Source organism: Paenibacillus sp. FSL H3-0302 (assembly GCF_037982245.1).
GTDB lineage: Bacteria > Bacillota > Bacilli > Paenibacillales > Paenibacillaceae > Paenibacillus_AQ > Paenibacillus_AQ odorifer.
Genome location: NZ_CP150284.1, coordinates 807,399 through 1,268,771 on the forward strand (window position 1 = coordinate 807,399; position 461,373 = coordinate 1,268,771).

Annotated in this window: 384 protein-coding genes, 15 tRNA genes, 3 rRNA genes, 4 pseudogenes, 3 riboswitches and 2 other annotated features (1 of these 411 cut by a window edge); of the genes and pseudogenes, 303 read left to right on the top strand and 103 right to left on the bottom strand. The window is 44.9% G+C overall.

What is annotated here, in order from left to right:
• Positions 1-35: 35 nt before the first annotated feature.
• The 18 genes and pseudogenes from tnpA (at position 36) to MHH50_RS03605 (ending at position 23,538) form a co-directional block, all read left to right on the top strand.
• Positions 36-507: pseudogene (gene tnpA, locus MHH50_RS03520) on the top strand (IS200/IS605 family transposase).
• A 393-nt stretch (positions 508-900) separates the two neighbouring features.
• Positions 901-1,110 carry a hypothetical protein gene (locus MHH50_RS03525; RefSeq protein WP_248549402.1) on the top strand — a complete coding sequence of 70 codons (210 nt, stop codon included), beginning with the start codon at positions 901-903 and terminating at the stop codon, positions 1,108-1,110.
• Positions 1,111-1,341: 231 nt separating this feature from the next.
• Positions 1,342-1,635 carry a hypothetical protein gene (locus MHH50_RS03530; RefSeq protein ID WP_179089989.1) on the top strand — a complete coding sequence of 98 codons (294 nt, stop codon included), beginning with the start codon at positions 1,342-1,344 and terminating at the stop codon, positions 1,633-1,635.
• 251 nt (positions 1,636-1,886) lie between these two features.
• Entirely contained in the window at positions 1,887-2,870 is a 984-nt protein-coding gene (locus MHH50_RS03535; RefSeq protein ID WP_340033946.1) for a hypothetical protein, read from the top strand.
• The gene (locus MHH50_RS03540; protein WP_340033947.1) at positions 2,867-4,396 is read left to right on the top strand and encodes a DrmE family protein; all 1,530 of its coding nucleotides are present in this window, start codon (positions 2,867-2,869) and stop codon (positions 4,394-4,396) included. Before MHH50_RS03535 ends, MHH50_RS03540 begins: the two co-directional genes overlap by 4 nt.
• Positions 4,397-4,398: 2 nt before the next feature.
• The gene (locus tag MHH50_RS03545) at positions 4,399-7,908 is read left to right on the top strand and encodes a helicase-related protein (protein ID WP_340033948.1); all 3,510 of its coding nucleotides are present in this window, start codon (positions 4,399-4,401) and stop codon (positions 7,906-7,908) included.
• Positions 7,905-9,800 carry a DUF1998 domain-containing protein gene (locus tag MHH50_RS03550; RefSeq protein ID WP_340033949.1) on the top strand — a complete coding sequence of 632 codons (1,896 nt, stop codon included), beginning with the start codon at positions 7,905-7,907 and terminating at the stop codon, positions 9,798-9,800. The genes MHH50_RS03545 and MHH50_RS03550 overlap by 4 nt, the downstream gene beginning before the upstream one ends.
• A 376-nt stretch (positions 9,801-10,176) precedes the next feature.
• Entirely contained in the window at positions 10,177-10,632 is a 456-nt protein-coding gene (locus MHH50_RS03555; protein WP_340033950.1) for a hypothetical protein, read from the top strand.
• A gap of 146 nt (positions 10,633-10,778) precedes the next feature.
• On the top strand, positions 10,779-11,468 hold the full coding sequence (locus MHH50_RS03560) for a nuclease-related domain-containing protein (RefSeq protein WP_340033951.1): 690 nt from the start codon (positions 10,779-10,781) through the stop codon (positions 11,466-11,468).
• 17 nt (positions 11,469-11,485) lie between these two features.
• A complete protein-coding gene (locus tag MHH50_RS03565) occupies positions 11,486-13,738 on the top strand; it encodes a DUF3578 domain-containing protein (protein WP_340033952.1) in 2,253 nt (750 codons plus the stop codon).
• Entirely contained in the window at positions 13,710-16,124 is a 2,415-nt protein-coding gene (locus MHH50_RS03570; RefSeq protein ID WP_340033953.1) for a restriction endonuclease-like protein, read from the top strand. Before MHH50_RS03565 ends, MHH50_RS03570 begins: the two co-directional genes overlap by 29 nt.
• A 622-nt stretch (positions 16,125-16,746) precedes the next feature.
• Positions 16,747-17,325 carry a sigma-70 family RNA polymerase sigma factor gene (locus MHH50_RS03575; protein ID WP_081383426.1) on the top strand — a complete coding sequence of 193 codons (579 nt, stop codon included), beginning with the start codon at positions 16,747-16,749 and terminating at the stop codon, positions 17,323-17,325.
• A complete protein-coding gene (locus MHH50_RS03580) occupies positions 17,318-18,169 on the top strand; it encodes a hypothetical protein (protein ID WP_340033954.1) in 852 nt (283 codons plus the stop codon). The genes MHH50_RS03575 and MHH50_RS03580 overlap by 8 nt, the downstream gene beginning before the upstream one ends.
• Positions 18,170-18,381: 212 nt before the next feature.
• Entirely contained in the window at positions 18,382-19,494 is a 1,113-nt protein-coding gene (locus MHH50_RS03585; protein WP_340033955.1) for a helix-turn-helix domain-containing protein, read from the top strand.
• Positions 19,495-19,606: 112 nt separating this feature from the next.
• A complete protein-coding gene (locus MHH50_RS03590; RefSeq protein ID WP_340033956.1) occupies positions 19,607-20,623 on the top strand; it encodes an ABC transporter substrate-binding protein in 1,017 nt (338 codons plus the stop codon).
• A complete protein-coding gene (locus MHH50_RS03595; RefSeq protein ID WP_076282556.1) occupies positions 20,620-21,441 on the top strand; it encodes an alpha/beta hydrolase-fold protein in 822 nt (273 codons plus the stop codon). Before MHH50_RS03590 ends, MHH50_RS03595 begins: the two co-directional genes overlap by 4 nt.
• A gap of 70 nt (positions 21,442-21,511) precedes the next feature.
• On the top strand, positions 21,512-22,552 hold the full coding sequence (locus tag MHH50_RS03600; RefSeq protein ID WP_076282557.1) for an iron ABC transporter permease: 1,041 nt from the start codon (positions 21,512-21,514) through the stop codon (positions 22,550-22,552).
• Entirely contained in the window at positions 22,552-23,538 is a 987-nt protein-coding gene (locus MHH50_RS03605) for an iron ABC transporter permease (RefSeq protein WP_162164281.1), read from the top strand. Before MHH50_RS03600 ends, MHH50_RS03605 begins: the two co-directional genes overlap by 1 nt.
• 80 nt (positions 23,539-23,618) lie before the next feature.
• On the opposite strand, the gene MHH50_RS03610 is transcribed toward MHH50_RS03605, so the two are convergent.
• Together MHH50_RS03610 and MHH50_RS03615 are read right to left on the bottom strand one after the other, a co-directional pair.
• Complete coding sequence (locus tag MHH50_RS03610; protein ID WP_076282559.1) at positions 23,619-24,158, bottom strand: helix-turn-helix transcriptional regulator; 540 nt, start codon at positions 24,156-24,158, stop codon at positions 23,619-23,621.
• A gap of 46 nt (positions 24,159-24,204) precedes the next feature.
• Positions 24,205-25,392: an ABC transporter permease gene (locus MHH50_RS03615; RefSeq protein ID WP_076185138.1), complete on the bottom strand. Its 1,188-nt coding sequence runs from the start codon at positions 25,390-25,392 to the stop codon at positions 24,205-24,207.
• A 169-nt stretch (positions 25,393-25,561) separates the two neighbouring features.
• Here MHH50_RS03615 and MHH50_RS03620 point away from each other — a divergent pair, with 169 nt between their 5' ends.
• Positions 25,562-26,692: an FAD-binding oxidoreductase gene (locus tag MHH50_RS03620; protein ID WP_076310537.1), complete on the top strand. Its 1,131-nt coding sequence runs from the start codon at positions 25,562-25,564 to the stop codon at positions 26,690-26,692.
• 216 nt (positions 26,693-26,908) lie between these two features.
• Positions 26,909-28,075 (top strand): DUF4317 domain-containing protein, encoded by a 1,167-nt coding sequence (locus MHH50_RS03625; protein ID WP_076128541.1) that lies wholly within the window; start codon positions 26,909-26,911, stop codon positions 28,073-28,075.
• A gap of 73 nt (positions 28,076-28,148) precedes the next feature.
• On the opposite strand, the gene MHH50_RS03630 is transcribed toward MHH50_RS03625, so the two are convergent.
• Entirely contained in the window at positions 28,149-28,682 is a 534-nt protein-coding gene (locus MHH50_RS03630) for an NAD(P)H-dependent oxidoreductase (RefSeq protein ID WP_076302894.1), read from the bottom strand.
• A gap of 191 nt (positions 28,683-28,873) precedes the next feature.
• Between MHH50_RS03630 and MHH50_RS03635 the strand changes: the two genes are divergently transcribed.
• From MHH50_RS03635 to MHH50_RS03650, 4 genes are all read left to right on the top strand, one after another.
• Positions 28,874-29,239 carry a helix-turn-helix domain-containing protein gene (locus MHH50_RS03635; RefSeq protein ID WP_340033958.1) on the top strand — a complete coding sequence of 122 codons (366 nt, stop codon included), beginning with the start codon at positions 28,874-28,876 and terminating at the stop codon, positions 29,237-29,239.
• Entirely contained in the window at positions 29,221-29,790 is a 570-nt protein-coding gene (locus MHH50_RS03640; RefSeq protein WP_076282562.1) for a hypothetical protein, read from the top strand. Before MHH50_RS03635 ends, MHH50_RS03640 begins: the two co-directional genes overlap by 19 nt.
• A 113-nt stretch (positions 29,791-29,903) precedes the next feature.
• Positions 29,904-30,626, top strand: coding sequence for an MBL fold metallo-hydrolase (locus MHH50_RS03645; protein ID WP_340033959.1), 723 nt, complete (start codon positions 29,904-29,906; stop codon positions 30,624-30,626).
• A gap of 253 nt (positions 30,627-30,879) precedes the next feature.
• Positions 30,880-31,638, top strand: a complete 759-nt coding sequence (locus MHH50_RS03650) for a hypothetical protein (protein WP_076305253.1) — start codon at positions 30,880-30,882, stop codon at positions 31,636-31,638.
• Positions 31,639-31,668: 30 nt separating this feature from the next.
• On the opposite strand, the gene MHH50_RS03655 is transcribed toward MHH50_RS03650, so the two are convergent.
• Positions 31,669-32,610: an AraC family transcriptional regulator gene (locus tag MHH50_RS03655; protein ID WP_076279451.1), complete on the bottom strand. Its 942-nt coding sequence runs from the start codon at positions 32,608-32,610 to the stop codon at positions 31,669-31,671.
• 422 nt (positions 32,611-33,032) lie between these two features.
• On the opposite strand from MHH50_RS03655, the gene MHH50_RS03660 reads away from it, so the two are divergent.
• Both MHH50_RS03660 and gnpA read left to right on the top strand, forming a co-directional pair.
• Positions 33,033-34,052 (top strand): glycoside hydrolase family 88 protein, encoded by a 1,020-nt coding sequence (locus MHH50_RS03660; RefSeq protein ID WP_076128555.1) that lies wholly within the window; start codon positions 33,033-33,035, stop codon positions 34,050-34,052.
• A 12-nt stretch (positions 34,053-34,064) separates the two neighbouring features.
• The gene (gene gnpA, locus MHH50_RS03665; protein WP_340033960.1) at positions 34,065-36,227 is read left to right on the top strand and encodes a 1,3-beta-galactosyl-N-acetylhexosamine phosphorylase; all 2,163 of its coding nucleotides are present in this window, start codon (positions 34,065-34,067) and stop codon (positions 36,225-36,227) included.
• Between the two features lie 83 nt (positions 36,228-36,310).
• Here gnpA and MHH50_RS03670 read toward each other — a convergent pair whose 3' ends face one another.
• Positions 36,311-37,834, bottom strand: coding sequence for a flavocytochrome c (locus MHH50_RS03670; RefSeq protein WP_340033961.1), 1,524 nt, complete (start codon positions 37,832-37,834; stop codon positions 36,311-36,313).
• A 483-nt stretch (positions 37,835-38,317) separates the two neighbouring features.
• Here MHH50_RS03670 and MHH50_RS03675 point away from each other — a divergent pair, with 483 nt between their 5' ends.
• The 7 genes from MHH50_RS03675 to MHH50_RS03705 all read left to right on the top strand — a co-directional run bounded on the left by MHH50_RS03675 (position 38,318) and on the right by MHH50_RS03705 (position 47,539).
• On the top strand, positions 38,318-39,205 hold the full coding sequence (locus MHH50_RS03675; RefSeq protein WP_254847754.1) for a hypothetical protein: 888 nt from the start codon (positions 38,318-38,320) through the stop codon (positions 39,203-39,205).
• 141 nt (positions 39,206-39,346) lie between these two features.
• Positions 39,347-39,736, top strand: coding sequence for a VOC family protein (locus tag MHH50_RS03680; RefSeq protein ID WP_076190099.1), 390 nt, complete (start codon positions 39,347-39,349; stop codon positions 39,734-39,736).
• 34 nt (positions 39,737-39,770) lie between these two features.
• On the top strand, positions 39,771-40,640 hold the full coding sequence (locus tag MHH50_RS03685; protein WP_076282567.1) for an aminoglycoside phosphotransferase family protein: 870 nt from the start codon (positions 39,771-39,773) through the stop codon (positions 40,638-40,640).
• 672 nt (positions 40,641-41,312) lie between these two features.
• Complete coding sequence (locus tag MHH50_RS03690; protein WP_076282568.1) at positions 41,313-42,869, top strand: glycosyltransferase family 39 protein; 1,557 nt, start codon at positions 41,313-41,315, stop codon at positions 42,867-42,869.
• 31 nt (positions 42,870-42,900) lie between these two features.
• Positions 42,901-43,149 carry a hypothetical protein gene (locus MHH50_RS03695; RefSeq protein WP_076282569.1) on the top strand — a complete coding sequence of 83 codons (249 nt, stop codon included), beginning with the start codon at positions 42,901-42,903 and terminating at the stop codon, positions 43,147-43,149.
• Between the two features lie 96 nt (positions 43,150-43,245).
• A complete protein-coding gene (yaaA, locus tag MHH50_RS03700) occupies positions 43,246-43,998 on the top strand; it encodes a peroxide stress protein YaaA (protein ID WP_076279447.1) in 753 nt (250 codons plus the stop codon).
• Positions 43,999-44,173: 175 nt separating this feature from the next.
• Positions 44,174-47,539, top strand: a complete 3,366-nt coding sequence (locus MHH50_RS03705; RefSeq protein ID WP_076282570.1) for a hypothetical protein — start codon at positions 44,174-44,176, stop codon at positions 47,537-47,539.
• Positions 47,540-47,620: 81 nt separating this feature from the next.
• Here the strand turns inward: MHH50_RS03705 and MHH50_RS03710 are convergent, their stop codons facing one another.
• Positions 47,621-49,396: an ABC transporter ATP-binding protein gene (locus MHH50_RS03710; protein ID WP_036684845.1), complete on the bottom strand. Its 1,776-nt coding sequence runs from the start codon at positions 49,394-49,396 to the stop codon at positions 47,621-47,623.
• Positions 49,383-51,194 carry an ABC transporter ATP-binding protein gene (locus tag MHH50_RS03715; protein ID WP_256717556.1) on the bottom strand — a complete coding sequence of 604 codons (1,812 nt, stop codon included), beginning with the start codon at positions 51,192-51,194 and terminating at the stop codon, positions 49,383-49,385. Before MHH50_RS03715 ends, MHH50_RS03710 begins: the two co-directional genes overlap by 14 nt.
• A gap of 238 nt (positions 51,195-51,432) precedes the next feature.
• Between MHH50_RS03715 and MHH50_RS03720 the strand changes: the two genes are divergently transcribed.
• The 3 genes from MHH50_RS03720 to MHH50_RS03730 all read left to right on the top strand — a co-directional run bounded on the left by MHH50_RS03720 (position 51,433) and on the right by MHH50_RS03730 (position 55,899).
• Positions 51,433-52,134: an ABC transporter ATP-binding protein gene (locus tag MHH50_RS03720; protein WP_036684849.1), complete on the top strand. Its 702-nt coding sequence runs from the start codon at positions 51,433-51,435 to the stop codon at positions 52,132-52,134.
• Between the two features lie 13 nt (positions 52,135-52,147).
• Complete coding sequence (locus MHH50_RS03725) at positions 52,148-54,793, top strand: FtsX-like permease family protein (RefSeq protein ID WP_340033962.1); 2,646 nt, start codon at positions 52,148-52,150, stop codon at positions 54,791-54,793.
• Positions 54,794-55,491: 698 nt separating this feature from the next.
• Positions 55,492-55,899, top strand: a complete 408-nt coding sequence (locus MHH50_RS03730; RefSeq protein WP_340033963.1) for a hypothetical protein — start codon at positions 55,492-55,494, stop codon at positions 55,897-55,899.
• A 143-nt stretch (positions 55,900-56,042) separates the two neighbouring features.
• On the opposite strand, the gene MHH50_RS03735 is transcribed toward MHH50_RS03730, so the two are convergent.
• Together MHH50_RS03735 and MHH50_RS03740 are read right to left on the bottom strand one after the other, a co-directional pair.
• Positions 56,043-56,489: a GNAT family N-acetyltransferase gene (locus MHH50_RS03735; protein WP_076190108.1), complete on the bottom strand. Its 447-nt coding sequence runs from the start codon at positions 56,487-56,489 to the stop codon at positions 56,043-56,045.
• Positions 56,490-56,510: 21 nt separating this feature from the next.
• Entirely contained in the window at positions 56,511-57,500 is a 990-nt protein-coding gene (locus MHH50_RS03740) for a DUF4003 family protein (protein WP_076282572.1), read from the bottom strand.
• Between the two features lie 223 nt (positions 57,501-57,723).
• Here MHH50_RS03740 and MHH50_RS03745 point away from each other — a divergent pair, with 223 nt between their 5' ends.
• Entirely contained in the window at positions 57,724-58,566 is an 843-nt protein-coding gene (locus MHH50_RS03745) for an aldo/keto reductase (protein ID WP_076308493.1), read from the top strand.
• 44 nt (positions 58,567-58,610) lie between these two features.
• On the opposite strand, the gene MHH50_RS03750 is transcribed toward MHH50_RS03745, so the two are convergent.
• Positions 58,611-59,177 carry a TetR/AcrR family transcriptional regulator gene (locus MHH50_RS03750; RefSeq protein WP_076128582.1) on the bottom strand — a complete coding sequence of 189 codons (567 nt, stop codon included), beginning with the start codon at positions 59,175-59,177 and terminating at the stop codon, positions 58,611-58,613.
• A gap of 194 nt (positions 59,178-59,371) precedes the next feature.
• On the opposite strand from MHH50_RS03750, the gene lpdA reads away from it, so the two are divergent.
• The 3 genes from lpdA to MHH50_RS03765 are packed head-to-tail and all read left to right on the top strand — an operon-like array spanning position 59,372 to position 62,527.
• Positions 59,372-60,766: a dihydrolipoyl dehydrogenase gene (gene lpdA, locus MHH50_RS03755; protein ID WP_076128584.1), complete on the top strand. Its 1,395-nt coding sequence runs from the start codon at positions 59,372-59,374 to the stop codon at positions 60,764-60,766.
• Positions 60,763-61,392 (top strand): HlyD family efflux transporter periplasmic adaptor subunit, encoded by a 630-nt coding sequence (locus MHH50_RS03760; protein ID WP_340033964.1) that lies wholly within the window; start codon positions 60,763-60,765, stop codon positions 61,390-61,392. Before lpdA ends, MHH50_RS03760 begins: the two co-directional genes overlap by 4 nt.
• Entirely contained in the window at positions 61,376-62,527 is a 1,152-nt protein-coding gene (locus MHH50_RS03765) for an ABC transporter permease (RefSeq protein WP_076128588.1), read from the top strand. The genes MHH50_RS03760 and MHH50_RS03765 overlap by 17 nt, the downstream gene beginning before the upstream one ends.
• A 20-nt stretch (positions 62,528-62,547) precedes the next feature.
• Here MHH50_RS03765 and MHH50_RS03770 read toward each other — a convergent pair whose 3' ends face one another.
• Entirely contained in the window at positions 62,548-63,027 is a 480-nt protein-coding gene (locus MHH50_RS03770) for an NAD(P)H-dependent oxidoreductase (protein WP_256715812.1), read from the bottom strand.
• Between the two features lie 107 nt (positions 63,028-63,134).
• Here MHH50_RS03770 and MHH50_RS03775 point away from each other — a divergent pair, with 107 nt between their 5' ends.
• Complete coding sequence (locus MHH50_RS03775; protein ID WP_340033965.1) at positions 63,135-63,404, top strand: hypothetical protein; 270 nt, start codon at positions 63,135-63,137, stop codon at positions 63,402-63,404.
• 2 nt (positions 63,405-63,406) lie between these two features.
• On the opposite strand, the gene MHH50_RS03780 is transcribed toward MHH50_RS03775, so the two are convergent.
• A complete protein-coding gene (locus tag MHH50_RS03780; RefSeq protein WP_076128594.1) occupies positions 63,407-64,345 on the bottom strand; it encodes a YafY family protein in 939 nt (312 codons plus the stop codon).
• A 99-nt stretch (positions 64,346-64,444) separates the two neighbouring features.
• Between MHH50_RS03780 and MHH50_RS03785 the strand changes: the two genes are divergently transcribed.
• The 8 genes from MHH50_RS03785 (at position 64,445) to MHH50_RS03820 (ending at position 74,468) form a co-directional block, all read left to right on the top strand.
• Positions 64,445-64,894, top strand: a complete 450-nt coding sequence (locus tag MHH50_RS03785) for a VOC family protein (RefSeq protein WP_076128596.1) — start codon at positions 64,445-64,447, stop codon at positions 64,892-64,894.
• A 240-nt stretch (positions 64,895-65,134) separates the two neighbouring features.
• Positions 65,135-66,832, top strand: a complete 1,698-nt coding sequence (locus MHH50_RS03790) for a hypothetical protein (protein ID WP_340033967.1) — start codon at positions 65,135-65,137, stop codon at positions 66,830-66,832.
• 113 nt (positions 66,833-66,945) lie between these two features.
• On the top strand, positions 66,946-68,826 hold the full coding sequence (locus MHH50_RS03795; protein WP_076220374.1) for a PAS domain S-box protein: 1,881 nt from the start codon (positions 66,946-66,948) through the stop codon (positions 68,824-68,826).
• A gap of 233 nt (positions 68,827-69,059) precedes the next feature.
• Positions 69,060-69,404: a YojF family protein gene (locus MHH50_RS03800; RefSeq protein ID WP_076128602.1), complete on the top strand. Its 345-nt coding sequence runs from the start codon at positions 69,060-69,062 to the stop codon at positions 69,402-69,404.
• Between the two features lie 23 nt (positions 69,405-69,427).
• Positions 69,428-70,081, top strand: a complete 654-nt coding sequence (gene bshB2, locus MHH50_RS03805; RefSeq protein WP_038574105.1) for a bacillithiol biosynthesis deacetylase BshB2 — start codon at positions 69,428-69,430, stop codon at positions 70,079-70,081.
• A gap of 203 nt (positions 70,082-70,284) precedes the next feature.
• Positions 70,285-72,192, top strand: a complete 1,908-nt coding sequence (locus MHH50_RS03810) for a flagellin (protein WP_340033969.1) — start codon at positions 70,285-70,287, stop codon at positions 72,190-72,192.
• A 165-nt stretch (positions 72,193-72,357) separates the two neighbouring features.
• On the top strand, positions 72,358-73,731 hold the full coding sequence (locus MHH50_RS03815; protein ID WP_340033970.1) for a hypothetical protein: 1,374 nt from the start codon (positions 72,358-72,360) through the stop codon (positions 73,729-73,731).
• A gap of 80 nt (positions 73,732-73,811) precedes the next feature.
• The gene (locus MHH50_RS03820; RefSeq protein ID WP_038574107.1) at positions 73,812-74,468 is read left to right on the top strand and encodes a SprT family zinc-dependent metalloprotease; all 657 of its coding nucleotides are present in this window, start codon (positions 73,812-73,814) and stop codon (positions 74,466-74,468) included.
• A gap of 58 nt (positions 74,469-74,526) precedes the next feature.
• On the opposite strand, the gene MHH50_RS03825 is transcribed toward MHH50_RS03820, so the two are convergent.
• On the bottom strand, positions 74,527-76,224 hold the full coding sequence (locus MHH50_RS03825) for a PucR family transcriptional regulator ligand-binding domain-containing protein (protein ID WP_339189592.1): 1,698 nt from the start codon (positions 76,222-76,224) through the stop codon (positions 74,527-74,529).
• Positions 76,225-76,765: 541 nt separating this feature from the next.
• On the opposite strand from MHH50_RS03825, the gene MHH50_RS03830 reads away from it, so the two are divergent.
• From MHH50_RS03830 to MHH50_RS03865, 8 genes are all read left to right on the top strand, one after another.
• On the top strand, positions 76,766-77,476 hold the full coding sequence (locus tag MHH50_RS03830; RefSeq protein ID WP_081388315.1) for a DUF2877 domain-containing protein: 711 nt from the start codon (positions 76,766-76,768) through the stop codon (positions 77,474-77,476).
• A 3-nt stretch (positions 77,477-77,479) separates the two neighbouring features.
• Entirely contained in the window at positions 77,480-79,024 is a 1,545-nt protein-coding gene (fdrA, locus tag MHH50_RS03835) for an acyl-CoA synthetase FdrA (RefSeq protein ID WP_340033972.1), read from the top strand.
• Position 79,025: 1 nt separating this feature from the next.
• Positions 79,026-80,456, top strand: a complete 1,431-nt coding sequence (locus MHH50_RS03840; RefSeq protein ID WP_076098692.1) for a DUF1116 domain-containing protein — start codon at positions 79,026-79,028, stop codon at positions 80,454-80,456.
• 89 nt (positions 80,457-80,545) lie between these two features.
• The gene (locus MHH50_RS03845) at positions 80,546-82,087 is read left to right on the top strand and encodes a hypothetical protein (protein ID WP_036684876.1); all 1,542 of its coding nucleotides are present in this window, start codon (positions 80,546-80,548) and stop codon (positions 82,085-82,087) included.
• A gap of 34 nt (positions 82,088-82,121) precedes the next feature.
• Positions 82,122-83,387 carry a tetratricopeptide repeat protein gene (locus MHH50_RS03850; protein WP_076308505.1) on the top strand — a complete coding sequence of 422 codons (1,266 nt, stop codon included), beginning with the start codon at positions 82,122-82,124 and terminating at the stop codon, positions 83,385-83,387.
• A gap of 36 nt (positions 83,388-83,423) precedes the next feature.
• Positions 83,424-84,374 (top strand): carbamate kinase, encoded by a 951-nt coding sequence (gene arcC, locus MHH50_RS03855; RefSeq protein ID WP_076105343.1) that lies wholly within the window; start codon positions 83,424-83,426, stop codon positions 84,372-84,374.
• Between the two features lie 192 nt (positions 84,375-84,566).
• Entirely contained in the window at positions 84,567-85,148 is a 582-nt protein-coding gene (locus MHH50_RS03860) for a hypothetical protein (RefSeq protein WP_076305183.1), read from the top strand.
• Between the two features lie 21 nt (positions 85,149-85,169).
• Entirely contained in the window at positions 85,170-85,463 is a 294-nt protein-coding gene (locus MHH50_RS03865) for a transposase (protein ID WP_340034579.1), read from the top strand.
• Between the two features lie 69 nt (positions 85,464-85,532).
• Here the strand turns inward: MHH50_RS03865 and MHH50_RS03870 are convergent, their stop codons facing one another.
• Positions 85,533-87,254: a cellulase family glycosylhydrolase gene (locus tag MHH50_RS03870; RefSeq protein WP_340033973.1), complete on the bottom strand. Its 1,722-nt coding sequence runs from the start codon at positions 87,252-87,254 to the stop codon at positions 85,533-85,535.
• A 341-nt stretch (positions 87,255-87,595) separates the two neighbouring features.
• Positions 87,596-87,797: riboswitch (cobalamin riboswitch) on the top strand.
• A gap of 162 nt (positions 87,798-87,959) precedes the next feature.
• Between MHH50_RS03870 and MHH50_RS03875 the strand changes: the two genes are divergently transcribed.
• From MHH50_RS03875 to MHH50_RS03895, 5 genes are all read left to right on the top strand, one after another.
• Positions 87,960-92,633 (top strand): S-layer homology domain-containing protein, encoded by a 4,674-nt coding sequence (locus tag MHH50_RS03875; RefSeq protein ID WP_340033974.1) that lies wholly within the window; start codon positions 87,960-87,962, stop codon positions 92,631-92,633.
• A 71-nt stretch (positions 92,634-92,704) separates the two neighbouring features.
• Positions 92,705-93,694, top strand: coding sequence for a DUF4430 domain-containing protein (locus MHH50_RS03880; protein ID WP_076190128.1), 990 nt, complete (start codon positions 92,705-92,707; stop codon positions 93,692-93,694).
• On the top strand, positions 93,694-94,584 hold the full coding sequence (locus MHH50_RS03885) for an energy-coupling factor transporter transmembrane component T (RefSeq protein ID WP_340033975.1): 891 nt from the start codon (positions 93,694-93,696) through the stop codon (positions 94,582-94,584). The genes MHH50_RS03880 and MHH50_RS03885 overlap by 1 nt, the downstream gene beginning before the upstream one ends.
• Positions 94,557-96,227 carry an ATP-binding cassette domain-containing protein gene (locus MHH50_RS03890; protein WP_076130088.1) on the top strand — a complete coding sequence of 557 codons (1,671 nt, stop codon included), beginning with the start codon at positions 94,557-94,559 and terminating at the stop codon, positions 96,225-96,227. The genes MHH50_RS03885 and MHH50_RS03890 overlap by 28 nt, the downstream gene beginning before the upstream one ends.
• A complete protein-coding gene (locus MHH50_RS03895; protein WP_076282586.1) occupies positions 96,209-96,937 on the top strand; it encodes an ECF transporter S component in 729 nt (242 codons plus the stop codon). Before MHH50_RS03890 ends, MHH50_RS03895 begins: the two co-directional genes overlap by 19 nt.
• Positions 96,938-97,249: 312 nt before the next feature.
• On the opposite strand, the gene MHH50_RS03900 is transcribed toward MHH50_RS03895, so the two are convergent.
• Both MHH50_RS03900 and MHH50_RS03905 read right to left on the bottom strand, forming a co-directional pair.
• A complete protein-coding gene (locus tag MHH50_RS03900; protein ID WP_076306716.1) occupies positions 97,250-98,524 on the bottom strand; it encodes an MFS transporter in 1,275 nt (424 codons plus the stop codon).
• Positions 98,525-98,593: 69 nt separating this feature from the next.
• Positions 98,594-99,505: a winged helix-turn-helix domain-containing protein gene (locus tag MHH50_RS03905; RefSeq protein ID WP_076130090.1), complete on the bottom strand. Its 912-nt coding sequence runs from the start codon at positions 99,503-99,505 to the stop codon at positions 98,594-98,596.
• Between the two features lie 297 nt (positions 99,506-99,802).
• Between MHH50_RS03905 and MHH50_RS03910 the strand changes: the two genes are divergently transcribed.
• Together MHH50_RS03910 and gshAB are read left to right on the top strand one after the other, a co-directional pair.
• Positions 99,803-101,149, top strand: a complete 1,347-nt coding sequence (locus tag MHH50_RS03910) for an MATE family efflux transporter (RefSeq protein WP_340033976.1) — start codon at positions 99,803-99,805, stop codon at positions 101,147-101,149.
• A 19-nt stretch (positions 101,150-101,168) separates the two neighbouring features.
• The gene (gene gshAB, locus MHH50_RS03915) at positions 101,169-103,499 is read left to right on the top strand and encodes a bifunctional glutamate--cysteine ligase GshA/glutathione synthetase GshB (RefSeq protein WP_340033977.1); all 2,331 of its coding nucleotides are present in this window, start codon (positions 101,169-101,171) and stop codon (positions 103,497-103,499) included.
• Positions 103,500-103,579: 80 nt separating this feature from the next.
• Here gshAB and MHH50_RS03920 read toward each other — a convergent pair whose 3' ends face one another.
• Positions 103,580-104,023, bottom strand: coding sequence for a hypothetical protein (locus tag MHH50_RS03920; RefSeq protein WP_036684901.1), 444 nt, complete (start codon positions 104,021-104,023; stop codon positions 103,580-103,582).
• A 202-nt stretch (positions 104,024-104,225) separates the two neighbouring features.
• On the opposite strand from MHH50_RS03920, the gene MHH50_RS03925 reads away from it, so the two are divergent.
• The 7 genes from MHH50_RS03925 to MHH50_RS03955 all read left to right on the top strand — a co-directional run bounded on the left by MHH50_RS03925 (position 104,226) and on the right by MHH50_RS03955 (position 111,402).
• The gene (locus MHH50_RS03925; protein WP_139330126.1) at positions 104,226-104,762 is read left to right on the top strand and encodes a hypothetical protein; all 537 of its coding nucleotides are present in this window, start codon (positions 104,226-104,228) and stop codon (positions 104,760-104,762) included.
• 239 nt (positions 104,763-105,001) lie between these two features.
• Positions 105,002-106,366, top strand: coding sequence for a Dyp-type peroxidase (locus tag MHH50_RS03930; protein ID WP_340033978.1), 1,365 nt, complete (start codon positions 105,002-105,004; stop codon positions 106,364-106,366).
• Between the two features lie 2 nt (positions 106,367-106,368).
• Positions 106,369-106,863: a hypothetical protein gene (locus MHH50_RS03935; RefSeq protein WP_076179118.1), complete on the top strand. Its 495-nt coding sequence runs from the start codon at positions 106,369-106,371 to the stop codon at positions 106,861-106,863.
• A gap of 64 nt (positions 106,864-106,927) precedes the next feature.
• Positions 106,928-107,863 (top strand): catalase family peroxidase, encoded by a 936-nt coding sequence (locus MHH50_RS03940; RefSeq protein WP_076279423.1) that lies wholly within the window; start codon positions 106,928-106,930, stop codon positions 107,861-107,863.
• Between the two features lie 136 nt (positions 107,864-107,999).
• Entirely contained in the window at positions 108,000-109,277 is a 1,278-nt protein-coding gene (locus MHH50_RS03945; protein ID WP_076282592.1) for a cellulase family glycosylhydrolase, read from the top strand.
• A gap of 84 nt (positions 109,278-109,361) precedes the next feature.
• On the top strand, positions 109,362-110,009 hold the full coding sequence (locus tag MHH50_RS03950) for a response regulator transcription factor (RefSeq protein ID WP_340033979.1): 648 nt from the start codon (positions 109,362-109,364) through the stop codon (positions 110,007-110,009).
• Positions 109,993-111,402 carry a HAMP domain-containing sensor histidine kinase gene (locus MHH50_RS03955; RefSeq protein WP_081387735.1) on the top strand — a complete coding sequence of 470 codons (1,410 nt, stop codon included), beginning with the start codon at positions 109,993-109,995 and terminating at the stop codon, positions 111,400-111,402. The genes MHH50_RS03950 and MHH50_RS03955 overlap by 17 nt, the downstream gene beginning before the upstream one ends.
• 192 nt (positions 111,403-111,594) lie before the next feature.
• Here MHH50_RS03955 and MHH50_RS03960 read toward each other — a convergent pair whose 3' ends face one another.
• From MHH50_RS03960 to MHH50_RS03970, 3 genes are read right to left on the bottom strand one after another with little or no spacing between them, the layout of a single operon-like run.
• Positions 111,595-112,734 (bottom strand): DHHW family protein, encoded by a 1,140-nt coding sequence (locus MHH50_RS03960; RefSeq protein WP_340033980.1) that lies wholly within the window; start codon positions 112,732-112,734, stop codon positions 111,595-111,597.
• Between the two features lie 20 nt (positions 112,735-112,754).
• On the bottom strand, positions 112,755-114,140 hold the full coding sequence (locus MHH50_RS03965) for an MBOAT family O-acyltransferase (protein WP_339189624.1): 1,386 nt from the start codon (positions 114,138-114,140) through the stop codon (positions 112,755-112,757).
• A 6-nt stretch (positions 114,141-114,146) separates the two neighbouring features.
• Positions 114,147-114,647, bottom strand: coding sequence for a DUF4358 domain-containing protein (locus MHH50_RS03970; protein WP_339189626.1), 501 nt, complete (start codon positions 114,645-114,647; stop codon positions 114,147-114,149).
• A 227-nt stretch (positions 114,648-114,874) separates the two neighbouring features.
• Here MHH50_RS03970 and MHH50_RS03975 point away from each other — a divergent pair, with 227 nt between their 5' ends.
• Positions 114,875-115,312 carry a HEAT repeat domain-containing protein gene (locus MHH50_RS03975; RefSeq protein ID WP_036684913.1) on the top strand — a complete coding sequence of 146 codons (438 nt, stop codon included), beginning with the start codon at positions 114,875-114,877 and terminating at the stop codon, positions 115,310-115,312.
• Between the two features lie 11 nt (positions 115,313-115,323).
• Positions 115,324-115,902, top strand: a complete 579-nt coding sequence (locus MHH50_RS03980) for an SMI1/KNR4 family protein (protein WP_339189628.1) — start codon at positions 115,324-115,326, stop codon at positions 115,900-115,902.
• Between the two features lie 91 nt (positions 115,903-115,993).
• Here the strand turns inward: MHH50_RS03980 and MHH50_RS03985 are convergent, their stop codons facing one another.
• Positions 115,994-117,589, bottom strand: coding sequence for an AMP-binding protein (locus tag MHH50_RS03985; RefSeq protein WP_340034580.1), 1,596 nt, complete (start codon positions 117,587-117,589; stop codon positions 115,994-115,996).
• A gap of 169 nt (positions 117,590-117,758) precedes the next feature.
• On the opposite strand from MHH50_RS03985, the gene MHH50_RS03990 reads away from it, so the two are divergent.
• Together MHH50_RS03990 and MHH50_RS03995 are read left to right on the top strand one after the other, a co-directional pair.
• Positions 117,759-118,280: a GNAT family N-acetyltransferase gene (locus MHH50_RS03990; protein WP_036684918.1), complete on the top strand. Its 522-nt coding sequence runs from the start codon at positions 117,759-117,761 to the stop codon at positions 118,278-118,280.
• A 186-nt stretch (positions 118,281-118,466) separates the two neighbouring features.
• On the top strand, positions 118,467-119,171 hold the full coding sequence (locus tag MHH50_RS03995) for a hypothetical protein (RefSeq protein WP_076130101.1): 705 nt from the start codon (positions 118,467-118,469) through the stop codon (positions 119,169-119,171).
• Positions 119,172-119,269: 98 nt separating this feature from the next.
• On the opposite strand, the gene MHH50_RS04000 is transcribed toward MHH50_RS03995, so the two are convergent.
• A complete protein-coding gene (locus tag MHH50_RS04000; RefSeq protein ID WP_051491363.1) occupies positions 119,270-119,395 on the bottom strand; it encodes a DUF4023 domain-containing protein in 126 nt (41 codons plus the stop codon).
• Between the two features lie 168 nt (positions 119,396-119,563).
• Here MHH50_RS04000 and MHH50_RS04005 point away from each other — a divergent pair, with 168 nt between their 5' ends.
• The 13 genes from MHH50_RS04005 (at position 119,564) to MHH50_RS04065 (ending at position 149,854) form a co-directional block, all read left to right on the top strand.
• Positions 119,564-123,922 carry an S-layer homology domain-containing protein gene (locus MHH50_RS04005; protein WP_340033981.1) on the top strand — a complete coding sequence of 1,453 codons (4,359 nt, stop codon included), beginning with the start codon at positions 119,564-119,566 and terminating at the stop codon, positions 123,920-123,922.
• Positions 123,923-124,650: 728 nt separating this feature from the next.
• A complete protein-coding gene (locus MHH50_RS04010; RefSeq protein WP_175618975.1) occupies positions 124,651-124,809 on the top strand; it encodes a hypothetical protein in 159 nt (52 codons plus the stop codon).
• A gap of 88 nt (positions 124,810-124,897) precedes the next feature.
• Positions 124,898-129,946 (top strand): S-layer homology domain-containing protein, encoded by a 5,049-nt coding sequence (locus tag MHH50_RS04015; RefSeq protein ID WP_340033982.1) that lies wholly within the window; start codon positions 124,898-124,900, stop codon positions 129,944-129,946.
• Between the two features lie 178 nt (positions 129,947-130,124).
• Positions 130,125-131,948, top strand: coding sequence for a sensor histidine kinase (locus tag MHH50_RS04020; RefSeq protein ID WP_076195153.1), 1,824 nt, complete (start codon positions 130,125-130,127; stop codon positions 131,946-131,948).
• A complete protein-coding gene (locus tag MHH50_RS04025) occupies positions 131,941-133,461 on the top strand; it encodes a response regulator transcription factor (protein WP_076282595.1) in 1,521 nt (506 codons plus the stop codon). Before MHH50_RS04020 ends, MHH50_RS04025 begins: the two co-directional genes overlap by 8 nt.
• 175 nt (positions 133,462-133,636) lie before the next feature.
• Positions 133,637-135,139: an ABC transporter substrate-binding protein gene (locus MHH50_RS04030; protein WP_076130103.1), complete on the top strand. Its 1,503-nt coding sequence runs from the start codon at positions 133,637-133,639 to the stop codon at positions 135,137-135,139.
• 100 nt (positions 135,140-135,239) lie between these two features.
• A complete protein-coding gene (locus MHH50_RS04035) occupies positions 135,240-136,169 on the top strand; it encodes an ABC transporter permease subunit (protein WP_036684959.1) in 930 nt (309 codons plus the stop codon).
• Between the two features lie 24 nt (positions 136,170-136,193).
• Complete coding sequence (locus MHH50_RS04040; RefSeq protein ID WP_036684927.1) at positions 136,194-137,117, top strand: carbohydrate ABC transporter permease; 924 nt, start codon at positions 136,194-136,196, stop codon at positions 137,115-137,117.
• Positions 137,114-139,408, top strand: a complete 2,295-nt coding sequence (locus MHH50_RS04045; protein ID WP_340011953.1) for a glycoside hydrolase family 3 N-terminal domain-containing protein — start codon at positions 137,114-137,116, stop codon at positions 139,406-139,408. Before MHH50_RS04040 ends, MHH50_RS04045 begins: the two co-directional genes overlap by 4 nt.
• 4 nt (positions 139,409-139,412) lie before the next feature.
• The gene (locus tag MHH50_RS04050) at positions 139,413-142,571 is read left to right on the top strand and encodes an alpha-mannosidase (protein WP_340011954.1); all 3,159 of its coding nucleotides are present in this window, start codon (positions 139,413-139,415) and stop codon (positions 142,569-142,571) included.
• 36 nt (positions 142,572-142,607) lie between these two features.
• Entirely contained in the window at positions 142,608-143,927 is a 1,320-nt protein-coding gene (locus MHH50_RS04055; RefSeq protein WP_076185072.1) for a glycoside hydrolase family 125 protein, read from the top strand.
• The gene (locus MHH50_RS04060; RefSeq protein ID WP_340011955.1) at positions 143,867-147,085 is read left to right on the top strand and encodes an alpha-amylase family protein; all 3,219 of its coding nucleotides are present in this window, start codon (positions 143,867-143,869) and stop codon (positions 147,083-147,085) included. Before MHH50_RS04055 ends, MHH50_RS04060 begins: the two co-directional genes overlap by 61 nt.
• A gap of 21 nt (positions 147,086-147,106) precedes the next feature.
• On the top strand, positions 147,107-149,854 hold the full coding sequence (locus MHH50_RS04065) for an alpha-mannosidase (RefSeq protein WP_340011956.1): 2,748 nt from the start codon (positions 147,107-147,109) through the stop codon (positions 149,852-149,854).
• A 44-nt stretch (positions 149,855-149,898) separates the two neighbouring features.
• On the opposite strand, the gene MHH50_RS04070 is transcribed toward MHH50_RS04065, so the two are convergent.
• Positions 149,899-150,186 (bottom strand): hypothetical protein, encoded by a 288-nt coding sequence (locus tag MHH50_RS04070; protein ID WP_076306728.1) that lies wholly within the window; start codon positions 150,184-150,186, stop codon positions 149,899-149,901.
• 473 nt (positions 150,187-150,659) lie between these two features.
• On the opposite strand from MHH50_RS04070, the gene MHH50_RS04075 reads away from it, so the two are divergent.
• The 19 genes from MHH50_RS04075 (at position 150,660) to MHH50_RS04165 (ending at position 157,687) form a co-directional block, all read left to right on the top strand.
• A 16S ribosomal RNA gene (locus tag MHH50_RS04075) occupies positions 150,660-152,218 on the top strand.
• Positions 152,219-152,481: 263 nt separating this feature from the next.
• Positions 152,482-155,406 (top strand): 23S ribosomal RNA (locus MHH50_RS04080).
• Between the two features lie 142 nt (positions 155,407-155,548).
• A 5S ribosomal RNA gene (gene rrf / locus MHH50_RS04085) occupies positions 155,549-155,665 on the top strand.
• The 16S, 23S and 5S rRNA genes sit together here with 15 tRNA genes alongside, the layout of an rRNA operon.
• Before the next feature lie 57 nt (positions 155,666-155,722).
• A tRNA-Ile gene (locus tag MHH50_RS04090) sits at positions 155,723-155,799 on the top strand.
• 3 nt (positions 155,800-155,802) lie between these two features.
• Positions 155,803-155,878 (top strand) — tRNA-Asn (locus MHH50_RS04095).
• 5 nt (positions 155,879-155,883) lie between these two features.
• Positions 155,884-155,976: transfer RNA gene (locus MHH50_RS04100), tRNA-Ser, on the top strand.
• A gap of 16 nt (positions 155,977-155,992) precedes the next feature.
• Positions 155,993-156,064: transfer RNA gene (locus MHH50_RS04105), tRNA-Glu, on the top strand.
• Between the two features lie 6 nt (positions 156,065-156,070).
• Positions 156,071-156,146: transfer RNA gene (locus MHH50_RS04110), tRNA-Val, on the top strand.
• Positions 156,147-156,161: 15 nt separating this feature from the next.
• Positions 156,162-156,238, top strand: a tRNA-Met gene (locus MHH50_RS04115).
• Between the two features lie 71 nt (positions 156,239-156,309).
• A tRNA-Met gene (locus MHH50_RS04120) sits at positions 156,310-156,386 on the top strand.
• A 25-nt stretch (positions 156,387-156,411) separates the two neighbouring features.
• A tRNA-Asp gene (locus MHH50_RS04125) sits at positions 156,412-156,489 on the top strand.
• 16 nt (positions 156,490-156,505) lie between these two features.
• Positions 156,506-156,580, top strand: a tRNA-Gln gene (locus MHH50_RS04130).
• 7 nt (positions 156,581-156,587) lie between these two features.
• A tRNA-Lys gene (locus tag MHH50_RS04135) sits at positions 156,588-156,663 on the top strand.
• Positions 156,664-156,678: 15 nt separating this feature from the next.
• A tRNA-Leu gene (locus MHH50_RS04140) sits at positions 156,679-156,763 on the top strand.
• A gap of 7 nt (positions 156,764-156,770) precedes the next feature.
• A tRNA-Gly gene (locus tag MHH50_RS04145) sits at positions 156,771-156,845 on the top strand.
• 10 nt (positions 156,846-156,855) lie between these two features.
• A tRNA-Arg gene (locus MHH50_RS04150) sits at positions 156,856-156,932 on the top strand.
• 32 nt (positions 156,933-156,964) lie between these two features.
• Positions 156,965-157,038: transfer RNA gene (locus tag MHH50_RS04155), tRNA-Pro, on the top strand.
• Between the two features lie 12 nt (positions 157,039-157,050).
• Positions 157,051-157,121: transfer RNA gene (locus MHH50_RS04160), tRNA-Gly, on the top strand.
• Between the two features lie 101 nt (positions 157,122-157,222).
• Positions 157,223-157,687, top strand: a complete 465-nt coding sequence (locus MHH50_RS04165; protein ID WP_076279888.1) for a YdeI/OmpD-associated family protein — start codon at positions 157,223-157,225, stop codon at positions 157,685-157,687.
• 69 nt (positions 157,688-157,756) lie between these two features.
• Here the strand turns inward: MHH50_RS04165 and MHH50_RS04170 are convergent, their stop codons facing one another.
• Positions 157,757-158,212 carry a GreA/GreB family elongation factor gene (locus tag MHH50_RS04170; RefSeq protein ID WP_036686880.1) on the bottom strand — a complete coding sequence of 152 codons (456 nt, stop codon included), beginning with the start codon at positions 158,210-158,212 and terminating at the stop codon, positions 157,757-157,759.
• Between the two features lie 396 nt (positions 158,213-158,608).
• Here MHH50_RS04170 and MHH50_RS04175 point away from each other — a divergent pair, with 396 nt between their 5' ends.
• A complete protein-coding gene (locus MHH50_RS04175; RefSeq protein WP_036686883.1) occupies positions 158,609-158,803 on the top strand; it encodes a sporulation protein Cse60 in 195 nt (64 codons plus the stop codon).
• A 151-nt stretch (positions 158,804-158,954) separates the two neighbouring features.
• Here MHH50_RS04175 and katA read toward each other — a convergent pair whose 3' ends face one another.
• A complete protein-coding gene (katA, locus tag MHH50_RS04180) occupies positions 158,955-160,412 on the bottom strand; it encodes a catalase KatA (protein ID WP_076187446.1) in 1,458 nt (485 codons plus the stop codon).
• A gap of 262 nt (positions 160,413-160,674) precedes the next feature.
• The gene (gene glgP / locus MHH50_RS04185; protein ID WP_076279886.1) at positions 160,675-162,291 is read right to left on the bottom strand and encodes an alpha-glucan family phosphorylase; all 1,617 of its coding nucleotides are present in this window, start codon (positions 162,289-162,291) and stop codon (positions 160,675-160,677) included.
• 256 nt (positions 162,292-162,547) lie between these two features.
• Here glgP and rbsK point away from each other — a divergent pair, with 256 nt between their 5' ends.
• Both rbsK and aroD read left to right on the top strand, forming a co-directional pair.
• Complete coding sequence (gene rbsK / locus MHH50_RS04190) at positions 162,548-163,477, top strand: ribokinase (RefSeq protein WP_218641460.1); 930 nt, start codon at positions 162,548-162,550, stop codon at positions 163,475-163,477.
• A gap of 61 nt (positions 163,478-163,538) precedes the next feature.
• Positions 163,539-164,303, top strand: a complete 765-nt coding sequence (gene aroD, locus MHH50_RS04195) for a type I 3-dehydroquinate dehydratase (protein ID WP_076130672.1) — start codon at positions 163,539-163,541, stop codon at positions 164,301-164,303.
• 84 nt (positions 164,304-164,387) lie between these two features.
• Here aroD and MHH50_RS04200 read toward each other — a convergent pair whose 3' ends face one another.
• The 4 genes from MHH50_RS04200 to bglX form a co-directional block, all read right to left on the bottom strand.
• On the bottom strand, positions 164,388-165,140 hold the full coding sequence (locus MHH50_RS04200; protein WP_076187440.1) for a MerR family transcriptional regulator: 753 nt from the start codon (positions 165,138-165,140) through the stop codon (positions 164,388-164,390).
• A gap of 186 nt (positions 165,141-165,326) precedes the next feature.
• Positions 165,327-166,079 (bottom strand): 3'-5' exonuclease, encoded by a 753-nt coding sequence (locus MHH50_RS04205; protein ID WP_340033983.1) that lies wholly within the window; start codon positions 166,077-166,079, stop codon positions 165,327-165,329.
• 186 nt (positions 166,080-166,265) lie between these two features.
• On the bottom strand, positions 166,266-167,234 hold the full coding sequence (locus tag MHH50_RS04210; RefSeq protein ID WP_340033984.1) for a metallophosphoesterase family protein: 969 nt from the start codon (positions 167,232-167,234) through the stop codon (positions 166,266-166,268).
• Positions 167,235-167,350: 116 nt separating this feature from the next.
• Complete coding sequence (gene bglX, locus MHH50_RS04215) at positions 167,351-169,510, bottom strand: beta-glucosidase BglX (RefSeq protein WP_340033985.1); 2,160 nt, start codon at positions 169,508-169,510, stop codon at positions 167,351-167,353.
• 643 nt (positions 169,511-170,153) lie between these two features.
• Between bglX and MHH50_RS04220 the strand changes: the two genes are divergently transcribed.
• The 5 genes from MHH50_RS04220 to MHH50_RS04240 all read left to right on the top strand — a co-directional run bounded on the left by MHH50_RS04220 (position 170,154) and on the right by MHH50_RS04240 (position 175,696).
• Complete coding sequence (locus MHH50_RS04220) at positions 170,154-171,098, top strand: ABC transporter permease subunit (RefSeq protein WP_305953532.1); 945 nt, start codon at positions 170,154-170,156, stop codon at positions 171,096-171,098.
• 28 nt (positions 171,099-171,126) lie between these two features.
• The gene (locus MHH50_RS04225; protein WP_076105429.1) at positions 171,127-172,023 is read left to right on the top strand and encodes a carbohydrate ABC transporter permease; all 897 of its coding nucleotides are present in this window, start codon (positions 171,127-171,129) and stop codon (positions 172,021-172,023) included.
• A gap of 80 nt (positions 172,024-172,103) precedes the next feature.
• Positions 172,104-173,681, top strand: a complete 1,578-nt coding sequence (locus MHH50_RS04230) for a DUF3502 domain-containing protein (RefSeq protein WP_076105428.1) — start codon at positions 172,104-172,106, stop codon at positions 173,679-173,681.
• Positions 173,682-173,749: 68 nt separating this feature from the next.
• Positions 173,750-174,772, top strand: coding sequence for a LacI family DNA-binding transcriptional regulator (locus MHH50_RS04235; RefSeq protein ID WP_036686912.1), 1,023 nt, complete (start codon positions 173,750-173,752; stop codon positions 174,770-174,772).
• A gap of 36 nt (positions 174,773-174,808) precedes the next feature.
• Complete coding sequence (locus MHH50_RS04240) at positions 174,809-175,696, top strand: sugar phosphate isomerase/epimerase family protein (protein WP_076187432.1); 888 nt, start codon at positions 174,809-174,811, stop codon at positions 175,694-175,696.
• An 87-nt stretch (positions 175,697-175,783) separates the two neighbouring features.
• On the opposite strand, the gene MHH50_RS04245 is transcribed toward MHH50_RS04240, so the two are convergent.
• The 6 genes from MHH50_RS04245 to MHH50_RS04270 form a co-directional block, all read right to left on the bottom strand.
• Positions 175,784-176,563 carry a fused MFS/spermidine synthase gene (locus MHH50_RS04245; RefSeq protein WP_340033986.1) on the bottom strand — a complete coding sequence of 260 codons (780 nt, stop codon included), beginning with the start codon at positions 176,561-176,563 and terminating at the stop codon, positions 175,784-175,786.
• Complete coding sequence (locus MHH50_RS04250; protein WP_340033987.1) at positions 176,535-178,034, bottom strand: response regulator; 1,500 nt, start codon at positions 178,032-178,034, stop codon at positions 176,535-176,537. Before MHH50_RS04250 ends, MHH50_RS04245 begins: the two co-directional genes overlap by 29 nt.
• A gap of 17 nt (positions 178,035-178,051) precedes the next feature.
• Entirely contained in the window at positions 178,052-179,884 is a 1,833-nt protein-coding gene (locus tag MHH50_RS04255; protein WP_076187428.1) for a sensor histidine kinase, read from the bottom strand.
• A 35-nt stretch (positions 179,885-179,919) separates the two neighbouring features.
• A complete protein-coding gene (locus MHH50_RS04260; RefSeq protein WP_076130664.1) occupies positions 179,920-180,753 on the bottom strand; it encodes a carbohydrate ABC transporter permease in 834 nt (277 codons plus the stop codon).
• A 2-nt stretch (positions 180,754-180,755) separates the two neighbouring features.
• Positions 180,756-181,649, bottom strand: coding sequence for a sugar ABC transporter permease (locus tag MHH50_RS04265; RefSeq protein ID WP_076105422.1), 894 nt, complete (start codon positions 181,647-181,649; stop codon positions 180,756-180,758).
• A gap of 107 nt (positions 181,650-181,756) precedes the next feature.
• Positions 181,757-183,103, bottom strand: coding sequence for an extracellular solute-binding protein (locus tag MHH50_RS04270; protein ID WP_076194381.1), 1,347 nt, complete (start codon positions 183,101-183,103; stop codon positions 181,757-181,759).
• Positions 183,104-183,415: 312 nt separating this feature from the next.
• On the opposite strand from MHH50_RS04270, the gene MHH50_RS04275 reads away from it, so the two are divergent.
• The 5 genes from MHH50_RS04275 to thrC all read left to right on the top strand — a co-directional run bounded on the left by MHH50_RS04275 (position 183,416) and on the right by thrC (position 193,166).
• Positions 183,416-185,968 carry a glycoside hydrolase family 2 protein gene (locus MHH50_RS04275; RefSeq protein WP_340033988.1) on the top strand — a complete coding sequence of 851 codons (2,553 nt, stop codon included), beginning with the start codon at positions 183,416-183,418 and terminating at the stop codon, positions 185,966-185,968.
• 25 nt (positions 185,969-185,993) lie between these two features.
• Positions 185,994-188,147, top strand: a complete 2,154-nt coding sequence (locus MHH50_RS04280; protein ID WP_340033989.1) for an alpha-galactosidase — start codon at positions 185,994-185,996, stop codon at positions 188,145-188,147.
• A 324-nt stretch (positions 188,148-188,471) separates the two neighbouring features.
• Positions 188,472-189,437, top strand: a complete 966-nt coding sequence (locus MHH50_RS04285; RefSeq protein ID WP_076194460.1) for an alpha/beta hydrolase — start codon at positions 188,472-188,474, stop codon at positions 189,435-189,437.
• A gap of 1,585 nt (positions 189,438-191,022) precedes the next feature.
• Positions 191,023-191,526, top strand: coding sequence for a CYTH domain-containing protein (locus tag MHH50_RS04290; RefSeq protein ID WP_036680734.1), 504 nt, complete (start codon positions 191,023-191,025; stop codon positions 191,524-191,526).
• A 248-nt stretch (positions 191,527-191,774) separates the two neighbouring features.
• Positions 191,775-193,166 carry a threonine synthase gene (gene thrC, locus MHH50_RS04295; protein WP_340033990.1) on the top strand — a complete coding sequence of 464 codons (1,392 nt, stop codon included), beginning with the start codon at positions 191,775-191,777 and terminating at the stop codon, positions 193,164-193,166.
• Positions 193,167-193,253: 87 nt separating this feature from the next.
• Here thrC and MHH50_RS04300 read toward each other — a convergent pair whose 3' ends face one another.
• On the bottom strand, positions 193,254-194,528 hold the full coding sequence (locus MHH50_RS04300) for a helix-turn-helix domain-containing protein (RefSeq protein ID WP_076129616.1): 1,275 nt from the start codon (positions 194,526-194,528) through the stop codon (positions 193,254-193,256).
• Between the two features lie 121 nt (positions 194,529-194,649).
• Here MHH50_RS04300 and MHH50_RS04305 point away from each other — a divergent pair, with 121 nt between their 5' ends.
• The 6 genes from MHH50_RS04305 to MHH50_RS04330 all read left to right on the top strand — a co-directional run bounded on the left by MHH50_RS04305 (position 194,650) and on the right by MHH50_RS04330 (position 202,618).
• Positions 194,650-196,590, top strand: a complete 1,941-nt coding sequence (locus tag MHH50_RS04305; protein ID WP_076219701.1) for an NAD(P)/FAD-dependent oxidoreductase — start codon at positions 194,650-194,652, stop codon at positions 196,588-196,590.
• A 29-nt stretch (positions 196,591-196,619) separates the two neighbouring features.
• Entirely contained in the window at positions 196,620-197,432 is an 813-nt protein-coding gene (locus MHH50_RS04310) for an acetoacetate decarboxylase family protein (protein WP_081386450.1), read from the top strand.
• A gap of 77 nt (positions 197,433-197,509) precedes the next feature.
• On the top strand, positions 197,510-198,283 hold the full coding sequence (locus MHH50_RS04315) for a glucose 1-dehydrogenase (protein WP_076302810.1): 774 nt from the start codon (positions 197,510-197,512) through the stop codon (positions 198,281-198,283).
• A gap of 251 nt (positions 198,284-198,534) precedes the next feature.
• The gene (locus tag MHH50_RS04320; RefSeq protein WP_038568824.1) at positions 198,535-199,521 is read left to right on the top strand and encodes a Gfo/Idh/MocA family oxidoreductase; all 987 of its coding nucleotides are present in this window, start codon (positions 198,535-198,537) and stop codon (positions 199,519-199,521) included.
• Between the two features lie 22 nt (positions 199,522-199,543).
• Positions 199,544-200,419: a radical SAM/SPASM domain-containing protein gene (locus MHH50_RS04325; RefSeq protein WP_076105414.1), complete on the top strand. Its 876-nt coding sequence runs from the start codon at positions 199,544-199,546 to the stop codon at positions 200,417-200,419.
• Positions 200,420-200,548: 129 nt separating this feature from the next.
• Positions 200,549-202,618: a class I SAM-dependent methyltransferase gene (locus MHH50_RS04330; protein ID WP_340033991.1), complete on the top strand. Its 2,070-nt coding sequence runs from the start codon at positions 200,549-200,551 to the stop codon at positions 202,616-202,618.
• 99 nt (positions 202,619-202,717) lie between these two features.
• Here the strand turns inward: MHH50_RS04330 and MHH50_RS04335 are convergent, their stop codons facing one another.
• From MHH50_RS04335 to MHH50_RS04345, 3 genes are all read right to left on the bottom strand, one after another.
• The gene (locus tag MHH50_RS04335; RefSeq protein ID WP_340011966.1) at positions 202,718-203,533 is read right to left on the bottom strand and encodes a hypothetical protein; all 816 of its coding nucleotides are present in this window, start codon (positions 203,531-203,533) and stop codon (positions 202,718-202,720) included.
• 174 nt (positions 203,534-203,707) lie between these two features.
• Positions 203,708-204,595 carry a helix-turn-helix transcriptional regulator gene (locus tag MHH50_RS04340; protein WP_076129612.1) on the bottom strand — a complete coding sequence of 296 codons (888 nt, stop codon included), beginning with the start codon at positions 204,593-204,595 and terminating at the stop codon, positions 203,708-203,710.
• 48 nt (positions 204,596-204,643) lie between these two features.
• The gene (locus MHH50_RS04345) at positions 204,644-205,534 is read right to left on the bottom strand and encodes an AraC family transcriptional regulator (protein ID WP_076129611.1); all 891 of its coding nucleotides are present in this window, start codon (positions 205,532-205,534) and stop codon (positions 204,644-204,646) included.
• Between the two features lie 128 nt (positions 205,535-205,662).
• Between MHH50_RS04345 and yicI the strand changes: the two genes are divergently transcribed.
• Together yicI and MHH50_RS04355 are read left to right on the top strand one after the other, a co-directional pair.
• The gene (gene yicI, locus MHH50_RS04350; protein WP_076129610.1) at positions 205,663-207,984 is read left to right on the top strand and encodes an alpha-xylosidase; all 2,322 of its coding nucleotides are present in this window, start codon (positions 205,663-205,665) and stop codon (positions 207,982-207,984) included.
• 124 nt (positions 207,985-208,108) lie between these two features.
• Complete coding sequence (locus MHH50_RS04355) at positions 208,109-209,278, top strand: GDSL-type esterase/lipase family protein (RefSeq protein WP_076307168.1); 1,170 nt, start codon at positions 208,109-208,111, stop codon at positions 209,276-209,278.
• On the opposite strand, the gene MHH50_RS04360 is transcribed toward MHH50_RS04355, so the two are convergent.
• Both MHH50_RS04360 and MHH50_RS04365 read right to left on the bottom strand, forming a co-directional pair.
• Complete coding sequence (locus MHH50_RS04360; protein WP_076194392.1) at positions 209,279-210,940, bottom strand: helix-turn-helix domain-containing protein; 1,662 nt, start codon at positions 210,938-210,940, stop codon at positions 209,279-209,281.
• Positions 210,937-212,757 (bottom strand): sensor histidine kinase, encoded by a 1,821-nt coding sequence (locus MHH50_RS04365; protein WP_076194393.1) that lies wholly within the window; start codon positions 212,755-212,757, stop codon positions 210,937-210,939. Before MHH50_RS04365 ends, MHH50_RS04360 begins: the two co-directional genes overlap by 4 nt.
• A 136-nt stretch (positions 212,758-212,893) precedes the next feature.
• On the opposite strand from MHH50_RS04365, the gene MHH50_RS04370 reads away from it, so the two are divergent.
• The 4 genes from MHH50_RS04370 to MHH50_RS04385 all read left to right on the top strand — a co-directional run bounded on the left by MHH50_RS04370 (position 212,894) and on the right by MHH50_RS04385 (position 218,100).
• On the top strand, positions 212,894-213,775 hold the full coding sequence (locus MHH50_RS04370) for a sugar ABC transporter permease (protein ID WP_036680772.1): 882 nt from the start codon (positions 212,894-212,896) through the stop codon (positions 213,773-213,775).
• The gene (locus tag MHH50_RS04375) at positions 213,775-214,608 is read left to right on the top strand and encodes a carbohydrate ABC transporter permease (protein ID WP_076307170.1); all 834 of its coding nucleotides are present in this window, start codon (positions 213,775-213,777) and stop codon (positions 214,606-214,608) included. Before MHH50_RS04370 ends, MHH50_RS04375 begins: the two co-directional genes overlap by 1 nt.
• 61 nt (positions 214,609-214,669) lie before the next feature.
• On the top strand, positions 214,670-215,971 hold the full coding sequence (locus MHH50_RS04380) for an extracellular solute-binding protein (protein ID WP_094902687.1): 1,302 nt from the start codon (positions 214,670-214,672) through the stop codon (positions 215,969-215,971).
• Positions 215,972-216,108: 137 nt separating this feature from the next.
• Complete coding sequence (locus MHH50_RS04385) at positions 216,109-218,100, top strand: beta-galactosidase (protein ID WP_076310571.1); 1,992 nt, start codon at positions 216,109-216,111, stop codon at positions 218,098-218,100.
• Positions 218,101-218,999: 899 nt separating this feature from the next.
• Here the strand turns inward: MHH50_RS04385 and MHH50_RS04390 are convergent.
• Positions 219,000-219,833, bottom strand: coding sequence for an AraC family transcriptional regulator (locus MHH50_RS04390; protein WP_256717561.1), 834 nt, complete (start codon positions 219,831-219,833; stop codon positions 219,000-219,002).
• A gap of 119 nt (positions 219,834-219,952) precedes the next feature.
• Between MHH50_RS04390 and MHH50_RS04395 the strand changes: the two genes are divergently transcribed.
• On the top strand, positions 219,953-221,983 hold the full coding sequence (locus MHH50_RS04395; protein ID WP_340033992.1) for a beta-galactosidase: 2,031 nt from the start codon (positions 219,953-219,955) through the stop codon (positions 221,981-221,983).
• Positions 221,984-222,060: 77 nt separating this feature from the next.
• On the opposite strand, the gene MHH50_RS04400 is transcribed toward MHH50_RS04395, so the two are convergent.
• The gene (locus tag MHH50_RS04400; RefSeq protein WP_340033993.1) at positions 222,061-222,750 is read right to left on the bottom strand and encodes a hypothetical protein; all 690 of its coding nucleotides are present in this window, start codon (positions 222,748-222,750) and stop codon (positions 222,061-222,063) included.
• Positions 222,751-222,949: 199 nt separating this feature from the next.
• Between MHH50_RS04400 and MHH50_RS04405 the strand changes: the two genes are divergently transcribed.
• Both MHH50_RS04405 and MHH50_RS04410 read left to right on the top strand, forming a co-directional pair.
• Positions 222,950-223,507, top strand: a complete 558-nt coding sequence (locus MHH50_RS04405) for a DUF1273 domain-containing protein (protein WP_036680784.1) — start codon at positions 222,950-222,952, stop codon at positions 223,505-223,507.
• A 102-nt stretch (positions 223,508-223,609) separates the two neighbouring features.
• Positions 223,610-223,933, top strand: a complete 324-nt coding sequence (locus MHH50_RS04410; protein ID WP_051491142.1) for a YciI family protein — start codon at positions 223,610-223,612, stop codon at positions 223,931-223,933.
• Positions 223,934-223,939: 6 nt separating this feature from the next.
• On the opposite strand, the gene MHH50_RS04415 is transcribed toward MHH50_RS04410, so the two are convergent.
• Positions 223,940-225,397 (bottom strand): amidase family protein, encoded by a 1,458-nt coding sequence (locus MHH50_RS04415; protein ID WP_076279874.1) that lies wholly within the window; start codon positions 225,395-225,397, stop codon positions 223,940-223,942.
• A gap of 170 nt (positions 225,398-225,567) precedes the next feature.
• On the opposite strand from MHH50_RS04415, the gene MHH50_RS04420 reads away from it, so the two are divergent.
• Positions 225,568-226,695 (top strand): copper amine oxidase N-terminal domain-containing protein, encoded by a 1,128-nt coding sequence (locus MHH50_RS04420; protein WP_340033994.1) that lies wholly within the window; start codon positions 225,568-225,570, stop codon positions 226,693-226,695.
• A 96-nt stretch (positions 226,696-226,791) separates the two neighbouring features.
• Here the strand turns inward: MHH50_RS04420 and MHH50_RS04425 are convergent, their stop codons facing one another.
• The 3 genes from MHH50_RS04425 to MHH50_RS04435 all read right to left on the bottom strand — a co-directional run bounded on the left by MHH50_RS04425 (position 226,792) and on the right by MHH50_RS04435 (position 229,442).
• Positions 226,792-227,286: a hypothetical protein gene (locus tag MHH50_RS04425; RefSeq protein ID WP_076099543.1), complete on the bottom strand. Its 495-nt coding sequence runs from the start codon at positions 227,284-227,286 to the stop codon at positions 226,792-226,794.
• 69 nt (positions 227,287-227,355) lie between these two features.
• The gene (locus tag MHH50_RS04430) at positions 227,356-228,771 is read right to left on the bottom strand and encodes a HAMP domain-containing sensor histidine kinase (protein ID WP_076129601.1); all 1,416 of its coding nucleotides are present in this window, start codon (positions 228,769-228,771) and stop codon (positions 227,356-227,358) included.
• Positions 228,759-229,442: a response regulator transcription factor gene (locus MHH50_RS04435; RefSeq protein ID WP_232061150.1), complete on the bottom strand. Its 684-nt coding sequence runs from the start codon at positions 229,440-229,442 to the stop codon at positions 228,759-228,761. The genes MHH50_RS04430 and MHH50_RS04435 overlap by 13 nt, the downstream gene beginning before the upstream one ends.
• Before the next feature lie 147 nt (positions 229,443-229,589).
• Between MHH50_RS04435 and MHH50_RS04440 the strand changes: the two genes are divergently transcribed.
• The 5 genes from MHH50_RS04440 (at position 229,590) to MHH50_RS04460 (ending at position 232,664) form a co-directional block, all read left to right on the top strand.
• The gene (locus tag MHH50_RS04440; RefSeq protein WP_076129600.1) at positions 229,590-230,303 is read left to right on the top strand and encodes a YceI family protein; all 714 of its coding nucleotides are present in this window, start codon (positions 229,590-229,592) and stop codon (positions 230,301-230,303) included.
• A 167-nt stretch (positions 230,304-230,470) separates the two neighbouring features.
• Complete coding sequence (gene mutT, locus MHH50_RS04445; protein WP_076185009.1) at positions 230,471-230,866, top strand: 8-oxo-dGTP diphosphatase MutT; 396 nt, start codon at positions 230,471-230,473, stop codon at positions 230,864-230,866.
• A 40-nt stretch (positions 230,867-230,906) separates the two neighbouring features.
• Complete coding sequence (locus tag MHH50_RS04450; RefSeq protein WP_339246559.1) at positions 230,907-231,233, top strand: nucleoside triphosphate pyrophosphohydrolase; 327 nt, start codon at positions 230,907-230,909, stop codon at positions 231,231-231,233.
• 37 nt (positions 231,234-231,270) lie between these two features.
• The gene (locus tag MHH50_RS04455; protein WP_081391932.1) at positions 231,271-231,621 is read left to right on the top strand and encodes a DUF1648 domain-containing protein; all 351 of its coding nucleotides are present in this window, start codon (positions 231,271-231,273) and stop codon (positions 231,619-231,621) included.
• Between the two features lie 50 nt (positions 231,622-231,671).
• Positions 231,672-232,664: a Gfo/Idh/MocA family oxidoreductase gene (locus MHH50_RS04460; RefSeq protein WP_076282134.1), complete on the top strand. Its 993-nt coding sequence runs from the start codon at positions 231,672-231,674 to the stop codon at positions 232,662-232,664.
• 80 nt (positions 232,665-232,744) lie between these two features.
• Here the strand turns inward: MHH50_RS04460 and wrbA are convergent, their stop codons facing one another.
• Entirely contained in the window at positions 232,745-233,380 is a 636-nt protein-coding gene (gene wrbA / locus MHH50_RS04465; protein WP_076282107.1) for an NAD(P)H:quinone oxidoreductase type IV, read from the bottom strand.
• Positions 233,381-233,536: 156 nt separating this feature from the next.
• On the opposite strand from wrbA, the gene MHH50_RS04470 reads away from it, so the two are divergent.
• The 4 genes from MHH50_RS04470 to MHH50_RS04485 all read left to right on the top strand — a co-directional run bounded on the left by MHH50_RS04470 (position 233,537) and on the right by MHH50_RS04485 (position 237,811).
• Positions 233,537-234,064, top strand: coding sequence for a GyrI-like domain-containing protein (locus MHH50_RS04470; protein ID WP_340033995.1), 528 nt, complete (start codon positions 233,537-233,539; stop codon positions 234,062-234,064).
• Positions 234,065-234,548: 484 nt separating this feature from the next.
• Positions 234,549-234,728, top strand: coding sequence for a hypothetical protein (locus MHH50_RS04475; protein WP_340011975.1), 180 nt, complete (start codon positions 234,549-234,551; stop codon positions 234,726-234,728).
• Positions 234,729-235,308: 580 nt separating this feature from the next.
• The gene (locus MHH50_RS04480; protein WP_340033996.1) at positions 235,309-235,863 is read left to right on the top strand and encodes a pyridoxamine 5'-phosphate oxidase family protein; all 555 of its coding nucleotides are present in this window, start codon (positions 235,309-235,311) and stop codon (positions 235,861-235,863) included.
• A gap of 547 nt (positions 235,864-236,410) precedes the next feature.
• Positions 236,411-237,811, top strand: a complete 1,401-nt coding sequence (locus MHH50_RS04485; RefSeq protein ID WP_076129593.1) for an ADP-ribosylglycohydrolase family protein — start codon at positions 236,411-236,413, stop codon at positions 237,809-237,811.
• Between the two features lie 594 nt (positions 237,812-238,405).
• Here the strand turns inward: MHH50_RS04485 and MHH50_RS04490 are convergent.
• The 3 genes from MHH50_RS04490 to MHH50_RS04500 all read right to left on the bottom strand — a co-directional run bounded on the left by MHH50_RS04490 (position 238,406) and on the right by MHH50_RS04500 (position 241,397).
• Positions 238,406-240,178, bottom strand: coding sequence for a hypothetical protein (locus MHH50_RS04490; protein WP_076279869.1), 1,773 nt, complete (start codon positions 240,176-240,178; stop codon positions 238,406-238,408).
• A gap of 147 nt (positions 240,179-240,325) precedes the next feature.
• Entirely contained in the window at positions 240,326-241,252 is a 927-nt protein-coding gene (locus tag MHH50_RS04495; protein ID WP_076129591.1) for a hypothetical protein, read from the bottom strand.
• Complete coding sequence (locus MHH50_RS04500) at positions 241,245-241,397, bottom strand: hypothetical protein (RefSeq protein ID WP_155986556.1); 153 nt, start codon at positions 241,395-241,397, stop codon at positions 241,245-241,247. The genes MHH50_RS04495 and MHH50_RS04500 overlap by 8 nt, the downstream gene beginning before the upstream one ends.
• A gap of 205 nt (positions 241,398-241,602) precedes the next feature.
• Here MHH50_RS04500 and MHH50_RS04505 point away from each other — a divergent pair, with 205 nt between their 5' ends.
• The 9 genes from MHH50_RS04505 to MHH50_RS04545 all read left to right on the top strand — a co-directional run bounded on the left by MHH50_RS04505 (position 241,603) and on the right by MHH50_RS04545 (position 260,852).
• Positions 241,603-243,420, top strand: a complete 1,818-nt coding sequence (locus MHH50_RS04505) for a vWA domain-containing protein (protein WP_340033997.1) — start codon at positions 241,603-241,605, stop codon at positions 243,418-243,420.
• 88 nt (positions 243,421-243,508) lie between these two features.
• Positions 243,509-246,898 (top strand): tubulin-like doman-containing protein, encoded by a 3,390-nt coding sequence (locus MHH50_RS04510; protein ID WP_076129589.1) that lies wholly within the window; start codon positions 243,509-243,511, stop codon positions 246,896-246,898.
• Positions 246,899-246,902: 4 nt separating this feature from the next.
• A complete protein-coding gene (locus MHH50_RS04515) occupies positions 246,903-249,305 on the top strand; it encodes a transcription initiation factor TFIID (protein WP_081383413.1) in 2,403 nt (800 codons plus the stop codon).
• A 293-nt stretch (positions 249,306-249,598) separates the two neighbouring features.
• A complete protein-coding gene (locus MHH50_RS04520) occupies positions 249,599-250,873 on the top strand; it encodes a VWA domain-containing protein (RefSeq protein ID WP_340033998.1) in 1,275 nt (424 codons plus the stop codon).
• Positions 250,874-250,897: 24 nt separating this feature from the next.
• On the top strand, positions 250,898-251,539 hold the full coding sequence (locus MHH50_RS04525; protein ID WP_076099551.1) for a beta-mannanase: 642 nt from the start codon (positions 250,898-250,900) through the stop codon (positions 251,537-251,539).
• 83 nt (positions 251,540-251,622) lie between these two features.
• The gene (locus MHH50_RS04530) at positions 251,623-252,885 is read left to right on the top strand and encodes a hypothetical protein (RefSeq protein WP_076129587.1); all 1,263 of its coding nucleotides are present in this window, start codon (positions 251,623-251,625) and stop codon (positions 252,883-252,885) included.
• The gene (locus tag MHH50_RS04535; RefSeq protein ID WP_076194447.1) at positions 252,882-255,878 is read left to right on the top strand and encodes a hypothetical protein; all 2,997 of its coding nucleotides are present in this window, start codon (positions 252,882-252,884) and stop codon (positions 255,876-255,878) included. The genes MHH50_RS04530 and MHH50_RS04535 overlap by 4 nt, the downstream gene beginning before the upstream one ends.
• 127 nt (positions 255,879-256,005) lie before the next feature.
• A riboswitch (cobalamin riboswitch) is annotated at positions 256,006-256,209 on the top strand.
• 169 nt (positions 256,210-256,378) lie between these two features.
• Positions 256,379-258,943: a DUF4430 domain-containing protein gene (locus tag MHH50_RS04540; protein ID WP_076129585.1), complete on the top strand. Its 2,565-nt coding sequence runs from the start codon at positions 256,379-256,381 to the stop codon at positions 258,941-258,943.
• A gap of 202 nt (positions 258,944-259,145) precedes the next feature.
• Positions 259,146-260,852, top strand: coding sequence for a methyl-accepting chemotaxis protein (locus tag MHH50_RS04545; RefSeq protein WP_076276826.1), 1,707 nt, complete (start codon positions 259,146-259,148; stop codon positions 260,850-260,852).
• 1,504 nt (positions 260,853-262,356) lie between these two features.
• Here the strand turns inward: MHH50_RS04545 and MHH50_RS04550 are convergent.
• Entirely contained in the window at positions 262,357-263,493 is a 1,137-nt protein-coding gene (locus MHH50_RS04550) for a polysaccharide deacetylase (RefSeq protein ID WP_076309544.1), read from the bottom strand.
• A gap of 487 nt (positions 263,494-263,980) precedes the next feature.
• Here MHH50_RS04550 and qoxA point away from each other — a divergent pair, with 487 nt between their 5' ends.
• The 10 genes from qoxA to MHH50_RS04600 all read left to right on the top strand — a co-directional run bounded on the left by qoxA (position 263,981) and on the right by MHH50_RS04600 (position 274,627).
• Positions 263,981-265,000, top strand: coding sequence for a cytochrome aa3 quinol oxidase subunit II (qoxA, locus tag MHH50_RS04555; RefSeq protein WP_036680822.1), 1,020 nt, complete (start codon positions 263,981-263,983; stop codon positions 264,998-265,000).
• A 38-nt stretch (positions 265,001-265,038) separates the two neighbouring features.
• On the top strand, positions 265,039-266,982 hold the full coding sequence (gene qoxB, locus MHH50_RS04560) for a cytochrome aa3 quinol oxidase subunit I (RefSeq protein ID WP_076129582.1): 1,944 nt from the start codon (positions 265,039-265,041) through the stop codon (positions 266,980-266,982).
• The gene (qoxC, locus tag MHH50_RS04565) at positions 266,979-267,575 is read left to right on the top strand and encodes a cytochrome aa3 quinol oxidase subunit III (RefSeq protein ID WP_042124373.1); all 597 of its coding nucleotides are present in this window, start codon (positions 266,979-266,981) and stop codon (positions 267,573-267,575) included. The genes qoxB and qoxC overlap by 4 nt, the downstream gene beginning before the upstream one ends.
• 4 nt (positions 267,576-267,579) lie before the next feature.
• Complete coding sequence (gene qoxD, locus MHH50_RS04570; protein ID WP_036680878.1) at positions 267,580-267,870, top strand: cytochrome aa3 quinol oxidase subunit IV; 291 nt, start codon at positions 267,580-267,582, stop codon at positions 267,868-267,870.
• A 1,598-nt stretch (positions 267,871-269,468) separates the two neighbouring features.
• Complete coding sequence (locus MHH50_RS04575) at positions 269,469-269,858, top strand: GntR family transcriptional regulator (protein WP_076129581.1); 390 nt, start codon at positions 269,469-269,471, stop codon at positions 269,856-269,858.
• Entirely contained in the window at positions 269,851-270,753 is a 903-nt protein-coding gene (locus MHH50_RS04580; protein ID WP_076280586.1) for an ABC transporter ATP-binding protein, read from the top strand. Before MHH50_RS04575 ends, MHH50_RS04580 begins: the two co-directional genes overlap by 8 nt.
• Positions 270,707-272,749: a hypothetical protein gene (locus MHH50_RS04585; RefSeq protein WP_340033999.1), complete on the top strand. Its 2,043-nt coding sequence runs from the start codon at positions 270,707-270,709 to the stop codon at positions 272,747-272,749. Before MHH50_RS04580 ends, MHH50_RS04585 begins: the two co-directional genes overlap by 47 nt.
• A 354-nt stretch (positions 272,750-273,103) precedes the next feature.
• Positions 273,104-273,664, top strand: a complete 561-nt coding sequence (locus tag MHH50_RS04590; protein ID WP_340011983.1) for an RNA 2'-phosphotransferase — start codon at positions 273,104-273,106, stop codon at positions 273,662-273,664.
• Positions 273,665-273,698: 34 nt separating this feature from the next.
• A complete protein-coding gene (locus MHH50_RS04595; RefSeq protein WP_076129577.1) occupies positions 273,699-274,220 on the top strand; it encodes a mismatch-specific DNA-glycosylase in 522 nt (173 codons plus the stop codon).
• Between the two features lie 230 nt (positions 274,221-274,450).
• Positions 274,451-274,627, top strand: coding sequence for a hypothetical protein (locus tag MHH50_RS04600; RefSeq protein WP_340034000.1), 177 nt, complete (start codon positions 274,451-274,453; stop codon positions 274,625-274,627).
• 50 nt (positions 274,628-274,677) lie between these two features.
• Here MHH50_RS04600 and MHH50_RS04605 read toward each other — a convergent pair whose 3' ends face one another.
• Complete coding sequence (locus tag MHH50_RS04605; RefSeq protein ID WP_076129282.1) at positions 274,678-275,613, bottom strand: MraY family glycosyltransferase; 936 nt, start codon at positions 275,611-275,613, stop codon at positions 274,678-274,680.
• A gap of 168 nt (positions 275,614-275,781) precedes the next feature.
• On the opposite strand from MHH50_RS04605, the gene MHH50_RS04610 reads away from it, so the two are divergent.
• Positions 275,782-276,483, top strand: a complete 702-nt coding sequence (locus tag MHH50_RS04610) for a YjjG family noncanonical pyrimidine nucleotidase (protein ID WP_076304983.1) — start codon at positions 275,782-275,784, stop codon at positions 276,481-276,483.
• Between the two features lie 60 nt (positions 276,484-276,543).
• On the opposite strand, the gene MHH50_RS04615 is transcribed toward MHH50_RS04610, so the two are convergent.
• On the bottom strand, positions 276,544-277,521 hold the full coding sequence (locus tag MHH50_RS04615) for a ring-cleaving dioxygenase (RefSeq protein WP_339189691.1): 978 nt from the start codon (positions 277,519-277,521) through the stop codon (positions 276,544-276,546).
• Positions 277,522-277,700: 179 nt separating this feature from the next.
• On the opposite strand from MHH50_RS04615, the gene MHH50_RS04620 reads away from it, so the two are divergent.
• From MHH50_RS04620 to MHH50_RS04630, 3 genes are all read left to right on the top strand, one after another.
• The gene (locus MHH50_RS04620) at positions 277,701-278,507 is read left to right on the top strand and encodes an AAC(3) family N-acetyltransferase (RefSeq protein ID WP_076129279.1); all 807 of its coding nucleotides are present in this window, start codon (positions 277,701-277,703) and stop codon (positions 278,505-278,507) included.
• A 99-nt stretch (positions 278,508-278,606) separates the two neighbouring features.
• Positions 278,607-279,539: a manganese-dependent inorganic pyrophosphatase gene (locus MHH50_RS04625; RefSeq protein WP_076129278.1), complete on the top strand. Its 933-nt coding sequence runs from the start codon at positions 278,607-278,609 to the stop codon at positions 279,537-279,539.
• A 232-nt stretch (positions 279,540-279,771) separates the two neighbouring features.
• Positions 279,772-280,866, top strand: a complete 1,095-nt coding sequence (locus MHH50_RS04630) for a Glu/Leu/Phe/Val dehydrogenase (RefSeq protein WP_339189693.1) — start codon at positions 279,772-279,774, stop codon at positions 280,864-280,866.
• A gap of 148 nt (positions 280,867-281,014) precedes the next feature.
• Here MHH50_RS04630 and MHH50_RS04635 read toward each other — a convergent pair whose 3' ends face one another.
• Positions 281,015-281,674 (bottom strand): peptidylprolyl isomerase, encoded by a 660-nt coding sequence (locus MHH50_RS04635; RefSeq protein WP_339191122.1) that lies wholly within the window; start codon positions 281,672-281,674, stop codon positions 281,015-281,017.
• A 210-nt stretch (positions 281,675-281,884) separates the two neighbouring features.
• Here MHH50_RS04635 and MHH50_RS04640 point away from each other — a divergent pair, with 210 nt between their 5' ends.
• The gene (locus MHH50_RS04640; RefSeq protein ID WP_076194175.1) at positions 281,885-283,111 is read left to right on the top strand and encodes an MFS transporter; all 1,227 of its coding nucleotides are present in this window, start codon (positions 281,885-281,887) and stop codon (positions 283,109-283,111) included.
• Positions 283,112-283,197: 86 nt separating this feature from the next.
• Here the strand turns inward: MHH50_RS04640 and MHH50_RS04645 are convergent, their stop codons facing one another.
• Positions 283,198-283,602 carry a hypothetical protein gene (locus tag MHH50_RS04645; protein ID WP_051490926.1) on the bottom strand — a complete coding sequence of 135 codons (405 nt, stop codon included), beginning with the start codon at positions 283,600-283,602 and terminating at the stop codon, positions 283,198-283,200.
• Positions 283,603-283,859: 257 nt separating this feature from the next.
• Here MHH50_RS04645 and MHH50_RS04650 point away from each other — a divergent pair, with 257 nt between their 5' ends.
• Positions 283,860-285,758 carry a sensor histidine kinase gene (locus tag MHH50_RS04650; protein WP_076309546.1) on the top strand — a complete coding sequence of 633 codons (1,899 nt, stop codon included), beginning with the start codon at positions 283,860-283,862 and terminating at the stop codon, positions 285,756-285,758.
• Positions 285,759-285,871: 113 nt separating this feature from the next.
• Positions 285,872-287,788, top strand: a complete 1,917-nt coding sequence (locus tag MHH50_RS04655; RefSeq protein WP_340034581.1) for an ATP-binding protein — start codon at positions 285,872-285,874, stop codon at positions 287,786-287,788.
• Between the two features lie 10 nt (positions 287,789-287,798).
• Here the strand turns inward: MHH50_RS04655 and MHH50_RS04660 are convergent, their stop codons facing one another.
• On the bottom strand, positions 287,799-288,038 hold the full coding sequence (locus MHH50_RS04660) for an NHLP leader peptide family RiPP precursor (RefSeq protein WP_170914256.1): 240 nt from the start codon (positions 288,036-288,038) through the stop codon (positions 287,799-287,801).
• 94 nt (positions 288,039-288,132) lie between these two features.
• Positions 288,133-289,068 (bottom strand): hypothetical protein, encoded by a 936-nt coding sequence (locus MHH50_RS04665; RefSeq protein WP_340034001.1) that lies wholly within the window; start codon positions 289,066-289,068, stop codon positions 288,133-288,135.
• 101 nt (positions 289,069-289,169) lie between these two features.
• On the opposite strand from MHH50_RS04665, the gene MHH50_RS04670 reads away from it, so the two are divergent.
• Positions 289,170-289,463, top strand: a complete 294-nt coding sequence (locus MHH50_RS04670; protein ID WP_076129272.1) for a hypothetical protein — start codon at positions 289,170-289,172, stop codon at positions 289,461-289,463.
• Between the two features lie 53 nt (positions 289,464-289,516).
• On the opposite strand, the gene MHH50_RS04675 is transcribed toward MHH50_RS04670, so the two are convergent.
• Entirely contained in the window at positions 289,517-291,448 is a 1,932-nt protein-coding gene (locus MHH50_RS04675; RefSeq protein WP_076282091.1) for a glycoside hydrolase family 20 zincin-like fold domain-containing protein, read from the bottom strand.
• An 84-nt stretch (positions 291,449-291,532) separates the two neighbouring features.
• Here MHH50_RS04675 and MHH50_RS04680 point away from each other — a divergent pair, with 84 nt between their 5' ends.
• The 21 genes from MHH50_RS04680 (at position 291,533) to MHH50_RS04780 (ending at position 318,342) form a co-directional block, all read left to right on the top strand.
• The gene (locus MHH50_RS04680; protein WP_038568894.1) at positions 291,533-292,387 is read left to right on the top strand and encodes a helix-turn-helix domain-containing protein; all 855 of its coding nucleotides are present in this window, start codon (positions 291,533-291,535) and stop codon (positions 292,385-292,387) included.
• A gap of 317 nt (positions 292,388-292,704) precedes the next feature.
• Positions 292,705-294,351: an ATP-binding protein gene (locus MHH50_RS04685; protein ID WP_076137153.1), complete on the top strand. Its 1,647-nt coding sequence runs from the start codon at positions 292,705-292,707 to the stop codon at positions 294,349-294,351.
• Positions 294,352-294,374: 23 nt separating this feature from the next.
• On the top strand, positions 294,375-295,010 hold the full coding sequence (locus MHH50_RS04690) for a response regulator transcription factor (protein WP_036676623.1): 636 nt from the start codon (positions 294,375-294,377) through the stop codon (positions 295,008-295,010).
• A gap of 265 nt (positions 295,011-295,275) precedes the next feature.
• On the top strand, positions 295,276-296,013 hold the full coding sequence (locus tag MHH50_RS04695) for a Wzz/FepE/Etk N-terminal domain-containing protein (RefSeq protein ID WP_076129269.1): 738 nt from the start codon (positions 295,276-295,278) through the stop codon (positions 296,011-296,013).
• Positions 295,997-296,638 (top strand): CpsD/CapB family tyrosine-protein kinase, encoded by a 642-nt coding sequence (locus MHH50_RS04700; RefSeq protein ID WP_076129268.1) that lies wholly within the window; start codon positions 295,997-295,999, stop codon positions 296,636-296,638. Before MHH50_RS04695 ends, MHH50_RS04700 begins: the two co-directional genes overlap by 17 nt.
• A 149-nt stretch (positions 296,639-296,787) precedes the next feature.
• On the top strand, positions 296,788-297,678 hold the full coding sequence (gene galU / locus MHH50_RS04705; protein WP_042185171.1) for a UTP--glucose-1-phosphate uridylyltransferase GalU: 891 nt from the start codon (positions 296,788-296,790) through the stop codon (positions 297,676-297,678).
• Positions 297,679-297,708: 30 nt separating this feature from the next.
• Entirely contained in the window at positions 297,709-298,401 is a 693-nt protein-coding gene (locus MHH50_RS04710; protein WP_076129267.1) for a sugar transferase, read from the top strand.
• Between the two features lie 25 nt (positions 298,402-298,426).
• Positions 298,427-299,362: a glycosyltransferase gene (locus MHH50_RS04715; protein WP_036676610.1), complete on the top strand. Its 936-nt coding sequence runs from the start codon at positions 298,427-298,429 to the stop codon at positions 299,360-299,362.
• A gap of 9 nt (positions 299,363-299,371) precedes the next feature.
• Entirely contained in the window at positions 299,372-300,718 is a 1,347-nt protein-coding gene (locus MHH50_RS04720; protein WP_036676609.1) for an O-antigen ligase family protein, read from the top strand.
• Positions 300,715-301,488 (top strand): WecB/TagA/CpsF family glycosyltransferase, encoded by a 774-nt coding sequence (locus tag MHH50_RS04725; protein ID WP_036676606.1) that lies wholly within the window; start codon positions 300,715-300,717, stop codon positions 301,486-301,488. The genes MHH50_RS04720 and MHH50_RS04725 overlap by 4 nt, the downstream gene beginning before the upstream one ends.
• On the top strand, positions 301,485-302,963 hold the full coding sequence (locus MHH50_RS04730) for an O-antigen ligase family protein (protein ID WP_076129265.1): 1,479 nt from the start codon (positions 301,485-301,487) through the stop codon (positions 302,961-302,963). The genes MHH50_RS04725 and MHH50_RS04730 overlap by 4 nt, the downstream gene beginning before the upstream one ends.
• Positions 302,929-304,314: an oligosaccharide flippase family protein gene (locus MHH50_RS04735; RefSeq protein WP_076129264.1), complete on the top strand. Its 1,386-nt coding sequence runs from the start codon at positions 302,929-302,931 to the stop codon at positions 304,312-304,314. The genes MHH50_RS04730 and MHH50_RS04735 overlap by 35 nt, the downstream gene beginning before the upstream one ends.
• Before the next feature lie 26 nt (positions 304,315-304,340).
• Positions 304,341-305,198 carry a glycosyltransferase family 2 protein gene (locus tag MHH50_RS04740; RefSeq protein ID WP_038568901.1) on the top strand — a complete coding sequence of 286 codons (858 nt, stop codon included), beginning with the start codon at positions 304,341-304,343 and terminating at the stop codon, positions 305,196-305,198.
• Positions 305,185-306,372: a glycosyltransferase family 4 protein gene (locus MHH50_RS04745; protein WP_036676596.1), complete on the top strand. Its 1,188-nt coding sequence runs from the start codon at positions 305,185-305,187 to the stop codon at positions 306,370-306,372. The genes MHH50_RS04740 and MHH50_RS04745 overlap by 14 nt, the downstream gene beginning before the upstream one ends.
• Complete coding sequence (locus tag MHH50_RS04750; protein ID WP_036676593.1) at positions 306,372-307,511, top strand: glycosyltransferase family 4 protein; 1,140 nt, start codon at positions 306,372-306,374, stop codon at positions 307,509-307,511. The genes MHH50_RS04745 and MHH50_RS04750 overlap by 1 nt, the downstream gene beginning before the upstream one ends.
• 61 nt (positions 307,512-307,572) lie before the next feature.
• Positions 307,573-308,673 (top strand): glycosyltransferase, encoded by a 1,101-nt coding sequence (locus MHH50_RS04755; protein WP_036676592.1) that lies wholly within the window; start codon positions 307,573-307,575, stop codon positions 308,671-308,673.
• A 4-nt stretch (positions 308,674-308,677) separates the two neighbouring features.
• On the top strand, positions 308,678-310,018 hold the full coding sequence (locus MHH50_RS04760; RefSeq protein ID WP_076304988.1) for a UDP-glucose/GDP-mannose dehydrogenase family protein: 1,341 nt from the start codon (positions 308,678-308,680) through the stop codon (positions 310,016-310,018).
• Positions 310,019-310,760: 742 nt separating this feature from the next.
• The gene (locus MHH50_RS04765; RefSeq protein ID WP_076129262.1) at positions 310,761-312,134 is read left to right on the top strand and encodes a sugar phosphate nucleotidyltransferase; all 1,374 of its coding nucleotides are present in this window, start codon (positions 310,761-310,763) and stop codon (positions 312,132-312,134) included.
• A 136-nt stretch (positions 312,135-312,270) separates the two neighbouring features.
• Positions 312,271-312,350: riboswitch (cyclic di-GMP riboswitch) on the top strand.
• Positions 312,351-312,362: 12 nt separating this feature from the next.
• The gene (locus tag MHH50_RS04770) at positions 312,363-313,913 is read left to right on the top strand and encodes a glycosyl hydrolase (protein ID WP_081387268.1); all 1,551 of its coding nucleotides are present in this window, start codon (positions 312,363-312,365) and stop codon (positions 313,911-313,913) included.
• A 151-nt stretch (positions 313,914-314,064) separates the two neighbouring features.
• Positions 314,065-315,585 (top strand): glycosyl hydrolase, encoded by a 1,521-nt coding sequence (locus tag MHH50_RS04775; RefSeq protein ID WP_340034002.1) that lies wholly within the window; start codon positions 314,065-314,067, stop codon positions 315,583-315,585.
• Positions 315,586-315,636: 51 nt separating this feature from the next.
• Positions 315,637-318,342, top strand: coding sequence for a discoidin domain-containing protein (locus MHH50_RS04780; RefSeq protein ID WP_081383792.1), 2,706 nt, complete (start codon positions 315,637-315,639; stop codon positions 318,340-318,342).
• An 87-nt stretch (positions 318,343-318,429) separates the two neighbouring features.
• Here the strand turns inward: MHH50_RS04780 and MHH50_RS04785 are convergent, their stop codons facing one another.
• A complete protein-coding gene (locus MHH50_RS04785) occupies positions 318,430-319,494 on the bottom strand; it encodes a GNAT family N-acetyltransferase (protein WP_340034003.1) in 1,065 nt (354 codons plus the stop codon).
• 194 nt (positions 319,495-319,688) lie between these two features.
• Between MHH50_RS04785 and MHH50_RS04790 the strand changes: the two genes are divergently transcribed.
• Positions 319,689-321,167 carry a potassium/proton antiporter gene (locus tag MHH50_RS04790; RefSeq protein ID WP_076137164.1) on the top strand — a complete coding sequence of 493 codons (1,479 nt, stop codon included), beginning with the start codon at positions 319,689-319,691 and terminating at the stop codon, positions 321,165-321,167.
• A 187-nt stretch (positions 321,168-321,354) separates the two neighbouring features.
• Positions 321,355-321,810 carry a Dps family protein gene (locus MHH50_RS04795; protein ID WP_076129259.1) on the top strand — a complete coding sequence of 152 codons (456 nt, stop codon included), beginning with the start codon at positions 321,355-321,357 and terminating at the stop codon, positions 321,808-321,810.
• Between the two features lie 94 nt (positions 321,811-321,904).
• On the opposite strand, the gene MHH50_RS04800 is transcribed toward MHH50_RS04795, so the two are convergent.
• Both MHH50_RS04800 and MHH50_RS04805 read right to left on the bottom strand, forming a co-directional pair.
• Positions 321,905-322,609 (bottom strand): AIM24 family protein, encoded by a 705-nt coding sequence (locus MHH50_RS04800; RefSeq protein WP_076129258.1) that lies wholly within the window; start codon positions 322,607-322,609, stop codon positions 321,905-321,907.
• A gap of 49 nt (positions 322,610-322,658) precedes the next feature.
• Positions 322,659-323,126 carry a hypothetical protein gene (locus MHH50_RS04805; RefSeq protein ID WP_076129257.1) on the bottom strand — a complete coding sequence of 156 codons (468 nt, stop codon included), beginning with the start codon at positions 323,124-323,126 and terminating at the stop codon, positions 322,659-322,661.
• A 225-nt stretch (positions 323,127-323,351) separates the two neighbouring features.
• Here MHH50_RS04805 and MHH50_RS04810 point away from each other — a divergent pair, with 225 nt between their 5' ends.
• The 5 genes from MHH50_RS04810 to modB all read left to right on the top strand — a co-directional run bounded on the left by MHH50_RS04810 (position 323,352) and on the right by modB (position 328,080).
• On the top strand, positions 323,352-324,038 hold the full coding sequence (locus MHH50_RS04810; RefSeq protein ID WP_076309550.1) for a M50 family metallopeptidase: 687 nt from the start codon (positions 323,352-323,354) through the stop codon (positions 324,036-324,038).
• A 190-nt stretch (positions 324,039-324,228) separates the two neighbouring features.
• Positions 324,229-324,915 (top strand): hypothetical protein, encoded by a 687-nt coding sequence (locus MHH50_RS04815; protein ID WP_340034004.1) that lies wholly within the window; start codon positions 324,229-324,231, stop codon positions 324,913-324,915.
• A 199-nt stretch (positions 324,916-325,114) separates the two neighbouring features.
• A complete protein-coding gene (locus tag MHH50_RS04820; protein WP_076129254.1) occupies positions 325,115-326,080 on the top strand; it encodes a WYL domain-containing protein in 966 nt (321 codons plus the stop codon).
• Positions 326,081-326,594: 514 nt separating this feature from the next.
• Entirely contained in the window at positions 326,595-327,383 is a 789-nt protein-coding gene (modA, locus tag MHH50_RS04825) for a molybdate ABC transporter substrate-binding protein (RefSeq protein ID WP_076194200.1), read from the top strand.
• A 40-nt stretch (positions 327,384-327,423) separates the two neighbouring features.
• Positions 327,424-328,080, top strand: a complete 657-nt coding sequence (gene modB / locus MHH50_RS04830) for a molybdate ABC transporter permease subunit (protein ID WP_172628881.1) — start codon at positions 327,424-327,426, stop codon at positions 328,078-328,080.
• A gap of 378 nt (positions 328,081-328,458) precedes the next feature.
• On the opposite strand, the gene MHH50_RS04835 is transcribed toward modB, so the two are convergent.
• A complete protein-coding gene (locus MHH50_RS04835) occupies positions 328,459-329,457 on the bottom strand; it encodes a helix-turn-helix transcriptional regulator (protein ID WP_076279905.1) in 999 nt (332 codons plus the stop codon).
• 66 nt (positions 329,458-329,523) lie between these two features.
• Positions 329,524-330,273, bottom strand: a complete 750-nt coding sequence (locus tag MHH50_RS04840; RefSeq protein ID WP_076129284.1) for a polysaccharide deacetylase family protein — start codon at positions 330,271-330,273, stop codon at positions 329,524-329,526.
• Between the two features lie 277 nt (positions 330,274-330,550).
• Between MHH50_RS04840 and dgt the strand changes: the two genes are divergently transcribed.
• Positions 330,551-331,960 carry a dGTP triphosphohydrolase gene (dgt, locus tag MHH50_RS04845; protein WP_038568916.1) on the top strand — a complete coding sequence of 470 codons (1,410 nt, stop codon included), beginning with the start codon at positions 330,551-330,553 and terminating at the stop codon, positions 331,958-331,960.
• 75 nt (positions 331,961-332,035) lie between these two features.
• Here the strand turns inward: dgt and MHH50_RS04850 are convergent, their stop codons facing one another.
• Positions 332,036-332,551, bottom strand: coding sequence for a GrpB family protein (locus tag MHH50_RS04850; RefSeq protein WP_076279904.1), 516 nt, complete (start codon positions 332,549-332,551; stop codon positions 332,036-332,038).
• Positions 332,552-332,629: 78 nt separating this feature from the next.
• Positions 332,630-333,586 carry a D-2-hydroxyacid dehydrogenase gene (locus tag MHH50_RS04855; RefSeq protein WP_076129248.1) on the bottom strand — a complete coding sequence of 319 codons (957 nt, stop codon included), beginning with the start codon at positions 333,584-333,586 and terminating at the stop codon, positions 332,630-332,632.
• 89 nt (positions 333,587-333,675) lie between these two features.
• Between MHH50_RS04855 and thpR the strand changes: the two genes are divergently transcribed.
• The 3 genes from thpR to MHH50_RS04870 all read left to right on the top strand — a co-directional run bounded on the left by thpR (position 333,676) and on the right by MHH50_RS04870 (position 336,040).
• Positions 333,676-334,278 (top strand): RNA 2',3'-cyclic phosphodiesterase, encoded by a 603-nt coding sequence (gene thpR, locus MHH50_RS04860; RefSeq protein WP_076194205.1) that lies wholly within the window; start codon positions 333,676-333,678, stop codon positions 334,276-334,278.
• 77 nt (positions 334,279-334,355) lie between these two features.
• Complete coding sequence (locus MHH50_RS04865; protein WP_076137184.1) at positions 334,356-335,282, top strand: cell wall hydrolase; 927 nt, start codon at positions 334,356-334,358, stop codon at positions 335,280-335,282.
• A 74-nt stretch (positions 335,283-335,356) separates the two neighbouring features.
• Complete coding sequence (locus MHH50_RS04870) at positions 335,357-336,040, top strand: metal-dependent hydrolase (RefSeq protein ID WP_076218346.1); 684 nt, start codon at positions 335,357-335,359, stop codon at positions 336,038-336,040.
• A gap of 66 nt (positions 336,041-336,106) precedes the next feature.
• Here MHH50_RS04870 and MHH50_RS04875 read toward each other — a convergent pair whose 3' ends face one another.
• Positions 336,107-337,294, bottom strand: a complete 1,188-nt coding sequence (locus MHH50_RS04875) for a glycosyltransferase (RefSeq protein ID WP_076129244.1) — start codon at positions 337,292-337,294, stop codon at positions 336,107-336,109.
• 265 nt (positions 337,295-337,559) lie between these two features.
• Here MHH50_RS04875 and MHH50_RS04880 point away from each other — a divergent pair, with 265 nt between their 5' ends.
• The 5 genes from MHH50_RS04880 (at position 337,560) to MHH50_RS04900 (ending at position 347,551) form a co-directional block, all read left to right on the top strand.
• Positions 337,560-338,135 (top strand): TetR/AcrR family transcriptional regulator, encoded by a 576-nt coding sequence (locus MHH50_RS04880; RefSeq protein ID WP_076129243.1) that lies wholly within the window; start codon positions 337,560-337,562, stop codon positions 338,133-338,135.
• Positions 338,136-338,347: 212 nt separating this feature from the next.
• Complete coding sequence (locus MHH50_RS04885) at positions 338,348-340,702, top strand: YhgE/Pip domain-containing protein (protein ID WP_076129242.1); 2,355 nt, start codon at positions 338,348-338,350, stop codon at positions 340,700-340,702.
• A 376-nt stretch (positions 340,703-341,078) separates the two neighbouring features.
• Positions 341,079-345,674 carry a glutamate synthase large subunit gene (gltB, locus tag MHH50_RS04890; protein ID WP_076129241.1) on the top strand — a complete coding sequence of 1,532 codons (4,596 nt, stop codon included), beginning with the start codon at positions 341,079-341,081 and terminating at the stop codon, positions 345,672-345,674.
• 169 nt (positions 345,675-345,843) lie between these two features.
• Positions 345,844-346,770, top strand: coding sequence for an ABC transporter ATP-binding protein (locus MHH50_RS04895; protein WP_232061156.1), 927 nt, complete (start codon positions 345,844-345,846; stop codon positions 346,768-346,770).
• The gene (locus MHH50_RS04900) at positions 346,763-347,551 is read left to right on the top strand and encodes an ABC transporter permease (RefSeq protein ID WP_076185050.1); all 789 of its coding nucleotides are present in this window, start codon (positions 346,763-346,765) and stop codon (positions 347,549-347,551) included. The genes MHH50_RS04895 and MHH50_RS04900 overlap by 8 nt, the downstream gene beginning before the upstream one ends.
• 8 nt (positions 347,552-347,559) lie before the next feature.
• Here MHH50_RS04900 and MHH50_RS04905 read toward each other — a convergent pair whose 3' ends face one another.
• Together MHH50_RS04905 and MHH50_RS04910 are read right to left on the bottom strand one after the other, a co-directional pair.
• The gene (locus MHH50_RS04905; RefSeq protein WP_038568928.1) at positions 347,560-348,009 is read right to left on the bottom strand and encodes a polymer-forming cytoskeletal protein; all 450 of its coding nucleotides are present in this window, start codon (positions 348,007-348,009) and stop codon (positions 347,560-347,562) included.
• A gap of 38 nt (positions 348,010-348,047) precedes the next feature.
• On the bottom strand, positions 348,048-349,337 hold the full coding sequence (locus MHH50_RS04910) for a peptidoglycan DD-metalloendopeptidase family protein (RefSeq protein ID WP_076302845.1): 1,290 nt from the start codon (positions 349,335-349,337) through the stop codon (positions 348,048-348,050).
• 152 nt (positions 349,338-349,489) lie between these two features.
• Between MHH50_RS04910 and cls the strand changes: the two genes are divergently transcribed.
• Both cls and MHH50_RS04920 read left to right on the top strand, forming a co-directional pair.
• Positions 349,490-350,920 carry a cardiolipin synthase gene (cls, locus tag MHH50_RS04915; RefSeq protein ID WP_076129238.1) on the top strand — a complete coding sequence of 477 codons (1,431 nt, stop codon included), beginning with the start codon at positions 349,490-349,492 and terminating at the stop codon, positions 350,918-350,920.
• 240 nt (positions 350,921-351,160) lie between these two features.
• The gene (locus MHH50_RS04920; protein ID WP_248547977.1) at positions 351,161-352,000 is read left to right on the top strand and encodes a YitT family protein; all 840 of its coding nucleotides are present in this window, start codon (positions 351,161-351,163) and stop codon (positions 351,998-352,000) included.
• A 204-nt stretch (positions 352,001-352,204) separates the two neighbouring features.
• Here the strand turns inward: MHH50_RS04920 and ligD are convergent, their stop codons facing one another.
• On the bottom strand, positions 352,205-353,089 hold the full coding sequence (gene ligD, locus MHH50_RS04925; RefSeq protein WP_076308897.1) for a non-homologous end-joining DNA ligase: 885 nt from the start codon (positions 353,087-353,089) through the stop codon (positions 352,205-352,207).
• Positions 353,090-353,212: 123 nt separating this feature from the next.
• Between ligD and MHH50_RS04930 the strand changes: the two genes are divergently transcribed.
• The 5 genes from MHH50_RS04930 (at position 353,213) to MHH50_RS04950 (ending at position 357,123) form a co-directional block, all read left to right on the top strand.
• Positions 353,213-353,815 (top strand): sigma-70 family RNA polymerase sigma factor, encoded by a 603-nt coding sequence (locus MHH50_RS04930; protein WP_248547910.1) that lies wholly within the window; start codon positions 353,213-353,215, stop codon positions 353,813-353,815.
• Positions 353,779-354,963, top strand: a complete 1,185-nt coding sequence (locus MHH50_RS04935; RefSeq protein WP_076218344.1) for a hypothetical protein — start codon at positions 353,779-353,781, stop codon at positions 354,961-354,963. Before MHH50_RS04930 ends, MHH50_RS04935 begins: the two co-directional genes overlap by 37 nt.
• A 225-nt stretch (positions 354,964-355,188) precedes the next feature.
• A complete protein-coding gene (locus tag MHH50_RS04940; protein ID WP_076279898.1) occupies positions 355,189-355,491 on the top strand; it encodes a hypothetical protein in 303 nt (100 codons plus the stop codon).
• Positions 355,475-356,290 carry a hypothetical protein gene (locus tag MHH50_RS04945; protein WP_076282081.1) on the top strand — a complete coding sequence of 272 codons (816 nt, stop codon included), beginning with the start codon at positions 355,475-355,477 and terminating at the stop codon, positions 356,288-356,290. The genes MHH50_RS04940 and MHH50_RS04945 overlap by 17 nt, the downstream gene beginning before the upstream one ends.
• Positions 356,291-356,316: 26 nt before the next feature.
• The gene (locus MHH50_RS04950; protein ID WP_076308896.1) at positions 356,317-357,123 is read left to right on the top strand and encodes a hypothetical protein; all 807 of its coding nucleotides are present in this window, start codon (positions 356,317-356,319) and stop codon (positions 357,121-357,123) included.
• Positions 357,124-357,160: 37 nt separating this feature from the next.
• On the opposite strand, the gene MHH50_RS04955 is transcribed toward MHH50_RS04950, so the two are convergent.
• Positions 357,161-358,108: an RNA ligase family protein gene (locus tag MHH50_RS04955; protein WP_076279895.1), complete on the bottom strand. Its 948-nt coding sequence runs from the start codon at positions 358,106-358,108 to the stop codon at positions 357,161-357,163.
• Positions 358,109-358,120: 12 nt separating this feature from the next.
• Entirely contained in the window at positions 358,121-359,092 is a 972-nt protein-coding gene (locus tag MHH50_RS04960; RefSeq protein WP_076185058.1) for a Ku protein, read from the bottom strand.
• 139 nt (positions 359,093-359,231) lie between these two features.
• On the opposite strand from MHH50_RS04960, the gene MHH50_RS04965 reads away from it, so the two are divergent.
• The 8 genes and pseudogenes from MHH50_RS04965 to MHH50_RS05000 all read left to right on the top strand — a co-directional run bounded on the left by MHH50_RS04965 (position 359,232) and on the right by MHH50_RS05000 (position 365,394).
• On the top strand, positions 359,232-359,402 hold the full coding sequence (locus tag MHH50_RS04965) for a hypothetical protein (protein ID WP_175617343.1): 171 nt from the start codon (positions 359,232-359,234) through the stop codon (positions 359,400-359,402).
• Between the two features lie 31 nt (positions 359,403-359,433).
• A complete protein-coding gene (locus MHH50_RS04970; RefSeq protein ID WP_036676525.1) occupies positions 359,434-359,619 on the top strand; it encodes an H-type small acid-soluble spore protein in 186 nt (61 codons plus the stop codon).
• Between the two features lie 149 nt (positions 359,620-359,768).
• Positions 359,769-359,852: pseudogene (locus MHH50_RS04975) on the top strand (multidrug resistance efflux transporter family protein); the annotation flags it as partial.
• Positions 359,853-360,086: 234 nt separating this feature from the next.
• Complete coding sequence (gene tsaE / locus MHH50_RS04980) at positions 360,087-360,548, top strand: tRNA (adenosine(37)-N6)-threonylcarbamoyltransferase complex ATPase subunit type 1 TsaE (protein ID WP_256716125.1); 462 nt, start codon at positions 360,087-360,089, stop codon at positions 360,546-360,548.
• 5 nt (positions 360,549-360,553) lie between these two features.
• Positions 360,554-361,384, top strand: a complete 831-nt coding sequence (gene tsaB / locus MHH50_RS04985; RefSeq protein WP_076308895.1) for a tRNA (adenosine(37)-N6)-threonylcarbamoyltransferase complex dimerization subunit type 1 TsaB — start codon at positions 360,554-360,556, stop codon at positions 361,382-361,384.
• A complete protein-coding gene (rimI, locus tag MHH50_RS04990) occupies positions 361,381-361,905 on the top strand; it encodes a ribosomal protein S18-alanine N-acetyltransferase (protein WP_036676521.1) in 525 nt (174 codons plus the stop codon). Before tsaB ends, rimI begins: the two co-directional genes overlap by 4 nt.
• Positions 361,902-362,951 carry a tRNA (adenosine(37)-N6)-threonylcarbamoyltransferase complex transferase subunit TsaD gene (tsaD, locus tag MHH50_RS04995; RefSeq protein ID WP_076308894.1) on the top strand — a complete coding sequence of 350 codons (1,050 nt, stop codon included), beginning with the start codon at positions 361,902-361,904 and terminating at the stop codon, positions 362,949-362,951. The genes rimI and tsaD overlap by 4 nt, the downstream gene beginning before the upstream one ends.
• Positions 362,952-362,993: 42 nt before the next feature.
• Positions 362,994-363,288: a binding site (T-box leader), on the top strand.
• 52 nt (positions 363,289-363,340) lie between these two features.
• Positions 363,341-363,622, top strand: a binding site (T-box leader).
• A 236-nt stretch (positions 363,623-363,858) separates the two neighbouring features.
• On the top strand, positions 363,859-365,394 hold the full coding sequence (locus MHH50_RS05000) for a 2-isopropylmalate synthase (RefSeq protein ID WP_076282077.1): 1,536 nt from the start codon (positions 363,859-363,861) through the stop codon (positions 365,392-365,394).
• Between the two features lie 406 nt (positions 365,395-365,800).
• Here the strand turns inward: MHH50_RS05000 and abc-f are convergent, their stop codons facing one another.
• Positions 365,801-367,741, bottom strand: a complete 1,941-nt coding sequence (abc-f, locus tag MHH50_RS05005) for an ABC-F type ribosomal protection protein (RefSeq protein ID WP_076129226.1) — start codon at positions 367,739-367,741, stop codon at positions 365,801-365,803.
• 244 nt (positions 367,742-367,985) lie between these two features.
• Between abc-f and MHH50_RS05010 the strand changes: the two genes are divergently transcribed.
• The 7 genes from MHH50_RS05010 to groL all read left to right on the top strand — a co-directional run bounded on the left by MHH50_RS05010 (position 367,986) and on the right by groL (position 373,459).
• A complete protein-coding gene (locus tag MHH50_RS05010; protein WP_076129225.1) occupies positions 367,986-368,621 on the top strand; it encodes a 5-formyltetrahydrofolate cyclo-ligase in 636 nt (211 codons plus the stop codon).
• Positions 368,622-368,624: 3 nt separating this feature from the next.
• On the top strand, positions 368,625-369,095 hold the full coding sequence (moaC, locus tag MHH50_RS05015; protein ID WP_076129224.1) for a cyclic pyranopterin monophosphate synthase MoaC: 471 nt from the start codon (positions 368,625-368,627) through the stop codon (positions 369,093-369,095).
• A gap of 85 nt (positions 369,096-369,180) precedes the next feature.
• Positions 369,181-369,666, top strand: coding sequence for a MogA/MoaB family molybdenum cofactor biosynthesis protein (locus MHH50_RS05020; RefSeq protein WP_036676512.1), 486 nt, complete (start codon positions 369,181-369,183; stop codon positions 369,664-369,666).
• Between the two features lie 139 nt (positions 369,667-369,805).
• Positions 369,806-370,048 carry a twin-arginine translocase TatA/TatE family subunit gene (locus MHH50_RS05025; protein ID WP_036676510.1) on the top strand — a complete coding sequence of 81 codons (243 nt, stop codon included), beginning with the start codon at positions 369,806-369,808 and terminating at the stop codon, positions 370,046-370,048.
• Positions 370,049-370,191: 143 nt separating this feature from the next.
• The gene (tatC, locus tag MHH50_RS05030; RefSeq protein WP_076129223.1) at positions 370,192-370,959 is read left to right on the top strand and encodes a twin-arginine translocase subunit TatC; all 768 of its coding nucleotides are present in this window, start codon (positions 370,192-370,194) and stop codon (positions 370,957-370,959) included.
• Positions 370,960-371,467: 508 nt separating this feature from the next.
• Positions 371,468-371,749 carry a co-chaperone GroES gene (gene groES / locus MHH50_RS05035; RefSeq protein WP_036676506.1) on the top strand — a complete coding sequence of 94 codons (282 nt, stop codon included), beginning with the start codon at positions 371,468-371,470 and terminating at the stop codon, positions 371,747-371,749.
• A 78-nt stretch (positions 371,750-371,827) separates the two neighbouring features.
• Complete coding sequence (groL, locus tag MHH50_RS05040; RefSeq protein ID WP_036676504.1) at positions 371,828-373,459, top strand: chaperonin GroEL; 1,632 nt, start codon at positions 371,828-371,830, stop codon at positions 373,457-373,459.
• Positions 373,460-373,538: 79 nt separating this feature from the next.
• On the opposite strand, the gene MHH50_RS05045 is transcribed toward groL, so the two are convergent.
• From MHH50_RS05045 to MHH50_RS05060, 4 genes and pseudogenes are all read right to left on the bottom strand, one after another.
• Positions 373,539-374,756 (bottom strand): tyrosine-type recombinase/integrase, encoded by a 1,218-nt coding sequence (locus MHH50_RS05045; RefSeq protein ID WP_340034005.1) that lies wholly within the window; start codon positions 374,754-374,756, stop codon positions 373,539-373,541.
• A 78-nt stretch (positions 374,757-374,834) separates the two neighbouring features.
• Positions 374,835-375,293: an ImmA/IrrE family metallo-endopeptidase gene (locus MHH50_RS05050; protein WP_076273425.1), complete on the bottom strand. Its 459-nt coding sequence runs from the start codon at positions 375,291-375,293 to the stop codon at positions 374,835-374,837.
• Between the two features lie 7 nt (positions 375,294-375,300).
• Positions 375,301-375,417: pseudogene (locus tag MHH50_RS05055) on the bottom strand (XRE family transcriptional regulator); the annotation flags it as partial.
• Positions 375,418-375,732: 315 nt separating this feature from the next.
• Positions 375,733-375,909, bottom strand: a pseudogene (locus MHH50_RS05060) (helix-turn-helix transcriptional regulator); the annotation flags it as partial.
• A 231-nt stretch (positions 375,910-376,140) separates the two neighbouring features.
• On the opposite strand from MHH50_RS05060, the gene MHH50_RS05065 reads away from it, so the two are divergent.
• The 11 genes from MHH50_RS05065 to MHH50_RS05115 all read left to right on the top strand — a co-directional run bounded on the left by MHH50_RS05065 (position 376,141) and on the right by MHH50_RS05115 (position 382,495).
• A complete protein-coding gene (locus tag MHH50_RS05065; RefSeq protein ID WP_076273427.1) occupies positions 376,141-376,350 on the top strand; it encodes a helix-turn-helix transcriptional regulator in 210 nt (69 codons plus the stop codon).
• Positions 376,347-376,583, top strand: a complete 237-nt coding sequence (locus MHH50_RS05070; protein ID WP_340034006.1) for a helix-turn-helix domain-containing protein — start codon at positions 376,347-376,349, stop codon at positions 376,581-376,583. Before MHH50_RS05065 ends, MHH50_RS05070 begins: the two co-directional genes overlap by 4 nt.
• Before the next feature lie 3 nt (positions 376,584-376,586).
• Complete coding sequence (locus MHH50_RS05075) at positions 376,587-376,766, top strand: hypothetical protein (protein ID WP_340034007.1); 180 nt, start codon at positions 376,587-376,589, stop codon at positions 376,764-376,766.
• A complete protein-coding gene (locus MHH50_RS05080) occupies positions 376,741-376,896 on the top strand; it encodes a hypothetical protein (protein ID WP_340034008.1) in 156 nt (51 codons plus the stop codon). The genes MHH50_RS05075 and MHH50_RS05080 overlap by 26 nt, the downstream gene beginning before the upstream one ends.
• A 17-nt stretch (positions 376,897-376,913) precedes the next feature.
• Positions 376,914-377,168 (top strand): hypothetical protein, encoded by a 255-nt coding sequence (locus MHH50_RS05085; RefSeq protein WP_340034009.1) that lies wholly within the window; start codon positions 376,914-376,916, stop codon positions 377,166-377,168.
• Positions 377,169-377,257: 89 nt separating this feature from the next.
• Positions 377,258-377,512, top strand: a complete 255-nt coding sequence (locus MHH50_RS05090) for an AbrB/MazE/SpoVT family DNA-binding domain-containing protein (RefSeq protein ID WP_340034010.1) — start codon at positions 377,258-377,260, stop codon at positions 377,510-377,512.
• Positions 377,512-377,763 (top strand): hypothetical protein, encoded by a 252-nt coding sequence (locus MHH50_RS05095; RefSeq protein WP_076273433.1) that lies wholly within the window; start codon positions 377,512-377,514, stop codon positions 377,761-377,763. Before MHH50_RS05090 ends, MHH50_RS05095 begins: the two co-directional genes overlap by 1 nt.
• A gap of 150 nt (positions 377,764-377,913) precedes the next feature.
• Positions 377,914-379,224 carry an AAA family ATPase gene (locus MHH50_RS05100; RefSeq protein ID WP_340034011.1) on the top strand — a complete coding sequence of 437 codons (1,311 nt, stop codon included), beginning with the start codon at positions 377,914-377,916 and terminating at the stop codon, positions 379,222-379,224.
• A complete protein-coding gene (locus tag MHH50_RS05105; protein ID WP_340034012.1) occupies positions 379,224-380,306 on the top strand; it encodes an ATP-binding protein in 1,083 nt (360 codons plus the stop codon). The genes MHH50_RS05100 and MHH50_RS05105 overlap by 1 nt, the downstream gene beginning before the upstream one ends.
• Positions 380,307-380,329: 23 nt before the next feature.
• Positions 380,330-380,902, top strand: a complete 573-nt coding sequence (locus MHH50_RS05110; RefSeq protein WP_340034013.1) for a hypothetical protein — start codon at positions 380,330-380,332, stop codon at positions 380,900-380,902.
• Between the two features lie 12 nt (positions 380,903-380,914).
• On the top strand, positions 380,915-382,495 hold the full coding sequence (locus MHH50_RS05115) for a DEAD/DEAH box helicase (protein ID WP_340034014.1): 1,581 nt from the start codon (positions 380,915-380,917) through the stop codon (positions 382,493-382,495).
• Between the two features lie 78 nt (positions 382,496-382,573).
• Here the strand turns inward: MHH50_RS05115 and MHH50_RS05120 are convergent, their stop codons facing one another.
• Positions 382,574-383,065, bottom strand: a complete 492-nt coding sequence (locus tag MHH50_RS05120; RefSeq protein WP_340034015.1) for a hypothetical protein — start codon at positions 383,063-383,065, stop codon at positions 382,574-382,576.
• A gap of 137 nt (positions 383,066-383,202) precedes the next feature.
• Between MHH50_RS05120 and MHH50_RS05125 the strand changes: the two genes are divergently transcribed.
• The 6 genes from MHH50_RS05125 (at position 383,203) to MHH50_RS05150 (ending at position 388,183) form a co-directional block, all read left to right on the top strand.
• On the top strand, positions 383,203-385,455 hold the full coding sequence (locus MHH50_RS05125) for an AAA family ATPase (protein WP_340034016.1): 2,253 nt from the start codon (positions 383,203-383,205) through the stop codon (positions 385,453-385,455).
• 273 nt (positions 385,456-385,728) lie between these two features.
• The gene (locus tag MHH50_RS05130) at positions 385,729-386,124 is read left to right on the top strand and encodes a RusA family crossover junction endodeoxyribonuclease (protein ID WP_340034017.1); all 396 of its coding nucleotides are present in this window, start codon (positions 385,729-385,731) and stop codon (positions 386,122-386,124) included.
• A 3-nt stretch (positions 386,125-386,127) separates the two neighbouring features.
• Positions 386,128-386,343 carry a hypothetical protein gene (locus MHH50_RS05135; RefSeq protein WP_340034018.1) on the top strand — a complete coding sequence of 72 codons (216 nt, stop codon included), beginning with the start codon at positions 386,128-386,130 and terminating at the stop codon, positions 386,341-386,343.
• A gap of 113 nt (positions 386,344-386,456) precedes the next feature.
• On the top strand, positions 386,457-386,684 hold the full coding sequence (locus MHH50_RS05140; RefSeq protein WP_340034019.1) for a hypothetical protein: 228 nt from the start codon (positions 386,457-386,459) through the stop codon (positions 386,682-386,684).
• Positions 386,650-387,696 (top strand): hypothetical protein, encoded by a 1,047-nt coding sequence (locus MHH50_RS05145; RefSeq protein ID WP_340034020.1) that lies wholly within the window; start codon positions 386,650-386,652, stop codon positions 387,694-387,696. Before MHH50_RS05140 ends, MHH50_RS05145 begins: the two co-directional genes overlap by 35 nt.
• A 22-nt stretch (positions 387,697-387,718) precedes the next feature.
• Positions 387,719-388,183, top strand: coding sequence for a sigma factor-like helix-turn-helix DNA-binding protein (locus MHH50_RS05150; RefSeq protein WP_340034021.1), 465 nt, complete (start codon positions 387,719-387,721; stop codon positions 388,181-388,183).
• A gap of 256 nt (positions 388,184-388,439) precedes the next feature.
• Here MHH50_RS05150 and MHH50_RS05155 read toward each other — a convergent pair whose 3' ends face one another.
• Positions 388,440-389,804 carry a hypothetical protein gene (locus MHH50_RS05155; protein WP_340034022.1) on the bottom strand — a complete coding sequence of 455 codons (1,365 nt, stop codon included), beginning with the start codon at positions 389,802-389,804 and terminating at the stop codon, positions 388,440-388,442.
• Positions 389,805-390,009: 205 nt separating this feature from the next.
• On the bottom strand, positions 390,010-390,252 hold the full coding sequence (locus MHH50_RS05160; RefSeq protein ID WP_340034023.1) for a DNA-binding protein: 243 nt from the start codon (positions 390,250-390,252) through the stop codon (positions 390,010-390,012).
• Between the two features lie 477 nt (positions 390,253-390,729).
• Between MHH50_RS05160 and MHH50_RS05165 the strand changes: the two genes are divergently transcribed.
• The 38 genes from MHH50_RS05165 to MHH50_RS05350 all read left to right on the top strand — a co-directional run bounded on the left by MHH50_RS05165 (position 390,730) and on the right by MHH50_RS05350 (position 418,454).
• Complete coding sequence (locus MHH50_RS05165) at positions 390,730-391,167, top strand: terminase small subunit (RefSeq protein WP_340034024.1); 438 nt, start codon at positions 390,730-390,732, stop codon at positions 391,165-391,167.
• Positions 391,164-392,432: a PBSX family phage terminase large subunit gene (locus tag MHH50_RS05170; RefSeq protein WP_340034025.1), complete on the top strand. Its 1,269-nt coding sequence runs from the start codon at positions 391,164-391,166 to the stop codon at positions 392,430-392,432. Before MHH50_RS05165 ends, MHH50_RS05170 begins: the two co-directional genes overlap by 4 nt.
• A gap of 21 nt (positions 392,433-392,453) precedes the next feature.
• Positions 392,454-393,908, top strand: coding sequence for a phage portal protein (locus tag MHH50_RS05175; RefSeq protein WP_340034026.1), 1,455 nt, complete (start codon positions 392,454-392,456; stop codon positions 393,906-393,908).
• The gene (locus MHH50_RS05180) at positions 393,905-395,665 is read left to right on the top strand and encodes a minor capsid protein (RefSeq protein WP_340034027.1); all 1,761 of its coding nucleotides are present in this window, start codon (positions 393,905-393,907) and stop codon (positions 395,663-395,665) included. The genes MHH50_RS05175 and MHH50_RS05180 overlap by 4 nt, the downstream gene beginning before the upstream one ends.
• 5 nt (positions 395,666-395,670) lie before the next feature.
• On the top strand, positions 395,671-395,919 hold the full coding sequence (locus MHH50_RS05185; RefSeq protein WP_340034028.1) for a hypothetical protein: 249 nt from the start codon (positions 395,671-395,673) through the stop codon (positions 395,917-395,919).
• Positions 395,909-396,661, top strand: coding sequence for a phage scaffolding protein (locus MHH50_RS05190; protein ID WP_340034029.1), 753 nt, complete (start codon positions 395,909-395,911; stop codon positions 396,659-396,661). Before MHH50_RS05185 ends, MHH50_RS05190 begins: the two co-directional genes overlap by 11 nt.
• A gap of 21 nt (positions 396,662-396,682) precedes the next feature.
• Positions 396,683-397,015 (top strand): hypothetical protein, encoded by a 333-nt coding sequence (locus MHH50_RS05195; RefSeq protein WP_340034030.1) that lies wholly within the window; start codon positions 396,683-396,685, stop codon positions 397,013-397,015.
• 20 nt (positions 397,016-397,035) lie between these two features.
• Positions 397,036-398,055, top strand: coding sequence for a major capsid protein (locus MHH50_RS05200; protein WP_340034031.1), 1,020 nt, complete (start codon positions 397,036-397,038; stop codon positions 398,053-398,055).
• 37 nt (positions 398,056-398,092) lie between these two features.
• Positions 398,093-398,374, top strand: coding sequence for a hypothetical protein (locus MHH50_RS05205; protein WP_340034032.1), 282 nt, complete (start codon positions 398,093-398,095; stop codon positions 398,372-398,374).
• Positions 398,358-398,726 carry a hypothetical protein gene (locus MHH50_RS05210; RefSeq protein ID WP_340034033.1) on the top strand — a complete coding sequence of 123 codons (369 nt, stop codon included), beginning with the start codon at positions 398,358-398,360 and terminating at the stop codon, positions 398,724-398,726. The genes MHH50_RS05205 and MHH50_RS05210 overlap by 17 nt, the downstream gene beginning before the upstream one ends.
• Before the next feature lie 2 nt (positions 398,727-398,728).
• Positions 398,729-399,103: an ABC transporter ATP-binding protein gene (locus MHH50_RS05215; RefSeq protein ID WP_340034034.1), complete on the top strand. Its 375-nt coding sequence runs from the start codon at positions 398,729-398,731 to the stop codon at positions 399,101-399,103.
• A complete protein-coding gene (locus MHH50_RS05220; protein WP_076303920.1) occupies positions 399,100-399,504 on the top strand; it encodes an HK97 gp10 family phage protein in 405 nt (134 codons plus the stop codon). The genes MHH50_RS05215 and MHH50_RS05220 overlap by 4 nt, the downstream gene beginning before the upstream one ends.
• A gap of 2 nt (positions 399,505-399,506) precedes the next feature.
• Positions 399,507-399,929: a DUF6838 family protein gene (locus MHH50_RS05225; RefSeq protein WP_340034035.1), complete on the top strand. Its 423-nt coding sequence runs from the start codon at positions 399,507-399,509 to the stop codon at positions 399,927-399,929.
• On the top strand, positions 399,926-400,120 hold the full coding sequence (locus MHH50_RS05230) for a hypothetical protein (protein WP_340034036.1): 195 nt from the start codon (positions 399,926-399,928) through the stop codon (positions 400,118-400,120). Before MHH50_RS05225 ends, MHH50_RS05230 begins: the two co-directional genes overlap by 4 nt.
• A gap of 3 nt (positions 400,121-400,123) precedes the next feature.
• Positions 400,124-401,440 (top strand): phage tail sheath family protein, encoded by a 1,317-nt coding sequence (locus tag MHH50_RS05235; protein ID WP_340034037.1) that lies wholly within the window; start codon positions 400,124-400,126, stop codon positions 401,438-401,440.
• Position 401,441: 1 nt separating this feature from the next.
• Positions 401,442-401,903: a phage tail tube protein gene (locus MHH50_RS05240; RefSeq protein WP_076104535.1), complete on the top strand. Its 462-nt coding sequence runs from the start codon at positions 401,442-401,444 to the stop codon at positions 401,901-401,903.
• 26 nt (positions 401,904-401,929) lie between these two features.
• Positions 401,930-402,352, top strand: coding sequence for a phage portal protein (locus tag MHH50_RS05245; protein ID WP_340034038.1), 423 nt, complete (start codon positions 401,930-401,932; stop codon positions 402,350-402,352).
• A 248-nt stretch (positions 402,353-402,600) separates the two neighbouring features.
• The gene (locus tag MHH50_RS05250; RefSeq protein WP_339246898.1) at positions 402,601-403,239 is read left to right on the top strand and encodes a hypothetical protein; all 639 of its coding nucleotides are present in this window, start codon (positions 402,601-402,603) and stop codon (positions 403,237-403,239) included.
• Positions 403,240-403,300: 61 nt separating this feature from the next.
• Entirely contained in the window at positions 403,301-405,739 is a 2,439-nt protein-coding gene (locus MHH50_RS05255; protein WP_340034039.1) for a tape measure protein, read from the top strand.
• Entirely contained in the window at positions 405,739-406,434 is a 696-nt protein-coding gene (locus MHH50_RS05260) for a LysM peptidoglycan-binding domain-containing protein (RefSeq protein WP_036684213.1), read from the top strand. The genes MHH50_RS05255 and MHH50_RS05260 overlap by 1 nt, the downstream gene beginning before the upstream one ends.
• A gap of 6 nt (positions 406,435-406,440) precedes the next feature.
• Complete coding sequence (locus MHH50_RS05265) at positions 406,441-407,406, top strand: hypothetical protein (RefSeq protein WP_076144328.1); 966 nt, start codon at positions 406,441-406,443, stop codon at positions 407,404-407,406.
• 2 nt (positions 407,407-407,408) lie between these two features.
• The gene (locus tag MHH50_RS05270) at positions 407,409-407,702 is read left to right on the top strand and encodes a DUF2577 domain-containing protein (RefSeq protein ID WP_076138688.1); all 294 of its coding nucleotides are present in this window, start codon (positions 407,409-407,411) and stop codon (positions 407,700-407,702) included.
• Positions 407,699-408,112: a DUF2634 domain-containing protein gene (locus tag MHH50_RS05275; protein WP_340034040.1), complete on the top strand. Its 414-nt coding sequence runs from the start codon at positions 407,699-407,701 to the stop codon at positions 408,110-408,112. The genes MHH50_RS05270 and MHH50_RS05275 overlap by 4 nt, the downstream gene beginning before the upstream one ends.
• On the top strand, positions 408,099-409,163 hold the full coding sequence (locus MHH50_RS05280; RefSeq protein ID WP_340034041.1) for a baseplate J/gp47 family protein: 1,065 nt from the start codon (positions 408,099-408,101) through the stop codon (positions 409,161-409,163). Before MHH50_RS05275 ends, MHH50_RS05280 begins: the two co-directional genes overlap by 14 nt.
• 1 nt (position 409,164) lies before the next feature.
• Positions 409,165-409,578 carry a phosphoglucomutase gene (locus MHH50_RS05285; protein WP_076144332.1) on the top strand — a complete coding sequence of 138 codons (414 nt, stop codon included), beginning with the start codon at positions 409,165-409,167 and terminating at the stop codon, positions 409,576-409,578.
• Position 409,579: 1 nt separating this feature from the next.
• Positions 409,580-410,602, top strand: coding sequence for a DUF2793 domain-containing protein (locus MHH50_RS05290; RefSeq protein WP_076144333.1), 1,023 nt, complete (start codon positions 409,580-409,582; stop codon positions 410,600-410,602).
• A gap of 11 nt (positions 410,603-410,613) precedes the next feature.
• Positions 410,614-410,952 (top strand): phage tail protein, encoded by a 339-nt coding sequence (locus MHH50_RS05295; protein ID WP_340034042.1) that lies wholly within the window; start codon positions 410,614-410,616, stop codon positions 410,950-410,952.
• A gap of 3 nt (positions 410,953-410,955) precedes the next feature.
• A complete protein-coding gene (locus MHH50_RS05300) occupies positions 410,956-411,564 on the top strand; it encodes a putative phage tail protein (RefSeq protein ID WP_340034043.1) in 609 nt (202 codons plus the stop codon).
• 11 nt (positions 411,565-411,575) lie between these two features.
• Entirely contained in the window at positions 411,576-413,183 is a 1,608-nt protein-coding gene (locus MHH50_RS05305) for a hypothetical protein (protein ID WP_340034044.1), read from the top strand.
• Between the two features lie 14 nt (positions 413,184-413,197).
• Positions 413,198-413,683: an XkdW family protein gene (locus tag MHH50_RS05310; protein WP_340034045.1), complete on the top strand. Its 486-nt coding sequence runs from the start codon at positions 413,198-413,200 to the stop codon at positions 413,681-413,683.
• Positions 413,684-413,815: an XkdX family protein gene (locus MHH50_RS05315; protein ID WP_076138696.1), complete on the top strand. Its 132-nt coding sequence runs from the start codon at positions 413,684-413,686 to the stop codon at positions 413,813-413,815.
• Positions 413,816-413,893: 78 nt separating this feature from the next.
• Positions 413,894-414,295 carry a hypothetical protein gene (locus MHH50_RS05320; protein ID WP_036684183.1) on the top strand — a complete coding sequence of 134 codons (402 nt, stop codon included), beginning with the start codon at positions 413,894-413,896 and terminating at the stop codon, positions 414,293-414,295.
• The gene (locus tag MHH50_RS05325; RefSeq protein ID WP_340034046.1) at positions 414,295-415,152 is read left to right on the top strand and encodes a M15 family metallopeptidase; all 858 of its coding nucleotides are present in this window, start codon (positions 414,295-414,297) and stop codon (positions 415,150-415,152) included. The genes MHH50_RS05320 and MHH50_RS05325 overlap by 1 nt, the downstream gene beginning before the upstream one ends.
• Positions 415,153-415,155: 3 nt before the next feature.
• A complete protein-coding gene (locus MHH50_RS05330; protein WP_340034047.1) occupies positions 415,156-415,434 on the top strand; it encodes a holin in 279 nt (92 codons plus the stop codon).
• Between the two features lie 385 nt (positions 415,435-415,819).
• Positions 415,820-416,893: a S8 family serine peptidase gene (locus MHH50_RS05335; RefSeq protein WP_340034048.1), complete on the top strand. Its 1,074-nt coding sequence runs from the start codon at positions 415,820-415,822 to the stop codon at positions 416,891-416,893.
• On the top strand, positions 416,871-417,053 hold the full coding sequence (locus tag MHH50_RS05340; RefSeq protein WP_340034049.1) for a hypothetical protein: 183 nt from the start codon (positions 416,871-416,873) through the stop codon (positions 417,051-417,053). Before MHH50_RS05335 ends, MHH50_RS05340 begins: the two co-directional genes overlap by 23 nt.
• A gap of 735 nt (positions 417,054-417,788) precedes the next feature.
• A complete protein-coding gene (locus MHH50_RS05345; protein ID WP_340034050.1) occupies positions 417,789-418,007 on the top strand; it encodes a MarR family transcriptional regulator in 219 nt (72 codons plus the stop codon).
• Between the two features lie 111 nt (positions 418,008-418,118).
• Positions 418,119-418,454: a YolD-like family protein gene (locus tag MHH50_RS05350; RefSeq protein WP_340034051.1), complete on the top strand. Its 336-nt coding sequence runs from the start codon at positions 418,119-418,121 to the stop codon at positions 418,452-418,454.
• Positions 418,455-418,503: 49 nt separating this feature from the next.
• On the opposite strand, the gene MHH50_RS05355 is transcribed toward MHH50_RS05350, so the two are convergent.
• Positions 418,504-418,710, bottom strand: coding sequence for a hypothetical protein (locus MHH50_RS05355; RefSeq protein WP_340034052.1), 207 nt, complete (start codon positions 418,708-418,710; stop codon positions 418,504-418,506).
• A 313-nt stretch (positions 418,711-419,023) separates the two neighbouring features.
• A complete protein-coding gene (locus tag MHH50_RS05360) occupies positions 419,024-420,001 on the bottom strand; it encodes a tRNA-dihydrouridine synthase (protein ID WP_076282076.1) in 978 nt (325 codons plus the stop codon).
• A gap of 264 nt (positions 420,002-420,265) precedes the next feature.
• Here MHH50_RS05360 and MHH50_RS05365 point away from each other — a divergent pair, with 264 nt between their 5' ends.
• From MHH50_RS05365 to MHH50_RS05380, 4 genes are all read left to right on the top strand, one after another.
• Entirely contained in the window at positions 420,266-422,848 is a 2,583-nt protein-coding gene (locus MHH50_RS05365) for an S-layer homology domain-containing protein (protein WP_340034053.1), read from the top strand.
• A 141-nt stretch (positions 422,849-422,989) separates the two neighbouring features.
• Positions 422,990-424,198 carry an MFS transporter gene (locus MHH50_RS05370; RefSeq protein WP_036676501.1) on the top strand — a complete coding sequence of 403 codons (1,209 nt, stop codon included), beginning with the start codon at positions 422,990-422,992 and terminating at the stop codon, positions 424,196-424,198.
• A 298-nt stretch (positions 424,199-424,496) separates the two neighbouring features.
• Positions 424,497-425,474: a ring-cleaving dioxygenase gene (locus MHH50_RS05375; RefSeq protein ID WP_076303444.1), complete on the top strand. Its 978-nt coding sequence runs from the start codon at positions 424,497-424,499 to the stop codon at positions 425,472-425,474.
• Between the two features lie 17 nt (positions 425,475-425,491).
• Entirely contained in the window at positions 425,492-426,097 is a 606-nt protein-coding gene (locus MHH50_RS05380; protein ID WP_076187301.1) for a flavin reductase family protein, read from the top strand.
• A 67-nt stretch (positions 426,098-426,164) separates the two neighbouring features.
• On the opposite strand, the gene MHH50_RS05385 is transcribed toward MHH50_RS05380, so the two are convergent.
• Both MHH50_RS05385 and MHH50_RS05390 read right to left on the bottom strand, forming a co-directional pair.
• Positions 426,165-427,073, bottom strand: coding sequence for an EamA family transporter (locus tag MHH50_RS05385; RefSeq protein ID WP_340034054.1), 909 nt, complete (start codon positions 427,071-427,073; stop codon positions 426,165-426,167).
• A gap of 186 nt (positions 427,074-427,259) precedes the next feature.
• Entirely contained in the window at positions 427,260-427,799 is a 540-nt protein-coding gene (locus MHH50_RS05390; RefSeq protein ID WP_036676495.1) for an NADPH-dependent FMN reductase, read from the bottom strand.
• A gap of 281 nt (positions 427,800-428,080) precedes the next feature.
• On the opposite strand from MHH50_RS05390, the gene MHH50_RS05395 reads away from it, so the two are divergent.
• The 3 genes from MHH50_RS05395 to MHH50_RS05405 all read left to right on the top strand — a co-directional run bounded on the left by MHH50_RS05395 (position 428,081) and on the right by MHH50_RS05405 (position 431,750).
• Entirely contained in the window at positions 428,081-428,533 is a 453-nt protein-coding gene (locus MHH50_RS05395) for a MarR family transcriptional regulator (RefSeq protein ID WP_036676493.1), read from the top strand.
• An 11-nt stretch (positions 428,534-428,544) separates the two neighbouring features.
• Positions 428,545-429,756 carry an MFS transporter gene (locus MHH50_RS05400; protein WP_038568957.1) on the top strand — a complete coding sequence of 404 codons (1,212 nt, stop codon included), beginning with the start codon at positions 428,545-428,547 and terminating at the stop codon, positions 429,754-429,756.
• Positions 429,757-429,980: 224 nt separating this feature from the next.
• Positions 429,981-431,750, top strand: coding sequence for a M3 family oligoendopeptidase (locus MHH50_RS05405; protein ID WP_340034055.1), 1,770 nt, complete (start codon positions 429,981-429,983; stop codon positions 431,748-431,750).
• Here the strand turns inward: MHH50_RS05405 and MHH50_RS05410 are convergent.
• Positions 431,747-433,321: a bifunctional UDP-sugar hydrolase/5'-nucleotidase gene (locus tag MHH50_RS05410; protein ID WP_340034056.1), complete on the bottom strand. Its 1,575-nt coding sequence runs from the start codon at positions 433,319-433,321 to the stop codon at positions 431,747-431,749. The genes MHH50_RS05405 and MHH50_RS05410 overlap by 4 nt on opposite strands.
• A 177-nt stretch (positions 433,322-433,498) precedes the next feature.
• Here MHH50_RS05410 and MHH50_RS05415 point away from each other — a divergent pair, with 177 nt between their 5' ends.
• The 5 genes from MHH50_RS05415 (at position 433,499) to MHH50_RS05435 (ending at position 437,894) form a co-directional block, all read left to right on the top strand.
• The gene (locus MHH50_RS05415; protein WP_038568963.1) at positions 433,499-434,476 is read left to right on the top strand and encodes a phosphate/phosphite/phosphonate ABC transporter substrate-binding protein; all 978 of its coding nucleotides are present in this window, start codon (positions 433,499-433,501) and stop codon (positions 434,474-434,476) included.
• A gap of 129 nt (positions 434,477-434,605) precedes the next feature.
• Complete coding sequence (gene phnC, locus MHH50_RS05420; RefSeq protein ID WP_076187310.1) at positions 434,606-435,388, top strand: phosphonate ABC transporter ATP-binding protein; 783 nt, start codon at positions 434,606-434,608, stop codon at positions 435,386-435,388.
• 1 nt (position 435,389) lies between these two features.
• Entirely contained in the window at positions 435,390-436,181 is a 792-nt protein-coding gene (gene phnE, locus MHH50_RS05425; protein ID WP_036676482.1) for a phosphonate ABC transporter, permease protein PhnE, read from the top strand.
• Positions 436,178-436,981, top strand: coding sequence for a phosphonate ABC transporter, permease protein PhnE (gene phnE / locus MHH50_RS05430; protein WP_036676480.1), 804 nt, complete (start codon positions 436,178-436,180; stop codon positions 436,979-436,981). Before phnE (MHH50_RS05425) ends, phnE (MHH50_RS05430) begins: the two co-directional genes overlap by 4 nt.
• 181 nt (positions 436,982-437,162) lie before the next feature.
• The gene (locus tag MHH50_RS05435; protein ID WP_036676473.1) at positions 437,163-437,894 is read left to right on the top strand and encodes a ZIP family metal transporter; all 732 of its coding nucleotides are present in this window, start codon (positions 437,163-437,165) and stop codon (positions 437,892-437,894) included.
• Positions 437,895-437,990: 96 nt separating this feature from the next.
• On the opposite strand, the gene MHH50_RS05440 is transcribed toward MHH50_RS05435, so the two are convergent.
• Positions 437,991-438,983 (bottom strand): aldo/keto reductase, encoded by a 993-nt coding sequence (locus MHH50_RS05440; protein ID WP_340034582.1) that lies wholly within the window; start codon positions 438,981-438,983, stop codon positions 437,991-437,993.
• Positions 438,984-439,074: 91 nt separating this feature from the next.
• The gene (locus MHH50_RS05445) at positions 439,075-439,923 is read right to left on the bottom strand and encodes an AraC family transcriptional regulator (protein ID WP_076130624.1); all 849 of its coding nucleotides are present in this window, start codon (positions 439,921-439,923) and stop codon (positions 439,075-439,077) included.
• A 200-nt stretch (positions 439,924-440,123) separates the two neighbouring features.
• On the opposite strand from MHH50_RS05445, the gene MHH50_RS05450 reads away from it, so the two are divergent.
• The gene (locus tag MHH50_RS05450; protein WP_076187314.1) at positions 440,124-440,675 is read left to right on the top strand and encodes a general stress protein; all 552 of its coding nucleotides are present in this window, start codon (positions 440,124-440,126) and stop codon (positions 440,673-440,675) included.
• 89 nt (positions 440,676-440,764) lie between these two features.
• On the opposite strand, the gene glpX is transcribed toward MHH50_RS05450, so the two are convergent.
• From glpX to MHH50_RS05470, 4 genes are all read right to left on the bottom strand, one after another.
• Positions 440,765-441,760: a class II fructose-bisphosphatase gene (gene glpX, locus MHH50_RS05455; protein ID WP_076187316.1), complete on the bottom strand. Its 996-nt coding sequence runs from the start codon at positions 441,758-441,760 to the stop codon at positions 440,765-440,767.
• Between the two features lie 44 nt (positions 441,761-441,804).
• Complete coding sequence (locus MHH50_RS05460) at positions 441,805-442,605, bottom strand: pyruvate, water dikinase regulatory protein (protein WP_340034583.1); 801 nt, start codon at positions 442,603-442,605, stop codon at positions 441,805-441,807.
• A gap of 18 nt (positions 442,606-442,623) precedes the next feature.
• Positions 442,624-443,298 carry a helix-turn-helix transcriptional regulator gene (locus MHH50_RS05465; protein WP_076187318.1) on the bottom strand — a complete coding sequence of 225 codons (675 nt, stop codon included), beginning with the start codon at positions 443,296-443,298 and terminating at the stop codon, positions 442,624-442,626.
• A gap of 125 nt (positions 443,299-443,423) precedes the next feature.
• On the bottom strand, positions 443,424-444,356 hold the full coding sequence (locus tag MHH50_RS05470) for an EamA family transporter (protein WP_076130627.1): 933 nt from the start codon (positions 444,354-444,356) through the stop codon (positions 443,424-443,426).
• 168 nt (positions 444,357-444,524) lie between these two features.
• Between MHH50_RS05470 and MHH50_RS05475 the strand changes: the two genes are divergently transcribed.
• Both MHH50_RS05475 and MHH50_RS05480 read left to right on the top strand, forming a co-directional pair.
• The gene (locus MHH50_RS05475; protein WP_076130628.1) at positions 444,525-445,934 is read left to right on the top strand and encodes a PLP-dependent aminotransferase family protein; all 1,410 of its coding nucleotides are present in this window, start codon (positions 444,525-444,527) and stop codon (positions 445,932-445,934) included.
• Between the two features lie 224 nt (positions 445,935-446,158).
• Positions 446,159-446,809 carry a hypothetical protein gene (locus MHH50_RS05480; protein ID WP_340034584.1) on the top strand — a complete coding sequence of 217 codons (651 nt, stop codon included), beginning with the start codon at positions 446,159-446,161 and terminating at the stop codon, positions 446,807-446,809.
• An 813-nt stretch (positions 446,810-447,622) separates the two neighbouring features.
• On the opposite strand, the gene MHH50_RS05485 is transcribed toward MHH50_RS05480, so the two are convergent.
• The 10 genes from MHH50_RS05485 to MHH50_RS05530 form a co-directional block, all read right to left on the bottom strand.
• Positions 447,623-449,032, bottom strand: a complete 1,410-nt coding sequence (locus MHH50_RS05485; RefSeq protein ID WP_076220490.1) for a nucleoside recognition domain-containing protein — start codon at positions 449,030-449,032, stop codon at positions 447,623-447,625.
• Entirely contained in the window at positions 449,010-449,741 is a 732-nt protein-coding gene (locus tag MHH50_RS05490) for a FeoB small GTPase domain-containing protein (RefSeq protein ID WP_076130631.1), read from the bottom strand. The genes MHH50_RS05485 and MHH50_RS05490 overlap by 23 nt, the downstream gene beginning before the upstream one ends.
• Positions 449,738-449,992: a FeoA family protein gene (locus tag MHH50_RS05495; RefSeq protein WP_036679839.1), complete on the bottom strand. Its 255-nt coding sequence runs from the start codon at positions 449,990-449,992 to the stop codon at positions 449,738-449,740. Before MHH50_RS05495 ends, MHH50_RS05490 begins: the two co-directional genes overlap by 4 nt.
• 226 nt (positions 449,993-450,218) lie before the next feature.
• Positions 450,219-450,677, bottom strand: coding sequence for an SRPBCC domain-containing protein (locus tag MHH50_RS05500; protein WP_076104700.1), 459 nt, complete (start codon positions 450,675-450,677; stop codon positions 450,219-450,221).
• 105 nt (positions 450,678-450,782) lie between these two features.
• The gene (locus MHH50_RS05505; protein ID WP_076309219.1) at positions 450,783-451,739 is read right to left on the bottom strand and encodes a YafY family protein; all 957 of its coding nucleotides are present in this window, start codon (positions 451,737-451,739) and stop codon (positions 450,783-450,785) included.
• A gap of 147 nt (positions 451,740-451,886) precedes the next feature.
• The gene (locus MHH50_RS05510; protein WP_076309218.1) at positions 451,887-453,833 is read right to left on the bottom strand and encodes an ABC transporter permease; all 1,947 of its coding nucleotides are present in this window, start codon (positions 453,831-453,833) and stop codon (positions 451,887-451,889) included.
• The gene (locus tag MHH50_RS05515; protein WP_340034585.1) at positions 453,808-454,578 is read right to left on the bottom strand and encodes an ABC transporter ATP-binding protein; all 771 of its coding nucleotides are present in this window, start codon (positions 454,576-454,578) and stop codon (positions 453,808-453,810) included. The genes MHH50_RS05510 and MHH50_RS05515 overlap by 26 nt, the downstream gene beginning before the upstream one ends.
• A 239-nt stretch (positions 454,579-454,817) precedes the next feature.
• Positions 454,818-455,816, bottom strand: coding sequence for a sensor histidine kinase (locus tag MHH50_RS05520; RefSeq protein ID WP_076307420.1), 999 nt, complete (start codon positions 455,814-455,816; stop codon positions 454,818-454,820).
• Positions 455,813-456,511, bottom strand: a complete 699-nt coding sequence (locus MHH50_RS05525) for a response regulator transcription factor (RefSeq protein ID WP_076282065.1) — start codon at positions 456,509-456,511, stop codon at positions 455,813-455,815. Before MHH50_RS05525 ends, MHH50_RS05520 begins: the two co-directional genes overlap by 4 nt.
• 75 nt (positions 456,512-456,586) lie before the next feature.
• Complete coding sequence (locus MHH50_RS05530) at positions 456,587-456,862, bottom strand: hypothetical protein (protein WP_340034057.1); 276 nt, start codon at positions 456,860-456,862, stop codon at positions 456,587-456,589.
• A 1,472-nt stretch (positions 456,863-458,334) separates the two neighbouring features.
• Between MHH50_RS05530 and MHH50_RS05535 the strand changes: the two genes are divergently transcribed.
• Entirely contained in the window at positions 458,335-459,240 is a 906-nt protein-coding gene (locus tag MHH50_RS05535; protein ID WP_340034058.1) for a GNAT family N-acetyltransferase, read from the top strand.
• A 305-nt stretch (positions 459,241-459,545) separates the two neighbouring features.
• Here the strand turns inward: MHH50_RS05535 and MHH50_RS05540 are convergent, their stop codons facing one another.
• The gene (locus tag MHH50_RS05540) at positions 459,546-460,700 is read right to left on the bottom strand and encodes a phosphodiester glycosidase family protein (RefSeq protein ID WP_340034586.1); all 1,155 of its coding nucleotides are present in this window, start codon (positions 460,698-460,700) and stop codon (positions 459,546-459,548) included.
• 257 nt (positions 460,701-460,957) lie between these two features.
• Between MHH50_RS05540 and MHH50_RS05545 the strand changes: the two genes are divergently transcribed.
• Positions 460,958-461,373, top strand: partial view of a histidine phosphatase family protein gene (locus MHH50_RS05545; protein WP_076282062.1) — the 5' portion only. 172 nt of this gene lie beyond the right edge of the window; only the first 416 of its 588 coding nucleotides appear in the window; its start codon is at positions 460,958-460,960; its stop codon lies off the right edge, out of view.

Consider the following 461,373-nt stretch of genomic DNA (forward strand, 5'->3'; position numbering starts at 1 on the left):
AGATGTTCAGGCTCAATGGAAAGGAATGGTCAAAGATGGCAAACAAGAGCTATAGTCTAGCTCACACGAAGTGGATGTGCAAATACCATATCGTGTTCACCCCGAAGTATAGACGGAAAGAAATTTATAATCAAGTGAGGAAAGATCTAATCGAAATTTTCATACGTCTATGTAAGTACAAGGGAGTTGAAATTCTAGAGGGCCACATGATGCCCGATCATGTTCACATGCTGGTGCGATCCCACCGAAAATTGCGGTCTCAACATTCATGGGATATTTAAAGGGAAAAAGTTCGCTCATGATATTCGAAAAGCATGCCCAGTTCAAGTATAAATACGGAAATCGGAAATTTTGGGCAGAAGAATACTATGTAAGCATGTAGGTCTGAATGAGGCCACCGTAGCCTAATATATACGTGAACAAGAAGCACATGACCAAGCCATAGATAAGCTGAGTGTAAAAGAGTACGAAGATCCATTTAGCGACAAAAGGAACAAAAAGAAATAAACCCGTTTAACGGGTAAGTGAAAATGATAAATTACACTGAGCCTGAACAGAACTGCTGTCAGGCTAGCGTCTTTAGGCGCAGTTTGGCAACAAGGGGTTATACCCCAAGAGCAAACCACCCGTTGGACGGGTGGTCCTGATTTATCGACAAAAAAGGAAGGTATTTGATTTGATTATGTAGAAATAAAGGAGTAATTATCTAAAAGTATGAAGGAAGAGTCTTATGTATCAGGTATACGATAAATGGAGTTCGGCGCCATCGGAATCCTGGTCGGCGATTCCCAAAAGTGGTTCTGCTTGCCCTAGTTCATGAATCTACAAGACGGCGTCCAAACCATTCTGGGCTGGAAGAAGTCCAAATGCGAAGTATAAACACCTTCCCATGTCGTTCAGATGATTGAACAGGGCTTCGAAGCCGCGAAAGGTTTCGGTCAAGCGCTGCTGCTTTTGGATCGATACTTCTTGTCGGTTCCGGCCTTGGAACGGCCGAATGCGTGCCATCTTGCTTCCGAAACCCGCATGCACCTGGTGACCAAAGCCAAATCAACGTGGTTGCCTACGAACGTCCCCCTGCAAAAAAAACGAGATGAAACCGACAACTAAAAAAGGAAAGTCAGTCAAATTAAAGGGGATATTCGTGACTCGAGCGGCCGATTCAGTTTCTGTGCATGGATCTGTTTTGGGGCCAGCGCTTGTATCAGGAATTACGTTTGGTGCTGGTGGTACATGAGGGCCACTGCTCCGTTTTGGTCAGTACGGATTTGGGCCTAACAGCTACCGACATATCATCCGATTGTACAGCTATCGCTTCAAAAACGATGTGCGTTTCGGGAAATGAAGCAGGTCACCCATGACTTCGGTTACCGCTTCTGGAGCAAGTCGATGCCGAAGCTGAACCGATATTTGAGAAAAGAGGAAACGCATCCCCTCGAAGCGGTAACGAACGAACAAGACCGTCAGCGCATCCAGAAAACTATTCAAGCTATCGAGGGATTCGTGATGTGCATGTGCATTGCAATGGGACTCCTACAACTTGTCTCCTTGCAGTTTTCAGGCCGGATGTCGGTGCTGTTTTTCCGTTATCTGCGAACGCCCTCCCATGCCGTGTGCGATTCACTGGTTTCATAACGCTGTAGAACTTCTTACTGTTAATTACAATAATATTCGAATCTACTTTTATTGTGTTTTCCCAGGTGGATTTTAGGAGGAAATAATTTAGTTTTATCGAATATAATCCATTAAATGTAAAAAAATATACAGAAAGGGCGACGACGATAGGAACTATTAAGCATCTATGAAATCACTTGCTCTTTTGATTATGTATGATAAGTTGTACTCCTCTCTAAGATAATCCAAGGAAATGTGAGAGGTGGAGGGAAATGGAGCTAGAGATGTATTATAAAGAAGATACTGGTGGCTGGTTTCTAATTCCAGATTGGTCTACTTTTTTTATTAATCTTGGGAAAGAACTTGCTTTGAGAAATACGGGTAATAAAAGGTGGACTGCTGCCTTGACATTGCCAGCGAAGGAATATATCGCTTCTTTTATTGGTGTTGGAATTTTGTCTTCAGTATTCATAAAGAGTTCTGCTGATGATTTACTAGAAGATCATTTTCAAAATATATCTTCGCTTGAGAAATATACTCCTGTATGGTACAGGAAAAATAAGCGGATATTAAAAGCGGTTTTTCTAGGTGTTGCTGATTTTCAAGGAGAGCAAAGACTGCTCATACAAACACAATCAACAAAAGCAGGTGGCTTAACGGAATATATATCAAAGAAAAATGCATTGGAAATACAACTAAATCCGAATGAAAAACAACGTTTACCTAATAACCAAAAGGGACGGCCTATGACTGTAGAATCTCGCTTAACTGATGCTGTTTTTGGAGTGCACTCGCAAGCTTTACTCAAGCAGCCTAAAACCAGAATTTGTTTTGTAGGTGGAAAGGAACAGCTTGAGAGTGAGATTACAACAAGAATGTTTGCAATTTATGAAGATAATCAAATGATTAAAGGTTCATTAAATGATTTACTGCGGGTTAGACAGTTTCAGCACAGCGTTGACCCGTATCAATCACAATTTGTTTCCTCACTTGCGAGAAAAAATGAAACTGACTTAAATCTGACCTCTACTTCTATAGTTATATACTCAGGCTCCAATGGTTTTTTAAATTGGAAAGAAGATTTTCAGTATACGAACTCCATTGTAGTTCTTGACCGTTCCGAGCCTCAATTTGAGTTTGCAGTTGAGGAAATCAACAATAAATATATTCAAAGTAATAGGACCCCCTTTTTAAAATTGGACCTTGAGGCAATGCCCGGCGGTATTGAATTGTTGTATTGGGAGGAGACAAGATGATTACTCTATCCAGAGTGAACAAATTATTTGAGCTGGCAAGTAATTATAACTTGCGATTTCATGAAGTGTCTTCAAAACCGCTTGCTGAATATTCTTTATCGTTAAAAAAGCTTGAGTATAAAATTCTAAATCAGGATGAGGGCGACATTCTTCTGAATGATTTACTAACACATTTTCGTAAATTCAGATTTATACTATCTGCTAGTCCTCTTCCTTTCTCCGCGCACAGCGAATTGATAAATAGTAAGGATTTGAACAGGTTGTCACGACAATGTCAGCTGATATACCAGGATTTAAAAAAGGATATTGATACAGTGCTGGAGACTTATGAAGCATTACGTAACTCTCCGGAGAAACCTGTATTGGATTTTTTACGTGAAAATTTTAAAGATAAACGTTCCACTGGTTTGGTTTTAAAAACTGCCAGTGACTTGAACGCAATAGAAGAAGTATTAAAGCGTACTTTTTTATGGGACAAGTCTTTTTCAGTGGTTACGCCTTCAAAATTAAAAAAGAGCTTTTTTTTTGACAGACTTATTATTTTGGGGCCAACCTACTGGTATCCAGATTATCTATTTCACTGCCCGCGCTCCTCGAGTATTGAAATTATTCTGTATGACTGGCAGTCATACCACACACCGAGAATGGAATATTTCACAAAATCCCATTCCCCAATTTCATCCTTGCTACAGGGATGCAATATACACATGAGAAATACAAGTGATATTGATTACCGGGAATTAATAGAAATCAGTGATCAAATTATTGATTACAAAAAAATCGAAAAAAGTTTAGCCAACAGGCCTGCCCTTACCGCAACGGAATATGTCGGTGCGAAATTGATTGGTTTGGCAGATGCTAAAGGCATATTTTTTGAGGATCATTCAATAAAAAATATATGGACGATATCAATGCAGTCAAAGGAACCGATATTAAAATGTTCTGTTAATGAATTGGATACAGACAGTTACTTACTTATAAGAACTGGTACTGGGCGTGATTATATACAAATCAAAGCTGATGAATTTATCGGAAACCGTGCTGAAAAAATACGTCACCGTCATTATGTCTGGAAAAAAAGGTTGCGCAAATATACGGCTAAATACCCAGCAGAAAAAATCTGTTTCTACCTCCGGAAGCATGGGGGAACCCGGGTAAATAAGATTAACCTTAGAAACTGGGCTTCAGACGATAATATTAAGCCGAGGGAATATAATGATTTTTTAGCCCTTATGAAACTTGTGAAATTTGAAGAGCATGCAGAAAAGTTGTGGAAGGAAGCAGAAGACTTATTTCGTGCGCATCATAGGGCTGGAATGGTTATACGAAAATTACTGATTCAAGAAATTAAGAAATCGAACCTTGGGAAATTGGAACTTGAACAAAAAATGACGTTTCATTTGCCAGATTCTGAAGATGCAACATTTACGGCATATAAGATTGAATACATAAGTCAAAATGTTTTCCAGGTTGAGCCTCACCAGTTAAGAGCATTAATTGATTTCAACCATTTGGGGGGACAGTAAAGATGAATAAGACTTTACTTGCAAATTTAAAAAATCGTGAGGAACTCTATGACAGTTTGAAAAACGAATTTATCGGTCCTTGCGTATCAGATAAAAGCATAACACTGAATAGCAGTAAAACTGTCTTCTTCGATAAAGCCGATGATTTGTATAAGCCGTATAAAGATCAAAATACAGGAGAAGAAATTTTGCAACAATCACCATCACGCCGTTACGGGACAGCGGTCTTATACCCGCTGAAAACCGAGAAAGAGGACTTTATAGAAGAAAAAGAAAATGATCCTAACCATACTGAACCTCTTATTATTGGAGATGCCTCGAAGGATTTGGAGAGCATTGATAGTCGTAATACGGTTGATGAAGACGATACAGATCTGGATATGGTTTCAGCAAATGCCTACCAGCAAAGCAGCATGGCTGTTAGTTTTAAAGCGGATTTTCCACATGGCAGCGAATTGGTTGTCCATGTAAATGGGGGAAGATATCATCCACTTTCCGTTAAGTTAAAAGGGGGAGATGAAGGAAAGACGCATAGATGGTGGGTGCGTGTTCCGGTCCATTTTGTTGTGAAGATAAAAGCAGAAAAACTATTAGGTCCAGAAGAGATATTGGAACACGGAGAAACTACAAATGTAACTAATATGGAAGGGTTAGATATTCAAGCAAATATACTTTCACGCCCGCTCAAAGATACTGAAAGACTTATTACGGTTAGCCTGATCAACCGGACTGAAGCGTTTGGGCATATTCCTTTAGACAGCAGTTGTCTTTTTCAATCTTCATTTAAAGTTGAAATTATTTCTCCAGACTTTCGCCCGTTAATTTTGCCCTATCCTGAAATGGCGGATCTGGATGCTTTGGATGAAGAAGAGCTTTCCATTACTTTATTGTACCGGAAAACTAAAACATATGCTGTTGGTCATGGATGTTCAGCTGATTGGAGCGAAGTTATAAACGACAAAGCCGCTTTTGTACTAACCAGTTTTTTACCATCTTATGAAACAAAAAGTATGACACCAGATATAACAAGAGATGACGGGACAGATATAGTAGTATCCATGAGAGATTTGGCGGGCATAGATCCGACAAATAATGGCATGAATCAATTGGAGGAAATTGTCCGCCTTTATGAGAAATGGATAAAAAAACGTTGGGAAGAAGCAAAAAAACTAGACTCAACATTGACTCCTGCAGCTGAAAGGAATTTGCAGGAATGTGACAAATGTGTAAAGCGAATGAAACAGGGGCTGGAGTACTTAAAAGATCCAATTGTATTGAGTGCCTTCCGGTTAGCCAATGAAGCAATGCTCTTGCAACAAGTGACAGGGGGAGTGATCCGGGAAGCTGAGTTAGCAGATGAGGCTATTTCTTTCTCTTCTCCTTACAGGACACCAGATTTGACCGTAATCCCGGAGAGTAGAGGTAAATGGCGTGCTTTTCAGATTGCATTTATCCTGATGACAATGGAATCGGCTGCTGAGTCTGATTGCCCAGAGCGTGAAACGGTGGAACTCATTTTCTTTCCCACAGGTGGCGGCAAAACAGAAGCCTATTTGGGGTTGTCCGCATTTTCCATCTTTATGCGAAGGTTAAAGAACAAAACTGATTCAGGTGTACATGTACTGATGCGCTACACATTGCGTTTGCTTACGGCTGATCAATTCCAGAGGGCTTCTAGATTAATTTGTGCTATGGAATCAATTCGGCGTCGGCATCAAGAACAATTAGGCAGTGATGAGTTTTCTATCGGCATTTGGCTTGGCGGTGATACAACACCAAATAACCATGTAATTGCAAAAAAACAATTAATGGAGTTGAGAAGCGGTAAGAGCAATGTCAATCCCTTTTTGGTTAACTCTTGTCCTTGGTGCGGTGCAAAAATGGGGAAACTTCGGTTGAAGGAAATTAAGTCTGTTGCTGCAAAAGGAAAAAAAACAAACACTAAAACTAGATCGCAGCCCAATTTCAGTGTACATGGGTACAGGCTGGCGGATGGCAAGGTGGAGATTCATTGTACGGATAATAAATGCCTGTTTAGTGAAAAGTTACCCGTTTACGTTGTAGATGAAGACATTTATGATAAACGACCTACATTTATTATCGGCACTGTAGATAAGTTTGCTCAACTCGCCTGGAACTCCCGGCCGCGTTCTATTTTTGGAATAGGGGGAGATGGAACCAGGAACAGTTCTCCTCCGGGCTTGATTATACAAGATGAACTGCATCTAATATCGGGTCCTTTGGGTTCTATGTCCGGGATATTTGAAGTTCTGATAGAAGAATTGTGTACCGATTACCGGACAGGCAATGGAGTAAAACCGAAAATTGTTTGTTCAACTGCTACGATACGGAGGTACCGAAAACAGATTCAAGATATTTACGACCGTACGAATGTTGCATTATTCCCGGCATCGGGACTAGATGCAGATGATTCATTCTTTGCAACTTATGCACGCGATAAAGAAGGAAAGTTATTACCTGGACGAAAATATGTAGGATTGAATGCACCCGGTCTTGGTTCTATGCAGACAGTACAGGTACGTTCATTAACATCCCTTCTGCAATCCCCCATGAAAATGGACGAAAAAGAAAGAGATCCATGGTGGACGCTGCTTATCTTTTTTAACAGTTTGAGGGAGCTTGGCACGACAGTATCGTTGCTTCAATCGGACATACCTAACCATTTAAAAGTAATTAAAAACCGAGAAAATCTGGATTTTAAAGAATTAAGGCATTTGAATAAAATTAAGGAGCTTACCTCACGGTTATCTAGTGACGAAGTTGCCTCGGCAATCAATGAACTTAAAATACAAAAAGGTGGAGGGACTGTGACAGACGTTTGCCTAGCCTCAAACATCATTGAGGTTGGTGTTGACATTGACCGTCTTTCATTAATGGCTGTTATAGGCCAACCTAAAACCACAGCTCAATATATCCAAGTTACAGGACGTGTAGGTCGTCGTTGGTATGAAAGGCCGGGGCTGGTCGTAACTTTGTACAGCGCATCAAAACCCAGAGACCGCTCTCACTTTGAGAAATTCCGGAGTTACCATGAAAAACTGTATGCCCAGGTGGAGCCAACGAGCGTCACGCCTTTTTCCCCTACAGTAGTAGACCGGATGCTACACGCTGTTATGGTAGGTTATGTACGTCAGTTTGGCCATTTGAATGAGGTTGATTCTCCTTCTCCAGTGCCAGAAGAACTTTTGTCTCAGCTATGGAAAAGAATCTGTAAACGAGTTAAATCAATTGACCAGGAAGAAATGAATAACGTTCAGAAGGTTTTTGAACGCCGTATATCACAATGGAAAACATTGCGCCCGTCCGAATGGTCCAAAAAGAGTACTTCTGATGAGTATCCGTTGCTTTATTCAGCCGGTTCTTATGTGGACCCAACAACAAAAAGAATATCCTGGGCTACACCGAATTCCATGCGGAACGTGGATTCTTCATGTTTGGGTGAAATCAGCACGTTATACGTTCTTCAAGATATAGAGGAGTTGGAATCATGAAGTATCCGATACGCAGGGCCCAATTAATCTCACCGTTCGGTCCTGGAGCATTGTCAATTTCTAAGAATGGAATCTCTTCTGTATGCAGCGGACTGGATCATTGGTTTAAAGATCGACATGGGAAAATGGATTCTACAGATTTGTCCCAGTATAAAATTAAAGAGTGGCGTTTAGAACGGTTGCTAGGCGTGGATCATTTCCGGCTACCGCCAGACTTTCGGACAAGAAGTAGCGGTGATGAGGATATGAATATGTTCTTAACCGTACCTTTCCTGCGCTTTCCAAAATGGCATTATTGCACTTTTTGCGGTCAAATGCATGAATTTCAATATTATGAAAAAAAGAATGAATTGTGCAAAGGTTGTGAACAGAAAGGGTATAAAAACTACTTGGTACAAGCTCCATTCATTGCTATATGTGAAAGAGGCCATTTGCAAGACTTCCCTTGGAGGGAGTGGGTCCATAAACAAAAGACCCCTTCATGCAAAAAAACAATGTACTTGGTAAGCACGGGAGGAGGGGCGCTCACCTCTATGCAAGTAAGGTGTGAATGCGGAGTTGAGCCTCGAATGCTGTACGGTATAACGTCTGCAAACGACGAAGGTAAAACAGAATTAAGTGAATCATTATGTGAAGATGGAACAGTTTTCTTATGCCAGGGTAAGCGTCCGTGGCTTGGTACTGATGAAGGGGTAGATTGTACCTGCCATCTTAGGGCCTCTTTGAGAAGTGCCTCTAATGTTTATTTTGCACAAGTACGCAGTGCCATTTACATTCCTGGAAACAGCAATAAACAAATATCTGAATTACTATCATATTTTGAACACCACCAGGTTTTAAGTATTATAAATTTAGCCAAACGAGCAAGTTTGAGCTTAGATGAAACAGTCCAACAGTTAAAAGGGCAATTTCTGGTTGAGCTAAATGGATATTCTGATTCTGATATCCGCCGGGCATTACTTGTGAGAGAGTCACGAGATGAAGGTCCAGGTAGTGAAGAGGAACTGCCTAATGACATGGAAGCAGTCCTTCGGCAAGAGGAGTATGAAGTATTAAATGGGGAAATAAATCAGGAAGAATTAAAAATTAAACCTGTTCCCGTCGGGTTATACAAAAATAACTTATTCGAGATATCAAAGTATTTTTCGAATATTCACTTAGTAGAAAAATTAAAAGAAACACGCGTTTTAACCGGATTTACCCGAGTTTTCAACGACCAGCAAAATGATATTGAGGATTTAAAATCTATGCTCTGGCGCAAACAACCGGAGGATAAAAATGACGAATGGCTACCGGGCTATGTTGTATTTGGGGAAGGGATTTTCTTTAATTTCAATGAGGAGATTGTAAGGGAATGGGAAGGAAGAATACAAGTATCTGAAAGAACCAAACCCTTAAGTTTACGATATAGGCATTTAGTAGCTAACCGCCGAACCAAGGAGAAAAAAATAACACCGCGCTTCATTATGGCCCATACTTTTGCGCATTTACTTATCAATCAGCTCGTGTTCGAATGTGGATACAGCTCGTCTTCGTTAAGGGAACGACTGTATGTTTCCGACAATGAATCTAATCCGATGTGTGGTGTTCTTATTTATACAGCTGCAGGTGATTCCGATGGAACTATGGGTGGATTGGTACGAATGGGTAAGCCTGGTTATCTGGAAGCAGTTATTCGTAAAGCGTTTAGTAATGCGGGATGGTGCTCTGCCGATCCTGTTTGTACTGAAATCGGCTTGCAAGGGCCAGATTCATGTAATTTAGCCGCTTGCCACAGCTGTTCGTTGATACCAGAAACAGCTTGCGAAGAATTTAATCGCTTTTTAGATAGAGGGTTGATTGTTCCCTTGCAAGGAGTAGATCCGACAACGGCTTTTTTTAATTTAAAATAGCTAAATGCATGAGGGGGAGACCCTTCTTTTTTTTCTTTGGTGGGTGAATAAGCGAATAAATTTTGTTGGAAAGTTGTAGGAAGCTAAATGAATATTCAGCTTATTAACATGCCGTGCTACTACTAATACTATCTCGTAACATTTTAATGTGTTCATTAGTTTATTTTAATTTAATTCGATATTCGCATTAAAATAACATTTTCATCGCATACAATTTGGCTATAGGTAATATCGGAATGAAGCACTGAAAAGATTCTCCAAGTTACAAAAATTTTATTAGAGTGCGAGTTTTAGTCATTTAAAAAGACAAGCTAATAAAATAGCTCTGCCAGAAAGGTGAGGATGCAATGCATAATATGAAGAGGAGAAGCGTAAGTTGAATGAACTAGGGCAGCGGTCACTGGAGCAGGGAATTCCATTAAACACTAATGAGGCGGTTACAGATCAAAGTCTTAGAGTAGATGAACTTATTAATCAGATGAATCAAGAAAGGAACAAATTTTCATATGCGTTTAGTTTAAACTTCTGTCTTGGAGGAGATGTGGTGAGTTTTCCCGCATGGTTTATACAAACGATACAAGGTCGCTTGGATGAGGTGAGCGCAGTGATAGAACATCAATCCGAGCCTAGAATAGCTTTTAAGGAAGAGCGCGAAGCTTTTCAAGCGTTGTTTGCCTCCATGGATATTACACGTAAGCCTGAGTTTGAGTATTGGGAGGATAAGCTTTCATTAAAGCAATCCGTTCTACATGAACGTCTATATCTACAAGGGCTCAAGGATGGAATGCAGCTTGCTAATGCGTATGCTGATCCTTCTGTTCTCTCAGATTAAGACGGAATTGAAGGTATACGTTGACTTTAATGTTGGGGCTGTCCATGCGACAGTCCTTTTTTCTTGTGTGTATTTTTGGAGGTAATCCTTCCCATATTGTCGAATTACCATACATATTGTAAATCCAGATGATATGAGGTTTGGCTATGTTTAAAGCTCTAATGTCTCTCTTCAAAAAATCAGACTCCAAGCCGTCACAGGCTATGCATAAGGTAAACACTCCAAAGCTAAAAGTGGCCTCCACACGAATTGGAGAGTTAGGCGAGTATAAAATCAATATCCAACTTGACCAGCTGCCAAAGGAGTGTAAATCGTTAAGCGATCTATTGCTCCCTAATCCGAAATCTAGAACTGGTTACGCTCAGATTGATCATATCGTTATTTCTCCGTATTGCATATTTGTCATTGAAACGAAAAACTACAATGGAGAAATTAAAGGTAAACAGATGGATCAACAATGGTCAGTGAGCAACCGTTACAAGATGTATAATCCGCTGAAGCAAAATTATGGACATATCAAGTCCGTTGAAAGTCTTCTTAAGGGTCTGCCTAAATTGAAATCTGTATCGATTATCTCATTTACTATGAGATGTCGCTTTAGCATAGATCCAGAGCTCCGCCAAATTCAGTCTAACGAGCTAGTCGTTTATGATGTAGAGTTGAGTGGATTTATCTCCAGAAAACTGCTCCGTTTAAAGTTGGAAAATCCTGAACCGTTATTTTCTCAAGTACAAGTTCAATCTATTTATGACCAACTGAGCCAAGCTAATATTACAGACCTAGCGATCCGAAAGCTTCATGTAGAGAAAATTACTTCGAATACTAAAAATCGTTAACGACCTTGGAGGACTCCATGCCATTACCAGATACAATCAAACAGATTTTCAAGCGTAAACAAAAATCATATAAGATGGTCCTAATCCTATCTTTAATCGAAGAGCTACGAGGCTCTCATCGAGAGCATGTATCGTTTGATCGCATTAAGGAACGGTTTCTTAACTATTTCGTCACTGAGCAAGATAGAGGAAACCGGGTAGATCATCCTCCAGGACGGGAAAGCTGGGCAGAGGTTACTCCGAGCCAACTTAAGGATATTATTAGTAGTCCAGTTAATGCGCTATCAAGTATTATTTTCTTTAACACACAAGATAACTCAATGGGTTTTCAAAGCACTATTATTAGTCAGCTAGGTGAAGAAGGATTAGTTGAACTTAAAGAGTTAGCACAACAAGAATTAGAAAACTATAACACAGCATTAAAAGAATTCTCTATAAAGCAATATTTAGACGAAATTATGGATAGGTATGTTCTGGCTAAAAAAGATAGCTCAGCCAGCCATCCTTTAGGTTTCCTGTTACGTCAGGCAATCCCTAATGAGTTGAAAGCCTTGCCGTTCCTATCAGAAGATTATTATATTATTGAAGGTTCTATTGGAAAAGGAAGATGGGCTGCCATCCCTTGGCTAGCAATTTTGGACAAGCGTGTCACGCAAACTATTCAACGCGGAGAATATGTCGGTTATCTTTTTGCAGAAGATATGAGTACTGTGTATTTAACACTCGCTCAAGGAGTGACGGCTCCAATAAGAGAAAAAGGCCGTAAAGAAGCATACGTGTATCTTCGCGCAAAAACGAAAGAAGTTCGAGAGTTCATACCGCTTGAAAACATGAATAAGGATGAAAATATTCATCTAATGGGTCGAGAACTGGGAAACGATTATCAAGCATCGACGATTGCCTATGTGAAGTATGAGCGTGGAAAAGTTCCGTCTGACGAACAATTAGTAAGAGATCTTCAAAATGTAATGGAAAACTACCGTTTGTATGTGGAAAGGCGTGTGCTTAACGAAACGGCAAGCACCTTGGAGGTAGAACCAGTGACAGAGTATATGGAATCGGTACCTGAGCCAATTGACGACGCCGAAATCCCCTCTATCCTCCACCAAATCCAATCCCACATCCGTCGCAAAGGTTTCTTCTTCCCTGAGCACCTTATCGAGAATTTTTACCTCTCGCTAAAGACTAAGCCTTTTGTCATCCTGGCGGGGATATCGGGAACAGGGAAGACTCGGTTGGTGAAGCTGTTTGCAGAAGCTCTTGGTGCAACGGGGAATAACGGACAGTTTACCTTGATCCCAGTGCGGCCGGATTGGAGTGATCCTGCGGATCTGCTGGGGTACAAGGATCTTTCGGGCAGGTTTAAACCGGGTCCGCTTACGGAAGTATTAGTAGAGGCGCGGAAGCCGGAGAATGGACATAAGCCATATTTTATCTGTATGGATGAGATGAATCTGGCGCGGGTAGAGCATTATTTCAGTGACCTGTTAAGTGTGCTGGAAACGCAGGACTGGCAGGAGGGGAAGATCCAGACACAGGATCTCATATCTTCTACCATGCTGGATACGCCTGAGGATCAAGTGAAGTTTGGCAGCCTCGGTATCCCGGAGAATGTGTTCTTAATCGGGACTGTGAACATGGACGAAACGACACATCCTTTTAGCAAAAAGGTACTGGACCGAGCCAACACACTGGAGTTCAATTACATCAATCTGCAGCAGTATCCGGACATGAGTGAGCAGGAAGAGACGGAAGATCCCGCTGATCTTGCCGAACTGAATCATCTTTTTCTGCGCTCCGATTATTTGCAGCTAGTGGATGCCTATGATGCCAATAAAGAGCTAGTTGTCCGGACGACAGAGAGATTGGTTAAGATCAATGCTCTGCTTGAGGATGTCCATGCTCATGTAGGTTTCCGGGTACGCGATGCGATTTGCTTCTATATGATCTATAACGAACGGTACAAGCTGATGAATGAGGAAGAAGCTTTTGACTGGCAACTGCTGCAAAAGATACTGCCGCGCATTCAAGGGAGCCATTCTTCGGTTCGCCGGGTATTGTTGAACTTGATGAAAGGGGCTCTTGGTACAGGATCTGGTGTGACGGTAAATATTGAAGATCTTATGGACAATGATGCTTCTCCACTCTACCTGAGATGGGCTGCTGGACAAACTCCCCCTACAGCCAAACATCCACAAAGTGCGCGTAAATTGGCTTTTATGCTTAGGAGGCTGGAGGAAGATGGATTCACCTCATACTGGCTCTCTTAATCAGGCGGTAGAATTGCTCCGTGTAGAAACGGAGCTTTTTACGCTTTTTCTTCAAGGAAGGCCATATCATCCTACTGTGGAGACCTTGCAGCTTCATCGTTCTTCTAGTCAGGAGTGGGTAAATGCTCAGTTTGGGATTACATGCTCCGAACGGCTTGGTAATGTTCAGATTAAAGTCTTTTCCCCTGAAGCCCATGGGATGGTGGACTGGCAGCAGAGGGAGTCTGTTTTTCCTTGTTTTTATGAGACACAGTCGTATGAGCTGGTGATTCAGAAGAAGACCGCTGCTAACCTATCTTTTTATCATGAAAATGTGCTGCTTCGGCAGGCAATTAAGCCTTTAGGTGAGACTATTCTTGCGGGTGTTCTGAACTTTGGGAATGAGGTAGGTTTGACGGAGTGGGAGATCCGTAGTTCAGGACAGGCTTTGCTGCGGGTAGAGATGGAGATCTTTCCCTCTAAAATGGATTACAAGCTGGATTACCAGAATATTTTAAATGAAGTGAATGAGCATATTTATAACTTGGCTTTTGATTTTTTGCGCAAAACCTACCAACTAACAGGCTTGCGGGAGACGCAGCATCAGAGCTTGACGGAGTTTTTTACCATACTTCAGCATGTATTTAGACAGCTTCTGGATGCGGTTGAGCGGATTAACAAGAATCCCCATTACGCTCTGCTTCAGGACTGCCGACTAGTGGATGCCAATCGGGTCAAAAAGGCAGGAAGAGAGAACATCCGCGAGCTCGCGAAGCATCCCGAACGATTAAGAGAAGACATGAACCATGGATTCTTGACCATCGGTAGCCGAAATTACACAGCCACACATTTAATGGAGACACGAAGACGCCTCGCCTATGATACTAATGAAAACCGGTTCATCCGCTGGATGCTGGAACGCATTCATGGAAAGCTGAAAGAGCTCAAGGGTCGCTGGAAGATTAAAAACCGAACCCCAGATCCATTACTTATAAAAAGGTTAGACAACATGCTCACTCAACTAGAGCGGGTGCTCAAGATGGATTTTTTGCGTGAGGCTGGAGTACTGAGGCAGATGTCCGTTACACTGGTGCTGCAGATGGCCCCTGGATACCGCGAGGTCTATCGCTGTTATCTAATGCTGCTCAAAGGCTTGTTTATCCAAGGTGATCTGCTGCGCCTGTCTATGAAGGATGTCGCGCAGCTCTATGAATACTGGTGCTTCCTCAAGTTGAATCAGCTTCTGGGTCAGAAGTATAAGCTGGTGAAGCAGGATATTATTAAGGTGAATCGGAATGGTATTTTTGTTACCCTTGACCGCTCGCAGAGCGCTAAGATGGTGTACGAGAATCCAGTTAACGGAGAGCAGTTCATCCTGTATTATAATGCGATTCCTAACTCGGATAAGGCACCGACGCTCAATCAGCGTCCGGATAATGTGCTGACACTGAAGAAGAAGGATGCTGGCAAAATCAAAGAGTATAAGTATGTTTTTGATGCGAAATACCGATTAAATCCGGCTTATGAAGGGACTTCCTATCACCGCACTTATAGGCAGCCTGGTCCTGAAGAGGATGACATCAACACCATGCACCGTTATCGGGATGCCATTGTGTATCAGGAGAAGGGATCGGAAGAATATGAGCGAAGCATGTTTGGCGCCTATGTGTTATTCCCCTACCCGGATGAGGAGCGGTATAAGACCCACCGATTCTATAAAAGCATCGAGCTATTGAACATTGGCGCTTTGCCATTCCTACCGAATTCTACGAGCCTAGTTGAGCGATTCTTGGAAGAGATTATTCAGGATAGTCCGGAAAAAGCTTATGAACGCTCGACTCGTCCGCGCGGCACGAAAGAATACTATGCCAACCAACTCGCGGGCAAAAATGTGCTTGTTGGTTCTGTCCGGGGACCCGAACAAGTGGAGGTGGCGCTGGGGAAAGCTTTTTATCATATGCCGTTAAGGAATCTTGCAAATCAGAAGATCCTAACGCAAATTGAATACGTAGCGATGTGCCAATCCCGCAAAAAGTTCATTGATCCTGCAAAAACGGGGATTCACTGGGTAGGGAAAGTAGCGGATTGGAAGGTGCTGCGGCGTAATGAGATTAAAGAGGTTCCTTGTCGCCCGGGTACTGAAGAAGATCTGTATGTACGATTTACGGTCGAGGAATGGAAAGCAATTACGTCTCCTATCATGCTAGGTGGTCAAAGAATACAAACGGTGCTCTATACGAGTAAATATATTCTGGATCGTGCGTTGGAAATCGCGGAGCTTCGCTTAGAAACGGAGGGAGATCTTCGTGAATGGCGTGAGAAACGCCGAAAGGGCAGAGTGAAGGTGAAGTTGGATCATGAGCAGTATGTGGACTTAGGGAAGGTTGTTGAAGTTCGGAATATTTAAGGTTAGTGAACATGAAGTAAGGTTATTGTCCTGCCAATCTTTCAAGCTTCCCGCTGGATAATGGCAGGATTTTTTATATTGAGCAAATATAGAGCATCCTGTAAATAGAGTATACTTGGAATGAACATGTTATGATAACAGTTTTATAGAAAGATATCACCTAGAAAAGCTTACGGATTCACTGGATGTACAAGTGTGATGTATTGATCCTGAAAATCTTGAAGTTCATAAATTATGAAATTAATTGTACCGCAGAGATTCTCCCCTTTTTCACCTCATATATATCCACCTCGTAACTCTAGTAACAACACTTTCGCGGATTACACTCTTTTACTGCTATTGTTTCGTCCACTTGCCTATAAGCTCGCCGAAACATCGGCTGATCTTGTTCATAATAGAATTTCCCTTATCCCACAAATTCGGCTCGAAGTTGCTGTATGTTCTATTGAATGAATGTTGAAAAAAGCCTCTGGTTTCCGCGTTTTTTCCCACCCTCCCACAATAATCAAAAGATTTGTTAATGGTTTGGGCGTTTCTCCGTATTAACATATGTAAGTTTCTTCACAACAAATTGCGCAATTTGTTTAGCTTTTCGATGAAGGTGAGTGGAAGGAGGGTGGAGATGGAGGTTATCCAGGGTAAAGTGGAGCGTTACATGAATACCGAAAGATCACGTGAAGCTATCATGTCCAAAGAGGAATTTACCCGGATGTATGATACGTACTACCAACGTGTTTACAAATATATCTGTTATCGAATTAATAACCACCATGCGGCAGAGGACATATGCAGTCAGGTGTTTGAGACCGTGATGTGTAAGTATTATAGTTTTTCACAAGAAAAATCGAATTTTGAGGTGTGGCTGTTTGCCATTGTAAGAAACGCTGTAACGGATTATTTTCGGGCGCAGAAGAAAAGAAGCTATACCTCACTGGATTCGTTGCTGGAGCTTATATTTCCCAAGCCGTCTCCTGAGGAGCTGGCGATCCGTGAGGATAATAATCAAGCACTGTTCAAGGCGCTCTCCAAGCTGCGTGAGAAGGAACGAAATATCATTGCAATGAAATATGGGGCTGGGCTGAAAAATTCCGAAATTGCACAGATCATGGGAGTTAGTGAGTCCAATATCGGTGTCGTAGTATATAGAAGCTTGAAAAAACTGCATATTTCCTTAAAGGCAGGAGGGTTCAAAAATGAATAAGAAAGATGATCTCACCAAATTCAGCAAAACCATAGAACTGCTTGAGAATGCCGAACAGGGCAGCACTACCGCCAAAGAAAGAATCTATAACCGCTTGATATACAAATTGGACCATGGGGCACTTAACCCCCAATCAGAGATAAAGGACGGGATAACGATGAAAAAAAGCAGCTGGAGAAATGCAATAGTGATTGGCAGTGCAGTAATTTGTCTGGGTGGAGCATTCTCTGCAACCTCCTATGCACAGGATATGTTCCAGTCGATCATGGCAAAGTTTGAAGTGGGAAATCTCGAAATCACACAATACGATAAGGAAATCCCATCGGCTGCACAGTCAATGACTCCATCTGAAGATGCCCAAGGTGGGGAGAATGCGGTCATTGAATTGCCGGTTGCAGCTAAGTTGAGCCTAGATGAAGCACGTGCAGCACTTGGCATGAACTTCCCGGCACCCGATTGGATGGGAGACTATGAGTTTGTGAATTGTGTTCTTCAGGGGACCAGCATGGTTGAAGTGCAGTATAATTCCGGTGAGAATGCTGTGAATTTTCTAATCTCCAAGGGCGGGGACAATGGGATCAGCACTACGGAAGAAGTGAAGACAGAAGTAATTAACGGGACTAAGGTTTATTATGCAAATGGAATTGTGATTTGGGAAGAGGATGGCTATACAGTAGAGTTGTATTCCCAAGTAGACTTTGACCAAGCTACACTAGGGGAAATCATTGATAGCTTTAAGATTGGTGCGCCTGTTCAGCCTTTAGAGCAAGGTCAAGTGAAGGAGAACTTGCAAAAGAATGGAGCAGCGGTTGCAGCTCCGGCTCCGGCTGTAGATTCGGAATAAAAGACTTACTCCGGGCAGCAGCAGCCTATAGTTACACACAGAAGACGCGAGGGGATTAGTCCCCTGAGCGTCTTCTTTTTGAGCACACTTTTATAGAACGTTCCCCAACCATTGCCACCCCCCAAAAACAAAAGTATAATTGATAATGATTATCAATTAATGAATGAATAAAGAGTTAAGTGCATTTATATAAGCAGTAAAGAGGTGACAGCATGCAAAAGCAATCTCAAAAGACAGATTTAACTGAGGTTAGAAAATATATAGAAGAGAATTTCACGAAGCACTTGTCTTTAGCACATTTAGCTAATCTTTCTGGACTTAGTTCCAGTTATTTTTCCTCGGCGTTTAAACAGGAATATATACAAAGTCCAATGGAGTATGTTACCCAGCTACGGATTCAAAAGGCTAAACAATTATTGCAGAAACAAGACGTTCGCTTGAAGTTTATAGCAGAAGCGGTTGGATATAGTGATGAGTTTTATTTTAGCCGAGTGTTCAAAAAGGTTGAAGGGATCTCGCCAACGATGTATTCCAGCCAGCAAAAATCTCATATCGGTGTTGTAACTGGGAACATGATGGGGTATTTACATGCGGCAGGAGTCATTCCGTTTGCTGCACCCTTAAGTGCAAAGTGGACACCGTACTACTATAATTTGTGGGCGCAAGAAATCGAGCATAAGGTAACCTTGACACAAAACAAAAATTATTGCAGCCCCAATGAGCTATTGCATTTGCCAATTGATCTTCTTATTTCTCCCAAAGATTTGTCGTCAGAGCTGGTAAAACGGATAGAGGATCATTTTCCAATCTATTGGCTGGATGATAAGCAAGATTGTTTAGTAGCCTTAACTGAACTTGCTGCCCGACTAAATAAACAAGAAGAAGCGAAACAGTGGATCACACAGTATAGGGCAAGATTGGAAGACGTTCGGCGCAGGTTAGACTGGACCTCTACACCACCTAAAGTTCTAGTTATACGTATCTATCAGCAGCAAATCTTTGCTTATTGTAATACAGGCATTCAGCATCTTTTATTTCAGGATTTGGGAGCGGAATCTAGTTATGAGCAGCCCGGTCTATATAATGCAGAGATTACTTTTGAAGAGTTAAGTAGATTGAAGGTGGATAAGTTGTTTACGATTATTTGCCCCGATGATGAGTCACGAGCAACTTGGCATCATTTGCAGAGAGATGTTGGGTTTAGACAGTTAGAGGCTATCGAACAGGGACAAATCTATGTTATTCACTCCGATCCTTGGTTTGAATACTCTCCTGTGGCTTTAAAACGAATGCTAGAGGAAGTTGCAGTAATGATGATACCTTGAAAATGTACATGTCTAATCATAAGATGTTACATGGTCAATGCGTCCTATCTCTTATACACTCAATACTGAGAATGATTATTATTGAGAATATAGGAAAGAGGGAAGGTCTATCATGAAGGGGTTTAATACAAAAACAATAAGTTATGTTGTAATGGTTGCTTTATTATCCATTCTACTGACAGCTTGCGGCGGCAATAATACAGCTGATCAGCAAGCAACAGATACTCCAGTAACAACCAGTGAAGCGAGTGCAACTGCAACGGAGGAACCCGCTGTACAAGAACCGGAAGTAGCGGCTAGAGAAGCGTTTGTAGTAACTGACCAAGTAGGCAATACAGTAAACATTCCGGGGACTGTACAAAAGGTGTATGCCCCTGGTCTAGAGGATTACTTAGTTACCCTTGGTGTAACCCCAGTAGCCCAATGGTCCACGGGTGAAAGACCGCAGCAGTATCTACAGGATACGTTAAGTGGTGTAAAAGAAATCAGCTTCGCTAATGGTGTTCCCTCTCCAGAATCTGTAGTAGATTTGGAGCCGGAATTAATTATATTCCCCACTGCTTTTTATGCACAAAATGGTGTTTATGAAAACTACTCGCAAATTGCTCCAACTTACGTGTTTAAGAATGCACTCGGCAATGTAGTGGAGGCCACAGAAACGATTGCGAAATTGCTAGGTTTAGAGGATAAAGCAACAGAAGCTATTGCTGCTTACGATACAAAGCTAGAAGCAACTAAAGCACAGTTAGCCAGCGTTTCTGCCGGTAAAAAAGCAATTTATATTAATGCGAATGCCCGTGCAATCTTTTTAGTGGGTAACTTCCATTACGGGGGTTATGTGCTGAGTGAGCTAGGCTTTGCTCAAAGTGCTCTTGTAGAAGGTGAAATGTCCGCTGATATTTCGCTGGAAATGTTGTCTGATTTAGACGCGGATTATATCTTTATTAACGATAATGATGGTCTGGGAGATGCTTTCCTGGCAGACATTAAAGCTAGTCCTTTATGGAAGGCGCTGCCGGCAGTTCAAGCAGGTAAAGTGTTCGAGGTGGATGGCGATCACTGGAGATCCAGTGGATTAATTGCTTATCAAAAAACGATGGACGATATTGTAGCGTTCCTGCTGCCATGATTATCAAACCGTACGTAAAACCAAACTATGAAACGATGTTGATCACGAGTAAAGCTAATCATAAGGACTATGAAATCTTTATTGCAAAACCGTTGGATGAGTCTGCAAAAGATGGCTACGGCGTCATTTATGTTCTTGACGGCAATGGGCTTTTTGAAACCGCTGCTGAAATCACCCGATTGCTGACGCGTAAGCCTAAAGGCTATCCACCCGCGATTGTTGTTGGCATTGGTTATCCTGGGGGTGAGGCGTTTGATACCGTGCGTCGAACCTATGATCTAACTATGCCAGCCGAGCTTGCAAATTTACCGAAACGTCCCAACGGGGAGCCTTGGCCTGAATTTGGCGGGGCAGATGAGCTGCTAGCTTTTTTTGAAAAAGAGTTAATGCCAGCCATTGCCCAGCGGTTCGTTATCAATAAGCAGAAGCAAGCATTGTTTGGTCATTCCTTTGGCGGATTATTTGTTCTGCATGCGTTGTTTACACAACCCACCTTGTTCTCACATTATATTGCAAGTAGTGCTTCCATCTGGTGGAATGATTACGCACTTTTAAAGGAGTATGAGAATTTTAAAGCTGATTTACACAGCAATACGCTAAGTCAGTTACCTAAAACGCTTATGATTGCCGGTGGGGAAGAGCTGGATTATATGGTCAAGGATAGCTTGGATTTATGTAACAGCATGATGGCCGTACACCTTCCAAGCTTTGAAGTAAGCTGGGCATTGCTTGAGCAAGAGGAGCATGTGAGCGTAATCTCGGGTGCGATTAGTCGGGCCGTCAAATTTTTGCTTACCACATCCTCTGACTTAAGTTAGATAGAAATCATATTCGTTTGCATCTGAGCTGGCCCTTGGCTGGCTCTTTTTGTAAAGTGAAGGGAAAGGGTTGGAAACATTGGCCGCAAATGTTCAGAAATCATCACTAGCAGGAGAAAAAAAGTTCTCCTTTTTATTATTGCTAATCCTCATGCTCCTCCTATTAATAGGCGTATTAGTGCTTGGCATGGCCCTTGGCGCGAAAAAAATACCCTTCGCAGATGTATTCATGTCTATTTTTGCTTTTGATGATAAGGCGTCTACCCATCAGGTGATCCAGTCGATTCGTTTACCCCGGGTACTTGCCGCTATGGCAACAGGCGCTGGATTTGCAGTAAGTGGAGCGATTATTCAAGGGATTAGTCGCAATCCTTTAGCGGATTCGGGGATTCTTGGATTAAATGCTGGGGCGGGTGTCACGCTAGTTATTGCTATGGTTTTCCTGCCGACGATTTCATTCACAGGTACACTTTGGCTCTGTATTCTAGGTGCGGGATTGGGAGCGGGTTTAGTCTTTAGTGTGGGTTTATTAAGTAAACGAGGCATGACGCCTATTCGGCTTGTATTGGCGGGTGCTGCCATCTCTGCTATGCTAACTGCCCTAAGTGAAGGAATAAGTATCTTTTTTTCAGTGGCTCAGCAGGTGGCTTTTTGGTATGGAGGAGGTTTAAGTGGCATTAGCATGGCCCATCTACAGCAAATGTTGCCGTGGATGCTTCTTGCGCTATTACTTGCCATCGTAATTTCAAAGTCGATTACTATACTTTCTGTAGGGGATGAGACAGCGGAAGGGTTAGGCGTTAATATAAAACTTATCAAAAATCTTTCGCTTTTAGCCGCATTTATGTTAGCTGGGATTTCATGTGCTTTAGCCGGATCTGTAAGCTTTGTGGGCTTAATTGCTCCTCATTTGGTACGTTACATAGTGGGTGTGGATTATCGTTATATTATTCCATTATCCGCAATTCTGGGAGCCACCCTTGTTGTGCTTGCTGATTTAGTGGCACGTATCGTAAATGCCCCTTATGAAATCCCTGTAGGTGCTGTAATTGCGGTTATTGGTGTTCCGTTCTTTCTATATTTGGCTCGTAAAGAAAGGCGGGAGCTATAGTGAAGCTAAGATGGAAGTTTATAATTATAGCAATCATTTTACTGCTAGGCTTTATATATAGTGTATCTACTGGTCAAAGCAGCTTAAGCTTACAAGAGTTATGGCAAACCGTATTAGGAAATGGAACACCGAGGCAGGAGCTTGTACTTTTTCAGTTCCGTATTCCACGTATGATCTTGGGTTTTCTAGTAGGTGGCGCGTTGGCAATAGCAGGAATGCTGCTGCAAGCCATAAGCCGAAATGCGTTAGCAGACCCGGGTATACTGGGGATAAATGCTGGTGCTGGATTATCCATGATGTTATTTTTACTCTTACAAAATAGCTCAACCGGCTTACATACTTATGTTCAGCCACTGTATGCTTTATTGGGCGGATTTATCGTTGTCGCTCTATTATTTATGCTTTCTTATGATCGCAATCAAGGCATTATTCCCATTCGATTAATTTATACTGGTATTGCTGTTGCGGCTGCGATTAGTGCATTTATGATTGTGTTAACCTTCGTACTAGATCCTTCGCAATATCAGATGATTAAGGTGTGGCTGGCAGGGAACATAGGGAATAGTAATTGGAGCCACGTGTATGCTATGCTGCCTTGGTTACTTCTTATTGTGCCTTTATTAATTCGGAATCATCTTATATTGGATGTACTAAGGCTTAACGATCCTGTAGTCATTAGTTTAGGGGTATCTCTAAATAAGTATCGCGTTTGGTTTTTAGTATGTAGTGTATTATTGGCGGCACCAGCGGTTGCTGTCAGTGGGAGCATTGGATTTGTAGGACTAGTAGTTCCACATTTAGTTAGACGACTCTTTCGTGGCCATAAAATAATGATTCCCGCATGTTTATTAATCGGTGGCGGATTAGTTGTTATTGCAGATGCGCTTGGTAAAATGGTAGTAGCCAATACTGAAATACCAGCAGGAGTAATCGTGGCTTTAATCGGTGCTCCATACTTTTTATATTTATTGATTAAAAGTGAATAACTGAAAAAAGCTATTGTGTGATTGGTGCTGGAAATAAAAAAAGAATGCCTTGATTATGCTATAATCCAAGGCATTCTTTTTTATATCGTTTTCGTGTTCAGCTTTTCTAAAAGAACTTTCCACCAGTGTATAGATTGCTCAAGTTGAGAAGCGTAGTAGCTTTCCATGAAATCTACACTTTCACGAGTGGAGCTATCTACATCTATTTGCTGGTAGATTTGATTTAATTGATCTTTTTTTATAAGTGACTGTTCAATTTTCTTCTCGATAATCGGGATCACTTTATCAGTCTCTACAAAACGAAGATTCACAAGAGCGACAATCATATCTGAAATAGATTCTGCATCTTCTATTACCTTATAAATTTTGAGCGGGAACTGCTTGCGCCCTTTATCGGTAATGGAAAACACCTGTTTGTCTGGACGATGTTCTTCCTTGATGATCTCTACCTGTTCAACTAAGCCCTGTTTCGTAAGAGATTCAAAGTGATAATACAGTTTGCTTTCAGATAGATTGAGCAATTTATCAAAAGGAATAGGGGTGGATAGTTCTTTTTTTAATTTATAAGGATAATTATTTTCATCCATTAACTTACTTAAGATATAAATTTGAATTGACATCACAGAACCCACTCCTAATTGTTGGCTAAACTCTATCTTACCAAACCTAGGCGGTTATTTCAGCTGTATTTTTAACTTCAACGGGCAGTATAGTTTCTTTAGTCACAGGTACAGGTTTATGAACAAACCGGACGATTACAATGTTAATCATCATAGCCCCGGCAAATACGCCTGCTAATCCCCATAAGAAGGGGGCTGGACTAATGGAACCAAACATTTGTGCCAAATAAGCTTGCACAGAATAATACATCGGGGTGATGCGGCCGAACCAATCGTATGGTGTATACATCATATCACGAGGCATGGTAGCACCATTGGCGATGGTTTGCATGAGCAGGATTGGAATATTTAAGACCATACCGCCTTCGCCAACTAGGAAGACCATAATCGCACACACGTTAAATGCAGCCATATACATTAGAATTTGCTGAGCAGCAACTGGTAACAGTAAGGATAGGTCTACATCTGCAACAGAGAAGGCAATGGTTAAAGCAACGACTGTTGATAATACAGCGATTAATAAAGCTGTGAATTGAACGAACATAAACAGTTTTGTCTTGCTTGCTTTCCCGCGGTTTGCTTTAAAAGAAGCAACTAATTGCATGGAGGCAATCATTGCCCCAACATAACCAGCCATAGTTAAGAACATAGGTAACATGTTGTTGTGCATGCCGTCCGGAACATCATTGATGACAACATAATTCCCGACATAACTATTTTCAATTTGTGTAGCCATTGCGGTGGCTTGTTCTTCTGGTACGTTAAAGTTCATTAACACACCTTTTGCGGTTTGCTCTGAGAAGTTCGCGCTTAATTGTTTGTTAATTTCTCCTACAACGGAAGACATGGCTGAAGATACCATGGTGGCAGAAGCTTCGTTGACTGTGAAATCAATACTTGCGGATACCTTACCGCTTTGAACGTTGGCTGAAAATTCTTCTGGAATATGGACAACTAGAGCTAACTTATTATGTTCTAATTCATCCATCGCTTTTTTATTCGATACATCGGTTTTTATCGTTTTGAATGGTAAACTCTCCGAGAACTGACTCGAAATCTGAGCCCCATATTGACCTGCATCATCATTGACAATAGCAATTTTTAAATCATCCATGTTCCCTGGAAGTGCTGTATACCCTGGTAAGAAAATACCCAGCATCGCAATGGCATAGAACACACCCATAAAAATAGAACCAATGGCCCCTTTGGACTTCAAAAACTGTGAAAACTTCAACTGTATTCCTTCTTTCTTCTGAATAACACTTTTATTTTAGTACTCCAATTAAAGTACTTTTAACTGAGTGAAATTTATAGTACGATAATTCATTATAAATGTCAAATTTAAGATACAATGGGTAAGTAGTGAATGATTAAAAAAATGAATAACTGAAGGGACTTCGAATATGAACAAGGTTATTGTAATTGGTGCAGGCATATTAGGGGCTTCAGCAGCTTATCAGCTAAGTAAGTTAGGTGCTGAGGTCATCATTATAGATCGTAAGGATGTTGGACAAGCAACGGATGCAGCAGCAGGGATTATTTGTCCATGGTTGTCTCAACGCAGAAACAAAGCATGGTATCGTCTTGCTAAAGCGGGAGCAAGCTTTTATCCGGCACTTATTCAAGAGTTGGAAGAGGCTGGAGAAACCGAGACTGGATACGCAAAAGTTGGAGCGATATGTATCCATGAGGATTTGAAAAAGTTACTCGCGATGAAAGAAAGAGCGGAGCTGCGCAGAGAGGACGCCCCTGAAATAGGGGAACTTACGATGCTGACGGATCTTGAAGCGCAAGAGAAGTTTCCCTTATTGTCGGAAGGTTATCATGCGCTTCATGTATCCGGTGCAGCAAGAGTGAACGGACGTGAATTACGTGATGCTTTGCTAAGGGCTGCTCAGCGTAATGGTGCGCAAATGATTGAGGGCGATGCTATTTTAGAACATGATGAACATGAAATTAAAGGGGTTAGTGTAGGAGAACAGACATTCACAGCGGATGAAGTGATTGTGTGCGCAGGGGCTTGGTCTAACGCTTTGCTTCATCCGCTTGGGATCATGCTTCAGGTGCGTTATCAAAAAGCTCAAATTATGCATTTGAAGCTTGCTCAACAAGCGAGTACAGAGCAATGGCCTGTGGTAATGCCGCCTACAGATCAATATATACTCGCATTTGCGGATCAAAATATCGTGGTAGGTGCTACTCACGAAAATGATGTCGTAGGTTATGATACTGCTGTAACCGTAGGAGGAATGCAAGAAATTTTAAATAAAGGTCTTCAAACGGCCTCCGGTCTTGCAGATTGTAGCCTAAATGAGATAAGAGTAGGCTTCCGTCCATTTACAGCAGATTTTCTTCCCGTGTTAGGCAGGGTTCAAGGATGGAATAAACTAATTGTTGCTAATGGGCTAGGGTCATCGGGATTAACGATGGGCCCCTTTCTTGGTGAGCAGCTAGCCAAGCTAGCCATGGATCAACAGGTAGATATTCCGCTTGAAGACTATGCATTAGAGCATACGATAAGTTTGGAACTGTAGGAACGTAGTGTCCGCCTTTGTCACCGGATTTCAACCATGAAACATGGTAATAATCGAGAAATCTGGTGACAACAGCGGCCGGAAGTCCAAACATTCACCGGAGTCACGACCTTACCTTAATAGAAAAATCTTAAGTTCAACTAGTATAGCGAAGCTTTTTTTTATCCTTTATACTGAAAAGACCAATTAATCTTCCTAGGAGTTGTCTAACGAATCATGATAAAGAAAGAAGTCGCGCATATACGCAAGCAATTTAAGCTGGATCACGATTTAATGAGTATTTACGATATTCTCAACGTGTATATTATGAAGGAAAGCAACGAGATCTATCATTGGGAGCGCCAGCCATTTGGAATGGTGGATAGAGAGAAGCAGGAGCTGTATATGGGCAATTTCAAAAAACTCCTGACCGGTGAACTGGATCAGAAATTGTTCGAGTTGAAGTTTCAAGCGGAAGCGGAGGAGCCAGCGCAGGTGATGCTTCATCAAGCTTTGGTGACAGGGGATCCAGATGAATGGCAGGACCTGATGCTACTGTTGGTGGACAGAATGATGGCGGATACTCATTATGAACGGGATACGGTGATCACTTTCGTTCGAGGACAGTATTTCCGCCCGACTAAAGATAGAAACGATGAAGCCGAGGAAAGTGAGAAAAACGAACTATTCGCGCATCCTTTTATCCTATGCAGCGTGAATTCCACGGAGAAACAACGGAAGGCTCTCTTGTTTGATTACGTGGAGCGGGAGTTCAAGTACAATGTCATTGTAGATCCGATCGTCAAGTTAAGCACACCGGAGCAAGGTTTCTTTTACCCAAGCGTGACGGACAATTATTCCGATGTGAACCGCATTCTGTATTGTACGGGGAAATCGAACTTTCCAGATCCGCATTTTGTCGGAGAGGTCTTGAATGCCGAAAGATCCAATACGGCTCTGGAAGAGAGAGCTATATTCGAAGACATCGTGAAGGAAGTGGCGGGCGAACAGCTTGATGCAACCACTCTCGCACAGGTGTACGAGGAGATCCATCAGGTCATCGAAACCAACGACGATAAGGAAGAACCTCCAAAGCTCGATTATAGAGACCTGGAACGTGTACTAACGGTAAGTGGCGTTGAGAACGTGACAATGGAAAAAGTGGAACGGGCGTTCGAAACGATCGTTGACGATAAGCATTATGAGATGAAGGCGAGCAGCGTAATGCCGAAATTCACTACCAAATCGATTAAGATCGATACAAAGGTAGCTACGATTTCGGTCAGCCCGCAGGATTTAAAATATGTGAAGCAAGTGAATTATCATGGGAGACGCTGCATTTTGATTGAGGTTGACGAAGATGCCGTGATCGAAGGATTCACCCTTACTACAGAGAATCTTTAGACCGCTTCAACAATGCTATGGGCTATCCTTAAAGTCTTTGAACAAGACTAAGGATAGCCCAATTTGTTTTGTGTCAAATACGGTGATTAAAGATATATTCGATATATTCTTTTGCGCTAGTATTAATTTCTTCATCGCTGGCTTGAAATGAAGCTCCAAAAACAGCAAAGTACGGTAGGGCTTCTGCGCCTACATGTTTGGCACTGGCGTTAAAGGGTGCGATCACTTCGTCTACGGTAAAAGAAACAGAGCCCTCTGGTTGATAATTTTCTTTTTTATCACCGATGGACAGGGCCAGCCCTAACTTTTTCCCGTTAAGCTTGTTCCCGTTTGATCCATAAGCCCATCCGTAAGCCAACACATCGTCAAACCATTTTTTTAATAGCGGCGGATAACTGTACCAATACAACGGGAATTGAAAGATCACTTGGTCATATGTTTCCATTAGATTCTGCTCTCTAGAAACATCAATATTCCAGTCAGGATACTCTTTATAAATCTCATGAAGGGTAATATCGTTGGGATATAACAGCAGTTCTTCTTTCCAGCGCTGGTTGACCCTCGAATTCTCAAGGTTCGGATGCGCCAAAATCACTAGTGTTTTCATGATGAATCTCCATTCTCAGGCCTATATTATTTATGAATATTATTATTATCTTGCAGGTTGTAAAAAAAGAAAATACACACAATAAAGTAAGATGGTTACTTCGAGGTGTGTACTGGACTCCGAAAAAAATATATGCAACAATGAAGTTTTGAGTAAGCTTAATTTGATCAGCATGAACGAGGTGTTATTCTATGAAACAATATCATTTAGGGATAGAGGCAACACTAGAAATCATCGGCGGAAAGTGGAAAGCTTTGATCATTTGCTTTTTGATGTCCGGTGCCAAAAGAACAAGTGAATTACAGCGTAATATTCAAGGCATCTCACAAAAGGTTCTGATCCAGCAGCTTCGTGAACTTGAGAGGGATGGGTTTGTCAAAAGATTCGTGTACCAGCAGATGCCGCCAAAAGTTGAATACAGCCTCACGGAATATGGCGTTACAGCTAATAAGATCGTGGATGTTATGTGTTCTTGGGGAAAAGAAAATATAAAAATAAGGCAAAGACGAGGAGAAGAGATCGTCTTGTTGGAGGATACATGTCCTGGAGCAAATTAAAGCAACAACTGGAGAGTTTTCTCTGTCCTGCGTTATCTGGCAAGGTTGAATATCGCGCAAGCAGCTACCGTTATTTACCTGATAAATCAGGGAGCTGTTATATTTCGGTAGATAAAAAGAACGTACTCAATATGAATGATAGAACTAACTCAATCAGATGGTATCTGACGGAGCAGGAGATTAAGAATGATTCAGAACTCCAAATTCCAATCCACCCTGAAGACATTGAAGCGGTTAGAAAAGATAGTAAAGGGAACATCCCGGAGGATCGTCTAATAGTCATTGCAAGAAGCAGAAAGATATCAGAAGTTGCAAAGGAGCTTTTGTCAGCACAGACGTCATTAAGTAAATCGAATTTTATCGTTATAGCTAATAAGTTTTTATCTACTTCTATAGAGGAAAGCATAGAGAGCGATGATATCTTATTGAATATTCTGGCTTTAGTGGACAGACGGGTTGGGAAAAAGCGGATTTTAAACATGAGCGAGAAGATGCAGTTAAAGCATCCGATTGTGCAATATTTTTATGAACTACGTCGTAGTACATTGTGAATATAACTAAACTCTCCCTTGCCCAATGGGACCTGCTTCATCCATTATAAATAGGTAATCATCTCCCCCACAGAGCGTATCTTTACCTGTATCCATAAAGGAGAGAAAATAGGATGGAACTCAAAAAAATAAATGACTCTATTTATTATTTGGAAAGTGTCCGAGAAACAGACAGACCTGTTTTGGGATATGTTGTAGGTGACAGCTTTTCAATTATGATTGATTGTGGCAATTCAGAATCGCATTTAGATGCCTTTATAAAGTGTTTGGATGATAACAATCTGCCACGTCCCAAATATGCTTTGATCACGCACTGGCATTGGGATCATACCTTTGGTATGCATGCTTTTGACGGGGAAACTATAGTCTCTTCAGCAACGAATGAGGCACTAAAGCGCCTGAAAGAATGGGAATGGGATGAAGAAGCTGTGGTAAAACGCTTAGAGACCAAAGAAGAAATAGTATTCGCCTATAACTGTATGAAAAAAGAATATGATACGTTTGATAAGATTAAGGTTAGCACAGGAAATATTATGTTCGAGGATGCTTTAACGCTGGATTTAGGGGGCACCACTTGCCAGATTATAAAGGTAGGAGGGCCACATGAAGACGATTCTTGTGTTGTATATATAAAAGAAGCGGGAGTATTATTCGCAGGCGATGCACATAGCGGGGATTATTATCATGGAGAAGGTAAAATTGATCCGATAAAAATGAAAGAATATATTGTGTTTTTATCCACTCTTTCATTTACTACGTATATCCCGGGGCACGACGCCCCTATGAGCAAGGAACAAATCATTCCCTTGTTAAATAGATTTTGTGAGGTCAAGTAAAGGCTAGCCTTATCACATAACAGCTTATTTTATTAGGCGACTTGTTAGGTATGAATTCGGTAGTTTACCGGACGCATGCCTTTTTGTTGTGCCTGATGGGGCAGTTCAGAGGGGGGGGCTTATTTGCGTTTATTGGGAAGCAGGGTTACGATTAACCATAAGCAGCCTTGCTTCAGACCCCTTCCGAGCTATTAGAAATCTTAGACGAATTATACATCGATGGCTGGGGACTTGTACAGAAAGGGAAACAGAAATGGATAAGAAAATAAGCGTAGAGAATCTAAAACTGACACCACAAAATGATACTTATTATATTGCTTGGAGTATCGGAGTCGATAAGAAGTATAAAAAGCATATGAAAAAAGAAATAAAGAGCCAACTCACAGACGTTCTAGGATCCATGACTCAAAATAATGCTGTGGAGGATATTTCAGTTTACAGTCATAACAAAACAGCCGAAAAACATGGAGAATTCATTATATGGGATTATCTTATCCTAATGCAGATCAAGGAAAAAGAAGATGCCGAATTCATTTTACCTAACTTAAAAAATGTGAATATACCTTTCGTGCTCGAAACAATCCGTATGGAGTTACTTGTAACCACACCAAACAGCACGTACCCTACACCAGGGGAAGGCGCGCGAAAACGGCATGTAAAGCCATTTTATGCAATTGAATATGTCGATGTTCAGCCTAATCATTTAGATGAATTCCGAGACATAATGATTAACAATAACGGACCGGCAATGAAGTACATAATGGAGGAAGCGAGATGGTGTCATAATTTTTATGCATTAGAAACGCTGACTGTCTTCTATCATCATTCAAGTTATCCTACTTGGAATCAGATTCATGTCATAGGTTTGTATTTGGAATCAATTTTTCTATATAAAAAAGATTTCTCAAAAGGGCTGGCACTGACCCACAGCATTTCATTTGAAGAAAACTTTGCGCAGTTAAAGAAGATAAGAACCATGTTATATAAAACAATCGGGAGAAAGATGATCTAGAATAGATCAATGGATCAATGGATCAATGGATCATACCCACCCCGTAAATTCCAATATAGACGCTTTAGCGGATTGTGCTTCGGATTGTGCGCCTTTACGCCATTGTTTAGGTGAATCACCCATAAGCTTGGAGAAACATCGGTTGAAGCTGGATATGGACTGAAAACCTACTTGCTCAGAGATGGAGAGAATGGAATCATCCGTACTTTTTAACTGCTTGCAGGCCTCTTCAATACGGGTACTGTTTAGGAAGTCGAGAGGTGCGGACCCCATAATCTCATGGAATTTCCTGCGGAAATGAGTGGTACTTAGGTGGCACAGATCAGCTAAAAAATCGATGGTAATCGGCATCATGTAGTTTGTAGTGATGTATTCCAGAACGGGTGAGATGACAAAATCGCCCTTCAGGCTATGCTCTGTGTCTTGATTAACCAAGGGTTCATTCCGGGAATGAATTCTAAGAAGCTCTATATAAAGCGATAATAATAAGCCGTAAGCACTTTCTTGATAGTAAGGATTTTTTTGTTTCAATTCCTCTACGACCGATGTCGCAAGGGTATATACCTTGGGATGTTCCTCTTTATTCAAAATACAGTTTGTTCCCTTAATTGCCCACAGATTCGGCTCAAAGTTGCTGTAAGCGCTTTTGAAGGATTGCTGAAAAAGATCCTCAGGCGAAAAAAAGATATAAGACCACAGACTGGCTTCATTCGGCGAACTATAAGTTGTATGAGGGAGATACCTAGGGATGAAGGTCACATCTCCGGCTTTAAAAGGCACAGATTCTCCTTTGATCTCCATGATGCCGCTATCCGAATGGCAAATGCCAATCTCCAAATGATTATGGAAATGCAGATGTTCACTTTTAATATCAGAAATCTTCCAACGTTCACCGCTTAACAGCAAGATAGGAAAGTTTATCGGTAAGCTGTAGTGGCGGTATTCAATGATGGGTTTCTTTTTTCTGGGCATATTCTCAATACTCCCATTCTTATTACGTAGGTTGAGTAGATTATAGGTTAACGTTATATCAAATTCAACTATATAAAGAGAACTTGATATTATACAATTTGAGGAAAAGTGGCGGAGGAGAATCTTGGAACTTTAGGGGCGTAGCGTCCGCCTTTGTCTCCGGATTTCAACCGCTAATAGCGTTACAAATCAAGAAATTCTTACGACAACAGCGGCCGGAAGTCCAAATATTCTCTGTAGTCACGGCTAATTCCAAGATATAGCGAACAAAAGTTAATGGTTGAAATTGCACAGTTTAGTTATGAATATGCTTAGAATCAGACCATTTTACTACTTACAATAGAGTTAGTAAAGCGTTTACAATATGGACGGACAGCTCTCAAGCGCCTTTGGGGGCGTGTGCGAAAGAGAGGAGAAACAAGATGCTTCAATTAACTTATGACAGAGAAGAGATTTTAAGGGTCATCGACAAAGTGGTCAGAAAAACAATGGCGATGGATTTAACATGGGACTGGCCTTGTGGTGTGGCTTATTATGGGGTAACCAGAGCTTATGAAACTACAGGAAATAAAGAGTATTTGGATATGCTTGTCCAGTGGGCAGATGAATATATCGAGCTGGGTCTGCCGGATTGGACGGTAAATACCTGTGCCATGGGCCATATGCTGATCACTTTGTATGAGGAAACAGGCAATCAGAAATATTGGGATATTGTGATGAGCAAAGTAGATTATCTACAGAACAATGCGCTTAGATTCGGAGATCATGTGTTGCAGCATACCGTCTCTATTTCTAATGATTTTCCAGAACAGGCATGGGCGGATACCTTATTTATGGCGGCATTTTTCCTGCTCCGTGTAGGAAGCAAATTAAAGGATCAGGAAATGATTCAAGATGCCTTGAATCAATATTATTGGCATATCAAATACCTGCAAGATCCTAGCAGCGGGTTTTGGTACCATGGCTACAATAATGTGAAGCAGGATCACATGTCTGGACTATTCTGGGGCAGAGCGAATGCTTGGGGCGCATACACCATGTCGCAAGTTAAAAAGCTTTTGAAAGAATGGTATCTGTATCCGCAGTGTATGGACGTGGAGTGTTCGCTGCGCGATCAGCTGGCCGCACTCAAGCTGGTGCAAACGGAGAACGGCCTGTGGCGGACAGTACTCGATGACGAGGAGTCTTATGAAGAAGTATCCGCGTCTTGCGGCATTGCGGCTGCTATGATCAATAACGGCAATCCGCTGCATACCAAATATGTGCAAAAAGCCCTGAAAGGTATTTTGAACAATATCAGCGAAGATGGACGGGTACTGGGTGTCTCTGGCGGAACAGCGGTTATGAAGGACCGGGAAGGATACCGCAATATTCCAAAAGACTGGATTCAAGGCTGGGGGCAAGGCTTAGCATTAGCTTTTCTATCCGATATGCTTAAATAGGAGGGATCCAAGTTGTCCAAACAAACAACGGGGGCCTTTACACTGCCGGGAGAATCCGGTTATGAGGCATTGACCCTGGAATTAGCTGAACGTTGGGGTGCCGATGTCATCCGTGACAGTGACGGCACACAGTTGTCCGATGAGATTATCAACGCAGGATACGGCATTTATTCTACAATCTGCATCATCAGAGATCATAACGAATGGGCGTCCCAGAATTCAGACAAGCTGCAGCAGAGCTTTTTAATAACTAATCCGAAGGTAGCGGTACAAGATTATTTATCCATCTATCTGATGGAGGATTTTTTTGCTGAACAATTCCGAGTGAATGATTCCAAAGAGGCGTTTAAGTACTGGCAGGTTTTTGACCGAACGACGGGCGAAGAGGTTCCAAGAGAACTGTGGAATTATGAGCGGGAATCGGGAAATGTAGTCATTACTGGAATAACGCCTTGGCATAAATACACAGTCAGCTTCATGGTCTACCGGATTTGGGAAGAGATCTCCATGTACAATCACACCACGAATCACTGGGAAAAAGAGCATCTGATGCAGATTGATCCCATCTATGTAGAAACGCAAAAATATTTACTGCATTGGATTGAAGATTGGTGTCGTAAGCATAAGGAAACAACAGTGGTTCGGTTCACCTCCCTCTTTTATAATTTCGCCTGGATCTGGGGCAGTGATGAGCGCAATCGCCATTTGTTCTCGGACTGGGGTTCATATGATTTTACGGTAAGCTCAAGAGCGCTTGATCTGTTTGCCAAAAAATATGGGTATTCGCTCACGGCCGAGGATTTTGTGAATGGTGGGAAATATCGGGTCAGTCATATCCCGGCGCAGCAGCGGAAGCTGGACTATATGGCATTTATCAATGATTTTGTCATCGAATTTGGTAAGCAATTAATTGATATTGTGCATAAGCACGATAAGCTGGCGTATGTCTTCTATGATGATAGTTGGGTTGGCATGGAGCCTTACAATGACCGTTTTGAGGAGTTTGGTTTTGACGGGATGATTAAATGTGTGTTCTCAGGGTATGAGGCAAGGCTTTGCTCTGGTGTAAAAGTAGATACCCATGAGATTCGGCTGCATCCCTATTTATTTCCGGTTGGATTGGGAGGGCTTCCTACGTTTATGGAGGGAGGTAACCCTACGCTCGATGCCAAAAAGTATTGGATTAATATCCGGCGCGCCTTGCTCAGAGAGCCTATAGATCGGATTGGACTGGGCGGATATTTGCATCTTGTAGAGCCTTATCCGGATTTTTGTGATTATATCGAAAAGATCGCGGATGAATTCAGAGAAATTAAAGAGCTGCATCATAAAGGCAAACCGTATCACATTAAGACGAAGGTAGCCATTTTGCACGCTTGGGGCAAATTGAGATCGTGGACCTTGTCCGGGCATTTCCATGAAACGTATATGCATGATTTGATTCATATCAATGAGGCTTTGTCCGGATTGCCGGTTGAGGTGCAGTTCATTGATTTTGAAGATATCCGTAAGGGAGTATTACATGAGTGTGATGTAGTGATCAATGCCGGCTCGGCAGGTTCAGCATGGAGTGGTGGAGAATACTGGAGTGACCATAAGTGCGTGGACTTACTGACAGAATGGGTTTATGAGGGTGGTACTTTTATAGGTATCAATCAGCCTTCGGCGCTTGATGGTTATGACAGCTTTTTCAGAATGGCACATGTGCTTGGTCTGGATGAGGATACAGGCTCCAAGGTAGCTCATGGAAGATGGACATTTGAGGCTAGAGATGAGCAAGGTTTAGTGCCTGAAGGAGCCAGCATAACACCTAAAAATAACATCTATCTTACGGATGGCTCAGCAGCGGTATTGTGTGAAAAGAGTGGGATGATAACATTGTCCACCCATGCCTTTGGTAAAGGAACGGGGATCTACCTGCCTTCTTTCACCTTAAGCTTTGAAAATACAAGATTGCTGTTAAATGTGATCCGTTTTGCCGGCAATGAGTTAAAGGAAACAAAGTATATTACGGATAATTTATATACAGAGTGTGCTTATTATCCAGAAAGTAAAATACTCGTCGTGATTAACAATAGCGACCAGCTTCAAAAAACTACGATCGATACGGAATATGGACAACAAACCCTGGAATTAGATCCGTTTGATACTATTATCCGAACTATTGGCGATTAATCCCATTAAAAAAGCTCAAGCCAGCGGCTAACTTGCCGATGCTTGAGCTTTTTACTGTGAGGCCTATAGTATCTGTTATCTACTTATTTTGCTTTTATGAATTCAGCAGATTTGATCCCAGCTTGACGACCAAAAATAATGATTTCTGCAACAGAGTTGCCGCCAATCCGGTTTTGTCCGTGTAAGCCGCCTGTAACTTCGCCTGCCGCAAACAGACCAGGGATAGCTTCACCATCTTTATTTAGAACCTCTGTGTTCGTATTGATCTTCACGCCACCCATGGTGTAGTGAATCCCAGGAGCAATTTTAATAGCGTAGAAAGGACCAGTGGACAGGTCATTGTCCATTCCTGTAGTTCTGCCAAATTCGGCATCCTTTTTATTCTTAACGGCGCTGTTCCAAGTATCAAGCGTTGTTGCCAGCTTATCCTCTGAAACACCGATTTCTTTGGCCAAAGCTTCGATGGAATCCGCCTGAATCACGAAGCCCATTTTGTCATATTGTTCAACAGCCTTCACACGGGATTTAACACCGGAATCAAAGACCAGCGTAGCTGCTTTTTCAGGTAGTGTATTGATGGAAGCTGTTACTTTATCACGGGTATCCAATTCATTGGTGAACCGTGTACCTTCACTGGAAACAAGGATAGCGCCTTCCCCACGAACAGCTTCGCCGATGAGGTAGGATTTTTCTTGCTGCACAGTCGGGTGAACTTGGATTTGATCCATATCGACGGTTGTGCCGCCGAGTTTCTCAATCATCTTGATGCCGTCTCCGGTACTGCCGATTTGGTTAGTAGTAACGTAGCCTTCCAAGTCAGGTCTTACTTCGGAGATCAAATCCATATTGGCACCGAATCCGCCAGTGGTTACAACGACAGCATCTGCCGTAATTATTTTTTCCTCTGTTTGGTTAAAGAGGACCTTGACGCCATTTACTTTGCCATCTTTTTCAGTGATTTCTTTGACATCAGCATTCACGAAAAGTGGGATTTCTTTCTCTTGTACGTTTTTTACTAAACCTTTGACAAGGTATTGACCCACAGCAGAGCCATCTTCAGGACGGTGTGTACGTTTTTCGTTCATGCCGCCTGTAATGGTGATATTGTTCAAGCGGATTCCGATGGAATCCAGCCAATCGATCGCACTCGCGGAATTATCAACGAAGAAACGAAGCATTTCTTTGTCGTTAGTGTCATGGCCACCTTTTAATGATTCTTCATAAAATAAATCATTGCTGTCTTCAATGTTTTGTTCTTTTTGGAATTTCGTTTCAGAAGCGTTCATCCCCGAAGAGGATTTGGTTGTGTTCCCGCCGGCAACCGGCATTTTTTCCAAAATAACAGGGTTCATGCCTTTCTCTTTGGCCTCAAGCGCCGCGGACATTCCCGCACCACCCGCACCGACAATGATGATATCATATTTATCTTTTAATTGATCAAATGGTGTGTAGCTTGCTTCAGATGCCCCGGAGACGGCTTCAACTTCTTTTTTCTCGTTGTTATTACTCTTGCTCTCGTTCACCTTGTCGTTTCCATTACCGCAACCTGCGATAACGAGCATGACAGAGAGGACGAGACTCAGAGCACCAGCTGCTTTCTTTTTCATTGTTAACCCTCCACTTTTATATTTCTCTATTAAGATGTACCAAAAGAACCCGACAAAAAAGAAAGGAAGTATCAGAGGGAGTTGGAAGTGGAGCAGCGCGCGCGTCGCTGTTATTCTCCTAACTTCAAATCTTCTACGGTTACGTCCACAGTTTCCATCGTTATTCTCTTTAGTTCATCTTCTTATTAAGTATACCATCAATCATGACTATTAGTGAAAGTTTTCACAAATTATACAAGTCGTCTATTCTAACATAGGGTAACGAAATATTGAGCGGATTAGGCGGAAAATGGACCATAAACCATATAACTAGAAGATTTGGCGTGAGATTTTCTCACTGTAGAAGTGGTAACTGTCACGGATTAGTAAAGCGGTTTTTGTTCTTCTGGATTTTTAAATGGTAAAATGAGAGTATTGCCTACTAGTCAATCCGGAAAGACTAACATGAGACATAGAAACAAATTCTAATTAATAGGTGAGAATATGGAATTTAATAATGTAATAAAAGAAAAAGTAAAAGAAGATAACTATAAAGTGTTTGCTTTACTAAGCCGCTATTTGAATAATACCCCCGACTTTATTAACAAAGAAGAAATTGAAGAAATCGTAAACTGTGGTGTATCTTATGAATACGCTTTTGGTTTAATGCTGGCTGCTGCTTTTGGGATGGATACGGTTGATAATGTTGATGATAAGGAATTGTTCAACCAATATTTTAGCAATATGCTTCATAAGCTTGATGCAAATGAATATTATGACAATCCATATTATAAAAATATCAAGATACCAACTATAAAGATTAATAATAGTGAATTAAAATATGAAAAATATAAACCTTTTGAAGGTTTTGTTTGCAATGATATCATCCGGACAGAAGAGGGAAGACAAATTCCTCAGGTTGGTTTTTTTCAAACTGAATTCATGTTCCCGGCTGTCTTGGAGAATGAAAGAATCTGGATGACGATCACACCAAATGAAATAGAAACAATGAAAGAAGCTGTTGATAAAGCGTTTGGGAATGTTCTTACATTTGGGCTTGGACTTGGCTATTATGCTTATATGGTTTCTGAAAAAGTTAATGTTGAAAGCATAACGGTTGTTGAAAAAAATCAAGATGTCATTGATTTATTTAATAAATATGTACTGCCACAATTCAGTAATGCTCACAAGATCAGGCTTATCCAAGCAGATGCTTTCGAATATGCAGAACAACATATGTCTAAGGAAAAATATGATTTTGTATTTACGGATTTATGGCATGATGTTTCTGATGGAATGGATATGTATTTAAAAATGAAAAAGTTTGAAAAGGAAAGCCCGGATACTGTATTTATGTACTGGATAGAACAATCTATTTTATGTTATTTGTAAAAATACTTTTGCCCAGTAACTAAGCTCTGTAGAGTTTCTACAGGGCTTTTTATTATTTTATAGTTCATTTCATAATTTTTAAGCCTATGTTACTATTTCTATAACCGTAAAAGGAATATTTTAGAATAGTAGGTGTATTTTATGGAAATCGGCGCGATCACTTTTTTTGTGAAAGACATGGAAAAGATGGTTACCTTTTATCGTGACGTCATGAAGATAGCTATAGAATGGGATGGTGGCGTATTTACCGGGGTTCAACTGAAGAGTGGTGTATTCTTTAATTTGTGTCAGCGGGATGCACTGAATATGTCACAGCTAACCTATCCCAGAGGGATAAACGGGACTATGGAAATTTCATTTGGCGTTCCCTCACCTGAGGACGTTGACAAGGAATTTGAGCGTCTGGTAAAGGCAGGAGCGACTCCTGTAAAAGAACCTATTTCGCAGCCCTATGGGTTGCGTGAATCTGTTGTAGCTGACCCAGAAGGAAATTTGCTTGAGATCGTAGCGGGCATTCCAGAAGAATCATAGAGTCTATACAATCATGCGAAAGGAAGACCCATTTTTGAAAACTCCTATATCTATCATAAATTGGCTAGAGCACAACGAAATCATAAACGACTTATTAAATCAGGAAGACAGCTTAACTGCGCATACAATGGATCAAGGATTTGAAGCTGAGGTCATGAGGATTAATTCTGATCAAGAGAGCTATGTACTGAAAACATGGAATAAGGAATCCAGACCGGATGTCCAGTTTCAATATCGTTTATTGGATGTTCTATCCGAACGAGGAGTAGCCGTCTCTAAACCAGTGGGCTGGGGAATCAATCCGGAGGGACATAAGGTGTTGTTAACAAGTTTTGACGGAACCCCTATTCATAAAATGAATACCAGGAAAATGAAGGAACTCGCAAGCCTATTAGCAAAAATACATAAAATTGGCGTTGAAGAGATTGGAAATATACAACTGCCAAAATACGATTTCATCGGCTACTTTTTCCCTGAAGCTAAAGAACAATCTGATATTTATAATGTATTGACTTCTCTGGTTGAGCAAACTCCAATGAAGCAAGACTGTATCATTCATGGGGATTTTCATATCGGAAATATAGTGGAGGATAAAGAGCGATATACCATAATCGATTGGACGAACGGCCAGTTGGGAGACTCTAGATATGATTTTGCCTGGTCACTTATTCTGCTGAAAATATATATCTCCGAGCGTTATGCTGATGTGTTCCGATCTGCTTATCTTTTGGGAAATGATATAGATCAGGAAGAACTTGAAATCTTTGAAGCCTGGGCATGTCTACGGTGGATTTTGCTGAATAGAAGAGGTAGCACACCGAAAGGGCCTAATACAACGAAAAGAGTGAAAGGCTTAATCGCTAATAATCGGTTTTTAAAAAAGATGGATAGTAAATTGTTCTGATGTACGCAAGGATGGATGGATTTTCTGGGAGATTGGAAATGTAATGTAACACCGTACATTATTACGTTATTAAATTATTTGTGGTATATTAAAGGTAGAAAAGACGTAAAATGCAAAGAGAGCCGTGCTGTAACACGACTCCCAAGGCAATAGCCGCTTTTAAGGGCGGTAGGCTTCAGCAAATAGGACACGACAGATAGACCGCATGCCTTTGTGAGTGGGCGGTCTATTTGCGTTTATTGGACAGCAGCGCTACGATAAGCGAACCAAAGGTTAGCATAAGCATCATTGCTTCAAACACTGTCACAAGGCATCCCTCCCTTCGGTGAGAGGTAGCCGACCGACCCTTTAAGCCTATTCTATTTGCTCCACCAGTATAGCATAATCGTTTGAAAGAGAATTAAGACTCTTGTCATAATACTCCCTAGGATTGGAGTAGTTTTCCATTTCCTCTCTTTGTCTCCGCAACTCTCTCCATTTTGAAACTTCCGTATCACATTTGCGATTTTTTGATTCCCAATTGTAGGACGTACCTCTCTTTCTAAATCTCTTCTTTGCGAATTCCCAAACATCCGATTTTCATTGGATTTTCAGTTTGGGTGTTTATAATGCTTTTTATGAATCGGGGCAGCGGATTGTAAAGGGCTTTCGATTGCGCAAAGGAGGTTTTCCATGATAAGAGGAATTCAAAAAACATTGTATCTCATACTTGCATTCTTTATCGGTCTTTTTATCGCATCCTCCTTTTTTATTAGGGCGAAATATAATTATTTCGTATATGGGGACACGCCAATTTTGGAGAGACAACAGCTGGGTCTTTTTATTCTAGTGATCGCAGTGGTGCTGGCATTAAGCGTTATTTTGTATAAAATGTGCCTGAAGCTTAATAAGTACAGTTGGAAAATAGTCATTCCAGCCATACTGCTGTTTTCTTTTGCAATCCAGATGGTGATTATCTTTCTGTTTCCACGCTTGCCGACGGATGATTCACAGACAGTCCTTTCATTGGCACTCGACATGCTGTACAGGAATGATTATTCGTCGTTTGACACGAACGGCTATCTGCATATGTTTCCGTTTAATTTTTCGATCGTTTTATATTTAAAGACGTTGTTGTTGATCTTTCCGGATAATTATCTGGTAATCAAAATATTTAATATTCTGTTTACACTCTTAACCTCATTAATGATTTACATGCTGTATAAAGAGCTCAATTATAAGTCCAAGGATAAGGATTATGGCATCCTCGTGTTTGCTGCAACCTATATCCCTTCATTGTTTATGAGTAATTTTATCTATAACGATGTGATCGCTACCGCCTTTCTGACAAGTGCTTTATATTTTGCCATAAGATTTATTAAAAGAAGGTCCATTAAGGATATTCTCTTCGCAGCTCTCTTACTGGCAATAGGTAACTATTTCCGCAGTATCGGTGTTATTTTTCTGATTACCGTGGTGGCGGGTCTTTTATTTAACATACGTTCTATCGGGGTGAAAAAGGTTTTTAGCGCTTTGTTTATCACGGCCATATTGTTTAATGTTCCCGGCTGGACGCAAAATGCTGTGCTGCAGGCGACGAATGTTGTAGATGAACCGATGAACGAAAATTCCGCACCTGTCTACATGTGGCTGAATATGGGGATCAATCTGGAGACGTTTGGGTTCTGGGACAACCGGGAGAGCTACGCTATCTATCAGCAGGATGCAAATTATAATAAGGCAGAAAGTACGGAGTTATTTAAAGAAGAAATCAGTAATAAACTCTCCGAGGCGGGCCTAAGTGACTTAGTGAAGATGTATTATAAAAAAATCGTTTGGACCTGGACGGAAGGAACCTACCAGATGGAACGATATGGGCTCGGAAATGACGGATCATCCAGTAACGGGGGAAGAATGGGCTTTGTCATGGACCGTTATAGCTACACTAATGCTGCTACGGATTTGTTTAAGGCAGACTCCAATTATAGAAGCGGAATGTTGTGGCTGCTGTATGTTCTGAATTTTCTGATGTATGTATTTATACTCGTTCGCTTAATGGGTGGAATAAGAGCCAAAAGATTTGAAGAGACCTCTTTGATTCTTGTGGTGCTGGGCTTTATCGGATTCTATCTTTTATGGGAGATCAAGTCCCGGTATATTTACCCGGTGTATCCGCTGCTGATCGTATTATCCTACATGGGTTTTAAGGACGTATACGATTATATGTTAAAAAGATGTTTTCCACGTTAACTATGTTCGCTCGGAAAGAGGGGATTCAAAGATGCGGACCAAGCGGTATTTCGCTTTGCTCATAGCAGTGCTAAGTTGTTCCATGGTGCTCGTCTCCTGCGATGCTATTACCGCACAGAAGATAACGAGTACTGACTCCGGGTCAAGAGCGAACGGGGGACAGGGCTTCACCGGCGGGCGGGGGAAAGATGGGGGCGGATCTCCCAACATGAAGGGTGGGACAAGGAGAAACGGCAACCCAGGTACAGATGGCGGTGGCGCACAAGGTGGGCGGCAGTGAACAAATTTCATGAACTTGCCCCAAGCCTACGAAGATTAAGTGTGATAGGATAAGGTTACATTTAAATTCCCCGCGGGGGTAAGAAAAGGGAGCACCATGAGAATCATTATATCGCCTGCCAAGAAGATGAAGATGGATACGGATTTCTTGGATTGCCGCCAGATGCCGCAATTCATAAGCGAGTCGCAGACTCTTCTGGCCTTATTACAAAAGTTGAATTATGAAGAAGCCAAATCGTTATGGAAGTGCAATGATGCCATCGCCACGCTGAATGTGGAGCGGATTCGGGATATGGATGTAACACGGAATCTTACACCGGCTATTTTTTCTTATGAGGGTATCCAGTACCAGTACATGGCACCCGGGGTACTTCAAATGGAGGAGCTGGAATATCTTCAGCAGCATTTACGGATATTATCCGGATTCTATGGAATCGTCCGGCCATTTGACGGCGTTGTGCCGTACAGGCTGGAGATGCAGGCAAAGCTTAGCGGACCTGGTTTCAAGTCTATCTACGAGTTCTGGAACAGGAAGCTGGCAGATCAGCTGTTTTCGGAGACTGACATCATTCTGAATCTGGCCTCTAAGGAATACAGCAAGTGCATCTCCCCTTACATTGGCGGGAATGTTCGAATGGTTAGTTGTGTATTCGGGCAGGAGATCGGCGGTAAGGTAGTAGAGAGAGCGACCCTGGTCAAGATGGCCAGAGGTGAAATGGTACGCTTCATGGCTGAGCGGCAAATCAGCTGTGTGGAGGATATCAAAGGCTTCGACGGATTTGATTTCAGCTTTGCTGATGAGCTGTCGGATGAGCGTACGTATGTGTTTATTCAGAAAAAGAATGACTAGAGCAAGCAGTACATGATGGGTAATTCTGAAGGGGGTTGAATAACCAGCTTCAGGGTTACCTTTATTTTTTGATCAACGAAACCAGATGCTGAATTCTAGTTTTTTTAAAGGGGATAGATTAGGGTATAGAGAATAAAGTTCGGGTGGAATAAGAACAGGTTAACGAGGAGGACTTATGATTTTCAAAAGAGATCCATTGGATAAACAGAGCTTACTTAAAGAATTGGATTCGCTAGGCTATTCCGACAGAATCAAAAAAGTAGCAATCCTAGGCCGTGATCATCTCGGATCTGTCCAGTACTCCCAATTACTAGCCTCTTTGCTGGAGGATGGTGTTTATGAAGCACGACTTGCCTTAATCGGCGCCATTGCAACACAAGATGCTGCTATTATTTTATCAGCACTGCGGCATCCCAAGGCAAGTATCAGAAATACGGCTGCGGGTCTTTTGGCAAAGGTGGCTTCGGATGCTGATATTGAACGTGAGCTCCCCCATTTATCCCATGATTGCCGCCGCAAGCTGTTGCATAGTATTTCACAGATTAACCGTCAGGAATTAGCAGAACGCTTATTGCCTGTAGTGTATGCCCGATGGGGAGCGGAGGAAGCCGCGATTATATTGCAGGCCTGTTATTCGGCTACGGTAAGTAAATGGCTTGCTGATATCGGGTATGCCATAAAAGACTGGAAGAAATTATCCAGCCGGCATCTTAACGTAGTAGCAGAATACTTTGCAACAACACTGGAAAGCACACCACTCAGGGAAAAAGGCTATGTCTGGTGGAGATTCTCATCAGCTCTGGAGATCCTATGCAATCTGAAGGCAGACTTAATGCTGGAGTGTGCGCTGAATCATGGACCTATGGGCATCATACATCCTGCGTTAAAAGAACAGCTTGGCACGCTTGTACGCCAAAATCCTAATAAGGTATATCAACTGTTAACACGAACGGAGTCGCGGAGCGATCTGATTTCTTATGGTATTCCTGAAGCTGTTCTTAAAAGGAAAAAATATTTATCCATGGATCAATGGATGGAGATAGCGAAACTACTCGCAGATCACCCTATGCACATAGCAAAGCTGCTTCATAATATGGCACCTTCTAACCGCAAAGTCATTTTCGATGCTGTGTATGAAGAAGATAAACGTAATGAACGTATTTTTCCGGAAAGATTACTGTATGTATTACCACATGCCTTGCGTGACAAGGAAGCCACCCGGATGCTTGGCCTTCGTGAAATCAATGATGACCGGGAGAGAACAGTCAGATTTACTGCTTGCCGTTCTATTCTTCATTCAAGAGCGGGACTTGAACAAGCAACACAGGTATCCAGTGCAGACGAACGTGCCACGGCGCTTATGCAGCTGATCAGAGGTACCGTTCTGTCGAGACAGGGCATGAATGAAACTTTGGTGTACCTGGGCCGGATTAAAAATGATCAGGATCCTGTCCGGGGCGCTGTGTTTAAAGAGCTATCGGAAAGTCCTGCGTCTGTGTTCACGGATGCCCATGTACAAGAGCTTACTTTGCTTGTTGATAGTGTTATAGAGGCCAGAGATACTTCATATGGTACAAAATTTTCCGTTCAACAACTGGCGTTTGCTATTCTCCGGCATAACGCATTACATCCTCATGGTGAGCTGTTTAAGTTTTCTTTAAAAACGATTCAGAAATTGGCCAAGCAGAATGGGCAGCTTTCCCTTCCATCCTTGGAGAAGAATTTACCCCAGGGAGTAGAAGAGATTATCTTCGACGAAATTTATACATTAGCTGTACAGGCCAACAAAAGAGAAGACTACAATCTGGTATTAAGCCTAGCTAGCTCATTCGGTAAAAGAGGTTACGGCATCATAAAACTTCAGAATCTGTTAAAGGAAGCAACGAAGGCAAAGGCGGATTCTACAGCCATACAAGCGGCCAGATACTGGCTTGCGCCTCGTACAACGCGTGATGCCAGAGTTAAGGAATTATTAGCTTTAGATAAATCGTATATTACGATCCATGAAGTGTTCCAGCATCTGCATCTGAAGCGTCAGGAATGGCTCGATCCTTTTATTTCAGGAGCTATCATTAAGGGCAAGTTCCTATCAGGCAAAACTATCTATCTTGTGCCGGCCGCGGATGGATTCTACAGATGGCTGCCACGTCAGCAACAAGCTTTAAGTGCCTTATTAGAAAAAATTGCATACGATGCCAAACGTAATCTTTGGGAGCGTGCAAGCGTTATTAAGATCATGGCAAGCATGCCTGATCTCGGTTCGGATAGGTTACTTGGGCTTATGCAGGATAAGGAAGTAACTGTAGTAGAAGCTGCACTTCATGCCTTTTCGCTTATGGAAGAACCGGAGAAGGCACTTCCCGTTCTGCTGGAGAATCTGGATGGGGACCGGGCCCGTGTAGCCATGTACTCGATACCCAGATGCATCCGCAGGGTGAATCCGGTGTTACTGGTTACCATGCTGAAAGAGCTTCTGAATCGGGATAAGCTGAAGATCACTGTCAGAAAAGAAGCCATCCGCTTACTGGGCGCTTATAGAAGCGATGACAGCCTTCCGCTATTGATGAATGAGTTCGAGAAACCCAATGCACACAAGGATGTAATCATAGCCATAGGGCATGCTGCCAAACAGCTTTTAGATGATGAACGCGCTTGGGATATGTTAAGTACAATGGCTTCTTCATCAGAAAATGACATCGCAGGAAGTTTATTATCTCAACAGCCTAATGCTCTTCCGCTAGACTTTAGACCACGTTATCTAGGATTAATCCTTGAAATTGCAAGGCACCAAGATGCGTATATTGGCAGATATGCTTTCATTTCTATGATGCGGTGGACAAATGGAAATGAAGGGATTGTTGCAGCTGCCACCGCTCGGTCTATTACGGATTTGGAAGACAGCACTAGATGGGAAACTGCTATGAACACGCTGGTAGAAACCTGTCGCGATGGTAAGATCAATGAGGTTGTAGTTGGTGTATGTCAGAGACTGGTTAGTGCAGCGATAAGGGATGAATGGAACGCCACTGCCAAAAGAGATTTGCCTCATCGGCAACGTCTACTGAAATTAGTCAACCAGCTGATAGCTTTGCCAAAAATCACCCGGATGCACCTTATCCCTTTGTATACGGACCTGATTGACTGTCTGGCATCTGATGAGACCTTACAGCAAACTGTGATGAAATTGTATATAGCAGCAATAGACTGGAATAACGTGGAGGAATCCGCCAATTATCTGAATCGGATGGTTACCACTATTTCAAATCAACCCCAGCTATTAAGCGATGTTTATAAGCAGGTCGCGTATAATTTAGAAGAGAGCACGGGATACTGGAGTCCGGAAACTTTATTGGAAATTGTAGATGTTCTAGGGTCTGAGAGCCGTTACGAATCTCAGTATATTGGACTTTCGTTACTTGAAGTTGCCGGAAGTGCTCTATTGTGGAGTCCAGAGCCTGCAGAGCGTCTGCGGTTGTACAGAGATCACACGAACCTTGCGGTTCGCTCACTTGCGCTAAATATTTGGACGGCGATAGATTAGTTTTTGATATTTTTTGAAAATAATAAAACATCAAAAAGCTCAGGCTGCAAATCGGCCTGAGCTCTTTTGATGTTTATTCGATTAAGCTTCCATCTTCTGTGCTGTGTAGAGGCGGTAGTAAAGGCCCCGCTGTGCGATAAGCTCATCATGTGAGCCGCTTTCCGCGATGCCTTTGTTAGATACGTACATAATACGATCGCAGTTTTTTACGGTGGAGAGGCGATGCGCGATAATGAACGAGGTGCGTCCCTTAAGCAGTTCATTCAGCCCTTTTTGTAATAAGCGCTCAGTCTTCGCATCAATGGAAGAAGTGGCTTCATCCAAGATGAGAATGCGCGGATCTGCCAAAAGTGTTCTTGCGAACGAAATGAGCTGCCGCTGTCCTTGAGACAGCTTGGAGCCACGTTCATTGACCTCTGTCATGTAGCCTTGATCGAATTCACGGATGAATTCGTCGGCGCAAACGGCCTTTGCAGCGGCGATTACTTCTTCTTCGGTCGCATCCAGTCGGCCGTACCGAATATTGTCCAGAATGGTACCGGAGAAGATGAAGCTATCCTGTAACATAATCCCCATCTGGCTGCGAAGAGATTTTAACGTCACCTGCGAGATATCCTGGCCGTCGATCAGAATCTGACCACTGGAAATGTTATAAAAGCGTGAGATCAGATTGACGACGGTTGTTTTGCCCGCACCTGTGGGTCCTACCAGCGCGATGCTTTCTCCCGCTTTGACCTTGAAGGAGATATTCTCCAGAATATTAAGCCCCGGGTCATAGGCGAAAGTTACATCGTCGAAGGTCACATGGCCCTGTACAGATGGCAGTGTTTTTGCATCCGGGATATCACTGACGGTAACCGGTTCATCCAGCGTTTCGAAGATACGCTCAAGATAGGCAACGGCGTTGATGAAGTTATTGTACAGGTTCGAAAGATTCAGAATCGGCTGCCAGAAGCGGGCAGCGTAGCTGCTCATCGCCAGAATGACACCGAGGGTCATGTCTTGAGGACTCAGTGTTAGTAGGCCTACAAGGAAAATCAATGATGTAACGATCGTGGACAAGTTGTCTACGGAGAACGGAATAAGTAAGTTGTAACGTTGAGCCTTCATCCATTCTTTACGGAAATTACCCGCGAGACGTGTGAAGATTCCTTCGTTACGTTGTTCCCGGGAGAACATTTGTGTCACACCAATACCGCTGATGCTCTCTTGCAGATAGGCGTTCAGGTTGGAGCTTTTGTTGGACACTGCTTGCCATGCCCGGCGTTGCCGGGTTTTGATCAGCAGCATGATGCCAAGGAAGACTGGCAGTCCGGCAAGGATGACAAATGAGAGTCGTACATCGACAGCGAACATGAAGGCTGCGATAAAGAGCAAATTCACGATTTCTAGAATAAAGTTGATAATCCCGTTGGACAGCACATCTGAAACGGCGTTGACGTAGTTTACGACCCGGATAAGGATCTTGCCCTGTGGACGGTCGTCATAATATTTAAAAGGCAATTCTTGCAGATGCTTAAACAAATCCGTTCGGATGTCAAAAATAATATCCTGCCCAACACTCGTCATGATGCGCGAGCGTATCGTAGCCAGATAAACGCTGACCACGATGGTCACAAGCATCAGTGCAGCCCAACCCAGCAGTGCAAGCTTCTCTTTTGCCGGAATGGTCACGTCGATGACATGTTGCATGATCAGCGGAGCCGACAGTGAAATGGCTGCTGAAAGTGCACTGAGCACGAACGCAACAATCATTGGCGTTTTCTTTCGTTTGATATATACCATCGCACGCCGGAAGTGTTTTATATTAAACGGCGATTCAAGATTCTCATCGACGTCAAATTTATTCCTTGCCACTTGCGGTCACCTGCCTTCCAATACCCTCGTTCTGCAGTTTAAACACTTCGTAATAGTAACCACGTTTCGCTAGCAGTTCAGTGTGAGTCCCTTCCTCAACTAGCTTCCCGCCATCCAGAATGAGAATACGGTCGGCTTGCGAGGTAGTAGATACACGCTGCGCAATAATAATTTTCGTACAAGGATAGTCCAGTTCACGTAGACTTTTTTGGATATGCTCCTCCGTCTCAAGGTCGACCGCAGAGGTCGTATCATCGAGAATCAGAATAGGACGGTGTACCGCCAAAGCACGCGCTAAGGCAATACGCTGCTTTTGCCCCCCCGACAGTCCGACTCCGCGTTCCCCGACAACGGTATCATAACCTTCAGGCATTTTGGTAATGAAGTCGTGTGCGGCTGCGAGCTCTGCATAACCCATTGCATCTTCTTCCGGAAGATCAGGATCGCCATAGGCGATGTTTCCATCAATGGTATCAGAGAACAAGAGTACATCTTGGGTCGCCATGCCGATATTTCCACGAAGTTCATCAAGCTCCAGCTGCCGAACATCAACACCGTCTACGAGTACGCGCCCTTCAGCTACATCGTAGAAGCGAGGGATGAGGTTGATGATTGTTGTTTTGCCTGATCCTGTCGCGCCCATGATTGCTACAGTTTCACCGGGTTCAACGGTAAAGCTAATATCGTCCAGTACGATAGCGCTATCATATTTGAAGCGGACATGATCGAATTCAATCCGGCCTTCATAACGGCGTTTGTCAGTGACAGTATGCTCATTAACAATATTTGGCCGGGCATAATAGATATCTACGATTTTGGACAAGCTCGCAAAAAAGCGCTGAATGTCGTTGATAATGATACCGATGTTGCGCATAGGGTTCGATATAGCCCAAATAAGCGAAGAGAAGGCCATAAACTCACCGAAGGTGATCCGGCCGTTCATAAGGAACAAACCACCAACCAACATAAGGATTACGTTGAAGCCCTGAGCGAAGGATTCCAGATAAGGAAAATAATCAAGCCATACAAGGGCAGCCTTTTTGTTCGCTGTAGAATAGTTGACATTCTTCTCTGTGAATTTTTCGACTTCGAATTCTTCACGGGCAAAAGCCTTGACCACACGGTTGCCTGAGATATTCTCCTGTGTAGTCGTGTTAAGCTGGGACAGCCGTTCACGCAGGTCAATATACATAGGACGGACGCGTTTAGCGAATATGTAAGCCACGATAAAAATGGGCGGTGACAGGATAAGCATCCACAGCGTCAGTTCCGCATCTATGGTGAAAAAATAGATAACGGCGGCAAGGAAGATCGTTAGCGATTCAATGATCGTCTTAAAAATCCAGGCCATAGAGTGACGGACCATGTCCAGATCGCCTGTCATCTTGGTCATGAGATCGCCGGTACGATTATGATCGTAGTATTTTCTGTCCTGTCCCTGAATTTTGTTGTACAAATAAATGCGGACATTGTACATCATATTTTGCGAGGATATCTCGTACTGCATGGTCGTGAAATATGCGAGACCTGTGCGCAGTAGAGAAAATCCGATCATGCCCAGACAGAGCATAATCAATAATTGCCGTTCTTGTGTAAGATTCTGCAGGGCGTTGTCACCGGCTATAAACGTATCGACAATGCGCTGACTGATGTACGGATTCACGATTGTAAGACTTGAGCCCACCACCGAAAGGCAGAGTGCCAGAATATATCGCGTCCGGTTTCCCTCTAGGTTCTGCCATAGCCATTTCAGTTCGAACATCTGATCACCTGTTTCTGATTGTTCTTGTTCTTTCACTCTTGCCTGAAAAGAGTAAATAAAACAAAGTGATTATAACATTATCAAATGACTAAGTATCGTTTACGGTAAAATTTCCTTGTTACATTATTGTTACAAAAAAATGAACTTATTAATGATGTGAATTTCACCTTGTGTAATGAGGGTTTGCCATTCGGGCTTGGGCGTTCTAATTATGATAAACTGAGACAATGTAGAGTAATTAGACTTAGTTCGGATAGGGACAGGAGGAAGAGGAATGAGTTTTGTTGCTGTAAAAGGGGAGTACAAGCGTTACAAGATGGGCGAGAATGTAATTGTCGCGAATGACGGGATTGATTTTGAGATAAAAAAAGGTGAATTTGCCGTGATCGTCGGCCCAAGTGGTGCGGGTAAATCTACGGTGCTTAATATTCTGGGTGGAATGGATTCCGCCGATGAAGGTCAGGTCATTGTGGATGGCATTGATATCGCCAAGTTTAGTGCCAAGGAGCTGACAGGCTACCGCCGCAATGACGTAGGTTTTGTATTTCAGTTCTATAATCTAGTACCTAATCTGACCACACTGGAAAATGTTGAGCTTGCTTCGCAGATTTCCCCGCGTGCACTAGATGCACGTAAGGTGCTGGAGGATGTGGGTCTGGGCGCGCGGTTAGATAATTTCCCGGCTCAGTTGTCCGGTGGTGAGCAACAACGTGTCGCTATCGCCAGAGCGTTGGCTAAACAGCCGAAGCTGCTGCTCTGCGACGAGCCGACAGGGGCGCTTGATTATAACACCGGCAAGCAGGTGCTGAAGCTGCTGCAGGATACTTGTCGTAACACCGGGACAACAGTCATCGTAATTACACATAATCTGGCGATCGCTCCGATGGCTGACAGGGTTATAGAGATTAACAACGCTAAGGTACGGAAGATGGTGATCAATCCTTCGCCGGTATCCGTTGACGATATTGAATGGTAAGGAGAAGGCATCTATGAAAAAGCGAGCATTGTGGAAAGATATTTTTCGTGAAATTGGGCATACCAAAGCCCGGTTTATTTCGATTTTTGCAATTATTATGTTAGGCGTCAGCTTTTTTGCCGGAATCAAGGCCACTGGGCCAGATATGCTGAATACAGCTGGAACCTTTTACAAAGAGCAGCGCTTGATGGATCTGAAGGTGCAGACTAACTACGGCCTGACCGAAGACAACATCGGGTTACTCAGAAATGTACAGGGGATCGATGAGATTCAGCCGAGCTATAGTGCAGATGTATTCATAGGTGATAATGCCTTAATACTTAAAGTCAATTCTTACAACACGGATAAACCACTTAATCAATACCGTATAATTGAAGGCCATCTACCGGAGCATTCCGGTGAAATCGTGCTGGACGATAAGCTAGCGGAAGAATATGCGTTGGGTGACAAGGTATCTTTCAGTGGAAACGGTACGGATGCGGAGCTGTCGAACAGCTTCGAGACACTGGAGTATACCGTAGTTGGCTTTGTTAGAAGTCCACAGTTTATTGAGCAAAGTACCCGGGGCACCAGTGGGATCGGTAAAGGTACGGCGGATGCGTTCGCCGCGATCCCGGAGTCAGATTTCAAGCTTCCGGTGTATACGGAAGCCTATCTGTCCTTTAAGGATACAGCCGGGGTGAAGGCTTATTCGCCGGAGTATGAAGATCTGATCGAACAGCATACCCATGCTGTAGAGCAGGCGATGTCTGGCGTGCCGGAAGCACGGCTTGCTGAGCTGCGGGCGGAAGGCGAGAAAGAGCTTTCTGGTGGCCGCGCAAAGGTGGCCGCCGCCGAGCAGCAGCTTGCGGATTTGCAGCGCCAGCCGGAGGAAGTGCAGCAGGAACAGGCTGCAAGTATGACGGCAATTGCTGCCGGACTTGCTTCTGCCAAGGAGGAATTGGCGGCAGGGGAGCAAAAGCTTGCAGAGCTGGAGCAGCTTAAGGTCTACGTTACTGACCGAAGCGCTAATCCGGGATATGCCGAATATAAAGATAACGCTGATCGGTTATCGGCGATTGCCAGTGCGTTTCCTGTGTTCTTTTTCCTGATTGCTGCGCTGGTCAGCTTGACGACCATGACACGGATGGTTGAGGAGCATCGCCTGCAGATTGGGACACTGAAAGCACTCGGTTATGGCAATCGCGACATTATGGCCAAATTCCTGGTCTACGGTACACTTGCCAGTCTGGCGGCTTCAATTGCGGGTCTTGCGGTTGGTTTTACCCTGTTTCCGGGTATTATCTACGATGCGTATAGTGCAATCTATAATTTACCGGATATCACGAAGAACTTCTATCTTTCGTATTCGATCATATCCGTTATCGTAGCGTTAATATGTACTACGTTGACGGCGTGGATTGCCTCACGGGTAGAACTGCGCAGCAATGCTTCCGTATTGATGCGTCCGAAGGCACCAAAGAGTGGCCAGCGTATTTTACTGGAGCGGATCACTTTTATATGGAAGCGATTGAGCTTTGTCCAAAAGGTTACCGCACGGAATCTATTCCGCTATAAGCAGCGGATGTTCATGACTGTATTCGGCGTGGCTGGCTGTACAGCGCTGATCCTGACGGGATTTGGTCTCAAGGATTCAATTGGCAGCATCGCCGGGTCGCAGTTCGGCACGATTATGAAATATGATGCACTTGTGGCGCTGCATGAAGATGTGTCTGCCGATGTGCTAAAAGCCTACGACCAACTAATCACTGGTGAATCTGCAGTAACTGGGACGCTGAGTGTGGCGCAAGAACGGATGACCGCACATGCTATTGGTGTAAATGACCAAGAGGTTCATCTGTTCGTTCCTACCTCTGTTAACTCTTTATCCGATTTCGTGGAGTTGCGTGATCGAAAAAGTGGAGAAGGGCGGATGCTTACGGATGATGGGGCTATTATCTCAGAGAAGCTGGCTAAGCTGTATGGGCTGGAGTCTGGTGATAAATTGACCGTGGTGGACAAAGATAATGAAACATTCGAGATTGAGGTCGCAGCGATTACAGAGAATTATGTAATGCACTATGTTTATATGACACCGGCATATTATGCTTCTGTGTTCGGAGAAAAACCGCTATTCAACACAGAACTGCTGAACTACACCGCACACGATAAAACATGGGAAGACAAATTTGGTGAGAAGCTGACGGCTAATGAGGGCGTCGCTGCCATCAGCTTTTCCAGCAGTGTAGGCTCCGCCTTCGATGAGACTATGAAGAGTATGGACGTTGTAACCTTGGTGCTCATTGTTTCAGCGGCGGCATTGGCTTTTGTCGTCCTCTACAATTTGACCAATATCAATGTGTCCGAGCGGATCCGGGAGCTGTCAACCATTAAGGTACTGGGCTTCTACGACAAGGAAGTAACCATGTATATTTACCGCGAAAATATGCTGCTTAGCCTACTCGGTATTGTGGCTGGATCGGGTCTCGGCATAGTGCTGCATAGCTTCGTCCTGAAGACGGCCGAGCTGGATGCGACGATGTTCGCTCCGATCATCAAGTGGCCAAGTTATATTTATGCGGCGCTCCTAACCCTATTGTTCTCCGGTATAGTCATGGCGTTCATGCATATTAAGCTCAAACGAATCCATATGATAGAGGCTTTGAAGTCGGTGGAATAGCATCTAAAAATGCCAGAGCTGCGGCTTTTTCTATGGAATAGCTTCACTGGAGTCCGAAACTATGCCTCAAAGGCGGTAAATGAGCAAATAGTGTCCTCTGGGTCCGTAAGCAACAGGGGATGGTTAGGAACCGACGCTATCGTTCGCTATCGTTCGCAATCGTTCGCAATCGATGCCATCCGATGATTTCTGACGATATTGTTTGCTATCTGAATCTATGCCTGACGCTATCGGACGCTATCGGACCCAGATGACCTTAAACGCCGGATTATCCGCCATTTGGGATGTTATCGGACTCCATAGCAGCTATTGGCATAAAAAACGCCAGAAATGCGGCTCTTTCTATAGAATAGCGACACTGGAGTCCGAAACTATGCCTCAAAGGGGGTAAATGAACAAATAGCGTCATCTGGGTCCGGAAGCAACAGGGGATGGTTAAGACCCGAAGATATCAGATGCCATCCGACGGTTTCTGACGATATTGTACGCTATCGGACCCAGATGGCCTTAAACGACGGATTATCCGTCATTTGGAATGTTATCGGACTTCACAGCAGCTATTAGCATAAAAAACGCCAGAAATGCGGCTCTTTCTATGTAATAGCGACACTGGAGTCCGAAACTATGCCTCAAAGGCAATAAATATGCCAATAGTGTCATCTGAGTCCGAAAGCAACAGAGAGCATTGATTTGGCGATGTGCACGAGGGTATATGCGTAGATTTAGAAGTAGTTGCAGAAGTAGAAGTAGAAGTAGAAGTAGAAGTAGAAGTAGAAGTAGAAGTAGAAGTAGAAGTAGAAGTAGAAGTAGAAGTAGAAGTAGAAGTAGAAGTAGAAGTAGAAGTAGAAGTAGAAGTAGAAGTAGAAGTAGAAGTAGAAGTAGAAGTAGAAGTAGAAGTAGAAGTAGAAGTAGAAGGAGAAGTAGAAGTAGAAGTAGAAGTAGAAGTAGAAGTAGAAGTAGAAGTAGAAGTAGAAGTAGAAGTAGAAGTAGAAGTAGAAGTAGAAGTAGAAGTAGAAGCAGAAGCAGAAGCAGAAGCAGAAGCAGAAGCAGAAGCAGAGGTAGAGGTAGATACAGGTGAGCCGAATACTCGGAGCCGCTACGCCTAGCTCCTCCTATCCGCTCCTAGCTTAGCCAACCTAAACTGCAGACAACTAAACAACAGAGTAGCGTTCTCAAACGAGAGAATCGCTGCTCTGTTGTCTTTTTACAATATTAAAATGCATTGAACTGTCTCCTGCATAGGAAAAAGCTACTTAAGCGACATGTGCAGGATAGGAAAAGGATTACCTTGTTCGTCGAGTGCTGAACGCTCAAAAACCTGAAATCCCATATGCTCATAGAAACCTAAAGCTTGGGGATTTTGCTCATTCACATCCACGAGGTGTACGGCGAGTTTCTGCATGACATAAGCTACTAGCGCTTTTCCAACCCCTTTTCCCATTGCAGCAGGTTCTACGAACAGCATTTCAATCTTTTTATTCTGAACCCCTATGAAGCCAAGCAACTGTTCCTCATCATCTGTAAAAGCAAACAAATCGCTTATGCCCTCAAGCGCCTGCGTGACCAGCGGCCGCAAAGCATCAATATCCTGCTCGGATAGAAAAAGATGAGTATGCCGCACGGATGATTCCCAAATGTTCAGTAGACGGTTTAACAATTCTTCATTTCTAGTTGTGAAGATTTTTATTGAGTCCATATCTTTCCCTCACGATTCAATCTAATTCGAAGAAGAAGCTGCAGCCGCAGCTGATGCAGCCGCTGCCCCGGCAAGAGCAGCCTGTTGCGCAATTATAATATTGGTAATGTTGGTAGAAAGCATCGTAGTTAATACGCCGTTTTGCACATCCTCCACAGATCTGAAGGCTACCAGTGCAGAAGACAAGAGCAGTAATTCCTGCTTGCCAATAGACCAGTTCCCGAAGCCCTTTTTTGTACGCAAAAATTCGTAAGTCTCCGAGACATCAGTAACGATGTCCTCCTTGTTGCAAGGGAGCAGGGATAACACGCCCAGTGAGGAGAGGGTATATTCCTTGTCTAGCCGGATACCCTGTGCACGAAATGCATCTCTTAATGCCAATACACGGTCCGCTGCTTGAGGGGCTTCTTCCCCAAGAACCAATACCTGGGTCAGGGCTTGCACACTGTTGCCTGACATAAACTCGGGCTTAAGCGTTACATAGAGCTGCTCCATGCGGTCCACGCCACTCTCAACATCGATATCCGAAAGACCAAGCATCGCGGAGAAGATATAATCGTCCTGTCCGGTAAGGAAACGATGTTTTGCCTTCATACTATCGTAAAATAGCTTTGCCCGTTCTACCGTACGCTGATATTGATCCGATGTTTCATTAGCAGCGATTTGATAGGCAGCAACGACGAGATAATCAGAGGCTCTGAATTTGGCTTCCTTCATTAAATCATACACGGCAAGTGTGTTTGCAAGCAGAGTTTCCTTCTCGTCAGAAAGAGAGAGCAGGGCAGCAATGCTGATCACCGAAGTCCCTCTAAATTGAGAGAAAATCCCGGTACTCTCCTTAATTAGCTCATAGCTGGCACGGATGGCTTCGTCATCTGCAACTTTGTCTTCTACAGCATACAATAGTGCCGCTAACCGATTAACCATTGCATTTTGCCATGGGAAAGCTTTTTTGATCCTCTGAGCGTTGTCTGCGAACAATTCAAGCCTAGCAGGATATTGCTCCTTCATTGGATACACCTCTTATCTCTACTTTTAATTCATAACATTACGAAAATCCTGTGTTGTAGATTCATTTTACTATAAAAAATAAATCGGATGCCCACGAAAGCGGCTTACTAATAGGCTAGAGGTTGTTCAGGTGACCCGATGATTGAGTTTACTATGAGGATGTTATAATAATTATAAGATGGATCGACTGGGGTTTAAATGACAACAAAGGAGAAGAGCGACGATGACTGAGAGAATACCTGAAATCGTATTGAACGATGGAGTGAAGGTGCCTGCGATTGGTTTTGGTACCTACGCGTTAAACGGAACTGAGGGAGCACAAAACATCACTAAGGCGATTGATGTTGGCTATCGTCTGATCGACACTGCATTTAATTATGAGAACGAAGGTGCTGTAGGCCAGGCTGTTCGGCAAAGTTCTGTGCCTAGGGAAGAGCTACTCATTACTTCCAAACTGCCAGGACGCCATCACTCTTATAAAGAAGCGTTGTCTACTATACAGGAGTCTTTATTCAGAGCCGGATTGGATTACTATGATTTCTATCTCATCCACTGGCCTAACCCTAGAGTGAATTTATATGTTGAGGCCTGGCAGGCGATGATCGAGGCACGTAAGCAAGGGTTGATTCGCTCCATCGGTGTATGTAACTTTTTGCCGGAGCATATTGAACGTTTGATACAAGAAACTGGTGTAGCGCCGAGTATGAATCAGATTGAGCTGCATCCTCACTTTAATCAGGAAGAGCAACGTGCATGGAACAAAGAGCATGGGGTAGTGATTGAATCGTGGAGTCCATTGGGACGGGCTAGCAGTGTACTGGAAAATGAGGAAATAGCGGAAATAGGCAAGGTTCATAATAAATCGATATCGCAGGTTATCTTACGTTGGCATATACAGCTTGGGGCTATTCCCATTCCAAAGGCTTCTTCTCTAGAGCATCAGCGTGATAATCTGAATATTTTTGATTTTGAATTATCGGAAGCGGAGATGACCGTTATTTCCGCATTAACCTCGCCAACAGGTCGCATAGCTGATCAAGATCCCGCATCGTATGAAGAATTTTAATAAATTTAACTACAACACGCCATTTATTGGCGTGTTTTTTTATATTAGGCTCTTACTAGCGCTTTGGCATACTGTTTGCCAGACGAGAGTAGGTTGTCGCTCAGTTCAGGATCTTTAACCGTCCGTGCAAGAACAAGGGAGCCAACCATAGTACTGAACAGTGCACTACCTTTGGACGCGTCAATTCCCGCCAGATTAGAGATAAAAGCAATCATCCGCTCCAGTTCCTGCGTGAATACCTGCCGAACTTCTTCTGAGGAACGGGATATTTCGCTAGAAAGGGCAGGAATAATGCAGCCCATCTCCATTTTGTCGCGGTGATACGGACTTAAATAATAATCAATGACAGCATTGATTTTGGGGTTCTGCTCTTCCTGGTCAGCGACCTTCTGCAGAAGTGCGATGGTATCGCTGATGGCATACCGGCAGGCTTCCGCGACAAGCTGTTCTTTGTTGTCAAAATGGGAATAAAACCCGCCATGAGTTAATCCGGCCCCCTTCATAATGAACGGAACGCTTACATCGTGAATACCGTTGGTGCGAAAAGCCTGAGCAGCACTTTCAACGATTTTATTTCGAACTTTTATTTTATGACCTTTGGGATACGGCATTGTAATCACTCCACAGCTTCATAGTTCTACTTTTAAAATATTATAGGCGTCATAATAAAGCCTGTCAATTTAGCGATTCTGAGAAAGTTAGCTTGTGAAAGGCGAGGCAAGGTTATTGACTGATTTAAAATATGATGGTAATAATATATTACGATCATCATATTTTAAAAAAGTTCAACAGGAGGTATCAGGAGATGAGTAAGCTTGAAGCCGTAGAAACATTGGTCATTGGATCAGGTCCGGGAGGTTATGTGGCGGCGCTGCGATCTGCACAGCTTGGGATGAAAACAGCGATTGTTGAACGCAACCAGCTTGGCGGAGTCTGCACGCATGTTGGATGTATCCCATCCAAAGCATTAATTGCTGAATCACATCGCTATGATTTGCTCAGTCCTTTCAATTTTGTAGATGCGTCAGCATCTTTTAAAAATGCTCAGGATTTTAAACAAGGAGTTGTGAATAAGCAGGCAGGTGGAGTCAGTTATTTATTAAAGACTGCTGGGGTGAGCATTTTCGAAGGAGAGGCTAGCTTGGTTGATGAACATACAGTTATCATCAGTCAGTCTGGACAGGAGCAAACCTTATCCTTTAAAAACGCTATCCTGGCTACAGGATCTCGTCCGATTGAGCTGCCAGCCTTTCCTGTTGGCGGACGTATTTTGTCTTCCACAGAAGCGCTGTCGCTCCCTGAGATTCCAACTAGCCTAGTAGTTATAGGTGGGGGCTATATTGGTGTCGAGCTGGGGCAGATGTATGCCAAATTCGGAACAAAGGTAACGATTCTGGAAGGGGGAGAACAAGTGCTGCCTGGATTTGAGGCGGAGCTTGTGAGCCCTGTTGGAAAGCAGCTGAAAGCCGATGGCATGAAGATTATTACCGGAGCGACAGCTGTGAACGTAGTGGAGAGTGCAGATACCATTACACTGCATTATTTAAAAAATCAGGAACAGCAGCATGTTACAGCGGAATATGTGTTAGTTACTGTGGGCAGAAAACCAAATACAGACGGCAATTTAGGACTAGATCGCATAGGCTTGCCAGTGACGAGTAGGGGATTGATTGCGACGGACGAACAGTGCAGAACAGCTATCCCGCATATTTTTGCAATTGGAGATATTACGGCAGGCCCGACTCTCGCTCATAAGGCATCGTACGAAGCAAAGATTGCGGCAGAGGCCATTGCAGGTCTCTCCTCCGAAGTTGATTATCGAGCCATCCCGCTCGTTGTTTTTTCGCACCCAGAGCTGGCCAGTGTCGGCTTAAGTGAAACAGAAGCAAAGGCAAAAGGCATTTCGCTGGTTATTGGCAAATCCTCCTTTGGGATTAACGGGAGAGCCTTGGCCTTGAGGGAGACGGAAGGTTTCGTCAAGCTTGTAGCGGACCTAAATTCAGGAGTCGTAGTGGGTGCACAAATCGTTGGAGTAGAGGCATCCACACTCGTGTCGGAGCTTGCTCTTGCTATTGAGATGGGAGCCACTGTAGAGGACTTGGCGATGACCATTCACCCTCATCCCACATTGGGAGAAGTAATTATGGAGGCTGCTGAAAATGCAGTTAAAAAAATGGTGATGAAAGAGAGTGGAAAATGAAGATAAAAGCAGGGCTATATATAGGAATTGCGATTGTGCTGATTGTTGGAGGGGCGCTTCTTGCTGTAAAAGGAAAGGATGCAGTCAGTCAGGCTGAGAGCAGGAAACAAGGGATTCTAGATGCGGAGCAAAAGACAATATTTTATCAGAATAGTCCAGGGTCAATTGTCGAGGTCGGTGTGGCTGCAGGTGATTCTATAAAACAGGGAGAGGTGCTGTTTAAGGTTAAATCTGCTGAAGGAGAAACGGATGTAGTTGCGCCGGAGGACGGATCAGTCAACAAGATTATTGTAAAGCCGGGGGATCTAGTCCAGCTAGGAATGCCAATGGCGGTTTTGCAAAAAAACAGCTTTTATACAGATCTCTACATACAAGAAAGTGAAATCCAAAAGCTAGAGGTGAATCAAAGGATTGGCGTTCATTTTCCATATTTGGAGCACCCAACGGAGGTGACAGGTGTAATTACATCTATCGCAGCCGCGCCTCAATTTGCGAGCTTACGTATGTCACGTGAAAAAGGGCAAGCCGATTTAAGCATGTTTCTTGTCCGTGTAACTATGGATGGGAATGCTGATTTGCTTCCGGGGATGACAGCGGAGGTGAAGCTCGATGAAGTCACTGATTGACGAATGGAAGTACGTGGCGGGTAGTAAGTATTTACGCCTGATTTTTATAGGTCCGCTTATTGCGGCCCTGTTTTTTGGCTTAATGTTCTCGAAGAACCAAATCAGCGAATCGCATGTTATTGTCATTGATGAGGATCACAGTTCGTATTCACGACAGCTGATCTCAAAGATAAATGCCTCTCCATATATGAACGTAACAAATGTGTACTCCAGCCGCCTGAACCCAGAGACGTTACTGGCAAATGAGCAGGCTGTAGCAGTCATCATGCTTCCCAAAGAGCTGGGGCAACATCAGCAGCAGGGGATATCAACGAATATTGGCATCTTAATGGATAATACAATGCCATCAGGGTTAACCGGCATCCGGACTGCGATTCAGGAAGTCATCCAGACGGAAAATGTGACTCTTTCTATGACCCGGCTCCTCCAAAAGGGGATGGATGCCGAAACCTCTAAAGGGCTTGCTTCTCCGTTATCTCTCCAGCAGCGGATGTTATTTAACCCGACCACAAGTTATGTGGGTTTTATGGTCATTGGATTTGTGAATATTGTGGTGCTGATGATTACAACAAGCGCAGCGGGTTCAATTGTCCCTCGGTTGCGACAGGAGGGGAAACTCTTTGCAAACGGGAAGTCTCCTTGGCAGATTTGGGTTCGCAGTGTACCTTACGCTGTTTTGACCACTATTTCGCTGCTCCTATGTTACGGCTTATTAAAGCAGGTGGGGGGAATGCGCTTTGAAGCGGAGCCTTATCTGTTTATTATTCCGCTGTTTATATATGCCTTTGCCTTGTCGCTTATGGGCCTGTTGATTGGTTATACTGCCAAAGACGTATCCAAAGTTAATTTACGAACCAATTTCGTGTTGTATCCGTCGTTTCTTGCTACTGGAATCCAGCTGAGCCCACTTGCCTTTCCAGAGTTCTTTCAAATTTCCGCATGGGTATTACCTATGAACTGGCTTAATCGCCTCATACGTGGAATGGCTTTTCGGGATGGGGCGCTAACAGCCTACAGTCAGGAGCTGGGGGCGCTGCTGATGATTATCGGCGTTGTATCCTTATTCATTGGATTGCTGGTGTTTAGGGAGATGAAGAAACCAGAGATTCAGTTCTCAGAATCAGTCAGTGCTTGAGTAATTTGATCTAGTCTAGTTTAGTCCAGTCGTGCAAACCGTTGTTCTGTTTTATCAAGATGCTTCACCCGCTCTTCTAAGCTGCGATCTGACATCCCGGCATAATTATACCAACGGAGGTTCTTTCGTATTCCCATTTTGTGGAAGGTGCCTCTGAATAGAATTTTGGTGATGGGGTTGCCAAAAATCCAGCGATAAAAGAAGTCGGGCGTGTTCATTACGGTCAGCAGGGACACTCCTTTAATATTCGGGAGCAAGCATTTGAAGGGCCGCCCAGGTTTAGTTTCTTCGTAGACAATGCCTTTTGCGAATACCTTATCAAGGAAACCTTTGGTAAGAGCGGGCATGGCTTCCCACCATATAGGGAAAATGAAGACAATATGATCCGCTACTATAAGACGCTGCTGATAATTGGCGACTAGCGGGTCGGGGGTTCTCTTTTGCCGCCAAGCAGTGAGTTCTTCGTGCGACATGACGGGATCAAATCCATCGGCATGCAGATCGTATTCGCACGGAGTTTCTCCCCGATAATAAAAAAGAAGTGCTTTTTCTTACAACACCTCTAGGGAAAGAAATATTCGATTTGCATTTAGCCCTACATAAGCAGATGAATAAAGGGATAAACCGATTTCTACAGAGATATAACCCAGATGAATTGTTATTTATAATCCAAGCCTTCGAGGATACTTTGGAAGCGTCATGGGTTCATTCGGAATCGGTTGCTGAAAAAGAACCATTAACTGCCGGAGCATCTCTTGAGCCAGTGGAAAACGATGAAAGGAGTCAAATCGTAGACATGCTGAACCAACTGGATAAGCGTAACCTCAAAAAGGCTAAGGCAGTTCTACAAGCTATGTTTTTTACCCCTTTTGATTAGCTTTATATTTTTTGATAGTGATTTACGAGTTGCTCTAATTTATCTTTGATTATTTGTTTTAAGGCTTCAGGTTTCACGGATGTAACAGCATGACCATATCGCATAAAATAATTAGCCAAGAAATCCTCTTCACCTGGATTATAGAATCCCTTAATGACTGTTTTCGGACCAATTTCTATTTTCATAGAAGGATAATGCTCTTTATAAAAAATATCCTTTGCTTGTTCCGCAATCTCAACTTCAAAGTCAATACTTTTCGCAGACTGATAGATTTCTAATGAACGACTAAGAAGTTCTTCTATAGAATAACGAGCTTTGCTTTCCTCTTCTTCAATGAAGGTTATTCGATCACATCTAAAAACTCTATATGTATTCGTCGTAAGCTCTATTCCAGTGGCATACCATTGACCAAACTTAGCGGAAATCCTAAAGAATTGAACAGGGTAGATTTTTGTTTTGTTTTCTTTTGTATATGCAATGTTACAGGCACTCTCATTTAGAATACTTGCTAGGATTTTATCTAAAAAACGGCTGACATGCTTATGCTGATACATTTCGAATTGCAGGACCTTTTTCATTTTGTGAATTTGGTTGATTTGTGTACTCGAAAGACAGTGCTCGAACTTTTCGTTTAGCTTGTTAACACTCAGATGAAAGGGTGTAGATTGATAAGATTCTAACGTCAGCATGGCAAAATACAGCGCATAGACTTCATCTATCGTGAAAATAATAGGGGATAACAATCTGTTTTTTAGAATACCATAACGTCCGTGTCTTCCATGTTCTGCGAAAATAGGCATACCTAATTGTTCTAATGAACTAATATCGCGTAGAGCTGTGCTTTTTGAAATAGCGTATTTATCCATGAGATCACTTAAATTAAAGAATTCTCGACTGTTTAAGTACCTCATCATGTCATTTAATCGTTCTGATTTTTTCATATATAAAACTCCTTATAAAGGTGTCATGTTTTGATACCTTTATATAGGATAATAAGTTTAAGGCCAGATATCAAATATATAAAAGGAGAGATTTATACTATGAGTACAACACTAGAAGTAGCTATTTTTTTATCGATGAATGGAAGAGCTAAGGAAGCTATAGAATTTTACAAAGAACATTTTAACGCAGAGGAATTGCTACGTGTCACCTATCAACAACTAGCAGAGCGTGACAGCTCCATACAGCTTACGGATGAAAATAAGGATTATATTACTCACTCTGTCCTGTTAATCGGAAAAACAAAAATAATGATAGCAGAAGATACAATGAATACGAATGAGAAATATACAGTGGGCAATAACACTTCATTATGTATTCAAAGTGCTGACTTAGAGGGGATTGAAGGTTTTTATAAAAGCTTAATCACAGACGAGCGCGTGAAAATTATTGCTCCTTTATCTAGCAATGTGTTTAGCAAAGCCTACGGTATCATTGAAGATCCCTTTGGTATTCAAATCCAACTCATGTTTGATGAAAGATTACATTAAAAAAGCTTCCTGCTTCTAAAACAAACTAAGTTTAATATTCAGCCGACTAAATTTCAGGTGTATTGTCCTGAGTTTGGCCGGCTTTTTTCTTGAGAGACGGGTTGTCCCAACCAAACGATAGAACGCAGATCGCGAGACTGTGCAGATTGTGCTTTTTACGTTCATTTCAAAATTAAGGCGGCACAGCAAATTACCGATAAATATAATAGCTAATGATTATATCTAATGGAGGAAAGACGGATGAAGAGGATTTTTAGTATATTGCTGATGTTATTACTGGTTACACCAGCACTCGGCACTACAACCTTTGCGAGCAATACGGTGAAGGCTAAGGTAACCGAGAGCAGTACATATTTTGATGGAGAACAGCGGAACCTGAATGGGTTCAACATATCGAATAACAATTATTTCAGACTACGCGATTTGGCAGAGTATTTCTCGGGAACGAGCAGCCAGTTTGATATCACTTGGAATAAAGCGAACAATGCGATTGAGATCATAACTGGACAAGCTTATACGCCCGAAAAGAAAACAACAAGTAACTATTATAGCCGCAATAAAAATTATGCTGCTACGCTTTCAAGCTCTAAGGTGCTAGTCAACGGACAGTTACAGTCTATTACGGCGTACAATATTGATGATAACAATTATATTCAGTTGAGAGATTTGGCGGGTAAAATCCCGTTCGATATTGAATTTGACGTTCAGTCTGACCGCATATCGTTATTTTCCAAAATCCCAGATCATGCTTACCGGGTAAAGACGGCGGCTGTAGCTGAGAGTAACGGGGAATCTTCTTATTTTCCTAGATGGAAAAGTACGGCCTCTTCTTATCTTGTGAATAATAAGGATGGGACTGTAAGTGTTATTGAGGCGAACAAAGAGTTTACGATTGAAACGTACAATGAGAAGTACGAACTTACAGGCAATAAGAGCATTCCTTTTGAGCTTCCGGTGTTTGGTGGATTCTTTAGTGGGGAGAAGTATAACTATATTGCTTTTGGCCAAGAGAACCGCGAAGAGAATGATAGCAAGGAAGTCATTCGTATTGTCCGTTATGATAAAAGCTTCAATAGAGTAGACAGTGTCTCCATAAAGGGTGGGGAGAGCTATACCGTTAGCCCTTTTGATTCAGGCTCCGGCAGGATGGCTGAAGCTGGAGATACGCTTATATTTCACACTTCACGTACACGATACACGACAGAAGATAAATTAAATCATCAATCCCAGCTTACCATTATTGTAAATACTAAAACCATGACCGTGACCAATGATCTGGGAAGATTCCAGAAGAATCATGTCAGTCACTCTTTTGACCAATATGTATTGTTTGATGGTACTGCGCATGTTCTAGTCGATCATGGCGACGCTTATCCCCGTTCGATTGTTCTGAATAAAGGAGACGGAGCCAGTTATAACGAAGTGGACTTATTTAATATTCCCGGCAAAATCGGAGCGAACGCGACGGGTGTTTCTATAGGCGGATTTGAGATGTCCCAGGCGAACTATATAGTCGCTATGAATTCGGTAGATCATTCCCTAGTCAAAGAGTATACATCTTTTGAGATGGTGGGTTTAGAAACGGACCAAAGGGATGTCATGCTTAGTGTGTTGCCCAAGTCCAACCTGAGCAGTACTTCGGTGAATCACATTACCTTGGCTAAATATGTAGGCACGAACCTGATCGCGTCCATCCCTAAGCTAGTAAAAATCACAGACGACAAAATGATGGTGCTGTGGCAGGAGTTTGATAAAGAGAATCATCCGGGTGATCTGAAATATGTTCTTATAGATGGAGCGGGAAAAGCTACTAGCGACATCCAAACGATCAAGCATTTTGCCTTATCAGAGTGCAGTCCTATTATTAGTGGGGACAAAATCATTTGGTATACGAACAATAAGGGATCCAGAGTGTTCTATTCGATCCCGTTAAATTAACGGATTCAATTAATAACAAAGTGGGTAAATTAGACTATAAGCTATAAATAGGACCTTCTAAATAGAAGGTCTATTTTTTCACGCAAAAATTACATCATCCCATGGAGGTCGCTATGCATCGCGTAAATCTAAACCAGGAACAATTCAACCAACAGGTGATTAATCACGCCTCCTTTGGGATCGCCCTTTTATCGCCAAATGGTTTGATTCTGACCGTAAACCCGGCCTTTGAGCAGACTTTTGGTTATTCCACTGAAGAGTTTGAGGGTATGCGGTTAGAAGACCTTTCTCACCCCGAGGATTTCGGCAACCTTCATGATTTAAAAGCAGTTTTGGGTGAGGAAACAGAAGTGCAGATGGAAAAGCAGTTTATCACAAAAAATGGAGATTATATTTGGGGACAGCTCACGCTCCACCTATTCAGCGACGAGTCGAACCAGCCAGCATACTTCATTTGCCAAATCGTTAACATTACAAAGCAAAAGGAATCCGAGCAACGCCTTCAGGAGTCTGTTGAACGGTATACGTCGCTTAAAAAATATAACCATGACGCCGTCATTTCTTTTGACCTTGACGGTCGAATCATTAACACCAATAGTATGGCGGAAAAGATAACGGGCTATGCCATCGAGTCCGAGTTGATCGGGATGAAGCTTGCGAGTCTGATTGGAGAAGAGAATGTCCAGCGCATTCTGGAAAGAGCCCTTTACGATAATACAGTTGAGCAGTATATCAATAAGCTTGTCACTAAGGACAGCGAAGTCGTTGAAGTGCTCACCAGTATTGCACCTATTTATGTGAACAATCATAATATCGGATTTTATCTTATATGCAAGGACATTTCCGAGCAAAGGCAATTGTCGCTAGCTAAGGAAGCCGCAGAGTCCACGAATAGAGCTAAAAGTGAGTTCCTAGCTATGATGAGTCATGAAATTCGCACTCCCATGAATGGGGTGATCGGCATGACTGATATTCTGCTTGAAACAGAGCTTAATGAAGAACAACGTGAATATGTAGAAATCATTCGCAAAAGCGGAGGAATCCTGCTCAATATAATCAATGATATTCTTGATCTTTCAAAAATTGAGGCAGGCCGCAGCGAGCTACAAGAGGATACATTCGATCTGCGAACTTGCCTCAAGGACAGTTTTTCTGTTATTGCAATAAAAGCTGAACAAAAACATCTGGAGCTCACCAGCATCATAAATCATGATGTTCCTGACTTTATTTACGGTGACGAGGAACGCTTGAAGCAGGTGTTCTTGAACCTGCTAGGGAATGCTGTGAAATTCACACCCGCGGGCAGCATATCGGTAAAAGTGAGGCTTGTAAAGGATGATCCCTTCCTGCTGGCCTTTACGGTAACCGATACTGGCATTGGAATTGATCCTGATCGACTTACTGATATTTTTGAACCGTTTGAGCAGGTGGATAGCTTTATGATGCGGAGACATGAAGGCACGGGTCTTGGCCTTGCCATCAGCCGCAGAATTGTCGAAATGATGGGTGGTGAGATCTATGCGGAGAGTGACGGCAAGAGCGGTACGTCGGTTACCTTCACAATCAGGCCCAAGAAATCAGTGGTAATTCCTAGCCAAGAGGCTAACATTAACAAGCTTCATACCGCACGTGAGGCAAGAATTTTACTTGCTGAAGACAACTCTATCAATGCGCTAGTGCTGACCAAAATACTCGAAAAAATGGGTCACAGTGTTATCGCCGTCACAAACGGCATAGATGCGGTTGAAGCAGCACGGAAAGAACCCTTTGATCTTATTTTATTGGATCTTCACATGCCCGTTATGAACGGTATAGAGGCTATGAAGATGTTAAGAGATGAGCATCAAGAGAAATGTCCGCCCATCATCGCGGTCACGGCTAATGCTTTGAAGGGTGACCGTGAAAATTGTCTAGCTGCCGGAATGGACGAGTATATCAGCAAGCCTGTAAAGCGTGAAGTCATCATAAAGATGTTAGATCAGTTTGTGATCTAATATAAACAGCATAACCTCTCAGTGATATTATCCCCTTCAGGTGAACAGTAAAAAGCCAGTCCATTACTGTTACACTTGGAGGGGATCGCTCTATCCATTGAATTACATAGCATTGCACGTTATACTTTGATGAGAAATACGGACCCGCTTATCATATAACAGATCCGTCCTTCTATAAGGTATGGATCTTATTTTTTGTATGTATATATTCAGTCAGAGACGGAGGCGCAACATTGCAGCTAATCAATCAATCAGAAGTACAAGATAGGATCGACCTGCTTAAAGATCAGGATCTATATATCCATCTTGAGATGACAACGGGAGCCTACGCTGCCCATTTAGATAGTTCGAAGCATCCAGCCGCTACTTTTATTACCAATGCTGTTATTCGATATTCCCATGGTTCGATTTCCGGCAACGGTCCTTATCGGGTCGGCTTAAAAATGTCGCAGGGCTGGGTTTACTCGGAAGGGCTAACTCACTATGAAGAGAGTGAGACAGGCAGATTGATTATGGCTGGACATGATGCTCAAGGCAAACTGATCGTATCGTTACAATTAAGCCGAGAGCCGTTCTAATGGAAGAGGAGATGAAGAGTTCTGTGGAAAAACATATTCTTGTTATTTTGCCACATCCGGATGATGAGGCCTTCGGTATATCAGGTACCCTTGCCAAACATATACAAAATGGGACCCAAGTTACCTACGCATGCCTAACGCTTGGAGAAATGGGCCGAAATATGGGCATCCCGCCCTTTGCGAATCGGGTAACCCTCCCGGAAATACGTAAGAAGGAGCTGGAGGAATCCTGCGAGGCTATTGGCATACAGGATTTAAGAATGCTTGGTTTTCACGACAAGACGATAGAATTCGAAGATCAAGTCTTGCTCGATGGGCAGATTGATGCGCTCTTGAAAGAGCTTAAACCTTCGTTGATCATCACTTTCTATCCAGGGTACAGCGTACATCCTGATCACGATGCTACTGGAGCCGCAGTGATCCGAACCGTTGCAAGACTTCCAAAGGAAGAAAGACCTCCTGTTCACTGTATAGCTTTTGCTAATAATATTGTAGAGATTGGGGAGCCAAAGGTTATCAATGATGTGAGAGATTTCCTCAAGCACAAGATGGCGTCCATTCAGGCGCATCGTTCCCAATTCCAAGCTGCTGAGCTGTTGGGCAGCAAACCTTTAAATGATAAAGAGATCCAAGCTCGTTTTGGAACAGAACATTTCTGGATTTATCCGTTTGAATGATAATGATCTAGTCAGAATTTTAGCGGTGATCTGTTGTCGGTGCTTAACCGGTGATAGATCGCCGTTTTTGTATGTGAATATTCAACTTTTCAGCGGGGGACGGTGGGAATTTAAGGCGAGGCCTTAAGACACGGGTAATTTGACCTAAAAAATTACTAAGGACTATCCGATATAGAAGATACTAACAATTGAAAGGTGATTAAATGCGAATCGGTCACAACATCACGTCTTTAAATAGTTTGAACAGATTAAATAAAAATAATAAATCTATTACAAGTTCACTAGAGAGGTTATCTTCTGGACTTCGGATAAATATAGCGGCAGATGATGCTGCAGGATTAGCAATTTCTGAGAAAATGAGAGCACAGATTCGTGGATTGTCTCAGGCAGCAAGGAATACACAGGATGGTATTTCACTAATTCAGACTGCTGAGAGTGGACTTGGAACTATACAAGATCCTAATCTGCTAAGACTACGGGAGCTTGCAATACAGGCTTCAAATGATACCTTAACAAATTTTGATCGAACATTGATTCAAAAAGAAGTTGAGCAGATAAAGCTTGGGATAAATGATATTGCTAATAACACTCAATTTAATGGAATTCATTTATTGAATAATGACCTCGAAGTAAACACGAATATTACCCCAGTACAGGGCAATATAAGTACGAACTGGACCGCTAACATACCTGCCAGAGATTTATCTAAGACTTCAGATGGAGGTTACGTCGGAATAAGAATTCCCGGTAATAATCCCTTCAAATTAGATAGTATGGGTAATCTGGTTTGGTCACAAGCAATTCCTAATATGGATGTGTATAGTATTAAGGAATCTAGTGATGGTGGTTATATTTTATTAGGAAATGATTTCTCAGCAGGGGCAATTTCCGATCAAAGGATAAATATAATTAAATGGAATGCGAATTTGAATGAGCAGTGGAGTACAGGGGTATCTGGTGTCTACTCCATTATGGGGAATGAAGTAATTGAGACTAGTGACGGTTCCTTTATTGTGGCAGGGACGGGTTCCGGTATTCAAAATTGGGATGGCCTTATGGCTAAATTTAATAGTAGTGGTGTGCAACAATCCACCTCGATAGTGGGTTCTTCACAATCCAATCCTGTTGGCTATGGAAGCGAAGAATTTAATTCTATTATTGAAACTGCTGACGGCGGTTATTTGGCTATTGGTTCATCAAGTCTCAAACTAAACGGTTCTTATACCGATAAGTCAAGCTGGGTTGTGAAATATGATAGTAACTTAAATCCGTTATGGGACACACGAGTCGGTGCTGCTGGGGATGATGAAGGTTACCGGGCCATCGCAACCAGTGATGGAGGGGCCATAATTGTTGGTTCTTATAACGACTCTACTAAAACTAGTGGATTAATCTATAAACTAGACAGTAGTGGAAACGTATTGTGGGAGAAGAATATCTCAAATGAAACTTCCAACTCCAGTCAACTTACTAGCATTACAGAAATGAAAGATGGGAATTACATCGTTGGAGGAATAGTAGATAATAATTATCGTCTTTCCATCTTTGATCCACAGGGTAATGAATTGGCTAATGTTAATCTAAATGGTGGGGGCTCTACGGATAGACTAAATAACATTATTAGTAATGATGACGGAAGTTACACTTTTTCAACTACAACTGGGATAACCAATTTCAATGTATCTTACGGATCAAACCCTGGTACCACATATGATTACAAAACAGTAAATCTTCAGGTGGGAGCAAACTCTGGGAATAACTTCGCTGTTAAATTAACAGATGCTAGAACTACTGCTCTGGGAATTGCGGATATAGATCTTTCAACTAGACAAGGTGCCGAATTAGCGATTTCGAAAATAGACAAAGCTATAAATACCGTTTCATCCAGGCGTTCAATGTACGGCGCGTATCAAAATGCATTAGAACATATCCATAATAACCTAACCAATTACGAAGTAAACTTAACAGCAGCTGAATCACGAATAAGAGATGCGGATATGGCAAAGGAAATGATGAAGCTTACCAAATACAATGTCTTATCTCAAGCATCGCAAGCGATGTTGGCTCAAGCTAATCAACAGCCTCAAGGCGTGTTAGAGTTGTTAAAATAGGGCTATACATACAGTCTATGCATTTCAGTGCATAGGCTTTTTTTAGAATCTATGATGATCTAAGAAATGATTTACAAAAAAAATTCCAGAGACTATTATATTTCTATGCGTAATATTTTCCTTTTTTAACTAGATTATTGTAAGAATTTATCTTTGGAGGTTCAAATGAAAAAGCACGACAAAATCATTTCCTTCATCTTCATGTTCATTATGATGGTGACGGCTATTTTCTGGGTAAACTCGACCACTAGTTGGTCTATGATGGGTACCCTTGCTTCCGTGGCCTGTTTCGTACTTTTTGTATTATTGGGACTCCGCACTATACCTGTTTTGACAGATTTTGTTCTGACAAGTACAGCACCTGAAGTAACTCTGGAAGATAAAATACGGGACAGAAAGCAGGCTTGGCTATATATTATCGGCTGGGTTGTGGCTAGTAGGGTCTTGCTTATGATTATCGGGTATATATTTTTGATCATACAGAATGGCTATTCCGGTGGTTTGTTTAGCAAAATAGCTGAGACCTGGCATATATCGGGGATCGACGCTTCACATTATTTGGGCATCGCGGAGAATTGGTATGTGACGGAGGGAGATCCGAAATACCATATTGTGTTTTTTCCTTTTTTTCCAAATCTAATTAAAGTAGTTCAGGTATTCGTAGGGAATTATCTCGTCGCTGGATTCATCGTTTCTAATATTTGCTCGCTTGTCGCTGCCTTGGTCGCCTATGAGCTTGCCGCACTAGACATGCATCGAAAGAGTGCTATGCGAGTAGTAAAGTATATTTTTATATTTCCGGCTGCGTTCTTTTTCTTCATCCCAATGACCGAATCTTTATTTCTGGCCTTATCGCTGTTGTGTTTATATTTTGTGAGAAAAAAAGAATGGCTCATCGGATGTTTATGCGGTGCACTTGCAGCGTATACGCGTTCTCCAGGGGTACTGTTGATTGTACCGGTTGCGATTGAATTTGCACGAGAACTTATCGGGAATTATAAATTACTAGAGAAAAAAGCGTTTATACATAAACTGACCACCGCCATTGGCTGTCTTGCTATCATATCGATGGGTTTGCTGGCTTATCTTTACATCAACTACTATGTTACGGGAAATGCTTTTCAGTTCAGTATTTACCAGAGGGAGCATTGGTCACAGAAGTTCTATCTCTTTTTCGATACCGTAAGATATCAGATGGAATATGCGGTGGGCACCTTTAAAAGTGGAGATAGCCGTTCTTTTCTCGGCATGTGGCTGCCTAATTTAATCGCTATATTCTCAGCACTAATTATCATGTTAATGGGAGCAAGAAAACTACGGCCATCCTACACTGCTTATTTTATCGTGTATTTTGCTTTCGTAGTGGGAGCTACTTGGCTGCTGTCAGCCCCGCGTTATTTGCTTGTTGCCTTTCCGCTAGCTTTTGCTGCCGTTGCGCTCACTAATGAAAAGCCGAAGGATGTTGCACTCACTGTTATATCTGTTGTGGGTAGTATACTGTACTTGGCAATGTTTGTAGCGGGATATCCGGTGTATTGAGGAATCGTGTTAAAATAGGAGAACGCCTAGGTGCGTTCTTCTTTTTTATTGCGAATAATCTTATAGAAACGATGGTGGGTATGAAGATTGATTACGACAATCAGGTGATCGAGTTTAATGTTCAATATGGAAACGGGAAAAAAATCTCCATTCATATAGATTCGTCAGGGCGCATAACACTCAAGGTACCTAAGAAAACATCTGAAGAGACGATTAAAAGTGTGGTTGAGCGTAATGGAAAAATGATTGTGGAGAAGCTGCAAAGTCTCGAAGCGGCTCGTGAAACACCAAAGATGATCAGAGCGTACGAAGATGAAGGAAAGTTCCTGTATCTAGGCAAATATTATTCTCTGCATGAGCTTATAGAGACAGCGGAGCTAAGTGAAGAACAACTTCAGTTAAAGCTGAAAAAGTTCTATTTCTCTAGCTGCAAGAAGCTTATAGGAGAGCGGATCACTAGGTACCAGACGCAGCTTAGAGTAAAACCTAAGAGTATCGAGATTGTAGAGTCCAGGACCAAATGGGGAAGCTGCAGCTCCGATAAAAAGCTAACCTTTAACTATCGTCTGGCCATGGCTCCCGTGGAGGTTATCGATTATGTGATCATCCATGAGTTATGTCATTTGCTGCATATGAACCATGATCGCTCCTTTTGGCGACGGGTTGGAAGCCTAATGCCGGATTATAAGGAGAAGGAAGAATATTTAGCAAGATATGGACGGGCTATGACGTTATGAAAAGAAGGGTATTCCAGTGCAACTAGAGTAATAGTTGCCGGGAATACCCTTCGTTATTTTAACCCCTTTGCAGCAATCGATAGAGGTTAAGTGCCAGTTGAATCTCGAATAACTCATCTGAGTTTTTCAGATCTATATTTAGCAAATCTTTGATTTTATCAATCCGGTAAATAAAGGTGTTGCGGTGAATAAACATCGCTTTGGCGGCTTCGGTTACATTCTGATTGTACATAAAATAGTACTCCAAGGTAGACATGAATCTCGTGTTCATCGTCTGGTCATGTTCATAGATGCCTCCCAGAACTTTGTTAAAGAATGTCTCCATTTCCGTAGGCTTAATATTGGAATCCAAAAAATGATAGACAGAATAATCCTCGAAGTGAGCAATGCTCCGGCTGTCTTTATTAAACCGCTGCATGAGCCGCATAGCTTCCTGGGCCTCGAAGAAGCTTCGATGGAGCGAAGCAAGTGTCTTATACTGACTGCCAATGCCGATGAGAAAATGATTTTTAGTCATTTCCTGAGCCAGCAACTGCAGCACCTCTTGAGCAAAGGCTTTCGTATCGCTTACGGAAATTGGCGGTTTATTTTCATTTTTTCCGATCAAGATGATGATTTGCTGATTGCGATAGTAACAGATTAGCTCTCCACCTGCATTACTGGACAAGCCATAGATCAAATTGACACATTTTTTGACCATATGCTCCATTTCGTATTTTCTATAAACCATGTCCGTGTAGTTTTCCAGCTGTGTAGCTTCAATATGGATAACTGTACAGTAATACGCATAGTTAACTTTAAGCCCATGCATAGCAGATAGGGAATGCAGTGTTTCTGTTGAAGTAATATTGCCAGCTAATAAGTCGTCGAAGAAGTCCTGCCTAATTTTATGCTTTACCTCTTCGATTTCCTTGGCTTTGATCCGGTCCAGTGCAAGCATCGTGGATACATGCTCTAATGCGGTGTAGTCAAATTCAACCAGCTTGCGTACCGTTTGCAGAACGACGATATACGCGTAAGCGTTACTGGATACAGAAACCGGCATAATGCAGCACTTGTACGGCTGTCCCTGAGAATAGTAGGTGCGTTTGATGGATTTTTTGATTTCAGTAATATACTTTGGAAAAGCTACCGTGAACTCTGGTGGAAAAACTGGCCTGTTCTTCACCAGTGGCAGGAATTCCTGAAGTGGAGATGGGTTATCCTTATGATCTGTATAGCAGAGTAGGTTCCAGTCTCTATCTAATATAAGAACAGGGTTATGGATCGTGTCGGACAATTCCGCCGATATTTGCTCAATACCGCCTCCTTCGAGTGCGATTTTGAACAGCGCATTATGAAGGTCGAGCGAGCGTCGGTTCACAGCATCGTAATCCGCGTTGGTCTTTTCGTTAATGATCGCAATGACTCTGGACAAGGTGTATTCAAAAGGGAGCTCCAGTAGCGGGAGTCCATGCTTATCAGCAAGCTCGATCATATTCTGCGGGATAGCATCGAAATATCGCTTCATTTTGATGCAGAGTCCTGCACAGTTATTCTCCACCAGCTCATGAATGAATTTGTTCTGCAGCTCCGTGCTGTCTTTGAAGATATATCCGGTGGATAAAAGCAGCTCGTTCGAGGTCAGCCAGTCAAATACGTCCGGATTCTCGATGATATTAACTACGGAGATTTGATTGTTTAGGCCAGAATGCCCCGCAACGATCTTTATGCCTTCGATGGATTTGATTTGTAAGATATCTTTTATCGTTAGCATCAATTCACACCTCTCATCTTCGCCCATTGTGCAATGTGCATAGTGATTACTTGTTGTTTTTAGTGTTCTTGTATGATGACCCCCAGTGTGCGGAGGACTACAATAAGGGTGTCAGGTAACGTTTATCCGTTAAACTGTGATATATTTCACAAAAATATCCTTTTTCACACAGAAAGCAGCTCAGTCTTCATCATTCTTAGAATTTTATGAACTGAGTGTAACATCTTCTATCATTCATCATCAACCGTTAAGGTTTTTTTATGAGAACGCTTTCTATATAGGATAACCTGACAGTAAGTGACCAAACCATTATCTACTTCCTTCTCAAGGGGGCGATCAAACGGAGCATTCTCAGAGCAAGTGTACCTCTTATTTAAAAGCTGGAATATCCAGTGATAGCGCGTTCTTTCATCGGATTCGAGAATCAAGATTTTTCGGAAATGTACACAGCATATTTGAGCGGACGATAAATGTAAGGTGCAAGACAACTGATGAATTATATACCATTGCGAGCAGTAGGATAGATAATGCGCCTAATACTTTGATCACAGAGGTTAGTAGTTTTTCGGATCTTGGACTGGTTGTGGGAGAAGAAGTTTTTGCGGAGAATGATCAATTATATATTGGCACTAAGCTTTCAATATCGATCAAGGAACTGACAGTTTGGCAGAGCTCTTTATCTATTTTTCCAATAGAACTAAAGACGCTAAGAGATAATTTGGCTGCGGCAAAAGCTTATATCAATAGCTATGGAAAACCAGGCGGTATGAAGCAGTTTGCGGGTTCTAGCAGCTTTGAGAGAGAAACGATGCGGCTGCTGGAAGAGCGATCTTCAGGTCTTCTGAATGCCTTGGCGAATGACAGCATGGAAGATGCTGCTCATTATGCAATTCGACTAATGGGATTAGGCCCAGGGCTGACTCCGTCGGGAGATGATTTTTTAGTTGGATTGTTTGCTGTGATCCATCTGCCTCAGAGTCCTATTAGTAAATATCAGCCGTGGTGCAGGGAAGTCGTGAACGAAGCAGCTGAATTAACGAATCAAATAAGCTATATGGCTCTGAAAAAAGCGGCTTGGGGTCAGGTGAGAGAGTCAATGGGTCAGTTGCTGCATTCGCTCATGTATGAGAGTAAGGAAAATATGCTTCTTGGCTTATCGGCAGTGCTGGATATAGGTTCTTCTTCCGGAACAGATATTGCCTTGGGGATCATTAGCGGTTTGGATCTTAATCTAGAACAACGTTGGAGGTAAGATATGTCGACTAAAATAGTAATTAAAAGAAACACATACTTTGATTCCGTCTCGCTCATGTCGTTGTCGACCAAAGCGAATCAAATAGAGGGTGTCGAACAAGCTTTTATCGCAATGGCTACTCAAATGAATAAAGAGGTATTAGCGAATGTAGGGCTGATAACCCCTGAGCTAGAGGAAGCTAAGAATAGTGACCTGATGATCGTAATCAAAGCAGCATCCCCTGAACTGGCTGAAGTTGCCTTTGAAGCAATCGAAGAGCTGTTTATTAAAAAAGACAGTGCAGTTGGTGGTACAGCGCTTAAATATCCAACAATTGAGTCGGCAGTGAAGAATATGACAGTAGCTAATCTTGCAGTGATTTCAGTCAACGGAGCGTTTGCAGCCAGAGAAGCAAGAAAAGCGCTGGAGAATAATCTCCATGTCATGATGTTCAGTGACAACGTAAGCGTAGAAGACGAAATTGAATTAAAAAAAATAGCACATGAGCGTGGATTGCTGATGATGGGGCCGGATTGCGGAACCGCGATCATTGGAAATATGGCCTTATGTTTTGCCAATAAGGTTCGTAAAGGCAATATCGGCATCGTGGGTGCATCCGGCACAGGAAGTCAGGAAATCAGCGTGCGGATTCACGATTTTGGCGGAGGCATCTCACAGTTGATTGGCACAGGCGGCAGAGACCTAAGTGAACGTGTCGGCGGAGTAATGATGCTTGATGCTATGAAAGCGCTTAACGAAGACGAAGCCACTAAGGTCATTGTGTTGATTTCCAAGCCACCCGCCAAAAGTGTGGAACAAAAAGTGCTGAATGAAATCAAAAATATGCATAAGCCTGTCGTGGTCTGCTTTATCGGAGGAACGGAGGAAGCTGTTCTGGAAGCAGGTGGACATTTTGCCAAAACAACCAAAGAGGCCGCGCTAAAGGCGGTAATTCTATCCGGCATTGATGAGAGTCAAATTGACAAGCATCCGCTAAACCTTCCGCTGATTGAAGAGATTAAGGTCAAGCTGAAGCCAGAACAGAAGTATATTCGTGGTTTATTCTGCGGCGGTACTTTATGTGATGAAGCAATGTATCTAGCGATGGAGAAATACGACGATGTCTATAGCAACATTCCAAAAGATTCGGAATATCAGCTGGGTGATATCCATATCAGCCAAGGACATACATTTATTGACTTTGGGGATGATGGGTTCACTAACGGCAAACCACATCCGATGATTGATCCTTCTTCACGGATTGCCAGATTCAAGCAGGAAGCAAAGGACCCGGCGGTGGGCGTGATCATTATGGATTTTGTATTAGGCTATGGATCGCATGAGGATCCAGTAGGTGTTATGGTGCCTGCAATTATTGAGGCTAAGCAAGCAGCGGAACAAGAAGGCAGACATTTGGAGATTGTCGGCTATGTACTTGGAACCGATCTGGATACACCTTCCGTCCAAGAACAGCTTGATAAGTTGGTATCCGCGGGCGTTACCTATGCAAGCAGTAATACGAATGCAGGACTTCTTGCCAGAGGTTTTGTAGAGAAGGGAGTATAACATGAGCAGAATCAATGAGTTATTTAAGAGTGAACTTCACGTTATCAATGTCGGCCTAGAAATGTTCAAGGATGATATCCTGAAGCAAAAAGGCAACGTAACCCATCTGGAATGGAAGCCACCTGGTGGAGGTAAGCCCGAATTAATTGCCGCACTGGATGCGTTAGAGCAAGAGGGGATTGCTGCAAAGATTGAGGCTGCCAACAAGCTGGCTGTAGAGCGAATCGTGAATTCACAACCGGTATTGGTTGGTTTTGATCAAGCGATCAATGTCGTACCAGGGATGACTAAGACTACGATATTACATGCAGGGCCTCCGATTACCTGGGATAAGATGAGTGGTCCCATGAAAGGTGCAGTTACCGGCGCTTTGGTCTTTGAGGGCTTGGCGAAGGATCTGGATGAAGCTGCCGAACTAGCGGCATCAGGTGAGATTACGTTCTCCCCTTGTCACGAGCATAATTGTGTGGGGTCCATGGCAGGGGTAACCTCAGCCTCTATGTTCATGCACATTGTAGAGAATAAAACGTATGGCAACATCGCTTATACGAACCTTAGTGAGCAACTGTCGAAAATCTTGCGGATGGGTGCAAACGATGAAACGGTCGTTGCCCGTTTGATCTGGATGAGAGATGTGCTTGGACCGATGCTGCGTGAGGCGATGAAGTTCTCTGAGAACGGCATTGATCTACGGCTCATGTTATCACAGGCGCTCCATATGGGAGATGAATGCCATAACCGCAACAACGCTGGAACGACTCTTTTGATTCAGGCATTAACGCCGCTTATCCTGAGAACGGATTTTACTAATGAGCAGAAAATCGAAGTGTTCGATTTTGTGGCTATGAGTGATTATTTCTCCGGACCAACCTGGATGGCTCTTTGTAAATGTGCGCTTGATGCTGCCCATGGCATCGAGCATAGCACCATCGTAACAACGATGGCCCGCAATGGCGTGGAATTCGGTATTCGTGTCAGTGGAATGCCAGGCAATACCTGGTTTACCGGCCCTGCGCAAAAGGTTGTCGGACCGATGTTTGCAGGGTATAAGCCGGAAGATTCGGGTCTCGATATCGGTGACAGTGCGATTACCGAAACGTATGGTATAGGTGGCTTCGCCATGGCAACCGCGCCGGCGATTGTAGCATTAGTTGGGGGAACCGTAGATGATGCCATGAACTATTCTGTGAAAATGAAGGAAATCACTACAACGGAGAATCCAAATGTGACGATTCCTTTGTTGAACTTCCGCGGAATTCCTACTGGAATCGATATTCGTAAAGTGGGTCAAACCAGCATTATGCCAGTGATCAACACGGCTATTGCCCATAAGGATCCAGGTATCGGAATGATTGGAGCCGGAATCACTCATCCTCCAATCGAGTGTTTCGAGCAAGCCATTCTCGCTTTTAGCCAGAGCATGCATTCATAGAACCACCCGCCCTTCAGGCCTATTCAAGGGCCTGAGGGCTTCATAAGCCATTGGTATGTAAGCGCTAACGATCTAGGGGGAGATTTATTATGGATCAAGTATTTATGAAGATGTTCTGGAAAAAGGGAGATTGGGCCGCGTTTTTCGGGTTGCTTGCTAACAATTTAACCAATCTGCTTACGATGATTTCACTGTTAATTTTTGTAGTAGGATTTCCGGAAGGTATGGTTTACGGCAGAGTCGTTCCTGCGTTTGGACTCGCGATTTTTATCGCAAGTATTGCTTATGGCTGGTTTGGATATCAGCTAGCCAAAAAAACAGGCCGAACGGATATAACCGCATTACCTTCAGGACCTAGTGCTCCATCGATTTTTACGGTAACTTTTCTAGTGTTAATTCCCGTATTTAGAGAAACCAATGATGCATCATTTGCGCTGCAAATTGGTCTCGTATGGTGCCTGTTCGAAGCTTTGATCCTTATTGTCGGCTCATTTCTGGGAGATGTGCTGCGTAAGGTTATTCCAAGAACCGTACTTTTATCTTGTTTATCTGGACTTGGATTGTTATTGCTGGCCATGAACCCGATGCTGCAATCCTTCGAAACACCAGTTGTTGCTTTTGTTGTACTTGTGATCATCTTTATTAACTGGTTTGGCAAATCGCCGATATTCAAAAAAATTCCTACAGGATTCCTGCTGCTGATTGCAGGAACCGCGCTGGCTTGGATATTCGGCTTGCAGAATCCAGAAGCGATCACAACGGCTCTTTCAACACTGGGGTTTAATCCACCTGAGGTGCATATTACCAGCTTAATTCAAGGGATTCCGCATGCCTTGCCATACCTGGCTTCTGCAATTCCATTGGGACTGGCGAATTATATTTTTGACCTTGAAAATATTGAGAGCGCACATGCTGCGGGAGATCCTTATAACACTCGTAACGTCATGCTAACGAACGGGGTTGCTTCAAGTATTGGTGCTTTTACAGGTAATCCGTTCCCGGTAACTGTGTACATTGGTCATGCAGGCTGGAAATCTATTGGGGCTGGACTTGGTTATACCATAGCTTCTGGTTTCTCCATGTTAATTATTTGTCTCTTTGGTATAGGGGCACTGCTGTTGTCTATCATACCTGTTGTGGCGATTGTTCCGATTCTGGTCTATGTCGGGGTCGTTACGGCGAATCAGGTGGTTCGAGAGACACCTAAAAATGAAGTTCCCGTTATCTTTATCACCTTGTTCCCATGGATTGCTAACTGGGCTTTAACGCTTGCGAACAACATTTTTAATGCGGCTGAAACTTCGGCTTCTAAGGTGGGGATTGATCTCTTATTAAGTAAAGGGGTTTATTACAACGGCCTGATGCATTTAGGAAATGGTGCACCGCTTAGCAGCTTGATTTGGGGCTCCATCACTATTTTCTCTATCCTGAATAAACCACTGCGGGCTGCTGTCTTTGCTGTAATCGCGTCTGGCCTATCTTTATTTGGGATCATTCACGCGCCGACTGTTGGATTTGCTCAAGCTTCACTTATGCCGTTCGTATACGCCTATTTGATGGTTGCAGGATTATTTGTTTATAAGCATTTTTCAGACCTTCGTGACCCAGCGAACAAGCTGCAATCCGAATAAATAATTGATAAAAAGAAATAGGAGAGCTAAAGCCATGACTAATCAAACTCTGTCAGAAGATTTAATTCAAGCAGCGGATCGCGGGGATTTAGCTGCCGTAGAACAGCTTTTAGCTCGTGGTGCCGATGTTCATCATAAGGATGCCAGTGGTCGTACTGCGCTGATGGCGGCAACGCAAAAAAATCATATTCCTCTCGCTCAAAAGCTGATTGAAGCAGGCAGTGACGTGAATGCAAGAGATATCACTATGTTATCACCCTACCTGTGTGCCGGTGCCAATGGATTCCATGAGATTCTGTCTTTAACTCTTGCCGCAGGTGCGGATACAACCAGTGTAAATCGTTTTGGGGGAACTACACTGCTTCCTTCCAGCGAGAAGGGGTATCTAAGAACTGTTCAGAAATGCTTGGAAGCAGGCGTTGCAGTTAACCATATGAACAATCTGGGATGGTCTGCCTTGTTGGAGGCAGTAATTCTCGGGAATGGTGGCCGTTTATACTCCGATATTATTCAGTTGTTGGTGGATGCTGGAGCGGATGTTCAATTGCCGGATCGTGACGGCAAATCATCGTTGCAGCATGCAGAAGAGCTGGGACAGGAGAGGGTCATCCGTATTCTCAATAAAGAAAAGCTAACGATTCATCCAAGTATTCAAAGCGCTCAAGAGCTAGCTCGGGCAGAGGATTTCCTGAAAGCGAGTTTGGTTATGGAACATGCAATGCAAGAGGACAGTAATAATTCAGACTTCTATTACTATAAAGGATACTTCTTAGGGGAACTCGGGAGATATGAGGAAGCTCTGGCAGCCTATCAACAGGCACTTACTATCGATCCGGATGACCTTGATTTCTATTTCTACACCGCAAATGCCTACCGAATGATGAAGCGATCCGAGCAAGCGTTAGCAGAGTATGATAAAGCGATAGAACGCGATCCTGGCGAAAGCTTCTTCCGCTATCATAAATCCAATTATTTAAGAGAGTTGGGCAGGCATGAGGAAGCGGTTAAAGTTATGGATCAGCTTCTGGAACAGCAGCCTGAACGGTATGATTTCTCGTTTCATAAGGCGAACAGCCTGAGATCACTTGGCCGGCATCAAGAGGCAGTTGAGGCGATTGAGAACGCAATTGCTAACGATCCGAGCAATCCTTTATATCATCATCATAAGGCACAGTCACTTGGTTTACTTGGTGATCATGAAATGGCCATTCAAGAAATAGATATTGCTATCAGCTATAATCCTGCCAATCCGGATTTTCACTTCGCGAAGGAACAATTTCAGCTGGCCCTTAAACGCTAATAAATGAGGATCAACTGATCCGTCAGGAGGAATGGAATGAGTAAATTTATAGTTGTAGCCATTGGCGGTAATTCATTGGTGAAAGACAATGGCCGCGATTCTATAGAGGATCAATCTGAGGCAGTACGTGAAATTGCTGTCAATATCGCTGATCTGGTGCAAGCAGGCAACGATGTGGTGGTTACTCACGGCAACGGTCCACAGGTTGGATTCGAGCTGAGACGAAGCGAGGTGGCTTCGGAAGTCACTGGAATGGATGTTACTCCGCTGGTCAATTGCGTGGCGGGCACGCAAGGGGGCATAGGCTATTTAATTCAGCAGGCCTTAACAAATGAATTCATTCATCGCAGATTAGACAAAAAGGTTGCCACAGTCATTACTCAGGTCGAGGTTAGCAAAAATGATCCGAATTTTCAGTCTCCCTCGAAACCAGTGGGCTCCTTCTTCACGCTTGAGCAAGCAGAGGAGATGAAGCGTGCCAAGCCAGATTGGGTCATCATTGAGGATTCAGGTCGAGGTTACCGCCGTGTTGTTCCATCGCCTAAGCCGATTGATATCGTTGAAAAAGACGTCATTAAATCACTCATTGAGACGGGTTATGTGGTAATCGCTGTTGGCGGAGGCGGGATTCCTGTGATCAAAACCGAAAATAATACCTACGAAGGTATCGATGCGGTCATTGACAAAGACTTTGCTACAAGTCTGCTGGCCGAACAGATCGATGCAGAATCTCTTATCATTACAACAGGAGTTCCTCAGGTATGTGTGAATTTCGGTACGCCTGAGCAGAAGGCTCTTGAAGAAGTTACAGCGGCAGAAATGTTGGTATATGCGGAGCAGGGTCATTTTCCTGCTGGCAGTATGCAGCCTAAAATTGAAGCAAGTCTTAGCTTTTTGAAAAAAGAGGGACGCAGAGTTATCATTACCAATCCGGAAAATATGAAAGCTGCGATGAGCCAACAGGCTGGCACACATATTGTAAATTAATAGGATCTAATTTATCTCATCATTTCATGGAGACCGCCACTGATCTAAATCAGGGCGGTTTTTTGACATATTCATGAATTGTTATCTAACTGTTGCTTTCAGATGGCCATATTCTGGTGAATAAAAGGAAGATAAGAGGTAAAACTATGTCCACTATAGAGAAAAAAATACATTAAAATGCGGGGGTAAAAGATGATATCGAATAAAGGAACAACACAACGTTTTACCAGGGCTACAATTCTTTGTTGTATTTGTGCATGTACGGTATTGCTAAGTGGTTGCACTAAAGCAGCGGATGAGACTCAAGTGCCTACTCCAACAGCTCAAGTAGAAACCGCAGCACCTTCTGCAGAAGCAACTACACCTGTACCTACGAATAACGCAACAGAACAACCTCTAACATCTGCGTCACCCGGCTCAAATACTGGGAAACTTCCAGAGGGGGTTAGCATTCAGAGAGTTATCAAGGAGGTTTCGTTAAAAGATAACTATCATAAAAAGGTTGAGCTGCTAACTGACGGAGGCAAGCGGGTCACCATCACAGATCCGAATCAAAAGATTGTTTTGCAGCAGATTGAATATGACGGAAGGATCACTGCGGTTAAGGGTAAACAGGTTACTGTTCAAGTGGAGGGCGGTAAAGAGCAAACCTTAACGATTCCTGATCATATAGTCATTGAAGATGAAGACAAGCTCGGATTGAACAATGGCGTTGAAATCGAGTGGACGGTAAATGCAGACGGACAAATCGAAAGTGTGGAACTGGACGATTAAAAAATTACCGAGGTGAGCTGGATGAAATTTCTAATCGTACTTGGTAGTATTCTTGTTCCCATTGTTATGCTGATGTTACAGGGGAAATCCATAAAGTGGCGTATAGTTTTCAATGTTGTTTCGATCTTAAGTACGATTATCTTTGGAAATATTTCTGCCTTGGCAATTTACGAAATATTAAGAGATCATGCTGTATTTATGACCTCGATCCATGCGATATTTTTAAATCCAATGTTTCTTATTACCGGAGCCTATCTTGGCGTTTATTTAATTTATCGGTTGATGATAATTTCGTATGACGAGGTTTATATGTGATCGGTACAATACAAATAGGGATGTTCCTGCGAAGGACACCCCTATTTGTGTTGTTAACAGGACGGGGGGTTAAGAGGACTTTCCTACAACGTTTGTTCCGCTCTTCGTGATCTTGTAGGTGATGATATCCCCATTCCAGAAGTGGAACTTCAGGATTACCTCGCCGTCTTTAACATCTTTAAAGAACGCGGGAAGCAGCTTGATTTCTTTAGTGTTATAAGAAGGTGAGAAGGTATTGCCGAATTCCTTAAATGGAGTCCAGTCCTGCGGACCTGCATTGCCACCAGCGGTATATACAGCTTCCATTGTGGCAAGCTGGTTACCATTAAAGGTGGTCGGAATGGCAAAGGATTCAGTCGTGCCTTTTGCATCGCTTAATTTAGCTGTGTCATACACAATCACCTTAAGTCTCCACGCAACACCCTTGTTGAATTTCAGAGTCAGCACGGCATTTTCACCGTATTTTTGGGAAGCTGTGAGCTTTTTGAGTTGGCTGGCTTTGATGGTGAGCTCCTCACCATTTAAGGTGTAATCTTTACCTTTGGTCAGATACTTTCCGTTGGCACTAATGGTGGTTAGCTTATTGCCGTTCAGGTTTAGCTTAACCTTGGTATCTTTGATTTGTGCACCTTTTTTTAGGTAGACCAAATCGCTTTCGGTGCTGGAGGAACGCTCCTTCAGACCAGACATTAATACATTGTGGAGTTCAGGATCAGACCACTTATAAGTTTTACGGTTGAAATGCTGTCCGTTATCCCAGAGCATGGAAGTCATTTTCTTTTCTTTCAAATAATAAGTCAGATACTCAAAGAATTTAAGCTTCTCGCCCTGTTCAATCACACCCGTGTCTTTATCGAAACCTAATAAACCAAATTCGCCGACGATGACAGGGATGCCTTTAGCTACAAATGTATTGTAAACGTTATCAAAAGTTTGAGTGATATCGTTTTTTGTATCTTTTTCAAACGTGGTGTAGCCGGCAATGTTCACACTAAAAGGCCAGAAGCCATAGAAGTGAACGGTCGCAATAATATTTGGATCGTTCAGAGCCGTAATCGTCTTATAGAGATGATCCATTCTTGTTTGCGTAGGTGAAGACTCTAGTGAAGGCAATACAAGTGGGCGAAGGTCGTTTTTTCCACCGGATTTCCGCACGATTTGATAGAAGGAGTTATTGAGTTCAGTAAGCATTTGCTCCATTTTTGCTTCGTCCGTACTTCCACCATCGGTGAATCGAGGTTCATTTATGCTCTCGAACATCAGCTTATCGGGTTTGTCCTTGAAGCGATCGGCAATTTGAGTCCAGGCTGAATTATAACGCGCCAGCGTTTCATCGTGTTTTTCTTCCATATGGCTTACCCATAGCCAGGAATCATGATGGACATTAATCATGACATAAAGCTTGGCGTCCAGTGCCCAGCCGACAACTTCTTCCACACGGTCGAGGTAGGCCTTTTCTAGGGTATAGTCTGGTGCCGCACCCATGTGAGTATCCCAGGTCACAGGAATCCGAATGCTTTTATAGCCTTGAGCGGCGATCTTTTTAATAAGTTCTTGGGTCACACGTGGATTGCCCCAGGAGGTTTCATCCTCACCTGTAGCATCTAAAGTATTGCCAAGGTTCCATCCGGGCTGCATTTCGTCTACATAGGATTGGATCTTACTCTTTGGCGCTGCCTTAGCTTGTTGCTCGTCCTTAGTTGCAGCTGCGGCCATGGATGAGAACAGAGAGAGCAGAAGAGCGGTGACAAGTGTCAATGATAAGAAGGATTTCTGGATTCGCGTAGTCATTGAATTCTCCTTTGTGAGATAAATTTAGGATGCTTGGACCTGGCGTTGACGCTGTACTCGGTGGTTAGATGAACACAAACACCTCCAGTTTTATTTTGTAAACGCTTTCTGAATATACCCTAACATAGAATACACTTAGCGAGTACCTTACTAATTTGTGGTAAATTCATATAAGAATTAGTGATTTAAATTAATTTGCCCCACAGTTGGATAAAGAAATTATTTGAATAACCCTACTCGTAGAAATTGGTTATTCAATAGGATTATCTCTAGCTGCCCGTTATACAAAAAAGAAATATAACATGACAAAAGCATATATATTAGTTATGATGAAGCATGAAAATTTAAAATTAGAAATAGGTGCCAACTATGAATGTTGCGGAAGTACAATCATAGATTGGTTAAATGGAAAGCGGGTGTGAATCCCGCGCGGTCCCGCCGCTGTGAAAGAGGAGTCCTTGCAAAATGCCACTGGGAAACTGGGAAGGCAGCAAGGGTGATGATACTTGAGCCAGAATATCTGCCTTTTTCTGTTACACCATCAAACTCTACGATCGATAGAGAGGTGCTTGAATAGTGTTTGCCAGCTATTATTGTGGTTCACTATCTTAACCTCTTGACGTTTATGTTGAGTGGTTTTTTTGTGGTTATGAGAAAGTTTATTCTGTTTTTTATCATAGGTATGAAGGGAAGGGTTATGGAAAAATGAAGAAAAATAAGTTTTTAGCGTGGTTACTTATTGTAGCTGTATTTATTACGACATTCTCTACAAGTGTAATCCCGGCTCAAGCAGATGGAGCAAGCTCTACCCTTAAAGGGTATGTATCTGTATCCGTAGAGAAATTCACCTTAGGCCAAGGGTATATTAAGGAACCTATTAAAGTTCCGATTTATGAAGGCGATAATGGCGCATCTTTAATAACACGTGCGCTAGGTGATGGGAATTATAGATATTTAGGAAATATAGATAGTGGTTTTTATTTATCAGAAGTTAAAGATAGTGGCAGAAGCGAAGTCAATATTCCACAATATATTTTAGATATGATTTCAGTCGATGGGAATACAGTCGGCACTAAAGCAGACCCCGAGTGGTTAAGTCAGTTTGACTACACCTCCATGTCGGGTTGGATGTATGCAGTAAATAATGTGTTTCCTCCGTTTGGGATGACCGATTATAAGCCTCAAGACGGTGACATCATTCGAACTCAGTTCACCACTTATGGCTATGGTTCTGATCTTGGCGGCTGGGGGGAAATCCCAGTTCAACTTGCCAATAAGGATGCTTTAACTGCGGAAATCGCCGAGATTAACAGTGCCCCTAATAAAGAAACTATTTTGGACAGACCAGTAGTGCAATCGGCAGTTTATGAAGCCTATTCCGTGCTCGAAAACATGGCAAGCTCTCAAATAAGTGTAGATCATGCGCTTGTCGGTCTTAATAATGCATTAGACATAGAACCCCCTGTTATTACAGTAAGTGGCATACAAGATAAACAGGAAGTATCCAATAAAGAAATAAGCTTCAAAGTAGCTGTCACAGACAATGTATATAGTGACATTACTCCAGAAGTGAAGCTGAATGGAGTTACTTTATCACCTGCAAATGGGGAGTACAAAGCTACTCTGAATTCAGGCAGTAATGCAATTACTGTAACGGCTCTTGACGGAGCTGGAAACAAAACAAATGTAACTTATCAGGTTACTTACAAACTGGAAACTACAGTTGCCGTCAAACAACAGTTAGATAAAAACCTTGCTTATATTTTAAATACTGTAAAGAATCCAACGTTTGGAACAGGCAGTGGAGAATGGTCAATCCTTTCTCTGGCCCGGGCGAACTATACAGTACCTAACGGTTATTACGATCTTTATTACAACAATGTAGCAACGAAAATAGGATCAATCATTAAAGAGGATGGAAAACTCGACGCCAATAAAAGCACAGAGAATTCCAGAGCAATATTAGGACTTACCTCTATCGGAAAAGATATCACAAATGTTGCGGGATATGATCTGAGAAAAGCACTCGCTGATTATCAATATATCCAAAAGCAAGGCAATAATGGTCCGATTTTTGCTCTGATTGCGCTAGATAGCCATAACTATGAGATTCCTGTAGTTGATGGAGTTACAGAACAGACCACAAGAGAAAAACTAGTTCAGTATATTTTAGATAAAGAGGTTAAAAAAGGTACAGCAGAAGCTGGTGGCTGGGCATTAGGCGTAACCAAAGCCGATGTCGATATGACTGCGATGGCGATGCAAGCTCTTGCACCTTATTATGCAACCCGTGATGATGTAAAAGCTGCCGTGGATCGGGCCATCCAATGGCTGTCCGATAACCAAAACAATCAAGGCGGATTTACAAGCTGGGGAAGCACTAGCAGCGAGAGTATCTCGCAGGTAATTGTAGCCTTAACTGGTGTAGGCGTAGATCCGCACACTGACGCTAGATTTGTTAAAAGTGGAAATTCGCTTATTGATGCATTACTTAGCTTTGCTGCACCTGAGGGTGGATTTAAGCATATCCTCACAGGCAAAGTGGACAATATGGCGACGGACCAAGGTACGTATGCTCTTGTGTCCTATGATCGTCTGATCAATCATAGCAACCGTCTCTTTGATATGAATGATGTGCAACTGGAACAACCAGAAGAACCGGGGCCTGGGCAACCAGAGGGTCCGAAAGAACTTCCGTTACCTTCTGGGGAGAACCCGAAAGTTGAAATCCCAAATGACGCTAATGATTATATCGTTCCGATCAGCGCTGGAGATAGCAACAAAGAAATCACAGTAGCTATTTCAGAAGAAAATCAATCAAAGGTTAGTGTCAATTTACCAAGTAACAGCGACCTTCCTCAGATAGAGGCCATAAAAGGTAACGTATCTGTAGTCATTCCTAAGGGTGCAAAAGTTACGAGTGGGGATGCCTCAACGATTGAACTGATTTCAGCTTTAACCGGTGCAGAATCTGCACTAAAAGATAGTGTGAATCAGATTATTCCTGGGGACAAGAAGCTTGATAACATTCTTCAAGCATTTTCCATGGGTGGTAGTGCAAGAGTAGAATTTAGTCAATTTATTACGTTAACCTTTAAGGACCTTAAAGGAAAAGAAGCTGCTTATATTCAAAATGGCACCCCTCATGCCATTCAAAAATTTGCAAGTGATGACTTAGGTTTTGCAAGCGGTAAGTCTGAGTATGCCTATGATAGTGGAAATGACTTAATTGTAAAAACCAATCACTTCACTGACTACATTGCGTATGCTTCCAGTGCAGTACAAACACCTGGCGGCGACGGTGGTAACGGTAATGGTAGCGGAAATGGTGAAGGAAATGGCGGCAACAATGGTGGCAACAATGGTGGCGGAACCACTCCATCGAAACCATATGTAATCCTGTCCGTGGATAAGCTTACGATTAATAAGGGATATGTTGTTCCATCTGTACAGGTAGAGCTACAATCTGGTGACACAGTGTGGTCTGTACTAAAAAGAGTGCTGGATAGCCGCGGTATCGACTATAGAGATTCCTGGAACAGTGACTTTGGAAGTGTATATGTTGAATCCATAGCTGGTGATGGGGAATTTGACCATGGCAGCGGCAGTGGATGGATGTATAATGTGAATGGGAAATATCCTAATTATGGAGCATCTTCATATGACCTAAGTTCCGGGGACAGAATTCAGTGGCGTTATACTACGAATTTGGGTGTGGATCTAAATGCACCGATACCAACTACAAGCCCAACCCCAACGCCTAAGCCTGGTGCTACTCCTGCTCCTGGTGGGGGAGCTAATCCGGAAGCCGGCGTTGATCCAAATGTGAGTCCATCTCCAACAGTGACTCCTAAGGATCCTACCCAGAACACGAATGATATTAAACAACTGTATACAGATGCTGATAAGATCTCTTCCTGGGCCTATTCAGCGATTGAAACAGCTACAGTAAAAGGATATATCCAAGGTAATAATGGCCAGGTGAATCCGAAAGCTTATATCACAAGAGCGGAGTTCACTAAGATTCTCGTTTCTGCATTAGAACTTGATATTAAGAGTGATAAAGGCATTACCTATAAGGATGTCGCTCTAGGCGATTGGTTCTATCCATATGTGAATGCTGCGCATAAGGCAGGTCTAATCACAGGCTTTAATAATGAATTTAAGCCAAATGACAAGATTACTCGTGAGCAGATGGCAGCAATTATCGTCAGAGCATTGGCCATCCCGGCGACGAAGCCAGGAACAGCGATTAAAGATATCAACACAGTATCGGCATGGGCCAAAGCAGATGTAGAGACCGTTGTTGCGACTGGTTTGATGTTAGGTGATGATAATCAATTTAAACCTAAAGAGCTTGTAACTAGAGAAATGGCGGCCGTTGTAGCTACCAGAACCCATGATTATAAGAGTGGGAACAAAGTGGTTAGTCCGACTATTCAGAATAAAGCAGTTAGTTCTTATATTCAGAACACAGCTGCCTTTTTGCAAAAAACAGTAACAAACCCGGTTATCTCCTCGGTTGGCGGGGACTGGACAGTGTTCGGGCTGGCACGTTCAGGCGTGAAGGTTCCAGATAGTTATTACACTAAGTACTACGCGAATGTAGAAGCAACTCTTAAAGAAAAAGCTGGGAAGCTGCATAGCGTAAAATATACGGAATATGATAGAGTTATTTTGGCATTAACTTCAATCAACAAAAATATTGATAAAGTGGCGGGTTATAACCTACTGGAACCGCTCGCGGATTTTGATACTGTAATTAAGCAAGGTATTAATGGACCTGTGTTTGCTCTCATTGCACTGGACAGTAATCATTACGACATTCCAGTGGTTAAGGGTGTAAAGACGCAGACGACTAGAGAGCTGCTCATTGATTATATTTTGGGCAGAGAGATCAGCGGCGGTGGATGGGCACTAGGCAGTAATGCTACAGCGGCTGATCCAGATATCACGGGGATGGTCATTCAAGGCTTAACGCCTTATTACAAAACCAACGCCAAAGTAACAGCTGCTGTGGACCGGGGGATTGCTTGGTTATCCAAAACACAGACTGCAGACGGTGGTTTTGCAAGCTGGGAATCTACAAATTCCGAAAGCATCGCTCAGGTGATTGTAGCTTTAACTGGCCTTGGTATTGACCCGCATAAGGATTCCAGATTTATCAAAAATGGACATTCCGCAGTAGACTCATTGCTTAGTTTTGCTGCACCTGAAGGTGGCTTTTATCACGTGAAGCAGGGTGGAGTAGGCAATGGAGGCGCGCAACCAGGAGAAGTAGATCTTATGGCTACGGATCAGGCGATGTATGCACTGGTTTCCTATGATCGACTCGTTAATGGCCAGACACGTCTTTATGATATGACAGACGTCAAATAGAATTTTATTTAGAGAGATAAGCAAGGGTAGCGTGTATACCCTTGCTTATTATTTAAGGTGGGACTAGAGAAATGAACAAGAAGAAATGGTTAACAGCGATACTAATCATAGGTGTATTGGCTATCGCCTTCTTTTGGGGCGGGGATTACCAGAAGAGCCCAAACAAGGTCGCAAATAGTAGCGTTGAGACACAGGTTATAGAGCCAGAGAACACTGCTTCCGCAACAAATGATGATGTTGAACCCACTGAGGCCATCGCTACCGAGACAACAGAGATAACACCGTCAGCTACGCCAAGTGAAACAGCTAAGCCCATTGAAACCCTAAAACCAAATGAATCGGCAACACCAACGGAAGCTGTAACACCAACAGGAACTGCAGCACCAACAGAAGTTGTAACACCGGTCGCAACAACAAAACCTGCTGCAACGAAGCAACCGACCGCAACGCCGAAAGCGGCTAAAACGTCCGTGCCGGAAACGAAAGCGACGGCAAAACCCGTAACAAAACCTGATTCAAAAGTAGCGACAACAGAAACCAAGCAGGAACCGAAAAAGGATAAATTTCTTACCGATCCAGTGCCAAGCGGGAAACCTAAACCAGTGGAATGGCAAGATGCAACGGTAGATAAGAAGAAGCAATTAACGGCTACCTTGTCCGTCTCAGCGGCAACAATTTTAGATAACATGGATATTTTTAATCAGGATAAGCTTGAAGTATTGCCGGCAGATGGTATCATTTATAAAGCGCAGAAGGTAACTTTTTATGAAGGTGAGTCTGTGTTTGATGTTTTACTAAGAGAAATGAAAAAGAATAAAATCCATATGGAATTTAGCATGACGCCGATCTATAACAGTAATTATATTGAAGGCATAAATAATCTGTATGAATTCGACGCTGGAGAGCTCAGTGGATGGATGTACAAAGTAAATGGCTGGTTCCCTAACTACGGCAGTAGCCGTTATGTTCTCAAAGATGGCGATGTCATTGATTGGGTATACACTTGTGATCTAGGTCGAGATGTGGGTGGTTATGTAGCCACAGGAGGAGCTCAGAAATAATGAAGGATAGCTTTTCTACCTTTCATCCGTTTGTGAATTTTCTATATTTTGTTGTTGTATTGCTGTTTAGCATGGTGTTCATGCATCCTATATTTCAAGTGATTGCCCTTATTAGTGCTGTAGCCTACTCAATTATGTTAAAAGGAAAAAAGGGCATCCGATTTAATCTGCTTTACATGATTCCTTTTCTGCTGTTTATCGCAGTGATGAATCCTGTTTTTAATCATCAAGGGGTAACGATCTTGTTCTATTTAAACAACGGGAACCCTATTACGAAAGAATCGATTCTTTATGGCGTGGCAGCGGCGTGTATGTTTGTGACGGTAATTATTTGGTTCTCCTGTTATAACGTCGTGATGACCTCGGATAAGTTTATTTATATATTCGGAAAAATACTGCCGGCACTGTCGTTGATTTTTTCGATGGTGCTTCGTTTTGTTCCTAGATATTTAGCGCAAATCAAGGTGATTTCTAATGCTCAAAAATGTATAGGCCGGGATGTCTCCCAGGGAAATCTCCTCGCGCGTGCGCGGAATGGCATTACGATCCTCTCCATTATGACCACCTGGGCTTTGGAAAATGCGATTGAGACAGCAGATTCCATGAGATCGAGAGGGTATGGATTGCCGGGCCGTACAAGCTTTTCTATCTTTCGGTTAGATGCCCGAGACAAAGTAGCCCTCTTGATCATGACAGGCTTAATTGCGCTGGTAGCCGTAGGGGCAGTGATGGGTGAGAACACCATGAGATTCTATCCGTCGATTAAAGCGAGCGCAATTACGCCTTTTAGTATTCTTATATATATCGCTTATTTTGCGTTATGTATGATCCCAGTGCTCATCAATATGGTGGAGGCAATGAAATGGAAATCTATCGAATCGAAGAACTAAGCTTTACTTTTCCTGAACAAGAGCAAGCGGCTCTTTCGAATATTAATCTTACGATTGAAAGTGGAGACTTCATTACTATTTGTGGAAAGTCAGGCTGTGGCAAAAGCACTCTGCTTAGACAACTGAAAACAATTCTAACCCCACATGGCAGTCGCCAAGGGGCAATTTATTATAAGGGTCAACCTGTAGAGGAGATTGATCAAAGAACGCAGGCAGCGGAAATTGGTTATGTACTCCAAAGTCCGGACAATCAAATAGTGACAGATAAAGTATGGCATGAGCTTGCCTTTGGGCTGGAGAGCTTGGGGTATGATCATTCTACTATTCGTCTGCGTGTGGCGGAAATGGCCAGTTTTTTTGGGATCCAGACCTGGTTTCATAAAAGTGTGACTGAGTTATCAGGCGGCCAGAAGCAGCTGCTTAACTTAGCCTCCATAATGGCTATGCATCCCTCGGTTCTAATCCTCGATGAGCCTACCTCCCAGCTAGATCCTATTGCGGCTTCCGATTTTCTGGAGACGGTCAAAAAGATAAATCGTGAGCTGGGAACAACCGTGATCATGACCGAGCATCGTCTAGAGGATGTTCTTCCGCTTACAGATCGGTTGATTGTGCTGAATGAGGGAGTTGTGATCGCCGATGATACCCCGCAAAAGGTGGGCGAGGCTTTAAGTAAGCTGAATCATCCGATGTTTCTGTCCATGCCCTCACCGATGCAGATTGTTGCAGGAGTAGATCATGACTTAGCGTGGCCTGTGACTGTGAAGGAAGGGCGCCAATGGTTGGATGCTTTTCTAAAGGGTAAGACTCCTGCAACGATGGCAGAAACTCAGCCTAGCACGAAAGAGGCCGGCCCTGTAGTCATAAAGTTTAAGGACGTATGGTTTAAATATGATAAAAATGGACCGGATATCATTAAAGATTTGTCGTTTGAAGTGAAGCAAGGGCAATTTTATTGTATTGTTGGCGGGAATGGAACAGGGAAGACATCGACGCTGTCGCTGATGAGCGGGATCCTTCAGCCTTACAGAGGGAAAGTTCTAATCGGTGGGAACAACCCTGCGAAGATGAATGCCAAAGCGTTGTTTACTAACAATCTGGGCATCCTCCCGCAAAATCCGCAAACCTTATTTGTGAAAAAAACAGTCGAGCTAGATTTATATGAAATGTTATCCCAGCTCTCTTTGACGAAGGAAGAAAAAACCGCCAGAGTTGAAGCTGTGGTAAAGTTCGCAGAACTGGAACATCTCCTCTCCATGCATCCGTATGATCTCAGCGGGGGAGAACAACAGCGTGCAGCGTTGGCGAAGGTGCTTTTGTTAGAACCGAAGATTCTGCTGTTGGATGAACCGACCAAAGGACTGGATGGACCCTTCAAAGAGAAGCTAGCCGTATTCCTGCAAAAGCTCAATGCCGAAGGCGTTACTATTGTAATGGTCTCGCATGATGTTGAATTTTGTGCCAAATACGCTGAGGTCTGCGCCATGTTTTTTGATGGAAGTATCATCACTACGAATGAAGCACAGAAGTTTTTTGCGGGAAACAGCTTCTATACAACGGCCGCCAACCGTATGGCGCGTCATGTATGGAATGAGGGAGTAACGATAGAGGGTGTGATTGATTTATGTCAAAGAAGCAGATAACGGATCGTCGTTTGAGTCGTCGAACTTTATTAGCGGCACTACTAATCCTCATAGTCATTCCAGCTACGATTTTATTAGGCATCTTTGTGCTAAATGATCGGAAGTATTATTTTATCAGTCTATTAATTGTTATCTATACGATGATTCCTTTTGCGATGGTATTCGAGAACCGGAAGCCGCAGGCGAGGGAGCTGATCGTTATAGCGGTGTTAGCAGCCATTGCCGTGGCGGGACGCGCAGCCTTTTTTATGTTGCCGCAGTTTAAGCCAGTAGTTGCTATTGTCATCATCGCAGGGGTAAGCTTGGGTGCGGAGGCAGGGTTTCTGGTTGGCGCTGTTGCAGGCTTTGTCTCGAATTTCTTCTTTGGGCAGGGGCCTTGGACGCCTTGGCAAATGTTTTGTTTTGGCATCATTGGCTTCCTGGCGGGCATTTTCTTCAAGAAGGGTCTGCTTAAAAAGAATAAGCTGTCGCTGTGTATATTCGGAGGCTTAGCGACGTTTTTCGTATACGGAGGCATTATCAATATAGGCTCGTTGATGATGTTCACTTCAGAGTTCTCATGGCCGGCTTTAATGACCACTTATATTTCAGGTTTTTGGTTTGATATGGTGCATGCGATCTCGACGGTGGTGTTTTTGTTTTTTATTGCTAATCCTATGATTGAGAAGTTGGATCGGATAAAAACGAAATATGGGTTGATTGCCCCTTAGGTTCTTGGTATTAGCTTTTGGAGGTTTGTGCGCTTTTTACGCTGGCGGACGCTCCGCTTTTCCACAATCAGTCCGTTCTCTCCGCTGCTATCAGCGCGAATTCCAAAACACAAACACACAAACACAAACTAAAGGCTCAGCGCCTCCCGCTTCAGTTTTTAGCGGAAGGGGGAGGGGAACTAGTGGCTACGAATCAGGCCACTGTGACAAGCCACTGAAAAGAGAATATACCTAGTAGCGATGCTCCTAGGTGAAAACTTATAAAAACAGACGATGTTCCGGTATCCGGTATCGCCTGTTTTTTTGATTCACTTAACGTTCAGCAACAACTTTGTGCGGGGGAACCCCGGCATCGGGCTGCCTATGAGTGGCTTCAAGTGTGGAGAGGTCGCCGTCCAGTGTTTTGAGTCCGGGGAGCAGCAAGGCTGCGCTGGCGCAGAGCATTGGAAGCAAGCCGGCGATGACAAAAAGTGCAGGCACACCATAGAGTTCAGCAATCGCGGCGCCGGCAAAAGCACCAAAAGGCTGTAAACCGCCACCGATTAAAAAACGGATGGAGTTGACTCTTCCTTGCAGATTGCCCGGAACCAGACGTCCATGGAGTGAAGAGCTTAAGGAGCCGAAGAAGGGGCCTATCGTTCCGGTGGCGAATACGGCGGCGAGAGCAAAAGAAAAACTAGGAAATAACCCCCATAATGTTGTAACTAAACCGATGGTCCCCAGACTTCCGAGCATGACAAACCGCCTCTTTTTAATTTCCCCTATCATGGAAATGACGCTTAGCCCGACTAAGGTTCCAAGTGCGAAAACTGTACTAAGTGTGCCCATCGTCGCCGCATCACGGTGGAGCACTTCGCGTACAAAAGGAACCATCATGGTCCAGACGGCAATTGAGCTTAGATTACTAATAGAGGCCATCATCATTATCGTAAGCATGGCGGGGAACTGTTTATAGAAGGTAAAACCCTCAGCTATTTCGCGAACGTAGATGGCAATGGAGAAACGGCCTGGAGCTGGAGAGGGCTTGGGTAGCTTCTGCAGGCACAGCAAGGTAGTGATGGCCGCAACGTAACATAACATGTTGATGCTAAGGGCTGGCAGCGCGCCACTGGCAGCGGTCAACGCCCCAGCCAGGGCGGGGCCCAGCAAGACTGCTGCACTTTTACTGCCATCGATGATAGCAAAAGCCCGCACCAGCTTCCGGCTATCGGCAACGCCGGGAATAACAGCCATGGCTGTTGGCATGAACAGGGCGGCGCAGGCCCCGCTGAGACCAGCGGCGACAAACAGATGCCACAGCTGCAGTTGGCCAGCCAGACCCATGCCAAGCGGTAATGCTATAGCCAGCAGGCGAATGGCTGCCAAGCAGGCCATAAAGCGTACCCGGTGGAGTCGGTCGGACAGCGGCGAGCCCAGCAAGCGCAGCAGCAGCTCAGGTATGCCGGAGCTGAGTGCGAGTGCTCCCATCGCTAGTTTGGAACCCGTCAGCTCATAGACGAGCCATTCCATAGCCAACAAGCCAAAAGCATCCCCAAAAGCACTTAAAGTTATGGTTGAGAGTAAACCATAATAGCTGCGTTTTATCATAGCCTGTTCGCTCCTTTCTTATATTTCTCGCATATACGCTTACCGTCCTTATAAGGACGCTTAAGGCGTTTATGCTTGACTCTCTAGATATGACCCAATCTGTTGCGGTAGCCCATTTAAGGCTTCCAATCGCAGGCTATACGATGTGCTTTTAACGTTGGTATGGACAATGACCAGCCCTGCTGCGCGCAGCGCGATCAGATGGTAGTGGATTGTACTTTTAGAAAGTCCGACTTCCCGCACGATTTCCGTGAAATTCAACTGCTTGCCTGTAAGCAAACGAAGGATATACAGCCGCGTCTCATCCGAGAGTGCCCGGGTAAGGCGAAGTAGTGCTGGAGCAGGCCGGCCAGCTTCCGGAGGGAGAACATCACAAGAGTAGCTAGTGAACACGAATTCATCAAACATAGAGGTGGTGACCAGTGGGCGGGCATGATATTGCGGAATGATAATGACCTGCTTCAGACGTTCGGTTGGATAGAGGCGCATTCCGTCGGTTGCTGCTTCAAAGACTTCCATATCATTGTTCCCATTCAGTGTCGTTCGTCTTGACTCAGCTTCCTGTTCAAGCCCTTTGAGGATATTAGGGTCGATTCCATTGAAGTAACCCGCGTTCCATTCGCGCAGGATGTCAGAGGCAGTGTCCCTTAGCTCGGAAAGATTAGAGGGGACCGATTGGCCGAAACGTCCAGATATTTCATACAGTTCACCCGAAGTTAACCCATCAAACCAATCCAGAAAGCTGCTAACCGAACGTTCTACTGGACAGCACCAAATGTAGGGAGCCAAACTGAAATCATCAAGTTTCTTAACGACCTCTTGCATTTTACGAAGCAACATCGGGGCAAATCTTGCTTGGACTTCACGTACCCAGAGCTTACCGGAATCCATAGCAGTATGGTTCTGCTTGCTTAGAAAAGCAGTCATACTGTTCACACATTCATACATGGGGGCAAAATCGACTTCTACTTTATATTCCATGAGCTTCTCCATCCTTTGAGTAAGTTACTGAAACATTTATTAGTTCTATAATTATAGAACTTTTTATTGGTTTTATTGTAAACGAACTATATTCCATTTTCAATAGCTTTTCGACTGAAAACAAAAGAAATTTTAATTACGAAAAAAAGACAGTTCCGGTAGGCACATTTTGTGCACTAGGAACTGTCTTTTGACGTCTACACAATTTATATACTTTTTAGGAGTTCTGAGTAGATTGCTCAAATATAATCAATTGATTATATAAGTGTTTGGTTATATAATAAATCTGAAAATCAGATGAAGAAGGTGTTTTTAGATTTGAAGGAATTTCAGGGCATGAATGATTTGACTCAGGGCCCTATTATGCCTACCTTAATGAAATTAACGCTTCCCATTATTGCGACGAATTTCATCTCCACAACCTATGGCCTCGTCGATATGATTTGGGTTGGAAGATTAGGAAGTGGTCCTGTTGCCGCGATTGGCACGGCGAGTTTTTTCATTAATCTAGCGATTGCATTGTCGACTATGATTACGATCGGTACAGGGATTAAGGTTGCGTTTTGTATGGGATCTGGCCAGATAGAGAAGGCTAAATCTTATATGAAAAACGGGTTTACGATGTCTATTTTATTAGGACTTCTCTATATGAGTTTAGTTCTGTTGACCAACAATCAGTTGATTGGTTTTTTTGATCTTGGAAGTGATGAAGTGATTTCGATCTTCGGGACGGTATTTTCCATCGTAAATACTTTGTTTGCCACACTCTTAAACTCGATGGGAAATAGTAAACAACCGTTTCAGATCTTCTCTGTTGGTCTTATGGTTAATATCGTCCTTGATCCATTTTTAATTTTTGGCTGGGGCAGTTTTGAAGGTTGGGGAATAGCGGGGGCAGCCACGGCAACATTGACAGCGAACATCTTAGTTACGGCTCTTTTTATCATAAAGACAAGAAAGTCAGAAATCATTTCGAACACATCAGCATGGGACATTCGTCAAATGAAAGAAGTAATTCGTATGGGACTTCCGATCACAATCCAACGGGTCACCTTTACGCTCATATCGATCGTCATTGCTAAGATCATAGTACGTTTTGGGGCGGATGCGATTGCGGTGCAAAAAGTAGGGATTCAAATTGAATCTATTTCTTATATGACTATTGGAGGACTACAGGGAGCTATTGCTGCCTTTTTTGGACAAAATTATGGAGCACGCCGATTGGACCGTATAGGGCAGGGATATCGTAAGGCTTTGATCTTAACCTCCATCTTTGGCGTGATCATATCGCTTATATTTATTGCGTTCCCGCAGCAGCTATTTTCCTTGTTTTTATCAGATCAGACAAGCCTGGAATTAGGCACTGATTATATGCGCATCATTGGCTACTCTCAATTATTTATGTGTATGGAATTGATGACAGTAGGTGCGTTTAACGGCATTGGCCAAACTCATATCCCGCCGATCTTCAGTATTATATTTACTGCACTGCGAATTCCACTAGCCTTGATTTTATCCGAACCTTTTGGCCTGAATGGGGTGTGGATGTCGATTGCTCTAAGCAGTGTGTTTAAAGGGGTTATTCTTGTGTTCTGGTTTAGAAGATCTTTATTCAAAATGAACAAACAGCAGATAAACTACTAAGCAAAGGATGATCGTTGAAATGGCTTTATTAAATCGTAAACTCATACAGCTTCTGAGGGATAACCATTTGAATAAGGAGCTTTTTCACGGCGAATTTGGACTGGAAAAAGAAAATGTCAGAGTGGATCCAGAGGGAAGGCTTGCGCTGACACCACATCCTAAAGCTTTTGGCAACAAAATGGAGAACCCGTATATTCAAACCGATTTCTCAGAGAGTCAAATTGAAATGGTCACCCCTTCTTTTGATTCTATTGATGAGACTTATAACTTTCTGGAGGCGCTGCAGGATATTGTGTCGCTTGAGCTCAAGGAAGAATATCTGTGGCCAAGTAGTAATCCTCCAAGGCTACCGAATGATCAGGACATCCCCATTGCCAAGATGGGTAATCCGATTGAGGATGAATACAGACATCAGCTAGCAGACAAATACGGTCGCAAAAGACAATTGCTGAGCGGAATCCATTACAATTTCTCTTTTGATGAACAATTTCTGAGACAGCTTCATGACATAGCAGATCCACAGGTGAGCTTTAAAGAATTCAAAGACGCTACCTACTTAAAAATAGCCCGTAACCTATTGCGGTACCGTTGGCTTCTTATCTATTTAACAGGCGCCAGCCCTGTTTTTGATAAGACTTATATGGAACAATGTGTAGCTCGCGGGGAAACAGATGACGACAAAAGCTTTTATTATCAGAATATGAATTCACTGCGGAATAGCGAATGTGGGTATCGAAATGAAAAACCTCTTTATGTATCTTTTGCTTCGTTAAAGGATTATGTTCATGATTTACAAGCTTTGATCGAATCGGAAGAATTATTAAGTGTAAAAGAGTTTTATAGTCCGGTTAGAGTGAAGACAGCAAGAGGCAAACACCCTTTAGAGGAACTGATGCAAGATGGGATAGCTTATTTGGAGCTTCGGTTTATTGATCTGAATCCACTCTACAAAATAGGAATCGGCAAAGAAATGATGATTTTCATTCATCTTTTTATCCTGTATATGCTGCTGAAGGAGGACGAACCGTTCGGAGTAGAGGATCAGAAGATGGCGAATCTTAATCATGATCAACTAATCATGGAAGGAATAAAGGGATGTTTGCATGATTACGGGGATTCATGTACAACGATGGAGCAGCAGGCATTAACTTGTATTCATGAGATGCAGGATATGATCCAACTGTTGAACCCGGAGAATGAAGTGTTTTTGAACGTATTGCATGGAGCTAAGAATAAAATTGTAGAGCCAGACCGGAGTTTTGCAGCTATTGTGAAGTCGGAAGTTCAACAATCCTCTTTTGTACAATACCATCTGAATAAAGCTAAACAATATGCTAAGGAAAGTCTTGCGAATGGATACCGTTTTGTGGGATATGAGGATCTGGAGCTATCTACACAGCTTCTTTTGAAGGCAGCGGTTAAACGTGGCATTAAGTTTCAATTGATCGATCGGGAAGAGAACTTTGTAGTTCTTACGCAAGGTGATCATAAAGAATATATTAAGCAAGCTACGAAGACCTCCCTTGATTCTTATAGTACGGTATTAATCATGGAGAATAAGATCGTTACGAAAGAAGTTCTTAAACAGCAAGGCATTCGTGTTCCCGCAGGAGAAGCTTTTCGAAATCTGGAAGAGGCAATGAATGCGCATGGCACTTACCGTAACAAGGCTATTGTGATTAAGCCCAAATCAACCAATTTTGGACTCGGCATTACTATTTTTACAGACGACTTCTCTAAAGAAGATTATCAAAAAGCCTTCGAAATCGCCTTCGAGTTTGATCGAACAGTGCTACTAGAGGAATTCATGACGGGTAAAGAATATCGTTTTCTTGTCATGGGTGATGAAGTAGTCGGAGTATTGCACCGGGTTCCTGCAAATGTGATTGGAGATGGTGTACATACGATTGAACAACTAGTGCACGAGAAGAATAAGGATCCGTTAAGAGGCCGTGGGTACAAGACACCACTTGAGAAAATTCAGATCGGTGAAGCAGAAGCGATGTTCTTGAACAACCACGCTCAGGCTTGGAGTGATATTCCTCCATTAAACGAAGTCATCTATCTTCGGGAGAACTCTAATATTAGCACGGGTGGTGACAGCCTGGATTTTACGGATGAGATCCCAGATAGTTATAAGGCTCTGGCGATTCAAGCGGCTAAAGCTGCGGGCGCCACTTTTTGTGGAGTGGATATGATGATTGATGACATCAAGGAAGAAGCCAATGATACGAACTATAGCGTTATTGAGATTAACTTTAATCCAGCGATTCATATTCATTGTTATCCTTATAAAGGGAAGAACCGAAAGGCGGATGAACGGATTCTGAATCTATTATTTGGGGAATAAACAGAAGCTCAACCAGTACCTTTGGTTGAGCTTCTGTTTTTAAAGGGGCAATTCGCTCCTTCACCCACTACATGTTCATGTTAGGAGTTACCCGCAGCTGCAACGCCACTAAAGTTTCTGGCTTGGACATTATTAAAGGGATCTGTTGCAGCTGCATTTGTGAAGATCTCTGCTGTGTACTGAATTTGACCTGTTGCGACAGCCGCTGGTGGTGGAATATCTACTGCTGTAAAACCGAAAGCTTCATTTTCTCTGCTGATCGCAACCCCAAATGTCGTGGTGAAAATGATCGTTCCGTTTCTGCGAACATTAACGGTATTGGTATTGAAAAGAGGATTGTTTTCTACTTTTAGAAATCCGGTCAAAAGTACGCGGACATTGCCTTGATTCTCAGCCGACACGCCTGCGGTCTGAATACCAATATCCCCAAAAACAAGGGGAGTCGCCGCTAGTGGAATAACTGCTGGTGTAGCATCCGAAGCAGCTTGGTTGGATAGTCTTAAATCTACAAACTGAATGGTCATCTTATATTCACCTCCTAGAAATAGAATATGATAGAAGAAGAGTTAACTCTTGGATTTGCTATATAATTCATCAGCTACCTACTTGCATGGCTTGATGATCAAGTGTTAAATGAAAGAAGGGTTAGAAGTTTAAGGAAAGGCGGGAGCTATTATCAAATATAGGAATAAGTCTAAAAGGATATTATTGATTTCATTGATGCTGTTGGCAGTAGTTATCATTGGTGCGGTGGTGCTTGGGGAACGCGGAGGAATAATGAGTAAATCCGAGAGCTCTTTCAAAAGTCCTGCTGAACCGTCGCCCCTTATCATTACACATGAGAATAGTACAGATGCTATAGAGAATTATGTCATTCTAAAGACGAGCTGGAATGGAGCGGACTATGATCGGGCTTCCTTTTACTATACGGCTTGGCATAGTGAACCTACGCTTCTAACGGGGCTGCATCGTTTGAAACCAGGGGAGAAACTGCAGGTCGACTTTGGAGATTACGCACCAAGTGAAGTCACAGTAAAGATGGCCTATCTAACTGAGAGCTTTGATGAATCGCAGCTTCCAATTGTAGAAGTTCCTGTAACACTCGTCGAAGGGAAATATGAATTTGTGAACCCTCCAGCATCCACCAGTGATATTCCCACTTCGGGTCGCGTCTTTAGTGTTATAGCTAGATGGGGTGAGAACATCTGCGAATATGTCTTCGCATCAGATGGCAAGTTTGATAACTATGAATATGATTTGTGAGGTTAGTCGAAGATAAGAGATGTTCTAAAGCCGGTACGGTTTTAGAATATCTCTTTTTTGTCTCGATTTTAGACAAATCTAACGATGTGTCTATTTTTTAGACAATGTACCGTTATTGTCTAGTTGGGGAGGACTGTTAACCTGATTAACCATTTAGGGCTAAGTTTAATTAGATCGAGAGACGGATGAGAGAATACCCGTTTTTAATATTATGAAAACAACTTTAAGACGAGGGAGGAGTGAGCGTCATAGGTACAGTAACGGAAGAACTGAATTATGATGACATTCAAGGAATCGTCTTACAAGAACGGCCTACCCCCTACGTAGGAACCTATGTATTGCTGTCTATCGATCATCAACAGGACGGGAAAGTGATGCTGAAGCGGCTTCTCGACGAAGTGACGTCGGCCGGACAGTGGAATAATCCTCACGAAGGTGCTTGGGTCAACGTTGGTTTTACCTATCAAGGACTCCAGAAGCTGGGGATTCCCAAGGAGTCACTCAACAGCTTCGACCTGGAGTTCCGGGAGGGCATGGCTGCCCGGGCAGCTAAGCTAGGGGATGTAAACGAAAGCAGCCCGGAGCACTGGGAAGACCCGCTGGGTACTGACAAAGTCGATGTGGCGCTTGCTCTGTTCGCGCCCACCAAAGAAGCGCTGCTACAAGCAGAAGAAGCAGCCCGTCGAATCCACTGCGAACTGAATGGTGTATCCGTCGTTTACCAGCTGGATGTCGGAATGAATCCTGACGGACGTACTCATCTGGGCTTCATGGATGGAATCAGCAATCCGAGAATCGAAGGAAACCATATACCCAATGCGGTGGGACAGGAAGCGGAGATTAAAGCCGGTGAATTCCTGTTCGGGCATTTAAATGAATCCGGCACTATAACACAGGGACCACAGCCGGCAGAACTTGGCCACAATGGCAGTTACCTCAGTTTCCGCAAATTGCATATGAGGGTCGCGACTTTCCGTCGTTATTTGCGGGAGCATGCGGATAACCGGGAAGAGGAAGAACTTTTGGCCGCTAAAATGGTAGGAAGATGGCCGAGCGGAGCCCCTTTAAGTCTGGCTCCTGAAGCAGATGACCCGGCACTGGGCGAAGACGTCAGCCGACGGAACGCATTTACGTACGGGGATGATCATAAAGGGTTGAAATGTCCGGTAAGCTCGCATATCCGTCGTGCATTTCCCCGAGACAGCTTGCAGGATTCGGTTGTTAATGTGAACATTCACCGGTTGCTCCGGCGGTCAACGATGTATGGCCCTATACTGCCAAAAGGTGTAATGGAGGATGATGGTCAGGATAGAGGCCTTATTTTTGCAGGTATATGCAGCTCATTGTCCCGCCAATTCGAGTTTATCAAGAGCGATTGGTTAAATGGAGGCAATTTCGCGGGCTTGTCAACCGAGAAAGACCCTATTACCGGTAAGAATGAGGGGGAAGGGATGTTTACCATTCCGGACAAACCTATTCGCCACCGGATGAAAGAAATTCCAAGTTTTTCAATCACCAAAGGCGGGGAGTATTTCTTTGTTCCCAGCATGACTGCATTGCGGTGGATGGCAGAGTTGGATCAACATACATCTAAGGAGGAATAAACATGTTAGAAAGACAAGATCAGACTAATCCAATTACAAGCGCTGGACGTGCCGGCCTGCGGGAAGGTGAAATATCTGAGCTTACCATCATTGCGCCGCTTAAAGAAGGTGGGGCGGATCGTCTCCGTGAGAAGCTGAAAAAAAGTGCATCGAGACAAGCCGAAACGATGGCGAAGATCGCGACCGTTCACGACATGCGCTTCGTAATCTTTGATAACGACACGCGGCTGTTGTTCGCGACGGCTTATGATGGCGACTGGGATAGTTATATCGATGATTTTGGAACTGAAATTCCAGAGTTGTTGAATAACATGTTTAATGAAGTGAAGGATTTTCCGGGAATTGAATCTTCGGAAGCGAAAGACTTCATCGCCAACCATCAGATCACTGCATCCGGCTGGTACAGTGCTTATCCCGATGCCACGGTCAGAGATATTTGGCGCGGACAGCGAATTACGAAGGCCTGGAACGACTTGCTTGACGCATCACAAAGCTAAATAACTAGAAAAGGGGGCTTTGTCCCCTTTTCCTTCCTGATAAATTACAAAGAGGTGAACGAAAATGAACAATAATAAATCAGTGTCGTCTGAACTCGCAGAAGAAGCGGTAAACTCCATTGAGGAGGTAGCAGGCAAATATCCGGGTTATCGACGCGCGCACGCCAAAGGTGTTGTCTACCAGGCGGTGTTCACCCCTAACGGCCAAGCGGGTCCTTTAACAACAGCTGCACATTTGCAAAATCAAGAGGTGCAAGCTCTCGTACGCTTCTCCAATAGCTCGACTAATCCGTCCATCCCTGATGTTTTTTCGCCTGCAAAAGGAATGGCGGTTCAGTTTGTATTGCCTGATGGGGGCGTGACAAGTTTGGTGACAATTACATTGCCGATCTTTTTTGCCAAAACACCGCAATCCTTTATTAATATCTTACGTACAATTAAAGAAAATTCGTTTGAGGGAGCGACCATTGCAGACAAATTCAAAGCCGTCATGGAGAAGTATTCGGAAAGCCGGGCTGGGCTTCAAGCCGTGAAAATGCTGCAACCGCCACTCAGTTTTGCAACCAACCTTTATCATTCCATTCATGCCTATTACTTCACCAATGCTGCAGGCGAGCGGCGGGCTATTAAATATGAGTGGGAACCGGAAGCGGGTCTGCACTTTCTGGCCCAGGAAGAGGTGGAGAATCGATCTCCCGATTATTTGGAGGATGAACTAATCGAGAGACTGTCCAAAGGTCCTGTGGCGTTTCAATTGACAGTAATCCTCGGACAGGAGGGAGATCCTACGGATGACCCGACGTCTGCTTGGCCTGAAGACCGGGAACGGATTGTTGTCGGCCATTTGTCGATCACCGGCGTGGCAGACGAGAAGGCTCAAGAGTACGTCTTTGATCCGACAGTTGTACCTGCCGGCATTGAATGCTCTGAAGATCCTATTCTGAACTTTCGTCATGATGCCTATGCGGAGTCACATTCCCGTCGAAGTATTAATCAGTAAGCATTTATTTTATATTCTATGAATATGATCGGGCTGTCCTAGAATGTCTGCCGACATCCTTAGGGCAGTCTTTTTAGGTATGTCTTGTGACACTCTTGTAACAGAGATTGGCTACGATAGGTTACGAGGTGAGAGAATGAAGAAGTTTAAAGGATTTATCGTATTGATTTTGTTGGCAGTCGTAGGATGCAGTGCAGCAACACCACAAGCAAATCTTGAACCGGAGAAGGAGGTAAAGAAAGAGGTCAATGAGAAGATCGCTTTCTGGGATCAACAGCGTAAAGGAACAAATTTCATGAATTCCAAATCTATACCCGAAAATTATGATGCAGCGAAAGAAAATAATATAGAGTTCATTCGACTTGCGCCAGATAAATGGGCAAAAGATAGTGATTTCCTGTTTAACGATCAACCGGATGCTACTCCAGATAAAGACTTTTTAATAGGGAATGCAGATAAATACGAGGGGCTTGTTGAGGATGATTTTACAGCGTTAAAAGCAGACTTGGATGCAGCCGAGGCGCGGGGTTCAAAAGTAGTGCTGACAGTCCTTAGTCTGCCTGGAGATCGGTGGCGACAGTTTAATGATTATACAAATGATGATCGAATCTGGAAGGATTTCAGTTATCATGAACAAGCGGCAACGTTTTGGAAGGATCTTGCGGAAAGATTAAAGGATCATCCTGCGGTGGTCGGCTATAATCTGATTAATGAGCCACATCCTGAACAAGCTACTGGATTTAATGATTTCTGGACAGAGGATTACAACGAATGGTATAGCTCAGTGGAGAATACTCCGGCGGATTTGAATCTTTTATATGAGACTATTGTGACAGCGATTCGAACCGTAGATACGGAAACCCCTATTATCGTCAATTCTGGTCTGTATGCTACACCATGGGCCTTTAAATATTTGAAACCCATCGATGATGCGAATGTATTATATGCTTTTCATATGTACGAACCCTACGAACTCACCAGCCAAAATAAGAAAAAAGGCTTAACCCATGAATATCCTGGAACAGTTAAAGTAGGTGAGGAGAAGACGGAAAAAGCATTCAATAAGAAAGCCTTAAAGGATTTTCTAGAACCTATCGCACAGTGGGCAGAAAAAAATAACATCCCTGCTAATCGTATTGTCGCTGAAGAATTTGGCACGAACCGGCTTGTAAAAGGTGCAGATCAATACTTGGCTGATTTAATCTCGATTTTTGCTGATTACGGCTGGCACTGGGCGTTTTATGCGTTCCGGGAGGATACTTGGGATGGCATGGATTATGAACTTGGCACTGAGCCACTAACCTGGGAGTATTGGGAAGCGATAGAGAAGGGTGAACAGCCTGATCGAAAGACGGTCGATAACCCGATATGGAACGTACTGACGAAGGGATTAGGTGTAGAGAAGTTGCAATAACGTAGCATGAAAATATATGAAAAGGTGAAACCTGTAAAGGATTTCGCCTTTTTCTTCTGATAACTATAGGAAGGAGAATCTACTTTGAATATTTTAATTGCGGATGATGAGAAACATATGACCACTATATTGAAGACTTATTTTCAAAAAGAAGGCTATAACGTTTGGACAGCAGCGGACGGTGAAGAGGCGCTTGAGCTCTTTTTTTCGAATAGGATCGATCTGGTGGTGCTGGATTGGATGATGCCTAAGCGAAGCGGGCTTGAGGTTTGTAATGAAATCAAGAAGGTTAGTTTGGCTAAAGTTGTAATGCTGACCGCAAGGTCTTCCCATGATGATGAATTCAGTGCCTTGGATATAGGGGCAGATGAATATATAAGAAAACCATTCGACCCAAGGATTTTGATGCTTAGAATTAAAAAAATGCTAGGCACTGAAAAAGTGGCTGCGATTAGGGATTTAGAAATCGATTTTGAGCGGAAGAAAGTGTACAAGAATGGGGCCGAACTGGCGTTATATAAAAAAGAATTTGAATTGCTAACCTTCCTGTATGAGCATAAAGGACGTATTTTATCCAGAGATGCCTTATTGTCTGCGGTTTGGGGAATGGATTATCTGGGCGAAGAAAGAACGGTAGATACGCATATTAAGAGGCTGCGCGATAAAATTGGGGCTGACCACGTGATCACGCATAGGGGAATGGGGTACAGCTTCCATGATAAAAATTCATAAAATAAGTACGAAGTTATTGATCATGGTGAGCATTATTTTGCTGATTGTTTTTGGTACGTCTTATTTCCTGCACAACTATTTCTCAGCAGATTATTACCTATACAAAATGAAAACCAAGATCAACACCATTTATGACGAAGTAAAGGATCTCCGTTTGGATCAACTCATGGAAAATGAAAGCAGGATCGAGAACAATAATAACGTAACGATTGTTAGGGTTGAAAACAGTGGAAGTACAGCAGAAATTAACGAAAATATTCAATTTGCGTTGTTTAAAGATAAGGTGGCACTTAATAAATTTTGGATCACAGATGAGGTATTACAAAAAGTAAAACAAGGCAACACGGTTAATCTTTTATTTAATCAGGGCAAATTGAAATCGAGTCTGTTAACGAAAATATACGAGCAGGATAGCAGTCTAATCCTCATAGGAACTGTGGTTGTGCACAATACAGATGCCTTGACCCTCGTAAATCAATTCAGCTTTTACTCCATTCTACTGGGGATTATTATCAGTTTGCTGTTAGTGGCTTATTTTTCAAAAAAGATCATTACACCGTTAGAACAATTACAGGATGTCGCGAAGGATATATCCAATCTCGATTTTAAACAAGTGACGATTCAAACGGGGGATGAAATCGAAGAGCTCTCGAAAAGCATCAATCAGATGAGTCAGCGTCTAAAGAGCACCCATGCCAAATTAGAGGAGAAAAATCAAAGTTTAAATACCCTTATCTCAAGCATTTCGCATGAAGTGAAAACACCATTATCCTTAATCCAAGCCTATACGATTGGCATTCAGGACGGTCTGGATGATGGCACGTATACGGATATCATTTTGGAGCAAGTGAAGTATACGTCGGATATGGTGGATTATTTAATTAAATTGTCCAAGATCCAGAAGTCAGAAGTGCATAAAGAGCCTTTTGATCTTAAAGAGCTTCTGCTAAAAGTGATCTCACAATATAATATTACGTTAAAAAATAAAAACATAACCTTAATGAGCGACTTTCATTCGCTTGAATCCTCAATCGTTGAAGAAGATATCAGCCAAATCGAGATAGTATTCAACAACTTAATTAGTAATGCCATTAAATATGGTGAAGAGGATTTTTTTGAAATAAAACTAGGGAGTGACACTACTCGTACATTAAAATTTACGATCTCCAATAAAACCACTCGCCTGAAAACGGAGCATTTAGCGTATATCTGGGACCCATTCTATGTAATTGAAGAGTCTCGAAATAAAGAAATCTCCGGTACTGGACTTGGTCTGTCCATCGTCGCGGAGATTCTTGGCAAAAATGATCTGAAATACGAGTCCAAATTAGAGGACTCATATATTAGTTTTAGTATTTGGTTTGAAGTAACGGAGGGAATTTTGGAACTTTAGGAGCGTTAGCGTTCGCCTGAAAGCTTTCCTAAGGAGAGCTCGCATCGGAAGCATAAGCTGTCTCCGGAGGTTATCCGCTGATAGCGGTAAAATCAAAAACATCTGGAGACAACAGCGACCGAAAGTCCAACATTCCCGCAGTTACGCACAACACCTATTAAAGATCTTTTCACCGCATCCATCGCAATATCATTAATTTAACTTCAATAGCGCCGCATTATCAATAAAGGTAGCCGTATTAAAAAGCAGCAAGACATCCTTGATATCATTTTGAGCCATATAATCACTGATGTTTCCATTATAATAACGGATATCGATCACATGGATTTCAGGCACATGCTGAGTTAGGAAAGGAATAACGCTATGTGCATAAGAGTCCTTGATGACGAGCAGCTTTTTCTGTTTGACCGTTGTTGGATCAAGCTGGCTGGTGATTTTCATGAGCGCATGTACGCCCCCTAGGAAATAAGAGTACTTATCCTTTTTCACCAGATAACTTAGGTCATACATACTTGTTAAAGTCTCACCGGTATCTTGAATGTACATTTGGGTGGATACCTCATGATTAGGTTTGTACATTTGAATGGAATCAGGTGTGACCCCGATAAATTGCCCCCGGGTATGATAGCTTCCGAGAAATGAATTACTCACAGTCTGAATCTGGTATTCGCTCTGGGACAGAGGCTGCCAGCCCATGCTTTGAGCATAGGCTACATAAGCTAAGTAGGCACCGTAGGTTGTCCAGTGATGGTCGGTCCGATAGTAAATGGGTTCTGCGGCATGTGGGCTAAGAACATCAAATCCATTTATAAAAGTAAGGCTATCTCCTACATCCTTAGCTATTGTTTGATTCACCTCAGCTTGCGAGTAGACAGGAGCTAACCAGGGTAGACGTTCCTTGTACAAGCCAACCGATGTAGGTGCCAATAAGAAAGTGGTGTTTGCATCGGGATTGTTATCGGCAAAGCGTTTCACAGCTGCTGCATATTGCTGAACTTTAGTGTAATCAGGTGCTGCGAATTTTTCGAAAAGATAGCCGTCTTTTCCTTTATAGATTCCGTTATTCTCTTGCTGCAGCCTCATCTGTTCCACCGCCGATTTCACCCATACCCATTTGGCCCGAAATGGAAAATGATCAGTTACAAAGCTTTCGGCCTCTTCCGCATAGGTGTGGGATAATAAATTGTCCCATGTCAGATGGGGGGCCTTTTGCAAATACCGGTTCTCAAGCTCAGAGAAACGCTGAACAGGCAGTAAGAAAAAGAGGATAGCGACCAGAAATAACGTTGCAACAAATCCCCCAACCAGGATTCGATCCGTCTTCTGCTTCATAAACAATCACCCCCTAATGGTTAGAACCGGAAATATAAAAATGGATTAAAGGTTGCATCTACTAAGTAGGCAACAGATAGGAAAAATAACACGCCATACCAAACAAGAGCAGGAACCGATCTAGAATCTATCCGCTTGGAGAGCTTCACAGGTGTAGAGGCAAAGGTTAACACCACGAGTAGAATCGCGTTCGTGTAAGTGAAGTATAAAGTGGTGTTATTCCATAACGGCTGTCCATTAAAGCCAAGCATCGCTTGTAAGTAGCCAATGACCAGAGGAAGTTCTTCAAAAGCGAATAAGACCCATCCGATGAGTATAAGTACTACAGCATATAAATGTCTTGTCCAACGGGGGAGGCGGCTTAATAGCTTTAATCCCCACCATTTTTCAAAGATAAGAATGACCCCGAAGTATAATCCCCAGAGCAGAAAATTCCAGCTGGCCCCGTGCCAGATACCCGTGAGCAGCCATACGATGAGGATGTTGCGCACTTGAACGCCTAACCCCTGGCGGTTGCCTCCAAGCGGGATGTAGACATAGTCACGAAACCAACTGCTAAGGGAAATATGCCATCTCCGCCAAAAGTCAGTAATACTCTGAGAGATATAAGGTTTGTTGAAGTTCTCGTTAAAGCGGAAGCCGAACATGAGACCGAGACCAATAGCCATATCCGAATACCCGCTGAAGTCAAAATAGATCTGAAAAGCAAACGCAATAATCCCAAGCCAAGCGGTAAAAGCAGGCAGGGAATCTAGATTGGAGCTGGATATGGTGTGCCAGAGCAGACCGATGTTGTTGGCGAGCAGTACTTTTTTGGCTAATCCGATTATGAATCTCCGTACACCTTCTGCGAACATGGGGATATCGACCGTACGTTCACGTAGTTGCCCGGCAATGGTGTTATATTGAACAATCGGACCTGCTACTAACTGTGGAAACAGGGCTACGAATGTACCGAAATCAATCCAATTGCGTTGTGCTTTCGAAGTTCCTCTATAGACGTCAATAATGTAGGACATGGATTGAAAAGTATAAAATGAAATCCCAATAGGTAAAGGTAAATCCGTTAAAGGAATATGTGTACCGAGGAGTCCATTTATATTTTGGATGAGAAAATCTGCGTATTTAAAATACGACAATAAGCCTAGATTAATAATGACGGAACTAACCACAATCCACTTGCGCTGCACCGCAGTCAGCTTTGGTCTGCTGAGCAGTAGACCAAAGCTGTAATCTGTAATGGTGGACAGCAACATGATTACAATGTAGACAGGTTCGCCCCAAGCATAAAAAACCAGGCTGCTTAAAAACAATATGAGGTTTTTGATTCGCCAGGGCGAAACATAATAGAGCGCTAGGACAGCCGGCAGGAATAGGAACAGGAAAAGTAGGCTGCTGAATACCATGGTTATTTATTTTTCTGTGAAGTAAGTATCGAAGTCTGCTACGAGTTTATCTTGATCCGCAGGATCAGCAATAACGAACAGGAAATAGTTACCCTTTTTAATAAGTTTATAGTTCTTGGCATTTTCGTATTGATCAGGCAGATAGGTTTCGAATTGTTTTTGAACATCTGTTGCACGCGCTTTGATGGCATCCTCAACAGTAGTCATATCTTTTACATCTGTAACTTTCAGAACGGCGATTTCGTTAGTTTTCACATTCATCATAGGCATTCTAATGCTATAATCTTCAAGCAATTCTGGGTTGAGATGATATAGCTGTTCGACTGTAGCCGCATCAAGCTCCATTAATGATGGCTGCTCTACTTTGCTCAGCATTTGATCGACCATTTCTTTTGCAGTTAGATTCGTTTCAATGGCAGCCCCATTGTTACTGTTGTTGCTGGAACAGGCGCCAAGCACCACACTTAGTACAATGGTTAACGCTAGCAGGAAGGTATGCTTTTTCAACTTAGGTCACTCTCCTTGATGTATTGTCTGAATTTCTCTAGTTACTAACGTATATAGTCGATAGAATGTTGCGCTGGGTACTTACTCCGGATACTTTACCCATATTTTTGCGGAAATATGATATTCACATGAATTCATGCAAAGATCTTCCTCTCTTAGCTTGCGCAATGGTTGGTTATACTGTTACTGTAAGATAGATAGTTTTTAATAGAAGGGGATTGAACGGAATGATCGAAGAACTGAACAATGAACTACCGGAGAATTATGAGGAATTAAAGAAAGCTGCCAACCGCTCTGCGGATTGGAGAGCGCGTCTAGAAGCAGTTGAAGAGCTGGGACAGACCAACCACAAACAAATTATCGATATCCTGACGCGTTTAATGGAGAGCGATCCTGTATATACAGTTCAAGAAGCTGCTTACCTTAAGCTGAAGGCTTTTGGTGAAGACGTTAAGGTGCCATCGAAGAACAAGCCTGAACTAGTTAAAGGCGTATCCAAGATCCTGCTGAGAATTAAAAAGAGCCTGCCAAGAGATCATTCTTACGAGGACTTCAAAGAGAAGCTGAAGAAGATGAGAGTTGACGTGTACGACGCTTATGAAGGTGAAAAAGGCGCTGACTTCGATACGTGGCTGATGAAGATGTGGACTTCCGCAAATAAGTAAAGGATGACAATATGCACACCAATAAATTGACAGAACAATTTCAAGAATACCTTAAGCTGTCCGCAGAATTACGCCCTGATTATATTGCCAGCTTGGGCAAGGGTGGTAACGAAGCAAAGATTACGGCTGTTTTGCCGGAGACTCCTGAACTGCTGAAAGCTATTTATAGCACTGTCTCAGGGACAAGCAGTGAGGAAGAGGAAGCAAGCCTTATCGAATTTATTCCAGGGTACCGCCTGATTCATATGGATGAATATGAAGAGGAGATGAAGGTATTAGCTGGGATATTGGAGGAAAAAGGTCAACATCCTGATGGAGTTATCTTGCCTATCTTAACGAACTATGGCAGTGATTTCATTTGTTATTATAAGTCTGCTGAGGGTGTGGAACAGGTATGTGACCTGCTCCATGATTTCGGCGATTTAATTGTGATGTATGATTCGCCTGATAAATTCCTAGAGACCTTATGCGAGTTCTACAAGCAGGAGGTTTATTTCCTGGATGAAGAGGGCTACCTCGATTGCGATTTAGTATTAGAAGGCGAAGTTGGCGCGGCGTTGAACCCGGATGCGAAATATTGGTCCGAGTAACGGCCTGATGCCAAATAAACAAGAGCAGCAGTCCATTATGGATTGCTGCTCTTGTTTATTTTTTAATAAGGTGAATTTTATATGGCTATGTTTATTCCTGCGCAGCTTGGTTCTCCTGCTCACGAAGCTCTACTCGCCGTATTTTACCGGAGGTCGTCTTCGGAAGATCCTGAATAAACTCGATTTTGCGCGGATATTTATAAGGGGCTGTCCACTCTTTAACATGGGATTGCAGCTCTTTTACAAGCTCTGGTGAACCAACAATCTCATCCTTAAGCACGATAAATGCTTTAACAATGTGCCCACGGATTTCGTCTGGACTGGCAACGACCGCACATTCCTTAACGCAGGTATGCTTCATCAATGCTTCTTCTACCTCGAAAGGACCGATAGTATAACCTGAGCTAATGATGATGTCATCCCCACGACCCTCGAACCAGAAATAACCATCTTCATCCTTCTTTGCCCGGTCGCCGGTTATGAAGAATTCGCCGTGTGTGGAGCTTTCTTTTCTACCGGGATCTTTGTAATAAGTGTGGAACAGAGCTGGCATACTCAAATGTACGGCAATATCACCAACCACTCCAGCAGGCAGTGGCTTGCCGTCTTCGTCCACAACCTCGACTAAGCCGGGTGCGATTGATTTACCCATAGAACCAATGCGTATTGGAGTATCTTTGAGTGTTCCGATAATCAGTGTGCTCTCCGTCTGGCCGTACCCATCACGGATTGTGATATCGAATTCACGCTGAAAGGTGTTAATGACCTCTTGATTTAATGGCTCTCCGGCAGATACTGCACATCGCAGGGTAGACAAGTCGTAACGACCTAAGTCTTCTGTTTTAGCCATTAGACGATATTCCGTTGGGGTGCAGCATAATACTTGAATTTTGTGATCCTGCAATAGCTGCAAATATTTTTTGGGATGAAAGGATCCACTATATACAAAACCTGTAGCTCCGTTGCCAAGAACGGTTAAGAAGGGACTCCAGATCCACTTTTGCCAGCCGGGAGCTGCTGTTGCCCAGACGGTGTCAGATCCTTGAATATCCAGCCATTGAGGTGAGGTGATCCGCAAGTGAGCATAACCCCAGCCGTGACTATGAACGACCGCTTTAGGGTTGCCAGTGGTACCTGAGGTGTAGGCGAGAATAGCCATATCATCCCGGCGGCTTGCGACTGCTGTGAAGGTCTCTGGTTGTCCAACCATCAGACTTTCTAGATCCAGCCAGCCTTCACCGAGTTCGTCTGAGCTGCCAGATACGGAAAGACGGTAATCGAGAGCAGGAAGATCCTCTGAGATTTTATTCACTTCCCCGGTTACTTCGGACCAAGCAATAACGGCTCTGGCTTCAGAATGGCGCAGGCGGTAGGATAAATCTTTGGCACGCAGCATTTCTGAGGATGGAATGATGGCAAGTCCTTGTTTCAGACAAGCTAAATAGATGACATAAGCGATGATGCGGCGTGGAACCATAACAAGAATACGATCCCCTTGTTGCAGCCCAAGCTTCGCAAGTCCTCCGGCCAGCCGGTTAGCTTGTTTGCGTAATTCACCGTAAGTAATTTCCTCATAATCTCCTTGCTCATTTAACCACTTAAGCGCAATCTTCTCAGGAGCATGACTTTCCATTTCCGAAGTGAGATTGTAGAACTCAGGTGCGATCCATTGCTGATTATCCAATATGAACCTCTCCTATATCAAACAAGATGTGTATAACTGTTCTATTTAGTATATCACGTTATCCTAGTACCAGGTACTAGTACCTTGAGTTCTTAATGAATTTCGGGTTAAGATAATATGTGTAAGGTAAACTTATAATAGACCACAAATCCAGAAAGTGAGAACTTATGTTATGAATCACACAACTTTTGATGAAATATTCGCTATTATGGAAGCCTCATTTCCTACTTCTGAGATCAGAACCTTTGAGGGACAACAGGAGTTATTGGACGTTCCAGATTATCGTCTCATTACCGAGATGAATTCTGAGGGTAAAATTGTTGCTTTTATGGCCTGCTGGGAGTTCCCCGGCTTTCGTTTTGTAGAACATATAGCAGTCGACCCGAGCATCAGAGGTGGAGGAATTGGCAAAAAGCTGATGACTGAATACATCAGTCTATCTAACAAGCCTGTCCTTTTGGAAGTTGAGCGGCCACTGGGTGAAATGGAGCAGCGGAGAATCGGCTTTTATGAGCGGCTGGGCTTTCATTTGAACCCTTACGATTATGTGCAGCCTCCTTTGCGTGAAGGAAATGAAGATTTACCACTCTTAATTATGACTTACCCTAACCCTGTTGATGAAGAAGAATTCCAACTTTATAGAGAAATTTTATATTCAGAAGTGTATAAGGTTACAACTCCGTATCAAGGTTAAAGCCCTCAGCAATCCGTTAAATCCTTATGGGATAAGCGGGTTGCTCTTTTTTTTATACAAACCAGAGCTCCAGATGAATAGTTTCTTTACAAATTGGGTACAAGTTAAATACAACTTAGAGACATATTCCTTTAAAACTTGAGCTAAAGTAAAAACCGAGATTGATCTTCTAAGGAGGCATAACATATGAAAAGTAAAAAGTTCATTATAGCAACGATGGTATTTGGGATGGCAATTACAGGTTCGGCTGGTGTGTACGCAGGAACTAAGCTGCAAAAAATCACCGCATACCTCAATCACAGCATTGGATTTAAAGTGAATGGTGCAGCTTATACGCCTGTTGATAATAAAGGTAACACATTAGCTCCGATTACTTATAACAATACAACCTATCTTCCTGTACGTGCCTTGGCTGATGTGTTGAAGGTGCCAGTGACTTTTGATGCGGCAGCGAATCAGGTCATTCTGGGTACTGGAACTGTGGTGCCGGATAAAGATACATTAACACCAGTACAGTACAGCAACGCTCAAAAAGAACAAATTTCTAAAGCTTTTGCAAATTTCGATGGGTTTAAAACGGTTTATGCACCAGCACAAATGGTGAGTGGAGATGCTTTTCAAAAAGCAGCTAGCTCTGAAGATGGAGTGTACTTTTTGTTCGACCATATGAGGGTGAACGTTTCTCCACGTGACTACTCCTATGATTACAAAGGCGATACCGTAAAGCTTTCCAATGGTACAGAAGCTAAGTGGTACAGCCCTACCAGCGATTCATTGTTTTTGACCTATAAACTGGATGATCGTTTTGTGACGATTAGTTCTCCAGACAAGGCTTTGAGCAAGGCGCAATTAGAGAAGGTAGCCGTCAATGTGGTGAAATGGAGTAAATAACTCCTTTAAAAGCAAAGCTCAATATACAAAAAGTAAAGCAGCAAGTCACTCCGATCCGGGAGGGCTTGCTGCTTTTTTTGTTTTCGTGTAGGCGTGTTCTATTTACTGTGCTGTTTATTAGGCAGCTTTTGGCTTGGTGTTCCTTTACCGTGATTCTGTTTGTTCTTTTCTGCTTTCTTCTGGGTGTCGTGTACTTTGTCTACAAAAGCTTGAGTATCGTCCATGTTTGTCCTCCTTGATCATAACCTTGCCGTTACTGTAACCACTTTTGCCTGATTAAATACACAAGCCGTTTTTACAAACTAGTGGATCAATCCGTACATTGTGAAAATATTTAGTAGTTACTATGAATGGATGCAAGCATTTCATAATAACAGTAAGGGAGACTGATTATGAACAGGTTATTAAAACAAGCAGTATCCATGACACTAGCCTTCGTTATGGTACTGGGACTTACATTTACAGGAATGCCAGCTTTTGCAGAAGACAGCAATGAGGATGCTGGATTACTGCAATTACAAACGCTAGAGCCAATTACACTACTGGCGGGCAATTCTACATGGAAATATCTAGATAACGGAACGGATCAAGGTTCGGTATGGCGGTCTGTTTACGATGATTCTACATGGGCATCAGGCCAAGCGCCGCTTGGTTATAAAGATTCTGGGGCCGGAGTCAGCAGCAAGCAATTTGGTGCTCTGAATACAAATATAAGCTACGGCACGGATAAAAAGAAGAAATATCGTACTTCCTATTTCCGGACAAATGTAACTGTGAATAAGGAAGAAATTACGAAATCGGATAAAGTATTAGGTAATTTTGCATTTGATGACGGAGTAGTGCTGTATCTGAATGGTGCAGAAATCTACCGCGAGGCTATGCCAGCTGGTGAAATCGACTATCAGACACTCAGTACAACTAATGGCAGTGATCCAAATGAGTATACAAAGGTTGACCTAACGGAAATCGTAAAAGCCAATCTGAAGGATGGAAGTAATGAGCTTTCAGCTGAAGTTCACCAGACGGGCGACACTAGCTCTGACCTTTATTGGGATATGAGCCTGATTGCTTATCCTGTAGTGGAGACAGTAGAACCTGGAGTTGGGAAGCCTGATTCTATCGCAATTACTTTTAATGGCAACCCGCAGACTAGTATGGGATTCAACTGGTATGCACCTGAAAGTGTGACTGGCACCAAACTGGAAGTAGTAGAAGCTTCTAAATTGGAGAATGGCCAGTTTCCTCCGGCAGGCGCTCAATCTTATGAAGGGACATCCGTTACAACTAGTGTGTATATGACAAAAGCGGATAAATCAGCTAAAAAACCAGTTGTGCTAACCAGCCATAAGGTAATAGCGGATCATCTGCAGCCGGGAACGGAATATGCTTACCGTGCTGGGGATGGACAAGCTGATAACTGGAGCGACGTAGGAACTTTTAAGACAGAAGGCTCCAGTAATCAGGCTTATAAATTCTTATATACAACGGATTCCCAAGGAACAACTGAAGAAGATTTTGATATCTGGAATCATACCCTTCAAGAAGGATTAGCTAAATTCCCGGAAAGTGAGTTTATCCTGAATTCTGGTGATTTGGTGGATAACGGTGATATTGAGGAGCAATGGGGATGGTTTTTCAATAAGCCTAAGGATATTTTAGCGAATATTCCGTTGGTTCCTTTGGTAGGCAACCATGAAAGTAAAAATTATAGCAATTATAGCTCTCATTTTAATTTGCCGAACGTATCGAATACAGGTGCGAAACCTGATGGTTCTGTATATTCTTTTGACTACGGTTCAGCACACTTTATGGTAATTAATACAGAATATTATGGTGCAAGCTCAAATCTTGAGAATAACGAAATTTACAATAAACAAGTGGAGTGGCTTCGTAGCGAAGCGGCAAAAAGCAATCAGAAATGGAAGGTTGTGCTTCTGCATAAATCTCCTTATTCCGTTGCCAATCACACCAATGATACAGATGTACTTTTTTACAGAGCGCAATTAACGAAGGTATTTGACGAGCTTGGCATTGACATGGTAATTGGCGGGCATGACCACACCTTTGCTAGAAGCTATCAGATGTACAACAACAAGCCATTGACGGATATTGTTCCGGACTCAAACGGAGTAGTAACTGATCCTAAGGGTACTTTATACCTGATTACAAATGCAGCGGGCAACAAGAAATACAACGTAGCTTCAGGAACATTCCCGTTTGCAGCTAAATACGGACAGCCTGGTAAGGAAATGTTCACGGGGATGACGGTAACGAATGATGAGCTTTCTTACGAAGCCTACACCACAACAACTGGTGGTTCTACAGACTTGTATGATAACTACAGCATTCATAAATCGGAAGTAGCAGTTAAACCTGTGCAAAATGCAAAGGCTACTGCAGCAGATGGTAGTAAAATAACGTTGACTTGGGATGCGCCAGCTTCCGGTGCACCAGTGTCTGGATATCGTATTTATGAGCAAAATGATCTGGTATCGGCAAATTGGACGGTCAGTGTTCCTAATGAAGAAGGTAAAGCTTCTTATACTTACACTGTAGAAAATACTAATCCAAACCAAACCTATCAATTTGTTATCAAAGCTGTAAGTGACAGAACAAATTCAGAAGCTGCTATCGCTTCAACGGATTCGATTAAAAAAGTTACAGTTACCTTTAATGGCGACCCAGTGAGTGCAAAAGGATTCACTTGGTACACAGCGTTGAAGTCTACTGGAAACGATCTGCAGGTTGTAGAAAATACGGGCGTTACTCCAGACTTTGCTAAGGCTGCTGAGTTTACAGGACGTTCGGCGGTTTCCAGAAATTCAAAGGATGAATTAGTTCATAAAGCGGAAGCTTCTGGCCTGAAAGCTGATACAAAATACTACTTCCGTGTAGGGGATAAAGCACTAGGCCTGTGGAGTACAGTGGGAACTTTTGAAACTGCCGCTAAGACAGGAGCATTTACTTTCATCGATTTGGCTGATACACAGGCTAAGACCGAAGATGAAGCGATTCTTTCCGGTGAAACGATGGCAAAAGCACTTACGACGTTCCCGAATGCTGAGTTTGTGGCGATTAACGGAGATATCGTGGATACCGGAACTAATGAATCCCAATGGAATTGGCTGCTTGGTCATTCGCAAGACACCCTGCTTAACACGACAATCGTGCCAGTGGCAGGGAATCATGAGGATAAGGCAAATGCCTTCTATGAGCACTACAATATTAAGGAAGCACCGGGCTCCGCCACAGAAACAGGAGCTTATTATTCCTATGATTACAGCAATGCTCACTTTGTAGTCCTGAATACAAATGAGAATTCCGATGAATTTGCTAACTTCAGCCAAGCACAGTTGGATTGGATGAAGGCTGACGTAAAAGCAGCGAAAGCTGCTGGTGCGAAATGGATTATCGTAGCTATGCATAAAGGTCCATACACAACCTCTAACCATGCTACTGACAAAGACATTATGGGTACAAATGGAGAAAGAGCGAAGGTTGCTCCAATGATGGCTGAACTGGGCATTGACTTAGTTCTTCAAGGCCACGACCATATTTATGCCCGGACCAAGCCAATTAAAGCTGATGGAACTGCGGCAGACACAGTGAAGATCAAGGAAAGCTTCAAGGGTCAAACTGTAGAGTACACAGTAAATCCAGATGGAACGATCTATCTGATCCCAGCTACAGCGGGAGCGAAGGTTTACTACAAGAACATGAAACCAGAATTGGGAGATGCGTATTATAATCTCTTCGAAGTAGCAAATGAGAATACAGCAGCTAAATACGGACCGGACCCAAGTGATGCTACGCGTCCCAAACGCGGTCAAGTTCAGACCTTTGTAGGTATTACTGTAGATGCTGGCAAATTAACAGCTGTATCTTATGAGATCGATCAGAATATTAATGATGCTAAACCGTACGTTCTGGAAGAGTTCGGTATTATTAAGGAAGCAGGTCCTGAAGTAAACCCAACACCAGAACCAACAACAACGCCGACAACGGAACCGACAACAGCGCCAACAACGGAACCGACAACGGCGCCAACGACAGCGCCAACGACAGCACCAACACCAGCACCAACAACAGGATCATCAACAGGACCAGTGGCAACAACAAAACCGACAGCAACGCCAACGCCAACAGTAGCACCAACAGCTACACCAGCACCAACAACGGTGCCTACACCAACCGCAACACCAGTAGTCAAACCATCATTGACGGATACTGGCAGCCATTGGGCAGCAGCGGCTATTGAGAAAGCAGTAGCAGGGGGCTTCGTTAGTGGTTATCCGGATAATACTTTCCGTCCTAATCAGAAAGTAAATCGGGTTGAATTTATCACTATGCTGGCTCGTGCCCTGCAATTGCCAGACAGTGGTAGTACTTCAAGCTTTAAAGATTCAGCGAAGATTCCGGCATGGGCTAAGTCCTTTGTAGCTCAGGCAGTAGCTTTGCAAATTATCAGCGGCTATGATGATGGTACCTTCCGTCCTACGCAGGAGCTTACTCGCACTGAATTAGCAGTTATGGTTGTTAGGGCTCTGGGTATTACAGTAGATCCAAAAGCGACCTTAACCTTCAATGATGCTAAGGATGTACCCGCATGGGCAGTACCTTATATTGCGGCAGCAGCAGAAGCGGGCATTGTGAATGGCATAGGACAAAATCGTTTCGCACCTAACCAGGTAGCGTCCCGGGCCGAAGCAGTAACAATCATTCTGAACTTGCTGGAGAAGCAAGGAAAGTAACTAAATCGGATGGTTTGAAAAAAGATTGCCTCAAGGTCATCGTTGATGACGGAGAGGCAATCTTTTTTTTCGTAGCTGGGTAGTGTGAGGGAGGAAGCGATACGGTGGTGTGGCGGAAAAGAGAGGCAAAAGTGCCTCAGAAATGAGCGAATGCAGCGGATTGGCGTGAAAGAGAGGCAAAAGTGCCTCTGATCTGAGCGAATGCGGCGATGCGGCGTGAAAGAGAGGCAAAAGTGCCTCTGATTGGAGTGAATATGGCGGATTGGCGTGAAAGAGAGGCAAAAGTGCCTCAGAAATGAGCGAATACGGCGGATGGGCGTGAAAGAGAGGCAAAAGTGCCTTTGAAATGAGTGAATTCGGAGGAGTGTGCGAAAGAGAGGCAAAAGTGCCTCTGATTGGAGTGAATGAGGCGGAGTGGCGGAGATGAGAGGCAAAAGTGCCTCAGAAATGAGCGAATGCGGTGGATTGGCGTGAAAGAGAGGCAAAAGTGCCTTTGAAATGAGTGAATGCGGCGGAGTGGCGGAGATAAGAGGCAAAAGAGACCACGCTCCTTCATCCTCTTTATATTTTCAACCAACATATGTTTAACGACCCACTCATTGCCAGGATATCGAGCCCTGATAGCACGATAATCTTTAATTTATCCAGCATATCTTTAATTTTGCGGCTATTTGTAAGGAAAGATCTGGGTTAGATTAGGGTGGACTAATCAAAGTAAGGCAGGAGGGTTGCCAACAAAATTGAATGCGCTTGCACGACCGGGGTTGAATACAGAATGTGCCTGCACGAACGGGGTTGAATACAGAATCTGTAGGCAGAAGAGAGTAGAAGTAGAAGTAGAAGTAGAAGAGGGTAGGAGCAGCAGAGGGACGGGACAACAGAAGTAATCTACTTGCTGTTCGGCGACATAGTGAGACACATTACGCTTCATGGATGAGAGTAACCGAAACAACTACAGGACGAGGAGAGTGGAAAATGAACCTTCACACCGGTAAAAAGGCGCGTCGTAAGCTGACATCAGCTGTTCTGGCGGCAGCTTTGCTAGTTTCAGGACTTCCCCTAACGGCTTACGCCGGCGATACGTGGCCTTTTACAGGAGACAGTGCGCCGGGTGCCAATCAGCCTAATGTACATGGATATACGAGCAGCCATATTGCGAACTGGAGTCCGGCAACCGATCCGGATGCAGAGCTGTTGAGATCGCGGGTGCCGCTGCAGAAGCGGAATGCCCCATTTGCTGCAACCCAAGCTAACCCAGCGCTTAGCGCAGATACACAGATGATCAACGTTGCTGGCGACTACGGGAATGCTTTTATTGAGAACGCGCCGTATACGAACAAGTTTGCGCAGTATCATTTTAACTTTTGGCAATATATCGATTACTACTCCTACTGGCATGGTACAGCGACTGCGTATACCCCGCCGGAATATTATGATGAATTGGCCCAGAAGGACTGGCAGCAAAAATGGTTCGAATTCGGCATGCTGAACATCCCGAACCCTACCTACACCGATGCAGCGCATAAGAACGGCGTGTTGTCATTGGCAGGAATCTTTTTTTCCAATAATGACCGTGGACAGCAGACGTACAAACAAATGATAGTTAAAGATGAGAATGGTAATTTTCCGGTGGCGGATAAACTGATCGAGATGGCCGGGTATTTCGGGTTTGACGGTTATTTTGTAAATCAGGAAGAGATGAATCCGAATGTAGCGACCCAGGATATCCCCGATTACATCGCGTTTATGAAGGTGCTGCAAGAGGGCGGCCTGTATGTACAGTGGTACGACTCGCTGAACACCAATACCGGTGCTAATACGTTCGCCCGGACGATTAATGATACCAATATCTCCTTTTTAGTGGATAAAAGCACCAAGGAACCCGTCTCCAATTCGTTTTTCTTCGACTACGGGGCTGGCAATACACAGATTACCAACGCGGCTAGTTACTTAAGCAATCTGAATGCCAGTCTGGGAACAAGCTACAACTTGTTTGAAGTTGGTTTTGCAGGGCTGGAAGCAGGCCGTGACCGGTTCAAGTCCGTTAACGGAACAGCGTTGATGAACAAGCTGGACAGCAATGGCTTACCACGGCTCAGCTTGGCTACACTCGGTGCGGACTTTATTCATGCCGGTCTGGATGAGGACATGAACCTGTCTTACCCGGTCTCGCACAGATCCGAAAATGACTACCAATGGATGACAAAACTGCGTGAGCAGCTATGGTGGTCAGGCCCGAACGTGGACCCTAAGAATACGGTCAAATCGGCAACCAATACCGTTGCCGATGTTTATGCCGACAACCGTTACTGGCCGGGAATCTCGTCCGTCATTGCGGAGCGTTCGGTGATTAAGGACAAGAACTTTTACACCAATTTTAACACTGGACAGGGCTTGTCCTATTCCGTGAACGGTGAAGTATCGAACCCGGATGAGTGGTCTAATATGAGCCTGCAGGATATTCCAGTGACTTGGCAGTGGTGGCAGGATACTGCTGGCAATAAGCTTACTGTAGATTTTGATTATGGACCGGAGTACAACCTTGCGAGTACAAACCGTTACAACTATGAGCAGATCGGTGCGTATAACGGTGGCAGTTCACTGGTGGTGAACGGCAATCTGAATGCGAAGAACTTCTTGCGTCTGTACAAAACAGAGCTGGAGGTCAATGGCAACTCCAAGCTGTCGATCAGCTTCAACAAGCCATCTGCCACAGATGCTTCGGTGATGGCAGTAGGACTCATCCTGGCTGATGATCCGAATACCGTCGTAGAGGTCGCTGTTCCAAACAGTGGTCAGCACTCGGACGGTTGGTTGACAAAGGAACTGGACCTGAGTGCATACGCAGGTCATAATATTGCAGCCCTTGGACTGGTCTTCGATCCCGGGCAAGGAACAGCGTCCACCTACCAGATGAACGTCGGACAGCTGCGCGTCTATGACGGGTCTGCCGTAAAGCCCGCAGCTCCTGCGGAATTAGCAGTTGCGGAAGCTTTTACAGATACAGGTGAGATGGTTGTGAAGTGGAAGCTAGATCCCGATTACACTAAGATCAAGCAATATAATGTGTACGTGAATGATGTATTTATGGGCGGCAAATACGATGAGGTGTTCTACCTGAAGCATCTCCCGGTGAAATCCGGAACCCTTAAAGTGGTTGCAGTGGGTGCGGATGGAGTGGAGGGTGAAGCGGCAACGCTGGCTTTTGATCTGGATGCGGCGGTTTCCGGAGTGAAGGTGGATTCAAGTCCGGACGGGGAGTTGACTGTGAACTGGACGAACTCCGCCCAAGCTTCCGGTGACATTACCGTTCGAGTGCAGTCTTTGAATTGGATTACGACATCCGAACCGGTGTCACAGCAAGTGGTTGTCCCGGCAGGTGCAAGCACTGCACTGTTCACAGGGATGCCGGTAAACGGCGATGATTACATTGTCACCGTTACCGCAGGCAACACTGATCCAGTCTCGGTCAGCGGCCAGTTCATCGACACGGTCGCGGAACCTTACGCGGAAGAATGGTCCTGGACGGACGGTAAGCTGAATCTGCCGATGCCGAATACCAGAGACTGGCGGTATATGTATGTGTATGAGGATGGGAATGCAAAATCTTTTGCCACAACGTATAGCTCTGGCAATAAGCCGATGATTATCCGTGGACGGACAACTAAGGCGAGCTTAAGCTTCACCTCGTCGGCAAAAGTTGTGCATGTGGTGATGGAGGATTATGCAGGCAACCGCTCCAAACCTGTCTATCTGAAAGGAAGCTATCCCGTTCTCTTTGATGCTAATGGGGGTGAACCAGCAAATACTGTGGCCGAGGCTGTGTATGGCACTTTGCTGATGGAGCCTACAGGCATTGCCAGAGAGGGTTATGACCTGGAAGGCTGGTATGTTGGAGAAGGAGAAGGTGCGCGAAGATGGAATTTTACCGAAGATCTAATAACCGGTGAACTGAACTTGCAGGCGAAGTGGGCCTTGCAAGCTCCAAAGGTGCAGATCGTAGGGGAAGGTTCCTTCCGTGAAAATACGTCCGCGACACTAACGGCAGTTGCCACTGGCGCAGGGCAGCTGACTTATGCCTGGTATGCGGACACAGGCAGCGGTTATGGAGATGCGTTGGGAGTGTCCGACTCCTATACTATCCCTGCTTTGACTACCGGGATGGATGGCAATAAGTACAAGGTCATCGTCACCAATGAATCTGGTGACAGCAGTGAAGCAGAGTACACAATTAACTTAACTCCGGCTGAAGCACCATGGGAAGCGCCTGATTTCATAACCGATCTTCCGTCTGCACTTGATGTCATTACTGGTGAAGAAGTGAAGCTGTTCGTACAGATCCGCGGGGATGTGGAATCGGTTCGCTGGGAGACGAAGGCAGCAACCGCAGAGGAATGGACTGTGGCGGAGAGCGTGACTTCGGCGGTATACGCATTTACTGCTTCTGAAACAGACAGCGGTACGCAGTTCCGTGTGGTTCTGACTGGAAAAGAGGGAACGGAGCCTTCAACAAGAACCGGTAATGAACTTACGGTGACAGTACATCCGGCACCCGATGCGCCAATTATCACCTCTAATAGTGTAGATAAGAATCCGGCAGTTGTAGGTGATAAGGTGTCTTTTGCCGTAGTAGCTTCTGCAGTTTATGGCGAGTTAAGCTACCAATGGTTGAAAGACGGGCAGGCCATTGAAGGTGCTGTGGAGCGTAATTATACGATTCCTTCTGCAAAAGAAACAGATAGCGGCGAGTACACGGCCGTAGTCACCAACACCAAAATACTGAATGGTCACCCTTATACGGCTGTTCAAAAGAGCGGAATTATTAATTTCAAGGTCCACAATACTCCTGTATCTACACCGCAGCCGACATCGGCTCCAGGTACGGGAACTGGTGGAACGACTCCAGCAGCGACAGCAACGCCGCTTCCAAGTCCTACTAGCACAACTTTGACAGTTCCAGCAAGTGCACTCAGTACATCTACTGAGAACGGCAAAGTGACGGTAGAGGTGCCGGCAGGCGTTACAGCTATCGAGCTGCCTGTAAATGCAGGTGAGTTGCTAGGGATCCGTCAACTTGAATTGTCCGCTTCGGGAACCACACTTGGTATTGCGCCGGAATTGCTGGTGCAATTGAAGGCTCTGCTTAATGAAGCCCAAGCTTCAGGCAGCAAGATTCAGGTGAAGCTCAGCCCGGAGACTTTGAACATGAGCACACTGAAAGCAGAGCGTGGGGTGGTCTTGCGGGGTACGGGTATGACGTTTGATCTGAGCGTCATCGCGGGGAATGGCACATCTAGCCGTCTTCCAAGCTTCAGCAAACCAGTAACCTTACAATGGAGTGCAACAAATACGGATTATAATACTAATTTGCTTGGTTTATATGCTATTGCTGAAGGGGGTTCGCTTACCTATCTCGGCGGAGTGTATGCGAATGGCTTCCTGCAAGGGGAGTTTAGCGGAACAGGCAGGCTGGCTGTGCTGGAGTACAATAAATCCTTCGCTGATGTTCCGTCTACTCACTGGGCTGCGGACACTATCCGCCAGCTGGCGGCTAAACATCTGGTACAAGGCACTTCCGAAAATGGATTTGAACCCGCCCGCAGGATTACAAGAGCGGAATTTGTGAAGCTGCTGGCTGGCGTGCTGGGACTGCAAGATCAGGCGGAATTGAAATTTAGTGATGTGCCTTCTGGTGTCTGGTATGAGCAGGACCTGGCGCGTCTGGTCCGGGCAGGTATTGTAGGTGGACGCACTGCTGAGCAGTTCGATCCGAGTGCGAACATCAGCCGCCAGGAGATTGTCACTATGCTAATGCGTGCCTATGTACTGGAGCATGGAGCGCTTCAGTCATCAGCCCCGACAACATTCACCGATTCCGGTGAGGTAGCAGCCTGGGCGGCAGACAGCGTGAATGCTGCTTCATCACTGGGTCTGGTGAATGGCCACACGGACGGGAAGTTTGTTCCCGGTGGCTTGGCGACCCGTGCCGAGGCTGCGCAGTTCATCTTGAATTACATCCGGTAGATTATATTGCCTCACCACGGTCTGCCCAAGGAGCCCTTTGCTCCATGGGCAGACTGTCTTTGCTTGGCGGAGGATTGCAAGCTTTTACCAGCCACAGGCAGGAAGCACCTCATGCTATACTTTATTCATAATGACAAGCAGCGAAGCTTAGTCTTCCCCCTGCTGTAGGAGGTTGCTGATGTTTCCGGGGAAATTGTACAGAAAGTATCTGAAGAATAATCTGTTTATGAAAATCATCCTGCTCTTCTCAGTCATTGCCGTGGTCACCATTATCACCTTCTCCTACCTGATGTTCTTGCTCATGTCTCAGGCTGTAGTGCAGCGGCAGATGGAGATTCAGAAACGTACCGTGGAGAGCATCAACAGCTATATTGAGCAGAAATATGACTCTGTACAGTCTATGATGCGGGACGTGTACCGGGACACGGAGCTGACTGCTAATACGTCGTATTTGCTGGAGCATCCGTATGAAGATTACGTGAGGTACCGGCTGGACCGCTACTTCAACGAAAGTAATGCTACGACGGATACCGTGCAGTTTTTTCGCAATCAAGTTGAAGATGATCCTGATATCCGCAGTTTAATGCTCTACAGTGCAGCTGAACAGCAGCTGTATGTCTATAATGACCAAGGCAAATTTCAGATTATTTCCACTAATGCAGCCCACTCTTTCGTACCGGATGCGCTGTATCTGGAGGAGGAAGGCAGTGTCACTGCTCCAAACACTTGGGTCAGTCAGGCGATCTCATCTCCGGAGGGGCCGATGTTTACGGTTCGTACCCCAGTCAATAACAAGATATCACTGCGCAACATTGGTCAGCTTCTAGTCTATTTTGATGCCAGCGAGGTCTGGGGGAGTATGGGCAATTATAAGGATGACTTCAAGGGAAAGATTCTGGTGCTGGCAGCGGATGGGGATGTGTTATTTGATACCTCGGGCACCTATTATGGAAAGCGCTATCCTTATCCCGAGCAGATGAATTCTGCCTATACAGATGGTGAAGAAGTCGGCGGGATGATCATTACTAAGCAGACTCACACCCAAGGCGGATTTACTGTGTTGAGTGCTGTACCTAAGCAGGAATTAGCCGCCACTTATAGGGGATTGCGGAACATGATCTTCATTATCTGCTTGATCTGCCTGTTGTTTGCGATTATTACACCCACTTTATTTATCAATAATTTTGCCAGACGGACTCATAAAATTATCAAGTTCACCCGCAAAGTGAAAAACGGTGACCTGGATGCCCGGATTACCGATGTCAGAGAAGACGAGCTGGGGCAGATCTCCAAGAGCTTCAACGACATGCTGGATGAGCTGAATCTTCATATAGACCGTGTGTTCAAGGCTGAAATCAAGCAAAAACATACCGAAATCGCCGCGCTTGAAGCCAGGGTAAACCCACATTTTCTCTACAATACCTTGGAGGTGATCCGGATGAGGGCAATCTCTCAAGGAGCTTCAGATGTCGGGGAGATGATCTACAGCTTGTCGGTGTTGTTCAAAAGCTATGTTCACCAGAAACCCAAGCATACGATGAAGGATGAACTAGAGGCCTGCCGTTTATATCTGGAGCTGTTCCGCATCCGTTATAAGGATAAATTCTCTTATACAATGGAATGCGGGAAAGAGCTTACCGGAAGAGTTGTACTCAAAATGTCGCTGCAGCCTATCATTGAAAACTACATTCTACATGGGATGCGCGTGGACAAGAATGATAATCACATCAGTGTGGCTGTGGTCAAGGATGGCCAATATTTGCGTGCGGTAGTTACAGACAATGGGCGGGGGATTGCCCCGGACAGATTGGTCCAGCTCAAAGAAGGTCTTTTGCAGCCAGATGAACAATCGGAATCATTCGGCCTGCGCAGTATTCATGAGCGTTTGAAGCTGCTTTATGGCAGTGAGTATGGCATTGAATTACAAAGCGAAGCGGGTACCGGCACAACCGTGACTGTGTATTTTCCCGATCTGGGAGAGGATGATCCAAACCATGTATAAAATTTTCATTGTGGACGACGAGCCTTTTATTATCGAAGGATTATATGACATTGTGGATTGGGCAGCACTGGGGATGGAGATTGTCGGCCACGCCGAGAACGGACAGGAAGCGCTGGAGTCGTTGCGGTTTGTTCCAGCGGATATTCTGATTACGGATATTTCCATGCCGCTGATGAACGGGCTGGATCTGATCCGGGCCGTACGGGAGATTCAGCCGGAGATCAAAGCTGTTATCCTCAGCGGCTATGATGAGTTCGGTTATCTTAAGGAAGGAATGGCGCTCGGCATTGAAAATTATCTGCTTAAGCCTATTAATTTGCAAGAGTTCCGGGCAACATTAGTGACTGCCGCCGAGAAGCTGGGTGTCTCCCGTCAAGAGAGTCAATTCAATGCGCATAGTATTTCCATTCTGCGCGATAATGTGATGTACCGCTGGCTGCGGTGCCAGATTGGGCCGAAGGAATTCAGTGAACGGACTGATTTTCTGGGACTTAGACTAGATAAGCCGCTGGTGCAGGTAGCCCTGCTTCGCCCTGAACAGGACGCTGCCGAGCTATTTCAGGCGGTGGAAGAGGTTGTAGGCGGGAACCCGTCTTTGATTGCATTCCGGGATATGGATGGAGATACCGTGCTGCTGCATCTGCTTAGTGAGTATCAGCAGGGTAAAGAAGCGGTGGAAAGGCTTCATGCGCAGCTGCTGTTATCCCTAACTGGCGGTCCGCCAATGCGTCTGTCCGTAGGAACGGTGGAGGAGATGGAGGAGGCGGCGGCTCAGAGTTATGCCCATGCAAAGATGACTCAGGAATATTTCATGCTGTTTCCAGAGCGGAATTTGCTGCATTATGAGGAAGTTCAGGACAGGCATGAGGTTGCCGTCCAAGGTATGCCGCTGAATTGGGAAGATGATCTCAAGCTGATTATGGCGAAGGATAAGGAAGCGCTGCTGGTGCGGATCCAGGATCATTTTGAGCAGCTGCGGCGGATGGAGGGGATTACACCTGTGCTGCTGCAAGGCATTGCCATGGAATGGTTGATCCGCTTCAAGATGCAGCTGCAGGAGATCCGTCATGTGGAAGAACCGGAGCTTTTCGCAGACGGTTTTGGCCTCATTCGCTCTACAGTTTCCATAAATGAATTGACTCAGATTATTCAGGAAGCCGCTACCATTACGGTAGACGCCTTAGTTCGGGACGTAAAGAGTCCAGTCGTGCAGCAGGTGCTGAATTATATCCATGAGTCCTACAATGAAGATGTGTCGCTGAAGACCCTCGGTGCCCAATACCATATTCACCCGGTGTATTTGGGACAGCTGTTCCATAAAGAGGTGAATGAGTCATTCACCGAATATATCAATAAATACCGGATTGAGAAGGCGAAGGAGCTGCTGCGGAATACCTCACTTAAAGTTCATGAAATCGCTCTCAAAGTAGGCTATTGGGAGACCGGCTATTTTTACAAACAATTTAAGAAGCATGTCGGGATATCTCCTACGGAGTACAAAGGGCTTGTCTAGTGGACCCCCGCTGCAAGCTTTTTCTTTATTTTCTACATGATTTATTTAGTTTAGCTTCTGTTTGAAAATGCTTTCATAAATTACAGTAAAGATAGTCCTTGAAGGAGAAAGCTGCTGGTTTAATTCCGGATTAGGCCAGCGATCTTGAGGTAAACAAAGGGGAGGTTATACAGGAATGGGCAACAACAAAAGAAAAAGGTTTTCCCTGTTACTGACATCACTTATGGCATTCTCGCTTGCGCTCAGCGCATGTGGCGGCGATTCAAACAACGCGGCAACTAACAGTTCAGGAGCGGGCGGCGACGGTGCGTCATCCGAGAAACCAGTCGAACTGATCTGGTACACGATCGGCGGACCGCAGAAGGATCTGGACCGTGTCGTGGAAGAAGTCAATAAGTACACTAAAGAGAAGATAAATGTCACCCTAAAGATGAATATGATTGATTTTGGTGATTATACACAAAAAATGCAGGTCAAAGTAGCCGCTGGCGAACCCATGGACATTCTCTTTACGTGCTCCTGGGCGTTCGATTATGTGCAAAATGCCCGCAAAGGCGCTTTTATGGAATTGGACAGCCTGCTTAATGAATATGGAAAAGGCATCGTAGACACGATTGATCCGGCGTTCCTGGAAGGCTCCAAGGTAGATGGACATAATTATGCCGTACCTGCCAACAAAGAGCTTCCGGCGCAAGAAGTTTGGCGCTTCAATAAAGAGCTGCTCGACAAATATAACCTCGATATTTCCGGGGTGAACACAATGGAAAGCATTGAACCACTGCTGAAGACGATCAAAGAGAATGAACCGGGCATCACGCCTTACGCTATGGTGAAGGATTTCATGCCAGTACTGCCGTTCGATTACATCATTGAAAAGATGCCAATGGCTGTTTATATGGACACAAAGGATTACAAGATCGTGAACATTCTGGAAACACCTGAACTCAAAAGCACTCTTGAAACCGTTCGCAAATATTACAAGGCAGGTTATATCTCGCCGGAAGTAGCAACTACAACTTCGGTGGATGATCTCTACAAATCTTCCAACTGGTTCATGGATCGTGCAGCTACCCAGCCGATGGCGGACAATCTGTGGTCGGCAAGCTACGGCTATCCTGTAGTTTCCACGCCAGCTGGCAAACCTTACATCTACAACTGGTCCGTTATGGGTTCGATGCAAGCTATCTCGGCTAACTCCGCATATCCGGAGAAAGCGATGGAGTTCCTGAACCTGCTCAACACCGATCCGGTGCTGCGCAATATGATTGACTCCGGAATCGAAGGCGTGCACTACGAGAAGACTGGTGAGAATTCCATGAAGAACCTGGATGAATCCAAGAACTATGACATGCCAACCTTCTCGCTGGGCAATATCATGATCAACTATTTGAACGAGGGTGACCCTGAGAACAAATGGGAAGAGTTCAAAAAGTTTAATGAATCCGGTGTAAATGCACCGCTGCTTGGTTTTAACTTCGACACTTCCAAGGTGACTACTGAAATCGCTGCGGTTCAGAACGTAAAAGAAGAATACTGGTCACCACTGATGACTGGAACCGTTGATCCTGACGAGTATCTACCGAAAGCTATTGAGAAATTCAAGGCAGCTGGTTTGGACAAAATTATCGCTGAAGCGCAATCGCAAATTGATGCCTGGAAAGCGTCCAACAACAAGTAAAACATCAACGTAAGAGAAGATCGGGGCAGGGGCGTGGCCTCTGGACCCGGTCTTTTTTTGAAATATAAGGACATACAGGAGGGATCTAAGTGTGAAGACAATCAGCGGATTTATAAAAAATATTATGAATAACAAGATTATGCTGCTCATGGTTTTACCAGGTGCGCTTTGGTTTCTCTTTTTCTCTTACCTGCCGATGATAGGGACGATTATTGCATTCAAAGAATACCGCTTTAGCCGCGACGGCTTCTGGGCGAGTATTATCAACAGCAAATGGGTGGGGTTAGACAACTTCAAGTTTTTGTTCACCACCAATGACGCGTACATTATTACCCGCAACACCTTGCTCTACAATGGAGCATTTATCCTGCTTGGCTTGATCTTGTCGGTTCTGATGGCGATTGTGCTGTCCGAGATTGTGAACAAGAAGCTGGCCAAAGTGTATCAGACCGGCATGTTCCTGCCCTACTTCCTGTCATGGGTCGTTGTCGGCTATTTTGCATTTAGTTTTCTGAGCTCCGAACGCGGGATGCTGAACCAGATCATGGGCTTTTTTGGCGCAGAGTCAATTCAGTGGTATTCGGAAAAAGCCTATTGGCCGTTCATCCTGATCTTAGTCTATCTGTGGAAAGCGGTTGGTTACAACAGCGTAGTTTATCTCGCAGCTATTATGGGGATCGACAAGTCGTTGTATGAAGCGGCGATGATCGACGGAGCTAGTAAGTTCCAACAGATTCGCAATATTACACTGCCGTTGCTGAGTCCAATTATCACGATCATGACCCTGCTGGCCATCGGTAAAATCTTCTACGCCGACTTCGGTCTCTTTTACCAGGTGCCTCGTAATTCCGGTACGCTCTACAGTGTCACGAATGTTATTGATACCTATGTCTATCAAGGCCTCAAAACAACGGGTGAGATTGGTATGAGCACTGCCGCAGGTCTGTATCAATCGGTTGTCGGCTTTACGCTAGTGATGACCTCTAACTATATTGTCCGCAAATACAACAAGGATAGCGCTTTGTTCTAGAACCTCATGAAAGGAGTGGGCCATATGTCTTCCATTACTAAGACTAAAAAAGAACGTGATTTCCACCATCTCTCGACACCCTGGAATATCACTTTTAATCTGATAGCCGGCATCTTTGCGTTTCTGTGCGTGTTTCCGTTTCTGTTCGTCGTGATCATCTCCTTCACCGATGAGGTGGCGCTGGCGCGGGATGGCTATAAGCTGATTCCGGCAAAATGGAGTCTCGGCGCATACCGTTATGTGTTTGAATCCGGAGATATGCTGCTGCGTTCTTATGGTGTGACGATTTTTGTAACGGTGATAGGGACGATTATCAGCCTTTTGTTTATCGCTTTTTATGCGTATGCCATTTCCCGGAAAAGCTTCCGTTACCGCAATTTTTTCTCGTTCTTCGCGTTTTTTACCATGCTGTTCAACGGTGGACTTGTGCCGACTTATATTATCGTTACGCAGTTTCTAAGCCTGAAGGATACGATCTGGGCGCTGATTTTGCCGCTGGCGGTGAATGCTTTTTACATTATGATTCTGCGCACCTTCTACAGCACGAGTGTGCCTGATGCCATTATCGAATCCGGCAAAATCGACGGGGCGGGCGAGTTCCGTATCTTCCTGAAATTGGTGTTGCCTTTATCACTGCCCGGTCTGGCTACGATTGCTTTGTTCAGCACCCTCGGCTATTGGAATGACTGGTTCAATGCGCTGCTGTACATCGACAACCCGAATTTAGTCCCGCTGCAATCGATGCTGATGCGGATCGAGACCAGTATGCAGTTTATTTTGCAGAACTCCCAGAACAGTTCGCTCAGTCTGGAAGCTCTTCGCTCCATGCCGCAGGATACATCGCGGATGGCGATGGTCGTGCTGGCGACAGGACCGATTATTTTTGCCTATCCGTTCTTCCAGCGTTATTTCATTCAAGGTCTTACCGTAGGGGCTGTTAAGGAATGAGTTATACAAACCCGAATTTACCTGCTGAAGAACGGGCGGAGCATCTGCTCGGACTGATGACTTTGGAAGAGAAGGCCGGTCAGCTGATTCAGCCTTTTGGCTGGCAGGCCTATGAACATAGAGACGGTAAGATGACCTTGACAGAAAGCTTCAAGGAGAAGGTTGCCGGGGGCGGCGTGGGCTCGCTTTACGGGATGTTGCGCGCTGACCCGTGGACCGGTGTGACGCTGGCTACTGGCCTGTCTCCGCGTGAAGGTGCGGAAGCGGTGAATACGCTCCAGCGGTATGTGCTGGAGCATTCGCGGCTGGGCATTCCGGTATTGATCGGCGAGGAATGCTCGCATGGCCACATGGCGATCGGGGCCACCGTATTCCCGGTGCCCCTGTCGCTCGGCAGCTCCTGGAATGTAGAGCTGTATCGTGAGGTCTGCCGCGCCGTAGCGCTGGAGACACGCAGTCAGGGCGGCGCGGTTACGTATTCGCCGGTGCTGGATGTGGTGCGCGATCCCCGCTGGGGCCGCACCGAGGAGTGCTTCGGCGAGGACGCTTACCTGATCAGCGAGATGGCGGTTGCGGCTGTTGAAGGTCTGCAGGGGGAATCCTTGCAGAGCGGCGGCAGCGTGGGGGCTACGCTGAAGCATTTTGTGGGATACGGCAGCTCAGAAGGCGGCCGGAATGCCGGGCCTGTGCACATGGGCTGGCGTGAACTGCTGGAAGTGGATCTGCTGCCCTTCAAAAAAGCGGTCGAAGCGGGTGCAGTCTCCATTATGCCTGCTTATAACGAAATAGACGGCGTGCCTTGCACGACAAATACAGAGCTACTAGAGGATATACTCCGCGAAGCTTGGGGATTTGAGGGTCTAATCATTACCGACTGCGGAGCTATAGAGATGCTGGCCTCTGGCCATGATGTGGCTGAAGATGGCATGGATGCAGCAGTGCAGTCACTGGAAGCCGGCATCGACATGGAGATGTCCGGAGAGATGTACGGCAAATACCTGGTGGATGCCGTTCGTGAAGGCAAGCTGGACCCGGCACTGCTGGATCGTGCGGTCCGCCGTGTGCTGACGCTCAAGTTCAGGCTGGGCCTGTTCGAGCAGCCATTCGCTGATCCCGATGCGGCTGAACGCGTCATCGGCAGCAAAGCGCATCAAGAGCTGGCCCGGCAAGTGGCGGGCGAGAGCATCATCCTGCTGAAAAATGAAGCAGGTGTGCTGCCATTGTCCAAGACCGCCGGCACGATCGCCGTCATTGGCCCTAACGCCGATGCCGGGTATAACCAGCTCGGCGATTATACCTCACCGCAGCCTCCGGCTAAGGTAGCGACCGTGCTCAGCGGCATCCGCAGCAAGCTGGCTGCAGAGCCGGAGCGGGTGCTCTATGCACCGGGCTGCCGGATCAAAGGCGATTCGCGCGAAGGTTTTGAAGCCGCGCTCGCTTGTGCAGAGCAGGCCGATACCGTTGTTATGGTCGTCGGCGGCTCCAGTGCACGCGATTTCGGGGAAGGCAGTATTGATCTTAAGACAGGCGCGTCCAAGGTGACGGAGAATGCCTGGAATGATATGGACTGCGGCGAAGGCATTGACCGGGTGTCATTGACCCTGTCGGGAGTGCAGCTGGAACTGATCCAGCAGGTTCATCAGCTCGGCAAACCTGTGATCGTTGTTTATATTAACGGCCGTCCGGTGAGTGAGCCTTGGATTGACGAGCATGTACATGCCATTCTGGAAGCCTGGTATCCAGGCCAAGAAGGCGGGCACGCTGTTGCGGATATCCTGTTCGGCGATGTGAACCCGTCCGGGAAGCTGACTGTATCCGTGCCGAAGCATGTGGGCCAGCTCCCGGTCTATTACAACGGTAAACGTTCCCGTGGCAAAAGATATCTGGAGGCCGATTCCCAGCCTCAATATCCGTTCGGCTTCGGGCTTAGCTACACTGAATTTACGTACTCCGGGTTGAAGGTGGAGCCGGAAGTAATTGCGGCTGGGGAGGGGGCTATAGTTTCCGTGGACGTTCAGAATACAGGAGACCGTGAGGGCGCAGAGGTGGTGCAACTGTACATTTCCGATGTCGCCAGTAAGGTCACCCGTCCCGCCAGGGAATTGAAGGCTTTTGACAAAATCAAGTTGGCTCCGGGTGAGAAGCAAACCGTGTTGTTCACGGTAGGGCCGGAGCAATTGCAATATATCGGACCGGATTTAAGACCTGTTGTAGAGCCAGGAGCGTTTAAAGTGCTGGTGGGTAAGCATGTAAATGATACACTGAGCACCGATTTGACGGTGAGGGGGTAAAGACATGGAACGCATTAAACGCTTCATCCGCGAGCTCTCCGAGCAGCAATGGCTAGAGGTGCAGGAATTGCGCGATTGGGAGATTCTGTCCTCGGTGTATCAATTGCCGGGACAGTATGACAAGCTGCAGCCTTATAAGGACGGCAGCAATTATGATCTGTTCCCGAGTGTGCAAGGAACGACCTATTTCTTCCGCCGTACTTTGGAGATTCCGGCTAACTGGCTGCCGGGCCACATCGGGTTGATTTTTGCTTCAGGTGGGGAAGGGCTGCTGCGGGTGAACGGTGAATCGCGGCAAGGACTCGACCGCAATCATACCTTTGTAACTCTGGCAGGTGATCCATCGGGCCGTCCGTTGGACCTGGAAATCGAACTCTTCGATCCGGTCCCCGAGCCGGTGGACCCATTAAATCAACAGGCGGTGATCCAGCCGCCGATTCGGATGATCCACAGCCAGCTGGTGCTAGTGAATAGACCTGTGCAGAGTCTAATGTACACGGCAGTAGTGATTCGCGATTCGGCAATTCTGCTGCCTGAGCAGGACCAGCGCCGTAACCGGATGCTGGAAGCTTTGTATGTAGCAATGGATGAATTCGTTGGCCTTACCACGCAGGAGATCCGCGAGGGTGGTGAGATTACGCGAATCGAGCAGAAGCTGCGGGGCAGAGTCGGGGAGATCGGCGGTCATGCCGAAGGAACAATCCACATGGTGGGCCAGTCCCATATCGATATTGCCTGGCTGTGGCCTGCGCGCGAGACCGTGCGCAAGACGAGCCGGACATTCTCGACGGTGAATGCCCTGATGGACGAATATCCTGACTATCAATATGCGCAGAGCCAGCCGCTGCTGTTCGAATATTTGAAAGACAATGACCCGGTACTCTATGAGAAGGTCAAGGCACGCATCCGTGAAGGACGCTGGGAACTGGTCGGTGGGATGTGGATCGAACCGGATCTGAACATTCCGAGCGGAGAATCTTTGATGCGGCAAATGCTATATGGTCAACGCTTTTATCTCGAAGAGTTCGGGCGCACCTCGCAGATTGAGTGGCTGCCGGATACCTTCGGCTACTGCGCTTCTCTGCCGCAGATTCTGCAGCATGGTGGCATCAAATATTTTATGACCACCAAGCTGGGCTGGAATGACACCAATGTCTTCCCTTACGATCTGTTCCGTTGGGTCGGCATTGACGGCACGCCGATGTTGTCTTACCTGAATCATGGGGTCAATGAGAATACGCTGCCCAAAGATGTGCATGAACACTATCAGTCCTTCCGCGAAAAAGATAAACATAATGAGCAGATGCTGCTCTATGGGCATGGTGACGGCGGCGGCGGGGTCACCCGCGAGATGCTGGAATATATCCAGCGTGCCGAGCTAATGGTCGGCCAGCCGGAGAGTAAATACAGTAATGCCGCGGATTTCTTCGCAGGCATTACACGCTGTCAGCCGCAGCTGCCGCAGTGGCGGGGCGATCTGTATCTGGAGCTGCACCGCGGCACCTACACTACGCACGGCCGCAACAAGCGGAACAACCGCAAGGCGGAAGTGTTGTACCGTGAAGCGGAGCTGTGGCAGACATTAGCTTCGCCGCAGCTGGACACGGAGCAACATGCCGTAGTTGCCGGGCAGCTGCATCAGGGCTGGAAGCTGATTTTGTTGAACCAGTTCCATGATATTATTCCGGGCTCGGCGATTACCGAAGCATACGAGACCTCGGAGAAGGAATACGCAGAGGTGTTTGAGCTTGGCCGTGTTGCGCTTCAGCCAGGGCTTGCGGCATTGGCCGGGAACATTAACACGTCAGGCGAGGGTACACCTTACATTGTTTTTAATGGTTTGGGTTGGACGCGGGATGCCGTGGTCGAACTTGCTCTCAGCGAAGAAGTAGCCGCCAGCGGAAACTTTGCGGTGTATGGCGAGGATAACGTACTGCTGGAAGCAGATGTCCTGACGGAGGAGGCAGCAGTTTCTGGTGTCGCGGTTCTCGTTCCGGAGATTCCGGCCTTTGGCTACAAAACAATCTGGATTCGTGATCTGTCTCAGAAAACATCCGATGAAAGTAATGTAGAATCTGCCGCTGCTGAACATAATCAAACTGCTGTAGGAGCTATTCCCTTCGGCGACCGTTGGGAGACGGACTATTATCGTATTACCTTTAACGAGCGAGGAGAAATCACCAGTCTTTTTGATAAAAAAGGAAACCGGGAGATCGTAAAATCCGGTGAGCCGGCGAACCGCTTCCACTTTTTCCATGACCGTCCGACGCTTTGGGATGCCTGGGACATTGACAACCGTTATGAAGCCCAACCCGCCGGGGAGGCTGAGCTTATAGAAAAGGCAGTGGTTCGCACTGGTGCGGTGCAGGATATTTTGCGCTTCCGCTGGAAGCTGGGCCAATCCGAGATTACTCAGGATATGATTCTACATCACCATAATCCCCGGATTGATTTCCAGACGCATGTGAGCTGGAACGAAGCCCATAAGCTGCTTAAGGTAGGGTTTCCGATTGATGTTGTGACGGATAAGGCGACTTACGAGATTCCATTTGGTGCGCTGGAACGTCCGACCCACCGCAACACCAGCTGGGAGCAGGCGCAGTATGAGGTTTGCGGGCATCGTTTTGCGGATGTATCGGAACGTGGATATGGCGTCAGTCTGCTGAATGATTGCAAATACGGCTATGACATCCAAGGCAGTACCATTCGTTTGTCGCTCCTGCGCGCGCCGAAATGGCCGGATGCTACTGCGGATCTCGGCGAGCACGACTTCACCTATTCGCTATATCCGCACCGTGGGGATTGGCGGGAGGCTCATACTGTTCGCCGTGCAGCAGAGCTAAATCATGAGCTGTATACTTTTGCCCCTTCATCAACACAGGGGCAGCTGCTGCCAACAGGCTCATTTATCGGATTCTCCGGTGAGCACGTGGTGCTGGATACGATTAAGCCATCCGAGGACGGGCAGGGGACTGTTCTCCGTTTCTACGAATCCTCGGGAGGCCGCGAGCGGGTTCAGCTCAAATGGCAGTATCCAGTTCAGAGCGTCTACCTGTCCAATGCTCTGGAAGAGCAGCTGGAACTGATCGAACATACGGCTGGCGGTGAATTGGAACTTCACTTTGCCCCTTACGAGATCAAAACAATCTACATCAGAAATTAAATAATCACATCACAGATGCAAAGGAGCATATCTCACTTGGAACAATTCCGATTACCCAAAATAGCAATGCCCCAGCTGCCGCTGCCGCAGGCTGTACAAGAAGTACTTGCCGAAGCAGAGGAGAAGCTGGCACATCGCCCGAAGCTGTTGCAGCTGTTCAAGAACTGTTTTCCGAATACGCTGGAGACGACGACTAAACTGCTGGATGACGGAACCACCTTTGTGATTACCGGCGATATTCCGGCCTCCTGGCTGCGTGATTCAGTGGAGCAGGTAATTCAATACGTGCCTCTGGCCAAAAACGATCCCGATCTCCAGCGCATTATCGGCGGTCTTATCAAACGCCATATTCAGTATATTCATATCGATCCTTACGCCAATGCATTTAATGAGTCGGCCAATGACTGGCACTGGAACACTACGGATGTGACCGAGATGTCGCCATGGGTGTGGGAGCGTAAATTTGAGATTGATTCGTTATGTTTTGTTGTGCGCCTCGCTTATACCTACTGGAAAGAGACGGGCCTGACTAATTTCTTCGACGCTGGGTTCAAGTCGGCCATGCGCCAGATTTTCGATTTGTTCAAAAGAGAGCAGCGGCATTTCGAGCAGTCTCCGTACCGGTTCAGCCGCAATAACGGCATTCCGGAAGATTCTCTGCGCAATAGCGGTCTCGGTATGCCGGTGAACTATACCGGAATGATCTGGTCGGGCTTCCGGTCGAGCGATGATGCCTGTGATTTCCACTACAACATTCCTGGCAATATGTTCGCTGTTGTCGCGCTGCGCCAGATGCAGGAATTCGCGGAGTGGGTCTTCCGCGATCTAGACTTCCTGGCTGAACTTAAAGAGCTGGAATTTGAAGTGGATCATGGCATCAAGCTCTATGGCATTTATCGCCATCCGGAGTTTGGTCCGATTTATGCTTATGAGACCGACGGCTTCGGCAATTACTGCCTAATGGACGATGCGGGAACGCCCGGACTGATCTCCATTCCGTATCTGGGTTACGCTTCGGCGGATGATCCCATCTACCAGAACACCAGACGTTTCGCATTGAGCAAAGAAAATCCGTTCTATTATGAAGGCACAGCTGCCAAAGGGATCGGCAGCCCGCACACTCCGGAGAACTATATCTGGCATATGGCGTTGTCTATGCAGGGCATTACGGCTCAGACTGCCGAAGAGAAGCTGGAACTGATAGCGATGCTGGAAAGTACGGATGCCGGAACCGGATATATGCATGAAGGCTTCCATGTGGATGATCCTAGTGTATTTACCCGCAGCTGGTTTGCATGGTCGAACAGTTTGTTCTCGCAGCTTGTCTATCGGGCGATGAAGGAAGGTATTCTGTGAGCGGGGGCCGTATCATCCTGTTCGCGGACCCGTCTTTTCCCGGGTATACCGCAGCGGGCGGACTGACAGCGGAACAGGCACAGTCTATAGGAATACATCATACTGACCCTCCTGTTCATGCAGCACAGCTGGCCGAAACGCTGGACAGCGCCAAGGCCGGGGACTGCTTCGTTAGCTTCCATGCTCCGTACTTCCCGAAGGAGGCTTGGCCTTCCATCGTCGCCTATTTGAGCAGAGGCGGCAGCTTGATCAGCATTGGCGGTGCCCCGTTTAAGCATCCAGTCCGCCTAGTCGCTGAAGAGTGGCGGATCGAAGCTGAGCAGACTGCCTATCACCGCCAGCTGCATATCCATGAAGCGCTGCAGGTGAGCAGCGCAGATCGCATACAGCAGCATGTCGCGCTTAGAGACATTCCGCTCTTCGTAGGCGATGAGCAGCTGCTGGCCCTGTCGGATACCTGGAACCTGGTACCGCATGTCACTAAAAGCAGTGACCTGCCGGAGCAGATGGGTTCCAGTGGACCCATGGACACGCGGATCTACCCGCTGCTTAAGGGCATTACCGCCGCCGGGCGGGAAGTTTCAGCTCCAGCTGTGCTGTGGGAGCATATCGGCGGGCCTTTTGCCGGTGGCCGCTGGATCTTTATCGGCCAACCGCTTACGCCTGATTTCTGGAATCAAGGCGGAACGGAAGCATTAACCCGCTGGGCAACCTTTGCCGCTCGGGGAGTAACAGAGCTGTGGCTGAAGCCTAACTATGCTTCTTATGAAAAAGGCGAGCGGCCGCTGCTGTTTTTGCAGGGTCAGCGGCTAAGCCGTAGCCAATCGTCACCGACAGCAGCGCAGTGGACCCTGAACATCACTCTGAGCAAAGACGGGGAGTCTATCCCATGTTTCACTCACGAGTGCAAGCTTGAGGTCAGTCGCGAGCTGAACTTCCTACGTGTACCGCTTGCTATAGAAATTCAACCTGGCCTGTATCATCTTTCTTGCCATGCTGTATCGGAAGAAGGCGAAGTGCGGATGTTGCGTCAAGGCTTTTGGGGATATGACGTGGGCCTGTTATCGCAGGGGGAACCGATTAAGGCTGGAAGAGATTATTTTATCAAAGACGGTCAGCCTTTACCTGTTGTCGGCATGACTTATATGACCTCTGACGTAGCGCGGAAGTTTCTATTCCTGCCAAATGCTGATGTCTGGGATCGGGATATGGCACAGATGCGGAAGGCAGGCATCAACTGGATTCGTACCGGTATCTGGACAGCCTACCGCAATATTATGCAGGTAGACGGTCATGCCTCGGAAGAAGTGCTGCGGGCGATTGATGCTTTTCTACTGACTGCGAAGCGGCATGAGCTGCAGGTTACCTTTACGTTCTTCTCCTTTACGCCCGAGACTTGGGAAGGGACGAATCCTTATCTCGATCCGCGCAGTGTAGAAGCGCAAAAACGGTTCATCCGCTCGATCGTTGCACGGCATCGCACGACAACCCATGTCGATTGGGATTTGATCAATGAACCGTCAATGTTCGATCCGCCGCGGATTTTCTCGGACGGACCGAGCTCGGCGCGTGATAAATATGAACGCGCTGCTTTCTCTGCTTGGCTGGAAGAACGCCATGGTGATATAACTTCGCTGCAAGAGCGCTGGAATATGACGCCGCTGGAATTGCCGGATTTTGCGGCTGCACAACCTCCTGAGCAAGAAGAGATTAACTTTAGTGTGCAGGATATTCATTCCGGAAAGCGCGGCACACGTTGGCTCGACTACTGCCTGTTCTCCATGGACATGCACAACGTATGGGCAAGGGAGCTTAGCGGGACTATCAAGGAACTCTGCCCAGATCATTTAGTGACCGTAGGGCAGGATGAGGCTTTGGGTGCCCAACGACCGTCGCCGTTCTTTTATGAGCGCGATGTCGATTACACCACTGTTCACAGCTGGTGGTTGAATGACAATCTGCTCTGGGATGGAATTTTTGCCAAAACCTATCACAAACCGAACCTCATTCAGGAGACCGGCATCATGTACGTAGAGACGCCAGACGGACGGGCTAAACGCAGTGAGGAAGAATTGCGGGCCATGCTGGAGCGCAAATATGCCTATGCGTTTGCTTCTGGAGGTGCCGGGGCTGTGCAATGGATATGGAACACGAACTTTTATATGGATAATGCCAATGAATCGCAGATCGGTGCGCTGCGGGCCGATGGGACTGAGAAGCCGGAAGCGGATGTGTCTTATGATTTTGGGCGGTTCATCGGCGAAGCCGGGGGATTATTTGACGGGCGGAAGCTGGAAGAGATTGCCGTGGTTTTCCCTTACTCTAATGACTTCTCTAACCGGAAGCTCGCCTATGATGCGACTACCCGCCTGACAAGGATCTTATCTTATCAGCTTCATTTGCCTTTCCGCGCCGTATCGGAATACGAGCTGGCTCCGCTGGAGGCAGAGCCGGCTAAGTTGATTCTCCTGCCGAGTGTGCACAATCTGGATAATGACGCCCTTCAGCAATTGCTGGACATAGTGGAGCGTACAGGTGCCGTTCTGCTCATTACTGGAGCATTGGGGGTTGATGCGTATTGGCAGCCTTCGGATCGTATGGACGCAATAGTAGGAGCCCGTAAACTTGGTAACATGCGCCGTGAGGAGCAGCTTCTATTGAACGGACGCAAGTTTGCGGTGTCCTATGGACAGAAGCGAATCGCGGAGCTAGTCAAAGAAACGCCAGCAAATGCAGATGTTGATTCGTCTAGCTCAGGTGGTGTGGGTGATCACCTCATCGAACGCCAGCTTGGCACAGGTCGCCTGATCTGGTGCCCGCTACCTTTAGAACTGAATGACCGCGACGAGCCGATCGCCGCGCTCTACCAATATGCTGCACAAGCCGCAGGTATCGAAACCGGGCTGGAATGGATCAGCGGTGGAGACCTGCCAGGTGTGTACGGGCGAAAGCTTGCTTTTGCAGAAGGTTCATTGTATATCTTCGTATCTGAATACGCCTGGGATGCCGAACTTGAAATAAAAGATCCTGCAACTGGAGCTCATTACTCATTTTTACTGGAGAAAGAACGTTCGGTGTTGTTTGCAGCTGATTCAGCGGGCAAGCTGGTAGCTGTCTACAGACCTGAAGAGGTTAACATTACGCTTAATAAATGCTGAAGAACTGAGGTGTACACACAGATGACCCACACAACAACCAAAACAGCCCATATCGTGTCCCATACTCACTGGGACCGTGAATGGTATTTGCCCTATGAGAAACACCACGTCCGTCTGGTTCAGCTGGTGGATGCACTGCTTGCGAAGCTGGACGGAGATTCCGCCTTCCGCAGTTTTTACCTCGATGGGCAAACCATTATTCTGGAGGATTATCTTCAGGTTCGGCCAGAGAACAAAGAGAAGCTGGAGAAGTATATCCGGGATGGGCGAATCTTGATTGGACCTTGGTACATTTTGCAGGATGCGTTCCTGACGAGCGGCGAGGCAAATGTGCGGAATATGCAGATCGGCCATCAGGATGCCGAGAAATACGGCGAGCCTTCCAAAATCGGCTATTTTCCTGATACGTTTGGATTGGTCGGACAGACTCCGCAGCTGATGTTGCAGTCAGGGATTACGAATGCTTTTTTTGGACGCGGGGTGAAGCCTACGGGATTTAACAACACTGTATCGGATGCAGGTTATGAGTCCTCTTTCTCCGAGCTGATCTGGGAAGGGCCGGATGGATCCAAAATTCTCGGTATCCTATTTGCCAACTGGTATTCTAACGGCAATGAAGTTCCTGTTGAGGAAGGTGCGGCTCGGGAATTCTGGGACCGTAAGCTTGCGGATGCAGAGAAGTATGCTTCAACGGGGGAGTTATTGTTCATGAACGGGTGCGACCACCAGCCTCTGCAATTGGATTTGCCGGAAGCTATCCGCACCGCCGAAAAGCTATACCCTGAAGTGAAGTTCGTGCATTCAAACTTCCCGGACTATCTGCAAGCCTTGGATCAGCAATTATCCTCGGGTCAGCGGGAGCTCTCCACCGTTACAGGGGAACTGCGCAGCCAGCGTACTGACGGATGGGGCACCTTAGTGAACACAGCCTCAGCCCGGGTTTATTTGAAGCAGATGAACCAGCTGGGCCAGACTCTTTTGGAAAAAGTAGCCGAGCCGCTGGCCTCCATCGCCCGCCTGTCCGGACAGGACTACCCGCACCATCTATTCACCTATGCCTGGAAGACGCTGATGCAGAACCATCCGCATGACAGTATCTGTGGTTGTAGTGTGGATGAAGTGCATCGTGAGATGGTAACTCGTTTTGATAAAAGCCGGCATGTTGCTGAGAGCATCATAGATGACAGTGCTAAGTTTATCGCAGATCAAGTGGAGACTTCTGGCTTTTCCGCATACGGGGAAGATGCAGTTCCTTTTATAGTGATGAATACCACGGGGTGGAAGCGTACGGGAACGGTAACTATAGAGCTGGATGCTGAACGGTTATATCTGCGCGAGGGTTATCCTTTGGACGAGACCGCCCGCAGAATGCTGGCTGTTGATTTGTCCGGCCGGATTCTCGTCGATCACACAGGGGAGGAATTAGCGTCTACAGTGGAAGACCTGGGTTTAAGCTTTGGTTACGATCTGCCTGATGACCAATTCCGCCAGCCGTATATGTGCCGCAAAGTGAGACTTACTTTTGAAGCACGCAATGTGCCTGCGCTTGGGCTCTGTACTTACGCTTGGGTACAATCAACTACGGAATCCGCTCAGGGAAGCTCTTTAATAGAAGGAGAGCGCAGCTTGGAGAATGCAACTCTCAAGGTAGTTGTTGCTGAGGATGGTTCATTTACGTTATTGGATAAGCATAGCGGTACCACTTATCGTGAGTTGGGGATTTACGAGAATACCGGAGACGTAGGCAATGAATACATGTACAAGCAGCCAGAAGGTGAACAAGCGCTGACGACCAAAGGCCAGCCTGCAGTCATTAAGGTGATTGAAGACTCTCCCTTCCGTGCGGCCATTGAGATCCGAATAGACTGGGAGATTCCGGCTTCGGCGGATGACACCTTGGAGGCGGAACAGCGTGCACTTGTGTATTATCCTGAGCGTAAAGCGCAGCGGAGTGTAAATACGGTGGTTTTGAAGCTTCGTACCGTCGTATCGCTGGAGCGGGAAGGCAAAGGTGTGCATATTGAATCCACAATTAATAACCAAGCCAAGGATCACCGGATACGAATGCTGTTCCCGACCGATCTGTCTACCGATGTGCATCGTGTGGATTCTATGTTTGAAGTGGCTACACGGGACAATAATCCGGCACCAGAATGGGCAAATCCGAGCAACACTCAACATCAGCAATCCTTTGTCGATGTCAGCAATGGTAATGTAGGACTTACGATAGCCAACCAGGGATTGAACGAATATGAGGTTCTGCGGGATGGACGCAATACTATTGCCGTCACCTTGCTACGCAGCGTAGGAGAATTGGGGGATTGGGGCTGGTTCCCAACTCCGGAAGCTCAGTGCCTGGGCGAATACACAGCACTACTGGAGCTGATTCCTCATTCTGGTGAGGGAAGTGAACAACGGACATTTACAGAGGCCTATCAATTCCAGACTCCTTGGACGGTATGTCAGACCGGCCTGCATAGCGGGAAGTTGAACTCTGGATATACCCCATTGGTTTGGGAGGGAGATAACATGGCCTTCTCATCCATGAAAATGAACGGAGCTTCCGGCGACTTGTTTTTGCGTTGGTACAATATGACCGCTCAGCAGACACAATTGCAACTGAAAGTGAACAGTCCTCAAGAGTATTTATTTAAAAGTAATATCTTAGAGCAGCCTAACCCTGCTTTACAAGGAGCAACGTCTTCGGTTCACCACTTAGAGGTCGGACCATCTGAGATTGTAACTGTAGGTGCGAAATTAAGCTTCTAGGTAAAAAGATGCCCCGGCGCTTCCCTGCCAGGGCATCTTTTGATTTACTTTCTTCTATAAGACTTGTGCCAATCTTGAATGGCCTCTTGGCGGGAGGGGAATCTCAACTGGATCCAATTGTTTGTTTCCCATTCATGAATCGCTTGCTGTTTAGTTTGGTAAAAGCTATAGTCGCAATTGTTCCAGCTGTTATACAGTTTCTGATACCATTTCCCTTTAGGGATGTCGCCAGGATAGCGGCGGACGGCTTTATTGGCTTGTTTTTTAGCCCATGAGGAACCGTGTTTCTGTTGGTCGCTGCACACGGGTTGCTTTTTCACACTTCTGCTCATTGATTCTCCAACCTCCTTTTAGAGGGAAGCTAGAGATCATGCAAGGTCTTTATATGAATCACCTCTTTGCCAAAAAATAATGGAATTGATACCTATGTATGAAGGGGGCTCTGATGTTAATAGATAGACGCGGAAAAGGGGAATGCGGTTGCGATACAATTGCGGAGAAGTATGTGTTTAGTTTTTTAAAAATAAAGCTTGCAATGCATCTCCATACATGATATATTCTAAGTCCGGCCAAGAAGTACACATGCCGAGCTCGAAAAAGAAGTTAAAAAAAGAGCTTGACATTAAATAGCCGAACATGATATAGTATAAGAGTTGCTGCTGAGACATTAAACGGCGCCAACGAGAACTTGATCTTTGAAAACTGAACAACGAGTGAGTAGGAAATCACGTAAGTGAAATCCAAAATTAGAGAATTAATTTTCTCGTCAGATGTTTCAAAATGAGCATATCGCTCTTTTCAATACTAATTGGAGAGTTTGATCCTGGCTCAGGACGAACGCTGGCGGCGTGCCTAATACATGCAAGTCGAGCGGAGTTACTTTGAAAGCTTGCTTTCAAAGTAACTTAGCGGCGGACGGGTGAGTAACACGTAGGCAACCTGCCCTTCAGACTGGGATAACTACCGGAAACGGTAGCTAATACCGGATAATTTCTTTTTTCTCCTGAGAGAAGAATGAAAGACGGAGCAATCTGTCACTGAGGGATGGGCCTGCGGCGCATTAGCTAGTTGGTGGGGTAACGGCCCACCAAGGCGACGATGCGTAGCCGACCTGAGAGGGTGAACGGCCACACTGGGACTGAGACACGGCCCAGACTCCTACGGGAGGCAGCAGTAGGGAATCTTCCGCAATGGGCGAAAGCCTGACGGAGCAACGCCGCGTGAGTGATGAAGGTTTTCGGATCGTAAAGCTCTGTTGCCAGGGAAGAACGTCCGGTAGAGTAACTGCTACCGGAGTGACGGTACCTGAGAAGAAAGCCCCGGCTAACTACGTGCCAGCAGCCGCGGTAATACGTAGGGGGCAAGCGTTGTCCGGAATTATTGGGCGTAAAGCGCGCGCAGGCGGCTATTTAAGTCTGGTGTTTAAACCTTGGGCTCAACCTGAGGTCGCACTGGAAACTGGGTGGCTTGAGTACAGAAGAGGAAAGTGGAATTCCACGTGTAGCGGTGAAATGCGTAGATATGTGGAGGAACACCAGTGGCGAAGGCGACTTTCTGGGCTGTAACTGACGCTGAGGCGCGAAAGCGTGGGGAGCAAACAGGATTAGATACCCTGGTAGTCCACGCCGTAAACGATGAGTGCTAGGTGTTAGGGGTTTCGATACCCTTGGTGCCGAAGTTAACACAGTAAGCACTCCGCCTGGGGAGTACGGTCGCAAGACTGAAACTCAAAGGAATTGACGGGGACCCGCACAAGCAGTGGAGTATGTGGTTTAATTCGAAGCAACGCGAAGAACCTTACCAGGTCTTGACATCCCTCTGAATCTGCTAGAGATAGCAGCGGCCTTCGGGACAGAGGAGACAGGTGGTGCATGGTTGTCGTCAGCTCGTGTCGTGAGATGTTGGGTTAAGTCCCGCAACGAGCGCAACCCTTAACTTTAGTTGCCAGCAGGTAATGCTGGGCACTCTAGAGTGACTGCTTATGACAAACCGGAGGAAGGTGGGGATGACGTCAAATCATCATGCCCCTTATGACCTGGGCTACACACGTACTACAATGGTAAGGTACAACGGGAAGCGAAGCCGCGAGGTGGAGCCAATCCCATCAAAGCCGGTCTCAGTTCGGATTGCAGGCTGCAACTCGCCTGCATGAAGTCGGAATTGCTAGTAATCGCGGATCAGCATGCCGCGGTGAATACGTTCCCGGGTCTTGTACACACCGCCCGTCACACCACGAGAGTTTACAACACCCGAAGTCGGTGGGGTAACCCGCAAGGGAGCCAGCCGCCGAAGGTGGGGTAGATGATTGGGGTGAAGTCGTAACAAGGTAGCCGTATCGGAAGGTGCGGCTGGATCACCTCCTTTCTATGGAGAATCGTTCTCTGCAATGAGAACATTCAAATCGGAAGTTTAACTTCCAAAACTCAGGTTTAGGCCTGTTACTCACTCGTTGCTCAGTTTTGAGAGTTTAAGCTCTCAAGTAAGACTTGATCCTTGAAAACTGGATACCGAAACGAATTTGCGTTTTAGAACATCTTTTAGCAACTTGTGCAAACAAGTAAATGTTATTAGTGAGATGATTCCCAAAGAGAATGTCATCGTATGATATTTTCCTGCGGAAGAATCAAGGTTAAGCTAATAAGAGCACACGGAGGATGCCTAGGCGCCAGGAGCCGACGAAGGACGTGGCGAACAACGAAACTGCCTCGGGGAGCTGTAAGCAAGCTTTGATCCGGGGGTGTCCGAATGGGGAAACCCAGCTGTGGTAATTCGCAGTTACTCATTTCTGAATACATAGGAAATGTAGAGGCAGACCAGGGGAACTGAAACATCTAAGTACCCTGAGGAAGAGAAAACAATAGTGATTCCGTCAGTAGCGGCGAGCGAACGCGGAACAGCCTAAACCTAAGAGCTTGCTCTTAGGGGTTGTGGGACGTCTCACATGGAGTTACAAAGGAATATGGTAGGTGAAGAGGTCTGGAAAGGCCCGCGATAGAGGTAAAAGCCCTGTAACCTAAACTGTGTTCTCTCCGAGACGGATCCCGAGTAGTGCGGGGCACGTGAAACCCCGTATGAATCCAGCAGGACCATCTGCTAAGGCTAAATACTACCTGGCGACCGATAGTGAAACAGTACCGTGAGGGAAAGGTGAAAAGCACCCCGGAAGGGGAGTGAAATAGAACCTGAAACCGTGTGCTTACAAAAAGTCAGAGCCCTATTAATGGGTGATGGCGTGCCTTTTGTAGAATGAACTTACGAGTTACGTTTAACATGCAAGGTTAAGCCGAGAAGGTGGAGCCGCAGCGAAAGCGAGTCTGAATAGGGCGAATTAGTATGTGGACGTAGACCCGAAACCGTGTGATCTACCCCTGTCCAGGGTGAAGGTGCGGTAACACGCACTGGAGGCCCGAACCCACGTACGTTGAAAAGTGCGGGGATGAGGTGGGGGTAGCGGAGAAATTCCAATCGAACTCGGAGATAGCTGGTTCTCCCCGAAATAGCTTTAGGGCTAGCCTCGGTATAAGAGTAGTGGAGGTAGAGCACTGATTGGGTGCGGGGTCCGCAAGGATTACCAAGCTCAGTCAAACTCCGAATGCCATATACTTATTGCCGGGAGTCAGACAGTGAGTGCTAAGATCCATTGTCAAAAGGGAAACAGCCCAGACCATCAGCTAAGGTCCCCAAGTGTGTGTTAAGTGGGAAAGGATGTGGAGTTGCACAGACAACCAGGATGTTGGCTTAGAAGCAGCCACCATTGAAAGAGTGCGTAATAGCTCACTGGTCGAGTGACTCTGCGCCGAAAATGTAACGGGGCTAAACACACCACCGAAGCTATGGCTAGATACTATGTATCTGGGGTAGGGGAGCGTTGTGTAGGGGTTGAAGGTGTACTGAAAAGAGCGCTGGACACTACACAAGTGAGAATGCTTAGATGAGTAACGAAAAGATCAGTGAGAATCTGATCCGCCGAAAGCCCAAGGTTTCCTGAGGAAGGCTCGTCCGCTCAGGGTAAGTCGGGACCTAAGGCGAGGCCGAAAGGCGTAGTCGAAGGACAACAGTTTGAAATTACTGTACCACCGTAATCCGCTATGAGCGATGGGGTGACGCAGGAGGGTAGTGACGCGGACTGATGGATGTCCGTCTAAGCAGTGAGGCTGATGTGTAGGCAAATCCGCACATCGATAAGGCTGGGCTGTGATGGGGAGCGAAAATTATAGTAGCGAAGGTCATGATCTCACACTGCCAAGAAAAGCCTCTAGCCAGGAGAAGGTGCCCGTACCGCAAACCGACACAGGTAGGCGAGAAGAGAATTCTAAGGCGCGCGGAAGAACTCTCGTTAAGGAACTCGGCAAAATGACCCCGTAACTTCGGGAGAAGGGGTGCCCCGGTAGTGTGAATAGCACGAGGGGGCCGCAGTGAAAAGGCCCAAGCGACTGTTTAGCAAAAACACAGGTCTGTGCGAAGCCGCAAGGCGAAGTATACGGGCTGACGCCTGCCCGGTGCTGGAAGGTTAAGGGGAGTGGTTAGGGGTAACCCGAAGCTATGAACCGAAGCCCCAGTAAACGGCGGCCGTAACTATAACGGTCCTAAGGTAGCGAAATTCCTTGTCAGGTAAATTCTGACCCGCACGAATGGCGTAACGACTTGGGCGCTGTCTCAACGAGAGATCCGGTGAAATTTTAATACCTGTGAAGATGCAGGTTACCCGCGACAAGACGGAAAGACCCCATGGAGCTTTACTGCAGCTTGATATTGAATTTGGGTACGATCTGTACAGGATAGGTGGGAGCCGTAGAAATCGGAGCGCAAGCTTCGGTGGAGGCGCCGTTGGGATACCACCCTGATCGTATCTAGGTTCTAACCTAGTGCCCTTACCGGGTACGGGGACCGTGTCAGGCGGGCAGTTTGACTGGGGCGGTCGCCTCCTAAAGAGTAACGGAGGCGTTCCAAGGTTCCCTCAGAATGGTTGGAAATCATTCGCAGAGTGCAAAGGCATAAGGGAGCTTGACTGCGAGACCTACAAGTCGAGCAGGGACGAAAGTCGGACTTAGTGATCCGGTGGTACCGCATGGAAGGGCCATCGCTCAACGGATAAAAGCTACCCTGGGGATAACAGGCTTATCTCCCCCAAGAGTCCACATCGACGGGGAGGTTTGGCACCTCGATGTCGGCTCATCGCATCCTGGGGCTGAAGTAGGTCCCAAGGGTTGGGCTGTTCGCCCATTAAAGCGGTACGCGAGCTGGGTTCAGAACGTCGTGAGACAGTTCGGTCCCTATCTGTCGTGGGCGCAGGAAATTTGAGAGGAGCTGTCCTTAGTACGAGAGGACCGGGATGGACGTACCGCTGGTGCACCAGTTGTTCCGCCAGGAGCATGGCTGGGTAGCTACGTACGGACGGGATAAGCGCTGAAAGCATCTAAGCGTGAAGCCCCCTCAAGATGAGATTTCCCAATTAGTAAGACCCCTTGAAGACGACGAGGTAGATAGGTTGGAGGTGGAAGTGCAGTAATGCATGGAGCTGACCAATACTAATCGGTCGAGGGCTTATCCTAAAAATACCCCAAAAAGTGAAGAAGAAGCTGCGAAGCTAATTCCGAATACTTTCCGGGGGCCCCGTAAGAAGGGCAAACGCAAATTCGTTTCGGATTCAGTTTTCAGGCGATTAAGCCTGAGCATTTACGCTGTAAATGCCCGTTTGGTGGCGATAGCGGAGGGGTTCCACACGTACCCATCCCGAACACGACCGTTAAGCCCTCCAGCGCCGATGGTACTTGGACCGAAGGGTCCTGGGAGAGTAGGACGCCGCCAAGCGGACAACCACATTACCCGTGGTATTTTTTTTGCCCTTAATATTAATATGTCTTAGAAGGGCCTTTAGCTCAGCTGGTTAGAGCGCACCCCTGATAAGGGTGAGGTCGGTGGTTCGAGTCCACTAAGGCCCACCATATTCCCTGATAGCTCAGTTGGTAGAGCACTCGACTGTTAATCGAGTTGTCACAGGTTCGAGTCCTGTTCGGGGAGCCATTTATGGAGAGGTGTCCGAGTTTGGCCGAAGGAGCACGATTGGAAATCGTGTAGGCGCCACAAGCGTCTCGAGGGTTCGAATCCCTCTCTCTCCGCCATAAAAATTATTAGCATGGCCCGTTGGTCAAGGGGTTAAGACACCTCCCTTTCACGGAGGTAACATGGGTTCGAATCCCATACGGGTCATATCATGGAGGCTTAGCTCAGCTGGGAGAGCATCTGCCTTACAAGCAGAGGGTCGGGGGTTCGATCCCCTCAGCCTCCACCATATTATTTTCACTGACGCGGGGTGGAGCAGCCCGGTAGCTCGTCGGGCTCATAACCCGAAGGTCGCAGGTTCAAGTCCTGCCCCCGCAACCAATTTACTCTTATACATTATGTTTAGGGATAAGCTGGTATGGTGAAAATGAATAGTATATACTAATTAATGACGCGGGGTGGAGCAGCCCGGTAGCTCGTCGGGCTCATAACCCGAAGGCCGCAGGTTCAAATCCTGCCCCCGCAACCAATTTACACTTATGCATTATGTCTATGGAACCGTGGTGTAGTTGGCCTAACATGCCTGCCTGTCACGCAGGAGATCGCGGGTTCGAATCCCGTCGGTTCCGCCATTTAGTTAATTATTATTGGGGATTAGCCAAGCGGTAAGGCAACGGACTTTGACTCCGTCATGCATAGGTTCAAATCCTATATCCCCAGCCATTTATGAGAGCCATTAGCTCAGTTGGTAGAGCACCTGACTTTTAATCAGGGTGTCGAAGGTTCGAGTCCTTCATGGCTCACCATTTTCTTTAAAGTGTGCGCGTGTGGCGGAATTGGCAGACGCACCAGACTTAGGATCTGGCGTTTCACGACGTGGGGGTTCGAGTCCCTTCACGCGCACCATGTTTTTGCGGACGTGGCTCAGCGGTAGAGCATCGCCTTGCCAAGGCGAGGGTCGCGGGTTCGATTCCCGTCGTCCGCTCCATATAGATTTTGCGCCCTTAGCTCAGCTGGATAGAGCGTTTGACTACGAATCAAAAGGCCGGGAGTTCGAATCTCTCAGGGCGCGCCATTTTTATTACTAAGCAGTTATAGTATTGTTAACGGGATGTAGCTCAGCTTGGTAGAGCACCTGGTTTGGGACCAGGGGGTCGCATGTTCAAATCGTGTCATCCCGATTTTATACCTTTGCGGGTGTAGTTCAATGGTAGAACTTCAGCCTTCCAAGCTGATAGCGTGGGTTCGATTCCCATCACCCGCTTATAAAGAGAAACACTTGCCGGTATTAGGCGGGTGTTTTTTTGTATAGTTAAGCACGTATGGATACAATAGGAACTAGAGATTTTATTTGAGGAGGGGCCAATGTTTGAATTTGAAGCAAGGTTAGTCAGACCAGATACGAATGGGAGTTGGACATATCTTACGGTTCCTTTTGACGCTGAACAAATATATGAAACTAAATCAAGGATACAAGTTAAAGGAAGCCTGAATGACATTCCCTATAGAGGAACACTCATGCCGCATGGTAATGGGAAACATTTTATGGTCGTGAAAAAAGAACTGCGAGACTTAGCCCATGCTCAACCTGGAGATATAGTTCGGGTGACAATGGAACAAGATCATCAATTGCGAGAGATAGAAGCTCCAGAAGATTTTCTGGACGCACTAAGCAGCAATGAGCAGGCAGAGGTATATTATAACAGCTTGGCTTATTCCTATCGGAAGGAATATGTGAGCTGGATCGAAGGGGCGAAAAGACCGGAAACCAGAGCAGCAAGGATCCAGAAGTCAGTTAATAAGCTGGAAGAAGGTTTGAGGCTTAAATAATAGAACAGCGTCCTCCTCCTTAATATCTGGAAAGGGACGCTGCTGTAGCGGGTATATAAGGGATCGTCCTTATATAAGAACGCCTACTTCACCATTATTCACGAACTTAATGCTTTCGATCTTCACCTCTAGTTGACCTGAAGGAATCGCTAGCTGACAAGTACTGCCGAGCTCAGCCAGCAGCAGCTGCATGCCTATAGGTGACAACATAGAAATCTTGTTATCGTTAGGTTCTGCTTGGTTAGGAAATACGATGGTATAGATATCTGTAGTATTATCGTCCAAGTAACGAAGCTGCAGCTGACTTCCGATAAAGACCTGTGAATTTAAATCTTCACCATTGAACTCAGTTAGTAATTGTTCCAGCTCGGAGCAATAACGGGATAACAGCGTTTCAGCGTTGCTTCTATCCTTGCTCCGTACCGGAAAGTATTGATTTAGAAATGCGATTTTTTCCTCATCAAAATAGATAAGCTGCTGAAGCAGCTGTGTCCGTGAGCCTTCATAGATAAGACTATGGTTCATAGTAGATTTCACCCCCTCTAAGTAGCACATTCCTTGTAAACCTGTTATGGTGTGTTGCCATCTTAAAATCCCTCCTATACAAATAGAGGTCCCCCAATGGAGACCTTCTGATCAGTATACCAGCTTCTATTTGTAAATCCAATCCATTTTAAAAGGGGAATTAAAACCTTCTAAATATTGTAATGAAAACCTTTGACTATTACATACTTGGGTGCTATGATAGGCTGATGCATAGGCATTTCGTAGAAAACTGCGAAATGCCTATACTGTATTTTGAAGATATTTTTACATTAATTGTTACCTGGGGAGTGATACGCCATGTACATTTCGTTGAGTTCACATATAGATTCCAGAACTATAAAATAACTACTTAATTTATTAAAGGAGGAGATCAGGATGATTCAAGTTAAAGAGTTTGTAGATGCTGATAATTCTTATGCAGAGAATAAAGCTAATGAGTTCCTGGCAGGACTACGGGAGGAACAGATTGTGAATATCTGTTACGGTTCGGTAGTTAAATCATCACGTGATGGGGCAGAGCACCAAAGAACCACTATACTGGTCGTGTATAAGACAAATGAAAGGCAATAACTGGAACACGTTTTTTTCATGTCTATCCATTGTCTCCACGCTGGGCGTTGTGATTGTCATCATTTATTATGTTTTCAGCTAATTAGCAAAAAGAGGACCTTTCCCATCTACGGGCAAAGGTCCTCTTTAGTTTATAAGTGCATTTACAATCTTACATTCCGTCTGGTACAGATAAACCCAAACCGGATGCGATACGCTGTCCCAAGTCTGGATCAGCTTTAAAGAAATGCTCAATCTGGAGACGTTTGATATCGTTACTTTCAACAGGAGTCATAGCGCCAACGATATTTTGAACTAGACGGGTACGTTCTTCTTCAGACATTAGACGGTACAAGTCACCTGGTTGTGTATAGTGATCGTCACTATTGTAGGAGACACTATCCGCATAACCAGAGACTTCGAACGGCGATGTTTTATGCTGCGGTGATTCTTTAGGTCCTCCTAAGCTGTTAGGCTCGTAATAGGCACCGGAACCGCCATTGTTGCCCAAGGCCATACCACCATCACGTTGATAGTTCTTCACTTCTACTTTTGGACGGTTGATAGGTAAACTGTTATGGTTGGGACCAACCCGGTGACGGTGTGCATCACCATAAGCGAACAGACGGCCTTGTAGCAATTTATCAGGCGAAGCTTCAATACCAGGAACGAAAGAGCCGGGGGAGAATGTAACTTGTTCTACTTCAGCAAAGTAGTTCTCCGGATTGCGATCCAATACCATACGTCCAACCTCGATTAACGGATAATCTTTTTGCGACCAGACCTTTGTTACATCAAATGGATCAAAACGGTAAGTCTTCGCATCCTCGATTGGCATAATTTGCACGTAGAGCTTCCAAGCAGGGAAATCTCCTTTATCAATAGCATTAAACAAGTCCTCTGTATGATAATCCGGGTTTTCCCCAGCGATTTTGGCAGCAAGGTCTGCATCTAGATTCTTAATGCCTTGTTCTGTTTTGAAATGGTATTTCACCCAGACTGCATTGCCCTCGGCATTTACCCACTTGAAGGTATGGCTACCGAACCCATGCATATGTCTCAGCGTAGCTGGAATTCCGCGATCCGACATCAAAATCGTTACCTGATGCAGAGATTCAGGCGATAAAGACCAGAAGTCCCATACAGCATTCGGGTTCTTCAGATGTGTCTGTGGATCACGTTTCTGTGTATGAATAAAGTCCGGGAATTTAATCGCATCACGAACGAAGAATACAGGCGTATTGTTACCTACGAGATCATAGTTTCCTTCTTCAGTATAGAACTTCACGGCAAATCCACGAGGGTCGCGTACGGTATCAGCAGAACCTAATTCACCAGCTACAGTAGAAAAACGAATGAACAACGGTGTACGTTTGCCTACTTCAGACAAAAAGTTAGCTTTTGTGTATTGGGTTAGATCTTTTGTAACTTCAAAATACCCGTGAGCGCCAGCACCTTTAGCATGAACGACACGTTCAGGAACACGTTCTCTGTTAAAGTGGGCTAATTTCTCAAGCAAATGGACATCTTGCAGTAAAGTGGGACCGCGGTCACCGGCTGTCATTGAATTCTGATTGTCGCCTACTGGAGCACCCCAGCTGGTTGTAAGATTATTATTATTGGAGCTCATTAATAGAATCACCTCATGAGATTTGATTTTAGATTTAGTATAAGTTCTATATTAATGTTTTTTAGAGAAATTGCAACACTTTTTAAATAATTGACTCATTACAATATGTGGTAATCGTCAATACATCGTTGGCACATTCAGATATATATGATAGACAAAGTGATTAATTACTTAGCAGAATTAAAAAAGAAACAGCGCATCCCTACCATCACTGAAGGGGTGCGCTGTATTTTTTGGTATAGAAGATATTCGGTTCTTGTACTTAGGCTTTAATGTACATTCTGTTGTAATATTCATCTAACATTCTTTTGGTGGCAAACTCCGTACGGGAGGTTTCGATACTCTTTTTCATCATTTGTACCCACTGTTCACGATTCTCGTAAAAGGTTGGGAGTACACGCTTCAATAAGGTGTCGTACAGTGCATCACTATCATGCTTATCCAGCACCTCAAAGTCTGTAGTTTCGAAGCCGTCTCCAATCTGCCAGCCATTCTCACCATCGATGCAGGCTTCCGGCCACCAGCCATCCAGAATAGAACAGTTCAATACACCGTTCATAGCTGCTTTCATCCCGGAGGTGCCGCTGGCTTCCAATGGTCTGCGTGGATTGTTGAGCCAAATATCAGCACCGCGCGTCAGCTGGGCACCAATCGTCATATCGTAATTCTCGAGGAACACAACACTCTTTGGATACTTTTTCATCATCGCTACTAGGTTACTGACGATTTTTTTACCGTTATCATCGAGTGGGTGCGCTTTGCCGGAGAATACAATTTGTATCTTTCCAGACTCCAGATAAGGTTCGATAATTTCTGGCTGCGAGAAGATCAGGTCGCTTCGTTTATATGGAGCTGCTCTGCGTGAGAAGCCGATGAGTAAATTGTCAGCATTTAAGCTAATGCCGGAACGTTCTTTGATGAACTGGATCAGTTCGCCCTTGATCTCTTTATGCACTGCCCATAAGTCTCCATCCTGTTCGTAGGCTTGCGTCATTCTATCATCTACCCAGGTAGGAGTATGGATGGCATTAGTAATGCCTATAATTTCCGATCTTCCGGCTACTTCCTTCCACATTTTATTAGCCGTATCGGCGTGTAGCTGGGCTACTGCGTTGGAAATACGTGATAGTCTTAGACCTGCAACCGTCATATTAAATGGCTCGCCGCCGATCCGCTCCATCTGGTCACGGGTTAAGCCGTTGAACGCACTCATATACTCAAGTCGGTCGAGAGGATGGGTTTCGTTGCCTTCTTTGATTGGTGTGTGGGTAGTGAATACGACTTCTTCGCGAGTGGCTTTCCACGCTTCTTCGAAGGTATGGCCTCCGGACATTTTTTCACGGATTAGCTCGATAGCCGCTAGAGCCGCATGACCCTCATTGAAGTGATAGACATCAATAGGGATTTGCAACGCACGCATAGCTTTGACTCCACCAATCCCAAGCACGATCTCTTGTGCGATCCGTTCTTCGCCGAACCAGCCGTACAATTGGCCTGTGATCCAGGCATCATTATTCTCGGGAATATCCGTATCCAGTAAATACAATGTGCTGTTGCCAAAATAATCAGTTTTCCATACTTTGCATACCACATCGGTTTTTCGGACTTTAACAGTTACCTTAACCCCTGTATCTTCAAGAAACTCATAAACATAATTGTGATAGGAGTCGTACGGATTGCCATTGGCATCAATCTTTTGGTCCGTGTAACCTTGTTTCCACTTCAGCCCAATAGGGATGATAGGGGCGTTGATATCTTTTGCACCCTTGATGTAGTCTCCGGCAAGAATGCCCAGACCTCCGGCATACATTTTGAAATCGGAATGCAGCCCGTACTCCATACTAAAATAAGCGACTGACGGTAATTTTTGTTCGTTCACTTGATAAGCCTCCTAATCACGGATTAGATTAAATTGCAGTGAAGCTGCGGGCATTATCTTAGGTGCAAACGTTTGCTCAAAATAGTGCAGGCAATCATTGTGGAAGCGATTGCACCACTATTCTAGCACACTCGATGAATAAAAGCATAACGTCAATTTGGTGAAAACAACCATTTTGAATCCAATTGAGCGGAATTGATTGATAAAGTGGACAGAAGCCCCTAAGATAAAGAGATTGAAGAAATAATTAATGGTGGTGTCTAAGTTGGATATAGTTGTGATTGGAAGCTTGAATATGGATATGGTGGTACGTACAAACCGGTCACCAAATGCAGGAGAAACCCTGATTGGACAAGCCTTTGCTCTATCTCCTGGCGGAAAAGGGGCAAATCAGGCCGTTGCCGCAGCACGTCTGGGTGCAGAGGTTAGTATGATCGGAAGAGTTGGAAAAGATACCTTTGGTAGCGAAATGCTGGAGATTATCAGGAATGAAGGCATTCATATAGAGCATATTTCTGTAAGTGAACATGAGGCAACAGGAGTCGCCTCAATCGTTATTGAAGAAGATGGAGAAAATCGGATTATCGTGGTACCTGGAGCGAATATTGAGCTTACGGTAGAGGATATTCAGGCATTGGAGGCTGTGATTAGCCAGGCTAAGATCATTGTGCTGCAGCTTGAAATGGATCTGGCGATGAGTGAGCAGGCGATTGCGATTGCCCATCGTAAGGGGATTCCGGTCATCCTTAATCCTGCACCAGCTAGAGTGCTAAAGGATGAGATGCTGGCTCAGGTATCTTACCTGACACCTAATGAGACGGAAGCCGGGATTTTGTCCGGAATGACTGTGGATAGCGCAGAGACTGCTGAGCAGGCAGCCCGTATTTTGCTGCAAAAAGGAGTACAGAACGTAATTGTAACCTTGGGTTCAAAAGGTGCCCTGATTGTGAATGCTGAAGGTGCCAAGGCTGTTCCAGGCTTCCCGGTAAAGGCGGTAGATACAGTTGCTGCCGGTGACTCATTTAATGGCGCATTAGCCCAACAGCTGGTCTTAGGGAAGACCTTGGAGGAAGCCGTGAGCTTCGCTAATGCTGTAGGTGCATTGGCTGTAGGGAAAGAAGGGGCGATCCCTTCATTGCCGCAGTTGTCCGAGGTCGAGCAGTTTCTAAAACGTAAATCGCTGTAGAATAGACAGTACAGGATATTCAAGATCTATACTAGATGAGATAGGATAAGGAGCTTAAATAATGAGCAGAACAGTAACCGTTAAAAATGTGATCATCGGCGAAGGAATCCCTAAGATATGTGTTCCGCTAATTGGAGCGACCTTGTCTGAGCTGAAGCAGGAAGCGGAAGCGCTGAAAGTACTGCAACCTGATTTGGTGGAGTGGCGGACGGATTTTTTTGCTGAAGTGGAAGACGTTGCAGCTGTAAAGAACGCACTAAGCGAAATCTGTTCTGTGATTCCAGATCTGCCGCTGATTTTTACTTTTCGGAGTGCAAAAGAAGGTGGAGAGAAGCAAGTCAGCACGGAATATTACACAGCACTGAATAAAGCTGCTGCCGAGAGCGGTCTAGTAGATATAATAGATGTTGAACTATTTAATGATGAGCAGGATGTAAAGCTACTGGTCGAAGCTGCTCATGCTCATAACGTGTCTGTCATTATTTCAAATCATGATTTTCAGGGTACACCTCCTAAAGAGGAGATCATCTCACGGTTATGCAAGGCGCAGGAGCTTGGCGGGGATTTGCCCAAAATTGCCGTTATGCCCCAAGATGCAGGCGATGTGTTAACTTTGCTGGAAGCTACACACATCATGAAGGAAAAATATGCAGACCGTCCGATTATAACGATGTCTATGGCGGGAGCCGGGGTGATCAGCCGTTTGGCAGGTGAAGTTTTTGGTTCAGCGCTTACCTTCGGAGCTGCACATAAACCTTCTGCACCTGGCCAGGTAGCTGTCGCTGAGCTTCGGAATACATTGTCGCTGCTGCACCGCAGTCTGTGATTTCTGCTGATTGCTATTGCCTCAAAAAAAAGGCATCCGGAGTATCCGGATGCCTTTTTCTATTTTAAAATATTGTTCGTGCGCTTACGCATTTTTTCCCGTATATACATGTACGGCATCTCTTAGAAACGCAGCGAGTCCAGGGCGGCGTTTGTCATAGTATTCGGTAAAACGTTCATCATCAACATACAATTGTGCAACACCAGCATGAGCTTCTTTGGAATAGGAATTCCAGTAGAAGGAGAGCCACTCACGGTGTAGGTCTGCACTTTTTTGTGCTAATACACTGGCAGGATCTCCATGCTCCATTGCTTGCAAGAGTGTTTCGAACATCTCTTCCTCAAGCTGTTGTATAGCGGCATATTGATCTTCTGTCATTCCTTTAAGCTTTTGGTTGGATTGATTAATGGTGTCATCTCCGTATTTCTCCCTTATTTCTTGGCCATATTTCTTTTCGTTGTCATCTACCAGCTTTTGTTTAAAGCCTTCGAATTTTTCAGTATCACTCATGGTAATTCTCCCTTCTTTTTGAGCCAGCGTCTTTTCGACGTTAGCGATTAATAGATCTAATTGCTGTCTTTTTTCCAGTAGCTTGTCATGATGCTCCCGCAGCGCTTTGGCTCCGTCGAATGAGGGCTCTGTCATAATAGCCTTGATACGTTCCAGACTTAAGCCAAGCTCCCGATAAAATAAAATTTGCTGTAGTAGATCTACTTCGGTACGGCCATAGATACGATACCCCGAAGAGTTGATTCTCGCCGGCTTAAGAATGCCAAACTCATCGTAGTAGCGCAGGGTCCGTGTGCTGATTCCAGCTAACTCTGCGAGCTTCTGCACTGTGTATTCCGTAGTATCACCTCCTACAAATCAAATGTACACCTTTACGTAACGTGAAGGTCAAATGGTTTTTTTAGCATATCCAAAACAGCGACAGCTACCCTCTGAATGATCATGGGGAAGTCTGCCGCTGCTATGAATAAGTCTATAATGTTGAGCTATGTTGAGCTTTGCTGCTGCTTGAATTTATTTATGACCCATTTGTGCTGTGAAATAATTGTGCAATTCCTCCAGCTTACGAGGGTCCGCAAGGGTTGCTTGGTCTGAGAAGTAGTGTTCAACGACAAGGTCCCAGGTAGGTACAATTTTTTGTGAGGTCATAGCCTTTATGGCTACCTTAACTGTTTTGCGTTCTTTGGCATTGGAGAAGGTATCTACGTAATGCTGTGAACGCTCAAAATCCAGATCCTTAAACACGGCGCGGAAGATCTCTGACGTCATCCGTGCATCATCCAGCGCCCGGTGTGCAGATCCAGTAGGCTCAAGCTCAAACAATGCCATCGCGCTTTCCACGCTGACATCATTGCTAAGACCACGCGCACGAAGAACTCCTTTGAGCAAATCGAAATACGTAGCGGACATCCAGTAGGATTCGTCCATCTTGTGCATGCGCACATCCTGAATGATTCGCTTCATGTCTTCGCCACCCCAGGTAAGCAGCAGAACTCCGTCTGTGCTTAGATCAAGCCACTCTCTAAAAGCAGTGATGACTTTGGGGAAGCGGGGGGCAATATCGATTTCCTCTTGAGGGATACCCGTTTTTTTCTTAATAAAGGAATTTAGGGTGGAGAAATATATAGGTTTGATCAAGGAAGAAAATTCATCCTTATACTGCAGTGAAGAGTCTAACCGGACGGCTCCAATCTCAATGACCTCCATAGGGTGCTCGCTGGCAAACTTACGGCCGTTGAATTCGATGTCCAGAATAATATAATCCACAGGTACTTGCCTCCGTTTCCATGACTGACGCTGTAGTGCTTAATACGTCGACTTCTCTATTTTAACAAAAAAAGTGATGTAATGGGGAATATGGAGACAAGCTAATATTTGCACAAAAAAATGAACCAGCGTAACATCTGCGCACTGGTTCATTTAATCACTATTAAAATTTAATCCTATAAAAGATTAATGTCCTGAATCGGCAGCAGGTTCAGGCATATGAATCGGCTGTTCATTTATAACGGATCCGTCATCAAGACGAAGCCAGGTATTGAAGTCTTGAGTGCCTTTGACCAGTTCGATGACGCGTGCTCCCCGCATAAAGCCTTCTTTTCCATAAGTATTGTAGCCGGTAGCACGGCCATAAGAAAGACGTATGCCATACAGGCTGCCGCTAAAATCGTTGATATGGTCATGTCCGCAGAAGGTGCCAAGCACATCACCCATTTCCAGCAAAGCCGAGAATAAGCCCGAGTTCACCTCAGGTGAGCATACACGCTCAAACTTATGCCCATGACAGACTTGTGTAGACCAGACATCCCGATATTCGGGAATTGGAATATGGAAGAAAGCCAAGGCAGGCAGCCTGTTCTCAGCAGTCTTCGGATTCAGCCGCGCAGATTCAGCCGTCAGCCAGTTGATCTGATTCCGCCCAACCCAATTGTAGCCCGGGATATCCTCATATTCGGAGTAGCCGCCAGAGTCCAGAAAATACAAAATAGCAGCCGAGTCGTCCTCCTGATCTTTAATTTTAAGAGTGTAATTGCCCGAGCCTTCCAGCTCTTCTGGACCGGCTTCGGTCAGGCAGTGGGGATGTTCCAGGGCAATTTGCATCAGTTCACTCTTTGAAATCAGAGTTTCTGTGTCATGGTTGCCAAATACAAAGGTCCAAGGGATGCCGGATCTCTCCACGGCAGCGACAGCTTCACGAAAAGCTTGTGCGGGGTGCTCGCATGCCTTGTTTCCCGGTGATACAGGACCCGTGTAAATAAGATCTCCCGTGAAAACCACAAGATCAGGTTGTTCCGCATCCAGAATGCGTTCCATCAGTGCCTCGGTAAGCTGATCCTCAGCTCTTCCATCCATCCAGTGCAGATCTGTAAATTGTACGATTTTAAAAGTGCCATCTTGCTGAAATGATAAACTGTGTCTCATTAGAATAATCTCCCTTACTATCGAATATTGAATAGCAAGCTGTGGAGGCGCCAACCCCTCATTGCGCCAAGAGGGCAATAAGGGCTGACGTCGTTAGAAGCATAGCTATACGCAGGTCAGCAGATCCAGATCCGCTGAGTGCAATGATCTCCAGAGTTTCTACCGATCATAATATCATATTCCCCAGGCTCGAAGACCAACTGATCGTCTTTTCCGTAGAACATTAACATTTCTCTGGTGATTTCGAAGGAAACCACCTGTTTCTCATGCGGTGCGAGTGTAATCTGCTGGAAGCCTTTCAGTTCCTTGACCGGGCGCACGACACTTGCGCTGACGTCGTGGATGTAGAGCTGAATGGTTTCCTTGCCGGCGATGTCCGAAGTATTCTCTACTTCAATGGAGGCAACCACCCGATCCGCAGCTTCAACATTGAAGCTGTTGTAAGCAAACTTGGAATAGCTCAGGCCATAACCAAAACAGAACAGCGGGTCATTCGGGCAGTCCAGATAACGGGTCACGTACCGCACATTAGGATACATAGGATCATAAGGACGTCCCGTTTGATAAGCATTGTAGTAGACAGGAATTTGCCCAACCGAGTAGGGGAAGCTCATCGATAAACGTCCGGAAGGATTATAATCTCCGAACAGCACATCGGCCAGCGAATTTCCTGACTCTGTACCCAGAAACCAAGCCTGCAGCAGAGCGTCGCTGGCATCAAGAACGGGTTTCAGCTCCAGTGGTCTGCCGCTGAATACAATGGTGACGACCTTTTTTCCGGTATCCTTCAGACGCCAGATCAGCTTCTCCTGATTGGCTGATAGGCGGAGATTGGATTTGCTTCCGCCTTCCCCGGTATCCTGCTGGTTCTCACCGACAGCGGCGAGAATTACATCACAATCCTTCAGCGCCTGGTAGGCGTCTTCAATTTCATCCTCCACATCAAAAACACCCTCAAGCATGCTTCCCAGCTCACCAGTCATGGCCGTAAAAATATTTTTGGCAGATGTTTTTTGCGAAAGGCCGGTGTAGAGTGATACAGCCGGATCTTTTTCTGTCCCGGCCCAACCGCCCAGCACATGAATGGAGGTGGCGAAAGGACCAGCCAGACCAATCTTCATGCCACGTTTAAGGGGCAAAGCATCATTGTCGTTTTTGAGCAGTACAACTGAGCTAGCTCCAAGCTCCCGTGCGGCCTGCAGATGCTCCGCGCTAGGTTTCGGAGCCTCATCCACCAGCGGATCTGCATCCTTGAATGGATTATCGAACAAGCCAAGCGCGTCCTTGAGCTCAAGCACCCGGATGACGGCTTCATCGATCAAGGCGATATCAAGCTTTCCTTCCTCGACCAGAGCAGCGCCGTGGTTTAGATAGTGAGTGGACATCATCTCAATATCCAGCCCAGCAGCCAGACTTTTCTCGGCTGCCTCACGGCCATCTATTGCGGCGCCATGGGGAATCAGCTCATTAACGGAATTGAAATCGGCGATGGTAACGCCGTTGAAGCCCCATTCTTCCCGTAAAATCCCGCGAAGAAGTTCGGAATTACCACTTGCCGGGATACGGCCAATGGTATTAAATGCGGCCATCACCATGGCCACACCAGCATCTACGGCAGCCTTATAGGCTGGCAAGTAGAACTCACGCAATACGCCGGAAGACATATCCACCGTGTTGTATTCCCGTCCGCCTTCGGGAGCACCGTAACCAGCGAAGTGCTTCACACAGGCAGCGATGCGTCCTTTTTCTTTTAGGTCCTTGCCCTGATAACCCCGCACCATACTTTCGGTGACACGGGCATTCAGATAGGGATCCTCACCAGATGTCTCCATGACACGTCCCCAGCGCGGGTCGCGTACGAGATCAGTCATGGGCGAGAAGGTGACGTGAATGCCGGCAGCCGCACTCTCCTTGGCGGCGATTTCAGCAAACCTTTCACAGGCTTCAAGGTCAAAGCTGCTGCCCATGGCCAGCGGAATCGGGAGGATGGTCCGGTAGCCGTGAATGACATCCGCCATGAAGAGCAGAGGAATCTTTTGTCGGCTGGTTTGCAAATGTCGGGTCTGTTGCTCGATTACATTCCGGGCTCCAATACCGTTCAGAACACTTCCGATGCTCTCCATTACCTGCGGCTTAATATTCAGTTCCTTAAATGGACCAGTTAAATCCACGGTATCGTCCAAACCCCAATAGTGAGGACCTAGCTGGGTTAATTGGGCCAGCTTTTCGTCCAGGGTCATATCGTTCACAAGATCTTGGATAAACGTTTTAGTCATGGTTAACTCCTTCCTCGTGAGCGCATTGAAAGTTAGTTTGTTAAATAGATGTGTAGTTCCCCGCCGGGCAGCGTAAGCATGATTTTATTAGCAAAACTTACGTTAGATAGGCGATAAGGATGGGAGTGAACCGTTTACTCTCCTGGCACACAGCTCCGAGATGCGGAATGGGCCTGAGCTATAATCAGGTTCATTTGTTGTGAAAATCATAGCATTTCTCTCTTCGGATACAGGGCTGAGGCATAAATTAAATCAGAAGAGGATTGCATCATTAAGATGTTACATATGGAGACTGACATGTCTATGAAAGAAAAGTATAAAAACGTTTCCACAAACGATACACCTCGATATTAGTCTGAACACCAAAAAAAGTCAATCGCCTTTAGAAAAACAGCTAATTTATATTTTTTTACGTGAAATATGTAACTTTAGTACTTGTAATTCAAAAATAAAATGAATTGACAGCGCATACATTTTGGGAGTATGCTTCTCACACAGAGAGTTTTACAGAAACACTGGAAACGTTTCTACAACGCTCGATACACTTTTTTATGAAGGTTGGGCAAACTGTTTTTATTCTGGCTGCTGGACAAGAAAGGAAGGTAATTTATGCATGTGACTGAATGCATCTTTCAAATTGGAGGTGGGCACTTTGGCGAGACTGAAGCTTGTGGGTGGAAACATTGTTCGGGAAGTCATTAAGAACAAAGTTCTTTTTCTAATGTTGCTGCCTGTAATCGTATATTTCGTTATCTTTCACTATGCTGTAATGCCTGGAGCTTACGTCGCATTTGTAGATTACAAGCTCAATAAGGGGATTTTTGGAAGTAACTTTATCGGCCTTAAGAACTTTGAGTTTCTGGTTCAAAATGGGGATCTATGGAATATTACCAAGAATACGCTGCTCTATAATATCGTCTTTCTGGCTTTAGGTAATATCATTCAAATAGTATTTGCCATTATGTTGTCTGAGATCTCAGGCAAGTGGTTCAAAAAAATATCACAATCCGTTATCCTGTTACCGAATTTCATCTCCATGGTTATCGTCGGTGTGTTTGCCTACAATATATTCAATTTCAATTCCGGGTTTATCAATACGATGTTAACTGGAATGGGGCTAGACCGTTACGAGTTCTATTCCGATCCGGGCATCTGGAAATATATTATTGTGGCTTTCAAGATCTGGGCGGGTACCGGATATGGAATGATTGTTTATCTGGCAACGATCACAGGGATTAATCATGATCTGTACGAGGCTGCTTATATGGATGGAGCGACTACCTGGCAGCGAATCCGTTATATGACCTTGCCGATTCTGAAGCCAACCTTTATTCTGCTTCTACTGTTCGGTATGGGTGGAATTCTCAAGGGATCCTTTGACCTTTTCTATAATCTGATCGGTACGAACTCTGTACTGTATCCGCAGACAGATATCATCGATACCTATGTCTTCCGTTCACTGGTGGGACAATTCAACTTCTCTATGGGTGCCGCAGTGGGCTTCTACCAATCCTTATTCGGTCTGATCCTGGTGCTTGTAGTTAACTTTATTGTACGCAAGGTAGAACCGGACAGCGCTTTGTTCTAAGACTAGACACGAAACAGGGGTGATAAATATGGAAAAGAGTACAATCAAACAGGATTCCGGAAGCATTCTCATAAAAGCAGTCAGTTATATCTGTATCGCTATCTTTGCGCTATTCTGTTTATTTCCCTTCGCGTTGATGATCTCCTCATCGTTCATGAACGAGCAGGAAATTGTTCGTGAAGGCTACAAGCTGCTGCCGAAGGCATTTTCCTTTAAGGCTTACGAGATGCTATTCAACAACTCTACTCAGCTGGTGAATGCTTATCAGGTAACTATCTTCATCACCGTAGTGGGTACGGTACTCGGACTGTTTATGATGTCGATGGCCGGATTCGTGCTCAACCGTAAGGATTTCAAGTACCGCAACTTCTTTTCCTTCTTGATTTACTTTACAACACTATTCAGTGGCGGCTTGATTCCAACATACATCCTGATGGTTAAGCACCTGCATATGAAGGACAGCTTATTCGCCATGATTCTTCCGGGTGTAGTTGGTGCATGGTCCATCTTCCTGATGCGTAATTTCATGAAGGCGATTCCGGATTCCTTATATGAATCCGCTACCATTGACGGTGCTGGCGACTTTCGCATCTATTGGCGGATATTTATTCCGCTGGCGGTTCCATCCTTGGCTACTATTGGGCTTTTCTCAGCACTAGGCTTTTGGAATGAGTGGTATAACGGGATGTTGTATATTGACAGTCCGACGAAATATCCGCTCCAATACTTTTTGCAGCGAATGGTCAATCAGACGAACTTAGGAGCGCTAATCAACTCGGGAGCGGTCATCAATACTGCTGATCTTCCGACGCAATCCATCAAGATGGCTACAGCTGTGCTGGCCACTGGACCGATTATTCTCCTGTATCCATTTGTACAGCGTTATTTCGTAACAGGCCTCACCATCGGGGCTGTAAAGGGTTAATGGACGCAATCTTCTTTTCGAAGAGCGTTTATTATAAATGAAAGTTTCATAAATAGAAGAGAAAAGGGAGGCTTACCTAAATGAAAGGTAAAAAGATCGCGTCTTCTTTAATTGCTGTCCTCATGCTTACTGGAGCACTGACAGCCTGCACATCCAAGAACAACAATGAGCCGAGTAATGATCCGGCAGCCACGAAAGCTCCAGAGGCTTCAGCCAATGCAGGCGGAGTGGATACTTCCAAGGAAGCTAAGCTGGTGTACTACCTCTGGGGCAGCGAAGGAGTTAAAAATAAAGAAATCCTCGCTGAGATTAACAAGAAGCTCAAAGCTGATCTAAACGCTACGATTGAAGTGAAGTATATTGACTGGCCGGATATCGCTACTAAGTACCCGCTGCTATTTGCTTCAGGCGAAGAATTTGATATGTCGCATGCATCTCCCGGAGCTCCGGTGTCTTATTTCACATTGGCTAGTGAAGGCGCTCTAGTGGACCTTACAGATATGCTGGATAAAGTTGCTCCTAAGCTAAAAGCGGAAATCCCGGAAAGTGTGTGGGAGAATACAAAATACAAAGGCAAAATTTACGGTGTACCAAGTCTTTATAGCGAATACACACCTGCCGGTTATGCCTATCGTTCTGACTTGCTGAAGAAATATGGAATGGACAAAATCACTTCCATTGATGATATGGTTAAATACATGGATAATGTGGTTGCTAATGAGTCCTTCCCACCAATTAACGGCAAGGCAGAAGATGCAGCCAATATGTTCAGAATGCTCGTAGATACTACAGGGATGTGGCTTAACGCTCCTGGTATATCTTTGAATGAGCTGAATCTTGTGACCAAAAGTCCAGAGGACTACAAGACCGTCTTCCATCCAGCTTTCACTCAGGAATTTGAAGATTGGGCTGTGAAGATGCGTGAATGGGCGGATAAGGGTTACTGGAGTAAAGATGTGCTGTCTGCAACCCTAGGCAGCAAGGATAACTTCAGAGCAGCTAACTCCGCAGGTTATTTGACTCATGCTCAGGACTGGATCGGCCAATACGGTGCGGATTTGAAGGCGCAACCGGAATCAGATCCTTACTTCTTTACTTTTGCGGAAGCTAATAAGAAGATCAAACGTAAGATGGGCGTTGACAACTCGACTGTAATCAGCACGAACTCAGCTAATCCAGAGCGCGCTCTGATGGTGATCGAGAAGTTCATGACCGATGAAAGCTACTACAACCTCATCCAAAACGGTATTGAAGGCAAACAATATGTTATGGAAAATGGTGTTAAAAAGCAGCCTGCAGGCTTCAACGATAAAACGGACGGCGGAGGTTTCGCTGCTTGGTCACTTCGTAATGACAAATTCGTAGTTCCTACGGATACAGAAAACCCAATCCGTAACTCCTTATTCGCAGAATGGGATAAAGTGGCTATCGATGATCCTTACAATGGCTTCAGCTTTGATCCAACCAATGTTACAACTGAAATTGCTTCGATTTCCAACGTGAATTCACAGCTCGGTATTCAATTGATGCTTGGTAAAACAAGCAAAGATCCAAAAGCAGCTGTTGCGGAGTACCGCGATCAGCTGAAAAAAGCAGGAGTTGACAAGGTCATTGCCGAAGTAGAGAAGCAATTGGCTGCGTTTGTTCCTGTCAACTAAAGAAAGTTAAGGGGTGTAAGGGAGCTATAATTCGATATAGCTCCTTTACCCATAAATGGGGGAGTAAAGTGGATGTAAATATCAAGGATATCGCGCGGATTTCCGGTGTGGGCATCTCGACGGTCTCCAGGGTAATCAATAACAAGGGACCGGTGAGCAAGTCTACACGTGAGAAAGTGATGAGTGTGGTTAAGGAATACAATTATATTCCCAATTCCAACGCGCGGAATTTGAAAACTACACAATCTAAGAACATTGCACTTATGGTCAAGGGGATTACCAATCCTTTTTTCTCTAATATGATCAGAGAAATTGAACGGCAGGTCAATCTGCGGGGCTACCCGTTTCTTATCCAGCAAGTAGAGGATGGGACCGATGAAATCAATGCTGCAATTCAACTGGTGAAGGAGAAGAATCTGTGTGGGATTATCTTCATGGGTGGAACCTATGATCATTCTGAAGAGAAGTTCAAACAACTGACGGTTCCGTTTGTGCTGACAACGATCACCTCAACGCAGGAGGTGAACCCGCTTATTTTTTCCAGCGTTATTATCAATGAAACGAAGGAAGCCTATAAGGCTACCAATTATTTGATCTCATTAGGTCATACGAATATCGGCTTTTTAGCCAAGTCTCCATTATTGGATGAAACCACGGGCAACCGGCGGTATTTAGGCTACAAAAAAGCACTCGAAGAGCAGGGTCTGCCCTATGATTCAGGGTTGGTTGAGGATTGTGAATACAGTCCCAGCTCGGGATTTAATGCTGCGCGGAGACTGCTCAACAAGAACAAGGGAATTACAGCTATATTTGCCGCTTCCGACACGATTGCCATCGGTGCTGCCAAAGCGGTGCTTACCGCGGGGTTATCTATCCCTGATGATATTTCGATCATTGGCTTTGACGGGATCGAGATGGCTGAATATTATCATCCTTCTCTTGATACAATCAGCCAGCCGGGTACGGAAATGGCCTTATCCAGTGTAGGTGTTCTGTTTGATCTCATTTCCGGACGATCAAACCATCAGCATATTGTCTATGATGCGGTATTGCTCAAGCGTGGTTCCTGCAAGATGATTAAACCTCGTTAAGATCACACTATAAACCTTTATTGGAGTGGAACCCAAATGCAAGATACACTGAGAATAGGTACGATTGTTCGTGGTGGAGAAGCCGTTAAGGTCATTCCACAAATTGTGGGGCATGGATTTGAATCATTTAATCTGAACTTTTGGCAGACCACCGGCGAAACCGATTTGATCGAAACGGCTGCACGACTGAGGGAGTTAGCTGCTGAACATGATTTTGTCATCTCTTCTGTGGGCATCTATGGCAATCCGCTGAATGGCAGCGGCGACAATGCCGACACATTGGCCAGCTGGGAGAGGCTGATTGATCATGCACATTTATTTGGCACAGATATTATAGGCGGGTTCACCGGCCGATTGCCAGGTTTGTCCATTGATGAGTCCATCCCGAAGTTTACAGAGGTGTTCGGAGAATTGGCGAAGAGAGCGGCAGATCGTGGCCTGCGGATTGCTTTTGAGAATTGCGCTATGGGCGGAAGCTGGCAGAGCGGAGAGTGGAACATCGCTCACAATCCTTCGGCCTGGGAGAAGATGTTCAATGCTGTTCCGGCAGATAATCTGGGATTGGAATGGGAGCCTTGCCACCAGATGATCGCATTGATTGATCCGCTTCCGCAGCTGCGCAAATGGATGGATAAAGTATTCCATGTGCATGGCAAGGATGCGACCATCGCTTGGGACATCGTCAAGGAATACGGTATTCATGGCCCCAAACCTTATGTATGGGACCGAACCCCTGGCTTCGGGGATACCAATTGGGTAGATGTAATCACCATCCTGCGCCAAGCGGGTTATAAAGGTACGATTGATATCGAAGGCTGGCATGATCCAGTGTATCGTGATGAGCTGGAAATGACCGGCCAGGTGCATGCATTGAATTACTTGAAATATTGCCGTGGTGGCAGCTTTGTGCCTAATCCGGTTTAAATGGTGCCGTATGAAAACAACCCAAAAATGACCTCGAAATCCACAGTGAAGTGGAGGATGAGGTCATTTTTTATAGTTAATCCTGATTTAATCCTGAATCAGATATCCTTGTCCCAGCTGTATTTCTTTGAAGCCAGCCAAATGGCGGGCTTGAAAGCGGATAGGGGTGCTGCCGCCAACCATAATGATATTTTGGATATCGGCGGCCCCTTCTGAAGGCAGGGAAAAGGCTTTGATATAGGCGTACTCTTCGGCAAGCGTTGTATAAATCGCGTTGATCAGCGGGTCATGTTCACCTTTTCCCATTAGATTCATGAGAATATATCCGCTTGTGTTCAACTTCGAACGGGTAATACTGAAAAATTCACGGGAGATCAAATGCCTTGGTGTACCAGCGGCAGTAAAGGCATCCAAAATGATGTATTCATATACCTGCGGGTCTTCGCCTTCAAGGATCTGACGTCCGTCACCGATCACTACGTTATCTTGACTATATCCAAAGCAGCGGCGGCTTAATTCGACTACTTGTTTGTCTAGCTCGGCTACTTTAAATCTTTTGTCCGGAAAATGTCCGGCAATTGTTCCAATTCCATGCCCAATAAGAAAAACATCCTCAAAAGAAGGGAGGTTGAACTCCATGAAGTGAATGATGGCCCGCGGATATTCAAAGAGAATTCGTTGCGGGTCATTAAGATCCATCGCACCTTGAGTGGCATGATTCGAGAACTGCATAACACGGAAGGAGCCTTTTTCACCATATAGTTCTGTTGTGTCGTAGACGGTTATTTCATGATTTTCGCTATTTCTTTGAAGCTCTGAATGCAAGTGATCGATCTCCTTATACAATACTAATTCGTTTATATTCATTGGGTGTAACCCCGACAACACGTTTAAAAAGCTTGTTGAAGTAGGCAGGATCGCCATATCCAACCTCTGCCCCAATCTCGTGAACCTTCAGGTCCGGAGCATTCTTGAGTAGATGTTTGGCTTTGCGCAGCCGAATTTCCGTGATGTAGTCCGTCAGTGTAAGTCCGGTCTCTTGCTTGAACAGCTTGCTTAAATAGCTTGGAGTCAAAAAAACCATATTTGCCAAAGTGTTCAGATCTGCATGCTGATTATAGTTAGCGGATATCCAGCGTTTTATGGTTTCTATGGCTGTGCCGGACATCTCCAGACGATGGGTTCTGATTTCGGTCAGAATGTTTGTGAAATGAGCGGTAAACATCTCCTCAATGTCGCAAAAGCTCACACTGGACGCGATTCTGTCGTCCAACCTGAGGTCGGGAGCACTTTTATTGCGGGCCTCGAATTCTTGCAGTTCCTTTTGTGCAGTTTCTTCAACCCAGCGACAGATCCGGAGAATTTGGTCAGGACCGGCTTGTTGTGCTTTCAGCACTGAGAACAGGTCATGAATCCATTCTAAGACGCCTGTCACATTCAGAATCTGCAGGTTATGGATCAGCGGTTCTCTAATTGTATTAAAGTGATCCAGGAGGTTCATCTCCGGCTGTTGAATATTCTGAATATTCGCGTAATGTACAGGCTCCGGATTATATATGCCCATGTTGCAGGCTTGTTTAGCATCTAGGTATGCCTGTCTAAGCTTGGATACCTCATTATAACAACCGCTGGTACCTACATGTAGGATCTTTCCGTGTGCAGATATCCGCATAATGTCACCGATATCTTTTAAATCGTTGTCTGACAGCGGCTCAGCAGAATATACAATCCAGACGTAGAGTCCTTTTTGAATCTCCAAGCTGTCGAAGCTCAACGCCTTCTCTTGCCGCAGACTGTCTGCGCAGGAGCAGACGGTTTCTCTGGCGCTCCCTTTGAGGACAAAGACCGAGAAATAAGGCTGGGGCAAGGTAAGGCTGGATAATAGGAGAGGGGAAGAGGGCTCTTCGATATGTAAGACTGTCAATAAAAGCCCGGAACGGTGGCGTTCTTCCTTGTCGCGCGCGAGCTGCCGTTCTTTGTCTAGCCGATAAAGCAGCTCGAACAGCTGCTCTTTATTAATTGGTTTTAATAAATAGTCTACAGCTGAGCTGCGGATGGCTTCTCGGGCATAATTAAATTCAACAAATCCACTCATTAGAATAGAGTAGATCTGCGGATGGGTGGCTTTTAATTGTTTAATCAGCTCCAAGCCATTGATTTGCGGCATACGAATATCTGTAATCACAACATCAAGTTGAAGTGTGCTTAACTTATCTAATAGATGTTTTCCGTCGGAGTAGGTGCCGATGACCAGAAATTCGGCGCTTTCTTTACTGATCATTCGGGCCAGTCCTTCGCGGATTAAGATCTCATCATCCACAATCGCAATACGCAGCAATCTGAGCAGCCCCTCTCCTAAATAAATTCATCTTCACTGTATTTAGTGTTAATATCCGCAATGCGCAGGGTAACACGAGTGCCGATTCCAAGCTCACTCTCAACAAGCAGACCAAACGAACTGCCGTAATGCAGGCGAATTCTTTCATTTACATTTCGTAGTCCAATCCCGAACCTTTCATTGTCCGTTCCAGTCTGCAGACTATTGTTTAAGGAACGAAGGGTGGCTTCATCCATACCGATCCCATCATCTTCTACACAGAATACGGCATCTCCATGCTCGCTCCATGCGGTGATGCTCAAGGTGCCCAGTCCTACCTTTTGATCCAAACCGTGAAAGACAGCATTTTCTACGATCGGTTGAAAGACAAGCTTAATAACAGGAAGATGAAGGAATTCGTCCGGCACGTCGATGTTAAGTCTGAACTTGTCTGGGAATCGGATTTCCAGCAGCTGATAATAATTTCTCACATGATCCAGCTCTTGTCTAATTGTAACAGCCTCTTCGTTTCGGACAATGCTGTAACGCATTTGAAGCCCAAGTAAATAGGTTAGCTTCGCCACACGTGGATCATCATTGCTCTCTGCAAGCATGCGGATGGATTCCAGCGTATTATAAATAAAATGGGGATTAATCTGGTTTTGAAGCGCCCGCATATCAGCCTTTTGCTTCCGTTTCTCCGTGATGGACACTTCTTGTAACAGATCTTTGATCCTTATGATCATCCGATTAAAATGACTGCCCAGCATCCCAATCTCATCATTATATTTGGAATGCTGCCAGACATCCAGATTACCATGCTGCACCCGTTTCATTAAGCGGACCAAGGATTTAAGGGGTTTGGTCAGGGCATGGGAAATTATAGTCGCAACAAAAAGTGCAAAAGCAATGATAATCAGTGTGGTCAAGATAAGCGTATTACGATTCTTTTGTACAGGGGACAGGATACGTGTTAAAGGAATCGTAACCATAGTGGTCCACCCGGTCTGTTTCGAGACGGTATACACTGCAAGATAAGACTGGCCATTCAAGTCTATTTGAAAATGATCCTGCTGCTGATTTACTTGCTGCAGCAACAGCTTTGTATTCAGAGTTTGTGTATCGGCAGCCAGATTCGGAACCGCGGAATCTTCACTAGCATAAATCAGATCTCCATTGTTATCTACAATGAACGTGTTTCCTTGCGTAACTGCATTTACGGGATCGATAATGCCCTTAAACAGATTGATGTCTACATCGAAAACGAGAATTCCTATATTCTGCAATGTGCTTACAGAGTTAATCGTACGAAGAACACTAAAGACCTCTTTATGGACATTCGAGTTGGTGCGGATCGTATGTCTGCCCTGAATGACAGGCGCTGCTCCGGCATCTTCACTCATGGTTCTCCATTTGGCTAATCGTTCCTCGGGATACAGTTCATTAATTCCAGCGTCTTTATCATAAAAGACAGAACCGTACTGATCCACCAAATACACGGCAATGATCTCTTCCTTAGTATGATTCAAATAGCTAAGGAACATCGCCATGCCCGTATTTTTTTCCCAGTCGGTATTTTGCTGTGTCAGGTAGACTTGCACATCGGTGTTATACAGCGGCAGGGCTGTATATCTTTTGAGGTCGGCAATATATCGGTCGATGGTATCTGAAGCATTCGATGTCATTTGACCCGCACCGTCAGTCGCATTCACAAGAACCGAGTTGAACATGGAGCGGGACGATAGATAACTTACATAAGTAATCGGCAGAGAGATCAGAAAGACAAAGATAACAATCAGCTTGCGCTCCATCGGTAGATTGGCAAGGAACAACCACATTTTGCGTAAAGTTAACCGGATGTATGATAGCATTTGCGTTGTTCCTTTCCTGTAATAAGCTACCTACCTTATTTGACCGCTCCACTGGTTACGCCTTCAAAGATGTAACGCTGCAGGAAGAAATATAGAATTACTGTTGGCAGCAGGATAAGCAGAATAGCCGCACAGATTAAATTCCATTCCCCCGAATTGACCCCTTGAAAACGCATTAGGATCGTCGTTACTACACCAAGGCTTTGTTTCGGCATGTAGAGGTAAGGGATGTACATGTCATTGTAAATGCTAATGGTTTTCAAAATAATCAAAGTAGCCGTAGCTGGCGTAAGTAAAGGGAAAATAATCGACCGATAGATTCTGAACAGAGAGGCACCTTCTACCATCGCACTTTCATCGAGATCCACGGGAATATTACGGATAAATTGCAGATATAAAATAATTTGAATTACATCCGCTCCAATATAAAGCACGATCGGGGCGCCAAGTGTATTGTAAAGCCCCATGCTTTTGATGATACCAAAAGTCGCCACTTGTGTCGTGATACTAGGAATAATGGTGGCTACTAGATATGCACCGAAGACAACGGGTTTCAATTTGAAAGAGAAGCGTCCCAATACAAATGCTACCATAGTGCCGAACAGAATGTTCAGAATTAAAGTAATAGCTATAATGATTAACACATTACCAAATCCGTTAAGTAGACCCCCACGCTGGAAAACGGCAGTGAAATTATCGAAATTCAAAAAGCTTTTTGGCAGTGCCATGGAGCTGCTGCTGTTAAATTCGTCAGTGGATTTAAAGGCATTGACGATGACCACATACGGAGGAAAGAGTACAACAAATACGCCGATAAGCAGCGAGAAGTATTTAATAACATCTGTGAAGCGAAATTTGGAGTATGTCATATCTATTTGTCCCCTCCCCGGCTTAGAACTAGTTGCTGTACTAACAGTACGATGACGACAAAGAAAAGCAAGATAATACTCATGGCAGAAGCGAGGCCGTAATTATTGTAAGCAAATGCAGTATCTACAACTTTTTGTACGTATGTTTCGCTGGCGCCTGCGGGGCCGCCCTTGGTCAACACGAAGGGGAGATCGAATACTTCCAGTGCCCCTGTGACGGTAAGAAATAAGTTAAGTTGGATGACTGGCTTCATATTCGGTAAAGTAATTCTCCAAAGTGTTTGAAAAGGTCCGGCACCATCGATCTTTGAGGCCTCATAGATATCGTTTGGAATGGCCTGCAAGGAGGCGATGTAGATTACCATGTTATAACCCATGAAACGCCAAAATCCTGTGGACGCCAGAGAATAGTTAACCAGTCCTTCTGTTCCAAGCCAACTGGTCTGTCCTAGTCCGGTAAGACCGATGCTATTCAGGAACATATTCAGAGAGCCATTGGTGGTGTCAAAGACATAACCAAACATAAAGGCGACGGCGACACCGTTCATAATGTAAGGGAGGAACAGTAAGATTCGAAATGCATTTTTTCCTTTCAACTTACTATTGAGCACAATCGCAAAATAAATAGCGACGATATTCTGGAGAATTCCCATCGCGAAATAAGCAAAGTTATGGGTAAATACCTTGAAAATATCGGGGTTGGAGAAGACTTCGCGGTAATTATCGAGACCGACCCAAGGCTTCTCAGGGCTATAGCCATCCCAATTCGTAAAGCTGTAATAAATCAGCTTGAGTGCCGGATAATACGTGAATGTTGCGAGCAGCAACAAAGGAATCGTGAGGAAGGATACAATGATAATCGTCTTCTGTTTGTTATAGGAAAGTGTTCCGAACATCGCTAGCCCTTCTTTCATAAAAACGTGGTATGGAAAGGCAAAATGGATTATCCGTAAAAGCAATAATCCATTTTGCTCCGTAGTGTACTTCGAATCAAAAGCTCAAATTAATAACCGAGGTCCTTCTTGGCTTTAGCCCAAGCTTTATTCCACTTGTCTAATACGGTTTGTGGATCTTTGGCAAGTACAAATTCCTGTACAACAGCAGGGAGATCCAGTTGTGCCTTGTTGCCGATTTCTGTAACCTTTGCATCGTCAACAGTTCCTTCTACCAGTTCTACTCCGGTAGCTTGGAATTCTTTCAGCTGAGTCAGATTGGATTCCTTGCCTTTTAATGGAGAGATAAAGCCGGCGAAATCCTCATAACCTGAATCTTCAATCATCCATTTTACGAAGGCTTTAGCTGCCTCTAAATTTTTGCTGTTTTTGGCAACGGCATAGAAGAAGTCAGGGCTAAGGGTAGCGGATGGTTTACCCGAATTGTCATAAGGGAATGGGAAGAAGCCAACATTGTCTGAAGAAGCGCCTGCTCCGATGACTTGGTTAATAACCCAGTTGCCAAGATAGTACATGGCGAATTTGCCGGAAGCTATGTCCTTTTTCGATTGCTCCCAGTTGGTGGAGTTGATGTCTTTTTCCAGATAGCCTTTTTCATTGAGCTCTCTAAGTAGGCTGAAAGCTTTGCCATAACCGTTGTCTATAGTGAACGGTGTTTCAGAGCTCAGCTTAGCATTTGGAAAATCAGGATTGCCTTCAATTAAGCGTGGTGTGTCATAAGCCCAAGTACCAAGTGGCCATTTGTCTTTAAAGTTAGAGGACATTGGAATAACACCTTTTGCTTTCAGCTTCTCGCAGGCAGCCAGGAATTCATCCCAAGTCTTAGGCGTTTCGGTGATGCCGGCATCAGTGAATGCTGTTTTGTTATAAACAATACCGGAAGTAGAGTTCCCTGTAGTAATTCCGTAAAGCTTACCATCAAAGGATTTGAAGTCTTTAAAGGTGATCTGATCGTTCAAGCCGAGATCATCCAGTGAAGCAAAATATTTCGGCAGGTCGGAGTTAGGGATAGAAGGAATAAACATAACGTCTGGAAGCTCGCCGCTGGCCATTCTGACTTTAGCCTGTTGGTTATAGTCGGTTTGGGAAGCTTCGAATTCGACTTTAATGTTCGGGTATTTTTCATTAAAGCGCTTTAAATATTCGTCATATTCTTTGCCGATCATGTCTGTTCTGTTAGTTAGGAAGGTGATTTTGCCGCTGATATCAGCTCCTGCTGCAGGTTCGGCAGTTGCATTCGTGTCACCGCCGGTATTCTCTGCGTTAGTTGCTGCGGGCTTTTCAGTTGCGGCAGCACCGTTATTCGTGGTGTTGTCATTATTCGAACCACAGCCAGCAAGTGTTGAAGATAAGACCATAATCATAACAAAGGATAACGAAAATAACTTATTTCTCATAGCTTAATCCCCTTTTCGTTTTTATTGTTAGCGTTTACATGAACATTATAGCTTTATCGAAGCCGTTAATAAATGTATTGTATTATTATTTATTGTCTTTATTTGTTTTGTTTCTGCGTTTATAATTAGCATGTACCTAACAATCAGATAACAAAATACAAAGAATATCAAAAGGGTTCAATGAATTAATTGAAGTCTTATGCTATTTTTGAGAAGTCTATGCTTACAAAACTTTAGGCATCTGCTTCCGAAGCGAGTTTTGCGCGAAGTCATTCAGAGAAGTCTATGCTTACAAAACTTTTAGGAGGTATTATGAAACATTTGCATATGAATCTTGCGAAGTGGGAATTTAGAGGCTGTGGTGATGAGGAGTGGCTTCCGGCGACTGTGCCAGGTACAGTCCATACGGATTTACTAAAGAACGGGAAGATTTCAGACCCCTTTTATGGAACAAATGAACATGATCTACAGTGGATCGATAAGAAGGACTGGGAATATCAAACCTCGTTGCAGTTGGGGGAAGAGTGGCAGGAGCTTGCTTGTACGGAGCTAGTTTTTGAGGGACTGGATACTTATGCAGATGTGTACGTGAATAATGTACATGTGCTCGCTGCTGATAATATGTTTCTGGCATGGAAAGTGGATGTCAAAGATCAGTTAAAGACTGGAGAAAATAATATACGGGTGAAGTTCCGCTCTGTGGTTAAGGAAGATTTACCGAAATTAGCGAAGCTGGGTTACGCGCTGCCTGCCTCGAATGATCAATCCGAGCTTGGGGGATTAGATGAACAACGGATTAGTATTTTTGCGCGCAAAGCACCTTATCATTACGGCTGGGATTGGGGCCCGCGTTTCTTGACCAGTGGAATATGGCGTGCGGCAGCTCTGGTGGGACGTGACACCGTTCAAATTACAGACCTCTATATCCGTCAAAATGTGATTGCTAAGGAAGAAGCTCGCCTGACCGCAATTGTAGAAGTGGATGCTCCTGCTGCTTGGCGGGGAATGCTGCGAATAAGTGCCGATGGTTTGGAGTGGATGCAAGCGGTTACTTTAGAAGAAGGCATGCAGCAATTAGAGATGAATATTGTTATATCCGAGCCACAGCTCTGGTGGTGCAGAGGGCTCGGAGAGCCTCATTTATATACATTCCAGGCAGAATTGGTACAAAATGCGGAAGTAGAGGTTAGCAAAAGTGTAAAAACCGGACTCCGCAGTATTGAATTGATTCGGGAGCGTGATGCCAAAGGAGCTTCGTTTTCTTTTGCGCTGAATGGAGTTTCCGTCTTCGCCAAAGGCGCCAATCATATTCCAAATGACAGCTTCACCACAGAAGTAACCGAGGAGCGGTATCGGCATGAAATTGCCACGGCAGTAGAATCGAATATGAATATGCTGCGCGTTTGGGGCGGCGGTATATATGAAGAAGATATTTTTTATCAGCTCTGTGATGAATACGGACTGCTGGTCTGGCAGGACTTTATGTTCGCTTGCAGTATGTATCCCGGGGACGAGGCGTTCCTAGGAAATGTGAAAAAAGAAGCCGAATATAACGTCAAAAGATTGCGCAATCATCCCTGCATCGCCTTATGGTGTGGCAACAACGAGATTGATTCGGCCTGGTCACAGTTCGAGGAAAATATGGGCTGGGGCTGGAAAGAAAAACTCGGCGCTAAGCAAAGAACGACAATGTGGGCCGATTATATTAAAATCTTCCACCGTATTCTGCCGGAGGCTGTAGCCGCGTTCCATCCGGGAGTGGACTATTGGCCGTCTTCGCCGCTGCGGGAGCTGACTGGCGATATTAATCAGCATGCGACACGGATTGTGGGCGAAGGGGATGTGCATTACTGGGGCGTGTGGCACGGAATCGAGCCTTTTGAGAACTATAATACAAAGGTTGGCCGCTTCATGAGTGAATATGGCTTCCAGTCGTTCCCGGAACTAAAAACGGTAATGAGCTATGCAGAAGAGCAGGATTTGGAGCTTACCTCAGAGGTGATGCTGGCGCATCAGAAGAATGGTCGCGGTAATCTGCTGATCAAAGAATATATGGATATGTATCTGCCGCAGCCAAAGGACTTCAAAGCCTTTTTATATATGAGTCAAATCCTGCAGGCCGAAGCGATCCGAATCGCGATTGAAAGCCACAGAAGAAATAAACCTTATTGTATGGGCACTTTATACTGGCAGATGAATGATTGCTGGCCGGTGGCTTCTTGGGCGGGCATGGATTATAACGGGCGTTGGAAAGCCCTGCAATATACCGTGCGTTCAAGCTTCCAAGATGTTCTGTTGTCTATCGACGGTACAGACCGTGAGAAGGTAGACGTTCATGTCGTATCTGATTTAAGAACAGCAGTGAGCGCTGAGTTGGTGCTTACTTTGTATCAGTTTAACGGTTCGGTGCTGCGAGAGTGGACACATCCCGTTGAGCTGGGAGCTGATTCTGCTGCTATCGTATTCTCGTCTCCTGTGGCAGACCTGCTAGAAGGTCAAGGGGTGGGTGATGTATTGCTTGGAATTGGCTTGCAGGCGGATGGCCAGGTGATAGATCACAAGCTGCATTATTTTACTCCGGAAAAAGAAATTCCATTGCAGCGCTCAGTAATTACTGTGCTGGAAACTCCAGAGAGCGGTGGATTAAGCTTCACCGTGACCAGTGATGTATTGGCTAGAGGTGTATACCTGACTTCGGAAGAGGAAGGAATATTCTCTGACAATTATTTTGACCTTCTCCCAGGTCAGACCAAGACGATAGAGTTCTCACAACGCGGGAACGATGGAAGAGACTGGATTCCTGCCGCACCTAAAGGGCTAAAGGTTCAATCGATGGTTGATTTTGTGAGCGAAGATTTGCTGTAAATCCTAAGGAGAGAAGGACTGGCACATGGGGATTTTAGTTCAGGAAGATAAGGGATTATTCCATTTACAGAGCGCAGGGATGAGTTATATTCTTCAGCTTGTTAATGATTATCCGGCACATGTGTATTGGGGTAAAAAGCTGCGTAGTGGCAGCAATTTGGAAGGGCTGTTGAATCTGGGAGGAAATACGGGTCTCGACCGGCTCCCGCAGGAATATCCCCAATACGGCACGGGAGATTTCAGAACACCTGCTTATCAAGTTAGGCTCGAAGACGGCACTCGTATTACAGAGCTGAAATACAGCGGGTACCGGGTAGTTGAGGGTAAACCCTCACTGCCGGGTCTGCCATCTGTATATGTTGAGTCTGCGCAAGAAGCACAGACGTTGGAGCTTACACTTAAGGATGATTACGCCAAGCTGAGTGTTATTTTGCGCTATACGGTTTTTGAACATACCAACGTAATTACACGCTCTGTGGAGTTTACCAATGCGGGGGAAACGCAGCTGCAATTGCAGCGTGCACTGAGTGCTAGTGTCGATTTCTCGTCTGGCGATATGGATATGATCTATTTGGCAGGAGCTTGGTCAAGGGAAGGTAATCTGACCCGTAGACGTCTGGTGCAAGGGGGTACGACCATTGGGAGCCGCAGAGGGATGAGCAGCCACCAGTTAAATCCATTTGCAGCGCTGGTGAAACCTGAAACGGATGAAAATCATGGAGAGGCCTACGGCTTCAGTCTTGTATATAGTGGAGGCTTTGAAGCTGAGGCAGAGGTCGATTCCTTCGGGATGACCCGGTTTACGATGGGGCTGAATTCATTTGATTTCTCCTGGCTGCTGGAGCCGGGCGAACAATTCCAGACCCCAGAAGTAGTGATGGTGTATTCTTCCGAGGGGATCGGGGAAATGTCGAGAACCTATCATCGCCTGTACCGGACCCGTTTATGCAGAGGGTTATATAGAGATAAGGAACGGCCCATTCTGGTCAACAATTGGGAAGCCACCTATTTCAACTTCGATGCGGATAAATTGGAGTCGATTGCCGCGGAAGGAGCGAAACTCGGGATAGAGCTATTCGTACTGGACGACGGTTGGTTTGGCAAAAGAGATGCAGATAACTCCTCTCTCGGAGACTGGGTAGAGGATCTGCGCAAGCTTCCAGGCGGATTGTCTGATGTGGCGCAGCGTGTGAACAATCTAGGCTTGCAGTTTGGCCTCTGGTTCGAGCCGGAGATGATCTCGCCAGACAGCGAGCTCTATCATAAGCATCCCGACTGGTGTCTGCATGTGCCGGGACGCCGCCGTAGCGAAGCCCGCTGGCAATTGGTGCTGGACTATACTCGGGAGGATGTACGTCAGTACATTTATGAGTCACTGTCCCGGATTTTCTCGACCGTGCCTATTAGTTATGTGAAATGGGATATGAACCGTTGTTTAACGGAGATTGGCTCTGCAGAGTTACCTTCTGAACGCCAAGGGGAAACCGCACATCGTTATGTGCTTGGTCTGTATGAGCTATTGGAGCGAATAACTTCAGAGTTTCCGCATATCCTGTTCGAGAGCTGCTGTAGTGGTGGTGGCCGCTTCGACCCAGGCATGCTGCATTACATGCCGCAGACCTGGACCAGTGACGATACCGATGCTGTGGAACGACTGAAGATTCAGTATGGAACAAGTCTGGTGTATCCGGTTAGTTCGATAGGCGCGCATGTGTCTGCCGTGCCGAATCATCAGGTAGGACGGATCACCCCGCTGTCTTTTCGTGGAGATGTAGCTATGTCCGGTAATTTCGGTTATGAGCTGGATCTTACGAAGTTTACAGACGAAGAGAAGGAACTTGTGAAGGAACAGGTTGCGAACTATAAACAAATCCGCAGTCTTGTGCAGCAAGGGAATCTGTACCGGCTGCAAAGCCCGTTTGAGGGCAATGAGACAGCATGGATGTTCGTGTCCGATGATCAGCGTGAGGCATTAGTTTATTACTTCCGGGTAATGGCTGTGCCGCACCCGCCCCGCCGTAGCCTGAAGCTGAATGGTTTAAATCCGGAGCTGGATTACATTCTGGAGGCCAGTGGTGAGGTTTACGGTGGTGATCGGCTAATGCAGGCTGGGCTGGCTCTGCCGGATATCCAGCAGGATTTTGTTAGCGGATGTTATAAATTGAAGGTGCAGGAATAGAGTTTATTGCAAGTCATCAGCAAGCCATGAGCCTAGCTCGTGGTTTGCTTTTTTTGTTCAAAGATGAATTTGAATCAGCTGAAGCTGCGGATGGCAAGGCAGCCTTGATCGTATCCACCTCCACACATATATTCCTCCTGTTTTGGCATCCTGTGCAGCTACCCTTGTGCATGACGCTATAGCTTTTTTGCATGTTCATATTCCGTTCATATTGAGGTCATAGAGAGTACATCTTCATTGGTTAATCTTAGCTTAGCAGTTAGTTATGGTAGTCCAAAACACAGCTGATGACAGGAGAAGATACGAGTGGAAATAAAAGAAAAAATGAAAATGAAGGCGGGCACGAGAACAAGTAAAATACTAAACATACTACTTAAAGTAGTAGGAGCAATAATCATCGCAATCGTGCTTTTTCTCGCTATTGTCTATACAGTTAATTTGATCAGCAATAAATCGGAACAAAATAAAATAGAACCCTATGGTCAGTTAGTACCCGTAGATGGGAAAAACATGAATGTTTATATTCAAGGAAAAGGTGAAGAAACAGTCGTGCTACTACCGGGTTATGGCACAGCAGCGCCAGCTCTTGATTTTAAAGCATTAATAGATGAACTGTCGCCGTTTTACAAAGTTGTCATGATTGAGCCTTTTGGGTATGGATTAAGTGATCTGACCAAAAAGGAGCGCAGCACAGAGAATATTGTAAGTGAAATTCATGAAGCTTTACAGGCTCTTAATATTGACCGTTATATTCTAATGGGCCACTCTATTTCAGGCATATATGGACTAGATTATGTTAACAAGTATGAAAATGAAGTGAGTGCATTTGTCGGGCTTGATAGTAGTGTTCCATCGATAAGCGAGAGGAAGATCGAAGCTTCGGAATTAAGAGCTATAAATCTGCTCAAAAAATCAGGTTTAATCAGATTGCAAATGAAATTTAGTGCTGACCCAATTGCTGAACTACCATTTGATGATAAAACAAAAGAACAAATGAGACTGATCAATCGCAAAAACATATTTAATCCTACCCAATTAAATGAAGCTGGAATGATGTATTCTAATTTTAAATCAGCTGAAAGCTTAACATTTCCTAAAAATCTTCCTCTTATTTTCTTTATACAAGCGAATCAACCAGCAACGGATAGATGGATACCAGAGCATGAAAAGCAAATCAAGGACTCTGTGCATGGAAAAATAGTGAAGTTTGAAGAGGGACATTATTTATATCGCACTAAAGCAAAAGAAATCGTAAAAGACTTTCAGGCATTTATGAAAGAAATAAAATAAGGTGCTGCCGTCGAGCCGACCGGATTTCAGGATTTCCTCTGATTTTCGTTCGGTTTTTTATTAGTCCGTAAGATATGGGGGAGTGCCACCAGTAACGATGGTCTAATCTTTAGGTTTGGTCTGGGATAAGAATGAGAAGGCGTCGGCTACATTTAATGGAGAGTCCCTTGGTTGCTGCTAGGTTCCTAGGTACCCTGCTTCGGATCGGACTCAGTAGTCCTTATTTGCTAGAAAAGAGGCAATTGAGGCTACTTTCGGACCCCAGCGACGTTATTGGCTAATTATCGCGACCGTATGGGGTGTTTTGGAGTAAATAGCTGCACCTGAGTCCGATACCATCTCAAATATGCGTTTTTTTCGCGAATAGAGGCTATACGGTCCGTAAGTAAATAGGGAGTAGGGGTGGTATGAGAAAGTATGAGAAAGTATGAGAAAGTATGAGAAAGTATGAGGGAGTATGAGGTAGTATGATGGGGTTCCACCAGTTAACGATGCTCCAATCATTATGGTCTGGTCTGGGATAAGAATGAGAAGGCGCCGACTACATATGATGGAGAGTTCCCTTGGTTGCTGCTAGGTTCCTAGGTACCCTGCTTCGGATCGGACTCAGGAGTCCTTATTTGCTAGAAAAGAGGCAATTGAGGTTACTTTCGGACCCCAGCGACGTTATTGGCTAATTATCGCGACCATATGGGGTGTTTTGGAGTAAATAGCTGCACCTGAGTCCGATACCATCTCAAATATGCGTTTTTTTCGCGAATAGAGGCTATACGGTCCGTAAGTAAATAGGGAGTAGGGGTGGTATGAGAGAGTATGAGAAAGTATGAGAAAGTATGAGAAAGTATGAGAAAGTATGAGGGAGTATGAGGGAGTATGATGGGGTTCCACCAGTTAACGATGGTCTAATCTTTAGGGTTTGGTCGGTGATAAGAATGAGAAGGGGCTGACTGCATATGATGGAGAGTTCCCTTGGTTGCTGCTAGGTTCCTAGGTACCCTGCTCCGGATCGGACTCAGAAGTCCTTATTTGCTAGAAAAGAGGCAATTGAGGCTACTTTCGGACACCAGCGACGTTATTGGCTAATTATCGCGACCATATGGGGTGTTTTGGAGTAAATAGCTGCACCTGAGTCCGATACCATCTCAAATATGCGTTTTTTTCGCAAATAGTGGCTATACGGTCCGTAAGTAAATGGGTGAGTACGACCCGTGGAGCGTGACCAACTAATCAAATGGGTGAGTACGACCCGTGGAGCGTGACCAACTAAGTAAATAGGTGAGTACGACCCGTGGAGCGGAACCAACTAATCGAATGGGGGAGCCTCACCAGTGGCACACGGAGCAACTCATCGAATGGTGCTTTCCAATGATCGCCGGCTGACTCGCTAATTATCCGTAGTTTCCAGTAATCTATGGTGAGCCCTATCTTTCCACAACCTCCATAAATCCCACAATGAACACCACGGTAGCCTTTTTTAAGTTAGAGCATGTCCTATTTCCCTATAATCCACATTGACTTGGGTTTGTCACACCCCTATGATGATTATTAATATAAAAATATATGACACGAAGAGGAGCGAAACATCATGGCTTTGGAGATCGAACGCAAGTTTCTGCTGCCGGAATTTCCGGAGCAGCTGATTCAAAAGGGAGAATTGAAGATTGTTACCCGTCATAATATCGATCAGACATATCTGGCAATAGATGGTGGTCAAGAGCTTCGTGTGCGTAAAATTACGGATCTGGACTCAGGTGAGGTAACCTACACGCATACGTTTAAGGATGGCAAAGGGATCAAACGCGAAGAGATCGAATATTTTATCTCAGAGGGTTTATATAATCAGATGATCGAAGCGGTAAATGCGGTAGCTTTGGTCAAAGAGCGAATTACAGCGGTGTGGAATGGCACAACGGTTGAGATCGACGTATATTCCCAGCTGAAATTGTCCGTATTGGAGGTTGAATTTGAATCTCTGGAGGAAGCGGAAAGCTTTAAAGAGCCGGAATGGTTCGGTAAGGATGTTAGTACAGAACGGCAGTACAGCAACAAAACGGTCTGGAGAGAGCTGCAAAATAAGACAAAGAATTAACGGACTTTAGCGCGTAAACGTGGTAGTATATAGGGAAAACAAGCAGAAATAGCTTTATCATCCCTAACTGGCTTAAGGATAACGTTTAGGGTGAAACTTATAGTTAATTATAAGAATTTATAAGTGGTGCAACTATAATAGCCTTATATTTCTGCGAGAAACAGTTGTCTTCTATATAGGACGACAACGTTGTTTCTTCTTATCATATATTCTTGTCATATATTAACGAGGGGTTCAGGAGGATGAGCATGAAGTTTATAAGCACAAGAGGTAATGTGGAACCTAAAGGTTTTATTGATACGGTGTTGATGGGACTTGCGGACGACGGTGGGCTGATGGTTCCATCCGAGATTCCAGTGGTTTCAGCAGCAACGTTGGAAGAGTGGAGAAGTCTCAGCTATCAGGAGTTGTTCCTGAAGATTGTTGCCTATTACACCAATGATGAGATTCCTTACGAGGATTTGCAGGAAATGGTCAACACCAGTTATGCTAATTTCCGCACACCTGAAGTAACACCTATACACCAAGTGGATGATTCTTTATATGTCCTTGAATTGTTCCATGGGCCTACTTTTGCTTTCAAGGATGTAGCGCTGCAGTTTATGGGTGAGCTGTATTCATATATTTCCAAAAAACAAAACAAAATCATCCACATCCTCGGTGCAACCTCTGGGGACACTGGAGCGGCGGCTATTCAAGGTGTACGCGGCAAAGAAGGCATCAAGATCTGTATTCTCCATCCACATGGCAAGGTAAGTAAAGTGCAGGAGCTGCAGATGACTACGGTGGACGACAGCAATGTACTGAATCTGTCTGTTCATGGTAACTTTGATGATTGCCAGAAGGTGATTAAGGATCTGTTCGCAGATCTGGAATTTAAAGGTCGGTATCATCTGCGTGCAATTAATTCCATTAACTTTGTGCGGATTCTGGCGCAGACTGTTTATTATTTCTATGCATATCTGCATGTCGATGGCAGCAACGAGAAAAAGATTAATATCAGCGTGCCTTCCGGTAACTTCGGTAATATTTTCTCGGGCTATTTGGCTAAGCAAATGGGGCTTCCTATTAACAAGCTAATCATTGCTACGAATGAAAATAATATTTTGGAGCGTTTTGTGAATACTGGCGAATACAAACCAGGTAATTTCACAAGCACTTACAGCCCTTCGATGGATATCCAAGTGGCAAGTAATTTCGAACGGTATCTGTATTATCTGGTAGGCGAGGATTCTGAGAAGTTATCCGCGTATATGTCCAAGCTGCAAACCGAAGGCAAGATTACGGTTGAAGGCGAGGCGCTTCAGCAGGTGCAGAAGGATTTTGCAGCGCTGGGTGTGAAGAATGATCAATGCTTGAATACGATCGCTAAGTATCAAAAAGAATACGGCTACCTGCTTGATCCACATACAGCATGTGGAATCGCGGCTTACGAAGCTTTTAATGGCCCGGATGAGATTGGCATTACCTTTGCGACTGCACATCCAGCTAAGTTCGATGAGGCAATTACTTTGATCGATATTAAGCAGGAATTCCCGGCACAGATTAAAGCATTGTTCGAGATACCACAACATCAAACCGTAGTGGATCATGACAAGGATGAAATCGTGCGTCAGCTGCAAGCTTTTTACGGATTGTAATATCATATACTGTCCTACTTCACAGCACAGCCCCCGTTCTTGGGATAAGGACGGGGGCTGTTTGTGCGTTTATAGTAGCTTCTAACATTAACGTTGCGGCGTACGGGTCTGCTCCCTAGCTTTTTCACAAAAAGCAGCGACCTTATAAGAGACATAGTACGACAGCATTTTTTCAGAATCGGTAAAGTCGGTGTCCAGCAGTCTGCTGATAAGATCGAGCTTATATCTGAGTGTATTCCGGTGAATGTACAGCTCGTCTGAGGTAATCTGCATGTTCCGGTTATTTTTGAGATAAACGTAAAAGGTATGATACAGATTGGACTGGTGCAAAGTATCGTATTCTTGAAGCTTGAGCAGCTCTGGATGGTAGTAGTTATTATCCTCGTTAAACACAACATCAGCAGAGAGCATCTCATAGAGCTGGATATCTGAATAGTAAGTCAGCTGCTGCTGCGGGCTGAGAATGGAACCGATCCGAATAGCATTTCGGGAGTGAAGATAGTGTCTCCTACATTGCGTAAGATTAGTGAACATATTGCTGATGCCAAGCGAGATGCCGGTTTGGGCTAGAAATTCCTGCAGCTGCTTATTTACAAGCTCTTTGGAGAGGTTTCCATCATGGATCATTACAATCTGCCCGTCATAATAGGTGGAAGGACTGCCCGGAAAAAGCTGTTGCAAACGTTCTCTTAAATAATCATCATAACGGCCTGAACCCTCATACCAGGTAAGATCGAACAGCAGCACAAGCAGCTGATTCCCGAACTTTAGTCCTGCACTCCGCATCCTGTCCTGAATAATCCGGTTGTCCTGAAGCTGTTCCTCTAGCAATGCGCAGATAAAATCTTCAACTTTTATATTTTTGGCGTTGCGATAGTAGCTATTTTTGCCCATCTCTTCGGCAAGTATGGTAGCGGTGATGGACAGCAGCTCGTTATCTCTGGCGCGAAAAGGATTTGTGCATCCTAGAAGCAATACATTGCCGATTTGTTTGCCGGCTACTTTTATTTTGGAGATCAGTTTGGAGTTTGACGTTTCCTCGCAGGTTACCTCATAAGATTCATCGCTTTGTTTCCCACGCTGGACACTGTTCATTTTGCTCACAGCCGCAATGAAGTCGTAAGAGCAATAACCTTTGCGGATATTATCACTCCATATGTAATCGTCGATATCGGAAAGGTCAGAGTGAGCTACAATTTTGAAGCTGCAATCAAATACAATGACGGGATTCTGCAGTAGCTCGGCAGCTGTCTGTACGATAGCTGAAAGGCCTGCACCTGAAATGTATGCAGTAAACAAAGATGCGGTATAATGCTCCATTTCGATTTTACCTGATACTTGCTCATTTAAGGAAACATCCATTCATATCGCCCCCTGTTTCAATAATAGTGCAATATGCACTATAAAGAAGTGATTTTTGGTGCTTGTAAATATATTCACAAAGTATTGGACGCCTTAAACTAAAGGTGGAGGTGCTAAGCAGATGAAATATGAAAAACTGTTTGCAGCAGGTAAAATTGGACGCCTTGAACTTAAGAATAGAATTGTATTGCCGGCTATGGGAACGTCACTGGCTGCGGCCAGTGGTGAAGCATCGGATGAAATGATTGCTTTTTATGAGGAACGTGCCGCAGGTGGCTGTGGTCTAATCATTACGGAAATTACGCGTGTGGATAATGAGACCGGAGTAGGTACACCGAACCAGCTGAATGCAAGTGACTTGCTGTTTGTGCCGCGTCTGGAGAAACTGGCAAGAGCTGTGCATCGTCATGACAGCAAAATATTCCTTCAGCTCCAGCATCCGGGCCGGCAAAATCACGGACGGCTTATTGGAGGCAAACAAATTGTTGCTCCTAGCGCAGTGATGTCTTCAGCGATTGGGGAAATGCCCCGGGAGCTGTCTACTGAAGAGGTAGAAGAGTTAGTTCGTAAATTTGTGTTCGGAGCTTATATAGCTAAAACAGCAGGTATTGATGGTGTGGAGATCCATGGTGCCCACGGCTATCTCGTAGGACAGTTTCTGAGCCCACTTACCAATCTGAGAACTGATAAATATGGCGGTTCACTGGAAGGTAGAATGTCATTCCTGAACGAAATTGTGCTTGGCATCAAAAAGACCTGTGGCGCAGGATTCCCTGTATCGGTGCGAATCGACGGCGATGAATTTGTCTCAGGCGGGATTACACTGGATGAGGCTATCCAGACTGCGAAACATCTGGAAAGCATCGGAGTGGATTGCATAAATGTAAGCTCCGGCACTTATGAATCATCCAATACGATCATTGAGCCGATATCCTACCCGCAAGGCTGGAAAAAACATCTCTCCGCAGCCATTAAGCAAGCGGTGCAAATTCCAGTGATTGCTTGTGATGTGATCCGTAAGCCTGAATTTGCTGAGAGTCTGCTACAGGAAGGAAACACGGATTTTGTAGCCCTTGGAAGAGCCCAACTGGCCGATCCGGAGTGGGGTAACAAAGCGGCAGCAGGCAAAGAAGCAGAGATCAGAACCTGTATCTCTTGCCTGTACTGTATTCAGGAAGTAATGGAGTGCAAGGTAATCAAGTGTGCTGTCAATGCCAGAGTGGGCCGTGAGCTTGAATTTGCAGAACCAACCAAAGATGGCGCTGGCAAAGTAGTAGCTGTGATCGGCGGGGGTCCAGCAGGTATGGAAGCAGCACGGATTCTGGCGCTCAGAGATTTTAAACCTGTATTGTTCGAAGCCAGAGATGTGCTAGGCGGCAGCGTGGAGCTGGGAAGCCGGCCACCATTGAAGGAGAAGCTGAACTGGTTTATTGATAATATGCAGCATCAGTTAGAGGATCTGGATGTTGATGTCCGTCTCTCTACGAAACCTACGCTGGAACAACTGAAGCAACTGAACCCTTATGCGGTATTTGTTGCTGCTGGGGCACAGCCTATAGTGCCTGTTATTCCGGGAGTAAAGAAGGCAGCGGTCTGCACCGTTGTTGACGTACTTAGTGGGTCAGTTGTGATTAAGAACAAGCAGGCTGTGGTCATCGGCTCCGGCATGACAGGGCTGGAAACGGCTGAATATTTAGCCGATATGGGAAATCAGGTCACGGTGGTGGAAATGCAGCCGCGGGTTGGTCCAGATGCCTATCTGCCAAATCTGATCGACATTGTGACTAGACTGAAAAAGAACGGCGTGGAGCTCTTAGCATCAACCAAGCTGGTAGAAGTGCAGGATGGCGCGATTGTGCTTGAGAATACGTCCACGGGGGAAACTTCGCTGAAAAAGACGGATGCTGTTGTATTATCCATTGGTGTTACACCCGATCGCTCATTTGTTGATGAGTTGAAGCAGGTACTGCCTAATGTGAAGGTGATCGGCGATGCAGGCAAGCCAGGCCGAATCGGACAGGCCATTCAATCTGGATTCGAAACGGCTTTTGTGCTGAACTAAAGGGTTACTAATCTAAGGAGGGTTCATTCATGGTGAGTTTTGTGAAAAGTTTCGCAGATATGCAGAAATACGGAGGCAAGCCAACCACCTTTTATGATGCAGAGATGCTGACGGTGTATTGGGAGACCAAACCAGAGATTATCGAGCGTTTGTTGCCGAAGCCACTGAAGCCAACAAGCCGGCCGCTGGTAAATGCTTTTATCGCCAATTACCCAGCTACGAACTTTTGTCCACCTTATCGTGAAGCTGGATTGTTCGTTCTAGCGGACTATAACGGACAATTAGGCAACTACTGCCTGTCGATGCCTATTACAAGCGATATCGGGATGGCTATGGGCCGGGAAGTATGTGGGCTGCCTAAGAAAATGGCCGATGTGCGTATGAACACCTCAGAAGATGGCATTGATGGGGCAATCGGCCGGCATGGCATTGACTTTTTCAACGTAAAAGCCACTATGGATGGACACTTCAATGACAATGGAGCCGAGAAGATTCTGGAGGAATATTACGGCAAAGATATCCCTTTGTATAACATCAAATATGCCAATGCAATTGACGGAAACGGCTTCGATCTGATGCCAACCTTGGTCACACAGCGTTTAGTAAGTGAGGTTAAAGTCTATAAAGCGGCTGAAGCCTCTATCACCTTCCAAGACTCCCCGCATGATCCTTGGAGTGAGCTTGAAGTTGTGAATATGCTGGGCGCGGTTTACACCGTCAGTACAAATGTGCTTGAAAAAGGTAAAATTCTGGAGCCTCTGAATCCAATGGAGTATCTTCCATACTGCTATCTCCGCTGGGACTGGTGGGAGAACAATTTGCAACCTGTTTCCTCAGTATAAGCCTACGTGTTTGAAGTGAGTTTGTACGAAATGAAACCGAAGAAGGATCGGCTAACCAAACATTAGGAGGAATTAGAATGACTAACCTTTTTGATTTGACGGGTAAGACAGCTATTATCGCAGGAGCATCCAGTGGGATCGGGGTACAATTCGCAGAGATGCTTGCTGAGCAAGGAGCAGACATTGCTATTTTGGCCAGAAGATATGACAAGCTTGTAGCAGTAGCCAAGGATATCCGGGCTAAATACCCTGAACGCAGAATAATTCCTATCGAGTGTGATGTAAGAAAAGAGGACCAGATTATTGTGGCTGTTCAAAAGGTTATGGAAGCCTTTGGCAAAATTGATATTCTGCTGAATAATGCTGGTGTGGTGGATGCGGTTCCGATTGAGGCGCTGGAAGAAGAAGCTTGGGATCGGGTACTGGATACGGATTTAAAAGGTGTTTTCCTGATGTCGAAACATGTGATCCGGCATATGAAGGAACGGAATTACGGCAAAATCGTCAATACAGCCTCAATGCTAGGCCTTACAGCTTCAGCTTCGGTTCCTACGCATTCTTACAATGCTGCTAAAGGTGGAGTGATCCATCTGACAAGAGGGGTGGCGGCAACTTATGCTAAGCATGGTATCACTGTTAATGCGATTGGACCAAGCTTGTTCAAAACTGAAATGACTGAGAATACGTTATTTGCAGAAAAAGCGCTAAAAATGTACAACGCAGTGTGTCCGATGGGGCGCCCTGGTAATCCGGGAGAACTAAACGGCGCCGTGCTCTACTTTGCTTCAGATGCTTCCAGCTACACTACAGGTCAGACTTTGTTTGTAGATGGCGGCTGGACAATTATATAGAGTTCATCTGGTTCTGTAAGCTCGGGGAATGATTGTAACTCCAAAAAAAGGGTATCTCAAAAGCCATGAAAGGGTGGCTGGGATACGCCTTTTTTTGCGTTGTACGATGAGCAGTGCTCCGCCAGTAACAAGAGAATTGCTGAATTTATCAGAAATTGTCGTTAATTTGCCTTAAAAAGTAGACATGACTACCTATGAGTGAGAAAATAGCATGTAGAGTTAGTAATAACTAAAAAGGACGGGATAACATCATGACAATTCGTTTCGGGGTCATTGGAACAAACTTTATTACAGACCGCTTCGTGCAAGCCGGCTTGGAGAATGAGGAGTTTATCCTGACAGCCGTGTACTCTCGCACAATGGAGAAAGGTCAGGCCTTTGCTGCTAAATATGCGGGAGCTACAATTTATACGAATTTGGAAGATATGGTGAAAAGCAAAGATGTAGATGCTATATATATTGCCAGCCCAAATTCTATGCATGCAGAACAAGCGATTATGTGCTTAAATCACGGCAAGCATGTGCTCTGCGAGAAACCGGCTGCATCCAACAGTACGGAGCTTAAAGCTATGATTGAAGCTGCGCGCACAAATGATGTGCTACTGGTAGAGGCGATGAAATCGACCTTTATGCCGAACTTTGGAGTGATTCGTGATAATTTGTATAAACTCGGCCAAGTTCGCCGTTATTTTGCAAGTTACTGTAAGTACTCCTCCAGATATGATGCCTACCGGCAGGGGACTGTGTTAAATGCGTTTAATCCCGCTTTTTCCAATGGCTCGTTAATGGATCTTGGAGTGTACTGTTTGTATCCAATGGTAGTGCTCTTTGGCAAGCCTCAATCAGTACAGGCAGTGGGTGTCATGCTCTCGTCAGGTGTGGATGGTGAAGGAAGTCTCATTATGAAGTATGACGATATGGATGCGGTAGTTATGCACTCCAAGATTTCCGACTCCTATCTGCCAGCTGAGATTCATGGAGAGAACGGTACGATGGTGATCGACAAAATCAATGAGCCTTATCAGGTGAAAATTTACTATCGTGATGGTACAGTTGAGGAGCTTACGTTGCCTCAGGTGTTTGAACCTATGTATTATGAGGTGGAAGAATTCATCAACTTGATTAAGAATGGTGAACGGGAGAGCAGAATTAATACTCATGAGAACTCCATGGCCGCAGCAGAGATTATGGAGGAAGCCAGAGCACAGATCGGTCTCCGCTATGCCTCAGATTTATAATAAATAGAATGGGGAGCAGGACTTGAAGACTTTTAAAAAGGTTTATATTGAGATAACAAGCGTCTGCAACCTCGCCTGCAGCTTTTGTCCACAAACCGCCCGGACGAAAAATTTCATGAAGCTTGATACGTTTAATACGATATTGGATGAAATTAAACCACACAGCAATCATATTTATCTTCACGTCAAAGGGGAGCCGTTGCTGCATCCCAAGATCGGTGAACTGTTGGATGCTGCTCATGCCAAAGGGTTCAAGGTTAATATTACAACCAATGGCACGTTAATTCATAAAGCCGGACCTAAAATTCTTGGTAAGCCCGCACTGCGTCAGATGAACTTTTCTCTGCACAGCTTTGATGGGCATGAAGGGTCAGAGAACCGTGAAGGCTATCTTTCAGAGATAATTTCTTTTGTACGGGAAGCCTCAGCGCAAGGGGTTATTATTTCTTTCCGCTTGTGGAATTTGACGGAGGATAATCTGACGAATCTGGAGAGAAACCGTAACCGTGAAACCCTTGCCCTGCTGGAGGAAGCCTTCAACTTGGATTTCAAGATCGAAGAAAAGGTTATGCCTGGCAGTGGTGTCAAGATTGCCCCACGCGTCTACCTTAATCAGGATCATGAGTTCCGTTGGCCAGCGCTGAATGAGCCGGAAGATGACGGAAAAGGGTTCTGTCATGCCCTGCGGAGCCAAGCGGCAATCCTTGTGGATGGCACGGTTGTGCCATGCTGTCTGGATGGTGAAGGAGTAATTAACCTAGGCAACATCCATGAAACTCCGTTCTCAGAGATTGTAGAGGGGGAGCGGGCGAACAATTTATTCTATGGCTTCTCACGTAGAGAAGCGGTGGAGGAGCTGTGCCGCAAATGTGGGTATCGGCAGCGGTTCGGAACCTAATGATTGGAATGCAAACAGAACCGGGACATGGCTATTTCATGAGTCCTGGTTCTGTTTTTTAATTAACGGGATTGTATATATATAATAATAGGTCTTTATAGTCTCTATTTTGGAGCGAAGGAGGAGCATATGCTGAAATCACTGGAAGCCATAGCCTTATACCGTGAAGGTGTGCAAGATCATTTGGAGGATCACCTCTGGCTGAAGCTTATTGTCCAAGCGGAGGAGCAGATTGTAAATTTGGAACGTGTGGAATCTCTGGAGGAGCTGGATCGCAGGAATCCCGTACTGGACTATGTGGAACGTAGCTTGCAGATTCTGGACCAACTTCCCCGGTCTATTTGGATAAAAGAGCTGGTGGAAGAAACGTTAATTTGGTCAGAAACGGCTAAGGGAGGTACAGCAAAGGAGCGGCTGGTTTGGCAGGAGGAAGGGATCAATTGTTTTGTACATAATTTAGGTTCCGCACAGTTATATGAGAGATATTTAGGGAAGGCTGTCTCCGAGAAAGGTACGATGATTCAGCGGCTTATTGAGACTCATGGACTTATAGGACAGCAAATTCGCGGAGAAGTGCCGCCGGAAGTCAATAAGCCACTCCATGATATAGTGGAAGATCAGCTGCTGACCGCGGAGGAACTGGAACGCCTGCTGACCGTGCTCAATCATTGCATCATCGGAGCTGTGTCTCCCGAGTTATGGCAGAATGTGCAGCATGAAGTGAAGCAGCTTATTGAGCTGATTTCTTCAGGCAATCTTGCTAGTCCTATGCCGATGAAGGAACGACTGCGCAGAATGCGGCTGGGTCCGATCTCTAGAGGAGAGGATTTCACTACGGAATGGGCTAAGCTGACGCAGGAAGGTTTCCATGCTGAACGGTTGGTGTCATTAAGTAAGATTACCTTCTGGTATGTAGAATCTGCACTACAGACCTTTTCGCTGGAGCAATTTCTGAAGGTGATGGTGCTTGCTGCCCAGAGGGCGCAGAATGAATCCTTAAGCCATATCAGCTTCGAGCATGTCATGAACAGCATTTACTACGATTACAAGGGTGTTAAGAAGACCAATGTTTATAAGAAGCGGATTATCGAAAAATATTTAGCGGAGCTTACATGGAAGGATATCGAGCAAGGGACTTTGCCTGCTGAGAACCCTCACCTACTCTTGCGGCAATATTCTAAGGAACATCTGCCAGACACGGTATTTTTTCAATTCCAATTCTCGGCAGCGGCAGAGAAGCTGATCGAATTTTGTATGGAAGCTGAAAAATCACCCTTGTATGAACGTGCTGTATTGCTGTTATTCGATCTATTCGAGCTGCGCAGGGATGCTTTTGACCGTTTTCATAATGAAGATACCTACTTAAGCCAAATGAATAATACAGCAGATTATAAAGCTGTAATTCTAGATCATGTCACTGGACAAAAAGTGCTGGATATCGGTCCGGGCGGCGGTGTGCTGCTGGATTTACTGGAAGAGCGTATGCCCGAGGTTACTCCTATCGGCATTGATATATCAAGCAATGTAGTGGAAGCCTTGCGACAACGCAAGCAGCGGGAAGGTCGCCACTGGGAGGTGCTGCAGGGAGATGCGTTGAACCTTAAAGATTTCGTGGAGGCCGGAACGGTGGACACGGTAATTTTCTCTTCGATTTTGCATGAGCTATATTCTTATGTGCCGCTAAATGGTAATAAGTTCAATCACGACACCGTCTCCGCAGCTCTGCGAAGTGCCTTTGCTGTATTGTCAGCTGGCGGGGTTATCATTATCCGCGATGGGATCATGACTGAACCTGCATCATTGCTGCGGAGAGTTCGCTTTCTGGAAGAGGATGGTCTGGTGTGGCTGGAGCGTTATGCGAAGGATTTTGCTGGACGTCAGATTCAGTTTCAGAGATTAGGGGAACAAGAAGTGCTCATACCCGTTAATGATGCCATGGAATTTTTATATACTTATACCTGGGGCGAAGAGGCTTATATTCACGAAGTCCAAGAACAGTTTGGTTATTTCACCCCTACGGAGTTTGCCTCATTTATTGAACAGATTTTAGGAGAGCAGGCAAAGATTGAGGTCTTCCGGCATTACTTGCAAGAAGGTTATACCGAAGCTCTGCGTGATAGAGTAAGGTTCATGGATGAGAGCGGACAGGAAGTGGCGCTGCCGGACAGCACCTGCTTTATTGTGATTCGGAAGGAATAGCCGAAAAATACATCAGCTGCATCTAAAAAAAAGCAATCGGCAGACCCTCTGATGCGGAGGAGATCCGATTGCTTTTTTATATAGAGATTCGTGCCCTTGTTAGATTAGTACTTCTAGCTGCGACTTATCAGATTCTTCGGCTAAACGTTGAATTTCTTGATAGGTAGCTAATTGTTCTGTCCGCTCATTGGTGTTCTCTTCAGAAGGTTTAATTTCTGTTGAACCTGCTTTATCGATCTGATCTTTAATTTTATCTCCCGTGTCTTTCATGGCATCGCCTAACGTTTCGTTCATTTCCGATAGTTTAGTTTCGATTTTGGATAACTGCTCCCGTTTGGCTGTTGCGGAATGAGTAGAACGAGCCTCATCCAGCTCTATTTCCTTGGTCAGAACTTTTGCCTCGCCACGCATCTTAGTGTGGGTAGAAGAAACTACCTCCATTTGGCTAACATCTTGGCTTACTGAAACAATCGTATTCAATCTTTCGTTCTGTATCTCTTGCTCGGTTTTAGGTTCATCCTTTGGATTAGCTTTTTGAGCATCTTCTAAGTTCTTTTGTTGCTCTTCGAAGCTGTATTTTGCAATTTGTTGGTCAATCGTTTGGAGCTGCTTGTCGAACTCCTTAAGTTGATCTTGAATAGATTCGAGATTATGTGAACTTTTGGTAGTTCTTTCAATCAGACTGTTCTTACTGTCGATGATATTTTGTTTTTGTTTAAGCAGGGAGTTAACCATTCCGTCCATTTTGGATTGATTTTGAAAAGCAGCCTTTGCAGATTTACTTATTGATAATTTATCTCCATTACCATTACCACTAGTATTGCTGTTTGATTTCATAGTTTTATCATTAGTTTGGTGACTAACAGATACATTAAACCTCGTTCCCATAGATGCGGTCATATTCGTTATGTGCATGGTTCATTATCCTCCTACGACGATAAGATCTATCTATAATATATCGGTAAATCAGCAGCAATACTTAATAAGGAGAGCTGTTAGCCGCAGCGTTGTTTGATGGACGCTTAACAGCTTCTTTGTCCAAACTATCCCGGAAGAGGAAGATATTTTCGATTCCAGGCTTTGTAATGTCTATTTACCGGTGAATTTTTGTCGAAAGTTAGAGGGAGAAATGCCTTCTTTCTTGGAGAAGCAGGAAGAGTAGTAAGTAATATGATGGAAGCCAACCTCTTCAGCGATGCGGGCAATGGACCAGGAAGTTTGAATTAACAGCCGTTTGGATTGTTCTAGACGATAGGACAGGAGATAGGCCATAGGGGTCACACCGTATATTTTTAGCATGTTTTTGGCGAGATAGTTGGGATGATAGTTAAGTTCTTTTTGAAGTAAGGAGTTAGAGACATCACGAGTATAATTTTGCCGAATGAACAATTCAATCTTCTCGGCAAGATGAATGGCGGTTGCATCGGATGCCTCGGCCAGATCACGGTCCAAGAATTGCAGGAACTGTTGAAAGGAGGCTTGGCGCTTCCAGTTGCGCATCGACTGGGGTTCTTGTTCCAGATGGAAAAAGAACTCTAATACCTCCATTGCCTTCTCTGATATTTCCGTATACTTCGGAATAAAGATCGAGCATACATCGCAGTGATTTAAATAAGCTTTTTGTTTATGGCTTTCGATGAGCTCGCTCTGATTCTCCAGACATTCGTTCATATCCTGACACTCGATCCAGCTGCCGAAGGTCTGGAAATGAATCCAGATGATTTCTGTTTCGATAGGACAAGGGGCAAAACCATAGTGATGGGCATCTGGACGAAGGATGAGGAATTCTCCTTCCTTTAGCTCCCAGTGCACCTCGTTCTCGGCGATGGGCAACATCCCCTTTTTAACAATGATTAGATCAAATACGCCGATGCAATTACGACTGATATGATAGTCTCCAGCATTGTAGTGAGCACGACCACAGTCTATGAAATAAGGAATAGGCGGTGTGATAAAGCTAAGAATCGGTGAGTTCATCGCGAGCCTCCAATTGGAATCCATCGTTTTTTTATGATGTAGATGAAACTAGCCTGCACCTTTCCTGAACTCCGAAGGCGAGCATTTCATCGCTTTACGGAAAACCTTTATGAAATAGCTTACATTATCAAATCCGACCTCGAATGCGATGTCGGATATTTTTCTTTCACTTTGTTGCAGCAGATCGGCAGCCTGGCGAATCCGGTATGAGTTGATGTAATCGACTGGCGTTTTACGAGTCATCATTTTGAAGAAGCGGCAGAATTGCCCCTCGCTCATGGGAATAAGCTCTGATAGATCACGGGTACGTATCGGTTCCTGATAGTTATCTTGGATATAAAGGATCACCTTTTTAAGGCGGTTAATTTTGGTGGTATCAGCATCATCCGATTGGCTGCGGTTCTCAAATCGGCCCTCTGCGGTAATCTTGGAAAGCATGATTAGCAAAGTTCCTTTCATAAAGGTCTCAAATCCGGGCATTTTATTAGCGTATGCCTCCATCATTTGCTCCAGATGATGAAGCAGCTCCTGCTGCCAAGGGACATCTGGTGTAATATGTCTCGGAAAGCTCTGGCGCTTCTCTTGCAGTGGCAAAATCGCGTTTTGCTGGATCGTATCGTACTGGGCGCTAGCCAAAAGATCAGGCAGAAATACAAGCGCACAGAATTTGCAGGGGGTGTCTTCGTTCAGCACATAGGCGGCGTGTATATCGCCAGATTCGATAAATACCGCTTCGCCCGCGCGGAGTGGAAAATATTCTGTGTCTACTTGGAACAGAATTTCTCCTTCTAGCAGCATAAAGAACTCCGCTTCTTCATGCCAATGTGTATCGAGTACATGCGTTCCGGATGGAAGTTCTATCCAATAAGCTGCGAGTGGAAACATACTATCTCCATGAACTCTGTTTTCTTTTAGCAAACTCTGAGTTGTACGGTCCATATAAAGGCCTCTTTTCTTAGAAAAACATCAAAATAGTGTTATAAATGAGCTATATAGTATTAGTTTTGTTCATTTTTTATCGGTATAATGCAACTATAAACACCAAATTGAAAGGTGGCAAGTACACAATGAAATTTACTGATGGTCTCTGGCTGGTTCGTGAAGGTATCACGATTAACGGCGCAGTTCAAAATTATGTTGTAGAAAAGACTCCCGAAGGATTAACAGCAATTACACAAACGACTCCAATCACAGGGCGCGCAGCAACGCTGAATTCAACCCTGCTTACTGTAAAATTCCATTCTCCGCTTCCAGGCGTGGTAGGCATTAAAATTATTCATCATGATGGTGTACAGGAACGTGGTCCGGTTTTCGAACTGACTAAAGGTACTGGCGATCATGTGAAGATTGAAGAAACGGATCTCGAAACCGTGCTGATCAGCGGCGGACTTCGTGTAGTGATTCGCAAAGGCGAACAATGGGCGGTGGATTTCTATCGCGGCGAAGAACGTATTACAGGCAGTGGCTTTAAATCCATGGCTTACATCACCGACCAAGACGGTAACACGTACATGCGTGATGAGCTGGATCTCGGCGTAGGCGAATTCGTATATGGTCTGGGCGAACGTTTTACCGCTTTCGTGAAAAATGGACAAACCGTTGATATCTGGAACAAAGACGGCGGCACTAGCTCTGAGCAAGCTTACAAAAACATTCCTTTCTACGTATCAAGCAAAGGTTATGGCGTATTCGTGAATCATCCGGAATTGGTTTCCTATGAAATCGCTTCAGAAAAAGTGAAAAAAGCCCAATTCAGCGTAGCTGGAGAAAGCTTGGAATACTTTGTGATTGATGGACCTACCATTAAAGACGTTATTAGCAACTATACTGCTCTTACTGGTAAACCAGCGCTTCCACCAGCATGGACTTTTGGCTTGTGGCTGACAACTTCGTTCACTACCAACTATGATGAAGAGACTGTAAATTCCTTCGTAGAAGGTATGGCAGAACGTGATCTGCCGCTGCATGTATTCCACTTTGACTGCTTCTGGATGCGTGAGTATCAATGGACTGATTTTGAATGGGATAAACGTGTATTCCCAGATCCAGAGGGCATGCTGAAACGCCTGAAGGAAAAAGGTCTGAAGATCTGCGTATGGATCAACTCTTATATTGGTCAACGTTCACGCTTGTTTGAAGAAGGCAAGAAAAACGGCTACCTGATCAAAAAGCCTAACGGCGATGTTTATCAATGTGACCTGTGGCAAGCGGGTATGGGACTGGTGGATTTCACTAACCCTGCGGCTTGTGAATGGTATGCCGGCTACCTGCGTGATTTGGTAGATATGGGCGTAGACAGCTTCAAGACAGACTTCGGTGAGCGGATTCCTACAGATGTAGTTTATTTCGACGGATCTGATCCGATGAAAATGCACAACTACTACACTCAACTGTACAACAAAGTTGTATTTGAAGTATTGGAAGAGAAGCTTGGTAAGAATGAGGCAGCATTGTTCGCACGTTCTGCAACTGCTGGCGGCCAACAATTCCCAGTTCACTGGGGCGGAGATTGCTACGCAGATTATGAATCCATGGCAGAAAGCCTTCGCGGCGGTTTGTCTCTGGGCTTGTCCGGTTTCGGTTTCTGGAGTCACGATATCGGTGGTTTCGAGAACACTGCTCCGGCACATGTATTTAAACGCTGGTTAGCTTTTGGACTGTTGTCCAGCCACAGCCGTCTGCACGGCAGCACTTCGTACCGTGTGCCTTGGGCGTACGATGATGAAGCTTGTGATGTTACCCGCTTCTTCACGAAGCTTAAATGCAGCTTGATGCCTTACCTGTATGATGTGGCTGGGCAGGCTGCAGAGCATGGCTGGGCTTCTATGCGGGCGATGGTTATGGAATTCCCGGAAGATCCAACATGCGAAGTGCTCGATCGCCAATACATGCTGGGTGATTCCTTGCTCGTAGCGCCTATTTTCCAAGAAAACGGCGAAGTGAAATACTATCTGCCAGCAGGTCGCTGGACTCACCTGTTATCTGGTGAAACTGTACAAGGCGGATCATGGCGCAAAGAGAAATATGATTTCTTCAGCCTGCCACTGTTCGTTCGTCAGAACTCCTTGCTGGCAATCGGCAGCATCGACAACAAACCGGATTATGACTTTGCGGATGGCGTGAAATTTGGCCTGTATTCACTTGAAGAAGGTACTACTACTTCTGCAACCGTACGTGATCTTAAAGGTGCTCCTGAATTGACTGTGAAGGCTGCCCGCAAAGGCAACAGCGTAACAGTTACTGCAGAAGGCAGCGGTAAAGAATTTTCGCTTTCCCTTAAAGATCTGGGAGCTATCGCTTCCGTAGAAGGTGCAGAGCAAGTGGATGAGACTACAGTGAAAGTAAACGCAGGTGCAAAATCTGTATCGTTTACCATTACACTGAAATAAGATGATTTCTTAAAGCATATTGATATAGCCATAACCTCTCTTGTAGACTGGGTGAACGATCCGTTCCCTGGTTTATAGGAGAGGTTTTAGTGTTACAATCTTAACTAATAACGGGGGAAACGTTATGAATACTAATTTAATTAAGGGAAGTGGAGTTTTGAATCAGACGGACTATACCTCTGCTACGGTTCTTTCAACCGCCGCTAATTTTATTATGAATAGGCAAGAACCTTTTACACATACCTTTCGGACTTATATTCGTTTACGGGAAAACGGCCCGGTGCAGCTGAAATTTTGGCATAGCAATGCGGTGGATTCCACCTGGGACCAAGGGCTTGAAGCTTCGGGCAGTGAACCTGGGGGCAGTTGGGTGATTGAATCGGCTTTTATCGCGGATGGAGGCACTGAGCCAAACGGAGCTATTATTGAGCATACACAACATGCTGTCACTTTTGAAGGCAATGTCTCCAAGTCAGTTGCGGCCGGTGAATGCTTCTGGAGTGATGAGACAAGCATCAATCTACCTGATGGCCATTACTTAGCGTTTACATGGACGATTAAGACAACTACTGCGGGCAAATCCATTCCTTTCAACGTAGAAGGGATGCTGGCAACCGCTTATGATGCGCCCGGAAATCTGGCTGCACAGGAATCAGCCGATGGGTTTACAGAATCTGACAATCTTTTGGTACTGCCAAGCTATATCGGATATAAGAAAGCTGTGAATAAGAAGCTAGTATTTTTGGGAGATTCGATTACTCAAGGTGTGCGGACATTAAAGGACGGATACGAATATTGGGCAGCGAGAATTGCGGATGGTCTTGGTGCAGAGATTGGTGTATGGAATCTCGGCTCAGGCTGGGCTAGAGCGTATGATGTAGCTGCGGATGGCCCTTGGCTTCACAAAGCTAAACAGAGTGATGAACTGATGATTGTCCTCGGCGTAAATGATATTGATATTGGCTGCCGCTCTGCAGATGAGTTACTTGGTGATCTGACAACTATTATTGCTAAGATCAAAACAGCAAATGCTGATGCTAGTATTATTCTAAGTACGGTGCCGCCGTTTAATTTTCAGGAGGCAAGAGAAGAGACTTGGCGTAGAGTGAATCATGAAATCCTGACTAACCCACCCGCTGGAGTAGACCGTGTGTTTGATATAGCAAGCCTATTATCGTTGCCTGCACCAGACGATCACCGGATCAGACCGGAATATATGAGTGGACAAGACGACCCGCATCCGAACGGCATAGCCGGTAAGACGGTTGCGGACGCCTTTTTAAACTGGTATTGATTAACTCTTAAATGTGTCCCGGTAGTCCTTAGGTGAAGATCCAACCTGCTTCTTAAACACTTTGCTGAAATATTTAACATCATGAAAACCGACCATTTCGGAGATTTGGGCCAGCTTCAGACGAGGATTCTGCAATAGTAGTTTAGCTTTATCTATTCGGATATTAACAATAAAGTCGGAGAAGTTAATCCCGTATTCCTGTTTGAATCGGCGGGAAATATATTCACGGCTAACAAAAAACTTTCCGGCCACTTCCTGTAAGGACAGGTCGGAAGCGTAATTAAGCTCGATGTATTTGACGATATCATGCATCGGATTACGTTCTTTAGCTTGTTTCAGGGCGATTACTTCGGCCAGCTCCTGCATTAGGGTATACGACCAGTCACGCCAAGCGAATAAGGAGAACGAGTAACCGTTCGTATAAGGAGCTGGGTGAAGCTGGTCGGCCTGTTCAAGCTCGGCCAGTGCGCCTTCAGCTTCAGGGCCTAACATTTCCCGTACCAGCTGGGAACGAAATAGTAGAGCATCATTTTTCCATGAGTTTAGGATTTCTGGTGTCACAACTCCTCCTCGGCTAAGCTCATCTACCCAGTGCTGCGCAGCTGTTGATAATATCTCTGGACTTCCGCTGATGACTGCCATTTTCCAATCTTCCTTGACGTCAGCAAAGTTCGTTGTTGATACATTACCGCGAACCTCTGCTTTGGCGATCTCTTTACGATCTCTGAATTCTTCGGAGGAAGAGGAGAAATGGCAGTAATCCTCATGAATTAATAAGTTTCGGCGTTGTAAGGCCTCTGCCACCTCTGCACGCTGATAAGGTAACTGCTTAGGTAAGTTGCCGATGCTGCTGATTCCAAAATGCATTCGGACCTGCAAGGTAGAGTAGATGCCATGATTGATTCTGCCTATTAGCTCGACCACAGAGGGTTGAATATCCCACAGAATAATCGCAATCTCCGGAGGACCTCCCCAATAACGAAAAGCAACACCCTTAAGCGGACTGTGCAAAAATTCATTACAAATATTGACGATAGCGTAGTTCATTAGCTCGGTGTCTCCGCCAAAACGTTTAATCAACGGATTGTTACCCGCATCTGTCTGCACCAATATTAACCGAGCGGAATGGATGTTTTCCGGAATGATACCATCACTGCATAACCTCCGCAAAGATAAATCAGAATTGATCGGATCATCAATTAGTGCAGATAATAGCTTTTCCCCATAAATGGGCTTGAACTCATTAAGCTGAATACTCTGTTTCTGCCGTTCGCTTCGGTCGTCTTCTTCTGAGCGCCAGGCTGCAACTGCTTTAGCTACCGCTACATTGATTGCCTCGGCTTCGATAGGTTTCAGGATATAATCAATACCCCCATGCCGCACAGTCTGCCGTACGAACTCAAAATCATTATGTCCGCTGACTACAATAAACTTAGTGTTGCCGGCGAATTCGTTCACCCAGGTCATTAACTCTATCCCATTACCTGATTCCATCATCATATCCATAATGACTAATGCTGGTTTAGCCTGCCGGATGATCTCGATGGCTTCATTTCCATTTCCGGCTTCCAGAATTTCATCTATTTGATGGGCGTCCCAGTCGACAAGCAGTCTGACTGCCTTTCTAACTCTTGCCTCGTCATCAACAATCAACGCCTTCATATCTTTTCACGCTCCGCTATAATTTCAATTTCCAATTTCACTACTACTCCGCCTGCTCTAAGGTTATCCACAGTTAAAGTGGCACTATCTCCGCACACAAACTTGAGTCGAGCCAGAACGTTCGGCAGACCAATACCTGATCCTGTAGCTTCCTTGGTTTGCTCTGTATTTCTTAATAAATCTATATCTGTTCTAGTAGGATGCTGTAGCTTCTGCTTTAAAAGATCTAACTTCGCTGAAGGGATCGCATTTCCGTTATTTTGGATACAGATTTCCATCCGGTTGTCATCCACTCTTGCTGCGGTGATTTCAATGAATCCGTCACTGCGGGAAAGATTAAAGCCGTGTTTGAAATAATTTTCTACAATAGGCTGTAAAATCATTTTCGGCATAAACGTCTCTAAAAGTGATTCCTCCATATCGTAGCGGAAACTGAACTTATTTTCAAAACGTTCCTTTTGCAGTTCAATGTAGGCTTTGACATGATCCAGCTCATCCTTAACAGTTACGATCTTCTCCTCATTGTACATGCTGTAGCGCATCATTTTGGCTAGAGCTGAAAGAAGTGAGTAAATTTGGGGCACTTTAAGCTCTAAGGCCAGCGTGCCAATGATCTGTAACGTGTTATTCAGAAAATGCGGGTTGATTTGTGCCTGCAGTGCCCGCAGTTCATTGGTCTTATTGGACAATTCCAGCTTGTACTCTCTTAAAATCAGGTTGTTGATCGTGTCCATCATACTGCGGAATCGCTCGGTAACCACGCCAATCTCATCTTTGCCCATAGGTTGAATTTCAACATCAAGATTACCGGTCTGCACCTGATTCATGTAACGAGTCAACTGCTTGATAGGAGCCGTGATTCGAAAAGAGATCAGGGTCGTTAACGTGGCAATTGTAATCAAAAGTAGAACAAGGAGGAATATATTAATCGCTGCCGCCTCATTGGCTTCCCGGAAAAGATAGGACGTAGGAATCTGCTTCACGAGGGTCCAATTTAAACCTTGGGTTTCGATTCTTTGGTAAATAAACACAGCATCTTCCTCTTCAAAATACCCTTGCGAGCTTTGATTCGTGGCGATTTGCTTGTTATACCAAGAAGCGTGTAGGCGCTTGCCGTATTCCTCACTGTTGCTTCCGTATACAATCCTGCCATCGCCATCCAGCAGCCAAATGTTCTCCTGCTTCTGATCATATAACTGGCTGACGATGTCGGTAAGAGCCGTTAGCTTAACATCGATCGACAGGAAGCCGAGTGGGGTGGTAGTGGGAATCCTTTCAATTCGTCTATGCAATGTGAACACAGGCTCCGGTATGAGTTGCGGGATAGGTGAAGTTAGGCCATAGCTGTGACTTATATGTGTACTTTGTATAAACACAGGAGAACTGCTAGTGATCTCTGAGTCGGCATAAGGGGGGATACCCTGCCAACGTTTGGGTGTATTTTGGGTGAGCAAAGTGGCTTTTCTATCCTTGACACCGTAAAGATACACCTGGGATATATCTGGCATGGATGAAGAAATGTAATTTAGAGAAGAATAAATTCGTGTATTTGCTGCCATATCCTCGTATCCCGCTTCGAGCAATCTGTAGAAATCTGAATCTGAATAGACGATAAGGGAGAGACGATTGATCTCCTGAATCAGACTTTCGATGTTTCTATTGCCTTGAAAGAGGAGGTTCGTATTCTCATCTACTGCCCTTGTTCTTAGGGATTGAGTGCTATAGTGATAGCTAATAAACATGGTGGCCATAATACAGATTAACGTTGGCAGTAGGATAAAAACGATCAATTTTGTGCGAATCGTGTTCCATTTCATCGAAATTTGTCACATCCGATCAATATTTTACACCTGAAAGATCACTTTAGTAGGTGTGAGGTACCCTGAAAAAAACAGATAATATGTGTATAAAGCATAAACAAGTAAGTGAGCAAAAGAAAGGGGGGGGCAATAAATGCGCGGCACTAAGTTGTCCCAGTTAGGTCAACAGCTTTTTTTCGTTGGTCCGGCAGTTTTGTTTTTTACCTTAATAACGATTATCCCATTTTTGATGGGGATGTATTACTCTTTCACAGATTGGAACGGTGTATCCGGTAATGTAAGTTGGGTCGGATTTCAAAACTTTTCCACTATTTTCTCAAATGACCCTGACTTCTGGTCTTCCTTTTGGTTCACGGTAAGATTTACGGTGTTAGGTGTGATTTTGACTAACGTGGTAGGCTTCTTCTTAGCTTATCTGTTAACTAAACCTTTAAAGACACGTAACATGCTTCGGACTATTTTCTTTATGCCGAACGTTATCGGGGGATTGTTGCTTGGTTTCATCTGGCAATTTATCTTCATTAAAGGGTTCGCCACTATGGGTGACCTGACAGGATGGTCCTTCTTTAATCTTCCTTGGCTCGGTGATGCCACAACAGGATTCTGGGCGATTGTAATGGTCTTTGTTTGGCAGTCTTCCGGTTATCTAATGGTTATCTACATTGCCTCGTTGAGTAACGTATCTAAAGAAGTACTAGAAGCGGCTGATATTGATGGTGCTTCCCGTTGGCAGGTGCTACGCAATATCGTAGTTCCGCTAATTATGCCTGCTGTAACTATCGGATTATTCTTGGCCATTTCCTGGTCATTCAAAATGTTTGACCTTAACTTGTCCTTGACGAAGGGCGGACCGTTCAAATCGACGGAATCCGTTGCTATGAATATTTACAATGAAGCTTTCCTGAACAATCGTTACGGGCTGGGTACTGCAAAAGCGCTGCTGTTCTTTGTAATTGTAGCCATCATTACTCTGATTCAGGTCCGTATCACGAAGAGCAAGGAGGTTGAAGCGTAATGAAACCTACGGAAAAAAAGAGATGGAATATTGGTACGGAAGTGATAATGATCCTTCTGGCGCTGCTCTTTCTCTCTCCATTCTATTTCTTGCTCGCAAACTCGGTGAAATCCTTCGGTGAAATTCTGAGTGATGCGGCAAGCTGGCCAAAACTATTTATGTGGTCGAACTATTCAACCGCTTGGAAATTAGCCCGTTTCGGTGAAGCATTCCGAAACTCGGTTATTATCACAGTGATCAGTGTTATTCTAATCTCTCTGTTCAGTGCGATGGCATCCTATCGTATGGTTCGGGCGAATACGAAATTCAATCAGTTCTTGCTGCTTATCTTTGTAGCAGCAATGGTAGTTCCGTTCCAAACGATTATGATTCCTATTCTGAAGGTCGTAAATGTTATTGGAGTAAACAACTCTTTCCTTGGTTTGATTATCACGAATCTAGGAATCAGTGTTCCGATGGCGATCTTCCTGTTCCACGGCTTTATCAAGTCCGTTCCTCTTGAAATTGAAGAGGCGGCTACAGTAGATGGATGTAATCCTATTACCGTGTTCTTCCGTATTGTGCTTCCTTTGCTGAAGCCAATGGTGATGACAACAATCGTGCTAAACGCACTTGGAATATGGAATGACTATCTGTTGCCATCCTTGATTCTTCAGGCACCAGAGCTTCGGACCATTCCACTAGCGACTTTCTCCTTCTTTGGTCAATATACCAAACAATGGGATATGGCACTTCCGGCTCTCGTAATCGGGGTCGCACCAATTATCATTTTCTACCTGTTTATGCAACGTTACATTGTTGAGGGAATAGCGGCTGGCTCGGTGAAAGGTTAACACCGAGCCCTCCGTTCCAAATATTTTTTAAGCAGTCCACTATTTTAAGGGGGAATATATAATGAAGAAGAAACACTCCGCAGTTGCTCTATCAGCAGTAATGGCAATGAGTTTAGCTCTAACGGCATGTGGTGGTAATAATAACGCTTCTAGTAACTCACAAAATGGAAGCGCTGGCACAAATTCAGGTGAAGTGAAGACCGTTAAGATCTTCCAATTCAAAACTGAAATCGTAGAAGGCCTCAATGAGCTTAAGGTAGAATTCGAAAAAGAATACCCTAACATCAAGCTGGATATCCAAACAGTTGGTGGTGGTGCGGACTACGCAGCAGCATTGAAAACTAAATTCGCTTCCGGCGATGCGCCTGATATTTTCTCCAATGGTGGATATGCAGAAATGGAACTTTGGGGAGACAAGATGGAAGATCTGTCCGACCAACCTTGGGTAAAAGATCTGATTCCTATGGCTGCAGAGCCTATGACTAAAGATGGCAAAGTATACGGTATGGCAATGAACCTTGAGGGTATCGGTATTGTGTATAACAAGGACTTGTTCGCTAAAGCGGGAATCACTGAAACTCCAAAAACATTGTCACAGCTTGAAGAAGCGGCTAAAAAGCTGCAAGCTATCGACGTAACTCCTTTTGGTAATGCATATCAGGAATGGTGGCTGCTAGGTAACCAAGGGATCAGCGTAGCCTTTGCACAACAAGATAATGTAGATGAATTCATCAAAGGTTTGAATGAAGGAACTGGTACAATTGTAGGCAATAAAACGTTTGAAGAGTGGAGCAAGTATCTCAAACTGACTTTACAATACGGACAAAAGAATCCTTTGACCACAGATGCTAACACTCACCTGGCAATGTTCGCAAAAGGCGAAACTGCAATGATGCAAGAAGGTAACTGGGCACAAACTCTTGTTGATAACATCACTCCTGATATGAACATTGGTATGTTCCCTATGCCAATCAATGAAGATGCTGAGAAGAATGACAAAATGACTGTTGGTATCCCTGCGAACCTTGTAGTCAACAAAGAATCCGGTTCTAAAGAAGAAGCAAAAACGTTCTTGAACTGGTTGGTAACTTCCGATATGGGTAAAGAGTACATCGTTAAAAAATGGAAATTCATCCCTGCTTTGTCCACAATCGAAGCAACACCTGAAGACATCGGTATGCTTGGAGCAGACGTATGGAACTATGTAAAAGAAAACAAAGTTTATGGCCTGCAATCCTCCAAATTCCCTGATGGTGTAACGCAAGAATTTGCCAGCGTGATTCAACAGTTCATTGCTGACAAGGTTGACGTTAACGGTTGGATGACTGGTATGCAAGCTGCATGGGACAAGCTTAAAAAATAAGTAAAGCACATTATAGAGAAGATTTAATGGATATTAGTGGTTAACAGAAGCGCTCTCCGTATACCTCATCAATTTGAGACGGGGAGCGCTTTTTTTGGGAAACAGGGCTGATTATCAAGGGATGGGGAGAAGCGCCAATGAAACGATATGATCATGTTCAGATGGGTGTGGACTATTACCCGGAGCATTGGGATGAATCCATGTGGGAACCAGATATCAAGTTGATGAAAGAAACAGGTGTTAAAGTAGTCCGGGTTGCTGAGTTCGCATGGAGCCGACTGGAGCCAACTGAGGGGAATTACCAGTTTGAGTGGCTGGACCGTGCGCTGGACCTTTTTCATCAATATGATCTGCAGGTTGTGATGGGTACGCCAACAGCTACACCGCCAAGATGGTTAACGACGAAATTTCCGGATGTGCTTCCGGTGTTTGCTAATGGAGAGATTTTTCACCCGGGGGTACGTGGACACCGCTGCTATAACAGCACATCGCTGCGTGAGTATGGCAGCCGTATTATTCTGCGTCTTGCCGAACGTTACAGTGAACACCCGGCCGTCATAGGCTGGCAGACTGATAATGAATTTGGCATGTTGGATTGTCATTGTGACGCTTGTAATACTGCTTTTCGAGCATGGGTACAAGCTAAATACGGAACACTGGCTGAGGTCAATGCAGAATGGGGAACCGTTGTTTGGAGCGGGGAGTACAGCGATTGGAATGAGCTTACCGTGCCGTTGGGCGGATCACCTCATCAGAATCCATCTTTTCTGCTGGACTTTCAGCGGTTTCAGTGGGATTCGGTGGTAGCGTTTCAGACAGCGCAGATCAATATTTTGCGTATGATTTGTCCAGAGCATTTCATAACCCATAACTTTCACAGCTATCCGCAGCGTCTCGATATGTACGCAGTGGGTGCAGATCTGGACGTGGCTGCGTTTGATTATTATCCGAATACTTCGCCAACCAAACAAGAGACAACGCCTTATAGCGGAGCACTTTCATTGGACGTAACCCGTGGCATCAAACGCCAAAACTTCTGGATCATGGAGCAGCTGAGTGGATCTCCGGGTTGTTGGATGCCGATGTGGCGAACCCCTTATCCGGGACTGATTCGTGCCTATGCATGGCAGGCGATTGCTAGAGGTGCGGATACTGTTGTTCATTTTCGCTGGAGAAGTGCAACTTCAGGAGCAGAACAATTCTGGCACGGGCTGATTGATCACAGCAATGTTCCCGGACGCAGATTAGCGGAGTTCACGCAGCTATGTCATGAGGTTAATGGGCTGAGCGGCAAGCTCCAAGGAACGATGCTGAAAAACGAAGTGGCTATCCTCCATTCTCATGAAGAGAAGGCTGCGCTGGATATTCAGCCGCAGGCAGAGGGCTTTGATTATTATGAGAACATTAAGCAGATTCACCGGGCGGTGACCAAGCTTGGCATGGGCTGCGATGTTATCGACCTCAGACAACCGCTTGATGGATACAAAGTAGTAATCGCTCCAAATTTATATTTGCTGGATGAGGAGATCGTACGTAATCTGGAGGATTTTGCCCTCGCTGGCGGGACCTTACTGATCACCAACCGTAGTGGCGTCAAAAATATAAACAACATCGCAGTCATGCAACCGCTGCCTGGGCAGCTTAGCTATTGTACCGGCGTTGAAGTGCTGGAGTATGATCCGATTGGCGTTGAAACACATGTCATCGTGGATGCGGAGGGTAATCCATATGAATGTACGCAGTGGTGCGACATCCTCCGACCTGTAGTGGCTCAGCCAATTGCCTGGTATGGTGATGATTTCTATCGCGGCACACCCGCTATAACTGTTAATTCCTTCGGCAAAGGTCAGGTTTATTACTTTGGAACCCATGCGGAAGAGCAATACTGGTCAGTTCTATTGGAGAACCTGGCTAAGGAAAAAGGGTTGTTATGCTTTGAAGGATTGCCAAACGGAGTACATGCCTCCGTGCGGACTGGAGATCAGGGAAGCTTCTTGTTCCTGCTTAATCTGAGCCGCGAGTCGGTGATCGTTCCGTTGCCACGAGAATACAGCAGCCTGCTGGATAATAAGATTCGATCGGGAGAGCTCCAGCTCGAGCCGTATGGCGTTGAGGTGCTGGAGATTTGAGTGGTTTTGAGTAAAGAGATTTTGGAGTGGGTTTGGAAGTGTGGCAGGAGAGGGGAAAGTGGAGAGGGGAATGTGTGGAGTAGGGTGAAGTGAAGGTTGGTGAAGATGGAGTGGGGGATGTGTGGAGTAGGGTGAAGTGAAGGTTGGTGAAGAGCGGTGTAGGGGAATGTGTGGGGTAGGAATAGTGAAGTAAGTGGAAGTGTGGAGTAAAAAATGAGTGGAGTAGGGCATGCAGAAACTTCAACAGAAGCACAACAGAAAATAGTTGCACTTCGTACACTTATTTGAAGTGTTGGAGTATTTAATTGGTTTTAGTTGCACTTTGTGCAGCTAAAAATTGGCTTATCCCGCTGCAAGGCCATATTCCGAGAATATAGTTGCACAGAATACACTTATATGGATAATTTCTGCCGTGCAGGCTATTTTAAGTGTACAAAGTGCAATTATTTCGTCTGACTTACTCATACTGAACTGAAGAGAGCTGCACAATGGAGTCCCAACATGAGCAGATTCCCACATGGAGTCCACCATAGCAGATTTCCACAAGTTGTCCAAAGCGGGCAGATTTTCACATGGAGTCCCAACATGAGCAGATTCCCACATGGAGTCCACCATGAGCAGATTTCCACATGGAATCCACCATGAGCAAGATTTCCACATGGAGTCCACCATGAGCAGATTTTCACAAGGACTCCACCATGTGCAGATCTGCACGATCCATCTCAGAGTTGCCGTACACTCGCAGCCAAATGCACCCAGCCACCGTACCGCACCGCACCGCACCGCACCGACTTCACCGTACCGCCCATTTCTACACAATAGTAGCGCATACCATACTCTTACTACGTTCTAGCCGCATATTCCCAGCGAGCAATTTTTCCACAGTAGGCGGGGCGTGTTTAATGCAGACGTCTAAATTGCTCCGGCGTAGTCCCGGATTGCTTGCGAAATGTGGCTACATAATGGCTGACATCGCGGAAGCCGACTAGCTGGGAGATAGCTTTTACCGTAAGATCGGGTTGGCTTACGAGCATTTCTTTGCTTTTGCGGATGCGTAACCGTACGAAATAGGCATAAGGCGAGAGTCCGAAAGTTTGGACGAATAGGTTGTTAAGATAGCGCCCAGATACGCCTAGTTCATCGGCTAGATCGTTCAGTCCAAGATCAGGATCGCCATAATGGCTGTCCATCCATTTTAGCAGTGGCTGCAGCTTATCTACATTGCGGGAAATCGCCGTATTATTTTGAAGCTGTCCATATTTACTCAAAGTAAGCAAAAAACGATAAGCATCTGTGGAGGCGCCGAGACCAAACATATCCTGATAGGCATCATGACGATCCAGCATTTCCTTCAGCAAATTGGGGAGAGGCGCTTCATTTTCCCAACGGTAAAAAGAATTACTATTCATCCCAAGGGTCTCCAAAATAGAGTGTGCCGAATCGCCACCAAACGTTAGATAATAGGTACCCCAGTTTTTAGTGGAAGCCTCATAACGATGGGGTGTATAAGGAAGTAGTAATACGCCGCTGCCTTCGGGCAGGGAAAAGGTTTTATTGTCAAAATGGATGATCCCTTCACCTTCTGAGGTTTGAAGCCAATGATACGTGTCATAGCCATCGGGGCGGGATACTTTTTCCTGATCATGATTGTGCCCCATACTGTCTAAAGTGATTGGCAAGTGCTGTCCACCTTCATGGACGAATACGATCCTGCGATGCATGATTTCGAACAATGTTATCCTCTCCTGTTAGTTCTATATTCTTATATGTATGAGATATTATTTTATATTTAAAGGGCAACCTTAACCATTTACAATAGATATATAATTATACTATAAAGGGTGTGCGAAGTGTGATTAACGATAAATTACCTAAAATTTGGTACGGTGGAGACTACAATCCGGAGCAATGGGATGCGCCAGTATGGGCTGAGGATGAACGGATGTTCAAGCTGGCGGGAATTGATGTTGCCACAATTAATGTGTTTTCCTGGGCTTTAATCCAACCTTCCGAAGATACTTATGATTTCTCCTCATTGGATGAATTAATGGATAGACTATATAAAAATGGAACTTATGTATGTCTAGCTACAGGAACAGGAGCACATCCAGCTTGGATGGCTCATCGTTATCCTGAAGTGACCCGTGTCGATGTGCAGGGCAGAAAACGTAAGTTCGGCGGACGTCATAACTCCAATCCGAACAGTTCAGTTTACCGCAAGTATGCAGCGAAGCTGGCTGGTAAGCTGGCAGAACGCTACAAGGATCATCCGGCACTGGTAGCTTGGCATATTTCTAATGAATATGGTGGCTATGATTATTCCGAACAGTCCGCTGCTGCCTTCCGTGTCTGGTTGAGGGAGCGTTATGGTTCGCTGGATGCTTTGAACAAGGCTTGGAATACACGCTTTTGGGGACATACGTTTTATGATTGGGAAGAAATTGTGGTGCCAAATGAGCTGAGTGAAGAATGGAACGGTAACCGTACTAACTTCCAAGGAATCTCGTTGGACTATCGCCGTTTTATGTCTTATAGCTTGCTCGAATGTTACAAAATCGAATACGAAGCGATCAAAGAACACAGCGCCAACGTACCTGTTACAACGAACCTGATGGGCTTTTATCCGGAGCTGGATTATTTTGAGTGGGCCAAGCATATGGATGTAATTTCTTGGGATAACTATCCTTCACTGGACACACCGGTCAGCTTTACAGCAATGACACATGACCTTATGCGTGGATTAAAAAATGGCCAACCATTCATGCTGATGGAGCAAACACCGAGCCAGCAGAACTGGCAACCGTACAACTCTTTGAAACGTCCAGGCGTTATGCGTCTATGGAGTTATCAGGCTGTGGCGCGTGGTGCAGATACTGTGTTGTTCTTCCAACTGCGTCGTTCGATAGGGGCTTGTGAAAAGTATCATGGAGCGGTAATTGAGCATGTGGGTCATGAACACACACGGGTATTCCGTGAATGTGCTGAGCTGGGTAAAGAGCTCGAGCAGCTTGGAGATCAACTACTGGATGCGCGCAGTGCAGCTAAGGTAGGGATCATCTACGATTGGGAAAATCGTTGGGCGCTTGATCTCTCAAGCGGACCGTCGGTTGCCTTGGATTACGTGAATGAAGTCCACAAATATTATGATGCGCTGTATCAGCAAAATATCGAAGCCGACATGATCGGGGTCGAAGAGAACCTGTCCAAGTATGAAATTGTTATCGCACCCGTAATGTACATGGTCAAGCCAGGTTTTGCAGAGAAGGTTGAAGCCTTTGTAAAAGCGGGCGGCACATTCATTACAACTTATTTCAGCGGTATTGTTAATGAGAACGACCTCGTGACGGTTGGAGGTTATCCAGGCGAATTGCGTAAAGTGCTTGGAATTTGGGCAGAGGAAATCGATGCATTACTGCCAGGTATGAGCAATGAACTCGTGCTGGATAAAACGTGGGGTAGCTTGAGTGGTTCTTATAAATGTGATCTGCTCTGCGATCTGATCCATGCCGAAGGGGCAGAAGTTTTGGCAGAGTACGGTTCTGATTTCTATAAAGGAATGCCTGCGTTGACTGTGAATAAATTTGGTGAAGGTAAAGCTTATTATGTGGCGACAAGTCCAGAAGCAGGATTCCTACAAGGATTCCTAGCGAATCTATGTGCCGAAAAGAACATTCAGCCGCTGGTAACTGCACCGGAAGGTATCGAATCTGTTCAACGTGTGAAGGATGGCGTATCTTACTTGTTCTTACTGAACCACACTGCCGGGGATTTAAGCGCGGATATTGGGGCAGCTGAGCGTACTGATCTACTGACAGGTAATGTAATCAGTGGTTCAGCAGTTGTACCGGGTCGTGGAGTATTGATTTTGTCGGATAAAAAATAGTTTATAGTATACGATTTTTAAAAAACTTTCCGGGCATAGCTTGCCCCCGGAAAGTTTTTTTGTTGTGAAGAAACTGATTAGCTGCTGCTGCCCGTGCTACCGTCTGGAGCGGATCCGCCGGGGTTTCCGCTGCTTAAGGTAATGCTCTCCGCCACAGTGGAATCTGATTTAAGTGTATATTGGATAATGTCATCAGCTTTCAGGTCAGCTAAGCTGATCGTGTTCTCCTGACGCGTACCATTGTCAAAGGTCATCGTTACAATTTTGGTATCAGCATCAATTGTAATATCTGTGGTTTCCTCGGAGAAGGTTTGCTGCATCCCGCCGCCCTGTGGTCCACCACCTTGTCCACCGCCGTCAGGGGCTCCGCCTTCCGGTATTCCCCCCTCTGGAGGTGTACCGTTTTCTGAGCCTTGATCACCTTCGGGTCTTTCCGGTGGAGTACCAGCCTGGCCGTTCTGCATATCGGCTCCAGCCGTATCTCCAGTGCCTTGTGCGGGCGGGGAAGGCATTTCTGACGTATAGATTGTAATTGTGTTGTCGCTAATACTCTTAATCTTGCCGAAGTTCATGGACATGCCGGGTCTGCCGTTTTGTTGATTGCCGTTTCCTTGAGATTGCTGTGCCTCAGCGTTATCTGCGGGTGCCGTGTTCGCTTGGTTATTAGTAACAGCTGTTCCTTCGGACTCCGAATTGGTGCTGCAGCCAGCCAATAGTAGAGAAGCGAGTAGACTTCCTGAGATCATAATCGGTATTAATTTCTTCATTTATTTTCTCTCCTTAATAGTTTTAGATTGATTAGGAGAAATATATCAGACGGTTCTGAAAGGTTGCTTAAGATCAGCTGAAAGTTTGCCTAAAGAAATAGATCATGTAAATGCTATATAATAATCATATAAGTGGGATAAAACTCTACAAAGGTAAGTCATGGTAAGAGATAACCAACGTTCAGGAAAGAGGCAGTACATGAAGAATTTACTCGTAACAGGCTACCGTGCGCATGAGCTCGGTATTTTTGACAATAAGCATCCGGGAATTCCTTATATCAAAAAGGCGCTGTCTAACAGATTAAAGCCGCTAATTGAAGAAGGCGTCGAATGGATTATTACCCCCGGCCAGTATGGTGTCGATCTTTGGGCTTGTGAGGTGGTATGTGAACTCAAGACTCAATATCCTGAATTGAAATTGGGGATCATTACGGCGCATACTGGACAGGAAGAGAAGTGGAAGGAAGAGAAGCAGGAGGAATACCGACGTATTATTGCGGGTGCGGACTTTTGCAGGGCGGTCAGTAATGCCCCTTATGACGGCAGCTGGCAGTTCAGGGCCAGAGATGACTTGTTGTTCCGCAAAAGTGACGGGATATTGCTCTTTTATGATGAGGATGCGGCGGAAGGCAGCCCGAAGTTTTTTAAAGAACGAGCGCTGAAGCTGCATGCAGAGGGGGACTACGAGCTGTTTCTTATTCATTCTGATGAGATTCAAAATATTGCCGATGAAGAAAATCAGCGAGATTATGAATAAAGCTACGAACGAAGACATCGCGAAATAAAAAAGCCCGAATCGGCATTGGGAAATCACCGTTACGGGCTTTAGTTTCTATTTGAACGAGAGGCGGAGAATAGGATGAGTGAGGTCAATCAAGCAGATATTTGTTATGTTATTTTGCTTAGCCCGACGAATCAAGACCGTAGAGACATGGAGATTATTCGTGGTCATGTTAAGCATTTACAAGAGCTGGACCGTAAAGGACAATTAGTGCTGTGTGGTCCCTTTAGTGATTGTCCTGGCGGTATGGTTATTGTAAGAGCGAACTCACGCGAAGAAGCCGTTCTCCTTGCCGAAAAAGATCCTTACGTGCTGTCTGGCATTCGTAGCTATGAAGTGCGTACATGGAGTCTGTCCCATGAGGGAAACAGGCATTTAGGTATTGTTCCACTTCAGGAATAGGTTTAATCAAATGAAGCTTTTTAGCGAAGGTGCTTTTCGCACCTTGTAATGCTGCTCATAGGCATAGGCTAGCTTGATAAGCGTAGGCTCCTGATAAGCTTTTGCTGAGAAGGTTACACCAAAGGGAGCGCCGGCCGACGTGTATCCAGAAGGAACGACGATGGACGGATATCCTGCTCTGGAAGTAATTCTGGCGCCAAAATCGGCAGGGAACAGCAGGGCATCCAGATTGTATTCTTTCATAGTGGCATCGATCCCTTCTTCCTTGCACAGCTTCAGGTCAGTCGCTCGATGGCGTAAATATTGAGCTTCGCTTTGTGTGCCGGAGGAGGTATATTCCGCATCTATTAATGTAGCTTGACCAAATCTCAAAGTCTCCACAGGGTGTGCATGATTAAAATCAATAATATCCTTCAAGGTTCGCATAGGTGCTCCGGGGCCCAAATGAGATAAATAAGCATTCAGTGCTGTTTTGAATTCGTTTAATACCACCGAAGAGTAACTAATCTCCCGGGCGGTCTTAATATCCGCAGGATCAATGATGGTCGCTCCAAGCTCTCTCATCCTGTCGACGGAAGCGTTGAACAAAGCAAGCTGCTCATCTGTGAGCTCCTCAAAATAATAATCACGTGGTATCCCAATTCGAGCGCCCTGCAAACCATTCGGATCAAGGAATACAGTATAATCCTCGTGGATTCTACCTGTATTTGTTCCCATAGCTGCATCGCGTTGATCCTTGCCCAGCATGGCGTTTAGCAGTAACACGGCATCATGAATGGTTCTAGCCATAGGGCCTGCGGTGTCTTGTGTATTGGAGAGCGGCAGGATTCCTGAACGGCTGAGCAGCCCCACGGTTGGCTTAATGCCGATGATGGAGCCCAAATTACCGGGATTAAGAATCGATCCCGAAGTTTCTGTGCCAACAGAGACCGTACAGAAATTACAAGCGACAGCTACTGCTGAACCCGCACTAGAGCCGCCGGTTGGCGTAGAAATATTGTAGGGGTTAAGGACTTGCCCGCCACGGGAGCTATAGCCGGAGGGCATGCCGTTCGTCATAAAATTGGCGAATTCGGTCATATTGGCTTTACCCATAATAATGGCGCCGGCTTCACGCAGCTTGGTAACTATAAACGCATCTTCCCCGGCAAAAGAATTCGCCAAAGCCAGCGATCCCGCACTTGTATGCATTTTGTCCCCAGTATTGATGTTATCTTTCAATAACACAGGTATCCCGTGCAGGGGGCCGCGTGGGCCATTAATTGCCCGTTCCACATCCAGAGATTCTGCGATAAACAACGCATCAGGATTAATCTCCAGTACAGAGTTAATCGTCAGGCCGTTTTTGTCGTGATCAGCAATGCGTTCATAATACATGAGAACTAGTTGTTTTGACGTAATTTCTCCGGCTTCTAATGCGGCTTGGATGTCCGGTATGGTGGCCTCTACGATTTCAAAACTCATATGCGTTCACGCTTCTTTCCCTCTAGGATATGGCTTCTCCTTCATCTAACCATAATTTGGGTGTCGTTGGTAGTTTTCTTTTTAGACTTACATTTTGATTGGCCATTTGATATATTCAGGTGTGCATTGTTTTTTTTTTATTTTTCTAGATTAGGAGCTAAATTAAGAACATGAAAAACCACAACTTTGCTTCAAAAATTATCACTTTTTTTGTGGTGATGATAAGTTTTGCTGTTTTATCTTCAAGTCAAGCCTTTGCGGAAGACAGTGATCTCAAATGTTATTTGGACGGTAAGCAATTACATTTTAATGTAAGTCCTATACTGAAAGATGGAGTTACATACGTACCTATGCGGGCGATCTTTGAAGCTTTAGGCGCAACTATTAAATGGGATAATCATGCGAAGTCGGTCTCAGCGGTTAAAGGGGATATTAACATTTTTTATCTGGTCAAGGAAGGAAGAGTAATTGTAAACGCCAAAGAGCATGAGCAAGTCTTAAAAGGTATCAATTTTCAAAATAATACACTCGTCCCTTTAAGATTTATTAGCGAAGTGTTGGGTAGTAGTGTCACTTGGGATGAAAGTACAAAATCTATTTACATAACCTCACCAGTTGCCGAGGAGAAGATTATTGCCCCGGTCAACAGAACAATTTCAGTAGGAAGCCAAGAGCAATCAAAATCGTTATCAGATGAGAGAAACAGGTTTGTTATAATCGTAAAGCACTACGGAATTAAAAATAATCAGTTGTATAGCTTGCTCGAATTTTCTAACATGGATAATAAAGACATCTCAATAAATTTTAAGTCCGGTGATCAAAAAATCATAAAGACATTCTCAAAGGAAATGGACCCCATGCCGACTCTGAAAATTGAAAATTGTACGGAAGTAACCCATAAAGTAGTTATCGATAATATTGGCGGGAATATATATAAAATCCCGGAATTTTCAGTTAATCAGGCGTGTGTCAGTTCCAACCAATCCCAACAAGATGCGCTTGAAGTATGGCGGAACAACAATTCCGGCCTCTCGGAATTAGGCAGTAACCTCGTGTCTGTCCGTAAATATATTCAAGATCAGACGGGTGGGCTGCAAAACTTTGTGATCCCAGCCAATAAAGCTGAACAGCTGATCTTGGTCGCCCCAGTTGGAGGGAAGGATAGGTTGGTTGTGGAGGGCAGTTATTTTGTAGGGGGTCTATCAAATAAGACTATAGAATTCCAACTAGATTATGAAGTGGTTTCTGAGCTCGATTTGGGTATTTATAGTTACATATATACGGAACCTGTATATTAAGGATCGTTTTATTAGAAAAGAGGTGTCCGAACGGCCAAAATAAATGGCTGCTCAGACACCTCTTTTGTTGTGAGTGTGTAGATTAAAGTCTGACAATTACTCCTGCGCTGCTGTAAATCCCTCTTCCGCTAAATATTCTTTAGCTTCCTCAAGCGTTTCAAACGCCATCTCCAGATTGAGGTCGGCATAGACATACCATAAATCATCCTCAAGCTTTAGGGTTAGGGTTTGGCCCTCATCATTAGTCCAGAGTGTATCGGCAGTTGCCGCAGCCTTTTTCTTTCTTTTGCTGGCTACAGGAGCATCAGGAATGTAAATAGACAGTGAGGTGATGGAGGCATCCAGCAAACTGCGCAGCTCGGATTCCGAGTAGTCGCGAATATTCACGAAGCCCTTATCGTCTGTCTCGTAGCCCCGCAGTAAGCCTGCGAACACATAGCCATTACCATTTGGATGCAGGTGAAAAGCCACGGTTTTCTTATCATGCTGGCTTTCCTCGTAGTGATAGTTCACGCGCCCAAGGGATACATTTTTGCGTTCCAGCTGGGGGTAAGAGTCGAGAATCGCTAATTTTTGTTCAAAAGTAAGCATATACAGCCTCCGGTTTTCGGTGTGATTGTGCACATGATTATACCATGTCGATGGATCGTAGACTATTTTTTAATCATCAAGCGGCAGAGACAGCACGAAGGTGCAGCCTTTGTCTGAGTGCTCCTCAAGCACGAGGCTTCCGTTCATAGATTCGGCCAACAGACGGCTGAAGGTTAGGCCGAGTCCTAGACCACGCAGTGTGCTCTGCTTATCGCTGCCCCGGAAGAAGGCTTCGAAGACATGCTCACTATGATTGGATGAGATGCCAAGCCCATTATCTTGAACACGGATTTCGGCAAAGCCATGACCTTGCTGCTCCAGCAGGTCTATCGTAAGCTGCACCTTTCGATCCGGAGCTTTGGCTTGTACGCTGTTATTAAGTAGATTGACGATAATCTGCTGGATACGAAGGGAGTCCCCACGCAAAAATAAGGGATTGATCGGCATATGGAGCACGGGTTCAGCAACATCTTCCGCCTGTGTCAGTTTCCATTGATATACGATTTCTGATAGTAGTGGTACGGCATCGAGTCGGTCGTGACGAACGGAAACCATTCCTGCAGTCAGGGCATTGTAATCCAGAAGGTCGGCTACCATTCGCTGCAACCGCCCAGCCTCCAGCAGGGCAATATCCAGAAATTCCACAGCTTCATCACCTTCAACGACCCCTTCGCGGACGGCATGCACCAGGCCTTTAATAGAGGTTACGGGTGTTTTCAACTCATGGGAGACTCCGGCCAGCATTACGGCTCGAGACTGCTCAAATTGCTGTAACTTGCCTGCCATCTCTTCAAAAGACATCATCAGCTCATGAATTTCCCGCTCTTTAGCATCCTTATCTAGAACGATATCATAACGGCCATGGCTGATTTGAGCCGCTGCCTCGACTACCTTCTGAATGGGTTTTGCCAGTTTACGAGATAAGAGGTAAATGGTTAGCCAACTTAAGATGATTAGAAACAGCAGCAGTATGGAGAAAAATATGATCTCCTCCTGTGGAATATGCCGCAGTGATTTTTTGGATTGCAGGACAATAACCTGTCCCAGTGTTTTGTCATCCGAATTTATGGGAGCCACAGCAGCTTTGAACTCCGGACTGCGGGAGTCGTTCAGGCTATCATTTAGCTTATATCTCATTTCCTTGTCAGTTAGAGGTGGCAGGGAGAATAGCATTTGACCTTGTTGATCAGTAATGATCACGCACATCTCTATGGTTAACTTGAAAAACCGCTTCCGGTCTTCGATCAGTTTTTCGAGATTTTGGCTGATTTCAATGGAGCCTTCCATATTTAAGCTGCGATCTGCAATCTCCTGTGCCAAAAGCCCCGCAGTCTGCAGACGATTGCTCATAGCCTCCTGACGGATCCACCATAATGTAGCTAAAGCTGTGAGGAGCAGGCCTACACTAATAATGAGCAGATAACGTATCGTCCAGTAAGAAAGGATAGAGGTACGTTTGGCGTTGTTTCTCTTTAAGTTGTCCATAATTGATATCCCGTCCCCCTTAGGGTACGGATTTCCCCCTCACTAGTAGGCCAGTGCGACAACGCTTGGCGTAGTCTTTTGATCGACAAATCTACCGCCCGGTCGCTTCCTTCATAATCCATTTCCCATACAAATTCTATTAATTGCTCACGCGTACAAATCTGATTAGGTCTTTCAGCGAGAAATAACAGCACTGACATATCCCGAGGACTAAGACTCAGCTCAGCCCCATTCAAAAAGACAGCACGTGCTGTGAAGTCGATAAACAAACTGCCATAATGCCGTTTACGGCTGCCATCAGACCACTGCGAGGGACGGCGTAAGACAGCGTTCACGCGTGCTACCACCTCCTCGGGAATAAAAGGTTTAGACATATAATCATCCGCACCACCGTCGAGGCCGGCTAGCCGGTCATTGATCCCATCTCTTGCCGTCAGCATGATCACAGGGCAGCTGCTTTTTTCACGGATGAGCTTAAGCAGTTCAAAGCCGTCCATGTTTGGCAGCATGATGTCTAGTAATACTAATGAAGGAGGAGATATAGCAAAAGACTCCAGCGCAGCGCGTCCATCAGCTACACGGGTGACTTGAAAGCCTGCTTTTTTCAGATAAGCACTGAGGACCCTAGAGATGGCTTCTTCATCTTCTACAACAAGAATGGATTTCGTCAAATTGGAGTACCTCCAGTCCATAAAATTTACGACAAGTTTAACACATCATAGCCCGTTCTGCTCTGACTTCTTCCCGACATATTGCTTTGTTAGAATGAGGGACGAGCTTGAAAGCATACAGAAATTATGAATATTGGAGGGAACAGGATGAAGAGAAAAAGAATAGCCTTGATCGCTGCAGGAGTTATTATCGTAGGAGTAGTCACAGGTTATACATTACTGGATAAATCGCTGGGCAATAATGTAGAGATCGAGTCCGTGATTCCAAATCAAGCAACAACAGCAGATGCTGGAGAGACAACAAATAACACTGGAGCATCAGCAGGGGTGGCGGTCACAGCCGAACAATTAAACGGGGATTGGACCCTTGCGGAAACCTCTAAAGTCTATTGGTCAGTGACGACCTCTAAAGAAACAGTAAACTTCGTAGACAACAAAGTTCAGGGTACCTGGAAGGTAAATATAGAGGATTCTACTTCGATGGCCGGGGAAGGGACAGTGGATATGAGCGCTCTGGATTCTGGCAATAGCCAACGGGACGAGCATGTAAAAGGAGAGGATTTTCTATCCGTTACGGAATTTCCACAATCCACGTTTGTAGTGAAGTCATTTTCGGAGCTGCCGGCAGAATGGACTGAAGGAGCAACTGTGCCTGTTGAAATGCAGGGGACGCTTACCGTAAAAGGAGTAGAAAAGGACGTCACCTTTCAGTCGCAAGCGGCGTATAGCGGGGGACAGTTGATGCTGTCGGGAACGACAACAGTGGCCTTTTCTGACTTTGGTCTAAGCAATCCCCACACCGTTGTGCTGGATACAGAAAATAATCTTGAGGTTCGCTTGGAGCTTGTGCTGACAAAATAGTAGCTCTTTCGTAAGGATAACGCTGCTGTGAAATTTATAGAGAGACTGTACTGAAGAGATTTTCCCAGGCCGTGTTGGCTTTTGGGAGAGTCTCTTTGGTTTGGAATGAATTGTATGTTTTAATAGTAGTATCTGTCGAATAACTAGCAATAGTGGAGGTGTTCTTTGTGATCAAGGTGGCGGCAGCAATTATACATAATGAAGAAGGGCAGATTCTTATTGCCCGGCGGCGGCAAGGTAAATCGCAGGCAGGTCTGTGGGAATTTCCTGGTGGCAAAATAGAGCAGGATGAGAGCATCGCAGAGTGTCTGCAAAGAGAGCTTCAGGAAGAGATGGGGATCACAATCCTTCCCTATGAGAGCTTTGGCATGAACGAGCATAACTATGGAGAGATAAAGATCCAATTGATTGCTTGGAAAGCGCGGTATCAGGGAGGTGTAATTGATCTGGTGGATCACGACGAACATAGGTGGGTGCTTCCGGCTGAACTGGATCAGTTCATGTTTGCTCCGGCAGATCTTCCTTTTGTAGAACGTCTAGTGATGGAATCAAAGCCGGATTGAAGGGAGATATAATATAATATAGAAGAAAGGAAGAGCTTAAATGCCTGTATATGAAAAGCTAGTGCGTGACGGCATCCCCGATTTGATAGCTTCTCAAGGTAAAGATTTTAACACAAGGATATTAGAGTCCAAAGAATACATAACTGAACTACGTAAAAAATTGCAAGAAGAGTCGAAGGAATATTTTCAGGCAGTAAGTGATGAAGAAGCTCTGGAGGAGCTTGCCGATATGATGGAAGTGATTCAGGCTCTGGCGGAGACACACGGGAGCAATAGCGTGGAGCTGGAGAAGCAACGTGCAGAGAAAGCTAAACGTCGCGGTGGATTTAAGAAGGGGATATATCTGATTGAAGTGGAAGGAGAATAACAGGGAGATTATTTTTCCGCACAAGGAGGGTAAAACGTTGTTCAAAACCAAACTGACGATGATCTTAAGCAGTGTGGTGGCCTTGATTCCTGTAGCTATTTATTTATTCCTTTATTCCAAAATGCCGGATACCGTGCCGATTCATTATGATGGGAACATGGCTGATCGATTTGTAAGTAAAGCTAGTCTGGAGGTTATTTTGCAAAGCGGGCTGGGTTGTTTAGGATTCGTAATCATGAAGCTTTTACAATTCCTTTTGCAAAAAGCGTTTATTCAAAGCTCTAACGAGCACTCAGCGGCCTTGAGCAAGATCTGGAATATTGCTATTTTGGTGGTGACGGTGGTGTTTGCTGGCATCAGTTCCTATACATTCATTAGAATGGTCTGATAGAATTAAAGAGACTTAGCAGAAGGATTAGGAGGAACATGCAAATGAAAATGGACAACGCTTACAAGGTGAGATGGGGAATTATTAGCACAGGCTGGATTGCTCATCAATTTGTTACTGATTTGGCGCATGCCAGTAATGGTGTGGCTTATGCCGTTGGGTCAAGATCTCAGGAAAGTGCCGATGAATTTGCTGAAAATCATGGGATTCCGCATGCCTATGCAACCTATGAGGAATTGCTGAATGACCCAAATGTAGACGCGGTATATATTGGAACGCCGCATCCTTTTCACAAAGAAAATGCTTTAATGGCGCTGCGTGCAGGCAAAGCTGTCCTGTGTGAGAAACCTTTTACCGTAAACAGCGGTGAATTGGAAGAAGTTGTGGCCTATGCTAAAACGCATAAGCTATTCCTGATGGAGGCAATGTGGAGTCGCTACATCCCGGCGATTGTGAAGGTTAGAGAATGGATTGCTGAGGGTAGAATCGGTGATGTTCGTTTGGTGAAGGCAGACCTAGGGTTTCGTACCGACTGGAATCCGGAAGGCAGATTGCTGAATCCGCAGCTGGGCGGGGGTGCGCTGCTGGATGTGGGGATTTATCCGGTTTCTTTTGCCTCCATGGTGTTTGGACCTCATCCTGAGTCTATTTCCAGCACAGTGCACATAGGTGAGACTGGAGTGGACGAGCATTTCTCGATGCTGTTGTCATATGGTAACGGGAAAACCGCTTCGTTGAACGGTGGTATTCGTCTTAACATGTTGGAGGAAGCGCATGTGTTTGGCACAGAAGGCCGTATTATTGTAGAGGGTACATTAGTGAACCCGAAATCGGCTGCGCTTTATATAGGAGATGAGAAGGTAGAGAGCTTTGTGGACGACCGTGCTTCTATTGGATATTGTTTTGAAGCGGAGGAAGTAGGACGTTGTCTTCAGGCAGGGCTTACAGAGAGTCCGGTGATGACATTGGATGAATCGTTAGCGATTCTGAAACTGCTGGATCAAGTGCGTGCACAGTGGGGGCTTAAATACCCTGGAGAGTAATTAAAATATAAATTAAACACCCCTCGGCGCAGTGCTACACAAGTAGCTCCGAGGGGTGTTGTTATATTAACTAAGCTGAGCTAGTTCTGATTATTGGCGTTTTTGCCTGCCTGGACCCAGCCGGACACTTCAACGGTACGCTTCGCTTGATGAAAAACAGCGTCACGGATCCGATCCTGATCTTCGATCATTTTACCGTCTCCATCTACACTGACACTTGTTCCGTAAGGGTTGCCTCCCGCACCAAATGTGACTGGATCGGTATAACCGGGTGCTGCAACAATGGCTCCCCAGTGATACATCGACGTATAGAGTGCCAAAATCGTAGCTTCTTGTCCACCATGCGGGTTCTGTGCTGAGCTCATGGCGCTGACGACTTTGTTTACTGTTAGTCCTTTGCCCCAAATGCCACCGGTTGTATCAATGAACTGCTTCATCTGGGAAGCAATGTTACCGTAACGGGTTGGGGAACTGAAAATAATCGCATCCGCTTCGACTATATCGTCGGGTGTGGCGACTGGGATATCTTTTGTTTTCTCAGCTAGGGCTTTCATGGCTGGATTTGCTTGAATTTTGTCCTCGGGGACGAGTTCCTGCACCTTCAGCAGTTTTACCTCAGCTCCTGCTTTTTCTGCGCTTTCCGCGGCCCATTGTGCTAGCTGGTAGTTAGTTCCTGTGGCACTGTAGTAGATGACAGCTAATTTGATTTTTGGCATGCTGTAGTCATTCCCTTCGAGTGTAGTTCCATACTATTAATTACCCTAATGGTGTCTTTATAACCCAGAATGAAATCAATCTATTCGAACTGGACAGACAGATGTCCACTTTGCCTGTGTATACTAAGTTCAATCACAGGAAATGAGGGAGAATGGATGAATACTTATTTTGTAGAGAAAGCAAAAATGACCTTGGCGGGGGTTAGCATACGCACAACTAATGAAGCAGAAATGGGACCTGATGGAGGTTTGTCGCAGCTGTGGGAAACTTATTTTCAGAGTAATATTGCGGGGCAGATAGCTACGGTAAATCCTGAGTACATCTATGCTTTGTATACGGATTATGAGAGTGATGCGAGCGGAGCGTATACCGTTGTGATCGGGCATGAAGTAGCTGAGGAGAGACATTTAGAGGGAAGTCAGCTAGAGGAAGGCGAGCTAGAGGAAAACGAACTAGTGGAAAGCCAGTTCACCTATGCGGCTGTACCGGAGAGCAAATACATGGTTTTTAAGACGAAAAAAGGTCCGGTATTTGAAGTAGTCGCGCAAGCGTGGGGGGAGATTTGGGCGTACTTTAAGGAGTCTGGGGAGGTAAGAACTTACACGGGGGATTTTGAGATTTATGATTCACGGAATTTTGACCCTGCTGACACGCAGGTTGAGATTTATATTGCGATTGAATAGATAGGGGAAAAATGGCTTTATATGCTTAGTGGGTTAAGTGCTTAAGCGGGAGATTTTTTAGGGAAAAGTGTTATAGGAAAGTGTTTAGAGGGAAGTATTTTATAGGGAAAAAGGGATTTAAGGGAGTTGCTTCTGATAGTAGTATCAAGCAGCTTGCGAGAGAAAGGGGGGCTGCCGAGAGGTAGTCCCTATTTTTGCTGACGGCCAGGTACCGGGGAGAAGGGTTACTTGACGGTGGAAGAGAATATGACAACTTAAAAGAAAAATACATTTGAAAAGAATATATACATCAGTAAAAAATAATGAATAACGACTCTTCTCTCAACTGGGGATGTGTTGTTAATAATCCTTGCTGAGGCTTGCATTTAGGCACGGGGGGAGACATAAGAAAAGCCCTAGAGTATATATACTTAACTAATATGTCTGCGGAAAAATATACGGTAAAAATCCCGTAGATTTGCTGGATTGGGCTCAAGTGGCGGGGATGTACGGTAAAAATCCCGTAGATTTGCTGGATTGGGCAGAAGTGGCGAGAATGAACGGTAAAAATCCCGTAGATTTGTTAGATTGGGCTCAAGTGGCGCGAATGAACGGTAAAAATACTCTACATCAGCTGCATAGCGTCGAATTAGTCAGAAATAGGAGCAAAAATGCTCTACATTAGCCGCCCCGAGCCAAAGTAGCAAGAAAGAGAGGCAAAAGTGCTCTACATTAGCCGCCCCAAGCCAAAGTAGCAAGAAAAAGAGGCAAAAATGCCTTACATTAGCCGCACCAAGCCAAAGTAGTAAGAAAGAGAGACAAAAATGCCCTACATTAGCCGCCCCGAGCCAAAGTAGCAGGAAAGAGAGTCAAAAATGCCCTACATTAGCGGCAAACGCCGCTTGGACCTAGTCAAAGTTAGTTTGATGGAGGAGCTAGTGGAACTGTTATTGTTAGTGGAGTTAATGCGCTTAAGGAACTGATTCAGTTGGTGAAACTAACGGAGTTGATAGAGCTAATGTAACTGTAGAAGTTAATGTAGTCGGCAAAGCTAGTTAGTTAAGCAAATGTGGTTGATGGAACTGAGGTGATTAGTGAAGCTGCTGTAGTTCATGTAGTTCATGTAGTTCATGTAGTTCATGTAGTTCATGTAGTTCATGTAGTTCATGTAGTTCATGGAACTCATTGAGTCGGCTGATCCGATAGAGTTGAGTAGAGATGACCAATTAGCCAACACACAAATATACAGAAATGGAGAATGCCAAATGGGAAAACAATTCACCGCTATACTACCTGTACATGAAGAGTTTATTCTTCGGCAGCACCTATTTTTCGTAGGGTCAGCGCCGCTTTCAGAAGATGGGCATGTTAACCTTTCGCCGAAAGGACATGATTGTTTTCGGATATTGTCTCCTAATCAGGTGGCCTATCTAGACATGACCGGCAGCGGTAATGAGACGAGCGCGCATCTGCTGGAAAATGGAAGAGTGACGGTTATGTTTTGTGCGTTTGAGGGGCCGCCTAATATTTTAAGACTGTATGGAACAGGGGCTGTGATTTTGCCTGAATCAGGAGAATGGGAAACACTGTCCCCTTTGTTTACATCTCTGCCTGGAGCTAGACAGATCATTTTGATAGATGTTCATAAAGTACAGACTTCCTGCGGATTTTCGGTCCCATTCATGAGTTATGCGGGTGAGCGGGATACGTTGCAGCGTTGGTCTATCCAAAAGGGCGAGGCAGGCCTGAAAGAATATAGACAAGAGAAAAACACTAAGAGTATAGACGGGCTACCCACACCTCTTGGACAAAAAAACTGACCAGAGAGGATCTCCCATACTCATGGTCGGTAGAAGGAAGGCACAAACCATAGGGTTGCTTACTCAAGTCATTAAAAGTTGTCTGCTTCGAATAGGGATGTACATCCAAGTCGTTCAAAGTTGTCTGCTTCGTATATGTACACCCAAGTCGCTATAGTTGCTTGACTACCATTATAAATGTTCACTAGTTGGATACAGTGTATGCTATAAACCAGTACATTCGATCTCATTAGGCAAAGTAATAAGCTAATCGAACGCAACAAGTAATCCCGTAATCCTTTAACCTGTAATCCCGTAATCGAAAAAATGAAGGACATAAGGGTGACGATTCATTTGGCATCCCATTGGAGGGTTTTTTAGAGTGTCTTTCCCTATTTAATAGTCTATTAAACTTATTGCTTTTACTGTTATTTCTATCATCGCATGCTCGTTTATTTAAACTTATAATGAAGGCGATGGGATGGGCTGCTTTTCCATCTATCATCGTTTACATTCTCATGTAGAAGTTATTTTACGTAGATTAATAAACGGACAAAGGAGATACAGCATGCTGCCATCACTCACATTTCTTAATCGTCAATTAGAGGGAATTTTACGCAATAAATTTGCACAGGGGCATCAAACATCGGGTTATTTAGCCAAGCTGGAACAGCTTCCCGCAAGCTATGATGCCTATCTGGAATTCGCTCATAGCTTGGTTGCCATCCCAATGAGGGAAGATTGGCCTTACTATGAACCAAACGATTTACAAGAGATATGGCAGGAATGCGATCCGGCACGACCTTTAGGCCAGGTCGGCATCTTGAATCTTAAGGATAGCTCCAAGCGTGTGGAGGCGGGATTCCTCGCTTCAGTCTGTGGTTCAATGCTAGGCAAACCGATTGAGGTAAACCCCAGCTTGTCGGAATTGCGTAAAGCTTTAACTTCTGTAGGGGAATGGCCACTGAATGATTACATTTCTGATGAAGTTCTCCATGCTTTGGATCGTCGACATTGGTCTTGGTTTGAGACGACGCGGGGGCGAATTCGTTATGTGGCACCTGATGATGATATCAATTACACATTAATGGGAATGATGGCGTTAGAACAATTTGGCGATGGTTTTACGAAAAGAAATTTAAGAGATTTATGGATAAATCATCTTCCGATAAGTACTACTTGGGGGCCGGAGAGGACCATCTTGCTTCGATCGGGGATTAGCTATCTGGAGCATGATAGAGAACTATTCAATCATTCTGAAATAGAGGCTTGGCCCGACTTCATGGTGCAAGATACAGAACTATGCGGAGCAGCGATTCGCGCAGATGCTTACGGTTATGCCTGCCCCGGTCAACCCGCTCTTGCCGCTGAGCTAGCTTGGCGTGATGCAAGTTTTACACATCGCCGGACGGGGATCTACGCCACGATGTTCATCGCCGCTGCGATTGCAGTTGCGCAAGTGCTGCGCGATCCTATTAAAATAATAAGTACTGCACTGCAATTCGTACCTAGAAGGAGCCGATTCTATGAGATTACTCAGGATTGCCTGCAGAGGGTAGCGAATGCAGATAACTGGCTGGAAGCTTATCAGAGCATTAACCATAAGTATGCAAATTATAGTCACTGTCAGGTTTATCAGGAAATAGGTACCTTAATTAATACATTTCGATTTGCAGACAATGTCGGTGACGGGATATGCAAGCAGGTGATGCAAGGCAACGATACGGATAGTTTTGGAGCAACAGCAGGCTCTCTGCTCGGGGTTTATTTCGGTTCTGACAGCCTGGAAACAAGATGGCTTGAGCCTTTCCAAGACCGGATTCATACGGGATTATCTAATTTTCATGAGCAAAAGCTATCCCGTTTGGCTGAGCGGATGGGGCGTTTGCCAGAGCTGTTGCATACTCACCAACATCGAATTGAACCCAGCGAGCTCTATGTAAACGAGAACACCGATTTAAACCTTTGAATTTGATTTCATCAAAAAAATGGTTAAGATATCTGTTACTACGGTTCACAATTTTATTTCCTTGGAGTGTTTGTGGGACCTATATAGAAGTGCTTTAGAAATTAAAAGTGCCAATTGAGTAGCTGAGTAAAAGTCACCGTGCTTAATGCAATACGACATTATCCCGTAACAGGTTACTTTTTGATTTTTTTCATCTATCCATAGACTGCTAGACAAAAAGACACCAACCCCCGGTTAGTGTCTTTTTGTCTAGCAACAGGTACTGCTAACAATGGCAAATTTGCTTGAAGATGTTACATCAAACGTAGATCACATAAGGGATGATGCGTAACCAATGGTGTGAAAGCGTCTAGAGCAGATTACTTGAAAGTTCAATGGATTGTTAAAAACATCTACAATAGGTAAATTAACGAGACTTAGACTACAGGATAATTACGAATGATTAACGAGCTATGTGATCTTCATGGCATTACGTACCTATTAACCATCGAAGCGCTGTCCAACGCTAGTGCTATAAGTGGTGGAGCTTACAGGATCGTCGAGCCGACACAAAGACAAGGTTATCCCGTATGCCGTATCCTGTATCCCAAATCCCTACCGCCCAAAGCTCATGCTACCTACGGATTCCACTATAAACACAGGCACATATTGCTCGCCCATGTCTGTTCCAACGAGCTCATATCCATTCTGATATTGGCCACTAACTAACGCGTTACCTGTAACGGAACCCACTTCTCCTTGGAGCAAAATATAAATCCCATCCGAGTAAGCAAGACTATTGCCGAAGTTATCTACGATGATCTCACAATGAAAAGAGACCTTTTCAAAAGGATGAGTGGTCAGATCCGCAGCTGAGATTACAGCATACTCCTGAACAATCTCCGCGAATTGATAGCTGCCGTCTACTTTACGGTAAAGTGCCGTTTGCCCGTCAACACCGTCTCCAAGATCCGCATTAGGCACGAGAATAGAGTCATCGGACTGCAGTTCATAACTATCACCAGCTAAAGAAAATAACTGCGAAATACCATTCGATTTCATCTCATATGCTGTGAAAAGGGTGCGTCCACCTTCAACCTCAGATTGGGCTAAAACTACAGGTACACCTGAAGAGGTTGCCAACTGTTCATTAAAAGTAAGACTGCGCAGACTCTCGAAGCGTGGCAAGCTGTTTCCGGATAATGTGACCACATTGTCGTCGTTATTCATCGCGGCATAATAGAGCACGCCACTATTATCCGTCCCGGCAACGATCACTTTTGTGCCCAATAGTCCTTTGCGGGAGATGGCGTTGTTGTATTTGTCTTGCTCTTCACCGCCAGGAAGGAGGCGAACAGGCTCTGCGATATTCCAAGCCAGCCTAGTAGCGGCAATGTTTGTCGAAGTATCTTCTAGCGGGGCAAGATCTCCGTATAATTGTATCGCTTCAGCATATTGACCTTTAGTAGTCAGACGGTTGGCATTTTTTAGTAGCTTAGCCTTACTAGTATCGATCAAAGTCAGCACCTTGGATGAAGTGATGCCTGCCGATCCTGCAAAATTACGATAAGCTACAGCATGCCCAGCAAAAGCTGTGATATTGTCACCTTCAAGATCTTTGTTCAGGATGATCTTCCCGCTGCTTTCTGCTTGTTGAAGTACCCAAGGAGCTTCGTAATTATGCTGGCTATAAGCACTCATCAGGGACAGGGTGCTTTCCAGCATGCCGGTAAAGTTTCCTGCTCCTGCTAAGGATTTTAATATAGCTGTGTCATGGCTTTTAAACTTTGAGGCTAGTAAATCCTCTTTGGAAGCTGCACTTCCATAATAAGCATCAGGAATCTGCAAAAGATTCCATTTGAAGTTCTCTTCATTACTCACCCCTCCGCTCTGGTTCTGGGCAAGATCGGCAAGGAACTGCTCCTTAAACTGACGGAAATAAGAGGTGAACTGGTCTGAAATGCCTGAGGCCGACGATAACTGGCGATAATAGGATTCATAGGGACCGCCTGGCTTCATATATGTAGCTTTTAAACTGAGCAGAGCTTGATAGCTTTTCATAAATCCGGCAAAATCCTTAGTCTCTGCTTCCTCCTTAGTAGAGGCTACCAAATCATTCAGAACTTTGCGGATGTCTGTGATTGGAGCTAATTCATCCAGACGTTTTGCGACTCTTTCTTCCTGGTAATCAATGGAATAGTTGGCCGCTGCTTGACGGTACTGATCCTCTGCATTAATCAGATCCCCGGCAGCGTAGAGACGGTCGGCTTCTTTGGTGATTTGTATTTTATCTGCGATGAGAAAAACCTTCTGTCCAAGCAGCACAAGCATGCATATACACAAAATGATCATAAAGTTTCGCAGGGTTATTAATTGTTTGAACGTCATATAGAGTAGCCTCTTTTTTCAAAATATAAGAAAGCCTAAGAAAGTATAAGTTTTACGGTATACATCATCCTTATATTTCTTTGAGAAACGGTTGGTTGTCATCAATAAGGATGTTTGCTTTATATTGGTTCATCTTAGCTTTCAGGTCTATTGGACCTCCGGGTCCCAGCGATATTTGGCTTCACGAATGTCAGCTACCCTGAGGTCTAAGCCGTTCCAAGGTTCATGGGGATTCGCAGCAATGAGTTTGGACAACCGCATAAAACGGTCCTTGGGCAGATCTTGCACGTATCGGCCAATCATATTGGAGTAGAGCAGGGCATAACGCTTCATTCTTACCGCCGCTCCTGCAACGCTCGTAAGGATGGTTAAGCCGTTAGCCATCTGGCGAATCTCCACTTCATAGTTCTTCACGTAGCGTAGTGTACGATCCTTAATGAGATCGGGACGGACTTTAGCGATCTCGCCGATATATTCGGCTAGCAGTGGTTCGAAGTCTTTTAGAAGAAGCTGCTCCAGTTCTAGATCCATATCCTTGCGGAGTAAAAATCCATGCAGCAAAGCCACTCGCTGCCGCGCGATCCGGTCGCCGCGAAGCAGGATGGAGAGCTCGCGCAGCTTCTCATAGGCAAGAACATCATCCTTACGGAGTACGGAGACAGCTTCCTGACGGTTGACCTCCAGCCCTTCCTTGATGATGCCGATCCCACGACCAAGCAGCTCATTGAGAGAACGAAGATTCTCGTTCTGCCTTACTTTTCGCTGCGTATAGTACAATAGTCCAGCAAGCACAAGACCACCGGCACCACACAATATCATTTGTTGGATGCTATTTCCAAAATAGACAGAGGCTAGTGTGAGCAGTAAGATGAATAGTAGGCGGGTATGCATCTTCCGTCTGGCTAGTGATGCTGCGTGCTGCTCTACAGCAATAAGTGAGGCTCTGCCACATTTGCTACAGCGGTCTTCGCCAAGAGCGGTATACCGCCCGCATTGGCGACAGATGCGCAGCTTGTCATAAGCGTAACGCGGGGCCTTGAAAGGCCGGAAGGTAACGGGTCTTTTCTTATTCACGGCCTTTATCGCCTCCGTTCAAAGCGGCTAGCAGTCGATCGTTAATATCATCACGTGTCAGTGGTTTGCGCTGATGTGCGGCATAAATGGAAATCTGAATTACGGCAATTAGGAACGTAATCCCAAGAATGACGTATGAAATCATGGAACAATCCTTTCTCATGGACGCTCTGCAGTCCAGATGGCTTTTAGAATGATAATCTTCTATGCATCAATGCACTGGGTCCGGCGGTCCTAAAGTTGAAGTTTACAAGGTTTAATTATATCATAATGGCATGCTATTTACAGATTTTAGCGATAGTGCTGAACCTGTCATATGTGCCTAATATAACACAAGAGGAGCCCTATTTATGCTTCGTAAATATCAAAGTATTAGAACAACCAAGACTCTCTTTCTACGTATCTTTCCGGCATTGCTCCTGGCTCTTTGTCTAGCTGCCTCGCCTTTTGCAGCTGTTAAGGCCTATGCGGCAACGTCGGCGCAATCTCACATTGACGCTGTGCTTCTTATTGATGTCAGCAACTCCATGAAGACTAGTGACAAGAACAAAATCGCCAACGAAGCGATGAAAATGTTCATAGATATGTTATCCACCCAAGGTGATAAAGTAGGTATTGTTGCCTATACCGACAAGGTGCAACGGGAAAAGGCTCTGCTGCAAATTAGCTCGGAGAGCGATAAGCAGGATTTGAAGGATTTTATTGATGGTTTGGACCGAGGAGCTTACACCGATATCGCTATTGGCGTAGAGGAAGCTGTAAAGGTTCTGCAGAATGGAAGTGACCCTTCCCATGAGCCTATCATTGTAATGCTCGCTGACGGCAATAACGATTTCAACAAAGCGACAGGCCGGACGCAAAGTGAATCAGATAAAGAGCTGAAGGCGGCCGTAGAGGTTGCCAAAAAGAATGGCTATCCCATCTATACCATTGGACTTAATGCAGATGGCAAGCTGAATAAACAAAGCCTCGCCGACCTGTCCAACGAGACGGGTGGTAAAGCATTTTCGACGGACTCAGCAGACGATCTACCGCAAATCCTGAGTGAGATTTTTGCCAGCCATTTGAAGCTGAAGGTAGTGCCTGTGCAGTCGATTACTGCAAATGGCGATTATCAGGACGTGACCGTCAACGTGCCTAACGGCAGTGTTTTGGAAGCCAATATCTCAATTATGTCTTCACAGCCTGTGACAGCGAAATTAACGGACCCGTCAGGGAAAGAAGTTGCGATCCCCTCAAACAATGTCCTGCTGTCCAAGTCTTCTACTTATAGCTTGATTAAGCTACTGTCACCGGAGGAAGGAGATTGGAAACTTCAGGTTAAAGGTGTGCCAAAGGATAAGATTGATATTAATCTAGTCTTTAACTATGACCTGGAGCTTAAGATCGATGCGCTGCCATCAGCAACCTATAAAAAGGGTGATAAAATCGACATCACCTCGCATCTGTTCAGCAACGGTACTCAGGTAACACTCAGTAATTTGTATCAAGATATGAAGGCGGTACTGCTTGCTACAGATATTGATACAGGTGATGTGCAAGAAATCGAACTGGATAACTCCGGAGCTGTCTTCAAGGGTACCTTTGAGGTAAAAGAAAGCCATAACTACGAGTTGAAGGTACGGGCAGAGGAAAGCAGCTTTTATCGGGAAAGTGCACCTGTCCAGATCAGCGCGAAGACAGGCGGAGCAGCAACAACAGCACCTTCTACAGGGACTGGCAACGAAGAACCCCTGAAGGAAGCCTCATCCAATACCCTGTATTACATTATAGGGGGCATTCTTTTAGTGCTGGCAGCGGGTGCAGCATGGTATGTGCTGAATAAGAAATCGGCACGTGGTTTTGTTGGACAGCTGGTAGTAGAGGTTGAAGACAGCAATACGGGTGAGAAGACCTACCCACAATATAAGAAGCTTGCAGGCTTCAAGGGCAAGTTCACCCTTCATCAGCTGCTGCAATTGGCGCCTGAACTGAAGGAGAGCGAAACTGTTATTTTCACACCGGCTAAGAATGACCGATTGCTGTTACGCAGCGGAGAAGGTGTTACTGTGGAGAGATCCGGACGTGCTGCGGATGCTTCGCGTGGTCTTGAACTGAAGAGTGGGGACCGCGTTTCAGTATCTCTACAGACGGTAGATAAGACGATTTATCTGGAATATTTAGTATAGTAGGCAATGGCAATATATGCCGCAGAAACAGTTTTGCTGCAAGATATCTGAAGTACAGCTTCCGCAAAACTTTTAGGAGGATAAGCATATGAAACCAGTAGTAAGAGAGCATATACAGCAATTGGATGTATCACTAGGCGGCGGGATTGTCAGCGATAAGATCAGGGTGGATACGATTGATAATCCGATCCTGATCATTGGACTAGGCGGCACGGGCATTGATGCTCTGCTGCGTCTTAAATATCAGATTAACCGCCGCTTTAAGCTGCCGGAGGATCCGATATCCAAGAAGAAACGGGACAAGCCGGATAATGTGGAATTTCTAGCTTTTGAGACGAATGAACAGGATCGTGGAAAAAAATACAAAGGCATTGGGCTGGACCCGCAAAATGAATTTGTACTGTTGGCGAATGCCGAAATCGGCGGATTGTTGCAGAACCGCAGTATCCTCGATTCCTATATTACGGATTGGCTGTCACCTGAGCTGAGTATTACAGATGGTATGAATGGTGCTGCTGGTGTGCGGCAGGCTGGACGTCTGCTTTTGTTCACCAAGATTAATCAGGTTGTAGGCGCGATTGATAAGAAGATCAAGACGTTATCCGTAGGCACTAACAAAAAGCTGATGGTCTTTCTCCTGACAGGTCTGTCGGGCGGTACAGGCAGTGGGGCTTTCTTGGATATTGCCTATATCGTGCGCGGTATTATTGAACGTGACTATGGATCAGCTGGTATTGACCGTGTGAACACACTGGGGTACCTCTTTACACCTGACGTGAATTTGTCTAATAAAAGTCTAAGCGAGCACACGCGTGAATATATTCGCAAGAACGGTTATGCAGCGCTAAAAGAGCTGGATTACTGGATGAATGTGGACAGTCGTGGTGAGCGATTCCAGCAGCAATACGGTAATATTTTGACGGTAAATTCACCGCTGCCTCCATTTAATCTATGTCATTTGATCTCTGCAACGAATACCGAGGGTAAGCTGCTGGAGAATGCGTACGATTACTGTATGAACGTAACGGCGGAGAACATCACGAACTTTATGGCGAGTGAAGAAAAACAGTCTGGTGAAGAATTCGCCATTCATGACTATATCAGTAATATCCGCACTAACATTGCGCAGATGAACAAGACCTACCCAGCTAACTATGAATACAACATTATCGGTGCCTCGTCCGCTGTGCTTCCGATTGAGGAAATGACGACTTACCTGGCTTTCCGCTTGTTTGATAAAATGGAAAAAATGTTCCAGCAGGCGCCAGGTCAAGAGGATGTAGAGAAATTCGCACGTAAGCTTGGGATTGATCTCGACAGTATGATTAAGACATTTGAATCCCGTGTGCCTGAGCCGTTGCCAGGCTACGAGAACAGCGAACGCTTGAGCCATGCCAATGTTGTTAAGAATCAAGTGGTAAGCATGGATACAGAGCTGGAGCAGAACTTCCTGGCTCGTGCCCGTGAAGAATATATCAAATCGAAAAAGCAGCTGCCTGGCGAAATTGTGGGACGTTTCAGTGAAGAGCTGGAGCGCATCTTCCTGCACCCAGAGCAAGGACCGTTCTACGTTTCCCGCCTGCTGTATACCGAGAAGGGCTTCTGTATTTTAAAGCTGATTCAGTCTTATATTGAGGCTTTACGTGAAAGCTTGTTGCGTTTGCCACGTGATATTGAGACGGCGCAGGACAGTGCGGATGAGAAGCTGAGCGATGCCCGCAGTGCTTTTGTCTCCAAAGAGAAGAAGAAAAATGCCTATATTGAGGCTAAAATCAATGAGTATTGGCTGCACGCCGATGTAGAACGCACTGAACAAATGATTCAATTTTACGAGGACTTATATGAGCTATTAAACGATGAGAACAGCCGGATTTACGGTGTGTTTACAGAGATTCTTAGTGCGCTTAGCTCGATTTTTGCCAAGAACGGGGACATCCTTATCAATGGCGAAGAGCAGGCAGACTATAAAGGAAACAAAACTTATTATTGGAACATTGTGAACGTGCCGGATATTTCGGCGACCATCTCCAAGATCATGGATCAGAAGGACGGCGACGACCTGATTCGCGACTTCACCCGTGAAATGCTGAAGCATTCCGGACGTTGGGTCAAAGAGCAGGAGATTGATATCGTTCGCTCAATTTCGGAATTCCTTAGCGATAAGTTTGGGGATCTGATTACCCGTTCGATGGAGGATTTCCTTGTGATGAAATTCGGCCATGAAGAGCCGCTGGATAAATTCGTTGAGCGGATTATTGCCGGTAAATTGGACGAAGAGGCTGTGCCTACCTTCCACCTTAGCAATAGCTCAGGCAGCTTACATTTCCCATCATGGGGTTTCGTTTCCGTGCCTGTAAAAGCGCCGGGTATCCTAAAAGGGATTCGTAATTATCAGAATAATGCGCTTGGCAAATCGCAATTTACGATCAAGGAAAGCCAAGTGAAAAACCGTATTTTCTGGCTTAATACACGTAACGGTGTGCCACTTTTCGTATACACGCCGCTGCGGGTGTTTGAAGAAAACTATGAGCGGACCATTCTCGACAAGGAAGGGATCGGCCGCCATCTCGTGATGACGGATAAGAACAACTGGACGTACCTGCCTTCTCCGATTCCAGAAAAATCATGGGGCGACACTTACGTCAATTCTCGTGTACGTGATTATAACGCTAGAGTGCGTGCAGACTTTGCAAAAGCGCTGGCAAGTGGAGTCATTATTGAAAAAGGTGTAGATGAGAACACAAGTAACAGATATTCTGTTGTGTTCACCAAACCTTTTGATCTGGACGCCATTTTGAACGGTTTCGATATGCAGCTGCAATCCACACGCCCAAATCTCGGTGAAGTGAAGAAGGCGGTTGATGAGCTGAAGAGCCTGCGTGAGAAGGGCTTGGAGCGGGAAGGCCTTAAAGATATCTTTGGCAGCATCAACAAGGACATGGCGCAGGAGAATCTCATTCGTTCACCGCAGCTGATTTCACGTGTTCGTGTGGAGCTGGCTAAATATGCTGAACTGACTGCCAAAGCCGCTGAGCTTGAAGGTGTGCTTCATCAATATCTGGACGAAGATAAGTGGATGGATCAGTTCATTGAAGCTTTGTATACAGACAGCATTATCAAAAAAGGTGCACTCTATGTTTATGACCGTGATGAAGAAGAGGACGCTTGGGAGCCGTTTGCTAATTTGATGAAAGAGCGCAGCTACGTAGAGTATGCCGTGTATCGTCACTTCCGGGAGCTGGATGAGAAGAGCCGCAGCGTACTGCTGCGTAAGGCAGCACGTCGTGCAGGTGAAATGACTGCCGCTGAAGACGTTACCCCGCTGCTCTATAAGCTGGAAGGACTGTATGTATCATTCCTGGAAGCACGCGATAGCTTGGAGTACGAACGGGTAGAGTATGAGAGCGGCGATGAGATGTACGGATTCTACAAGAGCATGACTAGCAAGCTCGGCAGTATCCGCAGAAAGTTGAAATAGGCCTATGATCAAAACACAGGCATTATCTTATGGTGAACAATATGCGGTACAGGAAGAGGCACAGCGCAGCAAAGGGGATGGACGCAGCAGCATCCATTACCCTGCCCTGTTTCTGTTCGTAGGCGACAAGGTTGCTCCGGCCATCGGTCCGGTGCTGGATAGCTGCGAACGAAAATGGGATAACGCCGGCGGTGTTATGGCGTTACATGCTGTGTCAGGTGCGGCAAAAGAGGGAATAGACGGAAGTATAAGTGGATCTGTTGCGGGAGGAAAAGACCGGGTGCTGGCCATGGCCTTGCCGGAAACGGCAGGGTCAGATCCACGCACTGTGCGTCATGAACTTTACCGCAAGTTTCATGAGGATACACGTTATCTTGCTGAAATGAATAAAGTTATCCGGCGGCTGAGCAACAGTATAGCGGATTATGGACGTCTATATTCATCTTTTGACGTCATCCATCTCTCTATCATTACGCGGGTTGATGATCCGCTTAATGTATTGCTGCCGGAAATTACACTGCTGGCTCGTGCTGTACTCGGCCAGTCCTTTAAGTCCGTACAGACAGATCTCTACGCTCTGATCAATGAGCGGGAGCAAGGGGATAATTTTGGATATTCCAGCTCAGTAGGGCTGGCTTTTCTGCGTGAATTGGACAGAATGCAAGCTACGGACTATAAGTTTAATGCGCCGTTACTTGTGACGGAAGACGGTCTGTCGATTCCAGTTGCCCATGGTCCTTCCGCATTATTTGACCTTGTGTATCTGCTCTCCGATAAGAATGAGCGCGGTATGATGTCTGCACACGGTATGGATGACAACTACGAGATTATTTCTCATATTAGTCTGCTCAAAAATCGGGTCCGCCCGGCTTCTGATCAGGCTACTGGTCATGGCGGATATAACAATATGACCTTCAAAAGCGGCATCAGGGGCAGCACTGGAAGACAAGGCTACGCCTCTGCTGGCTTTTCCGGGGTAAGAAGACCTAATGTTCAAATTGCTTTGGCGGTGCTGTATCATGCGTTCCGGCGGCTTGTCTCCGATATGCGTGAGGGCAGTTCGTGGACTATACGTGAACGGCAGGCGTTGTTAGGGCTGGACCCTGACAGCTTGCGGGAACACGCGGTACACCTACTTCCGGAGAAAGACGGCCTGAATGAAATGACGGGGTTAATGAGTCACGGACGCCCTACCTATAATGAACTGAAGCAGCTGTCACTTCGTGAAGCTGAACGGCAGTTGTTCGGTGACGGGGGCGAAGCTTATTTCCGCAATAACTTTGTGGCAGAGTCAAACCGGAGAGTAGAGGGAATGAATCCATTACGCCAATGGCGCACTATGCTGGCGGCACAGGAAACATCTACGCCAGCGGTAAGCTTTTATCAGCTTGCGGAGTGGACGGCAGATCGTGATGAAGCCGGAAGTGTGCTCCATCTTTTACGTCAGCATATGGCAGGCCTGCGTTCCGCGATTCTCTCCATGCAGGAGGAGCTTGAGGACCTTTACGCAGAAAGCGTGGAGCGCCAGCCGTTCCAGCGTGTGCCGCTTTTTGATAAAAGAACAGTACGTAACTTCATTCATTATTTATTCTCAGCCGTATATGGCAAAAAATATGAACTATTGGGCCTAGAAAGTGAGCTTGCCCTATGCAGTCGTTTGGAATCTGCACTTGAGCAGCTTCATATGGAAAGTATGGCCCGTGTGAAAGCTATGGAGACTTTGGAGGAAGAATTGCGTATTACTGTTATGGACAGCATTGGGCGAACAAACGAAACAACGGGCCAGAACGTAATGGAATACTACCGCGTAGTCACAGAAGAAGTGATGAAGGATATCGAAACCCGGCGTGGACCTGGAATATTCTTCAGTGAGAAGTACATGGGCAGTATCTCCAAGCTCTTAGAACAAGGGAAAGAAGCTGTGATTGAGCGTTTGATTGATATTTGCCGCCGGGAGCTGCTGACAGCAGAACCTTTCAATTTATCTTTTGAGGAAGAGCTTCTGCGGCGTGCAAATGTTGCGGCAGCCTATGAGAATCGTCAGGTTCTATCGAGGGAAGAGCTGTTCAAGCGCTTGTATCATAATTTAGAAGAGGGCGCGGCCATTAATGTTCGGTTATTCGAATACACGCAAGAGCATCGTCATGAGGAGAAATATTTCTTCGGAGACAGTTCATCAGAGTTTCTACGCTACGCCTTTGGAGTGGATGAGACAACCCGGATTTACCGGTTAGGATTCGTGCATGAGCAGCGGAGGAGCGGAGTGGAGAAGCTAAACCTGATGGGCGGCTTTCATTTAGAAGACCTGCTCTATTATCGCAACGGTAAGGTCTATTATGAGACTTATGCTCAGAATGGCTATCAGCTCCATGGGCTGAGTGAAGATCAGCTTCCTGAGATGCGCTGATGGCGTAATAGATAGGTCCCCTCACTTTGAGTCCCTTTATTGCCTTGGTGCAATAGAGTCATCGGATATAACGCTTAATTAGATTTCTGGGATAGGGACATTTCTCCTTATTTCCACTGCACACTATGCAATAGAATAGAAATAGATGTTTCTCCTATTCCATTCTATTGCACAAAGTGCAATCTGGGGGATGATAACACATCCGGGTAGCCCGTTTATCAGGCAGCATAACCCCCGGAATGTTTAAAGGATAAGAGTACAATTCAGATTTTACCCGGAAAGGAAGTATAACGATGCAGAGAAAAATCAATCTGCTGCTGCTCTTCTTCAGTCTGATCGGCGGCGGGGTCACCTTTCTTTTTGGCGAATGGCTGCTAAGCTGGTATAACGATCTGCCTTCCATCCTGCTTGTGGGTATTTATTTTGCCATTGTGGCGCTGGGAGTCGGTGTAGGCTGCCTGCTTGCAGAGATGATCTCGCCACGACTGAACGGAGCTTCATGGAAGCAGCGCTATCTGGGGTTATCGTGGAAGCTGCTGCCTCTGATGATTGTTCTTGCACTTGGTGTTGGAGCCTTAACGGAGTTTGTTTATGAGCTGAATTTTGGCGGAGCCAGACCAGTTAAGAATGTAGTAATGGCTATCGATGACTCAGGCAGTATGACACAGAGTGATCCCGATAATAGCCGGTATTCCGCAGCAAAAGCGTTAATTACAAAAATGGACACTGACAATAAGGTAGCCGTGGTGACCTTTAACAACGAAGCTGTAGTTGTCCAACCTTTAACGCCACTTTCAAATTCGGAGAATCGTGAGAAGGTGCTGACTGCAATCGATAATCTGCAGCCAACCGAAGGCGGTACGAATATTAGCGGTGCGGTCTCGGAGGCACTCAAGGAGATTGACAGTGACGGCAAAAAAGACCAAGGAGCCATGGTCATCTTGTTGTCTGACGGAGTGAGTAATTTCGATACCACAAGAGAGTTGCAGGCTTATGTAGAGCGCGGCATTGCCGTGAATACCATTGGTCTGGGCTTGAATGATCCAGCAGGCACTCAGCTGTTGCAGGATATTGCGAGAGTGACAGGCGGACACTATTATGATGTCAAGGATTCAGCCCTACTGGGCGATGTGTTCCAGCAGATCTATGACCGTCTGGGAGATCGGACGCTGCTAACTGAGCGCAGTGATTCAACGGCAGACAGTCCTTATTATGCTGCGGTTCGTATTTTGTCACTGATGTTGATGGGAGCTGCGCTTGGATTAGGTCTGGGAATTATGTTTGATAACCGTCATTTGGCTAAAAGCTTTGGGATTGGCGGCGTAATATCAGGCTTGTTCGCAGGACTGATTCTGGAATTTGGACTTAGCGGTGACTCCTTTACAGATAGTCTTATTCGTCTTCTGGCTGTTCTTATATTAGCTGCTATTATTGCATTATTTACAGGCGTCATTCCGGTAGGAGAAGGACGTATTTATCGAAATAGAAGAAACAATAACGCAGCGCCTGCACCAGCATCGGATAACTTTCCGGGTCGGCGCAGAAGCCGGAACAGCAAAGGATTCTAGTGTAGCGGAAAGGGGTTTACAGTAATGAGGTACGCCGAGGTTAATGCTTCCGCTCCGGGAATAACGGATGTGACATCCCAAGTGGATGACCGATTCTGTACGCTGAGATGGCGCTGGCCGGACGGCGTGCAGGCGGTGTACATCCACAAAACCTCCGCAGAAGCGGCTGACATGGGAACCGGAGATGATCCGCCGATCGGGATGAAGCTCTACACTCGTGAGGAATACAAATCTAACAATGGTTATCGTGATCGATTGGATGAGATCGGATTGATATCCTATACGATATTTGCTCGTCTTGCTGAGAACGGTGAGACTGCCCTGGTGAGGCAAAATGATGGTGTGAACCGGGTGATGGTCAGTGCAGGCAAAGCCCGGATCTATTATTCCATTCAACAAAAAAAGGCCTTATTCGGAAAACAAAAGACCGTACATATGGCGATTACGGCAGAAGTGCCCGTGGCACGGGATGTCCTCTGTTATGTCAAGAAACGTGGAGGGCATCCTGCAGGGAAAGAGGATGGTATTCTCTTTCCCTTCGTCCAGGATTTCGCTCCTGGACGCAATGTACTTCCGCCGATTGAAATCGGTAAGGATGATTTTGTACGCATCTTTTTCACCGATGGCAAGAAATATGGGCTTTATTACGAATTGGTACCGGAGTGAGACTCGGTCTACACGTACAAGCGGGTGATGAGCAGTGGCGTTCATAGCAAGTACGTAGATACAACTTTTGGGAGGATGAGTAGATGTCTTTTTTTAGCCGTTTTATGAAAAAGAATCAGCCGGAGCCGCGGCCGCTTTTTTACGATATAGTGTGTCCGTATTGCTTCACCAAGTTCTCTCCGGAGGATGTCGTCTTTCGGGCTATGCACAGCCGGGAGGACGATGAAAATTACGCATTGGGTGAGGATGACGCCTTGAACAAATACCGTGAGCGCTTTGGGCTTGATACGGTAGATGACATAGAAGCGATTATCAACCCGGCGGATATTCCGGAAGAATATCATCATTACACGGATCATGTGTTAACTGGGCTTACGGATCGTTACGGTGTGCTTACGCGCAGACGGCTTTGCCCGTCCTGCCATAATGAGCTGCCGGTGACTGCCGGGAAGGTGCCAAGTAACATCATCTCGATTATCGGGGCATCCCAAGTCGGGAAATCGGTGTATATGACCTCGCTGATCCACACATTGCAGCATACTACAGCAGGTCATTTTGATGCCGCTTGTATGCCGCTTAATGCAGAGATTAGCCGTAAGTTCCGTACATTGTATGAAGAACCGCTTTTTGAGCGTGGGGATCTGCTGGCTTCTACACAGAAGGAAAAAATGCAGGAGCCTTTTATCTTTCAATTTGTCTTTAAGGATGAAAATAAACCGCCACTGACACTTGTATTCTTTGATGTAGCAGGTGAGGGTATGGTGGATCAGGATTATCTTGGACTTCATGGTCAGCATATCAAGAACTCTGCGGGTATTTTGTTTATGGTCGATCCGCTGCAAATCCGTTCTATCCGTGAAAAGATTCATATTAACATCGGTGACCGCCCGGGAGAATGGGTCTCACAATATGACGAGCCGCGCGATGTGGTGCTGACGATGTTCGGTGATTTTATTGCCTATCAGGAAAAGAGTAAGACAGACATTCCAACAGCGGTTGTGCTTGCCAAAAGTGATATGCTGCATTCGCTGAAGGATGAGGATGGCGATTACATCAAGTCCAACAGCAATGTGTTCAATAACTATGTTCACCGCAAAACATTAAACATGGACGAGTTCCATAATATCGACGGGGAAATTCGCAGATTTATTGGTAAGGTGGACAGACCCTTTAAAGATACGATGGATGTTTATTTCGCGAATACGGGTTATTTTGCAGTATCTGCGTTGGGCAGCAATCCTGTGAATCAAAAGATTGAGGGTGTAGTAAGCCCGATTCGTGTAGACGAGCCTTTTATTTGGCTGCTGCATAAGCTGAAGTATATTGAGGGGAGCGACGGCCCGTGAATGTTTTCTCAGGGTCAACAATCGCCCAACAGATGTACACCCGCGAACGTCGCGGAGTGTTTCGTTCCACAGAAGGCTTCGATACGGTAGCGAAATCAGATAGTCTAGACAATAATTTTGTGAAAAAAATCCTTCATCCCTTCTGCCTCTACGATGCTCCTGCGGAGTTAACCGCACGTGGAGAGAAGGATGAGGCTGCATATCCTGGTGCGCTGCACCTATTTCATGCTGAGAACGGGGATACAGTTATTGGGCTTAGTCGTTATCAAGCGGCCGATTTCACAGGCCAACGAAGCGCTTTTTTTGCACATAACTATGTAGTTCCTGCTTCACGTTCCGAAGAAATTGTGCAGAGCTATGGAGACTGGCTGCATGCTGATTTTGCAGAGCGTTATACGGGAGAGCTTGGTGGAACCTTGCCGGAGCTGCCCTCTATTCCAGTTGTTCGCACAGACCGCAGCCCGGATCCAATCGCAGGCTTACGTCTGTTAGGGATTGATGAAGGGATATTCAAGGCGTTATTGCAAGCCGTAATGCTCTCTGTAGCAGGTAAGAAAAAAATCTACGTGGCTCTAAACGTACCTATCACCGAGTTGTCCGCGCGGGCGGTGGAGCTTACAGAAATTCTGTATAGCGTGCTGCCGTATGAATTCCGCCGTAGATTAGGCGTGATTACGTATGCGAATGAACCGCAAAGCCGTAAATATATACATCTTAGCTTTGTGGAAAAAGGTTCACTTCGTCCCGGTGATCGCAGTATTGAGAAGGATTATACCTTTGATTTGGCTTCCGGACGGATGGGGAATGTCGATTTTGGCGAGACCCGCCAGCCTTATGCTGATTTGGTGTGGAAGCTATTACTGCTGAATCCAGGAGATATTAACGACTTCGTAAGCTTCGCCGATCAGATTCTGCGTGGAGAGAGTCCTGAGCACAAGCTATCCCTTTCTTTCTATAATGAGCTGGCTATATTTTATGAGATTGAGCAAGGGAACGAGCATTTATATACGGAAAACAAGAGTGCGGTGCTAAGTGGTTTGCTTTCTTACCTTAAACCAGACGGTGCAATTCATTCTAGAATCCGCTTGAATGATATTTTCTTAGAACGGTTTGACCGGGAATTTGATCTGATTCGGCAAAGAAATGTGCCAGATCCGGCGATTATGGAATGCTTTAAAGAGTATTTTGTACTTAAGGATCACAATTACAGGGTCAGAATCGTGGATTATTTCATCAATGGGATGCTTCATAGTGTGGAAGCGGGCCGCAAGGATATTTTGAGTGCTGCTTACGGGATCATTGAGAGTAATGATGAGTTAAGTGCAGCTTACTTCCAGCGCGTGATGTCTGAAACTTATTTCCGTAAGCAGCTACTTGAGCCTTATATGGAATCAAGACTAGCTGCGGCGTCCAGATCTGCGGATATTCTGAGCTTTGTGCTCCATTGGGGGCGGTTCCTGCCAGTGGCGTTAGAGCAGTCTTTTGCTCAAAATGCTGTGAAGGATTATTTGCTAGAAAAGCTCCAGCTGGAGCATGATCCGGTGGCTTCTGTGGCGGAAATTCATGAAATTGTAGATAAGGCAGAAAAAGATCGCCGCAAAGGAACAGGAGTTGCTCCTAAGGCACTCTCCCTAATGCAGGATCTTGCTGCTTCAGCAGATAGATTCTTACTGAACCGCTTATCGCTTTCTGATATGACGCAGGAGGAGCTTCTGGAGGTAGTTTTTTTACGGTATGGTAATGTTGTCGATTGGCAGCCGCCACTGGATAGGATTAGCAAGCAGAAAGAGAATGCGCTGCGTGCCGCTTACCGCTGGTTTGGTGAAGAGAAGCCGAATGAGGAGATTTTTACAGGATTGTCTCCGCAGGAACTAGACGATGTGCAGCTACTGGGTCGTCGTTTGCTAAAAGAGGCGCGTGTTCTGGAACCCTTTGAACGGCTTCCGCTAGCCTTTTACTATACAACTCAGCGTGAAGGGGGTCCGCTGGATTACGATGCGCTTCTGGAGCTGTTAAAGCGTAAAGCCGGTTCCGACAAAGAAATCATCTATCGGTTTTTTGCTTGGTCGCAAGGCAATCCTTTATTTACGGTTTCGAATAAAAAGCTGCAACCGGGTTACCGTAAGGCGATTCTGAAGTATTTCCTGAGCAGTGATCGTGAAGCGTTCAAGAATCGGGAATTCCGAAAGAACTATGTCGCGGCAGCTCGGCCTGCTCTGCAAAATGTGTACAATGAAGCCCGCTCCCAACTGGCTTCCCCGCTGGCGCGCTGGATCAGCCGCAGCCGATTTCGACTCTTAATCTCCGGCTCCATTACGGGTATTCTGGTGATTATTGCAATTATCGTATTCAGTATGCTGCGTCCGGATGATACGAAGACGGCTCTGCCGGGGACAAGCCCTGAGCCGACCCCTGTTCAGAGTGCAGGCAATATGCTGCCTCCGGCTTCAGTATACTTGAAGGATCAGAGCGTCGAAGGAGATAAGGGGAGCAGCATATTGGTGTTCACCTTCGCAAGTGCAGATGACTGTGTGCAGTTTAAACCGACTGAGGTTAGTTTAATGTCTTCGTCTACAAAGATAGATAAAAGCTTTAAGGTCGCTGCTACAAATGGGACTTGTCCAGTGCCGTCAACGGATGGGACGGATGAGGGAAACGCTGCTGACGAGTCAGATGCCGCTGGCACTACTGGAGGAACAGCAGAAGGTGCAGACTCTACTAACGCTGTAGCTGATGCTTCTCCGTCCACTACGCCTTCCTCTGATACTGAGAACAGCACTGGGTTACCTTCCGCAACAGCTGTGACTGAAGGTGAACAACCTTCCTATCAGGTTGAGGTTACATTGGAGTCTGGAGCGACAATTCTAGAGAAAAGTATGATCAAAGCCGGAAGATTTACATTGATCGTAGATCCCGATCCTAATATTCCACCAGCTTCTGATTCAAGTGCTGAACCCTCCCCGACTGCAAGTCCGGATGGAACAGTCGAATAACAAGCTTTCTGAACAGCAATAACTACCGGAAGGTGGCGTATTGCTGTTCATTTTTTTGCTGCCCATACTAAGCTTTTCTATAGACATGCTATGTATTAATAGATATGATTATGGATGTCAAAATAAGATACTACATACTGGAAAAGGTGCAGACTCTATCAATCTAGTCGTCTGCTTAAAAGGGAAGTCCGGTGCAAGAGTCCGGCGCGGTCCCGCCACTGTATGTGCGGAGCGTTTCTTCTATAAGCCACTGCCCCGAAGGTAGGGTGGGAAGGTGAAGAACAGCGATGAAGCATTAGCCAGGAGACCTGCCTTTTTCGTGAGCGTTTCTATTCTTCGTGGGGTAAGAATGTGGAACATATACAGATGGACTGTTGGCAGGAAGCAAGCGCCGCAGCCTCAATTTGTAATCTTCCCTGACCGCCCTCCAAAGGGGCGGTCTTTATGTTATGCGTCTTATTCCCGGCAGTACCCATTCTTATACAGAAAGAGGTTAAACAATGAAGAAAATCATGTCTTCCAAGTTTGTAGCACTTGGGCTGGCCTTATTCATGGTCATTTCAATTCTAGGAACATCTCTTGCTCCGGCGGGACAAATATTTGCAGAAGCGGGCGCTGGCGCCGGTCTGGAGGCAACTGCCGCGGAGCGGATTAATGTTGCGGATGCGACTTATGCGGCTGCGGAATATCTCTTGAAAGGTGGCGTGCAATCGGATTGGCAAGCCATTGGATTAGCGCAAGCAGGGTACAAGCTGCCGGCTAGTTACCTTTCAGAGCTTGAGAAAAAAGTAAAGGATGCAGCTGGCGATTTCACCAATGTAACCGATTATGCTCGAATCGTGCTCGCAGTGAGAGCGATTGGTGCAGATCCTACTAGCTTTGCTGGTAACGGAACGACTCCTGGCTATAATCTGATTGAGAAAATCTATAATAATAGCAAGCTCAGTGAACAGACGCTTAATAATCCGGTATATGCTTTACTTGCGCTGGATTCTGGTAAATATAATATCCCAAGTGACGCGAAATGGACGGCGGATAAGCTCCTTACGGAGATTCTCTCCAAACAGAATCCGGATGGGGGCTTTGCACTAACCTCAGGTGCAAGTGAGCCTGATATGACAGCGATAACCTTGACGGCTCTGGCGGCACATAAAAATAATCCCGAAGCCTACTTAGCAGGGCTACAAGCCGTAGCTTGGTTATCTACAGCTCAAGATAGCCATGGGGGTTACGGTGACAGTGCTGAAAGTAGCGCACAAGCAATCCTTGGACTCACCTCCTTCGGAGTTGATCCTAGTGGATTAGAATACACCAAAAACAAAGTGGATCTAATGGAGAACCTGCTTAGCTATCGTCTAGCTGATGGTAGCTTCACCCATAGCCGTGGTGGAAGCAGTAATATTCTGGCGACAGAGCAAGGGCTTCAGGCGCTGGTTGCCTATAATTTGCTATATAAAGGAAGCAACAGTAAGCTATACGATTTTTCCAAATCCTCCATTCAGAGCTCACTCATCTACGCTCCAGTAACGATTGAGGGACCACAGGCCACGTTGGCACAAGGGTACGCCTATGCTGGCAACGCACTTGGAGCGTTAGAGAAGCTGGCGCTTCAAACGAACTTGCCGATCACAAATCCTTCGGGCAGTTATGTGACTGGCATCGGAAGTATTGCTGCTGGAAGCTTTGGTGGTTATGACGGATGGATGTACGTTGTATCACGTGACGGAAAATGGATTAATCCCGATGTAGGCATGAGTGATTTTGTACTTAAAGATTCAGATCAGGTACTGATTTATTATGCCGGAGATGACACTAAGCTTGTGGATTCCGTTACGCTTTCCAAAGCAAATCTTAAAGAGGGCGATTCCTTTACCGTCACTGTAACTAGTAAGACGTGGAAATGGGACGCTGCTACGAACACTTCCTCTCCTGTAACTGCAAAAGCTGCGGGTGTTCAGGTCCAAATTGGAGCTCAGACGGTAACGACGAATACTAAAGGTGAGGCCGTATTCTCAGGAAATATGCCCGCAGGTGACTATACACTGACTGTAACTGGCTACCGTGAAGGCAAAGCCCCAACGATTGCTAAATATACAAAAGCTCTAAAAGTGATTTCTAAGAATGTAACAGCTTCGCTAACCGTTGAAGGCCCGGAAGGGTTGATTAGTGAGGGGACTTTGAAAGCCTCCAATGCCCTTGAAGCGTTGCAACAACTAGGGTCTACCGATGATTTTAAAGTGGATATCACCAAATCGTCTTATGGCAACTTTGTATCAGGTATCCATGGAGTTTCGCAAGGTACTTACGACGGATGGTGGAGCTTCGTGGTATCACGCGGCGGGGAGTGGATATATCCAAGTGTGGGTATGGATGCGTTCGAACTACAGGAATCCGATCGTGTGCTTGTCTATTATGCAGGAGAAAATACACAGGTTGTAGATGCTGTGGTGCTTACCCCATCACAGCCAAAAGCTAATGAAGCTTTTACTGTAAAGGTTTCACAGAAAAAGTGGGTGTGGGATCAGGAAAGCTTCACTTCTGATCCGGTTACCTCACCAGCTGCAGGTGTGCAGGTTTCGATTGGTGATAAGAAGGTAATCACGAATGAACAAGGTGTGGCTATTGTTGATGGGGGTCTCCCAGCAAATAGCTATACAATAACTGTTACCGGTTATGCTAAAGATAGCGTACCGAGCGTAGCGCGTTATACTCAGTCTCTGACTGTCGGATCGTCTGTTATTGCTCCAGCAAAAGCTACCGCTACCCTCTCAGTGATTGGAGATAGCCGGAGAGGAACCATCCTAGCCAGTACAACAGTAGCTCTAAAAGAGGGCGAAACGGCTTATAGCTTACTAGTCAGTCAATTAGGGACTAAGGTAGTATCATCCGGCAACGCTGGAAGCATCTACGTGAAATCTATTGACGGGTTGGCTGAATTTGATGGAGGCCCAAGCAGCGGATGGAAGTATAAAACGAACCGGGATGCGGATCCAAGCATCAGTGCAGACAGTTATATTTTGCAGAACGGTGATACTTTGTACTGGTACTATACCTCTGGAGAATAAGGAAGAGGAAGTTTGATTAGGCGGGCACACATGGATTCGGAGTAATAGCGGATCGGGTGCCCGCCTTTTTTTATTTGAGGAAAGTCGTTTTATGACAATATATACTTTTATTCGACACAATATTTTAAAAATCATCAAACTCTTAGCCCTTCCGACCGATAAAAATAGATAGATCATAAGATAATGTGAAGGCGGAGTGTAGATGAAAAATTTGAAAGTGAAATACAAAATAGGGCTGCTTTTGGTATTCGCAGTAATTATGGTGAATGCTGTAGGGGGCATAGGCATCATCACAATGAACAAAATGGCCGAAAAGACAAATGAGACATATAATGAAAATTTATTGCCTGTTTCTTACGTAGGGCAGATGCGTACGAATAATAGGGCTATTGAATCCTATCTTTTGGAGCGTTTGATTAGCGTTGATGCCAGCAAAAACAAAGAACTTTCTGAGAGTATCCAAGTGAAGGTTCAAGATAATAATGAACTTATGAACAAGGTGAAAGCGATTCAGTATAATGATCCTGCTATTGTAAGTAAAATCAAAGAGTATGAGTCCTTTTTGCCAGATTATCGTGCACAGCGGGATAACATTATAAAGATTGCTGATAGTAATCATAATCAAGAGGCCTATAAAGTATTTTCAGGCGAATTTAACGAATCCCGTGAAAAAATGATCAACCTGCTTAAAGGAATTAGTGATTCTTTGCTTAAAGATGCTGATGAACACAATTCAGGTTCCATGGCAACCGCTAAAAGCATGCGTGTAAACAATACCATAATGATTACTTTCGCTTGGGTGATTTGTATCTTGATTAGTATTGCAATCATTCGCCTGATAACAAAACCGCTTAAAGAACTGCAAGGACTAATGAAGCGGGCAGAAGATGGAGATTTGACCGTGGTAGCAACGTACACCGCCAAGGATGAGATCGGCCAAATTAACAGTTCATTTAACAATATGCTGCAGGGCTTGCGGAAGATGATGCAAGGGATTGCAGAGAGTGCAGAACTGCTGTCAGCTTCATCGGAAGAGATGAGCGCTAGTGCTGAGCAGACCTCATTGGCTTCACAAATGATCGCTGTATCTTCTGGAGAGATTGCTGCGGGATTTGATGAACAGACAGAGAGCATTAACAGTACAACACGTTCAATAAAAGCAATGACCAATGATATTGCAGCCGTAGAGGGCAGCAGCTATGAAATGTCGGATCTAATGGGAGTAGTTTCCGGTTCATCGGATCGTGGAGTAGAGGCTGTAGACCAAATCATTGTGCAGATGAAGGAAATTGACCTCAGTGTAACTCAGAGTCAGGAGATTGTTTCTAATCTGGGGACATTGTCACAAGAGATTAATACAATTATTACAACGATTAACGGTATTGCTACACAGACGAATCTGCTTGCGCTCAACGCTTCTATAGAAGCAGCACGGGCCGGTGAGCATGGACGGGGATTTGCTGTAGTTGCTGGAGAAATTCGTAATCTGGCGGAAGCAACTAGAAATAGTTCTTTGCGGGTTACAGATATTATTACACATATCCAAAAGCAAACCGAAAGCGCAGTAGAATCCATGGCTTTGGGTACTGAGCTAGTCACCAATGGCGTAGTTCAAAGTCATCTGGTATCTCAAGCTTTTCATGAGATTCAGACTTCCATTAAAGAAGCTACCTTACAGACAGCGGAGATTAGAGAAGCGGTTGCTCATGTCGCCATGGAATCACAAGGTGTGGCAGCAGCTATGGAACAGGTCAACGTTATATCTAGCAAAGGTGCAGAAGGTGTTCAGGACACAAGTGCAGCGAGTCAGGAGCAACTATCCGCAATGGAGGAAATGTCGGCTTCAGCTCAGTATTTAGCGGTGCTCGCAGAAGATCTGCAAAAGACATTGTCCAGCTTCAAACTATAGACTTCATAATAATATTAAAACAGCAGAGCAGCGGTTCTCCAGTAACGGAGATCGCTGCTCTGCTGTTTGTGGTTATAGCAGATTGGGAGCAAGTGCGAGCCAACTGATCTCAGTTGGTCAAGGGGGAGAGATGTAAGTTGATCTCAGCAGGTTGCGGGCAAACATATGCTATGTGATCTCCAGCGACACTAGTGGTAAGACGGAGGCGTGGAAACAATAAAAACCTTGGAGATGATCGGTATGCTCGTACCCCGTACCCCGTACCCCGTACCCCGTACCCCGTACCCCGTACCCCTAGTGTTCCCGGCTGATCTCTAGTTTTTCAAACACACTGTCTACTTGATATTCCCCAGTTTAAGGTCATCTGGGTCCGATGCATGGGCTCATACCCATCCCCATATGCTATCGGACTCAGTAGCCGCTATTTGCACATTTATCGCCTTTGTAGCGAAGTTTCGGACACCAGTGCAGCTATTGGTGTGGAAAACGCTGATAACTGGTGTTTTTTGCACCAATAGCGGCTATGAGGTCCGATAGCATCCGAAATATAGCTAAATCCAGCAATTAAGGTCATCTGCGTCCGATAGCGTGGGCTCATACTCATCCCCATATGCTATCGGACTCAGTAGCCGCTATTTGCCCATTTATCGCCATTGAAACAAAGTTTCGGACTCCAGTGCAACTATTGGTGTGGAAAACACTGGTAACTGGTGGTTATTGCACCAATAGCGGCTATGAGGTCCGATAGCATCCGAAATATAGCTAGATCCAGCAATTAAGGTCATCTGGGTCCGATAGCGTGAGTTCATACTCATTCTAACTGGTTTGGCGGACACAGCAGACGCCATTCGCTCATTTAGTGGCTTGGGAGTGGAGTTTAGGACTCAGTAGCCGCTATTTGCCCATTTATCGCCATAGGAGCAAAGTTTCGGACTCCAATGCAGCTATTGGTGTGGAAAAAACTGGTAACTGGTGGTTATTGCACCAATAGCGGCTATGAGGTCCGATAGCATCCGAAATATAGCTAAATCCAGCAATTAAGGTCATCTGGGTCCGATAGCGTGAGTTCATACTCATCCCAACTGGTTTGGCGGACACAGCAGACGCCATTCGCTCATTTAGTGGCTTGGGAGTGGAGTTTCGGACTACACAGTAGCCGCTATTCGCATATTTGTCGCCATAGGAGCGAAGTTTAGGACACAGCCGCCGCTATTCGCCCATTTATCGCCATTGTAGCAATGTTTCGGACACCAGTGCAGCTGTTGGTGTGGAAAACACTGATAACGGGTGTTTTTGCACCAATAGCGGCTATGTGGTCCGATAGCACCCGAAATAGAGGCAAATCCAGCAATTAAGGTCATCTGGGTCCGATAGAAAAACTCGGGAGCATGAATGTGATCGGATTAAACAAAAATTAGTGTTTAGTTCAAGACCTGAAAAAAGAGGGAATCCCAACAGCTAGTTCACAGCTGTTGGGATTCCCTCTTGATTTTTTCAAAAAAACTCAGCGTGTATCCTTCCAGAAATTCAGAGGTTTCAGATCTGAGCTAATGACGTGGAATGTATAGCCTTCTTTTTTCAATGACTCTAAGATACGCGGAAGTACTTTAAGTGTAGCTTTTTGATCATGCATCAGAATCACTGGATTGGTCTGCGATTTCTGCAGCTTATGAACCTGATTCATTACCGAATTATAGATCGTCGTACTAGCATCCTTGTATTTCCAATCCTCTGAGTCCACGTTCCAATCCCACAGATGATAACCTTGAGCCAAGACTTTATCTCTAAAGGCCTTTGTGAAATAAGGCTTGCTTCCATAAGGAGGACGAATCAGTGTAGTGCTTTGACCTGTAATCTTTTTCAAAATGGCATTATCGTTATCCATCTCTCCCAGCGCAGCCGCAGGTGAAGCATAAAACTTCTCTTTCCGGTGCGTCATTCCATGCAATGCGAGACCATGCCCTTCATTCGCAATCCGTTTCACTTGCGCAGTATGCTGGTTCATATTCGGTCCGATCATGAAAAAAGTTGCCTTCGCATCATATTTTGCCAAAATATCAAGCAATGTAGAAGTTGTAGCCGTTGGCCCATCATCAAAGGTGAGGTATACGCTCTTACCTTGCTTTCCAACAGTTGGCGTAGAAGTTCCAGGAGTTGCGCTTGGCTTCAATTCCTTTTTAAACTTACTTACAAATGTTGCATCATCTAATGTAGCCGAGCCGTCTTTTACACGCAATAAATATTGATCTGCTTTAAAGGAAATTCCAAAACCAAGATAAGAGGTCAATTTCAGTGGAACCATTGTTTTTCCGTTTTTCAAAAATGTACTCATGGATATGGTCTTTCCATCGCCTAGAGTAGCTGTTGCATGATCATTCAGCAGTTTGATTGATCTGTTCTGACCTGTAACTTTTATCCCATCGCTCACTCCAGTTAGCGTTAACTTAAGTTCCTGTGATAGATCACGTAGAGGAACGTAATAGGTATCTTTTACCGAAACTGCTTCAATAGTTGTTAACTTATCGTTCACACCTAACCTAAGGGAGCCTGCACCTGCTGCATTCACTGAATCTATCGCTCGTATTGATCCGGAACCAATGAATAATACGATTAATAATAGCCATACTTTCTTTAAAGACATCGTCAAAAATCTCCTATCTATGTATATTTGTCTATTACCTTATCATACATTGATAGAATGAAATTTGAGAGATTGTAACCCCCAGCAGAATAATTTGTTACCTTTTAGAAGTTAACTGTGATTTCAACCACAATCATAAAAAGCACGCGACTCCGGCTAAATACTGGCGCATCAACAAAAAATGGTTAAAATCACCCTGTTTTGCGCAGAATAGATGTGTCTAAATTAGCAACTTTAGTAAACTATTGAACAAAGTTTGAACGGAATTTTTCAACCCATAAACAGCGCCGTTACAGTGATCTTTATCATACTATTAGAAACTTGTAACAAATTGATCACACATATTTAACTTGTTCGCCATTATTAAGGTCTTTTTTAGGCTAAATGGAAAAATAAGTCTTTTGCTTTCTTCCCCATAAATTCTTACTATATATTAAGGTTAATGTTGAGGGTTAATAAAAGAAGTATTGAAGGAAGGAGCTTAAGCATGAACAAAAAGGGACCGTTATACGCTTTATTTCTCAGCCTAATTTTACTCTTGCCAGGATGCAGTTCAATCGCTGTTCTGAATCCGAAGGGGCCGGCTGCAAGAACTTTATCTGACACGATCATTCTCTCCATTGTTATGATGCTCGGCGTTCTGGCAGTTGTCTACATCTTATATGTCTTTGTGCTTTTGAAATACCGTGCTAAAAAAAGCAACGAAGATTATATTCCTCCTCACGAGGAAGGAAACAAATGGCTGGAGGCTATCTGGATTACCATTCCGATTATTATCGTGGCATTCCTCTCCGTAGTCACCGTCAAAACAACAGTAGATGTAGAAAATGTTGCAGCGGATTATAAAGATCAGAAACCGCTTGTAATTTATGCTTCCTCCTCTAACTGGAAATGGCATTTCAGCTACCCAGAAGAAGGTATCGAAACAGTAAACTACGTTAACATTCCAGTTCACCGCGCTGTAGAGTTCAGATTGTATTCTTTCGGTACGATCTCAAGTCTTTGGATCCCACAATTGGGAGGACAAAAATACGCGATGAGCGACATGATCACAACCTTGCATCTTTCAGCTGATACTGTAGGTTCTTATGTCGGAAGAAATGCGAACTTTAATGGTAAGGGTTTTGCCCACATGGAGTTTGAAACACTTGCGATGACAGATAAGGACTATCAGGAATGGGTGAAAGACGTTAAAGAAACGGCGGGTCCACTGACGGAAGATGAATTTAAAGGTCTTTTGGAAATGGAACATGTCGGACGTAAAACGTATACGAATACTCACTTATCCTTCAGCCCGCCTCCGGGAAGCCATGGTGACCATATGAGTAATGGTGGCACTGAAATGGATACGGATAACGGAAGTATGGAGCATCAGGATAATAAAGAAATTCACCCGACTCCAGCACCATCCAGCGAGACGGAATTCAACACCGAGCCTAATCCAGAACTGGATGAGCCGACACCTAGTTCTCCATTAGAAGAGAGCACAACACATGACGGACACTAGTCAATGTTAATTGAACAACTTGAAAGGAGCGATTCCTAATGGATTGGGATAAATTTAAGGTCCACGGCGAACCCCTGATATACGGAGCTATGGCAAGTATTGTTCTGGCTACAATCGGGATTATCGTCGGCCTGACCTATTTTAAAAAATGGGGATATTTATGGCGCGAATGGTTGACTACTGTTGACCACAAACGTATTGGGATTATGTATATCCTCGCTGCATTGCTTATGCTTTTCCGCGGCGGCGTTGACGCTATTATGATGAAGCTGCAAACAGCAGCCCCGGACATGAAATTTCTTGACGCACAGCATTACAACGAGGTATTTACAACACACGGCTTGATTATGATCCTTTTTATGGCCATGCCGTTTATTATCGGTCTGATGAATGTTATCGTTCCGCTGCAAATCGGTGCTAGAGACGTTGCCTTCCCGCGTCTGAATGCTGTCAGCTTCTGGCTCTTCTTCTTTGGAGCTATGCTGCTTAACATTTCGTTTGTTATCGGGGGATCGCCAGATGCTGGTTGGTCCGCATATTTCCCGCTAGCAAGTTTAGAGTTCAGTCCAACGGTGGGTAATAACTATTACTCGCTCGCACTACAAATTTCAGGTATTGGTACGCTCCTCACAGGCGTTAACTTTATTGTAACGATTCTGAAAATGCGTGCACCAGGCATGAAGTTGATGAAAATGCCGATGTTTACTTGGTCCGTATTGATCACCAACGTAATTATCGTATTCGCATTCCCTGTGCTTACGGTTGCACTCGCGTTGATGATGTTCGACCGGTTGTTCGGCTCTCAATTCTTTACGATGGCCAATGGCGGTATGGATATGTTATGGGCCAACCTGTTCTGGGTATGGGGTCACCCTGAAGTATATATCGTTGTCTTACCGGCATTCGGTATTTATAGTGAAATTATCGCCACCTTCTCTAAAAAGAACCTGTATGGATATACATCCATGGTATTCAGTATGTTGATCATTTCCCTCTTGTCCTTCCTAGTATGGGCTCACCATTTCTATACAATGGGTCAAGGTGCTATGGTTAACAGCTTCTTCTCGATTACAACCATGGCCATTGCCGTACCAACAGGTGTGAAAATATTTAACTGGCTATTCACCTTACGAAAAGGGCGAATAACCTTTACGACACCTATGCTATACACCCTGGCCTTTATTCCGATCTTTACGATTGGTGGGGTAACAGGTGTCATGCTGGCTATGGCCAGTGCCGATTACCAGTACCATAATACGATGTTCCTGGTTGCCCATTTCCACTACGTTCTTATTCCAGGTGCGGTCTTCGCCGTTATCGCAGGGTTCCATTACTGGTTCCCTAAAGTATTCGGTTTCCGTCTGAATGAACGTCTTGGCAAGCATGCCTTCTGGTGGATTATCATTTCCTTTAACGTATCGTTCTTCCCGCTGTTTATTCTCGGACTTAAGGGTATGACCCGCCGACAATACACCTATTCTGCGGATACCGGATTTGGCCCGCTGAGTATGGTCTCATTCGTAGGTGCGATCGGTCTCGCTATTGGATTTGTAATCCTGGTTTATAACATTTACTGGAGTACTCGTTACGAACCAAGAGATACTGATGGAGATCCGTGGGATGCACGTACTTTGGAATGGGCAACGAAAAGCCCGATTCCAGCGTACAACTTCGCAGTGGTTCCAAATGTAAAAACACGCGATGCTTACTGGTCTGCTAAACAAGATAAAGTACCGCTTTTTGAAGATAAGATTACTAAGATTCATATGCCTAGCAACACAGGAAAACCATTTGTTCTGGGTGTTATCTTCTTCATTGCAGGGTTCTCTCTGGTCTTCAGTCTTTGGATTCCAGCGATCCTCTCTGGAGTAGGTATCCTCATTGTTCTAGCTGCTATGTCCTTTGATCGGGATCACGGATTCTACATCCCAGCAGAAGAAGTTATTGCTACTGAAAAGAAATTGCGGGGTGAGACAGTATGAAAATAGATGCGTCTAAGCCGCTTGAATACTCAACAGAAGAGAATAGTAATAAAATCTTTGGCTTCTGGGTTTTTCTAGGAGCGGAGATTGCACTGTTCGCTACGTTGTTCACTGTTTATTTTGTAATGGTAGACCGTTTTGCCAGCGGCCCTAGCGGGCCGGATCTTTTCGAAATTGGTCCAGTAATGATCGAAACATTGCTGCTGCTGACAAGTTCGTTCACGATTGGTCTTGCAGTTCATGCCATGCGGCATGGTTACCAAAAAGCCATGATGGTCTTTTTCGGACTAACCCTTCTAATGGGTCTCGGCTTCCTTGGTATTGAAATCACGGAGTTTGTCACTTATGTTCACGAAGGGGCTACACTTCAAACCAGTGGTTTCCTATCCAGTCTCTTTGTACTGCTGGGAACACACGGAGCTCACGTATCGTTCGGTTTCCTGTGGGGTGCGGCTATTCTTATCCAGTTGAAGCGTCAAGGTATTAATCCGGCTACGGCCAATAAATCCTTTATCTTCTCGCTGTACTGGCATTTCTTGGACGTTGTCTGGATCTTTATTTTCAGCTTCGTCTATCTGAAAGGACTGATGTAGCATGATGAAGCAATTGTTTCCAATTCGCCATGTGATGGGTTTCTTAGCCTCTCTTGTCCTTTCTGTGGCTGCACTTGCTGTAATCTACCTTGATCTATCCAACACTGCGAACATGGCTATCCTGCTTGTTACAGCCCTCATTCAGGCTTCCTTGCAGCTCTTCCTGTTCATGCATATTGGTGAATCAGCAGATACCAAGAAAGAACTTTACATCAATATCGCCTATGCCTTATTCGTTGGTCTAGTTACGATATTCGGTACGCTCTTCATCTTCGTATGGGGCTGGTATGCTTAATTACAGTCACTAATACTCAAAGGGACGTCTCTAAAGCCAAAATGGCTTAGGGGCGTCTCTTTTTTTGCGTTTATTTAGGAGGTTTATTGTAGCGGATGCCCGGAAATGTGCGTCTTTTTAGGCAATAGCTGCACTGGAGTCCGGAACTTCGCTCAATAGGCGAAAAATGTGCGAATAGCGTCATCTGGGTCCGAAAGCTACGGGGGATGGGGGTGGCTTGGCGCAGTCGGACTCAGGTGACCTTAAAAGCTGGAATCAACGGTATCTGGACTTGTAACGGACCTCAAAGTCGCTATTGGTGTAAAAGGCACCCGAAATGAGCGTCTTTTTGGGCAATAGTTGCAACTGAGTCCGAAACTTCGCTCAAAAGACGAAAAATGTGCGAATAGCGTCATTTGAGTCCGAAAGCTACGGGGGATGAGGTTGGCTCGGTGCGACGGACTCAGATGAGCTTAAAAGCAGGAAACAGCAGCGTTTGAGTCCGAAAGCCCCGTGAGACAAGGTCGGCTTGGCGCTATCGGACTCAGATGAGCTTAAAAGCATGAATTAGCGTCATTTGGAGTTGTAACGGACCCCAAAGTCGCTATTGGTGTGAAAAACGCCCAAAATGAGCGCCTTTCTAGGCAATAGTTGCACTGGAGTCCGAAACTTCGCTCAAAAGGCGGAAAATGTACGAATAGCGGCATCTGAGTCCGAAAGCTACGGGGGATAAGGATGGCACGGCGCTGTCGGACTCAGATGACTTTAAAAGCAGGAAACAGCGGCGTTTGGAGTTGTAACGGACCCCAAAGCCGCTATTGGGTGAAAAACGCCCAAAATGAGCGCCTTTCTAGGCAATAGCTGCACTGGAGTCCGAAACTTCGCCCAAAAGGCGGATAATGTACGAATAGCGGCATCTGAGTCCGAAAACCAGGGGGATGAGGTTGGCTCGGTGCGACGGACTCAGATGAGCTTAAAAGCATGAATTAGCGTCATTTGGAGTTGTAACGGACCCCAAAGCCGCTATTGGCATGAAAAACGCCCCAAATGAGCGTCTCTCTAGGCAATAGTTGCACTGGAGTCCGAAACTTCGCCCAAAAGGCGGAAAATGTGCGAATAGCGTCATCTGGGTCCGAAATCCATGGGGGATGAGGGGGACTTGGCGCAATCGGACTCAGATGACCTTAAAAGCAGGAATCAGCGGCATTTGGAGTTCTAACGGACCCCAGAGTCGCTATTGGTGTGAAAAATGCCCAAAATGAGCACCTTTCTAGGCAATAGCTGCAGTGGAGTCCGAAACTTCGCTCAAAAGGCGGAAAATGTGCGAATAGCGTCATCTGGGTCCGAAAGCCCCGGGAGACAAGGCTAGCTTGGCGCAATCGGACTCAGATGACCTTAAAAGCAGAAATCAGCGTCATCAGGGTCCTAAAACTACTGTGGATGAGGTTGGCTCGGCGCAATCGGACGTAATTTTGATTAATAGCAAGGAATAGATAAATCCCGAAGGAAAATCTTGGGGATTTTTTTGTTGACATATAAATCAAACTGTATTAATAATAGTAGTACAGTTAATACACACCATAATGGATTTAATGCAAGATAGTGGAAGGAGGAAGGTTATGTTCGAACTGGACGTTCGTAGTCGGAAGCCGATTTATGAGCAGCTGACCGATAAGGTCAAGGAGATGATTCTGCATGGTATTTTGCAGACGGATGAACAGCTACCTTCTGTAAGGACGTTATCCCAGCAGCTAACCGTGAATCCCAATACGATTCAGAAGGCTTACCGTGAATTGGAACGTGAGGGATATATCTATTCATTACAGGGGAAAGGAAGTTTTGTAGCCCCAGTGAAAAAAGAACAAAATGCGATCAAAAAAGCGGAAGTCCGGAACGAGTTGCTGAGGCTGATGGCGGAGGCGGTATACCTTGGGTTCACCGCAGCTGAGATTAGTTCTTTGTACCAACAAGTGGAGAAGCAAAGAGAAGGAGGGAAGAGTGATGATTGAGATTCGGGGAGTCAGCAAGTTATTTCAAGGCGAGAAGGCAGTCGACGATATCTCTTTAACGGTACATAAAGGAACAATTTATGGGCTGCTCGGCTCTAATGGCGCGGGCAAAACAACGCTGCTCAAAACATTGGCGGGCATCTACTCTCCAGATAAGGGGACCGTGCGGGTGGATGGTGAAGCGGTATTCGAACACCCGACGACTAAGCAACGGGTTATTTTTATGCCGGATGCTCCTTACTTTTTCCCACAATCCACCATGCTGCAAATGGCGGCCTTCTATCGCTCGATTTATCCGAGCTGGAATCAGAAGCGTTTTGAAGATTTGGGAACCGTATTTCAGCTCGATAAAAAGCGCAAGCTCAGTCGTTTCTCCAAAGGGATGCAGCGGCAAGCGTCATTCTGGTTATGTTTAAGCTGTATGCCGGATGTGCTGATTATGGATGAACCGATTGACGGATTAGATCCGGTGATGCGGCGTCAGATCAAAAACCTGCTATTTCAGGAGGTTGCTGAACGCGAGTTGACGGTAATCATTTCTTCCCATAACCTTCGTGAGATTGAAGATCTGTGCGATCATGTCGGGATTATGCATGGTGGGAAGATGTTGATTGAGAAGGATCTGGATGATCTTAAGGCGGATACACATAAGATTCAAGTGGCGTTTCGGGATGAACGGCATGAGATTCCGTTAGTTGCCAAGCTACAAGTTCTGCATCAAGAGCGCCGGGGAAGTGTGAACCTATATATTGTAAAAGGGGATCGTGAACGGATCAAAGCGGCTTTTCAGGTGTACGAGCCATACGTATTCGATTTGCTTCCATTAACGTTAGAAGAGATCTTTATTTATGAAATGGGGGATGTCGGATATGATGCGCAGCCATTACTACTTTAATAGCAGTATTTTTCGCCAGAACTTCCGCCAGCATGGCTGGATAGGGATTATATATGCACTCGGCTTATTATTTGCACTTCCATTACAGCTCTTCATGAGCAGCAATCCGGATGCAAAACCGCAAGAAATAGATCATTTATTTCGCATAGCTGGTAGTGTGCAAGCCTTGTTTATCATTACGATCCCAGTTGCCGCAGGACTATTCTTATTCCGATACCTTCAGGCAAAATCACCCGCAGATCTTTGGCATAGCCTGCCTTTACGCAGAGAGCATATATTTACAGCTCATCTGACGAGTGGACTTACCTTACTATTGCTGCCTGTTTGGTTAACTGCTGGGGTGGTTGCCGTTGTTAAGCCGTGGAGTGGTGATTTTTATATTTTTCAAGGCGCAGATATTTGGCAATGGTGTATTACAGTTAGTATTCTGACTTTGTTCCTCTTTTGCTTTAGTGTTTTTGTGGGAATATGTACGGGCCAATCTATTCTTCAGGGAATTATCATTTATATTTTGCTTATTCTTCCTGCTGTACTGATCTCATTAATCCACAGCCATTTAGCTATGTATCTTTATGGATATGCAAATGCAAACTCTAACTTGCGTGATTCTATTTCGCAGATATGGTCTCCTTTTGTTCATATCGTGTATTATTTTACCGGCAAACCCTTCACCAATACAGAATTATGGATTTATGGGGTATTGGCACTTCTATTTATCGGGTTGTCGTACCTGTTATACCGTAAACGTAATACGGAAAAAGCGGGTCAGGCTATTGCCTTTGGATATTTCAACCCACTGTTTAAAGCAGGGGTTATGTTATGTGCCATGCTTATTGCCGGTAATTATTTTGCGCAAATGAAGCAACAGCAAATGGGCTGGGTGATTGGTGGATATGCCATCGGAGCCATTATTGGTTATGTTGCCGCAGAAATGATTGTTCGGAAAACATGGCAGATTATGACGCGTAAAATGGTAGCTGAGTTTGCAGTTTATGCGGTAATGATAGGGTTACTTCTGTATATCCCGGTATCAAGTGTTACGGGGTATGAAGCCAGAGTGCCTTCCGGTGATAAGATTAGCGGTGTATATATGGGAGCTAACTACCGGTTGTATACCCCAACGGATGATTTGTACACTACACCCTACATGGGGCAGAACCCTTTTTCCGATGATAAAGATTATATAGAAGCTGTCCGTAAACTCCATCAAGCGGTAGTTGCAGTACGTCCAGAACTTACCTCACGACAATACGTTTATGAATATTTTACTCTGGCTTATCAATTGGAGAACGGCGATAAGCTAGTGAGGGAATACTGGATCCCTAATAAGGGGTTTGAATCAGAGCTCGAGGCGGTTAAGGATACCGAAGCTTACAAGTATGAAAAGTATGATTTAGCTCTCTTAGACAAAGACCTGGATTTTATGTGGGTTACTAACAGGAATAAAAAAGTAGCCATTTCTGATCCCGGGGAAATTTCAGAGCTAAAGGAGATTATCAAACGCGAAATTTCGAATATGTCCTACGAAGTACAAATAGATAAGGACGGAAAACCTGATGTGGCTAATATCCAAGTAGAGGTGAAGACAAAAGAGAACAGTAATCAAGTTATTACAGATTATGGTTATTATTATCCGTGGAAATCTTCTTTCCATGAGCTTGAAAAGTGGATGGACGAAAAAGGTTATGCCGATAAAATACGAATAACAGCTGAAGATATCCAATCGGCAGAGATTATAAAAGATGATTATATGGACGAGCAAACACCTAAGAACCCTACTAGTCCTGAACAAAGAGTAGCGCTTGCACGCGAAAAGAATCGTACGGCTGTTACGAAGGATAAGACATTATTAACAGATATTTTGGACCATCATTTCCATAATGGTGTTGAGAATGGCAACTACATTGTGAAGTTGATGTACAAAGAGGGTTATAGCGATTTCGTAATGTTAAAAGAATCGGATATGACGCCTGAATTGAAGGCATTGCTGAAATAAGTTAAGAATAAGTTTAGAATAAGGTAAGTAAAAGATTACAGATAAAAGACTACTGGTTGACATAAACTGGATGGTTGGATTATGCTTTTGGAGATAGGAGAAGGATGAAATGGAACTTTCAGGTCAGCCTCTGAACCAGTATATTCGTTCCGGTAAAATAACATCGCTGTATTAACTGGTAAGGAGTTTTGTATTTAGGTGAAGCCCGACCATGGACGATAGAGTCCATGGTCTTTTTTGCATAGTAAGAGGTAATACATGGATGTGTGATTGCTGTAATGCCTCTGGAATCTGCTTCGAAGAGATCCTTTACTGTAGAATAATATAAATAGGAAAAATTGAGGTGAAAATATAATGTTAAGCAATACAGCGGAAGTGTCGTTAAGTAAATTTATGACTAAGCTGCTTCGGCATACCCCGGAGCAATATGGTCTTATTTTGGATCCAGAGGATGGTTCCTGTAGGTTGGATGATTTACTGTTTGTTATTGTAAGCACTCCTAGATGGTCAGAGGTGACTGTGGGAGATATTCGGCAAGTGGTTGCAGGTTGCGACAAGCAACGATTGGAAATCGTTGATGACCGGATCAAAGCCCGGTACGGGCATAGCCACACAAAAATCACTTATGAGCCGGGGACTCCGCCTGCTATACTTTTTCACGGAACTCATTCTGGTGTGCTTTCTGTGATTTTGGAGGAGGGGCTCCAATCGATGGGACGGCAGTATGTTCATTTGTCTGAAGGGACTCATTTTGCCAGTTTAGCCGGAAGTCGCAGAGGGAAATTGATATTGTTAACCGTTGATACGATTAGAGCGGGTCAAATGGGTGTAACCTTTTATAATGCGGGTAATAAGGTATGGTTGGCAGGTCATATACCGCCTTCTTGTCTTAAGGTGTATACACCTGTAAGTTGAACTAGATCGACGTTTGGTTAGGAGGCATAATAACATGGATGAAATTCCAGATCACTTAGATCACGGATTACAGATTGTATTTATTGGGTTCAATCCTAGTATCCGTTCTGGCGAGGTAGGACATCATTACGCGAATCCGCGGAATAATTTCTGGAGAATATTACATCAGTCTGGACTTACTCCCCGGTTGTATGATGCGTCTGAGGATGGGGACTTGCTTAAGCTGGGCTATGGGTTTACAAATATTGTTGCCCGTCCCACACGGGGAATCGACGATATTACTCGTGAAGAATACCAGGAGGGTCGGGAAATGCTTCGCTCCAAGCTGGAGAAATATCGGCCTCAAGTCGCCTGTTTTGTAGGTAAGGGTGTGTATACAGAGTTTAGCCGCAGAACAAAAGCTAACTGGGGATTTCAAGGGGACGTGCCTCCAAAGGTAGATGGCGTTCGTGAATTTGTTGCACCCTCTTCTAGCGGATTAGTTAGAATGCCGATGGAAGAGATCGTTGGGATTTATCGCAGATTAGCTGAGTTTACGCAAGAGAACGATGGGTGATTGATGTATTTGGAGTTAGGGTGCTAAAGGACACAGGAGTCGCTAAAAGTAACAATTCACTCTTATTTGTGCGCTATCGGACTCCGATGCAGCTAATGGGTGGAAATAGACTGAAAATGCGTCCGATTTGGTGTGATAGTGTCTTTGGAGTCCGAAAACACCAATGAATGGCCGAAAATCCACGAATAACGGCGCCTGAGTCCGTAAGAGTAAAAGCTGGGGAATTGGCCATGGATCTACGTAAATCCGTAGATCCCGCAGATCCCGCAGGTCCCGCAGATCCCGTAGATCCCGCAGATCCTGTAGCTCTCGCAAGCTCTGGCAAACTCTCGCATCTTAGCTATCTCTCGCTACCCTCAAACACAAAAGGAGCCAGATTCCATATCGGAATCTGGCTCCTTTTGTAACTTCAAAGGGCAGTCTCAGTATATGAGACATGCCCTTAGTCCCTCATACATTAGGTCTCAATCAGCAGCAGAATGATAGAGGATAAGGATAGGCAAACACTAATCAGGCAAAGCACGGCAACGACCTGCTTCTGGTTCAGGCCTGCCCGAAGTAGGCGGTAATGAGCCTGGGTGGCATCGGCTTGATAAATGGACTTGCCTTGGATGAAACGTTTGACTACGACAAAAATGTTGTCGAAGATCGGTACGCCCAGCGCCAGAATCGGAATGAACAGCGACAGGACGGTGGCTTGCTTGAACGCTCCGTCGAGTGCAATTACCGCTAGGATGAAGCCGAGAAAGGTTGCCCCGGCGTCGCCCATAAAGATTTTGGCGGGCGGCTTATTGTAGCGCAGATAAGCAAGCGTAACGCCAATCAGTGAAATTGCCATAATGGCAGATGAGGATTGTCCCTTTGCCAGTGCGACAACAAATAACGTAATCGCCGAAATGGCCGTCAAGGCACCAGCCAGACCGTCCATGCCATCCGAGAAATTAATAACTGTGGTTACACCGAAGATCCAGATAATCGTCAGCAGAAACGATAGAATGACAGGCAAAACGATATAATCGCCTGAGAACGGATTGTAGAATCCGGTAAAGGCATTGCCAGAAACATAAACCAGGATCGCTGCGCTAACTTGTACAATTAACTTGGGCAGAGCTGGGAAATCTTTGCCTTTCGTTTTGTACCAATCATCCACTGTGCCTATGGTCAGCAACAGTACGCCACCTACAAATAATGCGACAGTCTCCATGGAGAAATCACGCGCGAACACCAGATAAGTGATAAAAAATCCGATGAATATGGCGTAGCTGGCCGTTAGCGGAATGGGCTCTCTATGAATTTTACGCTCAACGTCCTGCCGAGGCTTGTCCACAAAATCAAGCCGAAAAGCAAGCTTGCCGAGCGGCGGAATTAGAAAGTAGACGATAAGAAATGACATTAGAAATGATAAAACGTATAAAATGACGCTCACCACCGTTTTCTTTTTAAAATACCACAGATCGATTAAATCTACCTTAAAAAAGTAAAATTTTGTCGTGAGGGGTGTGAAGTTGACTTGCCAGCAACGCTGTAGTACCTTGTTGAGAAAAGCCTTTGGGGGATATTTATGAAATACGATGTTATTTTATTTGATGCCGACGATACGTTGTTTGATTATGGAATGGCAGAAAGTCACGCGTTGTCTAATGCCTTTCTACACTTTGGGATGCCCACAGGTGCAGCAGATTATGCTGCCAGTTATCAAGAGATTAACCACGCATTGTGGAGGGATCTAGAACAAGGAAGGATTTCATCTGCGGCGCTGCGGGTAGAGCGGTTTAATCGGTTGTTTGCTGCACATGCGCTTGAGCTTGATCCTGAAACATTCAGTGAGGCCTATCTACGTTTCTTAGGCGAAGGAACCTTTCTGATGCAGGGAGCAATCGAGCTATGCGGAGAGCTTGCAGATTGCCGCCTGGCGATTATCACGAATGGAATCAAGGATGTGCAAACTTCCAGAATCCAAGGCTCGCTGCTGAGTGATACATTTGAGCAGATCATTATCTCAGAGGAGGCAGGATGTCAGAAGCCAGAGACGGGGATTTTTGATTATGCTTTTGCCAAATTGGGGATAGAAGATAAGGAAAAAGTATTGATTGTGGGTGATTCCTTAACCTCTGATATTCAAGGCGGAATTAATTATGGGATTGATACTTGCTGGTTTAACCCGCTAGGTAAGATTAATGAGTCCGGCGTTCAGCCAAAATACGAAATCCGAAACCTGTCGGAGCTACTAGATATTGTAGGGAAAGTTACTAACCTTCAATAATAAAATAAGGTGTGAGCGCATAAGCGGCTCACACCTTTTATTTAGTAACCTGAAAGAGGTTTATTGCCGAGTATCCAGCGGCTTCAGATACGCCTCGATTTGCTGGCGTTTCGATTCCAGAAATGGCGGCAGCGCAAGGGATTCACCTAAACTTTCCATAGGCTCATCTGTAGCAAAGCCTGGTCCGTCTGTAGCCAACTCAAAAAGGATGCCGTTAGGCTCGCGGAAATAGAGGGAACGGAAGTAGAAGCGGTCGACGAAACCGGAATTAGGAAGCTGTGCCTGGCGGATGTGTTCGATCCATTGCTTCAATTCGTCTTCATTATCTACGCGGAATGCGACGTGATGTACCCCGCCACGGCCCAAATGCTCTTGCTCCAGATCATTGCGTTCCTCCAGATGAACCTCAGCACCTGATCCGCCTTCACCAGTCTCGAATACGAGCACTTCTGGCTGACCGGCAACTGTTGAAGGGTAGGTTCCTATACGGCGGAAGCCGAGCAACTGCTCCAGCACTACCGCTGTATGTTCTGCACTTTCTACTGTGAGATGTGCGGGTCCTAAGCCTACAATGCCATATTGGGCAGGTACTGGGCTTTTAGCCCAAGGAGTACCGCCGGCAACACCGTTATTATTTTCGTCGGATACGAGAATGAAACGTTGGCTCTCGTGATCGCGGAAGGATAAAGTCTGGCGTCCACCAAGTTCCTGTATCGTCTCATGCTCCACGTTAAGCTCGGTGAAGCGTTGCTCCCAGTAGGTAAGTGCGGCATCGCTTGGCACTCGAAGGGAGAGCGCGGAGATGCTGTTATTGCCCTCACGGTTGCGGCCTGCCATCGGAAGCTCGAAAAAGGTTAATTCGGTTCCGGGATTCCCCTTCTCATCTCCATAGAATAAATGGTACACTGAAATATCATCCTGATTTACTGTTTTTTTAATGAGACGCAGTCCGAGTACCTCTGTATAGAACTTAAAGTTCTCCTGTGCTTTGCCTGTAATAGCTGAGACATGGTGAAGTCCTTTTAACGTTAAACTCATGGTAGTTACCTCCGTGTAAATGCTTTGGGTTTGTGGATTATTTTAATTTATTTTTAATATATCGATAGAATCTTTGGTGAATATTATTAAGTTACTATAATTTTAATAGTAATAAGAAACTTTTGCAAGTGGATATTAATGTTTCATGAAATTTAATTCATACATAAGGAGAGAGTATAGTGCACACAACAACAAGCTTGATGAAACAATTACAGGAGTTAGGGATTGATCCACGGGGGACCATTCTAGTTCATTCCTCGTTAAAAAGTGTTGGCGAAGTAGAAGGAGGCGCGAACACGGTGCTGGATGCACTCAGTGAATATATGAAGGATGGGCTGCTTGTTTTGCCAACGCATACATGGGCTTATATTAATGCGGATAATCCGCGCTTCTTTGTTCAAGATTCCCCATCTTGTGTAGGGATATTACCGGAGCTGTTCAGAAAACGTCCAGGTGTTGTCCGCTCTTGGCATCCGACTCACTCTGTAGCGGCTTTGGGTGTTGATGCTGAGGCGTTTACTGCAGGGGATGAACGTTGGGATACGCCATGCGCCCGTGGTTCAGTGTGGGGCAAGCTGCTTGATCGGAAGGCGGAAATAGTACTGCTAGGCGTCGATCTGCGGCGGAATACGTTTATTCACGGTATTGAAGAGTGGGTGGATATTCCGGGCAGAATGACGGATAGTCATGAGGAATTATATACGGTGACGCCGGGTGGCGATGAAATCATGGTGCCTTCTCGCAGACATTGTGGTCTCTCTTGGTCGGAGCATTTTTGGAAAGTGGAACGCGAGCTTGAGGAAGGCGGTGCCATGCGTAAGGGGAACTTCGGGGATGCACTAGTTAGAGTGTGTGGAACAGTAGAAACGACGGATATTTTAAGCCTGATGCTAAAAGAGAATCCTGATCTTTTCTCCGATAATGAACCGCTGCATGGTGAGTCGAAACCAGATCCGCTTCCAAAGACCAGACGTGAACAACCGTAGGTGGGAGAGGCTAAACCATTTTTTCAGCACGCACAATCTGGAAGCCGCTATCAATGTATGGTATATTAATCTCACTAAAACATAGTAAGGAGATTGGAAATGGAAAAAACATTGGTCTTTGGACACAAAAATCCGGATACGGATACTATTTGTTCGGCAATTGCTTATGCAGCACTCAAAAAAGAATTAGGCTGGGATGCTGAGCCAGTTCGTCTGGGAGACGTTAGTGGTGAAACGCAATTTGCGCTTGATCATTTCGGAGTTGAGGCTCCTCGTCTGGTAGAGAACGTAGCTGGAGAAGCTAATCAGGTTATTCTTGTTGACCATAATGAACGCCAACAAAGTGCGAATGACATTGATCGAGTGCGTGTAATTGAAGTTATCGACCATCACCGGATCGCTAATTTTGAGACTGCACATCCGTTATACTACCGTGCTGAGCCAGTAGGCTGTACTGCTACTATTCTTAACAAAATGTATAAAGAAAACGGTGTAGCTATCCCTAAAGACATCGCCGGATTGATGTTGTCTGCAATCATTTCTGATTCCTTGCTGTTTAAATCTCCAACCTGCACCGCTGAAGATGTAGCTGCAGCACGCGAATTGGCTGAAATCGCTGGTGTAAATGCAGAAAGCTACGGCCTTGATATGCTGAAGGCTGGTGCTGACCTTAGCGACAAGAGTATCGCTCAACTGATCTCCTTGGATGCTAAGGAATTCAAAATGGGTGAATACAAAGTAGAAATCGCCCAAGTGAACGCGGTCGACGTTAATGATGTACTCTCCAAGCAGGCTGAACTAGAAACTGCACTGACTTCCATTATTGCTGAAAAAGAATTGGATCTGTTCCTGTTCGTAGTTACAGATATCCTCAACAACGATTCGGTGGGTCTGGCTCTGGGCCGTGTTGCAGGTGCAGTAGAACAGGCGTACAACGTGAAGCTTGATGACAATAAAGCGCTTCTTAAGGGTGTAGTATCCCGTAAATCGCAAATCGTACCGGTACTTACAGAGACAATTGCTAAACTGTAAAGCATTTTGACAGTTGCGTTGTATTTTGTACAATAGAAATCCTGTCTATGAGAGTAGATTGGATAAAAAGAGCTCATGCCCCATCAGTAGTTAAGATGGTGACATGAGTTCTTTTTGTTTTACGGCGTATTCTGCTACAATATTTTGGGAGGGGATCCAACTGATCCTCTTCCAATTGCATGAACTTTGAACCAGCATGAGGAATATGACAAAGGGATAGGGGATATTGGAAATGGAATTGTTTGCAGCATTGGAACGGGACGACTACGAGGAATTATTATTTTGTCAGGATAAGGCATCGGGATTAAAGGCGATCATCGCGATTCATGACACGACACTGGGACCAGCACTGGGTGGAACGCGGATGTGGACCTATGCTACGGAAGAGGAAGCTATTGTTGATGCGCTTCGATTAGCAAAAGGGATGACCTATAAAAATGCAGTATCCGGCCTGAATTTGGGTGGTGGGAAAACAGTAATCATTGGAGATCCCAAGAAGGATAAAAATGAAGCCATGTTCCGTGCTTTCGGAAGATACATACAAGGTTTAAATGGACGGTACATAACTGCTGAAGATGTAGGGACTACGGAAGAGGACATGAACATTATTTATCAAGAGACAGATTATGTTACTGGCACCTCACCTACGTACGGTTCTTCGGGCAATCCGTCACCAGCAACGGCTTACGGTGTTTACCAAGGAATGAAGGCAGCCGCTAAAGCCGCCTTTGGCAGTGATTCGCTTGAAGGGAAGACAGTAGCTGTTCAAGGCGTGGGGAACGTGGCCTTTACACTGTGCAAACATCTTCATGAAGAAGGAGCACTGCTTATCGTAACGGACATCCATAAACCAGCCGTTCAACGTGCAGTAGAGGCCTATGGCGCCAAGGCTGTAGATCCAGGCGATATCATCAGTGTAGATTGTGATATTTATGCTCCTTGCGCTCTTGGAGCGACAATTAACGATGAATCCTTACGGGTAATCAAGGCGAAAGTGATTGCAGGAGCTGCTAATAATCAGCTGAAGGATTCCTCGCATGGTGATGCACTTCATGAGATGGGGATTGTATATGCTCCAGATTACGTGATTAATGCAGGTGGCGTCATTAATATTGCGGACGAGCTGAACGGCTATAATAAGGAACGTGCCTTTAAGCAGGTGGCGAAGATTTACGACAATATTACCCGCGTAATGGAAATTTCCCGTTTGAACGGAATACCTACTTATGCCGCTGCGAACCAGCTTGCAGAGGACCGGATAGCGCTATTAAGAAATAGCCGCAGCACCTTCCTGCGTAATGGTCAACATGCACTTAGCAGAAGATAGCTGCGGGGATAAGCTGTAATAAAAAACTCGGCAATTTCCATCCGATTACAACTTCGGAGGGACTGCCGAGTTTTTTATGTTCTTTTATTTCTACAAGAAACGTTTATTCTCTTTCGAGGACGGTAACGTGGTTTCTGCTTATTCCTAATTACTGAACCTTTTGCGGTTCTGGGTAAGTGACGCCGAAGGTGTCGACCGTCACCTTTTTCATGACTGGTGGCTCATCTGGACGATCAGAACCGTCACGAGGCAGGCTCACAATTCTTTTTACAGCTTCGATACCTTCAGTTACTTTACCAAAAGCGGCGTAGCTTCCATCTAGACTAGGGTAAGCTGCATCCATAATAAAGAACTGGGAACCGGCAGAGTCAGGAGCCTGTGATCTTGCCATGGATAGAACACCTTCTGTATGCAGAAGGTTATTGGTGAACCCGTTGCCAGAGAATTCTCCGGCGATACTGTAACCCGGGCCTCCCATACCTGTACCATCAGGGTCGCCGCCTTGAATCATGAAGTTAGGAATTACTCTATGGAATATAGTGTTATCATAAAATCCTTTTTGAATAAGTGAGATGAAATTGTTTACGGTGTTAGGGGCAACCTCAGGGTATAGCTCAGCTTGGATGATATCCCCGTCTTCCATTTCAATGGTTACTAAGGGATGACTTGCCGTAGCTGAAGGAACGCCTTCAGCTGGGGCTGCACCTTCCCCAGGTGCTGATCCGCTGCTTCCATTATTACTGCTTGCATTGTTATTGTTTGGCTTGTTACCGCAACCTGCCGCAATAACCATGACCAGGCATAACATGATCAGAAGAATAGCGGATTTTGTTCGTGTAGACTTCACTAAATAATCTCTCCTTTTTATTGAATAATCTCGTAGGTACTTCCCATAATACCTCCTTTGTCCTATTACATGCAAAGGTCAGTTATGACTTCTGGGATTGGCACATCTTAAAAAGAAGTTTACAATGGTAGGATGTTTCCAAAGAGAACATCGAGAAAGGATGTGCATAGGATGCTCTTTTCGTGGAAGCGGAATTTGATCGTGCTTTGGGTAGGGGTTTTCTTTTGTAGTACAGCTTATTCGATCTCGATTCCCTTCCTTTCCATTTTTTTGAGCGACGAACTTGGGGTTTCGAATCATTTGGAGATTTGGTCAGGGGTTAGTTTTGGAATAACCTTTCTTGCCAGCGCTTTAATCTCTCCCTATTGGGGTTCGCTAGCCGACAAGTATGGTCGGAAACCGATGCTTATTCGCTCGGGTTTTAGTCTGGCAGCTTTATACCTTATTAATTATTTTGTACATGATCCTTATGTTTTTTTGATTGTGCGTGTGCTGCAAGGACTGCTTGCCGGTTTTGTTCCAGCAGCTATTGCAATGGTAGCCACCAATACACCTGAGCATAAGACGGGGTACGCTTTAAGTATTATGTCTACAGCCGGAGCGACAGGTAGTATTATTGGACCATTAATTGGCGGTGTAGTGAGCTATTATACCAGCAACCGGATTGCTTTTTTATTCTCAGCGGGTATTGTACTTATCTCAGCGCTCATTGCTACTTTTTTTGCAAAAGAGGAGAACTTCGACCGTTCGGCTCCAAGGTCACATGTAAGTGATGATATCAGGGAAGCGAGAAGTAACCGAGCTTTTATTACTTTGCTCTCGCTGGCGGGAATCAGTACCTTCTCCGTTATGATTCTGGAACCGTTAATCCCAATTTATCTACTGGACATGGGGATCTCCAAAAATAGTGCCTCGCTAAGCTCGGGAATCGTATTCTCTGCTGTGGGGATTGCTACGGTGCTGATGGCTCCGCAGTGGGGCAGACTCGGCAGCCGAAAAGGCTTTGGGATGATCTTATTTATTGGTCTGATCGGGGGCGGGATCGGTAATATTCTACAGTTTTTTGTTTCGGGCTATGTAGAGTTCGCTATCCTTCGCTTTGCATACGGCTTGTTCTATGCAGGTGTGCTGCCGTCAGTCAATGCCATGATTGTACAAGTAATTGAGCCGGGATTCCGTGGACGGGCCTTTGGCCTGAATCAGGCGGCATCTCAGCTTGCGACGATGGCTGGACCGATTATCGGCGGCTTATTGGGCGCGTTTATTCCAATTCGTTGGGTGTTTGTAATCAATGGAGTGATGCTGCTGGTAGCAGCGATATTGGTTAAGACCCGCAAGCTGGAAGCACAAATCGCCGCTGCTCGTCCCGCAGAACAGCCAACAACGATGCAGGGCTAACTGCTACCTCAATGAGCATGTCGTTATTTAGAAATAACATAAAGCCGCCGGGCTCACAGCCCGGCGGCTTTATTCATATTAAGCTGCTATTCTCCCTGCGAACCGTTCAAAACGTCTGTTCCCGGCATAACATCCACTGGCGGGGAGGCAGGGTCAATAATGGAATTTGGATATACATCGTCCGCATCTGGAACATCCTCCAGCGGCTGATCTTCTTCTTCCATCTCCAAGAGTTCCTCATCCTTAGTATAATCCGTATCATCTAGGGTTAATCCTGCGGTTTCAGCGGCTAGATATGCATCGGATTCCACCAGCTCATCTCTTTCGATTACATCCTTAGGTGAGTTTAAACCAATATCTGCTGCCAAGTATTTATCGCCAACCAAGACAGGATCTGCGTCATCATCAACAATATCCTCTTCATCCATATCAGCTTGTATATAACGTTCATATTCAAAGTCAGCTTCAGTTTTATTTGGTGAACTATCCATAGCCGTTCACTCCTTTTTTATGATAAAATTTGAACTTCCTATGTTTATCTTTACCCGTTTGACCATGATCGAATCGCTGATCCAATAAATGGGTATGTCTATATTGGATTAGTAAAAAATGGGTGAAAGCAAAAGCTGATGAAAAACGTTCTTTTTCGAGAAAATTTACAAGAATAGGCAGGGATAGTGCGAAGCTTGTCGAAATTAAGAAGCATATATGAACGTTTAAACAACTAATGAATTACTGAGGTGCTACGATGAAGTTGCCAAAGCTCAATATAGCGGCTGCTTTTTTATTAATTCTACTGCTGACCGCTATGGTTCCTTTTGGTACGGCGATAGTGAGTGCTGAATCATCAGACTCTACGCTGCCCAATTGGGAGATTAAATTTGAACGTATAGAAATAGATCATATTGAAGAAGCTGTGGCAGCTCTTGATGAAGAATGGACTCGTGTTATGCCTCATGGGAAAAGCCCAGAGACTCCAAGTGGAGCAACCTCAGCCTGGCTGCGGTTTACTTTACCACAAATTAGTGATAAATCTGCGTTATTCATAGATAAAGTATATGGAAATAATGTTAAGGCTTATTTAAATAACGAATTAATATATGATTCCGGAAAAGATTTTAATTTCAATGGCAGTAAGGTTTTCATTCCTCTGTCCAAAAGTGTTGGAGGACAACAGCTATATTTATGGACCCATGGTGGCAGCAAAGACTTAGGGATTCACGGCGAAATAAGAGTAGGCCAATACGATGAGCTGTTATCTGTTTATGTAAAGCAGGGCTTAATGGATCTGATCATTGGAACGACGCTTATTTTTATTGCGATTGTACTGCTGATCTGCTCGCTATTCATGAGAAAAGGCTATTTTTCAGGCGGATATCTATTGGTGCTGATTATTTTATCCATTGGCGTCTTAGTGGTAACGTATTCATCGTTCCTGCCGACAATCCTCGGCGATTATGGAGAGATCGTACTTGTTTTCTTTGATGTAGCTTTATATACGCTTTTGCCATCCTTTACATTTTATTTTGAGAAAATATTTGGTCCAGGGAAAAAGAGAATCGTTACACGATTCCGTAAGTTTCAAATTGTCTATTCTGTATTTTGTTTTTCCCTAATGGTTATTAATATTCTTTTGTCCTATCAGGTAGATGACTTTTATAGATTGATGACTACGAGTGTGCTAGGTATCCTTATGATTGTACAAATTATACTTTTGATCAGCTTAGCGTTTATACACGCGAACCGTGGCAATGTAGATGCTGTTATTTTTACTTCAGGGTTCTCAATATTTGCTTTCATGTCTCTTAGTGAACTGGTCATGTTCTATGCATCGGGGCAATCCTATCAATTATATTGGTGGAAATGGGGAATGGTGATTTTCGTAATTGCCTTAATCGTCATTCTGGGAAGAAGGTTTACTCGAAACCATGAACAGCTTATTGAATATTCCCATCAGCTTGAGAAGTTCAATAATGATTTGCAGCGCTCGGAGAAGATGGAGATTATTAGTGAGCTGGCAGCGTCGGTTGCCCATGAAGTACGGAATCCATTGCAGGTTACCCGGGGGTTTCTGCAGATTCTTGGGGAGCGTTCAGATCAAAAGGAGCGGGAATATCTGCAAATGGCAGTGACAGAACTGGATCGAGCTACGCTCATTATTACAGACTTCCTAACCTTCGCTAAACCAGGACTTGAAACCGTAGAGCAGCTTGATGTGTCCGAAGAGTTGAGGCATGTGACGGGTATTCTTTCTCCGTTAGCGAATCTGCAAGGGGGCGTCATTGAACTTAATCTGCAGCCAGGACTTTACGTTACTGGATCATCTGCCAAGTTCAAGCAAGCGTTTATCAACATTCTCAAAAATAGCATCGAAGCTTTAAAGGACAATGGGCTGATTAAAGTCACAGCCTGGAAGGCTGGAAAACATATAATAATCAGTGTTCATGATAATGGGGAAGGGATGAACCGGAATGAGCTGGCTCGGTTAGGGGAACCTTATTACTCCAATAAGACCAAAGGAACGGGGCTTGGACTGATGGTAACCTTTCGGATTATTGAGGCGATGGAGGGATGCACTGAGTTTCGCAGTGAGAAAGGGGAAGGGACTGAAATTATAGTAAAAATACCAGAACTTAGAAGAATTTAGAAGTAATTTATGATAATTCCGTTTTTTAGAAGGAAAGAGTGAGGGGCTGAGCGAAGTAGTACAGACAGAATATTGTTTCTGATACTTACTTCTGAGGTGCATATATGCGCTTGATGATTAAAGTCCTACATATAGCAATAGCTCTTACTCTCCTTCTGATAGGATATAGTTCAATTGTTGTATCAGCAGCGACCCCATATCCATCCCAAGAAATTACCAGTTGGCAGATGAGATGGGGCGATGGAACCGAAAACAGCGGCATAGAGGTTCCACAGAATAATGACCAGCAGTATTGGATAAATGTGAATGCTACGAAGGAAATCCCACATCTGCCATCAGGCGTATCCACTTCTTGGACTCGTATTTCCATACCTAACTTTAGTTATATCTCCCCTTCAATCTACATTGATACTTTATATGCTCTTCATGTGAAGGTGTATGTGAACGACCGTTTGATCTTCGAGGAAGATCGTAATTATATTAAGGATAACTATTCTTTGTTGTTGCCTTTGAGTCAAAGCGATAGTGGGGAAACATTATACATTTGGACTGAAACGCTGCAGGATAGAATCGGAATTAAAAATGAAGTAGTGATCGGTGAACACAACCTGTTAATCAATGATTATATTAAAAATGGACTCAGCGATGTGATTTTGGGCTGTGCTTTTTTTCTTGTGGCTATCGTTCTATTTATAAGCTCTCTCTATATTAATAGGGACTATTTTTCCAGTGTGGCTTCACTAGCCGTTGTAATAGGTTCAACCGGAATTCTCTCGATAACCTATTCTCCTTTTATTTATACCTTTTACAGCGATTTAGGCGCGATTAGTAATGTATTTCTTGATTTGGCTTTATTCTCACTTTTACCGGCGCTTACTCTTTTATTTGAAAAAATATTTGGCAGTGGAAAATATGCGATCGTCCGTCGTTTTCGTCAATTTCAAGTCATTTACTCCTCATTTTGTTTGCTATGTCTTTTGATCAATTTTCTATCGAATAATAGCTATATTGAGTTTTATTATTTTGTATCCACCACTATTATCGGGTTCATCCTCATCCTTCAGTTCATCTTGCTGATCGTATGTGTGATTATATTTTCGCTTAAAGGGAATAGGGACGCTATCATTTTTGCCATTGGCTTTGGAACGGCTGCATTTACTGTAGTGTCAGAGTTACTGTGGTATTACATTCATAAGGGGAACTATGATTTATTCTTGTGGAAGTGGGGCATTGTTGCCTTCATAATCTCCTTGATCGTAATTCTGGAGCGAAGACTAGCCTATAGCCATCAACAGGTTGTTAACTATTCTAAAGAATTAGAGCGTTTTAACAACGAATTGCAGCGTTCAGAAAAAATGGAAATTATTAGCGAGCTTGCTGCATCTGTTGCTCATGAAGTGCGGAATCCACTCCAGGTAACTAGGGGTTTCCTTCAGCTGCTTAGCGAGAAATCCGTTGGTGAAGAGGAAATATTTATGTCGATGGCCCTTAGTGAGCTGGATCGTGCTTCCGGGATCATTACGGATTTCTTAACCTTCGCAAAACCGGAATTTGAGACGATTTCCAGTCTGAATTTGTATAATGAATTTAAGCATATTGAGAGTATTATGCAGCCGCTTTGTCATTTAAATGGAGGGAAAATGATTCTCGATGTATCGGGCGAATTATGGGTGAAGGGGAATTCCTCAAAGTTTAAGCAAGCCTTCATCAACATTATCAAAAATAGCATTGAATCTTTCCGTGACGAAGGGTTTATCTATATGTCGGTGTATGCGGAAGAGGAGAACGTAATTATTCATATCAAAGACAACGGGGAAGGGATGGACGCGGATGTCCTGCACCGATTGGGAGAGCCTTATTTCACTAAAAAGAATAAAGGGACAGGTCTTGGATTAATGGTCACTTTCCGCATCATCGAAGCTATGCAAGGTAAAGTGAAATTCACAAGCAAAAAAGGAGTGGGAACCGAATCCATCACCATACTGCCATTGGCAGAAGCTCCGGATGATTCTCACTCCTTAGGGGGTTAATCTTGTTGTCTTACCACGAACCGCGTGGTGCTGCGGTTGCCTTCAATACATCGGATGTAGGACTTGGTGGAATTACAAGATAGAATTCGTTGGAGCCTTCTTCAACGGCTTTCAAGGTAACGCTGTCGGGAATAATTACGCCTAGTGCTTCTTGGAGAGCCGCTTTTGGGTCTGAGAGTAGTCTTTTCTTGAAACTTGGATCTTCCCATGCCTTTTGAATGACTTGATTTCTAAGAATTGCTTCTGACATAATAATCACCCTTCCCAAATTGTATATATTTACCTTTAATAATATAACATAGCAAAACTACTAATACTATTCTTTTTATTACAAAATAATAGAATTAATGGACATTTTTTGACAACCAATGATATAATCCTCCGTTTAGCAAGAGCTGCTTGTCCGCTTCGATGGAATCAGAGATCTGCTGTAAGTTACTTACTAGCATGGAATGGAACGCGATAAGATGAGGGGCATCAAGGTCGGAAGCTGTAACTTTGTTATGTGTGTCGTGTGCTAATTGCGTATAGGTATGTAGACCATTTGCAGTGAATAGATAAAATTCGACCTCTTGCGTAGTGAGTTTAGCTGCACTGCTGTTTGGCAGATGTTTGCGAGTTAGGGAGAGAAGACAATTATAGTTGCCCGCGGATAAATCTTCTTTCCAGTCCTCATAGTCATCCAGCATTTGCAGTGTAAGCAAAACCGAATGGATAAGCTCTTCAGCTTGCGGCACTAAATCACTCTTTCCAGACATCAGAAGGGCAGCAGTGCTGGATAGCTTGAGCGGACTGGCTTTATAGGCAATTTTGACCCGATCATTAAGAAAATAGTCACTGGTATTTTCGTTGCTAACACTATCTGCCCACTCCATGATATAACGATTAAATAAGATCCAGAAAGCGGATGGCTCCGGAAATAGTATCCGGTAGATATTTAAAAATTCGACATAAAGCAAATTTGCCAAGGGCAATTTTTCGTATGCGGAGGATTCTTGGCTGTCCATCAGGTCATCCTGTATGAAGAAATACAACATAAAAAAGACGTTGCCCATCGACATCTGGCGAGTAACCTCTGCAGAGATTCCGCATCCCTTCTGCAGCCAAAAGGGTAAAAGATAACATATGTAGTTTTTGTGGCTTTCAGCGTTAAATACGTTAAAATGCTCAAGATAGGACATACCTTGTTGATTTAGAGGTTCTGGAAATTCGGAAATAATCCGTCTGCTTTCTTGGAATACCAAGCGTAGTTCATCTTCGTAGTCATTTAGCCAATCCATAACAACCCTCCTATAAAATTTTTACGAAAATGGTTCTTTTGCCCTGATTATAGCTTTCTCTTTATTCCATTACAACTAAAATTTAGGAGGTATTAGCAAATATGGAATGGTATACTTTCGGCCAAATGCTTATGGCGATTCGAATGGGTCAAAAGGCGGAAACACCGGATGGCCGCATGGTTATGCGTACCTCCACAGGACTTTTTTGGATAAACGGAATCCTGCAGGGAAAAGTGGTAGAAATCAAAGACTATCTGTTCTCTGACCTATGGCGAATCTATGAGGATCAGGAAAGCCAGCAGGAGGGAATTGGCAGGGAACAACACGAGCAACGTGAGCGGGAGATGCTTGAGAATCAATATGAAGAGCTGCGCTGGGCGAACCGAAAACGTTAGTTCAACGTTCGATTACCCAACAGCAGCTATATAGTGAATATTAATAAGAGGGGTTAGGAACTTACGGATGCGGAGAGCTCCGATTTTAATGCTTCATATTGACTACGCAGGCGTTGAAGTTTCGAGATACTTTGCTCCAAGCCGCCGAGCCGGTTGCGTTCCGTCCACAAGAGACGATATTGGTGAAGGAGTACATCAAGATCATTGATTTGCTTCGTAATCAGCGCAGGATCAAGCGAATCTGGTGCTGATGTCAACTGTAGCTTGATTCTGCCAAGCTGCACAGCATGCTTCACGAAATGGATGCCATTACTCAATTCTTTCAGCACAAGAGCAGCATCCTCGCATTGAAGATCTAGCCCCGATAGCCGCGCCTCAATGGAGAGCAGATATTCTTCGAGATGATTGAAGTGTTCCTCAGTAAGCTTCTCTATGATTAGGAAATTGTCCAGATGGGTACGCAGCAGCAGGGACATTTCTGCATCATTCGAACGGTTGATACTGGATTCAAGCTGATAGTAATTGCCGAGATCCAGGAGCAGCTGGCCAATTCCCTCAGAACGATCTGCAAAAATAAATCTATTTAAATACTGTGCAGTATCTGCTTCCAGATTATGATCTACACTCCAGGATAGGGCTGCGCCGTAGGCGAAGCCGGCATAGCTGACCGGCAGATGCTGCCAGTGTCCAAAATCTCCCCAATCCGTAATGAGATAACCGATAGCACCGTTGTTTTTGCCATGAATAGCTGCACTGCGCAGATTGGCTAACATATTGTCCGTGCGTCCTGTAATGGAGTTCCATGAGCTGGTGCCTGGGCAGACATAAAAAGGAATACCTGCTTCACGGAATTTGAGCGTATCGGACTCGAAGGGATGCTCCGCGCTATAACCCCATTCCATAGCAATAATATCCTTAGGAAGCTGAGGAATCAGTTCGGGATGCTGGATAATGATATCGCCCCAGAATTGCATCGTTTTGCCACGTTTTGTAACCAACTCATAAATCTTTTGCAGGAATGATAAATAGAGTTGACCTTTGCCTTGAGTTTCTGCCAGAGCTTTATTTTTACCAAGACCGAGTTCATAGGTCTCATCGCAGCCTACATTAAATTGATTGGAGCTAAAGTAAGGCAGCAGATCGTCAAACATTTTGTCTAGCAGAGGTAGTACAGCAGGATCTTCGGTATCAAAAGTACCAGGGTGCATAAATAAGCCTTCTGGATAAACGTCTTGCGCATACAAATTCTTCGGAAGCATAAAGCCTTCGGGAATTTCAGCTAAAGCGTTGAATTCTGGACGAGAGAGCCAGCCCTCCATATGCCCAAAGCTGTTCTGATTGGGAACAAGCTCTATATAACGTGCTTTGCAATAGGCATCCAGAAGCAGGATTTCCTCTCCGGTAATTGGGGTTCCAAGCTCCCAGACTTGAGGGAAGGATTCATAAGCGAACGGAGCACCTTCTATATATAGCTGAAGTTCATTCATCTTCAAATCAGCCATAAGGTCAATGATCCGGTACAAGGTTTCTTGCTTCGGGATTTTATTGCGGCTGATATCTATGAGCAGGCCTCTGGCTCCAAAATCAGGTTCATCGCGAATATGCAACTGAGGTATAGATTTTCCACTTTGTTCTATGATTTGTTTCAGGGTTGCTGCTGCGTAGAAAGCGCCTACAGGAGAGCTATAGGAGACAACGATACCCTTCTGTTCGACAACAATCTCATAGGCCTGTGCAGATAATAATGGCATATAGTTAAAGTTACAGACAGATACAACGGTTGGACGTAAGCCAATGGATAAAGTCAGCTGCAGATTCAATGCTTGTGCAATCACTTCCTGTAGTTTTCGTGCAGCTGGCATGGCAGATTGTTCTTCCATATTAGGAAGTACGATGCTTCCGCTTGTTGGGAAATGGAAGGAGCCTTGTGACAATGTGATTTCACGCGGATTAGGGAAAAGCAGTAGTGTAGAATGATTAAGCATAGCGTGGACACCTCTTATTCATGTAGAATATGATCATCTTCACAATAACCTTATCACTACTAAACAAGGGGAGGAATGCCTATAATGTCCAAGCACATGGATTATATGATCAGTCCATATCCAATAAGAATTATTGATCCAAAGGTTGAATCCTCCAAGCTGAAGCTCAAGAATATAAGGGTGGGACAGGCAGGACATCTGCCAGGAAGAACGTTATTCCGTTCAGGTGTAGTTTTTGAGCACTGGGCCATTGTTTACATAGTGTCAGGTAGTGGCTCCTACATGGAGATTGGGGGAAAAGAGCAGCAGGTGCGTGAAGGCAGCTTATACTTTTTCCGCCCAGGTTACAGTTATAACTTTGGTCCACCACCGGGAGGCAGCTGGGATGAGTATTATATTAACTTTAATGGCACGCGTGTATCCGAATGGCTGGAATCGGGCCTCATAGCCGGGGGAAATGTTTTTCAAGCCCAATCTATAGTAGGTCTTACTACCTTATTTGAAGAAGTGCTGGAACGGATGGAGAGCGGAGAACCTGTAGATGCGGATCGGGCAGCATTATTGCTCGAAAGAATGCTGCTGGAGTGTTCTTTTATAATAGAAGAAAAAAGTTGGAATTCTCAGGCTGATTATATGCGTCAGATTCGGGAAGACCTGAACTTATGCATTTATGGTGAAATGGACCTAGAACAAATAGCGGCAAAACATCATGTTTCGATGTCTACACTTCGTCGTCTTGTTCGGCGCAGCAGTGGATACCCGCTTCATGAATATATTCACCGTCTAAAAATGGCGGAAGCCAAAAAGTTGCTTTTCAACACCTCATTACAAATTAAGGAAATTTCTAGTATGCTTCATTATAATGATCCGTTCTATTTTTCTCGTTTATTTAAAAAATATATGGGGATCGCACCCCAGCTTTGCCGGAATAACATTTAAATCGACATCATCCTACTAGAGTCCCAACAGCAATTGTTATAATTTGTATGATTGTTGTCGTTTTATAAGATATGTTGAAAATTATGGATTAATATTACATAAATACGTTAGTTCTTATTAACTATAGTGGATAAAATTCCAAATTTTAGTGATAAAACCTACTAAAAAAATAATAAATTTTTTGTAACTATTTTTCAAATGGAAGCGCAAACATGGGAAATGTCAACTTGTTATTGTGATTTTTCTCATGTATGATGCTTTTATCGAGCACAGTACAATCTTGCATTTTCCAAAAAACTGGAGAATAGGGTGGTGGGATGAAAATCAAACCAACTGCAGAAGACAAACTGATTGCGTATTACAGGTATTTTTCATTGTCCCTCACATCACTCATGTATCTTCTAGATCAGACGGGACCTTCCATAATTTATAAATCACTTATTATTGCTATACTTGTTATGTTTGCACAAACGTTCTCATTTTGTTATCGAAGGCTACGCAGCAGGCCGAAGACTCTCGTCCTGGCTGTTAGTATAGAGATGGTGGGAATTATCGCATTGACCTTGTTTACGGGTGGGTACGAAAGCTCTTTTAGGCTTTATGTGCTAAATCCTGTATTGATTGCTGCAGGCTCATTGTCCATTTATTTTGGATGGTCGTTGCTCTTAAGTTACATCAGTATTTTTGCGGTGCTCTGTTATTTTTTTATCAATTCTGCGAACAGAAATTTTCTGGAAATTGTATTTATAAATGGGAATCTGTTTCTAACACTGGTACTTACGGTTATAATAATGCAGATCGTTAATCGGATGAAGCGGCAACGTGAAGAATCGAATGCTCGCACGAAAGAGACGATGGAGCATATCAAATCCCTGTACCATATCGTGGAAACCTCAAGCCAACATGATTTCATGAATATCGGTCAAGTGATCACCGATTATGTTGTTAAGCTAACGAAGCTGGATAAGGCTTTGTTTTGGTTCGCCAAGAAAAGCGGAGAACCAGCTCCGCAGAGCAGGCAGACCGGCTGGCAGCAGGAAGAGGAACAGTTCCTATTCTCAGAACTGGGAAAACATGAGCATGAATGGAGATTGCAGCGAGAGCCTATTTTTAGAAATCTGCCGGGATTAGGAGATTTCCTGCTGATGCCTGTACGGATGAGCACCCGTTTTGTAGGGATGATTGGACTCAAGCTGGAGTCTACAGAGGGGCTGGAAGGCCGCAGATGGTATATTCAACAATTGATATTCTTATCTGAGCTAAGTGCGAATATTCTTGAAAGACATGAGCTTGGTGTGATCGAGAACCGGTTGATCATCACGAACGAACAGAACCGGATTGCGGATGAAATGCACGACAGTGTATCGCAGAGCCTTTTTGGTATTGTGTATGCGACGCATTCGCTGAAGGAATCGTGGAAGAGAATGTCAGATCATGAGCTAGAAGAACAAATTGAGCTTATTCATGATTCTGCTACAAAGGTTGCTAAAGAACTGCGGATCACGATCTACAGTCTTAGCTCCAAGAAGAGTGGCGGTCCTACTTGGTTGGGCATGGTAAGATCACATTTGAAGAGCTTATCCAGGTTAAATGATGTTGATATTGATTTAAAAATAACGGGCGATGATTTCAGTCTCCCTTATCCTTACCACAAAGCGCTTTTTCGGATTATCTCCGAAGCCACTGGTAATGCCATCAGGCATGGTGCTGCCAGTCGAGTGGATGTAGAACTGTCTCTAAAGCCGACTTGGATTCGATTATTGATTTGTGATAATGGTGTTGGTTTTGATACTGATTTGTTATGGATTGAATCTGAAGATAGTGTAAGCGGACTTGGCATGAAGAATATGCAATATTTGACCCAGTCGCTCGGCGGCGACTTTCAGTTGTCCAGTAATGAGAGCACAGGAACAAGAATTATGATTTCGATTCCTGTCGGTGTAGCTGAATTAAAGAATGCATAAACTTTAGGCGGGAGGTCGTTTCTGTGAAAATCGTCATTGTAGATGATCATCCTTTAGTTAGAAGAGGACTGGCATCTGTCATTTCAATGCAGCCGAATGTGCAGTTTGCAGGTGAGGCAACGAATGGCCAAGAAGCGCTTCTTGTGATTGAGGAGACGCAGCCTGATCTTGTATTGATTGATCTTAAGCTAGCAGATGAATCGGGATTGGATGTCATTAAGACAGCACGTGCTCGTGGTATCGTTAGTAAGTTCATTCTGTTGACGTCATCTGCGAGCAGAGAGGATTTCCTGAAGGCTGAAGAAGTACTGGTAGATGGATATGTACTGAAAGAGGCGTTGCCTGAGGAGTTACTGTTTGCTATCCAATTGGTGCATAAGGGAAGAAAGTATTACGATCCTGGTCTGATGGAAGATAAAATGCGCATGAGTGGAAGCAGCCCAACGGATGAATTGACACCCAAAGAAAAGGAAGTCCTGATCGAGCTGGGGCAGGGCGCATGCAACAGAGAAATTGCTTCACGTCTTTTCATTAGCGAATTTACGGTGAAAAAGCATGTCAGTCAGATTTTAGCAAAATTACAGGTGGCTGATCGTACACAGGCAGCGCTTTATGCAAATGCTGTCGGATTAACCAAATATGAAATGTCATACGAGTGAAAATTGAAATAATTCGTAAGCATTGTACATGAACACGGACAGGTTGTCCGTGTTTTTTTGTGCGTTAAAACTTAAATTAGCCCTATATATGGCACTAAAGTATACCTAATCCCCCTCTTAAGAGGTATAACGTCTTACTCCAAAGTGAAGAGGAAAGTGATGGTATGAGCCATGTGGCGAATGGTGTGGATTGATAGAATTAAAGCAACAACTGAAACTTTCATGAATGCTTTCAGAATGTAATTTTAGCGGAAGGAGGGTTACTGTGGAAAAGACGATTCTGGATTACATTAACCTGATTAAAAAAAGGTTTTGGCTCATCATGGTGTTCGTTTTGATCTCCTGTGCTACGACTTACTATGTTAGCAAAAACTTCGTTGAACCCGTCTATTCCGCTTCCGGACAGCTGCTTGTCAACAACATTGCCAAAGCTCCCGAGAGCAACAATCTTAACGATTTGAGCTTTAGCCTGAATTTAATTGAGAGTTACAAGGAAATTATGAAATCACCAACCATCATGAAAAGCGTAATAGAAAATCACCCGGAGTTTGGTCTCACGGCCGATGAACTAAGTCAGAAGCTTGAGATTAAAACTTCAGAGAAGAGTCAGGTGATCAACCTCAATGTTCAGGATGAAAGCTACACCAAAGCTGCCGGGATCGTAAATGCGGTATCGCAGACATTCATTCGTGAATTGCCGTCGCTGATGAGGGTAGACAATGTTACCTTGCTGACACCGGCCGATCCGACTGATGTTCCAGGGCCCTCGAACGGCGGGTTTGCGATGAATCTCATCATTAGCTTTGTTGTATCCCTTATGGCTGCCTTAGGAATTATTTTGCTGATGGAAACACTTAACGGCACATTAAGGTCTGAAAAGGAAGCGGAATATGACCTTGGTCTACCGGTAATTGCTTCGATCGCAACCATTCGCAAACGTGATTTGGGTAAGGCGGCAGGCGACACCAGAGTGAAGGAGGGTGCTTATGTTGCGGCTAAATAAGAGTCTGGTTACAGACGTTAATCCATCCTCGCATATCTCCGAATCGTTCCGATCACTGCGCACATATATACGTCAGCTTGAACTAGCGCAGGGCGGCGGAGGAAAAGTGCTGCTCTTTACATCAGCAGAAGCTGGGGCAGGCAAGACGACAATCTTGTCGAATCTCGCGGTTTCTTTCGTCCAGGACGGCAAGAAGGTAGCGGTGGTTGACTGCAATCTGAGACATCCCGGTCTTCATACCGTGTTTGAAGTAGAGGGGAGTGACGGGCTTGCGGCTTATTTAAGTGGGCAAGAGGAAGCAGATAACATCGCAGTCCTCGGAAACTTAGCCAATCTTTCAGTCATCCCGGCAGGAAAAACTCATGTTAGTCCGCCGGATTTGCTGGGGAACCCCAAAATGACCGCTTTGCTTGAGGAACTAAAAGAAAACTACGATCTGATCCTGCTGGATTCTCCTTCGGCAGTCGATTTCAGTGATGCTCGTATATTGGCACCTCAAGCGGACGGCGTGATCCTGGTGGCCAGATACGGAAAGTCCAAACGGGAATCGATTCGCAAAGCGAAGACGCTGCTTGAACAGACCGGCTCTAATCTAATCGGAATTGCCATGAACCAGGCGAAGTAACTGTTTATGCTTTCGAAGTAAGTTTTGCTCGAAGTCAAATCATTGAAGCTAATGCTCACAAAACTTAAGTTTATGCTTTCGAAGTGAGTTTTGTACGAAGTCAAATCATTGAAGCTAATGCTCACAAAACTTTTAGGAGGTAAAGTGCGATGAAAAAGGTAAAAAAAGTAATCATACCCGCGGCAGGACTAGGTACGCGCTTTCTTCCTGCAACGAAAGCCATGCCTAAAGAAATGCTTCCGATTATCAATAAACCAACCATTCAATACATTGTTGAGGAGGCTATTGCTTCCGGTATTGAAGATATCATCATTGTTACTGGTAAAGGTAAAAGAGCCATTGAGGATCATTTTGACAATGCGTTTGAGCTGGAGTCTAGGCTTCTGGAAGATGGAAAGCTGGATCTGCTTAAAGAGGTTCAACGTTCAGCTAAGGTAGAAATTCACTATATCCGCCAGAAAGAACCGAAGGGTCTGGGGCATGCCGTATGGTGTGCAAGACGGTTTATCGGAGATGAGCCATTCGGTGTCATGTTAGGCGATGATATCGTCACAGGAGCCGTACCTTGCCTTAAGCAGCTGATCGATCAATATGAAGAAACACAAAACTCGGTTATCGGAGTTCAAGAGATTCCTGATGAATTCACGAATCGTTACGGTATTATTGAACCGGATTTGCAGGACGGTAAATTGTATCGGGTTAACAATTTTGTAGAGAAGCCGCCACTAGGTACGGCACCTTCCAATCTTGCGATCATGGGCCGGTATGTGTTTACGCCGAAGATCTTTAAGTATCTCGATTTGATGGAAGAAGGCGCTGGCGGAGAGATCCAGTTGACAGATGCCATTCAGAAGCTGAATCAGAGCGAACGGGTATATGCCTATAATTTTGACGGAACAAGATATGATGTCGGCGAGCGGCTTGGATATATTTTGACAACACTTGAATTTGCACTGCAAAGCGAAGATTTGCGCTATCCGGTGATGGATGCAATGGCGGAATGGCTGAATAAAATGGGACAAACCAGCTTGAGTAGTTAAGTTGAGTTCGCAAAATTTTAGATGAGGAGGATGAGCATGCAAAAACTGCCGGAAGACTACGAGGCGGTCCTGCCGAAACTTTACATGCTGCATACCGATGAGAGAAGGAAAGAAGCAGAGTCCTATTTGATAATGAAACGGATGATCGATATCTTTTTTTCCGCTCTTGGTCTTCTCGTGTTAATGCCATTATTTGTTGTCGTGGCGATTCTGATCAAGCTGGAGGATCCGAAAGGAAAGGTGTTCTTTCGGCAAAACCGGGTTGGGAAGAATGAAAAGCAATTCCCGATGTATAAGTTCAGATCCATGGTCAGTAACGCTGAGGAGTTAAAAGAAAACCTGATGGCCTATAACGAAGTGAGCGGTGCCATGTTCAAGATTAAGAACGATCCGCGGATCACACAAATAGGGAGATTCCTGCGCAAGACGAGCATCGATGAGCTACCTCAGCTGTGGAATGTGCTGATAGGTCAAATGAGTCTGGTCGGTCCTCGTCCTCCGCTGCCAGAAGAGGTGGCTCAGTATACGGATTATGACAAACAGCGTTTGACGGTTACTCCAGGTTGTACCGGATATTGGCAAGTAAATGCCCGAAACAGTGTCGGCTTCGACGAAATGGTACAGCTGGACTTAACCTACATCCATATTCGGAGCACCATGCTGGATCTAAAAATCATTGCTAAAACCGGACTGATGTTACTCGGTTCAAAAGATGCTTATTAATAATGTGGAAATTAGGTGAATGCCGATGCGTGAATACGGAGACGTTCCTAAGCTTTCCATTATCATCTGTACCTACAACAGAGCACCTTTATTGATCAAGACGCTTCAGTCACTTTTAAAGCTGGATCACTTAGAGCAGGCGGAGATCATTGTTGTGGATAATTGTTCCAAGGATGATACTGAAGCTTGCGTCAAAAAGTTTATAGGAAAGCATGGAGCTGATGTGGATATCCGCTACATGATGGAGCCGATGCAGGGGCTTTCAGCGGCTAGAAATACAGGAATTCTGGCTTCTAAATCGCCGCTGATTGCCTTTCTCGATGATGATGCGATACCTTGCCAGCGTTGGATAACAACGATTGTCAGTACTTTCGAGAGTAAACCGGAGGTCATGGCTATGGGAGGCAAAATCGCTCCGATATTTGAAAGTAAACGTCCGGACTGGTTGATTAAACCCTTTGAGCTTCCGTACACGATTGTTGATTTAGGTAGCCGGATTAAGGAATATCCCAAGCAACTTCATCCTTGTGGGGCCAATATGGCGATGCGGAAGCTCGTATTCGACATCAGTCTTTTTCCCCTAGATCTCGGAAGAAAGGGTGATTCTCTGCTCTCTGGTGAAGAGACCTGGTTATTCGGACAGATTCAAAAAGAAGGGCATTCCATCCTCTACCATCCGGAAATGGCGGTTGACCATTTCGTGCCGGCGGCCCGTTTGACGGAAGACTGGATTATGAGGCGCTATTATAGCCAAGGCATCTCTAACGCTATGAAAAGCGAAGGACTAAAAGGCAAGCTGCTTCTAGTGGGAAAGACAGCCGCTAAGCTCGTGTATATCCTGGCTGATTCTATCCTCTCAAGAAGTAAAGGAAGAAGGCTTTTGAATAAATGCAGGCTGGAGAGTATTCGTGGAACGCTTCATATGATTCTCAATCGGGAGAGGCATTCCGCAGCGGGGTGAGGGATTAACATGACAAATTTTGAGTGGGGCTCCAAATTAAATGTTTTGCCATACGGGATGCTCTATCTCATGTCGGCCCTGTTCTTTGGAACGGCGGTCATCTACCAGCCGATGATTGCGATAGCTGCCGTGCTTCTGATTATTTTGCTGGGAATCTCGATTTCACGGCCTGAACTGATCAGTTATTTCGTTCTAATCACGACGGCAATATCGATTAACTTTTTATATGATGGCAGCATGTTCGGAATGGAGATACTGTCCCTTTATAAATTGGTTATCGTGATGCTGCTTGTTCCTTGTATTCTGGTCAATGGCTTGCGGTTTCGTCTGAGTCACCCCTTGTGGGCAATGGTAGCGCTGCTGGTGATTACCTTTGGGTCTTCGATCTGGCTGCCGGAAATGACCTCATCCATTGCAGTTAAAGCTTTTATCGGTCTATCCATTCCATTCGTATTTTTATTAATCAACTGGAAAAAGAATGTAGCCGAGCTGCAAATCAAAATTATCTGTATGCTTCCCCTTGTTAGTGTAGTGGTTGGTTTGTTGCTGCAGCTTGCGCATGTTCATAATTTTCTCAACATCGAGTATACAGGCGCTGTACGGATTCAGGGGGCTAATATTCCTGCGCATCTAGCGATGCTGGCCTTTATGGGAGTAGCGATTCCATTTATAGAGGTGAAGCGGAATCCGCAGCAAGCACGCTTTTTCTATATCATGTTAGTTCTAAATTTCTTTATCTTGATTGGAACAGGAACAAGAGGGCCTATATTGGCACTTGGACTTACCGTTCTCTATTACTTCTATGATATTCTCCGCCAATATTTGAAGGGCAGAACCTATCTGCTAATTCCGTTGATGGGTGCATTTTTCCTGATTATGGTCGCCGTTTTCTGGCAGCTCGATAATTTTGAGAAACGTTCCTTTGAGAGACAGACAGATACGGCTGTTGATTTATCAGGAAGGTCAGAGGCATGGGAGTATTTCTTAAACAAGGCTGCGGACTCTCCTTGGTCTGGTAGAGGGCTTGGAGCAGTGACGGTAGCAAATGATGGAACATTGTATAAGGGTTTTGTAGTTCCGCACAACGAGTATATCCGCTTTTACTTCGATGGGGGATATATTGGCGCTATTCTGTTGATGTTCTCTTTATTGGCTGTATTTATTCTGGTGTACAGAGCATTGGCTCCGCCGATCAAACCTTATTATCTGTTATTTATTGCAGCGTTTTTAATCTACTCATTCTCCGATAACACGCTGTCGACGGTCCAATTTATTATTCCGTTCTGTTGGTACCTGAACTGCCTGTATCGATCTTCACAGCCAACCGATTCCCCACAAAAAGAAGTGATACGATGAGTCAAGTGAATATGTTCGATGTCAATTTTGATAACTATGATTTCATGGATTTGCTTGATTACATTGATAAAACCATTCAGGAGAGGAATCAGTCTTATATCCTCACTTGCAATGTAGATCATGTGATCAAGCTTCGTAAGGATAAAGAATTTCAAACGGTATATTCGAAGGCAGGCGCAGTTGTTGCTGACGGAATGCCACTGATCTGGGCATCCAAAATGCTAGGCAAGCCGCTTAAGCAGAAGGTATCCGGCGCGGATCTATTTAATCGATTGGGCAACGCCTTTGAGCAAAGGAAGTACCGGCTGTTCTTCTTAGGCTCAGCTGAAGGCGTGGCGGAACGGGCAGCGATGAATTTGAAAACAGCACATCCCGGAATAAATGTGGTTGGCTGTTATTCTCCATCCTATGGATTCGAGCACAATGAGGAGGAGAATGAACGCATTATAGAAATGCTGACAGAGTGCCAGCCAGATATCGTGTTTGTTGGTGTAGGAGCACCTAAGCAGGAAAAGTGGATTTACCGCCACTATACCTCTTATCAAGCTCCGATATCGATCGGAGTGGGAGCGACCTTTGATTTTCTGTCAGGCTCAGTGAAACGAGCGCCTAGCTTCATGCAAAAAACAGGGTTCGAATGGTTCTGGCGGCTTAGCCAGGAGCCGGGCCGGCTCTGGAAAAGATATCTTGTGGACGATGCACAATTTCTACTTTTATTACTTAAGGAACTGCGTAAGCGGGATAAGGTGAAGGAAGGAGGCTTGGAATGAGTGTATTTACGCCCCCATCACTTAGGTTCATCAAGACAGTTGGATTAATAGGGGGGACTGCTGCTGTAGGTGTCTCTCTTCCGCTGATCATCGGCTTCTCCAGTGCGATGCTGAGTTCATCGAACAGTCTGCAGGGAGCCATTCTCTCAGCCATCCTATTCCCAGCTTTCTTGTTAGCCATACTTAGACCGAAAATGCTGGTTGCTTATACCTTGCTAATCTGGGCCGTAGCTCCAGAGCTGCGCCGCATTGCTGACTGGTCAGAAGGAGTGTATCACTCTGTATCCTTGCTGAGCTTAGCTCCCTTGTTAACCGGTGTAACCTTGATCATTCCGCTGCTGAAGGAGATTCATAATATTCAAAAAGCCTCCACGCGGATCATGTTAATGTTCGCAGTTGCGCTGGGTTATGGTGCTTTAATCGGTTTGGCTAAGAATGGCATGGGCTCAGTTTATGACTTAGCGAATTATATTGTGCCACTGCTGTTATTGCCGTACTTTGCCGTCACGAAGTTCAAGCCGAAGGATATCGATCGACTGCTTACCGCTTTTGCCAATATTGCAGTCCTAGTTGCCATTTACGGGATTGTTCAGTATTTGACGGTGCCACCTTGGGATGTGTTCTGGATGAAACATGCGGATATGATGTCCATCGGAAATCCATATCCATTGGAAATCCGAGTGTTCTCTACGCTGAATTCGCCCGGACCGGCTGCAACCTTCTTAGCGTTTGCTTTAGTTCCGATGATACTGGAGAAAAAATGGCGGGGAACATTGCGCTGGATCGGCGTTCTGCTAGTTGTAATCTGCCTGCTGACTACTTTGGTACGTGCGGCATGGCTGATACTCCTGGTGATGCTGCTCATGTATATTGGAACCTCTCCTTCTAAGGGAAAGTGGAAAACCTTGATCCAATTAGTTTTTGTGGCTGCTGCGTTGTTCTGGGTTGTGCCGAAATTGCCTGGTGCCGAAGGACTGGTTGCTCGGGTAGAGACACTTTCTTCTGTTCAGGAAGATCACTCTTATAATGAACGGCTAAGCTTATGGCAAAACATGCTGCCGATGGTTGCCGCCAATCCAGTAGGTCAGGGAATTGGTAGTGTAGGCCAAGGGACTAAGCTTGGTAATGACGGCGAGCTTGGAGAGTACGGAATTATGGATAACGGAGTTATCGCTTTACTGCTTACCTTTGGTGTTCTGGGTGCTGTTTTCTTCTTCGGAGCTTTAGGCGCAGTTGTCAAACAGATATTCGCTAGAGTAATCAGCAGGGACCAATTGCAGCCCTACGCCCGACTTGCGTTAGCTACTTGGACCGGTGCGATTGTCAGTCTAGTTTCAGATAATGGGTTTCCCGGACTCAAGGGATACTTAATCTGGATGCTGATCGGTCTTGGCCTCAGCGCAAGGGAGATTACTCAAAGTAGAAGGAAGGGAACACCGTATGCAGCAGTTGAATGCAAAATCTCTCCCCGCTAGAACAATCTGGTCATCTTTTAGACTGTTCGCCAAGAGCAAGGACAACAGCTCGGCAGCCGTAAAAACTATGTTTGTCAGTGTCATGATCCTATTGATTAACATGTTAACTGGTGTACTGACCGCACGTTATCTTGGACCGACAGGTCGTGGGGAACAGACGGCAATGATTAACTGGTCACAGTTTCTGGCGTTTAGCATGAGCTTTGGCATTCCTTCAGCTCTCATCTATAACGCTAAGAAAAATCCGGAGGATGCCGGAGTGCTTTATCGTATGGCATTGCTGCTCGGTACCATTTTTGGAGTCATAGCGATGATTATAGGTATCGTGGTCTTGCCTTATTGGCTGAAATCCTTCAGTCCGGAGGTCGTGACCTTTGCTCAGTGGTCTATGATTCTGTGTCCGATTATAGTGATCTCTCAAATTAACAATGCAGCTTTTCAATTCAGAGGCGAATACAAGAGGTTTAATTGGATTCGCTATCTAGTGCCGTTGCTTACACTGACGATGATCGGGATATTGATCGCGCTGGATCAGATGAATCCATTTACAACTGCAGTTGCCTATCTTCTTCCGGGAGCTCCGCTGTTTATTGGAATGACGATTTCCTTGCTTCGTACCTATAAGGTGAAGATGAGAGGGGCCTATCAGAATTTAAAAAGATTGTTTACTTACGGGCTTGGTTCCTACGGCAATGACTTGCTTGGCAATTTCTCTACCTATATCGATCAGATCGTAATTGCCGGTTTGTTAAGACCTGCTGATTTGGGGCTGTATGTAGTGGCTGTGAGTCTATCACGCATGGTTAATTTTTTCTCAAGCTCAATTACGATCGTGTTGTTTCCTAAGGCTTCTGAGCTGTCCAAAGAACAGGCAGTTGAGTTAACATTCAAAGCCTTCCGAATAAGTACGACCTTCACCATGCTTGGCGGAGTATTCCTGATGCTCTTAGCCCCTTTAGTAATTCCGTTGATGTACGGCAAAGACTTCAATGCGGCATTAACCGTGTTTCGCTTATTGCTCCTTGAAGTGACCATTAGCGGAGGGACGATCATACTGGCGCAGGCATTTATGGCGTTAGGCAAGCCAAAAGTGGTTTCGATGCTTCAAGGTTTCGGCTTACTTTTGGTTATCCCAATGTTGTTCCTGCTCATCCCTAAATTTGGCTTACTCGGAGCAGGGATAGCGATGTTGTCATCAGCAATCCTGCGATTTTTCTTCATTGTTCTCAATATAAAGTACACCTTAAAAGTTAAACTTCCGCGGCTGCTCATTACCCGGGAGGACATTCAGTGGATGAAGACGACGATGAATTCTTACATTCGCAAGAAACCTATGGATATGAATGGATAATGCGAAAGATAAAGGAGGAAACCTTCATGGATTCAGTAAAAAGCGTGGTAGGCGGCCAAGGCAATTATCCAATATCGGCTGTCATCATCGCTCAGGATGACGAAGTTCGAATATCTAAGGCCATACAATCCTGCAGGTTATTCGCCGACGAGGTGGTTGTGATTGACGGAGGCAGCAAAGACGGGACAGTACAGCTTTCTGAAAGCTTGAATTGTCGTGTATACGTCAACCCTTGGCCCGGATATGCGAAACAGAGGGAGTTCGGAGTAGAACGCGCGGTTCATGATTGGGTCTTCCTTATTGATACTGACGAAGTGGTCAGCGACGAGTTGGCCGCGAGTATTCTTGAACTGAAACCGGGGCTTATGGATCAATCGGTTGCCTATTCTATCTACCGGATCGGTGATTTTATGGGCAGATGGCTGGATCGTGGCGAATATCTAGTGCGCCTTTACAACCGCAAAGCGTATGGCATTCGAAATAGCTTGGTGCACGAGATGCCCGAGGTCTCTGAAGAGCGAACCATACGTTTGACAGGAACCCTCTGGCATTATGGTTACCGCAGTATTAACGATCATGTGGCACGTTTCAATAAGTACACTGACTTGGAAGCTGAAAGTGCGTATGCCAAGGGCAAACGATTTCGGGTCAGTCATCTGCTGTTAAGACCACCAGCCCGTTTCCTGCAAAAGTATTTCTTACACGGGTTGTTCAAGAAGGGAATGTCAGGTTTCGGAGTATCCGTATTCTGGGTCATGTATGAATTCATGGTCGGCTTCAAGCATTACGAATTAATTAGATCGGGAAAGCTGACTCAGCACAATGCGAAGACGAGTCAGACCGAGAAGGAGAATAAAGGAGAGAGAAGCTATGCCGTACAGTGACGGATTGAACATTATGACGACAGGCCTTAGCTGGCCGTCGCTACAGCCGGGTGGGCTTAACACGTATTTCAAATCCGTTTGCGAGCAACTCTCCTCACGTAATCGGGTGCATGCGCTGATTTGCAGTCAAGAGACGCCTGCTACCCCTGAGGAATTGATTATTCACAATGCCGGAGATCCAAAAGATGGGATCTGGAAACGTAAGGATGCTTTCCAGCGTAAGGCGGCCGATCTGATGGGAGAGGGCAGTGGCCGTATAGATATTTTATACACTCACTTTGCTCCTTATGGTATTGGTCCAGCCCTGGAAGCAAAGAAACGTGGGATTCCTGTAGTGATGACTTTTCATGGCCCATGGAATGAAGAAATGAAAATCGAAGGCCAAGGCATTAAGCACCGGGTCAAAACAACCATCGCCAAATCCATTGAACATAGAGCCTATAAGCTAGCGGATAAGTTCATCGTGCTTAGTGAGACGTTCCGCGATATTCTCCATAAGCTGCACGGAGTGCCACTACACAAAATTATTGTGATTCCAGGCGCAGCTAATGTGGAACGTTTTATCCCCGCTACGAATCGATTGGCGATTCGCCGAACCTTGAATTTACCTGAGGGAGCAACAACCGTGCTGACTGTCCGGCGGTTGGTCAATCGGATGGGACTACTCCAGCTGCTTGAAGCCTGGAAGCAAGTTGCGGAGCGATTCCCGAATGCAATTCTGCTGATTGGTGGTAAAGGGCCGTTGCGGGGGGAACTGGAAGAAAAGATCGCCGACTATGGCTTAAGCAACAAGGTAAGACTGCTAGGCTACATTCCTGATCATGAACTGGCCTCTTATTATCAGGCAGCGGACATGTTCGTGGTTCCCTCACAGGCATTGGAGGGCTTTGGTTTGATTACCGTTGAAGCCTTATCTTCAGGATTGCCAGTGATGGCTACACCGATTGGCGGCAATAAGGAAATTTTGCAAGGCTTCCGGCCGGAGTTGCTATTTAAGAGTTCAAGTAGCGACCACATGGCTGAAGGCATGATCCATATGCTTAGCAATCGAAAACTGCTTCCGAGCCGGGATGAATGTAGAGAGCATGTACTGGAGAGATATACCTGGGAGCATGTTACGGATCAAGTAGAATCCGTGTTCCTACAAGCTTTAGGAGAGGAGGTGACCACGTAATGCTTAGAGTGGCTTATATAGATCACACTGCTAAATGGAGTGGTGGAGAAGTTGCCCTGTTTAACATCCTTACCCATATTGGAGAACAGATCGATCCCCTGGTAATCCTGGCTGAGGATGGTGCCCTGGCTGAACGGCTACGTGAAAAAGGAATGGATGTCCGTATTATTCCGCTGGATGAGAGCATCAGAAGTCGTGGTAGAAATGCAGTCAACTTGGGAGCACCTGCTGCAGCCTTCAAGCTGTTGGCTTATGGCCGCAAGCTTGCGCCGCTTTTAAAAGCGGAGAAGGTAGATTGCGTGCACACCAATTCCCTGAAATCTGCATTATACGGAGCCATCGCTGCAAAAATAGCGGGCGTTCCATTGATCTGGCACATCCGGGATCATATTGGAGCTCCTTATTTAAAGCCTATCGTTGCCAAAGGCATTCGTTTGCTGTCGCGTCTGCTCCCCAATGGAGTCATCGCAAATTCACATTCTACGCTGAATGCTTTGGAGCTGCCGCGTTCCAAAAAAACGCTGGTCGTATACTCCGCTTTCGCTAAAGCGATTGGTAATGGGATCGGTATGCGGGACCAGAAGGATTTTAACGTACTGCTAGTTGGTCGATTGGCGCATTGGAAAGGTCAGCATATTGTGCTGGAAGCCGCAAAAAGCTTTAAGAATGAACCTCGTGTGAAATTCTGGCTGGCCGGAGACGCTCTGTTTGGAGAAGAGGCTTATAAGCAGGAATTGCTGCAAAAGATAAAAAACGACGAGCTTACTAATGTAAGCATGCTAGGGCATGTGGATGATATCCAAGGCCTTATGAATACTGCTGATTTACTGATTCACACTTCGGTAACTCCTGAGCCTTTTGGCCAAGTTATCGTTGAAGGAATGGCAGCGGGATTGCCGGTGATCGCCTCCAATGAAGGCGGGCCGGTAGAAATTGTAGTTCAAGGTGAGACAGGGCTACTGATAGAGCCTGGTGACGCGGCGATACTGGCAGACTCCATTAAATGGATGCTGGATCACCCAGAGGAAAGACGGCGGATGGCGGACAATGGGATGAAACGAGTGAAAGAGCATTTTGTTATCGAGAATACGGTCAAGGACATCGTTGACTACTATAAAGGTTTGTTGGCGGGCACCTGACAGATGAGATGACGCGGTAATTCTGAAGATGATGCTCCATAAAACTTTGAGGATGATTCACATGAAAATTGCGATAGCGCACGATTACTTAATCCAAATGGGCGGCGCGGAAAGAGTGGTGGAAGTCTTTCATCACATGTATCCCGAGGCTCCAATCTACACAACGGTTTTTAACGGAAGCCGCCTTACTGACAATCTCAAAGATGCGGATATCCGTGCCTCCTGGCTGCAAAAGATTCCGGGGGTAAAGACCAATTTTAAAGGGGTGCTGCCACTTTATCCAATGGCCATCCGTGATTTGGACTTTCGCGGTTTCGATATCGTCCTGAGTTCCAGCAGTGCTTTTATGAAAAGTATTCAAGTTCCTAAACATACGTTTCATCTTTGTTACTGCCATACGCCTATGCGCTTCGCATGGGATTATGACACCTACATGGAACGTCAGTCGAATTCCGGGCTGTTCAAAAAAATGCTTAAGGTATACATGCAGCAGCTCAAAACGTGGGACCAACGGACTTCCAAAAATGTGAATCAGTTCGTAGCCAATTCTTCAGTAGTGAAGACGAGAATTCAGAATTATTATCACCGGGATGCAGATGTCATATTTCCACCGATTAATACAGCCCGGTTTACAAGCTCTTCTACCATTGGTGACTACTATTTAATTGTCTCCCGGCTTGTTTCCTACAAGCGGATTGATCTGGCAGTAGAGGCTTTCAATCGTAACGGTCTTAAGCTTTATATCGTAGGGGATGGACCGGATCGCAAGCGTCTCGAAGGCATGGCTAAGGATAATGTATCGTTTCTGGGCCGGCTAGAAGATGAACAAGTAACTGGAATGATGGCACAGTGTAGAGCATTTATTTTTCCAGGAGAAGAGGACTTTGGAATTACACCGCTGGAAGCGAACGCTGCAGGAAGACCGGTAATTGCTTATCAAGCAGGTGGGGCACTAGATACTATTATTCCTTATGTAAATGGTGTGTTCTTTCAGCATCAAGAAGTGGAGGATCTACTTAAGGCTATTTATGAGGTAGAGTCCTACGCTTGGGATATCGATCAAATTATGGAGCATGCACGTAAATTCGATGAGCAGGCGTTTATGGTTAAGTTCAAGCAGTATGTTGAGCAGGCGTACGTCAATTTTCTAAAAGGAGGATGATTATATGAAGCTGACAGTAATCGGTACTGGGTATGTGGGTCTTGTATCTGGCGTGTGCTTTGCACTGGGCGGACATCATGTCATCTGTGTGGATAAGGACGAGGAAAAGATTAAGAAGCTGAAACAGATGGAATCGCCCATCTATGAGCCGGGAATCGAGGAACTGATTGAACTGAATCTTCGTGAGGAACGGTTATCTTTTTCTGCAGATCTTCAAGCGTCGGTGCACCGTTCAGATATTATCATTCTTGCTGTAGGTACGCCATCATTGCCTAACGGTGAAGCAGACTTAACCTACATTGAGGGTGCAGCCGCTGAAATCGCCAAAGCGATGGAAGGGCACAAAATTATAATGACTAAATCTACAGTTCCAGTAGGAACAAATGAAAAAATCTCTCAAATGATCTCTAAGTATACCCAACATTCTTTTGATATCGTGTCTGCACCTGAGTTTTTACGTGAAGGGTCAGCGATTCGCGATACCCTCCATCCTGATAGAATTATCATTGGCCTTGATAATCCAGAGCTGGAACCAACAATGCGCGAGCTTCATAAGGGTTTCACAGAAAATGTATTTGTAACAGATATACGCAGTGCTGAAATGATCAAATATGCTTCGAATGCATTTTTGGCCACGAAGATTTCCTTTATTAATGAGATTGCCAATATTTGTGAAAAAGTGGGAGCTGATGTAACCGAGGTAGCACAAGGAATGGGTATGGACCAAAGAATCGGGTCATCCTTCCTGCAGGCTGGTATCGGTTATGGAGGCTCCTGTTTCCCGAAAGACACTAATGCGCTCATTCAAATTGCGGGCAACGTCGATTACGAATTCAAATTATTGAAATCTGTAGTCGAAGTGAACAAGGGACAACGGTTTATGATCATCTCCAAGCTGCATGAATCACTTGGCAGCCTGCGCGGTTCGACGATTGGGATATGGGGGCTTGCCTTTAAGCCTAATACTGATGATGTCCGCGAAGCTCCCGCCAGAGAGATTGTTGAGGCACTGGTGGCTGAAGGGGCAACAGTCAAACTATATGATCCAATCGCAGCTACAAATTTCAGGCAGCAATACGATCATCCGCAGCTTCGCTGGTGCAATCTGCCTGAGGAAGCGGCTGAGGGCAGCGATGCCGTATGCCTCTTGACCGATTGGAGCCTACTCAAGGATATTGATCTGCATCAGCTGGCGAAAAGCATGCGCAATGGGGTGCTGATCGATGGACGCAATGTGTATTCCAAGGAGCAAATTGAGGGTACCGGCCTCGTTTATCATTCTGTCGGTCGCCCGCAGATGGGTGGATTGAGCGGTTATTCTGCTAGTGTGGCTGGAGCGGTTTAATCTAAGTTATATTGATTGAACTTGTGATTTTTCTATTTAGGGATGAGCCGTGACTCCAGAGAATGTTTGGACTTCCAGCCCCTGTTGTCTGCAGATTTCCTGATTTTAACCGCTGATAGCGGTAGAAATCCGCAGACAAAGGCGGACGCTATCGCTCTTACAGTTCCCAAATTCCCCTCCGCCACTTCGTTCCCTTATTTTAAGGTTCTAAGCAATTTATAAAGTTAGGTACTCTGATTATATACCGCAGTAGCAGTAGCATTTGTAGTTGTAGTTGTCATTGTCTCTGTGGTGGCAACTAGTCTTGCTCTTGTAGTTGCAGTTGTTCTTACAGTTGTTGCAGTTGCAGCTGCCTCCCCCGGAGCAGAAACAAATCTTTAGAAAAACGTGCTTGCTTCCGGCTGGTACAGCCCGGTACGCACGGATCAAGTATTAAGAAGAAGTTGGTTAGGTTAAGAACGGAAAGGGAATTTGGAACTGTAGAAACGGAGTGTTCGCCCGAAAGATTTCCGTAGGAAAGCTAGCTTCGAAAGCATATGCTATCCTCGGATTTCTACCGCGAGAAGCGGTTCAATCAGGAAATCTGAGGATAACAGCGATCGGAAGTCCAAAATCCCTTGGAGTGGTTTCTACCTAACAAATTTTTTTAGTGCATCCGCTCGAAATAAGGCTAAGTGGAAGCTGACGTTTTGATAACAATTCAAATATGCTCGATTTCCATAATTCAAGGAGGGTTCATTCTATGAAAATGGTACTTCTATCAGGCGGTTCAGGTAAACGGTTATGGCCGTTGTCCAACGACTCACGTTCAAAGCAATTTCTAAAGGTACTTGAAAGCCCTCAAGGTGAACCAGAATCCATGGTACAACGTGTCTGGAGACAGCTGGAGGAAGCAGGGATGGCAGAATCATCTTATCTGGCCACCGGCCGTGGCCAAGTAGAAATGATACAAAGCCAACTGGGAAGTCATGTGCCGATTATCGTTGAACCGGAGCGTCGGGATACTTTTCCGGCTATCGCCTTAACAGCTACCTATCTTTATTCAGTGGCAGGTGTTTCTCCAGCGGAGACGGTAGCAATATTGCCTGTTGACCCTTATGTAGAAGCATCTTTTTTCGATACCATAGCTATGCTTGAGGGGACCATGCTGGAAAGTGGAGCAAATCTGGCTCTAATGGGTGTTGTTCCTGAACATGCCTCAGAGAAATACGGATATATTATTCCTACCACCGAAGAGGCGGGGGAAAATGGTTTTATGAAGGTGAGTCACTTTCAAGAGAAACCAGACCGCATACAAGCAGAACAGCTCATCGAACAAAATGCCTTGTGGAATTGCGGAGTGTTTGCCTTCCGCTTAGGGTACTTGTTAGATATTTTGCAGCGTAAAGGGTTGCCTTTAGGATATGAAGAATTGCAGAAGCAGTATAAGCTATTGTCTTCCATCAGCTTTGATTATGAAGTGGTGGAGAAAGAAGAACATATTGTGGTGCAGCCGTATGATGGATTCTGGAAGGATCTTGGAACGTGGAATACGCTGACAGAGGAAATGAGCAGCAAGCATGTAGGAAAAGGTTTTGTGACGGCGGATTCTGAGGGGACTTGCTTGATTAATGAGCTGGACATTCCGATTACGGTAATTGGTGCGAAGGATCTGATCATTGCGGCTAGCCCGGATGGGATTCTAGTTACCCATAAAGCTGAGAGCCCACGGATTAAAGAAGTGCTGAAGACCTTTGAACAAAGACCGATGTACGAGGAACGCCGTTGGGGCCATTACAAAGTTATTGATTATGTGAAATATGATGAAGGCAATGAAGTGCTGACCAAACGGATTTTTATATCCGAGGGGAATAATATCAGCTATCAATTACATCGCAAGCGTAGTGAAATTTGGACAATCGTCAGCGGCGAAGCAAGTATTGTGCTGAATGAGAAAAAACATAATGTGAAGGCTGGGGACGTGGTACGTATACCGGAAGGAACGAAGCACGCGATCCTTGCTTTGACGGATGTTGAGTTTATAGAGGTACAGACGGGGTCTGAATTAGTAGAAGAAGATAACATACGTATTACTTTAGACTGGAATGATATAGAACTACAACAATTCATTTCATAGGTCTAACCTATCTATTTAACCAATTCAAAATTTCTTGAAACAGGTAAATTGACTCAATTATCAAAAAAAGTCATAAAAACACTAAATATATCATTAATTGTCGTCGATACTTACGGTAAGAGAGATTATTTCTCTTAAATTGAAAAGGCAAACCTATCGAAAGGTAGGGACGCAAAGCTATAGGGCCTTCGAAAGAGTGGCAGCCTGGCTACCGAAAGGGAGATTATTTTGAAAGCTTACCGTACGTATCGATTGTTTGGTGCATTTCTGTCACTCGTCCTGTTTCTGACTGCACTTCCGCTTGCTGTTGGAATTTCGCCGTCTGTTGTCATAGCTGCTTCAAATTCTGGAACGCCAGTTACCCCAGGTGCCTCACCTGAAGCCGTAAAGCTGCTTAACTATTTTTACTCGATCTCAGGAAAAGGTATTATTGCCGGTCAACATGACTATTTAGAAAGTCCAGATGAAATTAACAATATGCTGAAGGGAACCAGCGGGCAATATGCGGCTCTTCACGGTTATGAAATGGGTGCGATCAGTGGTCAGTCCGAAGCAACGATGGCTTGGCAACGTCAAAATGTGGTGAACAGCGCCATCAACTGGAATAAAGCGGGCGGGATCGTAGCTATGACTTTTCATGCTAACCTGCCGGGCACCTCTTATGACTGGGATAATGTGAAAAAAACACTTAGCCAGAGTGAGTTCGATAGTTACGTTACACCGGGTACCAAGCAATATAACAATCTGATCGCTGAGCTTGATAAGGTGGCCGTCTCTTTAAAAAGCTTGCGCGATGCCAATGTTCCGGTGCTTTGGAGACCCTATCATGAAATGAACGGGAACTGGTTCTGGTGGGGGAAGAAAAATAACTTTTCTAAACTATGGAATATTATGTATGACCGTTTTGTTAACGTTCATAAATTAAATAATTTGTTATGGGTATGGAGTCCGAATGCTCCCAATGTTTGGTCAGATCCTTATGCGCTAACTTATCCAGGTGCTGATAAAGTAGATATTCTGGCAGCAGATATATACGAAAATGATTACCAGCAAAAATACTATGACAGCTTATTGAGTCTAGCCGCAGGCAAACCGATTGCGATCGGGGAAAATGGTGAAATGCCTAATCTGGAGAAGCTTCAGCAATCGCAAAGTAAATGGACGTATATGATGAGCTGGGGAAAAATGCTTTACGAGAATAACAGTGCAGACACAATCAAAACATTTATGAATAGCAACTATACCCTGACCAGAGATAAATTAAATACTGGTCTGGCACCGACACCTAGCGCCGCACCAGCGCCGGCACCTTCCGAAGAAGAGGGGGAGGCAGCAATTCCTCTCGCGAAGGGGCTTGCAGGAGAGTATTACAACAACATGCAGTTGTCGGGAGCAGCAGCTCTTAACAGAACTGATGCAATAATCGATTTCAATTGGCGGCAAGGCTCGCCGGATGCCGCCCTCGGGATTGATCGGTTCTCCATACGTTGGAGCGGTAAAATCAAGCCATTATATAATGAGCAATATACATTTTACACTACCTCAGATGATGGTATCCGTGTCTGGGTGAATGGGGAATCCGTGATTGATAGTTGGACTAAGCAAAGTGGTACTGAGCGTAAGGGCACTATAACGCTGAAGGCTGGCCAGCTATATGATATCAAGGTGGAGTATTACGAGAATGAAGGCGATGCGAGAGTCCGCTTGATGTGGGAAAGTGCTAGTCAAGCTAAAGAGACAGTTCCAGCAAGTGCACTTTTTCTTCCGGATGTCTCCTGATTGATGAAAATTAAAGGTCGATCCTTAGTGGCTCTGCGTTATTGCAGAGCTACTAAGCTATAGTCCTCATTAGGTCAGAAGACGATTGTCCGATAACAGGTATGTTTTTAACACCTGTGGAGGCAGTACAGCTACCGAAAGGAGGATTTATTTGCGTAAATATTATAAGAAAAACAGATTGTTGTTTACTATGTTACCGGTCTTTATTATTTTTTCCTTGCTGCCTTGGGGAGAGGTTAAAAGTCTTCCGAAGGCTATGAGTGTTTCTTCCTCCCTACCTCCGGCTATACCAAGTAATCCTTCGGCTTCTGAAGAAGCCAAGCAACTACTAAGTAATTTGGTAAATCTACGTGGCAAAGGGCTCTTGTCCGGCCAGCATGATTATCTAGAAAGTCCAGATGAACTGGTTCATAAGCTGAAGAATACTTCGGGACAAAATGCTGTTCTACATGGTTATGAATTAGGGGCGATTAATAATCAATCCGAAGAGACGATCGCAGAACAGCGGCAAGCTGTTATAGACAGTGCAATTGAATGGCATCAAGAGGGTGGCATTGTAGCGATGACCTTCCATCAGAGCTTACCGGGAACCTCTCCAGAGTGGTCCAATGTAAACAGAAGTCTCAGTCAAGAGAAATTTAATGCTTATGTTACACCTGGGACAGCTCAGTATAAGAGGCTAATCTCAGATCTAGACGAGGTTGCTGGATATTTGGGTCAGCTGCGTGATGCCGGAGTTCCGGTCTTATGGCGACCTTACCATGAAATGAATGGTGGTTGGTTTTGGTGGGGGAAAAAGGACAATTTTTCAGAGCTGTGGAGTATTGTCTATGATCGTCTTGTAAACACACACAAGCTAAATAATCTACTGTGGGTGTGGAATCCGAATGCGCCGAATGAATGGTCAGATCCATATGCTGCATATTATCCCGGTGGGGATAAACTCGATGTTCTGGCTGCGGATATCTACAATAACGATTATAAACAGTCCTACTATGAGGATCTGCTCGCATTGGCCGAGGGTAAACCTATCGGAATCGGGGAGAGTGGGCAACTGCCGAACCCGGATGTATTAACTGAGAAACAAAATAAATGGGTCTATATGATGACCTGGGGAAAATTACTGACAGAAAATAATACGCTACAGTCAATTAAAAGCTTTATGAAAGACTCGTTTATAGTATCAAGAGAGGACTATGTTCTCACAACAGGAGGTCCTTCGATAGCACCCGTAACTCCGGTAACCCTGACGGGTTTAACTGGAGAATACTATAACAATACTGATTTAGAGGGAGAAGCGGTACTTATCCGCAATGACCGTAAGATTGATTTTAATTGGCATGGCGGGTCTCCTGCCTCAGAGATAAATGAAGATCACTTTTCTGTACGCTGGAAAGGGAAACTCAAACCCAAATTCAGTGAAAAATATACGATTTCGGCATCCTCTGATGATGGAGTCCGTGTCTGGATTGACGGAAAGCTGATCATCGACAATTGGAAAAATCAAAGTGCAACCCTTCATAAAGGAAGTATCCCGCTCACAGCCGGAACGCTTTATGATATCCAAATTGAATATTATGAGAATGAAGGAGATGCCAATCTTCGTTTGCTATGGGAGAGTTCCCGCCAGAAGCAGCAGGTAATTCCACAAGGGGCATTGTTCCTTCCTTAATCTAATGAAATGATAGGGTAAGACATTCCGGAAGAAAGAGAGGACCTATGGATGGGAATAACGAGGAGAATATCTAATAGAAAAAATAAGATATCTGCAAACAAACCATTACTGTTATTACTAAAATTCGCCGCATTAACCGTCTTGTTTCTGTTGTCTGTCTCTGTCTTCGGAACGAATAGGACAAACGATTATAAGGTAGGTGCCAATATACCGAGACTATCTGCAGGAACTGATGCTGCAGCAGAAATACCGGATGGTACTGTGATCTGGAATCTGGGACAACATGATGGCTCAGCAGCTGAATTCGCTGCGAGTGGCACTTCTGGCAGCAAGAAGGAATTTAATGTTACTTCTTCGGTGCTCAAATCATCGGCTCTTCAGAGCTTGCCTGCAGGCTTGAATGGAAAGACCCAGCCGGAATTAACGATCACCTATCAGCTAAATAAGATCCCGGAGAATGGGGTCTTATTTAGCGTAGGTATTCTGGATGCTTATAAATCCGTGCCGCAAATGAGTGTGTTCTCCAATCATCAATTGTCGGGGATCATTCAAATTGCGGGCGTTGCTGGCACAGAAAGCGAATATAACTTTCAAAAGACCTATGAATTATATATTCCCAAGGAGCAATTGAAGATAGGAACGAATGAATTGAAGCTGCAAACGGTTCGCTGTTTATATTGCAGTGACAAAGAAGACGAATATTCCTGGTGGACTTGGGATAATCTCCGTTTAGAATCTCTTAACGCTCCAATTTCTGAGCCTATCCATGGCAGCTATACACTGACGGGAACAGTAGTGAATAATAAACAATTTTATTTCGATGAAGGTGCAGTTACGCACTTGCCTTATGTTATCAAATGGCTAGGGATGGCTTATAGCGGGAATGTGATGCGTACTAGCTGTGCCAGTGATGTCGGGAGATCCTGCTCGGATATGATGGAATATTACAAGGTATTGCAGGATTACAACATGCAGGCGGTTGCTTTGTATTTGCATACTGGTGATATTAAGCTTAAGGCAGATGGATCGTTGCCTGCTGACGCGGAGAAAAAGCTGACAGATTATTTTGAGCAATATAGCCCCTATTTTCAATATTATGAGGTAGATAATGAGCCGGGATTATTCAATCGTTCTAAGGCAGTGAACCTGGCGATTGCGGACTGGCTGAATAAAAAGGGCAAGCAAATCGCGCCCCATTTACAAACTGTTGCTCCGGGCTGGGCATATTGGCCGAGCTACAGTGAGGATTCTTGCGGTAATCAGAAGGGAACTGGGAAGGAATGTGGAGATCCGGATGGCTGGGAACGTGATCCAGAGCAACGTATGGAGCTGGAGAAGGTTACGGATTTGACCAATGGACATTCCTACGGCGACTCTTATATTTTTAGTAATGGAGGAAGCTTTACTGAGAATTTGAAAACCTTCACTGGCGCAGACAATGGACTCGGCAAAAAAATGCTGACCACTGAATTTGGTACCTCGGACAGTCATGTGGATGCCTATCAATACGGGGCAACGGAGCGGACAGCGGCTGTATTCGACCGGATCATGCGTGCACATATTGGTTATGCGGATATGTTTGTGCAGCATGCTGCTTTTTTTAAGGATTTCAGTTTATTCAAATACGGGTTTAATTTAGAAGAGCATGATCCGGCGACCACAGAGATTTATTATACAAAAGAAAATGAGGATTCACGTGTCAGCATCATGAGAAGGCTCAGTCTTGCCTATGCTACACATGGAGCTCCGCTAACTTATCAAATTGCCAACAAAGATGTGTTAGCCGACAAGCTGGTATATGTTCGGGCCGTGGATACTTCTACATTGAAGCCTCTTGCGGGAAGCGGAGCGACCTCAAATAAGGTGCTGGTTAATTTCGTTAACTTTGAATCTACTCCACAAACTGTGAGTGTAAATGTGACTATGCCGAAAAACGGGGTGTATGAAGGGGAACGTTTTGGAAACGGGGATACGTATGAAAAAGCAAGAAGTTATGTAACAGGTAAAAAGGCTACTCCTACGTTAACCTTTACGGAGACCCTTGCTCCAGGAGAGGCTGTGCAGTATATTTTGCAGCCTTCCTCTGAAGTAAAGCCGTCGGCACCTAAAGGATTCAAAGCCGCAGCAACAAAAGGTTTAGCTGTAAAATTAAATTGGTTGGAGGCACCAGGAGCAAGCTATGAGCTGCTTCGCGCTGAAGGTAGCGGCGGGGAAATGAAGGTGGTGGCCACCGATGTGAAGCTTACAGAATATACGGATCATAATTTACGTGAAGGGACGTTATATACCTACGCGGTAAGGGTATCCGGCTCTAATTTACTGTCCGATAAAGTTCAGATTACAGCCACTGGACTGGTTCCTCTGGATCGTACTAAATGGAAGGTATCCTCAAATGTGAATACGGCAGCATCAGCTCCTAGTCTGGCTATCGATGGGGATCGGCGCACGCGCTGGGATACGGGGAAACATCAGGTTTCCGGAGAGTATTTTCAGATTGATCTGGGTGAAGCACATGAAATTGAAAGAATAGATTTGGATAGCACGTTATCACCGTTTGATTATCCAAGAGACTATGTAGTCTATATTTCTGACGATGCTCAAAACTGGAAAAAACTCACGTCTGGAAAAGGTACGAAAGAGCTTACTAAGATATCCTTTTCTAAAGTGAAGACGAGGTATGTCAAAATTGTACAGAACGGAGCGGGTGGGAATTATTGGTCTATTCAAGAGTTACAGGTGTACTCCAGAGAATAAGCAATTATTTGAATTTATATAACTGTTAATAGAGCATACTAAATAACCTCAGCGGGATCCTTCTCCCGCTGAGGTTATTTTTGTGCTTTAAATAAAATGGAGGCCTGACATATAAGGTAAAGGAATTGCCTCAGATTCCCCTGAGGAATCAGAGGTGAGAAGCGGGCTCGCTGGATCAAACAGCAGCGAGATCAGCTCCTTGTCGTCCACGGACGACAAGTCGAGGCTACGCTTGCGGCATACTTCCGTCTGCCGCAAAAGCGCTTCCCGGTCTGCGATGCAGACCGTCCCGCTGTTCGCGCCGGCGCTTAAGGAGGCGCCGGCGTCCCGCAGAAGCGCGAGCAGGCTGCGCTCCTGCCACGGCACAGGCACTTGCAGCGTGCCAACGCCGCCGCACAGAGCCGCCTTGGCCAGCAACGCCGCTACCGCTTGCGGCTGGCCGGCCCATTCCACCGCCGTCGCTGGGCTCGGCGCCGGCACATCCGCCGCGGGCACAGCCATCGCGGCGAACCCCTCGATGCTGCCGTCCCGCACGGCTACGAGTGTGCGCTGGGACAAGCCCAGCACACCCGCGTAAGCCTCGGCACCCAGCAGCAGCGCCAGCTCACCCGGACTGTACACCTGTCCGGCTTCGCGTTCATTCAGCAGCCGGTTGACGGCGAAGAAGTCGCCCGGCTGCATGGGCCGCAGCGTCCATTCTTCCCCTGCTGCGGCAGCAAGTGCGTGAGCCGAGCTTGCGTTCAGCTCGGCCAATTGCGTACCGCCGAACGGTACGCATCCCGCTCGGGTATACAGCGAGCGGTCACCCGAGACAAAGATAAGCGATGCGCCGGCATTCGCAGCATGGGTCTGGCATAGCTGTAGAAGCTGACCGGCTAGCCCCTGGCCGCGATAAGCAGGATCTGTGCAAACCGCGCCGATGGAGAACACGTTCAGGAGAGCTTCTCCAGTGCAGATCGTGGAGGGCACCAATCCCATAAAAGCAGCGATGTTACCGTCCTCGGCAACGGCTGCATAAGAGTGAGTGTAACCAGGGCTAAAAATCAGCGGAAACAGCTCTTTCATAGAAGTGTCGCCAGCTTTACGAAAGATGGAATGGGCTAGAAGAGCGGCTTGCTCCAGCTCCGCAGGTTTAATTAATCTCAATTGCATATACAGTCAGCCTCCTTATATGTAAATACGAGTAGGGTAGAAAGGAATTATTTTAAGTATAAGCCCCAGCGGATGAAATCTTCAATCCTGCTTATATTATTCAATGTCTCAAAAGGAGGTGGATAAGGGTAATAACGTACATAAATAAGGAAGCTTATATTTTAAGCTAGAAGCGAAAGGGAAGTGAATAAACGGTGACCCAACTTGCAGATAATATCATATTATTGCTGGCAGCTCTCTTACTTGTAGGTGTGTTTTCCACCAAATTCTCCACTAAATTTGGAATGCCAGCTCTAGTGCTTTTCCTTGCTGCGGGGATGGTACTGAGTCAATTTATCTTTTTTAACAATGCTTCCTTAACACAAATGGCCGGGATTTTTGCGCTGGTTGTTATCTTGTTCGAAGGTGGGATGCAGACCAGTATTAAGGATATCAAGCCTATTATTCGGCCGGCATTATCCTTATCCACGGTAGGCGTATTGTTAACGACAGCTATCGTTGGGGTGTTCGCTAAGCTGATTCTTGAGGTGTCATGGGCAGAAAGTTTTCTGTTCGGAGCTATCGTGGGTTCGACTGATGCGGCTGCGGTCTTTTCGGTATTAGGCGGTAAGAATATTGACAAACGACTGACCTCGACACTCGAAGCGGAATCAGGCAGCAACGATCCTATGGCGGTATTTTTGACAGTATCGCTGATCGAATGGATTCAGCATCCGGATATGGCGATATGGGGACTTGTGCTGTCCTTTATATGGGAGATGGCAGTTGGTTTGGTGATAGGGATTGTACTTGGTAAAGTCGCAGTATATCTTATCAATCGAATTAACCTGGATTCTACGGGACTTTACCCGGTATTGGCAATTGGATTTGCTGTCCTAACCTACGGCTTATCTGCACTCGTTCATAGCAGCGGCTTGCTGGCTGTCTATGTAATGGGTCTTACCCTTGGCAATTCCGAGCTGATGTATCATCGAACCATTATGAATTTTAGTCATGGCTTTGCTTGGATGATGCAAATATTTATGTTTATATTGCTGGGTCTACTGGTATTTCCACAGGAGCTGGCAGAGGTGGCTTGGCAAGGTATATTGCTGTCCGTCATTCTGATGGTTGTGGCAAGGCCAATAGGAGTGTTTATAAGCTTGCTCTTTTCCAGATTCTCTATTCGTGAAAAAACACTAATTTCTTGGGCCGGCCTGCGCGGAGCCGTTCCAATTGTGCTGGCAACCTATCCGCTGCTAGCTAATCTTCCCCACGGGCGACTGTTCTTTAATGTAGTATTCTTCGTCGTGCTGACCTCAGCAGTGATTCAAGGAACAAGCATTTCACCGCTGGCTTCCCGGTTGAAGCTGGTGGGGCAAGAGGATTCAGCACAGCCATCCCTGATGGAGCTGGTCGCCCTTGGCAAGACGGATTCCGAGTTCAACCACATAGGAATTGAACCTTACATGCCCATTGCCGGGCAGAAAATCTCCGATATCGGACTGCCAGATGATATCTTATTTACTGCTATTATCCGGAATAAAAGCATTGTCACCCCCCATGGCAGTACCGTCATTGAGCCAGGGGATACTGTATATGTCTTAAGTCCAAAGAGCAAACGCGATGAGATGAGGGCTTTTTTCCGGAGTCAGAAAGGGAAGACGGCGGAGGAAAATATATCTTTGATTTAAGTCTAGAAAGAGGACGTTATCCAGAGTGTGACAGAGATAATAGGCGTTATAACAAAAGTTATGCTAGAATCGGCAACATGCAAATCTTCAGAGTGATTGCAAAAAGCAAAAGGATGTGTTAAATTGTATATAGATTTAGAACGAGTCTAAATACAATATAATAAATTAACCATAGGAGGTTTTATTAATGACTACACAACTAAAGAGCCAAACTGAACTGCACGCTGCTTTGAACCGCCAGACCGCGAACTGGTTCCTGCTTGGGGTAAAGCTTCATCATTATCACTGGTATGTTAGCGGATCCCAATTCTTCACGCTGCATGAGAAGTTTGAAGAACTCTACAATGAAGCTGCTGGTTATGCAGATGATTTGGCTGAGCGCCTGCTTGCTATTGGTGGACAACCTGCCTCCTCTATGAAACAATATCTGGAGCTTTCCGATTTACAGGAAGCTCGTGGCGGCGAAGATGCCAAGGGTATGGTAATGGAGCTGGTTAGAGACTTTACAACTGTTTCTAAAGAACTGCAGGCTGCGATTGCTACTGCAGAAGAACTGGCTGATCAACCCACTGCGGATCTGCTGATTGGTATTAGAAGCAGCATTGAGAAACATGCTTGGATGTTGAATGCTTTTATCGCCTAAGACAACATTCTTATAAAGGATAGAACCACAAAGAGCGCCTGCGTATAGGATACGCATGGCGCTCTTTGTTTTGTTGTTTTACTGCTGAACACAACTATTTAATAAACACACCCCCGAAGGGAACTACCTCGCGTAGAAATCGTTTAACAATTCCATCATCGTTGTTATCTCTTTCGAATCGGCGGTTCTGACGTCCTGCCTGAAACAGCACAGGCCCGTGACCTGTCATCTTCCAGTGATAGCTCATATGCTGGCTAGCCAAATGGTTGCCGTAAACGGTGAGCTCCAGCTTGGCATTCTCAGGGTAGGCAATAATGCTGCCTGCATCGACATAAAGGGGGTTGGTCGGGTGCAGTACAGCTTCACAGACCGTACCCTCCGTCAGTATGCCAATCATGCCATTGCCCGAGAATTTCACTTTTACAATGTCCCGTGTAACGAGCACATTCTTCATGCTTAGCACTCGGGTCTCCAGTGAAATACCTATACTGTAGAAGAAGAGATGCTTAAAGTCGTACAGCAGATCGCTTTTGCCATCGAGCTGCAGGATTTTTATGCGATAGCCTGGTGGAAGGGCGGCGACGAAATGGCAAGGACCTGCCATATCGGAACGAATCAACTTTCGCTTGCGGTATATGCCCTTCACATCCATAAATCTGTCCGCTCGTCCTGAGGAAGGACCTTGATAAGCGATAATTTGTTGTGGATGGAGTACATGAACCTCTTCCTTCTCCTCAAGGGAGAAGGCTACGGCTTGTCCGCTTCCACTGTCGCTTTCATCTTGGATATCGATGTTCATAGTTCATCTCCCTCATGCTGTGACTGTGATCTTCAATGAATACGTAAGACTAACGCAGACGGTCGCCTTTTCGCGAACGGTAAAGCATGCTGAAACGAATAAAACGGATCAGTATAAAATAACCTAGGATTAGTCCAATCCCTGTAAAAATAGTCACTTTGATTTTATGATAATATTCTTCGCGTGCCGTCCGGTCATTTTTTAATTCATCAACCATCTGCGTTAGTTGGCGATTCTGCTCTTGTAGGCTTTCGTTCTGTATCCGGTAAGCTTCTATCTCCTGCGTGGTATTCGCGAGCTTATCCTTTGCCTGCTGAAGCTCTTCAGCGGTTTGCTGAAAACCTTCCTTTAATTCATTCACTTCGTTTGGCAGCTCGGAGAAATTTTTAACTCCATTATAGATATCACTGAATATATTAGCTTTTGCTACAGGAGCTGGCAGGCATACAGTAAGCGTCAGCAAGAACAGGAGCGAATATAACAGCTGTAGATATGCTCGGGATTTATGTTGCTTCATCTATATAATCACCACCCAATTTAGGCTTGTAGTTCTTTTATTTTAACACAGCTTGACAGCTTCTGACAGCGTACGCCATGGGACTGGTAATGCTTATAATGAAAGTAATTTTTACCTCCTTAAGGTTTTCGTTTACTCATTATTAAACACGATCAGTCCGTGATTATCTCGATTGAGAAGAGGTACTATTTATCGTATACTTTGGACGAAAGGGGCTGCTGTCGATTGAACAAATGGCTTAAAACAATATTGCTTCTGATCGGATCTGCTTTTTTGACTAGATTGATCCCATTTTCATCTTTGTTTCGGAATTTAGACACGATGATTCATGAATTTGGTCATGCTCTGATGACCTTACTACTGTCGGGTAGTGTGCTGAGGATTGAATTATACGCAGATCATAGCGGTGTAACCTATTCAGCTATTCAAGAAGGGGGTAAGGCAATATTAGTTTCCCTCTCGGGTTATTTGCTAGCCTCCTTATTTGCACTTCTGCTCTTCTATTTATACAGTAAGGGACGCCATGATTGGGGCCTTATCTTAGCTACGGGTGTGGCGTTGATTATGCTCCTGCTATACGTGCGAGGAAGTTTTGGCATGATGTGGTTGGGCGGATTTATTGCGCTAAATATTCTAATGCTGCTGGTTTGGAAGACGGCCAGCAAATATTATTATTTGTTATTGGCCTTTTTAACCTTGGAGGAGTCTGTAATGGGAAGTTTATTTCTGGTATACGCGGCTGCTGTATCACCGTCCCGTGCAGGAGATGCCAGCAATCTGGCAAGAATGACTCCCATACCCGCTATATTTTGGGCCACACTGTTTTTTATATTTTCTCTGTTGTGTGCCAAATGGGCACTGGGACTATTTTTCAAGCGAGAGCGAATGCAGACTAAATTAGGGAGTCGATGAGAAAAAAACATAAAATTTTCGTCATAAATAGACAAAAGGAGTTGTTTTTACAAGAGTCAGTCTACTAAGCATGTAGAATGACTCTTTTTTTGTCGATAATATAGAACCGAACATACATTCCATGACATGGAGTTGTCCGCCATTATTGGTACATTAATAGAAGACCCAAAAAAAGAAAGAGGTGGAAATAATGATAGAAAGTATTCATCCCGTATTCACATGGAGTCAAAATCGTATTTTTGCAGGCGGCAATCGTAATGTTATTTTGCTTGTCGAATGGAAAGGGAGTATACCTGCAGAGCACAGCCGACCCAGCAGTTATAAAGTGGTTGCGCGTGAAATTGAGCTGCGGGTTTGGCTTGAACCCCATGTAACTTTTAAGCGTTCGTATGGGTGTGAGTTTGAAGTCGGTGAAGGCAGATCGCTACTTCTTAAGCTTGGCAAAATAAAAACGGGGCAACGAAAGTTTATTGCTTTGGAATTCAATATCTCTACTACTATTGCAGGTAGATATGAAGCTATTTCCTTACAGTGGAAATATAAAAAGCCAACCGTAGAGCGTGTTCAAGAGCTTCCAGTAAAGGTTCTTGAGCTAGAATACACGCATCATACGCAGGTTCTGAGTGAAACCTGCTGCTTTCACGTAGAGAAACATCTGGAATTGTTAAAAACAGCTGAAACGATTGAGGAGGCAACCACGTTGCAAAATGAAGGACAACATAGTCAAGCTCATGAAATGCTTTGCCGTCACGCAGATAAATTACTATTACTAGCCGTGCGTTCTGGAGATCCTTTACTACTTAAAGAGGCCGAAATGTTGTATAAACAGATTGGATTCGAGTATCAGAAGCGGGGGAAAACTGCTACTGGAAATTGATATAGGACATACAACTAGAAGATGCATATTGACGAAAAAAGACCTATACATAAATTTGTTTTGTCAGCGGGTTCGGCGGAAAATAATCAGAAGAATTGTAATATAAAATGTGGTAACATAGTAAAAAAGTTCTATCACACTATTACTTTTTTTCATAAAATAATGGGTCTATTTAACCATAAATCAAGGGGAACTGAATATGACAGACCGATTAATCCGACTGATGCGCATTATTACACTTGTTCAAGCCAAGCCAGGGATATTAGCCCGTGAATTGGCGGAACGCTGCGGCAACAGCGAGAGAACGATATACCGGGATATGGACGCGCTTAGCGCCATGCATATTCCTATAACCCACCTTGGACATGGAAAAGGCTATGCTTTTATTGGCAATTTTGCACTTTATCCTTTGGATTGGTCGGAAGAAGAGGCGTCTGCGTTTTCGCAACTACGCTATATTATGGAAGATATTAAACCCGTTCTGCCTATCGATTTTGAAGGCGCTTATGAAAAAGTAGTTGCAGCTGAATACAAGCGAAAGGCGGAGCGGGAAGAAACGATAGAACGTGCAAGAAGAGAAGCAGGTACAAGCTGGTTGGAAAGAAGCGGTGCACAGATGGAGCATCAATCTTTTTTAACACCTATATTGGAGGCTTTATTAAAGCAGAGGAGTATTCAAGCGAATTATTGTGAGAATGCAGTGGAGGAGAAAGAAATAACCATCGATCCTTATTGTTTAGTCCCACTGGAAAATCGTTATCATCTCATTGGATTTTGCCATCATCAGGGTGTTATTCGTACATATCATATCAACGATTTTTCAAACGTGAAGCCACTAAACCGCTGCTTCTCAAAGGAATCATTTGATTTGCAAGCTTTTATGAAGCAAAAATGGTCACTTGACCGCGACAGTTTGCAGGTAGAGTTTAAAGTGAAATTTTCGGAGCGAATCATGGAAGGGCTTAAGAGAGAGGATCTGCCCTATAAGCCGAATAAAGTAGACCGTCAAGCTCGGTGTTGTTATTTTAAAGTCGCGTTGGAACAAGATATTGCGTTTGTCCGCTGGATTAAGAGATTCGAAGAGGATGCTGAAATCATAGAGCCGTTATATTATCGTGAAGTGCTCAGGCAGCAGTTGGAGAAATGGATATCACAATATAAATAAGATGGATTCTCACCTTCAAATGAAATATTCGTTTACATATATTGTTACAAATCAAAAATTATAGAATATTTCTCTTGTTTGGTGAGTCTTTTTATAATATCATCATACATTAAATAACATAATTATAATTTATAGGGTTATTTTTATCCTCGAATTTGACCTTTGTTCAATTTTATATAGAAGAAAAGTATTCTCAAGATTCATTTGATTCTTAAAAATGAATATATTAATCCGGGTGAGGTTCCTGGGGGAGTGGATTATCCATTATGTTGAATGTACTGGGCTTTAACGTGAAGAATTAATATCATTCGTGTTAGGTGTCTTTGCAGCCCTATTTAGGGGTGTCAGAGGCATCTTTTTTGTGTGCAAAAAGCCAAAATCATCGTTGTATATTGTCTAATTATAACAATATATAACTAAACATATACAAACACAACTGTACTTATAGAAAAACGAAAAACTGTATGCTAGAATAGCATCTAAATATATACATACGAAATTGGGAGGAATGGAAATGTTTAAGAAATGGGCACTCTCCGTGATGGGGATATTGGCAATCCTTCTGGTTGTGAATTTATCTGCAGGTTCAGGTGTAGAGGTGCAAGCAGCCACCAAGAAGACCGAAATTATTGTTTCCGCAGCGGCTAGTTTGCAAGACAGCCTGGATAAGATTGCTCTCCTTTATGAAAAGAAACATCCCGATATTGATTTGGTTTTTAATTATGCAGCATCCGGCACTCTGCAAAAGCAGATTGAGCAAGGGGCCCCGGCGGACCTGTTCTTCTCTGCAGGTGATAAACAGATGAATGCACTGGTGGAAGGTGGACTTGTCTCCGATCATAAGGTTCTGCTTAAGAATCAATTGGTTGTAGTTGTACCCTCAGATTCAAAGGTTAAATTAACTACGATTACTCAGCTTACGGATAAAGCTTTTAAGAAGGTCGCAGTGGGACAGCCTGAATCTGTGCCGGCGGGTCAATATGCGCAGCAATCGCTGACAGCGAAAAAGGTATGGGATCCGCTGCAAAGCAAACTCGTATTCGCCAAGGATGTACGTCAGGTTCTCTCTTATGTAGAAACAGGAAATGCCGATGCCGGTTTTGTCTATAAGACAGATGCGCTTACTTCAAAGAAAACTAAAATCGCTTTGACGGTCGGTCCACATGTACACAAAGCCATTAATTATCCGGCAGGCATCGTGAAGAGCTCGAAGAATCAAAAGGCAGCTAAGGAGTTGTATAGTTACCTTCAGAGCAAGGAAGCTAATGATATCTTTGTAAGTTATGGCTTCCTGCTTCCTTAAATAGAAATTACGAGTAGAAGCGGGTGGAATAAGGTTGGAAATAAACTGGACTGATTTCTTCGCCCCGGTATGGCTTTCCGTAAAAATATCTGTGATTACCAGCATTATTGTATTCATTTTGGCAACAGCTGCTGCGAAGGCCATGGCAGGCCGGAAGTTTCCCGGCCACAGCTTGGTAGAGACTATAATGCTGCTTCCGCTCGTTTTGCCGCCGACGGTCGTAGGATTTGTGCTTTTAGTTATTTTAGGCCGACGAAGCTGGATCGGCAGATGGTATGAACAGATGACGGAGCAGACGATCCTGTTCACATGGGGGGCAGCTGTTATCGCTGCTGTAGTTGTAGCTTTTCCACTCGTATATCGCACAGTGAAGGCGGGTTTCGAAGGGATAGAAGCAGATCTTGAAGATGCAGCGCGGGCACAAGGGGCAAGTGAACTGCAGGTACTGCGCTATGTCACGCTGCCGCTTGCGGGCCGGTCGCTGGCAGCCGGTTATGTTCTTGGCTTTGCCCGCGGTCTTGGGGAGTTTGGCGCTACCATCATGGTAGCTGGCAATATTCCGGGCCGTACGCAAACCTTACCCACAGCGATCTATGTTGCGGTAGATGGAGGCAATATGACGCTCGCGTGGATGTGGGTATGCTCAATTATTGTTATTTCAGCCGCTATGCTGATGTTTGTGAATCGGCGTTCTTAAAAAAACACCAGACAGCGATTCTCCGGTTATGGGAGAGTTGCTGTCTGGTGTTTTGGGTTTGAAGCGGGCGGTTGAGCAGATGCTGAGCAAGTGGAAACCCGGCGACTTTGATGCAGCTTTTAGCGCCGCCAAATTTTGATGGAGTCTGTGAGTTAACTGCATTCTATACAGTTATTCGGTCTGCATAAGGGAACGTTCTAACTTTAATTGTATTCTATACAACTAAAACGCGAAAAATCACCTATGAGGTAGTAAATCAAAAGAAATAGGTGTACCAAATACAGTTATATCTAATTTGCTAGTTGTTCGAAGTAATATAGTTGTACGAAATACAGTTAAACGCTTCTGCAGATTGCTTCCTTCTTCTGTCTGCGACCATTAAGTCTCATAAATAATCGTCCCAGTTTCCGTGAGATCATATCCGTGAATGGATCCAAGCTCACTCTGGAAGGCTGGTGAACGCAAAATATCAATCACGGCAGCGATCCATTGCTCATGCTCCGGTTTTTTTATCATCACCAGGTCGTAGCACTCCTGAATCATAGGAATAAAATCAACGCCGTCGACAATCTTGGCGGCTTTCTCGGTGCCGATGGCTACATCAGCTTCTCTCCGGGCCACTTTACCGGCAACTGCCAAATGGCTGTTCTCCTCGTTCATATAGCCTGATAGGCTGGCTGCTGGAATGCCATGCAATCGAAGCTGTTCATCCAATAATACGCGTGCACCTGAGCCTCGTTCTCTATTGATCAGCGTGAGTCCATCCTGCTCTAAGTGAGACCATTCCTGAATACCTCTGGGATTCCCTTTTTGTACGTATAAACCAGCACTTCGGGTTAGCAGGCGAACTACAACATAAGAACATCCGACGAGTATTTTACGGATATAGGGTAGGTTGTATTCTCCAGTATCCCCGTCGAGTAAATGTGTGCTGACAATGTCCGATTCCCCTTTATACATGGCAATCAGGCTGTCTAGACTTCCGGCATAAGAACGAAGAGGACGTTCAGTAGGCAGAGCCCGTTCTAAATAGGTAGCTAGAATATCCAGTGACATATCCTGACCTGTAATCACCAAGCTGTGTCCTACAGCTTTAAGGTGAGGAGATTGTGCTGGCATTTGAGCTGGATTTGTACCGGAAAAGGCCAAGGGGATTGCTGGTGGAGTCTGGCCCATTATAGTAGTAGGGTTAGCGGTAGACACCCCACTCCGTGTATTTTGTTTGTAGGCTTCTAAATCGGATTGATCCACGCGCATTTGTTTTCCTACACGGTAGGAGGGGAGCTCCCCTTTTTTTATTAGATCATATACTTTTAATTTTGATATTTTTAATAAGCGGGCAATTTCCTCTGTCGTATAGGATGTATTATCGGACATCACAAAAGCCTCCAGAACTTCATATTAGGACAAGACTACCCTATTTTGAAGTCCTGTGCAATTAGGCTATTGTTGTTTCCCAGCCTGTTGTGTACTGGATAATTTGATCAACTCAGAGACAGTGACAAATCGAAAGCCTTTCTTTTCTAATTCGGGCAAAATAATTTTAAGCGCTTCTCTAGTTTGTGACTGCCCGTGCACATGATCATGAAACAGAACGATGTCTCCATTACGTGCATTTCGAATGACCTTGTTCGAAATACTGTATACCCCTGGGCGATTCCAGTCACGTGTATCTTGATGCCAGGACCATAATATGGGCTTCAAGCCCATATTGTTAGACAGATCTACTAAGGTCTCGTCATACATGCCGCCTGGTGGTCTGAACAGTGAACTATGTTTACCGGAGACTTTTATAATCTCTTCTTCGGTCAATTTTAGCTCCTGCTCAAATTGGGCTTCATTAATAGGTCTTTTAAAATAAACGTGATTGTAGGTATGGTTAGCTAATTCATGCCCCTCAGCAATCACTCGTTTCGCTACCTCTGGATAGGCTGCAATTCTTTTTCCTATCGCAAAAAAGGTGCATTTCGCATGGTATTGATTCAATACCTTTAAGATTTGATCGGTTTCAGTAGGGTCAGGACCGTCATCGAACGTCAATGCAATCACTTTTTGGTTAGTATGTACTTCCCAAATCATGTCTCCTCTTTTTTCGTAGTAGTCGCGGTTTTTGCTTGGACTGCCTAGAGCAGAGTTCGTGAAGCATAAAAAGAGTGTAAGGGTGATCATCATAATTTTGCTGCGAGTTTTCATCATTTCACCTGTTTTTTTTATTTTAGAGTGCTCCTTTTGGGGGTCGGTATATTCATAGTTTAAGTTTTGTATAGACAACCAGTCTTTTTTGGTGCTCTTTCTTCTTTCTACTATCCTTCATGTACAGGTTATGAGATTCATTTTGGCTTCTGATGATTACATAGTTATCGACATGCCCGTTTATAATTAAATTAGCTTTGTATTTTGATGTGAAAATAGTTATGAAAATGCCTTATAATGAAGTACTATATACAGACATTTGGTTAGGGGTGGGAATATGACACTTATTGAAAAAAGAGAACACCGGCAATATCCGGAGATTACCCGCCTTGAAACGTCGAGAGCTGCTTATGAGCGTGATTATTCACGCCTGATTCATTCGCCTACTTTCCGTAGGCTACAAGGTAAATCACAAGTATTCGGAGCAGGGACGGGTGATTATTACCGTACGCGTCTGACTCACTCACTTGAAGTTGCGCAGATTGCCCGTGAGGCGGCGAAAAGTCTGCTGCGATCGTATCCAGAAGTGGAAACCACTAAGGCGGAGAATCCGGGTCTTGTTATCGATCCAGAGGTAGTGGAATGCGCAGCTATCGCTCATGATTTTGGCCATCCTCCTTTTGGACATAAAGGGGAAGAAGTGCTGGATAATATTTTGGAACAGCTTATTGAAAAGAAAACTAACGAGGCTGCGCTGCAATCAGGCGCAACGGGTGTGGATCGGCTGCTGATCCATGAGCAGATGAAGCAACGTTATGAGCATTTCGAAGGCAATGCCCACAACTATCGGCTGATTATGTTTCTGGAGAAGCGTGAAAATATTGATGGCCTAAATCTGTCGGATGCTGTGCTGCTAGGCATAAATAAGTATCCTTTTCCCGGCACCTCGCTGAAGAAGGGGATGTACCTGCACGAATGGGGATATATTTCGGAGATCCGCAAAGAATGGGGAATACCAGCAGGTAAGAAAACGTTGGAGGCTCAGCTTATGGACCTTTGTGACGATATCGCTTATTCTGCACATGATCTGGAGGATGGGATTAAAGCCGGAAAGATTGAAGTGCATGAACACTTTATGCATGATTCTTATATCCAGCGGTTAATCGTGGAGAAAATCACCACGCTCGAGGATTTCTTCTGGAAGGGCTGGGAAGAGGAAGGCATTCGCGCGAAGGTCGAGGAAGTGCTTAGTTCATTTCTTCGGGTTTGGAAGGAAAAAATGCCAACCTGTGAAAACGACTATTCCCGCACTCGACGTGAAGTTAAGGCTTATTGGGTAAGTACCTTTGTCGCAAGCTTGGGAGTGATCCAAGATGGAGACTGGAAGAAGGTCACCTTTATAAAGGAAGGAAAAGAAGATGAAGATATGCTGCGGACCGTCAGTGTGTTGAAAAGCTTCGCATGGGTCACTATGATCCGTGATTTGCGTGTGCAGCGGCTGCAGAAACGTAGTGAGTGGATTTTGCGCCGACTATGGGGAGCATTTCTGGATCCACAGACCTCTAAAGCCATTATTCCATCGGATTGGCTGCAGCGCTTTGAGAAAGATCAGAAGCAGGCAAAGCCAATTTGGACTTGGGAGCATATGGTGATTGATTATATCGCAGGGATGACTGATGCTTTTGCAGAGAAAATATATAATGAGCTGTACGGACTGAAAGTCGGCTCGATTTATGATTTGGATTAGAGGCTCTTAGACAAGTAGTCCCTGCTGTTCATTTAGGATGATCTAAATGAACAGCAGGGGCTATTTTTATAAGGATTATTGATTTAAATACCACTCATATGCAGTTTTTTCAAGATTAACCACAAATTCTTCTTTCCCGTCTATATAAGCTCCAATATCCTCTGGGAATTGTTTGGCAAGAGTATCTTTTAAATCTCCGTACTGTTTAACCGCCTCCGGATATGATCGAAGGTAGTCTCTTACAGCCAGATGACGACCGATATCTATCTTATTATCCATTTGGAAGACATGAACATGATGGGTTCTGCTATTTCCGCCTTTTCTGAAATATCTTCTGCCACTGATACCGAACTCACCCATACATTCATAACCAAGTGCTGTCATTTGCTGGTTGAACTCATCTACAGCTTCGATATTTCGTACTACTGGCATTATATCTATGATTGGTTTCGCTTTGAGTCCGGAAACAGAAGTGCTGCCAATGTGGTGAATATCAACGAGGGCATCAGCAAAGATATCTTTAATCTTCTGAGCTTCTTCGTTGAACATTAGACTCCATTGTTCGTTAAATTCTGTGACCGTGACCTTCATTGCACTAACCCTCTCTTTATGGATAACTTTGGATTTTCTTATTATAGAACAGATGTTCCTGTTTTGTAAAGCTTATTATTAATATTGCCGGTCATAATCAACAAGATTTAGAGAAGGTGTGCCTGATGATAAGTAAGACTTCACATTTTCGGTAAAAATATTAACGATCCGGTCAGCGTATTGATCTGTAATTCCAGCGGAGTGTGGAGTGATAATAACCTGCTCCATAGACCAAAGCGGATGATCCTGCGGAAGGGGTTCGGTCTCAAAAACATCCAACCCAGCACCACGGAGTTGTCCGCGATTCAATGCATCGATCAGCGCCTCTGTATCGGTAGTTGCGCCCCGGCCAATGTTAATGTAATAGGAGCCTTCTTTAAACGCGGAGAAGCTGGTGGCATTAAATAAATGCTTGGTCTCATCGGTAATAGGAAGGGTATTGATGATGAAATCTCCTTGACTTACAGCTTCGGATAAACGATCTGTTGTATAGATTTGATCAAAGTCTGCGACTGGCTTACCGGAACGGCTGACACCGATAGTCTTCATCCGGAAGGCTTTAGCAATTCTGGCGGTTTCACTGCCGATCGCTCCAGTTCCAGCTATTACGGCTGTTTTACCGAACAGCTCGCTTTCACTGCCATCAGATTTCCAAATACGGTTCTGCTGATTGCGTACAGCTGTATGCAAATTACGGGTGAAGAGAAGTATGAATCCGAAGATTACCGCAGAAATAGGTTCGGCATGAACCCCGCTCCCACTGGTGAGCAGGATTCCTTGTTGCTTAAGACGATCGAGAGGAAGCTTCTCAATACCAGCAGACCAGGACTGAACCCAGCGAAGGGAGGACTCGGGGCGAAGGAGTGTATCCGAAATACCTTTTGCCCAGCCAATTACAATTTCTGCTTCTGCAAGCAGCTGCAAATCCGGATTTTTTGCGTCTCCTTGTGTAAATGTATAGCCTGGGGCAGCCGCTTTGATCCTTTCCTGCTGCTGAGATGTAAGTGGTTGTAGACATACTATAGACTTAGTCATGATGTGTTCCTCCTACTTTGTGGTTTAATGGATATGGATCATGTTATAGGTTAAGAATACCAAATCTATTGGAGAAGGTGAAATTGACCATGGATGCTAAAGCATCAGAGAACGAATCAGAACGACTTTTTTTAGCTGTGAAATTACCTTCTGAGCTGCAAGAAATAGTGGCGCAGGCATGTTCAAAGCTATCTGAAAATTTTGATTTTGCTAAATGGACAAATCCGCAAGATTATCATATTACCCTGCAATTTTTAGGAGATACCCCAAAGGCCAAAATTCCAGATTTAGTGAAATCCTTGAGGAAGACTGCGGGGCAAGGCAGACCCTTCAATCTCTCTTTGGACAAATGGGACACATTTGGTCTTCCAGCTTCCCCAAGAGTCCTGTGGATAGGGGTTTCCGGCGAAATAGAGGCATTAAATCAATTAGCTGCCAGAGTGCATTCAGCGACGTTTCCACTAGGTTTTTCAGGCGAATCCAGGGCCTATAAACCGCATCTTACCGTGGCTCGAAAGTACCGGGGAAAAAATTCATATGATGATAAATTGCTGGAAAATTTACTGAAATTGGATGATGATTGGAACCTAAAAAACTATCAGAGAGACTGGACGATTGATAGTTTTGTGTTGTATGCTACCAGAATGTATGCCATTCCTATGTATGAAATTATTGAAAAGTTTACAGTTTAAAATCGATAATAAAGTTTTCAAAGCTTCCGTTTTCGGTTACATACAATAGGAATGTGCCGTGAAATAGGAGGAATATCATGTTAATTTTTAAACAAAACCGCTATATTGCGTTGCTCGTTGGCGTTATACTAGTGTGTTTCTCTGCCATAAGCTTATTGCAACCCGAACAAGTTGCGGAAGGGAAGATGGACAGGGTGCAGATGGATAAGTTGCAATCCACTAGCCGTGCATCCGTACTTTCTCTTTTGCAAGATGAATCGAAGTCTAGTATAACGAGTAGCATTACGAGGGGCATTACAGAAGTTACACAAGCCAATAAGCTTAATAACACATTCAGTCTTTTAAGTTCCGCTTGGAAACCGGCGAAGGGTGTGGAATGGCTTAGTGTAAAAAAATTAAAACAAAAAAACACAAAAAACACATCGAACGTTTCCATTATTCGGGTGAAGGCTGATGTAGTACAATCCAAGCCAGCTGCGCAAAAAGCGTCGCAATTGGCGGAAACAGCAACAAAGAGTAGTCAGGCGACAGCGAAGACAGTCTCGGCTTCTCAGAAACATCCCCTCACAACATTGTACTTCTCTCGGACAGAGCTATTAAGCCAGGAGCAGCAAAGTAAAGCAACCCGGCGCTACGCTGTATCCGAAGAAGAACTGCTTCTGCTACAAAAAATTGTAATGGCAGAGGCGGAAGGTGAACCGTACAAGGGCAAGGTGGCAGTTGCCAACGTTGTTCTGAATAGGCTGCGGTCAGCCAATTTCCCCGACACGATATATAAGGTTATTTATCAGAAGAGCCAGTTCAGCCCTGTAGCTAACGGGCGTCTTAACCGTGTGAAGCCTAACGATGATAGTATAAAAGCGGTGAATGCTGCACTCTCCGGAGTAAAGGAAGTTCCCGACAATACTTACTTTTTCTTGTCGCTAAAACTTGCACAGGATCTGACCGTACATCATACACAGACTTATGTTAAAACCATTGGCAATCATACTTTTTATAAATAAATTTGGTGGATCTGTGAACCTCAGCGCTATATAGGGTAAACTAAACTATATGAATCTGGAGGTGGAAGATAACCATGAAAATCACTTATTATGGACATTCAGCTCTGCTGGTAGAGACGGGGAACGTGAAGGTTATTATTGACCCTTTTTTGTCAGGCAATCCGAACTCCGGTATTTCACCTGCCAATATTTCAGTTGATGCCGTTCTGCTTACTCACGGCCACTCTGACCATTTTGGAGATGCTGTCGAAATTGCCAAGCAGAATGATTGTCCGATCTTTGCGGTGTTTGAGCTTGCCGAATATTGCCGGATGAAAGGTGCACAAGTAAAGCACATGAATATAGGTGGTAGTCATACCTATGCCGGGATGACTGTGAAATTTACGCAGGCATTTCATTCCTCATCCATTCAGGAGGGCGACTCTTGGATTTATGCTGGACAACCCGCGGGGATTTTGTTGACGATTGAGGGCAAGACGATTTTCCATGCGGGGGATACCGCGCTATTCAGCGATCTGCGCCTCATTGGAGAAAGGAACGCGATTGCCCTGGCAGCTCTGCCTATAGGCGATATGCTAACCATGGGACCGGATGACGCCTTGCTGGCCGCACGCTGGCTGCGGGCGGATAAGGTGATCCCGCTACATTACAATACATTTCCGGATATTGCTCAGGATGGAGCTGATTTCTGCGATCGCCTGCATCAAGAGGGAGTGGAAGGTTTCCCGCTTAAAGCTGGTGAGAGTGTAGAAATTTAAACCAATCCGATTTATATTAAAAAAAGCAGGTAGCCGGGGGAAATTCCCTGACTACCTGCTTATTCTTTAAGGTGTAATACATACAGGTTCTTCATTACGTGCTTGCGCTCTAGAGCCTCTGATTTCAGTTGCCTCGCTTACGGGGTTACCTAACATCTTCAGAACAGTAGTCGCACAGCTTTGCGGTTGATGTTTATCTGGAGCGAGACGTCGTCTGCGTTGCTCTTCCAGAACTGAATATTCACGAAGCATCATAGTGAACCATTTGTTCACTACTTCCGAGTCGAGCACCTCTGCCAGCCCAAGCTCTACGAAATATTGGCAGTTTTTCTCTTCCTGACCTGGAATAGCTTTATAGAAAAGCATCGGAATTCCTTTGGCCTGACCTTCTGTGCAGGTCATCCCTCCAGGCTTCGTGATCAGCAGGTCTGAGGCATCCATCAATTTATTGATTTCACTGCTATATCCCAGAATTTTAACATTGGGATGATTAAGCAGTGGATTGGACTTCATTTTGGCGATTAGCTTCTCATTGCTGCCCATACAGAAAACGAGCTGAATATCATCCATTCTGGCGGTGAGGGAATGCATAATCTCTTTGCCGAACATTAACCCCCAGCCTCCACCCATAATGAGTACGGTTGGGATATCAGCCAATCCCAGTTCCTTGCGCAGCAGCGTCTTGTTGGAGCGTTCCCAGAACTTTGGATGCACTGGGATGCCAGTGACGGTTACTAGCTCTGGAGCGATCCCACGGCCTGTCAGAATGGATTTGACGCGTGGGGTAGATACGAGATAACGATTGACCTCGGAATTTACCCAGCTCCCATGTGCATCATAATCTGTAATTAATGTATACAGAGGCACATTTAATCCACGACGCTTTAGTCTGGAAATGACCGCAGCCGGAATGGGATGAGTGCAGATAATCAAATCAGGCTTTAGCTGTTCGATCACCTGTGAAGCATGTGTATAAAAAATCCGGTGAAGCGCCATTTTAGTCAACGGGTTCAATGATTTATGATATTGTGTCTTATACATCATGCCGACCAGCTTAGGCTGGCTGCTAACTGTTTTGCGGTAAGCGGAAAGAATCCAAGGGGCGACCGTCGGGTTAAGAAATTTCCCCAGCTCGATGACTCGGCACTGGACATCCGGATTCAGCAGCTTTATTCCTTCGGCCAGAGCATAGGCTGCTCCTGTGTGGCCCGTACCGAAGCCTTCCGAAAACAGCAGTACTCTTTTCTTTCGCATAAGTTCACCTGCTACTTTCCTTTTCTATAGAGATGCTTTCCTTCTTCTAATTATACTAGGAAATCTATACTATACTCACATTATACAAGTAAGACGTAAATAGAAAGTTAAAACCCTGCAATAAATAAAAAAATAAAAGGTTCGCCCAAAGTATTGCAAACTAGAAAACAACATGATAAAGTAGTGAATGACCAATTGACCGGATTAGTAAAGTGGTCAGAAGTCAGCGGGAACGATATTTTCTGGAGAAAGGAAGTGTGCACAGGTGGCAGTGGTGGATCGAAGACAGCAGGTGCTTCAGGCCGCAGCGAAATCTTTTTCATTATTTGGCTATAAGGCAACTACAATGGATCAGGTTGCTAAGATTGCAAATGTCGGTAAGGGAACCATCTACACCTTTTTTACAAACAAAGAGCAATTGTTTGACGAGATCCTGCGCGATATGATGATGGAAATGAAGACGATAGCTGAACGGGAGATCAGGCGAGACAGACCTTTCTTTGATAACTTGCATCGTGTGCTGGATGCTCTGCTTGAGTTTCGAAGTGAGCAGGAGCTATTCATAAAACTTTCCCAGGAGAATCGCGAATTCGGTACGCCGCAGGCTGGAGAAGGACTCGAGAAGATCGAGAACGTAGTTTTAGAATATTTAGAACGGGAGGTGCAACAAGCGCTCCAACAGGGAGAAATCAAACCTTGCGATCCCAAAATCGTCTCGGTAGTCATGTTCAGATTATATATTGTATTGACTGCTGAACTGAATAAAACACATACTCCCTTGGACAAGGAACAGATCAAGATGTATTTTCATTTGTTTCTCGCCGAAGGATTGGCACAGTAAGGGTTGATTCAGGATAGGGATGGCGTTCTCAGCATCACTCGATTCGCTTTCCCTTAACAATTCTCAAGATGATTAGGCATTGAAGAAGAGCCGCAAGGCATTTTTTTATACCCTGAATTGACCGAATGGGGAAAACAGTCACTTAGTGTTACGTAATATTTCGCAAACAAAGCATTTTAAAGAGAGCATAAGCTCATAAGGAGAGAACCAGAATGAAATCATTATCCGTATTTACCAAGGATCTTGGCGCAGCCCTTAGAAATCCGAAGGTGCTGATTCCAATGATTGCTATCCTATTTATTCCGGTGATGTACAGCGGATTCTTCCTGAAGGCATTCTGGGATCCGTATGGCAAGATGAATGAACTTCCGGTTGCTGTGGTCAACCAGGATGTCGGCGCTAATTATGAAGGCAAGCAACTACAAGCCGGTAATGATCTTATAGAAGAGTTGAAGGTAACCGACGGCTTCCAGTGGAACTTCGTTTCCCTTGAAGAAGCGGAAGCAGGAATGAAGGACAATACTTATTATATGTCGATCATTGTTCCGGAAGACTTTTCTGCCAAAGCTACTACTCTTATGGATGATGAACCACAGCCGGCAAAAATTATTTATGAGCCAAATGAAGGTTATAACTTCTTGGCTGGTCAGATCGGTGGTACGGCTGTAGCAGAAATTAAAAATAAAGTATCTGCTAAAGTAACAGAAGCTTATGTGGAGTCTGTATTCAATCAGATTACAGAAGTATCTGATGGATTGGGCGAAGCCGGAGATGGTGCTTCCAAGATCGCTGATGGCGCTGGTAAGCTAGATGACGGAGCCTTGAAGCTGAAAGATAATCTACTTGTACTGACAGATGGTACAGGTAAACTTCAAAATGGTGTAGAACCCCTTACACAAGGCGTGACTGATTTGAATGCAGGTGCTACGGCGCTTAAAACAGGATCAACCACGTTGGCAAGCGGATTGCAACAATTGTCTACTGCACATACGCAACTTCAAGACGGTGTTGCCCAAAGTTCTGCCGGCAGTAAACAGCTTAGTGACGGCTTGAAACAAGCTGTAACAGGTGCTACACAGCTTCAGGCGGGAACACAGTCTGCTGTGGATGGTACTTCTAAACTACAAGCAGGAACACAATCTTTAGTTGATGGTAGCGCGAAGCTGGAAGCGGGCTTAACTTCTTCCGTAGATGGCAGCGCGAAACTGGAAGCGGGTTTGCAAGCTTCCGCCGCAGGCAGCACGAAGGTAACTGAGGGTGCTAAAGCGGTAGCTCAAGGATTGGAGCAATTGGCACAGGCTAGTCCTGAGCTGGCACAAAATCCAGCGGTACAGAAGCTGCTGGCAGCTAGTGCAGCCGTGGCACAAGGCAGTGAGCAACTGCAACAAAGCCAAGAGCAGCTGGCACAGGGTGCTACTGCACTCCACAGTGGGCAAGAGCAACTGGCACAAGGTGCAACTCAACTGCACTCGGGGTCACAGCAGTTAGCTGCTGGTGTAACTCAGTTGCATGATGGAGCTAAGCAATTAAATGCTGGTAGCACACAGCTGTTGACAGGACAACAAAAACTGGCACAAGGCGCATCTGCACTTGTAGCTGGTGGCGATAAGCTGAATGCAGGAATGCAACAATTTGGTGCGAAGCTTAAAGAAGCTGCAGCTGGAGGCAGCAAGCTGGCTGAAGGCGGTAAAGCACTTGGTGATGGTACCTCAAAACTGCTTAGCGGTGTAGGCGAACTAGGTTCCGGTATCAGTGCGGTAGCAGATGGTTCGAAAAAACTGGCTGATGGCGCAGGCGAGCTGAAAGATGGTATGGATGATCTGAAATCTGGATCAACAGAACTGGCAACTAAGCTTGGCGATGCTGCTGAAAAAACAGGCAGTGTGAACAAAACAGATGCAATGATGGAAATGTTCGCACAACCAGTTGTGGTTGAGGATAAAGTTGTGAATCATGTTCCGAACTATGGTACAGGTTTTGCTCCTTACTTCCTATCCCTTGGATTGTTTGTAGGTGCTTTGATTTCAACAATTGTTATTCCAATGCGTGATTCGGCTGTCCTTGGTGCTAGCCGTATGAACCGTTTCATCAGCCGTACGCTTACCTTCACAATCATGAGCTTCATCCAGTCTATGCTGGCTGCTGTGGTTGTATTGTACGGACTTGGACTGGAAGTACAAAGTAAACCGCTATTCTTCGTATTTACATTCTTAACAAGCTTAGTTTACACATGGGTAGTTCAAGCGATTGTTACTTGGATGGATCAACCGGGACGTTTCGTTGTTATCGTTATTCTGATTTTCCAATTAACAACTAGTGCCGGAACATTCCCACTTGAATTGATCCCTGACTGGATGAAATTCTTTAATCCACTGCTTCCAATGACTTACACAGTTAGTGGTCTCAAAGCAGTAATTTCTACAGGTGATTTCAGTGCAATGTGGGGAGATGTAGGTATCCTGGCAATCTTTGGTCTTGGATTCCTTGCTCTTACCTTCGCTTACTTCATGACACGTAGCCGTGAGAATGAAGTTGGAGTGAATAGTGAACAAGTTTTGACTGTATAAACTGATAAATTTTTTGAAAAAAAAGTATAAAAAAGCGTCTCCTCTGGGAGACGCTTTTTTTGATTTAAAATCATAAAAACCCTTTTTCTTGCAAACATAATAGAAGGAGTGAAAAATCTTGTAACGCTTTCATTGCATATGCACTTATGCGTTATTTATGTATAATTATGCAACATGAAGTTTTTTTAAACTTTTACTCGCTAAAGCTGTGATGCAAAAACAATTGTTAATCAGCATCATAAAAAAGTTTAAATTGCGCTGATGATACCTCGGTGATAAAATAATAGCACTAATCTGGATTGAATAATTATTAAGATTTTCATGTGAAAAATTTTCCTAACACATTGCATACTTTATAATAGAAAGGTTGCGTTCGATGAAACACACTGAACTGCCCGTAAAACAGGGCCTGTATGATCCCCAGTTCGAAAAAGATGCTTGCGGCATGGGATTTGTAGCTCATATTAAAGGCACACCGTCTCACAATATCGTAAGTAATGCTTTGACAATGCTCTTTAATATGGAGCATCGGGGAGGCCAAGGTAGCGAACCCAACTCTGGTGACGGAGCAGGTATCATGCTTCAAATTCCGCACCGTTTCTTTGCAAGCGAAGCTCAGAAGCTAGGCTTTGCTTTGCCGGAACAAGGCCATTATGGCGTGGGCATGATCTTTTTATCTCATAACGAAGAAGTTCGGGCGCAGCATGAAGCTCTCTTAAGCAATATTATTGCTGAAGAAGGTCAAATAGTACTCGGCTATCGTGATGTGCCTACCTATGATGAAATGCTTGGCAAGACAGCGAAAGCTGCTAAGCCTTTTGTGCGTCAAGTATTTATCGGCCGCTCGGCTTCGGTCACGAATGAGTTGTCTTTTGAACGTAAGCTTTATGTAATCCGCAAACGTGCAGAGCTTGCCATTCGTTACGGTGGTGCAGAAGAGGATGAATCCTTCTATATTCCAAGCTTGTCGTGCCGTAAGATTGTATACAAAGGCATGCTGACTACAGAACAAGTCGGACAATTCTACCTGGATTTGCAGAACGAAGAGCTGGAATCAGCGATCGCGTTAGTTCACTCCCGTTTCAGCACGAACACCTTCCCAAGCTGGGAACGTGCGCATCCCTACCGCTTTATGATCCACAACGGTGAGATCAACACCTTGCGTGGTAATGTGAACTGGATGCATGCGCGCCAGTCATTGTTTAAGAGCGAAGTGTTTGGTGAAGATCTGAACAAGATCAAGCCTGTTATTAACCCGGATGGATCGGACACTGCAATGTTCGATAACACCTTTGAGTTTCTCTATTTGAGCGGACGATCCCTGCCACAGGTAGCCATGATGATGGTTCCTGAACCATGGAGCAATCATGATAGTATGGACGCTGATAAAAAAGCATTTTATGAATATCACAGTACTCTAATGGAGCCATGGGACGGGCCTGCTGCAATGGGCTTTACCGATGGGATACAAATCGGCGCTATTCTGGACCGTAACGGCCTGCGTCCTGCTCGTTATTATGTAACGAAAGACGATATGATTATTTTATCCTCAGAAGCCGGTGTACTGGACATTCCAGCAGAGGACATCTTATATAAAGACCGCCTGAAGCCTGGACGCATGCTGCTCGTGGATACGAAGGAAGGCCGCATTATCTCCGATGAGGAAGTTAAATCGGCTATCGCCTCTGAGAAGCCTTATCGCCAGTGGCTGGATGAGCATTTGATCAGTCTTGATGAGCTTCCGGATGCACCTGAACTGCCAAATCCTAAGCATGATAATGTACAACAGCTACAGCAGGCTTTCGGCTATACTTTTGAAGACTTGCGTAAGGTGCTTGAGCCAATGGCATCTACTGGTGCTGAAGCTGTCGGTTCCATGGGTTATGATGCTCCGCTCGCCGTATTTTCGGACCGCCCGCAACGTCTCTATAACTATTTCAAACAAATGTTTGCTCAGGTAACGAATCCACCCATCGATGCCATTCGTGAAGAGCTGGTGACATCCACAACGACTACGATTGGACCAGAGCGTAATTTGCTTAAACCGGAACCGGAAAGCTGCCGCCAGATCTCGCTGCAAACGCCAATTCTTTCGAACGAAGATTTTGCTAAGATTCGCCATGTTCGCCGTGCAGGCTTCAAATCGATGTCTATTCCAATTCTTTTCCCGGCTGAGCTTGGGGCAGAAGGATTACGCATCGCGCTTGAGCGCATGAACGAGGCTGCTGACCGTGTTATGGCTAAAGGGCATAACATTCTGATTCTGACTGACCGCGGTGTGGACAGTGAGAATGCTGCGATTCCAGCTCTGCTTGCGGTATCGAGTCTGCATCACCATTTGATCCGCCAAGGAACACGGACGAAAGTTAGTATTTTGCTGGAATCCGGTGAACCACGTGAAGTCCATCATTATGCGTTGCTGCTCGGTTATGGTGTGAGTGCAGTAAATCCTTATCTGGCTTTTGAAAGCTTGGATGACATGATCGGCCAAGGCTTATTGCGGGGAATCTCGCATGAAAAAGCAGTGAAGAACTATATTAAAGCTGCGACTAAGAGCGTAGTTAAGATTCTTTCCAAAATGGGAATTTCGACGATTCAATCTTACCGCGGTGCGCAGATTTTTGAAGCTGTGGGTCTGAACTCTGAGTTCGTGGATCGTTACTTTACTTGGACACCTTCCCGGATTGGGGGGATTGGCCTGGAGGAAGTGGCAACTGAGGCGCTTATCCATCATAACCGTGCTTTTACAGAAAAAGACGGAAATGATAAGGTGCTTGACTCCGGGGGCGATTATCAATGGCGTAATGATGGGGAAGAGCATCTATTCAATCCCCAGACGATTCATCTGCTTCAGCACTCTGTGCGTAGCGGGAATTATGATATGTACAAGAAATATGCTGCCCTTGTTCAAGGAGAAAGCGAGAAGCAATTGACGCTTCGTTCCTTGTTGCAATTCAAGTCAGCCTATGAACCGATTCCACTGGAAGAAGTAGAATCTGCATCGTCCATTATGAAACGGTTTAAGACGGGTGCAATGTCCTTTGGTTCCATTAGTAAGGAAGCACATGAGACACTGGCCATTGCGATGAACCGTATCGGTGGTAAGAGTAATACGGGGGAAGGCGGCGAAGATCCAGCCCGCTATATTCCGGATAGCAATGGTGATTCACGTCGCAGTGCGATTAAACAAGTAGCTTCTGGACGTTTTGGTGTTACCTCGAACTACCTAGTTAACGCTGATGAGATCCAGATTAAAATGGCTCAGGGCGCTAAACCAGGGGAAGGTGGACAGCTTCCGGGACGTAAAGTTTATCCTTGGGTCGCTGAAGTACGTGGCTCAACAGCAGGTGTCGGTCTGATCTCACCTCCACCGCATCATGATATTTACTCTATCGAGGATTTGGCAGAGCTGATCTATGATCTGAAAAATGCAAATCCACGTGCAAACATTAATGTTAAGCTCGTATCGGAAGTTGGAGTGGGTACGATTGCTGCGGGTGTAGCCAAAGGGCGCGCTGATATTATCTTGGTTAGTGGCTATGATGGAGGTACAGGGGCATCGCCGATGAACTCCATTCGTCATGCGGGTCTTCCGTGGGAGCTTGGCTTGGCTGAAACCCATCAGACATTGATGCTCAACAATCTGCGTGACCGTGTAGTTCTGGAAACAGATGGTAAAATGCTAAGCGGCCGCGATTTGGCTGTAGCTGTATTGCTTGGGGCCGAAGAGTATGGTTTTGCCACTGCTCCGCTAGTATCTGTTGGCTGTATTATGATGCGTGTCTGCCAAATGGATACTTGTCCGGTTGGTGTAGCTACACAGAATCCGGATCTTCGTAAGAATTTTACCGGTGATCCGCAGCATGTAGTTAACTTTATGACCTTCGTGGCACAGGATCTACGTGAAATTATGGCAAGTCTCGGCTTCCGTACAATTGAAGAGATGGTAGGCCGTACCGATTGTCTAGACGCAACTCAGGCGTCGAAGCATTGGAAGAAGAAAGGCATAGATTTGAGCAGCCTGCTGCATACACCGGAATTACCGGAAGGAAGCACACGCTTCCGCAGTAAATACCAGAATCATGGTCTGGAAGAGACACTGGATGTTTCGCAGCTGCTCGACCTGGCAGCACCTGCACTGGAATCAGGTACGGCTGTTGAGGCATCACTGCCAATCACGAACGTTAATCGTGCCGTCGGAACTATCCTTGGCAGCGAGCTGACCCGCAAGTATGGGGCCGCAGGTTTGCCGGATGATACGATTCGGCTTCATTTCACCGGTTCTGCTGGTCAAAGCTTGGGTGCATTCGTGCCTAAGGGAATCACGCTTACGGTGGAAGGAGATTCCAATGACTATGTAGGTAAAGGATTGTCGGGTGGTAAGATTATTATCAAGCCATCTCCGAAAGCTACCTTTGCTGCTGAGGACAATATCATTATCGGAAATACTGCATTCTACGGTGCAACAGGTGGAGAAGCTTATATTAACGGTATCGCTGGTGAACGTTTTGCCGTCCGTAACTCCGGAGCGAAGGTTGTTGTAGAAGGCGTGGGTGACCACGGCTGTGAATACATGACTGGAGGCCGAGTGGTTGTCCTTGGTGAAACTGGCCGTAACTTTGCGGCAGGGATGTCAGGCGGTATCGCTTATGTCTACGACCCAGATAGAACCTTCATCGGCCGCTGCAATCTCGAAATGGTACTGCTCGAGAGAGTGGAAGAGTCTGAGGAGATCGAAGAGCTGCGTGAGCTGATTATCCGCCATACCGAGCTTACAGGTAGTGCGGCTGGCGCACGAGTACTGAATCAGTGGGCAGATAGCTTGCCGAACTTCGTTCGTGTCATTCCGAAGGATTACAAACGGATGATGGAGCAAATTCGCAAGGTAGAACAAACCGGATTGACCGGAGAAGCTGCGTTGATGGCTGCATTTGAAGCAAATATGCGCGAGCTTGCCCGTGTTGGCGGTTAAACTGTTGTACTTGAATGAAATAGGAACTAAATGAATAAGGGGACCTGACTCTTCCTAATACCGGAGAAGTCAGGTTCCTTTTTTAGCTGGCAGACTCTTATCCTCTAGTGATTTTCGGAAAAAAGGGTATATGTGGTAAACTAGGTTATAGATGAAAGGAAGTGAGACTATGTCGAATACAGAAATATTGATGGAGCCTGTTGCCCGCCTGCAGGGAGTCACCAAAAAAATCGGCTCGAAAACGCTGGTGAGCGATTTAACGCTGGACATCCCGCCTGGACAAATCTTCGGTTTTTTGGGACCCAACGGAGCAGGTAAGACTACTACAATACGGATGATGGTAGGGTTGATTTCCATTAGTCGTGGAGACATCTTGATCTGTGGCCGTAGTATTAAAAACCATTTTGAAGAGGCTATCGCAAATATAGGGGCCATTGTAGAAAATCCAGAGATGTACAAGTTCCTCACCGGTTATCAGAATCTGCGCCAATATGCACGGATGGTGCCAGGGGTAACAAAGCAACGGATAGATGAGGTTGTCGAGCTAGTCGGACTAGGTCAAAGAATTCATGACAAAGTTAAGACCTATTCGCTAGGTATGCGTCAGAGGCTGGGAGTGGCTCAAGCACTGCTGCACAGACCCAAGCTGCTGATTCTAGATGAGCCAACCAACGGGCTGGACCCACAAGGGATACGCGAGCTCCGAGACTATTTACGCCGTTTATGTCAGGAAGAAGGAACAACTGTATTCGTCTCCAGTCATTTACTTTCCGAGATGGAGCTCATGTGTGACAGCGTTGCGATTATCCAAAATGGACGACTGGTGGATGTGAAGCAGCTGAAAGGGGTAGGCAATACTGTAATGCCTCTGGGAGAAACCTTGTTCGAGGTTGATAATGCTGAGGCTGCGTTAGCCCTCATTGGACGTGGAGTATTTAAGAGTGGGGGACTTGTGCTTGAGGCAGAGCGTGAGGAGATTGCAGAATTAAATGCCAAGCTAGTGGCAGGTGGGATTAAGGTGTATAACATCAGAACCCTTGCCCGTACGCTGGAGGATCAATTCTTAGAGGTTACAGGAGGTGAAGGAATTGGGTGAGTTTACAGCTCTCATACATAATGAGAATATCAAAATATACAGCCGTGTCCGCACATGGATTATGCTGCTTATTCTTGCAGTGATGAGCGTGCTGCTTCCTGCGCTTATTTATTTCACAAGCGAAGGCGATTCATCGCTTATGGGGCTTTGGGACAACTTTCAGATGACGGTGAGTATTGCGTTCTTCTTGAATACAATCTTTACCGTTGTAGTGGCTTCTGACTCCGTAGCGGGCGAATTTACCTGGGGAACCATTAAGCTGCTGCTGATTCGCCCGTGGAGTCGCTCCAAGATCCTGCTCTCGAAATATATTTCCATGGTGTTATTCAGTTTGCTTAGCACCGCAGTATTGATTGCTTTTGGGTTTGGTGCTTCGTTAATCTTCTCCTCATCTTCGGGAGATACGATGTCATCCATTACGGCTTGGAGTCCAGCGGAATATTCCTTCCTAGATCTCCTATGTCGTTACATTGAGCTTTTCCTGACTGCTGCTCTGGCTTTCATGGTATCTAGCGTATTCCGCGCAAGTGGGCTGGCTATTGGATTATCCTTATTTATTATGTTTGCCAAGAGTATTTTTACGGTTATTTTTAGTCCAGAACGGTTTGAATGGGCCCAATACTTGATCTTCACACATATGGATCTAAGAGGTTACCTATTGTCGGATACGGGTCCGGGGGGCTCAACACTTGGCTTCTCCATAGCTGTATTAGCGGTGTACTATATCCTATTCCTGGCCATTTCCTGGATTGTCTTCCGTAAAAGGGACGTTGCTTCATAGAAATAAGTCTAGCCGGCTTCAAGTGTTCCTTGAGCTTTGGAGGAGCGCTTGGCTGCCTTGTCCTTTTTCATATTACTTTTGGGCTCACCTGCTTTTTCAGAGGTGGGCTGTTCTTGCATGGCAATGGAGCCATTCAGGAGGCTGCCTTCCATAATGCTAAGTGCTCCTGCTGAAATATTGCCATGCAATTCTCCGGTTCCGGTCATAATGAGTCTGCGATCAGCCGTAACATCCCCGTATACTTTGCCGGCAATCACGATTTCTTCCGCTTTAATACTGGAGCGCACTGTTCCTTCTTCTCCTACAGTCACGACACCACTGCAAATAATCTCACCGCTAAAGGTACCCTCAATCCGCAGGTTTGTATCACATTGCACCTTACCCTCCAGTGTTCCTCCATGCCCAATTAGGGAATCGGTAGATTTAAAGGGGACACGCTGCTGCCGTTTGTTCCACATTTATAAATTCCTCCTATTTTGAAATTAAATGCAACCCTTTAGGGTTTGACATACGCCAAAGGGTTGACTGTTTTATTCTGCTTCACAACCTGAAAATGAAGATGAGGACCTGTGCTTCGGCCAGTGCTTCCAAGCAAGCCGATTTTCTGCCCTTTGCTAACCTTGTCTCCCGCAGATACGATCATTCCGTTCAAATGCATGTACCAGGTTTCCAATCCATTTGAATGCTTAATCACGATGTATTTTCCGCGTGCGCCCATTTGTTCCGCAGTAATAACCTCGCCATCTAAGGCAGCATATACAGGATCACCGATGTTCCCAGCAATATCGACACCGGAATGGAACGCAGACAAACCTTTGAATGGATCTGAGCGGTAGCCGAAGCTTGAAGAAATGACTTTGGACTCGGTAGGCCAGAGCGGTACAGCGTTAAGTTTAGCCTTTTCTGCACGGGCCTTTTGAGCTTGCAGATTTGCCTGTACGTTATTCTCGTGCTCTGCCTGTGTGATCGTCTGTGTGATACTTTCCACCATTTCATCAAGCATCCCGTGAATCTCCTCAAAGTCATCCTTAGTTTCTTCCACCAAGCTCGTAGCGTCGTTCTGATACACCGCGATGTATTCTCCACCAACCTGCGGGGTGAGTGTTTTTGGAAGGGCTGCGGTGATGGCCCCAAAGCGGAAACTTATGGCGGATAGAGAAGTGGAAGATGAGTTCTCTTCTGTACTCTGCTTAAAGGAAGTCTCTTTAGGAACAGGAGAAGAAAGACGGTTCGATAAACCTAATGTTGAATTTGAAGTGGCCGATCCAGCTTTTGATTTTTCTGTTGCGGATTTCTCCGGTTGAGATTCATTCGTGTCTGTAGCGGCAGCAGCACCTTTGCTTTTGTTAATCAATGCTTGCAGCTCCTGTTCCAGTGCATTTACACTCTTCAGCTTGTCTTTAATGTTATCTGCCTCTTCCGAAAGTTCGCTGACCTGGCTACGAAGCTGTGTTAAATCTTTATCCTTGTCGGCGACCTTCATTTCCATGCGGAGATTGGTTAGCGATAGTGCGGCTGCCTCGGCTTCTAGCTGTGAGATGGACTGAGAGGCATGGAAATGCATAGAGGTGACCAGACTGGAGATAGACAGGGCTGCTGCTGCCGGTAAGGCGAACGCTAGCGGTTTGGAAATGTGGAGCTGTTTGACTGGACGTCCGGCATCCCTTACGACAAGCAGCGTAATCCGTTTATGATCTGGCTGACTCTTCATGGCTTCTCCTTTCTGCGGCTTATGGCAGCCGCTTGCGATACCTGAGGCTAACGACTTTTCTTCCATTAGGCTCATCCGAATTGTCCTACTACTCTATGTATTCCATATCTTTCAGGAACATGACAACGGTTTGTTTGAATAAAGAAGGAGAGTTACGGCAAAACCTGTACTAGAGTCATCGCAGAGAGTCTATTGCATCTGTTTTTATTAATTGAGGGGGTAGAGAATTGAAGATTTTCGCGATAATTCTAATTCTTTTTATCATACAGATTGCATTGATTGTATTTCTGGAGTACCGACGCCCGCAAAGGGCTATAGCATGGTTGTTTATTTCCTTCTGTTGTCCACCGCTCGGTCTGGCATTCTATTATTTTCTAGGTCGTGACTACAGACAGAATAGAAAATTGAACAAAAGATGTACTTCACTCTTCCGGGAAATCCGTTCGTATGTCACTGGTAAGATTAAGGTAGTAAAACAAGCGTCGGATACTGGAAACGCTCAGTTTGAGAATAACGAGGGTTTATTGGTTTTGCTTGCAAAGCTCTCGGAAGGGCCTATTACAGGCCATAACAAAAGCAGAGTGCTGTCAACTGCAAGAGAAGCTTACGACGCTATGCTGGAAGCCATGGAAGAGGCAAAAGAACATATCCACATGCAATTTTATATTTATCGTGATGATGAGATCGGAGAACAGTTTCAGGACGTTATGATTCGAAAGGCGCGGCAGGGAGTAAAGGTGCGTTTGCTTTGTGATGGACTGGGCAGTCATCGATTAAGCCGTAGGTTTATTCGAACCCTGAGAAATGCCGGGGTGGAGTTCCACTTTTTTTTACCTCCGATTAGTTCTTTACTGGATCGTCGGTTTAATTTCCGCAATCATCGGAAGATCCTAGTGGTGGACGGATTGATTGGTTTTACGGGGGGAATGAATATCGGTGATGATTACTTAGGAAAGGACGCCAAGATGGGTTACTGGCGCGATACCCATCTGCGTTTAGAAGGAGATTCTGTTTATTATATTCAGTATGTCTTCCTGAAGGATTGGAGACTGGCCTCTGGTGAAGGTATGAGTCATCCTCGTTTGTTCCCTGAGCACTCTTGCAAGGAGCAAGAGGCCGTGCAGATTGTAGGAAGTGGACCGGATGCTGCGATCGATGCTTCTCAGGAGATGTATTTTGCCGCTTTTTGCTCTGCTAGGGAACGGATCTGGATTACTTCACCGTATTTTATTCCGGATCCTGCGATTTGTCGTGCTTTGAAGAGTGCAGTCCTTCGTGGAGTGGATGTTAGAATCATCATTCCGGCGAAGCCTGATAATAAGCTTGTTTATCATGCTTCTTTGTCTTATCTGGAGAATTTACAAGATGCAGGCGTGAAGTTCTATCGCTACACCAAAGGATTTATGCATGCCAAAGTCATGATAGTGGATGATCTGCTGGGTACGGTGGGAAGTGCGAATCTGGATATGCGCAGCTTCTATTCTAATTTCGAAATGACAGCGGTTTTGCTGCATCCTGAGACGATAGCAGAGCTAGTCGCGGGGTTTGAAAAGGATCAAAAGAACAGTGAATTCATTGATCCTGTAAAATTTAAGGAGAGAGGGAGAATTGTCAAACTCGGTGAAGGGCTATGTCAGTTGTTATCACCGCTGTTATGACCGGAAAGAGGACTAAATCTGAATTTTTCGAAGGATAGTACGTGTTCCATTCATTATTAGAGCATATTTTGTGATATAATAATTGTATAAGAAGAAATGTAAGAAAGTATAGATTGTAGTTATACTTCCGAATGTTTCAAAACTATACTGTTAAATTGTAGGGGGAGTTCTATGAATGTGAGTCCACAAATGTTTACCAAAGAGGAGCAGAACAAACTGCAGAAGACCGGTGCCCATAAAATGGCTAAGTTCGCGCAGCGTATGATCATGTTATCCGTAGGGGCCGCCATGATGGCTGTTGCACTTGAGATATTCCTAGTACCTAATCAAATGATTGATGGCGGGATTACCGGTATCTCCATTATTTTATCACATTTATTTGACATTCCTCTGGGTATATTATTGACACTGCTCAACCTTCCGTTCCTGTTAATCGGTTATAAGCAAATCGGTAAGACATTTGCCTTATCTACCTTATATGCGATTTTACTTATGTCTATCGGCACTTCAATGCTGCATCATGTAGAGGCCTTTACAGTTGAACCGATGCTTGCTGCCGTGTTTGGCGGTATCATTCTAGGTGTAGGTGTTGGATTGGTTGTACGTTTCGGGGGATCTCTAGACGGTACAGAAATTGTTGCGATTTTGGTAGCCAAGAAGCTTCCCTTCTCTGTAGGTGAAGTAGTTATGTTCTTCAACCTGTTCATCTTGTCCGGAGCTGGATTTGTGTTCGGTTGGAATAACGCGATGTTCTCCCTGATTGCTTATTATATTGCATTTAAGGTTATTGACATCACCCTTGAGGGTCTGGATCAATCGAAATCAGTATGGATTATCAGTGATAAATTCCGCGATATCGGGGAAGCTCTGACAGAGCGTCTTGGACGTGGTGTTACTTATTTAGATGGAGAAGGCGGATTTTCCGGTGAGAACAAGAAAGTGATCTTTGTAGTTATCACCCGTCTGGAAGAAGCTAAGCTTAAAACCATTGTTGAAGATTGGGATTCTGATGCATTCATCGCAATAGGTAACATCCATGATGTTAAAGGTGGCCGCTTCAAGAAGAAATCCATCCACTAGCGTAGCTCTTAAGTATCATTAACTGAAAGAAGGTATTTTTACGGATAAAAAAGCAATAAATACGGTGAACAAAGCTCGGCCTGCCGTATTCTTATATAGTATACCTTCTGTCCTTGAGTGGGACGCCAAATAAGCTCGTAGCATGTAGTTGATGCTGCGGGCTTATTGCTGTTTTTAGGGTCTTTTTTCTATGGGATTGCTCCTTTATGGGAGCTTAGCAATGAGCTGTTCAACGGGCTGTGGGGGCACTTTCTCTAAAAGATCTCCCATACGCAGAAGGCGTTCCTCGATATTGAGCAGATGAAAATTAGAGGGAGATACATTTTGCTGAACCTCCTCCCATAGCAAGGGTGTAGAAACTGTAGCAAGTGGTCTTGCACGTGGTGTGTAAGGTGCAGCTAATGTTTTGCCGCTATAATGCTGGAGGTAGTCAAAATAGATTTTATCTCCGCGATTCTTTTTTAGACGTTCCAGGGTGAACAGGTTGGGATGCTTTTCGGTGACGTAACGACCCACAAAATGCCCGATTTTCCGCAATCCATCAAAAGTAACGCCAGTCTCGATAGGGACAATGATTTGCACCCCGGTAGCACCGGAGGTTTTGGGTACAGAGGAGAGGCCAAGGGAGGTTAAGACCCCCCCAACGATCGCAGTTGCTTCCATGATACGAGGTTCGATTTCAAGTGACGGATCAAGATCAATCATCCACTCACAGGGCAGCTCGCTGCCTACATAATGCAGGGAAGGGTGGAATTCCAAAGCGGCGAGATTTCCCAGCCAAATCAGCTCAGGTAAACCTTGCAGCTTGATATAGTTAATATTCTCGTGCACAGCGGTTTGGACAAAGGCCGGGAGCGGATCAGGTGCATTTTTTTGATAAAAGGACATTCCAGAGATGCCGTGCGGATAACGAATGACGGTAAGCAGCCGGTCTCGGCAATAACGCAGCAGATAGGGAGAGAGTGCAGCGAGCTTTTGCAGATAAATCCGTTTGGTAATGCCACATTCGGGCCACAGCAGCTTCTCTGGGTTAGTGATGATGATTTCTTCTCCGTCTATGGTAATTGTACCTTTGATCGCTGCCGGCATCGGGGAAACTCCTTTCTGTGATAGGAATGAAGGTATTATGTGTCAGTCTGCTCCTTTTCATGAAAAAAATATTCCCAAAGTGTCCCTTTTGGATGATCATAAGACTTATAAGGATATACGTTAATGAGAAAGGGGAGTTTGCTGATTTTGGACGGGATCGAGCACACTGTTGTTCGGGTACAGTCAGGCGAGGTAGATTCCTATGCCTTGATCGTCGAGGCTTTTCAAAAGCCGATTTACCGCTATTGCTGTCGGCTGCTTGGGAGCCGTACTGAAGCGGAGGATGCAGTACAGGAAATTCTGGTAAAGGCATATCAGCATATAGGCACATACCGCCCTATCGCGAGCTTCTCTTCATGGCTATATAAAATTGCCTACCATCATTGCCTCAGTCTGATCCGCAAACGTCAAAGCCAAATAAAGTTTATGGCGCTTTTTCAACCAGATCCGCCTGCAGAAAGCCCGGAACAGTTGATGGACCGTTACATATTTAACGAACATCTGACTTTTGCCCTCGAGAAGCTGAAGACAGAGGAGCGAAACCTGTTAGTACTTAGAATCTTTGAGGAACAGAGCTTCCCGGAGATTGCGGAGATTCTGGATAAGAATACTGATGCTGTGAAGAAAAAATACAGGCGAACGATTACGAAGCTTGGCAAAATGCTGAATGCTCAGAAAGGGGGAACGGAATGGTGCGGCAACGAGGCTTTGTTGAAGAGAAAATGATCAAGAAAATGGATGCGGTAGGGAGCTGCCAAGAGCTGGATGTAAAAGCAGCTGTTATGAAGCGGGTAAGAGCAATTCATGAACAACAGAATAGGATTGACGGTGAAAGGACGAACATCGTTATCGAGCTGAAGCCGTTCCCAGAACCGGAAGATCCTATTATGCAGAAGCAAAAGGAGATGCCCCAACACCCGTCTAGGTTTAGAAAAAGAGTGCTCACAGGAGTCTCCGCGGCTGTATTGCTAGGGATTATCGGGTTGGGTGCTTTTCAGCTATCTGCTGATGGAGATTTATCGGAACAAGGTAGCCAGGTTACAATTGATATCTCAAAACCCCAAGGTGGTATTATTACACTAGTGAACAGCGGAGGGAAGGCTGTTGTGAAGACGGTGCATAATAATACGCCTGATCCGACAACCTCGCCTGCGATAGAGAAGTATCAGAGCTTATCTATGACTTATAAAGAGCAAGTGCTTGCTCGTTTAAACACTGGGGAAATGGCTGCTTATTATGTGAAGGATGCTGAATTAAATAAGCTGGAGTTAGGGTTAGGCTATGGAAATCAATTGCAGTTTGCTTTTATTTCGCCGGTGTATTCGAAATATCAAGACTTCGTAAAAGAATTAAAAACGGTTGGCGATTTCTGGCCAGGGTTGCCTTCCTCGTTAGCTGATGGTTATGAATTCGAGCAAGGAACTTTTAATGCAGCTCCCCTATACAAGTCGCTAGACACAGAATATGAAGAAATCCTTGAACAATTTCAAAAAAAGGCTACAACCGATAAAACTGGACAAAACTTGTTTATGGAGAAGATAGCTGCAAATTCCATAGATAATGCTGAGGTTACCTACCACAACGGAGATCAAAGAATTACACTATCCTTAAGGCAGAGTGTTTTTAAGGGTTATACCATGCAAGTGTCTATCTTGGAAGGCCAGACTGCTGAAAAATGGTCTGTGACAGGTACAGGTAAAGAGGCAATATTTATCGCGGCGGGTACTGGAAAAGGGAAGAATGCTTGGTCTTCTCAGAATCGATTGTATTGGTATGATGAAGCCACCCAGATGGTTCTTTCTCTGAGCGACAAGCAGGAGAATAAACTGACTCGTGAGCAATGGCAAAAGATTGCCACCAGTTTTATTCACTAGCTACTGTTCTAACTGTACATTAGGAGAAGCTGTCTCAAAAGTAGTGAATTCTACTTGGGAGGCAGCTTTTTATGGAATAGGGAAATAATGGATTTTACTGTGCCATGTGACGATATACCACGCGTAGTGTTCTATGTTAATGGTTGGGGCGATGTGCTATGTATGATTTTCGTGCGGCTTGCAGTAGATGATTTGTGGAATTAGTGGTATATGTGACGGTGGACTATGGGCGATACGTTCTGTGGACAGAAATATCTGAGGTTTAGGGAGAAATTCCCCAATTGTTCTATAAGTGCTTCACTTATTGCATCATTAGGAGCATCACTTGATGCGGCACTTGTAATGTTAAGAACAAAAAAGAGGCTGTCCCAAGCAACTATTTCATGGCTTTTGGGACAGCCTCTTTTTTGTGAAAAAATGTCCCTTTTTCTAATGTTGGATTGTTATAGAAGTGTAGTTAAAAACAGGGGTGAAAATACTTTTACCTTATTGAAGGAGAGGATGTTAGAAATTGAAGCTCCATTCTGATTTCAAAAAAACAGTTATCGCGTTCTCTGCAGCAATCTTGCTAGGAACAGGAGTGGCCGGGGGTGTGGATGTACCCGGCTTGTCTCTTACAATTGCGGCGGCATCAGGAGCGCAGGTTGCATCACAAACCGATCAGAAGACCCAAAAGGAATTGCAGGCACTCGTAGCTGGAGTGAAGGAAGGTACGCTTTTGGCCTACTACGTACGGGATAAAGTCTCCAATCCACAGGATGCGATCAGCTTCTCTGGCAAAGGGTTTGTTTTTAAAGACTATAAATCCTTTGCTGCGAAGTTTAAAGCGCTAAAGGGTCCGTCTATTCCGCAGCCCGGAAATCTTCCTAAAGGCTTCACTCTGGCGAGAGCCATCATCTATCCACCGGCTGTAGCTAATGATTCAGAGCTGTATTTGCAACTAGAGCAGGAATTGAAGGCAGCAGCGGTTGCTGGTAATTCTAATAAACAGTTGTTTAGTAAAATCATCAGCTGGAACCAGACGAATTTGTCTATGCAGCTGTATGCCAAAGGAAAAGCCAATTTTAGCATTGTAACTGGGTCGCCGCCCGCCAAACTTCCGGAAGGAGCGGTACCTTTTGTAAGAGCCTCGGAATCTAAGAAAGAATTAACGGTCAACGGCAGGAAAATAGTACTTACAACTGATTCCGCTAAAGACGCAAGCTTTAACACAAAGCTAGTATGGCTGGATAACTCAGGCACGATACAATATACCCTTTCAGACAATCGGGCCAGTACGCTGACGACAAATGAAATGCTGGCGGTAGCTAAAACCATGATCAAATAACCAAGGGGCTAAAGGAGGATATTATAATGATGATTAAGAAAAGCGCGGCGATTACAGCCTTAAGCTTATTAGTATTGATAAGTGCGGTGAGTGGAACAGCAGGCGCAGTGCCTGCGGGGAGTAATAATAAAAGTAAAGCTACAGCACCCGTTGAGCAGAATACGCCCATATCTTCAACGATTGAAGCTTTGATTGCCAAAGAAAATACAGTTCCCTTACAAGCAGGCGAACTTAAGATCCTGTATGTAAATGATAAGAAATCTAATCCACATGAAACCTTGAGTATAAGCTATATGCCATATAGATTCAGTTCTATAAACGAAGCGGCGCAGAAGTTACTTTCATTAAGCGGGAAGTCACTCCTGATACCTACTTCTCTACCAGAGGATTATAAGTTACAGGATGTCGTTTTAAATCCGGTGATTCCAATGTTTTTTAGCTCAGAGTATAAAACCCTTAGGGATCAGTTAAAAGCTAAAGCCCAAGCTGGTGGTAAAAAGGTGATTTCGAAAAGCTTGAAGTGGAGCAATACAGAAACCTCTATCACCTATCTACGAAATGGAGAGAGGTTGAATTTAAGATCTGCACCTGCATACACGCTACCGGAAGGGGTGACTTTGGCCCAGCTGCCTGGGGATCAGGATGAGAGCTTGACCCTCAACGGGGTTGAGGCGATTTACACAGTTTTTGGGCCTCATCACGGTGATCTTAAAGTCCAGCTGGTATGGTCCAGTGCTGATGGAAGTGTCGATTATACACTTACGAGTACAAAAAATACTGCGCAGACAAAGGCAGAGCTTGAGGCCCTTGTAACAAGTTTTACAGCACAATAAGAAACGTCCTCCCATTTCAGATTGGGAGGACGTTCTTTTATCCTTTTTGCTCCATTGTGCATGCCTCCGGGGGAAGATTCACTTTAGCTTGAGTAACAGGCTGACGCAGAGTGCCCGAGGTGTTCCATTCCAGAAAATGAACTTTGAAGACGAGCTCCGGCTTTATCCAAAAAGCATCCTTACCTCGTTGTGGAACATCTGCAAAGGGCATCCGATCCAGCTTAAGGCGGTGTGCCTCCGCAGTTAAGTCGCGTTTATCCTGCACAGTCAATTTTCCCGGACCGGCATGTCCGATATAATGCAAATTTCCTTTATCATCATAAAGACCAAGAAGCAGTGCGTTGACGATACCGTCACGGAACGTCACACCCCCGGCTACAGCTGTAATATCAGAACTGATTTTGCGTTTCTGCCAACGTTTATCTTTTCCGCCCGGAGCATAAGTGCTGTTGATGTCCTTGCAGACGATTCCTTCCAAGCCCTGGTTCTGAGTGGCGGCGAACAGTTCTGTAGGATCGGTATAACTTGGCACAGCTTGAACATGGGGATGCGGCAGCAGAATGTCACTTAACAGCTGCTGCCGCAAGAATAATGGTTGATCCATCGTCGATTGGCCATTATAAAACAGAATATCAAATATCATATAAATGACAGGAACCTGATGCCTAACGACGGAAATCGTGGAACCATTTTTCAAGCTGTCCCTCCGCATCACCTCATGAAATGAAGGTTTGCCGTCCTTGAGTGCGATAATCTCACCATCTAGAATAACGGAGTCAGCCTTGCAGTAAGCAGATACATCAGTAAGTTCAGGATATTGCGTGGTACGGTAATTGCCACGTCTGTTAATAAGCTGAGTAGTGCTTCCATCGTAATAGGACAACATCCGTACGCCGTCCCATTTAATTTGTGCGATCCACTGGTCACCTGCTGGAAGCTGCCCAGCCAGTATAGGTTCAAAAGGAATAATGGGCTGAAGCTTCATCCGCAGAGCCTCCTAAGATACGGTTGTTTTGCTTTTCGTGCTGCGGCGTTTCGGTTTTGGCGTGATGACTGGAGTCGGCCCGGAGACCTCGTTTTGCTGCTCCGCAGGTTCCGCGGCGGTTGTTTTGGTCTTGGCTGTTTTTCTTTTGGCAGCAGGAGCCGCTTTAGTTTTGGTTTTTGTGTTGCCTGTTAATGAAGGACCAGGGTCTGAAGGAATATGCTGCACAGCTTGAATACTAGCCTGCAAGGCAGCCATTAGATCAATCACATTGCTTTCCTGTTTAGCAGGAGCGATATGAAATTCCTCGCCTGCAATTTTATGTGAGATCAGATCAAGCATACGCTGGCGATAATCATCGGTATATTTTGCCGGATCAAAAGGAGTGGATAGCTGTGAGATCAGCAGCTTAGCCATTTCCAGCTCTTTATCGTTCACTGTCCCTGCTTCGGGCAGACCAGGCACTTGCGAGATCGGCCGCACCTCATCAGGATAAAAAATGGTCTCAATCGCAAGGCAATCCTCAAGCACACGGATCGCTGCCAGACTGCTTTTTGAGCGGATTGAAATTTTGGCGATACCAATTTTACCTGTCTGCTTCATGGCCTCCATAAGAAGTCGATAAGCATTTGAGCCTGCCTGATCCGGGGATAAATAATAGGTTTTTTGAAAATAAATCGGATCGATTTCCGTCAGGTCTACAAAGTCGAGAATGGAGATGCTTTTACTGGTCTCGTCGGATAGTTGATCCAATTCCTCTTTGTCGAAGAGCACAAACTTCCCTTTTTCATACTCATATCCTTTACCGATCTCTTCCCAAGCTACCTCTTTGTCACACACCGGGCATTTGCGTACATACGACAGCGGGCTGCCACACTCCTTATGGATATAACGCAGAGAAATGTCCTTGTCTTCCGTAGCGGAGAACATTTTAACCGGAACATGCACAAGCCCGAAGCTGATGGCTCCTTTCCAAACGGTATGCATGAGAAACACCTCCTGATCTAAGTTGATTTGCTTTGGGTTAGTATGAGGCAGGAAAGGCTTTTCTAGCCGGGTGCATTTTTTGAGAAGCTTGGGAAAAAATAAACTCGGACCTGTGAAGTTGAGGAGGAGAATCTAAGGTATGGAACCAAGAGATAACGAATGGAGCGATGCGCTGAGCGAGCAGGATATTCCGGCCACAGTTGTGGATTGGGAGAGCATTATTGCGTCCACGGAGGCCAGTCAGGTTTCCGATTCGGAAAAGCTGGATGCGGAACGAACCCTCGAAGATACGTCACCCTTAGAATCGTAAACTTTAGGAAAGATAAAGGAGGAGAACAGTTGTGGACGTCAAACGGGCACAGGATATTTATGCTTCTAAAGAAACTGTAAGTGTACATTTGGATGGGGAGCCTGTATGGATTGAACATGTGGATGAAGAGAACGGAATGGCTACGGTACAAGTTGGCTCTCGACCAACCAATACGCACACTGTGGGTGTTGAACGACTCGAAGAGCAAGAGCACTAACAAAGGTCTACTTAGAGCGTACGTTAAAGCTGAATTATAGTTTAAAAAAAAGAGACTTTTTATGCTTAAGTTTGCGTAAAGGTCTCTTTTTTGATTTGGAGCATAACTGACGTCAAGGTTGACGGTGTAAGATTTAAACCAATATATTGGATCAGGCAGGACAGTCCATTATTGTTGCGCTGTGTTCAGGAGTTATTGCCACAGTATTATTCTTTCAAGCTACAGATATGGTAGGAGCAGCATGAGCGGATTAGCGGCAGTCGAAGCCACCCATTCTCGCAGCGTTCGGTATCGAAATTCAGCTTGACCACGCAAGTGAAGAAGAGGACTGTATCTCCTTCAGCTTAAACAATGGGCAGGGACAGTTGTTGCGGTGGATGCACCATACCGATATAATTGAATGTAATGGTTTTCGACAGGTATATTTTAAAAGGTGGTAGTTGTAGTTGGACAAAACAGTCGAAACGGTGTTCACTTACCGTTCTTATAATCTGCAGGATACGGAGCAACTGGCAAGTGCAATAGCTGCTGCTTCAACGGCAGGCATGGTTATCGGTTTGGACGGTGATCTAGGCGCAGGAAAAACGGCCTTCTCGCAAGGTTACGCTCGCCATCTTGGAGTGAAAGGGATCGTAAACAGTCCTACTTTTACTATTATTAAAGAGTACGAAGGTCGTCTGCCGTTATATCACATGGATGTATATCGGATTTCACTTCAGGAAGCAGATGAGCTTGGATTGGATGAGTATTTCTATGGTCAGGGTGTTTGTTTGGTAGAATGGAGCAGTATTATTACGGAGTTAATGCCGCCGCGGCATATGCATATATACATGGAAACAGTTGGACCGGAGGAAAGAATCATTACGGTGACCGCAATCGGGGAGCCTTATGGTGAGCTTTGCCGGGAGCTGATCCAGAAGTGGGGTTAATAAAAATGACGAACGAGAATACAGAGCCGCGCAAGCGGCTTTTAGCGCTGGATACATCAACTGCCGTATTGGGGGTTGCAGTGACCGAGAATGGAGAATTATTGCATGAAATTAATGCTTCCGGTGAACGGAATCATTCGGTGCATTTGCTGCCGATTATAGAGCAGGCGCTGCAAGCTTCGGGAACAACCGTTGCTAATCTGGGCGGGATTGCGGTTGGTGTGGGCCCGGGATCTTATACGGGAACACGGATCGCGGTTACCGCTGCCAAAACACTGGCTTGGGCATGGAATGTCCCGGTAGTTGGTATTTCGAGCCTGCATGCTGTGGCATGGGGTGGGTATGAAACAGCCCTTAAGAATAAGACGACAGCAGAGTCAGGACAAGCCACTGCGAACAGTGGCTACGGTCCAGACTGGATCATTCCACTGATGGATGCGCGTCGGGGACAGGTCTACACAGGATTATTCGCAGCGGATGGGAATAGTTCTTTTAGCCGCCTTGAACCAGATGCCATCCGGTTGATGGCCGACTGGGTGGAGTACTTGGCAGAACGTTTACAACAGGCTTCAGCTGAAGGAACTAAACCAGCTATTCTATGGTTTGTTGGAGAAACCGCTGTACATGGCAGCGAAGAATCACTACATCCGCTGGCGGAACTCGGCACTTCTGTAGCTATTCCATATGAGCTGGAGGGCCGCTGGACAGGCTTCCTTGGTGAAGCCCGGCTGCAAGTAGAGAATGATGATATTCATAGCTTGATCCCTAACTATACTCAGATTTCGGAAGCGGAGGCCAATCTGCGGTTAAGTAGTAAAGGAGGCTTAAAACGATGACGGAAGTGGAATCATTGAGAGCACAAGAGGCTGACCTTGTTTTTCGTCTGATGAAGCTGGAGGATATTCCGGACATTCTTATTATTGAGCGCGAAGCCTTTACCATGCCGTGGACGGAGGAAGCTTTCCGGAATGAGCTGACGCATAATCATTTTGCTAAATACATGGTCATGGAGCTGGCGGGTCATATAATTGGCTATGCTGGAATGTGGGCTATCGTGGATGAGGCGCATGTGACGAATATTGCCTTACTCGAAGCTTATCGTGGACGTAAATGGGGGGAGCGCCTGTTGGAGGAGTTAATGAATACAGCCTCTTACGTAGGCATGAAATCCATTACGCTTGAGGTGCGGGTATCCAACGAGGTAGCTCAGAATTTATATCGTAAAAAAGGCTTTCGTTCTGCCGGTACGCGCAAAGGATATTATTCCGATAATCGCGAGGATGCACTCATTATGTGGGCGGATCTACCGGAGTATAAGGAGCATGGCTATTTGGAAGGAAGCGTGGACTTGAAATGAAGACAGAAACGGGCGCAGCTCAACCTGTACTAATACTTGCTATAGAGACCAGTTGTGATGAAACCTCGGTGGCCGTGGTCAAAAACGGATCAGAAGTGTTATCCAACATCATCTCGAGTCAAATAGAGACACATCGTGCTTTTGGGGGCGTGGTGCCAGAAGTGGCTTCCCGTAAACATGTGGAGGTAATTACGCTCGTAATCGAGGAAGCGCTCGCCAAGGCAGGCGTTACACCCGAACAATTGACTGCGGTAGCGGTGACTCAAGGCCCGGGTTTGGTGGGAGCTTTACTGGTCGGGGTAGTAGCAGCTAAAAGCCTTGCTCTTGCATGGGGCAAGCCGTTAATTGGCACGCATCATATTGCAGGCCACATCTATGCTAACCGCCTGGTTGCAGAGCTGCAGTATCCATGTATGACACTAGTGGTGTCAGGTGGACATACTGAACTGGTTCATATGGAGCGTGAGGGTGAGTTTCGAATTATCGGCCGCACGCGTGATGATGCTGTAGGTGAAGCATATGATAAAGTGGCTCGGGCGCTAGGGTTCCCTTATCCCGGCGGACCCCATGTAGATCGCCTGGCACGCGAAGCGACGGAAGTTGTTGCATTGCCGCGGGTATGGCTGGAGCCGGACTCTTATGATTTCAGCTTCAGCGGTCTAAAATCGGCGGTGCTGAATGTGGTGAATCAGAGCAAAATGAAAGGTCTTGAACCCAATGTCGCAGGCATCGCCCGGGGGTTCCAAGAATCCGTAGTTGAAGTGCTGGTGGAAAAGGCGGTACGCGCCGTTAAAGCCACTAACTCCAGACAGTTATTGCTCTGTGGGGGGGTCGCTGCTAATGGTGGACTCCGCACGGCATTAATTTCGCGCTGTGAAACGGAGGGCATTGAACTTATTATTCCTCCACCGGTGTATTGCACGGATAATGCGGCAATGATTGGAGCGGCTGCATACGTGAAGTGGCAGCATGACGGTGGAATACCGCTGGATATGGTAGCTGACCCTGGATTCTCACTGGAACAATGGTCTGTATCTGCCTATTGACATCATTTGGAGCTAACGAGTATAATCAGTTCAATTAAACAAGCAAACGCGATGAGCGGAAGTAGTAAGGATACTCTGGGATAAGAGAACTGCGGGTGGGTGCAACGCAGTCGAAGGAGTCCTGAACTCGTCTGGGAGCGGAGCGGTGGAAGCATTACTGGCAATTGTCGCCGGAACGTTTGTACACCGTTTACGGGTAACCTCCGTGATAGGGTGGTCTAGTACCTAACATACTGGACCGTAGAGTGGATGTTCAATTGGAATCGGCAGGAACTTAGCCGATACAGAGCATCAACAAGAGTGGTACCGCGAAGGTTAACAGCCTGTCGTCTCTTGAATGAGATGGCAGGCTTTTTTGTATGGATTTAGAGTGGTGAGTAATTTATATAATACACGCTAAGAACGGGAGTAGTAGAGTTTGACGGTGAACAGAGAGCTGCGGGTTGGTGCGACGCAGTCACCGGATTTCTTGAAGCTCGCCCGGGAGCGGAGCGGCGGAACAAGAGTACGCTGCCTACGGCTGTCCTCGTTATCGGACCTTTCCGGATTTAAGCTGGCATGCCAGCTTGAACCGGGAAGAAGAGCTGGACGCAGCTTTGAGGCTTGTTATTAGTGACAGCCGATGCGTCAAAAAGAGTGGTACCGCGGAGGGGTAACCCGCCGTCTCTTTATTAGAGACGGCGGGTTTTTGCGTTCTTGTAGAAGAAGTCCGGGGAATGGACTCAACGCTACATAAGACGCCAAAAGTGAACACTCTGCACATTGTGCAGAGATTCATTTGTTTCAGCTGCCGGCAGCAGTGGGTGGGAAATGAGCAGAACCGCAAGTCGACGTGTGGTTCTGCGCTGAAGCATAGGATAGAGATAAGGCATCCAATTACATGAAAACAAAACTAGGAGGAATTCAGATGATTATTCCAGTTAAGAAACGTATTCAAATTTTCGATACGACCCTGCGTGACGGTGAGCAGGCCCCTGGGGCTAGTCTGACTCCTGAGCAAAAAATATTGCTGGCTTATAAGCTAGCTGATCTGGGTGTTGATGTAATGGAGCCGGGGTTCCCGGTATCGAGTCCTGGAGATTTTGCAGCGGTGCAGACGATTTCGCGCAAGGTGCGCAACGTGGAGATTTGTGGTTTCGCGCGGGCCGTAAAAGGGGACATCGATGCTGCAGTCCGGGCCACTCAAGATGCTGAACGTCGGCGGATTCACTTGTTTATCTCCTCTTCTGATATTCATTTGCAGCATCAACTGCGTATGAGCAGAGCTGAAGTCGTAGCTAAAGCGCGTGAGATGACGGCTTATGCGCGACAATTCTGTGATGTAGTTGAATTCACGGCCATGGACGCTGCGCGGACAGGGATTGATGATCTGATTGAAATGGTTGAGGCAGTTATAGAGGAAGGGGCCTCCATTATTAACCTGCCGGATACAGTAGGATACGCATTGCCACATGAATATGGCGAGATGTTCCGGAGAGTGCGGCAGGGAGCAAGAGGTGGTGGCAAGGTCAGCTATAGTGCCCACTGTCATAATGACTTGGGGCTGGCTGTAGCTAACAGTCTGGCAGCGATTGATGGAGGGGCGACTCAGATAGAAGTCACCGTGAACGGTGTAGGCGAGCGCACAGGGAACTGCGCACTGGAAGAGCTTGTTATGGCGCTTGAAACCCGCGGCGATGCAATCGGTGCAGAAACAGGTATCGTGCTGGATAAACTGTATGATACTTCCCGGCTGATTAGTGGCGCGATGCATTTCCCAATCGCCTATAACAAGCCGGTCGTCGGAAGAAATGCCTTCCAGCATGAGTCCGGGATTCATCAGGATGGCCTGCTCAAGGATCGTAGTACCTATGAGATTATGGATCCCGAACGGCTGGGCATCCCCCGCAGTATGATCATTCTGGGCAAACATTCTGGCAGACATGCGCTGAAGGATCGGGCTGCGAAGTATGGAATAACGCTGGAGCCTGCGGAGCTGGATGCACTTTATGAGTCCTTTAAAGAGACTGCTGACCGTCAAAAGGTCGTCAGTGATGACCAGCTGCTGCAAATGGTAAGCAGTACAACTGGACAACAAGCTCAGGTCTATGAGCTGGGTGAGGTTCAGGTATTGGCGGGCAGTGCCCAGCGCCGTGTAGCTGCAGTTACGGTACGCCATCTGCAGACTGGCCGGGAAACGTCACATACCAGCACTGGTGAAGGTCCGCTTGAAGCGATTATCGCTGCTATTGGGCAAGGGATTGCTGAGGAGGTAGACTTTGCAGGACTCGAGCTTCATTCGCTTGGAAGCGGAGAGAATGCGCAAGCAGAAGCAGCGGTGATGGTGGAGTGGGAGGGCCTTAAATTCAGAGGCACGGCCACTCACCAAGATATAATTATGGCGGCAGGCATCGCTTATATCGCAGCCTGTAATGCTGCCCTGCTCTCTACACAGATTGTCTAAAATACGACGTGCCCGCTGTCAGTTTAGGAGATAGCGGGTTCTTTTTTAGCAGAAAATCAGTCTTGTAAAATGGGGTTACGTCTTTTGTCAAGTTGTGGACAACGTTATCCACATATTCTGCCTGAGTTGTGTAAAAAGTGCGTAAAATCAGCAATAACGGCTTTTTTCAAAATGCTCTAATAAACAATTTTGTTGGCAATGAAACACTGTGAGAATTGTGGATAATGTGGATAGATCCGTGGATAATAATTCCTTTTCCTTGAAAATACCGATTTAACGCATAAAAAAGACCCCGAAGGGTCTTTTGAAGTAGGGAGTTATACACGAAACCTGTGTATAGAGCTGTGGATAACTATTTATGAACAAATCTAGAACGATGAAAAAATATTTATAAGGAGGATTTACATTATTCGTCAGCAAGGATTTCCCATTCGCTAAAGAAATCTGTCAGCTGAGATTTTTTGTTCTTCAGGTCCTCTTCATAACCTTGAAGTGCTAAATAATCCTGATAAACTTCAGGTTTAGTCATTTCATGCTCTATAAATACGATTGATTCTTCAAGTGAGGCAATGTTCTCCTCAAGCTCTGCAATACGCCGTTTGCGGTTACGCTCTTCACGCTTAGCCTGCTTGTCTGCTTCAAAAGAGGTTACAGCGCTTTTTTCAGGTACAGCAGCGTCCTTATTAACGTTTTTAGTAGCTAGTTCAGCGGCATCTTTTGCAATCTCTTCTAATTCTCGTTTCTTCTCGACATAGTCATCGTAGTTGCCGAGGTATTGGTCGATCCCTTCGGGATGCAGCTCCAGTACCCTTTCCGCCATTTTGTTCAAAAAATAACGGTCATGGGAGATGAACAGCAGGGTGCCTTCGAAATCAATTAAAGCAGATTCCAGAACCTCACGGCTGACCAGATCCAAATGGTTGGTAGGTTCATCGAGAATTAGCATATTTGCACCGCGGAGCATTAGTTTAGATAACGAAACCCGAGCTTTTTCGCCGCCGCTGAGTGCGGAAATCTTCTTAAGAACATCCTCTCCGCTAAAAAGGAAATTACCAAGGATCGTACGAATTCTGGCTTCCTCGATCATTGGATATTCACTCCACAGTTCTTCCATAACCGTATTTTGTGGATTAAGGCGGGTCTGTTCCTGATCATAATAAGCAATTTTTACTTTAGTGCCCCAATTCACCGTTCCAGCAGAAGGCTCACGGGTTCCGGTCATACACTGCAGCAATGTGGATTTACCGATACCATTGGGACCGATCAGGGCAGCAGTCTCCCCACGACGAAGCTCAAAAGAAGCGTCCTTGAATAAAGGTGAACCTTCATTAAAGGCAACCGCAACATTGCGCACTTGAAGCACCTCTTTTCCAGACATGAAGTCTGGCTCAAAGGAGAAGCTAGCCTTCTTCAGATCGCCCATTGGACGATCTAGACGATCCATCTTCTCAAGCGCTTTGCGTCTGCTCTGCGCACGTTTTGTGGTGGAAGCCCGGACAATATTTTTCTGAACGAAATCCTCCATTCGAGAAATTTCATCCTGTTGCTTCTCATATTGCTTCATCCGTGCTTCATATTCGGCAGCCTTCAAATCTACATAACGACTGTAGTTACCCGTATAACGCCGGGACTGGTGCCGCTCGATCTCTACAATAGTGGTCACGAGACGGTCTAGGAAATAACGGTCATGGGATACAACCAGAATCCCGCCAGCATAGCTGCGGAGGTAATCCTCCAGCCACGTTAACGTTTCGATATCCAGATGGTTAGTAGGCTCATCCAGCATCAGAAGATCTGGAGCCTGAAGCAAAATACGGGCCAGCGCGAGCCGGGTCTTTTGGCCTCCACTAAGGGTAGAAATGGGTGTATCTGGTGGGAAATCACTGAAGCCCATGCCGTGTAGGACACTGCGAATCCGTGTATTCATTTCATAGCCGCCGTGGTCCTTGAACCAATCCGAGCGCCGCGCATATCGTTCAAGCAGTTCTTCGTACCGCTTGGGGTCTTCCGCGAGCTTAGGATCAGCAATACTTACTTCTAACTCTCTCAGCTCAGTTTCGGCTTCGATTAGCGGAGCGAAGACCGCCATCATTTCTTCATGAATGGTTTTGTCAGATTGCAGTCCGCTATTCTGAGCTAAATATCCGATTGTTGTTTCTTTTGATTTATGAATTTGACCGCTGTCATAAGACATCTCACCGGCCAGAATTTGTAGAAAAGTTGATTTGCCGGCACCATTCACACCCACTAGCCCGACACGTTCCTTTTCATTTACCTGTAGGCTTATGCCATCCAGTACGTTCTGTATACCATATGATTTAGTAATTCCTGTCGCTTGAAGAAGCATAACGATGAAACCTCCACCCTTGCATATTTCGCCTTGGTATTTATCCCTCAGCCGTATGAACAACTTATTCTATAGTTTACATGAAAAGCGTTTCCCAAGCGAGGGTTCGATCTAATGTAAGGAGGGAATAACGTCCTAGTCCGATAACACAGTTCTATCCACCTTGGCGAACCGGGGAGAAGAGTGGTAAACTGGATTTACAAACAAGGATAAGCTAGGGATGAATAAGAGGGGGAGGCCGACAATGTCCAGCAAGGAGTCGGAGATCTCCAAAGTAAAGCAACAATTACGAACGGAGAAGACCATCGCCCGAAACGAGCTGTCTTCGGACCAGAGAAGTAAACTATCATCTGAAGTCTGCCACTATGCATTGGAGTGGCTGGAGACGAAGGGTATAACTTCACTAATGGCCTATGTGTCTTTTCGTTCAGAGCTTGATACCCGCCCACTTATCACACAGGCGTGGAAAGATCAGCGTAAGGTGCTGTTGCCGCGTGTAATTCCAGCAAGCGGTGAAATGAGTGTCCACGCGGTGAATGCATGGAGCGATTTAGAGCCGGGGGCTTATGGAATCCATGAACCTATTGTCTCCAGCAGAGATTTATTAGAGATTGAAGAGATTAAGCTACCTGCTGTTGTGTTCGTACCAGGGCTAGCATTTGATCTTCAAGGCGGCAGGCTTGGCTACGGTCGAGGATACTATGACCGGCTACGTGCGTCTTGGGAGAAAGCCGGGTACGTTAGCGCACAGCCCCCGATATGGATCGGGTTAGCTTACGGCATGCAGTTGGTTCCAAGGGTGCCGATGGATGAGCATGATGCTTTAATGGACATGCTGATTACTGAAAATGGTATAGTGCACTGCCGAAAAGGAGAGTGAGCCATGGAATTGACCCATTTCAACGAGCAGGGAAGAGCTCGTATGGTGGATGTGAGTGAGAAGGAGATTACGAAGCGGACAGCTGTCGCGCGGAGTATGATCAAGATGGCTGCTGGAACGCTGAGCGCCATTAAGAGTGGCAAGATCAGCAAAGGTGATGTCCTTGCTGTTGCACAGATCGCCGGGATTATGGCGGCTAAGAAGACGTCAGACTGGATTCCGATGTGCCACCCGCTGCCACTTACCGGTATTGATATCAGCTTCTCCGATAACAGCGAAGATGAACTTTATATAGAAGCAACAGTCCGTACTACAGGAAAAACCGGAGTAGAGATGGAAGCCTTAACCGCTGTTTCTGCCTCAGCACTAACGGTGTACGACATGTGTAAGGCTATTCAGAAGGATATGATTATCGGACCGACGCTTCTGGTATCTAAGAGCGGGGGCAAGAACGGAGATTATGCGCTCGAATAAGTATCAGCTGCTTTTGTTCGAAGCGCTGAGGCGAGCAGGCTGAACTGTACAGCCAACTATACATATAGAGAGGAAGGACAAACCTATGGCGTGGAAGACAGCAATCCTAACGGCCAGTGATAAAGGGGCCAGGGGCGAACGGGAAGACACGAGCGCCCAGGTTATTCGGGAGCTGGTGGAAGAGGAACTAGGTGGCGAGATCATTGAATATCGAATCGTTCCCGATGAACAAGATGAGATTATCGCAGCCTTGATTGAACTGACGGACTATTTTCAGGCAGATTTGGTACTGACCACCGGAGGCACAGATCTGGCAATTCGTGATGTAACTCCGGACGCTACTCGGCGAGTAGTAGAACGGGAAGTGCCTGGGCTCTCAGAAGCCATGCGAAGCACAGTGATGCAAAAAAACCGTGCAGCTATGCTTTTTCGTGGGATATGCGGCATTCGCGGTCGCACGTTGATTGTCAATTTACCTGGAACGCCGAAGGGTGTTCATGAGAATCTGGCAGCTATTATGGATCAATTACCGGAAGCACTGCTCATGGTAACTGGCCAATACCGTCAATAACCCTTTGTCATCTTCTTGTCACGTCACAATGATAATCTATTTATAGAAGAAAGTGGATGTAACTGTGACATAAGTTATGGTATTATTAAATTAAAGTAAACGATACCATGAACGGACAGGTGGACAAGGAGGAATAATAATGTTTAGTGGAATTGGTACTCCTGGTATTATTTTGTTGGTCATACTGGCACTTCTGCTCTTTGGCCCAAATAAACTGCCAGAGCTAGGCCGTGCAGTTGGACGAACCTTCCGTGAATTTAAGGAAGGCGCGCGTGAAATCATCGGGGATAATGAACCGGTGAAGAAGAGCGAAGCTCCTGTGCCGACGGCCCCGCAAACGGTCGCTGCAGATATTCCTCAGGACAAACGCCTGCCGGAATAATAGAAGATCTTTCAATGGGGCATTCTCAGGAGTCTACTAGACTTGAGGAGACGCCCCTTTTTCTTTGCTTTCCGCAGCAACGGACACTGCTTTGAAGAAAGTTAGTGTTATCTTTTTTACTCTTGTCATGGGATGGTGTCTGGATGTCTCTGAAATCGGAAGAAATGTCGGTGGTGGATCATCTCACCGAGCTGCGCAAACGGATTATTTATGTGTTAGTCGTATTTGTCCTTGGATTAATTGGCGGTTTATTTTGTGCAAAGCCCATTTACGATTATTTGATTAGCACGGACCTGGCGCAAGGTTTTGTTCTGCATGCATTCTCATTCTGGGATGGCATTGGGATGTACATGAAGATCGCGATGGCCGTTTCGCTAGTGATTTCTGTCCCGTTTATTGCCTACCAGCTGTGGGCATTTATCAGTCCGGGCCTGCGGCCGGAGGAGCGAAGTGCGACACTTCGTTATGTTCCCTATGTGTTTGTTCTTTTCCTTATCGGTCTTTCTTTTGCTTATTATATTGTTTTTCCAATGGCACTTTCGTTCACGATCTCAATTACCAGAAGCATGGGACTGGAAGAGACCTACGGGATTGCACAGTATTTTAACTTCATGTTCAGCCTGGTATTGCCGCTGGCATTGCTGTTTGAACTTCCATTGCTGGTGATGTTTCTGACCAAACTAAGAGTACTCAACCCGCTACGCTTGCGTAAAATGCGTCGGTACGCCTATTTCACGCTTGTTTTTATTGCTGTAGTTATCACGCCCCCGGATTTTATCTCAGACTTTCTGGTGACGATTCCACTGCTCATTTTGTATGAGTTCAGTGTATTTTTATCTGCATTTGTCTATCGCAAGCAACTTGCTGCGGACGCGGCACGGGATGAACGGTATGTTCAGAAGCAGGAGTGAGGAGAGAGGCTGCCGCTAAGTAGATTTTCTACGAATGTGGCAGCTTTTTTGCTATAAGTTGATTTCATTAGTTGGATTGAATACACTTAGTAAGTAATTGTTATCGATCAGGATCATTAGATGCAAAGGTCTAACCATTCTAGCAACCTTCATATCTATAAGGGGTGAGAGGAAAGCGCTGGAATCCTACGCATATTTTCAAAACCCGTGGATACAATGTAATAGAGTGTGTGCTTGGACAAGCATTGAAACGTATTTTTTTGCGAAAACTAATACGAATTTGTGTAAAAAGACTTGAAATCCGGGCTCAAGTTGAGTATCATAAAAATTGTTGTTAGCACTGCACGCTGTTGAGTGCTAACGCTCTTGAAAAATAGGAGATGGGCTGGAGATTAGCAGCGTTCCATTGATATTTTTCAAGAACATCACAGCATTCTAAGTTTGACCGGTAAGTTCTAAACTATGTTTTGAAGCAAAATAACATAATTTTAAAGGAGGCTATTTTTTCATGATCAAACCATTAGGTGAACGCGTATTGGTGCTACCGAGCGAGCAGGAGGAAACAACTTCATTCGGGATTGTGCTTCCGGACTCCTCGAAAGAAAAGCCACAAGAAGGAACTATTATTGCAGTAGGCAGCGGAGCTTTGAAAGATGGAGTACGTGTAGCGCTTGAAGTTAAAGAAGGCGACCGTGTTCTTTTCTCAAAATATGCAGGTACAGAAATCAAATATGAAGGTAAAGAATATTTGATTATGAAAGAAAGCGACATTCACGCGATTCTTGACTAAGCAAGAGTCGATCATAAGCTAAATCTAAACTACTTAAAGTAATATGATATACAAAAAATTCTAGGAGGTAATTACACAATGGCTAAAGAAATTAAATTCAGTGAAGAAGCTCGCCGCTCTATGCTTCGTGGTGTAGATGCTCTGGCAAATGCGGTAAAAGTTACACTTGGACCAAAAGGCCGCAACGTGGTGCTTGAGAAGAAATTTGGTAGCCCACTCATCACTAACGATGGTGTAACGATCGCTAAAGAAATCGAACTTGAAGATGCATTCGAGAACATGGGTGCTCAACTGGTTAAAGAAGTTGCTACTAAGACTAATGATGTAGCCGGTGACGGTACTACAACTGCAACGGTTCTGGCTCAAGCTATGATCCGCGAAGGTCTGAAGAACGTAACTGCTGGTGCTAACCCAATGGTTATCCGTAAAGGTATCGACAAAGCGGTTCGTGCAGCTGTTGAAGAATTGCAAAAAATCGCTAAGCCTATCGAAGATTCCCAAGCTATCGCTCAAGTAGCTGCTATCTCTGCTGCTGACGATGAAGTAGGTCAATTGATCGCTGAAGCTATGGAAAAAGTAGGTAAAGACGGTGTTATCACTGTTGAAGAATCCCGTGGATTCGCTACTGAGCTTGAAGTAGTAGAAGGTATGCAATTCGACCGTGGTTACATTTCCCCATACATGATTACTGATACAGACAAAATGGAAGCTGTTTTGGAGAATCCATACATCTTGATCACTGATAAAAAAATCAGCAGCACTCAAGAAATTCTTCCATTGCTTGAAAAAATCGTTCAACAAGCTAGACCGCTTGTTATTATCGCTGAAGATATCGAAGGCGAAGCACAAGCTATGCTGATCGTGAACAAACTGCGTGGAACATTCAACGCTGTTGCTGTTAAAGCTCCTGGCTTTGGCGACCGTCGTGAAGCTATGCTGCAAGATATCGCTGCCCTGACTGGTGGCCAAGTGATCACTGAGAAGCTCGGTCTTGATCTGAAGAGCACTTCCATTGAACAACTGGGTAACGCACGTCAAGTACGCGTAACTAAAGAAAACACAACAATCGTAGACGGAAGCGGCGACAAAGCGGACATCAATGCACGCGTAAGCCAAATCCGTGCTCAACTGGAAGAAACAACTTCCGAGTTCGACAAAGAGAAATTGCAAGAGCGTCTGGCTAAATTGGCTGGCGGCGTAGCCGTTGTCAAAGTTGGCGCTGCAACTGAAACTGAACTTAAAGAGCGCAAACTTCGCATCGAAGATGCCCTGAACGCAACTCGCGCAGCGGTTGAAGAAGGTATCGTATCCGGTGGGGGTACAGCTCTTGTGAACGTATATAACGCTGTTGCTGCTGTAGACGTAACTGGCGACGAGAAAACAGGCGTTAACATCGTGCTTCGCGCGTTGGAAGAGCCAATTCGCACCATCGCAGCTAACGCTGGTCAAGAAGGTTCCGTAATCGTGGACCGCTTGAAAAAAGAAGCAGTAGGTATCGGCTACAACGCTGCTACTGGTGAATGGGTGAACATGTTCGAAGCGGGTATCGTTGACCCTGCTAAAGTAACTCGTTCCGCACTTCAAAATGCTGCATCCGTAGCGGCTATGTTCTTGACTACTGAAGCAGTTATCGCTGACAAGCCTGAGCCTGAAAAAGGCGGCGGCATGCCAGATATGGGCGGCATGGGTGGAATGGGCGGCATGATGTAATAAGGAGTTAAAACCCTTATGCATCAAGGGTAAATGGGGTTGAAATGAACGCTTGCCCATAATTTGCCCATAATATAATTTATGAGTCGAGGCTTTCCATGAGGTTACTAAACCTCTGGGATGCCTCTTTCTTTTTCGGCTTGGTAACATGGGTATATACATAGCGTGTGGTATCATCATCTCTGTGTCCCAGGCGATCCATAATCTCTTGAAGTTCAGCGCCGGCCTCTGTCAGAAGCGAAACATGGGTATGCCGTAAGCTGTGAGGGGTTAATGATTCGTTTAGACCTGCTATCTTTAGTAATCTGGCCATTCGGTTTTCGATAGTCTTAATGTATTCAGGATAGCCTGCGTTTTTCTTAGTTTTGGCAAACACAAAACCCTCATCGTAATAATCAGAGTTTTGTGACTTTTGAAACTCCTGTTGCTCATTATACTCCTGGAGTTCGGCAATTAGTTTCGGATCCAGCTCAATACGTCTTACTGCGCTTTTAGTTTTAGGTGGAAGTAAATGGTATCCAGTAGTAATGTTACTGGGATTGTAATATGTTTTTGTGATATTTATTGTAAAGTTTTCAAAATCAATGTCACGCCATTTTAAAGCACATAATTCTCCAGCACGTATCCCACTGTAGGCCAAGGTCTTAAATATGAGATAATCTCGATCCAGACCGTAGTCTTTCGCCGTTTGGATGAATTGCGCCAATTCTTCTTTTTCGAGATACTTAACAGCTATTTCTGAATTTTCCAACTCTTCCACGGTTTTTTGTGTTTTGGGGACGTGAGCATATTGTGTAGGATCAATTTTAATTACATCTAGCTCAACTGCTTTCTTAAATATCATCCGGCCTGTTCGATGGATGCCATCCAATGTATTATCTGCAAAAGATTCCTTCAGGTTAATTAATGCATCTTGGTAACGCTGTTTTGATATATCTCGCATTCTGAGCTTTGCGAAGTAGGGTGATAACCTGCCTACTTCATGTTTTCTGACCCGGACAGTACTGATCTTGACCTTCCCAGTACTCTCATAAAGTTTCAGCCATTGCTGCGAGAACTCTTCAAAGGTTATGTTTGATTCTCTTACGTAGGTGCCTTCTTTTATTTGAGTATAGACTTTAGCCGCTGCTAACTCTGCCTCCTTTTTTGTCTTAAATCCGTGACCTTCTTCATAATCATATTTTCCAGTAACGGGATTTTTGCCGGCGCTAATCCGGAATGACCATGTCGCTCCACATGTGCACTTTTTTCGCTCAGCGGGGCAGGTGCACCCTCTTTGTCTAAATGATCCTGGCATACCAATCCCTCCTTTTTTAGAACATGTGTTCTATTTATGGGCATATGTAAACAGCCTTCCGACTGGAAATCACAAAGGTTAAAGGTTAACTTCAACTACACTTAGTGGGTCAAAATAAATGATATAATTATCGATCGTCGCAAGAATACCAAATCTCTCTTTGTATCGATCAACAGAAGATTGCAAAAAAATCTCAGTGACATTTAAAAATTCGGCAATCTCAAAACGTCCTCTGGCCCCGGATTCGTGAGCTTGTACAATAATGGATAGCGGAATGATCCTTTGATAGGCCCACTGCCTGGCTCTCAATTCCTGCTTGCGGTTTCGGATGTCCGATTGGTCAAGGATATCTCCTGTTGTCGTCTCATAGTGACCGATTTCCTCCGCAAGGATACAATGCTTCTCCACATCGGATAGGGACTTGTCCAGCCAAATAACCTGATCTTGATATAGACCCTTTAATTTCCCGCGTAAAGTTACTTCGTATACTTCAATGCCCCTTACATCCGCATCTCTAAGAAGAATTTGATAGGTCAATGCGGTATCACTCCTCAGTGCGAGGTCCTCTCTTCATTCTGACAAACTCTTTGAACCGTTCGATTTCCTCAAGTTCTTCTTCGGTCCATTCTTCCCCATCGTGGTGTGCAGCAATAGTTTCAATTTTTCTCGATTCGGAGACCTGATTTGAAGGTTTGAATGTTTCTCCAGGAGTTAAGGACGGACCGTCATATACAGGGGGCTCTTGGCGTGCATAAGCCGATGCCAAAATTTTCGTATCAATTTTTAATATTTTGGAGAGACGATCGATTAGTTCTCCATTCTCATAATCCCAAGGTGCTGGCGGGAGATTGTCTAAACTTTCAATCATACCTTGAGGAAATTCCATTTCTTTCTCCAGGTCTTCTACAGTCATATCTAGTTCCGAAAGTCTGTTTTCGATTATCGCACTTATAGATATACCAAGTAAATAATCAAAAGATACATGAAAATAATCGGCAATGGTTTCAAGCGCTTTAACTTGAGGGTTTTTAGTTCTGCCGTTGATAATTTGGGTTAAGGTTGTGTAAGGAATGCCTGTATCATTCGAAAGTTTCAACCTTGTAATATCATTTCTCTTCATTAACTTTCTAATTTGCTTCGAAATTGCCGACATTTTTTAAACCTCCGTGTATATCTCATATAAGATATTCCTCTTTAGCGATATATTAACTCATAAAAGATAGTTAAGTCAAGCAATATGAAGATATTAGCAGTAAATGTAATTATTAATATGGTTTATTATCTTATAAGAGATAATAAGGAATATTATTATCTTATTTGAGTTAATATCTCCTTTGAGTTAATATCTCATATGAGATATTATTGTTTTCAGGAGGTGAACAACATGGGAACGACAGTTAAAAATAATGTAGATAGACTTCTTGAAATCAAGGGATGGACTCGATACCGCTTGAGTAAAGAGAGTGGTGTTACGATGTCTTTGATTTACAGTTTGGGCAATAAAGAATCAGGACCTAATTCAGAAACATTGATCAAGCTTGCGGACGCATTAGAATGCACAGTTGATGAACTGGTTCGAGGTGAAACAAAATGATGACATCTAAAAATATGTATCTTCCGCCACATCTTACTGCTAAACAGATTTCCGAATTCACTAGCTTATCTAAACGCAAGGTATATGTCTTAATGAGTACAAATCCTGACTTTGGCGGTATTCCAAGTTTCAAGGTAGGGCCTAAATCAGTGTTGGCCGACAGAGAAGACTTCCTCCAGTGGTGGGAAAAAACCAAACGTGAGGGGCAACTTTTTCCGCCAGAAAGGAGTTAATACATGATCATTAACATTCAAGCCGAATTGGCTGCTGCTAAGCATCACCTAGACCGTGCTATCCAGGCAAGTGATACCCATCATCTTAGTAAGCTTGGTGCAGCACGATATGAAATCGTTGAAACAATGATTAGGATGCATAAGGAGGCTGAAATCAATGCCGCAACAAGCTGTGTCAGCTGACCAGATGTGGAGACGAATGGAGCTTCGCCGAAGACGGTGGCAAATCCAGAATGGACGTTTGCTAGTAGATGAGCCAGAGGCTGTGGTCTGGTGGCTGGATCGAGAGATTGCGGAAATGGAGCAAACATGAAGGAGGTGAATAAACAAATGGACTTTACGGATGAAACAGCAAAATTCTTTTCAACACTCAACCAGAATGTGAAGGGTGAGGAAGATATTACTCAAGTTCTTGCTTCGATCACTTCGGGTTTAGGAGCATTCATTTACCTTAATCTTCTTGAAGAATGTCACACGGATCTCATCGATCAATTGGCTGAGAATATCAAGAGTTCGGCAATTAATGCGGCTTGTTATTCAGGATTACGATTTTTGCGGATGTCGGCAGAGATTACGAAACATTAAAATGACCCGACGGATTAGGGCCCGTCAGGTCAAACTTTTTAAAAATAATAGTTGAGATCAGCATAACACTGATCGGGAGGAGATTCAATATGAAAGCTACTGGAATTGTTCGTCAAATGGATCAGTTGGGCCGTGTTGTTATTCCTATGGAGTTGCGTCGTACCATGAATATCGCTGAAGGAGACGGAATGGAAATATTCGTCGAAGGGGACAAAATCATTATCAAAAAATATAACCCTGGCTGCACGCTGTGTGGAAGTATGGAAGAACTCAAGACTCTCTCTGGTAAGCTGATCTGCACAAATTGCGTCACTCAGATCGTTGAGTTGCAAGGTCTCTCATAATGTTGGCCATCCATCAGGTACATCGTAAACTGGCTCAAATCGTTCATATGAATCTTGACCAGAACGGAAACTTGATTGTTGGCAACCTTGAGCTGCAACTGATCCTGAAGCTCCTCCGGGAAAATCACAATCTGGTGTACAAATTGGACGGATTGAAAGAACTCGCCTTTATGGCTCACGAAATAGGCGACATGGAATGGCAGATGGATTTATGCGCAAAAATCGAAGAACTTGAAGCGCGGATGGTTTAGCTATGGTGATTAAATTATCCAGCCATGTTCGTTGTGAAGTTTGTGGCCACGTTGTAGATTTTCGACTTATTCGGAACTGGAACGATCGGCAAGTTTGCACTCATTGTATAGCATCTATATTAAAAGTTAGCGACGAAGGAGAACTATTGCATGATCAAAATAAATAAGCTTGAAATCGAAAATGTGAAACGAGTTAAGGCGGTCAAGATCGAACCGACACCGAACGGGCTTACCTTGGTGGGCGGCAAGAATAATCAAGGTAAAACTAGTGTGCTGGACGCCATCGCCTGGGCATTAGGCGGTAATAAGTATCGCCCTTCGCAGGCTTCACGTGACGGATCAGTAATTCCACCATATCTGCACATCACTTTGTCCAATGGTCTGATCGTGGAGCGCAAAGGTAAAAACTCAGATTTGAAAGTCCTTGATCCCAATGGTCAGAAAGGTGGCCAACAGCTGCTTGATAGTTTTGTCGAAGAGTTGGCCATCGATCTGCCCAAGTTCATGAACGCTTCCAATAAGGAGAAAGCCAACATCTTGCTTCGCATTATCGGAGTTGGCCAACAACTTCATGAATTTGAAGTCAAGGAGCAAGAGGTCTACAACCGACGTCACACTATCGGACAGATCGCGGATCAGAAGGCCAAGTTTGCCAAGGAACAAATCTATCATCCAGACGCACCGAAAGAGCCTGTTTCAGCTTCTGAGCTTATTCAACAGCAACAGGGAATTCTGGCGAAGAATGGTGAGAACCAACGGAAACGGCAACGACTGACGCAGATTCAAGCTGCCTATGATCAACAGCAACGTGAACTAGAACGTTTAGAAGCGTTGCTCAACGAGGCGCATATTAAACGCGCTCAATTCGCGGAAGATTTGGATATTGCTAAGAAAGATGCCTTAGACCTACTCGACGAGTCTACCGAAGAGCTGCAGGCCAACATCCGGCAGATCGATGAGATAAATCGCAAGGTGCGGGCAAATCTCGATAAAGACAAGGCTGAAACGGATGCTAGCGATTATCGTGTGCAATATGATCAGTTGACTACTGAGATTAATGACATCCGCTCAGAGAAAGCTGAGCTCCTGACGAATGCGAATTTACCGCTGCCAGGATTGTCCGTCGATGATGGGGAGTTGATCTATAACGGTCAGCGCTGGGATAACATGAGCGGATCCGATCAGTTAAAAGTGTCTACGGCCATTGTTCGCAAGCTAAAACCAGATTGTGGGTTTATTCTGCTCGATAAGTTGGAGCAGATGGATATGGAGAGCCTTCAGGAGTTTGGGCAGTGGCTCGAATCTGAGGGACTACAGGCCATAGCGACCCGCGTCAGCACTGGCGAAGAGTGCTCAATCATCATCGAGGATGGGTATGTCGCTGGACAGGAGGGGATTCAATTACAACAACCTCCGGGAGAGATTGATCCGGGTCCAACATGGAAAGCAGGTGAATTCTAATGCAAATTATTAGTGGTCGGGTTCAGAAGGCTAAAAAAGTAGTTTTGTATGGACCGGAGGGGATTGGCAAGTCTTCTCTGGCTGCGCAGTTCCCACGTCCATTTTTTATCGATACGGAGGGGTCCACGACGGAAATGGATGTCGATCGCGCACCAAAGCCAACAAGCTGGACAATGCTGAAGCAGCAAGCGGAATGGGTTAAACAACAGGGTGACCGGTTCGGTACGCTCATTATTGATACCATCGACTGGGCAGAAATGTTGTGCGTGGAAAGTGTCTGCGCACAGGCAGGCAAGAAAGGCATTGAGGATTTCGGGTACGGTAATGGATATGTCTATGTGAAGGAAGAGTTTGGTCGCTTCCTGAACCTCCTTTCTGACGTGATTGAGGCCGGCATCCATGTTGTGCTGGTCGCTCATGCTCAGATCATCAAATTCGAGCAACCTGACGAAATGGGGGCTTATGACCGGTATCAGCTTAAGCTCGGTAAAAAAACCAGCTCACAGACTGCTCCCTTGGTTAAAGAATGGGCGGACATGGTGTTGTTCATCAATTACAAAACGTTCAGTGTGGCTGCTGATCAGAAGGGAACCAAACATAAGGGGCAAGGCGGCGTCCGTACTGTCTATGCTAACCACCATCCCGCTTGGGACGCAAAGAACCGTCAAGGGCTGCCAGATGAGTTTCCATTGGACTATTCCTATATCGCACATATTTTTAACGGATCATCACCGGCACAATCTACGGCAGCTCCAAAACAAGCTACGTCAACGGTAAATCCTACAGAAAATATTCCAAATATTATTCCGAATCAGCAAGCTGCCAATATCGCAGCTCCTGTAACAACAGCTCCACCGGCCGCTGGTCTGAATCCGAGTATTCCGCAATCGCTACGTGATCTTATGGAACAGCACCAGGTAACGGAAGCTGAAATCCAGATCGTGGTCAGCAACAAAGGGTACTACCCATATGACACACCGATAGCCAATTATGATCCTGGCTTTATCGATGGCGTATTGGTTGGGGCTTGGCAGTCGGTGTTCAGCGTGATTAAAGATACTAGAGACAAAATTCCATTTTAACTAAACAACAGGAGGAATCATAAATGAATCAAAATACTGAGCGTGAACTGGGTTGGGACGACACAATTGAAAAAGACGGGGTGGACTTTATCGTCCTACCTGCAGGTGATTACAATTTCACGGTAACGAAGTTTGAGCGTGGTCGCTTTAACGGCAGTGAGAAAATGCCAGCTTGCAATCAGGCAAAGATTGAACTGACTGTGCATTCAGATCAAGGAGACGTCGTGATATTTCATAATCTATTCCTGCACACCAAAACGGAGGGGTTGCTGTCCAACTTCTTCGCCGGCATTGGGCAGAAACGGAAAGGTGAAAAGCTGAAAATGAACTGGCAGACGGTTATCGGATCCAAGGGGCGACTAAAGCTGGAGATCAACAAGTTCCGAGGTAGAGATGGAGAAGACCGGACGAATAATCAGGTGAAAACCTTTTATGCCGCTGACGAGCTTCCGGCAGGACAGCCGCCACAACAATATCAGCCACCACAGCAATATCAGCAACAGGCACCGCCACAGCAGGGGCAATATCAACAGGCTCCGTTTCCAGGCTCCCCACCTCCACAACAAGGTGGCGGATTTGTTCCGGGACAGTTTTAGGAGGCTATGGCTATGGAACTTAGACCCTATCAACAGGAGTCCCGCGAATCAATACAAACAGAATGGGAAAAGGGCGTCCAGCGGACGCTCCTGGTTCTCCCGACAGGATGCGGCAAGACTATTGTATTTAGTAAGGTAATCGAGGATCGAGTGAGGCTGGGCGAGCGCGTGCTCGTCCTAGCCCATCGCGTGGAGCTACTGGAACAAGCCGCCGATAAGCTATCAAAGTCTACAGGATTGGGCTGTGCCACGGAGAAAGCCGAGCAAACTTCAATCGGAAGTTGGTTCAGGGTTGTTGTAGGTAGCGTTCAGACGCTTATGCGGGATAAGAGGTTACGGCAATTTGCAGCAGATCATTTTGACACCATTATCATTGACGAGGCTCACCACTGCCTATCAGACAGTTATCAGCGGGTGCTGGCCTATTTCAAAGAAGCGAATGTGCTGGGTGTCACGGCTACGCCGGATAGGGGAGACATGCGGAATCTAGGCAGCTACTTCGAGTCTCTGGCTTATGAGTATACGTTGCCGAAGGCTATCAAAGAAGGATTCTTAAGTCCGATCAAGGCTATGACCATTCCACTCAAGCTAGACTTGTCTACAGTAGGTCAACAGGCTGGGGATTTCAAGAGTAGCGACCTGGGAACGGCGCTCGATCCTTACTTGGAATCAATTGCTGCTGAAATGTGGCGAGTAGCTCAGGATAGGAAGATTGTCGTATTTCTTCCATTGGTTAAGACCAGTCAAAAATTCACTTCTATATTAAATGCAATCGGCTTTAAGGCTGCTGAGGTTAATGGTGAATCGAAAGATCGGGCAGAGATACTGGCTGATTATGATGTTGGAAAATACAACGTCCTATGCAATTCGATGCTCCTGACGGAGGGGTGGGATTGCCCTAGTGTGGATTGTATCGTAGTTCTACGGCCGACAAAGGTCCGCAGCTTATATAGCCAAATGGTCGGGCGAGGTACCCGATTGTTTCCAGGGAAAGAGGATCTGCTCTTGCTTGATTTCCTGTGGCATACAGAACGGCATGAGCTTTGTCATCCTGCACATTTGATCGCTGAAAATGAAGAAGTGGCTCAGGCTATGACAAAACAGATTGAGGAGGCAGGCATTGCGCTTGATCTGGAGACGGTCGAGCAGCAGGCGACTGAAGATGTAATTGCTCAGCGTGAGGAAGCTTTGGCCAAAATGTTGAATGAAATGAAACGTAGGAAGGCTAAACTGGTCGATCCACTGCAGTTTGAAATGAGCATACAGGCCGAGGACTTGTCCAGCTATGTACCCTCCTTCGGTTGGGAAATGTCGCCACCATCTGAAGCTCAGATCCGCACGCTGGAGAAGCTTGGTATTCTTCCTGAGGCCATTGATAATGCAGGCAAAGCTACGAAGATACTTGAACGACTGGATAAACGCCGTACAGAAGGGCTGACGACTCCGAAGCAAATCCGATTCCTGGAGCAACGCGGCTTTGAGCACGTAGGTACATGGACCTTTAATAAGGCGAAGCAGCTCATTGATCGGATCGCCGGCAACGGGTGGCGGGTACCGGACGGCATCAATCCGAAGGTGTACCGCGGAGAATAAGCAGACTGATATTGATTGACAAAACCATGTTTTTAAAGGCTGCTCTCAATAAAGAGCAGCCTGCAGATTTCATAAACATTAACAAACTATAAAATGTATCATGCTTTCAGGGTATCCGGGAACGAAAAAGAGATTTCCGGTAGACGTATCTTGTTGCCAAGCTTCTAGCATTGTAGCCCCACTAAATGGGACCTGATAAATACGATTTATGAAAATAATTATTGGAAAAAAAGCGCCTGGAACCCCAACAAGTATATTTGACCATTTTCCATTACAGTTAAATAGTTGAGCCATTGTTACGGGGCGAAAATCTTCTTCGTCACGAACCGGCAGATATACTTGTTCCCCTGAGGCTTGTTTATTTACTAACGATTGCAGTTCTGGCTGACTTAAGGACTTTAAATAATTATGCCGATTAATAACAAGTTGAGAAGGAGGAGCTGGACGTGGAGGGGTTTGTGTAAGCCCAGTAGATATAGGTTGAGGGACACCACCTAAAGGTTGAATGGGAAATAAGGAACGGGGCACTAAAACATAATCAGGAAACCAAGGATGATAGTAGAAAGTCATAAGATTGTCGTCCTCCAATATTAAAGTGATATAGAAGTATCTTATGGTCAAAAGCCTAGAAGGTGCATGCCTTTTTCAAAATTATGGGAATGTGTTGAATGAGATGAGTATGTAAATTACGTGGGGGCGGAAGCATTATGTCAACTGAACATAAAATTGATCTGATTTTATTGTTGTCCTTCGTCGATCCGTCATACCTGAGTTACCAGGAATGGGTCAATGTCGGCATGGCACTAAAATATGAAGGTTACACGGCTAGCGACTGGGACGAGTGGAGTCGGCGGGACGGTGGGCGCTACCATCCAGGTGAGTGCTTCAAGAAGTGGACGACGTTCGAAGGAACCGGTAACCCAGTCACCGGGGCGACTATTACGCAGTTGGCCAAGGACAACGGATGGCTGCCACGGTCTGCAAATGATCGGGAACTGGATTGGGACGATGAAATTACCGGCGGCGATTACGTTGTTATCGATAAGAATTGGATAGAAGGTAAAGAGATCCACGAGCCGGCTGATTGGAATCCTGTACAGCAACTAACAACGTATTTGAGCGCCTTGTTCGAAGCTTCCGAGAATGTTGGTTACGTCACAGATACCTGGCAGAACGATGAAGGCAAGTATTTACCAACGAAAGGGGCATCGGATCGCACAGCCGGCGAATTAATCCAACTGCTTAATCAATGTGGTGGTGATATCGGCTCTGTTATTGGTGACTACGATCCAGCAGCTGGTGCTTGGATACGGTTCAACCCACTGGATGGTAAGGGCGTCAAGAATGAGAATGTGACTGAATTTCGGTATGCCCTAGTGGAATCCGACACAATGGACATTGAAAAGCAAAATGCGGTTATGCGTGAGCTAGAGCTGCCGATTGCCGTGCTAGTATACAGCGGAGGCAAAAGCCTACATGCCATCGTCAAGGTAGAGGCAGTTAACTACGACGAGTACCGGAAACGCGTGGATTACCTCTACACCGTCTGCAAGAAGAACGGCTTGTCCGTTGACAATCAAAACCGTAATCCTTCCCGGCTATCTCGTATGCCTGGGATTGAGCGTAACGAGAAGAAGCAGTTCATCGTGGATACAAGTATCGGTAAAGCGAATTGGGCTGAATGGCATGAATGGATTGAAGGCATCAATGACGATCTTCCGGATCCGGAGAGCTTAGCGGACTATTGGGACAATATGCCGCCGCTGGCACCGCCTTTAATAGAAGGAATGCTTCGACAGGGGCATAAGATGCTCATGGCAGGACCGTCAAAGGCAGGTAAGTCATTTGCCTTGATTGAACTCAGCATAGCCATAGCTGAAGGTATTAAGTGGCTGGCATGGCAATGTACGAAGGGCAAGGTACTGTATGTCAATCTGGAGCTTGATCGAGCTAGCGCCTTGGATCGTTTCAAAAATGTATATAACGCGCTAGGGTTGTCGCCTAAAAATATCGGCAATATCGATATTTGGAACTTGCGTGGAAAGACAGTACCTATGGATAAATTGGCCCCGAAACTGATCCGTCGTGCAGCTAAGAAGAACTATATCGCTGTTATCATTGACCCTATTTACAAGGTGTTAACCGGTGATGAAAATAGCGCGGATCAGATGGCTCACTTTACAAATCAGTTTGACAAGATAGCAACAGAACTGGGTGCAGGCGTAATTTACTGTCATCATCACAGCAAAGGTTCGCAGGGCGGTAAGAAGTCGATGGACAGAGCTTCAGGCAGTGGCGTATTTGCCCGTGATCCGGACGCGCTTATCGATTTAGTGGAGCTCGATCTGACAGAAGCGTTATTGATGCAAGAGGAGAATAAGGCTGTCTGTGCGATGTATCAGCAGCTCTTTGAGAAGTACAATCCAGGCTACTTACAGGAACATGTTTCCCAGGATGACCTGCTTAGTGCTAAACAGATGGTGGATCACGCCAAGCGTGCGATACCAGGGCAGCAGGCTATCGCTCAAGAGGGTGTCAATCAGGCAGTCAAAAGCGTACGTATCCGCTCAGCTTGGCGGGTAGAAGGCACGCTTCGGGAGTATCCAAAGTTCGAACCGGTTAACATGTGGTTCCAGTATCCGATTCATAAGGTGGACGATGTAGGCAGCCTAAAGGACATCGATCCAGATGGAGAAGCGTCACAGCCGGCATGGCAGAAGGCGACGAACAAACGGAAGGATAAGGCAAAAGAAAAGCGCCGAAGCCAGGCAGAGGAATTCGAGGAAGTCGTGAACAATTGTAATTTCGGTGATCCACCTACTTTAATGGATGTCATTGCATGGTACGGATCAACAGGAAAAGAGGTCGCAGAGCGTACCGTGAGAGATTGGATCAAGAAATATGGATACGAAATCGATAGGACTATCGGCTTCCGAATAGTCAAAAAAGGTGATTCGTAATTGCGGCGGCAATCATTAAAAACGATGAATACAGTTTAGTTACATTAATCATCTATTTAAGATTGCCGCAAGTTGTAAAAGATGGTCTTTGCAGCTTCGCAATTAAGTGCGGGGAATTTGATACGTGTATAGTTGCCGCCGCTGGCGACGGAGACCAGTATATATAAATATATAAGGATAAGGGAAGGGGGTATAAAAATCCCCCTTCCCCCTCCCCTAAATTTATCTTCGCGAGAAAAGTTGAAAAGTTAAAAAATGGAAGTTGGTATCATAATGACTGAATTCTTCATGCCGATGAAAAAAGTTCCGACGATCACACACCAACAGAAACAGGTCGCAGTCGTGAATGGTAAGCCGGTATTCTATGAACCTGATGAACTGAAGGCAGCGCGGGCGAAATTAATGGCTCATCTTGGGCAGCATGTGCCGGCAAGAAAATATACAGCAGCTATTCGGTTGACGGTGAAATGGTGCTTCCCGATTACTGGAAAACATCAAGATGGGGAGTACAAGTACACAAGACCCGATACTGACAACCTGCAGAAGTTACTCAAGGATTGTATGACTGACTGTGCCTACTGGAAGGACGACGCGCTGGTTTCATCAGAAATAGTTGAAAAGTTCTGGGCTGCGCTTCCAGGTATCTATATCAAAATCGAAGAGGTATAGCCTATGGATTACAAAGTGTTTTTTAACGATGTTGCTCTTTGGACCCAGCAGGCGAATCAAGCCGCCATGAAATACGGAATGACTGACTCTAACTTCTGGCTGTGGGTTGCTGATTCTTCCGGATCGATGTGCAAGAAATATCAGGACAACCCACTGGTGATAAAGCAGATGATTATACTAACGGAATGGCTTGAGGAGGTTTACCAGAAACAATCATAGCTTAGGGAGGGATAACGTGAAATCATGGGATAAATACCGGTGTGAATGTGGAAGGAAGTTCGCTGTTGAGCAGATACCAGGAGACGAGTTAGAAGAGCCTGGTTGTCCTGAGTGTGGCAGTACTAATAGCGATTTGGTCCAAAACGATGAGAGTTGATCCATTCTTCCAGGAGATTCCCTGGGACATCATCACAGACGATAACGGCAAGGTGATTGGTGAGGTTTACACGATTCTTCCCGAAGCACCGCCAAGAAAACGGCAGCGTAAGTGGGGGACGACTTCTGCAATGAAAAGGAGGTTTAGGGATGGCGAATACACCTATACCAAATCGAGCGGTTGAATATAGCGGTTACGGAACTAGCGGGGTTCGTGAGTACAAGCTTACTCCTGAAGAGCTTGAGGAGATCCGCCAGAAGTACCCAGCAACAAAGCGAGATATGAATTTTAAAAAGCCGGTAGCACATAATCTGCGAGATGATCAAAGATATCAAAATCATGAGGAGGACAAGGATATGGGAGGACAACGGACGAGCAAAGAGGGGCCTAGCTGTGGGCTAACTAAGAAATTATTCTTAGAGCAGATTGCAACTGGTGAAACGGTTTCAAGCATCGAGAAGGCTTGGGGGATGAAGTACAACACGCTGTACAATTGGGTCAAGAACTGGGACTGTCGAGGAGTTACACCTGATAAAGCCAGAGAGATACTTGCGCAGCTTGGCGAAGCTTCCGGCTATGCTACTGAACCTGACAAAACCCAACTGCTTCGTGAAAAGGAGACGTTGCCGCAGCAATCCGTGTCACATGACATGATTAAAGAATATAAATCACAATTGGATCAAGTAAAGTGCGCCTTGGATGAATCCGTGCTGGAGAACGAGCGACTTACAACTAAACTGGCTGAAGTAAAGCAAATGTTTGACGATGCCTATCAGCGGAATGTGAATGGGAATGCCAAGATCGGTGAACACTTGCAAGCTATTCAGGAACTGAAGGCTGAAGTAGAGCACTGGCAAGGTGAGGCAGAGAGAAGTATGGCGATTACCGGCAAGGCTGATGAGCAGTTGAGGGCTGAGTTGCAGGTGCTTCAGGATGAGATGAACCGTATGATATCAGAACGCGATGAGCTGGTGGCTGAACGTGATGAATTATACCATGAAAAAACAGCCTGGACTGAGAATGAAAAAATGCTGAATCAACTTGTAGAAGACCTACGGGACGATATCCGTAGGTTGCGAGAAATTAAAAAACAAGCAGCTGAGCCATTCAGTGAAACGCAGCTTCTTGACCGAAGTATCGCCGAGCTGACTCGAGCACGCAAGATTATCAATCTATTATCCGCATCGGGAGAATAACACAGAAATGGGGTCAGACATCATGAAGACAATTACAAAGGCAACTTGGATCGAAACCCTAATCTGTCAGTATGCCACAGATGTCCATAGTCTGGAACGTTACCGAGACACCTTGGATCTCAAGGATCCGAAAGCGGCAGAAGAGGCTGAGACCGTATCAGGGATGCTGGCAGACATGAGGTATGCCTTAACATGGATGCGTAGAGGACGCCGCCCAGGGAGCCGCAGAGGTGCTGAGATCACGGATGTGTACAGGCAGCGTGAGATTTATATCAAACTATCAGGGCAACAAATGGGAGAGGCTGAGCGGTTAAAGTTAGTGGATGCACTACTCGCTTTAAGTGATCGAGAGCGTACTTGTTTCTTACTCCACATGGCGCAGGGCTTGACGTTGTTAGAGATTTCGGGTAAGCTAAGTCTATCTAAGAACACTGTCCGAGACTATGTTGATCGGGCAAAATGCAAGATTAAACAAGACTTTTTGTGATCTTGCCGCACGTATTGCCGCACAACAAGCCGCACAACCTACCCACTATAATTCTGTCTATTAACGAGTCCTCCATTGCGGAGGGCTCTTTTTTACGGCTCATACACCCTTAAACGATTGGAAAATTGATGTGCTTAATCCCAAGTATAAGAATTATGTTTAAGAATCTGGAATCCATCTCAATTTTAACATTTCGAATAACCCATTAATTCTAGAGATGACTGCTGAAGGAGAAGATGCTCAGCAGCCGTTATGATTAATCTAGGTTATCTATCGTGGGTAGTCCGATAACAGTTGCAATATAATTATAATGTTTAAGAATATTTGTAATAATACCGAGTCCATCTTTTGCGATAGTAATTGTTTTATCGATTCCTTGTTCTGCATTTTTAATTTTAGTTATGAATTTTGTGAATTTTTGAGAGAGGCTATTTTTTTTTAGTTGCGTAGATTCCTCGCTTATATCTATTAAATCTCCTTGAATGTCATCGAGTTCATAAAGTGTTTCTGAATCAGGTTGAAGATATGGCTTTAACTCTTCAAGGTCATCTAAAAGTTGATTAATATTACTTTGAACTATTTGTTGTTGAGTTATATGATTATCTATTTGAATAACGGGAGAAATATTAATTGTGTGAGGAGCTGCTGATGATCGATGCGCAAAACCTTGTTTTAAAAGATCGGTGAAAGTTGATAAGTTGTTATTTTGTAAAGAAATTATATCTGCTTGGGACTCTAGTCGGGCTTTTAGTATTCTAATCTCAGTTTTTAACTCGAGAATTTGTATCTGATCAGTAAGGTAAACTTCAGGTTTTATTTCACCATTGATTATTTGTTGATATTCAATTAATGCTTTTTCAATTATTTCAGTGTGACCTGTATCTGTTTCAACTATCATTCTTACATTAAATCCCTCTTGTATTATTTTTACGTTAGTTGGTGTGCTAGGGTACTTTTCTTTGAGTATCTTACTGAAATAAGATAAAATCCCTAAACCTGCTTGATAGTACTCCGATGGAAATTCAATACTTCGATTTACATATTCTTTGCTATCATCAAAGAATTCATCGAACAGGCTATCTAATTCATTGTATAAAGATTCCGTTTGATTAAGTGAAATACACGCAAATAAGAAGGGATAGGTCACTGGTAAAGGTGAACTGCTATTTAAATGTTTAGCTATAAATTCATAAGAAGCACTGTGAGGTGTTATAGTACCTATCGTATTGAGTGTTACTTTATCGAAACTAAGAATAATAGGTATTATTGTTTCCCCTGTTTTTATGTATTTTGGAATTGTTGAAAAAAGTAAAGTATCTACCTTGGAATTACTTAAAGCAACAAATACTGAGATCCCATTATATGTTAAAGGTCCTCTTCTTAGGTCTTCCCAGCCGAAGGTAATTAAGTGTCTTTCAACAGTTCTGATTAGGTCTCTAAGTAACATTCTACTTTCTGTATTAGAGAAATTTTTATCCAACATAGCAGTTTCCAAAAAGGAATTTAAATTGATGGATTCTAAAGCACATAAAAGTGATTCGTATTCGTTTGAGTGATTCTCTTCTAGTAGTTTAATAGCATTTTTACAGCTATGAATTGAATTAATATATATTGTCCTCAATCCTTTCTATGAAATATATTATTAATCTACCAAAAATTTCATGATATTCAAATACTATTTTTCATATAAATATCGTTTTTAATCCATATTTTCGACATGGAGTGAGGCAAAACAAACTCAACGCCGGAGGTGGTGAAAATGCAGGATGGCTGAAACATCAAAATTAGCTGAGCATTCAAAAGGAATCACAAAAAGAAAGCCCGGCTTATTCACCGGGCTTGTCCTTCTTAGTGTGATACGCCTTTGCTGCTTCCTTACGCTCTATAAGATCAGAACGGAAGAAGAGACGTTCATTTTTGGTTTCTTTAACCGGTTTGAGCTTACCGTTTTTCACGAATCCGTGAATGTTCTGCCGGGTAGACTCTAGTATCTCCATAGCTTCCGAGACGCCGCAAATTTCGCGTTCGATCCATTCGGCTAGTTCTTCTTTGCTGTTGAATGTGTACATTACCACTTCACCAGCAATATAACGGTATTGGCGATACTGATTACAAGCGCGGCATAAGTCATTAATTCTGTAGCTCTTGCTTTGCGTGTCATGCTTCATCGCTCCTTATGAGTGTGATATACTGAAGGAAAGACGGCCCTTGATTTTCATCCCCTACGTCTTAGCCCCTTTTGGGGCTAAGATTTCGGGATTTCCTACTTGGTGAGCAGGATGATGAGGGTGAGGATGGAGTTTATCAGGGTGACGACTGCAATCGTCAACTTGAGGTTTAACTCTCTATCCTCTTTCCGTCTTTCTCTTCGTTTCTTCATCATTATCACCTCCTCTTGATATATTAATTATACCACGATACTTTACAATTGTAAAGTATCTATTGCGATAAGTTCAATCTTTTTTAGATTGGGCTTTTTTGTGTTTTTCAATCTCGTCTCAAAAATAATTAAGATTAATCACAAGAAGGCAGGTGGGTGAGATGCCATGAAACTAACAGAGAAACAAAAACGTTTTGCAGATTATTTCATCGAGACTGGTAATGCGGCTGAATCAGCTTTACGTGCTGGGTACAGTAAAAAGACGGCGAAGGATATCGGATACGAGAATCTGCAAAAGCCCCATATCCGTGAATACATTGATGCGCGTATTGCCGAGAAGGACAGTAAGCGGATAGCCAAGCAAGATGAGGTTCTGGAGTTTCTAACCAACGTTTTACGCGGTGAGGAACAGGAGCAGTTCCCGCTAGGTCTAGGCATGGGGGAACAAAAACTGGTGAAAAAGGAACTGGATGGTTCGAACCGTATCAAGGCAGCTGAGTTGTTAGGAAAAAGATACGGGATGTGGGTAGATCGGCAACAGATTGATGGAACAATGGGTGTACAGATTGTGGATGATGTTCCGCTCCCAGGTGAAGAAGCATGACAGCCCCCACTCCTTTAGTAAAAACGACGAAGCTGACCGATCTCATTGCTCCGAGCTTCTATGGGGTCCACCATGACATTAAGACCGGGAAGCATACACATTACTGGTTAGGGGGTGGCCGGGGCAGCACCAAATCCTCATTCGTGTCCATTGAGATTATTCAAGGTATGATGAGAGATCCGGAGGCCAATGCGGTTGCTATCCGGAAGGTAAAGGAGAATCTTCGTGAATCGGTCTATGAGCAGCTGCTCTGGGCAATAGATGTTCTTGGTGTTGGGGCCTATTGGCATGATAGTGTAAGCCCGATGAGCTTAACCTATCTGCCGACGGGTCAGAAAATCATCTTCCGAGGTGCAGATAAACCTAAAAAGGTAAAGTCCAGTAAATTGCGACGTGGGTACATCAAGTATGTCTGGTATGAAGAGATTGACGAATTCGGGGGTATGGCTGATATTCGTACCATGAACCAGACCTTTTTGCGGGGCGGCGAGAAATTCGTCGTCTTTTATTCGTATAACCCGCCGAAATCAAAGCGGAACTGGGTTAACGCGGAGGTTACCGAAAAACGCCCTGACCGTCTGGCCCATCATAGTACCTATGAGACTGTTCCCCGGCATTGGCTGGGAGAACAGTTTTTTGTTGAGGCTGAACACCTCAAGAAGACGAAGCCGGATGCTCACGATCATGAATATCTGGGGAAAGTCATCGGAACAGGTGGCGAAGTGTTCTCCAATCTCACATTCCGCACTATTCCAGATGATGAAATCAAGATGTTTGACCATGTTCGGCGCGGAGTGGACTTTGGGTACGCCGTGGATCCGGCGCATTATGGTGTGATGCATTATGACAGGACCCGGCGCCGTCTGTACATTTTTCACGAATTGCAGAAAGTCCAGCTAAGTAACCGGAAGCTGGCAGAACACATCAGGGTAGAGAACAAAGGGAATGGTCAAGTCATTGCCGACTCTGCGGAACCCAAATCTATCGCGGAGTTGAAAAGTCATAATATCCGAGTGAAGGGTGCCAAGAAGGGGCCGGACTCGGTAGAGTATGGCATTAAGTTCTTGCAGGACTTAGAGGAAATTGTGATTGATCCAACTCGCTGTCCAAATACCAAACGGGAATTCTACGGATATGAGTTGGAGTCAGATGGCAATGACGGGTTTAAAGACGGATTTCCGGATAAGGACAATCACAGCATTGATATGACCCGCTACGCTTTGGAAGATGATATTAGTCTTTCTGGCGTATCGTTCAAGAAATAACAGGGAAGGAGGTAAAAGGACATGGAAACCCTACAGCAGATTCTAGAGAATTTGGATGCTAATGCGCCCATGACGTTGGAGGAAATCATCAAGGCTGAGGTTAGTGATTGGGAACGATCCGGTGAGAGGAAACAGATGCTGATTGGCAAGAAGTATTATCGGATAAAGAATGACATCCTGGAGCAACGCCGAAAAACGATAGATGCAGATGGGCGGATGGTGGCTGCTGACAATCTGGCGGATAACCGTATTCCTCACGGATTTGTAAGGAAGCTGGTGGACCAGAAAATAGGTTATCTGCTATCCAAGCCATTTCTACCGAAGACGAAAAAGCCAGAATATCAATCAGAGCTGGATCTATTCTTCAACGATGACTTTAAAATGTTGTTTAAGAATACAGGCAAGGATGCGGTTAACTGTGGTAAGGCCTGGCTACATCCGTATTACACGGACACTGGCGAGCTTGCCTTTATGAGGATGAACCCAGAGGAGTGCCTGCCGATCTGGAAGGATGCCGCACATACCAAGCTGGCTGCTTTTATACGAGCCTATGAGATTGAGGGGTATGTGGCTAAGAAAAAGCAGACGGTCAAGCGAATCGAATGGTGGGATCTGGACGGTGTTCAGATATTTGAAGAGGAAGCGGGCAAGTTGAAGCCACTGGAGAAGCGGAATCACCTTGCTGTGATGGAGGGAAGCGCGGAGAAGCCTCTGAACTGGGAGCGGGTACCCTTTATCTGCTTCAAATACAATTCTGAGGAGCAGCCGCTGATTGAGTTGATCAAGAAGCAGGTCGATGATTATGACAAGCAAAAATCCGCCAACAGTAACAACCTGGAGGACCTGCCGAACAGTATCTATGTGGTCAAGAACTACAGCGGCGAGGGTGGCGGCGAGTTCCGCGAGAACATTTCCCGCTTCCGTGTGGCTTTTGTGGACGGTGACGGTGGAGTGGATACGATTAGCCTGGATCTGGATACCGAAGCGTATTCAAACCATATGGAGATGACTCGTAAGGACATTTTCGAATTTGGGCGGGGAGTGGACACTCAGTCTGACAAGTTTTCCAGTGCTCCTTCTGGTATAGCCCTTCGTTCTTTGTATCAGGACTTGGATCTGGATTGTAATGATATCGAGAACGAGTTTCAAGCGGGGCTTAAGCAGCTGATTTGGTTCATCGACGTCCACCTGGCAGCTGTAAAAGGCAACGATTACTCTGAGGAAACTGTGACGTTTATCTTCAATCGAGATATGCCGATTAACGAGTCTGAGGCGATCACTGACGCCAGCAACAGTATGGGGGTTATCTCCAAGGAAACCATCGTGGCTAATCATCCATGGGTTACGAACACCAAAGAGGAACTGAAGCGGATTGAGGCTGAAGAACAGGCAGAGCTGAAGAAGATGGATGATTACGGTCTACCTCCAGATCCGGGAGGTGACAAAGCTAAGCCGGAAGAGGATGATGACGAATGAAGTCAGCAGCCTACTGGTCTAAGCGAATGGAGCAACTGAATGAATCGCTACTGAATAAGGGTGTACCATTTAACAAAGCAATGCAAAAGGAATACCGCAAGGCTCAAATATCCATCCAGACGGACGTTAACAATTTCTATCAGCGGTTCGCGGATAATAACGGGATCGTTAGCCTATCCGCTGCTAAGCAAGTTCTCAAAGCAGGCGAGCTGAAGGAATTCAGGTGGAGCGTCGAGGATTACATCGCCCGCGGCAAAGAGAACGCCATCGATCAGCGATGGATGAAGGAACTAGAGAATGCCAGCATTAGAGTACGTGTTACCCGCCTAGAATCCATTCAATTGCAGATGAAGCAACATGTCGAGGAATTATCAGCTAAGCGTCTGGCAGGCACAACAGAGCTACTAGGCAACGTCTATAAGGATGGTTACTATCGAAGTATTTTTGAACTAGAAAAGGGTATCGGTATAGGAGCTTCATTTGCAAAGATCGATAAAAGGCAGTTGGAAGCTATCCTATCAGCACCTTGGGCACCAGATGGCAGCAGCTTTTCCCAACGTATATGGACTGATCGCGTCAGGCTGACTGGAACGCTTCGTAACATCTTTAGTCAGGGGCTTATTAGTGGTGATACCTCTAAGCAAATGATAGAGCAGCTTATGAAACGCTTCGATGTGTCACGGAAGAATGCAGAGCGGTTAATACTGACGGAATCAGCATACTTCGCTGGTCAGTCTCGTATAGCCGGCTACAAAGAACTTGGAGTAGAGCAATACCGCTACACTGCTACACTGGACAGCCGGACATCCATTACTTGCCGAGACCTAGACGGGAAAGTATTTGATATCGAAGATGCTCAGGTTAATGTCAATTATCCACCTATGCATGCTTATTGCCGATCAACCACCATACCGCACTATGAGGACAACATCAAAGAGCGGGTAGCTAGGGATGAAGATGGCAAAACGTATAAGGTTCCAGAGGATATCAACTACAATGACTGGGCTGAAAAGTACGCTCCCGGAGCTACTGAGACAGTTACTGTTGAAACCCCAACTAAGCAAGCGCCGGAGACTCCATTACCTACTATTGAGGTTCCAGGTGGGCCAACAAAGGATATTCCAATTCCTGAGAAAAGCATATATACCCTGGAACCAGAGAAATGGTATGATGAAACCGGAAAGACTGCACCACCGCTGATTAATCTCAGTAAGATGGATCTACCGAAGCTGCAGCCAGACATTCCGCGTAAACTAGGTAATATCGATCTATCTAAACCTGATATCGTCCGCAACTATGTAAAGGATGCGGAGCAAGCCATCAGGAATGCACCGGAAGAACATGCAATAGCTCTTACTAAGGAAGGTGAGGTTATCCATGTTAAGGGTGATAAGGCATCTGTCGATATTACCAAGATCAAACCACCTGAAGTACTTAAAAAGAGCATCGTCACCCATAACCACCCTACAGTGGATGGGGAACCCGGAGGATCATTTAGCCGGGACGATGTCCTAGCATTCATAAAGAATGGAATCAAGGAGTTGAGAGCAGTTGATTCAGGTAGCACGTACATCCTGAAGAAGTCAGCCCCAATAAACCTGAGTACAGATGAGATTAACCGTTTACTTGATAAAGCAGAAGATTCGTATCTTGCATTGCTTACTATTGAGCAGGCACTCACAGGTTATGACGAAAAGCACCTAACCATGGAACAGCTAGTAATGCTTCTTGAATCACTACAATATACAAAGGAGTGATGATCTTGCGAACTAAAGAAGAGAATAGAGCGGCTATCGCTGAACAGTTTGCCCCGCAACGTGAGAAGCTAGGCGAACGGTTTGACGCTTTTGTGGACGAGATCAGCGCCGTTAGGTATGAGTATCTTCAGAAGCGTGATAAGCTGCCGAAGTATCCTATAGGTGTTCTGGATGCTAATTCAGTTGAAGAGCGGCGATTGAGCCGCGAAGAAGGGTTGAAATGGGTCTTAATTAAACAGAAATATGGTATATGAAGCACTCTCCAATATGGGAGGGTGCTTTTATATTGCCGTCTTTTTGGTATTGCAGACGTTAAAGAACAAGACATCACCGGACGCGACCGGGATAACAAGCGAAGATGAAACGGAGGAATCGTTAATGAATAAAGAGCAATTTGTTTCACTGGGATTACCGAATGATCTGGCTGATAAGGCCGCCGCTGCTTCTGCTGATGAATTGAAAGGGTTTGTACCGAAAGCCCGCTTTGATGAAGTCAACGACGCGAAGAAGCAGGCTGAACAAGATCGTGACAAAGCCTCAGGTCAACTTGAAGAGGTGAAGAAGGCTGCCGGCGATAACCAGGCGCTGAAGGATCAGATTACGAAGCTGCAAGACGAGAACAAGACAGCCAAGACGGATTATGAGGCCAAAGTGAAGGACCTGCAGCTGACCACGGCACTCAAGCTAGCGCTGGCTGGTGAGGCGCATGATCCGGATATCGTTGCCGGGCTTCTGGATAAGACCAAGATCGAACTGGACGAAAGTGGCGGTGTAAAAGGTGGACTGGACGACCAGGTGAAGGCCCTGCGCGAGAGCAAGGGCTTTTTGTTTGCGGAAAAACAGGAGAACAAAGGACCGACCTTCAAGGGCTTCAAGTCTCCTGATGGCAAGGATCAGTCCAAAAGCGGCGGTGATACCAGTGTTGCTGCAGACTTTGCCAAGGCGGCCAATGATGCTGGCAAAGCGCCTGCTGCTGCAAATAACCCATGGTCCTAAATAAGAGAGGAGCTAAACAGTATGGTATATGTTAAAGATTACGGAAAAGTAGAAGATATTAATTTTCTAGCTAGTGCAAAGTATGTCAGTCATACGTATCAAATCAGCAATGAGGGAGTTTCAGCGGACTCACAAGGGCGCAAGATTGTTAAGGCTGGTACAGTGTACCCTGCCAATGATGCTACAGCTATCGGGATCGTATTCACTGATACCGATGTAACTGAGGGTCCACAACCAGGTGCGGTACTAATTGAAGCTTGGATTCTGGAGGCTCGTTTGCCAGTTGCTCCAGACGCAGCAGCTAAAACAGCACTCGCTGCTAAGTCAGGTATCAAATTCAAACAAAGCGTTTAATCGAAAGGAGAATATAAATCATGCCAAACGTATTAGAACTTTTTAATCAGCGCGAAATCCTGAACTATTTGGGAAATCGGCAGTACCCGGCTTTGTTGGGTGAGACGCTCTTTCCGGAGGTCAAACACGAATCATTAGAATTTGATCAGATCAAGGGCGCAGGAATGATTCCAGTCATCGCCAGTGTCCATGCGTTTGACTCTGAAGCGGAGATTGACAGCCGAGAGGGCTCCAAGCAGGCTATGGAACTGGCGCTAATTAAGCGGAAACGGCAGATGAAAGAAAAGGATATCATCGCCTTGGAAAACCCACGAACTTCAGCGGAACAACAGTATCTCATGAAGCGGGTGTATAACGATGTTGATGCATTAACTGCGGGTGTACGCGCTCGAGTTGAGCTTATGCGAATGGAGGCTACATCCAGCGGTACTGTAACTCTGAACGAGAATGGTTTAAATCTGACTCTGGATTACAAAGTGCCTGCCAATCACAAGCAGATCCTGTCTGGTTCTGATGTGTGGTCCGACCCAGATAGTGACCCTTTTACGCAACTGCAGGATTGGTACGCGACACTGGGTACTAAACCTAAACGCGCCTTGACATCTGCAGCTGCCTTGTCTGCGCTGCTTCGTCATCCGAAAGTAATTGGGGCATTGTTTGGCAATAACGCTGCGCGGGTAGCGACTCGCCTTGATTTGAATGCATTTATGACACAGCTCGAGCTTCCAACTATTGCGACCTATGAGGAAGTATACAAGAAGCAGAAAGCAGACGGCACGTATGAGCAACTACGATACTTCCCGCAGAATAAATTTGTTATGTTGCCGGATGGTCCACTGGGTGAGACTATTTACGGTCCGACAGCCGAAGAGATCCGTCTGGCGCGAGATCCGAATATCGACATTACAAAGGTCGGCAATGTACTAGCTATGGTGTACGAAGACGGTAAAGATCCGGTAAGCACTTGGACCAAAGCTGTAGCGACAGCATTGCCATCGTTCCCGGCTGCTGATGAAGTGTTCCAGGCAACAGTACTTTAATCATGGGGCGGTTCGCCGCCCTTAAGGAGGAATTAGCGTGAAAGTTGAAGTGAAGGAAGTCCCGATCCGGCATAATGGCCAGCTGTTTCAGAAAGGCGAGTCCTTCAGCGTGACTGAGAGGGACTTTGCCCGCTTGTTGCACTATGTCACCATTTTGGAAGAGGAAGCACTAGCGAAGGTGTCGGTATCTGAAATGAAGCTGCCAGAGCTAAAAGCTTATGCTAAGGAACAAGACATTGATCTGGGCGAAGCGACCAAAAGGGAGGATGTTCTTGCTGTAATCCTGAAAGCGGGTGTATCTGATGGAGGAGCATCTTAAATATTTTTTTAAGCTCAAGCAACTGTTAGGGATTCCGATTGAGACTACAACAAAAGATTTCCAACTGACCTTTGCGCTAGAATCCATCATTCAGGCCATTAAGACCTTTTGTAACATCTCATCGATTCCGCGTGAGCTGGATACTGTGGTGTTACAAATCGCGGAGGACTATTACCGTGCGAAATATCCTACTGAATTTGAGCAGGCAGCTCCAGCGGTTACGAGTATCAAACGTGGTGACGTGACCACGGCATTTGGATCAGCCAAAGCCAATGTTACTGTGGGATCTGGAGCGGCATTTATCCGGAACTATGAAGCTCAATTAATCGCTTTTCGCCGGATGAGGTGGTGATCATGCCTCAATTCGGAAATATACCAGCGGAGCGTGCAGCCGTAGAGAGCACCTATGAAGGTCTATGTACTGTTTCGGAAATGAAGGATGTAAAAGATCCAGTAGCCGGTAAAACACGTCAGCAAACTATCATTGTCTTGGCTAATGAACCGTGTGGACTCTCTCAGTCATCCTTACCTGCTGCCACACAAACAGTGACAGCGGATCAGGTCAATTATGATGCTAAGCTGTTTATCTCTCCTGATGTAACTATCAAGCCAGGAAGCCGAATCACGGTTCAGCAGAACGGCATGGAGTTCAAAGGAGAACAGGCGGGTAAGGCATTCAGGTATGTTACTCATCAGGAGATTAAGCTAAAAGAGGTCCTGAACGCATGAGTATGGGTAAGTTTGACTTCAAGGACGTTAAGAAGCTTCAGAAGAACCTTCAACGGATGCAAAATGAGTTTCCACAGTTTATGGAGGAATGTATTCGCGAACTTGCCGGGAGGTTGCTAGCTAAAACCGTAGCACGTACCCCGGTCAAAACGGGAGACTTACGGCGAGGCTGGCAAATTGGTGATGTGGTTCGACTCCCAGGAGGCGGAGTACACGTTGAGATTGTCAACAATGTAGAATATGCCCTCTATGTAGAGTACGGCCATGTTACCAGACTGCGGACAGGTTGGGTTAACGGTAAATTCATGCTGACACTGTCCGAGCAGGAACTTAAGAGAGAGTTACCAGGGATCATGGAGCGGAAGCTGAAAAAATATATGGAGAAGCATATGGGGCGGTGAGTATGCAGGATATAAAAAACGCACTCATAAAAAAGCTATCGTTATTTACTCCGGAGTATCCGGTTTATGACGAAGCAGTGGAGCAGGGCATGCAGCAGCCATGCTTTTTTGTGCTGTTATTGGAAAGTAGTCAGGTCCGAGGGGTTAACCGGCGCTATCAGCGTTTCAATCCCTTTGACGTTCATTACTTCCCGCAACAGGAATTAGCGGCTCCCCGAGAAGAATGCGAGCTAATATCTGAACAATTGTATTCCGAGTTGGAATATGTAACTGGGCATGATGGGCTCTACCGGGGAACAGGTATGAGGCATGAAATAGTGGATGGAGTATTGCATTTCTTCGTTGAGTACAATGTTCACCTGATCCGGGATAAAGCACCGGATATTAAAATGCAGACTATGAAGCAAGGAGGCGGTATTAAGTGAGTGAGAAAAGCATTAAGACAGCTGAGACACCGATTGAGGGGTCATTTACCAAAGAGCAGTTCTTAGCTTCTGCTAAGTATTCATATCAAGACAAAGACATCTTATCGGCGCTACTGGAGCCAGAGAAACTGTATACAGCTTTTGAGGCGCAACAAGTGATCGATGATTTTAAGAATAAGGAGGCTGAGTAGATTATGGCCGGTGGAACATGGACCACTCAAAATAAAGTAAGACCCGGTGTATATGTTAACGTGGAAACGTCTGGCGGGGCATTGGGTACGGTTGGCAGCAGGGGAATAACCTCTTTAGCGCTAACTCTCCCATGGGGAGCGGCTAAGGTCATCACACCGATTATAGCTGGTGAGGATACATTCAAAGCGCTTGGCTATGACATTACAGCTCCAGAGCTGTTGTTGGTGCGTGAGGCGCTTAAAAGAGCTCGGACAGTGTTGCTGTACAAACTCAATGACGGAACAAAGTCAACTGTCACAGTTGGGACCTTGGTAGCTACAGCAAGATATGGTGGCATTCGAGGTAATGCGCTGAAGGTTGTCGTACAAACCAACATTGATGATAGTAGCAAGTTTGATGTAAAAACACTGCTGGATAACGCAGTAGTGGACACACAGGTAGTCGCTAATATTGCGGGGCTCATCCCGAATGACTGGATTGTATGGAGCGGGACCGGCACACTAACAGCGAATGCAGGAGCTCCTTTGATTGGTGGAGCAAACGGCACTGTGACTAATGCGGATCATACTGCATATCTAGCTGCACTAGAACTGTACGATTTCCAGACAGTGGCACTGACATCCACGGACAATGTGCTCAAAGCTGTCTATGCTGCCTTTGTACGGCGCTTGAGAGAGTCAGAGGGTAAAAAGGTACAGGCAGCACTTGAGAACTACCCTGTAGCCGATTTTGAAGGTGTAATCAGCGTCAAGAATGGTGTTGTTCTTTCAGATGGGACAACAATAACAGCAGCGCAGGCCACTGCTTGGGTAGGCGGTGCTTCGGCAGCAGCTGAGATGAACGAGTCTTTGACTTATTCGGCATATGACGATGCTGTAGATGTGGCGCCACGCTACACTAATACACAGATTGAAGCAGCTCTGAAAGCCGGAGAATTTGTCTTTACCCCTTCCGTTAATCGGGCTGTGATAGAACAGGATATTAATACTTTCCTCTCTTACACTCCAAAGAAGGGAAAACAACTTCAAAAAAACCGTGTGCTCCGTGTGTTGGATGGTATTGCGAATGATCTGAAGCGTATCTTTGAATCATTTTACATCGGTAAGGTATCAAATAATGTTGATGGTCGAGCTCTGTTTCGTAAAGAGGCAGTTATCTATTTGGATAGCTTGCAGGGGATTGATGCCATTCAAAATTTTGATGCTCAGACGGATATCACTGTATCTCCTGGCAATGATTCAGATGCTATATATGTCGAAGTTAATATCCAGCCAGTAGACAGTATCGAAAAAGTATATATGAAAGTGCAGGTGAGATAAAATGGGTTTCTTAAAGGCTAGCGAAACAATCAGTGGACAAGAGGGACGAGCCTACGCCACAATCAACGGTCAGGTGGAGGAAATGTTCTACATCAAGACTCTTGAAGCCTCTGTTGAAAAAGAAAAGGCTGAGGTGAAGACGTTGGGCCGCCGCGGCACGCAACATAAAACTACTGGATGGTCCGGTACCGGTAGTATGACGATCTACTATATGACTAGTCGGTTCCGTCAGTTGATGATCGATTATATCAAAACGGGTAGAGATACCAACTTTGATATTACGGTAACTAATGAAGATCCGGGATCTACCATTGGGTCTCAAACAATTACTCTACTAGGTGTGAACCTTGATAGTGTAGTTATGGTATCGCTGGATACAGAATCTGATGCACTAGAAGAGGATATCGATTTTACCTTTGAGGATATTGATATGGGTCAAGCATTTAACCCACCAGCCAATTAAAATAAATTTCAGGAGGAATTAATATTATGAGCGATTTCACAGCATTCTACGCACAAAACGCAGCGGTGGAGACTACAGAGGATTTCGTGGTCTCCCCTAGATTTAAAGATAAAGATGGAAAGGCGATTCCTTGGAAGCTACGTAGTATCACTGAAGAAGAAAATAAAGAACTTCGTAAGGCTGCCACGAAGCGAACCAAAGGTAAATACGGACAATTTACATCTGAAATGGATGCTAATGAATACATGGCAAAAATGGTGGTGGCTTCTGTATCTTATCCGGATCTCAAAAATGCAGAAATTCAAAAATCCTATGGAGTACTTGGTTCAGAAGTTCTGTTACGCAAAATGCTGCTTCCTGGCGAATTCTCAGCCCTCAGCGAACGGGTACAGACACTAAACGGTTTTGATCAAGATATCAATGAGCAGATAGAAGAAGTAAAAAACTAATAGAGGAGGGTGACGGTGAGGCTAACTTAGCTTACTACGCCCTCCATGAGCTTCACATTTTACCGCATGACCTTATGGCGATGGGACAGAGGGAACGTGCCGCTATATATGCTATGATCTCTCTTCGGGTGGATAAGGAAAAGAAATAAGCGTCTAAGGCCAGTTCTAAAGGACGTAAAAAGTAATAGACCGTTCATTGCCTGTTTGGTATATTGTTAGTAAATATTACCTCTGGGAGTGGAATTTATATGAAAGGCTTACGCAATGTTTTAGCGGTGCTTTGTTTCATAGTCTCTATATTCTTCTTGACATTCACTATATTTTTGTTTGTTAAGCCTGATGTAAATGGAGGGACAATTGGCGTAATATTTACTTTAATTTTCTTTGCTTTAGGTTATTTCCTTAGAGTTAAACCACATAACCATTTAGACTCAAACGATGATAAAAATGAGTTTTTAGTAACAAGTGCATTGGATCATGTTGAAGGATTGCCATTAGGTGAGGGAACATTGTGCAACCTATCTGTAACACAAGATAAACTGGTGATAGATGGGGGTGGCACTGACTTTAACATTAACAACTCTCAGATAAGGGCTGTAGAAGTAAAAACGGATACGGAAATTGCAAATATAGTCCATAGTAGTGCAACTAAAGGAATCGCTGGAGGGTTGTTGTTTGGCCCAATCGGTTTAATTGTCGGATCAAGAGCGACGAACAAAGAAAAAAGAACTAACACGCACTATCTTATAATTAACTATACGAATTCTAACGGCGAGATGGCCGCGCTCATGTTTGATGGAGGTCATACAGCAGCATCGGCACAAAAAATAACACATAAACTTAGACCAATAATAACGAACAATCCAAAGCAATCAGTTCAATTGTAGTTAACGAAGCACTCCACGCTGGAGTGCTTTTTTTATATTGTGTAGAAAGGAGGAAGCCAAATTGCCAAGCATTGCAGCGAGTCTTGCATTAAATGATGTCTTTAGTCAGCGCTTGAATCAGGTTAACGCTTCTTTAGCAGCGACTATTCAGTTAATGGCACGATTGCAATCTCAAATGCAGAATCCAATGGTATTAAGAATCAGCGCTTTTGATGTGATCAGTAATTTAGATATGATTAAACAGCAGATTTCAGCTCTAGGAACAGGTAGCCTGATACGAATAAACATTAATACTACAGAAATATTACAGCAATTAGCAGTAATCAGGCAGCGGTTAGGCGGTGAAGAATCGTTAATTAAAATAAAAATCAATACCGCTGATATTTCCTCGCAAATTGCAATTATAAAAAGACAGATTGAATCTGAATTAAGTAGTGTCGTTGCGCAGATTCGAATTGAGCTACCTCGGTCTTTGGAGGCTATGTTTACAAATCTCCAACGCTTGGTGTCTCAACTCATTAGATCAACGCGACAATTAAGAACACGCAGTGCAGACGCAGGTGAATTGCAAAGAGCTCTAGAACGTATCGCTAGGTTAGAACGGCAAATTGCCGACCTACAGTCTAGGGTGAACGGACAAATTAATAATGCAACGAAAAACACATCTAATTGGTTAAGTAGCCTCAAAAATGTAGTCGCAGCTTATCTATCTATTGCTGCAGCTAAAAAACTTTTGGAAACATCAGATGATGTGGCGTTGACTAACGCTAGATTAGCAATGGTTAATGATGGCCTTCGAACACAGCTAGAGTTACAACGTCAGGTAATGGACGCGGCGAATGATACTCGGGCAAACTACCAAGCTACAGCGGATATGGTCACTAAACTCGCTATGAGTACTCAGGGTATTTTTAAAACAGATGACGATATTATTAAATTCACGAAGAGCTTCAACAAAGCTTTGGTAATCTCAGGTGCAGGAGCCCAAGAAACGACTGCCTCTATATTGCAAATGGGGCAAGCGCTCGGGAGTGGGGTTTTACAAGGGGATGAATTGAGGTCCCTTAGTGAAAATGCTCCAGCGGTGATGAGCCTATTAGCGGAGGGGCTAGGTGTAGCACGCGGGGAACTTAAAGCAATGGGAGCTGATGGTAAACTAACATCTGCGATGATTGTTAAAGCTTTTGAAAAGCAAAGCGGAAAAATCGATAAGATGTTTAGTCAAATGCCTATGACTTTTGGTTCGGCAATGACAATTATGAAGAATAAAGTAGCTGAGTGGATTGGAACAATCAACGGGGCAGAAGGTCCTCTTAGTAGGATTACTAAGATGCTACAGGATCTAACTGCATGGTTAAGTACGAGTGACGGAGAACAATTTTTGAGTGGTTTAAGCGAAGGCATCACCACAACTGTCGATATTGTTGTTTCGTTAGGAGATGCTGCTGCACAGGTGTATAGCTATATTACTACGAATTGGACAACTATTGAGCCAATTGTTTGGGGGATTGCAGCGGCATTAACGGCGTGGAAACTCGCATCTATGGCTGTTGGATCTGCCTCTATATTTGCTTCAATTGGAACAGGAATAATGACAGCGGCAGTATTTCTTCAAACAGCTGCTACAGGTGGTTTGGCTCTCGCATGGCGAGGTTTAAACGCAGCTATGAAAGCCAATATATTTATTTTAGTTGCTACTATTCTGGCAGGTTTGATTATGTGGCTAATAAAACTATGGAATACAAATGATGCGTTTGCAGCCGGATTTCTTAGGGTTTGGAATGGAATAATGAATTTCTTCAATCAGGTACCAATTTTCTTCACAAGTATAGGGTACGCAATAGCGGATGCATTCGGATGGGCTAAAACCAAGTCCTTAACTTTTATGGAGGATTTGGCAAATGGCGCTATTGATCGAATTAATGATTTGATTAATACATTGAATAAACTACCCTTTGTTGAACTTGAGACCATTAGCCACATAGAATTAGCTGCTGGAAAAGCCGCTGAAGAAGAAGCTGCGAAGCAACAGAGGGCAGCAAACTTAGCTGCAATGGAGAATAGTGCAGCAACAAAGGCTAAAGAACGTGAGGCTAAAGTCCAAAAAATGTTAGATGAACGTGCAACGAAACGTGAATCTGAAGCAGCTGTTGAGAACGCTAAAAATGCAAAATCAGGAAAAGATGATAAGGTTGCTGGAATGGGGTTTTCTGCTGCTGGTGGTGCCGCAGCTGCTGCAGCTCCAAAAACTGATAAGTTAAAAAAAGTCGATAAGGTCGGCAAAGTAGAGAAGCCGATTGATATCTCTAAAGAAGACCTGAAGATTATGCGCGATGTCGCGGAAATGAAGAACATTCAAAACTTTGTGACATTGACACCGACTATTCAGGTCAAGACAGGACCAGTAACCAATGAGGCTAATGTCGATTCCATCGTTAAGAAGATCGGCAATATACTTACTGAAGAGGTGGCAAGTACAGCCAAGGGGGTATACTCCTAATGAACAACGGCTATAGCATTGAATTAAGTTTCAACAACCGCGCAATATGGTTTGAAATCCCCGTCCTTCCGGAAGAAATAGAGATCGGCGGGGAAGGTGACGGAGAGACTTATGATATAACGGATCTTGGTGAAATTAATGTAATCAAGGCCGCTAAGTTGAAAGAGATTAGCTTTAGTAGTTTTTTTCCAGCTATCGCAGTAGGTGGTACCGTACCAAGCTATGTATCATCAAAAAACTGGGGGCAACCCGCGGACTACATCCAATTAATTGAAACCTGGATGAACAAGCGCAAGCCGATCCGGTTTATTTTTACGTCAACGGGTCTAAAAATAAATATTGCTGCCAGTATCGAAGAATTTAATTATAAAGAGGTTGCTGGGAGCCCGGGCGATTTTGAATATGAAATCAGCCTGAAGGAGTATGTATTTTACGCTGCTAAAAAGGTGACGTTGAAGACAAATACAACACCAGCTGGTACAACCACCACCACTAAGAAAGAGCCAGCGAAACGCGCAGATGAACGTACCAAGTCTAAAACGGTTACCATCAAATCCGGGGACACCTTGATGAAGATAGCTAAAAGAGAACTCGGTGACGGTAGCCGGTGGAAAGAGATTCAGAAGTTAAACGGCTTAACAGACGCGCAGCTGAAGACACTCAAAATCGGCTCTGTTCTGAAGCTACCGGGGTGATGATACATGGAGTTATTGATCGATAATAAAAATGGCACCGTCTGGGATGTTTCCAGCATCGTTACTGATATATCTTGGAAGACGATCCGTATAGGTAAGGCGGCATCCTTAGAATTCACCCTTGTAGACCATGGCCCATGGCAAGATAAAAAATTCCAACTGAATAATGGTGATGTGGTTAGGTACACAGATGAGGGACATAAGGTTTTCTATGGATATATTTTCAGTATTGAAACTGGTAAGACGGAAGAAATAAGCATCCTTGCTTATGATCAGATCCGGTATCTGATGAATAGCGGAACTTATGTATTTACGAAACAGACAGCAACTCAGGTAGTTCAAAAGATCGCTCAAGACATGCAGCTCAAGACCGGAACGCTGGAAGATACAAAATACATTATTCCTTCCCAGATCCGCGACGATAAAACGTTTATCGATATGATCTGCATGGCGTTAGATGAGACCCTGATTAACTACGGGACCAACTTCGTATTCTTTGACGATTTTGGGAGCTTGACGATACGTAATGCTTCTAATATGCGCTTTCCTTTTGTGGTGGGTGATGATTCACTCATGACGGATTATTCTTACAGCCGAAACATTGACGATGAGACATATAATCAAATTGTATTGTACAGAGACAACAAGGAGACTGGTAAGCGGGAAACTTACGTTACCAAGGATAGCGCCAGCATTGCTAAGTGGGGACTGCTACAACTCTACGAGTCAGTAGATGAGAATCTGAATCAGGCTCAAATTACCGAGCAACTAACTCAGCAACTGTTCATGAAGAATAGAGAGAAGCGGACGCTTAGTATAGAGGCCCTTGGAGATTACCGGATGCGTGCAGGATGCTACGTTAATTTATATATCAACGTAATGAACATAAATAAATTCTTCCTAGTCGATGAATGTACTCATAAGAAAGAAGGCGGAGTACATACCATGGACTTAGAGCTAAGGTTGGTGTGATCATGATAGATGCGATAAAACGCGCTGCCACTGAAGCGGTGAATGCTGCTGGTCCAGTTCTGGTACAGCTAGGAATTGTAGAAAAAATTAATCCTCTTGTAGTGTTGGTCGATAATCGGCTTTCACTTACGGAGGATTTTTTAATTGTTCCGGAAACCTTATCTGAACAGAAAATAACAATAGGAATCCAAGAATACGTAATTCGTAAGCCGTTAGCTACTGGAGATAAACTTTTACTTATCCGCATGCAGGGCGGTCAACGCTACGTAATCATGGATAGGGTGGTGAGTGTTTGATACCACAGAGCGATAACGTGCTGCTGAATGAGGATATGGAGGATACACCCCAACCAAGTCTTACTTATAAATTAGACCTTGTAAATGGACGTATAGGATCCGTGGTAGTGGATGGATTGGATGCCGTAAAACAGGCAGTTATAAAAATACTCTCGACAATCCGATTTGAAAACTTGATTTACAGTGACAATTACGGTAGTGAGGCAGATGTTGGAGCGGTGCGGGGTCGGGCGGTGTTTGAAACCGAAGTGGAACGCTGGACTAGGGAAGCGTTACTTCAGGATGATCGTATCGTTTCGGTAACTAAATTTAGATTTAACTATGATGGCGATGCGGTCCTCGTCTTGTTTGACGTAGAGAGTGATTACGGAAATTATACAGACCGATTGGAGGTGAATGGCGGTGTATGAAGATCAAACGTTTGAAACGATCTTAGAACGGATGCTAGACCGGGTACCAGATGGGCTGGACAAGCGAGAAGGTAGCATTATTTATGATGCTATGGCTCCAGCAGCAATGGAATTAGCTCAGATGTATGTCGAGTTGGATATCAACGCAAATTTAATATTTGCTGATACAGCTAGTGGTGATTATCTGGATCGATCGATTGCGTGGTCTGGTGTTACCCGCAAGAAGGCAACAAAAGCCCAACTAAGAGGGCTTTTTTATAATGCTTCTAACACCTTAATGGATATTCCAGTTGGTAGTCGCTTCGCTATTGGTGCAATCAACTATAAAGTAATCTCTCGACTCTCATTAGGGGAGTATCGGCTTGAGGCAGAGGTTGAAGGAGTTACGGGTAATCAGCACTTCGGAGCCTTAATTCCTATCGATTTTATTAATAATCTAGCAAGGGCTGAATTGACGGAGTTACTTATCCCTGGGACTGATAGAGAGACAGATGATGCATTACGGCAGCGGTACCTTGATTCTGCCAGACGTCCAGCAACCAGCGGGAATAAATATCATTATATTGAATGGGCTCTTGAAGTTTCCGGAGTGGGCGGCGCTCGTGTATTCCCATTATGGTCAGGTCCGAAGACCGTAAAAGTTGTCATTGTAAATACAGAAGGTGCCCCAGCCTCAAGCGTTCTTGTGAATCAAGTACAAGACTATATTGATCCAGCTGCTGGGAAAGGTGAGGGACAAGCGCCTATTGGGGCAGTAGTCACAGTTACTTCAGCAATCGGTAAGACGATCAATATATCAGCCAAGGTAACTTTAGCGCCTGGTTATAGCTTGCAGGGTGTAAAGAATTCCTTCTTGGAGCGATTGGAAACTTGGCGTAAGTCAGCGTCTTTTGTATCTACTTATGTAAGTCAGGCCGTAATTGGATCAATCCTTTTAGGGACTGACGGTGTTATTGATTATCTTGGGTTGCTACTTAATGGAGCTGCTGGGAACATTGTTCTTGCAGAAGAAGAGGTGCCATTGATCGGTATTGTGGAATTGGGGGTGTAACATGGCCTATCCGAGTAAAGTTGATGTATTTCAGGAGAAGTTGAATAAAAACCCAACGGGAAACAACTATGTCATCGAGGAACGGATAACACTTGTAGCAGGCGTTTATGAAGGGTTACTTAATCACGATAATATCAATAACGCTACTGTCCAAGTCTATAGTGGTAGTAAATTGACGGGTGATAAATTGACAAACTGGACGTTAACCATTCCGAGTGATACACCATGGCGCAGGTTAATTAAGATATTTAGTGGAGCTGCTGAAGTTTACGTAACCTATGAAACACCAGGGGACACGGTAGAGGCTGACGATATTAATGTGCTACAAAAGTCTGTAACAGCCACACAAACAGAGGTAGAGCGGTATAAATCGAGTGGACTTATAGACGGTGGTTCATTTACGAGAGGGGTATAAGATGGCACAGACGATACAAATAAAACGTGGTACTAAAGCTCAACTTAGCACGTATGGTGCATTGCTTGTTGGCGAAATGGGCTTTTGTACAGATACGAAAGAAATATATATCGGAGACGGTACAACAAACTCAATGGTTGGGCGAGCTTTGTCAGGTGCAGAGGCTTCTCGTCCGGTGGCCGCATCTGTTGGACGTTTGTTTTACGTAACGAGTGGGGCAAATAGTGGATATCTTTATTTTGATGATGGGACCACTTGGAGGCGAGTGAACGCCCAAGCACTCAGTGATTTAACAGGGTCGCTTGATAATATAGCGGATGGCGCTACTTATGCAAAGATATTAAAGGCTGATGTTAGTGCAGGACATATCAATAAGGTGTCAGATGGCACAAATACTAAAACTGCAGCTGAGATTAAAAGCCATATTGACGATGCAGCTAAACACCGAGTCATTAATGATTCTGGTACAGCCATTACCGATATCTGGTCTGCACAAAAAATCAAAAATGAAATTGAATTAGCAAAACATAATATCGAACCACAAGCATCAGTAAAAGATCAACATTTATTAGCACCACCAGCAAGCCCAGCAGAAGCGGATCGTTATATCATTCCAGCATCAGCGACTGGGGTATGGGCAGGTAAGACAAACCAAATAGCAGAGTATCAGTCTGGAGTCTGGGCTTATTATTCCCCTGCTGTCGGTTGGACTGCTTACGTTGATGATGAACAAAAGATCTACAGCTGGAATGGAACGGCATGGGTTAGGACTGGTGGTGCCCTACAGACGATTACAGCAGGTAACGGTCTTACTGGTGGTGGTCAATCAGATACCGTTACATTGACGGTAGGAGCTGGAAACGGGATTGTTGTAGATTCTACTACGGTAGCTGCTAAGCCAGGTAAAGGCATTGTTGTTAACGCGACCGGGATCGAGGCTAATATTGATGCTTCTAGTATCGTCTATGACGCGACCAATGGGAATAAACTTACGGTCGCTACGATCGATGGGGGCACGTTCTAGGAGGCGAGGCAATGGCTAGAAAAGTAATGATCCAGATCCGACGAGGTTTGGAAAGTGCCATCGGAACACTAGCTATCGGTGAACTTGGCTATTGTACTGATACAAGCAAACTCTATATTGGTACAGCAAATGGCAATGTCTTGCTGGTGGCTGCTCAAAGCTCAGGAGATATGCTTAAAAGTATCTATGATACTAACAATGACGGGAAAGTGGATTATGCAGCCAACGCTGATACAGTCCTTTGGTCCGGTGTAGCTGGGAAACCAGCAACGTATCCACCTTCAACACATATGCACTCCGAATATATGAGTAAGGGTCCCGTAACATGGAATCAATTAAAGGGGGTGTGATGTTTGAGCTATGGAGAATCTTTATATAGCACTCTTCTTTTCACGGCTAATGAATTAGAGGATATAGACGATGTAAATACGGTTGATCTTATGAAATACCTACCGGCATATTACAAGGGTGTTCAAGAAATAGAAGAACTGCAGCAATCATTAGGCATTGAAATATATGGCTTAACTACGAGGGTTCAAGAGGTGCTAGATCAGGCATATGTTGAAACTGCAACATGGAGCCTTGCGCGTTGGGAGGCTGAACTTGGATTAAGCTCGGATCCATCAAAGTCTTATGTCAGTAGACGTGAAATGGTCAAAGCTAAAAGACGAGGCACAGGCACAACGACACCTGAAATGATTCAACGAACAGCATCGGCTTTTGCTGGTGGGGAAGTATCGGTAGAAGAAGTTCCAGGGGAATATCGATTTATCGTCCGATTCATAGGCATTCTAGGCATTCCACCGAATATGGCTGGGCTAATTCAGATACTGGATGAAATCAAGCCGGCACACTTGGCCTATGAGTTTGCTTATACGTACACATATTGGGATTCGCTTAAAGCTATAACTTGGAATAATGCCAACGCTGGAACGTGGAACGACTTAAGAACTTTTGGATAGGAGAGTGACACATGCAAACCACAGGGAATTTGGGCTTAAAGAAGCCCGAGGGGACAGATATCGTTGATATTGCCGATTTGAACGGAAATATGGATATCTTAGATACGAATGTTAATAACAAGGTTGATAAGGTCACAGGTAAACAGTTATCTACCAATGATTACACAGCAGCTGAGAAAACAAAGCTGGCGGGTATCGCAACAGGAGCAACGAACTATACTCACCCGGCAACTCACCCACCATCTATAATCGCGCAAGATGCAAGTAATCGATTTGTAACTGATGCTGAAAAGGCAGCATGGAATGGAAAAGCACCGAATACTCTTGTTTCAGCAGCACCGCAAAGTGACGGGTTGATGCGGGCAACTGACAAAATAAAGCTCGATGGAATCGCCACAGGAGCAAATAACTATGTTCATCCAGCAAATCATCCAGCAACTATGATTACTGAGGATGCTACTCATAGATTTGCGACTGACACAGAAAAGTCTAACTGGAACGGTAAACCCAATTTAGATACTACACCGCAACAAACAACAGCAGACATTACCTACTATGTCCGTACAGATGGTAGTGATAGTAATAATGGTCTTGCCAATACAGCAGCAGGGGCTTTTAAGACGATTACAAAGGCTATTAGTTTTATTCCACAAATTGTAAATCACGCTGTTACTGTTAACGTCGCGGCGGGAACATATTCGGAGGTTATAAGTCTTAGCGGTTATTCCGGTGGTGGATCTATAACAATACAGGGTGATACCGTGGCATCTTCATCCCGCACCATACAAGCAATTGCAATTATTAACAACAGCTTACGCACTGCGCTGAATGGTCTTAATTGTAATGCTTCAAATACAAACGGAGTATCTATATCGAAATCCGTTTATGTTGAAATTTCCTATTGTAATCTGATAGCATCGGCTCCGACCGCATCGGGGGTAGATGCTTCGGCATCAACCGTTAGAGTAAAAGGTTGTGTGATATCCAACAAAGGTCAAGCTATTTTATCTGCTGATGGATCGCGAATTCATAGTGATTCCAACTCTGGCTCTGGAAATACTTATGCGTTGTATGTCTATCAAGGTGCTGGATTAATTACACAAAGCGGTACACAACCATCATCAACAAATGGCAATGGCACTGCAACTGGCTTGGTGCTGTCAAGTGGTGTTCTTAACCCATGGGGAGATAATACAACCGGATCACGTACTGGAATAGCGGTTGCGAGTGTAACTGCAAGTGTCCCATCTGAGGTTTTCACAAAACTAATATTTACTAGCAAATTTTATGATTACCTAAACGAGTATAATTTAGCCACTGGCGTTTTTACGCCAAAAAGTAATGGTCTATATTCAATTACAGCCACTGTTACCCTAACTGGTGTGGTTGATACTAGTAATGCACAACTCGTAGTATACAAAGGTGGAGCTAGTGACCAATGCATTGCCCGTGAAAGTATGGGTTTTTCGCATGACTGCACACTATGCGGCTCAACTATAACCGACTTGGGGGCAGGTCAGACTATAGAATTGTATCTCCTTCATACCAACGGGAAAAATATAGACATTATTAGTGGTGACGGACGCTACACACAGATTAGAATAGTACGAGTTTCATAAGGGGGGATTAAGAGATGAATATAGCACTAGCAATCAAGTATCTATATCCGGATGCTGACCTAATGCGAGATTTTATCGTACAAAACAACGGACCTGAGCCTGTATTACGTCCGGGGGCAGAAGTAAAAGGGCGTGTTCTATATGAGATCAAGCTGCCGGAAAAAGGAGAGCAGCCCGTTGAGGGAGTACATTACCGTTACGGCATCGACTATAATCTGCTTACCGAAGGCGAGGATTTCGACCTGGTTGAGAGAGGTCCATATATTGCAGCGTGGAACCTAGACAAACCCCAACCGACTGAAGCCGAACTTCAAGCAGCTTGGACAGCCTACCAGGAAGCCGAAGCTAATAATCCGCCCGAGTTGACGGAAACTGAGCAACTACGCGCTGATAACGCAGCTTTATTACTGGAGCTTGTGCAGACTCAGGCAAGGCAAGATCAAGCGGAGCAGGACCAAGCAGCCATACTTTTAAGTCTCGTGGAAGGAGGTGTGCTATAAATGAACTGGTACGCACTGGTTAAGCGATACTTTGACGCAGGGTTGTATACGGGAGAGCAGGTACAGGTATTTGTCACAGCAAAAAAAATCACTGCCGAACAAGCTACAGAGATTACAACCAACGCCGAATAGCAGGCGTTTTTATTTTGCCCTCGGATCTGATCTGGGGGCTATTTATATTGATCAATAGATAGAGAGGGGAGTTGTTTTATGTCAATTGGGGGAGTCAATCCAGGAGGAGGGACCGGAGGTGTAGCCTTGGAGAATCGTATGGATGATGTTGAAAATCGTTTGTCCGGAATGTCCGACGAGTTGATGCGCTTTGGCGCAGAACATGCCACATTTAGCACTGAACTGCGATTGCTAAAAGAGAAGCAGTCTAGACATGAGGAAGATGTAAAACAAATCAAAGAATCCACAATCGAAATGAAGATCCAATTCAACGAGATTATGCGGCGGTGGGACACATTGGATTCTCGTGTGTTTCAGTTATTACAACAATCGCAAACGGATAGTAAGAGCGAACGGAAAGTGTTTATCGATCTACTTAAATACGTTCTGGCCGGTACTATCTTCGCTATTATTGCTTTTTTATTTAAAGGAGGGGCGTAATGTTAACCTTAGATCAAGTGAAAAGTAAATCATCTACGAGATTGATAGGGTTGCATCCGGTTGTATTAGCTGCTGCAACAGTTTTAATTGAACGCTGTTACGCTCGGGGAGTGCCTATTGTTATTACTCAAGGATTACGAACTATTGCGGAACAAGACGCTCTCTACGCACAAGGGCGTACAAAACCCGGATCTATCGTGACCAATGCAAAGGGCGGGTATAGTTACCACAATTTTGGTTTGGCTGTTGATTTTGCTTTGCTGCTGCCTAATGGGTCTAGTGTTTCATGGGATATGAACCGAGACTACAACGGAAACAACATCAAAGACTGGATTGAAGTGGTGGAAGAGGCCAAGAAGCTCGGATTTGAGTGGGGAGGCGACTGGACAACATTTAAGGATTATCCTCATTTCCAAATGGTCTTTGGCTTAACACTCACTCAGCTGCGAGCAGGTAGCAAGCCATCTGAAACGGTTATGGCAAAAGCATCAGCTATTATAGAACGATTAAAAGGGGAGGTAGATGAAGACATGAGTAGAATAGCGGATCTGGAAGAACAAGTGAAGGAACTAACGAAAGTCGTAACGGGGTTGACTAATAGCAAGGATGTACTTAAAGAACAGTCTCTCAAACAGGCTGTGGATATTAAGGAACTGAGCACTATATTGCTGGAGTTGACGAATACCAAGCCCCCTGTATGGTCCCAGGAAGCTTTACAGGCGTTTGCGTGTACGCCATCAGTCTTCAATGGCAAGCCTGTTATTGATGCACCGGGATCAGCGACATATGCCGAGGCGAGGTTGATTACAATTCTGTACCGGCTTGGGCTGGCAGCACAACAAAAGGGGGACAAGTAAAGTATGGACAATCAAAACCTAACTAATGTATTGGCGTTCGCCTCGGTGATCGCCGTTTTTGTGTTGGCAGGCGTACAGTTCGTGAAGACTACAGTTAGTGTACCTAAAAACATATTGCCCTTGATTGGATTAGTTATCGGCCTGTTGATCGGCGCAGCTGCTTATCCTTTTACAGAGTTGGATTTGACTCTACGGCTATGGGCGGGTGGTCTTGCGGGGCTATCAGCTACAGGATTGTTTGAGTTAGCGTTTAGTAAAAGGGATGGGACTACAAAAGAATAAAGAAATCAGCCCACTAGCTTCGGCTGGTGGGAATTTTACTGTTCTATTCCTGTCTTACCGCTTGAGACAACAAACTATTTCCTTTATCAGATGGGCGATCTATATGTTACTCTTTTTCATATACAATTTAGTTTGATGCTTTTCCCAAGACGGCATCAGGTAGTTTCGTTACAATTTATTATAGTTTTCTTTTGTAATACCCTAGTTTCCTAGTTTGCTAAGGAAATCTTTTTGAAGGTAAGGAAAATTTTTTTTGAAAATAAAGGAGAATGAGAACTCAGTGTCGAAAGCTATGTTTAATTTCATAAATTAAATATAGCTAGTACTACAGGGCTGAAATGCTGCCATGTAGTACTTTTCTATATATACATAAGGAGTGGAATTTATGGAAAACAATACATACATATTGAAAACTTCGAAAGAAGATCTAAGCAAGGTAATGAAAGAAATTGAACGTAAGGGTGGGAAAGTTGAATATAAATCCCCAATACTTCCGATAATAGGTTTTAATGCGAATGAATCTTTAGTTGGAGATTTACAAAGTGATTATAAAATTGAATACATAATGGAAGCCGATGAAGAGGGGGTACTTTTAGAAGAAGGGTCATTAACTTCTCATTTTACTCCACTCCAGATTATGCCTAAGGTAGATCATGTTAAAACAAGAAATGCAGGATGTACTGGTTGGGGAGTGACGGTTGCTGTTCTGGATTCAGGTACTACAATGGATTTCGTCAAAGAAAAGTATGACTTTACTGGTTTCGGTAGTGACCCTGTAGTTAACCATGGTGACATTGTGGTTAATATAATAAAAAGATTTGCCAGAGGGAGCAATATTGTAAGTTGTAAAGTTGCGCAATATTTTAATGGGATTCAGCTCCTTCAGGTATTATCAGGGGTGGATTTTGCAGTGAATAATATAAAGGCAGACATCATTAATCTTTCATTAGGTTTTAAGCCAAAAAAACCTTGCTTAGGTAACAATTGTGCCATTTGCGATATCATAAATGCATATTCACAACAAAATGGAGTTTTGTTCGTTGTTGCTGCTGGTAACGATGGTGAAGAAGGAAGTATCAGATGTCCTGGAAATGCACAAGAGAGCATCACAGTTGGATCAATATCTCAATCTCCAAAAGCGGTTGCGGACTACAGTAGTAAGGCAACCCCCGGAATAAAAAAGCCTAATATTTTGACAGCAGGTTCCATATACTATAACGGAGAATATAGTGAAGGAACCTCTTATTCAACTCCCATTGTCACAGGAGTGTTAGCTGCAGTTAAATCGAGAAAACCTCTTTCATCGTCACAGATGAAAGATTTACTATACTCAACCGCTGATGACATTGATCAACCATTCCACCATCAAGGCTTTGGATTAATGAATTTGGATAGAATTATGGAGGTGATTTCTGATGGTGAAAATAATAGTCAGATTGAAGGACAAGGAGAAAGTTGAAACCCTGAGACGTTATGGGGATATTGTGTATATTTCACCGATTTTGAATATCGCTGGAGTTGAAGTCAAAAAATCTGATGTTATATTCCAGTTAGAACGTGATCCCAATATAATAAGTGCAGAATTCGAAGACGAGGGAAGCCTGTTAGTTAGTCGATAAGAAGAAGAATGCTCCCAAATATTTTTCTTGGGGGTTTTTTATTTGTAGTAAATACACTAATAAGTTGGAGCTTTATACCACACATTCGTTCAACTCATGAACTAGGGCGGAATAGTAAATTCGTTGCACAGTTCATGCAAAAATAGTCTGATTTTAGAGCATACATAAAATAGTACTCCAATTTAAAACATAGGAGTGATCATATTGAGCAATATATACAAAGTCCTAAAGACAGACTCTGAATTTCTAACGGCTGCTTTGTCAAAGTCTCAAGTGGATATTCTTGAACGTCGCGGTGATCTGGCCAACTGCATAATTGATTGTGAAGGTCCAGTCCAGAAATGGAGTCCAGTGAGCGTTAAGATTGCTGATGCTTATTACATGAGAAATGAGTTTGAGTTTAGGATGGTTTTGGCATAATCATGTATAACAAATACCCCATCAACCTTAAATTTAGTTGATGGATTTTTTTTACATTGATTTACGAACGTGTGTTTGTATATAATACAAACAAATGTTCTTATTTTAGAGGTGAACGCACATGAAAATGAGAATCAGCCAAAACGTAGAAATTGTTTATATGGATAAAGTGGGTAAAATCACTCAGCGTAAGATAGAAGTCTTGGGGATCCGTAACGGCTTAGTACGAGCAATCGACCTGCAATCAGGCGCACCGCGAGCGTTCCGAGAATCCAAAATATTGGCGTGGCAGCCAGTAAGGAAAGGTATGATAGCATGAAGACATTAACTCCACGACAATATGCTGCGCTACAAGCGATCATCAAACTTTCGGAAGCTCAAGGGTACCCTCCAACTGTACGGGAGATCATGAAGGAAATCGGGTTGACATCAAGCTCAACAGCACAAGGATTACTTGAAAGATTGATAGCAAAGGGATATATCCAACGCCATGGGCGTACGCCTCGGTCATTAATGGTAATCCGTCATGCTTGAGGATATACTGCGTAAACGGCTGTTATAATAACTCATTATCATCGATAAGTTTGGTAGGCTCTAGGAATGCTGAACTGGTACCGAGCAAAGAGGGATTAGGAGGTAATCTGTATGCGAAAGAAATTAGAAGGTAATGGTCTATGGGAGAGTAGCCGTATGATGCTACCAGAACATGCGATTAGAATCATCCAGGATGAACACGAGCAATTACGGAAAGTGAAACCAGAGATTGATCCTCAGGAGTGGGAACTGATTGACCTGGCGTTGTATCATTCCATGGAGGATCATGCACCTGTAAATCTTGAACTGTTCGACCCCTTTAATGAAAGAATTGCGAAAGGGATTGTTATGCAGGTGGACCGGCAGCTGAAGCGAATCAAACTGCGCTGGTCTGACGAGGATTGGGATTGGATCGAAATGTCGGAGATTATAGCGGTAACTACATAGCACATTGTGAAGCCCTGCTCGCCATTACGGCAGCAGGGCTTTTGTGCGCTTATATCTCGAATTCTTCCCATCCTGGTTTAAGTGTATCTTCAGGTACAGGTTCTAAATGTACTGGTAGTTCGCTGATAAGTAAAGGCTCGCCAATATCGAGCAGAACTGTTTGTGTTCCTTTCGCTAACACGATGCCAATCTTGCTAGAGTGAAAACCGGCTATGATACGGACGCGCAGGCCAGGAGTAATGTTATCTATGTTCATGTGATCTCCTCTGTTTTAGAGCAACGCAAATCCAATTGCCCATAATTTGCCCATAAAAGTATGTTTAGTAATGCGCGTATTACATATATAGCGCTATTCATTAAGTTGAAATTAGCCGTTATATCGCTGTATTCACGTAATGCGCAATTACTATGTTGATGGGCGGCATGATGTAAGAAAATCATTATCGAAGCAATTCGATGATGATTTTCCTTGAGAGGAAACACCATTTGACCACATAGTACAAAAATGAGAGACCTTTCATAAGTTCATTGAACTTTTGAGAGGTCTCTCATTTTTTTGTGGGTATAATTTAATCTAAATCTTGCTCTAAAACAGTTTTTACTAAACGACGTACTTCATCAGTTGATCTTGTATCCATTAATTGGTTTCTTAGTTCGCCTGCACCTCTAAATCCACGAACATAGATTTTGAAAAAGCGAAGAAGTGGTTTAAATAAACGTGGCTCAAGTTCATTTGAATATTTATCGTGAAGATCCAGCTGTAAAAGAAGTAAATTGAGAAAATCCTTCGCGCTGTGTTCTTTAGGTTCTTTTTCAAAGGCAAATGGATTGGTGAAAATGCCGCGGCCAATCATGACTCCATCAACGCCGTATTGTTCTACTAATTTTAATCCTGTTGCGCGGTCAGGAATATCTCCATTAATAGTTAACAACGTATTTGGAGCAATTTCATCGCGTAATTTTTTTATTTCAGGGATTAGTTCCCAGTGTGCCTCTACTTTACTCATCTCTTTTTTTGTACGAAGGTGAATGGAAAGGTTCGCAATATCTTGTTTCAATATATGTCCTAGCCAGTCGCGCCACTCGTCAATATCAGAGTATCCTAATCTTGTTTTAACACTAACCGGCAATCCACCTGCTTTTGCTGCTTGAATAATTTCTGCTGCAACTTCAGGATGTTTTATTAATCCAGCACCTTTTCCATTCGATGCGACGTTTTGTGCTGGGCACCCCATGTTTAAATCGATACCACGAAAACCAAGTTTTTTCATATCAATGCTCATCTGTTCAAAAAATACGGGTTTATCACCCCAAATATGAGCGACAATCGGTTGCTCATCTTCTGTGAACGTTAATCGACCACGTACACTGTCTTTTCCTACAGGGTGACAATAGCTTTCTGTATTTGTGAATTCTGTAAAAAATACGTCGGGTTTCGCAGCTTCACTAACGACGTGCCGAAATACAACATCTGTGACATCTTCCATGGGCGCTAATATAAAAAACGGCTTCGGTAAATCAAGCCAAAAGTTTTGTTCGTTACTCATATTATCTCCTCTTGTTGTAATATATAAAAACGATATAAGGATAGCAAAGTCTTATACCCATCATACATAGTATCATTTTTTTTCGTTTGATGCACAGAATCAATGATATGAGAATGTTCATCCACGGCTATTTGTTTATAATCTGTTTATTGATACTTGTTATAATCCTGTAGATGAAAAGTTTGTAATATAAAGTCGAATCGTGTTAACGAATCGATTATAGACAAACGACATAACGCATCCAAAGAACAGGGGGATAAGCAAGTGAACAAAAAGCAATGGATAAGCTCTATATTGGCTGCTGCTGTATTATCAAGCCCTATCATTATGCCGACCAAAGGATCGGCAGCGGCTTCCTTTATTGATATTGATGGCTCATATGCAAAGAAAGCGATTGTTGAGCTATTCGATCAGGGGATAGTGACCGGTGTCGGAGAGAGTAAGTTCTATCCTACGTCGAATATTACAAGGCAGGATTTTGCAATTATTTTAGCAAAGACATTAAAGCTGGATGTTTCAAACCCTCCTGCACTGCCAACCTTTCTGGACGTTCCCACAAGCAACTACGCATACAGCTATGTAGAGGCAGCTGTCAAAGCCGGATTGATTAAGGGTACAGGCAGTAATCTTTTCGGTACGGGGCAAAATTTATCACGTCAGGATATGGTCGTCATGTTCGTGAGAGCATTGGGGGTCAATCCTACGGGTAAAGCTGGAACTTTGCAATTTGCTGATAGTAGCCAAATTGCTGATTATTCCAAAGATTTTATAGCTGCTGCTGTGGAATATGGATTGATTACCGGATATAATAATTTTTTTAATCCTGATGCCAAAGTAGATCGTCAGGCCGTAGCTCTAGTAGCCTCTAAGTTTCTGAAGTTTAAGGAGAACGGAAACACTGAGCAGCCCGCCTCCATCCCAACTGCTCAACCGAGTAAAGAGCCGGTAACAGTGCCTACTCCTGTTGTTGGAGGGTCTTCCTCTTCGCAAAGTGAGCATAGCAGCAATTCAGATACAAATGCACCTATGGTTGAAAGTACCAAGTTCGAGGCGATCGATAACTACAACGGGACACAAGATCAGCTTCGCGGGTTAGCGGGAGCCATTGGCAAGCAAGGAGCAGCGGTACAAGCCTACCTGTGGACGGATGCGAATGAGAACGGTGAAGTAGATGCCGATGAGTTAGGAACAGCCATCGCATTAGGCACCAGCGAAGCAGACGGATCTGTGAGTGCGGCCAATATTGGGGATCTGAACGCAGGAACGTATCGTTTCGTGATTACCGCTAAGGATTCATCCAATAATGAATCAGCGAAGAACGCTGCACATGCGGTTACGGTGACCTTAAGCAAGAACGAAGTTCCGGATACGAGTGCACCAGTAGTGGACGCAACTAAGTTCGAAGCGATCGACAACTACAACGGGACACAAGATCAGCTTGGCGGGTTAGCGGGAGCCATCGGCGAGCAAGGAGCAGCAGTACAAGCCTACCTGTGGACGGATGCGAATGAGAACGGTGAAGTAGATGCCGATGAGTTAGGAACAGCCATCGCATTAGGCACCAGTGAAGCAGACGGATCTGTGAGTGCGGCCGATATTGGGGATCTGAACGCAGGAACGTATCGTTTCGTGATTACCGCTAAGGATTCATCCAATAATGAATCAGCGAAGAACGCTGCCCATGCGGTTACGGTGACCTTAAGCAAGAACGAAGTTCCGGATACGAGTGCACCGGTAGTGGACGCAGCCAAGTTCGAGGCGATCGACAACTACAACGGGACACAAGATCAGCTTCGCGGGTTAGCGGGAGCCATCGGCGAGCAAGGAGCAGCAGTACAAGCCTACCTGTGGACGGATGCGAATGAGAACGGTGAAGTAGATGCCGACGAATTAGGAACCGCCATCGCATTAGGCACTAGTGCAGCAGACGGATCTGTGAGTGCGGCCAATATTGGGGATCTGAACGCAGGAACGTATCGTTTCGTGATTACCGCTAAGGATTCATCCAATAATGAATCAGCGAAGAACGCTGCCCATGCGGTTACGGTGACCTTAAGCAAAAACGAAGTTCCGGATACGACTGCACCGGTAGTGGACGCAGCCAAGTTCGAGGCGATCGACAACTACAACGGGACACAAGATCAGCTTCGCGGGTTAGCGGGAGCCATTGGCGAGCAAGGAGCAGCGGTACAAGCCTACCTGTGGACGGATGCGAATGAGAACGGTGAAGTAGATACTGACGAGTTAGGAACAGCCATCGCATTAGGCACCAGCGAAGCAGACGGAGCTGTGAGTGCGGCCAATATTGGGGATCTGACCGTAGGAACGTATCGTTTCGTGATTACCGCTAAGGATTCATCTAATAATGAATCAGCGAAGAATGCTGTACATGCGGTTACGATTGAGCTTGTTAATGGTATTCTGACCACACCTACGGTTACTAGCTCTATATATGGCTTTGACGGAGGTGGCGGTTCAAAAACAAAACAACTGATAACGGGTTCTACACAATCGCGCATTCGCTTCGACTTTTTCTCCGGAGAAAGCTTTACGAATGCTGAAATTCAGGTAACGCTGGAAGGCATTACCTTTACCACAAACGACTATTATACCATTAGTGGATGGACACATCCGACGAGTGATCAAATTAGCAATAATGGGCATACGTTAACTTTCACAGGAAGTAACATAGGTGTTTCGGATATCGCTTTTGAACTTCATAATAAAGTGATGCCGGCACCCGGGACCTATCTCATTAAGTTCAAAGCAGATGCGGATGGACCTGGAACAGCCAGATCTTATTCCGAGGAACAAGTCATTACCTTAATTATTTTGCCACCGGCTTAAACTAGAAGCTTCTCATGAGTTCTTTGAACTTGTGGGAAGCTTCTTTTTTATGAAAAATAGGATTGCTCAATATAGTCTAAATGAGTATTATGAGTAAGGTATGTTCATATAAAAATAGAGATAAACAGGATGGAGAGCACCATGAAAACAACACGTCAGAACGCATTGATTTTCTCGTTTACTTTTATGGCTTTTATTCTGGGTACGACGGAGTATATTATTGTTGGTTTACTCTCTGAAATATCCTCAAGCCTCGGAGTTACGCTTGCGACAGCCGGGGGATTGGTATCTGGCTTCGCGATTTCTTATGCCATTGGCACACCAATTATGATGTCCTTGTGCAGCCGTGTTCCGAAACGGATTACGATTCTTGTATCACTTGTATTGATTTTACTGCTAAATTTGTGGAGTGCTGTAACTGGAACTTACAGTATGCTGCTGGTGACTAGAATAGTTACTGCCATACTATGTGGCTTTGTTCTTTCTGTAGCTATTACGGTAGCGAATGAAGCGGTTGATCAGGAGAAGAGAGGCAAGGCGATTGCTACAATTTTGAGTGGTTTTGCTATTGCGAATGTTTTTGGTGTGCCGATCGGTACTTTCGTCGGGCAGTTTTTTAATTGGCCAGCAGCGTTTGTTCTGAATGGGATATTAGCTGGAGTTGCCATAGTCCTAAATTATATCTATATTCCACGCCAATTACCGAAACCTGTGCCTAGCTCGCTTAAGGATCAGATCGGATTGCTCACAAACGGCCGCATTATTCTTGCATTTCTCATTCCGGTTACGGCAGTGGGAGCCGTATTTGTGATGTACACTTACATTACACCTATACTGGAGCAAGTCATGAACGTTCCTAAAAGCTCGGTTAGCGGTGTGCTGTTTGTATACGGAATTGCCACGATTGTCAGCAACTGGATTGGTGGCAAGGTTGCGACCGGGAATGCGGTTAGTAAGCTGAGATTCGTGTTCCTTATCCAAGCTGTGGTCTATGTTATCTTTAGTATGACCGCATCTGTTTCCATTCTAGGAATGATTGTGCTAATGGCTCTAGCCATGATGTCGAGTATTGTGAGCGCCCCTGCGCAGCTCTATTTGATTGACTTAGCTAAGCAGTTCTCACCAAAAACGAAGGATCTTGCTGCCTCATTGAATCCAGTAGCCTCAAACCTGGGAATTGCAGGCGGGTCCGCGATCGGTGGAGTGGTTGCCGGGCATGGAGGATTAATCTCTCTTCCTGTAGCTGCTGCCATCCTGGCGATATTGGCCTGTGTGATTACGTTGATATGTTATAAGATGGATCATCAAAGCCAAGCAGCGGTCATCACTCAGCATCATAACTTAACCTAATGAGATGATATAAAATATCCCGGCTTCATACGAGTTCATTGAACTTGTGTGGAGCTTTTTTTATATGATAAGCTTCAAAGCGTTGACTTCCTACAGATTCAGTGCTAAACTTATCTTAAGTTAAAGATATTTAAAGTGAAGATAAAAAACTCGATGCTATCCACCAAAGAGCTTGTACAGTAGAAAAAGATCTTTTTTTTAAGTAATATCTTAACATTAAGATAATTAAACTAAACCTTTTTGTTCTTGGGAATTATATTACGAGTCAAAATCAACTAAACATTAGGAGTGTATAACAATGAGAAACTTAAAAGGGATTCACCACGTTACAGCCATCACAAGCAGCGCAGAGAAAAATTACAAGTTTTTTACTTACGTGTTAGGTATGCGTCTAGTGAAGAAAACAGTTAATCAAGATGATATTCAGACGTATCATTTGTTTTTTGCAGATGATAAGGGCAGCGCCGGAACAGATATGACCTTCTTTGATTTTCCTAACATCCCTAAAGGGGTTCATGGAACTAACGAGATTGCGAAAACATCCTTCCGGGTACCAACAGATGCTTCATTAGACTACTGGGTTAAGCGTTTTGATCGGCTTGCAGTGAAGCATACCGGCATTAAAGAGCAATTCGGCAAAAAGACATTATCCTTCGTAGATTTCGATGATCAACAGTATCAACTTATTTCAGATGAATTGAATAAAGGTGTCGTATCAGGTACACCGTGGCAAAAAGGGCCTATCCCTTTGGAGTATGCAATAACTGGCTTGGGACCGATCTTTGTACGAATTGCTGACTTCAACTATTTCAAAGAAGTATTGGAGAAAGTGATGTTGTTTAAAGAAATTGCTCAGGAAGAGACGTATCATTTATTTGAAGTTGGCGAAGGCGGAAACGGTGCACAAATTATTGTAGAGCATAATGAGTTCTTACCGAATTCACGCCAAGGTTTTGGGACTGTTCACCATGCTGCTTTCCGTGTAGAGGATCGTGCGATGCTGGACGAGTGGACAGAGCGTTTTGAAGGCTTTGGATTCCAAACTTCAGGATATGTAGATCGTCACTTCTTCGAGTCGTTGTATACACGTGTAGCACCACAAATATTGTTTGAGCTTGCCACTGACGGGCCAGGATTTATGGGAGATGAGGAATATGAAACCGTTGGCGAGAAGCTTTCTTTGCCACCTTTCTTGGAACCTAAACGTGAGCAAATTGAGAAGTTAGTCCGTCCTATTGATACCGTTAGAAGTACGATCGACTTTGTGAAAGAGTGAAGAAGGGGCTGAGGAAATTGATTTCAATGGATCCAAAGCACAACAGTGAGCGGGAAAATTACAAATTATTAATTGGCACTATTATTCCTAGACCTATAGCCTTTGTCACAACACAATCAGAAGAGGGTCTCTTAAATGGTGCACCTTTTAGCTATTTTAATATCGTTTCGTCCAATCCTCCAATGGTTTCATTGGCAATTCAAAGACCAGCAGGGCGTTTAAAAGATACAGCCCGTAATATTTACGATAATCAACAGTTTGTTGTGCATATTGTAGATGAGGAGAATGTTGCGAAGATCAATCAGACTGCAGCCACATTACCTGCTTCTGAAAGTGAAATTGAATTGGCGAATCTTACACCGATTCAAAGTACAAGTGTAGCTGTACCTGGCGTTTTGGAAGCGAAGGTGCGGATGGAGTGCAAGCTTGTTCAAGCAATTCCTCTAGGGGGCGAAGAACCTGGGAGTGACTTGTTTATTGGCGAAATTGTTCAATTCCATATCGATGAATCGATCTATCAGGAGGGGCATATTGACCCGAGAGTTCTAAACGCTGTGAGCCGTTTGGCGGGAAATAATTACGCAACCCTTGGAGAGATTTTTACAATAGATAGGCCGGAATAAGTAACTATAGAATAGACCTGCTAGTAAGCAATGAAGCCTACTTAGCAGGTCTTTTTGTATACCGAAGCTACAGCTCGTCCGCAACCCCCAACAAAGCAATCCCTAGAATCACAAAGATAATAACGGCATATTGTGCCTTGCTTAGTTTTTCTTTGAGGAAGATTCGCGATAATATTACGGAAAAAATGCTGTATGAAGCAATAAGTGCTGCCGCGATAATCGCGTTGCTGGACATAGCAAATACGTAGAAGAATTGTCCGGTCGTTTCCAGAATGGCTGCGAAGCCCTTATCCCGTTCTTTAAATAGGTTGAACTTTACCTTTTTTAAAAATTTCAGGTATGTAAAAGACAAGATGGCACATATAAAGAAGGTGTATTCATACGCGAGCAGAGCTGCTTTTTCACTAATCAGACTAAGTTCATCCAAATAAATAGCATCGGCAAAGGTGCCAAGTCCATCGATTAGGCAGTATAGGATTGGAAAAATGATGGCGATCACGCCAATCTGATATTTTTTATCAATCTGTGTGGCGCTCTTTTGAAGCGCTTGGTGTTCTGCTTTCTTTTCCAAGATGGCGATCCCGATAATGCCCAAGGTGATAACGGCAACACCAACGATTTCAAGCGCCCCTAGCTCATGGGTGAAAAAGATAAATAATAATATCGTCGTTACAGCGCCAGATGAATTTTGTACGGGGGAGGCAATGGATAACTCAATATATCTGAGTCCAATATAACCAACTGCCATCGACAGGATATAGAGTGCAGACACAGGGAAATATCGGATTAAGTCCATAGGATCAAAGGTTAATCCTTGAATGAGCATATAAGCTGTTGCGTGAATACCCATGACTATCCCCACGATAATGATAATCTTAATATGGCTATACCGATCCTGACTATCGGTCCCCTTTTTATAAAATAAGTCGGCCCCTCCCCAAGCGAAGGCTGTTAATAATGCAAACATAAACCACATAATCATTGCTCCTTGCTGTAGATTAAAATCCCCGCCGATTATACCAGATTAGATTCTACACAGGGTGCCCATTTCGTCACACATAAAAAATACACCCTCTAGAATCGACCGGACAAACCAAAGGTTTATCAAATGTCTATTCTAAAGGGTGTACTTCATAACATAACAGAGGGGTAAGGCGCTATCTTAACGTAGAGTTTTCAATGCGCCACTCCAAGCCAAGACTTGATCCAGCATCCCATTAAGATTGGTAAGATGCAGATCCGCTGGTTTAAACACAGTTCCGTTCTCGAAATCAGTGAACAGTGACAATGCAGGGTGTACACGAACGTCTGCTACAGATAGTTCTCCCAAGATTCCGCGTAGATGTTCAGCTGCACGAGCGCCCCCTACGGAACCATAACTTACGATACCTGCTGCTTTATTATTCCAAGCTTCACGGGCATAATCGAGCGCATTTTTCAGTGATGCAGAAATACTGTGGTTATATTCTTGTACGATAAATACGAAACCGTCTAGTGTAGCGAGTTTAGTGTTCCATGCTGTTGCTTGTTCAGTTGCATCAGCCTCACCCAATAGTGGAAGCTTGAAATCTGCAATATCTATGATCTCATAATTAGCATCCCCGCGTGCATCCGCAATCTTTTTAACCCATTCTCCTACTTGCGGGCTTAAACGACCTTGACGAGTACTTCCGAGAATAATACCGATGTTTAATTTTGACATTGTTTGTTCCTCCTCAATTTTTGTTCTACCAAATAGTTTGTCTAGAAATCCCATGAAGTACACAACCTTTAAAAATTATTTATCTCAAGAGTAGTAAACTCTGGTTGTCTTTAAGTTAAGTATCTTTAAGATGAGATAATAATACCGCACACAGTGTGCTTTGTCAAGCAACTTTATAATAGTTAGTTTATAGCTTTGCTTCACCTTTACAAAATTAGTTGTTAGGAATATAATTGTTTAAGCAACTATTAAAACAGTGTTAATTGAGAAGGGATACGATCATGACGACAAAGCATAACCAATCCGAGCTTACGTTAGGATTTATGATGGGCACGACTTATCGTAAATTAAGCATGTTATTTCAAAGTGGGCTGAAAGAACATGATATAACACCAGAGCAATGGTCAGTCCTTTTTCATATTGACAGAACGGAAGGTTTGATTCAGAAGGACATTGCTAAGCGCTCTGGTAAGGATAAGCCAACTACAACGCGAATTCTGGATCATTTGGAAGGAAAGGGACTGATTTACAAAAGAACCGGTGAGAACGATCGGCGTTCTTTTAAAGTCTATATTACGGAAAAAGGAAGGTCTCTGGTGAAGGAAACCGTTCCTATTGAAGATAAGGTGACAGAAGAGATTATGAACTGTATTTCTAGTAAGGAATATGAGTTGCTCATGGAATTGCTGCTAAGAATAAACAATCATGTAGATCAAATAACAGATGGAGAGTAGGAAGGCAAGTTATGTTAGAACAACAAGAACTACGTACGAAATTATGGACCAAATCTTTTATTGCTTTAACGATTAGTGCTTTATTTTTATTTATGAATTTACAGATGTTGTTATCTTCATTTCCGTCTTACGTAAAAAGCGAATTTCAGGCCGGAGATATCATGGTCAGCCTCGTTACCAGCGTCTTTGCATTAACTGCGATCGCTTCACGTTTTATGACCGCTTTTCTGATGCGAAAGGTTAGCCGCAATGTATTATTATATATTGGTTTAGCAATTGCCGCCGCTATAACTGGCCTTTATGTTGTAGCAGATTCCATTGGCTCGCTGCTGCTGATGCGTGTGGGCTATGGGATTGGATTCGGGATTGCCAGCACGATTATTCCAACGATTGTTTCGCAGATTATTCCGAGCAAAAGAATGGGTGAAGGGATAGGTTATTTCGGTTTATCTACCAGCCTGGCGATGTCGATCGGTCCAATGATTGGCTTGAATGTGATGAAACAATCGGGTTTTGGAACACTGGCTATGATCGGTATGGTAACCTTACTTCTTGCTTTTCCAGTACTTTTATTTTCTCGTTCACTTCCAGCTCAACCGAAAAAACAGCCTACCCCAACTCAAAGCGAATCCACCAAACCTCTCAAGGTTCCGTTTAATACAAAGTTAGTATTGCCTGCCATTCTAAATGTCATGTTGGCAATTACCTACGGGGGATTGCTAAGCTTTATCGCTTTATTCGGCGAATCAGTTCATCTGGAGCAAGTGGGTTTGTTCTTTTTATTTAATGCGGTTACGATCATCATTATAAGACCTATCTCCGGCAGATTATTTGATAAAAGAGGACCAGCTTCTGTCCTAATTCCGGCGGCGGTTTGCGTCGTTGCAAGCTTAACTGTGCTTTCTTATACGACCTCTATGCCAATGCTCATCGTTTCTGCACTGCTATATGGACTTGGTTTCGGTGCTATTCAGCCAACGATCCAGGCTTGGATGCTTCGCACCTCAACACCTGCACAATATGGTATGGCCAACAGTATGTTTTATAACTCAACGGATTTGGGTGTAGCCAGCGGAGCCATTATTCTGGGGGCAATCTCGGCAGCAACTGATTATGGGATAATGTATCGTTATTCGGCTGGATTTATGGTGTTGTTCCTTATCGTGTATGTGGGAATTCAGATTAACAAGGCTAGAGTGAATCCTTCAACCTTAAGTCAATAGGGTTCGGAGATTAAGCCAATCTTTATCTACTATTCATATTATTTTAAGCTAACAGGGTTATAGTAATCACATAACCCCCTTATAATATAGACTTTGACCCTGCCGGACGTTGGCAGGGTCCTTTTTTTGTGTATGAAGAGAAGAAGTACATTATGTCGATGCACTTTTCTGGCAGGATGGATTATGCTTAGAAGAATAGGAATCGAAGGGGGAGAGATTTGCGGATGAATATGACATGGAACTTAGATAGTTTATATCCTTCCTTTGAATCGGAGCAGTTAAAAAGGGATCGGAAGCTACTGAGCCAGCATATACAAGATTTAAAGCGGTGGGCTGAGCACCATTTGAAAGTAAAAGACGTTACAACCATGCCTGTGGAGGGCTTTTTAAGAATTTATAATGATTATAAAAGCATATATGTATGCTTGTTAGCTTATGCAGAGTTAACACTCAGCGCAGATCGTGGCTCCGAGGAAGCCATGAATCTTGCTGATGATATTGAGGAGGCCAATTCAGAAATCATCGGGGTAGTTGTGGCTTTTAAGCGCTGGTTTAGCACTTGTGATCATATGGATGAGCTTATCGATGGCTCACCTTATCTAATGGAGCATCAATTTTATTTGCGAGAACTCCTGTTACAATCCCGCTATGAGTTAAGCGAAGAACTTGAAATGGCTATAGCCAAAATGCAGAGTACAGGATCCAAAGCATGGAGCAGACTGTATATGGAGAGGACTTCAAGTGCACTTGCAGATTTAGTGGTAGATGGGGAAACTAGACAAGTGACACTTGCGGAGCTAAGAAGTATGGCTTATGAGAATAATGCCAGCTTAAGAAAAGCTGCTTATGAAGCGGAGGCAGAAGCCTGTAGTCTTATTGCTGAGGTCTGCGCAGCCAGCTTAAATGGCATTAGTGGTGAGGCGCTGACGATTTATGGCATGCGGGGTTATCAATCTTCTCTGGAAAAAGTGTTAGTCGCTTCGAGAATGGACAGTGAGACTTTAGCCGCTATGCTCACTGCTCTTCGGGAGAGCCTGCCAGCCTTTCATACCTATTATCAAAAGAAAGCCGAGCTGCTGGGACATCCGGCAAAGCTGCCTTTTTACGATATTTTTGCACCAGTCGGTGTAGAAAACGGGAAAATTACATACGCTAACGCCAAAGATACAATCATTTTGAGCTTCGCAACCTTTAGTGAGGAACTGTCTTGTTTTGCTCAGAAGGCTTTTGATCAGCAATGGATTGATGCAGAACCTAGATCCGGCAAAGGGGGTTATGGACTTTGCATCGATATTTTCCCGATTGGCGAGAGCAGAATTATGACCCAGTTCACCGGAAATGCTATAGATATTAGTATCCTTGCCCATGAGCTCGGCCATGCCTATCATAGCTCCTGTCTGGCTAATGAAACGATGCTGAATACGGATTACCCGATTCCGATTGCTGAAACGGCTTCGATTTTTTGTGAGACGATAGTGAACCATGCCATAATTACAAATTCAACGGAGAAGGAAGCTCTGCTTATTCTGGAGAGAAGTATTTCTGATGCCGGTTATTATCTTGTAGACTTTTATGCCCGTTATTTATTTGAGATCAAATTATATGAGAGAAGAGCATTAGGCCCGCTGTCTGTTCAAGAGCTAAATGAATTGATGATTGCCTGTATGGTGGAAGCCTATGGTGAGGGCATTGACCCGGGTACAATCCATCCGTACATGTGGATGAACAAAGCTGGATATTTTATGGCTAGTAATGAATTTTTGAATTTCCCGTATTCCTTTGGTTTGTTATTCTCTAAAGGACTGTACGCGGAATATTTAAAGAGGGGCGAAGAGTTCGCCCCTAAGTATCGCCAGTTCCTTAGGGATACCAGCAAACATAATATTGTTGATGTAGCAAAAACAATGGATCTAGATGTTCACTCCGTCGACTTCTGGAGAAGTGCATTGAAGTTAATAGAGAGCGACATTGGGGTGTTCATCGCTAAAGCCTAAACAACTCTCCAATTATGGTCACAGGTAGCTTCAATTTGGCCATGCTTTTCAATGTAGTCCGTGACAATTTCAGATATGTCGATCATAATTTCTTGAACAATCGGTTTACCCTTATACATCTCATAATCTCCGCCACCGCTGGCTCTATAATTGTTCATAACAACCTCATATTCTTTAGAGTCCTCTATAGGCTGACCTTGGTACAGCAGATGGAGGACTCTTTCGCCTACAGGTCTAGAGGTATCAAGCTCGTATTGTATTCCTTCCCACATATCATAATTGTAATGCTGCGGTTTAGGCTCGATGTAGGCGGGGTTAACGATTATTCCGTTTTCGTCTTGTTGGAAATAGTTAGCGGTTTGTTCTAAGGCCTCTCTAATATCTTGTCCTGTCAGTCTTAGGACGGTTAAGGTGTTGGGATAAATGAAGTTCGATAAAATGTCTCTGCGTGTGATGGTTTCGCTGAAACCCTTGCAATCGTTACTGAGTAAGGCTGCTGTAGAAATATCTATGCCAGTAGCCTCCATTTGTACCTTATTCATAAATTCTATAAAAGGGTGGTCAGCTAAGCGGCATTCATCAGCACTGGAAATAGACAGGTCCCCGATAACCGTTCCTATTCTCTCATCCAGCCAAGTTTGTGTTTCTGATTCAAGAGTACTGCTCAGCTCTAGGATTATTTCATCTGCAGCTGTTGTCTCATTAGCGTTAAGGAGCTCGGCATGTTTACGCTGAATCTTCCAGTGTGTATTTTCTTTTTGGAAAATAACCGAAATTTTACCGAGGGAAAGTCCATTACAACCAGGTTGTATGATTGTAACACCGTTCAACTCCCCAGCTATGGAGCGGTGCTGATGTCCGGTAATTAGCACATCTATGCCCTCTACCTCTGTACACATGGCGTAGGCTTGATTCTCCCCCGTTAGTTTTTCTACAGGTTCTCCACTGCTTAGATCGCGTTCGAATCCGCCGTGGTAAGCTACAACGAGCAGATCAGGCTGCTCTTCTGCCCGTATAATGGCACACCAATGTTTTACAGTCTCTAGCGAATCCTCAAATTGAAGCCCTTCAATATGGCTAGGGTTCTCCCAGTGGGGGATGTAATGCGTCGTAACCCCTAGAACGGCTACTTTGATTTTATCTACCCATTTGATGATATAGGGTTTACCAAAGGCGGGTTGATTTGTCGTGTTATCTATAATTCCAGCTGATAACCAAGGAAAGCGGGAATCCTGAACGGCTTTATTCAGCAGAGTTTTGCCAAAATTGAATTCATGGTTGCCAATAATTGCAGCGTCATATTTCAATTCATTTAGTGCAGCTATACCCGGATTCAGCTCATTACTATAATGTGTAGCTGCATAATAAGTTAACGGTGTGCCTTGAATAAGATCACCGTTATCTATAAGGATCAGCTCAGGAGTATGGGATCTTTCTTGTTTAATGAGGGTAGCAATTGTTGCTAAGCCTGCTGGTCGTTTCTCCCCCGTGCGGTAATCGACGGGCCCAAAATGTCCATGTAGATCACTTGTTACGAGGATTTCACAGGTTATTGAATTCTCTTTATTCATAGGTAGCCCCTCCTGATAATAAGTTCAGACCTCATTCTAGCAGATAATTGGCTAACTTTAAGAGATTGGAATAAATTTTACATATATTTGATGCTTGGTTGCTATTGATTTAATAAAACACATCTATAGTTTAGAAGTACTCAAAAATAAAAATAGAAAACAGTGGAGGTCTTTCGTTTGAGAAAAATCAGTAAATTCGTATTGCCGCTAATGATGTCTATTACATTGCTTAGTGGTTGTGGCGCTAACAACACTACAAATAATGCAAACCAAGGATCGACGGACGGGGCAAATGCACCGAAGGAAACGGCAGCTCCTGTAGCAGAGGGTTATGTTCCAGAGAAGCTTACTGTACAATTTGTTCCTTCTCAAAATGCAGATACGCTCGAAGCTAAAGCGAAACCTCTTGAAAAATTACTGGGTGACAAGCTCGGTATTCCTGTAGAAGTAAGTGTCTCTACTGATTACAACACCGTTATCGAAGCTATGGCCTCTAAAAAAGTGGATGTAGGTTTCCTTCCTCCAACTGCTTACGTGTTAGCTAAAGAAAAAGGAGCAGCTGAGGTTATTCTTCAGGCTCAACGTTTTGGTGTAAATGATGAAACCGGTGGTCCAACAGATGAATTAGCGGATTTCTATAAATCTATGATTATCGTCAAGAAGGATTCTGCGATCAAATCGGTTGCCGATTTGAAAGGTAAAAAAATTGCCTATCAAAACGTTACATCCTCAGCAGGTTTTGTATGGCCGGCTGCAACACTAATGGATGCAGGACTTGATCCGCTGAAGGATGTACAAGCCATTACGGTTAAAGGTCATGATCAAGGCGTGCTTGCTGTGCTGAATGGTGACGTAGATGCAGCAGCTATTTTCCAAGATGCCCGGAACACGGTCGTTAAGGATTATCCAAAAGTGTTTGAAGATACTCAAGTTCTCGCCTTTACTGATAAAATTCCTAACGATACGATTTCGGTCCGTTCAGATATGAATAAAGAATGGATAGAAAAAATCCAGCAGGCATTCATTGATATCGCAGCTGACACAGAAGGCCATGAGATTATCAAAGACATTTACTCTCATGAAGGTTATGTGAAATCACAAGACAGCAACTTTGACATTGTTCGCGAATACAACAGTAAAGTAAAAACAGAGTAGAACAGGCCGTTCAAGGATACAACGATGTTGGTGTATAACAGGCATTAAGGATAGCCAGCTCCGGATTCCCCCCCGGATCTGGCTATCTCTTTTATACGAATATACGAAAACACATAAAGGGATGATTTCATGATAGAGCTTCGTAATGTATCCAAAACGTATCTAAACGGAACCAAAGGATTAAACAACATTAACCTGACCATTCCAGCCGGAGAATTTGTAGCTATTGTTGGTCTTTCGGGAGCAGGGAAGTCGACCTTGCTGCGTTCCATTAACCGGCTTCATGATATTTCCGAAGGTAATATTCTTATTAACGGGCAGTCCATCACGAATGCAAAAGGAAGCCGGCTACGAATGATCCGTAGGAATATCGGAATGATCTTTCAAAGCTTCAACTTAGTGAAACGTACGACGGTGCTTCGTAATGTTTTGGCAGGACGGGTGGGCTATCATTCCACACTGCGGACGATACTTGGCAGATTCCCACAAAAGGATATCGATTTAGCCTTCGAATCCCTTGATCGGGTAAATATCGCCGAGAAGGCCTATACACGTGCAGATCAGCTATCTGGAGGTCAGCAGCAACGTGTTGCTATTGCCCGTGTTCTTGCACAGGAGGCACAGATTATCCTCGCAGATGAACCTGTAGCTTCACTAGATCCGCTCACAACCAAGCAGGTTATGGATGATCTAAAGAAGATTAATATGGAACTCGGGATTACGACCATTGTGAATTTGCATTTTATTGATCTGGCTAGAGAATACGCTACCCGGATTATCGGGCTCCGGGCAGGAGAGGTTGTCTTCGATGGTCCTGTATCAGAGGCAACTGATGAGAGGTTTGCTGAGATTTACGGCAGACCGATTCATCAGGATGAGTTGTTGGGTGAGCCTGTAGTCGGAGGCGTGTGAGATGAGTGTAAATGCAGAGAAGCTACATCCCAAACCGCCAAGAAAGATAAAACATTATTTCACAGCCATTATATTAGTAGTATTACTGTGGAGAAGTGCTGTCTTAACCGATTCATCCTTCGGGGAGCTGATCTCCGGTCTGCCGAATATGCTTGATTTGCTTAAGGAAATGTTTCCCCCGAACTGGGGGTATTTTGACAACATTATAGATGCGATGCTGGAGACGATCCGGATGGCGCTGGTTGGCACAACGTTTGGTGCCATTCTTGCGGTTCCGGTTGCGCTGTTGTGTGCAAGCAATATTACGCAAAGCCGTTGGCTTCATTATCCGGTCCGTATGCTGCTGAACCTGATCCGTACGATTCCCGATCTGCTGTTGGCTTCTATCTTTGTGGCTATTTTCGGCCTCGGTGCGCTTCCTGGGATATTTGCATTGACGATATTTTCGTTGGGGCTGATCGCTAAGCTTACCTATGAAACGATGGAGACGATTGATCAAGGACCTTTGGAAGCAATGACTTCAGTGGGGGCTAATAAGATTCAACGCATTATGTTCGGAGTCATTCCACAGGTACAGGCTCATTTTATGTCTTATGTCCTATATGCCTTCGAGATTAATGTTCGTGCTGCGGCGGTTTTAGGTCTGGTAGGAGCGGGTGGGATCGGCCACTATTATGAAGTCACCCTAGGCTTTTTGGAATACGATAAGACTTGCACCATCATCTTGTTCACATTAGCAGTAGTACTGATTATTGATTATGTAAGCACTAAGCTGCGGGAGAAATTAATATGAGTAAATCATGGAATACCCTTGTCCCTAAACCCCGTAAAAATCGTTTTCGTTGGCTGATTTATGTAGCCCTAGCCGCGTTATATATTTGGGCTTTTTCGGGAGTGCCGTTTAATGGATTCAAAGAAACCGCCGGGATCATTACTAAAGCAATTTTTGCCGGGATATTCTCACCTGACTGGGCCTTCGTTTATTTACCAGATGGGGAGGATCTCCTGCGGGGATTGCTCGAGACGTTAGCTATTTCAATCCTAGGCACTTTTATCTCGACCTTTTTATGTATTCCTTTTGCATTTTGGGCTGCAGTTAACATGAGCAAGGGAAAGGTAATTTCAGGTTCCGGCAAGCTGATGTTGAGCTTTATACGAACCTTCCCTGAGATTATTATGGCTTTGTTATTTATCAAGGCTGTTGGACCGGGTTCTTTTGCAGGTGTGCTGGCTCTGGGACTACATTCGGTGGGCATGCTCGGCAAATTGTTCGCGGATGAGATTGAGAATATCGACAACGGTCCACTCGAAGCTTTAATTTCTTCTGGTGCCAGCCGCATGCAGGTATTGTGGTTTGCGGTGTTGCCGCAGGTACTGCCGGGATTCTTATCCTATACCTTATATAGATTCGAAATTAACGTTCGTTCGGCTACGATTCTAGGTGTGATTGGAGCAGGGGGGATCGGCACACCGTTAATCTTCGCGCTCAGTTCACGGAATTGGGACCGCGTGGGGATTATACTGCTAGGTATCATTGCGATGATCACAATTATTGATTTGATTTCCGGCAAGATCCGGAAGAAGCTGGTGTAACCGAGTTGCATAATGATATGTGAGACAAAGACCTCCTTAGGGTATGAACCGAACCTAGGGGAGGTCTTTTATGATATGATCCATACTATATTGGACCATTCGAAAATGTATGAAAAAGTAATAATTATTTTTTCTGAAACATATGTTGGTCTATCCGACTTGTACCAAAGGAGTTGAAGGTTTGGAATCTGCGCTTATTGGCAGCTTTGTATCGGCAATGGCTACCGTTCTTGGAGCATTTCCGATCCTGTTCGTGAAGAGGTTATCCGAGAAGTGGAAAGATATCCTCGTAGCCTTCACTGCGGGGATTATGGTGTCCGCCTCCACGTTTGGACTCATGCCGCAATCGATCAAAGAATCGGGGATCATCGCTTTAACCTTGGGCTTGATTACCGGAGTGCTGCTGCTTGATTTAATTGAAAATAACATCCCGCATATCGATGTGGAGAATAAGCCCGGTTATACCAATATGGATTCAAAAGCGCTGCTTGTTATGATTGCGCTGTTCATCCACAACATACCAGAAGGCCTCAGTACAGGTTTCAGTTATGCCAGCGAACAGGCCAGTTTAGGTCCTACCGTGGCGATTGCCATTGGCGCACAGAATATGCCGGAAGGTTTGATTCTTGCGGTCTTTCTGATGAATTCGCGAACTAGCAAGCTAAAAGCCTTAGGAATCGTTACGCTTACCGGCTTAATGGAGATGGTATCTGCGGTGATCGGGTATTTTACTGCCAGTTACCTGCATAATGTTGTGGGTTATGGTCTCGCTTTTGCAGCCGGAGCTATGCTCTTTATCGTCTACAAGGAGCTGATTCCGGAGAGTCATGGCCATGGTTATGAGCGGCCTTCGACGTATTCTTTTATTTTTGGATTATTGATCATGGTGTACATCACGCAGATATTTGGGTGAGCAATTAACTCTAATCTATAAAAAAGAAGACCAATGAAATGCCAGAGCAGCTTTAAGCTGCCTGACCTCATTGGTCTTTGCTGTTATAACTAAGCTTTATCCCCGCAGAATTGCCTCAATTTGCTCTAGTTCTTCAGCGCTAAGCTCTGGGGCATTTAAGGAAGCGACGGCATCTTCAATCTGGCTTACCTTACTTGCGCCGATCAATGCAGAAGTTACTTTGTCTCCACGGAGTACCCAAGATAACGCTAGCTGAGACATTTTTTGTCCACGTGCAGCAGCAATCTCGTTCAGTTTGCGAACCTTGCCGATCGCCTCTTCAGTAATGGCATTCTCAGACAGGAATAAACTTGGACCAGCGGCACGGGAATCAGGAGCGATTCCGTTTAGATAGCGATCGGTCAGTATGCCACCTTGTAGCGGGGAGAACACAATGGAGCCGATGCCTTCTTCAGACAATACATCCTGCAAGCCATCTTCAATCCAGCGGGACATCATGGAATAGTTTGGCTGATGAATCAGGCATGGTGTGCCTAGTCGACGCAGAATTTGTGCCGCTTCGCGTGTTTGTTCAGGTCCGTAATTCGAAATCCCGACATACAGCGCTTTACCTTGGCGTACCACGAGGTCCAGCGCAGCCATGGTTTCTTCCAGTGGTGTATTTGGATCTGGGCGGTGGTGATAGAAAATATCAACATAATCCAGTCCCATACGTTTTAAGCTTTGATCTAGGCTGGAGACGAGATATTTTTTGGAGCCCCATTCACCATAAGGACCAGCCCACATATAATAACCAGCTTTAGTAGAGATAACCATCTCATCACGATAAGGGGTCAGATCCTTTTTAAGAATTTGGCCAAAACTTTCTTCGGCGGAGCCTGCGGGTGGACCGTAATTATTGGCAAGGTCAAAATGAGTGATTCCAAGATCAAAAGCTCTTCTTACCATGGCGCGGCCATTCTCAAATAAGTCGTTGCCGCCAAAGTTATGCCATAGACCAAGCGAGATCGCTGGCAGGAGTAGACCGCTCTTTCCGGTGCGATTATATTTCATATTGTCATATCTGGTAGCGCTTGCGTTATACATGATTTATTCCTCCTATAAACACTTATTACTTAGTACGTTACGTCCTTATTGTAGCGAAAGATCGCGGACAAACGTATGTCAGCAAGGAAGAAGTTTATAGTACAATGTCATTTTCGAGATGACGGCTACGGTATTCTTTTGGCGAACAACCTTTCACCTTCTTGAACATCCGTGAAAAGAGTAAGGGGTCCTGATAGCCCACAGAACGTGAGATTTCACCAATCGTGCATAAGGTCTCTGTCAGCAGCTCGCACGCCTTAGCGATGCGGAAATTTAATAAATACTGCTGGGGTGGCATACCTATTGTCCGTTTGAACAAGGAGGATAAATATTTGCGATCCAGCTTGAGCGAAGAGGACATCATCTCAACCGAAATATTTTCACAATAATGTGTATGCAAAAAGTGCAGGCATTGCTCGACGTAAATACTCTTTTGACGTGGTAAAGGAAGTACATCTGGAACTGCTGGCACCGCTCGAAGTAACAGAGAAAAGAACTCATACATAATTGCTTTTAGAGGTAGATCCAGACTGTCCGAAGCTTCAGCTGCTTGTGTCAGGAGCTCGTATAAATTCGGCATAAGCTGCTCATCCATTGGAAAGATCGGGTGCTCAGGTGACAAGGCGGTTTTGGCCAAAATATAATCAACCTGCTCCCCGGTAAAAGCTACCCAAGAATAGGCCCATGGATTTGCTATGTCTGCTGTGTAGGCAGTTACGATATGCGGATAGGTGAGAAAAGCTTGTCCTGGCTTAAGATAATGGGTCTGTTCACCCACAGTAACTTCACCTGTTCCTGCATGGATAAAATGTATTTTATATACGTCACGAACCCCAGGCCCAAAAAAATGCCCGGGAAGACACTGCTCCCGCCCCCAGTAATGGAGATGCAGGTCGGGATTGCCTCGGAAGGGACGCTCAGAATTATAGTTAAATATCGCCATGGATGATTCCTTCTCTTTCTTCTATAGAGTTAATCAAGGTAGTTGTACCCGCTTACTTTTATTATACAGCATATTTTATAAGGAATATTAACTCGGAATTGCAGACAATTCAAAGATCGTAGTTTATCCTTGTCCAGTTTGGTTAAGTAAGCTATGAAGCTGAACGTATGAGCTAACTACATCAATAGGAGGTAATGGAGATGAATAAGAGAATAGTGGGTGTCTTTGCTGCCGAATACGAAGCTTCGCGAGCTATTGAGGAGTTGAAGCGTCAGGGTTGTAGGACAGAGGATATTTCGATTATCGCGAGAAATAAAGCGGATGAGGAAACTCTTAGAGACGAGTCGGGAACCGTGGCCCCGGAAGGTATGGCTACAGGTGCAGCTACTGGTGGTCTGCTGGGTGGAGTAACAGGGCTGCTGATGGGAATTGGCGCTTTGGCTATTCCTGGTATTGGACCTATTATTGCAGCCGGACCTCTTGCGGCAACACTAGCCGGAGCGGCGATAGGCGCAGGCAGTGGCGGGTTAGTCGGCGGGCTTATTGGCCTTGGCATCCCTGAAGAGGAAGCAGAGAGCTATGATAATTACGTGGATGAAGGTCATATTCTAGTAATGGTGGATGTGGAAGGCGAGCAGAAGGAGCAAGAAGCGAAACAAATCTTCGCAAAGTATAACAGCCTGAACGCAGAACGCTTTGAGAAAGTTGCTAATATAGATCCATTAGCGAGTGAACGTATTGGAAATAAATAAGAAGCAATTAGCATTCAGTGTAAAAAAACAAAACAGGCTATCTCACTAGCAAAGGATACTGCTAGTGAGATAGCCTGTTTTTTGCAGTTTTATAGAGAGACAGCATTTTGCCTAACGGTTAGCGCAGTCGGTATTTCTTTTCCTGGCAGGAAATGAATGCTGCGGATATAGCGGATCGTCCCGCTCTGTGCCCGCATAATTACCGAATGTGTCTCCGCGCGTTCTTTACCGATGAAACGGACGCCGTTTAGGAACTCACCTGACGTTACACCCGTGGCGGCAAAGAGGACGTCGCCCGTGCCAACCATGTCTTCCATGTATAGCACTCGCGTTGGATTGGCAATTCCCATGCGTACACAGCGCTGTAGCTCTACTGGTCCATCCGGGAGCAATCTGCCCTGCATTTCACCACCAAGGCATTTCAGTGCAGCGGCAGCAAGAACACCTTCGGGTGCTCCACCGGAACCCATATATAAATCGACATCGCTGTCTGGCAGTGCAGCCGCAATAGCGCCAGCGACATCTCCGTGACCAAGCAGCTTAATTCGTACCCCGGCTTCACGCAGGCTATTAATCAGCTGCTCATGCCGTTTACGATCCAGCACCATTACGGTTAACTCGGAGAGGGATTTGCCAGTGTAATGGCAGGCTTTTTGCAGAGTGATCTCTACAGGGTCCTCGAGTCTAAGCTTACCGGCAAGCTCGGGCCCGCAGGCTAACTTCTCCATATAAATGTCCGGGGCATGCAGCAGGCTGCCTTTATCTGCTATAGCAATAACAGATTGCGCATTATGCAGGCCGCAGGCAACAACCTCAGTTCCTTCGAGAGGATCGACGGCTACATCGACAGCGGGACCTTTTTGGTTCCCGACTTTCTCACCAATATAGAGCATTGGAGCATCATCCATCTCTCCTTCACCTATCACAACAGTTCCGTCGATGGACACAGAATCGAACATGGAACGGATCGCAGTCGTGGCTGCATCATCTGCCGCATTTTTATCGCCCCGCCCAATCCAACGAGCCGAGGATAAAGCACCTAGTTCAGTTACCCGTACAATCTCAAGGGCCAGTTCGCGCTCCATTCTAATTCCCTCCAGTGCATTCTATATATTTTGTAAACTGAAATTTAGATATAACCCATAATAATACCAGCGGTTTCTTCTATAGCCTTGTCGGTAATATCAATTACAGGACAGCCCAGCTTGTTGAACAATGAAGCGGCGTATTCCATCTCTTCGGTGATCCGCTCCAGACTTGCATATTGGGAACCTGTCGGTAATCCGAGAACCTTAAGCCGCTCAGAGCGGACCTTCAGCATGTACTCGGGTTTCATGGTTAATCCAATAAGCCGGTTCGGCGGCAAGCTTAATAGTTCTTGCGGAGGACTAATCTCCGGGATAATCGGATAGTTAACGACTTTTTTTCCTCTATGGGCCAAAAAGATGCTAAGCGGTGTCTTTGAAGTACGGGACATGCCCAGCAGAACGATATCGGCTTTGAGCATGGCGCCCAGATCACGGCCGTCATCACAGGCGACGGTGAATTCTATAGCTTCTATGCGGCGGAAATAATTCTCGTCTAGCTGGTGGAGAAGACCTGGCCGCTGCTGAGGAGCATCGTCGAAGGTATCAATGAAGGCCTGCATCATAGGGCCCATGATATCAACGATCCGCAAATCAAGACGTACCGCTTCCTCGCGGATCATTTCTCTTAATTCTGGCTGCACTAATGTATAGGCGACAAAACCTTGATGCTGAGCTGCTTCTTCCATAAGCTTGCGTAGCTCGTCTTCATGCCTAATATTGCCGTATCTTTTAATGGTGACCTGCTGATTCTGAAATTGGTGAATAACGGCCTGCACGACAGCCTCTGCCGTATCTCCTATAGAATCCGAGCATATCGTTATTAAGTTGGAAGATTGCTCGATGCTCATGGGTTCCTCCTGTTATCCTTTGGCTTCAAGTTCGAGGAGTAGTTTGATGATGGAGGTTTTTGTTAAACGTCCTACCACATCCAGTTTTGTAGCGCCGTCTTCAGCGGCGCTGGGAACAACCACCGGCAAACTGTCTACCTCGTGAAAAATCATCTTATGTGCAGCTTCAAGCACCGGTTCATCCGGTGAAGTTGTGACCACTTTGGGCTGGCGCGTCATTACCATGCTTACGGGCATGGAGACTGCACCGGGGTTGCCCAAGGTTACCTTTAGGAAATCCTTACGTGAAGCAACGCCCGTGAGTTTACCCTCTTCGTCACAAATAATAAGAGTGCCTACATCCTGTAGAAAAAGCGTAACTACGGCATCTTGAATAGTTGTGGTCTCGCGGATAACTATAGGTACACTTTGAATTTCTTTGACCATCGTTTCTTGCAGCAGATAACCGCTTCCCTGACGACTGGATGATTTCAATCCTGGGAAGTACCCGACCTTCGGCTTGGCGTCGATATATTTGAGCATAACCAAAACAGACAGATCCGAGCGAATTGTAGGCCGGGTAAGGTTCAAACTTTCGGCAATCTGTTCGCCGGTAATCGGAGCTCTTTTGTTAACGATATCGATAATCTCTATTTGACGTGATGTCAGTTCGATCACAATTCCCTCCACTTCCGATAAAAAAGGCATTCCTCTTTAGAAAAGAAGCGCCGTTAAGCGAATCCTCCTTTCATATATGAGTCATATTTAGCTGTGTTTAATTTAACTTGTTTATATAATACGCAATAGTGGTCATAAATGCAATATATAGTACGTCATATATTTGATTTTTTTAACGCAACAGTGTTGATCTTCTTTTTTTGCAGTAATTGCTTTAAAGCATCAGCATTCACTAGGATCGTTCCGGCAATGATGGTGAACACTCCAAGAATTGTAATCCAAGATACGGACTCCTTGTAAAAGAAAAAGCCTACACCCACGGCAATCGGTGGAGAAATATAAAGCCAGGTAGAAGGAAACACTGGGTTGGTCTTAGCTACGAGCCAGTAGAACAAGGTATGGCCGACCATGGAGCCGATAACTGTGAGATAGAGCAGTGAACCTGCTGTCTCGAATGAGAAGAGAAATGCAGGATGTACTTTTTCCGTGGCAAAAGAAAGAATGAATAACAACGCACCGCCATACATCATTTGAGCCGCATTCAGCGCAATCGGTGAGACCTCAGGCATACTGTTAATTACTTTTTTGGAGTAAATCGCACCTACAGCATAGCAACACTCTCCAATTAGGACTACGGCGCAACCGATGAGCCACAGTGGTGAAATATCAACGGCGAGATTGGGGAGAACCAGCAGCAGTACGCCAGTGAAGCCGATGATGCAGCCATATAGCGAGATGGCGGGTGCTTTTTGCCGAAGAATAGAGGTTTGGAGCAGCAGGATCATGATCGGACCAGTGGCAGAGAGTACAGCTGCAAGCCCTGAAGAAACATATTGTTCAGCCCAGTAGAGACCCGCGAAGGTGCCGAAGGTTAGAGCAGACCCGGTGAACAACATTTCTTTGCGCAACAGCAAGGAGAAGCTGGCTTTTCGTTTCCAGACCATCCATAGGAATAGAACAGCGCCTGCGACAAAAAATCTTAAGCCCGCTGAAAAGAAAGGAGGCGCACCGGCATCTACGCCGATTTTGATAGCTAGAAAGGTCGTGCCGAAGATCAGACATACAAGTGCATAAGCAAATAAGATCATTTTGAAAGTCCCCTTTTGTGTGCTTTATAAAATATAAGAATTTATAAGCTGGCATTTTGTTAATCATATAGGGGAGAGGACAGAACAGATTGCCTTGTGTAGAACAGATTAATTCGGAAATCGTGTACAATATGATTACAAGGTTGTTCGGAGAGGAGTTGTAGCCAGATGAAAAAGGTTGTGGGAGCGGAGCATAATCATCCTTTGTTTCGGCAGGTCTATGAATTTCTATTAAATCGCATGGAGCGAGGGGAGTGGGTCGCACATGATAAGCTTCCTTCTATACGGCTGCTGGCGGAGGAGCTTAAGGTACATCGACTGACCGTATTCAAAGCGTACAGACGGTTGACGGAGGATGGAAAGGTTTATGTAAAAGATAAATCAGGATATTACGTGGCACCCATAATCTCGCTTCCTGCTATTGAAGTAGGAGCCGCAGTATCGGCTTATGCGCTCACTAATCCGCTGTCTGATATTCAGAGAGTGCCAGTTAAGTATCAGTTCTCGCAGGCGCTGATTGATCCGGGGCTGCTGCCGAATCTTTTTCTATCTGACTATGTCAAAAAAGTGTTCGATCTATATCCCAAGGTAATGGGAACGTATGCCTCGGTCCAGGGGGATAACGAGCTGCGTGAGACGTTAAGCCACCACTTTCGGAAGCAACATCGGCTGCAGTTAACTTCGGAAGAGCTGCTTATTACCTCGGGTGCGCAGCAGGCGATCAATCTGATTGCCCGGATTGTGCTTGGTCCTCTGGATACGGTGCTTGTGGAGCGGCCTACTTATAGTGTTGCTATGGATATTTTTCGCCGGGAGGGGGCACGGTTGGTCCCGGTAGAGATCACTCCGGAGGGATATGATCTGGAGGAAGTAGAAGCTTTGATGAAAAAGCATAAGCCGCGTATGTTCTACATTAATCCAACGCATCACAATCCAACTGGATACACGGTGCCTGTGCAACAGCGCAAGCTGTTGGTAGAACTGGCCGAACGTTATCGCTGTTTACTGGTGGAGGATGACCCGTTCCGCGATATGTATTTTGATGAGGAGCCGCCGCCGCCCTTTTTTGCTTATGATACGGAGGGGTGGGTGATCTATATCAGCAGCTTCAGTAAATATGTAGCCCCTGGCTTACGAATCTGTGCGGTGGCCTGCCGATATCCATTTATGGAACGTCTAATCACGGCCAAATCACTCGCGGACAATGGCACTCCGCTGCTGAATCAAAAAATATTTCTACATTACTACACCTCCCCACGCTTGCAACAGCATCTGGGTAAGCTGCGCATTGCACTTCAAGTGCATAAGGAAATTGTAGAAGAGGAGCTGGCGGGGACTGGCTGGGAATGGACGACTCCGCAAGGCGGATTAAATCTATGGGTGAAACTACCGGAGCATCTTACGATGGATCGCCTGTTTGCTTCAAGTATGGCGCAGTCGATCGCTTTTGTTCCTGGGGAGTTATTTGATCCACTGGGGGAAATGAAGTCAAGGCTTCGCCTAAGTTATTCCTTTGCAAGCGAAGGGGTGCTGCGCGAAGGAATACAGCGTTTGATTGGGATCGCGCACAGTTTGTGAGTGGTACAGCAGGTATGGGGGATTAATGAAGAGGATATGAGGAGTTAAAGAAGATTAGGGTAATTAAAGAAGAGGATTAGAGGAATTGCTACCGGATAAACTTGTATCACTTATTTGGGAATTCCTGTAACACTTTCCACGTTTGCTCCGTCTGTAAGGTAAAGAAGGGGGTTATCAAAGTGCGAAAGATCAATTTCCGAAAGTTCAATTTCCGAAGTCCAATGATGATATTTCTAGGTGTCCTATTAATATTTACGGCTTTGCTGACGGTGAGGCCCTCAGTCACTTATGCATGTTCCTGTGTTATGCCTGCGGAGCCACTGGAAGCTCTTGAGAAAAGTACAGCTGTCTTTGTCGGGAAAGTAGTGGACATGAAGGAGCCGTCACAGGGGAACATAATTTCTTCTGCTGATCCAGTAAAGGTAACCTTTGAGGTGGATTCCAGCTGGAAAGGGGTCGAGGGAAACCAAGTTACATTGACTACGGCTTTATCTTCTGCAAGCTGCGGCTTTGAGTTTGTGGAAGGGGAAAGTTACATTGTCTATGCTTATGCTAGAGACGGCGGAGACTCTGGTAATCTGGAGGCTAGTTTATGCAGTCGAACTAAGCGGCTAACCGCTGACTCAGTGGATCTAAAAGAGCTGGGACCGGGTATTTCGCCTACAACGCCTACCGCTTCTCCGGAGGTAACCCCGAATAATTCACCGGAGTCAGGAGCTGGGAGTAATGAGCCTGATCAAACGGGGAACCCCGCTGGGGACAGTGATTCCTTTCCTCTTGTTAATGTGGGGATTAGTGGAATAATTATCGTTCTAGTAGCTATAGCTGGGGCTGTTCTATACCGTCGTAGAAATGATGGAACGCGCAAAAAATGACTCTAACTGTAGAGTCACGTCATGTAATGTAATGGTGGGATCAAGTTAGGACGTAAGAGTATATAAGGGGTTGTGATAAAATAAGCGGTCGCTCGGGATAAACATCCGAGCGACCGCTTATTTGTTTGAGAAGACCTTGAGTAACTGGTGTTGGGCTGTGTTGGTGGACCAGTGGTGGAGTATGTTGGTGGGCGAAAAGGTACTGATGCTAATGCTGGTGTGTGCTGAAGGGCGGCGTAGGTCTAGAGTTGGTATGTGTGGAAGGGCGATGCAGGTCTAGTGCTGGTGCTGGTGCTGGTGCTGGTGCTGGTGCTGGTGCTGGTGCTGGTGCTCAAGTGTAGCTCGGAACCATCTAGAATCAATAATTAGGGAAATCCTCCCTGATTTTATCGTGTTTTACTCATTATTAGCGATAATTGGGGAATTCCTCCCTAAAATTCTGCGGAAATTGCCCTTTTTGCCTATAATCGGCTAATTATTAGGGAGAAATTCCGCAAAAAGTCCAATGTGTGCTTATAAAGATCGATTATCAGGGAGAAATTCCGCAAAAAGTTTAACGCGCGCCTATAAAGTTCGAATTTGAGGGAGAATCTCCTTAAATATCAGTTCAAGGAGGGCAGAATTTTGTGAAGCAAGTTGAACTTTAGATTGTAAGGTAAAGTAAGGTGAATTCCGTGTAGCAAGGTTAATTTGGGTGATGTGATTAAGGTGAATTTAGTGAGTTAATGATGAATTTTTGCGATGTAAGTTGAAATCAGTTGAAGTCAGTTGTGATGTCACTTGAGTTTAGATCGCAAGCCTACCTCACCCTCGTCACACCCACCCAAATAACCGGGCAAGCTGAGCGACAGCAAAGGTTACTCCGATGGCGATACCCAGCGGAATGACTGCTGAGAGAACGGCCCACTTCATGCTTTTTGTTTCCTTGTAAATGTTCACGAGTGTCGTACCACAAGGATAGTGGAGCAGGGAGAACAGCATCATGTTGAGTGCGGTCAGCCAGGTCCAGCCATGTGAGAGAAAGACATCTTTGATACTGCCTAAGCTGTCGATATCAACCATAGCGCCTGAGGACATATAGCCCATAAGCAGGATAGGCAATACGATTTCATTCGCAGGAAGTCCAAGAATAAAGGCCATGATGATAAAGCCATCCATGCCAAGCAAATGTGCGAACGGATCAAAGAATGCAGCCATATGATTCAGTACAGAATCGCCGCCAATAAACAGATTGCCTAGAATCCAAGTGATAATCCCGGCAGGGGCAGCAACGACGATAGCCCGAGTAAGTACGTTAAGGGACTTATCTTTGGAGGAAATAAGTATGGTCTTCCAGATTTGTGGACGGCGGTAGGGAGGAAGCTCCAATGTGTAATGTGTGGGAACCCCACGCAGCGCAGTTTTGGACATGACCCAGGAAACGGTTAAGGTAACAATGATGCCGATTAGAACCATTCCCATTAGGACGGAGGCAGTGGTGAATGTACGAAGCGCCCCTGTCGTAGCGGCTCCTGCCATAAATAAGGAAGACAATAAAATCAGCGTGGGCCAGCGGCCGTTGCAAGGGACAAAATTGTTGGTCAGTATAGCCAGCATTCGTTCACGCGGCGATTCGATGATTCGTGTGGAGAGGATAGCGGCCGCATTACAGCCGAAGCCCATGGACATGGTTAAAGCTTGCTTGCCATGACCACCTGATTTTTTGAACAGTCGGTCCATGTTAAACGCAACGCGTGGCAGATACCCGAAATTCTCAAGCAGAGCGAATACGGGGAAAAAGATCATCATCGGTGGCAGCATGACACTGATTACCCATGAGGTGCCTCGATACAAGCCAAGCACAAGCACGCCGTGCAGCCAAGCTGGGGCATGGAGAGCCTCAAATCCCGCTGTCAGATATCCTTCGATGAAGCCAAAGAAGGAAGCGAGCCAGCTAGAAGGGTAGTTAGCCCCGGCAATCGTAATCCAGAATACGACACCGAGAATGGCGAGCATGATGGGAAAACCCCAAATTTTGGAGGTCACGATATTATCCAGCTTATAAGTGCTGTTCAGTTTCTTCTTATCCCGATAAGTAACTGCATCTCCGCAGATGCCTGCGGATACGCCATATATACCACTGACAATCTCATCCCGAATGGCTCCGCCGTCAGCGAGCTTTTTTGCGGTGGACAATAGGGAATCTAGAGCGTCAGATCCCTTAGTGATAGGCAGTGACTCCATGGCCGATGACCTCCTTTGCTTCGGGTAAATCCTTGCTTTTCATATGCTCTTTAAGTGAAGTAAGCAGGCTGTCATCACCGTCCAATAAGCGCAGTGCAATCCAGCGAGCGGGATATTTGGTACCGATGGTTTGCTCTACCAATGGTGTAAGCTCGGCAATTCCCCGTTCGATCTCTTCGTTGTAACTAATCCGCAGCGGCTGCGCTGTGAATGAGCCTGTAGCCACTCGCTCCACTTGATCCAATAAGGCATCGATCCCTATTTTATTGCGTGCCGATATCGCAACGACGGGTACGCCGAGACGTTTGGAGATACTCTTCAGGTTGATGTCGATGCCCAGCTTACGTGCTTCATCAATGAGGTTGATGCAGACAACCGCCCGTCCGGTAATCTCCAGCACTTGCAAGGCAAGATTGAGATTACGTTCCAGCGAAGTAGCGTCAAGCACTACAAGTGTCACGTCTGGCTGTTCAAAAATAATATAATCTCTAGCCGCTTCTTCATCCGCGGAATTTGAGTATAGGGAGTACGTTCCTGGTAAATCTACCGCGAGGTATGAATGGTTATTGTGTTTGAATTCGCCTTCGGCAGTAATGACGGTTTTACCTGCCCAGTTTCCAGTATGCTGTCGCATGCCGGTTAGCAGGTTGAATAGTGTGCTTTTTCCGGTGTTAGGATTGCCTGCAAAAGCGACGGTGAACTGACTCATGCTTCTACACCTCCAATTAATTCTCCGAATATTAAAGAACTTTCTTCTCTACGCAATGCAATGGTCGTATTGCTTACCCGAAAAGCTATAGGATCTCCTAATGGACTACGCCGCAACACCTCTACGATATTCCCGACTACGAACCCGAGGTCCAGTAATCTTCTTCTAAGCACACCTTGAACTTCAATGTCGCTGATGCGCAGCGTGCTACCCTTTGCAGCCTCTGATAAAGGAATAGTTGTTCCAGTCATGAGATCCCTTCTTTCATTTATATTTTTACCGCCTACGGTTTTTATTTTGTGTATTAGAACATTTCTTGTAGTCTGGCACAACATTAGTATATGGCAACAACTTTGTCCCTGCAACAAGAATGTTTCCCTTAGGCAAAATAAAATTAAGCAAAAAAAGCCCCTGACGAAAGAGGGCTTGTACGCTCTTTTCCGCAGGGTTGAGCTTAATTCTTAATTAACATTAAAATTACGACCAGCTGCCAAAATCAAGTGTACGTCCGGTCTCGACCAAGGTTTTAATATTACTCAGAACCTGCCACCAGGCGTTGATACTGCCAGCATATGAAGGATCATCAGGATGCCATTCATCGTGGATAAGCGTAAGCTTAGTAGTTCCACCCACCGGTTCAAGCAGCCAAGATATACGCGATTCATATCTTTCTGTACCCTTATGATAGGAGGGGCCGACCTTATGCGTGAAACGAAACGCTTTTTGTGGAGTGAACTCCAGCAGAGTCCCATATACATGTATCGTTTCATCGCCATCTGCACCGGGACCAACATATTCCAGCAATTCACCTTCTTTAAAAGTAGATTGGATTACGCTCCCGTAGTAAATCTGTTTAGTACCTTCGGGAGAGATCAAAGTCTCCCATACCTGCTCAGGTGTTCCGCCAATATAAAATTCATAGTGAAGTTCTTTCATTCCTTATTCCTCCTTGGTTTGTACAATCATTTATTCCCTTAGACTTATTTACACTATACAAAAGGATCACTGACAACTACGGTCAGTGATCCTAAAATAATCATTTTAAGTCTTATAATAAGCTGCCAGATCGGTAGCTATAGCGGACAGCTTTTGTTTCAGAGCTAAAGGCTCTAGGATTCGTAGTGTTGATCCATAAGGCAACAAGAAGTAAGGCGCATAAGTCAGTAAGGAGGTCTCATCGACTTGAAAACGGGCTTGTCCGTCAATGCGCTGGACCAGCGTATGTCCAAACAGCCAATGACTGCATAGATCGTTAAGGATTCCTTCATCGGCGGCGATGACTACTGCTATGAGTTTTTCTGGAGTATTTGGTGTGGGCAGCAAGCTTTTTAACAAAAAATCCCGTGCAGAGAAGTCAGCAGGACGGGCAAACAGAGCTTCTGTGCGGTGCAGTTCAGTTATTCTATCGACTCGGAAAGACCGAATTTCTTGCCTCTGATGGCAATAAGCAACGGTGTACCATTGCCCTTTCCACAGGACAAGTCCATAAGGATCAATAGCGCGGGAAGAAATCGTCTCCTCGTTTCCCTTCCGATATTCCATCTGGAGGGTATGTCCGTTCGCCGTCGCTAATTCAAGCTCTTGCAGCAGGTGGGGAAGCGGCGCAGCAGGGGAGTGGATGGTTTCTATCCCGCTCTCATGACGCTCCATCTGTTCTAATTGCTGCGCATTGCTGTACCGTTTCAGTTTGGCGATTGCTTGATCTAGAGCTTCTACATAAGGATATCCAGTTCCCCGCGCAAAGGAGGCGGCTTGCAGGAGGGAACGTTGTTCGTCGGAGTCAAAGAATAACGGGACCTCGGAAAAATGCTCCGGAAGGCTATAGCCACCACCAGGTCCACTATCCGCGATAATGGGTACGCCACTGATGCATAACGCGTCGATGTAGCGATAGACAGAGCGGACACTGATCTCTAGCGCTTCTGCTAGTTCCCCGGCGGTTCTTCCCCGTTGCTTGAGCATCCAGAGAATGGATAACATGTGATCAGCCTTGGACATAAATCAGGAACCTCCTTGCCTCATTAATTAGTAATAGTTTACTAACTATAGCAAATTGCCTATTGATCAGCTAGAGAACCTTTTGGTGCTGCCATAAGTTCCAAGCCGCGAAGTACATCCAGGGTTACGATTCTTTTCAACATGGTGTTACACCATTATTTTCTTGAGACTATGAATGTACCGTGATCTCGCAATAAGGAAATAGATAGTTTGCACAACCAGAAATACAGCAGATGTAGTAAGCACGGGCACAGTTACATTTGTGATATTAATCTGTTTCAGTATCGGGCGTATCACGACAAGGGTCTGAATGGTGGCAATAATAATCGGAATATAGAAAAGCACAGAAATCTGTTTGGTAGCAGAAGCTGACATTTCTTTAGTACTTAAACCGATTTTGGACAAAGCATTATACATTTGCTTATCTGTATTGAGCTCAGTATGAAGCTTAAAAAAGAGAAAGCTGGCTGATGAAAGCGAGAAGATCAGTGCGATAAAAATCCCTATAAAGCTAAGCATGGCGGCCCCTTGTTTGGTAGATAGATAGCTGTCTGCTCGCGATCCCAGTATAGAGCTGTATTGATGGTTAGCCTTGTTAGCGGCTTTATTCCATTGGATAAGGTCTCTGGTGACAACAGCTTCAGCTGAGCTGTCATTAGGTGTAGGACCGTCCCATGCAGGGATTTTGTATAGATATTTCACATAAGGTCTCGTGTACTTCTCTGTTGAATTAGAAATCTTATGATATAAGTTGTCATCTACGATTAGAAGTGAGGTGGCCATTGGATCTACTGGATGCACCTTTGGTGTTCGTAATTCTTTTAACATCAGTTCCTCATCTTTTTGAACCTTCAAATGAATCGCTCGATTAGCAGCATAATTCTGTGAATCCATATGTGGGTTCAGCAGTAATACAGCTTCTTTTTCAGACAAGGGTCCAACCTCGGATACATCCATCTGTAAGCCCAGTTGATTGAACTGTGAGCGGGAGATCAGATCAATTCCAAGTATTATTTCCTTATCGATTCCTTGAATGGAAGCAGAGATTAGATCTACTTTATTCTCTGTATACTCGACTTTAGCATTCTTTAATTTAGTGTGAATGGGCTCTAAATCTGGTGCTTCATCCTTCGGATCATAAATCGTATAACTCACAGCGAATGGGGATTTTTTATAGAGGTCTGAGTTCGCTTGATTAATCGATAAAAGAATTCCCGAAGCCATACAGGCAAGCGAGGTAACCACAGTTACAAGGAACAGCATTCTTGCATTGTCTTTAATCTTATAACTCATCTCGGAAATCCACAGCAGATTGGTTCCGCGCCATAACCGTTTGCGTCTTAGTTTTAGTAGGCGAATGCCCAATACAGATAACTGAGAGTAGAAAAAGTAGGTTCCAGCGATACCTGTGACAGCGGCGACTAATAGTGAGGACGGGGACAATTGCTTCCGAATCGCGAGAGCGCCGACGGTCAACAGTAGAAGCCCAAAGAGCGAGAACAACAAGGAGACACGGGGTTCTTTTTTAGGTTTAACATTTCCCTTAAGCAGTTCAAGAACTTGATGTTTACGAATGAACAATAATGTGAAGATCGAAATGACCAGAAATAATGAAATGAAAGAGATAGAAGTAATCATTAACGCCTTCATTGGCCAATAAAAGGGTAGTGGCTCCATGCCCATAATTGTCGTGCTTAGCAGCAAGAATAACTTGGATAAAAGCATGCCGAAAGACACACCTGTTACTATAGAGAGCAGTCCGATCAGCATGTTTTCTATAAGAATCAGCTTGTTGATCTGGCCAGGTCGTGCGCCTAAAATCATCAGTATGCCGAACTCCAGATTACGCATTTTCAGAAATGCGCTAATCGAATATAGTACGAAAAAGAACGCAAAGATAAACACAATGTAAGAAGCAATTTGCATGCCGGAGGCTGAATTCGCACCCAGCGCGATGTTCGTAATACTAGGGTGATAAATAAAGACTGAATAAGAGAAAAAGATCATGACCATAAAAGCACTGCTTAAGAAAAAAGCAAAATAAGCGCGCGAATTACGGCGTACATTATTAAACGCGAATTGAGGAAAGTTCATGACTATTCCCTCCCCAGAATGAAAGTGTGTCGATAATCTTTTGGAAGAAGGCCTGACGGTTATCTCCCCGGTGAATTTCCGCTGCTAGTTTGCCGTCTTTTATAAAAACAATTCGGTTGCAGTAGCTCGCTGCCAGTGGATCATGTGTTACGAGCATTAGCGTGGTGCCTTCTTTGTGGTTAATATCCTCCAGCGATTCCATCACCATCCGCGAAGAATTGGAGTCAAGCGCACCCGTAGGCTCATCGGCCAAAATAATCGAAGGAGAGGTAATGATCGCCCGGGCAATTGCGGTCCGCTGACGTTGTCCCCCTGAAATTTCATAGGTGCGTTTGCTCAGAATATCGGTAATGTTTAAGCGTTCAGCGACTCTTTGAAGCAAGATTTCCATCTGTGAGAGCTTACGGTTATCCAAAGTCAGGGGCAGCACAATATTTTCGGCGACGGTTAACGTCTCAAGCAGGTTGAAGTCCTGAAACACAAAGCCTAGCTGTTTTCGGCGAAAGTGGGCGAGCTCTTTTTTATTCAAAAGATAAGGGTTGCTGCCATTGATATTCACTTCGCCAGAGGACGGCTGGTCGATTGTGGATACCACATTGAGCAGTGTTGTTTTACCGCTACCAGACGGTCCCATAATTCCGACAAATTCACCTTTTTCAATATTAAGATGAATATCGGTGAGGGCTTGGGTCACTATTTTGCCGGGGTATACCTTATGAAGTCCTTTGACTTCCAATACGTTCATATCATTCATTCCTTCCAATACAAAAATGATTTCATCCGCCTTATTCGGGGAACGGGTTATGTATATAATTTATAAGATCGAGAGATTAGCTGCTATGGATTTACCTTAAGGTTTCCTTACAGAGACGTTAAGGTTATGTTCGCCATTCTCCTTGTGGAGAATGGGTTGAGAGATAAGTAGCCTATAAAGAAGAAGGAGGCTTCAAAGCCATGAATAATGACGATGAAGTCCCCTCAATATTATTTCTGTAGATGATCACTGTTGCTAAAAATAAGTCGCACGCGGGTTCCTTCCCCGAGCCGGGACTGAATATCCACCTTGTGTTCGAGCCTGTTGCAAATCTCCCGGACGAGATACAGCCCCATCCCTGTCGATTCATGATAATGTCGTCCGCGGTCACCCGTAAAGTAGGGATTAAAGACCCGCTTCAGATCCTCAGGAGAAATGCCGATCCCTTGATCGGTAATATCCAGAATCGTGTCGGTGCCTACACGCTGAGCTGAGAGGGTAACGGTCTTGCCAGTACCGGAGGTATAGTTTACGGCATTGGTTAAGATTTGGGCCAGCATAAACATTAACCATTTAGCATCGCTATATACCGCGAGATTGTCATCCACCTGTACATCTACTTTTATACCCCGGCGTATGAATAGTCTGCGATTTTCGGCTACCGCCTCACTAACGGTTTTGCGCAGAAGTAACGGTTCAACTTGAAAATCATTTTCAAATCGGTCAAGTCTTGAAGTGTAGATAACCATCTCCAGCCCTCCGCGCAGACGTTCCAGTTCCTCCTGAATACTTGCGGCAGCCTCCTCTTCAAGATCCTTTAGCGTAAGCTGAATTACAGAGAGCGGGGTCTTCATTTGATGAACCCAGCGATTCATGAATACGATATGCTGATCCATCTGGCGCGCATGCGCATTCACTTGCTCCTGATACTGGCGGTCAATCAGCTGCAATAACTCATGGATAGCTTCTGAAAGAGGAGTGTCTCCTAAGGAAACAAGATGTTTTTGGAGCATGTCCATAGGTTCGCTTAATGCTGCATACAATCTCCGGTGCTGAACGTATCGGTAGCCTAGATATAGCAATAGAACTACGGTACTCAAGGCGATTCCATAAAGCATGATAGAGATCGGTCTGTTCTCACCAGACAGCCAATACAGCAAAGGGATAAGCAGCATCTGAAGCAGATAGAATAGGATCAGAGAGATCTGGTCTCTCCAAAAAAGCCTCATGGCGTATCCTTAGAAACATTAAGCCGATAGCCAGCGCCTCTTACGGTTTCCACAATGTCGCCAAGACCGAGATCCTTGAGCTTTTTGCGGACACGGGTTATGTAGACATTTAATGTATTGTCATCTATGAAATGCTGATCCTTCCACATGAGATCGAGCAGACGCTCCCGGTTAACCACTCGTCCTTCCTTAAGCAGTAAAGCTTCCAGTAGAACCGCTTCCTTTTGGGTTAGCTCACTCGTGTACCCGTCGTATTGGATCATATATCGTTCAGGATAGAGGATTAAACCTCCAGATTGGAGTTTATGCTCTTCTTGAGTCTGTGAGTATGAACCGTATGCTCTACGTATGTGGCTGCGGATTTTGGCAAGTACAACCTCATAGTGAAAAGGCTTAGTGATATAATCGTCCCCGCCATTCTCAAGCGCCATCACCTGATCCATTCCACTATCCCGTGCAGAAATGAACAGAATCGGGCAGAGTGAGAGGGAACGAATCTGGCGGCACCAGTAGAACCCATCGTATTTAGGCAGATTGACGTCCAGTAAGATAAGGTCAGCCGAGCTTTCATTAAAAGTCTCCAGCACCCTGTTGAAATCTTCTACAATAATTGTACGGAACCCATATTTCGATAGGTACGTGCTCAGCAAGCTTGCCAGCTTGGCATCGTCCTCTATGATTAGAATCGTCTCCATATTTTCACTCCTTTGTTCAGTTATACAGTAACATGGACAAGGAAAATTATGCAAAAAGAGTACTCTTATTCGTGGTCAACGTAAGAATCTAGCTAGATTTATCGAAGGGGAATTTAGCTGATCTAAGTCTAGCTGAACTAGCTCTAGCTGATCTAGCTCTAGCTGAACTAGCTCTAGCTGAACTAGCTCTAGCTGAACTAGCTCTAGCTGAACTAGCTCTAGCTGAACTAGCTCTAGCTGAACTAGCTCTAGCTGAACTAGCTCTAGCTGATCTAGCTTTAGCTGATCTAGCTCTAAGCAATCCAGATTTCGCTCAAGCGGATTATCCAGACTTAATTGCACTTTGTACACTTATTTCTGCGTAGATAGTCCCTAGAAGCCGTTTAGTTGCACTTCGTGCAGCTAAAAAGGGTGAATCTAGTGCAATTAAAGGAAAACCGGAAATTTAACTGCACGAAATACAACTAAACTAACTTTTGAAGGAGCATTCTGAGGAATAGTTGCACTAAATGCAGTTAACGGATGTGAGGAGCTCATAATTATCGCTTGAGAAAGCTTGATCAGTGACTATTTCCTCTGAAAGAAGATCGCCCACTCCAAAACTTTCTCTAATTGCACTTTGTACACTTATTTCTGAGTAGATAGTCCTTAGAAGTCATCTAAATGCACTTTGTACACTTATTTCTGAGTAGATAGTCCCTAGTAGCCATTAATTGCACTTCGTACAACTAAAAAGGGTGAATCTAGTGCAATTAAAGGAAAACCAGAAATTTAACTGCACGAAATACAACTAACTATCTTTTGAAGGAGCATTCTGAGGAATAGTTGCACTAAATGCAGTTAACGGATGCGTGGAGCTCATAATTATCGCTTGAAAAAGCTTGATCAGTGACTATTTCCTCCGGAAGAAGATCGCCCACTCCAAAGCTTTCTCTAATTGCACTTTGTACACTTATTTCTGAGTAGATAGTCCTTAGAAGCCATTTAATTGCACTTCGTGCAACTAAAAAGGGTGAATCTAGTGGAATTAAAGGAAAACCAGAAATTTAACTGCACGAAATACAACTAACTATCTTTTGAAGGAGCATTCTGAGGAAATAGTTGCACTAAATGCAGTTAACGGATGCGTGGAGCTCATAATTATCGCTTGAAAAAGCTTGATCAGTGACTATTTCCTCCGGAAGAAGACCGCCCACTCCAAAGCTTTCTCTAATTGCACTTTGTACACTTATTCCTGCGTAGTTGGTCATTAGAAGCCATTTAATTGCACTCTGTGCAACTAAAAAGGGTGAATCTAGTGCAATTAAAGGGAAATCAGAAATTTAACTGCACGAAATACAACTAACTATCTTTTGAAGGAGCATTCTGAGGAATAGTTGCACTAAATACAATTAACAGATGTGTGGAGCTCATAATTATCGCTTGAAAAAGCTTGATCAGTGACTATTTCCTCCGGAAGAAGATCGCCCACTCCAAAGCTTTCTCTAATTGCACTTTGTACACTTATTTCTGAGTAGATAGTCCCTAGAAGCCGTTTAGTTGCACTTCGTGCAACTAAAAAGGGTGAATCTAGTGGAATTAAAGGAAAACCAGAAATTTAACTGCACGAAATACAACTAACTATCTTTTTAAGTAACTTTCTGAGGAATAGTTGCACTAAATGCAGTTAACGGATGCGTGGAGCTCATAATTTCCACTCGAGAAATGTTTGTTTTGTGAACGTACGGATCATATTAGGTAGTATAAAATAATAATAACTAATTATGATATATGCTTCATTTTGCATCCCCCTTAATATGAAATTAAAGAGAGGGGCGTGGAAAATGAACATTAATTTTAGAAGCTACCGTTCTGAAGATCTGCTAAAGGTACGTCATTTTCTTATAAAAAGTTATAGTAAGCTAAAGACTCCAAATACCTGGCTTATAGACCGCTGGGAATTTGTTATTTTTTTTCAGGAGACGAGAAGTGGAACGCTGGAGCAGTGGGAACAAAAAGTGGGCTTATGGGAGTATGAGAATGGAGAGCTTGCAGCTGTAGTGTGCAGGGACGATGGGTTCTATTTTCAGTGTGCTGAGATGAATCCTCCGGAAAAATTACTTGAAGAAATGTTCGCTTTTGCTGAACAAAAAGCTGAGGAAGAGAACGGTGGTTACGTAGAGCTGTATGTGCCAATACCGGAGAATATGACTTCTGCGGCGGAGGTTGCTCGTAAGAGGGGGTATCATCAAACGGGTGGTAAGGAAAGCGTAAACTCCTTGCGATTGGATGAGGAATTCCCTGTGGAGCTCCCCTCTGGCTTTAGAATATGCAGCGGAGATGAGATCGAGGTTACTGCAAAAGCGCTCGGACATATCATGGCCTTCGACTATGCAGAAACGGCGGAGGCAGAGCTCACGCTGCTGCATTATGGGAATATGAGTAACGCTCCAAGCTATAATCCGCAGCTCGATCTTAGCGTTGTGAATGACACGGGCGAAGTGGTTTCCTTTTGTAATATTTTTTGGGACAGCAGCAATAGAATTGGTGCTCTGGAGCCTGTAGGCACATCCATTAACTATCGAAAGCTGGGACTGGGACGGGCGGTTCTACACGAAGGATTTAACCGTTTAAAACAACTCGGAGCTAGTAAAGTTTACGTAGGTTCTATGCAGCCTTTCTATGAGGAATTGGGCTTTACTACAGAAGTTTGGTTACAGGTGTGGGAATATTCAGGTCACACAGATTAAGTTGCACCGGCTGCCCCCGATATTGAATCTGTCAGCAGTACCTAAACTGGCAACGTACTATGAAAAATCCCCTTGATGGGTAAGTCATCAAGGGGATTTTTGGGTTTGAGCTCGGCAATCATACGCTGCACAGTAATCTCATACGTCGCACAGCAATCATACCGCCAGAGCAATTATGCGCTGCAAACTGCCTCTGATTGCACTTTGTACAATAGAATCATATATTCTTAGTAGCCATAGTCGAGCAGTAGCTGAGTCAAATCACAAAGCTCAGCACTCGCAACTAGCCGTCTGGCCAAGAGATTTTATTGATATTTGACTACAATCGCATTGCTGATCTGACGCCCAGGGGACGTAAGATATTTGCCGTTGTAGTAGAGCCCGCTGGATGCACCACCATCCAGATTCATGGCTTGATACGCTCCAGCTTGCTTCATCATTTCTGCCAGCTGTGGGATGGTGGCTCCACCAGTGGTCAGTAGAATGAGCTTATGGTCGCGTGTTAATCCGAGCGCGCTGCGTGCTCCGCCGCCGGTTAAGATTTTTGGATCTTTGAAGCCTTCTGCCGCGACATTTAGGGATACCTTGCCGTTCACAAGAAGACGCGGGCCGGCTTGAAGAGCTCCTTCCATAGAACCGGAAGCGAAGCGGCTTGTGAATTCCAGCCCAGGAATCAGTGACGCCAGATGGTTGCTGTCATAGGTAAAAATCGTCCGGCGATCCCCGGAGCTATTTTTAAGCATTTTTCCGCCGCTGACAATGTACCCGTATGGAGCTTTGTATGCTCCTTTTGTATAGGCATCAAAAAATGTTCCGTTAATCGCAACTACGGCATTATTACGTTTAGCCAGACTGCTTAGGTCCTCTACTTTTCCGACCGTATTTCCAGCCAGTACGACATCAAGTTTCACCTTAGGATGCATCAGGGACACTGTAACCGTCTGGGCTTTGAAGGATCTGCCGCCAACTTTGAAGGTTTTACTAGCGCTGACAACTGGTGAAGAATCCGCTTTGATTAGTGCGCCGGACTGTACAGGAACAGTGGTTGCAATATCATTACTCTTAAGGGTTAATGAAGAGGCTTCCTTATCCCAGGTTAATTGAATGCCAAGCGTTGTGCTGATAAAAGACAACGGGATATATACCGTGCCATTATCACTGAAAGCAAGATCAGTTAGCGTAACCGACTTTTCATTGACGAGCGCAGCGGTTTGACCTAATGTAAGCGTTATGGTGGTGTCTGCATTCGTAATGCTTATACGTTTTTCGTTAGGATTCCATACAGACTGTATACCAGTGAAGCTATTTAAGAGACGCAGTGGTATGTATGAATGGTTATTCTTGTCCACATAGACGGTGTTTTTAGGAACTGGTGTTGCACCAACAGTGGATGGGCAAGTGGCGACAAGTGGAACGAGCAGTAAGAAGGTAAGAAACAGAGTGGACCCTAGCTTTTTCATCATAAACAATTACTCCTTATCTTGTAGCTGTTGTAAAAAACGACAAGGTTTATTATACCTCATGTTCAAAAACTTGGATAACCTTTATTTTTAAATGTTCATAGGGTGAATCTGATAGAATATAGATTATATTATTTATATTAGCACTGAAATTGCACTGAAATTGCACTGAGATTAGCACAATAACCAGCACAATAACCACCACAATAACCAGCATCACAATTGCCACTAGACTCAATAGCTAAAAGGAGATTTTTATGACTACGATAGGTTTAATTCGCCATGGAAGTACCGCGTGGAATAAAGAAGGCAGAGTGCAAGGGCATACAGATAATTCATTGGATGCTGAAGGCCTGCAACAGGCACAACTACTGGCTGAACGTCTTAGCACAGAACAATGGGATTACATATATTCAAGTGATTTACTCAGAGCGCGGCAAACGGCAGAGGTTATTGCAGAAAGATTAGGCCTTGAGATCACGGGTTTAGCGTCGGGCATTCGAGAGATGTATGCGGGACTTATTGAAGGAACTACGCAGCAAGAGCGGATTGAACGATGGGGAACCGATTGGAAGACGTTAGATTTGGGTTTGGAAACTCCAGAAGCCAGCGAGCTCAGAGGCAGCGAAGTGATTGAAGAAATTGCGGCGAGACATTCAGGCAGTCATATTCT

What these genes read in the sequence shown, in the direction of transcription:
- MHH50_RS04895 (WP_232061156.1), top strand. Translation starts at nt 345,844, where the DNA reads ATGTCGAATACAGAAATATTGATGGAGCCTGTTGCCCGCCTGCAGGGA.
- MHH50_RS04405 (WP_036680784.1), top strand. Translation starts at nt 222,950, where the DNA reads ATGAAGAATTTACTCGTAACAGGCTACCGTGCGCATGAGCTCGGTATT.
- MHH50_RS04040 (WP_036684927.1), top strand. Translation starts at nt 136,194, where the DNA reads ATGTCTTCCATTACTAAGACTAAAAAAGAACGTGATTTCCACCATCTC.
- MHH50_RS04470 (WP_340033995.1), top strand. Translation starts at nt 233,537, where the DNA reads ATGAATACTTATTTTGTAGAGAAAGCAAAAATGACCTTGGCGGGGGTT.
- MHH50_RS04875 (WP_076129244.1), bottom strand. Translation starts at nt 337,294, where the DNA reads ATGCGAAAGAAAAGAGTACTGCTGTTTTCGGAAGGCTTCGGTACGGGC.
- MHH50_RS04930 (WP_248547910.1), top strand. Translation starts at nt 353,213, where the DNA reads ATGAGAAAGGGGAGTTTGCTGATTTTGGACGGGATCGAGCACACTGTT.
- MHH50_RS04540 (WP_076129585.1), top strand. Translation starts at nt 256,379, where the DNA reads ATGAAGAAAATCATGTCTTCCAAGTTTGTAGCACTTGGGCTGGCCTTA.
- MHH50_RS04360 (WP_076194392.1), bottom strand. Translation starts at nt 210,940, where the DNA reads ATGAAGGCGTTGATTGTTGATGACGAGGCAAGAGTTAGAAAGGCAGTC.
- MHH50_RS04355 (WP_076307168.1), top strand. Translation starts at nt 208,109, where the DNA reads ATGAATACTAATTTAATTAAGGGAAGTGGAGTTTTGAATCAGACGGAC.
- MHH50_RS03880 (WP_076190128.1), top strand. Translation starts at nt 92,705, where the DNA reads ATGAACAAGAAGAAATGGTTAACAGCGATACTAATCATAGGTGTATTG.
- MHH50_RS05025 (WP_036676510.1), top strand. Translation starts at nt 369,806, where the DNA reads ATGTTTAGTGGAATTGGTACTCCTGGTATTATTTTGTTGGTCATACTG.
- MHH50_RS04700 (WP_076129268.1), top strand. Translation starts at nt 295,997, where the DNA reads ATGTTGCGGCTAAATAAGAGTCTGGTTACAGACGTTAATCCATCCTCG.
- MHH50_RS04330 (WP_340033991.1), top strand. Translation starts at nt 200,549, where the DNA reads ATGCTGAAATCACTGGAAGCCATAGCCTTATACCGTGAAGGTGTGCAA.
- MHH50_RS04725 (WP_036676606.1), top strand. Translation starts at nt 300,715, where the DNA reads ATGAGTCAAGTGAATATGTTCGATGTCAATTTTGATAACTATGATTTC.
- MHH50_RS04440 (WP_076129600.1), top strand. Translation starts at nt 229,590, where the DNA reads ATGAAGAGAAAAAGAATAGCCTTGATCGCTGCAGGAGTTATTATCGTA.
- qoxC (WP_042124373.1), top strand. Translation starts at nt 266,979, where the DNA reads ATGAAAATAGATGCGTCTAAGCCGCTTGAATACTCAACAGAAGAGAAT.
- MHH50_RS05465 (WP_076187318.1), bottom strand. Translation starts at nt 443,298, where the DNA reads ATGCCTTTTTTATCGGAAGTGGAGGGAATTGTGATCGAACTGACATCA.
- MHH50_RS03940 (WP_076279423.1), top strand. Translation starts at nt 106,928, where the DNA reads ATGAACAATAATAAATCAGTGTCGTCTGAACTCGCAGAAGAAGCGGTA.
- MHH50_RS05010 (WP_076129225.1), top strand. Translation starts at nt 367,986, where the DNA reads ATGTCCAGCAAGGAGTCGGAGATCTCCAAAGTAAAGCAACAATTACGA.
- MHH50_RS05165 (WP_340034024.1), top strand. Translation starts at nt 390,730, where the DNA reads ATGAAACTAACAGAGAAACAAAAACGTTTTGCAGATTATTTCATCGAG.
- MHH50_RS04030 (WP_076130103.1), top strand. Translation starts at nt 133,637, where the DNA reads ATGGGCAACAACAAAAGAAAAAGGTTTTCCCTGTTACTGACATCACTT.
- MHH50_RS04685 (WP_076137153.1), top strand. Translation starts at nt 292,705, where the DNA reads ATGAAAATCAAACCAACTGCAGAAGACAAACTGATTGCGTATTACAGG.
- MHH50_RS05150 (WP_340034021.1), top strand. Translation starts at nt 387,719, where the DNA reads ATGAAGACAATTACAAAGGCAACTTGGATCGAAACCCTAATCTGTCAG.
- MHH50_RS03535 (WP_340033946.1), top strand. Translation starts at nt 1,887, where the DNA reads ATGGAGCTAGAGATGTATTATAAAGAAGATACTGGTGGCTGGTTTCTA.
- MHH50_RS03900 (WP_076306716.1), bottom strand. Translation starts at nt 98,524, where the DNA reads ATGATAAAACGCAGCTATTATGGTTTACTCTCAACCATAACTTTAAGT.
- MHH50_RS04785 (WP_340034003.1), bottom strand. Translation starts at nt 319,494, where the DNA reads ATGCAATTGAGATTAATTAAACCTGCGGAGCTGGAGCAAGCCGCTCTT.
- MHH50_RS04905 (WP_038568928.1), bottom strand. Translation starts at nt 348,009, where the DNA reads ATGTGGAACAAACGGCAGCAGCGTGTCCCCTTTAAATCTACCGATTCC.
- MHH50_RS03990 (WP_036684918.1), top strand. Translation starts at nt 117,759, where the DNA reads ATGAATCACACAACTTTTGATGAAATATTCGCTATTATGGAAGCCTCA.
- MHH50_RS04025 (WP_076282595.1), top strand. Translation starts at nt 131,941, where the DNA reads ATGTATAAAATTTTCATTGTGGACGACGAGCCTTTTATTATCGAAGGA.
- MHH50_RS04240 (WP_076187432.1), top strand. Translation starts at nt 174,809, where the DNA reads ATGCAAGATACACTGAGAATAGGTACGATTGTTCGTGGTGGAGAAGCC.
- MHH50_RS04365 (WP_076194393.1), bottom strand. Translation starts at nt 212,757, where the DNA reads ATGAAATGGAACACGATTCGCACAAAATTGATCGTTTTTATCCTACTG.
- wrbA (WP_076282107.1), bottom strand. Translation starts at nt 233,380, where the DNA reads ATGCCAAAAATCAAATTAGCTGTCATCTACTACAGTGCCACAGGAACT.
- MHH50_RS04170 (WP_036686880.1), bottom strand. Translation starts at nt 158,212, where the DNA reads ATGAACCATAGTCTTATCTATGAAGGCTCACGGACACAGCTGCTTCAG.
- MHH50_RS04225 (WP_076105429.1), top strand. Translation starts at nt 171,127, where the DNA reads ATGGAAAAGAGTACAATCAAACAGGATTCCGGAAGCATTCTCATAAAA.
- MHH50_RS04515 (WP_081383413.1), top strand. Translation starts at nt 246,903, where the DNA reads ATGATCAAAACACAGGCATTATCTTATGGTGAACAATATGCGGTACAG.
- MHH50_RS04885 (WP_076129242.1), top strand. Translation starts at nt 338,348, where the DNA reads ATGAAATCATTATCCGTATTTACCAAGGATCTTGGCGCAGCCCTTAGA.
- MHH50_RS04480 (WP_340033996.1), top strand. Translation starts at nt 235,309, where the DNA reads ATGGGAAAACAATTCACCGCTATACTACCTGTACATGAAGAGTTTATT.
- MHH50_RS03705 (WP_076282570.1), top strand. Translation starts at nt 44,174, where the DNA reads ATGATTTTCAAAAGAGATCCATTGGATAAACAGAGCTTACTTAAAGAA.
- aroD (WP_076130672.1), top strand. Translation starts at nt 163,539, where the DNA reads ATGAGCAGAACAGTAACCGTTAAAAATGTGATCATCGGCGAAGGAATC.
- MHH50_RS04730 (WP_076129265.1), top strand. Translation starts at nt 301,485, where the DNA reads ATGAGTGTATTTACGCCCCCATCACTTAGGTTCATCAAGACAGTTGGA.
- MHH50_RS03965 (WP_339189624.1), bottom strand. Translation starts at nt 114,140, where the DNA reads ATGGTATTCAGCAGCCTACTTTTCCTGTTCCTATTCCTGCCGGCTGTC.
- MHH50_RS04415 (WP_076279874.1), bottom strand. Translation starts at nt 225,397, where the DNA reads ATGAGTTTTGAAATCGTAGAGGCCACCATACCGGACATCCAAGCCGCA.
- MHH50_RS05120 (WP_340034015.1), bottom strand. Translation starts at nt 383,065, where the DNA reads ATGACTTTCTACTATCATCCTTGGTTTCCTGATTATGTTTTAGTGCCC.
- MHH50_RS05395 (WP_036676493.1), top strand. Translation starts at nt 428,081, where the DNA reads ATGACGACAAAGCATAACCAATCCGAGCTTACGTTAGGATTTATGATG.
- MHH50_RS05375 (WP_076303444.1), top strand. Translation starts at nt 424,497, where the DNA reads ATGAGAAACTTAAAAGGGATTCACCACGTTACAGCCATCACAAGCAGC.
- MHH50_RS03905 (WP_076130090.1), bottom strand. Translation starts at nt 99,505, where the DNA reads ATGGAATATAAAGTAGAAGTCGATTTTGCCCCCATGTATGAATGTGTG.
- MHH50_RS04960 (WP_076185058.1), bottom strand. Translation starts at nt 359,092, where the DNA reads ATGCATACCGTTTGGAAAGGAGCCATCAGCTTCGGGCTTGTGCATGTT.
- MHH50_RS04710 (WP_076129267.1), top strand. Translation starts at nt 297,709, where the DNA reads ATGAGCATGCAAAAACTGCCGGAAGACTACGAGGCGGTCCTGCCGAAA.
- MHH50_RS03995 (WP_076130101.1), top strand. Translation starts at nt 118,467, where the DNA reads ATGAAAAGTAAAAAGTTCATTATAGCAACGATGGTATTTGGGATGGCA.
- MHH50_RS04585 (WP_340033999.1), top strand. Translation starts at nt 270,707, where the DNA reads ATGAAATGGGGGATGTCGGATATGATGCGCAGCCATTACTACTTTAAT.
- MHH50_RS04410 (WP_051491142.1), top strand. Translation starts at nt 223,610, where the DNA reads ATGAGTGAGGTCAATCAAGCAGATATTTGTTATGTTATTTTGCTTAGC.
- MHH50_RS05445 (WP_076130624.1), bottom strand. Translation starts at nt 439,923, where the DNA reads ATGGCGATATTTAACTATAATTCTGAGCGTCCCTTCCGAGGCAATCCC.
- MHH50_RS05335 (WP_340034048.1), top strand. Translation starts at nt 415,820, where the DNA reads ATGGAAAACAATACATACATATTGAAAACTTCGAAAGAAGATCTAAGC.
- MHH50_RS04300 (WP_076129616.1), bottom strand. Translation starts at nt 194,528, where the DNA reads ATGGATGTTTCCTTAAATGAGCAAGTATCAGGTAAAATCGAAATGGAG.
- MHH50_RS03945 (WP_076282592.1), top strand. Translation starts at nt 108,000, where the DNA reads ATGAAGAAGTTTAAAGGATTTATCGTATTGATTTTGTTGGCAGTCGTA.
- MHH50_RS03595 (WP_076282556.1), top strand. Translation starts at nt 20,620, where the DNA reads ATGATTATCAAACCGTACGTAAAACCAAACTATGAAACGATGTTGATC.
- MHH50_RS04680 (WP_038568894.1), top strand. Translation starts at nt 291,533, where the DNA reads ATGTCCAAGCACATGGATTATATGATCAGTCCATATCCAATAAGAATT.
- MHH50_RS04715 (WP_036676610.1), top strand. Translation starts at nt 298,427, where the DNA reads ATGCGTGAATACGGAGACGTTCCTAAGCTTTCCATTATCATCTGTACC.
- MHH50_RS04575 (WP_076129581.1), top strand. Translation starts at nt 269,469, where the DNA reads ATGTTCGAACTGGACGTTCGTAGTCGGAAGCCGATTTATGAGCAGCTG.
- MHH50_RS05470 (WP_076130627.1), bottom strand. Translation starts at nt 444,356, where the DNA reads ATGATCTTATTTGCTTATGCACTTGTATGTCTGATCTTCGGCACGACC.
- MHH50_RS05500 (WP_076104700.1), bottom strand. Translation starts at nt 450,677, where the DNA reads ATGAAAGAACTTCACTATGAATTTTATATTGGCGGAACACCTGAGCAG.
- MHH50_RS03610 (WP_076282559.1), bottom strand. Translation starts at nt 24,158, where the DNA reads ATGTCAATTCAAATTTATATCTTAAGTAAGTTAATGGATGAAAATAAT.
- MHH50_RS05305 (WP_340034044.1), top strand. Translation starts at nt 411,576, where the DNA reads ATGCAAACCACAGGGAATTTGGGCTTAAAGAAGCCCGAGGGGACAGAT.
- MHH50_RS03875 (WP_340033974.1), top strand. Translation starts at nt 87,960, where the DNA reads ATGAAGAAAAATAAGTTTTTAGCGTGGTTACTTATTGTAGCTGTATTT.
- MHH50_RS03690 (WP_076282568.1), top strand. Translation starts at nt 41,313, where the DNA reads ATGATAAGAGGAATTCAAAAAACATTGTATCTCATACTTGCATTCTTT.
- MHH50_RS04340 (WP_076129612.1), bottom strand. Translation starts at nt 204,595, where the DNA reads ATGAACTCACCGATTCTTAGCTTTATCACACCGCCTATTCCTTATTTC.
- MHH50_RS03935 (WP_076179118.1), top strand. Translation starts at nt 106,369, where the DNA reads ATGTTAGAAAGACAAGATCAGACTAATCCAATTACAAGCGCTGGACGT.
- MHH50_RS04865 (WP_076137184.1), top strand. Translation starts at nt 334,356, where the DNA reads ATGTTAATTTTTAAACAAAACCGCTATATTGCGTTGCTCGTTGGCGTT.
- MHH50_RS03590 (WP_340033956.1), top strand. Translation starts at nt 19,607, where the DNA reads ATGAAGGGGTTTAATACAAAAACAATAAGTTATGTTGTAATGGTTGCT.
- MHH50_RS05020 (WP_036676512.1), top strand. Translation starts at nt 369,181, where the DNA reads ATGGCGTGGAAGACAGCAATCCTAACGGCCAGTGATAAAGGGGCCAGG.
- arcC (WP_076105343.1), top strand. Translation starts at nt 83,424, where the DNA reads ATGAGTAAATTTATAGTTGTAGCCATTGGCGGTAATTCATTGGTGAAA.
- MHH50_RS05065 (WP_076273427.1), top strand. Translation starts at nt 376,141, where the DNA reads ATGGGAACGACAGTTAAAAATAATGTAGATAGACTTCTTGAAATCAAG.
- MHH50_RS05070 (WP_340034006.1), top strand. Translation starts at nt 376,347, where the DNA reads ATGATGACATCTAAAAATATGTATCTTCCGCCACATCTTACTGCTAAA.
- MHH50_RS04050 (WP_340011954.1), top strand. Translation starts at nt 139,413, where the DNA reads ATGGAACGCATTAAACGCTTCATCCGCGAGCTCTCCGAGCAGCAATGG.
- MHH50_RS03630 (WP_076302894.1), bottom strand. Translation starts at nt 28,682, where the DNA reads ATGAAAACACTAGTGATTTTGGCGCATCCGAACCTTGAGAATTCGAGG.
- MHH50_RS05175 (WP_340034026.1), top strand. Translation starts at nt 392,454, where the DNA reads ATGGAAACCCTACAGCAGATTCTAGAGAATTTGGATGCTAATGCGCCC.
- MHH50_RS05535 (WP_340034058.1), top strand. Translation starts at nt 458,335, where the DNA reads ATGAACATTAATTTTAGAAGCTACCGTTCTGAAGATCTGCTAAAGGTA.
- moaC (WP_076129224.1), top strand. Translation starts at nt 368,625, where the DNA reads ATGGAATTGACCCATTTCAACGAGCAGGGAAGAGCTCGTATGGTGGAT.
- MHH50_RS04595 (WP_076129577.1), top strand. Translation starts at nt 273,699, where the DNA reads ATGGATGAAATTCCAGATCACTTAGATCACGGATTACAGATTGTATTT.
- MHH50_RS04280 (WP_340033989.1), top strand. Translation starts at nt 185,994, where the DNA reads ATGGGGATTTTAGTTCAGGAAGATAAGGGATTATTCCATTTACAGAGC.
- MHH50_RS03815 (WP_340033970.1), top strand. Translation starts at nt 72,358, where the DNA reads ATGAAAAAGCACGACAAAATCATTTCCTTCATCTTCATGTTCATTATG.
- MHH50_RS03780 (WP_076128594.1), bottom strand. Translation starts at nt 64,345, where the DNA reads ATGAAAAAATCAGAACGATTAAATGACATGATGAGGTACTTAAACAGT.
- MHH50_RS05170 (WP_340034025.1), top strand. Translation starts at nt 391,164, where the DNA reads ATGACAGCCCCCACTCCTTTAGTAAAAACGACGAAGCTGACCGATCTC.
- MHH50_RS04765 (WP_076129262.1), top strand. Translation starts at nt 310,761, where the DNA reads ATGAAAATGGTACTTCTATCAGGCGGTTCAGGTAAACGGTTATGGCCG.
- yaaA (WP_076279447.1), top strand. Translation starts at nt 43,246, where the DNA reads ATGAGAATCATTATATCGCCTGCCAAGAAGATGAAGATGGATACGGAT.
- MHH50_RS03655 (WP_076279451.1), bottom strand. Translation starts at nt 32,610, where the DNA reads ATGCCCAGAAAAAAGAAACCCATCATTGAATACCGCCACTACAGCTTA.
- MHH50_RS03540 (WP_340033947.1), top strand. Translation starts at nt 2,867, where the DNA reads ATGATTACTCTATCCAGAGTGAACAAATTATTTGAGCTGGCAAGTAAT.
- MHH50_RS05240 (WP_076104535.1), top strand. Translation starts at nt 401,442, where the DNA reads ATGGGTTTCTTAAAGGCTAGCGAAACAATCAGTGGACAAGAGGGACGA.
- MHH50_RS04270 (WP_076194381.1), bottom strand. Translation starts at nt 183,103, where the DNA reads ATGAGAAATAAGTTATTTTCGTTATCCTTTGTTATGATTATGGTCTTA.
- MHH50_RS05110 (WP_340034013.1), top strand. Translation starts at nt 380,330, where the DNA reads ATGAATCAAAATACTGAGCGTGAACTGGGTTGGGACGACACAATTGAA.
- MHH50_RS05320 (WP_036684183.1), top strand. Translation starts at nt 413,894, where the DNA reads ATGTCAATTGGGGGAGTCAATCCAGGAGGAGGGACCGGAGGTGTAGCC.
- MHH50_RS03675 (WP_254847754.1), top strand. Translation starts at nt 38,318, where the DNA reads ATGGAATTTAATAATGTAATAAAAGAAAAAGTAAAAGAAGATAACTAT.
- katA (WP_076187446.1), bottom strand. Translation starts at nt 160,412, where the DNA reads ATGAGCTCCAATAATAATAATCTTACAACCAGCTGGGGTGCTCCAGTA.
- MHH50_RS05180 (WP_340034027.1), top strand. Translation starts at nt 393,905, where the DNA reads ATGAAGTCAGCAGCCTACTGGTCTAAGCGAATGGAGCAACTGAATGAA.
- MHH50_RS03865 (WP_340034579.1), top strand. Translation starts at nt 85,170, where the DNA reads ATGAAATTTCTAATCGTACTTGGTAGTATTCTTGTTCCCATTGTTATG.
- MHH50_RS05235 (WP_340034037.1), top strand. Translation starts at nt 400,124, where the DNA reads ATGGCCGGTGGAACATGGACCACTCAAAATAAAGTAAGACCCGGTGTA.
- MHH50_RS04425 (WP_076099543.1), bottom strand. Translation starts at nt 227,286, where the DNA reads ATGCTTACTTTTGAACAAAAATTAGCGATTCTCGACTCTTACCCCCAG.
- MHH50_RS04530 (WP_076129587.1), top strand. Translation starts at nt 251,623, where the DNA reads ATGTCTTTTTTTAGCCGTTTTATGAAAAAGAATCAGCCGGAGCCGCGG.
- MHH50_RS03740 (WP_076282572.1), bottom strand. Translation starts at nt 57,500, where the DNA reads ATGAAGGAGCAATATCCTGCTAGGCTTGAATTGTTCGCAGACAACGCT.
- MHH50_RS05280 (WP_340034041.1), top strand. Translation starts at nt 408,099, where the DNA reads ATGGCGGTGTATGAAGATCAAACGTTTGAAACGATCTTAGAACGGATG.
- galU (WP_042185171.1), top strand. Translation starts at nt 296,788, where the DNA reads ATGAAAAAGGTAAAAAAAGTAATCATACCCGCGGCAGGACTAGGTACG.
- MHH50_RS04520 (WP_340033998.1), top strand. Translation starts at nt 249,599, where the DNA reads ATGCAGAGAAAAATCAATCTGCTGCTGCTCTTCTTCAGTCTGATCGGC.
- MHH50_RS03720 (WP_036684849.1), top strand. Translation starts at nt 51,433, where the DNA reads ATGAGTTTTGTTGCTGTAAAAGGGGAGTACAAGCGTTACAAGATGGGC.
- qoxA (WP_036680822.1), top strand. Translation starts at nt 263,981, where the DNA reads ATGAACAAAAAGGGACCGTTATACGCTTTATTTCTCAGCCTAATTTTA.
- MHH50_RS04615 (WP_339189691.1), bottom strand. Translation starts at nt 277,521, where the DNA reads ATGAGTTTAACGTTAAAAGGACTTCACCATGTCTCAGCTATTACAGGC.
- MHH50_RS05045 (WP_340034005.1), bottom strand. Translation starts at nt 374,756, where the DNA reads ATGCCAGGATCATTTAGACAAAGAGGGTGCACCTGCCCCGCTGAGCGA.
- MHH50_RS03870 (WP_340033973.1), bottom strand. Translation starts at nt 87,254, where the DNA reads ATGACTACGCGAATCCAGAAATCCTTCTTATCATTGACACTTGTCACC.
- MHH50_RS03745 (WP_076308493.1), top strand. Translation starts at nt 57,724, where the DNA reads ATGACTGAGAGAATACCTGAAATCGTATTGAACGATGGAGTGAAGGTG.
- MHH50_RS04430 (WP_076129601.1), bottom strand. Translation starts at nt 228,771, where the DNA reads ATGGACAACTTAAAGAGAAACAACGCCAAACGTACCTCTATCCTTTCT.
- MHH50_RS05190 (WP_340034029.1), top strand. Translation starts at nt 395,909, where the DNA reads ATGGTATATGAAGCACTCTCCAATATGGGAGGGTGCTTTTATATTGCC.
- MHH50_RS04780 (WP_081383792.1), top strand. Translation starts at nt 315,637, where the DNA reads ATGGGAATAACGAGGAGAATATCTAATAGAAAAAATAAGATATCTGCA.
- MHH50_RS05355 (WP_340034052.1), bottom strand. Translation starts at nt 418,710, where the DNA reads ATGAACATAGATAACATTACTCCTGGCCTGCGCGTCCGTATCATAGCC.
- MHH50_RS03585 (WP_340033955.1), top strand. Translation starts at nt 18,382, where the DNA reads ATGCAAAAGCAATCTCAAAAGACAGATTTAACTGAGGTTAGAAAATAT.
- phnC (WP_076187310.1), top strand. Translation starts at nt 434,606, where the DNA reads ATGATAGAGCTTCGTAATGTATCCAAAACGTATCTAAACGGAACCAAA.
- MHH50_RS03960 (WP_340033980.1), bottom strand. Translation starts at nt 112,734, where the DNA reads ATGAAGCAGAAGACGGATCGAATCCTGGTTGGGGGATTTGTTGCAACG.
- MHH50_RS04670 (WP_076129272.1), top strand. Translation starts at nt 289,170, where the DNA reads ATGGAATGGTATACTTTCGGCCAAATGCTTATGGCGATTCGAATGGGT.
- MHH50_RS03660 (WP_076128555.1), top strand. Translation starts at nt 33,033, where the DNA reads ATGCTTCAATTAACTTATGACAGAGAAGAGATTTTAAGGGTCATCGAC.
- MHH50_RS04610 (WP_076304983.1), top strand. Translation starts at nt 275,782, where the DNA reads ATGAAATACGATGTTATTTTATTTGATGCCGACGATACGTTGTTTGAT.
- MHH50_RS04005 (WP_340033981.1), top strand. Translation starts at nt 119,564, where the DNA reads ATGAACAGGTTATTAAAACAAGCAGTATCCATGACACTAGCCTTCGTT.
- MHH50_RS05270 (WP_076138688.1), top strand. Translation starts at nt 407,409, where the DNA reads ATGATAGATGCGATAAAACGCGCTGCCACTGAAGCGGTGAATGCTGCT.
- MHH50_RS03625 (WP_076128541.1), top strand. Translation starts at nt 26,909, where the DNA reads ATGATAAAGAAAGAAGTCGCGCATATACGCAAGCAATTTAAGCTGGAT.
- MHH50_RS04500 (WP_155986556.1), bottom strand. Translation starts at nt 241,397, where the DNA reads ATGATTTCATACGTCATTCTTGGGATTACGTTCCTAATTGCCGTAATT.
- rimI (WP_036676521.1), top strand. Translation starts at nt 361,381, where the DNA reads ATGACGGAAGTGGAATCATTGAGAGCACAAGAGGCTGACCTTGTTTTT.
- MHH50_RS04315 (WP_076302810.1), top strand. Translation starts at nt 197,510, where the DNA reads ATGACTAACCTTTTTGATTTGACGGGTAAGACAGCTATTATCGCAGGA.
- gshAB (WP_340033977.1), top strand. Translation starts at nt 101,169, where the DNA reads ATGGCTTTATTAAATCGTAAACTCATACAGCTTCTGAGGGATAACCAT.
- MHH50_RS04020 (WP_076195153.1), top strand. Translation starts at nt 130,125, where the DNA reads ATGTTTCCGGGGAAATTGTACAGAAAGTATCTGAAGAATAATCTGTTT.
- MHH50_RS03910 (WP_340033976.1), top strand. Translation starts at nt 99,803, where the DNA reads ATGAAGAAGGTGTTTTTAGATTTGAAGGAATTTCAGGGCATGAATGAT.
- MHH50_RS05000 (WP_076282077.1), top strand. Translation starts at nt 363,859, where the DNA reads ATGATTATTCCAGTTAAGAAACGTATTCAAATTTTCGATACGACCCTG.
- MHH50_RS04485 (WP_076129593.1), top strand. Translation starts at nt 236,411, where the DNA reads ATGCTGCCATCACTCACATTTCTTAATCGTCAATTAGAGGGAATTTTA.
- MHH50_RS04820 (WP_076129254.1), top strand. Translation starts at nt 325,115, where the DNA reads ATGACAGACCGATTAATCCGACTGATGCGCATTATTACACTTGTTCAA.
- MHH50_RS05480 (WP_340034584.1), top strand. Translation starts at nt 446,159, where the DNA reads ATGATATTTCTAGGTGTCCTATTAATATTTACGGCTTTGCTGACGGTG.
- modA (WP_076194200.1), top strand. Translation starts at nt 326,595, where the DNA reads ATGTTTAAGAAATGGGCACTCTCCGTGATGGGGATATTGGCAATCCTT.
- MHH50_RS04910 (WP_076302845.1), bottom strand. Translation starts at nt 349,337, where the DNA reads ATGAGCCTAATGGAAGAAAAGTCGTTAGCCTCAGGTATCGCAAGCGGC.
- MHH50_RS03775 (WP_340033965.1), top strand. Translation starts at nt 63,135, where the DNA reads ATGAATAAAGGGATAAACCGATTTCTACAGAGATATAACCCAGATGAA.
- MHH50_RS05250 (WP_339246898.1), top strand. Translation starts at nt 402,601, where the DNA reads ATGAAAGGCTTACGCAATGTTTTAGCGGTGCTTTGTTTCATAGTCTCT.
- qoxD (WP_036680878.1), top strand. Translation starts at nt 267,580, where the DNA reads ATGAAGCAATTGTTTCCAATTCGCCATGTGATGGGTTTCTTAGCCTCT.
- MHH50_RS03820 (WP_038574107.1), top strand. Translation starts at nt 73,812, where the DNA reads ATGAAGATTGATTACGACAATCAGGTGATCGAGTTTAATGTTCAATAT.
- MHH50_RS03895 (WP_076282586.1), top strand. Translation starts at nt 96,209, where the DNA reads ATGTCAAAGAAGCAGATAACGGATCGTCGTTTGAGTCGTCGAACTTTA.
- MHH50_RS04740 (WP_038568901.1), top strand. Translation starts at nt 304,341, where the DNA reads ATGGATTCAGTAAAAAGCGTGGTAGGCGGCCAAGGCAATTATCCAATA.
- MHH50_RS03650 (WP_076305253.1), top strand. Translation starts at nt 30,880, where the DNA reads ATGGATAAGAAAATAAGCGTAGAGAATCTAAAACTGACACCACAAAAT.
- MHH50_RS03680 (WP_076190099.1), top strand. Translation starts at nt 39,347, where the DNA reads ATGGAAATCGGCGCGATCACTTTTTTTGTGAAAGACATGGAAAAGATG.
- MHH50_RS04940 (WP_076279898.1), top strand. Translation starts at nt 355,189, where the DNA reads ATGGGCGATACGTTCTGTGGACAGAAATATCTGAGGTTTAGGGAGAAA.
- MHH50_RS05390 (WP_036676495.1), bottom strand. Translation starts at nt 427,799, where the DNA reads ATGTCAAAATTAAACATCGGTATTATTCTCGGAAGTACTCGTCAAGGT.
- MHH50_RS05115 (WP_340034014.1), top strand. Translation starts at nt 380,915, where the DNA reads ATGGAACTTAGACCCTATCAACAGGAGTCCCGCGAATCAATACAAACA.
- MHH50_RS05360 (WP_076282076.1), bottom strand. Translation starts at nt 420,001, where the DNA reads ATGAGTAACGAACAAAACTTTTGGCTTGATTTACCGAAGCCGTTTTTT.
- MHH50_RS05085 (WP_340034009.1), top strand. Translation starts at nt 376,914, where the DNA reads ATGGACTTTACGGATGAAACAGCAAAATTCTTTTCAACACTCAACCAG.
- MHH50_RS05135 (WP_340034018.1), top strand. Translation starts at nt 386,128, where the DNA reads ATGGATTACAAAGTGTTTTTTAACGATGTTGCTCTTTGGACCCAGCAG.
- MHH50_RS03850 (WP_076308505.1), top strand. Translation starts at nt 82,122, where the DNA reads ATGACTAATCAAACTCTGTCAGAAGATTTAATTCAAGCAGCGGATCGC.
- MHH50_RS04290 (WP_036680734.1), top strand. Translation starts at nt 191,023, where the DNA reads ATGGCTTTGGAGATCGAACGCAAGTTTCTGCTGCCGGAATTTCCGGAG.
- MHH50_RS04920 (WP_248547977.1), top strand. Translation starts at nt 351,161, where the DNA reads ATGGCTAAGTTCGCGCAGCGTATGATCATGTTATCCGTAGGGGCCGCC.
- MHH50_RS04600 (WP_340034000.1), top strand. Translation starts at nt 274,451, where the DNA reads ATGGATCTACGTAAATCCGTAGATCCCGCAGATCCCGCAGGTCCCGCA.
- MHH50_RS04855 (WP_076129248.1), bottom strand. Translation starts at nt 333,586, where the DNA reads ATGACTAAGTCTATAGTATGTCTACAACCACTTACATCTCAGCAGCAG.
- gltB (WP_076129241.1), top strand. Translation starts at nt 341,079, where the DNA reads ATGAAACACACTGAACTGCCCGTAAAACAGGGCCTGTATGATCCCCAG.
- MHH50_RS04755 (WP_036676592.1), top strand. Translation starts at nt 307,573, where the DNA reads ATGAAAATTGCGATAGCGCACGATTACTTAATCCAAATGGGCGGCGCG.
- MHH50_RS05450 (WP_076187314.1), top strand. Translation starts at nt 440,124, where the DNA reads ATGAATAAGAGAATAGTGGGTGTCTTTGCTGCCGAATACGAAGCTTCG.
- MHH50_RS03750 (WP_076128582.1), bottom strand. Translation starts at nt 59,177, where the DNA reads ATGCCGTATCCCAAAGGTCATAAAATAAAAGTTCGAAATAAAATCGTT.
- MHH50_RS05475 (WP_076130628.1), top strand. Translation starts at nt 444,525, where the DNA reads ATGAAAAAGGTTGTGGGAGCGGAGCATAATCATCCTTTGTTTCGGCAG.
- MHH50_RS04385 (WP_076310571.1), top strand. Translation starts at nt 216,109, where the DNA reads ATGAAACGATATGATCATGTTCAGATGGGTGTGGACTATTACCCGGAG.
- MHH50_RS05225 (WP_340034035.1), top strand. Translation starts at nt 399,507, where the DNA reads ATGCAGGATATAAAAAACGCACTCATAAAAAAGCTATCGTTATTTACT.
- MHH50_RS04525 (WP_076099551.1), top strand. Translation starts at nt 250,898, where the DNA reads ATGAGGTACGCCGAGGTTAATGCTTCCGCTCCGGGAATAACGGATGTG.
- MHH50_RS05520 (WP_076307420.1), bottom strand. Translation starts at nt 455,816, where the DNA reads ATGAGGCTTTTTTGGAGAGACCAGATCTCTCTGATCCTATTCTATCTG.
- MHH50_RS03695 (WP_076282569.1), top strand. Translation starts at nt 42,901, where the DNA reads ATGCGGACCAAGCGGTATTTCGCTTTGCTCATAGCAGTGCTAAGTTGT.
- MHH50_RS03635 (WP_340033958.1), top strand. Translation starts at nt 28,874, where the DNA reads ATGAAACAATATCATTTAGGGATAGAGGCAACACTAGAAATCATCGGC.
- MHH50_RS04490 (WP_076279869.1), bottom strand. Translation starts at nt 240,178, where the DNA reads ATGACGTTCAAACAATTAATAACCCTGCGAAACTTTATGATCATTTTG.
- MHH50_RS03735 (WP_076190108.1), bottom strand. Translation starts at nt 56,489, where the DNA reads ATGGACTCAATAAAAATCTTCACAACTAGAAATGAAGAATTGTTAAAC.
- MHH50_RS03980 (WP_339189628.1), top strand. Translation starts at nt 115,324, where the DNA reads ATGCACACCAATAAATTGACAGAACAATTTCAAGAATACCTTAAGCTG.
- MHH50_RS04605 (WP_076129282.1), bottom strand. Translation starts at nt 275,613, where the DNA reads ATGTCATTTCTTATCGTCTACTTTCTAATTCCGCCGCTCGGCAAGCTT.
- MHH50_RS04230 (WP_076105428.1), top strand. Translation starts at nt 172,104, where the DNA reads ATGAAAGGTAAAAAGATCGCGTCTTCTTTAATTGCTGTCCTCATGCTT.
- tatC (WP_076129223.1), top strand. Translation starts at nt 370,192, where the DNA reads ATGTCTCTGAAATCGGAAGAAATGTCGGTGGTGGATCATCTCACCGAG.
- glpX (WP_076187316.1), bottom strand. Translation starts at nt 441,760, where the DNA reads ATGGAGCGCGAACTGGCCCTTGAGATTGTACGGGTAACTGAACTAGGT.
- MHH50_RS04950 (WP_076308896.1), top strand. Translation starts at nt 356,317, where the DNA reads ATGATGATTAAGAAAAGCGCGGCGATTACAGCCTTAAGCTTATTAGTA.
- MHH50_RS05325 (WP_340034046.1), top strand. Translation starts at nt 414,295, where the DNA reads ATGTTAACCTTAGATCAAGTGAAAAGTAAATCATCTACGAGATTGATA.
- MHH50_RS04665 (WP_340034001.1), bottom strand. Translation starts at nt 289,068, where the DNA reads ATGGATTGGCTAAATGACTACGAAGATGAACTACGCTTGGTATTCCAA.
- MHH50_RS05130 (WP_340034017.1), top strand. Translation starts at nt 385,729, where the DNA reads ATGACTGAATTCTTCATGCCGATGAAAAAAGTTCCGACGATCACACAC.
- thrC (WP_340033990.1), top strand. Translation starts at nt 191,775, where the DNA reads ATGAAGTTTATAAGCACAAGAGGTAATGTGGAACCTAAAGGTTTTATT.
- dgt (WP_038568916.1), top strand. Translation starts at nt 330,551, where the DNA reads ATGACACTTATTGAAAAAAGAGAACACCGGCAATATCCGGAGATTACC.
- MHH50_RS03765 (WP_076128588.1), top strand. Translation starts at nt 61,376, where the DNA reads ATGAAGTCACTGATTGACGAATGGAAGTACGTGGCGGGTAGTAAGTAT.
- MHH50_RS04840 (WP_076129284.1), bottom strand. Translation starts at nt 330,273, where the DNA reads ATGAAAACTCGCAGCAAAATTATGATGATCACCCTTACACTCTTTTTA.
- MHH50_RS04870 (WP_076218346.1), top strand. Translation starts at nt 335,357, where the DNA reads ATGAAAATCACTTATTATGGACATTCAGCTCTGCTGGTAGAGACGGGG.
- thpR (WP_076194205.1), top strand. Translation starts at nt 333,676, where the DNA reads ATGGATGCTAAAGCATCAGAGAACGAATCAGAACGACTTTTTTTAGCT.
- MHH50_RS04850 (WP_076279904.1), bottom strand. Translation starts at nt 332,551, where the DNA reads ATGAAGGTCACGGTCACAGAATTTAACGAACAATGGAGTCTAATGTTC.
- MHH50_RS04645 (WP_051490926.1), bottom strand. Translation starts at nt 283,602, where the DNA reads ATGGATAGTTCACCAAATAAAACTGAAGCTGACTTTGAATATGAACGT.
- MHH50_RS04965 (WP_175617343.1), top strand. Translation starts at nt 359,232, where the DNA reads ATGGAACCAAGAGATAACGAATGGAGCGATGCGCTGAGCGAGCAGGAT.
- MHH50_RS04335 (WP_340011966.1), bottom strand. Translation starts at nt 203,533, where the DNA reads ATGCACATAACGAATATGACCGCATCTATGGGAACGAGGTTTAATGTA.
- MHH50_RS04375 (WP_076307170.1), top strand. Translation starts at nt 213,775, where the DNA reads ATGAAACCTACGGAAAAAAAGAGATGGAATATTGGTACGGAAGTGATA.
- MHH50_RS05345 (WP_340034050.1), top strand. Translation starts at nt 417,789, where the DNA reads ATGAAGACATTAACTCCACGACAATATGCTGCGCTACAAGCGATCATC.
- MHH50_RS03955 (WP_081387735.1), top strand. Translation starts at nt 109,993, where the DNA reads ATGATAAAAATTCATAAAATAAGTACGAAGTTATTGATCATGGTGAGC.
- yicI (WP_076129610.1), top strand. Translation starts at nt 205,663, where the DNA reads ATGAAATTTACTGATGGTCTCTGGCTGGTTCGTGAAGGTATCACGATT.
- fdrA (WP_340033972.1), top strand. Translation starts at nt 77,480, where the DNA reads ATGTCGACTAAAATAGTAATTAAAAGAAACACATACTTTGATTCCGTC.
- MHH50_RS04305 (WP_076219701.1), top strand. Translation starts at nt 194,650, where the DNA reads ATGAAATATGAAAAACTGTTTGCAGCAGGTAAAATTGGACGCCTTGAA.
- MHH50_RS04320 (WP_038568824.1), top strand. Translation starts at nt 198,535, where the DNA reads ATGACAATTCGTTTCGGGGTCATTGGAACAAACTTTATTACAGACCGC.
- MHH50_RS03530 (WP_179089989.1), top strand. Translation starts at nt 1,342, where the DNA reads ATGAAGCAGGTCACCCATGACTTCGGTTACCGCTTCTGGAGCAAGTCG.
- MHH50_RS05075 (WP_340034007.1), top strand. Translation starts at nt 376,587, where the DNA reads ATGATCATTAACATTCAAGCCGAATTGGCTGCTGCTAAGCATCACCTA.
- MHH50_RS05145 (WP_340034020.1), top strand. Translation starts at nt 386,650, where the DNA reads ATGGCGAATACACCTATACCAAATCGAGCGGTTGAATATAGCGGTTAC.
- MHH50_RS04815 (WP_340034004.1), top strand. Translation starts at nt 324,229, where the DNA reads ATGATAGAAAGTATTCATCCCGTATTCACATGGAGTCAAAATCGTATT.
- MHH50_RS03785 (WP_076128596.1), top strand. Translation starts at nt 64,445, where the DNA reads ATGAGTACAACACTAGAAGTAGCTATTTTTTTATCGATGAATGGAAGA.
- MHH50_RS04735 (WP_076129264.1), top strand. Translation starts at nt 302,929, where the DNA reads ATGCAGCAGTTGAATGCAAAATCTCTCCCCGCTAGAACAATCTGGTCA.
- MHH50_RS03670 (WP_340033961.1), bottom strand. Translation starts at nt 37,834, where the DNA reads ATGAAAAAGAAAGCAGCTGGTGCTCTGAGTCTCGTCCTCTCTGTCATG.
- MHH50_RS05290 (WP_076144333.1), top strand. Translation starts at nt 409,580, where the DNA reads ATGGCACAGACGATACAAATAAAACGTGGTACTAAAGCTCAACTTAGC.
- qoxB (WP_076129582.1), top strand. Translation starts at nt 265,039, where the DNA reads ATGGATTGGGATAAATTTAAGGTCCACGGCGAACCCCTGATATACGGA.
- MHH50_RS03580 (WP_340033954.1), top strand. Translation starts at nt 17,318, where the DNA reads ATGAATAAGAAAGATGATCTCACCAAATTCAGCAAAACCATAGAACTG.
- MHH50_RS04175 (WP_036686883.1), top strand. Translation starts at nt 158,609, where the DNA reads ATGATTCAAGTTAAAGAGTTTGTAGATGCTGATAATTCTTATGCAGAG.
- MHH50_RS03890 (WP_076130088.1), top strand. Translation starts at nt 94,557, where the DNA reads ATGGAAATCTATCGAATCGAAGAACTAAGCTTTACTTTTCCTGAACAA.
- MHH50_RS05220 (WP_076303920.1), top strand. Translation starts at nt 399,100, where the DNA reads ATGAGTATGGGTAAGTTTGACTTCAAGGACGTTAAGAAGCTTCAGAAG.
- MHH50_RS03575 (WP_081383426.1), top strand. Translation starts at nt 16,747, where the DNA reads ATGGAGGTTATCCAGGGTAAAGTGGAGCGTTACATGAATACCGAAAGA.
- MHH50_RS05405 (WP_340034055.1), top strand. Translation starts at nt 429,981, where the DNA reads ATGAATATGACATGGAACTTAGATAGTTTATATCCTTCCTTTGAATCG.
- MHH50_RS05315 (WP_076138696.1), top strand. Translation starts at nt 413,684, where the DNA reads ATGAACTGGTACGCACTGGTTAAGCGATACTTTGACGCAGGGTTGTAT.
- MHH50_RS04655 (WP_340034581.1), top strand. Translation starts at nt 285,872, where the DNA reads ATGATTAAAGTCCTACATATAGCAATAGCTCTTACTCTCCTTCTGATA.
- MHH50_RS03790 (WP_340033967.1), top strand. Translation starts at nt 65,135, where the DNA reads ATGAAGAGGATTTTTAGTATATTGCTGATGTTATTACTGGTTACACCA.
- MHH50_RS04255 (WP_076187428.1), bottom strand. Translation starts at nt 179,884, where the DNA reads ATGCTATCATACATCCGGTTAACTTTACGCAAAATGTGGTTGTTCCTT.
- MHH50_RS03795 (WP_076220374.1), top strand. Translation starts at nt 66,946, where the DNA reads ATGCATCGCGTAAATCTAAACCAGGAACAATTCAACCAACAGGTGATT.
- MHH50_RS03565 (WP_340033952.1), top strand. Translation starts at nt 11,486, where the DNA reads ATGCCATTACCAGATACAATCAAACAGATTTTCAAGCGTAAACAAAAA.
- MHH50_RS04675 (WP_076282091.1), bottom strand. Translation starts at nt 291,448, where the DNA reads ATGCTTAATCATTCTACACTACTGCTTTTCCCTAATCCGCGTGAAATC.
- MHH50_RS04475 (WP_340011975.1), top strand. Translation starts at nt 234,549, where the DNA reads ATGTACGGTAAAAATCCCGTAGATTTGCTGGATTGGGCAGAAGTGGCG.
- MHH50_RS05400 (WP_038568957.1), top strand. Translation starts at nt 428,545, where the DNA reads ATGTTAGAACAACAAGAACTACGTACGAAATTATGGACCAAATCTTTT.
- MHH50_RS04370 (WP_036680772.1), top strand. Translation starts at nt 212,894, where the DNA reads ATGCGCGGCACTAAGTTGTCCCAGTTAGGTCAACAGCTTTTTTTCGTT.
- MHH50_RS04210 (WP_340033984.1), bottom strand. Translation starts at nt 167,234, where the DNA reads ATGAGACACAGTTTATCATTTCAGCAAGATGGCACTTTTAAAATCGTA.
- ligD (WP_076308897.1), bottom strand. Translation starts at nt 353,089, where the DNA reads ATGCCGGCAGCGATCAAAGGTACAATTACCATAGACGGAGAAGAAATC.
- MHH50_RS04420 (WP_340033994.1), top strand. Translation starts at nt 225,568, where the DNA reads ATGAAAAACCACAACTTTGCTTCAAAAATTATCACTTTTTTTGTGGTG.
- MHH50_RS04580 (WP_076280586.1), top strand. Translation starts at nt 269,851, where the DNA reads ATGATTGAGATTCGGGGAGTCAGCAAGTTATTTCAAGGCGAGAAGGCA.
- MHH50_RS03760 (WP_340033964.1), top strand. Translation starts at nt 60,763, where the DNA reads ATGAAGATAAAAGCAGGGCTATATATAGGAATTGCGATTGTGCTGATT.
- MHH50_RS04760 (WP_076304988.1), top strand. Translation starts at nt 308,678, where the DNA reads ATGAAGCTGACAGTAATCGGTACTGGGTATGTGGGTCTTGTATCTGGC.
- MHH50_RS05105 (WP_340034012.1), top strand. Translation starts at nt 379,224, where the DNA reads ATGCAAATTATTAGTGGTCGGGTTCAGAAGGCTAAAAAAGTAGTTTTG.
- MHH50_RS03725 (WP_340033962.1), top strand. Translation starts at nt 52,148, where the DNA reads ATGAAAAAGCGAGCATTGTGGAAAGATATTTTTCGTGAAATTGGGCAT.
- MHH50_RS04510 (WP_076129589.1), top strand. Translation starts at nt 243,509, where the DNA reads ATGAAACCAGTAGTAAGAGAGCATATACAGCAATTGGATGTATCACTA.
- MHH50_RS04460 (WP_076282134.1), top strand. Translation starts at nt 231,672, where the DNA reads ATGGACAACGCTTACAAGGTGAGATGGGGAATTATTAGCACAGGCTGG.
- MHH50_RS03825 (WP_339189592.1), bottom strand. Translation starts at nt 76,224, where the DNA reads ATGCTAACGATAAAAGATATCTTACAAATCAAATCCATCGAAGGCATA.
- MHH50_RS03545 (WP_340033948.1), top strand. Translation starts at nt 4,399, where the DNA reads ATGAATAAGACTTTACTTGCAAATTTAAAAAATCGTGAGGAACTCTAT.
- phnE (WP_036676480.1), top strand. Translation starts at nt 436,178, where the DNA reads ATGAGTAAATCATGGAATACCCTTGTCCCTAAACCCCGTAAAAATCGT.
- MHH50_RS03975 (WP_036684913.1), top strand. Translation starts at nt 114,875, where the DNA reads ATGATCGAAGAACTGAACAATGAACTACCGGAGAATTATGAGGAATTA.
- MHH50_RS05100 (WP_340034011.1), top strand. Translation starts at nt 377,914, where the DNA reads ATGATCAAAATAAATAAGCTTGAAATCGAAAATGTGAAACGAGTTAAG.
- MHH50_RS05160 (WP_340034023.1), bottom strand. Translation starts at nt 390,252, where the DNA reads ATGTACACATTCAACAGCAAAGAAGAACTAGCCGAATGGATCGAACGC.
- MHH50_RS03570 (WP_340033953.1), top strand. Translation starts at nt 13,710, where the DNA reads ATGGATTCACCTCATACTGGCTCTCTTAATCAGGCGGTAGAATTGCTC.
- MHH50_RS04260 (WP_076130664.1), bottom strand. Translation starts at nt 180,753, where the DNA reads ATGACATACTCCAAATTTCGCTTCACAGATGTTATTAAATACTTCTCG.
- MHH50_RS05385 (WP_340034054.1), bottom strand. Translation starts at nt 427,073, where the DNA reads ATGTGGTTTATGTTTGCATTATTAACAGCCTTCGCTTGGGGAGGGGCC.
- MHH50_RS04065 (WP_340011956.1), top strand. Translation starts at nt 147,107, where the DNA reads ATGACCCACACAACAACCAAAACAGCCCATATCGTGTCCCATACTCAC.
- MHH50_RS05310 (WP_340034045.1), top strand. Translation starts at nt 413,198, where the DNA reads ATGAATATAGCACTAGCAATCAAGTATCTATATCCGGATGCTGACCTA.
- MHH50_RS05285 (WP_076144332.1), top strand. Translation starts at nt 409,165, where the DNA reads ATGGCCTATCCGAGTAAAGTTGATGTATTTCAGGAGAAGTTGAATAAA.
- MHH50_RS03885 (WP_340033975.1), top strand. Translation starts at nt 93,694, where the DNA reads ATGAAGGATAGCTTTTCTACCTTTCATCCGTTTGTGAATTTTCTATAT.
- MHH50_RS03645 (WP_340033959.1), top strand. Translation starts at nt 29,904, where the DNA reads ATGGAACTCAAAAAAATAAATGACTCTATTTATTATTTGGAAAGTGTC.
- MHH50_RS05295 (WP_340034042.1), top strand. Translation starts at nt 410,614, where the DNA reads ATGGCTAGAAAAGTAATGATCCAGATCCGACGAGGTTTGGAAAGTGCC.
- groES (WP_036676506.1), top strand. Translation starts at nt 371,468, where the DNA reads ATGATCAAACCATTAGGTGAACGCGTATTGGTGCTACCGAGCGAGCAG.
- MHH50_RS04505 (WP_340033997.1), top strand. Translation starts at nt 241,603, where the DNA reads ATGCTTCGTAAATATCAAAGTATTAGAACAACCAAGACTCTCTTTCTA.
- MHH50_RS04635 (WP_339191122.1), bottom strand. Translation starts at nt 281,674, where the DNA reads ATGTTATGCCTGGTCATGGTTATTGCGGCAGGTTGCGGTAACAAGCCA.
- MHH50_RS03640 (WP_076282562.1), top strand. Translation starts at nt 29,221, where the DNA reads ATGTCCTGGAGCAAATTAAAGCAACAACTGGAGAGTTTTCTCTGTCCT.
- MHH50_RS05515 (WP_340034585.1), bottom strand. Translation starts at nt 454,578, where the DNA reads ATGAACGTATTGGAAGTCAAAGGACTTCATAAGGTATACCCCGGCAAA.
- MHH50_RS03810 (WP_340033969.1), top strand. Translation starts at nt 70,285, where the DNA reads ATGCGAATCGGTCACAACATCACGTCTTTAAATAGTTTGAACAGATTA.
- groL (WP_036676504.1), top strand. Translation starts at nt 371,828, where the DNA reads ATGGCTAAAGAAATTAAATTCAGTGAAGAAGCTCGCCGCTCTATGCTT.
- MHH50_RS03560 (WP_340033951.1), top strand. Translation starts at nt 10,779, where the DNA reads ATGTTTAAAGCTCTAATGTCTCTCTTCAAAAAATCAGACTCCAAGCCG.
- MHH50_RS04000 (WP_051491363.1), bottom strand. Translation starts at nt 119,395, where the DNA reads ATGGACGATACTCAAGCTTTTGTAGACAAAGTACACGACACCCAGAAG.
- MHH50_RS03620 (WP_076310537.1), top strand. Translation starts at nt 25,562, where the DNA reads ATGAACAAGGTTATTGTAATTGGTGCAGGCATATTAGGGGCTTCAGCA.
- MHH50_RS05410 (WP_340034056.1), bottom strand. Translation starts at nt 433,321, where the DNA reads ATGAATAAAGAGAATTCAATAACCTGTGAAATCCTCGTAACAAGTGAT.
- phnE (WP_036676482.1), top strand. Translation starts at nt 435,390, where the DNA reads ATGAGTGTAAATGCAGAGAAGCTACATCCCAAACCGCCAAGAAAGATA.
- MHH50_RS04750 (WP_036676593.1), top strand. Translation starts at nt 306,372, where the DNA reads ATGCTTAGAGTGGCTTATATAGATCACACTGCTAAATGGAGTGGTGGA.
- MHH50_RS04345 (WP_076129611.1), bottom strand. Translation starts at nt 205,534, where the DNA reads ATGGACCGTACAACTCAGAGTTTGCTAAAAGAAAACAGAGTTCATGGA.
- MHH50_RS04400 (WP_340033993.1), bottom strand. Translation starts at nt 222,750, where the DNA reads ATGAAGAAATTAATACCGATTATGATCTCAGGAAGTCTACTCGCTTCT.
- MHH50_RS05215 (WP_340034034.1), top strand. Translation starts at nt 398,729, where the DNA reads ATGCCTCAATTCGGAAATATACCAGCGGAGCGTGCAGCCGTAGAGAGC.
- MHH50_RS03920 (WP_036684901.1), bottom strand. Translation starts at nt 104,023, where the DNA reads ATGACCATTCAGTTTGTAGATTTAAGACTATCCAACCAAGCTGCTTCG.
- MHH50_RS03860 (WP_076305183.1), top strand. Translation starts at nt 84,567, where the DNA reads ATGATATCGAATAAAGGAACAACACAACGTTTTACCAGGGCTACAATT.
- MHH50_RS05245 (WP_340034038.1), top strand. Translation starts at nt 401,930, where the DNA reads ATGAGCGATTTCACAGCATTCTACGCACAAAACGCAGCGGTGGAGACT.
- MHH50_RS04805 (WP_076129257.1), bottom strand. Translation starts at nt 323,126, where the DNA reads ATGAAGCAACATAAATCCCGAGCATATCTACAGCTGTTATATTCGCTC.
- MHH50_RS04015 (WP_340033982.1), top strand. Translation starts at nt 124,898, where the DNA reads ATGAACCTTCACACCGGTAAAAAGGCGCGTCGTAAGCTGACATCAGCT.
- MHH50_RS05080 (WP_340034008.1), top strand. Translation starts at nt 376,741, where the DNA reads ATGCCGCAACAAGCTGTGTCAGCTGACCAGATGTGGAGACGAATGGAG.
- MHH50_RS04745 (WP_036676596.1), top strand. Translation starts at nt 305,185, where the DNA reads ATGCCGTACAGTGACGGATTGAACATTATGACGACAGGCCTTAGCTGG.
- MHH50_RS04265 (WP_076105422.1), bottom strand. Translation starts at nt 181,649, where the DNA reads ATGTTCGGAACACTTTCCTATAACAAACAGAAGACGATTATCATTGTA.
- MHH50_RS03525 (WP_248549402.1), top strand. Translation starts at nt 901, where the DNA reads ATGATTGAACAGGGCTTCGAAGCCGCGAAAGGTTTCGGTCAAGCGCTG.
- tsaD (WP_076308894.1), top strand. Translation starts at nt 361,902, where the DNA reads ATGAAGACAGAAACGGGCGCAGCTCAACCTGTACTAATACTTGCTATA.
- MHH50_RS04060 (WP_340011955.1), top strand. Translation starts at nt 143,867, where the DNA reads ATGGTCGAACAGTTTGTTCTCGCAGCTTGTCTATCGGGCGATGAAGGA.
- MHH50_RS05350 (WP_340034051.1), top strand. Translation starts at nt 418,119, where the DNA reads ATGCGAAAGAAATTAGAAGGTAATGGTCTATGGGAGAGTAGCCGTATG.
- MHH50_RS04835 (WP_076279905.1), bottom strand. Translation starts at nt 329,457, where the DNA reads ATGTCCGATAATACATCCTATACGACAGAGGAAATTGCCCGCTTATTA.
- MHH50_RS05485 (WP_076220490.1), bottom strand. Translation starts at nt 449,032, where the DNA reads ATGGAGTCACTGCCTATCACTAAGGGATCTGACGCTCTAGATTCCCTA.
- MHH50_RS05370 (WP_036676501.1), top strand. Translation starts at nt 422,990, where the DNA reads ATGAAAACAACACGTCAGAACGCATTGATTTTCTCGTTTACTTTTATG.
- MHH50_RS04650 (WP_076309546.1), top strand. Translation starts at nt 283,860, where the DNA reads ATGAAGTTGCCAAAGCTCAATATAGCGGCTGCTTTTTTATTAATTCTA.
- MHH50_RS05510 (WP_076309218.1), bottom strand. Translation starts at nt 453,833, where the DNA reads ATGAACTTTCCTCAATTCGCGTTTAATAATGTACGCCGTAATTCGCGC.
- MHH50_RS05490 (WP_076130631.1), bottom strand. Translation starts at nt 449,741, where the DNA reads ATGAGTCAGTTCACCGTCGCTTTTGCAGGCAATCCTAACACCGGAAAA.
- MHH50_RS05210 (WP_340034033.1), top strand. Translation starts at nt 398,358, where the DNA reads ATGGAGGAGCATCTTAAATATTTTTTTAAGCTCAAGCAACTGTTAGGG.
- MHH50_RS05540 (WP_340034586.1), bottom strand. Translation starts at nt 460,700, where the DNA reads ATGAAAAAGCTAGGGTCCACTCTGTTTCTTACCTTCTTACTGCTCGTT.
- MHH50_RS05125 (WP_340034016.1), top strand. Translation starts at nt 383,203, where the DNA reads ATGTCAACTGAACATAAAATTGATCTGATTTTATTGTTGTCCTTCGTC.
- MHH50_RS03550 (WP_340033949.1), top strand. Translation starts at nt 7,905, where the DNA reads ATGAAGTATCCGATACGCAGGGCCCAATTAATCTCACCGTTCGGTCCT.
- MHH50_RS04450 (WP_339246559.1), top strand. Translation starts at nt 230,907, where the DNA reads ATGCCTGTATATGAAAAGCTAGTGCGTGACGGCATCCCCGATTTGATA.
- MHH50_RS04955 (WP_076279895.1), bottom strand. Translation starts at nt 358,108, where the DNA reads ATGAAGCTTCAGCCCATTATTCCTTTTGAACCTATACTGGCTGGGCAG.
- MHH50_RS04660 (WP_170914256.1), bottom strand. Translation starts at nt 288,038, where the DNA reads ATGTCAGAAGCAATTCTTAGAAATCAAGTCATTCAAAAGGCATGGGAA.
- MHH50_RS05090 (WP_340034010.1), top strand. Translation starts at nt 377,258, where the DNA reads ATGAAAGCTACTGGAATTGTTCGTCAAATGGATCAGTTGGGCCGTGTT.
- MHH50_RS04640 (WP_076194175.1), top strand. Translation starts at nt 281,885, where the DNA reads ATGCTCTTTTCGTGGAAGCGGAATTTGATCGTGCTTTGGGTAGGGGTT.
- MHH50_RS04625 (WP_076129278.1), top strand. Translation starts at nt 278,607, where the DNA reads ATGGAAAAAACATTGGTCTTTGGACACAAAAATCCGGATACGGATACT.
- MHH50_RS04800 (WP_076129258.1), bottom strand. Translation starts at nt 322,609, where the DNA reads ATGAACATCGATATCCAAGATGAAAGCGACAGTGGAAGCGGACAAGCC.
- MHH50_RS04070 (WP_076306728.1), bottom strand. Translation starts at nt 150,186, where the DNA reads ATGAGCAGAAGTGTGAAAAAGCAACCCGTGTGCAGCGACCAACAGAAA.
- MHH50_RS04380 (WP_094902687.1), top strand. Translation starts at nt 214,670, where the DNA reads ATGAAGAAGAAACACTCCGCAGTTGCTCTATCAGCAGTAATGGCAATG.
- MHH50_RS04045 (WP_340011953.1), top strand. Translation starts at nt 137,114, where the DNA reads ATGAGTTATACAAACCCGAATTTACCTGCTGAAGAACGGGCGGAGCAT.
- MHH50_RS04545 (WP_076276826.1), top strand. Translation starts at nt 259,146, where the DNA reads ATGAAAAATTTGAAAGTGAAATACAAAATAGGGCTGCTTTTGGTATTC.
- MHH50_RS04550 (WP_076309544.1), bottom strand. Translation starts at nt 263,493, where the DNA reads ATGTCTTTAAAGAAAGTATGGCTATTATTAATCGTATTATTCATTGGT.
- MHH50_RS04795 (WP_076129259.1), top strand. Translation starts at nt 321,355, where the DNA reads ATGACTACACAACTAAAGAGCCAAACTGAACTGCACGCTGCTTTGAAC.
- MHH50_RS04245 (WP_340033986.1), bottom strand. Translation starts at nt 176,563, where the DNA reads ATGAATATAAACGAATTAGTATTGTATAAGGAGATCGATCACTTGCAT.
- MHH50_RS04285 (WP_076194460.1), top strand. Translation starts at nt 188,472, where the DNA reads ATGAAAATGAAGGCGGGCACGAGAACAAGTAAAATACTAAACATACTA.
- MHH50_RS05260 (WP_036684213.1), top strand. Translation starts at nt 405,739, where the DNA reads ATGAACAACGGCTATAGCATTGAATTAAGTTTCAACAACCGCGCAATA.
- MHH50_RS04935 (WP_076218344.1), top strand. Translation starts at nt 353,779, where the DNA reads ATGGTGCGGCAACGAGGCTTTGTTGAAGAGAAAATGATCAAGAAAATG.
- MHH50_RS05095 (WP_076273433.1), top strand. Translation starts at nt 377,512, where the DNA reads ATGTTGGCCATCCATCAGGTACATCGTAAACTGGCTCAAATCGTTCAT.
- MHH50_RS03845 (WP_036684876.1), top strand. Translation starts at nt 80,546, where the DNA reads ATGGATCAAGTATTTATGAAGATGTTCTGGAAAAAGGGAGATTGGGCC.
- MHH50_RS05505 (WP_076309219.1), bottom strand. Translation starts at nt 451,739, where the DNA reads ATGTCCAAGGCTGATCACATGTTATCCATTCTCTGGATGCTCAAGCAA.
- lpdA (WP_076128584.1), top strand. Translation starts at nt 59,372, where the DNA reads ATGAGTAAGCTTGAAGCCGTAGAAACATTGGTCATTGGATCAGGTCCG.
- abc-f (WP_076129226.1), bottom strand. Translation starts at nt 367,741, where the DNA reads ATGCTTCTTCAAGCGACAGGAATTACTAAATCATATGGTATACAGAAC.
- MHH50_RS04590 (WP_340011983.1), top strand. Translation starts at nt 273,104, where the DNA reads ATGTTAAGCAATACAGCGGAAGTGTCGTTAAGTAAATTTATGACTAAG.
- MHH50_RS05195 (WP_340034030.1), top strand. Translation starts at nt 396,683, where the DNA reads ATGGTATATGTTAAAGATTACGGAAAAGTAGAAGATATTAATTTTCTA.
- MHH50_RS05495 (WP_036679839.1), bottom strand. Translation starts at nt 449,992, where the DNA reads ATGACTGGAACAACTATTCCTTTATCAGAGGCTGCAAAGGGTAGCACG.
- MHH50_RS04720 (WP_036676609.1), top strand. Translation starts at nt 299,372, where the DNA reads ATGACAAATTTTGAGTGGGGCTCCAAATTAAATGTTTTGCCATACGGG.
- MHH50_RS05330 (WP_340034047.1), top strand. Translation starts at nt 415,156, where the DNA reads ATGGACAATCAAAACCTAACTAATGTATTGGCGTTCGCCTCGGTGATC.
- MHH50_RS03840 (WP_076098692.1), top strand. Translation starts at nt 79,026, where the DNA reads ATGAGCAGAATCAATGAGTTATTTAAGAGTGAACTTCACGTTATCAAT.
- MHH50_RS05200 (WP_340034031.1), top strand. Translation starts at nt 397,036, where the DNA reads ATGCCAAACGTATTAGAACTTTTTAATCAGCGCGAAATCCTGAACTAT.
- MHH50_RS04310 (WP_081386450.1), top strand. Translation starts at nt 196,620, where the DNA reads ATGGTGAGTTTTGTGAAAAGTTTCGCAGATATGCAGAAATACGGAGGC.
- MHH50_RS04275 (WP_340033988.1), top strand. Translation starts at nt 183,416, where the DNA reads ATGAAACATTTGCATATGAATCTTGCGAAGTGGGAATTTAGAGGCTGT.
- tsaB (WP_076308895.1), top strand. Translation starts at nt 360,554, where the DNA reads ATGACGAACGAGAATACAGAGCCGCGCAAGCGGCTTTTAGCGCTGGAT.
- MHH50_RS04165 (WP_076279888.1), top strand. Translation starts at nt 157,223, where the DNA reads ATGTTTGAATTTGAAGCAAGGTTAGTCAGACCAGATACGAATGGGAGT.
- MHH50_RS04630 (WP_339189693.1), top strand. Translation starts at nt 279,772, where the DNA reads ATGGAATTGTTTGCAGCATTGGAACGGGACGACTACGAGGAATTATTA.
- bglX (WP_340033985.1), bottom strand. Translation starts at nt 169,510, where the DNA reads ATGACTAAAACGTTTATCCAAGATCTTGTGAACGATATGACCCTGGAC.
- MHH50_RS05265 (WP_076144328.1), top strand. Translation starts at nt 406,441, where the DNA reads ATGGAGTTATTGATCGATAATAAAAATGGCACCGTCTGGGATGTTTCC.
- MHH50_RS05525 (WP_076282065.1), bottom strand. Translation starts at nt 456,511, where the DNA reads ATGGAGACGATTCTAATCATAGAGGACGATGCCAAGCTGGCAAGCTTG.